The organism is Streptomyces sp. NPDC101227, from assembly GCF_044767545.1.
Taxonomy (GTDB): Bacteria; Actinomycetota; Actinomycetes; order Streptomycetales; family Streptomycetaceae; genus Streptomyces.
The window spans coordinates 108914-467419 of the sequence record NZ_JBIWOD010000006.1 but is presented as its reverse complement, the minus strand read 5'-3'; the positions used below and the strand labels follow the sequence as shown (position 1 = coordinate 467419).

General features: G+C 71.8%; 319 protein-coding genes, 3 pseudogenes and 2 riboswitches (1 of these 324 running past the window's edge). Of the genes and pseudogenes, 163 read left to right on the top strand and 159 right to left on the bottom strand.

What is annotated here, in order from left to right; all coding sequences use genetic code 11:
* Positions 1-137: 137 nt before the first annotated feature.
* From mmpB to ACIRPT_RS17170, 5 genes are all read left to right on the top strand, one after another.
* Positions 138-266: a morphogenic membrane protein MmpB gene (mmpB, locus tag ACIRPT_RS17190; RefSeq protein ID WP_403516042.1), complete on the top strand. Its 129-nt coding sequence runs from the start codon at positions 138-140 to the stop codon at positions 264-266.
* Positions 267-367: 101 nt separating this feature from the next.
* The gene (locus ACIRPT_RS17185; RefSeq protein WP_403827771.1) at positions 368-1852 is read left to right on the top strand and encodes a peptidoglycan D,D-transpeptidase FtsI family protein; all 1485 of its coding nucleotides are present in this window, start codon (positions 368-370) and stop codon (positions 1850-1852) included.
* 32 nt (positions 1853-1884) lie between these two features.
* Positions 1885-2535, top strand: coding sequence for a nucleoside triphosphate pyrophosphatase (locus ACIRPT_RS17180; protein ID WP_403827769.1), 651 nt, complete (start codon positions 1885-1887; stop codon positions 2533-2535).
* Positions 2536-2596: 61 nt separating this feature from the next.
* Entirely contained in the window at positions 2597-3448 is an 852-nt protein-coding gene (locus ACIRPT_RS17175; protein ID WP_403827767.1) for an MOSC domain-containing protein, read from the top strand.
* Positions 3449-3604: 156 nt separating this feature from the next.
* Positions 3605-4177: a DJ-1/PfpI family protein gene (locus ACIRPT_RS17170; protein ID WP_403827765.1), complete on the top strand. Its 573-nt coding sequence runs from the start codon at positions 3605-3607 to the stop codon at positions 4175-4177.
* 284 nt (positions 4178-4461) lie between these two features.
* Here the strand turns inward: ACIRPT_RS17170 and ACIRPT_RS17165 are convergent, their stop codons facing one another.
* The gene (locus tag ACIRPT_RS17165; protein WP_403827763.1) at positions 4462-4902 is read right to left on the bottom strand and encodes a hypothetical protein; all 441 of its coding nucleotides are present in this window, start codon (positions 4900-4902) and stop codon (positions 4462-4464) included.
* 496 nt (positions 4903-5398) lie between these two features.
* On the opposite strand from ACIRPT_RS17165, the gene ACIRPT_RS17160 reads away from it, so the two are divergent.
* The 3 genes from ACIRPT_RS17160 (at position 5399) to ACIRPT_RS17150 (ending at position 8855) form a co-directional block, all read left to right on the top strand.
* Positions 5399-7168, top strand: coding sequence for an acetyl/propionyl/methylcrotonyl-CoA carboxylase subunit alpha (locus ACIRPT_RS17160; RefSeq protein WP_403516063.1), 1770 nt, complete (start codon positions 5399-5401; stop codon positions 7166-7168).
* Between the two features lie 124 nt (positions 7169-7292).
* A complete protein-coding gene (locus ACIRPT_RS17155; protein WP_403827761.1) occupies positions 7293-7784 on the top strand; it encodes a hypothetical protein in 492 nt (163 codons plus the stop codon).
* A 42-nt stretch (positions 7785-7826) separates the two neighbouring features.
* Positions 7827-8855: a hypothetical protein gene (locus ACIRPT_RS17150; protein WP_403827759.1), complete on the top strand. Its 1029-nt coding sequence runs from the start codon at positions 7827-7829 to the stop codon at positions 8853-8855.
* 19 nt (positions 8856-8874) lie between these two features.
* Here ACIRPT_RS17150 and ACIRPT_RS17145 read toward each other — a convergent pair whose 3' ends face one another.
* Entirely contained in the window at positions 8875-10059 is a 1185-nt protein-coding gene (locus ACIRPT_RS17145) for an alpha/beta hydrolase (RefSeq protein WP_403827757.1), read from the bottom strand.
* A gap of 433 nt (positions 10060-10492) precedes the next feature.
* Between ACIRPT_RS17145 and ACIRPT_RS17140 the strand changes: the two genes are divergently transcribed.
* Positions 10493-11128 carry a TetR/AcrR family transcriptional regulator gene (locus ACIRPT_RS17140; RefSeq protein ID WP_403827755.1) on the top strand — a complete coding sequence of 212 codons (636 nt, stop codon included), beginning with the start codon at positions 10493-10495 and terminating at the stop codon, positions 11126-11128.
* A gap of 169 nt (positions 11129-11297) precedes the next feature.
* Here the strand turns inward: ACIRPT_RS17140 and ACIRPT_RS17135 are convergent, their stop codons facing one another.
* Positions 11298-12242 carry a DeoR/GlpR family DNA-binding transcription regulator gene (locus ACIRPT_RS17135; protein ID WP_403827954.1) on the bottom strand — a complete coding sequence of 315 codons (945 nt, stop codon included), beginning with the start codon at positions 12240-12242 and terminating at the stop codon, positions 11298-11300.
* Between the two features lie 221 nt (positions 12243-12463).
* The gene (locus ACIRPT_RS17130) at positions 12464-13909 is read right to left on the bottom strand and encodes an NAD(P)H-quinone dehydrogenase (RefSeq protein ID WP_403516075.1); all 1446 of its coding nucleotides are present in this window, start codon (positions 13907-13909) and stop codon (positions 12464-12466) included.
* 151 nt (positions 13910-14060) lie between these two features.
* On the opposite strand from ACIRPT_RS17130, the gene ACIRPT_RS17125 reads away from it, so the two are divergent.
* From ACIRPT_RS17125 to ACIRPT_RS17110, 4 genes are all read left to right on the top strand, one after another.
* A complete protein-coding gene (locus ACIRPT_RS17125; protein WP_046926300.1) occupies positions 14061-14498 on the top strand; it encodes a gamma-glutamylcyclotransferase in 438 nt (145 codons plus the stop codon).
* Positions 14499-14713: 215 nt separating this feature from the next.
* Entirely contained in the window at positions 14714-15535 is an 822-nt protein-coding gene (locus ACIRPT_RS17120) for a purine-nucleoside phosphorylase (protein ID WP_403516078.1), read from the top strand.
* A gap of 231 nt (positions 15536-15766) precedes the next feature.
* Positions 15767-17467, top strand: coding sequence for a phospho-sugar mutase (locus tag ACIRPT_RS17115; protein WP_403827752.1), 1701 nt, complete (start codon positions 15767-15769; stop codon positions 17465-17467).
* Between the two features lie 162 nt (positions 17468-17629).
* Complete coding sequence (locus tag ACIRPT_RS17110; protein WP_403827750.1) at positions 17630-18856, top strand: hypothetical protein; 1227 nt, start codon at positions 17630-17632, stop codon at positions 18854-18856.
* 35 nt (positions 18857-18891) lie between these two features.
* Here the strand turns inward: ACIRPT_RS17110 and ACIRPT_RS17105 are convergent, their stop codons facing one another.
* From ACIRPT_RS17105 to ACIRPT_RS17095, 3 genes are read right to left on the bottom strand one after another with little or no spacing between them, the layout of a single operon-like run.
* Complete coding sequence (locus tag ACIRPT_RS17105; RefSeq protein WP_403827748.1) at positions 18892-19092, bottom strand: hypothetical protein; 201 nt, start codon at positions 19090-19092, stop codon at positions 18892-18894.
* On the bottom strand, positions 19089-19490 hold the full coding sequence (locus ACIRPT_RS17100) for an ATP-binding protein (RefSeq protein ID WP_403827746.1): 402 nt from the start codon (positions 19488-19490) through the stop codon (positions 19089-19091). The genes ACIRPT_RS17105 and ACIRPT_RS17100 overlap by 4 nt, the downstream gene beginning before the upstream one ends.
* The gene (locus ACIRPT_RS17095; protein ID WP_403827744.1) at positions 19487-19654 is read right to left on the bottom strand and encodes a hypothetical protein; all 168 of its coding nucleotides are present in this window, start codon (positions 19652-19654) and stop codon (positions 19487-19489) included. Before ACIRPT_RS17095 ends, ACIRPT_RS17100 begins: the two co-directional genes overlap by 4 nt.
* A 202-nt stretch (positions 19655-19856) precedes the next feature.
* Between ACIRPT_RS17095 and ACIRPT_RS17090 the strand changes: the two genes are divergently transcribed.
* Genes ACIRPT_RS17090 through ACIRPT_RS17080 form a run of 3 tightly spaced genes read left to right on the top strand, consistent with a single transcriptional unit; the run spans position 19857 to position 22209 of the window.
* Complete coding sequence (locus tag ACIRPT_RS17090; RefSeq protein ID WP_403827742.1) at positions 19857-21128, top strand: XRE family transcriptional regulator; 1272 nt, start codon at positions 19857-19859, stop codon at positions 21126-21128.
* Entirely contained in the window at positions 21125-21685 is a 561-nt protein-coding gene (locus ACIRPT_RS17085) for a GNAT family N-acetyltransferase (RefSeq protein WP_403827740.1), read from the top strand. Before ACIRPT_RS17090 ends, ACIRPT_RS17085 begins: the two co-directional genes overlap by 4 nt.
* Positions 21682-22209, top strand: coding sequence for a GNAT family N-acetyltransferase (locus ACIRPT_RS17080; RefSeq protein ID WP_403827738.1), 528 nt, complete (start codon positions 21682-21684; stop codon positions 22207-22209). The genes ACIRPT_RS17085 and ACIRPT_RS17080 overlap by 4 nt, the downstream gene beginning before the upstream one ends.
* A 172-nt stretch (positions 22210-22381) precedes the next feature.
* On the opposite strand, the gene ACIRPT_RS17075 is transcribed toward ACIRPT_RS17080, so the two are convergent.
* Entirely contained in the window at positions 22382-23455 is a 1074-nt protein-coding gene (locus ACIRPT_RS17075) for a helix-turn-helix domain-containing protein (RefSeq protein ID WP_403827736.1), read from the bottom strand.
* A gap of 95 nt (positions 23456-23550) precedes the next feature.
* Here ACIRPT_RS17075 and ACIRPT_RS17070 point away from each other — a divergent pair, with 95 nt between their 5' ends.
* From ACIRPT_RS17070 to ACIRPT_RS17060, 3 genes and pseudogenes are all read left to right on the top strand, one after another.
* The gene (locus tag ACIRPT_RS17070) at positions 23551-24447 is read left to right on the top strand and encodes an alpha/beta hydrolase (RefSeq protein ID WP_403827734.1); all 897 of its coding nucleotides are present in this window, start codon (positions 23551-23553) and stop codon (positions 24445-24447) included.
* Positions 24448-24631: 184 nt separating this feature from the next.
* Positions 24632-25681 (top strand): annotated as a pseudogene (locus ACIRPT_RS17065) (serine hydrolase domain-containing protein).
* Positions 25682-25810: 129 nt separating this feature from the next.
* On the top strand, positions 25811-26200 hold the full coding sequence (locus tag ACIRPT_RS17060) for a cupin (protein WP_403827732.1): 390 nt from the start codon (positions 25811-25813) through the stop codon (positions 26198-26200).
* On the opposite strand, the gene ACIRPT_RS17055 is transcribed toward ACIRPT_RS17060, so the two are convergent.
* The 3 genes from ACIRPT_RS17055 to ACIRPT_RS17045 all read right to left on the bottom strand — a co-directional run bounded on the left by ACIRPT_RS17055 (position 26197) and on the right by ACIRPT_RS17045 (position 28662).
* Positions 26197-26934: a helix-turn-helix transcriptional regulator gene (locus ACIRPT_RS17055; protein WP_403827730.1), complete on the bottom strand. Its 738-nt coding sequence runs from the start codon at positions 26932-26934 to the stop codon at positions 26197-26199. The genes ACIRPT_RS17060 and ACIRPT_RS17055 overlap by 4 nt on opposite strands.
* A 10-nt stretch (positions 26935-26944) precedes the next feature.
* The gene (locus ACIRPT_RS17050) at positions 26945-27883 is read right to left on the bottom strand and encodes an alpha/beta hydrolase (protein WP_403827728.1); all 939 of its coding nucleotides are present in this window, start codon (positions 27881-27883) and stop codon (positions 26945-26947) included.
* Positions 27884-28041: 158 nt separating this feature from the next.
* Positions 28042-28662 carry a PH domain-containing protein gene (locus ACIRPT_RS17045; protein WP_403827726.1) on the bottom strand — a complete coding sequence of 207 codons (621 nt, stop codon included), beginning with the start codon at positions 28660-28662 and terminating at the stop codon, positions 28042-28044.
* 181 nt (positions 28663-28843) lie between these two features.
* On the opposite strand from ACIRPT_RS17045, the gene deoC reads away from it, so the two are divergent.
* The 4 genes from deoC (at position 28844) to ACIRPT_RS17025 (ending at position 33045) form a co-directional block, all read left to right on the top strand.
* The gene (gene deoC, locus ACIRPT_RS17040) at positions 28844-29839 is read left to right on the top strand and encodes a deoxyribose-phosphate aldolase (RefSeq protein WP_403827952.1); all 996 of its coding nucleotides are present in this window, start codon (positions 28844-28846) and stop codon (positions 29837-29839) included.
* A 17-nt stretch (positions 29840-29856) separates the two neighbouring features.
* Positions 29857-31293 (top strand): aldehyde dehydrogenase family protein, encoded by a 1437-nt coding sequence (locus ACIRPT_RS17035; protein WP_403827724.1) that lies wholly within the window; start codon positions 29857-29859, stop codon positions 31291-31293.
* Positions 31286-32170: an aldehyde dehydrogenase family protein gene (locus ACIRPT_RS17030; RefSeq protein WP_403827722.1), complete on the top strand. Its 885-nt coding sequence runs from the start codon at positions 31286-31288 to the stop codon at positions 32168-32170. Before ACIRPT_RS17035 ends, ACIRPT_RS17030 begins: the two co-directional genes overlap by 8 nt.
* Before the next feature lie 212 nt (positions 32171-32382).
* Positions 32383-33045, top strand: a complete 663-nt coding sequence (locus tag ACIRPT_RS17025) for a hypothetical protein (RefSeq protein ID WP_403827720.1) — start codon at positions 32383-32385, stop codon at positions 33043-33045.
* A 16-nt stretch (positions 33046-33061) separates the two neighbouring features.
* Here the strand turns inward: ACIRPT_RS17025 and ACIRPT_RS17020 are convergent, their stop codons facing one another.
* The gene (locus ACIRPT_RS17020) at positions 33062-33472 is read right to left on the bottom strand and encodes a hypothetical protein (protein ID WP_403513376.1); all 411 of its coding nucleotides are present in this window, start codon (positions 33470-33472) and stop codon (positions 33062-33064) included.
* A gap of 128 nt (positions 33473-33600) precedes the next feature.
* On the opposite strand from ACIRPT_RS17020, the gene ACIRPT_RS17015 reads away from it, so the two are divergent.
* Entirely contained in the window at positions 33601-34290 is a 690-nt protein-coding gene (locus ACIRPT_RS17015) for a uridine kinase (RefSeq protein ID WP_403827718.1), read from the top strand.
* Positions 34291-34543: 253 nt separating this feature from the next.
* Here ACIRPT_RS17015 and ACIRPT_RS17010 read toward each other — a convergent pair whose 3' ends face one another.
* Positions 34544-35353, bottom strand: a complete 810-nt coding sequence (locus ACIRPT_RS17010) for a SigE family RNA polymerase sigma factor (RefSeq protein ID WP_403827716.1) — start codon at positions 35351-35353, stop codon at positions 34544-34546.
* 225 nt (positions 35354-35578) lie between these two features.
* Here ACIRPT_RS17010 and afsQ1 point away from each other — a divergent pair, with 225 nt between their 5' ends.
* The 5 genes from afsQ1 (at position 35579) to ACIRPT_RS16985 (ending at position 39504) form a co-directional block, all read left to right on the top strand.
* On the top strand, positions 35579-36256 hold the full coding sequence (gene afsQ1 / locus ACIRPT_RS17005) for a two-component system response regulator AfsQ1 (RefSeq protein WP_026169550.1): 678 nt from the start codon (positions 35579-35581) through the stop codon (positions 36254-36256).
* Positions 36154-37950: an ATP-binding protein gene (locus ACIRPT_RS17000; RefSeq protein WP_403827713.1), complete on the top strand. Its 1797-nt coding sequence runs from the start codon at positions 36154-36156 to the stop codon at positions 37948-37950. The genes afsQ1 and ACIRPT_RS17000 overlap by 103 nt, the downstream gene beginning before the upstream one ends.
* Positions 37947-38579, top strand: coding sequence for a hypothetical protein (locus tag ACIRPT_RS16995; protein ID WP_403827711.1), 633 nt, complete (start codon positions 37947-37949; stop codon positions 38577-38579). Before ACIRPT_RS17000 ends, ACIRPT_RS16995 begins: the two co-directional genes overlap by 4 nt.
* Positions 38580-38697: 118 nt before the next feature.
* Positions 38698-39249 carry a VanZ family protein gene (locus tag ACIRPT_RS16990; RefSeq protein ID WP_403513391.1) on the top strand — a complete coding sequence of 184 codons (552 nt, stop codon included), beginning with the start codon at positions 38698-38700 and terminating at the stop codon, positions 39247-39249.
* A gap of 45 nt (positions 39250-39294) precedes the next feature.
* Positions 39295-39504, top strand: a complete 210-nt coding sequence (locus ACIRPT_RS16985) for a PspC domain-containing protein (protein WP_403513393.1) — start codon at positions 39295-39297, stop codon at positions 39502-39504.
* A 128-nt stretch (positions 39505-39632) separates the two neighbouring features.
* Here the strand turns inward: ACIRPT_RS16985 and ACIRPT_RS16980 are convergent, their stop codons facing one another.
* Positions 39633-39929: a hypothetical protein gene (locus tag ACIRPT_RS16980; RefSeq protein WP_403827708.1), complete on the bottom strand. Its 297-nt coding sequence runs from the start codon at positions 39927-39929 to the stop codon at positions 39633-39635.
* 163 nt (positions 39930-40092) lie between these two features.
* Positions 40093-41253, bottom strand: coding sequence for an adenosine deaminase (locus ACIRPT_RS16975; RefSeq protein WP_403513398.1), 1161 nt, complete (start codon positions 41251-41253; stop codon positions 40093-40095).
* Positions 41254-41356: 103 nt separating this feature from the next.
* Between ACIRPT_RS16975 and ACIRPT_RS16970 the strand changes: the two genes are divergently transcribed.
* Both ACIRPT_RS16970 and ACIRPT_RS16965 read left to right on the top strand, forming a co-directional pair.
* A complete protein-coding gene (locus ACIRPT_RS16970; RefSeq protein WP_403827706.1) occupies positions 41357-42169 on the top strand; it encodes an alpha/beta hydrolase in 813 nt (270 codons plus the stop codon).
* A 133-nt stretch (positions 42170-42302) separates the two neighbouring features.
* On the top strand, positions 42303-42635 hold the full coding sequence (locus tag ACIRPT_RS16965) for a hypothetical protein (RefSeq protein WP_403827704.1): 333 nt from the start codon (positions 42303-42305) through the stop codon (positions 42633-42635).
* Here the strand turns inward: ACIRPT_RS16965 and ACIRPT_RS16960 are convergent.
* Positions 42589-43527: a LysR family transcriptional regulator gene (locus ACIRPT_RS16960; RefSeq protein WP_403513407.1), complete on the bottom strand. Its 939-nt coding sequence runs from the start codon at positions 43525-43527 to the stop codon at positions 42589-42591. The two genes, ACIRPT_RS16965 and ACIRPT_RS16960, sit on opposite strands and share 47 nt — an antisense overlap.
* A gap of 119 nt (positions 43528-43646) precedes the next feature.
* Between ACIRPT_RS16960 and ACIRPT_RS16955 the strand changes: the two genes are divergently transcribed.
* Complete coding sequence (locus ACIRPT_RS16955; protein WP_403827702.1) at positions 43647-44978, top strand: MFS transporter; 1332 nt, start codon at positions 43647-43649, stop codon at positions 44976-44978.
* A 73-nt stretch (positions 44979-45051) separates the two neighbouring features.
* Here ACIRPT_RS16955 and ACIRPT_RS16950 read toward each other — a convergent pair whose 3' ends face one another.
* The 12 genes from ACIRPT_RS16950 to ACIRPT_RS16895 all read right to left on the bottom strand — a co-directional run bounded on the left by ACIRPT_RS16950 (position 45052) and on the right by ACIRPT_RS16895 (position 59333).
* The gene (locus ACIRPT_RS16950; protein ID WP_403827700.1) at positions 45052-45648 is read right to left on the bottom strand and encodes a Uma2 family endonuclease; all 597 of its coding nucleotides are present in this window, start codon (positions 45646-45648) and stop codon (positions 45052-45054) included.
* 96 nt (positions 45649-45744) lie between these two features.
* Complete coding sequence (locus ACIRPT_RS16945; protein WP_403827698.1) at positions 45745-47022, bottom strand: thymidine phosphorylase; 1278 nt, start codon at positions 47020-47022, stop codon at positions 45745-45747.
* An 89-nt stretch (positions 47023-47111) separates the two neighbouring features.
* A complete protein-coding gene (locus tag ACIRPT_RS16940; RefSeq protein ID WP_403827696.1) occupies positions 47112-47507 on the bottom strand; it encodes a cytidine deaminase in 396 nt (131 codons plus the stop codon).
* A 73-nt stretch (positions 47508-47580) separates the two neighbouring features.
* On the bottom strand, positions 47581-48873 hold the full coding sequence (locus tag ACIRPT_RS16935) for an ABC transporter permease (RefSeq protein WP_403513421.1): 1293 nt from the start codon (positions 48871-48873) through the stop codon (positions 47581-47583).
* Positions 48870-49985: an ABC transporter permease gene (locus ACIRPT_RS16930; RefSeq protein ID WP_403827693.1), complete on the bottom strand. Its 1116-nt coding sequence runs from the start codon at positions 49983-49985 to the stop codon at positions 48870-48872. The genes ACIRPT_RS16935 and ACIRPT_RS16930 overlap by 4 nt, the downstream gene beginning before the upstream one ends.
* Positions 49982-51601 (bottom strand): ABC transporter ATP-binding protein, encoded by a 1620-nt coding sequence (locus tag ACIRPT_RS16925; RefSeq protein ID WP_403827950.1) that lies wholly within the window; start codon positions 51599-51601, stop codon positions 49982-49984. The genes ACIRPT_RS16930 and ACIRPT_RS16925 overlap by 4 nt, the downstream gene beginning before the upstream one ends.
* A gap of 186 nt (positions 51602-51787) precedes the next feature.
* Entirely contained in the window at positions 51788-52822 is a 1035-nt protein-coding gene (locus tag ACIRPT_RS16920) for a BMP family protein (protein ID WP_403827691.1), read from the bottom strand.
* A 141-nt stretch (positions 52823-52963) separates the two neighbouring features.
* A complete protein-coding gene (locus ACIRPT_RS16915; protein ID WP_403827948.1) occupies positions 52964-54187 on the bottom strand; it encodes an amidohydrolase in 1224 nt (407 codons plus the stop codon).
* 155 nt (positions 54188-54342) lie between these two features.
* Entirely contained in the window at positions 54343-55569 is a 1227-nt protein-coding gene (locus ACIRPT_RS16910) for a hypothetical protein (RefSeq protein WP_403827689.1), read from the bottom strand.
* A gap of 26 nt (positions 55570-55595) precedes the next feature.
* Positions 55596-56534: an N-acetylneuraminate synthase family protein gene (locus ACIRPT_RS16905; protein WP_403513431.1), complete on the bottom strand. Its 939-nt coding sequence runs from the start codon at positions 56532-56534 to the stop codon at positions 55596-55598.
* A 70-nt stretch (positions 56535-56604) separates the two neighbouring features.
* Positions 56605-57894, bottom strand: coding sequence for a cytidylyltransferase domain-containing protein (locus ACIRPT_RS16900; RefSeq protein WP_403827687.1), 1290 nt, complete (start codon positions 57892-57894; stop codon positions 56605-56607).
* 77 nt (positions 57895-57971) lie between these two features.
* Positions 57972-59333 carry a DUF6716 putative glycosyltransferase gene (locus ACIRPT_RS16895; RefSeq protein ID WP_403827685.1) on the bottom strand — a complete coding sequence of 454 codons (1362 nt, stop codon included), beginning with the start codon at positions 59331-59333 and terminating at the stop codon, positions 57972-57974.
* 187 nt (positions 59334-59520) lie between these two features.
* On the opposite strand from ACIRPT_RS16895, the gene ACIRPT_RS16890 reads away from it, so the two are divergent.
* The 3 genes from ACIRPT_RS16890 to ACIRPT_RS16880 are packed head-to-tail and all read left to right on the top strand — an operon-like array spanning position 59521 to position 62995.
* A complete protein-coding gene (locus tag ACIRPT_RS16890; protein WP_403827683.1) occupies positions 59521-60498 on the top strand; it encodes a glycosyltransferase family 2 protein in 978 nt (325 codons plus the stop codon).
* Positions 60498-61847, top strand: coding sequence for an alpha-2,8-polysialyltransferase family protein (locus ACIRPT_RS16885; RefSeq protein ID WP_403827681.1), 1350 nt, complete (start codon positions 60498-60500; stop codon positions 61845-61847). Before ACIRPT_RS16890 ends, ACIRPT_RS16885 begins: the two co-directional genes overlap by 1 nt.
* Positions 61844-62995, top strand: coding sequence for an acyltransferase family protein (locus ACIRPT_RS16880; RefSeq protein ID WP_403827679.1), 1152 nt, complete (start codon positions 61844-61846; stop codon positions 62993-62995). The genes ACIRPT_RS16885 and ACIRPT_RS16880 overlap by 4 nt, the downstream gene beginning before the upstream one ends.
* Before the next feature lie 40 nt (positions 62996-63035).
* Here ACIRPT_RS16880 and ACIRPT_RS16875 read toward each other — a convergent pair whose 3' ends face one another.
* Complete coding sequence (locus ACIRPT_RS16875; RefSeq protein WP_403827677.1) at positions 63036-63716, bottom strand: TetR/AcrR family transcriptional regulator C-terminal domain-containing protein; 681 nt, start codon at positions 63714-63716, stop codon at positions 63036-63038.
* Positions 63717-63753: 37 nt separating this feature from the next.
* On the opposite strand from ACIRPT_RS16875, the gene ACIRPT_RS16870 reads away from it, so the two are divergent.
* Positions 63754-65304 (top strand): FAD-dependent oxidoreductase, encoded by a 1551-nt coding sequence (locus ACIRPT_RS16870; protein ID WP_403827675.1) that lies wholly within the window; start codon positions 63754-63756, stop codon positions 65302-65304.
* 254 nt (positions 65305-65558) lie between these two features.
* Here ACIRPT_RS16870 and ACIRPT_RS16865 read toward each other — a convergent pair whose 3' ends face one another.
* Positions 65559-67007 carry a gluconate:H+ symporter gene (locus tag ACIRPT_RS16865; protein WP_403827673.1) on the bottom strand — a complete coding sequence of 483 codons (1449 nt, stop codon included), beginning with the start codon at positions 67005-67007 and terminating at the stop codon, positions 65559-65561.
* A 55-nt stretch (positions 67008-67062) separates the two neighbouring features.
* Complete coding sequence (locus ACIRPT_RS16860) at positions 67063-67578, bottom strand: gluconokinase (RefSeq protein WP_403513457.1); 516 nt, start codon at positions 67576-67578, stop codon at positions 67063-67065.
* Between the two features lie 131 nt (positions 67579-67709).
* On the opposite strand from ACIRPT_RS16860, the gene ACIRPT_RS16855 reads away from it, so the two are divergent.
* Positions 67710-68417 (top strand): FadR/GntR family transcriptional regulator, encoded by a 708-nt coding sequence (locus tag ACIRPT_RS16855; protein WP_403827670.1) that lies wholly within the window; start codon positions 67710-67712, stop codon positions 68415-68417.
* Between the two features lie 27 nt (positions 68418-68444).
* On the opposite strand, the gene ACIRPT_RS16850 is transcribed toward ACIRPT_RS16855, so the two are convergent.
* The 3 genes from ACIRPT_RS16850 to ACIRPT_RS16840 all read right to left on the bottom strand — a co-directional run bounded on the left by ACIRPT_RS16850 (position 68445) and on the right by ACIRPT_RS16840 (position 71268).
* A complete protein-coding gene (locus tag ACIRPT_RS16850; protein ID WP_403513463.1) occupies positions 68445-68657 on the bottom strand; it encodes a hypothetical protein in 213 nt (70 codons plus the stop codon).
* Between the two features lie 104 nt (positions 68658-68761).
* Positions 68762-69628, bottom strand: coding sequence for a hypothetical protein (locus tag ACIRPT_RS16845; protein ID WP_403827668.1), 867 nt, complete (start codon positions 69626-69628; stop codon positions 68762-68764).
* Between the two features lie 41 nt (positions 69629-69669).
* The gene (locus ACIRPT_RS16840) at positions 69670-71268 is read right to left on the bottom strand and encodes a methylmalonyl-CoA mutase (protein WP_403827666.1); all 1599 of its coding nucleotides are present in this window, start codon (positions 71266-71268) and stop codon (positions 69670-69672) included.
* Positions 71269-71399: 131 nt separating this feature from the next.
* Here ACIRPT_RS16840 and ACIRPT_RS16835 point away from each other — a divergent pair, with 131 nt between their 5' ends.
* Positions 71400-72242 (top strand): peptidoglycan-binding protein, encoded by an 843-nt coding sequence (locus ACIRPT_RS16835; RefSeq protein WP_403827664.1) that lies wholly within the window; start codon positions 71400-71402, stop codon positions 72240-72242.
* Between the two features lie 158 nt (positions 72243-72400).
* On the opposite strand, the gene ACIRPT_RS16830 is transcribed toward ACIRPT_RS16835, so the two are convergent.
* The 3 genes from ACIRPT_RS16830 to ACIRPT_RS16820 all read right to left on the bottom strand — a co-directional run bounded on the left by ACIRPT_RS16830 (position 72401) and on the right by ACIRPT_RS16820 (position 76536).
* Positions 72401-73468, bottom strand: a complete 1068-nt coding sequence (locus ACIRPT_RS16830; protein WP_403827662.1) for a hypothetical protein — start codon at positions 73466-73468, stop codon at positions 72401-72403.
* A complete protein-coding gene (locus ACIRPT_RS16825; protein WP_403827946.1) occupies positions 73468-74262 on the bottom strand; it encodes an RNA polymerase sigma factor in 795 nt (264 codons plus the stop codon). Before ACIRPT_RS16825 ends, ACIRPT_RS16830 begins: the two co-directional genes overlap by 1 nt.
* A gap of 570 nt (positions 74263-74832) precedes the next feature.
* On the bottom strand, positions 74833-76536 hold the full coding sequence (locus tag ACIRPT_RS16820) for a glycoside hydrolase family 20 protein (RefSeq protein WP_403827660.1): 1704 nt from the start codon (positions 76534-76536) through the stop codon (positions 74833-74835).
* A 545-nt stretch (positions 76537-77081) separates the two neighbouring features.
* On the opposite strand from ACIRPT_RS16820, the gene ACIRPT_RS16815 reads away from it, so the two are divergent.
* From ACIRPT_RS16815 to ACIRPT_RS16795, 5 genes are all read left to right on the top strand, one after another.
* Positions 77082-77588, top strand: coding sequence for a 2-oxo-4-hydroxy-4-carboxy-5-ureidoimidazoline decarboxylase (locus tag ACIRPT_RS16815; protein ID WP_403827658.1), 507 nt, complete (start codon positions 77082-77084; stop codon positions 77586-77588).
* 202 nt (positions 77589-77790) lie between these two features.
* Complete coding sequence (gene sdhC / locus ACIRPT_RS16810) at positions 77791-78171, top strand: succinate dehydrogenase, cytochrome b556 subunit (RefSeq protein ID WP_078971524.1); 381 nt, start codon at positions 77791-77793, stop codon at positions 78169-78171.
* Positions 78172-78180: 9 nt separating this feature from the next.
* A complete protein-coding gene (locus tag ACIRPT_RS16805) occupies positions 78181-78648 on the top strand; it encodes a succinate dehydrogenase hydrophobic membrane anchor subunit (RefSeq protein WP_403513482.1) in 468 nt (155 codons plus the stop codon).
* A 23-nt stretch (positions 78649-78671) separates the two neighbouring features.
* On the top strand, positions 78672-80426 hold the full coding sequence (sdhA, locus tag ACIRPT_RS16800; protein WP_403513485.1) for a succinate dehydrogenase flavoprotein subunit: 1755 nt from the start codon (positions 78672-78674) through the stop codon (positions 80424-80426).
* Positions 80426-81199 carry a succinate dehydrogenase iron-sulfur subunit gene (locus ACIRPT_RS16795; RefSeq protein WP_403827655.1) on the top strand — a complete coding sequence of 258 codons (774 nt, stop codon included), beginning with the start codon at positions 80426-80428 and terminating at the stop codon, positions 81197-81199. Before sdhA ends, ACIRPT_RS16795 begins: the two co-directional genes overlap by 1 nt.
* A 14-nt stretch (positions 81200-81213) precedes the next feature.
* Here the strand turns inward: ACIRPT_RS16795 and ACIRPT_RS16790 are convergent, their stop codons facing one another.
* The gene (locus ACIRPT_RS16790) at positions 81214-82044 is read right to left on the bottom strand and encodes a hypothetical protein (RefSeq protein WP_403827653.1); all 831 of its coding nucleotides are present in this window, start codon (positions 82042-82044) and stop codon (positions 81214-81216) included.
* Between the two features lie 159 nt (positions 82045-82203).
* The gene (locus tag ACIRPT_RS16785) at positions 82204-82623 is read right to left on the bottom strand and encodes a MerR family transcriptional regulator (protein WP_403827651.1); all 420 of its coding nucleotides are present in this window, start codon (positions 82621-82623) and stop codon (positions 82204-82206) included.
* 102 nt (positions 82624-82725) lie between these two features.
* Between ACIRPT_RS16785 and ACIRPT_RS16780 the strand changes: the two genes are divergently transcribed.
* Genes ACIRPT_RS16780 through ACIRPT_RS16770 form a run of 3 tightly spaced genes read left to right on the top strand, consistent with a single transcriptional unit; the run spans position 82726 to position 85683 of the window.
* On the top strand, positions 82726-83589 hold the full coding sequence (locus ACIRPT_RS16780) for an alpha/beta fold hydrolase (protein WP_403827649.1): 864 nt from the start codon (positions 82726-82728) through the stop codon (positions 83587-83589).
* 33 nt (positions 83590-83622) lie between these two features.
* Positions 83623-84417 (top strand): TetR family transcriptional regulator, encoded by a 795-nt coding sequence (locus ACIRPT_RS16775; protein WP_403827647.1) that lies wholly within the window; start codon positions 83623-83625, stop codon positions 84415-84417.
* 45 nt (positions 84418-84462) lie between these two features.
* The gene (locus tag ACIRPT_RS16770) at positions 84463-85683 is read left to right on the top strand and encodes an alpha/beta hydrolase family protein (RefSeq protein ID WP_403827645.1); all 1221 of its coding nucleotides are present in this window, start codon (positions 84463-84465) and stop codon (positions 85681-85683) included.
* A 60-nt stretch (positions 85684-85743) separates the two neighbouring features.
* Here the strand turns inward: ACIRPT_RS16770 and ACIRPT_RS16765 are convergent, their stop codons facing one another.
* From ACIRPT_RS16765 to ACIRPT_RS16745, 5 genes are all read right to left on the bottom strand, one after another.
* Positions 85744-86376, bottom strand: coding sequence for a hypothetical protein (locus ACIRPT_RS16765; RefSeq protein WP_403827643.1), 633 nt, complete (start codon positions 86374-86376; stop codon positions 85744-85746).
* Positions 86377-86380: 4 nt separating this feature from the next.
* Entirely contained in the window at positions 86381-87571 is a 1191-nt protein-coding gene (locus ACIRPT_RS16760) for a S8 family serine peptidase (RefSeq protein ID WP_403827641.1), read from the bottom strand.
* Positions 87572-87686: 115 nt separating this feature from the next.
* On the bottom strand, positions 87687-89108 hold the full coding sequence (locus tag ACIRPT_RS16755) for a WXG100 family type VII secretion target (RefSeq protein ID WP_403827639.1): 1422 nt from the start codon (positions 89106-89108) through the stop codon (positions 87687-87689).
* A gap of 57 nt (positions 89109-89165) precedes the next feature.
* A complete protein-coding gene (locus tag ACIRPT_RS16750) occupies positions 89166-89477 on the bottom strand; it encodes a hypothetical protein (RefSeq protein ID WP_403513511.1) in 312 nt (103 codons plus the stop codon).
* 290 nt (positions 89478-89767) lie between these two features.
* Positions 89768-91075 carry a metallophosphoesterase gene (locus ACIRPT_RS16745; protein WP_403827637.1) on the bottom strand — a complete coding sequence of 436 codons (1308 nt, stop codon included), beginning with the start codon at positions 91073-91075 and terminating at the stop codon, positions 89768-89770.
* Between the two features lie 143 nt (positions 91076-91218).
* Here ACIRPT_RS16745 and ACIRPT_RS16740 point away from each other — a divergent pair, with 143 nt between their 5' ends.
* Positions 91219-91584 (top strand): hypothetical protein, encoded by a 366-nt coding sequence (locus tag ACIRPT_RS16740; RefSeq protein WP_403827635.1) that lies wholly within the window; start codon positions 91219-91221, stop codon positions 91582-91584.
* 12 nt (positions 91585-91596) lie between these two features.
* Here ACIRPT_RS16740 and ACIRPT_RS16735 read toward each other — a convergent pair whose 3' ends face one another.
* Positions 91597-91872 (bottom strand): SCO4848 family membrane protein, encoded by a 276-nt coding sequence (locus ACIRPT_RS16735; protein ID WP_403827633.1) that lies wholly within the window; start codon positions 91870-91872, stop codon positions 91597-91599.
* Between ACIRPT_RS16735 and ACIRPT_RS16730 the strand changes: the two genes are divergently transcribed.
* Positions 91871-93298, top strand: a complete 1428-nt coding sequence (locus ACIRPT_RS16730; protein WP_403827631.1) for a D-alanyl-D-alanine carboxypeptidase family protein — start codon at positions 91871-91873, stop codon at positions 93296-93298. The genes ACIRPT_RS16735 and ACIRPT_RS16730 overlap by 2 nt on opposite strands.
* Positions 93299-93301: 3 nt before the next feature.
* On the opposite strand, the gene ACIRPT_RS16725 is transcribed toward ACIRPT_RS16730, so the two are convergent.
* From ACIRPT_RS16725 to ACIRPT_RS16715, 3 genes are all read right to left on the bottom strand, one after another.
* The gene (locus tag ACIRPT_RS16725) at positions 93302-94225 is read right to left on the bottom strand and encodes a YihY/virulence factor BrkB family protein (RefSeq protein ID WP_403827629.1); all 924 of its coding nucleotides are present in this window, start codon (positions 94223-94225) and stop codon (positions 93302-93304) included.
* Between the two features lie 147 nt (positions 94226-94372).
* Positions 94373-95344, bottom strand: coding sequence for a decaprenyl-phosphate phosphoribosyltransferase (locus ACIRPT_RS16720; RefSeq protein ID WP_403827627.1), 972 nt, complete (start codon positions 95342-95344; stop codon positions 94373-94375).
* Positions 95337-95642 (bottom strand): hypothetical protein, encoded by a 306-nt coding sequence (locus ACIRPT_RS16715; RefSeq protein ID WP_403827625.1) that lies wholly within the window; start codon positions 95640-95642, stop codon positions 95337-95339. Before ACIRPT_RS16715 ends, ACIRPT_RS16720 begins: the two co-directional genes overlap by 8 nt.
* A 184-nt stretch (positions 95643-95826) precedes the next feature.
* On the opposite strand from ACIRPT_RS16715, the gene ACIRPT_RS16710 reads away from it, so the two are divergent.
* Both ACIRPT_RS16710 and ACIRPT_RS16705 read left to right on the top strand, forming a co-directional pair.
* Complete coding sequence (locus tag ACIRPT_RS16710) at positions 95827-97188, top strand: FAD-binding protein (protein ID WP_403827623.1); 1362 nt, start codon at positions 95827-95829, stop codon at positions 97186-97188.
* A gap of 101 nt (positions 97189-97289) precedes the next feature.
* Positions 97290-98045, top strand: coding sequence for a decaprenylphospho-beta-D-erythro-pentofuranosid-2-ulose 2-reductase (locus ACIRPT_RS16705; RefSeq protein ID WP_403513537.1), 756 nt, complete (start codon positions 97290-97292; stop codon positions 98043-98045).
* Between the two features lie 40 nt (positions 98046-98085).
* Here ACIRPT_RS16705 and ACIRPT_RS16700 read toward each other — a convergent pair whose 3' ends face one another.
* From ACIRPT_RS16700 to glyA, 3 genes are all read right to left on the bottom strand, one after another.
* The gene (locus tag ACIRPT_RS16700) at positions 98086-98667 is read right to left on the bottom strand and encodes a 2'-5' RNA ligase family protein (protein ID WP_403513539.1); all 582 of its coding nucleotides are present in this window, start codon (positions 98665-98667) and stop codon (positions 98086-98088) included.
* A gap of 230 nt (positions 98668-98897) precedes the next feature.
* Positions 98898-99911 carry a tryptophan--tRNA ligase gene (gene trpS / locus ACIRPT_RS16695; RefSeq protein ID WP_403513542.1) on the bottom strand — a complete coding sequence of 338 codons (1014 nt, stop codon included), beginning with the start codon at positions 99909-99911 and terminating at the stop codon, positions 98898-98900.
* Positions 99912-100045: 134 nt separating this feature from the next.
* Positions 100046-101326: a serine hydroxymethyltransferase gene (gene glyA / locus ACIRPT_RS16690; RefSeq protein WP_403827620.1), complete on the bottom strand. Its 1281-nt coding sequence runs from the start codon at positions 101324-101326 to the stop codon at positions 100046-100048.
* Positions 101327-101583: 257 nt separating this feature from the next.
* On the opposite strand from glyA, the gene rocD reads away from it, so the two are divergent.
* Complete coding sequence (gene rocD, locus ACIRPT_RS16685) at positions 101584-102795, top strand: ornithine--oxo-acid transaminase (RefSeq protein ID WP_403827618.1); 1212 nt, start codon at positions 101584-101586, stop codon at positions 102793-102795.
* Between the two features lie 59 nt (positions 102796-102854).
* Here the strand turns inward: rocD and ACIRPT_RS16680 are convergent, their stop codons facing one another.
* Both ACIRPT_RS16680 and ACIRPT_RS16675 read right to left on the bottom strand, forming a co-directional pair.
* Positions 102855-104045: a glutathionylspermidine synthase family protein gene (locus ACIRPT_RS16680; RefSeq protein ID WP_403827616.1), complete on the bottom strand. Its 1191-nt coding sequence runs from the start codon at positions 104043-104045 to the stop codon at positions 102855-102857.
* 18 nt (positions 104046-104063) lie between these two features.
* A complete protein-coding gene (locus ACIRPT_RS16675; protein WP_403513554.1) occupies positions 104064-104474 on the bottom strand; it encodes a hypothetical protein in 411 nt (136 codons plus the stop codon).
* A gap of 118 nt (positions 104475-104592) precedes the next feature.
* On the opposite strand from ACIRPT_RS16675, the gene ACIRPT_RS16670 reads away from it, so the two are divergent.
* The 4 genes from ACIRPT_RS16670 to ACIRPT_RS16655 all read left to right on the top strand — a co-directional run bounded on the left by ACIRPT_RS16670 (position 104593) and on the right by ACIRPT_RS16655 (position 109432).
* Positions 104593-105492, top strand: coding sequence for a hypothetical protein (locus tag ACIRPT_RS16670; RefSeq protein ID WP_403827614.1), 900 nt, complete (start codon positions 104593-104595; stop codon positions 105490-105492).
* A 278-nt stretch (positions 105493-105770) separates the two neighbouring features.
* Complete coding sequence (locus tag ACIRPT_RS16665) at positions 105771-106319, top strand: GNAT family N-acetyltransferase (protein ID WP_403827612.1); 549 nt, start codon at positions 105771-105773, stop codon at positions 106317-106319.
* A gap of 117 nt (positions 106320-106436) precedes the next feature.
* Positions 106437-108281 (top strand): HSP90 family protein, encoded by a 1845-nt coding sequence (locus ACIRPT_RS16660; RefSeq protein WP_403827610.1) that lies wholly within the window; start codon positions 106437-106439, stop codon positions 108279-108281.
* Entirely contained in the window at positions 108278-109432 is a 1155-nt protein-coding gene (locus ACIRPT_RS16655; RefSeq protein WP_403827608.1) for a hypothetical protein, read from the top strand. Before ACIRPT_RS16660 ends, ACIRPT_RS16655 begins: the two co-directional genes overlap by 4 nt.
* Here ACIRPT_RS16655 and ACIRPT_RS16650 read toward each other — a convergent pair.
* A complete protein-coding gene (locus ACIRPT_RS16650; protein WP_403827606.1) occupies positions 109407-110861 on the bottom strand; it encodes a PLP-dependent aminotransferase family protein in 1455 nt (484 codons plus the stop codon). The genes ACIRPT_RS16655 and ACIRPT_RS16650 overlap by 26 nt on opposite strands.
* 47 nt (positions 110862-110908) lie before the next feature.
* On the opposite strand from ACIRPT_RS16650, the gene ACIRPT_RS16645 reads away from it, so the two are divergent.
* From ACIRPT_RS16645 to ACIRPT_RS16635, 3 genes are read left to right on the top strand one after another with little or no spacing between them, the layout of a single operon-like run.
* Positions 110909-111397: a carboxymuconolactone decarboxylase family protein gene (locus ACIRPT_RS16645; protein WP_403827604.1), complete on the top strand. Its 489-nt coding sequence runs from the start codon at positions 110909-110911 to the stop codon at positions 111395-111397.
* 5 nt (positions 111398-111402) lie between these two features.
* Complete coding sequence (locus tag ACIRPT_RS16640) at positions 111403-111867, top strand: carboxymuconolactone decarboxylase family protein (protein ID WP_403827944.1); 465 nt, start codon at positions 111403-111405, stop codon at positions 111865-111867.
* A 47-nt stretch (positions 111868-111914) separates the two neighbouring features.
* Entirely contained in the window at positions 111915-112646 is a 732-nt protein-coding gene (locus ACIRPT_RS16635) for an isocitrate lyase/phosphoenolpyruvate mutase family protein (RefSeq protein WP_403827602.1), read from the top strand.
* A gap of 56 nt (positions 112647-112702) precedes the next feature.
* Here ACIRPT_RS16635 and ACIRPT_RS16630 read toward each other — a convergent pair whose 3' ends face one another.
* Positions 112703-113200, bottom strand: coding sequence for a carboxymuconolactone decarboxylase family protein (locus ACIRPT_RS16630; protein WP_403827600.1), 498 nt, complete (start codon positions 113198-113200; stop codon positions 112703-112705).
* Positions 113201-113246: 46 nt separating this feature from the next.
* On the opposite strand from ACIRPT_RS16630, the gene ACIRPT_RS16625 reads away from it, so the two are divergent.
* Positions 113247-114674: a PLP-dependent aminotransferase family protein gene (locus ACIRPT_RS16625; protein WP_403827598.1), complete on the top strand. Its 1428-nt coding sequence runs from the start codon at positions 113247-113249 to the stop codon at positions 114672-114674.
* 132 nt (positions 114675-114806) lie between these two features.
* Here the strand turns inward: ACIRPT_RS16625 and ACIRPT_RS16620 are convergent, their stop codons facing one another.
* The 9 genes from ACIRPT_RS16620 to ACIRPT_RS16580 form a co-directional block, all read right to left on the bottom strand.
* Complete coding sequence (locus ACIRPT_RS16620) at positions 114807-115937, bottom strand: trypsin-like serine peptidase (protein WP_403827942.1); 1131 nt, start codon at positions 115935-115937, stop codon at positions 114807-114809.
* Positions 115938-116181: 244 nt separating this feature from the next.
* The gene (locus tag ACIRPT_RS16615; RefSeq protein WP_403827596.1) at positions 116182-116475 is read right to left on the bottom strand and encodes a hypothetical protein; all 294 of its coding nucleotides are present in this window, start codon (positions 116473-116475) and stop codon (positions 116182-116184) included.
* 124 nt (positions 116476-116599) lie between these two features.
* Positions 116600-119560 (bottom strand): BRCT domain-containing protein, encoded by a 2961-nt coding sequence (locus ACIRPT_RS16610; RefSeq protein ID WP_403827594.1) that lies wholly within the window; start codon positions 119558-119560, stop codon positions 116600-116602.
* A 183-nt stretch (positions 119561-119743) separates the two neighbouring features.
* On the bottom strand, positions 119744-120736 hold the full coding sequence (locus tag ACIRPT_RS16605) for an ABC transporter substrate-binding protein (RefSeq protein ID WP_403827592.1): 993 nt from the start codon (positions 120734-120736) through the stop codon (positions 119744-119746).
* A 2-nt stretch (positions 120737-120738) separates the two neighbouring features.
* On the bottom strand, positions 120739-122736 hold the full coding sequence (locus ACIRPT_RS16600) for an ABC transporter permease (protein WP_403827590.1): 1998 nt from the start codon (positions 122734-122736) through the stop codon (positions 120739-120741).
* Positions 122733-122906, bottom strand: coding sequence for a hypothetical protein (locus ACIRPT_RS16595; protein WP_403513591.1), 174 nt, complete (start codon positions 122904-122906; stop codon positions 122733-122735). The genes ACIRPT_RS16600 and ACIRPT_RS16595 overlap by 4 nt, the downstream gene beginning before the upstream one ends.
* Positions 122906-124015, bottom strand: coding sequence for a glycine betaine/L-proline ABC transporter ATP-binding protein (locus ACIRPT_RS16590; RefSeq protein ID WP_403513594.1), 1110 nt, complete (start codon positions 124013-124015; stop codon positions 122906-122908). The genes ACIRPT_RS16595 and ACIRPT_RS16590 overlap by 1 nt, the downstream gene beginning before the upstream one ends.
* On the bottom strand, positions 124015-125556 hold the full coding sequence (locus tag ACIRPT_RS16585) for a GMC family oxidoreductase (protein ID WP_403513597.1): 1542 nt from the start codon (positions 125554-125556) through the stop codon (positions 124015-124017). Before ACIRPT_RS16585 ends, ACIRPT_RS16590 begins: the two co-directional genes overlap by 1 nt.
* Positions 125557-125607: 51 nt before the next feature.
* On the bottom strand, positions 125608-127116 hold the full coding sequence (locus ACIRPT_RS16580; protein WP_403513600.1) for an aldehyde dehydrogenase family protein: 1509 nt from the start codon (positions 127114-127116) through the stop codon (positions 125608-125610).
* 295 nt (positions 127117-127411) lie between these two features.
* Between ACIRPT_RS16580 and ACIRPT_RS16575 the strand changes: the two genes are divergently transcribed.
* From ACIRPT_RS16575 to ACIRPT_RS16565, 3 genes are all read left to right on the top strand, one after another.
* Positions 127412-128218 (top strand): hypothetical protein, encoded by an 807-nt coding sequence (locus tag ACIRPT_RS16575; RefSeq protein ID WP_403827587.1) that lies wholly within the window; start codon positions 127412-127414, stop codon positions 128216-128218.
* A gap of 89 nt (positions 128219-128307) precedes the next feature.
* Complete coding sequence (locus tag ACIRPT_RS16570; RefSeq protein ID WP_403827585.1) at positions 128308-128931, top strand: Uma2 family endonuclease; 624 nt, start codon at positions 128308-128310, stop codon at positions 128929-128931.
* Positions 128932-128999: 68 nt separating this feature from the next.
* Positions 129000-129512 (top strand): DUF1772 domain-containing protein, encoded by a 513-nt coding sequence (locus ACIRPT_RS16565; protein ID WP_403827583.1) that lies wholly within the window; start codon positions 129000-129002, stop codon positions 129510-129512.
* Between the two features lie 15 nt (positions 129513-129527).
* Here the strand turns inward: ACIRPT_RS16565 and ACIRPT_RS16560 are convergent, their stop codons facing one another.
* Positions 129528-130094 (bottom strand): carboxymuconolactone decarboxylase family protein, encoded by a 567-nt coding sequence (locus ACIRPT_RS16560; RefSeq protein ID WP_403827581.1) that lies wholly within the window; start codon positions 130092-130094, stop codon positions 129528-129530.
* Positions 130095-130307: 213 nt separating this feature from the next.
* Between ACIRPT_RS16560 and ACIRPT_RS16555 the strand changes: the two genes are divergently transcribed.
* Complete coding sequence (locus ACIRPT_RS16555) at positions 130308-130541, top strand: DUF5988 family protein (RefSeq protein WP_403827579.1); 234 nt, start codon at positions 130308-130310, stop codon at positions 130539-130541.
* A gap of 77 nt (positions 130542-130618) precedes the next feature.
* Here ACIRPT_RS16555 and ACIRPT_RS16550 read toward each other — a convergent pair whose 3' ends face one another.
* Entirely contained in the window at positions 130619-131608 is a 990-nt protein-coding gene (locus ACIRPT_RS16550) for a malate dehydrogenase (RefSeq protein WP_403827577.1), read from the bottom strand.
* A 404-nt stretch (positions 131609-132012) separates the two neighbouring features.
* Positions 132013-132936 (bottom strand): DUF2690 domain-containing protein, encoded by a 924-nt coding sequence (locus ACIRPT_RS16545; RefSeq protein WP_403827575.1) that lies wholly within the window; start codon positions 132934-132936, stop codon positions 132013-132015.
* Between the two features lie 442 nt (positions 132937-133378).
* Here ACIRPT_RS16545 and ACIRPT_RS16540 point away from each other — a divergent pair, with 442 nt between their 5' ends.
* A complete protein-coding gene (locus tag ACIRPT_RS16540; protein WP_403827573.1) occupies positions 133379-134254 on the top strand; it encodes an alpha/beta fold hydrolase in 876 nt (291 codons plus the stop codon).
* Between the two features lie 68 nt (positions 134255-134322).
* On the opposite strand, the gene ACIRPT_RS16535 is transcribed toward ACIRPT_RS16540, so the two are convergent.
* The 3 genes from ACIRPT_RS16535 to ACIRPT_RS16525 form a co-directional block, all read right to left on the bottom strand.
* The gene (locus ACIRPT_RS16535; protein ID WP_403827571.1) at positions 134323-135540 is read right to left on the bottom strand and encodes an NADP-dependent isocitrate dehydrogenase; all 1218 of its coding nucleotides are present in this window, start codon (positions 135538-135540) and stop codon (positions 134323-134325) included.
* Between the two features lie 115 nt (positions 135541-135655).
* The gene (locus ACIRPT_RS16530; RefSeq protein ID WP_403827569.1) at positions 135656-136084 is read right to left on the bottom strand and encodes a DUF3017 domain-containing protein; all 429 of its coding nucleotides are present in this window, start codon (positions 136082-136084) and stop codon (positions 135656-135658) included.
* A 30-nt stretch (positions 136085-136114) separates the two neighbouring features.
* The gene (locus tag ACIRPT_RS16525) at positions 136115-136969 is read right to left on the bottom strand and encodes a bifunctional methylenetetrahydrofolate dehydrogenase/methenyltetrahydrofolate cyclohydrolase (protein WP_403827567.1); all 855 of its coding nucleotides are present in this window, start codon (positions 136967-136969) and stop codon (positions 136115-136117) included.
* Positions 136970-137212: 243 nt separating this feature from the next.
* Between ACIRPT_RS16525 and ACIRPT_RS16520 the strand changes: the two genes are divergently transcribed.
* Positions 137213-137923, top strand: coding sequence for an RDD family protein (locus ACIRPT_RS16520; RefSeq protein ID WP_403827565.1), 711 nt, complete (start codon positions 137213-137215; stop codon positions 137921-137923).
* Positions 137924-138118: 195 nt separating this feature from the next.
* Positions 138119-138679 (top strand): hypothetical protein, encoded by a 561-nt coding sequence (locus ACIRPT_RS16515; protein ID WP_403827563.1) that lies wholly within the window; start codon positions 138119-138121, stop codon positions 138677-138679.
* Positions 138680-138742: 63 nt separating this feature from the next.
* On the opposite strand, the gene purH is transcribed toward ACIRPT_RS16515, so the two are convergent.
* Positions 138743-140308 carry a bifunctional phosphoribosylaminoimidazolecarboxamide formyltransferase/IMP cyclohydrolase gene (gene purH, locus ACIRPT_RS16510; protein ID WP_403827561.1) on the bottom strand — a complete coding sequence of 522 codons (1566 nt, stop codon included), beginning with the start codon at positions 140306-140308 and terminating at the stop codon, positions 138743-138745.
* Positions 140305-140961 (bottom strand): phosphoribosylglycinamide formyltransferase, encoded by a 657-nt coding sequence (gene purN / locus ACIRPT_RS16505; RefSeq protein ID WP_403827559.1) that lies wholly within the window; start codon positions 140959-140961, stop codon positions 140305-140307. The genes purH and purN overlap by 4 nt, the downstream gene beginning before the upstream one ends.
* Before the next feature lie 244 nt (positions 140962-141205).
* Between purN and ACIRPT_RS16500 the strand changes: the two genes are divergently transcribed.
* Complete coding sequence (locus ACIRPT_RS16500; protein WP_403827557.1) at positions 141206-142252, top strand: hypothetical protein; 1047 nt, start codon at positions 141206-141208, stop codon at positions 142250-142252.
* A gap of 12 nt (positions 142253-142264) precedes the next feature.
* On the opposite strand, the gene ACIRPT_RS16495 is transcribed toward ACIRPT_RS16500, so the two are convergent.
* Positions 142265-143752 carry a DUF6350 family protein gene (locus tag ACIRPT_RS16495; protein WP_403827555.1) on the bottom strand — a complete coding sequence of 496 codons (1488 nt, stop codon included), beginning with the start codon at positions 143750-143752 and terminating at the stop codon, positions 142265-142267.
* A 99-nt stretch (positions 143753-143851) separates the two neighbouring features.
* Here ACIRPT_RS16495 and ACIRPT_RS16490 point away from each other — a divergent pair, with 99 nt between their 5' ends.
* On the top strand, positions 143852-144850 hold the full coding sequence (locus ACIRPT_RS16490; protein WP_403827553.1) for an RNA polymerase sigma factor: 999 nt from the start codon (positions 143852-143854) through the stop codon (positions 144848-144850).
* 155 nt (positions 144851-145005) lie between these two features.
* On the opposite strand, the gene sucD is transcribed toward ACIRPT_RS16490, so the two are convergent.
* Both sucD and sucC read right to left on the bottom strand, forming a co-directional pair.
* Positions 145006-145890, bottom strand: coding sequence for a succinate--CoA ligase subunit alpha (gene sucD, locus ACIRPT_RS16485; protein WP_403512249.1), 885 nt, complete (start codon positions 145888-145890; stop codon positions 145006-145008).
* A 21-nt stretch (positions 145891-145911) separates the two neighbouring features.
* Positions 145912-147090, bottom strand: a complete 1179-nt coding sequence (sucC, locus tag ACIRPT_RS16480) for an ADP-forming succinate--CoA ligase subunit beta (RefSeq protein ID WP_403512252.1) — start codon at positions 147088-147090, stop codon at positions 145912-145914.
* A gap of 758 nt (positions 147091-147848) precedes the next feature.
* On the opposite strand from sucC, the gene ACIRPT_RS16475 reads away from it, so the two are divergent.
* The 20 genes from ACIRPT_RS16475 to ACIRPT_RS16380 all read left to right on the top strand — a co-directional run bounded on the left by ACIRPT_RS16475 (position 147849) and on the right by ACIRPT_RS16380 (position 178509).
* A complete protein-coding gene (locus ACIRPT_RS16475; protein WP_403827550.1) occupies positions 147849-149705 on the top strand; it encodes a phage tail sheath family protein in 1857 nt (618 codons plus the stop codon).
* 40 nt (positions 149706-149745) lie between these two features.
* The gene (locus ACIRPT_RS16470; RefSeq protein WP_403512258.1) at positions 149746-150270 is read left to right on the top strand and encodes a phage tail protein; all 525 of its coding nucleotides are present in this window, start codon (positions 149746-149748) and stop codon (positions 150268-150270) included.
* 74 nt (positions 150271-150344) lie between these two features.
* Positions 150345-151097 (top strand): hypothetical protein, encoded by a 753-nt coding sequence (locus ACIRPT_RS16465; protein ID WP_403827548.1) that lies wholly within the window; start codon positions 150345-150347, stop codon positions 151095-151097.
* Entirely contained in the window at positions 151090-151836 is a 747-nt protein-coding gene (locus ACIRPT_RS16460) for a hypothetical protein (protein ID WP_403827546.1), read from the top strand. Before ACIRPT_RS16465 ends, ACIRPT_RS16460 begins: the two co-directional genes overlap by 8 nt.
* Before the next feature lie 6 nt (positions 151837-151842).
* Positions 151843-152910 carry a DUF4255 domain-containing protein gene (locus tag ACIRPT_RS16455; protein WP_403827543.1) on the top strand — a complete coding sequence of 356 codons (1068 nt, stop codon included), beginning with the start codon at positions 151843-151845 and terminating at the stop codon, positions 152908-152910.
* Positions 152911-152915: 5 nt separating this feature from the next.
* The gene (locus ACIRPT_RS16450; protein ID WP_403827541.1) at positions 152916-154916 is read left to right on the top strand and encodes an ATP-binding protein; all 2001 of its coding nucleotides are present in this window, start codon (positions 152916-152918) and stop codon (positions 154914-154916) included.
* The gene (locus tag ACIRPT_RS16445) at positions 154907-155236 is read left to right on the top strand and encodes a hypothetical protein (RefSeq protein ID WP_403827539.1); all 330 of its coding nucleotides are present in this window, start codon (positions 154907-154909) and stop codon (positions 155234-155236) included. The genes ACIRPT_RS16450 and ACIRPT_RS16445 overlap by 10 nt, the downstream gene beginning before the upstream one ends.
* Positions 155233-162252, top strand: a complete 7020-nt coding sequence (locus tag ACIRPT_RS16440; RefSeq protein ID WP_403827537.1) for a DUF4157 domain-containing protein — start codon at positions 155233-155235, stop codon at positions 162250-162252. The genes ACIRPT_RS16445 and ACIRPT_RS16440 overlap by 4 nt, the downstream gene beginning before the upstream one ends.
* A 49-nt stretch (positions 162253-162301) precedes the next feature.
* Positions 162302-162982: a hypothetical protein gene (locus ACIRPT_RS16435; RefSeq protein ID WP_403827535.1), complete on the top strand. Its 681-nt coding sequence runs from the start codon at positions 162302-162304 to the stop codon at positions 162980-162982.
* Complete coding sequence (locus ACIRPT_RS16430; protein WP_403827533.1) at positions 162979-163647, top strand: hypothetical protein; 669 nt, start codon at positions 162979-162981, stop codon at positions 163645-163647. Before ACIRPT_RS16435 ends, ACIRPT_RS16430 begins: the two co-directional genes overlap by 4 nt.
* Entirely contained in the window at positions 163644-164030 is a 387-nt protein-coding gene (locus tag ACIRPT_RS16425; RefSeq protein WP_403827940.1) for a hypothetical protein, read from the top strand. Before ACIRPT_RS16430 ends, ACIRPT_RS16425 begins: the two co-directional genes overlap by 4 nt.
* A complete protein-coding gene (locus ACIRPT_RS16420; RefSeq protein ID WP_403827531.1) occupies positions 164023-165162 on the top strand; it encodes a hypothetical protein in 1140 nt (379 codons plus the stop codon). The genes ACIRPT_RS16425 and ACIRPT_RS16420 overlap by 8 nt, the downstream gene beginning before the upstream one ends.
* A 57-nt stretch (positions 165163-165219) precedes the next feature.
* Complete coding sequence (locus ACIRPT_RS16415) at positions 165220-165744, top strand: phage baseplate assembly protein V (RefSeq protein ID WP_403827529.1); 525 nt, start codon at positions 165220-165222, stop codon at positions 165742-165744.
* A gap of 83 nt (positions 165745-165827) precedes the next feature.
* Complete coding sequence (locus ACIRPT_RS16410; RefSeq protein ID WP_403827527.1) at positions 165828-166124, top strand: hypothetical protein; 297 nt, start codon at positions 165828-165830, stop codon at positions 166122-166124.
* Positions 166121-166507: a GPW/gp25 family protein gene (locus tag ACIRPT_RS16405; RefSeq protein WP_403512290.1), complete on the top strand. Its 387-nt coding sequence runs from the start codon at positions 166121-166123 to the stop codon at positions 166505-166507. The genes ACIRPT_RS16410 and ACIRPT_RS16405 overlap by 4 nt, the downstream gene beginning before the upstream one ends.
* Complete coding sequence (locus tag ACIRPT_RS16400; protein ID WP_403827525.1) at positions 166504-169701, top strand: putative baseplate assembly protein; 3198 nt, start codon at positions 166504-166506, stop codon at positions 169699-169701. Before ACIRPT_RS16405 ends, ACIRPT_RS16400 begins: the two co-directional genes overlap by 4 nt.
* Positions 169698-173540 (top strand): putative baseplate assembly protein, encoded by a 3843-nt coding sequence (locus ACIRPT_RS16395; protein WP_403827523.1) that lies wholly within the window; start codon positions 169698-169700, stop codon positions 173538-173540. Before ACIRPT_RS16400 ends, ACIRPT_RS16395 begins: the two co-directional genes overlap by 4 nt.
* Before the next feature lie 73 nt (positions 173541-173613).
* Positions 173614-175797: a hypothetical protein gene (locus ACIRPT_RS16390; RefSeq protein WP_403827521.1), complete on the top strand. Its 2184-nt coding sequence runs from the start codon at positions 173614-173616 to the stop codon at positions 175795-175797.
* Positions 175798-175918: 121 nt separating this feature from the next.
* The gene (locus tag ACIRPT_RS16385; protein WP_403827519.1) at positions 175919-177580 is read left to right on the top strand and encodes a DUF6519 domain-containing protein; all 1662 of its coding nucleotides are present in this window, start codon (positions 175919-175921) and stop codon (positions 177578-177580) included.
* Positions 177580-178509: a peptidoglycan-binding protein gene (locus ACIRPT_RS16380; protein WP_403827517.1), complete on the top strand. Its 930-nt coding sequence runs from the start codon at positions 177580-177582 to the stop codon at positions 178507-178509. The genes ACIRPT_RS16385 and ACIRPT_RS16380 overlap by 1 nt, the downstream gene beginning before the upstream one ends.
* 329 nt (positions 178510-178838) lie before the next feature.
* Here ACIRPT_RS16380 and ACIRPT_RS16375 read toward each other — a convergent pair whose 3' ends face one another.
* From ACIRPT_RS16375 to ACIRPT_RS16355, 5 genes are all read right to left on the bottom strand, one after another.
* A complete protein-coding gene (locus ACIRPT_RS16375) occupies positions 178839-180068 on the bottom strand; it encodes a hypothetical protein (RefSeq protein WP_403827515.1) in 1230 nt (409 codons plus the stop codon).
* Positions 180069-180159: 91 nt separating this feature from the next.
* On the bottom strand, positions 180160-181029 hold the full coding sequence (locus ACIRPT_RS16370; protein WP_403827513.1) for a hypothetical protein: 870 nt from the start codon (positions 181027-181029) through the stop codon (positions 180160-180162).
* Between the two features lie 142 nt (positions 181030-181171).
* Complete coding sequence (locus ACIRPT_RS16365) at positions 181172-182404, bottom strand: VWA domain-containing protein (RefSeq protein ID WP_403827511.1); 1233 nt, start codon at positions 182402-182404, stop codon at positions 181172-181174.
* Complete coding sequence (locus ACIRPT_RS16360) at positions 182401-184926, bottom strand: DUF5682 family protein (protein ID WP_403827509.1); 2526 nt, start codon at positions 184924-184926, stop codon at positions 182401-182403. Before ACIRPT_RS16360 ends, ACIRPT_RS16365 begins: the two co-directional genes overlap by 4 nt.
* Positions 184923-186050 carry an AAA family ATPase gene (locus tag ACIRPT_RS16355; protein ID WP_403827507.1) on the bottom strand — a complete coding sequence of 376 codons (1128 nt, stop codon included), beginning with the start codon at positions 186048-186050 and terminating at the stop codon, positions 184923-184925. The genes ACIRPT_RS16360 and ACIRPT_RS16355 overlap by 4 nt, the downstream gene beginning before the upstream one ends.
* A gap of 208 nt (positions 186051-186258) precedes the next feature.
* Between ACIRPT_RS16355 and ACIRPT_RS16350 the strand changes: the two genes are divergently transcribed.
* Positions 186259-187623: an SWIM zinc finger family protein gene (locus ACIRPT_RS16350; protein WP_403827505.1), complete on the top strand. Its 1365-nt coding sequence runs from the start codon at positions 186259-186261 to the stop codon at positions 187621-187623.
* Between the two features lie 64 nt (positions 187624-187687).
* The gene (locus ACIRPT_RS16345) at positions 187688-189397 is read left to right on the top strand and encodes a DUF5691 domain-containing protein (RefSeq protein WP_403827503.1); all 1710 of its coding nucleotides are present in this window, start codon (positions 187688-187690) and stop codon (positions 189395-189397) included.
* A gap of 77 nt (positions 189398-189474) precedes the next feature.
* On the opposite strand, the gene ACIRPT_RS16340 is transcribed toward ACIRPT_RS16345, so the two are convergent.
* The gene (locus ACIRPT_RS16340; RefSeq protein ID WP_403512328.1) at positions 189475-189933 is read right to left on the bottom strand and encodes a cobalamin B12-binding domain-containing protein; all 459 of its coding nucleotides are present in this window, start codon (positions 189931-189933) and stop codon (positions 189475-189477) included.
* A 306-nt stretch (positions 189934-190239) separates the two neighbouring features.
* Between ACIRPT_RS16340 and ACIRPT_RS16335 the strand changes: the two genes are divergently transcribed.
* Together ACIRPT_RS16335 and ACIRPT_RS16330 are read left to right on the top strand one after the other, a co-directional pair.
* Complete coding sequence (locus ACIRPT_RS16335; protein WP_403827501.1) at positions 190240-191133, top strand: esterase/lipase family protein; 894 nt, start codon at positions 190240-190242, stop codon at positions 191131-191133.
* A gap of 223 nt (positions 191134-191356) precedes the next feature.
* The gene (locus ACIRPT_RS16330) at positions 191357-193114 is read left to right on the top strand and encodes a peptidoglycan DD-metalloendopeptidase family protein (RefSeq protein WP_403827499.1); all 1758 of its coding nucleotides are present in this window, start codon (positions 191357-191359) and stop codon (positions 193112-193114) included.
* 74 nt (positions 193115-193188) lie between these two features.
* Here the strand turns inward: ACIRPT_RS16330 and pcrA are convergent, their stop codons facing one another.
* The gene (gene pcrA, locus ACIRPT_RS16325) at positions 193189-195684 is read right to left on the bottom strand and encodes a DNA helicase PcrA (RefSeq protein ID WP_403827497.1); all 2496 of its coding nucleotides are present in this window, start codon (positions 195682-195684) and stop codon (positions 193189-193191) included.
* A gap of 207 nt (positions 195685-195891) precedes the next feature.
* Positions 195892-196076: riboswitch (cyclic di-AMP (ydaO/yuaA leader) on the top strand.
* 7 nt (positions 196077-196083) lie between these two features.
* Here pcrA and ACIRPT_RS16320 point away from each other — a divergent pair.
* Positions 196084-197250 (top strand): NlpC/P60 family protein, encoded by a 1167-nt coding sequence (locus tag ACIRPT_RS16320; protein ID WP_403827495.1) that lies wholly within the window; start codon positions 196084-196086, stop codon positions 197248-197250.
* Positions 197251-197507: 257 nt separating this feature from the next.
* Here ACIRPT_RS16320 and ACIRPT_RS16315 read toward each other — a convergent pair whose 3' ends face one another.
* The gene (locus tag ACIRPT_RS16315) at positions 197508-197861 is read right to left on the bottom strand and encodes a hypothetical protein (protein ID WP_403827493.1); all 354 of its coding nucleotides are present in this window, start codon (positions 197859-197861) and stop codon (positions 197508-197510) included.
* 233 nt (positions 197862-198094) lie between these two features.
* Here ACIRPT_RS16315 and ACIRPT_RS16310 point away from each other — a divergent pair, with 233 nt between their 5' ends.
* On the top strand, positions 198095-199183 hold the full coding sequence (locus ACIRPT_RS16310) for an NlpC/P60 family protein (RefSeq protein ID WP_403827491.1): 1089 nt from the start codon (positions 198095-198097) through the stop codon (positions 199181-199183).
* A 242-nt stretch (positions 199184-199425) separates the two neighbouring features.
* Here ACIRPT_RS16310 and ACIRPT_RS16305 read toward each other — a convergent pair whose 3' ends face one another.
* The 4 genes from ACIRPT_RS16305 to ACIRPT_RS16290 form a co-directional block, all read right to left on the bottom strand.
* Entirely contained in the window at positions 199426-200550 is a 1125-nt protein-coding gene (locus ACIRPT_RS16305) for an alpha/beta hydrolase (RefSeq protein ID WP_403827489.1), read from the bottom strand.
* 253 nt (positions 200551-200803) lie between these two features.
* Entirely contained in the window at positions 200804-201592 is a 789-nt protein-coding gene (locus ACIRPT_RS16300; RefSeq protein ID WP_403827487.1) for a LuxR C-terminal-related transcriptional regulator, read from the bottom strand.
* Positions 201593-201717: 125 nt separating this feature from the next.
* On the bottom strand, positions 201718-203001 hold the full coding sequence (locus ACIRPT_RS16295; RefSeq protein ID WP_403827485.1) for a PspC domain-containing protein: 1284 nt from the start codon (positions 202999-203001) through the stop codon (positions 201718-201720).
* Positions 203002-203272: 271 nt separating this feature from the next.
* Positions 203273-204892, bottom strand: coding sequence for a serine/threonine-protein kinase (locus ACIRPT_RS16290; RefSeq protein ID WP_403827483.1), 1620 nt, complete (start codon positions 204890-204892; stop codon positions 203273-203275).
* 548 nt (positions 204893-205440) lie between these two features.
* Between ACIRPT_RS16290 and ACIRPT_RS16285 the strand changes: the two genes are divergently transcribed.
* Both ACIRPT_RS16285 and ACIRPT_RS16280 read left to right on the top strand, forming a co-directional pair.
* Entirely contained in the window at positions 205441-206880 is a 1440-nt protein-coding gene (locus tag ACIRPT_RS16285; protein WP_403827481.1) for a PspC domain-containing protein, read from the top strand.
* A complete protein-coding gene (locus ACIRPT_RS16280; protein ID WP_403512358.1) occupies positions 206877-207083 on the top strand; it encodes a hypothetical protein in 207 nt (68 codons plus the stop codon). The genes ACIRPT_RS16285 and ACIRPT_RS16280 overlap by 4 nt, the downstream gene beginning before the upstream one ends.
* 68 nt (positions 207084-207151) lie before the next feature.
* Here ACIRPT_RS16280 and ACIRPT_RS16275 read toward each other — a convergent pair whose 3' ends face one another.
* Together ACIRPT_RS16275 and ACIRPT_RS16270 are read right to left on the bottom strand one after the other, a co-directional pair.
* Positions 207152-207697, bottom strand: a complete 546-nt coding sequence (locus tag ACIRPT_RS16275; RefSeq protein WP_403827479.1) for a TQO small subunit DoxD — start codon at positions 207695-207697, stop codon at positions 207152-207154.
* Positions 207698-207893: 196 nt separating this feature from the next.
* Complete coding sequence (locus ACIRPT_RS16270) at positions 207894-209174, bottom strand: hypothetical protein (protein WP_403827477.1); 1281 nt, start codon at positions 209172-209174, stop codon at positions 207894-207896.
* A gap of 994 nt (positions 209175-210168) precedes the next feature.
* Between ACIRPT_RS16270 and ACIRPT_RS16265 the strand changes: the two genes are divergently transcribed.
* A complete protein-coding gene (locus ACIRPT_RS16265; protein WP_403512367.1) occupies positions 210169-210927 on the top strand; it encodes a hypothetical protein in 759 nt (252 codons plus the stop codon).
* A 149-nt stretch (positions 210928-211076) separates the two neighbouring features.
* Here the strand turns inward: ACIRPT_RS16265 and ACIRPT_RS16260 are convergent, their stop codons facing one another.
* Positions 211077-211862: a class II aldolase/adducin family protein gene (locus ACIRPT_RS16260; RefSeq protein ID WP_403827475.1), complete on the bottom strand. Its 786-nt coding sequence runs from the start codon at positions 211860-211862 to the stop codon at positions 211077-211079.
* 163 nt (positions 211863-212025) lie between these two features.
* Here ACIRPT_RS16260 and ACIRPT_RS16255 point away from each other — a divergent pair, with 163 nt between their 5' ends.
* A complete protein-coding gene (locus tag ACIRPT_RS16255) occupies positions 212026-212487 on the top strand; it encodes an SRPBCC family protein (protein WP_403512373.1) in 462 nt (153 codons plus the stop codon).
* Positions 212488-212499: 12 nt separating this feature from the next.
* Here ACIRPT_RS16255 and ACIRPT_RS16250 read toward each other — a convergent pair whose 3' ends face one another.
* A complete protein-coding gene (locus ACIRPT_RS16250; protein WP_403512375.1) occupies positions 212500-213384 on the bottom strand; it encodes a 2-hydroxy-3-oxopropionate reductase in 885 nt (294 codons plus the stop codon).
* A gap of 207 nt (positions 213385-213591) precedes the next feature.
* A complete protein-coding gene (gene guaA, locus ACIRPT_RS16245) occupies positions 213592-215175 on the bottom strand; it encodes a glutamine-hydrolyzing GMP synthase (RefSeq protein WP_403512378.1) in 1584 nt (527 codons plus the stop codon).
* Positions 215176-215421: 246 nt separating this feature from the next.
* Here guaA and ACIRPT_RS16240 point away from each other — a divergent pair, with 246 nt between their 5' ends.
* Both ACIRPT_RS16240 and ACIRPT_RS16235 read left to right on the top strand, forming a co-directional pair.
* Positions 215422-215727 carry a chorismate mutase gene (locus ACIRPT_RS16240; protein WP_403827472.1) on the top strand — a complete coding sequence of 102 codons (306 nt, stop codon included), beginning with the start codon at positions 215422-215424 and terminating at the stop codon, positions 215725-215727.
* A gap of 952 nt (positions 215728-216679) precedes the next feature.
* Positions 216680-217777 (top strand): LAETG motif-containing sortase-dependent surface protein, encoded by a 1098-nt coding sequence (locus tag ACIRPT_RS16235; protein ID WP_403827470.1) that lies wholly within the window; start codon positions 216680-216682, stop codon positions 217775-217777.
* Between the two features lie 62 nt (positions 217778-217839).
* Here ACIRPT_RS16235 and ACIRPT_RS16230 read toward each other — a convergent pair whose 3' ends face one another.
* The 3 genes from ACIRPT_RS16230 to ACIRPT_RS16220 all read right to left on the bottom strand — a co-directional run bounded on the left by ACIRPT_RS16230 (position 217840) and on the right by ACIRPT_RS16220 (position 223494).
* Positions 217840-219714: a GMC family oxidoreductase N-terminal domain-containing protein gene (locus tag ACIRPT_RS16230; RefSeq protein WP_403827468.1), complete on the bottom strand. Its 1875-nt coding sequence runs from the start codon at positions 219712-219714 to the stop codon at positions 217840-217842.
* A 65-nt stretch (positions 219715-219779) separates the two neighbouring features.
* A complete protein-coding gene (locus tag ACIRPT_RS16225) occupies positions 219780-221417 on the bottom strand; it encodes a succinic semialdehyde dehydrogenase (RefSeq protein ID WP_403827466.1) in 1638 nt (545 codons plus the stop codon).
* Positions 221418-221589: 172 nt separating this feature from the next.
* Positions 221590-223494 (bottom strand): serine/threonine-protein kinase, encoded by a 1905-nt coding sequence (locus ACIRPT_RS16220; RefSeq protein ID WP_403827464.1) that lies wholly within the window; start codon positions 223492-223494, stop codon positions 221590-221592.
* 385 nt (positions 223495-223879) lie between these two features.
* Between ACIRPT_RS16220 and ACIRPT_RS16215 the strand changes: the two genes are divergently transcribed.
* The 3 genes from ACIRPT_RS16215 to ACIRPT_RS16205 all read left to right on the top strand — a co-directional run bounded on the left by ACIRPT_RS16215 (position 223880) and on the right by ACIRPT_RS16205 (position 227190).
* Positions 223880-224911 carry a hypothetical protein gene (locus tag ACIRPT_RS16215; protein WP_403827462.1) on the top strand — a complete coding sequence of 344 codons (1032 nt, stop codon included), beginning with the start codon at positions 223880-223882 and terminating at the stop codon, positions 224909-224911.
* A 408-nt stretch (positions 224912-225319) separates the two neighbouring features.
* The gene (locus tag ACIRPT_RS16210; RefSeq protein WP_403827460.1) at positions 225320-225982 is read left to right on the top strand and encodes a response regulator; all 663 of its coding nucleotides are present in this window, start codon (positions 225320-225322) and stop codon (positions 225980-225982) included.
* Positions 225979-227190, top strand: coding sequence for a sensor histidine kinase (locus ACIRPT_RS16205; protein ID WP_403827458.1), 1212 nt, complete (start codon positions 225979-225981; stop codon positions 227188-227190). Before ACIRPT_RS16210 ends, ACIRPT_RS16205 begins: the two co-directional genes overlap by 4 nt.
* A gap of 28 nt (positions 227191-227218) precedes the next feature.
* Here ACIRPT_RS16205 and ACIRPT_RS16200 read toward each other — a convergent pair whose 3' ends face one another.
* A complete protein-coding gene (locus tag ACIRPT_RS16200; RefSeq protein ID WP_030067429.1) occupies positions 227219-227593 on the bottom strand; it encodes an STAS domain-containing protein in 375 nt (124 codons plus the stop codon).
* 495 nt (positions 227594-228088) lie between these two features.
* Here ACIRPT_RS16200 and ACIRPT_RS16195 point away from each other — a divergent pair.
* Together ACIRPT_RS16195 and ACIRPT_RS16190 are read left to right on the top strand one after the other, a co-directional pair.
* Positions 228089-228661 (top strand): annotated as a pseudogene (locus ACIRPT_RS16195) (sigma-70 family RNA polymerase sigma factor); the annotation flags it as partial.
* 143 nt (positions 228662-228804) lie between these two features.
* On the top strand, positions 228805-230145 hold the full coding sequence (locus tag ACIRPT_RS16190; protein ID WP_403827455.1) for a zf-HC2 domain-containing protein: 1341 nt from the start codon (positions 228805-228807) through the stop codon (positions 230143-230145).
* Positions 230146-230204: 59 nt separating this feature from the next.
* Here the strand turns inward: ACIRPT_RS16190 and purU are convergent, their stop codons facing one another.
* From purU to ACIRPT_RS16175, 3 genes are all read right to left on the bottom strand, one after another.
* On the bottom strand, positions 230205-231098 hold the full coding sequence (gene purU / locus ACIRPT_RS16185; RefSeq protein WP_403827453.1) for a formyltetrahydrofolate deformylase: 894 nt from the start codon (positions 231096-231098) through the stop codon (positions 230205-230207).
* A gap of 109 nt (positions 231099-231207) precedes the next feature.
* Positions 231208-231666 (bottom strand): hypothetical protein, encoded by a 459-nt coding sequence (locus ACIRPT_RS16180; protein ID WP_403827938.1) that lies wholly within the window; start codon positions 231664-231666, stop codon positions 231208-231210.
* A gap of 203 nt (positions 231667-231869) precedes the next feature.
* The gene (locus ACIRPT_RS16175; protein ID WP_403827970.1) at positions 231870-232049 is read right to left on the bottom strand and encodes a hypothetical protein; all 180 of its coding nucleotides are present in this window, start codon (positions 232047-232049) and stop codon (positions 231870-231872) included.
* Here ACIRPT_RS16175 and ACIRPT_RS16170 point away from each other — a divergent pair.
* Positions 232003-233196 (top strand): ABC transporter substrate-binding protein, encoded by a 1194-nt coding sequence (locus ACIRPT_RS16170; protein WP_403827936.1) that lies wholly within the window; start codon positions 232003-232005, stop codon positions 233194-233196. The genes ACIRPT_RS16175 and ACIRPT_RS16170 overlap by 47 nt on opposite strands.
* Positions 233197-233274: 78 nt before the next feature.
* Here ACIRPT_RS16170 and ACIRPT_RS16165 read toward each other — a convergent pair whose 3' ends face one another.
* Positions 233275-235053 carry a hypothetical protein gene (locus ACIRPT_RS16165; RefSeq protein WP_403827451.1) on the bottom strand — a complete coding sequence of 593 codons (1779 nt, stop codon included), beginning with the start codon at positions 235051-235053 and terminating at the stop codon, positions 233275-233277.
* Between the two features lie 259 nt (positions 235054-235312).
* Entirely contained in the window at positions 235313-236707 is a 1395-nt protein-coding gene (locus ACIRPT_RS16160; protein ID WP_403827449.1) for a transcriptional regulator, read from the bottom strand.
* A 448-nt stretch (positions 236708-237155) separates the two neighbouring features.
* Here ACIRPT_RS16160 and ACIRPT_RS16155 point away from each other — a divergent pair, with 448 nt between their 5' ends.
* From ACIRPT_RS16155 to ACIRPT_RS16145, 3 genes are all read left to right on the top strand, one after another.
* The gene (locus tag ACIRPT_RS16155) at positions 237156-237827 is read left to right on the top strand and encodes a bifunctional DNA primase/polymerase (protein ID WP_403827447.1); all 672 of its coding nucleotides are present in this window, start codon (positions 237156-237158) and stop codon (positions 237825-237827) included.
* Positions 237828-238019: 192 nt separating this feature from the next.
* On the top strand, positions 238020-238889 hold the full coding sequence (locus ACIRPT_RS16150; protein WP_403827445.1) for an ABC transporter ATP-binding protein: 870 nt from the start codon (positions 238020-238022) through the stop codon (positions 238887-238889).
* On the top strand, positions 238886-240523 hold the full coding sequence (locus ACIRPT_RS16145) for a transporter (RefSeq protein WP_403827443.1): 1638 nt from the start codon (positions 238886-238888) through the stop codon (positions 240521-240523). The genes ACIRPT_RS16150 and ACIRPT_RS16145 overlap by 4 nt, the downstream gene beginning before the upstream one ends.
* A 72-nt stretch (positions 240524-240595) precedes the next feature.
* Here ACIRPT_RS16145 and ACIRPT_RS16140 read toward each other — a convergent pair whose 3' ends face one another.
* The gene (locus ACIRPT_RS16140) at positions 240596-241114 is read right to left on the bottom strand and encodes a hypothetical protein (RefSeq protein ID WP_403827441.1); all 519 of its coding nucleotides are present in this window, start codon (positions 241112-241114) and stop codon (positions 240596-240598) included.
* 260 nt (positions 241115-241374) lie between these two features.
* On the opposite strand from ACIRPT_RS16140, the gene ACIRPT_RS16135 reads away from it, so the two are divergent.
* From ACIRPT_RS16135 to ACIRPT_RS16125, 3 genes are all read left to right on the top strand, one after another.
* Positions 241375-243405 carry a hypothetical protein gene (locus tag ACIRPT_RS16135; protein ID WP_403827439.1) on the top strand — a complete coding sequence of 677 codons (2031 nt, stop codon included), beginning with the start codon at positions 241375-241377 and terminating at the stop codon, positions 243403-243405.
* Positions 243395-244639 carry a hypothetical protein gene (locus ACIRPT_RS16130; protein ID WP_403827437.1) on the top strand — a complete coding sequence of 415 codons (1245 nt, stop codon included), beginning with the start codon at positions 243395-243397 and terminating at the stop codon, positions 244637-244639. Before ACIRPT_RS16135 ends, ACIRPT_RS16130 begins: the two co-directional genes overlap by 11 nt.
* Positions 244640-244765: 126 nt before the next feature.
* Positions 244766-245089 (top strand): hypothetical protein, encoded by a 324-nt coding sequence (locus ACIRPT_RS16125; protein ID WP_403827435.1) that lies wholly within the window; start codon positions 244766-244768, stop codon positions 245087-245089.
* Positions 245090-245229: 140 nt separating this feature from the next.
* On the opposite strand, the gene ACIRPT_RS16120 is transcribed toward ACIRPT_RS16125, so the two are convergent.
* The gene (locus ACIRPT_RS16120; RefSeq protein ID WP_403827934.1) at positions 245230-246111 is read right to left on the bottom strand and encodes an alpha/beta fold hydrolase; all 882 of its coding nucleotides are present in this window, start codon (positions 246109-246111) and stop codon (positions 245230-245232) included.
* 553 nt (positions 246112-246664) lie between these two features.
* A complete protein-coding gene (locus ACIRPT_RS16115; protein WP_403512430.1) occupies positions 246665-247357 on the bottom strand; it encodes a metal-dependent transcriptional regulator in 693 nt (230 codons plus the stop codon).
* A 201-nt stretch (positions 247358-247558) separates the two neighbouring features.
* Between ACIRPT_RS16115 and ACIRPT_RS16110 the strand changes: the two genes are divergently transcribed.
* Positions 247559-248326 (top strand): SIS domain-containing protein, encoded by a 768-nt coding sequence (locus ACIRPT_RS16110; protein WP_403827433.1) that lies wholly within the window; start codon positions 247559-247561, stop codon positions 248324-248326.
* 49 nt (positions 248327-248375) lie between these two features.
* Here the strand turns inward: ACIRPT_RS16110 and ACIRPT_RS16105 are convergent, their stop codons facing one another.
* Both ACIRPT_RS16105 and pdxH read right to left on the bottom strand, forming a co-directional pair.
* On the bottom strand, positions 248376-249866 hold the full coding sequence (locus tag ACIRPT_RS16105; protein ID WP_403827431.1) for a PAS domain-containing protein: 1491 nt from the start codon (positions 249864-249866) through the stop codon (positions 248376-248378).
* 448 nt (positions 249867-250314) lie between these two features.
* Positions 250315-251010 (bottom strand): pyridoxamine 5'-phosphate oxidase, encoded by a 696-nt coding sequence (pdxH, locus tag ACIRPT_RS16100; protein ID WP_403827429.1) that lies wholly within the window; start codon positions 251008-251010, stop codon positions 250315-250317.
* A 458-nt stretch (positions 251011-251468) separates the two neighbouring features.
* Between pdxH and ACIRPT_RS16095 the strand changes: the two genes are divergently transcribed.
* Positions 251469-252569 (top strand): citrate synthase 2, encoded by a 1101-nt coding sequence (locus ACIRPT_RS16095; RefSeq protein ID WP_403512442.1) that lies wholly within the window; start codon positions 251469-251471, stop codon positions 252567-252569.
* Positions 252570-252678: 109 nt separating this feature from the next.
* Here ACIRPT_RS16095 and ACIRPT_RS16090 read toward each other — a convergent pair whose 3' ends face one another.
* The 9 genes from ACIRPT_RS16090 to ACIRPT_RS16050 all read right to left on the bottom strand — a co-directional run bounded on the left by ACIRPT_RS16090 (position 252679) and on the right by ACIRPT_RS16050 (position 262927).
* Entirely contained in the window at positions 252679-253179 is a 501-nt protein-coding gene (locus ACIRPT_RS16090) for a hypothetical protein (RefSeq protein WP_403827427.1), read from the bottom strand.
* Between the two features lie 180 nt (positions 253180-253359).
* Positions 253360-253983: a TetR/AcrR family transcriptional regulator gene (locus tag ACIRPT_RS16085; protein WP_403827425.1), complete on the bottom strand. Its 624-nt coding sequence runs from the start codon at positions 253981-253983 to the stop codon at positions 253360-253362.
* Positions 253971-254741 (bottom strand): enoyl-CoA hydratase family protein, encoded by a 771-nt coding sequence (locus tag ACIRPT_RS16080; RefSeq protein ID WP_403827423.1) that lies wholly within the window; start codon positions 254739-254741, stop codon positions 253971-253973. The genes ACIRPT_RS16085 and ACIRPT_RS16080 overlap by 13 nt, the downstream gene beginning before the upstream one ends.
* A 216-nt stretch (positions 254742-254957) precedes the next feature.
* Positions 254958-256130: an acyl-CoA dehydrogenase family protein gene (locus ACIRPT_RS16075; RefSeq protein ID WP_403827421.1), complete on the bottom strand. Its 1173-nt coding sequence runs from the start codon at positions 256128-256130 to the stop codon at positions 254958-254960.
* Between the two features lie 56 nt (positions 256131-256186).
* On the bottom strand, positions 256187-258082 hold the full coding sequence (locus tag ACIRPT_RS16070) for a biotin carboxylase N-terminal domain-containing protein (RefSeq protein ID WP_403827419.1): 1896 nt from the start codon (positions 258080-258082) through the stop codon (positions 256187-256189).
* Between the two features lie 21 nt (positions 258083-258103).
* The gene (locus ACIRPT_RS16065) at positions 258104-259702 is read right to left on the bottom strand and encodes an acyl-CoA carboxylase subunit beta (protein ID WP_403827417.1); all 1599 of its coding nucleotides are present in this window, start codon (positions 259700-259702) and stop codon (positions 258104-258106) included.
* Positions 259699-261444 carry an acyclic terpene utilization AtuA family protein gene (locus ACIRPT_RS16060; protein ID WP_403827932.1) on the bottom strand — a complete coding sequence of 582 codons (1746 nt, stop codon included), beginning with the start codon at positions 261442-261444 and terminating at the stop codon, positions 259699-259701. Before ACIRPT_RS16060 ends, ACIRPT_RS16065 begins: the two co-directional genes overlap by 4 nt.
* A gap of 11 nt (positions 261445-261455) precedes the next feature.
* Positions 261456-262265 carry a TIGR03084 family metal-binding protein gene (locus ACIRPT_RS16055; RefSeq protein ID WP_403827415.1) on the bottom strand — a complete coding sequence of 270 codons (810 nt, stop codon included), beginning with the start codon at positions 262263-262265 and terminating at the stop codon, positions 261456-261458.
* Between the two features lie 182 nt (positions 262266-262447).
* Positions 262448-262927 (bottom strand): MarR family winged helix-turn-helix transcriptional regulator, encoded by a 480-nt coding sequence (locus tag ACIRPT_RS16050; RefSeq protein ID WP_403827413.1) that lies wholly within the window; start codon positions 262925-262927, stop codon positions 262448-262450.
* Positions 262928-263031: 104 nt separating this feature from the next.
* Between ACIRPT_RS16050 and ACIRPT_RS16045 the strand changes: the two genes are divergently transcribed.
* Entirely contained in the window at positions 263032-263922 is an 891-nt protein-coding gene (locus ACIRPT_RS16045) for an NmrA/HSCARG family protein (protein WP_403827411.1), read from the top strand.
* Positions 263919-264350 (top strand): MarR family winged helix-turn-helix transcriptional regulator, encoded by a 432-nt coding sequence (locus tag ACIRPT_RS16040; protein ID WP_403827409.1) that lies wholly within the window; start codon positions 263919-263921, stop codon positions 264348-264350. The genes ACIRPT_RS16045 and ACIRPT_RS16040 overlap by 4 nt, the downstream gene beginning before the upstream one ends.
* Positions 264351-264456: 106 nt before the next feature.
* On the opposite strand, the gene ACIRPT_RS16035 is transcribed toward ACIRPT_RS16040, so the two are convergent.
* A complete protein-coding gene (locus ACIRPT_RS16035) occupies positions 264457-265215 on the bottom strand; it encodes a GntR family transcriptional regulator (RefSeq protein WP_403827407.1) in 759 nt (252 codons plus the stop codon).
* 231 nt (positions 265216-265446) lie between these two features.
* Here ACIRPT_RS16035 and ACIRPT_RS16030 point away from each other — a divergent pair, with 231 nt between their 5' ends.
* The 3 genes from ACIRPT_RS16030 to ACIRPT_RS16020 are packed head-to-tail and all read left to right on the top strand — an operon-like array spanning position 265447 to position 266185.
* On the top strand, positions 265447-265764 hold the full coding sequence (locus ACIRPT_RS16030; RefSeq protein ID WP_403827405.1) for a hypothetical protein: 318 nt from the start codon (positions 265447-265449) through the stop codon (positions 265762-265764).
* A complete protein-coding gene (locus ACIRPT_RS16025; protein WP_403827403.1) occupies positions 265764-265955 on the top strand; it encodes a hypothetical protein in 192 nt (63 codons plus the stop codon). Before ACIRPT_RS16030 ends, ACIRPT_RS16025 begins: the two co-directional genes overlap by 1 nt.
* Complete coding sequence (locus ACIRPT_RS16020; protein WP_403827401.1) at positions 265952-266185, top strand: hypothetical protein; 234 nt, start codon at positions 265952-265954, stop codon at positions 266183-266185. Before ACIRPT_RS16025 ends, ACIRPT_RS16020 begins: the two co-directional genes overlap by 4 nt.
* A 36-nt stretch (positions 266186-266221) precedes the next feature.
* Here ACIRPT_RS16020 and ACIRPT_RS16015 read toward each other — a convergent pair whose 3' ends face one another.
* Entirely contained in the window at positions 266222-267109 is an 888-nt protein-coding gene (locus tag ACIRPT_RS16015; protein WP_403827930.1) for an EamA family transporter, read from the bottom strand.
* A 252-nt stretch (positions 267110-267361) separates the two neighbouring features.
* Here ACIRPT_RS16015 and ACIRPT_RS16010 point away from each other — a divergent pair, with 252 nt between their 5' ends.
* Positions 267362-268231, top strand: coding sequence for a LysR family transcriptional regulator (locus tag ACIRPT_RS16010; protein ID WP_403827399.1), 870 nt, complete (start codon positions 267362-267364; stop codon positions 268229-268231).
* A 417-nt stretch (positions 268232-268648) separates the two neighbouring features.
* On the opposite strand, the gene ACIRPT_RS16005 is transcribed toward ACIRPT_RS16010, so the two are convergent.
* Together ACIRPT_RS16005 and ACIRPT_RS16000 are read right to left on the bottom strand one after the other, a co-directional pair.
* A complete protein-coding gene (locus tag ACIRPT_RS16005; protein WP_403827397.1) occupies positions 268649-271531 on the bottom strand; it encodes an FAD-binding and (Fe-S)-binding domain-containing protein in 2883 nt (960 codons plus the stop codon).
* 16 nt (positions 271532-271547) lie between these two features.
* Positions 271548-272063, bottom strand: a complete 516-nt coding sequence (locus tag ACIRPT_RS16000; RefSeq protein ID WP_403827395.1) for a hypothetical protein — start codon at positions 272061-272063, stop codon at positions 271548-271550.
* Positions 272064-272239: 176 nt separating this feature from the next.
* Between ACIRPT_RS16000 and ACIRPT_RS15995 the strand changes: the two are divergent.
* The 3 genes and pseudogenes from ACIRPT_RS15995 to serC form a co-directional block, all read left to right on the top strand.
* Positions 272240-273373: pseudogene (locus ACIRPT_RS15995) on the top strand (RNA-guided endonuclease InsQ/TnpB family protein); the annotation flags it as partial.
* A gap of 215 nt (positions 273374-273588) precedes the next feature.
* Positions 273589-274083 carry a helix-turn-helix transcriptional regulator gene (locus ACIRPT_RS15990; protein ID WP_403827393.1) on the top strand — a complete coding sequence of 165 codons (495 nt, stop codon included), beginning with the start codon at positions 273589-273591 and terminating at the stop codon, positions 274081-274083.
* An 86-nt stretch (positions 274084-274169) separates the two neighbouring features.
* On the top strand, positions 274170-275288 hold the full coding sequence (gene serC / locus ACIRPT_RS15985) for a phosphoserine transaminase (RefSeq protein WP_403827391.1): 1119 nt from the start codon (positions 274170-274172) through the stop codon (positions 275286-275288).
* Between the two features lie 13 nt (positions 275289-275301).
* On the opposite strand, the gene ACIRPT_RS15980 is transcribed toward serC, so the two are convergent.
* Positions 275302-275724 (bottom strand): winged helix-turn-helix transcriptional regulator, encoded by a 423-nt coding sequence (locus ACIRPT_RS15980; RefSeq protein WP_403827389.1) that lies wholly within the window; start codon positions 275722-275724, stop codon positions 275302-275304.
* A 94-nt stretch (positions 275725-275818) separates the two neighbouring features.
* Here ACIRPT_RS15980 and ACIRPT_RS15975 point away from each other — a divergent pair, with 94 nt between their 5' ends.
* Entirely contained in the window at positions 275819-277282 is a 1464-nt protein-coding gene (locus ACIRPT_RS15975) for an MFS transporter (RefSeq protein ID WP_403827387.1), read from the top strand.
* Between the two features lie 97 nt (positions 277283-277379).
* On the opposite strand, the gene ACIRPT_RS15970 is transcribed toward ACIRPT_RS15975, so the two are convergent.
* The 3 genes from ACIRPT_RS15970 to ACIRPT_RS15960 all read right to left on the bottom strand — a co-directional run bounded on the left by ACIRPT_RS15970 (position 277380) and on the right by ACIRPT_RS15960 (position 280058).
* Positions 277380-278138 (bottom strand): DUF6333 family protein, encoded by a 759-nt coding sequence (locus ACIRPT_RS15970; RefSeq protein ID WP_403827385.1) that lies wholly within the window; start codon positions 278136-278138, stop codon positions 277380-277382.
* 61 nt (positions 278139-278199) lie between these two features.
* Complete coding sequence (locus ACIRPT_RS15965; protein WP_403827383.1) at positions 278200-279072, bottom strand: ABC transporter permease; 873 nt, start codon at positions 279070-279072, stop codon at positions 278200-278202.
* Positions 279069-280058, bottom strand: coding sequence for an ATP-binding cassette domain-containing protein (locus tag ACIRPT_RS15960; protein ID WP_403827928.1), 990 nt, complete (start codon positions 280056-280058; stop codon positions 279069-279071). The genes ACIRPT_RS15965 and ACIRPT_RS15960 overlap by 4 nt, the downstream gene beginning before the upstream one ends.
* A gap of 137 nt (positions 280059-280195) precedes the next feature.
* Here ACIRPT_RS15960 and ACIRPT_RS15955 point away from each other — a divergent pair, with 137 nt between their 5' ends.
* Both ACIRPT_RS15955 and ACIRPT_RS15950 read left to right on the top strand, forming a co-directional pair.
* Positions 280196-280963 (top strand): TetR/AcrR family transcriptional regulator, encoded by a 768-nt coding sequence (locus ACIRPT_RS15955; protein ID WP_403827381.1) that lies wholly within the window; start codon positions 280196-280198, stop codon positions 280961-280963.
* Positions 280964-281074: 111 nt separating this feature from the next.
* Positions 281075-281521: a PPOX class F420-dependent oxidoreductase gene (locus tag ACIRPT_RS15950; protein WP_403827379.1), complete on the top strand. Its 447-nt coding sequence runs from the start codon at positions 281075-281077 to the stop codon at positions 281519-281521.
* A gap of 46 nt (positions 281522-281567) precedes the next feature.
* Here the strand turns inward: ACIRPT_RS15950 and ACIRPT_RS15945 are convergent, their stop codons facing one another.
* On the bottom strand, positions 281568-282590 hold the full coding sequence (locus tag ACIRPT_RS15945; RefSeq protein ID WP_403827377.1) for a hypothetical protein: 1023 nt from the start codon (positions 282588-282590) through the stop codon (positions 281568-281570).
* A gap of 100 nt (positions 282591-282690) precedes the next feature.
* Between ACIRPT_RS15945 and ACIRPT_RS15940 the strand changes: the two genes are divergently transcribed.
* Together ACIRPT_RS15940 and ACIRPT_RS15935 are read left to right on the top strand one after the other, a co-directional pair.
* The gene (locus ACIRPT_RS15940; protein WP_403827375.1) at positions 282691-283383 is read left to right on the top strand and encodes a GDSL-type esterase/lipase family protein; all 693 of its coding nucleotides are present in this window, start codon (positions 282691-282693) and stop codon (positions 283381-283383) included.
* Between the two features lie 91 nt (positions 283384-283474).
* Positions 283475-284473: an aldo/keto reductase gene (locus tag ACIRPT_RS15935; protein ID WP_403827373.1), complete on the top strand. Its 999-nt coding sequence runs from the start codon at positions 283475-283477 to the stop codon at positions 284471-284473.
* A 247-nt stretch (positions 284474-284720) separates the two neighbouring features.
* Here ACIRPT_RS15935 and thpR read toward each other — a convergent pair whose 3' ends face one another.
* The 3 genes from thpR to ACIRPT_RS15920 form a co-directional block, all read right to left on the bottom strand.
* Positions 284721-285293 carry an RNA 2',3'-cyclic phosphodiesterase gene (gene thpR, locus ACIRPT_RS15930; protein ID WP_403827371.1) on the bottom strand — a complete coding sequence of 191 codons (573 nt, stop codon included), beginning with the start codon at positions 285291-285293 and terminating at the stop codon, positions 284721-284723.
* 120 nt (positions 285294-285413) lie between these two features.
* Positions 285414-286871, bottom strand: a complete 1458-nt coding sequence (locus tag ACIRPT_RS15925) for an MFS transporter (protein ID WP_403827369.1) — start codon at positions 286869-286871, stop codon at positions 285414-285416.
* 28 nt (positions 286872-286899) lie between these two features.
* Entirely contained in the window at positions 286900-287337 is a 438-nt protein-coding gene (locus ACIRPT_RS15920) for a MarR family winged helix-turn-helix transcriptional regulator (protein WP_403512536.1), read from the bottom strand.
* A gap of 151 nt (positions 287338-287488) precedes the next feature.
* Between ACIRPT_RS15920 and ACIRPT_RS15915 the strand changes: the two genes are divergently transcribed.
* The gene (locus ACIRPT_RS15915) at positions 287489-287677 is read left to right on the top strand and encodes a ribbon-helix-helix protein, CopG family (protein ID WP_403512539.1); all 189 of its coding nucleotides are present in this window, start codon (positions 287489-287491) and stop codon (positions 287675-287677) included.
* 15 nt (positions 287678-287692) lie between these two features.
* Here ACIRPT_RS15915 and ACIRPT_RS15910 read toward each other — a convergent pair whose 3' ends face one another.
* Positions 287693-289165 (bottom strand): NCS2 family permease, encoded by a 1473-nt coding sequence (locus ACIRPT_RS15910; protein WP_403827367.1) that lies wholly within the window; start codon positions 289163-289165, stop codon positions 287693-287695.
* 250 nt (positions 289166-289415) lie between these two features.
* On the opposite strand from ACIRPT_RS15910, the gene ACIRPT_RS15905 reads away from it, so the two are divergent.
* The 3 genes from ACIRPT_RS15905 (at position 289416) to ACIRPT_RS15895 (ending at position 292491) form a co-directional block, all read left to right on the top strand.
* A complete protein-coding gene (locus tag ACIRPT_RS15905) occupies positions 289416-289691 on the top strand; it encodes a DUF2530 domain-containing protein (protein WP_403827365.1) in 276 nt (91 codons plus the stop codon).
* An 82-nt stretch (positions 289692-289773) separates the two neighbouring features.
* Positions 289774-292260 (top strand): HAD-IC family P-type ATPase, encoded by a 2487-nt coding sequence (locus ACIRPT_RS15900; RefSeq protein ID WP_403827363.1) that lies wholly within the window; start codon positions 289774-289776, stop codon positions 292258-292260.
* 51 nt (positions 292261-292311) lie between these two features.
* The gene (locus ACIRPT_RS15895) at positions 292312-292491 is read left to right on the top strand and encodes a hypothetical protein (RefSeq protein WP_403827361.1); all 180 of its coding nucleotides are present in this window, start codon (positions 292312-292314) and stop codon (positions 292489-292491) included.
* A gap of 349 nt (positions 292492-292840) precedes the next feature.
* Here the strand turns inward: ACIRPT_RS15895 and ACIRPT_RS15890 are convergent, their stop codons facing one another.
* From ACIRPT_RS15890 to ACIRPT_RS15880, 3 genes are read right to left on the bottom strand one after another with little or no spacing between them, the layout of a single operon-like run.
* Positions 292841-293227 (bottom strand): hypothetical protein, encoded by a 387-nt coding sequence (locus ACIRPT_RS15890; protein WP_403827359.1) that lies wholly within the window; start codon positions 293225-293227, stop codon positions 292841-292843.
* On the bottom strand, positions 293227-297012 hold the full coding sequence (locus ACIRPT_RS15885) for a DUF6531 domain-containing protein (RefSeq protein ID WP_403827357.1): 3786 nt from the start codon (positions 297010-297012) through the stop codon (positions 293227-293229). The genes ACIRPT_RS15890 and ACIRPT_RS15885 overlap by 1 nt, the downstream gene beginning before the upstream one ends.
* Positions 297009-297767 (bottom strand): WXG100 family type VII secretion target, encoded by a 759-nt coding sequence (locus tag ACIRPT_RS15880; protein WP_403827355.1) that lies wholly within the window; start codon positions 297765-297767, stop codon positions 297009-297011. Before ACIRPT_RS15880 ends, ACIRPT_RS15885 begins: the two co-directional genes overlap by 4 nt.
* Positions 297768-297982: 215 nt before the next feature.
* On the opposite strand from ACIRPT_RS15880, the gene ACIRPT_RS15875 reads away from it, so the two are divergent.
* Positions 297983-298168 carry a hypothetical protein gene (locus ACIRPT_RS15875; RefSeq protein ID WP_403827353.1) on the top strand — a complete coding sequence of 62 codons (186 nt, stop codon included), beginning with the start codon at positions 297983-297985 and terminating at the stop codon, positions 298166-298168.
* Positions 298169-298238: 70 nt separating this feature from the next.
* Here ACIRPT_RS15875 and ACIRPT_RS15870 read toward each other — a convergent pair whose 3' ends face one another.
* Positions 298239-301520 (bottom strand): sacsin N-terminal ATP-binding-like domain-containing protein, encoded by a 3282-nt coding sequence (locus tag ACIRPT_RS15870; RefSeq protein ID WP_403827351.1) that lies wholly within the window; start codon positions 301518-301520, stop codon positions 298239-298241.
* Positions 301521-302052: 532 nt separating this feature from the next.
* The gene (locus ACIRPT_RS15865) at positions 302053-302955 is read right to left on the bottom strand and encodes a DUF3027 domain-containing protein (protein ID WP_403512559.1); all 903 of its coding nucleotides are present in this window, start codon (positions 302953-302955) and stop codon (positions 302053-302055) included.
* A gap of 349 nt (positions 302956-303304) precedes the next feature.
* Here ACIRPT_RS15865 and ACIRPT_RS15860 point away from each other — a divergent pair, with 349 nt between their 5' ends.
* The 4 genes from ACIRPT_RS15860 (at position 303305) to ACIRPT_RS15845 (ending at position 306950) form a co-directional block, all read left to right on the top strand.
* Positions 303305-304705: an MFS transporter gene (locus ACIRPT_RS15860; protein WP_403827926.1), complete on the top strand. Its 1401-nt coding sequence runs from the start codon at positions 303305-303307 to the stop codon at positions 304703-304705.
* Positions 304706-304807: 102 nt separating this feature from the next.
* Entirely contained in the window at positions 304808-305320 is a 513-nt protein-coding gene (locus tag ACIRPT_RS15855; protein WP_403512562.1) for a hypothetical protein, read from the top strand.
* A gap of 50 nt (positions 305321-305370) precedes the next feature.
* Positions 305371-306096 (top strand): futalosine hydrolase, encoded by a 726-nt coding sequence (locus ACIRPT_RS15850; RefSeq protein ID WP_403827348.1) that lies wholly within the window; start codon positions 305371-305373, stop codon positions 306094-306096.
* A complete protein-coding gene (locus ACIRPT_RS15845) occupies positions 306093-306950 on the top strand; it encodes a 1,4-dihydroxy-6-naphthoate synthase (RefSeq protein ID WP_403827346.1) in 858 nt (285 codons plus the stop codon). The genes ACIRPT_RS15850 and ACIRPT_RS15845 overlap by 4 nt, the downstream gene beginning before the upstream one ends.
* A gap of 2 nt (positions 306951-306952) precedes the next feature.
* Here the strand turns inward: ACIRPT_RS15845 and ACIRPT_RS15840 are convergent, their stop codons facing one another.
* Positions 306953-307336, bottom strand: a complete 384-nt coding sequence (locus tag ACIRPT_RS15840) for a cold-shock protein (protein ID WP_400064092.1) — start codon at positions 307334-307336, stop codon at positions 306953-306955.
* A 241-nt stretch (positions 307337-307577) separates the two neighbouring features.
* Between ACIRPT_RS15840 and ACIRPT_RS15835 the strand changes: the two genes are divergently transcribed.
* On the top strand, positions 307578-307826 hold the full coding sequence (locus ACIRPT_RS15835) for a hypothetical protein (RefSeq protein ID WP_403512571.1): 249 nt from the start codon (positions 307578-307580) through the stop codon (positions 307824-307826).
* Here the strand turns inward: ACIRPT_RS15835 and ACIRPT_RS15830 are convergent.
* Positions 307793-308440: an HAD family hydrolase gene (locus ACIRPT_RS15830; protein ID WP_403827343.1), complete on the bottom strand. Its 648-nt coding sequence runs from the start codon at positions 308438-308440 to the stop codon at positions 307793-307795. The two genes, ACIRPT_RS15835 and ACIRPT_RS15830, sit on opposite strands and share 34 nt — an antisense overlap.
* 537 nt (positions 308441-308977) lie before the next feature.
* Positions 308978-310087 (bottom strand): hypothetical protein, encoded by a 1110-nt coding sequence (locus tag ACIRPT_RS15825; protein ID WP_403827341.1) that lies wholly within the window; start codon positions 310085-310087, stop codon positions 308978-308980.
* Between the two features lie 166 nt (positions 310088-310253).
* Between ACIRPT_RS15825 and ACIRPT_RS15820 the strand changes: the two genes are divergently transcribed.
* Positions 310254-312746: a helicase-associated domain-containing protein gene (locus ACIRPT_RS15820; RefSeq protein WP_403827339.1), complete on the top strand. Its 2493-nt coding sequence runs from the start codon at positions 310254-310256 to the stop codon at positions 312744-312746.
* 73 nt (positions 312747-312819) lie between these two features.
* Here the strand turns inward: ACIRPT_RS15820 and ACIRPT_RS15815 are convergent, their stop codons facing one another.
* Positions 312820-313005 (bottom strand): hypothetical protein, encoded by a 186-nt coding sequence (locus ACIRPT_RS15815; RefSeq protein WP_403827337.1) that lies wholly within the window; start codon positions 313003-313005, stop codon positions 312820-312822.
* Positions 313002-313229 carry a hypothetical protein gene (locus tag ACIRPT_RS15810; protein ID WP_403827335.1) on the bottom strand — a complete coding sequence of 76 codons (228 nt, stop codon included), beginning with the start codon at positions 313227-313229 and terminating at the stop codon, positions 313002-313004. Before ACIRPT_RS15810 ends, ACIRPT_RS15815 begins: the two co-directional genes overlap by 4 nt.
* 68 nt (positions 313230-313297) lie before the next feature.
* On the opposite strand from ACIRPT_RS15810, the gene ACIRPT_RS15805 reads away from it, so the two are divergent.
* On the top strand, positions 313298-313942 hold the full coding sequence (locus ACIRPT_RS15805) for a TetR/AcrR family transcriptional regulator (RefSeq protein ID WP_403827333.1): 645 nt from the start codon (positions 313298-313300) through the stop codon (positions 313940-313942).
* A 141-nt stretch (positions 313943-314083) separates the two neighbouring features.
* Positions 314084-315736 carry a DNA repair helicase XPB gene (locus ACIRPT_RS15800; protein ID WP_403827331.1) on the top strand — a complete coding sequence of 551 codons (1653 nt, stop codon included), beginning with the start codon at positions 314084-314086 and terminating at the stop codon, positions 315734-315736.
* 61 nt (positions 315737-315797) lie between these two features.
* Here the strand turns inward: ACIRPT_RS15800 and ACIRPT_RS15795 are convergent, their stop codons facing one another.
* Positions 315798-317117 carry a glycosyltransferase 87 family protein gene (locus ACIRPT_RS15795; protein WP_403827329.1) on the bottom strand — a complete coding sequence of 440 codons (1320 nt, stop codon included), beginning with the start codon at positions 317115-317117 and terminating at the stop codon, positions 315798-315800.
* Between the two features lie 201 nt (positions 317118-317318).
* Positions 317319-317534, bottom strand: a complete 216-nt coding sequence (locus tag ACIRPT_RS15790) for a hypothetical protein (RefSeq protein WP_403827327.1) — start codon at positions 317532-317534, stop codon at positions 317319-317321.
* Between the two features lie 340 nt (positions 317535-317874).
* Here ACIRPT_RS15790 and ACIRPT_RS15785 point away from each other — a divergent pair, with 340 nt between their 5' ends.
* Positions 317875-320007, top strand: a complete 2133-nt coding sequence (locus ACIRPT_RS15785) for a HelD family protein (protein WP_403827325.1) — start codon at positions 317875-317877, stop codon at positions 320005-320007.
* Between the two features lie 43 nt (positions 320008-320050).
* On the opposite strand, the gene ACIRPT_RS15780 is transcribed toward ACIRPT_RS15785, so the two are convergent.
* Positions 320051-321250, bottom strand: a complete 1200-nt coding sequence (locus ACIRPT_RS15780; protein WP_403827924.1) for an MFS transporter — start codon at positions 321248-321250, stop codon at positions 320051-320053.
* An 87-nt stretch (positions 321251-321337) separates the two neighbouring features.
* Here ACIRPT_RS15780 and ACIRPT_RS15775 point away from each other — a divergent pair, with 87 nt between their 5' ends.
* On the top strand, positions 321338-322138 hold the full coding sequence (locus ACIRPT_RS15775) for an AraC family transcriptional regulator (protein ID WP_403827323.1): 801 nt from the start codon (positions 321338-321340) through the stop codon (positions 322136-322138).
* Between the two features lie 55 nt (positions 322139-322193).
* Here the strand turns inward: ACIRPT_RS15775 and ACIRPT_RS15770 are convergent, their stop codons facing one another.
* Positions 322194-322940 (bottom strand): copper homeostasis protein CutC, encoded by a 747-nt coding sequence (locus ACIRPT_RS15770; protein WP_403827321.1) that lies wholly within the window; start codon positions 322938-322940, stop codon positions 322194-322196.
* Between the two features lie 302 nt (positions 322941-323242).
* On the opposite strand from ACIRPT_RS15770, the gene ACIRPT_RS15765 reads away from it, so the two are divergent.
* The 3 genes from ACIRPT_RS15765 to ACIRPT_RS15755 all read left to right on the top strand — a co-directional run bounded on the left by ACIRPT_RS15765 (position 323243) and on the right by ACIRPT_RS15755 (position 325509).
* The gene (locus tag ACIRPT_RS15765) at positions 323243-323716 is read left to right on the top strand and encodes a hypothetical protein (RefSeq protein ID WP_403827319.1); all 474 of its coding nucleotides are present in this window, start codon (positions 323243-323245) and stop codon (positions 323714-323716) included.
* Complete coding sequence (locus ACIRPT_RS15760) at positions 323713-324462, top strand: hypothetical protein (RefSeq protein ID WP_403827317.1); 750 nt, start codon at positions 323713-323715, stop codon at positions 324460-324462. The genes ACIRPT_RS15765 and ACIRPT_RS15760 overlap by 4 nt, the downstream gene beginning before the upstream one ends.
* Before the next feature lie 147 nt (positions 324463-324609).
* Positions 324610-325509, top strand: coding sequence for a transporter substrate-binding domain-containing protein (locus ACIRPT_RS15755; protein WP_403827315.1), 900 nt, complete (start codon positions 324610-324612; stop codon positions 325507-325509).
* A gap of 79 nt (positions 325510-325588) precedes the next feature.
* Here the strand turns inward: ACIRPT_RS15755 and ACIRPT_RS15750 are convergent, their stop codons facing one another.
* A complete protein-coding gene (locus ACIRPT_RS15750; RefSeq protein WP_403827313.1) occupies positions 325589-326281 on the bottom strand; it encodes a maleylpyruvate isomerase family mycothiol-dependent enzyme in 693 nt (230 codons plus the stop codon).
* Positions 326282-326421: 140 nt separating this feature from the next.
* On the opposite strand from ACIRPT_RS15750, the gene ACIRPT_RS15745 reads away from it, so the two are divergent.
* Entirely contained in the window at positions 326422-327099 is a 678-nt protein-coding gene (locus tag ACIRPT_RS15745; RefSeq protein ID WP_403827311.1) for a hypothetical protein, read from the top strand.
* A gap of 17 nt (positions 327100-327116) precedes the next feature.
* On the opposite strand, the gene ACIRPT_RS15740 is transcribed toward ACIRPT_RS15745, so the two are convergent.
* A complete protein-coding gene (locus ACIRPT_RS15740; protein ID WP_403827309.1) occupies positions 327117-327545 on the bottom strand; it encodes a hypothetical protein in 429 nt (142 codons plus the stop codon).
* A gap of 149 nt (positions 327546-327694) precedes the next feature.
* On the opposite strand from ACIRPT_RS15740, the gene ACIRPT_RS15735 reads away from it, so the two are divergent.
* Entirely contained in the window at positions 327695-328921 is a 1227-nt protein-coding gene (locus ACIRPT_RS15735; protein ID WP_403827922.1) for a Cmx/CmrA family chloramphenicol efflux MFS transporter, read from the top strand.
* Positions 328922-329486: 565 nt separating this feature from the next.
* Here the strand turns inward: ACIRPT_RS15735 and ACIRPT_RS15730 are convergent.
* On the bottom strand, positions 329487-331691 hold the full coding sequence (locus ACIRPT_RS15730) for an MMPL family transporter (protein ID WP_403827307.1): 2205 nt from the start codon (positions 331689-331691) through the stop codon (positions 329487-329489).
* 187 nt (positions 331692-331878) lie between these two features.
* Between ACIRPT_RS15730 and ACIRPT_RS15725 the strand changes: the two genes are divergently transcribed.
* Complete coding sequence (locus ACIRPT_RS15725; RefSeq protein WP_403827920.1) at positions 331879-332568, top strand: TetR/AcrR family transcriptional regulator; 690 nt, start codon at positions 331879-331881, stop codon at positions 332566-332568.
* 238 nt (positions 332569-332806) lie between these two features.
* Entirely contained in the window at positions 332807-333253 is a 447-nt protein-coding gene (locus tag ACIRPT_RS15720) for a hypothetical protein (protein WP_403827305.1), read from the top strand.
* A gap of 55 nt (positions 333254-333308) precedes the next feature.
* On the opposite strand, the gene ACIRPT_RS15715 is transcribed toward ACIRPT_RS15720, so the two are convergent.
* The 3 genes from ACIRPT_RS15715 to ACIRPT_RS15705 all read right to left on the bottom strand — a co-directional run bounded on the left by ACIRPT_RS15715 (position 333309) and on the right by ACIRPT_RS15705 (position 334644).
* On the bottom strand, positions 333309-333839 hold the full coding sequence (locus tag ACIRPT_RS15715; protein ID WP_403827303.1) for a pyridoxamine 5'-phosphate oxidase family protein: 531 nt from the start codon (positions 333837-333839) through the stop codon (positions 333309-333311).
* Positions 333840-333985: 146 nt separating this feature from the next.
* Positions 333986-334267 carry a DUF4031 domain-containing protein gene (locus ACIRPT_RS15710; RefSeq protein WP_403511310.1) on the bottom strand — a complete coding sequence of 94 codons (282 nt, stop codon included), beginning with the start codon at positions 334265-334267 and terminating at the stop codon, positions 333986-333988.
* Positions 334268-334281: 14 nt separating this feature from the next.
* Entirely contained in the window at positions 334282-334644 is a 363-nt protein-coding gene (locus tag ACIRPT_RS15705) for a hypothetical protein (protein WP_403511307.1), read from the bottom strand.
* 130 nt (positions 334645-334774) lie between these two features.
* On the opposite strand from ACIRPT_RS15705, the gene ACIRPT_RS15700 reads away from it, so the two are divergent.
* The 4 genes from ACIRPT_RS15700 (at position 334775) to ACIRPT_RS15685 (ending at position 339517) form a co-directional block, all read left to right on the top strand.
* Positions 334775-335731, top strand: coding sequence for a MurR/RpiR family transcriptional regulator (locus ACIRPT_RS15700; RefSeq protein ID WP_403827301.1), 957 nt, complete (start codon positions 334775-334777; stop codon positions 335729-335731).
* Between the two features lie 82 nt (positions 335732-335813).
* A complete protein-coding gene (gene murQ, locus ACIRPT_RS15695; RefSeq protein WP_403827299.1) occupies positions 335814-336770 on the top strand; it encodes an N-acetylmuramic acid 6-phosphate etherase in 957 nt (318 codons plus the stop codon).
* A gap of 66 nt (positions 336771-336836) precedes the next feature.
* Positions 336837-338600 (top strand): PTS transporter subunit EIIC, encoded by a 1764-nt coding sequence (locus ACIRPT_RS15690; RefSeq protein WP_403827297.1) that lies wholly within the window; start codon positions 336837-336839, stop codon positions 338598-338600.
* A 323-nt stretch (positions 338601-338923) separates the two neighbouring features.
* Positions 338924-339517 (top strand): hypothetical protein, encoded by a 594-nt coding sequence (locus ACIRPT_RS15685; protein WP_403827295.1) that lies wholly within the window; start codon positions 338924-338926, stop codon positions 339515-339517.
* A 15-nt stretch (positions 339518-339532) separates the two neighbouring features.
* On the opposite strand, the gene ACIRPT_RS15680 is transcribed toward ACIRPT_RS15685, so the two are convergent.
* Positions 339533-339745 (bottom strand): hypothetical protein, encoded by a 213-nt coding sequence (locus tag ACIRPT_RS15680; RefSeq protein WP_403511416.1) that lies wholly within the window; start codon positions 339743-339745, stop codon positions 339533-339535.
* Positions 339742-339993 (bottom strand): hypothetical protein, encoded by a 252-nt coding sequence (locus ACIRPT_RS15675; protein ID WP_403827293.1) that lies wholly within the window; start codon positions 339991-339993, stop codon positions 339742-339744. The genes ACIRPT_RS15680 and ACIRPT_RS15675 overlap by 4 nt, the downstream gene beginning before the upstream one ends.
* Before the next feature lie 135 nt (positions 339994-340128).
* On the opposite strand from ACIRPT_RS15675, the gene ACIRPT_RS15670 reads away from it, so the two are divergent.
* From ACIRPT_RS15670 to ACIRPT_RS15660, 3 genes are all read left to right on the top strand, one after another.
* A complete protein-coding gene (locus ACIRPT_RS15670) occupies positions 340129-340971 on the top strand; it encodes a helix-turn-helix domain-containing protein (RefSeq protein WP_403827291.1) in 843 nt (280 codons plus the stop codon).
* Positions 340952-341254 (top strand): DUF397 domain-containing protein, encoded by a 303-nt coding sequence (locus tag ACIRPT_RS15665; RefSeq protein WP_403827289.1) that lies wholly within the window; start codon positions 340952-340954, stop codon positions 341252-341254. Before ACIRPT_RS15670 ends, ACIRPT_RS15665 begins: the two co-directional genes overlap by 20 nt.
* Before the next feature lie 251 nt (positions 341255-341505).
* The gene (locus ACIRPT_RS15660; RefSeq protein WP_403827287.1) at positions 341506-342510 is read left to right on the top strand and encodes a hypothetical protein; all 1005 of its coding nucleotides are present in this window, start codon (positions 341506-341508) and stop codon (positions 342508-342510) included.
* Here ACIRPT_RS15660 and ACIRPT_RS15655 read toward each other — a convergent pair.
* Positions 342500-343111 (bottom strand): hypothetical protein, encoded by a 612-nt coding sequence (locus ACIRPT_RS15655; protein ID WP_403827285.1) that lies wholly within the window; start codon positions 343109-343111, stop codon positions 342500-342502. The two genes, ACIRPT_RS15660 and ACIRPT_RS15655, sit on opposite strands and share 11 nt — an antisense overlap.
* 401 nt (positions 343112-343512) lie before the next feature.
* Here ACIRPT_RS15655 and ACIRPT_RS15650 point away from each other — a divergent pair, with 401 nt between their 5' ends.
* Positions 343513-344382 (top strand): GyrI-like domain-containing protein, encoded by an 870-nt coding sequence (locus ACIRPT_RS15650; RefSeq protein WP_403827283.1) that lies wholly within the window; start codon positions 343513-343515, stop codon positions 344380-344382.
* A gap of 250 nt (positions 344383-344632) precedes the next feature.
* Here ACIRPT_RS15650 and ACIRPT_RS15645 read toward each other — a convergent pair whose 3' ends face one another.
* Complete coding sequence (locus ACIRPT_RS15645) at positions 344633-345316, bottom strand: macro domain-containing protein (protein WP_403827281.1); 684 nt, start codon at positions 345314-345316, stop codon at positions 344633-344635.
* Positions 345317-345477: 161 nt separating this feature from the next.
* On the opposite strand from ACIRPT_RS15645, the gene ACIRPT_RS15640 reads away from it, so the two are divergent.
* Positions 345478-347187 (top strand): ADP-ribosyltransferase domain-containing protein, encoded by a 1710-nt coding sequence (locus ACIRPT_RS15640; protein ID WP_403827279.1) that lies wholly within the window; start codon positions 345478-345480, stop codon positions 347185-347187.
* A 118-nt stretch (positions 347188-347305) separates the two neighbouring features.
* Here the strand turns inward: ACIRPT_RS15640 and groL are convergent, their stop codons facing one another.
* The 4 genes from groL to thrC all read right to left on the bottom strand — a co-directional run bounded on the left by groL (position 347306) and on the right by thrC (position 351623).
* The gene (groL, locus tag ACIRPT_RS15635) at positions 347306-348928 is read right to left on the bottom strand and encodes a chaperonin GroEL (RefSeq protein WP_403511245.1); all 1623 of its coding nucleotides are present in this window, start codon (positions 348926-348928) and stop codon (positions 347306-347308) included.
* Positions 348929-349283: 355 nt separating this feature from the next.
* The gene (locus ACIRPT_RS15630; RefSeq protein ID WP_010035953.1) at positions 349284-349487 is read right to left on the bottom strand and encodes a cold-shock protein; all 204 of its coding nucleotides are present in this window, start codon (positions 349485-349487) and stop codon (positions 349284-349286) included.
* A 479-nt stretch (positions 349488-349966) separates the two neighbouring features.
* Positions 349967-350245 (bottom strand): MoaD/ThiS family protein, encoded by a 279-nt coding sequence (locus tag ACIRPT_RS15625; protein WP_403511242.1) that lies wholly within the window; start codon positions 350243-350245, stop codon positions 349967-349969.
* Between the two features lie 55 nt (positions 350246-350300).
* Positions 350301-351623 (bottom strand): threonine synthase, encoded by a 1323-nt coding sequence (gene thrC, locus ACIRPT_RS15620; protein WP_403827276.1) that lies wholly within the window; start codon positions 351621-351623, stop codon positions 350301-350303.
* Positions 351624-351640: 17 nt separating this feature from the next.
* A riboswitch (SAM riboswitch) is annotated at positions 351641-351792 on the bottom strand.
* A 184-nt stretch (positions 351793-351976) separates the two neighbouring features.
* Between thrC and ACIRPT_RS15615 the strand changes: the two genes are divergently transcribed.
* Together ACIRPT_RS15615 and ACIRPT_RS15610 are read left to right on the top strand one after the other, a co-directional pair.
* Entirely contained in the window at positions 351977-352939 is a 963-nt protein-coding gene (locus ACIRPT_RS15615; RefSeq protein ID WP_403511236.1) for a glucosyl-3-phosphoglycerate synthase, read from the top strand.
* A 69-nt stretch (positions 352940-353008) separates the two neighbouring features.
* Positions 353009-354508: a trehalose-6-phosphate synthase gene (locus ACIRPT_RS15610; RefSeq protein WP_403827275.1), complete on the top strand. Its 1500-nt coding sequence runs from the start codon at positions 353009-353011 to the stop codon at positions 354506-354508.
* Positions 354509-354515: 7 nt separating this feature from the next.
* Here the strand turns inward: ACIRPT_RS15610 and otsB are convergent, their stop codons facing one another.
* The 3 genes from otsB to ACIRPT_RS15595 all read right to left on the bottom strand — a co-directional run bounded on the left by otsB (position 354516) and on the right by ACIRPT_RS15595 (position 357104).
* Positions 354516-355391: a trehalose-phosphatase gene (gene otsB / locus ACIRPT_RS15605; RefSeq protein ID WP_403827274.1), complete on the bottom strand. Its 876-nt coding sequence runs from the start codon at positions 355389-355391 to the stop codon at positions 354516-354518.
* Between the two features lie 87 nt (positions 355392-355478).
* Positions 355479-355817, bottom strand: a complete 339-nt coding sequence (locus ACIRPT_RS15600; protein WP_403827918.1) for a DUF3263 domain-containing protein — start codon at positions 355815-355817, stop codon at positions 355479-355481.
* A 66-nt stretch (positions 355818-355883) separates the two neighbouring features.
* Positions 355884-357104: an extracellular solute-binding protein gene (locus ACIRPT_RS15595; protein WP_403827272.1), complete on the bottom strand. Its 1221-nt coding sequence runs from the start codon at positions 357102-357104 to the stop codon at positions 355884-355886.
* A gap of 306 nt (positions 357105-357410) precedes the next feature.
* On the opposite strand from ACIRPT_RS15595, the gene ACIRPT_RS15590 reads away from it, so the two are divergent.
* Positions 357411-358343, top strand: a complete 933-nt coding sequence (locus tag ACIRPT_RS15590; RefSeq protein ID WP_403827270.1) for an ROK family protein — start codon at positions 357411-357413, stop codon at positions 358341-358343.
* On the top strand, positions 358343-358506 hold the 5' portion of the coding sequence (nagA, locus tag ACIRPT_RS15585) for an N-acetylglucosamine-6-phosphate deacetylase (protein ID WP_403827268.1). 1060 nt of this gene lie beyond the right edge of the window; only the first 164 of its 1224 coding nucleotides appear in the window; it begins with the start codon at positions 358343-358345; its stop codon lies off the right edge, out of view. The genes ACIRPT_RS15590 and nagA overlap by 1 nt, the downstream gene beginning before the upstream one ends.

Here is a 358506-nt window from a genome sequence, read left to right as displayed (position 1 = left end):
GGGGGGGTTTCTCCCTATCCCCCCCCCCCCCCCCCCGTGTTCTTGGGTTTCTGGCGCCCCACCTTCGCCCTCCGCCCCGGGCCGCGGACCCCCCCCCCCCCCGCCCCCGCCGCCACGACGGGCGCAGGATCGGTCGCATGCTGTGGTCAGACCCGCCCGATGAGCCGCCCGAGGAGCTGCGCGATGCGCAGGTCAAACTCCGCCGGATGGGCGTCGTGCTCGCCATCGCCGCGGTGCTGCTGATGTTTCTCCTCGGCTGGAGGTAACGCAACCTTCGCCCCTCCTGTCGCATCTTTACCTCCCGAAGAGCGCAATTCGGGCGGGCGGGTGGTAGTCGAACCCTGGCGCCCCTGGGAGTGGGGAAGCGATGAACAGACCGTTGCGGCACATAGCCGTCTTCTGCGGGGTGCTGGTCCTCGCCCTGCTGGGCCGGGTGACCTGGGTCCAGTTCGTCCAGGGCGACGAGCTCGCGAACGACCAGAACAACCGCCGGGTCAAGATCGAGGCGTTCTCCTACCCGCGCGGCAACATCATCGTCGGCGGCAAACCCATCACCGGCTCCGTCGCGACCGACGGCGACTTCAAGTACAAGCGCACGTACCAGGACGGTGCGATGTACGCGCCGATCACCGGGTACGCCTCGCAGGCGCAGGGCGAGAGCATGCTCGAGGGCGTCTACAAGAAGATCCTCAGCGGCAAGGACGACCGGCTCTTCTTCAACCGCGCCAAGGCCGTGCTGACCGGTGAGAAGCCGCGCGGCGGCGATGTCATCACCACCATCGACGAGAAGGCGCAGAAGGCCGCGTACAAGGGGCTGACCGGTCTGCACGCCCGCGGCGCGGTGGTCGCCCTCGACCCGCGCAGCGGCAAGATCCTCGCGCTGGCCAGCACCCCGTCGTACGACCCGTCCTCGTTCGCCGGCCTGACCCTCGCGGAGGGCAAGAAGTACCTGGCGCTGGATGCCGACAAGAGCAAGCCGATGAACAACCGGGCGCTGCGCGAGATCTACCCGCCCGGCTCGACCTTCAAGATCCTCACGGCGGCCGCGGCCCTGGAGCACGGCACGGTCACCGACATCGACGCCTCCTCCGGCGCCCCCGCCCCGTACACCCTCCCCCAGACCCACACCCAGGTCGGCAACGACGTGGCCGGCGCGCCCTGCGACAAGGCCTCGCTGAAGACCGGCATGCAGTGGTCGTGCAACAACGTCTTCCTGGACGCGGCCCACAAGCTGGGGACGGACAAGATGCGCGAGACGGCGGAGAAGTTCGGCTTCAACAAGGAGCAGTTCGTCCCCGTCCGCTCGGCGATCAGCGGCTACCCCGCCAAGCTCGACCAGCCGCAGACGGCGCTGACCGGCATGGGCCAGGGCAGCCTGACCAGCACCCCGCTCCAGATGGCCATGGTCGTCGCCGGGATCGCCAACAACGGCAAGGTGATGAAGCCGTACCTGGTCGACGAGGTGCAGGGCCCCGGCATGTCCACCATCGAGAAGTCCGAGCCGACGCCGCTGAACCCCGGCGACCCGCAGGCCGTCTCCGAGGACACCGCCAAGAAGGTGCAGGAGATGATGGAGTACACCGTCTCGGACGGCACCGCGGACAAGGCGGCGATCGACGGCGTCACGGTCGGCGGCAAGACCGGCACCGCCCAGCACGGCGCGAACGTCAACGACGAGCGGCCCTACGCCTGGTTCGTCTCCTACGCCAAGCAGAGCGACGGCACCTCCCCGGTCGCGGTGGCCGTCTTCGTCGACCCCAAGGACATGGACATCCCCCGCTCGGAGATCGCCGGCGGCAAGCTGGGCGGCCCGATCGCCAAGGCCGTGATGCAGGCGGTGCTCAAGCGGTAGCGCCGCGCGCCCGGGGCCCCGGCCTCCGTACGATGGCGGGCATGACCTCATCGCATCATCCCCACCACCACCCCGAGCCCGATCCCCGCGCCCGCCGCCTCGTCCTCGCCTCCCAGTCGCCCGCCCGCCTGGGCCTGCTCCAGCAGGCGGGACTGGCGCCCGAGGTCATCGTCAGCGGCGTCGACGAGGACGCGCTCACCGCCCCCACGCCGGGCGAGCTGGCCCGCGTCCTGGCCGAGGCGAAGGCCGCCGCGGTCGCCGCCCGCCCGGAGGCCGCGGGCGCGCTGGTCATCGGCTGCGACTCGGTCCTCGAACTGGACGGCCGCGCCCTGGGCAAGCCCAGCGACGCGGAGGACGCCACCGCCCGCTGGAAGTCCATGCGCGGCCGCTCCGGCGTCCTCCAGACCGGCCACTGCGTCATCGACACGGCCGGCGGCCGACAGACCTCCGCCACGGCCTCCACCACCGTCCGCTTCGGCGAGCCCTCGGACGACGAGATCGCCGCCTACGTCGCCAGCGGCGAGCCGCTCTTCGTGGCGGGCGCCTTCACCCTCGACGGCCGCTCGGCACCCTTCATCGACGGCATCGACGGCGACCCCGGCAATGTCATCGGCCTCTCCCTGCCGCTGCTGCGCCGCCTGCTCGCCGATCTGGACGTGGCCATCACCGACCTGTGGACGTGAACGGCCCCACACCTGAGCCCTTCTCCGGCGCCGCACGGCCGCGTGGGAGCAAGCTGACCGCATGGCGACATACGCGACAGTCGGAGAACTCCTCACCTATCCCGTCAAGGGGTGCGCCCCGGTCCCGTTGACCGAGGCCGAGCTCACGCCCGCCGGGCTGCCGTACGACCGCAGTTTCATGGTGGTCGGGGAAGACGGCACGTACCGCAGTCAGCGCAGGGACCCCGAACTGGCGCTGATACGGCCCGAGGTCGGCGACGGGGGCAGCCAACTCACCTTACGGACGCCGGGAGTTGAACCGGTCCGGATCCCGGTGGACCTGACCTCGGCGCGGACCCCGGTCGACTTGTTCGGGGTGCCGTACCAGGGCATCGACCAGGGCGCGGCGGCCGCCCGGTGGCTGACCGGAGTGCTCGGCGCGCCCAGCCGGCTCGTCCGCGTACCGCCGGAGCACGACCGGGTGGAGCAGGGGGTCCACCCCGGCACCTCCGGGTACGCCGACAGCTGCGCCCTGCACATCCTCTCCCGCGCCACCTTCGACGACCTCAACGCCCGCTACACCGCGGCGGGCAAGCCGACGCTTCCGATGAGCCGTTTCCGGCCGAACATCGTGGTCGACGGATGGGACGCGCCCCACCAGGAGGACCACGCCCGGCGCCTCCTGGTGGGCGATGCCGAGCTGGGGTTCGCCAAGGTGGCCATCCGCTGCGCCGTCACCCTCGTCGACCAGGAGACGGGCACCAAGGCCGGGCCGGAACCGCTGCGCATGCTCGCCGCCTACCGGCGGGTGCCGGAGGGCGGCGTGGCGTTCGGGGCGCTGTACTCCGTACTGCGGACGGGGAAGCTGGCGGTGGGCGACGCATGCGCCGTCGTGGCCGGAACTTCGCCGGGCGGGGCCGGGCCCGGACTGTGACGGCACCCCACGGCACCCCATGGCGGCCCGCGGCCGTCCGGGTGGACTTTCCACGATGGCCGGATTCCGGCCCGCGGTGTTCCTTACCGGCGGGCGGCTGCGGGCATCGTGACGGCACCGGATCGCCATCCGATCTCACCGCGAGGAGTGCGCACCATGCCCAAGGTTCTGATCATCGCCGGCGACGCCACCGAGGACCTGGAGTTCTTCTACCCCTACCAGCGGATGCTGGAGGAGGGCTATGAGACCCATGTCGCGGCGCCGTCCCGGAAGAAGCTGAACTTCGTCGTGCATGACTTCGTCGACGGCTTCGACACCTACACCGAGAAGGCGGGGCACTCCTGGCCGTCGGATGTCGCGCTGGCCGACGTCGATCCGGCCGAGTACGCCGCCCTGGTGCTCCCGGGCGGCCGGGGGCCCGAGTATCTGCGCAACGACCCCGACTTCCCGCGCGTGGTGACGCATTTCTTCGACGCCGACAAGCCCGTGGCCCACATCTGCCACGCGGCGATCGCGCTCGCCCCGCTCGGCGTCCTCAAGGGCCGCCGGACCTCCGCCTACCCCGCCTGCGCGCCGGACGTGGAAGGGGCGGGCGGGATCTTCGTCGACGGCTCCGCGGTCGTCGACGGCAACGTCGTCTCCGCCCGCGCCTGGCCCGACCAGCCGGACTGGATGCGGGCGTTCGTGCGGGTGCTGCGGGCGCAGGCGCCGGCCGAGGGCGCTTCCTGAGCGGTCGGAACACGGGCGGGGCGTAGAGCGACTTGCCGTTCATGCCGAAGACCCGGTTGCCGTCCGCCACCAGCCGGTCGGAGAGGTAGCGGGAGGGCGCGTGGAGGTCTCGTACGGCCCAACGGCGTTCGCCGTCCACGACGTTGTGCGCCGCGAGGCCGCCGCCCCAGGCGCCGATGACGATGACGTCCCGTAGGGGCAGCGGCGCCGGTGGTACGAGGGGCGGAAATCCGGCCCTCGGCGGCCTGTCCGGACTCGGGCGGGCCGCCGTGGCCGGCCGTCGGTCAGGCCGGGCCGGCCGCCGTACCGATCCCCTCGCCGCCGCCGTCGGCGTCCGCCACCGGGGTCCGGGGCTCCCCGTACGCCACCAGCGTCAGCACGATCATCGCGAGGACGGCCATCATCCCGACGAACGCGGGCCAGCCCACCGGCCCGACGGCGAACGCGCCGAGCAGACCGTGCACCACCGCGCAGGTGATCAGAACGATGCGGGTGAAACCGCCGGGCGCGCGGTCGCGCAGCGCGGTACGCGCCAGGACGACGGCGCAGAACAGGAGGTAGAGGCCGAACAGGGCGCCCGCGACCCACGCCCCCACGGACATCGCGCCGGGATTCAGGCCGGCCAGCGACATCTGCTGGTGGTCCACCACGATGCTCAGGATCCAGTTGAGCAGGACGAACCCGAGCGCCTCCAGGATCAGCACCACCGCCGCCACCAGTGCCACGGGTCTCCGCGCCACCACCACCCCGCCCACCCTCTTCCGTCGCTTGCCGCCGCATGGCCGGTACCGGCCGAAACCCGGCCGGATCCTCGACCGGTACCGCGGTTACCGCGAGTACCGAAGACATCGCGCACGCTACTGCTGGGTAATAGCTGGGGCAAGGGGTCTGCACGGGTGGCGTGCGGGCGTACGGGCGGCGGCGCCCCGGCCGCGGGAGCGACGCGCAAAGTTTCCTTCGCCCATTCGTAGGGACTCCACAAAGAATTGACGACCCGCCGAACGCCCGTGGCCAGAGACCTAGGCCACATCGGGGCTTGGTGCCGAGCCCGGGATTCCGGGCCTACCCTGGGCTATCAGGGGAGTTCACTCCCTCACTGGCGCCCCCGGCACGCTCCGTGTGGGCAAGGTCACCACCGGGAACGACTCGGCACGCGGTGTCGCCAGTCCCTAAACTCGCGACGTTGATTTGTTGCGGCGACGCGCCAAGGAAGGACCCATCGTGCGCAAGGTGCTCATCGCGAACCGTGGCGAGATCGCCGTTCGGGTTGCCCGTGCCTGCCGGGACGCCGGAATCGGGAGCGTAGCCGTCTACGCCGACCCGGACCGTGACGCCCTGCATGTCCGTGCGGCAGACGAGGCATACGCCCTGGGCGGTGACACCCCTGCCACCAGCTACCTGGACATCGCCAAGGTTCTCGCGGCCGCCGCCGATTCCGGCGCGGACGCCATTCACCCCGGATACGGCTTCCTCTCCGAGAACGCCGAATTCGCCCAGGCCGTCCTCGATGCGGGACTGACCTGGATCGGCCCGCCCCCGCACGCCATCCGCGACCTCGGCGACAAGGTCGCCGCCCGGCACATCGCGCAGCGCGCCGGTGCGCCGCTGGTCGCCGGCACCCCCGACCCGGTCTCCGGCTCGGACGAGGTCGTGGCCTTCGCCGAGGAGCACGGCCTGCCGATCGCCATCAAGGCGGCCTTCGGCGGCGGCGGCCGCGGCCTGAAGGTCGCCCGCACCCTCGAAGAGGTCCCCGAGCTCTACGACTCGGCGGTCCGTGAGGCGGTCGCCGCCTTCGGCCGCGGCGAGTGCTTCGTCGAGCGCTACCTCGACCGCCCCCGGCACGTCGAGACCCAGTGCCTCGCCGACAAGCACGGCAATGTCGTGGTCGTCTCCACCCGTGACTGCTCGCTCCAGCGCCGCCACCAGAAGCTGGTGGAGGAGGCCCCCGCGCCGTTCCTGTCGGACGAGCAGAACGCCGAGCTCTACCGCGCCTCCAAGGCCATCCTCAAGGAGGCCGGCTACGAGGGCGCCGGCACCTGCGAGTTCCTCGTCGGCCAGGACGGCACCATCTCCTTCCTCGAGGTCAACACCCGCCTCCAGGTGGAGCACCCGGTCACCGAAGAGGTCACCGGCCTCGACCTGGTCCGCGAGATGTTCCGGATCGCCGACGGCGAGGAGCTGGGCTACGACGACCCCGCCGTCCGCGGCCACTCCTTCGAGTTCCGCATCAACGGCGAGGACCCGGGCCGCAACTTCCTCCCGGCGCCCGGCACGGTCACCCGCTTCGACGGGCCCGCGGGCCCGGGCGTCCGCCTCGACGCGGGCGTCGAGTCCGGCAGCGTCATCGGCCCGGCCTGGGACTCCCTCCTGGCCAAGCTGATCGTCACCGGCGCCACCCGTGAGCAGGCCCTCCAGCGCGCCGCCCGCGCCCTGGACGAGTTCACCGTCGAAGGCATGGCCACCGCCATCCCCTTCCACCGTGTCGTCGTCAGGGACCCGGCGTTCGCCCCGGAACTCACCGGCTCCGCGGACCCGTTCACGGTCCACACCCGCTGGATCGAGACCGAGTTCGCCAACGAGATCCCGCCGTTCGCCGCGCCCGGCGCGGACGAGGCCGAGACGGACAGCCGCGAGACGGTCGTCGTCGAGGTCGGCGGCAAGCGCCTGGAGGTCTCGCTGCCGTCCTCGCTGGGCATGCCGCTGGCCCGCGCCGCGGTCGCCGGCGGGGCCAAGCCCAAGCGCAAGGCCGCCAAGAAGTCCTCCAGCGCCGCCTCCGGTGACTCCCTCGCCTCCCCCATGCAGGGCACCATCGTCAAGGTGGCCGTCGAGGAGGGCCAGCAGGTCGTCGAGGGCGAACTCGTCGTCGTCCTGGAGGCGATGAAGATGGAGCAGCCGCTCAACGCCCACCGTTCGGGCACCATCAAGGGCCTGACCGCGGAGGTCGGCGCGGCCCTCACCTCCGGCGCCGTGATCTGCGAGATCAAGGACTGACGCGGCACGATCCGTCACGCGAGGGGCTTCCGGCACATGTGCCGGAAGCCCCTCGCGCGTGGGCCCTGCGCGGCACAATGGGCCTGCAGCGCTTCGGGGTGGGGCGGCGGACGACGGGGGCCGGATGGAAGCGGAACTGTTAGCACTGGCCACGGCGGCGGCGACCGAGCTGGCCGCGGAAGCGCGTACGGACCGGTGGCCCCGGGTACGGGACGCGGTCGTCGAGCTGCTGCTGTCGGACGGTTCGGGGGACTGGGACGAGGAAGCGCTGGCCGCCGCGTTCGACGCGGACCGGGAAGTGCTCCTGGCGGCCGAGGCTGACGGCCACGACCCCGCGGCGGCGCGCGTCATCGCCGCCTGGCGCTTCCGGTTCCGTCGGCTACTGGCCGCCCATCCCGATGCCGCCGGGTACGTACGTGCGCTGCTGGACGACCTGCGGCCGTACGGCGGACCGCCGGTCCTCGAAGCCCCCTACCCCGCGGTGGGCGAATCGCAGCGCCGCACGACCAGCCACGACGCCGTTCATCGCGCCCCCGACGACCTGATCCGCCGCGAGCCCCTCGGCAACACCCCGCCCGGCCCGCCCTTCGGCGACGACGAAGAGGACGAATGGTGAGGCGCGCGAGGAGCGGCGCGCGACGACGGGCGTACCGCCCCCGTGGGTGACATCGCCAAGAGCGTCCTCGGCGGCGCCTGGACGCTGATCGTCGGCTGGATCCTGCCCACCGCCCTGAACCTCGCCGTCGCCTTCCTCACCGTCGCGCCCAGCCTGCGCCGCACCGCCCCCGTGGCGCACCTGTGGCCGCGCACCGGCGCCGGCACGACCCTGCTGCTGCTCTGCGCCGCCCTGCTCCTCGGGCTGGTCCTCAGCGCGCTCCAGACTCCCCTCTACCGGATCCTGGAGGGCTACAGCCTGTGGCCGTCCTGGGCCTACGAGCGCGGCTGCGTACGGCAGCGCGCCGCCAAGCAGCAGCTCACCGACCGCATCGCCCTGCTGCGGCTGGAACGACGCGCCCGGACGGCGGAGGCACTGCCCGCAGCCGATACCGACGCGCTGGCCGCCCTCCGCGCCGACCCGCGCCTGACCCGCGGCGCCGGCCAGGACCTGCGCCGCACGGCGGCCCAGCGCGCGCTGCTGGGCGAGCGGCTCAGTCGCTACCCCGTGGACGACGACCAGATCGCCCCGACCCTCCTCGGCAACGCCATCCGCCGCCTGGAGGAGTACGGCCACGACCGCTTCCGCCTCGATACCCAGGTGCTGTGGAACGAGCTCACCGGCACCGCTCCCGAACAGGTCCGCCGCCAGGCCGAACTCTCCCGTACCAACGCGGACTTCTTCGTCGCGCTGCTGTACGGGCACGCAGCCCTGGCCGTCCTCGCCCTGGCCACGCTCGCCGTCCCCGGGGCGGCGCCCGCCCCGCTGCTCGGCACCGCGGCGGCGCTCGTTGCGCTGCTGCCGCTGTGGTACCGGTGTGCGGTGAACGCGACCGACGAGTGGGCCGCCGCCGTGCGGGCGCTGGTCAATACCGGCCGCAAGCCGCTGGCCGAGGCGCTGGGCGTCGTGCTGCCGCACCGGCTGGCGGACGAGCGGCGGATGTGGCGGCTGCTGTCGACCCTGCACCGCCGCCCGTATCAGGAGCGTGCGGCGGCCCTCGACGCCTTCCGCGCCGCCCCGCCCACCGCCTGACCGCACCCCCTGGGGCCGCCTACGAGTTGCCGACCACGTCCTCCGGGAACGTCAGCGATCTGCTCATCCACTGGAGCGCGGCCGGGAGTTCGCGCCGCCAGGTGGCGAAGTTGTGGCTGCCGTGGTCGAGCACGATCGAGTCCGCCGTCATCGGTGCGCGGACCGCGCCCAGGAAGGCCGTGGCCGCCGGATAGTTCTTCTCGCCCGTACGGCTCGTCCCCACCAGGACGTTCACCTGCGGCATCGGCAGGTGCTGCAGCCGCCACATCAGATCGTGCTCCTGACGGCGCCGTATCCGGTCCCTGCCCTCCCCGAAGAGGTTTCCGGTGGTCGGGTCGTTGCTGACCTTGTAGTCGGGCGAGAGGGCCGCCGCCGCGGTGTACGTCCGGTCGTGCCGCATGGCCAGCTGGAGGGCGCAGCTGCCGCCGGAGGAGTAGCCGAGGACGCCCCAGCCGCCCGGGTCGTGCCCGACGCGGTAGTGCGACCTCAGCGCGTCCGGCACGTCCCGTGCGAAGAACGTCTCGGCCTGGGGGCCGCCGGGCACATCCACGCACTGGGTGTCGCGGGGCGGCGCGATGGTGGGCCGCAGCATCACGATGACGGTCGGCTGCATCTTGCCGGTACGGATCAGCCGGCCGGCCGTCTGCGGCAGCCGCAGATGCTGGCCCAGCAGGAACGTCCCGCCCGGATAGCCGCTGAGCGCGACGACGACGGGGAATCGCTGCCGCGCGTACTGCGCCTGGAAGTACTGCGGCGGCAGATACACATACGCCCCGTCCACGACCCGGGTCCGCTTCCCCACTATCCGTACGGACTCGACCTTGCCGACCATGTCCGCCCGCCCCTTGGGCAGCCCGTGGACCTTGTCCAGCCCGTCCGGCCCGGAGGCCTGGACGAGCCCCTTGGACGGGTCGCCGACGGGCCCGGCCGCGCCGCCGTCGCCCCACTTGCCGACGGCGGCCGGGGCGTCGTCGTACAGGCCGAGGAGCTCGTGCCAGGAGGCGTAGAACTCGAAGTTGGCGTTCACCGCGAGGCCGAGCGTGGCCACGATGGTCAGCTGCGTCGCCACGATGGATCCGAGCCGCCCCAGCAGCGCCCGCGGCCCCCGCCCGGAGAACCGCGGCCACAGCCAGAGGGTGAGCCCCACACAGGCCACGGCGGCCACGGCCATGGCGTACAACACCGATCGGCTGGTCAGCCCCATGACGTACTTCCCCAGATTCCGCCTGCCGTGTCCCCGGTACGTGGTACATGTGCCCACGCCGGACATCCCACGACGTCGTCCCTCGGCCCCCGGATGCCCCCGGAAGACCTCATTGCGCCAGGTTTGATGGCCGTTGGGGCGGTGGCGTTGCCAGCCGGGCGAGGTGTTCGGCTACACGACGGCGGCCGGATGCCGGACGTTCATGCGTCGTCCGCCGGGCGGCCATGGACGGCCACACACAGCAGACATTCCGGACGGCCGCCGTCGGTGTGCGTCCTCCCCCGCCCTCGGTGCGTGCCCTCCCCCGCCCTGGGCGAAAAGCCGCCCGGAAGCCGTCGCCGCCGCCCAACCGGAGTCGTCCTCCATCCCCGCCTTCCGCAATGGCATCCTGGACCCACCGGGCCGGGACCGGCCCGGGTGAGGGAGGACGGCGATGGGGACCGAGACGGCGGGCACACGGCCCGCGACGAAGGGCTCGACGGCACAGGTGCCCGCGGCGACGCAGCCGGTACGGCCGATGCGGGCGGACGCGCGCCGCAACTACGAGCGGCTGCTGACCGAGGCCCGTACGGCCTTCATCGAGCGCGGCACGGACACCTCGCTCGAGGACATCGCACGCCGCGCCGGCGTCGGCATCGGCACCCTCTACCGCCACTTCCCCAACCGCACGGCCCTGATGGGCGCCGTCTTCCAGGGCGAGGTGGAGGCGCTCCTGACGTACGCCAGGGAACTGGCCGACGCGCCGCGGCCGTGCCACGCGCTGGTCGACTGGCTGCGCGCGATCATCACCCACGCCAGCACCTACCGCGGCCTGTCCCGCGCGCTGATGGCGGCGTCGGTGGACGACAGCTCGGGGATGGCGCGGTGCAGCGTCCCGATGCGCGAGGCCGGCGCGGCGCTGCTGAACCGGGCCCAGCAGGCCGGCGCCGTACGCCCCGACGTGAACATCGGCGATCTGCTCCAGCTGACCAACGGCATCGCCCTGGCCGTCGAGGAGTCCCCCGACGACCCGAAGCTGGCCGACCGGCTGCTGACGCTCACCCTGACCGGACTCAAGCCGGAAAGCTGAACCCGCGGCGCGGCGCCGAGAAGCACCCGAGCCCCACCGGCCGGGCGGCCCCGCGGCCCCTAGCGAGCCTCAGCGGCGCGCCCCAGCACCCCACCGGACAACCACCGCCACCACAACGCCAACAGCAACCGACAACGGCACCGGCCCCGGTTCACCACGACGTACGTGATCAGCGGCGCCTTGGAGCCAGATCCGTCACCCTGCCGCCCGGTCCCTCCGCCAGCGACGCGGTCGGGCGCAGGGGTGAACCCCCGCTGCCCGGCGGGAGGTTGCGGCGCTGGCCGGGCAGCGGCACGTCCCGCCGGGAAGCCCTGCGCTCCCCAACCGTGCCCTCCGCGCCCGGCTGGCCGGGCCCCTGGCCGGCGCCCGGCCCGCTCGCGACGGCGATCTGCACACCCTGATCGGCCAGCGCCTGCAATTCGGTGCCGGCGCGGTCGTCGTGGGCGGGCGGTTCGTCGGTGACCAGCCGGGTGATCACGTCCGTGGGCACGGTCTGGAACATCGTGTCGGAGCCGAGCTTGGTGTGGTCGGCGAGCACCACCACCTCCCCCGCGGCCTGCACCAGCGCCCGGTCGACGCTGGCGGAGAGCATGTTGGAGGTGGACAGGCCGCGCTCGGCGGTCAGACCGCTGCCCGACAGGAAGGCGCGGGAGACCCGCAGGCCCTGGAGGGACTGCTCGGCACCGCTGCCGACCAGCGCGTAGTTGGAACCGCGCAGGGTGCCCCCGGTCATCACGACCTCGACGCGGTTGGCATGGGCCAACGCCTGGGCGACCAACAGGGAGTTGGTGACCACGGTCAGACCGGGCACCCGGGCGAGCCGGCGGGCCAGCTCCTGGGTGGTGGTCCCGGCGCCGACGACGATGGCCTCGCCCTCTTCGACGAAGCCCGCGGCGAGATCGGCGATGGCCGTCTTTTCGGCAGTCGCTAGATGGGATTTCTGCGGGAAGCCGGACTCCCGGGTAAAGCCTCCCGGCAAGACCGCTCCGCCGTGACGGCGGTCGAGCAGCCCTTCCGCCTCCAGCGCCCGCACGTCCCGCCGTACGGTCACTTCGGAGGTCTGGACGACACGGGCGAGCTCCCGGAGCGACACCGCTCCGTTTGCGCGCACCATTTCAAGGATCAGTTGGCGACGTTCTGCAGCGAACACGAAACTGACAGTAACGCCAACGACCGTCTGTTTTCAGCAGGTTGCACCAAATACCGGAAGTTGCGCATGGCGTGGGGGGTGCCGTGATATAGGGCACGGGCCTTGCGAACTCATGGGTGTGGAATGCGGCTTGACCGCTCGTCAGGTAATGCGTCCGGTCGCCCGGCCCGGACGCCGGGTGCCGCTTACTCGTCCCCCGCCTTGCGCGTGTGCAGCTGGCGCGCGACCTCCGCGAGGGAGCCGGAGAGCGACGGGTAGACCGTGAAGGCGCTGGCGATCTGCTCGACGGTCAGGTTGTTGTCGACCGCGAGGGAGATCGGGTGGATCAGCTCGCTGGCGCGCGGGGAGACGACCACGCCGCCGACGACGATGCCCGTGCCGGGGCGGCAGAAGAGCTTGACGAAGCCGTCGCGGATGCCCTGCATCTTGGCCCGCGGGTTGCGCAGCAGCGGCAGCTTCACGACCCGGGCGTCGATCTTGCCGCTGTCGACGTCGGCCTGGGAGTAGCCGACGGTGGCGATCTCCGGGTCGGTGAAGACGTTGGCGGAAACGGTCTTGAGGTTGAGCGGCGTGACCGCGTCGCCCAGGAAGTGGTACATCGCGATGCGGCCCTGCATGGCGGCGACGGAGGCGAGGGCGAAGACGCCGGTGCAGTCGCCGGCCGCGTAGACGCCGGGCGCGGTGGTGCGGGAGACCTTGTCGGTCCAGATGTGGCCGGAGTCGCGGAGCTTGACGCCGGCTTCCTCGAGGCCGATGCCGGCGCTGTTGGGGATGGAGCCGACGGCCATCAGGCAGTGCGTACCGGAGATGGTGCGGCCGTCGGCGAGGGTGACCTCGACGCGGTCGCCGACCCGTTTGGCGGACTGGGCGCGCGAGCGGGCCATGACGTTCATGCCGCGGCGGCGGAAGACGTCCTCCAGGACGGCGGCGGCGTCCGGGTCCTCGCCCGGCAGGACGCGGTCGCGGGAGGAGACGAGGGTGACGCGGGAGCCGAGGGCCTGGTAGGCGCCGGCGAACTCGGCGCCGGTGACGCCGGAGCCGACGACGATGAGCTCTTCGGGGAGCTCGGTCAGGTCGTAGACCTGGGTCCAGTTGAGGATGCGCTCGCCGTCCGGCAGGGCGTCGGGGATCTCGCGGGGGTGGGCGCCGGTGGCGATCAGCACGGCGTCGGCGACCAGGGTCTCCTCGGTGCCGTCGGCGACGGTCACCGTCACCCGGCGCGCGCCCTCGGGTGACTGGCCCGGCTCCAGGCGGCCGCGGCCGCGCATCACGCGGGCGCCGGCGCGGGTGACGGAGGCGGTGATGTCATGCGACTGGGCGAGCGCGAGGCGCTTGACGCGCCGGTTGACCTTGCCGAGGTCGACGCCGACGACGCGCGCGGGGCGGTCGACGTACGGCGTGTCGTCCTCGACGATGATGCCGAGCTCCTCGTACGAGGAGTCGAAGGTGGTCATCACCTCGGCCGTCGCGATCAGGGTCTTCGACGGGACGCAGTCGGTGAGTACCGACGCCCCGCCCAGACCGTCGCAGTCGACGACGGTCACCTCCGCGCCGAGGGAGGCGCCCACCAGGGCCGCCTCGTATCCGCCGGGTCCGCCACCGATGATCACGATCCGAGTCACGTACTCCATTGTCCCGCACGCCCCCGCGGCGCTCTCGCCGGGGGCCGGTGTACGCGCATAGCGGCAGGCCGGGCGCCGCCCCTCCTGCCGCTTTGTGCGAATCTCCGGTAGCAATCCGGTATCAAGAGCCCACCCCGTAACCTCCCGTACCCTCGGAACCATGTCGCTCTACGCCGCGTACGCCGGCAACCTCGACGCGCGGCTGATGTCCCGCCGCGCACCGCACTCGCCGCTGCGCGGCACGGGCTGGCTGAACGGCTGGCGGCTCACCTTCGGCGGCGAGCAGATGGGGTGGGAGGGCGCGCTGGCGACGATCGTCGAGGCCCCCCGCTCGCAGGTCTTCGTCGCGCTCTACGACATCGCGCCGATGGACGAGGAGTCCATGGACCGCTGGGAGGGCGTGGGCCTGGACATCTACCGCCGGCTGCGGGTGCGGGTGCACACGCTGGACGGCGACGAGCCGGCCTGGGTGTACGTCCTCAACGGCTATGAGGGGGGTCTGCCCTCGGCCCGCTATCTGGGGGAGATCGCGGACGCGGCGGAGTCGGCGGGCGCGCCGCACGACTATGTGATGGAGCTGCGCAAGCGGCCCTGCTGAGCGCCGCGGGTCCGTCGGACAGCTCCGACCCGTGCCGGCCGGTGCACGGACCAGCGGCGGACCGGTGGCCGGAATGCGTGGTCCGTACGGGTGTCGTGGCCCCGGGGCGCGACGCGCCGGGGGCGCGGGTTCGTGGGAAGCCACAACCGGATGGTCCCAGCCGTGTGGGCAGCGACATCTACGCGCGTAGGGGAAGAGCGGCTACCCTCGTCCGCGTGAACGCATCTGTTACTCCCGACATCGCCCGTGACCCCCAGGCCGCCGCCGATGCCGCCGCCTCCCGACTGCGCGAGCTCACCGGCGCCGAGACCCACGACGTGGCCCTGGTCATGGGCTCCGGCTGGGCTCCGGCCGCCGAGGCCCTCGGCGCGCCCGAGCACGAATTCCCGGTCACCGAGCTGCCCGGCTTCCCGCCGCCCGCCGTGGCCGGTCACGGCGGCAAGGTCCGCTCGTACCGCGTCGGCGAGAAGCGCGCGCTGGTCTTCCTGGGCCGTACCCACTACTACGAGGGCCGCGGGGTCGCCGCGGTCGCGCACGGTGTCCGCACCGCCGCCGCGGCCGGCTGCAAGACCATCGTGCTCACCAACGGGTGCGGCGGTCTGCGCGAGGGCATGCGCCCCGGCCAGCCGGTCCTGATCAGCGACCACCTCAACCTCACCGCCACCTCCCCGATCGTCGGCGCCAACTTCGTCGACCTGACGGACCTGTACTCGCCGCGGCTGCGCGCGCTGTGCAAGGAGGTCGACCCGAGCCTCGAGGAGGGCGTGTACGCCCAGTTCCCCGGCCCGCACTACGAGACCCCGGCCGAGATCAAGATGATCCGCAGCCTGGGCGCCGACCTGGTCGGCATGTCGACGGTCCTGGAGGCCATCGCCGCCCGTGAGGCGGGCGCCGAGGTGCTCGGCCTGTCCCTGGTGACGAACCTCGCCGCGGGCATGACGGGCGAGCCGCTCAACCACGAAGAGGTGCTCCAGGCGGGCCGCGACTCCGCGACCGCGATGGGCAGCCTGCTCGCCCAGGTGCTCGGCAAGCTCTGAGCCGGCGCCTTTCGGCGGCCGGCCGGGGCCGGCGGGTGTACGGCACGTACGACACCCGCCGGGCCGCCCGCCCGTCCCGGTGGCGGCCCGCCGCCGCCCCCGCAGCACCGTTGGCCGGTACTGCGGCTCGAAGTACTCGCGCAGTGGGTAGGCGTGACGAGCCGACGCTCCCCCTCCGCGCCGCCCGTCCGTACCGTCCCTCCGCATCGACCTGACCGTCAGGAGCATCACGTGGCTACCGATCGCACGGAGCTGATCACCCGGGCCGAGGCATGGCTGGCCGAGGACCCCGACCCCGAGACGCGGGAGGAGCTGGCAGCGCTCCTCGCGGCCGGGGACGCCGACGAGCTGGCCGCCCGGTTCGCCGGCACCCTGCAGTTCGGCACCGCCGGTCTGCGCGGCGAGCTGGGCGCGGGCCCGATGCGGATGAACCGCTCGGTGGTCATCCGGGCCGCGGCCGGCCTCGCCGCGTACCTCAAGGCGCAGGGCCAGGGCTCCGGCCTGGTCGTCATCGGCTACGACGCGCGCCACAAGAGCGCCGACTTCGCGCGCGACACGGCGGCCGTGATGGTCGGCGCCGGACTGCGCGCCGCGGTGCTGCCGCGGCCGCTGCCCACGCCCGTACTGGCCTTCGCGATACGGCACCTGGGCGCGGTCGCCGGCGTCGAGGTCACCGCCAGCCACAATCCGCCGCGCGACAACGGCTACAAGGTCTACCTGGGCGACGGCTCGCAGATCGTGCCGCCCGCGGACGGCGAGATCGCCGCCGAGATCGCCGCGATCCGCTCGCTGGCGGACGTACCGCGGCCCGAGGCCGGCTGGGAAACCCTCGACGACGAGGTTCTGCGGGCGTATCTGGCGCGTACGGACGCCGTGCTGACCCCGGGCTCCCCGCGCGATACGCGCGTCGTTTACACGCCGATGCACGGCGTCGGCCGGGACACCCTCGTCGCCGCCTTCGCGCGGGCCGGCTTCCCCGCCCCGACCGTCGTCGCCGAACAGGCCGAGCCGGATCCCGACTTCCCCACCGTCGCCTTCCCCAACCCGGAAGAGCCCGGCGCGATGGACCTCGCCTTCGCCACCGCCCGGTCCGTGGGTGCGGACGGCGTCGGCGGCGTCGGCGGCGTGGACATCGTCATCGCCAACGACCCTGACGCGGACCGCTGCGCCGTCGCCGTCCCGGCCCCCGGCACGCCGGACGGCTGGCGGATGCTGCGCGGCGACGAGGTCGGCGCGCTGCTCGCCGCCCATCTGGTGAGCAAGCAGGCGTCCGGCACCTTCGCGACCACGATCGTCTCGTCGTCGCTGATGTCGCGGATCGCGGCCGCCTCGTCCCTCCCCTACGAGGAGACGCTGACCGGCTTCAAGTGGCTGGCCCGGGTGGACGGGCTGCGCTACGCCTTCGAGGAGGCGCTGGGCTACTGCGTCGACCCGGAGGGCGTACGTGACAAGGACGGCATCACGGCCGCCCTGCTGATCACCGAACTGGCTGCGGAGCTGAAGCAGTCCGGCCGCACCCTGGCCGACCTGCTGGACGACCTGGCGCTGGAATTCGGCCTGCACGCCACCGACCAGCTCTCGGTGCGCGTCGAGGACCTCACGCTGATCGCCGACGCCATGCGCAGGCTGCGCGAGGCGCCGCCCGCGTCCCTCGCGGGACTGACGGTGACCGCCGCCGACGACCTGAACAAGGGCACCGCGTCGCTGCCGCCGACCGACGGGCTGCGCTACTACCTGTCCGGAGCGGACGGCTCGGGCGTGGAAGCCGCGCGCGTGGTGGTCCGCCCGAGCGGCACCGAGCCGAAGCTGAAGTGCTACCTGGAGGTCGTGGTCCCGGTGGCGTCCGCGGAGGGGCTCCCGGCGGCGCGCGAGACGGCCGCGACGGTGCTGGCCGCGGTGAAGGACGACCTGGCGCGGGCGCTGGGGATCTGAGCGGACGGGGTCACCCGTAGGCGCGCGGGCTTGCGCCCCTACGGGTGACCCCGTACTGCACCTGCCGCAAACCCTCCCGGCACCCGCGCCCCGCGCGCGGAACCCTGGAACCGGACGCCGACCACGTCGCACCGCCCGTCCTCCAGGAGCTGCGCAGTGCCCATGACCGCGCCCCCGCCGCCCGCCGCAGTCCCGGCACCGCCGCCCCCTCCGTCACGGGCCCGCGGGCGGCACCTGACCGGCCCGGCGGCCGCGGCGCTGCGCAGGGCCGGGCCGGCACTGCTCGGCTACACCGCCGTCCGCCTGCTGGGCGCGCTGGTCCTGATGAAGTGGGCGCACCTCCAGCACCACGGGCTGTGGCCGTTGCTCGCCGCCCAGTGGGACTCGCGCTGGTATCTGGGCATCGCCGACCACGGCTATGACCGCGTCCTGCGCCCGGGCGCGTTCGACGTGAACAACCTGGCCTTCTTCCCGCTCTACCCGGTGATCGTCAAGGCCGTGGCCGCGGTCACGCCCGGCTCCCGCGCCAGCATCGGACTGATCGTCGCCGTGGTGTGCTCGCTGATCGCGGCCTGGGGGATCTTCGCGGTGGGCGACCGGCTCCACGGCCGCCGGGCGGGCACCGTACTGGCCGTCCTGTGGGGCGCCACGCCGGTCGCCCTGGTGCAGTGGATGGGCTACACGGAGTCCCTGTTCACGGCGCTGGCCGCCTGGTCGCTGTACGCCGTACTGACCGGCCGCTGGCTCTGGGCGGCGGCCCTCTGCCTGCTCGCCGGCCTCACCCGCCCCACGGGCCTGGCCCTCGCCGCGGCCGTCTCGCTCCCCGCGCTGCTCGCCCTGCGGCGCCGCGGACGCGCACCGGACGACGGCGGCCCTCCCCCGCCCGCCGCCTCCCGCCTCCTGGCCGCGGCCCTGCTCGCCCCCCTGGGCTGGCTCGGCTACGTCGCCTGGGTGGGCCTGCGGCTGCACCGCCCCGACGGCTACTTCGCGGTCCAGAAGATGTGGCGCAACGTCTGGGACGGCGGCGCCGAGACGCTCCGCTCGCTGCGCTCGGTCCTCGGCTACCAGGCCCGGCCGCAGCTCTTCCTGGTGCTCGTCTCGCTGGTGCTGCTCGCCTCCGTGGTGCTGTTCCTGCTCTCCCTCGCCGGCCGCCAGCCGCTGCCCCTCCTCCTCTTCAGCGGCGCACTGCTGACGATCGTGCTGGGCAGCGGCGGCGTCTACTTCCCCCGCGCCCGCTTCCTGCTGCCAGGCTTCCCCCTGCTGCTGCCCCTGGCCCTCGCCCTCGCCCGCACCCGTCGCCGCACCGCCGCCCTCACCCTGGGCGGCGCGGCGCTGGCGTCGGCCTATCTGGGGGCGTACATGACGCTGGTTTACCCGGGGGCGCCTTGAGGGGTGGGGGGCATTACGGCTCGGTGCCGTCCCGCTCACGGCCTCCTCCACTCACCGCGGCGGGCCAGGATCTCCAGCTGCAAGACCCCCGCCTCCCACGTCTCCGACGGTGCCCCGTACCGGGACCGCAGCACGTACGCGCTGGCGAACCGGATGTCGGTGACGATCGCTTCGCGGTCGCGGGCGGCGTCCTGTACGAGGTCCCCGACCTCCGGTGGACGCTCGTCGTCGCTCACCGGGTCACCTCCAGCTCAGCCCACATCCGCTTGCCGCCGTGTACCCGGTCGGCGCCCCAGCAGGCGGCGAGCGCGGAGACGATCAGGAGGCCGCGGCCGTGTTCGTCGTCTTCGGCCGGCCCTTCGGCGTGCGGCCGGGTGGCGTCAGGGTCGGTCACGACCAGACGGACGCGGGCCGCGCTGATCCGCGTCACCGACACCCCGAAGTACTGGGCGTCGGTGTGGAGCACGGCGTTGGCCGCCAGCTCGGCGACGATGCTCTCCGCCGCGGCCGCGACGGGCTCCAGACCCCAGGAGATGAGGGCCTGGGCGACACCGCGGCGGGCGTGGGGGACGGACTCGGCGCGGGCGAGGTAGCGCTCCTGGTGCCGCTGCGGGCCGAGCATCGTGATCGTCATTGAACGCCTCCGAGCTCGGCGTACGGCTCGTGCCGCTCGGTGCTCCCAGGGGCGCGATGCGCCTGGGTGAACGTGCGGGCCTGCGGGTTCATCGGGCACGGCCGTGCGGCGGCCGGCACCGTGGTCCGGATGGTGCTGTGGTGCTCCTGGAACTGTGTAGTCATGGCGCGGCCTCTGCTCGCGGATGGTGTGGCACCCCGCCCATGCCTCACGGGGATGAGGGCACGGGCGGGGCGATGCACACCACCTAACGGTCTTCCGGGGCAGGCGAGTTAGGGCGATGAGCGACTGGCCAGCGATTTCCCCTAGGGCGATTTGACTGCCCGTTTACCTCACGGAGGGGCGACGCCGGGCTACGGTGCGTCGATGGACGCCACGCGAAATGTCCCCCTTGAGGCGTGGATGCAGGAGCACGGTTTCAGCTCCAACACCCTGGCTGACGCGGTAAATCAGGCCATCGGTGATCTCACAGGCAAGGTAGGCGGCCTGGACGGAGCATCGGTCCGGGACTGGAAAGCGGGCCGGGTGCGGTGGCCGAAATCGGCTACGCGGGCCGCGCTGGAGGAGGTCACCGGCCTGGACGCTGCCGCTTTAGGGTTCGTGCCACGGAGGCGCCGCTCGCCCATCCCCGCACCACCGCAGGAGGACCCCGACATGCACCGTCGCACCGTCATCACCGGTGTCCCCGTCGCCCTCGCTGTCGCTGCGGCCCCAGCCGTCGCCGCACCTCGGCGCGTCGGCATGAGTGACGTTGGCCGGCTGCAGCGCCGCTTCGCCGAGATCGTCGCCCGCGACCACCGCCATGGTGGACAGCTCACCATCGAGCAGCGGGCTGCCGCTCTCGCAGACGAGGCCCTGGCCCTCAACAGCGCCGGGAGCGCGACCCAGCGGGTACGAGGTCAAATCTACGCGAGCGCTGCCTCGTTCCGCTCCTCGGCGATGTGGGCCGCGATCGACGGCCGTCGCTTCGGCGACGCGCAGACGCACATGCGTGAGGCACAGGCCCTCGCGGAGATGTCCGGCGACCAGGCGATTAAGTTTCGCATCTGGTCGCACGTAGGCACGATGTACCGGCACATGAATCGGCCCGGAGACGCTCGCGCCGCAAACGACGTAGCCCGCGGGCGGAGCATCACACGCCGTGACCCCATGTTTGCCTCGCTTGGTCTGGCCCGTCAGGCGGCCATCCATGGGGCTGCCGGAGACCGCACCGCAACGCGGATCGCCTTCGACCAGGCGCAGGCCGCCATGAATCGCGCCACCGCGGACGCCTACCGGCCCGTGTGGATGACCGCTTTCTACGACCAAGCCGAGTTGAATTCCCTCGCGCTCTCGGCCTATCTGGCCCTCCTCCAGTGGGAGACGGCCGAGAGCCACGGATACCGGTGCTTGGCTGCCCTGCGCCCGCACATGCGCCGGTCGCGAGGCATCGCCACAGCGCGCCTGGCCCGCGCCCAGCTCGGACAGCGCGATACCGAACCGGCTGTCGCCACCGCGATGAGCATCCCCCTGGACGCAGTGCGCCACCCGCGCGTCGCCGACATGCTCAGCACCTTCGGTGTCGACCTGCGGAGGTTCGCCCCCACCAGCCCGCACACCGTGGCCTGGACCCAGTACGAACGAGAGGCCCTGCCGTGACCACCAGCATCACTGCCCGCCGCTTCCCCACACTCTCCGAAGCTCGTCACACCCTCCTCAACCTGTACGCGGAGGTACGGGCGGAGCTACTTCATCTGCCGAACTACCGAGTTGACGTGTTCGCCGAACGTCTGGACCGGCACGGCGTCGAACCCGGCTGGGAGGCTGTCATTGCCTACGCGGACGGCGTCGCAATGGGCTACGCCTATGCCAACACCGTTGAACCGGGTAACCGATGGTGGACGCGAATGACAACGCCGGTCCCGGACGAATACACCACCGCGCCGGCAGTCGCCGTGAAGGAAATCGGCGTGGTGCAGCCGTGGAGGGGACACGGTGTTGCACGCCGCATCCATGACGAGCTGTTGAGCGGCCGGCCGGAGATGTACGCCACGCTGCTCGTGAACGCGGACGCCGGAGACGGGAAGGTGCGGCGGCTCTATGAGGAGTGGGGCTACCGGAAGGTGAGCGAGCAGCAACCGGGCCCGGAGTCGCCCGTCCTCGCCGCGATGGTGCGCCCCCGCGCGCTGCCTGACACCCGAGGAGACGCCCAATGACCGCACCCACGCTCCGCACCCGCACCTTTGGACACGAAGATGCCCACAAGTTCCGGGAACTGCTGCTGGACGCTCACGACGACGCCTACGCGGACAGCAACGACGAATTCGACAGCCGGGACCGGTTCGCATGGTTCGTGGACCACTGGAGCGCCCTGCCCGGCTTCACCTGCGCCATGGCCTATGACGGATCCGAAGTCGCCGGCTTCGCCTACGGTGCTCCGCTCGCGGTGGGGAAGGAATGGTGGTGCGGCCACATCGCTCCGGAACCGCAGGAAGCAAGCACCTTCGCCATCTCAGAGCTGCTGGTTCGGCCCCAGTGGCGTAAGAGCGGTACCTCTGGACGGCTCCACCGGGCCCTCATCGGATCCCGGCCGGAGGACATGGCCGTGCTCCTGGTCGACGTCGAACACCCGAAAGTGCGGGCGCTCTACGAATCGTGGGGATATCACCCGGTCGGCGAGCAGAGGCCGTTCGCGGACTCCCCCCTGTATTCGGTCATGGTGCTGGATCTCAAGGCATAGCCGTACGCCGGTGCCACGGCGGCACGACCGACGTGGCCGCCGCTGCCGGTGGACCGGCACCTGATACGGATGCTGTCACCGGACGGCGCAAGCCGTTGCCCGGCAGGTCCCCGGGCCCGCGTCCGAATCGCCGGCCGCCCCCGCTGTGTCGCGCAGATCGCGCTCACTCCCCTCAGCCGTCGAGCAGCCGCCAAGCCGTAAGGGCAAGCCGGGCCCGGATCAGTCCGGTGGGCTCGGTGAGGTCGATGTCCAGGGTCTTTCCGATGTGTTCGAGACGGCGGGAGACGCTGCTGTGGTGGAGGTGGAGGAGGGCGGCGGCCCGGCGCAGGGAGCCGGTGGTGCAGTAGGCGTCCAGGGTCTCCAGGTCTTCCGGGTTGCCGGTTATTCGGGCGATCGCGGTGACGTCGGCGTTGTTCCGCGCGGCGTCCTGGGGTACCTGGGCGAGCAGCGCCAGCGCCCCCAGCTCGTCGTGGTGGACGAACGGCCGGCGTGGGGTGGTGAAGCGGAGGGCGGTGCGGGCTTCCCACCAGGACCGGTCGGGGGTTTCGGCGGCGCCGATGCCGGCGCGTACGCCCGCCGGAAAACGGGTCGGGTCCACGGTGGTGGCCAGGATGACGCCGACGTCGGCGAGCGGTGCCGCCTTCACCGGGCGGGCCGGGCAGACCAGGGCGCCGATCCGGTCGAGCGGCAGCCGCGACCGTACGGCGACGACGCGGACCGGCAGGTCCGCGGCGAAACCCAGCAGCCGCAGTGCCCGGGCCCTGGCCGCCTCGTCGCTGTCGGAGCTGATGACCAGTTCGACGAGGGCGGGGTCGGCCATGGTGGTGCGGGCCGGGCCGTACCTCTCGACGACCGCCGCGGCGGCGATGGAGAGCCGCTCCAGCAGCAGTTCGTCGAGCGCGCCGGGTGGGCCGGGGCGTTCCAGCCACACCGTGCCGATCTCCTCGTCGTCGAGGGTGACCGGCACCGTGGTGGACGCGGGTGACGGCGGTGGGGGTCCCCCCTGCTCGGGCGACGTCGAGAGCTTGGGGGCCGGCGCTTCCCTGCCGTCGGGCGCCATGCGGATCGTCCGGCCGGTGCCGTGGAGCCCGATCCCGGCCACGCACTCGGCCAGGACCGCCGAGGCCCGGGCGAGCCCCGGGAGGTCCACCCGTCGGCGCATCAGCGTGTCGTAGAACATGACGACGCGGATCGCGCCTTCGACGTGCGAGTCCAGTTGCGACAGCCGTAAGGCCAGTGCCTCCATGGCAGGAGGATAGGCGCCGATCGGTGCGCGATCCGGGCGGGATGCGCGACGGACGGCGGATGATCTCGCGGGTGGCGGTCGTGAGGATGGCAGCCATGGATCCCGAACTGGAAGCATTCATCGCGCTGTTCCCCCCGGCCGACCTGACCGACCCGGTCGCCCAACGCAAGAGCCTCGCCGAGCTGGCCGCCGCGGTGCCGGCACCGGACACCTCCGGAATGGAGATCGAGGACCGTACGCTGCCCGGCGACCCGGAAGTGGCCGTACGGATCTACCGCCCGCATCAGGCGCAGGGCGCCGTCATCTGGCTGCACGGCGGCGGATTCGTGATGGGTGACGTGGACACCGAGCACCCATGGGCCGCCCGGATCGCCGCCCTCTCCGGCGCGGTGGTGATCTCGGTGGGCTACCGCCTGGCGCCCGAGCACCCGTTCCCGGCCGCCCTGGACGACGCCTACGCCGTGCTGACCTGGACGGCCGAGCACGCCGCCGAACTCGGCACCGGCCCGGAGCGGATCGCGATCGGCGGTCACAGCGCCGGTGGCGGGCTCGCGGCCGCGGTGGCGCTGCGGGCGCGTGACCAGCAGGGGCCGTCGATCCGCTGCCAGTTGCTCAACCAGCCGGGGCTCGATGACCGGCAGGAGACGTGGTCGGCACGGAACTTCACCCGGACGCCCTGGATGAACCGCGACAAGGTCACCGCGTCGTGGCGGCACTACCTGGGCGCCACGCCCGCCACGCCGTACGCCGCTCCCGCGCGCGCCGCCGATCTGTCCGGCCTGCCGCCCGCCTATATCGGCACCGCGGAGCTCTGTCCGAACCGCGACGAGGACATCGCCTATGCGCTGCGCCTGCTCCAGGCGGGCGTGTCGGTCGAGCTCCACCAGTGGCCCGGCACCTTCCACGGGTCGCAGGCGATCCTCTCCGCCGAGATATCGCAGCGGCAGATGGACGAACTCGGCGCGGCCCTGCGTCGCGCCCTGGCGGAATGAGCCGACGATGACGAAGAGCAGCGAGCCGTCGATGGCGAAGAGCACCGGAGAATCCGTTCCCGCGGCCCACGGAACGGGGGCCGTACCGGCGGACGGCACGAGTCCGGCGACCGGCACGAGCCCGGCGGCCGGCCTGGATCCCGCGGAGCTGCAGTCCGCCGTGGACGGCGTCCACCGCGCGGGAATGCCCGGTATATACGCCGAGGTGCGCGATGCCGGTCAGGTGTGGCGCGGCGCTTCCGGGGTCGCCGATGTCGGTACGGGCCGTCCCGTCAGCCCCGGCATGCGACAGCGGGTCGGCAGCGTCACCAAGACCTTCACCGCCGCCTCGGTCCTGCAACAGGCCGAGGCGGGCCGGATCGGGCTCGACGCGCCGATCGGCCGGTACCTGCCGCGGCTGGTGCCGGGTGAGCGCGGCAAGAAGGTCACGGTGCGGATGCTGCTCAACCACACCAGCGGCATCAGCGATTACCTCCCCGCTGCGTTCCCGTCCTTCCGGGGGTTCCCGTCTCTGTCGGACATCTCGCCCGGGAGCCTGGACGACAACCGGTTCCGGCGGTTTCCGCCCGGCCGAGCTGATCGAGATGGGGCTCGCGGCGCCGCCCGCCGGTGAGCCCGGAAGCCCCATGGGGACGTACTCCAACACCAATTACCTGCTCCTCGGCCAACTCCTGGAGCGGATCACGGGCACCACGGCCGAGGAGTGCATCACCCGGAACGTCATCGAGCCCGCCGGTCTCCGGCACACCGAGTTCCCGGCCGGGCCGGACATCGAGGGGCCGCACTCGCGGATGTACGAGGCGCTGTACGGCCTGATCGACCCGCCGCGCGACTACAGCGTCTACGACATGTCCTGGGTGGGACCGGGGGCCGCTCTGGTGTCGATCATGGAGGACCTCAACCGCTTCTACGGCAGGCTGCTCGACGGCAAGGTCGTCAACGGATCGTCGCTGGCGCAGATGCAGCGCACGGTCCCGGTCCGCGCCCTCGACGGGACGAAGATCGAATACGGCCTCGGTCTGCACCGGGTCGACATCCCGGACTGCGGCACGGTCTGGGGGCCGAGACGTTGTCCCTGACCCGCGCCGACGGCAGGCGGCAGATGTCCGTCGCGATGAACCTCGTGCGGTGGAACACCAGGGACTCCTCGGGAAAGCCGCGACGCCACCCCATCGACGACGCGCTGTCGGCCCTGTACCGGCAGGCGTTGGGCGGCAGCGGCAACGCCGGGTGACGAGACGGAGACCTCGGCTCCGCGCTCCGCCCGCTCCGGACGGGCGCGCCGGCCACCGGTGCCACAACCCATCAGCTGAAAGATCACCCAGAGATCACCGAGACACCCCTACTGGAAGGACATCCCGGCATGACCGCGACCCCGATCGACCTCTTCGGCTCCTTCATCCACCTCGGCCAGAGCGGCCAAGTGCGCGCCGAGCGGCCGGTGTTCGACCCCGAGAGCGACGGCTGGCAGGTGATGACGTTCCGCGTGGAGACCGATGCCGACGTTCACGCCGACCATTGGGAAATCCACTCCGCCGCGGACGAAGTCGTGGCCTGCCTCACCGGCGGGATACGCCTCTGCTTCCGCCCGGAGCGGCCGGGAGACGAGGAGGAGGAGATCAAGCTGGCGGCGGGAGCCGCCGTCATCGTGGAGCGCGGGCGATGGCACCGCATCGCGCTGGACGCCCCCAGCGACATCATGTCCATCGTCGTGGCGCGAGGCAGCCGTCTGGAGCGGCGGACCGCAGCCTAGGTCGTGTCCGATGGGCCACGGCGGGGTGTGAGGGGAGCCAGCGCGGTGGGGGGCACCGCGCCGGCCGCGGCCGAGCCGCGCAGCAGTGCGGTCAGGTCGTGCGGCTGGGCCCGCTCGGTCGTCGACGCCGCGGCTGTGATGCGGTCCAGCCGGAAGCCCCGGCCGGCCCCGCGCGTGCGGCACCAGGCGATGAGGTACCACCGGCCGTCGGCGGTGAGCAGTCCGGCCGGTTCCACCGCGCGCTCGCTTTCGCGTCCCGCTGCGTCGACGTAGGACAGCCGCAGCACCGTGGTGGTGGCGAGGGCCCGTTCCACCGCCGCGCGGACCGTGGAGTCGGACGGCGAGGGCAGCGTCACGATCCGTGCCGCGAGTTCCTGGGCCGCCGCCGAGGCGGGGCCGGTCATCGAGGCGGCTATCTTCTGGGCTGCCGTGCGGGCCGCACCCGCGTACGGGGCGACGGCGTCGGTCGCGGCGAGGGCGACGGCCAGCGCCGAGGCCTCATCGGCGGTGAAGTGGATCGGGGGCAGGGTCATTTCCGGGTCGATCGACCAGCCCCCGCCTCGCCCGGGTGCGGTGCGCACCGGGACACCGGCCCCCATCAGCGCCTGGAGGTCGCGCTGCACCGTGCGGGTACTCATCTCGAATCGCGCGGCGAGCGCCGCGACCGTCAGCGGCCGCGGCGCCGCCGCACGCAACTCCTCCACCAGCGCGTAGAGCCGGGCGGTGCGGTTCATGCCGGCGACGCTACCGTCCCGTGGCGGACAGGAAGTCCCGCTGGCGCCGCAGCTCCCGCTCGGTGACGGTCAGCGGGAACAGGGTGAAACCGTGCATGGCGCCGGCGACGACGCCGAGCTGCACGGGCGCGCCCGTCGCCTGCCACCGCTGGGCCAGGAACAGCGAGTCGTCCAGCAGCGGATCCTCGGTGCCGACGACGATGCGGGCGGGCGGCAGACCGGCGAGGTCGGCGAAGAGCGGTGAGACCTCGGGATCGCGGCGTCGTTCCGCCCCCATGCCAGGGGTGAACAGCTCATAGGTCCGCCGCAGCGAGTCGGTGTTGCTCAGCAGCCGCCTGGCGCCGAAGGACCGCTGGCTCGGTGTCATCGACAGGTCGTAGGGGCCGAACAGCAGGTGGGCCGCGCGGAACGCGCCGGTGATGCCGTGCCGGTCGCGAAGGCGCAGCAGAGTCACGACGCTCAGATGGGCACCGGCCGACTCGCCCCCGATCAGCAGCCGTCGGGTGCCGAACTCGGCCGCGGCGTGGTCCACCAGCCACCGGGCGGCCGCTTCGCAGTCGTCGGGCCCGGCGGGGAACGGGTGTTCCGGCGCGAGGCGGTAGTCCACGCTGACCACGGCCAGCCGCGCCTGCTCGGCGAGCCGCCACAGTCTCTCGTCCTGCCCGTCCGCGGAGCCGAACACCCACCCGCCCCCGTGGAGGTGCAGATACACGCCCTCGACGCGGTCGGGTACGAACGTCCGGACCCGCACCCCTCCGGCAATGACGCGGTCCCGGCCCTGCGGCAGTCGCTCCGGGGGCGTGTCGCCGCCGAGCCGGTTGCGCCGCAGGGCGGCCAGCGTGGTCGCGTCCGGCGTCTCGTCGCGCGCCGGGCGGCTCGCGGCAGTGGCCTCGAATTCCTTGTTGAACGCCAGGGTCTCGGCGAGGCAGTCCTCATCGGTGATCGTCATGCCGCCGACCCTCGCAGCCGTCCGCGACAACACCCTGTCACCGTTTCCCGGTGAGCTGGGTCACACTCGGCCGGTAAGGCGACTCGCCGCCTACGCCGAGCCCACGGACCGGGGCGGCTGCCCCTCATCCCGGCGCGGACACCCGTGCCGGGCAGGCCCTAAAGCGCCAGCGTCACGGCCAGCCCGATGGCCCCCGCCACGATCGGCGCGATGACCGGGTACGCCCAGCGCACCGTCGGCTCGCCCTTGGCGCTCTCGCGCTCCCCGGCGCGTTCCTTGATCTCGCGCAGTTCGTCGAGGGCCTGGTCGGCCATCGCGCGCGGCGCCGGGCCGTCGTCGGCGGCGCCGCCGAGGCGGGTCCTGGAGGCGCCGCGGGCGGCTTGCCTGCTGGCCTTTTTGCGCTGTCGCAGGGAGACGGGGATCGCCCACATCTGGTACTTGGCGCCGCTGGTGAACACCTCGGCGGAGAACGCGGCCCGCAGGTTCTCCACGGCGCCCCAGGGCAGCGTGATCGTGCGGAACGGGTTGCGGACCGTAAGGAGGTCCGCGCTCGCCCGTACCGCCGGCCGCAGCGTGAACGCGAACACCAGCGGCACCACCAGCAACAGCGCGAACAGCGCCATGAGCTTGGTGTGCGCGCCGCCCCGTAGCAGCGCGTCGCCGCCGAGCCAGAGTGCGAGGGCGATGAGCAGCCCGCCGCCCGCCATGGCCGCGGGTGAGCGGTAACTGCGGTCCGCGTACTGCTGCTGCGGCGGGGTGGACCGGTGCGGGCTCGTCATGCTGCCGATTCTGCCTGACCGTCCGGATGCCGGACATTGCGTTACGGCATCATTCGCGGCCCTCCCCGGCGGGCCCCGCCCCCGGGCCCCGCCTGCCGCCCTCCTCCCTGCGTGGCGCGTTTCTCTCCTCCCCGGGGGGATGACATGTTGCTACGCGCGTAGATATGCTCCCCTCGTGACCATGCCCATCACTGTTCCCGCATACGGCAAGGAAGCCGCGGGGCGTCTGGCGTCAATGGCGGATGTCACCGCCGACGACGGTGCGCTGCGCCGCTTCCTCCACGGCCTCCCGGGGGTCGACGCGGTCGGCCTGCAGGCTCGCGCCGCCACCCTCGGCACCCGCTCGATCAAGACGACGGCGAAGGCGTATGCCATCGATCTCGCCATCTCCATGATCGACCTGACGACCCTGGAGGGCGCGGACACCCCGGGCAAGGTCCGGGCGCTGTGCGCCAAGGGCGTCAGCCCCGACCCCACCGACCGCACCGCCCCCAAGGTCGCGGCGATCTGCGTCTATCCCGACATGGTCGCCACGGCCAAGGCGGCGCTCGGCGACTCCGGTATCCACGTCGCGTCCGTCGCCACCGCCTTCCCGGCGGGCCGCGCCGCCCTGCCCGTCAAGCTCGCCGACACCCGTGACGCGGTCGCCGCCGGCGCCGACGAGATCGACATGGTGATCGACCGGGGTGCCTTCCTCTCCGGCCGGTACCTGGCGGTCTTCGAGGAGATCAAGGCGGTCAAGGAGGCGTGCGCACGGCCGGACGGCAGCGCCGCGCACCTCAAGGTCATCTTCGAGACCGGCGAGCTCGAGACGTACGACAACGTCCGCCGGGTCTCCTGGCTGGCGATGCTCGCGGGCGCCGACTTCATCAAGACCTCGACCGGCAAGGTGGCCGTCAACGCCACCCCGCCCGTCACGCTGCTGATGCTGGAGGCCGTCCGCGACTTCCACGCGGCGACCGGCGTCCAGGTGGGCGTGAAGCCCGCCGGCGGCATCCGTACGACCAAGGACGCGATCAAGTACCTGGTGATGGTCAACGAGACGCTGGGCGAGCCCTGGCTGACCGCCGACTGGTTCCGCTTCGGTGCCTCCAGCCTCCTGAACGATCTGCTGATGCAGCGCCAGAAGCTCAGCACCGGCCGCTACTCCGGCCCCGACTACGTAACGGTGGACTGACCGCTATGAACTCCGCTATGCACTCAGCATTCGAGTACGCACCGGCCCCGGAGTCCCGCGCGGTCGTCGACATCGCGCCGAGCTACGGGCTGTTCATCGACGGCGAGTTCACCGAGGGCTCCGGCGGCGGGCTGGCCAAGACCGTCTCGCCCGCCACGGAGGAGGTGCTGGCCGAGTACACCCAGGCCAACGCCGAGGACGTGGACCGGGCCGTGAAGGCGGCCCGTAAGGCCTTCGAGAAGTGGTCCGAGCTGCCCGGTGCCGAGCGCGCCAAGTACCTCTTCCGGATCGCCCGGATCATCCAGGAGCGCTCGCGCGAGCTGGCCGTCCTGGAGTCGCTGGACAACGGCAAGCCGATCCGGGAGTCGCGGGACGCGGACCTGCCGCTGGTGGCCGCGCACTTCTTCTACTACGCGGGCTGGGCGGACAAGCTCGACCACGCCGGTTACGGCCCGAACCCGCGCCCCCTCGGCGTCGCGGGCCAGGTCATCCCGTGGAACTTCCCCCTCCTCATGCTGGCCTGGAAGATCGCCCCGGCGCTGGCGACCGGCAACACCGTCGTCCTCAAGCCCGCCGAGACGACCCCGCTCTCCGCGCTGTTCTTCGCGGACATCTGCCGCCAGGCGGGCCTGCCCAAGGGCGTCGTCAACATCGTCACGGGTGACGGCTCCACGGGCGCCGCGCTGGTGGCCCACCCCGACGTCAACAAGGTGGCCTTCACCGGCTCCACCGACGTCGGCAAGGCCATCGCCCGTACGGTGGCCGGCACGGACAAGAAGGTGACCCTGGAGCTGGGCGGCAAGGCGGCGAACATCGTCTTCGACGACGCCCCCATCGACCAGGCCGTCGAGGGCATCGTCAACGGCATCTTCTTCAACCAGGGGCACGTCTGCTGCGCGGGCTCCCGCCTCCTCGTCCAGGAGTCCGTCCAGGACGAGCTGCTGGACGCCCTCAAGCGCCGGATGGGGACCCTGCGCGTGGGCGACCCGCTGGACAAGAACACCGACATCGGCGCCATCAACTCCGCCGAGCAGCTGGCCCGGATCACGGCGCTGGCCGACGCGGGCGAGGCCGAGGGCGCCGAGCGCTGGGCCCCCGCCTGCGATCTGCCCGCCGCCGGCTACTGGTTCGCGCCGACCCTCTTCACGGGCGTCACCCAGGCGCACCGCATCGCCCGCGAGGAGATCTTCGGCCCGGTGCTGTCCGTCCTGACCTTCCGCACTCCGGAAGAGGCCGTGGCGAAGGCCAACAACACCCCCTACGGCCTCTCCGCCGGTATCTGGACGGAGAAGGGCTCGCGGATGCTGTGGATGGCGAGCAAGCTGCGCGCCGGCGTCATCTGGTCCAACACGTTCAACAAGTTCGACCCCACCTCGCCCTTCGGCGGCTACAAGGAGTCGGGCTACGGCCGCGAGGGCGGCCGCCACGGCCTGGAGGCGTACCTCAATGTCTGATCGCTTGAGCGTGCTCAAGACCTACAAGCTGTACGTCGGGGGGAAGTTCCCCCGGTCCGAGAGCGGGCGGGTGTACGAGGTGACGGCAGGGACGAAGGCCGCCGGCGCGGCGGGGAAGGGCGAATGGCTGGCCAATGCGCCGCTGGCCTCCCGTAAGGACGCCCGGGACGCGGTGGTCGCCGCCCGTAAGGCGTTCGGCGGCTGGTCGGGCGCCACGGCCTACAACCGCGGCCAGATCCTCTACCGCGTCGCCGAGATGCTGGAGGGCCGCCGGGAGCAGTTCATCGCCGAGGTCGCGGACGCCCAGGGGCTGTCCAAGGCCAAGGCCACCGCCCAGGTGGACGCGGCGATCGACCGCTGGGTCTGGTACGCGGGCTGGTCCGACAAGGTCGGGCAGGTCGTCGGCGGGGCCAACCCGGTGGCGGGCCCGTACTTCAACCTCTCGGCCCCCGAGCCGACCGGTGTGGTCGCCGTCCTGGCGCCCCAGGAGTCGTCCTTCCTCGGCCTGGTCTCGGTCATCGCCCCGGCGATCGTCACCGGCAACACCGTGGTCGTGGCGGCCGCCCAGGATTCCCCGCTGCCCGCGCTGTCCCTGGGTGAGGTGCTCGCCACCTCCGACCTGCCCGGCGGCGTCGTCAACATCCTCTCCGGCCGTACGGCGGAGATCGCCGCCCCGCTCGCCGCCCACCAGGACGTCAACGCCCTCGATCTCGCGGGCGCGGATGCCGGGTTGGCCAAGGACCTGGAGACGGCCGCGGCCGACAACCTGAAGCGGGTACTGCGCCCCGGTACGGCCGACTGGGCCGCCGACCCGGGCACCGAGCGCCTGTTCGCCTTCCTGGAGACGAAGACGGTGTGGCACCCGATGGGAGTCTGAGACCGGCGTCCGCCTCCCCCTGAACACGGGCCCCTTCCCCGCACGGAAGGGGCCCGTCGCCGTTGTGCGCCATCGCCGGACACCGCCGGCCCCCCGGGGACACCCCCGGCAACCGCCGGTCGCGGCCGATACGATCATGACATCGACAGGGGCACGACAATCGGCCGGCGATCGGACACGACCGGACGGCGATCGCCGGGGGGCGGCAACGGATGAAGCAGCACTACCGGGACGGCTTCCGCGGCCTTCTCCAGCCCGGCGAAACGCTGGTCGAGGCCTGCGACTTCGCCCCCAACCCGGCGCTGCCGGCGGTCCCCGCCGAGCTGCGGATGCCCGCCCGGCCCTCGCAGTGGGAGCAGCGGGTGAGCGGCGTCTTCGACAGCGTCGCGAGCGTGATCGCCCGGCCCGTCGTCGCGGTCTCCCACAGCCGGCTGGCCAACAACCGGCTCACCCGTGCCCTCGGACGCGCCGCCGAGGCCGTCTCGGAGGCCCGGGAGAACGCCGAGGACGCCCTGGACTCCGCCGCCGAGCGCGCGCTGTGGGGCCAGGTCATCGAGGGCGGCTGGCAGAGCATGGCCGGGCGCTTCCGCATCCACCTCGCCCACGCGGGCGACCCCACCGGCCTCCAGGCGATCACCGACCGGCGCCTCATCGTGGCGCTCAACAGGAACGAGGACCGGCCGAACAGCGCACCTCAGTGGGTCGTCGCCGTGGACGTGCCGCGCAGGAACATCGCCCGCTTCCAGGCCAACCCAGGTGCCGTCGCCGCCCGCGGCCGCTTCGACCTCGTCTTCGCCGACGGCTCCTGGATCGCGCTGGGCAGCGCGCTGCGCCGGCAGATGGAGCAGTTCGTGGCCGCCTGCAACGGCCACTGAACGCGCCGGCGCGGCGTCACTTCGGCAGCACGCGCGTCATACGGCCCACCAGCGGCAGGTCCTTGAGGGCGGCGCCGGACGACAGGGGGCCGGTCGCCGACGTGGTGCTCAGCGGCTTGAAGTCGGCGACCTTGGTCTCCAAGGCGTTGTTCAGCGGGTCGACAGGAGTGTTGGCCAGCGGGTTGAGCTGGAGGTTCTTGACCGCGCCGGGGGCACCGGTGACGGAGTTCCGCACGGCGCGGGTCACGGTGTGCAGAGGGGTGCCGGAGCCCTGGTCGGGGTGGGCGGCCGGCGCGGGCGAGGGGGTCGCGCTCGCCGATGCCGAGCCGCCCGCCGCGAGCGCGGCGCCGGCCGCGGAGAACGCGAGCGCGGTGCGCAGCAGCGTACGGGGGATGCGGCTGGGCTGGGGACGTGCGTGTGAGGCCATCTGCTGTGCCACCTGACTGCGGAATCCGCTTGAACGGGTAATCGATCGACTGCGTAGAGTAGTTGACGGCTCGTCGTGGGATCCACCTCACGGTCCGTCTCGTACGCCGGGGTACTCCCAACGGCCCAATGGGCCGACAATGGGTACCCGTGAGCCTCCAGTCCTCCTCCCCCGAGTTCGCCACTCCTCTCGAACAGGGTGGTACCTCCGTCCGAGTCGTCCTGCTGACCGGCCCCTCGGGTTCGGGCAAGACGTCCCTCGCCGCGCTGACCGGCCTGCCCGTCCTCAATCTCGACGACTTCTACAAGGAGGGCACGGACCCGACGCTGCCGCAGCTGCCCGGCGGCGGCGCCGACTGGGACTCGCCGCTGTCCTGGGACGCCGATGTCGCGGTCGCCGCGATCGAGGCGCTGTGCCGTACGGGGCGAACGTCCGTCCCCGTGTACGACATCGCCACCAGCTCCCGGGCCGGGGTCTCGCGGCTCGATCTCGGCGATGCCCCGCTGTTCATCGCGGAGGGCATCTTCGCGGCCGATGTCATAGCGGGGTGCCGGGAAGCGGGGCTGCTCGCCGATGCGCTGTGCCTGCGCGGCCGTCCCACGACCACGTTCCGCCGGCGGCTGGCCCGGGACCTGCGGGAGGGCCGTAAGTCGGCGCCCTATCTGGTGCGTCGCGGCCTGCGGCTGCTGCGCAACGAACGCGCGGTCGTCGCCCGGCACTGTGCCCTGGGTGCCCATCCGTGCGCCAAGCCCGAGGCGCTGGCGCGGATTTCCGCGGCGCGGGTGGGCGGCGCGATCGGCGAGGCCGTACGTCCCTGATCCTGCGCCTGCGGCAGCCCGGCGCACCGGGAAGCACAACGGCAGAAGCGGGTTCGGGCAGACCCCCCGGCCGCCCGAACCCGCTTCCTTCCCCCGTGTCCCCCGTATCCCCCGATACGTCCGGCCTCGGCGGATCGCTCCCCCGCGGCCGGTTTCCCCCGTATCCCCCGTACCCCGTTCCCCTCGGGCACGTCCCCCGCTTTTCCCCGTTTCCCCCTGGTCCCCCCGGTTTTCCCCCGGTTCCCCCCCGTCCTCAGGCCACCAGCTCGCCGAAGGACTCCTCCTCGTCACGGCCGAAGCTGAGGACCTCGTCCTCGCGCAGCCGGCGCAGGGAGCGCCAGATGCTCGACTTCACCGTGCCGACACTGATGCCCAGAATGTCCGCGATCTCGGGGTCCGTACGGCCCTCGTAGTAGCGCAGCACCAGCATGGTGCGCTGCGCCTCGGGCAGCCGGACCAGGGCCTGCCACAGGACGGCGCGCAGCTCGGTGCCGCGCATCGCGTCCACGTCACCGGCCGTCTCGGGCAGTTCCTCGGTCGGGTATTCGTTGAGCTTGCGGCGGCGCCAGGCGCTGATGTGCAGGTTGGTCATGGTGCGCCGCAGATAGCCGCCGAGCGCCGCCTTGTCGCTGATCCGGTCCCACGCCCGGTAGGTCGAGAACAGCGCGCTCTGCAGCAGGTCCTCGGCCTCGTAGCGGTCGCCGGTCAGGTGGTAGGCGGTGGCGTACAGGGAGGCGCGGCGCTCCTGGACGTAGGCGGTGAAGGCCGCTTCGGCCTCGGCCGCCTCCGACGCGGAGCGCCGTTCCCCCGTCTCCTCCCCGTACTGCGTTCCCCCGTTGTTTCCCCCGTCGGCATCCCCGCGGCCCGTGTTTCCCCCGTTGGGCCTGGGGATTTCCACCGAGGTCGCGTCAATGGCCACGGCGTACATGGCCCCCGACCTCTGACGCCCGGTGCCGCGAGCGCACCCCCGCCCGCTCACGGCACCGGACTTCTCCCCGGCCCGTACGACGTCATGGAGCCGCGTGATAACTGCGCTGGAAGTCGTGCCGTGCAGTGTGTTCATCTCGCGCCCCCCGTCGTTGAGCCAGCTCGTTCGGTGTGTCCCGGGTTGTTGATCTCTCCCGGTGCCCAAAAGACTGCCAAGCCAGTTTCATCGCGGTGTCCGCCGACTGTCACAGCCCTGTCACAGGGGCCGGTGGGGTGCGGCGCGGGGCCACCACGCGCCGGGGGCGCATATGAGAGGGGGCACCGGTCGATCTCCCGGCGTCTCATGGGCCAGAATGGCGGGGTGCCTTTTCTGTTGCTGATCGAGGACGACGACGCCATCCGCACGGCCCTCGAACTCTCGCTGTCGCGCCAGGGTCACCGTGTGGTGACCGCGGCGACGGGCGAGGACGGCCTGAAGCTGCTGCGCGAGCAGCGCCCGGACCTGATCGTGCTGGATGTGATGCTGCCGGGCATCGACGGTTTCGAGGTGTGCCGGCGGATCAGGCGCACGGACCAGCTGCCCATCATCCTGCTCACCGCGCGCAACGACGACATCGACGTCGTGGTGGGGCTGGAGTCCGGCGCGGACGACTATGTCGTCAAGCCGGTGCAGGGTCGGGTGCTGGACGCCCGTATCCGTGCCGTACTGCGCCGCGGGGAACGGGAGTCCAGCGACTCGGCGACGTTCGGCTCGCTGGTGATCGACCGCTCGGCGATGACCGTCACCAAGAACGGCGAGGATCTGCAACTGACGCCGACCGAGCTGCGGTTGCTGCTGGAGCTGAGCCGCCGGCCCGGACAGGCGCTGTCGCGGCAGCAGTTGCTGCGGCTGGTGTGGGAGCACGACTATCTGGGCGATTCGCGCCTGGTGGACGCGTGTGTCCAGCGGCTGCGCGCGAAGGTGGAGGACGTGCCGTCCTCGCCGACGCTGATCCGTACGGTCCGCGGTGTGGGATACCGGCTGGACTCCCCGCAGTGACGGGACGCCCCACGGAGAGCGACAGCGACGACACGATCGAGGACACCCCGGTTGCCGGGCCCGGCAACCGCTCCACGCGGCTGCTGCGGCGCGCCTCCGGGCTGTTGCGCTGGACGAGCCTGCGGCTGCGGCTGGTCGTCGTCTTCGCGCTGGTGGCGCTGACCGCCGCGGTCTCCGCGTCCGGCATCGCGTACTGGCTCAACCGCAATACGGTGCTGGACCGCACGCAGAATGCCGTGCTCAAGGATTTCCGCAAGTCACTGGAGGACAGTACGCGGTCGCTGGCGCCGCGCCCGCGCTGCTCCGAACTCCAGGACGCGGCGCGGCAGATGGCGGGCGGGCCGCAGAACTACACGGTGCTGCTGATCGGCAAGGACCGGGCGGGCAAGGCCTGCGCGGCGACCACCGACAAGGATCTGCTGACGCTGAAGAGCGTGCCGACGGCGCTGCGCAAGGCCGTCGCCCAGGTGCGTCCGGTCGACGAGTCCAACCGCTATGCGCACCATCTGTACTGGCAGCGCCGGCAGGTCGGGGACGTCCCCTATCTGGTCGCCGGGGCGGAGGTGATCGGCGGCGGTCCGACCGGCTACATGATGAAGTCGCTGGCCACCGAGCGGCAGGACCTCAACTCGCTGGCCTGGTCGCTGGGGATCGCCACCGCGCTGGCGCTGGTCGGGTCGGCGCTGCTGGCGCAGGCCGCCGCGACGACGGTGCTGCGGCCCGTACAGCGGCTGGGGTACGCGGCGCGGCAGCTCGGTGAGGGGCGGCTGGACACCCGGCTGCGGGTGACCGGCACCGACGAACTCGCGGACTTGTCCCGGACGTTCAACCGTACGGCGGAGCGGCTGGAGCAGCGGGTCGAGGAGCTGAGCGCGCGGGAGGCGTCCTCGCGGCGCTTCGTCGCCGATATGTCGCACGAGCTCCGTACGCCCCTGACTGCGATCACCGCGGTATCGGAGGTGCTGGAGGAGGAGGCCGACTCCCTCGACCCGATGATCGCGCCCGCGGTGCAGCTGGTGGTCAGCGAGACCCGGCGGCTGAACGACCTGGTGGAGAACCTGATGGAGGTCACCCGCTTCGACGCGGGCACGGCCCGGCTGGTGCTGGACGATGTCGATGTCGCGGACCAGGTGACCGCGTGCATCGACGCGCGGGCCTGGCTGGACGCGGTCGATCTGGACGCGGACCGGGGCATCGTGGCGCGGCTGGACCCGCGGCGCCTCGATGTGATCCTGGCGAATCTGATCGGTAACGCCCTCAAGCACGGCGGGTCGCCGGTACGGGTCTCCGTGCACACCGAACATGCCGCGGGGATCGAAGACGCCGCGGGCACCGAAGACGCCGAGCGCGCCGAGGATGCGGCGGAAGAGGGAGCCGGGGGCGGGGAGTTGGTCATCCGCGTACGGGATCACGGTCCCGGGATCCCGGAAGAGGTTCTGCCGCACGTCTTCGACCGCTTCTACAAGGCGAGCGCGTCCCGGCCGCGGTCGGAGGGCAGCGGTCTGGGCCTGTCCATCGCGATGGAGAACGCGCACATCCACGGCGGTGAGATCACCGCCGCCAATCTGCCCGAGGGCGGCGCGGTCTTCACGCTGCGGCTGCCGATGGACGCGTCCCGGCTGACGGACGGCGGGCAGGGCGAGGGCCGCAAGGACGGCGGGCCGGCCGGCGGCGGCACGGAGGGGGACCGATGAGGCGGGCCGGGTGGTTCTCGCGCAGCGGGCGCACCGCCGCGGTGGCGGTCGTGGCGCTGGCCGCCGCGGGCTGCGGCATCCGGGGGACGTCCGTGCCGGTGGACGCGGGGGGCGCGCCCTCGCGGGTGAGCTGCAAGGCCCCCGGCAGGGACGCGGAGTCGGCGGCCCCCGGTCGTTCGGCGGTCGCCGTGTATCTGGTGTGCAGTTCCACGCTGGCCCAGGTGGAACGGTCGGTGCCGGCGCCGAAGGGGAAGACCGCGGCCGCCGTGCGGCTGGCGGTGGCGCGGGCGCTGCTGGGCGAGCTGCGCCACCGGCCCTCGTCGGCGGAGGAGGAGGCCGGGTTCAGCAGCGCGGTGCCCGAGGACCTGAAGGTGAACGGTCCGCGCGCGGGCGATCCCACGGACGCGCTGCGGCTGAGCATCCGGCCGGACGATCTGCCGTCCTTCGCGCTGGCGCAGCTGGTGTGCACCTACGGCGCGTCCCCGGCGCTGGGCCGTTCGCACGCGGCGGTGCTGGGCGGGCCCGGCAAGGACGTGCCGCACCGCTACGACTGCTCCGCCGATGTGCTCTCCAACCCGGACATCGCACAGAACGCGGGCTGGGGCGACCCGCTGTCCGAAGACGGCTGAGCCGGCGTCCCCGGCCGCGTACGGGGTCTCCCTGGGGCGCCGCGGCCGCCGGGCCATCCGGCCAAGACGGGCGCAACAGGGCGGAACCGAGGCCCCCGCTACCGGCGTCCTGGCCTGTGTGCAGCGTCATGGTTCCGGCGACACCGCCGCCCTCCGTATGCGCGCCACCGGACTTCTGCTCCTGGTGGCGCATCTGCTGATTGTCGGCTGGCTGACGCTGCGGCCCCGTACGGTGCCATGGGTGCCCGCGCCCAATGTCGAGCCGCTCGCGTCGATCAACGCCGAGCTGGCCCACGGCACCTGGCACGCGGTGCAGAGCCTGGGCGGCCAGGTACTGCTGCTGGCGCCGCTGGGGGTGCTGCTTCCGATGGCGGCCGGGCGGCTCCATGTGTCCCCACTGGTGTCCCTGACACGTACCGTCTTCGCCGGCGCGATGATCGCGCTGGCCATCGAGCTGTTGCAGGCCGGGGTGCCGGGGCAGGTCGCGGACGTCGACTCGGTGCTGCTGAACACGCTCGGGGTGGCGGTGGCCCATCTGGTGGTCGTCCCTGGGGCCCGGTACCGGCTCCGTCGCCGGGAGGAGCGTCTGAGGGGCGCGACCCCGAAGATCTCCAGGGTTGACGTAGCCCCGCAGGCTGACGTGCTCTTCGGCAGCCGGACCTACCTTTGAGACATCGGGGCAAACGCCCTACCGAGTCGCAAAGGAGCCGCCGTCATGGCCGCCGCACTTGTCCGCCCCCGCAACAACCGAATGATCGCCGGAGTGTGTGCGGGGCTGGCCCGTCGCTTCGGCACCACCCCGACGACGATGCGCGTGATCTTTCTGCTGTCGTGCCTGCTGCCGGGCCCGCAGTTCCTCGTCTACCTGGCGCTGTGGATATTCCTCCCCGCGGAGGACGAGGCCACCGGCGCCGCCGCCTGGTAACCAGGCACGCCCGCCACGGCCGCGGCGGACACCGGGCCGTGGACATGGCGGTGCCCCGGTGCCTACGCACTGCGGCGTACGCACCGGGGCACGGCCCGGGGGCCTTCCGACCGCTCAGCCGTTGGTGATCAGCCGGCGTTCTTGGCCAGCTTGCCGGCGATGCCGGTGACGGTGCGGATCGGCAGACCGCCCAGCGAGTTGCCCTGGGTCTTGATGGGGTTGTTGATGTCGTTGCCGGCCGGCTTGACGCCGTGGGTGGCCCCCGACGCGGTCTCGGTGACCTGCTTGACCGGCAGCTTGTTCAGCAGACCGGCGGCGTCGGCCGCGTTCACCGACGGGGCGGCGGAGGCGGTGCCCGCGGCGGCGACGGCGAAGGCGGCACCGAGCGCGGCGGCACCGAGAGTCTTGATGGTTCCCTGCTTCATCGAATTACGTCCTCGTGATGGGGGTTTGTGATGGGGGCTTGACCGGCCAATCAACCTAGTGACGCGGTCGCCGCCGCCGCAAACACCAACGGCCCACGAAAAACGGCCGGTGGACAACCACCGGCCGTTCCGCTAAATCGCGCGCCACACCGCCCGATTCGCCTTACTCAGCGTGAGAACCCCTGCTCGAGCCGGTGGTTGTGCCCACCTGACGGAAGAGCCATTCGGCCCGCAGTTCCGCATATCCGGGCTTGATGACGTCGTTGATCATGGCTAGACGTTCATCGAAAGGAATGAATGCTGATTTCATCGCATTGACTGTAAACCACTGCATGTCATCGAGCGTGTATCGGAATGTCTTGACCAGGTGCTCGAATTCGCGGGACATGGTCGTACCGCTCATCAGCCGGTTGTCGGTGTTGACGGTGAGCCGGAACTGCAGGCGCCGCAGCAGCCCGATGGGGTGCTCGGCGTAGGAGGTGGCGGCGCCGGTCTGGAGGTTGGAGCTGGGGCACATCTCCAGCGGGATGCGCTTGTCGCGTACGTACGAGGCGAGGCGGCCGAGCTTGACCGAGCCGTCGTCGTCGACCTCGATGTCGTCGATGATGCGGACACCGTGGCCGAGGCGGTCGGCGCCGCACCACTGGAGCGCCTGCCAGATGGAGGGCAGGCCGAAGGCCTCGCCGGCGTGGATGGTGAAGTGGTTGTTCTCCCGCTTGAGGTACTCGAACGCGTCGAGGTGGCGGGTGGGCGGGAAGCCGGCCTCGGCGCCCGCGATGTCGAAGCCGATGACGCCCGAGTCGCGGTAGCGGTTGGCGAGTTCGGCGATCTCCAGGGCGCGGGCGGCGTGCCGCATGGCGGTCAGCAGGGCACCGACGCGGATGCGGTGGCCGTTCTCGCGGGCCCGGCGCTCGCCCTCGCGGAAGCCCTCGTTGACGGCCTCGACGACCTCTTCGAGGCTCAGCCCCTTGTCCAGGTGCTGCTCGGGCGCGTACCGGACCTCGGCGTAGACCACGCCGTCCGCGGCCAGGTCCTCGGCGCACTCGGCAGCCACCCGGAAGAGCGCGTCGCGGGTCTGCATGACGGCGCAGGTGTGCGCGAAGGTCTCCAGGTAGCGCTCCAGCGAGCCGGAGTCGGCCGCCTCGCGGAACCAGATCCCCAGCTTCTCGGGGTCGGCTTCGGGCAGGCCGTCATAGCCACTCTCGCGGGCGAGGTCGACGATGGTGCCGGGACGCAGCCCGCCGTCGAGGTGATCGTGGAGCAGCACCTTGGGCGCGCGGCGGATCTGTTCACTGTTCGGGAGGTTGGTGGTCTCGCTCGTCATTTTCGCACTCTAGCCCCTACGCGCGTAGATCTCACCGAACGATACGTAACAGTGACCCGTCCACAGGGTGGCCTGTGCGTCACCTTCTGCCATCGTTCTGGTCATGGCTCAGCAAGCGCTGCCGGTGCGCGAGGCCCGGCTGGGAAGACCGCGCGGAACGGCCGGGGACGGAGGGGCGCGCGCGGCGCTCCGGTGGAAGGGCGGTGGACGAGGGGCCGGCCCGGTGAACGGCGTCGCCCTTTTACTGCCTGAAGGCGGCCCGGCCGGGGTGCGGCGGCCGTCGCCGCTCTCGGCGCTGGCGGTCCGCCGGCTCGCGGTCCGGCTGGCGAAGGCCGGCCGCCCCGAAGGCCTGACCGCCCATGTACTGCGCTATCGCGGCGGGGGCGGGAGTGACCCGTCGGACCACCCCGCGCGGGACGCCACTTGGGCCCTGGACGAGATCGTCCGCCGGTACGGCGATGTCCCGGTCTGCCTGGTCGGTACGGGCATGGGGGCCCGCGCCGCGCTGCACGCCGCGGGCCATCCGGCCGTCCACTCCGTACTCGCCATCGCCCCCTGGTTCCCCGACCCCGCCCCGCAGGACACCGCACCCGATCCGGTGAAACAGCTCATCGGCCGCCAGGTCCTGCTCGTCCACGGCACCAACGACGAACACACCGACCCCGACCTCTCCTACCGCTACGCCGAGCGCGCCAAGAAGGTCAACCGCGACACCTGCCGCTTCGAGGTCCACTCCGACGGCCACTCCCTCCACCAGCACCGCGCCGAAGTCCTCGCCCTCGCCGCCGACTTCATGCTCGGCTCCCTCTTCTCCCGCGACTACGCCCGCCCGGTCAAGGACGCCCTGGCCGCACCCCCGCCCCTGGGTCTGCGGATGCCGCTGGCATCGGGGTTCGGGGCGTCGCTGCGGCACTGAGGACGGGGACGGCACGGCGGCGCCGGGCGCCCCGTACCGCCCGCGTCCAGCACTCACCACGGAGGCAGACATCGCCGTTCCCGCGGCGGACCACGGCCCGAGCGCACTGCGGATCCATACGGTGGAATCCGCGGTGGAATCCGTGAACGGCGGAACGGCGAGGTGCGTCGTCCGCTGCATCGGCGGCACGGCACGCCTCGGCCTGATCTTCGTCGGCCCGGTGACACGAGCAGGGGCGGACCCGGGCGGCACAGCCCCCGCCCGGCTCGAACTGACGGGCATCACGTGGTACGGCAAGCGGGTGGACTCGCTCGACCCTTCGCACTCCGCGCTGGTCGACCTGAGCGGAGCCGGAACCCGGACCCTGGCCCGGGGAACGGTCCTCACCGCGGCCCCGCGGCCGGCCCCGGCGCCCGTCGTCACCGAGGCAGCAGCACCCCCCGCCGGCTCAGCAGGAACTTCTTGAACGCGGCCACCGGCGGGGTGTCCGGGTGCCCGTCCAGCCAGGCCACGCCGATCTCGCGCACCGCGCGCGGTGCCGTCACCGTCAGTTCGGCGACGCCGGGCCGGGGCACCGCGGGCGGCGGCAGCAGGGCCACGCCGAGCCCCGCCGCCACCAGGCCGCGCAGTGTTTCCGCCTCCTCGCCCTCGAAGGCGACCCGCGGTGTGAACCCCGCCTCGGCGCACAGTGCGTCGGTGATCCGGCGCAGCCCGTATCCCGGTTCGAGGGTGACGAACAGCTCGCCCGCCGCCTCCGCCAGCCGGATCCGCTTGCGCCCGGCGAGCGGATGGTCGTCCGGGACGACGAGGCGGAGCTTTTGCTCGTCGAGGCGGCGGGCGACCAGGTCCGGGTAGTCGGGCACCGGCGAGGTCAGGCAGAGGTCGAGATCGCCGGCCCGCAGCCGTTCGATCATCGCCTCGCCGTAGTTCTGGACGAGCTGGAAGCGGACCCGCGGATGGTCGGCGCGGAAGGTGCGGATGAGGCCGGGGACCGTCTCGGGGCCGAGGGTGTGCAGAAAGCCGAAGGCGACCTTGCCGGCGGTGGGGTCGGCGTCGGCGCGTACGGAGTCGGTGGCGCGCTCCAGCTCCGTCAACGCCCGCTCGGCGGAGGCGAGAAAGGCCCGTCCGGCCGGGGTGAGCGAGAGGGTACGGCCGTGCCGGGCGAAGAGGGCGACGCCGAGTTCCTCCTCCAGCCGGACGATGGCGCGGCTGAGGGTCGGCTGGGGCATGCCCAGCTCCTGCGCGGCGCGGGTGACGTGCTCGTGCCGGGCCACCGCGGTGAACTGGGCGAGGCGCGGCGCGAGCGCATACGCCCAGGAGCCCCCTCCAAGATCAGTGGCCTTCGCCACTTCCGACATGTCTTTTCTGTTGCGAGGTTGCGACAGAGCGGGCCGTGAACTGGGATCATGCGTCACAGCATCGATTATGCCGTTTCTATGCATTGGACGCATGAAGCGCGGAGTCCTACCTTCGAAGCATGCCTCCCGCTGATACCGGGGCGTCCGTCACCACCCGTACGGCCGCCTCTCCCCAGTCGTCCACCGACACTTCTTCCCCCGCAGCAGACGCCGTCGACCCCGAGTCCGGCAAGCTGCGTCCGGGCGGCCCCGGCTACCGCCGGATGAGCTTCGCCCTCTTCGCCGTCGGAGTCGCCACCTTCGCGCTCCTGTACTCCACGCAGGCGCTGCTGCCGGCGATCTCCAGCGACCTCAACGTCTCGCCGGACCAGGCGAGTTGGACCGTATCGGCGGCCACGTTCGGCCTGGCTCTCGGCGTGATCCCGCTCAGCGCCGTCTCCGAACGCTTCGGCCGCCGGGCGCTGATGACCGCCTCCCTCTCCGTCGCGGCCCTGATCGCGATGCTGGTCCCGTTCGCCCCCTCCCTCGGCGTACTGATCGCGCTGCGCGCAGTGCAGGGTGTCGCGCTGGCCGGTCTGCCTGCCTCGGCGATGGCCTTCCTGGCCGAGGAGGTACGCGCCAAGGCGCTGGTGGCGGCCATCGGACTGTTCGTGGCGGGCAACAGCATCGGCGGGATGTCCGGCCGGATCGTGACCGGCTGGGTCGCCCAGGCCTGGGGCTGGCGGGCCGGGCTCGCAGCGGTCGGCGTGATGGCGGTGGTGTGCGCGGTGACCTTCCGGCTGCTGGTGCCCAAGGCCCGGCATTTCGCGCCCCGTTCGGTCGGCCCGCGGGCGCTGGCCCGCACGCTCGGCGGCCACCTGGCCAACCCCCTGCTGCGTCGCCTGTACGCCATCGGCGCGCTCTTCATGATGGTCTTCGGCGCGGTCTACACCGTGATCGGCTACCGCCTGACCTCGGAGCCGTTCAACCTCCCGCAGGGCATCGTCGGCTCGATCTTCATCGTCTACCTGGTCGGCACGGTCTCCTCGGCCGCGGCGGGCGGGCTGGTCGCCCGGCTGGGCCGGCGCGGCGCGCTGTACCTGGCGGTGGGCGCGACCTCCACCGGCCTGCTGCTGTCCCTCGCCGACTCGGTCGCCGCGGTCCTGGCGGGCCTGATCCTGATCACCGCGGGCTTCTTCGCGGGCCACGCGGTGGCCTCCTCCTCGGTCAGCCGCACCGCCAAGACGGCCCGCGCCCAGGCCTCGGCGCTGTACCAGTGCTCGTACTACGTCGGCAGCAGCCTGGGTGGCGCGCTGGGCGCCGCGGCCTTCCACGCGGCGGGCTGGGAGGGCACCGTCGTCCTGGGCCTGGTGGCGATGGTCGGCGCGGCGTCGATCACGCTGTACGCGACGCGGAAGGCGGTCGTCGAGCGGCGGCTGCTGCACCGCACGCACCTGGAGAAGGCGGCGTAGCCGCCCGCACGAACCCGAAGGGCCCGCCTCACCACCTGTCCTGGTGGGGCGGGCCCTTCGTCTTTGTGCGCCGTCAGTCGACGGGGAACATCCCCGTGTCGAGGGTGAGCCCGAAGGGCTCCGGGAGATCCACCTGGTCGCCGAACTTGCCGCTCCACAGCACGCGGTAGACGTCGTCGGCCGGTTCACCGTAGAGGGTGATCGCAGGCCCGGCGGGGGCCCAGCGGTCGACGAGCAGATAGAGCGGGACACCGGCTCGCGCGTATCCCGCGGCCTTCGGGATCCGGTCATTGCTCGCGTTGGACTGCGACGTGACCTCGACGATCAGCGTGGCGGCGGATGCCGGCACATAGGTGTCAGGGGCCGCGCCGAGGACGACGTCGTCAGGCACCACGGCGAGGTCCGGGACGTAGCAGCCCTTCCGCGAGGGAATGGCTGTTCCGAGTGTCTGGTAGATGCCCCATTCCTCCGGGAGTACGGAGTACAGACGGCGCTGGATCTTCTGGGCGATGAAGTTGTGGTGGTGGCCGGGCGGCGGTGACACGGTGACGATCCCCTCGATGATCTCCACCTTCCAGCCCTCGTGTACGTCCGCCTGCTCCCAGATGCGGACGAGGTCGTCCCACTCCCGGTCATTGCCCGAGGTGTGGTCGACGGTGAGTGCGCTCATGGCGGTCTCCTCTGTCGGTACGTCACCGATCCCAGCATGCCGAACAGGACCCGAACCGGTCCACAGCTCCCGTTCACCCGAACGGGAAACCCCAGGTCAGCCGATACGTTCCCGCACCACCGGCGAGGCGGTGAAGCCCTCGGCCGCCGCCCCGATCGCCACTCCCCCGTCCAGCGCCTCCAGCGCGTACGGGAACTTCTCCGGCGTGTCCGTGTGCAGCGTGAGCAGCGGCTGCCCCTCCCGCACCACATCCCCCGGCTTGGCGTGGAGCTCGACGCCCGCGCCCGCCTGGACCGGGTCCTCCTTGCGGGCGCGGCCGGCGCCCAGGCGCCAGGCGGCGAGGCCGACGGCGTAGGCATCGAGGGTGCGCAGGACGCCGGAGGCGGGGGCGGGGACGATGTGGGTTTCGCGGGCGACGGGGAGGGGGGCGTCGGGGTCGCCGCCCTGAGCGGTGATCATGCGGCGCCAGTGGTCCATGGCGGAGCCGTCGGCGAGGGCCTTGGCGGGGTCGGCGTCCTTCAGGCCCGCCGCGTCGAGCATTTCGCGGGCGAGGGCCAGGGTCAGTTCCACCACATCGGCGGGGCCGCCGCCGGCCAGGACCTCGACGGATTCGCGGACTTCGAGGGCGTTGCCGGCGGTGCGGCCGAGCGGGGTGGACATGTCGGTGAGCAGGGCCGTGGTCCGTACGCCGTGGTCGGTGCCCAGCTCGACCATGGTGGCGGCGAGTTCGCGGGCGTCGTCGAGGTGCTTCATGAACGCGCCGGAGCCGACCTTGACGTCCAGGACGAGGGAGCCGGTGCCCTCGGCGATCTTCTTGGACATGATGGAGGAGGCGATGAGGGGGATGGATTCGACGGTGCCGGTGACGTCGCGGAGCGCGTAGAGCTTCTTGTCGGCGGGGGCGAGGCCGTCGCCCGCGGCACAGATGACGGAGCCGGCGGAGCGCAGGACGTCCAGCATCTCGGCGTTGGAGAGGTGGGCGCGCCAGCCGGGGATCGCTTCGAGCTTGTCGAGGGTGCCGCCGGTGTGGCCGAGGCCGCGTCCGGAGAGCTGGGGGACGGCCGCGCCGCAGGCGGCGACGAGGGGGGCGAGGGGGAGGGTGATCTTGTCGCCGACGCCGCCGGTGGAGTGCTTGTCGGCGGTGGGGCGGGCCAGGGAGGAGAAGTCCATGCGCTCGCCGGAGGCGATCATGGCGGCGGTCCAGCGGGCGATCTCCGTGCGGTTCATGCCGTTGAGGAAGATGGCCATGGCCAGGGACGACATCTGTTCGTGGGCGACCTCGCCGCGGGTGTAGGCGTCGATGACCCAGTCGATCTGATCGGGGGTCAGCTCACCGCGGTCGCGCTTGGTGCGGATGACGGAGATGACGTCCATGGACGGTTCCTTTCGAACGGGTGGCTCTCGTTCTACACGCATAGACACGAGGGTGGCCAGACCGGACGGGATCCGGCCACCCTCGTGCGTCAGGGGGCCAGGTGGCCCGGCCCGAAGGCGTCCGGGAGGAGATCGGAGAGCGGCTGGATCCCGGCGGCCGTATCGACCAGGAGTTCCGGGCCGCCGTGCTCGTACAGCAGCTGGCGGCAGCGGCCGCAGGGGACCAGGAGTTCGCCGGCGCCGTCCACACAGGTGAAGGCGGTCAGCCGGCCGCCGCCCCCGGCGAACAGCGCGGATACCAGGCCGCATTCGGCGCACAGCGCGAGGCCGTACGAGGCGTTCTCGACATTGCAGCCGGTGACCGTACGGCCGTCGTCCACCAGGGCGGCGGCGCCTACGGGATAGCCGGAGTACGGGGCGTAGGCCCGGGACATCGCGTCCCGGGCCTGTCCCCGCAGCCACTCCCAGTCGGGAGCTGTGCTCATGCCGATACCTCGCTCCGCTCGGCCTCGCACTCGCTCGGCGCGCACCTCTCAACGGTTCTCTCGCTGCGCTCGCTCACTTGCCCTGGCCCCTTCGGTAGATCTTGCCGATGGCCTTGGGCGGCCGCAGCCGCTGGGAGGCCAGCGCGAGCACCAGCAGCGTGGTGATGTACGGGGCGACGCTGACGATCTCCAGCGCGACGGTGTCGGTGGTGGCGTACCAGACGGCGAGCAGCACGGCGCAGACCAGGCTGAGCGCGGCCTGGGTGCGGTAACCGGTGCGCAGCTTCCACACCGCGAGGCCGACCAGCAGGACGGCGAGCAGAAGCAGCAGCGCGTGGACGGTGGGGCCGCCACCGCGCAGCTGCAGCGCGTCCATGAAGCCGAACAGTCCGGCGCCCATGGCGACGCCGCCCGGCCGCCAGTTGCCGAAGATCATGGTGGCGAGGCCGATGTAGCCGCGCCCGCCGGTCTGGCCGTCCTGGTAGATGTGCACGTAGATCGCGAGGAATGCGCCGCCGAGTCCGGCCAGCGCGCCGGAGGCGACCACCGCCGCGTACTTGTAGCGGTAGACGTTGACGCCGAGCGATTCGGCCGCGATCGGGCCCTCACCGCAGGAGCGCAGCCGCAGTCCGAAGGAGGTGCGCCACAGGACGAAGAAGGTGAGCACGAAGAGGACGGCGGTCAGCACCGTCAGCCAGGAGACATTGCTGACCAGGGAGCCGCAGATGCCGGCCGCGTCGGAGACGAGGAACCAGTGGTGCTGCTCGATGGAGTAGAGCCAGTCGGACAGGCCGGGGACGGTGAACGTCGGCATGTCGGGCATCGGCGGGGACTGCTTGTCGTTGCCGCCGGCCGCCGCGGCGGCGCTGCCGTCCGCGCCGAACCACAGCTTGGCGAGGAACTGGGTCATGCCGAGCGCCATGATGTTGATGGCGACGCCGGAGATGATGTGGTCGACGCCGAAGGTGACGGTGGCGACGGCGTGCAGCAGCCCGCCGAGCGCGCCGCCGAGGACGCCGGCCAGCGCCGCGGCCCACGGCCCGTGCTGCCAGCCCACGGCGCCGGCGGAGAAGGCGCCGAGCATCATCATGCCTTCGAGGCCGATGTTGATGACGCCGGAGCGCTCGGCCCACAGGCCACCGAGTCCGGCCAGGCCGATCGGCACGGCGGCGCTGAGCGCCGCGGTGTACTGGCCGGATTCGGTCAGGTTGGTGGCGCCGGTGACAACCCGCAGCAGGGACAGCAGGATCAGGCTGCCGGCGACGATCAGCAGAACCTTGGGGTAGGTCAGCTTGATCCTGGGGGCCTTGGGCTTGTGCTTGTGGCCGGTGCTCTCTGCGACCGGGGTCGTGAGGTTTGTGCTCACGAGGACACCTCCGCCTTGTCGGTCTTGCGGGCCTGGGCGGCGAGCTGCTCGCCGACCTGCCGCTGCTGGAGTCTGAGGCCGTAGCGGCGCACGAGCTCGTAGGCGATGACGACGCAGAGGACGATGACGCCCTGCATCACGCCGACGATCTCCTGCTGGTAGTCCTCGAATTCGAGCTGGGTGCCGGTGCGCTCCAGGAAGCCCCACAGCAGCGCGCCGACGGCCATCCCGACCGGGTGGTTGCGGCCGAGGAGCGCGATGGCGATTCCGGTGAAGCCGATGCCGACGGGGAAGTCGGTGCCGTAGTTGTACGACTCGCCGAGCAGGGTCGGCATGCCGATCAGACCGGCCGCGGCGCCGGACAGCACCATGGACGTGACGACCATGCGCTTGACGTGGACGCCGCTGGCCTCGGCCGCCGGCTCGGACTGGCCGACGGTCCGCAGGTCGAAACCGAAGCGGGTGCGGTTGAGGACGAACCAGTACACGAAGCCGACGATGACTGCGACGACGAGGAAGCCGTCGAGGGGCTTGGGCTGGGTGGGGATGGTGAAGAAGTGGCTGGAGGCCGGCAGGTTGGGGGTGTGGAAGAGGTTGCCGTCCTTCCTGGCGAGGCGGCCTTCCTGAAGGAAGTAGCCGATGACCGCGGCCGCGATGGCGTTCAGCATGATCGTGGTGATCACTTCGCTGACGCCGCGGGTGGTCTTCAGCAGACCCGCGATGCTCGCCCAGACCGCGCCGACCAGCATCGCGACGATGATGATCAGCGGAATCTGCAGAAAGCCGGGCAGCGTCAGCGCGCCGCCGACCACCGCGGCGAAGAACGCCGCGATGCGGTACTGGCCGTCGACGCCGATGTTGAAGAGGTTCATCCGGAAGCCGATGGCGACGGCCAGCGCGGACAGGTAGTACGGGATCGCCTTGTTGATGATCCAGACCTGGCTGTCGCTCTTCGAACCGAAGTCGGCCATCACCATGTAGGCGTGGACGGGGTCCTTGCCGGTGGCGAGGATGATCACCGAAGTGATCAGCAGGGCGGCCACGATGGCGAGGACGGGGGCGGCGATCCCGAGGATCACCTTGTTCTTGTCGAACCTGGCGAACTTCTTCACTCGGACTCACCTTCCTCCGTCGACGGGCCCTCGGCGGAGCCGTTGTCGGATGCGGCGAGGTGTCCGCTGGCGGCGCCGGTCATGGCCGAGCCCAACTCCTCCGGGGTGATGGTGGCGGGGTCCGCGTCCGCGACCAGGCGGCCGCGGTACATGACCCGCAGGGTGTCGGACAGCCCGATCAGCTCGTCCAGGTCGGCGGAGATCAGCAGCACCGCCAGGCCCTCGCGGCGCGCCTCACGGATCTGGTCCCAGATCTGCGCCTGGGCGCCGACGTCCACGCCCCGGGTGGGGTGCGCCGCGATCAGCAGCTTGGGGTGGTGACTCATCTCGCGGCCGAAGATCAGCTTCTGCTGGTTGCCGCCGGAGAGCGAGGCGGCGGTGACCTCGATGCCGGGGGTACGGACGTCGTACTCGGCGACGATCCGCTCGGTGTCGGCCCGTGCGGCCTTCAGGTCCAGCAGCTGGCCCTTGACGTTGGGCTTCTGGGTGACATGGCCCAGGATGCGGTTCTCCCACAGCGGGGCCTCCAGCAGCAGGCCGTGCCGGTGGCGGTCCTCGGGGATGTAGCCGATGCCGTCCTCGCGCCGGGTGCGGGTCGTGGCATGGCTGATGTCGATGCCGTCCAGGGTGACGACGCCGCTGTCGGGGTCGCGCATGCCCATGATGGCCTCGACGAGTTCGGCCTGGCCGTTGCCCTCCACCCCAGCGATGCCCAGCACTTCACCCTTGCGGATGGTCAGCGAGGCGTCGTCCAGGACGGTCCGCGCCACCCCCTCGGCGTCGGTGGTGGTCAGCCGCAGCCCCTCGACCTTCAGCATCTCCACGTCCGTGACGGTGGACTCGCGGGTCTGCGGCGACGGCAGCTCGCTGCCGACCATCAGCTCGGCGAGCTGCTTGGGCGTGGTCTCGCTGGGGACGACGGAGCCGACGGTGGTGCCGCGCCGGATGACGGTGATGTCGTCGGCGACCGAGAGCACCTCGCCCAGCTTGTGGGAGATGAAGATGACGGTCAGGCCCTCGGCCTTGAGCTCGCGCAGGTTGTCGAAGAGCGCGTCGACCTCCTGCGGGACCAGGACGGCGGTCGGCTCGTCGAGGATGAGGGTGCGGGCGCCGCGGTAGAGGACCTTGAGGATCTCCACGCGCTGGCGGTCGGCGACGCCGAGGTCCTCGACGAGGACGTCGGGGCGGACGCCGAGGCCGTAGCGGTCGGAGATCTTGAGTATCTCGGCGCGGGCCTTGCCGCTGATGCCGTGCAGTTTCTCGCCGCCGAGAACCACGTTCTCCAGGACGGTGAGGTTGTCGGCGAGCATGAAGTGCTGGTGCACCATGCCGATGCCGCGGGCGATGGCGTCGGCCGGGCTGTGGAAGCTGACTTGTTCGCCGTCGATGCCGATGGTGCCCTCGTCCGGCTTCTGCATGCCGTAGAGGATCTTCATCAGCGTGGACTTGCCCGCGCCGTTCTCGCCGACGAGCGCATGCACGGTGCCGCGGTGGATGGTGATGTCGATGTCGTGGTTGGCGACGACGCCCGGGAACCGCTTGGTGATCCCGCGGAGTTCCACCGCGGGTGCTGCGGCGGGGGCGCTGTCTGCCTGGGGGCTGCTGGACGCTTTGATGGCGCACTCTCCTCGGGGGACAGGGAGTGGTAAGGAGGAGCGGGGAGGCGACGATATCGCGCCAACTCCCGCGCTACGCGCGTAGTGTCGGCGCCGAAAAAAGGCCGGTACGGCTGCCGGGTCGCTCCGGCAGACGGGCCGGGCGCGGCGGTTCGGTGACCGCCGCGCCGGGACCGGACGGACCTGCTACTTGGCGGGGGTCTCGCTGACCTTCACCTCGCCCGACGCGATCTTCTTCTTCGCCGCGTCGATCTTGCTCTGGATGTCATCGATGAAGCCGCCCGAGGTGGACAGGCGCACGCCGTCGTCCTTGAGCGCGTAGCTCTTGGTGCCGGTCAGCGGCTTCTTGTCCTTGACGCTCTTGACCAGGTCGTAGACCGCAACGTCGACGTTCTTCATCACCGAGGTGAGGATCGAGCTCTTGTACTTGGCCAGACCCGGCTGCAGGTACTGGTCGGAGTCGACGCCGATCGCCCAGGTGCCCTTCTTGCCGGCGACCGTCTCGATCGAGCCGTTACCGGACTGGCCGGCCGCGGTGTAGATGACGTCGATGCCGGAGTCGAGCATGCCCTTGGCCTTGCCCTTGGCGGCGGCCGGGTCGTTGAAGCCCTTGTCGTCGTTGGCGTAGAGGTACTCGGAGGTGATCTTCGCCTTGGGGTCGGTGTCCTTGACGCCCTGCTCGAAGCCCGCCTGGAACTTCTGGATCAGCGCGTTGTTCACGCCACCGATGAAGCCGACCTTGTGGGTCTTGCTCTTCAGCGCGGCGGCGACACCGGCGAGGTAGGAGGCCTCGTTCTCGGCGAAGACCATGCCGTAGACGTTCTTGGCCTCGGCGGGCGAGTCGACTACGCCGAAGGTGGTCTTCGGGAAGTCCTTGGCGACCTTGTTGACGGATTTGCCGTAGTTGAAGCCGACCCCGATGACGGGGTTGTAGCCCGCCTCGGCGAGCGAGGACAGCCGCTGCTCGCGGTCCGCCTCGGTCTCGCCGTTCTTGGCGGTCATCATCTTGGCCTTGACGCCGAGGTCCTTCTCGGCCTTGTCCACACCGCGGGCCGCGGCTTCGTTGAACGAGTGGTCGTCCCGGCCGCCGACGTCGAAGGCGAGTCCGACGCCCTTGTTCTGGCCTCCGGACTCGGTGGACGACTCGCCGCAGGCGGTCAGCGAACAGGCGAGGGCCGCGGTGGCGATGCCCGCGGCGACGATCTTGGATACCCGGCGCACGAGGGGTCCCTTCGGCTCGTAGCGCCTCCGTCGGCGCTGATTCCGCGGCATCGTAACGCGCGTAGATGCCAGAAAAAGGGGCAGTGCGCAGCCGTTATCGGATCGTCGCGAACGGGAGCCGACGCCCGGGGTTCGACGGGGTTACGGCCGGTCACCGTCCAGAAGCGCCGCGGCGGTGAAGAGCTCCACCCCCACCTTGATCGCCTGCTCGTCGACGTCGAAGTCACCACGGTGAAGATCGTGGCGGCTCAGCTCGCCGGGGACGCGCACCCCCAGGCGGGCCATGGCGCCCGGGACGTGTTCGAGGTACCAGGAGAAGTCCTCGCCGCCGAGGGATTGTTCGGTGTCCTCGACGCTGTGGAGGCCGCGGCGGGCGGTCATGGCGTCCTGGAGGAGCTGGGCGCTGTCGGGCTCGTTCACCACGGGCGGGACGCCGCGGACGTAGTTGATCTGGGACTTGGCGCCGTGCAGGGCGGCGGTCTCGTCGATGGCGGCGTGGATCAGGTCGGGGGCCTGGTGCCAGGCGTCGAGGTCGAGGCAGCGGACGGTGCCGGAGAGCTCGGCGTGCTGGGGGATGACGTTGCAGGCGTGGCCGGATTCGAGGCGGCCCCAGGTGATGGCGAGGCCGGCGCGGGCGTCCACGCGGCGGGAGATCAGGGCCGGTACGTCGAGGGCGACGCGGGCGGCGGCGGTGACCATGTCGGTGGTCAGGTGGGGGCGGGCGGTGTGGCCGCCGGGGCCGTCCAGTTCGACCTCCAGGCGGTCGCAGGCCGAGGTGATCGCTCCCGTACGGAGTCCGATCCGGCCGGCGTCGACGCGCGGGTCGCAGTGGACGGCGAGGATGCGGCCGACGCCGTCCAGGGCGCCGGACTCGAGGGCGTCGGTGGCGCCTCCCGGGAGGACCTCTTCCGCGGGCTGGAAGAGGAGGCGCACGGGGCGGGGCAGTCGATGCCGGCGTGCCAGCTCGGCCAGGACGAGGCCCGCGCCGAGGACGACGGTGGTGTGCACGTCGTGGCCGCAGGCGTGGGCGCGGCCGGGGACCGTGGAGGCGTAGCCGACGGTCTTGGTGTCGGGGATGGGGAGCGCGTCGATGTCGGCGCGGAGGGCGAGCAGGTCTCCCGCCGTCTCCTCCCCCGCGGCCGGTTCCCTGCCGATGTCGCAGATCAGGCCCGTGCCGGTATCCAGGACGCGGGGGTGCAGCCCGGCCCGTTCGAGGCGTTCCTTGATCGCCGCGGTGGTGCGGAGCTCCTGGTTGCCGAGCTCGGGGTGCCGGTGCAGATCACGGCGGAAGGCGATGAGTTCGGTGAACAGGGCGTCGGGGAGCGTACCGGGGAGCAGGGTCGGGGCGGCGGCATCGGGGGACATCAGTTGGTTCACCCGTGGAAGGTTACGGGCCCCGGTGGGACAACTGTCCCTGGATCAACAAAAGTTCAGCCCGTCAGGGGAAGAAAATCAGCCTCGCTGGTGCATGGATGATAGGTGGGAGGGGTATGAAGCCTGGTTTCGTCCGGCGTCCGTTCTCACCCGGTGGCCATCGTGCGGGTGAACTGGAGGCGCTGCACATCGCGGGCGGTGCCGGTCACACCGTCCAGGAATCCCTGGGCGCGGGGTGAGGCGCCGGCCGTGAGCCAGGCGGGGTCGATGTCACAGACCGCGACCTTCACCTCGGTGCCCTGGAGGGCGAGCGGCAGGGTGTGGACGACGGTCGAGGGGAAGCTGAGGATGAGGCGGCCGATGGGGCCGCGGCGGGCGATCAGTTCGAGGGGGAGGTCGGGGCGTACGACCTCCAGGCCGGTCTCGGTGGTGAGGCGGCGGAGTTTGTCGGTGCTCTCGCGGCGGTGGGCGAAGTACCGGGTGGCGCCGTGGGTGCGGGCGAGGACCTGTACGGCCTCGAGATAGCGGTCGGTGTCGACCACGCCGGTCTCGACGAGGGAGGTGCCGACGATGTCGGTGCCGCGGGTGAGGCGGGGCGGGCCGAAGCGGGCGCGGGTCCAGGCGAAGTCGTTGGCGGTGACCTGGACACCGGGCGGTACCTCTACGGGCATGGAGCTGAAGAGGCCGATGGCGCGGCGCCGGCGGCCGCCCTCGGGTGCCGGGGTGAGGCGGCGGCGGGCGGTGGCCGAGAAGGGGGCGAAGATCAGGTCGCGGGCGCCGCGGCCGGTGCCGTGGCGGTGCCAGCGCACCAGCCGTTCGCCGCGGGCGAGTTGGCCGATGAACTCCATGGTGGCGGTGCCGTCGTCGACCACGACGAGGTCGCGCGCCTTGGTGAGGGTGAGGAGGAGTTGCACGTACCGGGAGAAGGGGTCGCCGAGGACGATGCGGCGGGCGCGGCGCAGGAGCGGGGTGAGGCCGCCGATGGTGCGCATCGGGGCGGTCGGGCCGCCTCGGGCCTCTTCCCAGCGGACGGTGTGGCCCTCGTCGCGGGCGAGTTCGGCCATCCGGCGCAGCTGACCGCGGGTCATCGGGTCGTGCGGGGAGAGCACGACGACGGTGAGGGTGGTGGCCTCGGCGGCGTGCGCCCATTCCAGCACGTTCAGCAGCTGTACCGGGCTCTCCACGAAGGCGAGGGTGCCGGTGTCCACGGGTGCCCCACTCTCGTTGCATGCGTCGTCGCCACAGCGTGCGGTCCGGTTGCGCTGCCGGGGCACCCCGAGGAGACGACGGGCGGGAGCACCCGTCGTCTCCTCGGGCGGGACCCCGGCGCCGGGCGTGGCGGGCGCGGCGTGGGTCCCTTCAGGTGAGCTCACGATCGGAACTCCTGTCTGCCAGGCGGTCAGACGGAGGCCGGCTCGCGGTCGGCGTCCGCGCCCTCGGTTTCGGCGACGACGCCGGCGACGCGGCGCAGCTTCTTCATCGGGCCGAGCTCCGACTCGTAGACCTTCTTGACGCCGTCACCGAGGGACTCCTCGATGGTGCGGATGTCGCGGACCAGGCGGGTCAGGCCGCCGGGCTCGACGGAGGCGGCCTGGTCGGAGCCCCACATGGCGCGGTCGAGGGTGATGTGGCGCTCGATGAAGGTGGCGCCGAGGGCGACCGCGGCGAGGGTGGTCTGCAGGCCGGTCTCGTGGCCGCTGTAGCCGATCGGGACGTTGGGGTACTCCTCCTGCAGGGTGTTGATCATGCGCAGGTTGAGCTCCTCGGCCTTGGCCGGGTAGGTGCTGGTGGCGTGGCAGAGCAGGATGTTGTCGCTGCCCAGGACCTCGACCGCGTGGCGGATCTGCTTGGGGGTCGACATGCCGGTGGAGAGGATCACCGTGCGGCCGGTGGCGCGCATCGCGCGCAGCAGGTCGTCGTCGGTGAGCGAGGCGGAGGCGACCTTGTAGCAGGGCACGTCGAACTTCTCGAGGAAGGCGACGGACTCCACGTCCCAGGGGGAGGCGAACCAGGCGATGCCGCGCTTCTTGCAGTACTCGTCGATGGCGCGGTAGCCGTCCTCGTCGAACTCCACGCGGTGGCGGTAGTCGATGTAGGTCATCCGGCCCCAGGGGGTGTCGCGCTCGATCTCCCACTGGTCGCGCGGGGTGCAGATCTCCGGGGTCCGCTTCTGGAACTTGACGGCGTCACAGCCGGCGTCGGCGGCGGCGTCGATCAGCGCGAACGCGTTCTCCAGGTCGCCGTTGTGGTTGATGCCGATCTCGCCGGTGACGTAGACGGGGCGGCCGGGGCCGGCCTCGCGGTTGCCGAGGTTGCGGAGGCGGGAGTTGCTGCTCATGGGGAGGATTCCTTCGTGTTGATAAGGGGTGTGGAGATGGCGTAAGGGGGTGTGCTGGGGTCGGGGTGGGTTACAGGGAGGGGCCCAGGAGCCAGCCGGCGATCTCTCGGATCGCGCCGCTGCCTCCGGGGGTCGCGGTGACCGCGCGGGCCGCGCCGCGCACCACGTCGTGCGCCCCGGCGACCGCGACCGGCCAGCCGACGAGGTCGAAGCACGGCAGGTCGTTGACGTCGTTGCCGACGTAGAGGACCCGCTGGGGGTCGGTGCCCGTCTCCTCGCACCACTGCTTGAGGGCGAGGTCCTTGCGGTCGATGCCGTGCAGGACGGGCACCTGGAGCTTGCGGGCCCGCGCGGCGACGACCGGGTTCTGCTCGCTGGAGAGGATCAGCAGCTTCAGTTCGGCCTTGCGCAGCGCGGCGATGCCGAGGCCGTCGCCGCGGTGTACGGCGACGATCTCCCGGCCGTCGGCGTCGATCAGCACCCGGTCGTCGGTCTGGGTGCCGTCGAAGTCGAGGACGACGGCGTCGATGTCGTCGATGGCCGGCAGAGCGTCGGGGCTCGGGGCGTCGAGCAGCGGCGCGAGCGCGCGGGCCCGGGCGAGGTCGTGGGGATCGTCGATCTCCAGCACCCGGGCGGGGTCGGTGCGGACGAGTTCCGTGCGGCCGAAGAAGCGGTGGCCGCTGGTGCGGAAGCCGGCCGCGTCCATGGCGTAGGCGGCGCCGGTCTCCAGCAGGTCCTGGGGGCGGTCCTGGCGGCGCGGCCGGAAGGTCTTGTCGTGGTTGACGCCGTAGCCGCCGGCGGCGGTGACGGTGGCCGGGGCGGCGGTGCCCGGCCGGGCGTCGGGGGCGGAGTGGGCGCCGGCGGCGGACTGGGTGGGCAGCGTGCCCCCCACGCCCGCGTCGTCGGCCGTGTACTCGTCGGCTCGCCACACGAAGCCGTGGAAGGGCGCCACGGTCAGCGCGCTGTCCGCGCCGTCCTCGACGACCGCCGCGGCCACTCCGTCGATGTCCTCGCGGACGATGAAGGGGCTGGTGCACTGGACCAGGAGCACCGCGTCGACCTTGGTGCCGCGCTCGGCCTCGTAGGCGTCCATGGCGTGCAGCACCGCGGCCTCGCTGGTGGCGGTGTCGCCCGCGATGTCGCCGGGGCGGCGTACGACGACCGCTCCGGCGCCGCGTGCGGCGGCCGCGATCCCGGCGTCGTCGGTGGAGACCACGACGTCGGTCACCAGCCGGGCCGCCCGGCAGGCGCGGACCGCGCGGGCCACCAGGGGCACGCCCCCGACGGCGGCGAGGTTTTTGGCGGGTACGCCCTTGGATCCGCCGCGGGCTGGGATGACGGCCACAACAGTGGGTGGCATTGCGGGCTCCTTGGTCGGGCGGGTGGCGACGGGGGTGGGCCGGGGGTGTCGCCCAGCGGTCGCCGGGGGGCGGGCGGTCACAGCTGCCCCCAGCGGCGGATGGCGGGTGCGACGCGCTGCACGCCGTGGCGGTAGGCGCCGCGGGCGGCCTCGCGGACGGTTTCGCGGGCGACCCGGCGCAGTCCGCCGGTCTCCTCGGGGGCGTCCGCGTGGCCGGCGATCGGCTCGCCGTGCGGGTCCAGGCCGTGCCGGGCGAGGATGCCGGGGAGATAGCCGGGGGCGGTGCGGGGTGTGTAGTACGGGGTGAGGGGCGGCAGGTGGCCGGCCTCGCGCAGTTCGGTGACCCGGGCGCGGGCCGCGTCGAAGGCCTTCTCGTACTCCCCCAGACTTCGTCCGGGAGGTGCCCCCAACACCGGGGCGACGCCCTGCCGGGCGAGCCAGTCCGCGTCGGGCTCCGGACGGTGGCCCGCGTCCAGCTCGTCCCAGGAGGCCAGGCAGCCGGAGCCGAGGAAGGAGTGGTTGCCGAGCGCCTCGCGGATGCCGAGGTCGGTGAGGACGGCGGTGGGGATGCCGCGGTGCAGCGACTCCAGGGCGGCCGTCGAGCTGACGGTGACCATCAGGTCGGTGCGGTCCAGGACTTCGCCCATGTTCCCGTACACCAGGCGGCAGTTGGCGGGCAGTCCGCCGGGCGCCTTGGCGGCGAGCTTCTGGTACGGGAGTTCCTCGATGTGCGTGGTGTGCTCGCCCGGCTTGCTGCGCAGCTTGATCAGCACCTCGCGGTCGGGGTGCTTGCGGGCGTGCTCCACCGCCCTGCGCAGCAGGTAGGTGCGGTCGTTCCGGCTCTCCGGTACGGAGGGCTGGGCGGCGAACACCACGGTGTAGGGGCTGTGTTGGCCGGTGTACGGCTCGCCGCCGAGGAAGGGGAGGGCGCATTCGACGACGCTGCCGTCGTCGGCGCCGACGCCCCGGTAGACCTCGCGGAAGCGGTCGGCGTCGTGCCGGGAGTTGGCGAGGACGACGTCCGCGCCGTGCCGCAGCAGCAGTCCGTCGGCGAGCTTCTCGTAGACCACGCCGACGTAGCCGGTGACGACCACGGGGCGCGTGGCGGCGGTCCGCCAGGCGCGGGCGAGGCCGTGCAGCATGGCTTGCACCGCGCCGCCTACGCAGGCCAGCACCACGACGTCGTATCCACTACCGTCGTCGGCACCACGCGCGATGGTGCGGACGAAGTCGATGCCCCTGATTTCGCGCAGCGAGTCCGCACGGGCGCCGACCTCATCGAGCTGGCGGACCGTGGGAGTGGCGCGGCCGCGGAGCAGGTACCCGTCGAGGTGGATGTCCGGTTGGATTCGGTACGCTGTCAAAGCGCCCCATTTCCACCGGGTGTCCGAGTCGGCGAGTACGGCGACGCGCGGCGTAGAAGTGGTACGTGATGGCACGTCGAAGACGCTAGGAAGGCATTCCGTTTAACGGGCCAACTGGGCCGCAACAAAGGGTTAACAGCGGGTCGACGAATGGCGAACCGGGTCGATTGTCGGCCTGGTTAACCATCCCGACATTCTTCGTTCACCCTGAGGTCCGGAACGCGTAAAGACGAATGCCGGCTCCGCACCTAACGTCACCCGGGTGGTTAAGCTCTCCGTCATCGTGCCGTTCTACAACGTGCAGACATACGCGCCCGACACCCTGAAAAGCCTCGCGGCCAATGCCCGCGAGGACTTCGAATTCCTGCTCGTCGACGACTGTTCACGCGACGAGACCCCGGAGATCCTTGCGCGCGCCGAGCGCGAGCTCCCGGGCGCCAGACTGCTGCGGCACGAACAGAACGGCGGCCTGGCCACCGCCCGCAACACCGGCCTGGACGAGGCCCGCGGCGAGTACGTCACCTTCCTGGACGGCGACGACTGGCTCGCGCCCGGCTACTTCGGCGAACTCCTGGGCGCCATAGAAGAGTTGGGGTGCGACTTCGTCCGCACCGACCACGTCCAGTGCACCAACCGCGCCCGCACCGTCCATCGCGTCCCGCACGGCCGGCGCGGGGTGGTCATGGACCCGCGCGAGCTGATCCTGCCCGCCGACCGCTCCACCTCCGTCGACTACGCCTTCGCCTGGGCCGGCATCTATCACCGCAGGCTGCTGGACGACGGGGTGCTGCATTTCAAGGACGGACTGCGCACCGCGGAGGACCGCCCCTGGATCTGGCGGCTGCACCGCGAGGCCAGGTCAATGGCCGTGGTCGGCCTCCTCGGCGTCTTCTACCGGCGCGGGGTGGCGTCGTCCCTGACCCAGATCGGCGACGTACGGCAATTGGACTTCATCCGCGCCTTCGACCAGGTGATCGAAGAAACCGCACAGGACCGCGATGCGGATCTTCTTCTCCCGAAGGCGGTGCGCACATATTGCGCGATCATTTCTCACCACCTCGGCTCGATCGAACGATTCGAACCGCAGGTCGCCCGTAAATTGCGTTCGATGAGTTCCGCGGCCATGAAACGCATGCCGCAGGACGTACTGAAGGAAGCCCTGGATTCGATGGATGTGCAGCGTGCGTCCCGGCTGCGGCGGCTGCGTCGCCGCCCCGTGACGGCGGAGGTCGCCGCCTGATGCCCAACCGGCCCCGTACCCAGATCTTCATGGCGTCCACGCTCTACGGCGCGGCGACCCTCGCCGCCGCCCTGGACGCCGACCGCTTCGAGCCGGCCGACCGCCGTCTGCTGCTGCTCAGCAACAACGCCACGACCCCGGAGACCACCGCGTCCCTGGACACCATGCCCGGCTTCGACCGGCTGCGCGGCCGGTTCGACCGCGTACTGTCCTGGAACGAGACGATCAGCCCGTTCCACCCCGGCGGCTGGTCCCCGCGCGCGGACGACGCCCCGCTGTGGGAGCGGTATCTGCGGCTGCTGTGGGGCCTGGGCGACTCGGAGATCGAGCTGGTCGTCGAGTCCATCCAGGTCAACCCGGCGATGGCGCTGGCACAGGTGTTCCCGGGCGCGCCGCTCGACGTCTATGCCGACGGCCTGATGAGCTACGGCCCCACCCGGAACAAGCTCGACCCGCTGATCGGCACCCGCATCGGCCGGCTGCTCCACCTGGACCTGGTGCCGGGCCTGACGCCGCTCCTGCTCACCGAGTTCGATGTCCCGGCGGAGACCGTACCGACCGACGCCTTCTTGAAGGTGCTGTCCGAACTGGCGGATCACAGCGCGGAGTTGGCGGTTCCGCAGGGGGCAGCCCTGCTGCTGGGCCAGTACCTCTCCGCGCTCGGCATCCTCACCCCCGAAGAGGAGGAGGAGCTGCATCTGCGGATGGTGCGCGGCGCCGTCGAGCGCGGCCACCGGGAGATCGTCTTCAAGCCGCATCCTTCCGCGCCGGCCCGCTGGTCGCGGCTGCTGGAGCGGGAGGCCGAGAAGCTGGACATCGAGCTGACCGTGCTGGACAGCCCGGTCCTCGCCGAGGTCCTCTACCAGCGGATGCGGCCCGCGCTCGTCGTCGGCTGCTTCTCCACCGCGCTGCTGACCGCGGCCACCTTCTACGACCTGCCGACCGCGCGTACCGGCACCGGACTGCTGCTGGAGCGGCTCACGCCGTACCAGAACAGCAACCGCGTCCCGGTCACGATCGCGGACGCGCTGGTGCCCGACCTCGGGGAGCCGAACGGCCGGCCGTACGCCACGCCCAGGGAGATCGCCGACCTGGTCGCCGCCGTCGGCTACGCCATGCAGCACCAGATCTACCCGAATCTGCGCCCGGCCGCCGAGCGCTATCTCGCGACCCGTCTCGACCAGCACACCTGGCGCTACTTCAAGCGCCGCCGGCTCACCGCGCTGGCGCTGCCCGGCGCGATCCCGTCCCAGCTGGCGTTCATCCCGCGCAATGCCACCGTACGCAAGGTCGCGCGCCGGGCGCGGGCCGTGCAGCGGCGGCTGAAGAAGCGGGCCGCGTTCGGATGACCGCCACCGAGTTGACGACCGGCGCGCGCTCCGCGGCGCCGGCCCCCCGCACCCCGCCTTCCATACGCACGCGCAGCCGGGAGGGCGGCTCCTCCCGGCTGCGCGCACTGGACGGGCTGCGGCTGCTGGCCGCGCTGATGGTCGCGGCCTATCACTACGGGGGCCGCGGCGGCGACATATCCGGGGCCTGGGGCGGTACACCGGCCCATCAGTTCCCCACCCTGGCGCCCTACTTCGCGTACGGCTGCCTGGGCGTGCAGATCTTCTTCATCATCAGCGGCTTCGTCATCTGCCTCAGTGGCTGGGGCAGGACCCTGCGGGCCTTCATCGCCTCGCGCGTCTCCCGCCTCTATCCGGCGTACTGGGCCGCGATCCTGCTCGTCACGCTCGTCTTCGCCCTCCCCTGGGTCGCCTACAAGGCGCTCGCCCCCAGCGAGGTGCTGACGAACCTGACGATGCTTCAGCAACCGCTCGGGGTGAAGCGGGTGCTCGGCGTCTGCTGGACCCTGTGGGCCGAGATGCGCTTCTACGCCCTCTTCGCGCTCTGCGTGGTCCTCCCCGGCGCCACCCGCCGCCGGGTCGTCCTCTTCTGCGCGGGCTGGACCCTGGCGGCGGCGCTGGCCCAGGCCGCCCACCAGCCGTTCCTGAACGTCGTCCTGATGCCCGAGTACGCCCCCTTCTTCATCGGCGGCGTGGGCCTGTACCTGCTGCACCGCTACGGGGCCCGCGATCCCATAGCCTGGGCGATAGTCCTGGTCAGCTGGCTGATCGGGCAGCATTACGCGGTCGCCGGCCTCTGGCACGCCCCGTCCGTCCACGCCTTCTCCTACCGCTCCACGGCCGGCATCATCGCCGTCGTCACCCTCGGCTTCGTCCTGGTCGCGGCAGTCGCGCTGGGGGGCCTGCGCCGGATGGACTGGCGCTGGCTGACGGTGGCGGGCGCGCTGACGTACCCCTTCTACCTGGTGCACGAGCACCTGGGCTGGGTCGTGGTCCGCGTCCTCCACCGGAACCTCGGCCTGCCCTCGTACGCCACGCTGGCGCTGACCGTGGCGCTGATGCTGATGCTGGCGTGGGTGCTGCACCGGTGGGTGGAGCGGCCGCTGACGCCGGTGCTGAAGCGGTCGATCGATCCCAAGCGGCGGTGACCGGGCGGCGGTTGGCGGGAGCGGCCCTCGCGGGCGGTGATCAGCCCTCCGCCGCGTCGCCGGCCGTCGCCTCGATCCCCGCGATGATGATGCGCAGCCCGGCCTCGAACCCCGCCTCCATATCGCCGAACATCTCGTATCCCGCCAAGGCCGCGAGCGGATAGCGCTCGCCGAGCCGCCGGTTGCGGTCGCCGAGGTCATAGGCCGGGTCGCGGCCGTCCGGCTCGCCGGGGTCGGGGTGGACCGACTGCTCCTCTATCACCAGGCCGATGGTGAAGTTGTACGCCGTCCACCAGGCGCGCACCGCCTGGTGGGGCGTGAAGCCCGCCGCGGTGAGCCGGCGCAGGAAGGTCTCCGTCGGCGGCGCATAGCTCTCGTCCGTCATCCGCGTGCCGCTGAAGACCTTGCCGCCGTCGCGGTAGGTGAGCAGCCCGCGGCGGAGTCCCCGGCAACTGTCGAGCAGGGCGTCCCGCCAGGTGTGGCCGGGACCGTCCCGCTCCGGGCCGGTCTCCAGCAGCCGCGGCCAGACCATCCGCCGGAACATCTCGGTGGCCATCTCGTCGAGCAGTTCCTGCTTGTTCTTGAAGTGCCAGTAGAGCGCCGGGGCCTGGACGTTCAGGTCCTTGGCGATGCGGCGCAGGGTGAGCCCCTCCAGGCCCGTTTCGTTCAGCAGGCACAGGGCGGTCTCCACCACCTTTTTCCGGTCGATGCGAGAAACCATGTTGACAACTTAACACCGTTAAGCGGATCCTCGAGGCATGGAACTTAACAACGTTAAGGACGTTCGGGATGGATCTGCTGTTACGTCCGTCGACGTCCTGATAGCCGGCGCCGGCCCCACCGGGCTCGCCCTCGCCATCGACCTCGCCCGGCGCGGCGTATCCGCCCTGGTCGTCGAGCGTCAGGACCACCTCTCCCGCGGCGCCCGCGGCAACGGCCTCCAGCCGCGCACCCAGGAGGTCTACGAGGACCTCGGAGTCCTGCCCGCGATCCAGGCGGCCGGCGGGGCCTACCCGCCGGTGGCGCTGTGGGAGGACGGCCGGATCACCGACACCCACGTGATGATCGAACGGGTCGACCCCACCCCCGCAGCGCCGCACTCTAACGCGCTGATGGTGCCCCAGTGGCGCAACATCGAAGTGCTCCACGAACGGCTGTGGGAGCTGGACGGCAGCGTGCTCTTCGGCACCGAACTCACCGCCTTCGAGCAGGACGCGGACGCCGTACGGTCGCGCCTGGCCCTCTCCGACGGCACGGTACGGACCGTGACCTCCCGCTATCTGGTCGCCGCGGACGGCGGGCGCAGCACGGTCCGCAGGGCGCTCGGCATCGGCATGAGCGGCCCGGCGCTGGCGGCGGGCGCCGCGGTCCTCGCCGACATCCGGGTGGACGGCCTCGACCGGGACCACTGGCACCGCTGGACGCGCCCCGACGGCGGCTTCGCCATGATGCTCCCGCTGCCCCACACCGACCTGTTCCAGACGATGACCTCGGTGTCCGAGGACGCTCCGGACACCTCACCCGAGGCGGTCCGCGCCCTGATCGCGGCCCGCACCCATATCGCTCCCGAGCAGATCCGCGACATCGTGTGGACCTCCCTCTTCCGCCCCCGCGCGGGGATGGCCGAGCGCTTCCGCGCCGGCCGGGTCTTCCTGGCGGGCGACGCGGCCCATATCCACTCCCCGGCCGGCGGCCAGGGCCTCAACACCAGCGTCCAGGACACCTACAACCTCGGCTGGAAGCTCGGCCAGGTGCTGCGGCACGGCGCCCCCGACGCCCTCCTCGACACCTACGAAACCGAGCGCCGCCCGATCGCCGCCCGCATCCTGGACACCAGCACCCGGCTGCACGAGTCCCGTTCGATGCGCCGCGGCCGCGATCTGCACCAGCTCGACATCGGCTACCCGGACAGCCCGCTGACCAGCGAACTGCGCACGGACGTCCCCGAGGACGCCCTCCGGGCCGGTGACCGCGCCCCGGACGCCCCCTGCCACACGGCCGGCGGCAAGCCGTTCCGCCTCTTCGAGGCCCTGCGCGGCCCGCAGTTCACCGTCCTCGTGCTGGGCGACGCCGAACTCCCGCCCCTGGACGGCGAGTTGGTCCACACGTACCGCGTCGGCGGGCAGGCCCCCGATCTGGTCGACACGGACGGCCACATCCGGGACGCGTACGGGGACGGACCGGCCGTCTTCCTCATCCGGCCCGACGGATATCTGACCCTGGCCGCTCCGGCCGAGGAGGCCGCGGCGCACCTCGACGCCGCCCTGGCGCCGTACGTCGGCGGCGCGTTGGGCCGGGTCGCCGGCTGACGCATGACGGAGGGGGCCCCGGCCCGTCGCGATGACACGGGCCGGGCTCACGCCCCGGAGGTCCCCACCACCGCCCGCAACTCCCGTGCGCCGTCCCCGGCCTGGCCGATGGAGTCCGGCACCAGACGCTCGGTGAAGTCCCCGAACAGGCCCAGCATCCAGGCCTTCTGAGCGGTGATGATCCCGTACGCCGGATGGTCCGGTTCGCTGATCTCCGCATGCGCGTTGAGCGGCCGAAAGCCACCGGCGGTCCGCTACACCACCAGCGACAGCAGCAGCACGCACCCCATCCCGACCACCGAGATCAGCGTCTCCATGACCGACCAGGTCTTGAGGGTCTGGCCGACGCTCATCCCGAAGTACTCCTTGACCATCCAGAACCCGGCGTCGTTGACATGGCTGAAGAACAGCGAGCCACAGCCGATGGCCAGGACCAGCAGGGCACCGTGGGCGGTGCTCAGGTCGGCCGCCAGCGGGGCGACCAGGCCGGCGGCGGAGATGGTGGCCACCGTCGCGGAGCCGGTCGCGAGGCGGATGATGACGGCGATCAGCCAGGCGAGCAGCAGGGCGGAGATGTTCCAGTTCTTGGAGATCTCCAGGATCATCTGACCGACGCCCGAGTCGATCAGCGTCTGCTTGAAGCCGCCGCCCGCACCGACGATCAGCAGCACGCCGGCGATCGGGCCGAGCGACTTCTCGACGGTCGTGGCGATCCGGCCCTTGGTGAAGCCGGCCGCGCGGCCCAACGTGAACATCGCGACGATGACGGCGGTGAGCAGGGCGATCAGCGGGGAGCCGACGACGTCGAAGACCCGCTGGGTGGCGTTCTCGGGATCGTCGACGGCGATGTCCACCAGCGCCTTGGCCAGCATCATCGCGACCGGCAGCAGCACGGTGGCGACGGTGACGGCGAAGCCGGGGCGCCGCTCGAGGTCGTCCGTCGTCCGCTCGGGGGTCATCTTCTCCGGCGGGCGGATGTCGACCCACCGGGCCGCGTAACGGGAGAACACCGGGCCCGCGATGATCGCGGTGGGGACGGCGACGACGACGCCGAGCGCCAGCGTGACGCCGAGGTTCGCGCCGACCGCGTCGATGGCGGCCAGCGGGCCGGGGTGCGGCGGAATCAGACCGTGCATGACGGACAGGCCGGCCAGGGCCGGAATGCCGATCCGCATCAGCGAGAAGTTGCCGCGCTTGGCGACCAGCAGCACGACGGGGATGAGGAGAACGATCCCCACCTCGAAGAAGATCGGCAGGCCGATGATGCCCGCGATCAGCACCATCGCCCAGGGCATCGCCCTGCCCGCCCGTCGCCCGCCGCCGCCCTTCGCAGGAAGGGCCTGCGGCCCTGCCCCTCCAAATTTGGCCAGGATCGTGTCGACGATCTGGTCGGCGCCCCCGGAATCGGCGAGCAGCTTGCCGAGTACGGCGCCGAGCGCGATCAGCACGCCCGTGCCCGCGACCGTCGTCCCCAGTCCCGTCGAGAAGCTGGCGATGACCTTGTCGAGCGGCGCACCGGCCACCGCGCCGAGCACCAGCGAGCCGACGATCAGCGACAGAAAGGCATGCAGCTTGAACTTGGTGATGAGCAGGACGATGACGGCTATGCCGGCCAGGACGGCGATGCCCAGCTGTGCGTGACCGGCCGAGGTGATGGGCTCGGTCACGTCCGCTGCGAGCATCTCGGCGCTGAGATGTGTCACGGCGATTCCCTTGGTTGGGGGGACTGAAGGGGTGTGGGGGCTGGAGGGGTGCGGGTCAGGCCGCCGGGGCGAGGTGGTGCAGGGCGGCCACGGCGCGGTCGGCGATCTGCTCCGGCGTACCGGAGACATCGACCGCGACGCCGGCCTCGTCCGCGCCGAGCGGTTCGAGCGTGGCGAACTGGGAGTCCAGCAGCGCGGTCGGCATGAAGTGGCCCTGGCGCTCGGCCATCCGCGCCTCGATCAGCGCGCGGTCCCCGGTGAGGTGCAGGAAGACGACCCCGGGGGCGGCGGCGCGCAGCCGGTCGCGGTAGGCGCGCTTGAGGGCGGAGCTGCTGACGACGCCGCCGTGCCCGGCGCGGCCGTGCGCCCAGGCGCCGATGGCATCCAGCCACGGCCAGCGGTCGTCGTCGTCCAGCGGGGTGCCGGCCGACATCTTGGCGATGTTGGCCGGCGGGTGGAAGTCGTCGCCCTCGGCGTACGGGACGCCCAGTGCGGCGGCCACCAGCGGCCCGATCGTCGTCTTGCCGGTGCCGGCAACGCCCATCACGACGATCACGTGGGGGGTGCTCATGCCGCTTACCTCGCTGTCTCCGTCGACCTCGTGCGTCGCCCACTGAAACCCATTGGGTACGACGTATTCAAGAGTCTGTGATGTAAAAGTCATACTTAATTGGCCGGGAGCCGGGAACGTAGGCTTGGCCCATGGAAAACGAGGGGTCGGGGAAGGGGCTGCACGCCCGCGTGCTGGAGTCCCTCGGGCCCGCGATCACCGCGGGCGACTACCCTCCGGGCACGGTGCTGCGCACGGACGAGCTGGAGCAGCGCTTCGACGTCTCGCGCACGGTCATCCGCGAGGCGATCCGGGTACTGGAATCGATGCGGCTGGTCGCCTCCCGGCGGCGGGTCGGCGTGACCGTCCGCCCCATGGAGGAGTGGAACGTCTACGACCCGCGGGTCATCGGCTGGCGGCTGGCCGGCCGCGACCGCCCCCGGCAGCTGCGCTCGCTGACCGTACTGCGCTCCGCCGTCGAACCGGCCGCCGCGGGCCTGGCCGCCGCCCACGCCACCCCCGCGCAGTGCGCCGAGCTCACCGAACACGCGATGGGCATGGTCGCCACCTCACGCGGCCAGCAGCTGGACGCCTACCTCGTGCACGACATGGCGTTTCACCGCGTGATCCTGACCGCTTCCGGCAACGAGATGTTCGCCCGGCTCGCCGATGTCGTCGCCGCGGTCCTGACCGGCCGCACCCAGCACCACGTCATGTTCACCGACCCCGACCCGGCGGCCGTGACCCTGCACGTCCAGGTGGCGGAGGCGGTACGCGTCGGCGACGCGGCGCGGGCGGAGTCGCTGACGCGGGAGATCACGGCCGGCGCGATGGCCGAACTGGACGTGCTGGCCCCGTAGCCGGGCGGCCGGGGCGGTCGGACGGGCTCAGAACAGCGGCTGCTGACCCGGCATCGGCGGCTCCTCCGGGTCGAACAGCTTCTCCGCCGGCGCCATCATCGGTGCCGTCCGCCGCGACCCCGGACACGAGATCAGCTCGATGCCCGTGCGGCGCCCCGGCGGGTCATGACGGGCGTAGCGGCCGCCGACAACGGCGATCTCTCGGGTGCACACGGGGCACGTGCGGCGGGGTGACGACATGCCACCAGTTTGACGGACCGCCGCCCGTGCCCGCCCCCCGGCCTGCGAGGCACGGCACTCAAGGCCCGGGAGACGCGACGCTCAAGGCCCGGGAGACGCGACGCTCAAGGCCCGGCGCCGCCCGCGGCCGGTTCGCACCGCACCCACTCCCGCGGCGTCGCCGCCCGTATCTCCAGGTCCAGCCGCCGGAACAGCGGAGGGTCGCGGAAGAAGTACGTCAGCAGACGGCGGTCCGGGGCGTGGTGGAAGTCCGGGTCGTTGCGGGCCGTCAGGAGCGGGTGGCTCCCGGCGAGATGGTCCCCGACGCCCGCCACGATCCCCGCGAACCGCTCGCCGGGCACGGTCCACCGCAGGTCGACGCCGCTGTAGCGGTCGTGGGTCGCGGTGGCGAGCGAGCCGCGCAGTTCGAGCCGGCCCTCGGGACAGTACGTGCGCAGGGCGGCGACGATGCCGCGCAGGGTCTGGGCGAGGGGATGGCACTCGGCCTCGTCGCCGATCATCTCGTAATTGAACTCGACCGGCACGAAGGGGAGTTGGGGCGTCTCGAGCTCGACGGCATCGAGCCGCCAAGTGCCGGCCGGCCAGTCGTCCTCCGGGTCGTACATCCGCGCCCGCCCCACCCTGCCGTCCGGTGTGGCCATCCAGTACGCGCTGGGGCGGGCCAGTGGCGCCGAGTACAGCACGACCCGGCCGGCCCACCGCGCGAGCCGCAGTCCCAGGGTCCGGCTGTCGGGCACCTCGGCGAGGCCGTGGGCGTACACCTCCAGGAGCCAGGAGCAGTCGCCCCGTACGGGCCCGGCGCTGCACAGCACGCGCGCGCCCCAGTTGCGGTCCTCGGCGTCGGCGCCCGCCTCGTCGTACGCGATGTCGATCTCGTCCGGCCGCACCCGAAAGCCGTCGGCGAGCATCGGCAGCAGTTCGTGTGCCGCCCACTTCCCCGCCAGGAAGAAGTCATACCCGCGCCCGCTCACCCTCGCCCCTCCGTCGTCTGCGCCCGCTCCGCCCCGTCCCCTCAGAACGCGTCGGTGGGGACATACGTCCCCCACACCCCCCGCAACGCGTCGCACACCTCCCCCACCGTGGCCTTGGCGCGCAGGGCGTCCCGCATCGGATGGAGGACATTGCCGGTCCCCTCGGCCGCCTTGCACAGGTCGTCGAGGGCCGCCGACACCGCGCGGGAGTTACGGCGCGCCCGCAGCACCGCCAGCCGTTCCGCCTGCTGCGCCTCGATCGCCGGATCGAGGCGCAGTGGCTCGTACGGTTCCTCCTCGTCCAGCTGGAAGCGGTTGACGCCGACCACGACCCGGTCGCCCGCCTCGGTCTCCCGCGTGATCCGGTACGCGTTCCGCTCGATCTCGGTCTTCTGGAAGCCCCGCTCGATGGCGGCCACCGCGCCGCCCATGTCCTCGACCCGCCGCATGAGCGCGACCGTCGCGGCCTCCACCTCGTCGGTCATCGACTCGATGGCGTAGGACCCGGCGAACGGATCGACGGTGGCGGTGACATCGGTCTCGTGGGCCAGGACCTGCTGCGTCCGCAGGGCGAGCCGGGCGGCCTTGTCGGTGGGCAGGGCGATGGCCTCGTCGAAGGAGTTGGTGTGCAGGGACTGGGTGCCGCCGAGCACCGCGGCCAGGCCCTGGAGGGTGACCCGGGCGAGGTTCACCTCCGGCTGCTGGGCGGTGAGCTGCACCCCGGCGGTCTGGGTGTGGAAGCGCAGCATGAGCGACTTGGGGTTGCGCGCGCCGAATTCCTCGCGCATGACGCGGGCCCAGATCCGGCGCGCGGCACGGAACTTGGCGACCTCCTCGAGCAGCGTCGTACGGGAGACGAAGAAAAAGGACAGGCGCGGGGCGAAGTCGTCGATGTCCATGCCGGCGTCGAGGGCGGTACGGACGTAGGCGATGCCGTTGGCGAGGGTGAAGGCGATCTCCTGCGCGGGCGAGGCGCCGGCCTCGGCCATGTGGTAGCCGGAGATGGAGATGGTGTTCCACTTGGGGATCTCGGCCCGGCAGTAGCGGAAGGTATCCGCGACCAGCCGGAGGGAGGGCCCCGGCGGGAAGATGTACGTTCCCCGCGCGATGTATTCCTTCAGGATGTCGTTCTGGATGGTGCCGGTGAGGTGATGGGGCGCCACCCCTTCTTCCTCGCCGACCAATTGGTAGAGGAGCAGGAGCAGCGCGGCGGGGGCGTTGATGGTCATCGACGTCGAGACCCTGCCGAGCGGGATGCCGCCGAACAGCACCCGCATGTCCTCGACGGAGTCGATGGCCACCCCGACCTTGCCGACCTCGCCGGAGGCGATGGGCGTGTCGGAGTCGTGGCCCATCTGGGTGGGCAGGTCGAAGGCGACCGACAGGCCGGTGGTGCCGTGGGCGATCAGCTGCCGGTAGCGGGCGTTGGACTCGCGGGCGGTGCCGAAGCCGGCGTACTGACGCATCGTCCAGGGGCGGCCGGTGTACATCGACGGATAGACGCCGCGGGTGTACGGATACTCGCCGGGCTCGCCCAGCTGCCGTTCCGCATCCCAGCCGGCGAGCGCCTGCGGCCCGTAGACGGGCTCGATGGGCAGGCCGCTCTCGTTGTATCGGACACTGCCCGAGTCGCGCGCCATGGCTGTACGCCTCCCACTGGGTGATCGGCATCCGTTTTACGGCTTGTGCACAGCATGCCCCAGGTTCGCCGCGTCGCAGCATGGGCAACATGAACCGTGGCTGGTGCGGCCGGTGGCATCCGGGAGTGGGCATGCGGCGGAAGAGCAAGGGCGCGAGACCCCTGGCGGGTGCGGCGCTGCTGGTGGCTTTGGTGGTCATGGCCGGGGTGGGCTGCCGGCCGGTGACGGTGACGGGCGCGGGCGTGGGCGCTTCGCCCGGCGGGCGGTATCTGCCCACGACGCCCGTCGCCCCGTCCCGTACGCACGGCAGACCCCCCTCCCCCGGACACCACAGCCGACCCCACCGGCCGGTGGCGGCTCCGGGCTACCAGGGCGCCCGGGTCCGTGAACTGCAGGCGCGGCTGACCCAGCTGGGGTTCTTCGGGCGGTCCCCGACGGGCTACTACGGCCCGGTCACCGCCACCGCGGTCCGCGCCTTCCAGAAGCGGCAGAAGCTGCCCCGTACGGGAACGGTGCCGTCCGCCACATGGCGCGCGCTGCGCGCCCGTACCCATGCGCCGTCGCGCGATGAGCTCCGCCCGCCGACCAGCCTGCCGATCGGCAGGCCCGACCGGCGCTGTCTGACGGGGCGGGTGATCTGCATCAGCAAGAAGAGCCGCACCCTGGCGTGGATGGTCAACGGCACGGTGGTCTCGGCGATGGACGTCCGCTTCGGATCACAGTTCACCCCGACGCGGGAAGGCACCTTTCACGTCACGTTCAAGAGCCGCCATCACGTCTCGACGATCTATCACACGGCGATGCCCTACGCGATGTTCTTCAGCGGGGGCCAGGCGGTGCACTATTCGGCGGACTTCGCGGCGCGGGGATACCGGGGTGCCTCGCACGGCTGCGTCAACGTACGCGACGGGCGGCGGCTCGCCGCGCTGTTCGGCCAGGTGAGGAGCGGTACGCGGGTGGTCGTCCATCGCTAGCCGGGGCCGCTCGGAGAATGAAGGGCGCGGGCAGGGCCGGGGGAACGTGCCCCGCCCGCGCCATGGCGCGGAGCCGTAGGTACGGGGGGGACCCCGGCTCGCGCGCAGCCGATGACCAGTCGGCTTCACTCACTACTGCGTCACTGGCTCAAAAAACGTCACACCTGGCCGGTGTCCGCCGTACTCGGGGTGCCGGCGGTGGGCGCGGGTGTGGTGCTGGGCGCGGGAGTGGCAGGCGTGGAAGGGGTGGGCGCGGGGGTGGTTGGGGTGGGGCTCGGGGTGGCGGGCGGGTGTTCGTCGTCCTCCTCGTCGCCGCTCTGGCCACCGCTGTTCTGGCCGCCGTCGTCCTGGCCGCCCGTGGCCGCGCCGCCGACGAGGCCGTCGTCGCCCTTGCCGCCGCCCTGACCGGCCAGGTACTTACGGCAGAAGGCGTGCACCTTTTCGGCGCCGCCGGCCGCGCGCTCCAGGCGGCGCCGGGTGAGCGGGTCCATACCGCCCTTGCCGGATTCGTATTCGCGGCACAGCGTCAGGATGAGCCGCTTGCGGCTTTCCTTGCCCGGCTTGTTCTTGCCGTCGTCACCCTGACCGCTGCCGTCCTCGCCGCCGTTGCCGCGGCCGGGGCCGGTGGTGGCCGGGGGGCTGCCGCCGTGCGAGCCGCCCGGTGCCGGGGTTTCGGGCCGGCGGCTCTTGCCGGAACCTGGACTGCCGCTGGGCAGCCTGGAGGCCGGGCCGTCGGTCTCCGTGCCGGAAGGCGGGGACTCGAGGGTGCCCGGGGTTTCGGCGGCGGAGACGCTGGCGGCGGGCTCGGGATCGCCGCCGCCCCGGAAAGGGGTCGGCAGGACGCCCGTACCGGCCGCGACCGCGACGCCGCCGATCGCGCAGACCGCGAGGGCGACGGCGAAGCCGCGCCGGAAGGGGCGCGCGAGGCGGGTGCGTTCGGCGACGCCGCCGGGGCGGGTGGTGCGGCTGTCGGGGACCCGGCCGGCCGTGACGCGACGGCGGGGCCGGGCGCCGGAGCCGTGCTGGGCCCGGCGGAACGCCGCCATCGCGGCCGCCTCGCCGGGCAGCTCGGCACTCTGGGCCGGGCCCGCGGCGGCCGCCGCGGCGGCGTCGAGGAGCTGCTGGAGTTCGCGTGCGCCGTCGCCGTCGGGGGCACTGACCGCGTCGCCACGCAGCAATCGCTCCGCGGCATCGTTGTCGAGCCACTCGTACCGGTCGTCGGCCATCACATGTCCTTCTGCGTTCGTGCGGCCGTTTCCGTCACACCTGGTATGGACGATTCCGCCGCGTCGTCGCGGCGTCTTCGGCCCTGGGAGGGCACCCCGTCCACCGTGCCACCGCCCTGGTCGGCACCCTGATCGGCGTCCGGACCGGCGTCCTGCTCGGCACCGTCGTCGCGGCCGCCACCAGGCCCGTCACCTCGTTCGTCACCGCGTTCGTCACCGCGTTCGTCACCCGGTCCGTCGCCGGGTTCGTCGCCGAGCAGCTCTGCGAGCTTGCGCAGTCCCCGGTGGGCGGCGGTGCGCACCGCGCCGGACCGCTTGCCGAGCACCTGGGCCGCGCTCTTGGCGTCGAGCCCGACCACCACGCGCAGCACCACGGCCTCGGCCTGATCCTGCGGCAGCCGGGCTATCAGCTTCAGGGTGCGGCCGGTGCCCAGGGCCTCGAGCGCCTCGCCCGCGGTGTCGGACAGCGCGGGGGTGTCGGCCAGATCGCTCTCGTCGCCGCCGATGACCGGCCGGCGGCCGCGCATCCGGATGTGATCCAGGGCGCGGTTACGGGCGATCCGGGCGGCCCAGCCGCGGAAGCGGTCCGCGTCGCCCTTGAAGCGGGCGAGGTCACGGGTGATCTGGAGCCAGGCCTCGGAGGCGACATCCTCGGCGTCCATTTCGCCCACCAAGGTCCGCACATATCCGACAAGTCGGGGATGCACGGCCCGGTAGACGGTACGGAACGCCGCTTCGTCGCCGCCCTGTGCCGCCTGCACGGCAACCGTCAGCCGACTGTCGTCCGGCTGAATGTCGTCCCCTCGCACGGGTCCATCCTGTCGCACGCGGAATGTCCGCCGCCCGGTCCTTGCTGCTTTGTCGGTTCGTTCAGCTGGTTCGCCGACCCCGGGTAACCCGGCTGTTCCTGGAGACCGTAACGCGTGCGATCACACGCTCCGAACCCGGGCCACCGCATGGAGCGACGAAAGCGGAGGCGACCGGACGGGCACCTCGATGCCCGGAGCGACCGGCATCCGTCGCCGCGGCCGCCGTCCGATGCGCGCACCGACCCATCTGCTGCTCCCCGGAAAACGGCTGGTTCCTGGCCGCGCCGGCGGGGCCCTGGCCGGTGCACCTTCCGACGCGAACCCGCAGGCTACGGGCCCGCCCCGGCCCGCGTCCAGACCGCTAGTCCTCGCTGCCCGCAGCCGCGCGCTCACGCTCGTGTGACGCTTTCGCGCCGTCTGGCGCTGTATCGATTAGAGACCCGGTAAGGGCCTCTCGAGAACGACGGCCGGGGCCTCTCCTGTGGGGGGTGGCGGCCCCGGCCGTCCCTCGTGAGCTGGTGGCGGCCCCGACCGTCCCCTCGATTCACACCGGAATCACACCGGTTTCATAACCTGGTTCGCGAGCGACTTGAAGCTCTGCCAGGACATCGTCGGCGTCCCCGGGTTCCAGGTCTTCTGCGCCAGCGCGGCCAGCGGCAGCCGGATACCGGCCGCGACCTGCTGCGGCGTCTGGGCCTGGGAGAGATCGGCCCAGATCGCGAAGCGGGCGCCGGGAATCCGGTCGGGGCCCGTCTGGCTACTGGGCACCCCCACCGAGGTGGTGCCGCGGATCACCCGCGGGGTCCAGCTGCGGTAGATGCGCTCGCCGGTCGGATAGGTGAATTCGTTCGGCTCGCCGAGCACGTAATAGAGGTACTCGTCGTTGAAGTTCATGACGGTGCGGCCCTCGCGCAGGAAGACCGCCGGATCGCGCTTGCCGATCTCCTTGCCGGTCCAGTAGTCGACCGTCCGGTCCTTGTCCGCGGCGACCTTCCCGTCGGAGAAGAATCCGTCGTTCCAGGCCTCGATGCGGTTCTTGCCCGCGGCCTTCACGGTCTTCTCGCGGTCGTTGAGCCAGCCGGTCGCCAGGTCCTCGATGGTGGCGCCGGACCCGTACTTCTCCTGCGCGGCCCGCGCCAGCTGCGGATAGCTCGCCTCGGGGTTGCCGGCCATCAGCGCCTGGTACTCGTCGCCGCCCAGGTGCCAGTACGCGTCGGCGCCCTTGGGGTTGGAGAACAGGGCCGCGTACTCGCGCAGCAGGGAATCGACGAGCCGGGCGGACTTGGGGTTGGAGATGTCGATGGCGCCCTTGACCGCACGGCCCTGGGCGTTGCGCAGCACGAGGTCGGGATAGTGGTCGAGGACGGCGCCCAGGTGGCCCGGCGAGTCGATCTCCGGGATGACGGAGATATGGCGGCTCTGCGCGACCTTGATCAGATGCCGTACCTGGTCCTTGGTCAGATGGTCCTGGGAGACGATCTCGGGGTGGGTATCGCTTTGGATACGGAATCCCTGGTCGTCGGAGAAGTGCAGCTGGAACTGGTTCAGCTTGAGGTCGCCGATCTCCTTGATGCGGGCCTCGATCCACTCCGCGCTGAACGGTTTGCGGGCGTTGTCCAGCGACATGCCGCGCTGCGGGCGGTCCGGCCGGTCCTTGATGGTGCCCTCGGGCAGGCCCCCGGCGGCACGTACGGCCTGCTTGACGGTGCGGGTCCCGTAAAAGATTCCGGCGTCCGTAGGGGCCGTCAGAGTGAGGCGGGTGCCGCGGGCGGTGAGGGTGTAGGCCTCGTCGGCGGTGCTGCGGGCGGCCGCGTTGTTCGGCCGGCCCGTCTCCTGCTTGCCCGTCAGCTTCAGCTCAATATCACCTGGCCGTACCGTCTGGTTACCCCACACGACCGGCAGCCCGCCCAAATCTTGGGCCATGAGTTGCGCCTCGTCGGCGATGGTGCTTTGCCGCCCGGCCGACACCACGATCCGGGCCCCCTTCGTGGGGCGCCAGCCGCGTCCGTCGGCCGGCGAGAAGTTGCGTACGGACGGGATGACGCGCGGCTTGCCGGTGACCACGGCCCAGGTGGGCGTGGGTGCGGGTGTCGCCTGGGTGCCCGTACTGCCCGTACTGCCCGTACTGCCCGGTGGCTGGGAGTCCGAGGCGCCGGAGCAGCCGGTGAGCGCCAGCGCCGAGAAGAGCGCCGGGGCCAGCAGCCCGGCCGACCAGGCCACCGGGGCCTTGCGTGACCTCGGGTGGGTCGGGTTCGACATCGTGCAATCCTCACTTTTCGGGGCGAAGGCATTGCCAGGTGTGCGGGTTCGCGGTCCACTAAGTGCGCGAAAGCTCTCTCATCCGGGTGAAATTCGCGCATCCTTCGGACAGCGGTCGACAAGCGTCGTTAGCGTGGCGTCTCCGTCCGTCATCCCCGTCCGGGGGTCCCGGATCGGGGGTCGTGCCGGGGTGACCGTGGTGTCTGGGGTGTCTGGGGTGTCGTGTCACACACAGCGCCGCCACCACACCCCTCTCCACTTCCGCCGTACGCGTCCGGCGTCCGGTGTCCGTCCGGTTCTCCTCCAGCTTCCGTCAGCCGTCCGTCCCGCACCCGTCGAAAGATCCGTTCGCGCCTCTCGAAAGATCCTTCCGGACCGTCCGCACATCTCAGCCGTCCGGCCGCCCGCCGTCCAGCCCCCGTCCACAGTCGTCCGTCCGCCATCCGTCCGAGGAGCCCACGCTGTCCGGTGACACATCGGCCGCCCGGCCGTCGACGCTGCCCCCGTTCATCGCCCCGTGCGGCATACCCCCGTACGGCCGGGCCGTGGTGCCGCAGGGCCGGACGGCCGGGGCCGGGCTCGCCCGTTTCAACACCGTGCCGCGGGAGGACGTCGAGGCCGCGCTGCTGACCTGCTGCGGCTGCGGCCGCTGGGCCCAGCGGATCGCCGCGCACCGCCCGTACCCGGATCTGGGATCGCTGCTGGCCGCCTCCGACGAGGCCTGTTACGACCTGACCCCGGCGGAGGTGAACGAGGCGCTCGCCCGGGAATCGGTCTCCCCGCGCCCGCTGGCCGGCGCCCGCGGTCCGGGCACGCTCGCCGCCCACACCGCCCTGCGGGCCGCACACGCCGAGTACGAACGACGCTTCCGTCATGTCTTCGTCATCTGCCTGGACGACTACCGCGAGGACGAACAGCTGGACCAGGTGCTGTGCGCCCTCCGCTCCCGGCTGGCCAACGACGTGGACGAGGAGCGGGTCGTCACGGCCGAGGAGCTGCGCCGGCTGATCCGCGGCAGGCTGACGCGGCTCGCGGCGCCCGCACATCCGTGATTCGCGGCTTGTGTCCGGTAACGCGCCGGTTGGTACTTGTGTGATAGCCCGTTGGTGGCTGTTTGATCACACCTAAGGACCCGGTCGCGAGGAACCGACAATGCGTCGCTACGATGTCGAAGGCCGGTGGACCGTACCCGGCCGGGCCCGACCGACAGAGAAGCCGGCGCGGCCCCAATCCCCGCTCCCGGAGGGTTTTTCCGTGCCGGCTGGAACGCTGTACCGCGGCCGGGAAGGCATGTGGTCCTGGGTGGCTCATCGAGTCACTGGCGTCCTCATCTTCTTCTTCCTGTTCGTACACGTCCTCGACACCGCTCTCGTCCGGGTCTCTCCCGAGGCCTATGACGACGTCGTCGCGACCTACAAGACGCCCATCGTCAACGTGATGGAGTACGGCCTGGTGGCCGCCATCCTCTTCCACGCGCTCAATGGCCTGCGGGTCATCGCTGTGGACTTCTGGGCCAAGGGCCCGAAGTACCAGAAGCAGATGCTGTGGACCGTTATGGGCGTCTGGGTCGTGCTGATGGCCGGTGCCTTCTACCCCGTGCTGCAGCACACCCTGCGCACGCTGTTCGGGAGCTGATGAGGCGAGATGTCTGCTGAGACGACTCCCGCGAACGACGCGGTGTCCCTGTACGACGTGGACCACCCGGCCCCGGTGATCGAGCCGCCGCGCAAGCGCACCGGCAAGACCCCGAAGTCGACCCGTACCAACTTCGAGCTGTACGGCTGGCTGTTCATGCGGCTGTCCGGCATCGTCCTGGTCGTCCTGGTCCTGGGTCACCTGCTGATCCAGCTGATGCTGGACGGCGGCGTCTCCAAGATCGGCTTCGCCTTCGTGGCCGGCCGCTGGGCCTCGCCGTTCTGGCAGGCGTGGGACCTGATCATGCTGTGGCTGGCCATGCTGCACGGCGCCAACGGCCTGCGTACCGTCATCAACGACTACGCGCAGCGGGACAACACCCGCTTCTGGCTGAAGATGCTGCTGTACACCGCCACGGTGTTCACCGTCCTTCTGGGCACGCTGGTGATCTTCACCTTCGACCCGAACATCCGCTAGGCCCCGGGGCTGAGGTAACGACCATGCAGATCCACAAGTACGACACCGTCATCGTCGGCGCCGGCGGCGCGGGCATGCGCGCGGCCATCGAGTCGACCAAGCGCAGCCGCACCGCGGTCCTGACGAAGCTCTACCCGACCCGCTCCCACACCGGCGCCGCCCAGGGCGGCATGGCCGCCGCCCTCGCGAACGTCGAGGAGGACAACTGGGAGTGGCACACCTTCGACACGATCAAGGGCGGCGACTACCTGGTCGACCAGGACGCCGCCGAGATCCTCGCGAAGGAGGCCATCGACTCGGTCCTCGACCTCGAGAAGATGGGCCTGCCGTTCAACCGCACCCCGGACGGCACGATCGACCAGCGCCGCTTCGGCGGTCACTCCCGTAACCACGGTGAGGCCCCGGTCCGCCGGTCCTGCTACGCCTCGGACCGCACCGGCCACATGATCCTCCAGACGCTGTACCAAAACTGCGTCAAGGAGGGCGTGGAGTTCTTCAACGAGTTCTACGTGCTGGACCTGCTGCTCCAGGACGTCGACGGGGTGAAGAAGTCCGCGGGCGTCGTCGCCTACGAGCTGGCGACCGGCGAGATCCACGTCTTCCAGGCGAAGGCGATCATCTTCGCCTCCGGCGGCACCGGCAAGTTCTTCAAGGTGACCTCCAACGCGCACACCCTGACCGGTGACGGCCAGGCGGCCGCCTACCGTCGCGGGCTGCCGCTGGAGGACATGGAGTTCTTCCAGTTCCACCCGACCGGCATCTGGCGCATGGGCATCCTCCTGACCGAGGGTGCGCGCGGCGAGGGCGGCATCCTTCGCAACAAGGACGGCGAGCGCTTCATGGAGAAGTACGCGCCCGTCATGAAGGACCTCGCCTCGCGTGACGTCGTCTCCCGCTCCATCTACACGGAGATCCGCGAGGGCCGCGGCTGCGGTCCCGAGGGCGACCACGTCTACCTGGACCTGACCCACCTGCCGCCGGAGCAGCTGGACGCCAAGCTCCCGGACATCACCGAGTTCGCGCGGACCTACCTCGGTATCGAGCCCTACACGGACCCGATCCCGATCCAGCCGACCGCGCACTACGCCATGGGCGGCATCCCGACCAACGTCGAGGGCGAGGTGCTGGCCGACAACACCACCGTCGTGCCGGGCCTGTACGCCGCCGGCGAGGTCGCCTGTGTCTCCGTGCACGGCGCCAACCGCCTGGGCACCAACTCGCTCCTGGACATCAACGTCTTCGGGCGCCGGGCCGGCATCGCCGCCGCCGAGTACTCCGCGGACGCCGACTTCGTCGAGCTGCCCGAGGACCCGGCGCAGCAGGTCATCGACCAGGTCGAGCGGCTGCGCAGCTCCACCGGCACCGAGCGGGTCACCGAGATCCGCAAGGAGCTCCAGGAGTGCATGGACGCCAATGTGATGGTGTTCCGCACCGAGCAGACGATCAAGACCGCGGTCGAGAAGATCGGTGAGCTGCGCGAGCGCTACCTGAACGTGTCCATCCAGGACAAGGGCAAGCGGTTCAACACGGACCTGCTGGAGGCCATCGAGCTGGGCAACCTGCTCGACCTGGCCGAGGTCATGGCCGTGTCCGCGCTGGCCCGCAAGGAGTCCCGCGGCGGTCACTACCGCGAGGACTACCCCAACCGCGACGACGTCAACTTCATGCGGCACACCATGGCGTACCGCGAGGTGGGCGCAGACGGCCAGGAGTCGATCCGCCTCGACTACAAGCCGGTCGTGCAGACCCGCTACCAGCCGATGGAGCGTAAGTACTGATGAGCACCCCGACTCTCGACAAGCACTCCGCGGCGCTGGATGCGGCCGAGGACGGCGCGTCCCACCTGATCACGGTCACCTTCCGGATCCGCCGGTTCAACCCGGAGATCTCGGAGGACGCCAGCTGGCAGGACTTCCAGCTGGAGATCGACCCCAAGGAGCGCGTCCTGGACGCCCTCCACAAGATCAAGTGGGACATGGACGGTTCGCTGACCTTCCGGCGTTCCTGCGCCCACGGCATCTGCGGCTCCGACGCCATGCGCATCAACGGCAAGAACCGCCTCGCCTGCAAGACGCTGATCAAGGACATCAACCCCGAGAAGCCGATCACCGTCGAGGCCATCAAGGGCCTGACGGTGCTGAAGGACCTTGTCGTCGACATGGACCCCTTCTTCCAGGCGTACCGGGACGTGATGCCGTTCCTGATCACGACCGGCAACGAGCCGACCCGTGAGCGCCGGCAGACCGCCGAGGACCGCGAGCGCTTCGACGACACGACCAAGTGCATCCTGTGCGCCGCGTGCACGTCCTCGTGCCCGGTGTTCTGGAACGACGGCCAGTACTTCGGCCCGGCGGCGATCGTCAACGCGCACCGCTTCATCTTCGACAGCCGTGACGAGGGTGGCGAGCAGCGGCTCGAAATCCTCAACGACAAGGACGGCGTGTGGCGCTGCCGCACGACCTTCAACTGCACGGACGCCTGCCCGCGCGGTATCGAGGTCACCAAGGCCATCCAGGAGGTGAAGCGAGCGCTGATCACGCGCCGCTTCTAGGCCCCTTTTTGCGGCTAAACCGCCGCCGCTTTCGCGGAGGTGGTCGCTCGCCGTACGGGCTCCTCAATTGACGGTTGCTGTACGAGTGGGCGAGGGCCTCGTCTCCATAAACGGAGGCGGGGCCCTTCCGCATTCGCGGCCAACGGCGTCCTTGTCCCCGCCGCCGGATAGACCAGCACCGGCGGCAGCGCGTCGTCCGCCAGCGCCACCGGATCCTCGCGGCAGAAGTACGACGGGACGAAGACCAGCCCCCGCCCCTCAAGGTGCAGTTCCCGCTCCAGCGGATAGTCGACCTCCAGCACCGGCGGCCGCCACCGCATCACCGGCCCGAACGTCCGCAGCATCGCCTCCGCGCCCGCCTCGCCCAGCGCATGCCGCCGCAACGCCCGGTCCCTGCCGACCCGCTCGGCGATCGCCGGCCAGCCCGGTGCGATGGCGCGGTGGTGGTACGTGCGCACGCTGCGGGCCAGATGGCGCAGGGCGGCCGGCTCCCCCGCCGCGATGTCCCGGGTCCAGCCCGGCAGCGCCCGCCCCTCCGCCAGTACGGCCAGCTCGGCGCGCAGGCGCGTGCGCGGGGTGCTCATCACGGCCTCCAGGCCCGGCTCGACGCCGTCCGAGGCGGCGGGCGGGGTGAGGAAGTCCGGGAAGTAGCCGTGCTGCGGGACCAGCGGGAAGAGGGTACGCAGCGGTCCAGGGCCGTGCCGCACCGCGTGCCGGCGCCAGGCGGACAGCGCGGGATCGGCCCGGCTCTCGCGCAGGGCATGCAGGCTCAGCATGGTCTCCCACAGCGGATCGGCGCCCTCGGCCACTCTCGTGCGGGCCAGATCCTGCGCGGTGAAGTGCACTTGGAGCACATCATCCCCCGGTGTTCGGGATCCCTGAGGTCCAGGGCCCGCCGCTCTCCCCCGAGCGGCGTGCACACGAGGATCCGTCCGCCGGTCGCCTGCCGCAAGCCAGACACGCGGGCGCGGCGGCGGAGGTTCGCCGGGTTTTTGGGCGGCCTCTCAGGCCGAGCGCAGCGCCAGCGCGGCCAGCGCCTCGTCCTGGGCCCGCCGCTCCCGCATGACCTGCGCATACGCCCCGAGCGCCACCCGGCGCCGCGTCAACTCGGCTATTTCCGCGTCCAGTTGGCCCATCTGCCGCTCCATGGTGCTACAGGACAGCGCGCAGGGGTTCAGGCCCGGACCGCCCTGCGCGCAGGGCAGCAGATCGCGGATGTCGTCCGTGGAGAGGCCGGTGGCGAGGAGCTCGCGTATCCGGGCGACGGTGTCGACCGACTCGGCGTCATAGCGCCGGTAGCCGTTGGTATCGCGGTGGGCTTGCAGCAGGCCCCGCTGCTCGTAGTAGCGCAGCGAGCGGGTGCTGACTCCGGCGCGCCGCGCCAGCTCCCCGATCCGCATCCGGTCCCGTTCGCCTCTCCGCATCCGGTCTCCCTCCCCCATGACCGTCCCCCGCCCTCCCTGTGACGCAGGTCCCTTCCGGTCCGCTTGACCTTCACACCGGCGTCAAGCGGCAGCCTCTTCGCCATGACGAACACTGCCGCAGACACCCGAATTCCCGCCACGGCCCCTGTCGGCCCCCGGATTTCCGCCGCGCCTTCCGCCGCCTTCCCGCCGCTGTCCACCACCGTCGCCGGGGCGCCCGGCGGTCGTGGCCTGCTCCTGGCGCACGGCGCGACCGGCAGCGTCCTGAGCAACTACGGGGAGCTGATCCCCGTACTGGCGGCCTCCGGCCACCGCGTGGTGGCCCCGGACTACCCGGGGTCGGGCGACACCCCGCGCGCCACCGCGCCCCTGACGCTGGACGCACTCGCCGACGCCCTGGTGGCCGAGGCCATCGCCGCCGGGCTGGAGACCTTCACGCTGATCGGCTTCTCCATGGGGACGGCCGTCTCCGTACGGGCCGCCGCGCGCCACCCCGAGCGGGTCACCGGCCTCGTCCTGGCCGCGGGACTCGCCCGTGCCGACGCCCACATCACCCTCTGGATGGACCTCTGGCTGCGCCTCCTGGAGCGCGGCGACTACGCGGCCTTCGCCCAGGCGCGGGCCGTCAGCGGGTTCTCCCGGGAGTACCTCAACGGGCTGTCACCGCAGGCGCTGAGCACCGTACTGGACCCGGACCCGTCCCTGCCGCCCCGGGGGTCCGCCGAACAGGCCGCGCTGGTCAAGGAGTTGGACACCACCGCCGACCTCCCCGGTATCCGCGTCCCCACCCTGGTCATCGCCACGACGCGGGACCCGCTGGTCCCCCCGTCGCACTCCCGCTACCTGGCCGACCGCATTCCCGGCGCCGAGTACGCCGAGATCGCCACCGGGCATCTGCCGATGGTCGAGGGCCCGCGGAAGTGGCAGGAGCTGGTCGAAGGGTTCCTCGCCCGGCACCGGCTGTGACGCCCGCCGCGGCCCCCGATTAGGGTCGTCGGCGTGGACGACGCGACGACGAGCAGCGGGAAGACGCCGAGGACGGGGGGCACCGGGAGGCCGGGAGGCGGCCCCGGCGCCAAGAGTGAGCAGACCCGGCGGCTGATCCTCGAGACCGCGCTGCGCCTCTTCCGGGAGCGCGGTTACGACAAGACCACCATGCGGGCCATCGCCCAGGAGGCCGGGGTCTCCGTCGGCAACGCGTACTACTACTTCGCCTCCAAGGAGCATCTGGTCCAGGGCTTCTACGACCAGATGGCCGAGGAGCACGCGGCCGCCGTCCAGGACGTTCTCGCGCGGGAGAGCGGGCTGGCGCGGCGGCTGCGCGGGGTGCTGCTGGCGTGGCTGGACATCGCCGAGCCGTATCACGAGTTCGCCGCCCAGTTCTTCAAGAACGCCGCGGACCCGGCCAGCCCGCTCAGCCCGTTCTCCGACGAGTCCGAGGGTCCCCGCGAGGCCGTCATCGACCTGCACCGCCGCCTCCTGGCCGGCGCCGACATCAAGGCGGACCCCGAACTCGCCGAGCAGCTGCCCAGGTTGCTGTGGCTGCAGCAGATGGGCCTGGTCCTCTACTGGGTCCACGACCGCTCCGAGCACCGCGCCCGCAGCCGCGCCCTGGTCGAACGCACCTCGCCCCTGGTCGCCCGCGCCATCGCCGCCTCGCGCTTTCGCGTACTGCGCCCGCTGGTGCGGGAAGTGACGGACGTCCTGAGCGAGTTCCTGCTGCCGGCCGGGAGCCGCGCCGTGCCCGGCCGCCCCTCGTCGGCCAACCCTGAGACTGTCACCGAGAACTCATGACTTTCGTCGGTACCGGGCGTGATCACCCGCCCGTACGCTCGAATCATGAAGCGAATTCACCGTAGTGCAGCCGTTTTAGCCGCTCTTGCTCTCGCGCTGCCGCTGCCGATCGCCGCGGCGGGCACGGCCTTTGCGGCGCCGCCGTCCGCCGTGACGGCTTCGGCCCCGGCCCCTTCCTCCGTACAACTCGAGCTCCCCCGCCCCACCGGTCCGTACGCCATCGGGCGCGACACCCTGCACCTGGTCGACACCTCGCGCCGGGATCCATGGGTTCCGTCCGCCGGTGCACGCGAGCTGATGGTGTCGATGTACTACCCGGCGCACGCCGGCAGCGGCGGGGCGACCGCGCAGTACATGACCACCGAAGAGGCCCGGCTCCTCCTCGAAAAGCAGAAGCTGGGCAAGACGTTCCCGCCCGAGCTCCTCTCCGGTACGCACACCAACGCCCGCACGGCCGCCCGCCCCCTGGCGGGCAGACACCCCTTGGTGGTCCTCTCGCCGGGCTTCTCCCTCAACCGCGCCACCCTCACCCTCCTCGCGGAGGATCTGTCCTCCCGCGGCTATGTGGTGGCAGTCGTGGACCACGCCTACGAATCCTTCGGGACGGCCTTTCCCGGCGGCCGCACCCTGACCTGCGTCGCCTGCGACACGGTGAAGAACGCCCCGACCCAGGAGGATTCCAGGAAGCTGCTGGCGAAGGTGGCGGATGGCCGGGCGACCGATATCTCCTTCGTCATCGACCAGCTGACGGGCCGCCACGGCGCCCATGACGCCGCTCCCGCCCGTAGGTTCTCCCGCCTCATCGATGCCCGGCGGATCGGCGCGGCCGGGCACTCCATCGGGGGCAACGCCGCGGCCACCGCCATGGCCGGTGACCGGCGGATCCGTGCCGGTGTGAACATGGACGGCACCTTCTTCTCCGCCCCCGCCCTGGGCGGACGTCCGTTCCTGATGCTCGGTACCAAGGCGGGACATTCGCCCGATTCCGAGGACACCAGCTGGCCGAAGTACTGGCAGTCGCTGGACGGCTGGAAGCGCTGGCTGACCGTCGCCGACGCCGGCCACTTCACCTTTATCGACCTGCCGGTCCTGGGCGCCCAGCTCGGGGTGAGCGACCCCTCGGCCCCGCTCTCCGGCAAGCGGTCCGGCGAGATAACCCGCGATTATGTGGGCGCCTTCTTCGACCAGCAGCTGCGCGGCATCCACCAGCCGCTGCTGGACGGGCCGTCGGCGGCCAACCCCGAGGTCACCTTCCAGTCTCCCTGATCCCGGCCCGGCCGGGGCGCCGCCCGGGAGGAGTTCCCGGGCGGCGGCGTCCCTCGGCGCTTATGCGCCCGGCCGCATCATCACGGCGTTCTTCGTCCTGTCGGTGAGGCGAGCCCGCTGCGCGAGTGCGGTGCGCTCGGCGTCGGCCTGTTCACGCCGCGCGGCGGTCTTCTCCCAGTGCGCGGGCTTCATGAACAGCATCGCCTTGCTTCCGGGCAACACCATCACACCACCGAAGGGCAGGTCACCCGCGACCCATACCCCCTCTTCCGTACCTCCCGGCCAGCGACGGCGTCCGGCCGCAGGGACAGCCAGCATCAGCGGCGCCCCGTGCTGCCCGCGTGTGGTCACGCGGACCTCGAAGACGTCGCCGTACGTCGTCCACCGCTCGCCCTTCCTGACCACCCGGGGGCGGAATTCCAGCGGATAGTGGCGGAGCACTCTCGCGCACTGGACGACACGGATCCCGTAAAGGGCACGGTAAACCGTGAAGATCAATACGCCCATTCCCGCAACGGCCAGCACCCAGGGAAAGGGCGAGTCGACAATGCCGAGGCGTCCCAGCGTCACCGGGATCGCCGCCAGGAAAACAGCGAGAAGCAGACGCGAAGCGAGAAGCCGGGCCAGCATGAGGTAGTTGACCTTGAGCACCTGCGCCACATCCGGGGCCTCGGCCGGGGCCGGGTTCTCCACGGGCTCAGCCCCAGGCCTGCCCGCCGGCGTTCTTACGGCGACGGGACGAGGCGACGACCGCGACGACGATGCCCACGACGACCAGCACGCCCACACCGATGCCGCCGTAGAGCAGCAGCGTGCCGTTGCCGCCCGTCGACTCCCCGGCGTCCTGGCTCTTGTCCGCACCCTGGGCAGCCCCGGCCTGCGCCGGCTTGCCCTTCGGCATCGGCAGCGGGCCCTCCTTCGGACCGGCCGCGATGTCCTTCCGCAGGGCGGGGCCGGGCTGGATGTAGCCGTATCCGTAGTGCGCGTCGGGGAGCTTGAGGCCCTTCTGGTCCTTGGGCAGGCCGGCCGTCTTCACCAGGCGGTTGGCGATCTGCCCCGGGGTGAGGTCGGGGAACTTCTCCTTGAGGAGGGCGGCCGTGGCGGAGACGTAGGCGGTGGCTTGCGAGCTGCCTTGCGTGCCCCCGTCGTAGCCCGAGTCGCTCTTGCCCGACGCGACCGGAAGCTTCACACCGGGGGCGAGCAGATCCGTGTCGGCGTTGTGGTTGTTGAATTCCGCAGGCATGCCGTACTGGTCGACCGCTCCGACACCGATCACCCCGGGGCAACCCACCGGATACGTCCGCTTGGTCACGGCGTCGTTGCCCACTCCGGCCACGACCACAACGCCCTTCGAGAGGGCGTAGGCGACGGAATCGCACTCATCGCCGCTCTGCCCGCCGCCGTAGGACATGTTGATGACGTCGGCACCGTGGTCCACGGCCCAGCGGGTGGCCTGGCCGCCGACGCCGTACTCCGGGACCGGGAGAATCTTGGCACCGGGCGCCAGCCCCTTGACTCCTTCGGAGCCGCCCGGACCGTGCCCGTGTGCCGCAATGATCGAGGCCATGGCGGTGCCGTGGTCGCGGACATCGTCTTCACCCGGACCGAGGTTCTTCGCGGCTTCGGCCTCGGCCTTCTTGCCGAAGCCCGGTTCGGCCAGGAACTGCCCCTTCAGGTCCTGGTGGGTCTCCCGGAAGCCACTGTCGAGCACGGCCACCGTCACGCCCTTGCCGGTGGCGTCCTTCCACAGCTGCTGGGACCCGAACGCCTCCAGCGGCCACAGATCCTTACGTGTTTGATCTGCGGCGGCGGGACCGCTCGCGGTGATGAGCAGCGCTCCGGTCAGCGCAGCACCCACTGTCGCGCGCAGTGTTCGGGTGACCCTCATTCTTGGCTCCTTCTCGCTGTGCTGTCCGGGCGGCAGTGTTCCATCCGAAGAAAGGCCCCGCACCCTCGGGTGTGGGGCCACTCCTTACCTGCCGCCGTACGACCGTGACGTCGGCCTACTCGATGACACGCGGCGCCACATTACGTTGCGAGGTCCACGTCTCTTCGTCCTCGACCAAGTAGTCGGGGCGCTGCTTGCTGTTGCGCTCCTTCTCCCGGCCGTCCTTGCCCTTGGCTCCGGCGGCGCCCATGCCGGCGTTCTTGCCGCCACGGCTGCGGTGCAGCCCCGAGCCGCCCTGCTTGGCGCCGCCCGCGGGGCCGCCCGGCTTGCCGGCCAGACCACCACGCGTACGGGCCTGCGCACCGCTGCGCCCGGCCGCGCCCGCGGCACCCGCCGAGCCGCCCTTGGCGCCGCCCACGCCCGGCATGCCGCCGCGCATCCCGCCGGCACCGGCCGGCGGGCGTACGCCGCCGGGGCGCATGCCGCCGGGCACGCCGATGACTCCCGGCGGCATCGCGCCGCCGGGGAAGCCGCCGGTCCCGCCGGACGAGCCGTGTCCACCGCCCGGCGCTCCGCCGCCGTATCCGCCGGCGGTCGGCGGCGGGGACATGAGGCCGCCCTGCACGCTGTCCAGTCCCGTGTTCACGGGCAGTTCCGGCCGGTGGACCTTGGGACCGTCGAAGCCCGCCGGGACGGCGCCGCCGGCCACACCGTTGGGCCTGGTCGGTTCGACGGAGGACGGGTCCGGGTGCGTGCCACCGGTGACCGGCATCCGCACCGGAGGCGGCGACGGGTTGTGCGAGGGCTCCGTCGGCCAGTCGCCGTGCGGGCCGTCGCCGGTGTCCTCGATCCACCCTTTGGAGCGGTTGGTGTAGTGGTGCGCCAGCTCATCCATCACGATGACCGCCTCGACCTGGCGCTCCTTGCTCAGGGACAGACTGTCCCGGTTGAGCTCCAGCGCCTGACGGGCGTCCATCTTCGGGTTGGCCATGTCCAGTTTGAACTGGCTGTCGTCACCGCTCGAGTCCATCGCGCTGTCGACCTTGCCCGGGTCATGGATCTTCGACATGGCCGTCATGGCCTCGCGGACGTTGTGCGCAAGGCCCACATGCGAGCCCAACTCACGCGTGCCGATCAGCGACGACTCCATCTTCCGGGCATGCCGGTAGGTCCTGTCGATCTTGCTGAGCACCTTCATGGCTTCCCTGCGGAACGCGTCGGCCGCCGAGCCCTCCCAGTGCGCGGATGCGTGATCGACCGCGTCCATGAACTTCTTCCGGACGCCGCCGTTCCCGTCCTCGCCCCCGAGCACGTCGGCGGAGGAACGCCAGTGGTTCCCGGCGGTCTCCATCGTCCCGGGATTGGCGTGCGCGATCATGGCGCGGAGCGCGTCGATGCCGTGGTGGTGGAAGTCGGAAGGAGAGTGCGGGGTCAGGCGCTCGTCCTTGAACGACTTCAGCCGGTCTGCCCGCTCCTGATCCTTGCGCTGCTTCTCCATCGCCGCAGCGGATTCGCGCTCCTGCCTGGCGTCAACCACGCCGGCCCCCCTTCATCGTCGTCCCTTTCATCCTCGCCCGTGCGTCATCCTGGAAGCTCAGCCGTTCATCGAGACCTTGGTCCCGTGCTCCTGGTCCTCGTAGGCACCGCGGCTGGCCTCGGTCTTCTCACCGAATTTGTGGATGAGGTCCTGAAGTGCCGAGACGACGTCCGACAGATATCCCTGCATCTGGTCATGGGCGCCGGAAATTTCGCCCGCCTCGAGGAAGTTGATGCCGAATGCCGACTTCGGAATATTCGTGCTGTACTTCACCTTCTGGCTTGTTTGATCCATATCGCCCTGAAGGCGCCTGAGCTGGCGTACGACGCCGTCCAGCTCGTCGATATTGACCTTGAAGCTTTTCCCCATGACTGCTCCCCGTAACTCGCGCACCCTGCTCGCCCGCGCCGCGCCGCCCACCCTCACCGGGCGCCACCACGGCAGGAGGGTTATGGGCAGCGTAAAGTCAATAAAGATTACGGAGTTGGCGGCCGAAATGGCAAGATCGTAAGTCGTGATCTGTCCGATTCGCGGTGTAATGCAACCGCACTTCGTCGGCAGTCCGTTACCAACGTACCCGCGCGGTGCGCCGTTAACCGTTCACGGGCCGCGCCACGGCCGGCCCCGTGCCGTCACGACTGCCGTCCCGGGCGGCGGAACTACGCCCGCAGCGAGGCAAGTTCGACAACGGTGACATCCGGCGGAGCCCCCACCCTCACCGGCGGCCCCCAGGCGCCCGCGCCGCGGGTGACGTACAGCTGGGTGTCGCCGTAGCGCGCCAGGCCCGCGACGGTGGGATTGGTGGCCGCGGCGAGGTAGGTGACGGGCCACATCTGGCCGCCGTGGGTGTGGCCGGAGAGCTGCAGATCCACGCCGTGCCGGGCGGTGTCGTGGATGGTGACGGGCTGATGCGCCAGCAGAACGACGGCGCGGGCCGTGTCCCGTCCGCCGAGGGCCCGTCCGTAGTCCGGTCCCGCGTGCTCGCTTTCCCCTGCCAGGTCATTGATCCCGGCGAGATCGAAACCGGGAAGTTCGGTGCGCGCATTCTCCAGCGGATGGACGCCCAATTCCCGTACATGATCGACCCATTGCGCCGCACCCGAGTAATACTCGTGATTTCCGGTGACGAAGTACGACCCGTAACGGGATTCCAGCGCGCGCAGCGGCTCGGCGGCCGGTCCCAGGTCGGGGACGCTGCCGTCCACCAGGTCGCCGACGATGGCCACCAGGTCCGGGCGGGTCCGGTTGATCGTGTCGACGATGCGCCGGGTGTGGGCGCGGCCGAGGACCGGGCCCAGGTGGATGTCGCTGACGACGGCGATGCGGAAGCCGTGCGCGGCGCGCGGCAGTTTGGCCAGCGGGACGGTGACGCGCTTCACGCGGGGGCCGCGCAGCGTCGTCGCGGTGCCGTACCCGACGGTGGCGACCGCGGCGAGGGACGCACCGGCCGCGACCGCCCGCGCGACGAAGAGCCGGCGGGGCGGGGCGGGGAGCGGCGGCAGGGCGGGGGTGTGCGGCGGGAGGAGGGTAGGGGTAGGGGGCGAGGAGGGGGAGGAGGGGGAGGAGGGGGAGGAGGGGGAGGAGGTAGAGGTGGCAGGCGGCGCGGGATCGGGGGCGCCGATGGCCGCCGGCTCCGGACGCCGCGCCGGGGCCACCCGCGGCCACACCGCCAGCCACACCGCCCGTACGGCCTCCCCCGCCAGCAGCGCCAACACCAGGTAGAGCACCAGCGCCAGCCACAGGTATCCCGGCCAGGCCAGCACCTGCTGAAGCACGAACGGCGCGCCGAGCCGCCCGGCGAGCAGCGCGGCGAGGGCGAGCAGCGGGAGGGCGAGGGCCGCGACGGTGCCCGCGCGCCGCGCCCGGCCGCCGGGCGCGGTGGTATCGCGGATCAGCCGGCACCACAGATAGCGGTGTACGCCGAAGAACAGCCCGAGGACCGGGACCACGATCAAAGCGAAGATCACGCCGACTCCCCGGAATTGCCGAATGCCTGCCGGTCCCGCACGCTATAGGACCACTTCGGGGGCGATCGACACCCGGCCAACCGCGCGGGGCGGCGGCGGAGTTGAGCACCCCGGGCGGTTCCGCCACTGCCATGATTGACGCCATGACGACTTTCGACGGTGCCCGGATCGAGTTCTGCGAGGACGGGTGGGCCGGGGACGGCAAGGTGGCGCTCACCCTCGCGGTCCGGGGGCGGACCGCCCAGGGACGGTGGCTCACCGAAGCGGACGCGCGGTGCTCGCTGGCCGGCCTCGAGGACGTCGAACTGCTCGCGGAGAACTGCGGCTGTCTGTTCGTCAGCGAGGACGGCCGGCAGGAGGCGACCGACCTGCTGGCCGCGGCATTTCCGGGCGCCGGCATCCACTGCTACGAACTGGGCGAGGAAGCCGGGCGCGCGCTGGAGGCGACGGGCGCGTCCCCCTTCTGGGAGTGCGACGTCACCTGGGAGCCGTGCGAGAACTGCCCGTAGACGTGACCCCGGTCACCCGTCCGTCGGGGACGACGGTTCAGCCCGGGCCGCCTCCCGCCGCAGCGCCCGCACTCCCCGGAACCCGATGACCCCGATCACCGTCCCCAAGAGAAAGGACGTCACCGCGAGCAGTAGGTGCACCCAGAAGTACGCGGTCGGGTCGCCTGCCGCATTGAAGGCGAGGCCGCTGCCGTCCTGCCACAGATTCTTGACGAAAGTGATCCAGATGAACCAGCTCCAGACCCCGAAGGCGAGCAGGAACCAGGACACGGGGCGAGAGAGCTTCATGGCTTCCAGTATGGGCAGGGGCTCCATCCGGCGGTCGGGTGGGGCACTCTTCCGTGGGGTGATGTCTGGGGTGGGCGACCGGCCGGGTACGTTCTGCGACGTGCCGACGACCTTTGCTGATCCCACGGCCTCCACTCCTTCGACCCCTTCGGCCCGTAACCGGCCTTCGGGCCCTTCGGACGCGCCCGCCGCGCCGCCCCGCCGCCCCGCGCGCGCCGTGGCCGGTCTGGCCGCCGCCGCGCTGCTGGCGTCCCCGCTGCTGGCCGGTACCGCGTACGCCGTCCCCGCGGACGGCAAGCAGCCGAAGGCCCCGGCGCCGCCCGCCAAGATGTCGGCGGTCGGCGGGGCCCGGCTGGGGCAGCCCGGCGTCCAGGTGGGGCAGCTGGCGGCGGGGGCACCGAAGCTGCCGGGGGCGGCCGCGCTGACCGCCCGTTCGTGGATCGTCTCGGACGCCGCGACCGGTGAGGTGCTGGCCGCCAAGAATCCGCACTGGCGGCTCGCGCCGGCCAGCACGCTGAAGATGCTGTTCGCCGACACGGTGCTGCCGAAGTTCCCCAAGGACGAGAAGCGCACGGTCAAGCCCGCCGACCTGGAGGGGATGGGCGCGGGCAGCAGCCTCGTGGGGATAAAGGAGAACCTCTCCTACTCGGTGCACGACCTGTGGCTCGGGGTGTTCCTGCGCTCCGGCAACGACGCCGTGCACGCGCTGTCGGCGATGAACGGCGGCACGGAGGCCACCGTCGCCGAGATGCAAAAGCGCGCGAAGGAGCTGAACGCCACCGACACGCATGTCGTCACGCCGGACGGCTATGACGCGCCGGGGCAGGTCTCCAGCGCGTACGACCTGAGCCTGTTCGCCCGCGCGGGGCTGAAGAACGCCGACTTCCGCGAGTACTGCTCGACGGCGAGCGCGCAGTTCCCGGGTGAGCCGGCGAAGGGCGGCAAGCGGAAGACGTTCGGGATCCAGAACACCAACCGGCTGCTGAGCGGCGACTACGACATCAAGCCGTACCCGGGCATCGCGGGGGTGAAGAACGGCTCCACCACGAACGCCGGGTCGACGTTCACCGGGGTCGCCGAGCGCGGCGGCCGCAAGCTGCTCGTCACGGTCATGAATCCGCAGAAGAAGGAGCACAACGAGGCCTACCGGGAGGCCGCCCGGCTCCTGGACTGGGGATTCAAGGCGTTCGGGAAGGTGGAGCCGGTCGGGCGGCTGGTCGGGCCCAAGGACGAGGAGGACCGGGCGGCCCGCGGAAAGCGGCACAGCGACGGCGGCAACGCGTTGGATCCCCAGATGGCCAGGCAGAGCGCCGACGACTCGAGCGGTGTCTGGACGACGGTGGGGATCGCCGGGGGCGGGCTGGTGCTGGCGGGGCTGGTGGCGCTGGGGGTGCTTCGGCGGCGGTCCCGTGCGGGAGGCGAGTAACGGTCAGGCACGGGGGCGGGGCCCGGCGGGGTCCGGCTTCGCCCCCTCCGCCGGCTCCCCCTCGGGCCGGGCACCCGGTGTGGCCGTCCACGCCGCGCAGAACACCAGCAGCTTCGCCGTGAAGTTGATCCACAGCAGCAGGGCGATCGGGGTGCCGAAGGCCCCGTACATGCTCCGCGCGGCGACGCCCCGCAGATAGCCGCTGAGCAGCAGCTTCAGCAGTTCGAAGCCGATCGCGCCGATGAGGCCCGCGACCACGACGGCGCGGCGGGGCGGGTGGGCGCCGGCCAGTTTGGTCAGGACGAAGACCAGCATCAGGAAGTCCGCGAGGACGGCGATGCAGAAGCCGGCGGCGGAGAGCAGTACGGAGCCGATGCCACCCTCCGGCAGGCCGATGGCCTCGGCGACCTTGCCCACCGCGGCGGTCGCGAAGGTCGAGCAGGCGACGGAGAGCAGCGCCACGCCGCCGAGGCCGACCAGCAGCACACCGTCGCGGAGCTTGCCGACGAAGAAGTTGACGTCGTCCTTCTCCTTCTCCCACACCGCGCCCAGGCAGTCGCGCAGCGACTCGACCCAGCCGATGCCGGTGAACAGCAGCAGCGCACCGGCGATCAGGCCGACCGTGGTGGCGTTGTTGACCAGACCCACCAGGTCGAGCTGTGCGGAGATACCGGGGACCTGCTCGGCGAGCTTGGCCTGGAGCTGGTGCAGCTGGCTGTCGCTCAGCACGGCGGCGCCGATCGCGGCGCCGACGGTCAGCAGCGGGAAGAGCGCGATGAAGCTGGTGAAGGTGATCGCGGCGGCGAGCCGGGTCCAGTGCACCCGCTGCATGCGCTCGTAGGCGCGCCACGGGTGGCTGGCCATCAGCCAGGTCACGCCGGGCCGGATCGCCGGGCCGATCACCGGCAGTCTGGTCAGCCAGTCCATGGGTCCCCCTCATTCGCCAGAGCCGCCGGCCGACAGCGTCAGCCGCCAGCCGCCAGCCGTCCGGAACATCAACTTCCGCATACCCCGGAGCGGCGGCGGCCCATACATGCGTACCGGGCCATGCCCTTGGGCTGTGGGCGCGGCGGCTCAAAGGTCGGCGACCGCCACCGCGTACAGCGCGATCCACACCAGGCCGATCGCGGCCAGTGGCCGGTCCCGCAGCAGTACGTCCTCCGGCGCGCCGGCCGTACCGCGGTCGGCGAAGACGGCGTAGCGCAGTACGGCAAGTATGAACGGCACCATCGACAGCTGGCGCCAGGGCAGCGCGCCCGCGCTCGTGCCGCCGCTCTCCAGCGCCCACAGGCAGTACGCGAGGACCGCGCCGCCGGCCGCCAGCTGCCAGACGAAGCGCAGATAGCCCTCGGTGTACTCGCGCAGCAGCGCCCGCGTCTCGCCGCGCCTCGCGGCCATCTGGAGCGCCTCGGAGTACCGCTTGGCGGCGACGACGAACAGGGCGCCGAAGCCCGCAGTGATCAGGAACCAGCGGGAGAGCGGGATGCCCAGCGCCAGTCCGCCGACCATCGAGCGCATCAGGAATCCGGTGGTCACCACGACGAGATCGACGACCAGGACGTGCTTGAGGCTGATGCAGTAGGCGAGTTGCATCAGGAGGTACGCGGCGATCAACGCGGCTGTAGCGGTGTTACAGAGCGCCGCGGTGGCCAGCGGCGTCAGCACCGCGAGCAGCCCGCCGGTCCCGTACGCGAGGGGTACGGGGACCTCGCCGGCGGCCACCGGACGGCGGCACTTGTCGGGGTGGGCCCGGTCGGCGGCCGCGTCGCGGGCGTCGTTGATGAGGTAGACGGCGGCCGCCGCGGCCGTGAACAGCACGAATATCAGGGCGAGTTGGGAGAGGGCGCGATGGCGGAAGAGGTCGCCCGCGGCGGCCGGAGCGGCCAGAACCAGGACGTTCTTGATCCATTGACGCGGGCGCGCGGTACGCAGCAGCCCTCTCGCCACGCCACTCCCCCGCGGCCCGCCGACCGCCATACCGGCCGGGACGACCCGGGGCGTGGGCCGCGGCGGCGGCTCCTCCAGGAGTGCGGTGCGCTCAGCCATGGGCACCGCCCGGGGCGGGCCCGGCGGATATGCCGAGCGGGTGCATCCAGCGGACGCCCATCCATGCCATGAGGGCGCCCGGCACCGCGGCGGCCGCGGCCGAGCCGGCACGGGAGCCGGGGAAGGAGCGGCGGCCCCTGACGGGGACGAAGGGCGCGCGGTCCCGGAGGCCGGCCCGGGGGCGACGTATCAGCCGCTTGCGGCCCGTGCTCGCCAGGGGCGCGCCGGATATCAGGGCCGTACCGCGCAGCGCCACGAGCAGACGATGGTCGATCTCCAGCGGGGTCAGTGGACTCATCTCCATCCGATCCGATCCGAGCGGCGACGGCGGGTACGTCGTCCTCTCGACTCTCACTGCCCGTTGGCCGAATTTCCTTACAATTAGCCCATCCACACCATTAATCACCCTTTTCGGCGAGCGACGGGCGGCCGAGGGGCCGGTAGCGGCCAATCACCCGATATCCGGCACTACCGTCGCTGACATGCCGTCCGACACCGCCGTCACGCCCCTGACGGGCTGGGGCCGCACCGCCCCCACCGCCGCCCGCCTCGTCCGCCCCGGCTCACCGGCCGAGGCGGTCGCCGCGCTGGCCGCCGTACGCGAGGGCGGACCACGCGGCGGCATCCCGCGCGGCCTCGGCCGGGCGTACGGCGACGCCGCGCAGAACGCCGGCGGCACCGTCTGGGACATGACCCGAATGGAGCGCATCCGCGCCGTCGACGCCAAGGCGGGCATCGTCGTGTGCGAGGCGGGGGTGAGCCTGCACCGGCTGATGCGGACGCTGCTGCCGCTGGGCTGGTTCGTACCGGTCACCCCCGGCACCCGCTATGTGACGGTCGGCGGCGCGATCGGCGCCGACATCCACGGCAAGAACCATCACGGCGCCGGCTCCTTCGCCCGCCACGTACGGTCCCTCGACCTCCTCACCGCTGGCGGCGAGATCCGCACCGTACGGCCCGGAACCGACCTCTTCGACGCCACGGCCGGCGGCCTGGGCCTGACCGGCATCATCCTCACCGCCACCCTCCAACTCCTGCCCGTGAAGACGTCGTTGGTCTTCGTCGACACCGAACGCACCACGGACCTCGACGACGCGCTGGCCCGTATGACGGCCACCGACCGCCTCTACCGCTACTCCGTCGCCTGGATCGACCTGCTGGCCCGCGGCCGCGCAACGGGCCGCTCGGTGCTCACCCGCGCCGACCACGCACCCCTCGACGCGCTGCCGCCCCGCGCGCGCCGCGACCCGCTCGCCTTCCGCCCCGTACGGCTGCCCCCCGCGCCCCCGCTGCCCCGGGGAATGCTGAGCCGCCCGGCCGTCGCCGCCTTCAACGCGCTCTGGTACCGCACGGCCCCCCGTCACCGCACGGGCGATCTGCGGAAGCTCTCCGCGTTCTGCCACCCCCTGGACGGCGTACCGCACTGGAACCGGGTCTACGGCCAAGGCGGCCTGGTGCAGTACCAGTTCGTGGTCGGGCACGGCCAGGAGGAGACGTTACGGCGCATCGTGCGGCGCATCGCGGACCGCCGCTGCCCGTCCTTCCTCGCCGTCCTCAAACGCTTCGGACCCGCCGGTCCCGGCTGGCTGTCCTTCCCCACCGAGGGCTGGACGCTGGCCCTGGACGTCCCCGCCCGGCTGCCCGGCCTCGACGCGTTCCTGGACGGGCTGGACGAGGAGGTCGCGGCGGCGGGTGGGCGGGTGTACCTGGCGAAGGACGCCCGGCTGCGGCCCGAGCTGCTGGCCGCGATGTATCCGCGACTGCCCGACTTCCGCGCGCTGCGGGCGGAGCTGGATCCGGGCGGGGTACTCATGTCGGACCTGGCGCGGCGGCTTGGCCTCTAGGGGGCGCCCCCTAAGGGTTGCCCGGGCCCCCTGTGGGCCGTCAACGCCGGGGCGGGGGTGGGAAATTCCTCCGCCCCTCCACCCCTCACCCAAGGAACCCCATGAAAGACGCCTTCGGAACCCCCCAGTCCCTGCTGGTGCTCGGCGGGACCTCCGAGATCGCGCTCGCCGGCGCCGCCCGCCTGGCCGTCCGGCGTGCCCGTACCGTCTGGCTGGCCGGGCGGCCCTCGCCGGCGCTGGAGGAATCCGCGCAGCGGCTGCGTGCCCTCGGCGCCCGGGTGCGTACGGTCGCGTTCGACGCGCTGGACACCGACCGCCACGAGGAGATCCTCGGCAAGATCTTCGCCGAGGGAGACATCGACATGGTGCTGCTGGCCTTCGGCGTGCTCGGCGACCAGCCGCGCGACGAGAACGACCCGGCAGCGGCCGTCCGGATCGCCCGGACCAACTACACCGGCGCGCTCTCCGCCGCCCTGATCTGCGGCCTGGCCCTGCGCCGCCAGGGCCATGGATCGCTGGTCGTGCTGTCCTCGGTGGCCGCCGAGCGGGCCCGGCGCTCGAATTTCCTCTACGGATCGAGCAAGGCGGGGCTGGACACCTTCGCCCAGGGCCTGGGCGACTCCCTCCGCGGGAGCGGCGTGCACGTGATGGTCGTACGGCCCGGCTTCGTCCACACCAAGATGACCGCCGGCCGCGACGCCGCCCCCCTGGCCACGACGCCGGAGGCGGTCGCCGAGGCGATCGAGGACGGGCTGCGCCGGCGCGCCGACATCGTCTGGGTGCCGGGCACCCTGCGCTATGTGATGTCGGCGCTGCGCCACGTACCGCGCGCGGTGTTCCGCCGGCTGCCCCTGTAGGACCGGCCGAGACCCGCGACGTCCGGCGAGGCCCGGCCCGCTACGAAGCGGGCGCCGACGGCCGCGAGAGGTCCGCCTGCCGCGGCACCCCTGCCGTCTGCGGGCCGAACGGATACTCCCGCTCCAGCCGCCACACCGCATCCGCGCCCTGCTGGTAGAGCGCGAAGGCGCCGATCGTCCAGGTGGCGGAGAAGTCCTTCAGGTCGGCGTGGGCCCGGTCCATCGCCTCCTCGGCGATGCCGTGCGCGACCGTGACATGCGGGTGGTACGGGAAGGCCAGCTCGCGGGCGCACGGGCCGGAGGCGGCACGGACCCGGGCCTGGAGGGCGGTGCAGCCCACCTCGCCCTCGGCGACCTTCACGAAGACGACCGGGGACAGCGGGCGGAAGGTGTCCGTGCCCTCCAGCCGCAGCGGGAAGGGGCGGAAGGAGGCGGCGACCTCGGCGAGGTGCGCGTCGATGGCGGGCAGGGCCTCCGCGCCGACCTCCGTCGGGGGAAGGAGGGTGATGTGGGTGGGGATGCCGTGCGCGGCGGGGTCCCCGAAGCTCTCGCGCTTCCTTTGGAGGAAGCTTCCGTAAGGCTCCGGGACCGCGATCGAAACGCCCAGTGTGACGGGCCCCACGGCATTCTCCCTCCTGAAGTCCAAAGCTCTCTGACGTCCCCGGTCGGCGCGCTCGCGCGCACCGGCCGACGGGACGTTTTCACGCGCCGGCTATCAGTGTGCCGGGTGCGCGCCCGCGGCGGGCGGCGTCCGCGGCCCTGTTACCGGCGGGCACCTCCGCCCCCGGAGGGGGAAGGGGAGCCCTCGGCCGCCCGCGAAGCCGGCCGTGGCCGGCCCCGCGGGCGCTCCGCTCAGTGCTTGGCCGGCAGGAATCCGAGCCGGTCATACGTGGTGGCGAGGGTCTCGGCCGCCACCGAACGGGCCTTCTCCGCACCCTTTGCCAAGATCGCGTCCAGCGTCTCGGCGTCGTCCAGATATTCCTGCGTACGGTCCCGGAACGGTGTGACGAAATCGACCATCACCTCGGCGAGGTCGGTCTTGAGAGCGCCGTACATCTTGCCCTCGTACTGCCGCTCCAGGTCCGCGACGGACGTGCCCGTGAGGGTGGAGTAGATCGTGAGGAGGTTGGAGACGCCCGGCTTGTTCTCGGCGTCGTAGCGGATCACCGTGTCGGTGTCCGTCACCGCGCTCTTGACCTTCTTGGCGGTCGCCTTGGGCTCGTCGAGGAGGTTGATCAGGCCCTTGGGGGTGGACGCCGACTTGCTCATCTTGATCGACGGGTCCTGCAGGTCGTAGATCTTCGCCGTCTCCTTGAGGATGTACGGCGCCGGGAGCGTGAAGGTCTCGCCGAAGCGGCCGTTGAAGCGCTCGGCGAGGTCGCGGGTGAGCTCGATGTGCTGCCGCTGGTCCTCACCGACGGGTACGGCATTGGCCTGGTACAGGAGGATGTCGGCGACCTGGAGGATCGGGTACGTGAAGAGGCCGACGGTGGCGCGGTCGGCGCCCTGCTTGGCCGACTTGTCCTTGAACTGCGTCATCCGGCCGGCCTCGCCGAAGCCGGTGAGGCAGTTCATGACCCAGGCCAGCTGGGCGTGCTCGGGGACATGGCTCTGGACGAAGAGGGTGCAGCGCTCCGGGTCGAGTCCGGCCGCCAGCAGCTGGGCGGCGGCCAGCCGGGTGTTGGCGCGCAGCTCGGCCGGGTCCTGCGGGACGGTGATCGCATGCAGGTCGACGACCATGTAGAAGGCGTCGTGGGACTCCTGCAGCGCCACCCACTGGCGGACTGCGCCGAGGTAGTTGCCGAGGTGGAAGGAGCCGGCGGTGGGCTGGATTCCGGAGAGGACACGCGGACGGTCGAGAGCCATGGCACCGATTGTCTCAGGTCGGCGGGCGCTCCCGGGCGCGTGGTCGGGGAGTGGACGGCGGGGCGGTGGCCGGGCCTTGGGGGGACCGGCCGCCGGCTGCCGGAGCGGCCGGCGGCCCGTCCGTCCGTCCGCGGTCAGTCGCCGGTCGGCAGCCCGGGGGCCGGATACGCGGCCATCAGCTCCGCGACCTCCCCCCGGATCGCGGCCAGGGCGGCCTCGTCGCCGGTCCCCGCGGCCGCCACGCCGCGCTCGATCCACTCCGCGACCTGCGGCATCCGGTCCGTGCCCAGGCCCCGGGAGGTCAGCGACGGGGTGCCGATACGGATGCCGGAGGGGTCGAAGGGCTTGCGGGGGTCGAAGGGGACGGTGTTGTAGTTGACGACGATCCCGGCACGGTCCAGGGCCTTGGCGGCGACCTTGCCCGGTACGTCCTTGGACGTCAGGTCGATCAGCACCAGGTGGTTGTCCGTGCCGCCGGAGACCAGGTCGAAGCCGCGGGCCAGCAGCGCCTCGGCGAGCGCCTTGGCGTTGGCGACGACGGCGTGCGCGTACTGCGCGAAGGCGGGCGTGGCGGCCTCGCGCAGGGCGACGGCGATGGCGGCGGTGGTGTGGTTGTGCGGGCCGCCCTGGAGGCCGGGGAAGACGGCCTTGTCGATGGCCTTGGCGTGCGTGGCGCGCGACATCAGCATCGCGCCGCGCGGCCCGCGCAGGGTCTTGTGGGTAGTCGTGGAGATGACGTCCGCGTGCGGTGCGGCGGACGGGTGCGCGCCGCCCGCGATCAGACCGGCGATGTGCGCGATGTCGGCGACGAGCACGGCGCCGACCTCGCGGGCGATCTCGCCGAAGGCGGCGAAGTCGATGGTGCGCGGGACGGCCGTACCGCCACAGAAAATGATCTTCGGGCGTTCCTTGCGGGCCAGGTCGCGTACCTCGTCGAAGTCGATCAGCCCGTTGTCCGCACGAACGCCGTACTGCACCCCGTTGAACCACTTCCCGGTGGCCGAGACGCCCCAGCCGTGGGTGAGGTGGCCGCCCATCGGCAGCGCCATGCCGAGCACCGTGTCGCCGGGCTCGGCGAAGGCGAGGTAGGCGGCGAGGTTGGCGGGCGAGCCGGAGTACGGCTGGACGTTGGCGTGCTCCACGCCGAAGACGGCCTTGGCGCGCTCGACGGCCAGGGTCTCGACGCGGTCGATGTTCTGCTGGCCTTCGTAGTAGCGACGGCCGGCGTAGCCCTCGCTGTACTTGTTCTGGAGGACCGTTCCGGTGGCTTCCAGGACGGCGGCCGAGACGTAGTTCTCGCTGGGGATCAGCCGCAGCGTGTCGGCCTGGAGCCGTTCCTCGGCGCCGACGAGCTCGGCCAGTTCGGGGTCCGCGGCGCTGAGCGCGGGGTGCGAGAGGGGACGGGGAAGCGTCATGAGGTTTTCCTCCGGGGCGGGCGATCGGTGGTCCGGTCGTGGTCCCGGGGTGCCCAGGCGGGGCGACACCTCGTGAGGGCCGCCGAGGCGGCCGCGCACCGCTCCCTCGGGGTCATTTCCCCGTACGCCAGTCGCGGTGTGCACCGCACAGCCTATCGAGAGTCACACTGGAAAGGGGCGCCGAGTGCGGCGCAGCACGCGCACCGCCACCCGCACAGGCGCCCACGCCGGCATCCGCCGACCGAACGGAGCCTCCGGTGACGTCCACGGAAACGGCCCGCGCCATCGCCGCCGCCGATGCCCACAGCGCGCACAACTACCACCCGCTGCCGGTCGTGGTGGCCACCGCCGAGGGTTCCTGGATGACGGATGTGGAGGGGCGGCGCTATCTGGATCTGCTCGCCGGATATTCCGCGCTGAATTTCGGCCATGGCAACCGCAGGCTGCTGGATGCGGCCGCCGCCCAGCTGGAACGGGTCACGCTGACCTCCCGCGCCTTCCATCACGACCGGTTCGGTGCCTTCTGTACGCAGCTGGCCGAGCTGTGCGCGATGGAGCTGGTGCTGCCGATGAACACCGGCGCCGAGGCGGTCGAGACGGCGGTGAAGGCGGCCCGTAAGTGGGGCTACCAGGTCAAGGGTGTCCCGGACGGCCGGGCGAAGATCATCGTCGCGGACAACAACTTCCACGGCCGGACGACGACCATCGTCTCCTTCTCCACGGACGAGGAGGCCCGCGCGGGCTTCGGCCCGTACACCCCCGGCTTCGCGATCGTCCCGTACGGCGATCTCGCGGCGTTGGAGGCGGTCGTCGACGAGGACACGGTCGCCGTCCTGCTGGAGCCGATCCAGGGCGAGGCGGGCGTGCTGGTCCCGCCGCCGGGCTATCTGGCGGGCGTGCGGGAGCTGACCCGTGACCGGAAGGTGCTGTTCATCGCCGACGAGATCCAGTCGGGGCTGGGCCGTACGGGCCGGACCTTCGCCTGTGAGCACGAGGGCGTGGTCCCGGACATGTACGTCCTGGGCAAGGCGCTGGGCGGCGGGGTGGTGCCGGTGTCGGCGGTGGTGTCCTCGCGGGAGGTGCTGGGCGTCTTCGCGCCGGGTGAGCACGGGTCGACGTTCGGCGGGAATCCGCTGGCGTGCGCGGTGGCGCTGGAGGTCATGGCGATGCTGCGGACCGGTGAATTCCAGGCGTGGGCAACGGAGTTGGGCGAGCATCTGCACGGCGAGCTGGCGCCGCTGGTGGGCGGCGGCGCGGTGGACGCGGTGCGCGGGCGCGGGCTGTGGGCGGGCGTGGACATCCACCCGTCGCGCGGCACCGGGCGGGAGGTCGCGGAGCGGCTGCTGGCGCACGGGGTGCTGGTCAAGGACACCCACGGCGCCACGATCCGGATAGCGCCGCCGCTGACGATCAGCAAGGCGGACCTGGACTGGGGCCTCGACCGGCTGCGGGGCGTGCTGGGCGGTTAGGGCCTGTCCGATGGGTCATGCCCGGGGCTACGGGCCGGGCCTCCGGCCCCCGGGGCCGCTCAAGGAATCACATGCGGCAGGAACCGCGCGTACTCGTCCGTCACCGGTCCCGCCGACTCCCGGATGCCCAGCCCCGCCGCCTCGTCCTCGACGACCCAGGCGCCGAGCACCACCCGGTTGCCGTCGAAGTCCGGCAGCGGCGCCAGCTCCTGGTAGCAGCAGGGGTCTTCGGGACCGCGCGGGACCGCCTGCCCGCCCGGCTCGTGCAGCGTGACGCCCTCGCCCTCCCGGCCGAGCAGCGGCTTGGCCACGTACCCCGTCGTCTCCGCCAGCTCCCGCGGCCCGTCCAGATAGGCGGGCAGCAGATTCGGATGCCCGGGGAACAGCTCCCAGAGGACGGCCAGCAGCGCCTTGTTGGACAGCAGCATCTTCCAGGCGGGCTCGATCCAGAGGGTGGAGCCGGTGCCGCCGCCGTTGTCGAGGGTGTCCAGGACGTGCGGGCCGAAGTCGTCGGTGGCCAGCCATTCCCAGGGGTAGAGCTTGAAACAGGCCCGGATGAACCGCAGCCGCTGGTCGACGAAGCGGCCGGAGAGCCCGTCCCAGCCGATCTCTTCCATGGGGATCGCGACGGTCTCCAGGCCGGCCTGCTGCGCCGTCTCCTCCAGATAGGCGACGGTCATCAGGTCCTCGCCGAGCTCATCGCCCGCGGGGTGCGCGAAGTGCAGCGGCGCGCCGGGCGGCAGCAGCGCCGCCTGCCGCTTCCAGGCGTCCACCAGCCGCTCGTGCAGCGAGTTCCACTGGTCGGCGCCGGGGAAGCGGTCCTCCATCCAGAACCACTGGGGGCTGGCCGCCTCGACCAGCGAGGTCGGCGTATCGGCGTTGTACTCCAGCATCTTGGCCGGTCCGCTGCCGTCGTACCGGAGGTCGAACCGCCCGTATACGGACGGCAGTTCCGCGCGTCGCCGCCAGGACTCGGCGATGAGCGAGGCCAGCCGGGGATCGTCGATCCCGAGATCGCCGAAACGGTCCCGCTCCACGATGTGTGCGGCGGCGGCCAGACACATCCCGTGCAGCTCCTCGACGACCTCTTCCAGCGCCTCGACCTCGGGCAGCGAGAACTCGTAGTACGCGCTCTCGTCCCAGTACGGGCGCAGCGAGTCGTCCGGATAGCGGGTGAGCGGGTAGATCAGGCCCTGCGCCTCGACGGTCTGCTGCCAGCCGGGGCGGGGTGCGATGGTGTGCCGTTTCATGCCTGTTCCCGCTCCCGCTCAGCCGCCGTAGCGGCCGTGCGAATGCGAGCCCGAGCCCGAGCAGCCGAAGCCGCCGCGGTTGACGGCCGTGCTCTTGCTGAACGTCCCCTGGTCGGCGTACCGGCCGCTCGACCCGTCCGCCCCGTAGTACCACTGGGCGTCCACGGACTGCTTGCCCGTGGCGCCGCCGCGGCCGGTCTTGCCGTAGCCGCCGCTCGTACCGCTGCTGCTTCCGGAGGACGAGCCGCCGCCCGCCGAGCAGCTCTTGGCGTCGACGACGCGGTAGCCCGTGCCCGCGGCGTAGCTGTTGCGGTCGACGCAGCGCTTGTCCGGCTCCGAGCCGCAGGAGGTGAGGGCGGCGGCCAGCGCGCCCATGCTCCCCAGGATCACCGTGCTCGACCGCAATCGCCGGCGTGCCTTGTCGGCCATGTCGTGAACTCCCCCGTGGACGGACCTGATGTATCGGCCGGGCCAGCCTAGAGGGCGTCCCGGCGCCGGCCGGGAACGGCCCCGCCCGGTTTCCGACTCCGCCCCCTACAGTCGCTTCATGGTCCTTGGGATGATCTGTGCCCTTGCCTCGGCGGTGTGCTTCGGCACCGCGTCCGTCCTACAGGCCGTGGCCGCACGGGGCGCCGCCCCCGGCACCGGTTCGGGCGTCGACGCGCGGCTGTTGCTGCGGGTGCTGAAGGAGTGGCGGTATCTGCTCGGGCTGGCGCTGGACGGCCTGGGGTTCGTACTGGAGCTGAGCGCGCTGCGGGCGCTGCCGATCTATACGGTCGGTGCGGCGCTCGCGGCCACCCTCGCGGTGACGGCGGTGGTCGCGGCGCCGGTGCTGGGCACCCGCCTCAGCCGCGCCGAGTGGGGCGCGGTGGCGCTGGTCTGCGGCGGGCTCGCCCTCCTGGGGCTCTCCTCCGGCGAGGAGGGCCATCTACGGGGCACGACCGGGCTCCGTATCGCGGTACTGCTCTTCGCGCTCGCCGTCCTCGCGTCGGGCGCACTGGCCGGCCGCCTCCCGGACCGCGCCCGCCCGGCGGCCCTCGGCCTGGGGGCGGGCTTCGGCTTCGGCGTGGTGGAGGTCGCGGTCCGCCTCCTCGACGACTTCGCCCCGTCCGCCCTCCTGACCAACCCCGCCACCTACGCCCTCCTCATCGGCGGCGGCGCCGCCTTCCTCCTCCTGACCACCGCCTTCCAGCGCGGCTCGGTCACCGCCGCCACCGCCGGCATGGTGATCGGCGAAACCATCGGCCCCGCCCTGGTCGGCGTCGCCTGGCTCGGCGACCGCACCCGCGAAGGCCTGGCACCACTGGCCGTGACGGGCTTCGCCCTGGCGGTGGTGGGGGCGCTGGCGCTGGCTCGGTTCGGGGAGGCGCCACGGACGACGGAGACGAAGCCGGATGCTGTGGCCGCGGCGGCCGGGCGCCCAGCGCGAGAGCGGCGGGACCGCTGACCTGCGTCCCCGCAAGGCGAATTGGCAAGCGTCGCCATCACAGCCGGGTTCCGCCGGTACTCCTGCTCCAGTGCGGTCCGAGGGGAGTAGCTGATGCCCGTCCCTCCGGCAGAGGATGGCCGTCCAGGGGCAGTGCGGGCGGCGGAGCAGATGCCGGAGGAGGAACCCGGAGGCCGTGCACCCCGAGACGAGCCGGTGGAGAACCCCTTGGCCATCGCGGCGAACGGCCCCCTAGGGTGACGGCAACGGGAGACGTTGCATCGTGGGAGGGATCGGCCGTGAGCGCAGGCACCGAAGGCATACCCGAGTTCGGGGCGCTGCCCGCCGGTTTGGCGCTGCGGCATCCGGCGGGGTCGGACCACCCTCGGCTCCAGGTGGCGCTGGCCGATTGGTGGGGCGGTCAGGGGGGCGAAGCGGGGGCGCTCCAACGGCAGTTGCTGGTGCCCCGGTTGTTTCTCCAGCACTTCGCCGGGACGAGTTTCCTCGTCGAGCGCGCCGATGGCACCCTCCAGGCCTTCCTCATCGGCTTTCTCTCGCAGACGGAGCCGAAGACCGCCTATATCCACTTCGTGGGAGTCCACCCGGAGGGCCGGCGGAGCGGTCTCGGCGGCGCCCTGTACCGCCGGTTCTTCGGCCTGGCGCGCGACCGCGGCCGCAGCCAGGTCCGTTGCATCACCAGCCCCGGCAACCGCGACTCCATCGCGTACCACACCCGGATGGGCTTCCGTACGGAGCCGGGCGACCGGACCGACGGCGACGGGGTGCCGGTGCACGGGGATTACGACGGGCCGGGGCTGGACCGGGTGTCGTTCGTACGGGAGTTGTGACCGCCGTACGGAGGTATGGCGGGTAGCGGGTAGCGGCCGTACGGGAGTTGACCCGTGGCGGCCGCCCTCCCCCTCTGGGGGAGCAGTCGAGTTCGTAGTCCATAACGGGGAGAGTTCGTGTCATCAGTCTTTCGCGCCGATTCGCCGTCGCCCGGCGTCGATGCGCAGTCCTTCCGCGTCGATCTGCGCGGCATCGTCGATCTGCTCAGCCATCACCTCTACGCCAGCCCCCAGGTCTACGCCCGGGAACTGCTGCAGAACGCGGTGGACGCGATCACCGCCACGCGGCGCGCCGACGGCGGGGACCCGCGGGACACCGGCCGGATCGAGGTCACCTCCGGTGATGCCACCGACGACGGCTCGCTGACCATCAGCGACAACGGCATCGGGCTGACCGAGACGCAGGTGCACGAGCTGCTGGCGACCATCGGACGCAGCTCCAAGCGCGATGAACTCGGCTTTGTACGGCACGAGTTCCTCGGGCAGTTCGGTATCGGCCTGCTGTCCTGCTTCATGGTCTCCGACTCCATCGAGGTCACCACCCGGCGGGCCGGGGAGCCCACCGTGCTCTGGCACGGCAGCTCCGACGGCAGCTACACGGTCCGCCCGGCCCCCGACGACGGGCAGCGCCCCGAGCCGGGCACCACGGTCACGCTGCGCCCCCGCCCCGGCTGCGGGCAGTTGCTCTCCCGCGCCTCGGTCACCGAGCTGGTGGAACACTTCGGTGCGCATCTGCCGCATCCGGTCACCGTGGACGGCAGGCGCGTCACCGGTGGCCCGGCCCCCTGGGACCGGCCGGCGGACGAGACGGCTGCGCAGCGCCGGGACCGGCTGGCGGCGTACTGCGAGGAGGTCTTCGGCTTCGCCCCGTTCGACGTGGTGGATCTGGCCGTGGACGAGGCCGGGCTGCGCGGCGTCGCGTTCATCCTGCCGATGCCCGCGAACCCGGCGGTCCCGGCCGCGCACCGCGTCTATCTCAAGCAGATGCTGCTCTCCGAGGGCGCGGAGCGGCTGCTGCCGGAGTGGGCGTTCTTCGTCCGCTGTGTCGTGGACACCTCCGAGCTGCGGCCCACCGCCAGCCGGGAGGCCCTCTACGAGAACGACCTGCTGGACGACACCCGCGACAGGCTCGGCGAGGGCCTGCGCGGCTGGCTGGTCCGGCTGAGCCGGCAGGCCCCGGGGCGGCTCAAGGAGTTCCTGCGCGTGCACCACCTCGGAGTGAAGGCGCTGGCGCTGCACGACGACGAGATGCTGCGGCTGGTCACGGAGTTCTGGCCGATGGAGACCAATGCGGGCCCGCTCACGCTGCGCGAGTTCCACGCGCGGTACGGCGTGGTCCGGTTCACCCCGGCCCTGGACGAGTTCCGGCAGCTGGCGCCGGTCGCCGCGGCGCAGGGGCTCGCGGTGGTCAACGCCGGTTATGTGTACGACGCCGAGCTCATCGACCGGCTGGTCACCGTGGACGGCGGGATCGAGGCCGAGGCGCTGCGGGCGGCCGATCTGACCACCCACCTGGAGCGGCTGACGGCCGCCGAGGAGCGGGCCGTCGCGCCCGGCGTCGCGGCGGCGCAGGGCGTCCTCGCACGGCTCGGCTGCGATCTGCTGGTGCGGTCCTTCGAGCCGTCCGGGCTGCCCACCCTCTACCTCCTCGACGGGGACACCGCCTTCCAGGTGGACCTGCGGGAGGCGAGGGAGCAGGCGGACGAGGTGTGGACGGCGATCCTCGGCAGCTTCCAGACCGCCGGGGAGGCGCGGCCCCGTCTGGTGCTCAATCACCGCAACGCGCTCGCCCGGCAGGTGCTGGCGCTGACCGACCCCGAACTGCGGGCGACGTGCCTGGAGGGCCTGTACGTGCAGGCGCTGCTGCTCGGCCACCACCCGCTGCGCCCGGCCGACACCGCCGCGCTCAACCAGTCCTTCCTCGGCCTGATCGGCCGGGCCGTCGCCGGAGGCGCCCAGTGAGCCACACCGAGCAGGAACTGCGGGCGCTGTTCCGCAAGACGTACGGCATGCCGCCCGGCCCGGCCAAGTTCGCGGCCCTGGACGAGGTGGTCCGCCATGCCGATGCGCTCGGCCTGGTGGAGCTGGCGTTCGAGGTGCGGATGGAGGCCACCGAGGTCTTCACGCTCAGCTATGCGCCCACCAAGGCGCTGCTGTCCTTCTCCTGGTGCCTGGCGGCGTACGACCGGGAGCCGGACCGCTTCGGCGGCCATGTCGAGCACACGCTGCTGTGGCAGTACAAGTGGATGGTCTGGATCATCGGCCTGTTCCCGGAGATCCCGCTGGAGCGGGCCCACGGCATGCTGGACGACATGGAGCGCCGCTACCGGCGCGGCGGCCACAGCCTGCACGCCGTGCTCCAGCACCGCGGCATGTTCGCGGAGAACCTCGGCGAGCTGGATCGGGCGCAGGAGCTCTACGAGCGGATGGCCCGCACCCGGCGGGACGGGCTGTCGGACTGCTCCGGCTGCGTCCCGACCAGTCAGGTGCGGACCCTGGTGGCGCTGGGCCGGGACGAGGAGGCGATCGCGGTCGGCGAGCCGGCCCGGAATGCGCCGTGCCGGGAACAGCCGCAGGTCATCGACTCCGAGCTGCTGCTGCCCTATGTCCGCACCGGCCGTACGGACGACGCGATCGCCGCTCACCAGCGCGCGTACCGGCGGATGCGGGACAACCCGCACCACCTCGAGCACCTCCCGCACCACCTGCTCTTCTGCGTCCACACCGGCAATGCGGGGTATGGCCTGGATCTGATCGAGCGGCACTTCTCGTGGCTGGAGCGGTTCACCAGCCCGCTGACGGAGATGGACTTCACCGCGGCGTCGGTCGCCGTACTCGACGGGCTGGCGGCGCAGGGCGAGGGCGCGCTGCCGGTGCGCTTCCCGGCGTCGGAAGGCCGGCGCCGTCCGGACACCACCGTCGCGGCGCTGGCCGCGGAGCTGCGGGCGCGGTCCCTGGCGATCGCCGAGCGCTTCGACGCGCGCGGCGGCAACGGCTTCCACAGCGATCGCATCCGGCGGTGGATGGCCGCCACCGTGATCGGCGCCCCGGTGGCGCTGCCCGGCCGCAAGGCCGCCGCGAGGTCCGTCACTCCCCCGGAGGCAGCGCTCTGACCAGCGCCTCCAACGCGCTCGTGAACGCATGGTCCGGCGGCGTCCCGTACGCGACGACCAGGCCGTCGCGCGGCGCTCCGGGGGCCGAGGGGTCGCGGAAGAAACTGAGGCCCGCCAGGGCCAGGCCCTGCCAGCGGGCCGCCTGGACGATCGACTGCTCGGTGCCCGGGGGAAGTTCGAGTACGGCGTGCAGGCCGGCGGCGATGCCGGAGACACGGATGTGCGGGGCGCGGTCGGCCAGGGCGGCCACCAGCTGGTCGCGGCGGCGGCGGTAGCGCAGGCGCATGCCGCGGAGGTGGCGGTCGTAGGCGCCGGAGGCGAGGAACTCGGCGAGGGTGAGCTGTTCCAGGGAGCCGGACTGCCATTCGCCGGTGCGTTTCAGGGCCAGCACCGGGTCGACGAGGCGGTCCGGGAGGACCATCCAGGCCAGTCGCAGGGCGGGCGCGAGGCTTTTGCTGGCGGTGCCCAGATAGACGACGTGGTCGGGGTCCAGGCCCTGGAGGGCGCCCACCGGCTGGCGGTCGTAGCGGAACTCGCCGTCGTAGTCGTCCTCCAGGACGTAACTCCCGGCGGACCGCGCCCAGTTGACGGCAGCGGCGCGCCGGTCGGGGTGGAGGGGGACGCCGGTGGGGAACTGGTGGGCGGGGGTGAGCAGCGCCGCCCGGATGTCGCCCGCGTCGTCGAGGGCGGGCAGCTCCTGCGTACCGGCGCCGTGTTCGTCGACGAGCAGGGGGACGGTGCCCAGGCCCGCGCGGGTGATGACGTCGCGGTGGAAGTGGAGCCCGTACGACTCGACGGCGATCCGCCCGGCGCCGCCGCTGTCGGCCGCGCCCAGCGCCCGGCTCAGCAGCCCCAGCCCCTGCATGAACCCGGCGCAGACGACGATCCGTTCCGGGTCGGCGCGTACGCCGCGGGCGCGGGCCAGGTAGTCGGCGAGGACGGTGCGGAGTTCGGGGCGGCCGTTCGGGGTGCCGTAGTCGAAGGCCTCGCTGGGGGCGGCGGTCAGGGCGCGGCGGGCGGCGGCCAGCCAGGCGGTGCGGGGGAAGGAGGAGACGTCGGGGGAGCCGGGGCTGAGGTCGAAGTGCGGCCGGTCGGCGGGGCGGGCCGGGCCGGTGGTGCGCCGGGCGGGGCCGGGGGCGTCGCGGGCCGGCGCCCTCTCGGCGACGCGGGTGCCGGAGCCCTGCCGGGCGCTGAGCCAGCCCTCGGCGACGAGTTCGGCGTAGGCGTCGGCGACGGTGTTACGGGCGATGCCCAGGTCGGCGGCGAGCGAACGGGAGGACGGCAGACGGGTGCCGGTGGCCAGCCGCCCGGACCGTACGGCGTCCCGCAGCGCCCGCAGCAGGGCGGCCCGTACGCCGCCGGGGCCCGTGAGGTCCAGATGCAGATCGCGCCCGAAGGCGGCCCCGGAAGTGGCCCAGGAATTCTCCATGGAAGTGGACCATACAGGGGTGCCATTGGGCCCGTAGCGTCGTAGTCATGACGACACAGACGACGCCTCAGACCCCCACGACGCCCCACGCACACGGCCCCCGCCTCCAGTGGGCCAAGCTCGCCCCCGAGGTCTACAAGGCCATGATCGCCCTCGACGTGGCGGCCAAGAAGGGGCTCAACCCCGCGCTGGTCGAGCTGGTGAAGATCCGTGCCTCGCAGATCAACCACTGTGCACTCTGCATCGATATGCACATCAAGGACGCGCGCAAGGCCGGCGAGACCGAGGAGCGCATCTACCTGCTCAACGCCTGGGAGGAGGCCACCTCGTTCTACTCCCCCAAGGAGCAGGCGGCCCTCGCCCTCACCGAAGCCATCACCGTCCTGACGGAGGGGTTCGTCCCCGACGCCGTCCACGCCCGTGCCGCGGCCGTCTTCGACGAGGCCGAGCTCGCCCAGCTGATCGCCCTGATCACCACCATCAACGCCTGGAACCGCTTCGGTGTGTCGACCCGCATGGCCCCGGGCCAGGCATGACCACAATGAGCGGCGTGAGCACCACGGCACCCAGGCTCCCCCTGGGCAAACTGGCGCCCGGCATCTTCGCCCCGCTGATGGCACTGACCGCCGCCGCGAAACAGGACCTCGATCCGACCCTGGTCGAACTGGTCCTGCTGCGCGGCTCCCAGCTCAACCACTGCGCGTTCTGCATCGATATGCACGCCCGGGACGCCAGGAAGGCGGGGGAGAGCGAGCAGCGGATCCATCTCCTCGGCGCCTGGGAAGAGGCGACCGGTCACTACACCGAGCAGGAACGGGCCGCCCTCGCCCTGACCGAGGCGGTGACGCGGATGGCGGACGGCGGTGTCCCGGACGACGTTTACGACCGTGCCGCCGCGCACTTCGACGAGGCGGCGCTGGCACGGCTGCTGGCCCTGATCGTCGCGATCAACATCTGGAACCGCATCAACGTCGCGGTCCGGACGCCCGTCGGCGCACACCCTTAGCCACCGGACGGCCCCCGCATACCCGTCACACCAGTTGGAGGCACCACATGACCGCAGCCGCCCTCCGCGCCCTGCACCACGGCCCCGACCTGCCCCTGGTCCTGCCCGGGCCCTGGGACGCGGGCAGCGCCAAGGTCTTCGCCGACGCCGGGTTCCCGGCGCTCGCCACGCCCAGCGCGGGCATCGCGGCCTCCCTCGGCTACGAGGACGGCAGCACGCCGGCCGAGGAGATGTTCGCGGCCATCGCACGGATCGTACGGGCCGTGGAAGTGCCCGTGTCGGCGGACGTGGAGGCCGGATACGGGCTGTCCCCCAAGGAGTTGGTGGGCCGCCTGGCGGACGCCGGGGCGGTGGGCTGCAACCTGGAGGACAGCGATCATGCCTCCGGGCTCCTGCGCGAGCCCGAGGCACAGGCGGACTGGCTGGCCCGGGTGCGGGCCGAGGCGGGTGACGCGCTGGTCATCAATGCCCGGATCGATACGTTCCTGCGGGGCGTCGAGGGCGCGGAGGAGGCGATCCTGCGCGGCCGGCTGTACGCGGAGGCGGGCGCCGACTGCGTCTACCCGATCCTCGCCCCGCCCTCGCTGCTGGCCGAGATCGCCGGTGCCGTCGGCGTACCGGTCAACGCCGTGGTCACCCCGGACGGCCCCGCCCCCCGTGAGCTGGGCGCCCTGGGCGCGTCCCGCGTCACCTTCGGCCCCGGGCTCCAGCGGCGGGCGATGGCGGCCGTGGGGCAGATGGCCGAGCGGCTGCAGGAGGAACTGCGGGTGCGGAGCTGACCCGTACGGCCGGGGCGGGGCGGCAGGGGACGCCCGCCCCGGCCGCCGCCTCCGGCTCACCGGCCGTCGGTCCCCGCCACCTTCGCCGTGCTGAGGGCGAGCCGGTTCCAGGTGTTGATCGTGAAGATCAGGGCCAGCAGCCGCGCCAGCTCCACCTCGTCGAAGTGCCGCGCGGCCCGCTCGTACACCGCGTCCGGCACCCCGCCGTCCGCGACCAGCGTCACCGCCTCGGTGAGCGCCAGCGCCGCCTGCTCCTTCTCGGTGAAGAAGTGCGCGGCCTCCCGCCATACGGCGACCATGTGCAGCCGCTCCTCGCTCTCGCCCGCCTTCCGGGCGTCGGTGGTGTGCATATGGAGGCAGTACGCGCACTTGTTGATCGCCGAGGCGCGTATCTTGACCAGTTCCACGAGGGCGGGGTCCAGGCCCTCCCGGGCGGCGGCGTCGAGGCCGATGAGCGCCTTGAAGGCCCGGGGCGCGGACTTGGCGAAGTCGAGCCGCCCGGCCTTGGTGCGGTGCGCCACGGACGCGGTGTTGTTCTCTTCGTTGTTCGTCATGGCTCCAACTTAGAAGCGCAGGCGACCGCCGGTAGGGTGCATTTCCATGCCGGATTCACTGGTCAATCTTGCCGAGAGCCTGGGCGCCGATCTCCACCTGGAGCTCACCGGCACCGGCAGCCGCCGCGCCGTCCTCATCCGTGCGCTGCGGGACGCCGTACGGACCGGCCGTCTCGCGCCCGGCACCCGCCTGCCGCCCTACCGTTCGCTCGCCGCCGACCTGGGCATCGCCCGTAACACCGTCGCCGACGCCTACGCCGAACTCGTCGCCGAGGGCTGGCTCAGCGCCCGGCAGGGCTCCGGCACCCGCGTCGCGCACCGCGCCGAGCCGCTCAAGCCCCTCCGCTCCCCCACCCACCGCGCCCCGTCGGGCCGCCCCGCCCACAACCTGCTCCAGGGGCAGCCGGACGCCACGTCCTTCCCCCGCGCCGCCTGGCTCGCCGCCGCCCGCCGCGCGCTGTCCGCCGCGCCGCACGACGCCTTCGGCCCCGGCGACCCCCGCGGCCGCCCCGAACTGCGCCGCGCCCTCACCGACTACCTGGCCCGCACGCGCGGCGTGCGCACCGACCCAGGCCGCATCGTCATCTGCTCCGGCTTCGCCCACGCCCTGCGCCTCCTCTTCCCCGCCGTGCTGCCCGGCCCGCTCGCCGTGGAGTCGTACGGCCTCGCCTTCCACCACGGCCTGCTCGCCGCCGCCGGCGTCCACACCCACGCCCTCTCCCTCGACCAAAACGGCGCGGCTGCCGACGAGTTGACCGGCCTCAAAGGCATCGGCGCCGCCCTCCTCACCCCCGCCCACCAATTCCCCACCGGTGTTCCCCTGCACCCCGACCGCCGGGCGACCCTCATCAACTGGGCGCGCTCCAGCGGGAGTTACGTCCTGGAGGACGACTACGACGGGGAATTCCGCTACGACCGCAAGCCGGTGGGCGCGCTCCAGGGCCTGGACCCGGAACACGTCATCCACCTCGGCTCCGTCAGCAAGAGCCTGTCCCCGGCCCTGCGCCTGGGCTGGATGGTTCTCCCGGAGCGCCTGGTAGCTCCCGTCCTGGAGGCCAAGGGCGAGCGCGAGGCGTGGGCGAGCGCCACCGATCAGCTGACCCTCGCCGACTTCATCACCTCCGGCTCCTACGACCGCCATATCCGCCGTATGCGCCAGCGCTACCGGCGGCGCCGCGACCAGCTGCTCGAGGCGATCGCCGGGCACGCCCCGCATCTCACCGTCACCGGCATCGCGGCCGGTCTGCACGCCGTCGTCCAACTCCCCTCTGGAGCAACGCACTCCGACGAGAGCACCGCTCTGCGCGCCGCACAGTGGCAGGGACTGGCCCTGGACGGCCTCTCCGACTACCGCCACCCGGCCGCCACGATGCCGCCCCGCCACGGCCTGGTCGTCGGCTATGCGACACCCTCCGACCACGCCTTTCCGGGCGCGCTGGAGGCGCTGTGCCGGGCGCTGCCACCGGAGGCATAGGCCCGGCCTCCGGCCGTCAGCCGGGACCGGCGGACCGGATCCCGTGAGGCGGTGCGGGTTGCGGTGGCAAGCGCCACCGCAACCCGCACCCCCCTCGGCACCTCCTTGGCGGGAGGCGCCGTCGCCTACGCCTTACTGCTGGGCGAACTTCCGGCTGATCCCGTCGAAGACGCGCTTGGCTTCCGGGCCCAGGTGCGGGCCCGCCAGCCAGGTGTGGGCGTTGGAGCTGATCGAGGTGTTGGAGACCAGCGCCAGCTTGCCGTCACGACCGGCGAACCAGCCGCCGCCCGAGGAACCGCCGGTCATCGTGCAGCCGATGCGGTCCATGGCGGGCGTGCCCTGCTGCATGGTGAGGCGGTTGGGGCGGTCCTGGCAGCTCATCATCCGCGCGCCGTCGTAGGGCGGGCCCGCCGGGTAGCCGACGGCCTTCATGCCGCCGATGCCGTCGGCGGAGGGGGCGTTGAACCAGACCGGGACGGCCGCTCCCACGGTCTCCTCCAGCGACTTGCCGCCGCCGTTCTCCGGCCTCACATGCAGCACGGCGAAGTCGTAGGCGGAACCGCCGTTGCCGACCTCCTGGCTCCCCATGTCGATCCACTCACCGGAGGTGGTGATCCAGTCGGCCCAGAAGCGGCCGTACGGCGTGATCTGCTGCGCCGGCGTATTGCCGACCTGGTTCATCGGCACGCCGTAGTCGTTGTAGGACGGCACGAACGCGATGTTGCGCATCCAGCCGCCGTTCTTGCCGGCGTGCACGCAGTGGCCCGCCGTCCACACCAGGTTGGACTTCCCCGGGTGCGCCGGGTCCGCGACGATCGTGCCGGAGCAGACCCGCGGACCGTCGGGGCTGTCGAAGAAGACCTTTCCGACCGGTGCCATGTTGGCGTGGTACGGCCGTCCGACCTGCTGGGCGGTGACCGGCCGCGGCTCGGGGTCGGTCCCCTCGGACGCGCTGCCCGCGCCGGTGGCCTTCACACTGAGATCAGGCGCGGCCTTCGCCTTCGCCAGGCGTTCGGTCTTCCAGTGGTCCTTGATGATCGGGTTGGCGAAGTCCTGCGCCTTGCGGGCCCACTTGTCCCAGTCCTGCCAGCCGCCGTCCTTCCACTTCTTCAGGTCGTCGATGCTGGTCGGCACGCCCTTGGGGAGCTTGAGGCCGCCGGCGCCCTTCTGGTCTGCGGCCGCCGAACCTCCGGACCCGTCAGCCTTGTCGTCGCCCGGGCCGCAGGCGGTGGCGGTGAGCGCGAGCAGCGAGGCCAGCGCCATGGCCGCGAGGGTGGTGCGGCGGGTGGATGGCCTGGTCGGCGTGGATGGCACGGTGCGGAGTCCCCCTGGTACGAGCCGGCGCGCCGCCCATCGCGGCGCGCCGTATTGTCATGCCCCCGGCGTCGGGGTACGCCCTACTATGCCGCCACACCGCGCCGCGGTCACGGCCAGGGGCCGTACGCCCGAGGCTCCCTCTCTTCCCCTCCCGCAGACCGGCGCTGACCGGCGCAGAGCGGTCAGTTGGTCACCGCCGGGGCACCCTCGGATCCGGGTTGTAGGACGAAGGACCCCGCGACGTCCCATGGGAGGAGCCTTGGGAAGAGCCGTAGGACGCGCCACGGGGCGAGCCGGGCGACGCGCCGGATGACGAGCCGTGACGGAACTCGCCGAGCTGCTTCGCCGTCGGGTACCACTTCTTGTTGCAGCGGTGGCACCACCACCGCCAGTTGTCCCAGTCCTTGTCGGTGGTCGTGGTGTCCTTCCACAACCAGTCGTCGCAGTCCGGGGTGGGGCACTTCAGCGGCGGCGGCAGTGGCATGGCGGTTCGGCCCTTCTTCGGCGGCAGGCGGCCCCAGACTGCTGCGCCTGCCGCCGCGCCGTGCGGTGGTTCACCGTCCGCCATCCGGATGGGTGACGGCGGCGGTGGGCCGTTCGGCGGTTCGCTACCAGGGCGCCGATATCCGGCCCGTGGTGGCGAGCCAGAGGGCGGTGAACAGGGCCTGCGGGCGGTTGTCGTAGTCGGTGGTTTCGGGGAGCCGGCCGAGCAGGTCGATCACCGCGGCCAGGTGCCCGCAGCGCGCCGCGTGGCGGATGAGCCGGCGGGTGGGCTCCGCCCGGTGACTGCGGGGGATTTTCTGCAACTCGTCGTATTCGGCGGTGAGTTCGGCGAGGTCGGAGGTGGTCGGGGAGAGCGGGGTGAGGTACGGGGTGGCGTCGCCGGACGCTGCGATCGCCTTACGGGCGTAGCGGGTGAGGGGGCGCGCGACACCGGGATCGGCCTGCCGGCGCCCGGCGGCCGCCTCCCACGCGGCAAGGAACGCGTCGTACAGGCCGTAGCGGCGCGTACCCAGCAGATACGCCAGCCAGGGCTCGGCGACGGAGGGGTCCGGCTCCGGCGCGGCGTCCCAGGCGTCGGGGCCCCACAGCGCGCGTGCCTCCTCCTCCCGTCCGCATTCGGTCAGGGCCCAGATGACCGCGAGACGGTTGTGCCAGGGGGCGTCCTCCGGGTCGATCGCGCCGCGCGCGCGGGCGAACCAGGCGTCCGCCGCCGAGGGATCGCCCAGCGCCTCGTACGCCCCGCCCACCGCGGCCGCCACGAACGCGGTCTCATGGCTCTCCCAGGGATGTACCTCGGCATGCGGCGCGATGTGCCGTCTTCTGGGCACGGCGAAGGCGCCGCGGGCCTCGTCCGGCCGGCCCGCCCGCGCGAGGATCATCGCCACTTCCGCGGCCGCCGCCACCTTCTCGCCCGGGCCTTCGATCTGCTTGAGCACGTCGGTGGCCAGGCCGGCCGCACCGCGCCGCGCGCACAGCCGGGCGGCGTAGCGCAGGTCCCTGCTGACGCGGGGGTCCTGTGGGCTCCCCATGCCCCAGGACGTCCGGGAGGTGGCCGTCGGGACCAGGTGCTCGACCGTCGCCGTACGGCGCGGCGGCCAGGAGGTGTCCTGCCGGAGCTCCTTCTCGATCTCCCCCACGTAGCTGTGCAGCCACGGGCCGTCGCCCCGGTCCCCGAGCAGATGGCCCGCGGTCCGTGCGTCCGAGGCAACCCTGAGCCCGCCCCAGCGCACCGGCCAGGCCACCCGCTCGCGCACCGGCCAGGCGAGGACGTCGTCCAGCGACTCCACCCCCCGCCCGTCCGGGGCGATCACCACCCCCTCTTCGAAGGCCGCGCACCATGTCGTGTCGTCGGGCGCGAAGTACCTCCGCTCGAACCACCACCAGGCCTCGCCCAGCGGCCTGGGGCCCGGCGGCGTGCGGAGGAAGGTGAAGTCGCCGAGGACGTCGCCGGATCCGGCCCGCAGGAACCGCAGGGTGGTGGGGCTCAACGCGACCAGGACATCGTCGGCGCCCCACAGCAGCACACCGGTCTCGGGCGGTACGTCCAGGGTGCGCAGCCGTCGCGGCTGGTCGCCGTCCAGCGACCACACCTCGACGCAACCGTCGGCGGTGAGCCAGGCGCCCGCATCGCCGGACGGGGACCAGGCCCAGGAGTCGGCGAAGACCAGGTCGTCTTCCACCGGTGTGACATCGAGGCGGAAGCGGAAGCGATCCTCGTCGTAGATGAGGACGCCGGGCCGCGCGCCGTCGGCGTTGCCCTCGCCCACCAGGGCCGCCAGCCGCGGCACCGCGCCGCGCATGCCCCACTGCAGCGCCGACACCCCCTTGCCCCCGGCCGCGTTGCCGACCTCCTTGCCGTCCGGCTTTCCGGCCGGCTTGCCGGTCGCCGCGTCGAGGAAGCGCAGCCCGTCGCGGTAGTGCGCCAGCAGCCGGTCGTCCGGGCTCCACGCGGCCAACTCGCCCACGACGGCCACCCAGTTCACCTGCCCGGAGGCGGCATCGACGACGAACGCCTCGCGGCGGCCCCGGCCGTCGCCCTGCGCCTGCACCCGCGTGCCGTCCCGCGACCAGCGGACCTGGTCGGCCCGGAGCACGACGTCGTCGCGCTCGTCCATCTCCGCGGTCCGCAGCTCCTCCGGCAGCCGTTCGGCCAGCAGAAACGACTTCGAGGGCGACGCCTCACCGGGCGTCCAGCTCAGCTTGCCGCGCTCCAGGGGGATGACACAGCCGCTCACCTCGCACGGCGACTCGGACGCCACGAAGGCCCGTTTGCCGTCCGGGGCGAGCGCCCAGACCGGCGGCCGTGGTGCGTCGTCCGCCACCGCGGCATAGGCGAGGAGATCGACGGCACCGGTGGCAAAAAAGCGGCCGGGGTCGAACGGGTCGAAGACACCGATCCGGTTGGTGCGGTACACGAGGCCGATGCGGCGCCCGTCGGCCGACCACTGGATGCTGCGCTCATGGCCCGGCCAGCCGACGCCGCCCATGGCGTGCCGATAGCCGACGCAGCGCCCGGATGCCAGCTCCCAGATCTGCAGCGTGCCGCCTGGCGCGTGGTCGCCGAGCCAGGTGCCGGTGGCCAGATAGCGGCCGCAGGGGCTGAGCGCGTAGTCGTTGACCTCCACCTGGTGGCCGTACGGATGGAGCAGGCGCACGCCGTCCATGGCGAGGATCTCGCGGGTGGCGGCGCGGTGCTCCTCGGTGATGCCCTGCTCGCGCTCGAGTTTCAGCAGCCGCGCCCGCAGTGCCACCAGGTCCGATGCCGCTCGGCCGTCGCCTTCAGCGTCGTCGGGGGCGTCGGGGGCGTCAGGGGCGTCGGAATCGCCCGCATCGGCGAGCAGGTGTCGCAGCGCGTCGTCGTTGAATATCGGGAGGCCGCGGCTCCGCGCCTCCGCCATGTTCCTTCCCTCGGCGTAGGGAGCGGCGAACACCAGATCCGTCCGGCTGGTGACCGACCCCGTCACCCGGGCGCCCAGCTCCTCCAGCCGCCGCTTCATCTCGCCCTGCCGCTCCCCCAGGTCGTAGAAGCGGCCGGCGAGCACGATCGTCTTTCCCCGTACGTTCATGATTCCGACCGTAGCCCCGGCCACTGACAACGGCGGCGCCAGAGGGGCGAGTTGGCGACCCGACCGGCCCGACCGGCCCGGGGACGCGGGCGCCCGCGGAAAACGGAGCGGGCGGCCGTACGCCTGCGCGTACGACCGCCCGCTCCCGGAACTCAGGTCCCGGAACTCAGGTCCCGGAATCCGCTACCGCTTGGGCAGCCACTTCTTCCAGACGTCCGGGTGCTTGTCCACCCACCGCTTGGCCGCCTCGTCCGCGGACAGGCCGCCCGAGGCGATCGATTCGGACACCTCGTTCTGGTCGTCCTTGGTCCACCGGAAGTTCTTCAGGAACGCCGCGGCGCTGCCGCCGCTCTTGGCGAAATCGGTGTTGAAGAACTTCTGGAGGGGGGTGGTGGGGTAGGCGCAGTCGATGGACGTGGGGTCCTTCGTGCCCTTGGCCGCGCAGGCGTCCGTGTACTTGGGGAGTTTGACCTCCTCCATCGGCACCTGGTTGAAGAGCCACTGCGGCTCGTACCAATAGGTGAGGAAGGGCTTCTTCTGCTTGGCGAACTGCTGGATCTGGGTGATCTGCGCCGCCTCGGAGCCCGCGAAGACGACCTCGTAGTCGAGGCCGAGATTCTTCACCAGCGCCTTGTCGTTGGTGACGTAGGACGGGGAACCGTCCATCAGCTGGCCCTTGTTGCCGCTCTCCGAGGTGCGGAGCTGCTTGGCGAACTTGTTGAGGTTCTTCCAGTTCGTGACCTCGGGGTGCTTGTCGGCCCAGTACTTGGGGACGAACCAGCCGATGTGGCCGGTGACGCCGTTGCCGCCGCCCGCCGTGATCGTCTTCTTGTCCTTGACGTAGCGCTGTTCCTGGTCGGGGTGGCCCCAGTCCTCCAGGATGGCGTCGACCCGGCCCTGGCTGAGGGCGTCCCAGGCGGGAATCTCGTCCACCTGGACGGTGTCGACGTGGTAGCCCATCTCGTGTTCGAGGAGGTACTTGGCGACCGCGACATTGGACTGGGCGCCGACCCAGGTCTGCACGGAAAGGGTGACGGACTTGGAGCCCTTGGCCGCCGCGAACGGCGAGGCCTGCTTGGTCATATCGGCCTTGCCGCAGGCGGAGAGCGAGACGAGCAGCGCTCCCGCCAGCACGGACGTGCCGGTGATCTTTGCGAGGGTGCGGGTACGGGACATGGTCAGGCTCCCTTCCCCGTGGTGCGGCGTTCCGTCGGCTGGGTGACCCGGTCGAGCATCAGGCCCAGGCAGACGATGGCGACGCCCGCGACCAGGCCGAGGCCCAGGTCGCCGGTGGCGAGGCCGGTGACGACGTCGTAGCCGAGGGCACCGCCGCCCACCAGGCCGCCGATGATGACGACGGCGAGGACGAGGACCACTCCCTGGTTGACGGCCAGCAGCAACGCGGGCCGGGCGAGCGGGAGCTGGACCTGGCGGAGGATCTGCCAGCGGGTGGCGCCGAGGGACCGGGCCGATTCCATGGCGGCGGGATCCACCTGGCGCAGGCCCTGGGTGGTGATGCGGATGACCGCGGGCAGGGCGTAGACCACGGCAGCGGCGGCGGCCGGGGCGCGGCCGACGGCGAAGAGGGCCACGACCGGAATCAGGTACACGAACTGCGGCATGGTCTGCATGACGTCCAGGACCGGGCGCAGGATCGTCTCGAAGCGCTTGTTGCCGGCCGCCAGGATGCCGATGCCGAAGCCCAGCACCAGGGTCACCACGAGGGCGGCGAGGACCTGGGACAGGGTGTTCATCGACGGCTTCCACACGCCCAGCACGCCGATGGCGGCCATCGCGAGGACGGCGGTCAGGGCGGTGCGCCAGGTGCCGATGAGCCAGGCCAGCGCGGCGACGATGAGCAGCGTGCCGTACCAGGGCAGTGCGGTCAGGCCGTCACGCAGCGGGTTGAGGACCCAGTCGGTGAAGTGGGCGGCCCAGTCGGCGGTGCCGCCGATGACGGGGACGCCGGAGTAGAGGTGGCCGACCATCCACTCCTTGAAGTCGTTGACCGGGCGGGCGATGGCGACGACCCAGCCGGTGGGCCAGACCAGCGTTCCCGCCAGGCGGCCGATGACGGCGAGGACGACGGTGATCGCGGCGATGCCCGCCCAGGCGGGCCAGCCGCGCAGCAGCTTCGGGCCGGTGGGTTCCGTCCCGGCGCCGAGACGTTCGCCGGCCGCCGCGGTGGTGCGGTCCATGACGATGGCGAGCAGCACGATCGGGATCGCGGCGGCGAGCGCGGCGCCGACGTCGACCGAGGCGAGGGCCTGGTAGACGCGGTCACCGAGACCGGCGGCGCCGATCATCGAGGCGATCACGACCATGCCCAGCGCCATCATGATCGTCTGGTTGACGCCGAGGAGGAGGTCCTTGCGGGCCAGCGGGAGGCGGGCGGTCAGCAGCCGCTGCCGTCCGGTGGCGCCGAGCGAGGAGGCGGCCTCCAGGACGCCCGGGTCGGCGGCGCGCAGGCCGAGCGCGGTCAGGCGGGCCATCGGCGGAGCGGCGTAGATGACGGTGGCCAGGAGGGCGGCCGGCACGCCGATGCCGAAGACCAGCACCACGGGCAGGAGGTAGGCGAAGGCCGGGAGGACCTGCATGGTGTCCAGGACCGGGCGCAGGATCTTGAACAGGCGCTCGGAGAGACCGGCGGCGAGGCCCAGCAGGGCGCCGACGACGACCGAGACGAGGACCGCCACGACCATCAGGGCGAGCGTCTGCATGGTGGGGACCCACATGCCGAGCAGGCCGCTGACCAGGAAGGAGATCAGGGCGGTGGCGGCGATGCGGGGGCCCGCGACGCGCCAGGCGAGGAGCGTGACGCCGGCCGTGACGCCGGTCCAGCCCAGGGCGAGCAGCACCAGGTAGACGCCGCGTACGGAGATCACCACGGCGTTGCTGAGGTGGCCGAGGAAGTAGACGAACAGCCAGTGGCTGTCGCGGTTGTCGATGATCCAGTCGCTGGTCTTGCCGAGCGGGCCGGAGACGTCGACGGTCAGCGAGGACGGCCAGGTGGCGCCGTACTTGGCGGCCAGCAGCGGAACGAGCACGGCCGCGGCGACGGCGAGCAGCAGGAGCTTGGCTATGCCGCGGCGGTTCAGCAGGGCCTCGGCCGGGCGCCACTTGGGGCTGTCGGAGCCGAGGCCGCGCTGCGCGACCGGGGGTGTGGAGAGAGTCATGCGCGGCCCCGCTTCACGGTGCCGACGGAGACGTTCATCGCGGCGGCGCGCTGGGCCTCGCGCCAGCGGCGCAGCAGGGCGGCGCGCAGGCGCGAACGGCGGTTCGCGACGGGGGCTCTGGGGCCGACGGCGCGCAGGGCGGCGCCGCGGTGGGGGGCGGCGGCGTACATCAGGCAGCCACCTCTTCGTGCCCGTCGTCGACCCGGGCGACCACATTGAGCAGGCAGGCGTGGTCGACGATGCCCAGGCAGCGGCCGTCGTCGACGACGCGGGCGGCGCCGCCGGAGCGGGCGACCGCCTCGATGGCGTCGGAGATCAGGGTGTCGGGCGTGAGGGCGGGACCCTGGTCGGCCTCGCCGTCCTCGGCCGGGCGCATCGCGCGGCGGACGGTCAGGACCTGCTCGCGCGGGACGTCCCGGACGAAGTCGCGGACGTAGTCGTCGGCCGGGGAACCGACGATCTCCTCGGGGGTGCCGAGCTGGACGATCTTGCCGTCGCGCATCAGGGCGATCCGGTCGCCGATCCGCAGCGCCTCGGCGAGGTCGTGGGTGATGAAGACCATGGTGCGGCCCTCTTCGCGGTGCAGGCGGACGACCTCTTCCTGCATATCGCGGCGGATGAGGGGGTCCAGGGCGCTGAACGGCTCGTCGAAGAGGAGGACCTCGGGGTCGACGGCGAGGGCGCGGGCCAGGCCGACGCGCTGCTGCTGGCCGCCGGAGAGCTGGCCGGGGCGGCGCTTCTCCAGGCCGGCCAGGCCGACCTTCTCGACCATCTCCAGGGCCCGCTTGCGGCGTTCGGTCTTGCCCATGCCCTGGATCTCCAGGCCGTAGGCGACGTTGTCGACGACGGTGCGGTGCGGCAGCAGGCCGAAGTGCTGGAAGACCATCGAGGCGCGGCGCCGGCGCAGTTCGCGCAGCGTGCCGCGGTCCATGGCGCGCACGTCCTCGCCGTCCATCTCCAGGCCGCCGCTGGTCGGCTCGATCAGCCGGGTCAGACACCGTACGAGGGTGGACTTGCCGGAGCCGGACAGGCCCATGACGACGAAGACCTCGCCCTTGTGGACGTCGAAGGAGACGTCACGGACGGCGGCGGTGCAGCCGGTCTGCTCGCGCAGCTCCTGCGCGGAGAGGCCGGCGACGGAGGCGTCGTCGGGGATGCGCTCGGCCTTGGGGCCGAAGACCTTCCACAGGTGGCGGACGGAGAAGACGACGTCGCGGACCGCGGTCGAGGCCTTCTTGGGCGTGGGTATTGCGGATGCGCCGGCGGCGGTGGCAGCCATCACGCATCACCTCCCTGGGTAGGTGCTTCCTTGAGCAGTTCGGCGCACTTCTCCCCCACCATGAGCACGCCCAGCATCGGGTTGACGGCCGGCATCGTCGGGAAGACGGAGGCGTCGGCGATTCGGATGCCGGCCAGGCCGCGGATCTTCAACTGCGGGTCGACCACGGCCAGTTGGTCGTCGGCGGCACCCATCTTGCAGGTGCCGGCCGGGTGGTAGACGGTGTGCGCGGCCTTGCGTACGAGCTCGCTGATCTGCTCGTCGTCGGTGACGTCGGGGCCGGGGAAGACCTCGCGCTTGAGCCACTTGGCGAACGGTTCGGCCTGGGCGACCTTGCGGGCCAGCTTGATGCCGTCGACGAGGGTCTGCCCGTCGTAGTCGCCCTCGTCCTCGAAGTACTTGAAGTCGAGCGCGGGCTTCACCTCCGGGTCCGCCGAGGTGAGGTAGAGGCGGCCGCGGGAGCGGGACTTGGGGATGTTGGGGGTCATCGACACGCCGTGCTCGGGGCGCTCGTAGCCCAGCCGCTCGGGGTTGTCGGTGAACGGGATCTGGTAGAAGTGGAACATCAGGTCGGGGCCCTTGTGCTCCGGGTCCCGCTTGACGAACAGGCCCGCGTCGGAGTCCATCGCGGAGTTGCCCGGGATCGGCCCGTTGGTCTCCCAGACGATGACCGACTCGGGGTGGTCGATCAGGTTCTCGCCGACGCCCGGCAGGTCCACCGCGCAGGGCAGGCCCAGCGCCTCGAGGTCCTTCTTCGGGCCGATGCCGGAGTGCATCAGCAGCCGGGGGGTGTCCACCGCTCCGGCGCACACCAGCACCTCGCGGGCCGCCTCGACGAGGACCTCCGCGCCGTCCTTCGTGCGGACGTGCACGCCCTTGGCCCGGGTGCCGTCCAGCTCCAGCTTGTACGCCCAGGTCTCCAGCATCAGCGTGAGGTTCGGCCGGTCGCCGGCCTCCATGTGCGGGTGCAGGTAGGCGACGGACGCCGAGGAGCGCTTGTTGTTCTCCGGGTGGTAGGAGAGGTCGAAGAAGCCGACGCCCTCGTCGAACGGCTTGTCGTTGAAGCCGACGACCTCGGGGACGCCGAGCGCGCTCTTGGTGGCCTCGATCCAGTCCGTGGCGATCTGGTTCTGGTCCTTCTTCGCGACCCGCACGATGTTGTTGCGCAGCTTGCCGAAGTAGGGGTCCATCTCCTTGGCGCCCCAGCCGGCCGCGCCCGCCGCCGCCCACTCGTCCCAGTCGGACGGCAGCGGCTTGAAGGAGATCAGGGTGTTGTGCGAGGAGCAGCCGCCGAGGACCTTGGCGCGGCTGTGCAGGATGTGCGAGTTGCCGCGCGGCTGCTCGGTGGTCGTGTACTCGTAGTCCAGGTCGCCGCCGAGGAGGCCGAGCCACTTGCGCAGCGTCAGCACGTCCTCGCGGTCGACGTCGGACGGGCCGCCCTCGATGACGGCGACGGTGACGTCCGGGTCCTCGGTGAGGCGGGAGGCGATGACGGAACCGGCGGTGCCGCCGCCGACAACGACATAGTCGTACACGGGCATGAGGGGTGCTCCTTTACTGCAAAGTGCGTGAGTGGTTCGGGAGTTGCGGGGTCAGCCCGCGAACCACCGCACCGGCTGCGGCCGCAGGTTCTCGTAAACGTGCTTGCTCTCGCGGTACTCGTCCAGACCCGTGGGGCCCAGTTCCCGGCCGATGCCCGACTTGCCGAAGCCGCCCCACTCCGCCTGCGGCAGGTAGGGGTGGAAGTCGTTGATCCAGACCGTGCCGTGCCGCAGCCGGGCGGCGACCCGGCGGGCGCGGGCGGTGTCGGCGGAGAAGACGGCGCCGGCCAGGCCGTACTCGGTGTCGTTGGCGAGCGCGACCGCCTCGTCCTCGGTCGCGAACGTCTCCACGGTCAGGATCGGGCCGAAGGTCTCCTCACGGACGACCTTCATCTCGCGGTGGCAGCCGTCCAGCACGGTCGGCGCGTAGAAGTAGCCGGTGGCGGGCCGTACGTCCGACGGCTTGGGGCGGGTGCCGCCGCAGCGCAGCTGGGCGCCCTCGGCGAGCGCGGAGGCGACGTAGGCCTCGACCTTGTCGAGCTGCTGCTGGGAGACCAGCGGGCCGCACTCCACGCCGTCCTCGGTGCCGCGGCCCAGCTTGATCTTCTCGGCGCGGCGGGCGAGCTCGGCGACGAAGCGGTCGCGCACCGACTCCTCGATGATCAGGCGGGCGCCGGCGGAGCAGACCTGCCCGCTGTGGATGAACGCGGCGTTGAGGGCCTGGTCGACGGCGGTGTCGAAGCCGTCCTCCGTGGCGCAGGCGTCGGCGAACACCACGTTCGGGTTCTTGCCGCCCAGCTCCAGCGCGATCTTCTTGGCGCCGGAGACCGCCGCCGCGCCCGCCTTCGTACCGCTGGCGAGGCCGCCGGTGAAGGAGAAGAGGTCCACGTCGGGGTGCTCGGCGAGCCGCTGGCCGACCGGCAGGCCCGCGCCGGTGACGATGTTGGCGACGCCGGCCGGCAGCCCGGCCTCGACCAGCAGCTTGATGAGGTGGACGGTGGAGAGCGGGGTGACCTCGCTGGGCTTGATGACGAAGGTGTTGCCGGCCGCGAGCGCCGGCGCGATCTTCCAGCTCGCCTGGAGCAGCGGGTAGTTCCAGGGCGTGATCATCGCGCAGACGCCCACCGGCTCGTGCACGACGACGCTGTGGATGTCGGGAGATCCTGCGTCGACGACCCGCCCGCCGCTCTCGTTCATCACCAGGTCGGCGAAGTAGCAGAAGGCGTCGGTCACGCAGTCGACGTCGACCCGGCCCTCTTCCAGCGTCTTGCCGGTGTCGCGGCTCTCGATGAGCGCGATCTCCTCGCGGTCGCGCCGGAGCAGATCGGCGACCCGGCGCAGCAGGGCGGCCCGGTCGGCCACGGCCGTACGGGGCCAGGCGCCGGCGGAGCCGTCGAAGGCCCGCTTGGCCGCCGCGACCGCCGCGTCCGCGTCCGCGGCGCCGCCCTCGGACACCACCTGGAGCACGCTCGCGTCGGCGGGGTCGAGGACCTCCCGCGTGGCGCCGGATGCGGCCGGGAGCCACACCCCGTCTACGTGAATGGTCTCGATTGCCGACACGTGTGTTCTGCCTTCCGCCTACGGATTTGTTCCCACTGGTGCAACCACTCGCGCACTCAGCAACGGGAACCCCTCCCCGAAAGCCCCCCACCTATGCCCAAACCTTTATGGAAAGTGAGGCGAGTCACTCGAAACGCATCCGTTTGCCCGATTCATACCGATACGCACCCCATGTGCATGCCACGCACTTCCCCTCCGCGCCCGATACCCATCCAATGTGCGCCCGAAAATTCCGGAACGTACCCTGAATAGCCGTATGCCCTAGCCGGACGTCCCACGCACCGGAGGTGCCGCGATGGCCCGCAAACGCCGCCCCACGACCGCGATCACGGCCCTGACCTGCGGCGCAGCCCTGGTCGCCGGGCCCGCCTGGATGGGCGCCGCGGCCGCGGCCTCCCCGGCGGACGGCGAGGGAGATCTCGCCGGCAAGACCCCGCAGCAGGTGTCCGACGCGTCTCTCCACGCGCTCGTCGGCGCAAAATCCCTGCGCATACGCACCCAGTCCACCGTCGACCCGGGCAGGCTCGACCTCACCCTCGACCGGGCCGGCAACTGCACCGGCACCGTCAGCAAGGGCTCCTACGGCCACGTCGACCTCGTCAAGCGCGGCAAACAGGTGTGGATGAAGCCGGACACCGCCTTCTGGAAGACCCAGCTCCCCGGCAAGGAGGGCGACGCCGCCGCCCGGAAGTACCAGGGCCGGTACCTGCACGGCACCACCGACGACCCCTTCCTCCAGAGCCTCTCCACCGCCTGCGACCTGACCGCCTTCCAGAAGGCCGCCGCCAACCCCACCAGCCCTCCCTCCTCCGGCCACCCCACGACCCACCTGTCCAAGGGCAAGCCGACCGTCCAGGAAGGCACCCGCGTCCTGCCCGTCATCAAAAAGACCGGCGGCGTCATCCAGACCCTCTACGTGACCATCGACGGCAAGCACTACCCCCGCAAACTCACCGCCGAGGCCAACCACGAGACCGGCACCGTCCTGCTGAGCAACTACGACAAGCCGGTCTCCGCCAAGACGCCGCCGCCCGGAAAGACGGTGGACATCTCGGTGCTGGAGGAGCGGCTGCAGGGGACCCAGGGCTCGCAGGCCGCGTGACCGTACGTACCCGCGTGACCGCTCGTACATACGTATCGTTGAACCGTGCGGCTGCCCGCATGCGCGCGGCAGCGGGGAGGAGCGGCACGATGCTCCTCAGCCTTGAGCGGACCGAGACGATCGAGACCGGCGGGACCGAGATGGACGAGGCCACTGAGCAGCCCTTCAAGTCGAGCTCTGACGAGCTGGATGAGCTGTTCGAACAGATGCCTGCCCCCGAGGGCTACAAGGTCGAGATCGTCGAGGGGACCGTCGTCATGTCACCGCAGCGGGACATCCACTGGCAGACCATCCGTCGGATCGTGCGGGCGCTGGAAGACCGGTTCGGGATGGATGTCCTCGTGACATCGGACGTCCGCATCGATTTTCCCGGTGAGCTGAACGGCTTCGCGCCGGACGTCGCCAAATTCGCCGACGGCTCCACAAAGGACAAGGCGGGCCGCCGGCGCTACCAGGACATCGAGTTCGTCGCCGAAGTCATCTCCAAGGGAACCGCAACGAACGACTACGGGCCGAAGAAGGAGGCCTACGCCACCGCCGAAGTCCCGGTCTACGTCATTGCCGACCCGTACATCGGCCGCTGTCGCGTCTTCACCGACCCGCAGGACGGCGAGTACAAGAGCGACCTCACGCTCGCGTACGGGAAGCCGATCGACCTCACCGGCACGGTCGTCGGCATCAGCTTCCCCACCGACGAGTTCCCCAAAGACTGACCCGCCGTCCCCCTTTGGACAGTTGACTGACGGCACACCACACGTGCCACACCAAGGGGGACCCTCCGATGTACGACTCCATCCGCACCGCGGCCCTGATCGCCGCCACGCTCACCACGGGCCTCAGCGCCGGTCTTTTCTACGCCTTCGCCTGCGCGGTGATGCCCGGTCTGCGGCGGTCGGACGACCACACGTTCGTGACCGCGATGCGGCGGATCAATGTGGCCATCCTCAACGGGTGGTTCGGGCTCGGCTTCTTCGGGGCGCTGGTGTTCACCACGGTGGCCGCCGGGCTGCATCTGCGGGCGGACGGGCATGCCGTACTGCCCTGGCTGATCGCGGCGCTCGCGCTGTATCTGGTCCTGATCGTGACGACCTTCGCGGTGAATGTGCCGCTGAACGACCAGTTGGAGGCGGCCGGGACGGCGGACGGGCAGCCGGGCCCGGCCGCCGTACGGGAGCGCTTCGAGGCGCGATGGGTGCGCTGGAACGTGCTGCGCGCGGTCTCCGGTACGGCGGCCCTGGGGTGCCTGGTGTGGGCGCTCGTCCTGCACGGGCGGATGGGCGGCGGCGCCGCGTAGGGCCCGTCCGGGGGTTCAGGGGCGGACGCCGCCCGGCGGGACGGCGCAGGCGTCGGAGAAGCCCTGGCTGTGCAGGCCCATCGCGCTGTTCACCCGGGAGCGGAAGTTCTCCACCGCCACCATCGCGGTCAGCTCGACGAGGGCGGCGTCGCTCAGGTGGCGGCGCAGGCTCTCGGTCAGCTCGTCGGTGACCGTCGGCGGGGTCGCGGTCATGGCCTCGGCGTACTCCATGACCAGCCGTTCCACCTCGGTGAAGGAGTCCTCGTGGGCCCGCCAGTCCGGCACCTTGCTGATCTTCTCCAGCGGCAGCCCGAGCTTGTCGGCGTGCCAGTAGCCGAAGTCCATGCACCACGAGCAGCCGATCACCGCCGCCGGAACCATCTCCGCCAGCTGCCTGAGGGTGGGGTCCAGCGCCCGCCACCGGCCCACCTTCGCCTCGAAGCCGAGGTACGACCGAAGGATCCTGGGGTGGTGCCCGAACACCAGGGCGGGCTCCATGACCTTGCCGTATGCGCGCCGCGAGTACCACTTGGCCAGCCGCAGCGAGAGCGAACGGGGCGGGTTGAGCGAGATCCGTGCCATGACGGTTGCCTCCTCGTACGAGGTCGGAGTCGATGAGCGGGGGCGGCGTCCCTGGACGGAGCGCATGCCCTCACTTCGTACGACGAGTGGGCGCCGACGGATGTGACACGGGGCCGCGGAGAGCGCGGGGCGAGCCGTACGAGGGACAGCCCGTCACCCTCCATCGGCGAGCCGCTCCCCCCTGCCACCACCCCCCGGGAAGACAATTCGGGCATGGCTCATGACACGGATGACGCGACCGCAACGGCGAGCAAGGCGGTGCTGGAGGGCGGCCCCGATGAGTTCCCGGGACGCATCGTGGCGATCGATCCCCCGGGGACGTCCGAGCTGAAGATCCCTTTTCTGGCCGGGTACGAGCACTTCCGTGCCACGTCGCGGACGAAGCAGACGGCCGAGGGCACGCTGCCGGTCTACGAGTGGTGGGAGCGCACGGAGCTGCCCGGCTAGCTTCGCGACCGCAGAAACAGCCGAGCCCGCACGGCCGTTGAGGGCCGTGCGGGCTCGAAGTGGCAGGGTGCGCCGGATCAGATGAGACCGAGGCCGCGGACCGCCTCGCGCTCCTCCGCCAGCTCCTTGACCGAGGCGTCGATGCGCTCGCGGGAGAAGTCGTTGATCTCCAGGCCCTGGACGATCTCGTACTTGCCGTCCTTGGTGGTGACGGGGAAGGAGGAGATCAGGCCCTCCGGGACGCCGTAGGAGCCGTCCGAGGGGATACCCATGGAGGTCCAGTCGCCGTCGGCGGTGCCGTTGACCCAGGTGTGGACGTGGTCGATGGCGGCGTTGGCGGCCGAGGCGGCGGAGGACGCGCCACGGGCCTCGATGATCGCCGCGCCGCGCTTGGCGACGGTCGGGATGAAGGTGTCGGCCAGCCAGGCCTGGTCGTTGACGACCTCGGCGGCGTTCTTGCCGGCGACCTCGGCGTGGAAGATGTCCGGGTACTGGGTCGCGGAGTGGTTGCCCCAGATCGTCAGCTTGCGGATCTCGGAGACCGGGGTGCCGGTCTTCTGCGCGAGCTGGGAGATGGCGCGGTTGTGGTCCAGGCGGGTCATCGCGGTGAAGCGGTCGGCCGGTACGTCCGGGGCGGCGGCCTGGGCGATCAGCGCGTTGGTGTTGGCGGGGTTGCCGACGACCAGGACCTTGATGTCGTCCGCGGCGTGGTCGTTGATGGCCTTGCCCTGCGGCTTGAAGATGCCGCCGTTGGCCTCGAGCAGGTCGCCGCGCTCCATGCCCTTGGTACGGGGGCGGGCGCCGACCAGCAGCGCGACGTTCGCGCCGTCGAAGGCCACGTTCGGGTCGTCGGAAATCTCGATGCCCCGGAGCAGCGGGAAGGCGCAGTCGTCGAGCTCCATGGCGGTGCCCTCGGCGGCCTTCAGACCCTGCGGGATCTCCAGAAGGCGCAGCTTGACCGGAACATCCGCACCGAGGAGGTGACCGGAAGCGATGCGGAAGAGGAGGGCGTAACCGATCTGGCCGGCGGCGCCGGTCACGGTGACATTGACGGGAGTGCGGGTCATGGCGATCTCCTGCGCGACGTTTTCTGGGGGCAAGCCCCCGGACCACCATGGGTGGCGGTGGGTGTCCCTGCCCGGTTATCGAGTCTCATCGAGGTCTCTTGGTATCGAGAGACCCAGCCGTCAGGCTATCGGACCCCCGGCCGGCGCAAGCGACGGGCCGCTGTGGGACACCTCACCGGGTGTCGCGGACCCGGTACAGGGGCGGCGGTCGCCCGCTCAGGGAGGGGGGAAGCGGGCGACCGCCAGGTTGTGCCGCACCCGTGGGGGGTATTCGTTCGCCTGCCCCGGATTCGCAGGGGCATTCCCCCCTCGTTTCGGCCATCCGGAGGGCGGGGCACATCCCGGCCACGCGACGGAGCCACGGGGCAGAGCCATGTGACGGAGCTTCCGGACGGCCCCGGGTCCTAGTGGGCCGCGGCCCGCGCGCAGCCCGTCAGGCCGCCGGCCGTCGTCCCGCAGGCCGCCACCCGTGCCGGGTCCCCGGCCACCGCGACCATCGCCGTGTAGGCGGCGCCGTTCCGCTCGGCCCTGGCCGTGGCGCTGCGGTCGCCCGCGCTGACGGTGGCCCGGTCGCCCTGCGCGGCGCCGCTGATCCGCGCCCATGCCGCATGGCACACCTTGCTGTAGCGGACCTCGATCAGGGCGCCGCCCGCCATGCCCCGGGACGGGCTGACCGCATGCTGCCCGCCACACCCCATTTCCTCCGGGTCGCGCCCCGAGCAGCCGGCGCCGGTGCACTTCACTCCGGCGGGCAGTACGGGCTTCGGGCTCGGGCCCGGGTTCGGCGTCGCCGACGGTCCGGGCGCCGCCTTCTTGGGCCCGTCACCGGCCGGATGCAGCAGCAGCACGGCGGCGGCCATCAGCAGCGCCCCCAGCACACCGGTGAGGATCATGAGCACCCGGCGACGGCGGCCGCTGGGGCCGTCGGGCGGGGCGGGAGCGGGCGCCGCCGTCGGTCCGGGAGGGACCGCGTCGGACGCCGCCCCTTCCAGCTCCTCGAGCGCGGCCCGCGCCTGCGCCACCCGTATCGCCTCCATGGTGACGTCGTGCCGCATCTCCGACCGGCTCCAGGCCCGCTCGGCCAGCTCCCACAGCGTGGTCAGGTGCCCGGCGTCCGTGCCGGTGGCCTCGGCGAGCTTGACCACGGCCCGCTGCGGGGGCAGCAGGCGGCCGTTGAGGAAGCGCTCCCACGACGTTCTGCTGTAGCCCGTGCAGTCCGCGACGGCCGACACGCTCAGTCCGCTGCGCTCCACGAGTCTGCGCAGCCAACCGGCGAACTCCCTTACCTGCGGATCGAGTTCGTCCGGTAAGGCCCTCCAGCGAGGCATGCTCGTTTCCCCTATCCCCCCCGCGTACCCAACTGCCGTACCGCAGGATGCCAGTTCTCCAGCGCCGCGGCGCACGGAAGCACGGGGCCCCGCGGCGCCTGGTGCGTGCGCCGGTCACGCCTCGGGGGCGGCCGGGGCCGGTCGTTCACCGTGGCGCGAATTCACTCCACCGGGCAGCCCGGCCGGCGCGAGGAGGGGGTGCGGCCGTGCCGGGATATCAGCCCATAGCCGGAAATCGGCCGGTCACGGAGGTTCAACCGCTCGCGGGACATCCGGCGGCGACGGCCGATACACAGTCCGAAAACGTCGCTCCGGCCCCTCTGACCGCTCTGGCGACCGTACGGGCCCGGCGGCCGTCGGAAGTCAGCTCCCGTCACCCCATCACCCCTACGACGTAACGGATTTACCGCCGGGCGGCGCCCGCGCCCTAGGGTGCCGCGCTATGAGCCGAGTGCTGACCATCGACGTACCGACCGGCGTCCGCGCCTACCAACTGGACACCGACCGCGGGTCGTTCGCCGTGCTGGACGCGTCGCCGTCCGCCGGGGCCCGTCGCGGCACCGCTCTGCTCCTCCCCGGGTTCACCGGCAGCAAGGAGGACTTTCTGCCGCTGCTCGCCCCCTTGGCGGGGGCCGGGTTCCGTGCCGTGGCGATCGACGGGCGCGGGCAGTACGAGTCGGCCGGGCCGCGCGAGGAATCGGCGTACGCCCAACGGGAGTTGGCGCGCGATGCGGTCGCCCAGAGCGCCGCCCTCACGGACGGCGGCGGACCGCTGCATCTGCTGGGCCACTCGCTCGGCGGCCTGATCGCCCGCGCCGCGGTGCTCGATGCGGCCCCGGCGCCGCTCCCCTGGGCCTCGCTGACGCTGATGAGCTGCGGCCCTGCCGCGGTCGGGGCGGCGCAGCGGGTGCGTACGCGCATGCTGGTCGACGCGCTGGGCGGGATGGACATGGACGACATCTGGCAGGTGATGCGGGCCGTGGAGGCGGAGGGGGCAACGGCGGCGGCCGCCGAGGTCGAGGCCTTTCGTCACCGGCGGTGGATGAGCACGGTGCCGGAGCAACTGATCGCCACCGGACGGCAGTTGATCGACGAGCCGGACCGGGTCGCGGAGCTGGCGGCGGTCCCGCTGCGCAAGCTGGTGGTGTCCGGGACGGACGATGAGACCTGGCCGGTGCCAGGGCTGGACGAGATGGCCCGGCGCCTGGGCGCGGAGCGGGTCGTGGTCGACGGCGGCGGGCACTCCCCCGGCGTCCACCGGCCGGCGGAGACGGCCCGTGCGCTGACGGCGTTCTGGTCGCCCGCGCGGGACCGGTAGCCGTTACGGCGGCCCGGCGCCCCGCTCCCGGCGTCCTCCGCCGGAACGGCCCGCCGCGCCGAGCCGCCTCACACCTCCACCGCCGCCCGCAGGTTGACGTCCAGCGCGTCCAGGAACTGCTCCGTGGTCAGCCATGGCTGGTCGGGGCCGATCAGCAGGGCCAGATCCTTGGTCATCTGGCCGCCCTCCACCGTCTCCACGCACACCCGCTCCAGCGTCTCCGCGAAACGGATGACCTCCGGCGTGCCGTCCAGCCGTCCCCGGTGCGCGAGCCCCCGGCTCCAGGCGAAGACCGAGGCGATCGGGTTGCTCGAGGTGGCCTTGCCCTGCTGGTGCCGGCGGTAGTGACGGGTGACGGTGCCATGGGCGGCCTCGGCCTCGATGGTGCGGCCGTCGGGGGACATCAGGACGGAGGTCATCAGGCCGAGCGAGCCGAAGCCCTGGGCGACGACGTCGGACTGGACGTCGCCGTCGTAGTTCTTGCAGGCCCACACGTAGCCGCCGGGCGACTTGAGGGCCATGGCGACCATGTCGTCGATCAGCCGGTGCTCGTACGTCAGCCCCTGGGCCCGGAAGTCCTCGGCGAACTCGGCGTCGAAGACCTCCTGGAAGAGTTCCTTGAAGCGGCCGTCGTACTTCTTCAGGACGGTGTTCTTCGTGGACAGGTGCACGGGGTAGCCGCGGGCCAGGCCGTAGCGGAACGCGGCGCGGGCGAAGTCGGTGATCGACGCGTCGTGGTTGTACATCGCCAGCGCCACGCCGGGACCGGGGAACGCGTGGACCTCCAGCTCGACGGGCTCGGAACCGTCGTCCGGGGTGAAGGTCATCGTGAGGGTGCCGGGGCCGGGGACCCGCAGCTCGGTGGCGCGGTACTGGTCGCCGAAGGCGTGGCGGCCGACGACGATCGGCCGGGTCCAGCCCGGGACCAGCCGCGGCACATTGGCGATGATGACCGGCTCGCGGAAGACCACGCCGCCCAGGACGCTGCGGAGGGTGGCGTTCGGCGACGGGTACATCGCCTTGAGGTTGAACTCCTCGACCCGCGCCTCGTCCGGGGTGATCGTGGCGCATTTCACGCCGACGCCGTACCGCTGGATGGCGCGGGCGGCATCGAGGGTCACCTGGTCGTGGGTCGCGTCGCGGTTCTCGATGCCGAGGTCGAAGTACTTCAGGTCGATATCGAGGTAGGGGAGGATCAGCTTGTCCCTGATGAAGGACCAGATGATGCGGGTCATCTCGTCGCCGTCCAGCTCGACGACGGGGTTGGCTACCTGGATCTTGGCCATGAGGCGGACGCCCCTCTCGCGCTTCGGCCGGTTCGGCGAAATCGACGGACCGTGACGACTTCACGACATTGCGTCATCAAGTTACTCGACGCCGCCGCCGAAGCGCGGAACCCGCCTACCGCACGGTGAAGTGCACGATGTCGTCCAGGAACGGGATGTGGATCCACGGCTTGGGCTGCACCATCATCGACAGCATCACGATCACGAAGCCGAGCACCCCGTAGGTCAGCAGGTCGGTGAAGCGGGAGCGTACGGCCAGCATCCCCACCGACGGGAGCGCCCAGCGCAGCGCCGCCCCCGCCAGCAGGGACAGGCCGATCACCAGCGCCCCGATGCGGAACGCGTCGAGGGCCACCAGCAGCAATCCGGCCGCGACACCGCCCATGACGGTCAGCAGCGGCCACTGCCGGGCGGGCGCGGGATGGCCGCCCGAGGCGGCCCGGCCGCCGCCCTCCGGCCGGGCGGTGTCCCGGGTCAGCTGCGGAAAGCGGCGCGAGGAGCGCTGCGGCTCGGACGCCTGTTCCGAATGCGCTTCGGCGGCCATGGCGGGCGGTCCCTTCGGGTCGGGTACGGGTCAGCCGGCCGCGCGCTCGGCGGCCTCGACGACATTGACCAGCAGCTGGGCGCGGGTCATCGGGCCGACGCCGCCCGGGTTGGGGGCGACCCAGCCGGCCACCTCGGCCACGCCGGGGTGCACATCGCCGACGATCTTGCCCGCCTCGTCGCGGCTGACGCCGACGTCCAGGACGGCGGCGCCCGGCTTGACGTCCTCCGGCTTGATGATGTGCGGCACACCGGCGGCGGCGACGATGATGTCGGCCTGCTTGAGGTGCGCGGACAGGTCGCGGGTGCCGGTGTGGCACTGGGTCACCGTGGCGTTCTCGGACTTGCGGGTGAGCACCAGCGGCATCGGGCGGCCGATGGTGATGCCGCGGCCGACGACCACCACGTCCGCGCCCTTGATCTCGACGCCGTGCCGGCGCAGCAGCGTGACGATGCCGTACGGGGTGCACGGCAGCGGGCCCTCGATGCCGAGCACGAGGTTGCCCAGGCTCACCGGGTGCAGACCGTCGGCGTCCTTGGCCGGGTCCATCAGCGACAGGACGCGGTTGGCGTCGATGCCCTTGGGGAGCGGGAGTTGGACGATGTAGCCGGTGCAGGCCGGGTCCTCGTTGAGCTCCCGGACGACCGCCTCGATCTCTTCCTGGGTGGCCGTCTCCGGCAGCTCACGCTGGATGGAGGCGATGCCGACCTGGGCGCAGTCGCGGTGCTTGCCGTTCACGTACCAGCGGCTGCCGGGGTCGTCGCCGACCAGGAGCGTGCCCAGGCCGGGCTGCACGCCCTTGGCCTGCAGCGCCTCAACGCGGACGGCGAGTTCGGACTTGATCGCTGCGGCGGTGGCCTTGCCATCGAGAATCTGGGCAGTCATGACCCCTATCCTCCCGGATGAGGGTGGCCGCATTCCAATCAGGGCACGCGGGACGTCACTGGCCGGAATTGATCATTGCACTTGCACAACGCCTATGGGTCTTGACTGGACAGAGCCAAGCTGCAACTAGAAGGATTGTCGCTCAGTGCCGCAGGCATTGTCGGGGGTGGGCCAGTAAAACCTGTTTTTCCTCCGAGTCACGCCGCGTCGTCCCCCACTGACCCACACGGAGGAAAACACCAGATGAGCTTCGGCGACCCGAACAACCCCTACGGCCAGCAGCCGCCGCAGGCTCCGTACGGTGCCCCGCAGCAGCCCCCGGGCGTGCCCCCGCAGGGCGGCCAGCCCGGCTACGGCTACCCGCAGCAGCCGGCGCCTCCGCAGCAGCCCTACGGCGCTCCCCAGCAGCCCGCCCAGTACGGCTACCCGCAGCAGCAGGCCGCGCCGGGCTACGGCTACCCGGGCCAGCCCGGGATGCCGGGTATGCCGATGGCGTACGCGAGCTGGGGTGCACGTCTGGGAGCGCGCCTCCTCGACGGACTGATCATCATGGTGATCCCGGGGATTCTGTACGGCATCGCCTTCGCCGTCGCGATGTCGAACGTCAAGACGTGCGCCTACGACGACTACTCGTGCCGTGCGGACGCCGGCCCGCCGGTCTTCGCGTTCCTGCTCATGGGGTTGGCCGGTCTGCTGGTCCTGGCCGGCGGCATCTTCCTCATCGCCAAGGAAGGCAGCACGGGCCAGACGCCCGGCAAGAAGGCCCTGGGCATCCGGGTCGTCCGCGACGGAACGGGCGCCGTGCCCGGCTTCGGTACCTCCTTCGGGCGCCAGGCGTGCCACTACTTCCTGGGCGGCATGTGCGGTCTGAACTTCCTGTGGCCCCTGTGGGACGAGAAGAGCCAGACCTGGTCCGACAAGATCTGCGGCACCATCGTCGTCCGCGCTCAGTAGTCGACACCGCCATCCGGCCCTCCGTGGGCCGGACATGACGTCCCCAAACACCCCGAAGGCCCCCTCGCACCGCCGCGACCGGGGCCTTCGCGGCGCTGTACGGGACATCTCCGGGGCATCGCCGTCCGACCGCCCCCATACTCGCCGGTACCGGCGAAGCCGGCATTCGCTCGAGACGCCTGAAGGACATCGCTCGTGAGCTATCCGAATCAGAATCCCTACGGTCCGCCGCCGGGCCAGCAGCCCGGATACGGCTACCCGCAGCAGCAGCCGCAGCCGTCGCCGTACGGTCCCTACCCCGGCGGGGTGCCGGGCGGGATACCGGGCGCGCCGGTCCTGACCGGGATGCCGGGCGGGGTGAAGGCGGCGCGCGTCATGCTGTACGTGCTCGCCGGCCTGAACTTCATCGGCCTCGCCTTCGCCGTGTGGGGCCTGGGGGCCGTGAGCAAGGCGTCGAAGCAGGCCACCTACGCCACCGAGGACGACCTGGCCGCGTTCAACGTCGGCAAGGGCCTGCTGATCTTCCTGATCGTGGTGATCGTGGCCATCACGGTGTTCGCGATCACGGTGGCCGCGCAGTTCGGCAAGGGCGGCAAGGGCGTCCGCGTCTGCGCCATCATCTTCGGCTGCGCCACCGCCGTGGGGAGCTTCTTCCTCTTCCCCTTCGGCCTGATCCACACCGCCCTCGGGATCATGATCATCGTCTTCACCTCCAAGGAAGACGGCGCCGCCTGGTTCAACCGGCCGCGTTACTGACGCCCCGGCAAATGGAAGGGCCGCACCCCGCGCTCGGGGTGCGGCCCTTTCGTATGGCGCCGCTCAGTGGAAGAAGTGCCGCGTTCCGGTGAAGTACATCGTCACGCCCGCCTTCTTGGCGGCCTCGACGACGAGTTCGTCGCGGATCGAACCGCCGGGCTGGGCAACGGCCTTGACCCCGGCCTCGGCGAGCACCTCGAAGCCGTCGGGGAAGGGGAAGAAGGCGTCCGAGGAGGCGTAGGCGCCGCGCGCCCGCTCCTCGCCCGCGCGCTGCACGGCCAGCTTCGCCGAGTCCACGCGGTTGACCTGCCCCATGCCGACGCCGACCGTGGCACCGTGCTTGGCGAGCAGGATCGCGTTGGACTTCACCGCGCGGCCCGCCCGCCAGGCGAAGGCCAGCTCGGCCAGTTCCTCGGCGGACAGCGCCTCGCCCGCGGCCAGCGTCCAGGTGGCCGGGTCGTCGCCCTCGGCCTGGAGGCGGTCGGTGACCTGGAGGAGGGCACCGCCGTCGATCGGCTTGACCTCGACGGGGTTCGACGGGGCGTCAGGGCAGCGCAGCACCCGGATGTTCTTCTTACGGGAGAGCGCCTCGACCGCGCCGTCCTCGTAGCCGGGCGCCACGATGACCTCGGTGAAGATCTCCGCGACCTGCTCGGCCATCGCCAGCGAGACCGGGCGGTTGACTGCGATCACACCGCCGTAGGCGGACACCGGGTCGCACTCATGGGCCTTGCGGTGCGCCTCGGCGACATCCGCCCCGACCGCGATGCCGCAGGGGTTGGCGTGCTTGATGATCGCCACACACGGCTCGGACTGGTCGTAGGCGGCCCGGCGGGCGGCCTCGGTGTCCGTGAAGTTGTTGTACGACATCTCCTTGCCGTGCAACTGCTCGGCGTCGGCGAGGCCGCCGGTGCCGGTCACGTACAGCGCGGCGGCCTGGTGCGGGTTCTCGCCGTAGCGCAGGACGTTCTTGCGCGCGTAGGTGGCGCCGAGGAACTCGGGGAAGCCGGAGTCGTCGGCGGCGGCGTAGTCGTCCGCGAACCAGGAGGCGACGGCCACGTCGTACGCCGCCGTGTGCTGGAAGGCCTCGGCGGCCAGCCGCTTGCGGGCGGCGAGGTCGAAGCCGCCGCCGGCGACGGCCGCGAGGACGTCCTCGTACCGCTGCGGATTGACGACGACGGCGACCGACGGGTGGTTCTTGGCGGCGGCGCGGACCATCGAGGGGCCGCCGATGTCGATCTGCTCCACGCACTCGTCGGGGGTGGCGCCGGAGGCGACCGTCTCCCGGAACGGGTAGAGGTTGACGATCACCAGGTCGAACGGCTCGACGCCGAGGTCGGCCAGCTGCTGCTGGTGCGCGGGCAGGCGCAGGTCGGCGAGGATGCCGGCGTGCACCTTGGGGTGCAGGGTCTTGACCCGGCCGTCGAGGCACTCCGGGAAGCCCGTCAGCTCCTCGACCTTGGTGACCGGCACCCCGGCAGCGGCGATCTTCCCGGCCGTCGAACCGGTCGAGACGAGCTGGACGCCCGCCGCGTGCAGCCCCTGCGCCAGCTCCTCCAGCCCGGACTTGTCATAGACGCTGACCAGTGCGCGGCGGATGGGCCGCTGCGAACCTTCGGTGGCGGTCACGAGATACGTACCTTTCGTCCCTCAATGCGGTAGCCGTGCCGGGCCAGACGCCCCACGACCTCGACGAGCAGCGATCGCTCGACTTCCTTGATGCGCTCATGGAGCGCGGATTCGTCGTCCTCGTTCCGGACCTCGACCACGCCCTGCGCGATGATCGGGCCGGTGTCGACGCCGTCGTCGACGAAGTGGACGGTGCATCCGGTGACCTTCGCGCCGTACGCGAGCGCATCGCGTACGCCGTGGGCACCGGGAAAACTCGGCAGCAGCGCCGGATGGGTATTGAGGATCCGGCCGCCGAAGCGGGCGAGGAATTCCTTCCCGAGGATCTTCATGAAGCCGGCCGAGACGATGAAGTCGGGCGCGTGGGCGGCGGTCGCCTCGGTGAGCGCCGCGTCCCAGTCGTCCCGGCTGCCGTAGTCCTTGACGCGGCAGATGTACGTCGGCAGGCCGGCCCGCTCGGCGCGCTCCAGCCCGGCGATCGCGCCCCGGTCGGCGCCGACGGCCACGATCTCGGCCCCGTAGGCGTCCGGGCCCTGCTCGGCGATGGCATCCAGCAGCGCCTGGAGGTTCGTACCCGAGCCGGAGACGAGGACGACCAGGCGGGCGGGGCGGGTGGGCGGAGTGGGCGGAGTGGGGGCTGGGGAGGAAGCCACGGCGGGGCTCTTTCTCGTTTCGCGTGGTTTGTGTGGTCGTACAAAGCCGTGGGTACCGCACATACGGGGAACCCTACGAAGGCGCCGACCGTCAGCAACGATACCGGCACACCGAGCGGCCCCCGCGGGACGGGGGCGGGCACGGGAGGTAGCGTCAGGCCTAAGACTGCATGCAGTTCGTGGTATCGGGCGCCGCGGCCGGCTGGCCCGCGTACGGACGAGACAAGGGGAAGACGCACTCCAGATGACGGACCGACGCCGCAGCGCGGCCCTCCTGCTCCCTCCCCCGGCTACCGCTGGGGGGTGCCCCCGGCCCGCCGCCACCCCGGGGGCGATCCTGCTGCGTGAGCGCGAGTCGTCGTCCTCCCCGGCGGGCAGCCCTCTCCCCGAGTCTTCGGCTTCGCGGGACTCCGCGGACGCCTCCGGCCCTTCCGGTGCGACCGGCGACTCCGGCGCTGCGGGCGGCTCGGGCGGTTCCGACGGACCCGGCGGTTCCGACGGGCCAGGCGGCTCCGGCAGGTCCGGCGGCTCCGGTGACGAGGGCGGTTCCGGCGGCAAGCGCCGTCGTGCGCACACCCCGGACAACGACAACCCCTTCGCCGCCCCGCCGGCCGACGCCCCCGACCAGGAATGGCGCCCGCGCCATCCGCAGGGCCAGGGGAACGACGGCGACCAGGAGCGGGCGCCGCAGGACGAGCCGACGCCGACCTGGGGCAGCCAGTGGAGCAGCCGGCAGCCGGGGCGGGGCAGCGGCGGCTTCGGCTCCCGGCAGGGCGGCCGCGGTCAGCAGGGTGGCGGCCAGGGCGGGCCCGCCGGCGGTCAGGGCGGGCTGCGCTGGGATCCGACGGACCCGGCCCAGCGTCGCGCGCGCTACGCCCTGCTCTCCGGCATGTGGGCCTTCTTCTTCGTGCTCTTCAGCCTGCCGGAGGTCTCGCTGCTGCTGGGCGCGCTGGCGCTCTACTGGGGCATCAGCTCGCTGCGCGCCAAGCCGGGCGCCGCGAAGCAGGCGGCGGAGGCGACCACCGCGGCGATGGAGGGCCGGCCGACGCCCCCCGCGCCCGGCCAGCCGCTCGCCGGCCCGGCCTCCACCCGGCCGCAGACCACCGCGGCCATCGCCGGTCTCGTCACCGCCAGTCTGGCCCTGATGATGGTGGCCGCCACCTTCACCGTCCAGATCGTCTACCGCGACTACTTCACCTGCGTCGACGACGCACTGACCCAGAAGGCGGGCAAGTCCTGCGAGCGCCTGCTGCCCAAGGAGCTGCGCCCGCTGCTGAGCACCCAGCAGTAACCGAGGGCGTGGCTACGAACGGCGCCGAGGCCGGCCGCGCGGTCTCCGCGCCGGCCGCCCCCTCAGCCGCCAGGCCCGCAGCCCCAGCGCCCCCGGTACCCCGACCACCAGCATCCAGCCCGCCGCGGCCGGCCCCATGAGCCACCAGCGGGGCCCGAATTCGACCAGTACGCCGCTGCCCACGGCGCCGCCCGACACCCCCGCGAGCAGCGCGGTCGCCACGCCGCAGAGGCCGGAGCCCAGGGCGGCCACGGAGGCGGTCGACCGCCAGGTCCAGTGGCCGCCGCGCGCGGTGCCGGCGACTGCGTCCGGGGCCGTCGCGGGCCCGGCCGCGTAACGGGCGAGCAGCACCCCGGCGGCCACCGGGGCCACCACGACCGCCCAGGTCAGCGGGCCGCCCGCGCCCGCCTCCGGCAGGCCGCTGAGCAGCGGGAAGCGCGGCAGTGCCGGACGGCCCGAGGCGCCCAGCGGCCCGACGGCGGCGCCCGCCCCGACCGCGAAGCCCGGCCCCAGCGCGTATGCCGCGCCCCAGACGGCCGCGTTCGGCAGCAGCATCAGGCACAGCAGCAGCACCGTGCAGCGGCCGGCCCAGTCCCGGGCGAGCCGGAAGAGGTCCTGCTGGGCGGCGCCGGCGTGCAGGGCGAGGCCGACGAGGGTGAGCAGGATGCCGGAGACGAGCAGGGCGAGGGTGGCGGCGGTGGCGGCCCGGAACGCGGCGGCGAGCCGGGGCCCCGCGACGGCCTCCCGTACGCGGTCCGGCAGGCCGGCCGGCGCCCGGCGGACGGCGGCGGGCAGCAGGTCGGCGGCGCCGCGGCCGAGGATGCGCCAGGCGGTGCCGGCCAGGACGGCGACCGCGGCGGCCGGTACGCAGAGCAGGGCGCTGAGCGGGGCGGCACTCAGCGGACCGGCCGAGGCGTAGAGCACCGCGCCGGCCGCGACCGTCAGATAGCCGGTCAGCAGCGCGCCGAGCAGGCGCCGCGTCGGCCCGGGTGTGGTGGTGACCGCGGTCGCCAGGGTGTGCCGGGCGGCCCGGTGCAGCAGCCAGGCGGGGAGGGCGGCGAGCAGCAGCGGGGTCACGGCGAGCGGCGCGGGGGTGCCGGACGGGGTGGCGCCTCGTACGAGATCGCTGCCGTGCGCGAGCAGCCACAGATCGGCGGACAGATGCAGGGCGCGGGAGAGGTCGCCGCCGGGGTGCGGGTAGGCGACCCAGAGCAGCAGAACGGCGACGGTGAGCGCCCCGAGGCCGAGGCCGGCGGCCAGCGCGCCGCCGACGAAGGCGGCACCGGGGGCGGCACGGGAGGCGCCGCGAGAAGCGCTACCGGAGGCGGCGGTGCGGGAGGCGGCGTCCGAGGTGGCGTCGCATGTGGCCTCGGAAGCGGCACCGGAGACGGCGTCGGCGAGGGCGCCTGATGTGGTCGTGATGTGGAAGGTGGCGTCGAGGCTGGGGTCGGGGGCGGCGTCGAAGGGGGCGGGGGAGCGTTGCGCGGTCTGCCGGCTCACGGGGTCATGCTGCCAACAACACCCGTTTCATTTGAGTAGTGACGGAATGCCCGACGTGTCGCACTTTGTGTGGTTATGCGCGTTTCCCACACTGCAGACATGAGCAAGCGCAAGCGAAAGCGAAAGCCGACCCCCGAGCCGGCGACGCCGGAGCCGGTGACGCCTGAGCCGGTGGCCCCCGAGCCGGCAGCCCCCGAGCCGGCGACGCCCGACCCCGAGCCCGTCGCGCCCGAGCCCGAGCCCACCCCCGCCGCCACCTTCGACCACCTCTGCTCCCGGCACGCCGACACCCTGATCCGGCAGGCCTATCTGCTCACCGGGCGGCCCCGGCTCGCGCGGCGGGCCGTCGAGCGGGCGTTCCAGCAGGCGTGGCAGAAGTGGCCGGAGGTGGCGGTGGACGCGGATCCGGCGGGGTGGGTGCGGGCGGCGGCGTACGAGTACGCGCTGTCGCCGTGGCGCGGGCTCCGGCCCCGGCGCCGGGTCGCCGTGAAGAAGGCCGGGCCGCCGGAGGACCGGGCGCTGCTGCGCGCGTTCCTGGAGCTGCCCGTCGCATACCGCCGGACGCTGCTGCTGCACGACGGGGTCGGGCTCGGGCTGTACGAGACGGCGGCCGAGGTGGAGGCGAGCACGGCCGCGGCGGCCGGGCGGCTGATGCACGCGCGGGAGCGGCTCGCCGAACGGCTGCCGGAACTGGGGCTGGCCGGCCGGTCGCCGGTACTGCAGGGCGAGATGCTGCGCGTCCGGCTCGGGAAGCTGGCGGCCGCGCAGAAGGTCACGCTGCCCGCCCCGCGGGCCGTGCGCACCGGGAGCGCGCGCACCGTCCGGTGGACCACCGGCGCGGCACTCGGGCTGACCGGGCTGGTCGCGACGGCGACCGTGGTGACGGTGTTCACCGCCCCGGCCCGTTACACGCCGCCCTCGCAACGGCCCACGGCGAAGCCGGCGACGAAGGCGGCCACGCAGCCGGCCACGAAGGCGAGTGCGCCCGCCGTGGAGGCCGGGCACGAGGGCGGACGCAAGCCGCCGGCCGTACGCAAGGCCCCCGGCGGCCACGGCTACCTCCCCGCCGAGGCCCGCCTGAGTCCCGGACTGCGTTAGCCAGTTGGCAGTCGGACAGTTGGGCAGTCGGACAGTTGGCCGGACCGGGCGGCGCCGCAACGGACGCGGGCCCGCACCCACCAGGGGTACGGGCCCGCGTCCGTTGCCGTAAGCACTGCGCCGCAGGACGGGTCCGGCGGTGCCGGGAGGCGCAATCAGCCGACGAGGATCTCGCGGGCCAGGCGCGCGGTCTCCGACGGGGTCTTGCCGACCTTGACGCCGGCGGCCTCGAGGGCCTCCTTCTTCGCCTGGGCGGTGCCGGAAGAGCCGGAGACGATGGCGCCGGCGTGGCCCATGGTCTTGCCCTCGGGCGCGGTGAAGCCCGCGACGTAGCCGACGACCGGCTTGGTGACGTTGGCCTTGATGAAGTCGGCCGCACGCTCCTCGGCGTCGCCGCCGATCTCGCCGATCATCACGATCAGGTCGGTGTCGGGGTCGGCCTCGAACGCCGCGAGGGCGTCGATGTGCGTCGTGCCGATGACCGGGTCGCCACCGATGCCGACGGCCGAGGAGAAGCCGATGTCACGGAGCTCGTACATCATCTGGTAGGTCAGCGTGCCGGACTTCGACACCAGACCGATGCGGCCGGGCTTGGTGATGTCGCCCGGGATGATGCCGGCGTTGGACTGGCCCGGCGTGATCAGACCGGGGCAGTTCGGGCCGATGATGCGGGTCTTGTTGCCCTTGGACTTCGCGTACGCCCAGAAGGCGGCGGAGTCGTGGACGGCGATGCCCTCGGTGATGACGACGGCGAGCGGGATCTCGGCGTCGATGGCCTCGACGACGGCGGCCTTGGCGAAGGCCGGCGGCACGAAGAGGACGGAGACGTTGGCGCCCGTCTTCTCCATCGCCTCGGCGACGGAGCCGAAGACCGGGACCTCGGTGCCGTCGAAGTCGACGGACGTGCCGGCCTTGCGGGGGTTCACGCCGCCGACGATGTTGGTGCCGTCACCGAGCATCAGCTTGGTGTGCTTCATACCGGTGGCGCCGGTCATCCCCTGGACGATGACCTTGCTGTCCTTGGTGAGGAAGATAGCCATGGTGTTGGTGTCCCTCGTCCCTTACTTGGCCGCGGCCAGCTCGGCGGCCTTGTCGGCCGCACCGTCCATCGTGTCCACGCGCTGGACCAGCGGGTGGTTCGCGTCCGACAGGATCTTGCGACCCAGCTCGGCGTTGTTGCCGTCGAGGCGCACGACCAGCGGCTTGCTGACGTCCTCGCCCTTGGACTTGAGCAGCTCCAGCGCCTGGACGATGCCCTTGGCGACCTCGTCACAGGCGGTGATGCCACCGAAGACGTTGACGAACACGGACTTGACGTCCGGGTCGCCGAGGATGATCTCCAGGCCGTTCGCCATGACCTCGGCGGAGGCGCCGCCGCCGATGTCGAGGAAGTTGGCGGGCTTGACGCCGCTGTGGTTCTCACCGGCGTAGGCGACGACGTCCAGGGTGCTCATGACGAGCCCCGCGCCGTTGCCGATGATGCCGACCTGGCCCTCGAGCTTGACGTAGTTGAGGCCCTTGGCCTTGGCCGCAGCCTCGAGCGGGTTGGCTGCGTCCTTGTCCTCGAGAGCCGCGTGGTCCGCCTGGCGGAACTCGGCGTTCTCGTCGAGGGACACCTTGCCATCGAGGGCGATGACGCGGCCGTCGGCGACCTTGGCCAGCGGGTTGACCTCGACGAGGAGGGCGTCCTCCTTGATGAAGGTCTCCCACAGGGTCACCATGATCTCGGCGACCTGCTCGGCGACGTCGGCCGGGAACTGCGCCTGCGCCACGATCTCGCGGGCCTTCTCGATCGAAACGCCCTCGTTGGCGTCGACCGGGACCTTCGCGAGCTTCTCGGGGGTGTTCGCCGCGACTTCCTCGATCTCCACGCCGCCCTCGACCGAGGCCATGGCCAGGAAGGTGCGGTTGGTGCGGTCGAGGAGGTACGAGACGTAGTACTCGTCGGCGATCTCCGGAGCCGTCTCGGCGATCATCACCTTGTGGACCGTGTGGCCCTTGATGTCCATCCCGAGGATGTCGGTCGCACGGGCGACCGCCTCGTCCGGGGTGGCGGCCAGCTTCACGCCGCCGGCCTTGCCCCGGCCACCGACCTTGACCTGGGCCTTGACGACGGACTTGCCGCCAAGGCGCTCGGTCGCCGCACGCGCCCCCTCAGGCGTGTCGATGACTTCACCGGCCAGCACCGGTACACCGTGCTTGGCGAAGAGGTCCCTCGCCTGGTACTCGAACAGGTCCACGCGCGTCCGTCCCTTGTCTTCTCAGAATCGCCGTAGTGATCGCGGTTCGTTGTCTGCGATGGGCGTGCCGCGAAGGGCAACGTGACGGCGCTGTCACAGGGGAGGCGTACACGGTGTCCGAATACGCGGCATGTCCGTCTCGCAGGTTATCGCCGCAGGACCTGCGGCCCTAAATCGCAGATCACACTCTGCCGGTGATTACGGTCACAGATCTTTTGGCCGAGTTACGCCTCCGTGAGATTTCCGCATGTTGACGGCCGGTTTTCGGCGACCGCTCTGGTACGCCGCGGGCTCCGGTGTCACGCGTCGGACAGCTCCGCTTGGGAGGGCGTTCGGGATCTCCTCCTGGTACGTCCCCGGGCGCCCGATCTCATGTGATTCCGGTTCTGCCGATGCGGGAATCCGCTTGAGGAGAAGTCCGCGCGGTACCGTCACAATGCCTCCGCAGGCGGTGTCCGGAAAGGCCTCTTGACCCGTCAACTCCCCGCGGCAGAAACTGCGTTGAGCACTCACACATACATACGCATCAGGAGTCACAAGCTTCGGGCTTGGTCCCGTGCAGGTCGGTCTTCAGGCCGCTCCGCACCGGGTGCAGACGGGGGATCTTGATGGGTAGCGGGGGGATGCGTGACCGCGGGCAGGGGACGGCCGCGGGCTCTTCCGCACCCGCCGCGCCTCCCCCTTCTTCCCGCCACCCCTCCCAGCTTTCTCGATTTCTTGGTGTCGTCACACTCGGTGCCTAAGGGATTGGAGGGGGAATGCCGACACATGCCGCCTATCGGGGCTACCCCGGCGTTTATGTCGAAGAGCTTCCCAGCAGCGTCCGTAGCATCACCACCGTCACCACATCGGTGACCGCTTTCGTCGGCCACACCCGGCGCGGCCCGCTCAACCAGCCGGTGCGGATCACCAGCTTCGCCGACTTCGAGCGCCGCTTCGGGGGGCTGACCGCGCAGAGCCCGGTCGCGTACGCCGTCCACCAGTTCTTCGGCAACGGCGGCACGGTCGCCGTGATCGTACGGGTCGCGAAGGCGGGCAGCGGCAAGGAAGCCCACGTCACGCTGGAGTCCACCGAGGGCCACAGCCAGTGCCCGGTGCTGGAGGTGCACGCCAAGGAGCCCGGCGTCTGGGGCTCGGGCCTGCGGGTGGCCGTCGACTACGACACCCGCTGCCCGGAGGAAACCTTCAACCTCCAGGTCCTCGACGCCCACGGCACCGCCCGCGAGGCGTACTCCGGCCTGTCGATGGACCCCGGCAACGGCAAGTACGCCGAGACGGTGATCAACGCCGGCTCCGCGCTGATCCGCGTCGACGTCGTCGGCGAGGGCCGCCCCGACCCCTCCGGCACCGTCTCCAAGGCCTTCCACCACGAGCTTCCCGACCTGGCCGTCGACCTCACCGTCAAGATCGGCGAGGTGGAGCGCGAGTTCACGCTCTACGACCCGGACTGCGACGGCGAGGCGCCCTGCACCGTCACCGAGCTGGCGCTGCTGCTGGAGCACAAGCTGCGCGCGCTGCCGGACGCCCCCGGCAAGCACGCCTTCGCGGGCGCACAGGTCACCGCCTTCGGCCGCCGCATCCAGGTGGTGGCGGGCTCCACCGACCCCGACGACGTGGTGCGCTTCGTCGGCGAGTGCGCCAATGACCTGGGCCTGGAGGCCTCCGTCAACCCGCCGGTCTTCCCGCTGTGTGGCGGCGAGGACGGCGATCTGCCGGGTCCGCGCGACATCATCGGCAGCGAGGCCCGCAAGAGCGGCCTCCAGGCGCTGCGCGACGTCCACGACGTCAACCTGCTGGCGCTGCCCGAGCTGGCCGCGTACGAGAACACCGAGGACATCGTCACCGTCCTGTCCGCGGCCGAGCGCCTCTGCCGGGAGCGGAGGATCTTCCTCCTGGTCGACGCGCCCGCCGCCTGGGGCAGTGTGGACGCCGCCCGCGCCGGTATCGCCGCCTTCGATGCGGTCCGCGGCAACCACTCCGCGCTGTACTTCCCGCACCTCCAGCTCACCGACCCGCTCTCCGGCCGGCTGCGCTCCTTCCCGCCGTCCGGTGCGCTCGCCGGCGTCATCGCCCGTACGGACAGCGAGCGCGGGGTGTGGAAGGCCCCGGCGGGGACCGAGGCGCGTCTTGCGGGCGTCCATTCCCTCAGCGTGAAGCTGACGGACCGCGAGAACGGTCTGCTCAATCCCCTCGGCATCAACTGCCTGCGCACCTTCCCGGTGGTGGGCCCGCTGGTGTGGGGCGCCCGCACGCTGCAAGGCGCGGACGCGCTGGAAAGCGAGTGGAAGTACGTCCCCGTACGGCGGCTGGCCCTGCACATCGAGGAGAGCCTGCTGCGCGGCCTGCAGTGGGTGGTCTTCGAGCCCAACAACGAGCAGCTCTGGCAGCAGATCCGCCTCAACGCCTCCGCCTATCTGCACTCGCTCTTCGAGAAGGGCGCCTTCAAGGGCACCACGCCGCGCCAGGCGTACTTCGTCAAGTGCGACAAGGACACCACGACGGCGACGGACATCGAGAACGGCATCGTGAACGTCGTGGTCGGCATCGCGCCCGTGAAGCCCGCCGAGTTCGTGATCGTCAAGATCCAGCAGATGGCCGGGCAGTTCGACCTCTAGCGACGTACCGGCAGCAGGAAAGGAGAAGTGAAGGAATCCGATGGCTGAGTTCCAGATCAACGCCCATCGCTTCGACCCGTACAAGAACTTCAAGTTCCTGGTCCTGTGGGACGGCCGTACGGTCGCGGGTGTCAGCAAGATCAGCCCACTGAAGCGCACCACCGAGGTCGTCAAGCACCGCAACGGCGGCGACCCCAGCTCACCGCGCAAGTCCCCGGGGCGCTCGGAGTTCGAGGGCATCACCCTGGAGCGCGGGGTTACCCACGACCCGGAGTTCGACCGCTGGGCCAACAAGGTCTGGCAGGTGGGCGCCGGCCTCGGCTCCGAGGTGTCGCTGGCCGACTTCCGCAAGGACATCGTCATCCAGGTCCTCAACGAGGCCGGCCAGGTCGCCGTCTCGCACAAGGTCTACCGGGCCTGGCCGAGCGAGTACCAGGTCCTGGGCGAGCTGGACGCCAACGCCAACGCCGTCGCCATCCAGAGCCTGAAGCTGGAGTGCGAGGGCTGGGAGCGGGACTACGAGGTGCCGGAGCCGGAGGAGCCGTCGTTCACGAACCCGGCCTGAGCCGGAGTCCGTACGTACGGCACGCGCGCGTACCGCACGCGCTTTGGGCACCTTTGCACCGGACGAGGTGAGGAATGGCGGTCACCGGGCCCGCTGAACTGCTGGCCACCTGGGAGGCCGGGCTGGCCCAGCAGGGCGGCGGCCGGGCCCTGTTGCTGCACCGTGCGGCCCGCCCCGGGGCCGGCACCGACGCGTTGCTGTCGGTGCCGCTCGGGGAGCGGGCGGCGGATCTGTTCGCGCTGCGCCGGGCGCTGTTCGGCGACCGGATGCAGGTGAAGACCGACTGCGCGGACGCGGACTGCGGCGCGGCCATGGAGTTCGAACTCGACGCGGGCGAGCTGGGCGCCGCCCGGCCGCGGGTGCCGGAGGGCGGGCTGCGGGTCGAGGAGGGCGAGTGGGTGGTGCACTTCCGGCTGCCCGGCCCCGCCGATCTGGCCGCGGTCTCCGCCGCCGTGGACCCGGGGGACGCCCGGCGGATGCTGGGCAGCCGCTGTGCGCTGTCGGCCCTGCGGGCGGGGCGGGCGGCGTCCGACGGGGAGCTCGCCCGGCTGCCCGAGCCGGTGCTGAAGCGGTTCGCCGAGGTGGCCGAAGAAGCCGATCCGGCCGCCGAGATGACGCTGAACATCGCCTGCCCGGAGTGCGGCGCGGCCACCCCGGCCGAGCTCGACATCGCGGCCTACCTGTGGACCGAGCTCGACGCCTGGGCCCGGGACGTGCTCCTCGATGTCCATCTGCTCGCCTCGGCCTACGGCTGGAGCGAGCCGGAGATCCTGGCGCTGAGTCCGCTGCGGCGCCGTTACTACCTGGAGCTGTGCGCAGATGCCTGACGACTACTTCGGCCGGTTGCTGGCGCGGTATGCGCCGCCGGGCCGGGACGGCTCCGCGGAGGCGGGCGCGGGGCGACGCGTGCTCGTACGGCCTCGGCTGGCGGAGCCGTTCGAGCGGGTGGAGGCGTTAGGGACCGCGCCTGCCGCGCCGGAGGGGCCGGCACCGCTGTTTCCGGAGGCGCCCCGGGCGGGGGCGTCCGAGGGCGAGCGGGTGCGCCACGACCGAGAGATCAGGACCTTCGCGGAGCGGGAGACCGTGGTGCGCGGCGAGCCGCCGCGACGGGATGAGACGGAGCGCCTCGATGCTCCTCAACTGCTTTCCGCAGAAAGGCTGTTGCTGCCCGCGACGGCCCCTTTCCCCGGCCTGCGCGACGCCTCGTCCGCGGCCGTACGGCCGCGCGGGCGGGCGGAGGTCGCGCGCGAGGACGGGCCCGCACGCGGGGCGGCGCCCGCGCCCGGCCCGCGCGCCTCGGACGCCGCACCGCGCGCCGTCGCCCCCGCACTCCGGCCGCGTACGGACGAGGTGTCCCCGGCCCGTACGGCCGCGCGGGCCGCGGCGTCCGGCCGGCGCGGACAGCGTCCGGCCGAGCGGGTGGTGCATGTGCAGATCGGGCGGCTGGAGGTCAGTGCGGCGGGCCCGGAACGGCCCACGGCAGGCGGGCGGGCGGCGCGTACGGAGCGCCGCGGGCCTTCGCTGAGCCTCACGGACTACCTCTCCCGCGACGAGAAGAGGAACTGAGACACCATGAGCAACGCACTCGCCGTCGCGACGGTCACCCAGGCCCTTGCGCTGCTGATCGAGCACAATCTGCACCCCGAGATCGATATGGCCGTCTCGGTGGAGACCCGCAAGCCGCCGGCCGATCCGCCGACCGACCCGACGATCACGGTCTTCCTCTACCAGGTCACCCACAACCCCTCGATGCGCAACAACGACCTGGTCACCCGCGCCTCCGACGGGACGCTGCTGAAGCGGCCGGCGGCCGCGATCGACCTGCATTACGTGATCAGCGCATACGGCGAGGAGACCGAGCTGGTCGGGCAGCGGCTGATCGGGAGCGTCGTCCGCACGCTGCACGAAATCCCGGTCCTGTCCAAGGAGTTGATCGAGGAGGCGGCGCAACGGCCTTACCTGGAGGGCAGCGATCTCGCCGAATCCCTGCAGAGGGTCCGCTTCACGCCGACCCAGATGGACGTCGATGAGACGTCGAAGCTGTGGGGCATGCTCCACAACACCCCGTATTCGCTGTCGGTCGTGTACCAGGCGTCGCTGGTGCTGCTCGACGGCCACCAGAAGCCGAAGCCGGCGAAGCCGGTGGAGCGGCCGGAGGTGACGGTGTTGCCGTTCGGGGCGCCCGGGGCGCCGGAGCGGCCGGGGACGGTGGGCGCGTCGGTGCCGTCGGGGGTGTTGGCGGCCGGGGGTGCGGCGGCTGAGGGTACGGCGTCCGGAGTGGCCGCGGAGGCGACGGGCGGCGTGCCGGCCGATGACGTGCAGGGCGCGGGGGCCAAGACCGGTGGCACCGGGGCGGACCAGGCCGACGGGGCCAGGGCCGGGGGACGCGCGCGGGCCGGGCGTGCCGCCGGGGCGTTGACCCGGGCGGCGCGCAAAGCCGAGGCGAGTGCCGGGGGCGGCCGGCCGGCCAAGAAGGCGCAGCCGAAGCGAGAGGCGCCGGCAAAGCGGGGGGCGCCGGCGAGGCGGGACACGCCGGCCGAGCCGGGCTCGACGGCAAAGCCGGGCTCATCGGCCAAACCGGGCTCGTCGGCCAAGGCCCCTGACTCCGGCTCCGGCTCCGGCTCCGGCAAGGAGGGCTGAGCGGGGTGAACGATTTCACCGAGGGCGACCGGACGACGGACGGCCAGGCGCTGACCGCCGCCCTGGCGGCCGTCCTCGCACGTCTCGACACCCACGCCGCCCGTGCCCCCCGTACGCCCGCCGAGCCCACCGACCGGCCCACCGACCAACCGTCCACGCCCGCCGCCGCGCGCAAGGCGGCCACCCCGGCGGGGGCGCCCACCACGCCTCCCGCCGCGCTCGAGGCCCTCACCTCCTGCTTCGGCCTCAGTGACTTCGAGCGGGACATCGTGCTGCTCGCCGCCGCGGCGGAGCTGGACCCGACCACCGCGCCCCGGTGCGCCGCCGCGAGCGGCGCCCCGGACCGGGCGTACCCCACCTTCTCCCTCGCCCTGGCCGCCCTGGGTGCCCCGCACTGGAGCGCGCTGACCCCCGTCGCCCCGCTGCGCCGCTGGCGCCTGATCGAGCTGGACGACGAGACCCGCCTGACCACCACCCGGCTCCGCCTGGACGAACGCATCCTGCACTTCCTGGTCGGTTCGCCGTACCTGGACGCCAGGCTGCACGGCCTGCTGCGCCGCACCACCGCCCCCAACGCCCTGCCGCCCTCGTACGAAGCGGCCGCGCACCGGGTCGCCGCGGGCTGGGCGGGCGCCGGGCCGGACTCCGTGCTCCGCGTCGAGCTCGTCGGCGCCGACCTCCGCACCCGCGCCGATATCGCCGCGACGGCCGCCCGCCGTTCGGGCCTCGGCCTGTACTCCATGGCCGCCGACGACATACCCTCCGACGCCGCCGAACGCGACCGCCTGGCCCGCCTCTGGCAGCGCGAGGCGATCCTGCTGCCCGCCGCCCTCCTGGTCGAGGTCGGCGAGATGGACCGCGACCAGCACGCCGCGGCGGACGCCTTCATCGCGGGCGCGGCCGTACCCCTGATCGTCTCCAGCCCCGATCCGCGGCAGACCGGCCAGCCGCGCGGCCTGCGGGTGACCGTACCGAAGCTCTCCGACGAGGAGCAGCTCGGCCTGTGGACGGACGCCTTCGCCGACGTCCCCGAAGTGACGGACAGTCAGCTTCGGTCCCTGGTGGCGCAGTTCCAGCTCCCACCGCACGTCGTCCGCTCGGCCGCCGCCACCGTACGCCGCGATCTGCCGCACTCGGACGCACTCGACGCCACCGAACTGGCCTGGCAGGCCGGCCTCACCGAGGCCCGGATGGGCCTGGACGAACTGGGCCGCCGCATCGAACCGCGCGCCGGCTGGGACGACCTGGTCCTGGCCGACCGCCAGCTGCGCATCCTCCAGGAGATCGTCGCCCACGTACGCCGGCGCAGCACCGTCTACCAGGACTGGGGCTTCGCCAAGGCGCTGCGCAGCGGCCTCGGCGTCACCGCGCTCTTCGCGGGCGGCTCCGGCACCGGCAAAACCCTGGCCGCCGAAGTCATGGCGAAGGAACTGGGCCTGGACCTGTTCATCATCGACCTCTCCCAGGTGGTCAGCAAATACATCGGCGAGACGGAGAAGAACCTCAGCCGTGTCTTCGACGCCGCCGAACGCGGCGGCGCCCTGCTCCTCTTCGACGAGGCGGACGCGCTCTTCGGAAAGCGCAGCGAGGTCAAGGACAGCCACGACCGCTACGCCAACCTGGAGGTCAGCTACCTCCTGATGCGCATGGAGGCGTACCGCGGTCTGGCCGTCCTCACCACCAACATGAAGAAGGCCCTCGACTCCGCCTTCATGCGCCGCATCCGCTTCGTCGTGGACTTCCCCTTCCCGGGGGAGAAGGAGCGCGCGGAGATCTGGCGCCGGGTGCTTCCTGCTCAGGCTCCCCTGAAGGGCGTCGAGCCTTCGCTCCTCGCCCAGCTCACCGTCGCCGGCGGCTCGATCCGCAACATCGCCCTCTCCGGGGCCTTCCTCGCCGCCGAGGAGGGCGACCGCCTCCAGATGCGTCACATGCTGGCGGCCGCCCGTACCGAATACCTGAAGCTGGAACGCTCCCTGGCGCCGTCTGAGGTCCACGGATGGGTCTGAGCGAGGTCGGGAACGCAGCGTGGGAGCCGGCAGCCGAGCCGCCACCGCGCTCCTTCCGTATCGACATCGGCGAACTGGTCCTGGACGGCTTCGATGCGGCCCGGGTCGATCCGGACCGGGTGTCGGCGGCCTTCCAGAACGAGTTGACCCGGCTCGTACGCGAGCGCGGGGTGGCGCTGGCGGCGGACGGAGCGGGCGTGGCGCTGGACGGCCTCGCCGGGCTGCCGCCGCTGCCGGCGACCACCTCTCCCGTACGCCTGGGGGAGGCACTGGCCCGCGCGGTGCACGCGGGACTCGCGGGACGGGGGGATCCGCAATGAGTACGGCGCAGTCCTCGACGCAGGACACCCGGTCGGCCGCAGAGGTCAGGCGCCGCAAGCGCAGGGAGCGCTCCGCCAAGGCCCGCGCCCCGGAGCCGAAGGACATCGTCAGCGGCGCCGGCCAGCCCCTGGACCTGAGCGTCCGCCGGGAGCTGGAGGAGCAGCTCGGCCACGACTTCAGCCAGGTCCGCCTGCACACCGACCGCGACTCCGGGCAGTTGGCGGACATGATGGGCGCGGACGCCTTCGCCGTCGGCCAGGACATCTTCTTCCGGGAGGGGACCTACCGCCCGGGCACGGCCGACGGGCAGCGGCTGCTCGCCCATGAGCTGCTGCACACGGTCCAGAACCCGCACGGCCTGGGCGCGTTGCGGGCGGGCCGCGACCTGGGCTCGGTCAGTCTTCCGCAGGAGGCGATCGAACGGGAGGCGGAGTCGGCGGCACGGGCGTCGGTGCTGGGTGCGCTGCGGGGGTCCGTACGGCAGGAGGAGCCCGCCGCGGAGATCGAGCCGGGGCAGGCCACGCCCGGCTGGCTCCGCTACGCGACGGTCGACGCCGATCGCCGGCGCTTCGAGCAACTGGACCCGGCGACGCTGGTGGACCGGCTCGCCAATGGTGTGCTGCGCTCGCTGCGCGGTGACCCCGAGGACCTTTCGGGCCGGGCACGTCTGCAACTGGCGCGGCTGGCGCCGGAGGTGCAGGACAGCGTGCTGGACCGGCTGGAGGTACGGCTGTCGACGCCCGGCCTGGAGCGGCTGTATGCGCTGGTCGAGGAGTTGGAGCAGGCCGGGCAGCTGCCGTTGGATGCCGCCGCGGCTCCCGGGGCCGTGCCCGACGAGTCCGAGGCGATACGCCAGGAGCGGGCGCAGCGGACGGCCGACGCGCGCGCCGAGCGCGAGCGGACGGAGAAGGAAGGCGACGACCGGCGGCAGCGGCAGCAGCGGCGGAAGGACTCCGATCCGGCCGGCGACGGGGCTGCCGTGGAGCGGGACGGGCAGTCCGGGTCCGCCGGCGGCGGCCCGGCGAGGGCCCCCTCGCCGGAGAGCGCGTCGACGGCGTCCGGGCAGTCGGCGGACCGGCCCCGGGAAGCGGCCGGCGCGCAGCAGGAATCGCGGGCAGCGGAGAAGCAGCAGGACACCGAAGCGGCCCGGCAAGGCGCGCAGAAGGACGCGGCGAGCGCGGCCGGCGGCGTGGCGGAGGACCGCCAGGACGCCGACGAGCAGACGGAACAGGCTGCCGGCCACGGGGCGGAGGGCGCCGGGAGCGAACGTGCGGACCGGGCTGCCGACGAGCAGGCTGCCGGTCCCGAGGACCTGGACAGGAGCGCCGAGGAGCCCGGCGAGAAGGACCGGACCGACCGCGGCGTGGCGGGCGGTCGCCGCCCCGGCGACCCCGAGAACGAAGAGGACGCCGACGACGAGCCGCTCGGGCTCGAAGAGGAGTCGGCGGACCGCGACGAGGACGCCGAGGACGACGAGGACGCCGGCGCTGACGACGGCGACGAGGACGCCGCCCTGGATGCGGCGGACGACGAGGACGCAGAAGACAGCGACGACTCGCTGCCCGAAGGCGACCTCGACGACGCCACCGGTGCCGCCGCGAACGCGAAGAACGCGAAGAACGGCAAGGATTCTGCCGACGGCGGGAGGGACGGCGTTCCCGGGGTCATCGAATCCCCGGCCGGCGAGGGCCGGTCGGCGGCGGCCCTGCGGCAGGCGGAGAGCGAGTCCGACGGATCCGGTTCGGAGAACGCCTCGTCGGAGAGCGAGTCCGACGATCAGCTCTCCGAGGACCTCCAGACCGACAAGTCCATCGAGCAGGAGATCGGCCCCGAGCCGGAGGAGTCGGCGGACGACAGGACCGGCGAGGAGCCGGGCGAGAACAGCACCGGCCCGGTCGATGCCGAGGACGCCGAGCGGGAGAAGGAGCAGGCGGAGGAGCGCAAGGAGGACGCCGAGGCGAAGCGGCGGGACGAGGCGGCCCGTACGGCCACCGCCGGGTCGGGCGGGGTGGGTTCCGGATCCGGCGGCGACTCGGTCGCGCCAGGGCGGCTGGCGAAGTCCGACGAGGACGCGCGCAGCCAGGCCGTCAGTACGGCTTCGGGGTCCGCTGCCACCGCTGCCGGAGGCGGGAAGGGCGCGGGTGGCGGCTCGGACGGTGCCGGAGATCCGGGCGTCCAGGCGGCAAGTCGTACGAGTGGGGCGTCCGGTGCGGAGAGCGCCACACCCTCCGGTACGGAAACCGGCGCGGCCGCCACCCCCAAGGCCACGGCCACGGGCACGGCACACAGCGGCGCGGCCTCGGGGAGCTCCGCCTCCGACGGCGCGAGCCCGACCGCGGGCGAGCGTCCCAAGGACGACCCCGCGACGAAGGACGCCATCGAAGGCAGGGGCGTCACCGAAGGAAAGGGCGTCACCGAAGCGAAGGACGCCGCGGCGACGCAGGACGTCAGCCAGGGGAAGGGGCCCGCGACCACACCGGATTCGCCGGCCGGCCCCGACAACATCTCCGCGGCGGGCTCCACGCCCCCGGCGAAGCTCGCAGCGGGCGGCGGTCCCGTCGGGCTCATGTCCGCCGGCACGTCGGGGAAGGGCGGGGCCCCCGCAGCCGATGGCGCACCGAAGCCCCGGGCGGCGAAGCCCGCGGCGCGGCCGAACCTGACGGCGCCCAAGCGGCAGGCGGCCAGGCAGGCGGCGAAGGCCGCCGCCGGGCGGGGCGGAGGCGGTGGAGGGGGCCGTACGTCTCCGGCTCCGGCGCCGGCTCCGGCACGAGGTGGCGGCGGTGGCGGTGGCGGTCGAGGCGCCGCATCCGGCGCGACGAAGCCCAAGAAGGAAGCCGCGGCCCCCGATGTCTCCAAGGACACCCCCGAGGCGGGACTGGCCACGGCGGCCAGGCTCAAGCCGTACATCGCGCTGGAGACGCTGAAGGGTGTCGACGGTGCGGTGGGCACCTCGGTCGGCAAGGAGCGTACGGCGCTGCGCAAGTCGCCGCCGAAGGTGGAGCGGCCGGCCGGCTCGCCGAAGACCGTACCGGGTGGCCCGAAGGCCGCCGCTCCGGGGACGTACACCAACGCCAAGGTCTCCCGCACCGACGCCGCCCAGGGCAAGACGCCGGAGATCGACGGCGAGCAGCGGCCGGAGGGCGAGCCGCCGACCGCCGACATGCCGGAGCCGAGCTGGTGGGACATCGGCGTGACGATCGGCGCCAAGCTGCTGGGCAAGGTCCTCAAGAAGCTCCTGCCGCTGGACGATCTGATCGACTCGATCCTCGAACTCCCCAGCACGGACCCGGGGATGCAGGGCACCAAGGTGGGCGACGCCCCCGGCCTCCCGCTCCAGGACGACTCCGACCCGCAACGCACCGACGAGCAGGGCCAGAAGCTCGACGAGCGGAAGAACGAGCTGCATCAGTCCGGCCGTGAGGACGCCGCGCGGCCGATGGGCGAGGACCAGATCTATCCCGACGTTCCCCGCGAGACCCTGACCGGCAAGGTACCCGGCGGCAAGGGCAAGAAGGCCGGGCAGGCGGGCGGGCGCAAGGCACCCACCGGCGGCGTGCCGATCGAGTCCGCCTCCGCCCTGGCCGAACACGACCGCGGCCCGCAGATCCAGGCGGCGTTCGGCAACGGCCGGCAGCAGATGACGGACGAGCGCCGGACCAAGGACCAAAAGGCCAAGGACGACAAGCAGCGGCACGACCGGGATCTGAAGCGGGAAGTCGACGCCAACAGCAAGACCCAGGCCAACGAACGCGCGAAGGGCCGCTCCGAGATATCCCACCACCGCGACACGTGGCGGAAGGAACAGGACGACAAGGTCTCGGAGATCGACGGCAAGAAGGGCAAGCGGTACGACCACGTCCGCGGCAAGATCAAGGAGAAGGAAAAGGAAACCGACGACCACGTCAAGACCCGCACCAAGGAGGACAACGAAAAGATCAAAGGGCACCAGACCGGTGCGAAGGAAAAGGCGGAGCAGAAGAAGAAGGACAGCAAGGACAACGCCGACAACTGGCTCGACGGGGCGATCAGCGAGCTCAAGTCGTGGTTCAAAGAGATCAAGAAGGCGATCAAGGGGTTCTTCGATGCGGCGCGGAAGGCCGTCACGGGCCTCATCGACGCGTTCAAGAGCGAGGTCTTCAAGTTCATCGACAAGGCCCGCGGCTGGGTCGTCGATCGGATCAACGAGTTCGCCGACGGCCTGATCGCCCTCGGTGACGAACTTCTCGCCGATTACCCGGCGATGCGCAACAAGTGGCGCAACACCATCAACGGCGCCCGCAACTACGCCGTACGGAAGGTCAACGAGGCGGCCGACGCGCTCAAGAAGGTCGTCGGGGGACTGCTCGACGGACTGAGCGACGCGCTCGTCGCGGGGCTGGACCTCATGGAAGACGGTCTGCTCAAGGCCGTCGACGTCGTGGAGAACGTGACGGTCGGGACGCTGGAGTGGGCGAAGGGTGTCGTGGAGGCGCTCGGCGAATGGGCCGCCATCTTCAACGACATCGTCTCCGACCCCGGTGGCTGGATCAGCAAGGCCGGCGACGCCGCCCGGACGGGAGCGAGAGAGTACCTCTTCGAGGAGACGAAGTCCGCGGTCAAGAAATGGATCAACGAAAAGATCCAGGAGATCACCGGCCTGTCACCCGAAGACTTCCAGGCACTGATCGACGGTGATGTCACCGCCGACGAGATGGGGAAGATGGCCTGGGACGCGGCCCTCCCCAATCTCCCCCAGATCATCGGCGAACTGGTCGTCAAACAGGTCGTGGCCAGGCTGATCCCCGGGGCCGGCTGGGTCATGACCATCATCGACGCCCTCAAGACGGCCTGGGCATCACTGAGCAAGATCCTGGCTGCCTTCGGCCTCTTCATGGACTTCTTGAAGGCGGTCAAGAGCGGCAATGCGGCACGCCCCTTCGCCAAGGCGGTCGCGGCCGGTGTCGTCGCCCTCCTGGAGCTGATCTACCAGGCCCTGATCAACGGCATCCAGAAGTACATGGGCAAGGTCACCAGCAAGCTCGGCGGAATGCTCAAGAACATCCGCAGCAAGCGGCGGCCGGGCGGACACGACGGTCCGGACGAGCCCGGCTCACCCGGCGCACCCGGAAGGCCCGACCACCACGACAAGCCGGGCCAGGACGGCCGCCCCGCGAACACCAACCGGCCCAGCCCAACGGCCGACAAACCCGGCCCCACCGACAAGCCCAACCAACGCCCGGTCCCGCGCAAGCCCTCCCCGGACAAGACCTCCCGCCCGGACGACGGCCCCCGCCCGACCAAACGCCCCTCCCCCGAAAAGAAGCCCCGCCCGGAACACCAGCCCAAGCCGAAGCACAAGAAGAAGCCCGACGAACACGAACGCCGCGAGGACGGCCGCGAGGTCAACGCCGCCCGCCGCCGCGCCCGCGCCGCCCAGCGCAAACAACACGACGACGACAAGCCCAACCTCAACAAGCGCCGAGGCCCGGCCCGCGACACCCTCCGCAAGAAGAACCGCCCCGGCAACAAGCACGACGACGACCACAAGTCCAAGGACCCGCTCCGCAAGAACAACAAGAAACAGGACGACAAGGGCCACAAGAAGCCCGACCTGACAAAGCACAAGGACGGCAAGAAAAAGGTCAACACCAAGAAACACCCGCGCCGCAAGCCCGAGTCCCGCACCCGCCGCAAACTCCGCCGCGCCCGCCAAACCATCAAGTCCGCCCTCAACAGGGCCCGCCGCGCCGCCCGCCGCCTCCTCGGCAAGGGCCGCAAACTCAGCCACAAACTCAACAACCGCACGCATCGGTTGAGGGATAGGTGGAGGCGGCAGCGGGATCGCTTGCGGCGCAGGAACGAGCGACGGCGCCAACGCAAGGGGGACAGAAGGAACAAAGACGAGAAAACTCAGGCGCCTGAGTTGCCCAAAGTGCGGTTCCGTATGGCGAACGGTGAGGTTCACACCCTCTTCTTCAACGGTCGCACCAAGAGCGCAGATCTTCAGGTACACAGCGAGCAGAAGTCCATAATGACGTTCATCAAGGAATGGGGAAAGGAACTCGTCGAGATTACCGACGAGCGAGAAAAACAAAAACAGAACGACGCGCACACCAGCGCCGAAACCCTGCAAGAACTCGTCGAAAAAGAGCAAGATCAAGCATCGCCACGGTATCCAAAAAATAGCAAAAACCGGAGCCGAATAACCACCGATCCCGTTAATTATGAGAAATTGCGGGAGCTGATGAACGAGCTAGCCGGGTTCCTGGCGTTGCGGAATACAAAGACGGCCGACCTCCCACCCACGGTTTGGCCTCCGTTCGCGGACAATGTGCGCGCTTCAAGGGAAAACAAGGTCCACTATCTCCAGAAAGCAACACCTAAGGGAGAACTATCCACGGACAACGAAGATGATAATCCCCTGGGCTGGACCGAGGACCTGGCAAAGGGGCCCGATAAACTCGTCAAGATGCACCTCATCACGTATCAGATGGGCGGACTCGCGTCGGGATCCAACCTCGTACCTGCCCCTCATCGCGTGAACCGGCGATTCGACACGGGTATCGAGAAGAAGGCGGAAAAGGCCGCCAAGGCATCAGACAGGTCAATGGTCTGGTATCAGGTAAACGTCGACTTCCACCCCGCCCCCCATCAGAATTACCCCGAACACATCACCAGCATGTGGAACACGTACCACCAGAGCGGGGGAAAATGGGTCGAGGATAAACCCGACAAAAGCAACAAGGAGAAATTCTTTGACGAGGAGGTCCTTTTGCCGCGCAAGAACGACGGGAAGGGGGTAATTAGGGTGAACAATCCGAAGGAGTCCAAGACATATCTGGCGCGCGAGTTCGACGCACCTTCCCGATACGCTGCGGCGATCCAGAGGGAAGCCGTCAGGGATAAATTCGAAGACGCCCAGGACCTAATCGACAGGCTCAGGCTGTACGAAGAGCGCAGCAAGCCCTCCAAGCCCGAGGTTTTCGCGAAGGTACAGAAGGCGATCAAGGAAAAAGAGGGCAGGATTGAATTTTAGTAGTAGTTAACACCGTCCGAGCTCGCCCCCAGGAATGCGAGGTGCAGAAATGACCGCTCTCACCGATTGCGAGGCACGCCTCCGGAAAATGCATGGCGAACTTGTGGAGAATTCGAACGTGCAGATATTCTCCGCCAAGCCGGGCCGGGTCGCCGCAGAGTTTGGCGATGCCCAGGAGGTATTCGACAAGATTTCCGAATGGCGCGACATCACCTTGGACCCATCTCTCCAGAGGTGCTTCATTCGCTTCAGGTGGTTTTCCTGCCATTGGCGCATCAAGCACTCCGACATTCAGCTCACGGGTGAGTTCACTATTCGTCATTTGCTCACCTCAACTGCCATCGAAGCACCGGGTATCGATTGGGGTGATTCGCCGTCCGAAAGACAACTGTACTCCGAGCTCCGCGTCATAGACCATCACCCTGGATGTGGGACAGGAACATTTGCCGCACTACGCATACAGCCTGACGTCCCACTACCCGAAGTCTGGTATCACGACTTCCGCATTGGGGCGTTCAAGATGGACATCGACTACTGCGATTATCTGGAAGCCCTGATCATCACCAAGGGAATCTTTGGCTGGCAATACCTGTTCAGTGACGTTTCACTCGGAGACGATGACTTCGCCAGAACTGCGAACGATCTCCGGAATGCACTTACTGTATTCCCGGAATTATTTCCGGAGTATGACTACGCCCCCCTGCGTGCACGGCTGGAGGCACGACTGTGACCCGATACGCCGACATACCCAAGCCCATCCGTTCCGGGATCGTCATCGTCGATCCTGATCTCGGGACGCCGCAGCGCATCATCGTTCTTCAGTTCAACCCGGACACGCTGGAACGCTCGGTTGCGCCGCAAGCTGCCGGAGGGGAAGGGGACGGCGGTGGTGGTGGGAGTGGAGGCGACCGGAATGAGGCTCTGCGGCTGAAGGGGCCCGCGCAGGAGACGTGGAAGTTCACCGCGGAGATCGACGCCACCGATCAGCTGGACGTGGCCGCACCCGACGGCATCCACCCCCAACTCGCCGTGCTGGAAATGCTCGTGCAGCCCACCACCGCGCAGCTTCGTGCCGCCTCGCATCTGAGCAAAAAGGGGACGATCGAGATCAGTCCCATTGAGATGCCGTTGACGCTGTTCACCTGGGGGAGCAAGCGGGTCATGCCCGTGCGGCTGACGGAGTTGTCGGTCAATGAGTCGGCGTTTGATGTGAATCTGAATCCGATCAGGGCCTCGCTCAGTATCGGGATGAAGATTTTGACGGTGAGTGATCTGCCGGCCGGGCATCGGGGGGCGGAGTTGTATCTGGCGCACCTCGCGCAGAAGGAGCAGTTGGCGCGGGCGGCGCGCGGCGGGAGCTTTGCGGCGCTCGGGCTTGGTGGGAGGGGGATCTGAGGGTGATCGAGCCTTATGGGCGGGCCTTGGATGACGTTCCGGGGGCGCATCCGTATCCCAGGAGCAGTCGGTACGCCGAGGTGGAGATCGGAGTGCATCGCCTGCCCGACGGGACCGAGGTGAAGTACGCCAAGCGGCGGTTGCTGCCCAGGCTGGAGGGGGCCGCCGAGGAGACCGTGCCGCATACCGTCAGCGCCGGCGAGCGGGCCGATCAGCTCGGGCAGCGGTACTTCGGGGATTCGAGGCAGTGGTGGCAGATCGCTGATGCCAACCCTGTGTTGGATCCACGGGAGTTGACGGATGAGCCGGGTGAGGAGATAGCCGTGCCGCTGCCGGGTGGGTTCCCGGGCGGGATGGGCGGGCCGGGGGTCAGGAATGGCTGATGAGCCGGTCGGACGAGGGCCTATTCATGTGTCGTTGTACATGGGACCGAAGTCGGCCCGGCTCGTGCCGCAGGAAGTGACCGAGGCGTTGCTGTCGGCGCAGATCACGAGTACGGCGGGCGAGCGGTCCGGGTTTCAGATCGCATTCGATCTGACCAAGAAGGGCGCCATTATTCGGCGGTTGCTGCCGGAGGGGTTCTTTGATCCGAAGACGCGGGTGATTGTGGCGGTGAGCATCAAGGGGACACCCTTCGTGCTGCTGGACGGGCTGATTGTGCGGCAGGAGGTGGGAGCCAGTAATCAGCCGGGGCAGACGACGCTCACCGTCACCGGTGAGGATCTGACGCTGCTGATGGATCTGGAGGAGCGGGCCGACCGGTATCCGAATCTCGCGCCCTCGCAGCGGATTGAGCGGATCCTCGGGAAGTACGCGGATTACGGGATCGATGCCCGGATCATCAGGGAGCAGATTCCGCAGCCGCCCAGGGAACAGTTGAGGGTTGACTACCAGGTCGGGACGGATCTGCAGTACGTGAATGAGTTGGCCGGTGCGAACGGCTACACGTTCTATCTCGATCCCGGGCCCGTGCCGGGGAAGTCGACGGCGTTCTGGGGGCCCGAGCAGCGGCTGGGTCAGCGACAGCACGCGTTGAACGTGAATATGGATGTGAATTCGACCGTTGATCAGTTGACGTTTGCGTATGACGGGACCGCCAGGGAAGAGCCGCAGGCGCGGGTGCAGGATCCGGTGACGCGGCGGGCGCCCCTGCTGGCGCAGCCGGACATCAGTCCGCTGCGGCCGCCGCTGGGGCGGCGGGCTTCGCCGGCGTTGAAGAGGAAGTCGCTGAGCGGGACCGCGAAGCGGGATGAGGCGATCGCGAAGGCGGAGGCGTTGGGCAGGGCGGCGACGTCTGCCGATGCCATTTCGGGGTCGGGGTCGCTGGACGTCAATCGGCATGGATATGTGCTGCGGCCGCGGGAGTTGGTCGGGGTGCGGGGTGCCGGGGTGACGTACGACGGCGACTATTACGTGAAGAGCGTGACGACCAATCTTCGGCCGGGCTCGTACCAGCAGAACTTCACGCTGTCGCGGGAAGGGTTGATTGCCCGTAGCGGCACCGTTCGTCCCTAGCGCAGCAGTCGAGCAGCATTCGAATGCAGCGCGTATCGGATCCAGGAGACAAGAGAAATGGCTGGCGCACCTAACAACCGCTTTCTCGGTAAGTTCCGCGGCCGGGTGGTGGACAACAACGACCCGATGGGGCGGGGGCGGCTGATCGTCCAGGTTCCGGATGTGCTGGGCGATGAGCCGTCCACGTGGGCGCTGCCGTGTTTTCCGTTCACCGGGCCGGAGGCGGGGCAGGTGGTCGTGCCGTCGGTCGGGGCGGGTGTGTGGGTGGAGTTCGAGCAGGGCGAGCCCAGTTATCCGATTTGGGTGGGGTGTTGGTACGGGAGCCGGGAGGAGTTGCCGAAGGATGCGCAGATTGATCCGGCGATCTCGCACCCCGTGGTGATTCAGACGCCCGGGCGGCACAAACTCGTGATGTCCGACGTGCCCACCAACGGAATCTTGCTGGAAGCGCCCGGCGGCGCGTACGTGAAGATCGATGCGACGGGTGTGCATATCAATAACGGGCATGGCGCTTCGATTTCTTTGGTAGGGGACCAAGTCGACATCAATGAGGGCCGGTTGACCGTGCCCAAGAAGCGATAGCGCATACGGGGGGAGCGAGTTACGTGTTTACCGGAAATCTGGTCCACGGCGGGACCGCGATCCATTGTCCGCACGGTGGGAGCGTGGTGGCCACCGCTGCCGCCGGTGCGGGTGGCGGTCCCCGGATCGACGGTGCGCCCATGGCCACGGCCGCGGACCTTTTCGTGGTCAGCGGGTGTCCGCATTCCGTCGGCCACCGGCCACAGCCGTGCACCAGTCTCCGCTGGACGCCTGCCGGGGGCGACGACACCGTACGGGTCGACGGGGTGCCGGTGCTGCTGGACACCACCGCGGCGATGTGTTTCAGCGCCGGGCTGGTGCCGCAGGGCCCGCCGCTCGTGGCGTCCGTCCACCAAGGCCAGGGGGTGTCCAGCCGATGAGGGCTGTCAGGAAGGTACGTACCGAGGTCGCGTTTCCGTTCCGGATCGACCGGCGGGGGCGGACCGGCCATGCGGATCATGACGCTCATGTGCGGGATCTGATCGAGCAGTTGCTGTTCACCAGCCCCGGCGAGCGGGTGATGCGGCCGGATTTCGGGTGTGGGCTGCTGGAGCTCGTCTTCACGCCGAACAGTCCGGAGCTGGCGTCCGCCGTGGAGCTTTCGGTGCAGGCGTCGCTACAGCGCTGGCTGGGGGATCTGATCGAGGTCGAGTCCCTGGATGTGGTCAGCGAAGAGAACGTCGTACGGGTGTATCTGCGCTATGTGGTGCGTTCCACCGCGAACCGGCGCGACGAGGTGTTCGAGGGGCGGGGCGAGGCATGAGTGAACGGCACGTCACGACGGCCGGTTTGGGGTGTCGTACGGACAGCCGGCGGGGGCGGGTCAGGGCCGCGCGGCTCAACGGCGTTGATGCGGTGGAGGTTGCCGATGACGGCGTGACCCTGACCGTCACCTTTCTCGGGAAGGCGCCGCACGGGCTGTGCCCGGAGAACATACGGATCGACGGCGGGCGGCGGATCACCGGTCTCGAGGCGATGGAGGTCTCCGTCGAGCGGGAGGAGGATCCCGAGCTCGACGACCGGCTGCATGTCGTGCTCGACCGCACCGGGGACACGTCGCGGTACCGGCTGTCCGTGGTCGGCACGGATGCGTACGGGCGGCCCGGCACCGAGCCGTACGAAGGGTTCGACCAGCGGTATTTCGGCGCGGAGTTCTTCTTCCGGGCCGATTGTCCGAGCCCGTTCGACTGTGTGGACGAGGCGGGCGAGGCGGGCGACGGCTGCCCGGATACGTTCAAGCCCGCCCCGGTCATCGACTACACGGCGCGCGACTACGACACCCTGCGGCAGGTCGTCCTGGACCGGCTGCGGCTGACCACGCCCGACTGGGTCGAGCGGAATCCGGCGGATCTGGGGATGACGCTGGTCGAGCTGCTGGCGTACACCGCCGACCAGATCAGTTATCAGCAGGATGCGGTGGCGACGGAGGCGTATCTCGATACGGCCCGGCGCCGGGTGTCCGTACGGCGGCACGTCCGGCTGATCGACTATCCGATGCACGACGGGTGCAGCGCGCGGGCGTTCATGTCCGTGGAGGCGGTGGAAGAACTGACCCTGTTGCCCGGTGCGTTCCGTTTCGCCGCGATCGATACGAGGACGTACGGTCCGCGGGACCGGCCCGAGACCGGGACCGTCATCGACGACCGGGATCTGGCCGTGCTCGACGAGCGCGGCGCGGTGGAGGTGTTCGAGCCCGTCGCCGACGCGCCCCTGACCGTGCGCCCCGAGCACAACGCGATCCGGCTGTGGACCTGGGGCGGGGAGACCTGTTCCCTGCCCAAGGGGGCCACCGGCGCGACGCTGCGGGACGAGTGGACGGACGAGGCGTGCGAGAGCCGGGCGCTCCGGCTGTCTCCCGGTGATCTGCTGCTCTTCGAGGAGGTACGAGGGCCGCGCACCGGAACCCCCGGCGACCAGGACCCCGCCCACCGGCAGGCGGTCCGGCTCACCTCCGTCACCCCGGCCGTCGATCAGCTCGAAGGCCAGCCGGTGCTGGAGGTGACCTGGGCGCCGGAGGACGCGCTCGCCTTCCCGTTGTGCCTGTCCACGCGCGGCGGAACGCACTGCGCGCCGGTCGAGGACGTGAGCGTGGCGCGCGGCAATGTCGTGCTGGTGGATCACGGGCGGTCCTTGACCTTCGGGGCTTCCGTCACGGAGACCGAGAAGGAAACCGTCACCGTCCCGCCCGTCCCCGCCCAACTCGGCTCCTGCGATCCGCCCGTCTTCGGCTGCGGCGACCTCAAGGACGGCGGCAATGCGACGGCCCGGACCGTCAGCCGTCTGATGGAGAAGACCCGCTGCCACCAGGCGCTCACCCCCGACGACATCCGTGAGCTGTTCACCGTCGTCGGCGAGGAGGCGACCGTACGCGCCGGGCTCGGCCTGGAGTCGGCCGGGCAGCGGCGGGAGAAGGTCGTCCCCGGTACGGCGTATGCGCAGGCCGAGGCGCTGCGCACGCTGCTCGCGCAGTCCGTCTACCCGGGCATCGCGCCGCGCTTCCGGCCCGTGCTGCACCGCTCCCCCGTAGCCCAGACCGTCCCCTTCCCGCAGCCCGCTCAGGTGGCGGCCGGGCAGGCCGACCGGCTGGCGGGCATACGGGAGCGGGCGCGGGAGCGGCTCGTCGAACTGTGGCGGAGCGCCCGGGACCACGACGGGCTGTCGGAGGAAGAGATCGCCGAGCTGACCGTCGTCTTCGGGCTCAAGGCCCTCGAACGGCTGGAGCTGCGCCGCCACCCGGTACGGGCCCTGCGTGAGCTGCTGCACCGGGGCGACCGGCTGCTGGCGGCCAAGCTGCGCCGGCTGGCGGTGCTGACTGCGCGGGCACGCGCGGGCACGGTGCTGGACGGGCGCATCGCCTGGGAGATCGCGCACAGCTGGGGTCCGGCGTATGCGGCGGGGCTGCATCCGGACGAGCCGGTGCTGCACGGCCCGGCCGCCGGCCTGTTGCCCGATCCCCGGGCCGCGCTGCCCGCCGTACGCCTCAGCGATGGGGAACACACCTGGCTCCCCCGCCGCGACCTCCTCGGCAGCGGGCCCCGCGACCGGCACTTCGTGGGCGAGCTGGAGGACGATTCCCGGATCGCCCTGCGGTTCGGCGACGGGCGGTACGGGGCCCGGCCCGAGCCCGGCTGCCTTCTCACGCTCCACTACCGACTGGGCGGCGGCAAGGCCGGCAACGTCGGCGCCGAGGCGATCAACCATCTGGTCCTCAGCCGGGATCCGGAAGCCTCGGACGCCGGTGATCCGCTGCCCGTGGCCGGGGTCCGCAACCCCCTTCCCGCCACCGGTGGCGCCGAGCCCGAGCCCCTGGAGCAGGTGCGCCAGCTCGCGCCGCTCGACCTCAAGCGCACCCGGCTGCGGGCCGTGACGGCGGCGGACTACGCGGAGCTGGCGTCCGCGCTGCCGGGCGTCCAGCGTGCCGCGGCCGAGATCCGGTGGACCGGCAGCGTCCAGGAGGCGCATGTCGCCATCGACGCGGGACGCACCGGTGAGCCCACGCCGCAGCTGCTGGACTCCGTCGCGTACGCGCTGGAGAGCTACCGCCGGATCGGGCACGACCTGGTCGTCGGACCGGCCCGGACCGTGCCGCTCGACATCACGGTCGAGGTCTGTGCCACCCCCGGCCATCAACACGGCCAGATCCGCGCCGAGTTGGCCAGGGTGCTCGGCAACCGCCGCCTGCCGGGCGGCCGCCTCGGCTTCTTCCATCCGGACGCGCTGACCTTCGGCGAGCCGGTGCGGCTCAGCCGCCTCGTGGCGGTGGCCGCGGCCGTACCGGGCGTGGCGAGCGTACGGGTGACGCGGCTGCAACGGCTCTTCGCCCAGGAACACCTCGACAACAGAGCACTGGAGGACGGTGTGCTGCGGCTCGGCCCGCTGGAAATCGCCGTGTGCGACAACGACCCGGAGCGGCCCGAGAACGGCCGGCTGGTCATCGAACTGGGGGGTGCGCGATGAGCGCCGCCAACTGCGGCCGCGGCGACGAGCGCCGCGCCCCCGACGCCCTCTACAACCCCCCGGGCCGCACGGCCCTCGACTACCGCGTCGGCGACTACGGCACCTTCCTCGCCGGGATGCTGGACCGGCTGGCCTCCCCCGCCTACCCGGCGCTGCGCGGCCTGACCGTAAGGACGCCGGACGATCCGGCGATCGGCCTGCTGGACGCCTGGGCGGTGCTCGGCGACGTCCTGACGTTCCACAGCGAGCGGATCGCGGACGAGGGCTATCTGCGGACCGCCAATGAGCACCGGTCCCTCGCCCTCCTCGGGCGGCTGGTCGGGCACCGGCCGCGGCCCGGTGTCGCGGCCGACACCCATCTCGCCTACACCCTCGACAAGGACCCGCACGAGCCGCATGGGGGCACCTCCCTGCTCGAGCGGAGCCGAGAGCTTGGGGGACTGCCGGTCGTCATCCCGCAAGGCTCGCGCAGCCACAGCGTGCCCGCCGCGACCGGCGAGGAGTCGCAGACCTTCGAGACGGACGAGGACCTGACGGCGCGCTGGGACTGGAATCTGCTGAAGGTGCGCAGGCGCCGGCCGGGCCTGCTGGTGCCGGAGGATCTGCCGAAGCGCGCGGAGCTGTTCGTCGCCGGTACGTCCACTCAGCTCCAGACCGGTGACCAGCTGCTTTTCGACTTCGGCAGGGAGCAGTTGCTGCTGCCGGTGGCGAAGGTCCGGATCGACCGGGACGAGGACCTCACCGCGATCGGTCTGCCGAGTTCCGCGCCGCCCACGCTGCGCGAGCTGGTGGAGGAGCTGCGGCAGTGGATCACCGAGCCGGAGGACGCGGGTGACCCGGACGACCCGGACCACACCTCGCCGCCCACCCCTCAGACGCCCAACCCGCGGCCCGTCAGCAAGCTGATCGACACCTTCGACGAGCAGGTGCTGGCACCGCTGCGCAAGGATCTGGGCGCCCTCACCACGCCCGCCGCCTTCGCCGCCCGGCTGGCCGGGCCGCATGAGCGGCTGGCGGAGGCGCAGGTGCTCGCCGAGCCGTACGAGGAGGTGGCCGCCTGGTTCGAGGAACTGACGGCGGTGGTCGGCGAACTCCGCGAGCGGGCCGGGGACTTGGACCCGGCGCCCACGGACCCGATGCCTACGGCGCCCGGCAAGCCGAAGCCCGCAACGGGGCAGCACCGGCCGGACTCCCCCGCCCTCGCCGCCCTGGCCTCCCTCCTGCCCGCCCTGCGCACCAGCGTCGTCCGCCCGCCGTCCGGCACCGGCGCCTTCGCCACCCGCGCCGCCGGCCGGCTGTTCGGCCCCGGCTCGGACCTCACCGCGCGGCTGCTGTCCGCCCTGGACCCGCGGCTCGCGGACGGGATGTACCCGGCCTGGCGGCGGGCGGCATCCGGGACGCCGTCCGCGCTGCGCGAGCTGCTGGCGATGGGGGTGACGGCGGCGCCCTTCGGGGCGACCGCGCCGCTCAAGCCCGTACAGGACGAGAAGGGCCGGGTGATCCGGCAGGCGGACTGGCCGCTGACCGGTGGCGTGCTGACCAGCATGCGGATCGTGTTCGACACGGCGGGCAAGGTGCCGGTGAAGGCGGAGTTCGAGCACATCGAGACCGGCGAGACCGTGCAGCACACCGTGAATCTGCCGTCGGACGAGCCGTTCGCCCTGGGCCCCGGCCGGGTCGAGCTGTCCACCCGTCCGGGGCAGGACCACGATCTGAGCTGGCTGGGCCGCCGCCCGGCCGACTCGCAGGAGTCGGGGATCACGGCGCGGCTGCTTGCCGGGCTGCCGGAGCGCAGCCTGTTCGTGGCCCGCCCGGACGAGGCGGGCCGGATCGAGGTCGCGGTCAACAACGGCCACCCGAAGACCTGGCATCTCCAGCCGGGCGAGCAGGACCAGATCCGGCACGGCGAGTACGAGGTGACGGTGCGCCGCACCTCGGCCGGGGAGCCGCCCGCCGTGGAGATCGGCATCGCGACGGTCCCGGCGGCCGCCAACCGCCATGTGCTGCCGCTGGACTCCGTCCAGGGCGGCATCGCGGTCGGCAGCTGGGTCGCCGTCCAGCGGCCCCGCAAGGGCGCGGGCGGCAACGACGGCATTCCCGGCGACAAGAAGCTGGCGTTCGTCACGACCCGGGTGACGGCGGTGCGTACCGCCGCGTACACCAACTTCGGGATCACCGGGCGCGGTACGGAGCTGACGCTGGCCGACCCGTGGCTGGACGAGCACGATGTGCTCCTGTCCGCGATCCGTGACACGACCGTGCACGCGGGCGGCCGGCCGCTACGGATGGCGGACGAGCCGCTGGGCGAGGACGTGCACGGCAACGAGATCGAACTCGCGGAGCTGTACGACGGGTTGCGGCCGGGCCGGCACATCGTCGTCTCCGGTGAGCGCACGGACATTCCGGGGCTCCCGGATTCGGCGGGACTGCGGGCGACCGAGCTGGCCGTGATCGCCGCGGTGGACCAGCGGCTGGACCCCGATCTGCCCGGCGACCATGTGCACACCACGCTCACCCTCACCGCCGACCTCGCCTACCGCTACCGCCGCGACACCGTCCGCATCCAGGGCAATGTGGTGGCGGCCACGCAGGGCGAGAGCCGGGACGAGGCGATCGGGAGCGGGGACAGCGCGCGGGCCCATCAGACGTTCGCGCTGTGGCAGTCGCCGCTGACGTGGCTGCCGGACGACAATCCTCTGGGCGCCACGCCGGAGCTGGAGGTGCGGGTCGACGGTCTGCTGTGGCATGCGGTGGACAGCCTGGCCGGGCGGGGCCCGCGGGAGCGGGTGTATGTGCTGGGCGTCGCTGGCGAGGACGGCGGACGCACGACGGTGACCTTCGGCGACGGGGTGCACGGCGCCCGGCTGCCGACCGGCCACGACAACGTGCGGGCCCGCTACCGCTTCGGCACCGGCCGGGCCGCGAACGTGGCCGCGAACCGGATCACCCAGGTGATCACCCGGCCGCTGGGCGTCACGGGCGTCACCAACCCGCAGCCGGCGACCGGCGGCGCGGACGCCGACGGCCCCGGACTGACCCGCCGTACGGTGCCGCTGGCGGTCTCCGCGCTGGACCGGCTGGTTTCGCTGCCGGACTACGAGGACTTCGCCCGGTCGCGGGCGGGCATCGGGCGGGCCGCGGCGCGCGAGCTGTACGACGGGCGGCGCAAGGTGCTGCACCTGACGGTGGCCGGGGTGGACGACATCCCGCTCGCGCCGGACGCGGAGGTGCTGCGGACGCTGCGCTCCTCCCTCGCCGAGTACGGGGATTCCCGGCTGCCGGTGCGGGTGGACGTACGGGAGCCGGTCCTGCTGCTGATGATGGCGAAGGTGCAGGTGGCGCCGGACCATTCGTGGGCATGGGTCGAGCCGCGGTTGCGGGCGGCGCTGCTGCACGAACTCGGCTATGAAGGACGGGAGTTGGGGCAGCCGGCCCGGCTGTCGGAGGTGCTGGCGACGGCGCAGTCGGTGCCGGGGGTCGATTACGTGGACGTGGATGCGTTCACGGGCGTCCCGGCCTCGGTCACGGCGGCCGAACTGGCCCGGCTGGCGGAGCGGTTCGACGGGCCCCCGCCCGCCTCCGTCCCCTCCCGGCTCGCCCGCTACGACGAGCGCATCCATGAGGTGACGGACAAGGAAGGGGAGACCCTCACCGCCATCGCCGCCCAGCACGGCATCCCGCTCGCCGAGCTGCTGCGCCTCAACCCCGACATCACCGACACCCGGCCGTTGGCCAAGGGCCGCGCCGTCTGCGTCTTCCGCGGCATCCGGCCGGCCCAGCTGGCCCTGTTCTCGCCGGGGGTCGCGGACACGCTGATCCTCACGGAGGTGACCCCATGAGTGAACGGAGCGACCACATCATCGAGAGGTGCGTACCTCGCGCAGGCGGGGCCGAGCGAAGCGAGGGTCCGGCATGAGTACGACGAGGGAGCCGGACGGGCTCGCGGAGCTGCTGCCGCAGTGGGTCAGGCTGCGGGACTCCGAGGATCCGGCGGACGGTGAGCCGCTGCGCGCGCTGCTGGCCGTGATCGCCGAGCAGGTGGACCGGGTGCGCGACGGCGTCGCCCAGCAGTACGACGACTGGTTCGTGGAGAGCGCCGCCGAGTGGGTGCTGCCGTACCTCGGCGACCTGGTGGGCTACCGCCCGCTGCCGGGGTACGAGCGGGTGCTGGCCACCGGGCTGCGGGACGGCGGGCTGCCGGACTCCTCGCGGCGGCGGCTGGCCGAGGCGCTGGCGCCGCGCCGCGATGTGGCGGCGACGGTCGCCAACCGGCGGCGCAAGGGCACCCTGGCGCTGCTGGAGGAGCTGTCCGAGGGGGTGGCGGGCTGGCCGGCGCGGGCGGTGGAGTTCTCCCGGCTGGTGGCGCACCAGCAGCCGGTGAAGCTGTACGGCTCCGGCACCGAGGCCGTCAATGCGCGGCGCGGCGGACGCGGACGGCTGGTGGACGTACGGGACGGCGCGGCGCTCGACCTGGCCGGCGGCCCGTTCGGCGCGGCGGCCCGGACGGTGGACGTCCGGCGCGTCAACTCCCGTCGCGCACAAGGGGGTTACACCCCGGCCGGTGTCGGCCTCTTCGTGTGGCGGCTGAAGCCGTACTCGGTGACGCGGGCGCCGGCGTACTGCATCGACCGGGCCCGCAACCTCTACACCTTCTCCATCCTGGGCAATGACACGGCGCTGGTGACCCGCCCGGAGCCGGAGCCGTCCGCCACGCACCTCGCGACGCTCGACAACGTCCCGGCCGCGATCCGCCGCCGGCAGCTGCACGACCGGCTCGCCGACTACTACGGGCCGGGGAAGAGCTTCGTCATCCGGCGGGACGGCGAGGACAATCCGGTGCCGCCGGCCGACATCGTCGTCGCCGACCTGAGCGACTGGCGCTACCGGCCCAAGCGCGGGCAGGTGGCGGTGGACCCGGAACGGGGGCGGATCGCCTTCGGTCCGCGGTCGGCGCCCCGGCAGGGGGTATGGGTGGACTACCACTACGGGTTCGGGGACGAGCTGGGCGGCGGGGAGTACCGGCGGGAGCGCCAGGACCCGGTGGACGCCGCCGTCTACCGGGTCGGGCCCGGCCAGACCTACCAGCGGATCATGGACGCGTACGCGGCGTGGCGGCACGACCGGCGGGGCGGGCGGTGCGGCCCCGACGGCGTCATCGAGATCACCCACAGCGGCGCCTATCAGGAGCAGCTGGACTTCGACCTGGACCCCGGCGACCGGCTGGAGCTGCGCGCCGCCGAGGGCACCCGGCCGGTGATCCGGCTGCTGGACTGGTACAGCAACCGGCCCGACGCCCTCAACATCCGGGCTGGGGAGCCAGATTGCGCGCCCGGCGAGCGGCCGCGGATGGTGCTGGACGGTCTGCTGATCACCGGCCGGGGGCTGAACGTCACCGGGCCGATGGGCTCACTGGTCCTGCGGCACTGCACCCTCGTACCGGGCTGGTCGCTGGAGCCGGAGTGCGATCCCCACTCCCCGGAGGAGCCGAGCCTGGTCCTGGACCGCACGACCGCGTGTGTGGAGATCGACCGGACGATCCTGGGCACGATCGAGGTCATCGGGGACGAGGTGAGCGAGGACCCACTGCCGATCCACCTCCGCGACTCCGTCCTGGACGCCACCGGCTCGGACCGCGAGGCCCTGTCGGCGCCCGACTGCCGGCATGCGCACGCGGTGCTGTACGCGCACCGGACCACCGTCATCGGCGAGGTCCACACCCATGCCGTGCAGCTCGCGGAGAACAGCATCTTCACCGGGCGGATGCATGTCGCCCGCCGCGGCACCGGCTGTCTGCGCTTCAGTTACGTCCCGCCGGGCTCGCGCACCCCGCGCCGCTACCGCTGCCAGCCGGACCTGGCGGGGCCAGGGGACACCGCGCGGGTGCGGCCGCTGCTGCGCGGCGAGCGCTACGGGACGCCGTGGTACGGGCAGTTGGCGGCCGGCTGCGCCCCGGAGATCGGGCGCGGCGCGGAGGACGGCGCCGAGATGGGCGCGTACCACGACCTCTACCAGCCGCAGCGCGAGGACAGCCTGCGGGCCCGGCTCGCGGAGTACACCCCGGCGGGGACCGACGCGGGGATCGTGTTCGTGACGTGATCGCCGTGCCTCAGACGTGATGCGCGCATCAGACGTGACTGCCGTGAACCAAACACCGCCGTGAACCAGCCGCCCGCTCCCGACCATCGATCCGACTTTCCGTACGAGGGGGACCCCTTCCATGCACGCTGATCTCTCCCGCATCACCTACCGGCCGGAGCGGCACTACTCCGCGGTGATCGCCCAGCAGGGCCGCGTCCAGCTCGACGCCGACGCCAACGAACAGACCGCGATCCAGCTCTTCCAGGCCCGTACGCTCGCCGCCGATCTGATCGGGCAGCACGCCGGGCCGAGCGGCGCCACCGGCTTCAAGATCGACCTCCAGGCCCGCAGCCGCGAACTGGACGACCTGGTCATCGGCGGCGGCCGCTACTACGTGGACGGCATCCTGATCGACGCGACCCGGCCGGCGCCCGGCGTGCCGGTGTCCGCGGCGGGCGCCGGGGAAGGAGACGGGGCCGAGCAGGCGGCGGAGCACGAGGGCGAGGCCGCGGCCGAGCCGGAAGCACCGCCCACCGCCTGGTCGTACTGGGACCAGCCCGACGGCTTCCGCGACCCGGAGCGGCCCGGCGACCGGCTGCCCGGTCAGTTCCCGTACCTGGTGTATCTGAAGGTGTGGGAGCGCATCGTCACCGCCGCCGAGGACCCGGCGCTGCGCGAGGTCGCGCTGGGCTCGGCGCTGCCGGACACCGCGGCCCGCACGAAGGTGGTGTGGCAGGTGCTGCCGTTGCCCGGCACCGAGCTGGGCCTGGAGGGCGAGAACCCGCCGGTCGGTGACATCCGCAAGGCGTTCGACAAGTGGGCGCGGAAGCAGTCCGCCCCCGCCTCCCGGCTCGCGGCGCGCAGCGAGCGCCCGGACCATGCGGACGACGACCCGTGCCTGGTCAAGCCGGACGCGCGCTACCGCGGGCCGGAGAACCAGCTCTACCGGGTCGAGGTGCATGACGCGGGCGCCGCGAAGGACGCCACGTTCAAGTGGTCGCGGGAGAACGGCTCCGTCACCTTCCCGGTCGATGAACTGGACGGCACCTGGGTCGCGTTGGCGACCCTGGGCAGCGACGACAAGCTGGATCTGAACGTCGGCGACCTGGTCGAGTTCGTGGACACCGCCTATACGAGCCGGGGTGAGGCGCTGCCGCTGCTGCGGGTCGAGGAACTGGACCTGCCGGGGCGGCGGGTACGGCTCTCGGACGAGCCGGCGGCGGGCGTCGGCCGGCGGCCCGAGCTGCATCCGTACCTGCGCCGCTGGGACCACCACGAGAGCGGCGTCCGGCAGGCCTCCAAACGGGGCGCGAAGGGCGGGCGTCTCCAGCACGGTGCGCTGCCGGTGGAGGAGGGCGGCTGGCTGCCGCTGGAGGACGGCGTCGAGGTGTATTTCACGCCCGGCGGCACCTACCGCACCGGCGACTTCTGGCTGATTCCGGCCCGTACGGCCACCGGGGGCGTGGAGTGGCCGACGGACGCGGCGCGCCGCCCGCTCCTCGAGCCGCCGTCCGGGATCGCCGTGCACCACGCGCCGCTGGCGTGGATCCACGGCGAGCAGGCGGTACCCGATCTGCGGCTGTCGTTCCGGCCGCTGGGGGCGGACATCCAGGCGGCGGACGACGCGGCGCGGGCCGCGGAGGAGGCGGCGCGGGACGAGGAGAACGCCGCGGAGTCGGGCGCGGAGTCCGGCGGGCAGGGAGAGTCGGCGGGCGATGCGGAGGCGCCGCGCGTGAGCCGGTCGCAGACGACGGCCGCGGCCGAGGCGGCGGTCGACCAGGACTCCGGGGAGGTGGGCTGATGGCCACCCCGCTGACCGCGTCCCAGCTGCTCAAGGCGCTGCGCGACGAGGGCCTGGTCGTCCATGAGGTGCGTAGCTGGCGCACCCACAACCGCAACTCCAAGGGCCGGTGGGGCCCATTGCACGGGGTGATGATCCATCACACCGTCACCCAGGGCATCAAGAACTCCGTGGACCTGTGTTACGACGGCCATGCCGATCTGCCGGGACCGCTGTGCCACGGCGTGATCGACAAGCGGGGCGAGGTGCATCTCGTCGGCAACGGACGCGCCAATCACGCCGGTCTCGGCGACCGCGATGTACTGGAAGCGGTGATCAACGAGACGGAGCTGCCGCCGGACAACGCCGCCGACACCGACGGCAACCGCCACTTCTACGGCTTCGAGTGCATCAACCTCGGCAACGGCGGGGACCCGTGGCCGGAGGAGCAGAAGGTGGCGATCGAGAAGGTCTCCGCGGCGATCTGCCGGGCGCACAAGTGGAGCGAGCGGTCGGTGATCGGCCACAAGGAGTGGCAGCCGGGGAAGGTCGATCCGCGCGGCTTCACGATGGACGGCATGCGGGAGCGGATCAAGCGGCGGCTGGCGAAGGCGCCGGAGGGACCGTCGGGCGGCGGGGACGGCGACAAGGACGGCGGGGACGCCGGGCGTCCGGTGCCCCCGAAGCCGGAGTATCCGCCGTACGAACCCTTCCCCGGCAGTGGCTTCTTCCGCTCCGGGGAGCGCAGTGCGGTGCTCACGGCGATGGGCGAGCGCCTGGTGGCCGAGGGCTGTGGCCACTACAAGAACGGGCGGCCCGGCCCGGACTGGAACGAGGCCCACCGCAAGTCGTACGCGGCCTGGCAGCGCAAGCTCGGCTTCTCGGGCAAGGACGCGGACGGGGTGCCGGGGAAGGTCAGCTGGGAGCGGTTGCGGGTGCCCAACTCGTAGCCCGTTGGCGGTAGGTGATGTCGGCGGTCAAGGCTGTCGGTCATTGGCGGTGGCCGACACCGGAGGTCGGTGGCCGACACCGGAGGTCGGTGGCCGACACCGGAGGTCGGTGGCCGACACCGGAGGTCGGTGGCCGACACCGGCGGGCCCGGAAACGCCGAGGCCGGGCGGCTCTCCCCCACAGAGAACCGCCCGGCCGTTCAGGAGCACCGGAGATGATCCGGCGCGATCCGTGTCACCGGCGTGCGGTGACGTGGCCCGGTCCGACTGCCACCGCCGTGACGGAGGGACCGGGGCTACCTTCGGCCGGGGTCACCGGCCGAAGGGGTTCAGACGCCCTGGACGGGCAGGTTCGGCACGCCCGGCAGAACCGGGAGGGCCGGGATGTTGGCGGCGTTGGTCAGGTCGCCGAGGTTGGCGGGCACGGCCGGGACGGCGGGGACACCGGGGACGGCCGGGAGGGCGGTCACGTCGGTCAGGTTGGCCGGGACGGCGGGGACAGCCGGGACGCCAGGGACGGCCGGGAGCTGCACCGGGGCCGCGCCCTGCGCGCCCGCGGCGGCGTTGGCGGCGATGTTCCGGCCGTCGGCCGTCACCACGGTGACCACACCCTGCGCGAACGGGGTGGCGTCGGTGGCGACACCCTGCGCGAACGGGGTGGCCTGGGCGCCCACACCCTGCGCGAAGACCTGCGCACGGCCGCCGACGGAGGTCGCGAACGGGGTCGCCTGGGCGGCCGCGTCGCCGGCCAGCTGACCGGCGCCGCCCACCGCGTTCTGGGCGACCGGCACGACCTTGACGACGATCCGCCGGGCGACGGGCGGCAGCACGTCGGCGGCGGTGTTGTCGACGGTCGGGCGGACGGTGGCCAGGGCACCCTGGGCCTGGGTCGTCAGCTGCTCGGGGCGGACACCGGTGCCGGCGAGGGCGGCCAGCAGGTTGGTGGCCGAGCCGGGGGCCGAGGGCAGCGCGGGGGCCTTGGGCAGGCCCTTGGTCAGGCCGTCGAGGCCGACGGCGGGGACGCCCGGGGCGGTGGGCAGCGAGGGGGTGCCGGGCAGGTTCGGGACGGCGGGCAGCGCGACGTTGGGGAGCTGACCGGCCTTGTCCAGCTTGGCGGCCTTCTTCAGGGCCTTCTTGGCGGCCTTCTGGGCCTTCTTCACGTCGGCCGTCTTCTGCAGGTCACCGGCGTCGGCGTGCGGCAGACCGCCGCCCACCAGCTTCTGCACGCCGTCCGCGGCACCGGTCACGTCGCCGAGCTGGGGAAGCTTGCCGGTGGGCAGCTGGTCGGTGGACACACCGCCGCCGAGGACACCGGTCGCCTTGCCGGCCGCGCCGCCGACCGTCGTCTTGGCGGTCTTGGTGACGCCGTCGACCGTCTTGGTGGCCGTGCCGGCCACATCGCCGGTGGGCAGGCTCTTCGCGGCGTCGGTCACCGTACCGGCGACGGGCAGCTCCGGGGTGGCGGGCAGCTCGGCGGCGTTGGCGGCTACGGAGCCCAGGGCCCACAGGCCGGTGGCGGCAGCGGCAACGACGATGGAACGGCGAATGTTCGAGCGCATGGTGGTGAAGTCCTTCGAATTCAGGGGTGTTGGGCAGACCTGTCCCGCCCCCGCGCGGCAGGTCGGTGAAACAGACGCGGAGCGGTCTGCCCTAGCCGGGGAATTCGAGGATGTCTTCGGCCCTGCGGCGCGTCGGGGCGCCATCGGCCGTACGGACGCCACCGGGCAGCAGCCGGAAGCGTGCGGGATCCGCCGGGGCGGCGGCGTGCAGGTCCCCGCCACGGGGGCCGTGGCCGTCACCCGCGGAGTGCGAGGTGGGCGCCACCGGGCCCTGCGGGAACTGTCCCGGCAGGCCGTGGTGTCCCGGTCCCTGGTCCCGCTGCTGGTGCAGGGCGGGCCGGGGGTGCCGGACGGCCGTACGCGGGCCGTCGGAGCAGCGCGCCGGGTGCAGCGTGGCGGTGGCGGCATCGGCCGGGCCGACGGTCACCGAACCGGCCGGCTGCGCGCCCTGCGGCGCCTCGCCGTTCCCGGGCGTGGTGCCGTCGCCGGGCCGTCCCGCGTGCTCACCGGAGGGGAGCCGTACGGGCAGCGTGGCGCCGACGGTGGTGCCGATCTCCCGTACGACACCGGTGACCGGCCGGGTGACCGGGTCGGTGACCGGGGCGGTCCGCTCGGCGGCGGGCCGTACGGCCTGGACGACGGCCGCCGAAGCGGTGTCCGTGTCCCCGGTCAGCTTCGCGCCGGCCGCCTTGCCCTGCCGCTGGAAAGCGTCTCCCGAGCCGGACAGCCGGTCCGCCTGGGCGGCTCCGTCCCGGGTGGCGGCCCGGTCCGGGGCCCGCTCCGGGGACGACGCCCCGGTCAGGGCCGGTCTGCCCGTCCGGTCATCGGCGTGCGCGCCGGGACCGAAGGCGAAGCCGAGGGCGACGAACGCCACCAGGAAGAGCCCCGCCAGCAGCGCACGCCGCGCGGCCACCGTGCGCGTCAGGCGCACGGTGGCAGGCAGAGCGAACACAGCAGACAAGGAGGGGACCTTCCCATACGGACGGGGACACGCGTCCGCGCGGATGCGCAGTGGTGGTGTCACTCTCGTCGCGGGCGATCGAGCGATGGGCTGATCCTCGCATGACCAGCCAGGTCTCTGGCAAGTCCCCCCGGTGCTCCTGTCACCGTTGCTCCGCCATGTCCGGTATGGGCAGCGGCCGTTTCTCGATGGCGGCCGCCATCACGTCGGGGAAGAGGTCCGGAGTACACGCGAACGCCGGTGCGCCCAGGGCCGCGAGCGCCGCGGCGTGCTCGCGGTCGTAGGCGGGCGCGCCCTCGTCGGAGAGGGCGAGCAGCGTCACGAACTGCACCCCGGCCGCCTTCATCGCGGCGACCCGCTTGAGCATCTCGTCGCGGATGCCGCCCTCGTAGAGGTCGCTGATGAGGACGACGACGGTTTCGGCGGGGCGGGTGATGCGGGACTGGCAGTAGGCGAGCGCGCGGTTGATGTCCGTGCCGCCGCCGAGCTGGGTGCCGAAGAGGACGTCGACCGGATCGTCGATCTGGTCCGTCAGATCGACGACCGCGGTGTCGAAGACGACCAGCCGGGTGTCGATCGCCCGCATCGAGGCCAGCACCGCGCCGAAGACCGAGGCATAGACGACGGAGGCGGCCATCGAGCCGGACTGGTCGATGCAGAGCACCACTTCCTTCTTCACCGACTGGGCGGCCCGGCCGTAGCCGATCAGCCGCTCGGGGACGACCGTGCGGTACTCGGGGAGGTAGTTCTTGAGGTTCGCCCGGATCGTGCGGTCCCAGTCGATGTCGCGGTGCCGGGGGCGGTTGATGCGGGCGGAGCGGTCCAGCGCGCCGGTGAGGGTGGCGCGGGTGCGGGTCGCCAGCCGCTTCTCCAGCTGCTCGACGACCTTGCGGACGACGGCCCGGGCGGTCTCCTTGGTGGTCTCCGGCATCACCTTGTTCAGCGAGAGCAGGGTGCCCACCAGATGCACGTCCGCCTCCACGGCCTCGAGCATCTCCGGCTCCAGGAGGAGGGAGTTGAGGCCGAGCCGGTCGATGGCGTCGCGCTGCATCACCTGCACCACGGAGGACGGGAAGTACGTACGGATGTCGCCGAGCCAGCGCGCGACGGAGGGCGCCGAGGCGCCGAGCCCCGCCGAACGGCGGCCGCCGTCGGTCCCCTTGCCGCTCTTGCCCTGGCCGTAGAGCGAGGCGAGCGCCCGGTCCATGGCGGCATCCCGGCCCCGTAGCTCGCATCCGGTGCCGTCCGCGCCGTCGCCTCCGAGCGCCAGCCGCCAGCGGCGCAGGCGCTCGGCCTCGGCGGTCGCGGGGTCGGCGGCCGCGGCGTCGGGCGTCGCGGGGTCGGCGGTCGCGGGGTCGGTCGTCGTGGCGGTCATGTCCGTGCCCCCGTGAGGTCGGTTTCCGGTCGTCGGGTGGTGTGCCGGGGCCGGCCGCCGTCCGGGTCGATGCCCAGCAGGAGGCGCAGGGTGGGGAGTACGGCCGCGGCGCGGTCGCGGTCCAGCCCGGGGCCGAAGCCGGGGGCCGCGGCGTCGGTGGTGGCACCGGCCGGGTCGCGGCGGGGGCTGCCTCCCGCCCGGGAGGGGGCCGCGGGCCCGCGGCGGACCAGCTCGCCGAGGGTGCGCCGCACTCCGGACTCGTACTCGGCGAAGGTCCGGCGCAGCAGCGGCAGCACGTCCGTGAACGCGGCGGCCGGCACGCTCGTCAGCCAGCCGTCGACCAGCGCCAGCAGGCGTTCGTCGTGGACCAGCAACATGCCGCCGTCCCCGCCGCCGACGAAGCCCTCGATCCATCCGGCGGCGTCTGCGGGCGGTGTCCCCGGCGAGAGGGCGAGGCCCATCAGCCGCTCCGCGCCGTCGTCGCCGAGCTGTCCGTCGTCCAGGAGGAGCCGGGTCGCCCGCCCCCGGATCAGCCCGGGTACGGCGTCCCGTCCGCTGACCGACCGCAGTACCGCGGCCCACCGGGGCCGCAGGTCCGCAGGTCCGCCCTCCGGCCGGCCGTCGGCCTCGAGCTGGCCCAGGAGGCCGACCGCCTGATGGGTGGCATCGAGATGGCCGCGCATCTCGGCGGCGCCGTCGTCGTCCAGTCCGACGCAGGCCGGCGGCAGTCCGACGAAGACCCGCTCGGCCAGGCCCAGCGCCACCTCGCGCAGCGCCGCGCCGTCCGTGCCGCGCACATCGCCGTACCGCACGGACCGCACGAGGGCGGGCAGCGCCTGGGCGAGGTGGCCTACGTCCGCGTCCAGTGCCGCGCGGTCCGACAGCGCCTGCATCACCACGGGCAGGGCATCGGGGAGTTCGGCGAGCAGGCAGAGCTCGGCGAGCGCCGTCACCTCGGCGAGCGAGGCCGCGCCGACCGCCTCCGACGCGGCCTTGGCGGTGGCGGCGGACACCACGGTGGTGCCCCAGATGCCGGCCTCGGCGACCCGTACGGACAGTTCCGGCTCCCAGCGCAGCAGCCAGGTCTCCCGGAAGGTGCCGGTGCTGCCGCGGGAGCGGGTGGGTTCGCCCCAGGGGATGCCGAGCAGCCGCAGCCGGTGCAGCAGCCTGCTGCGCCCGGCGTCGGTGTCCTTGCGCAGATCCAGCTCCACCTCCCGCTCCAGGGCCTCCGGCTTGAGCCGCAGCGCCCGCTGGCTGCGGGCGAGGTCGCGCTGCAAGGGCACCGCGGGGGCGTCCTCGGGCACCTCGCCGAGCACGTCGCCGACCACCAGCCGGTCGTGGATCAGCGAGGACGGGGCGTCGGAGCCGTCGCCCATGACGGCCCGGATCGCGTCATCGGCCTCCGCGAGCCCGGCCAACGGGCGGCCGCGCACCGCGGCCAGTCCCTCGGCGAGCCGCACGGCCTCGATGACATGCGCCGACGAGACGGCGTAGTCCTCGTCCCGCAGCACCCCGGCGACCTTGGTCATCCAGCGGGTGAGGGGGCGGTCGGGGGAGCCGAAGAGATGGCCGTACCAGCCGGGCGAGGCGATGCCGGCGCCGTAGCCGCTGCGCCGGGAGAGCCGGCGGTGGGTCCAGGGCACCCAGGTCACCGCCGCCTTCGCCTTGGGCAGGCCCTTGAGCAGTTGGCGGTCGGCGGTCACGGTGCTGCGGCGGGCCAGCGCCGGGACGTGCCAGGCCCCGCACACCACGGCGACGTTGTCCCCGAACTCCCGCCGCGCCTCGCGCAGTCGGAGTCGCATGTGAGCCTCGCGCACCAGGTCGCGATCGGTCCCGCCGTCGCCGTCGCCGTCGCCATACACCTCGCGCAGCGCGCCCATCGCCTCGGCCAGCGCCGCGAACGGCGCCAGCGCGTCGCCGGCGGGCCCTCCCCCGGTCCCCTGCCCGCGGTGCTCGACGACGTCCTCCCACCAGCGCTCGGGGTCGTCGTAACCGGCGGTCTCGGCCAGGACGCCGATCGGGTCGATCCGGACGTCACCGGCGTCGGCTTCCGCCGATGCCCCGCCCCGCCCGCCCTCCGCCTCGGCTTCCTCTTCGGCTCCCGCTCCCGCCTTGGCCTCCGCTCCCGCCTTGGCCTTCTCCTCCGCCTTGGCCTTCTCCTCCGCCTTGGCCTCCGCCTCGGCCGTCATGGCCAGGGAGTGTGCCGCCGGCAGATCGATGAACCGGACCGGGAGGTCGCGCTCCAGCGCCCAGCGCAGCGCCACCCACTCCGGGGAGAACTCGGCCAGCGGCCAGAACGCCGCGCGGCCGGGATCGTCCAGTACGTGGGCGAGCAGCGCGACCGGCGGCCGCATGTCCTTGTGCAGGGCCAGCGGCAGCAGCTCGTCCGCCTCCGGCGGGCCCTCGATCAGCACCGCGCTGGGCGCTGCCTGCTCCAGGGCGGCCCGCACCGCCCGGGCCGACCCGGGGCCGTGGTGCCGCACCCCGAGCAGCACCGGCTCCGCCGCGCTTTTGGCGGTCATGCGCTCACCTCGCGGCAGGCGCGGTAGAAGTCCTTCCAGCCGTCGCGCTCGCGCACCACGGCCTCCAGGTACTCCTGCCATACGACGCGGTCAGCCGCCGGATCGCGGACGACCGCGCCCAGGATGCCGGCGGCCACGTCCCCGGGGCGCAGCACGCCGTCCCCGAAGTGCGTGGCCAGCGCCAGGCCGTTGGTCACCACCGAGATGGCCTCGGCCGTCGACAGCGTGCCGGAGGGCGACTTGACCTTTGTGCGGCCGTCGGCGGTGATGCCGGATCGCAGCTCGCGGAAGACCGTGACGACGCGGCGGATCTCGTCCATGCCCTCCGGGGCGGCCGGCAGATCCAGCGAACGCCCTATCTGCTCGACCCGCCGCGAGACGATGTCCACCTCTTCGTCCGGTGTCGCGGGCAGCGGCAGCACCACGGTGTTGAAGCGGCGGCGCAGCGCGCTGGAGAGGTCGTTGACGCCGCGGTCGCGGTCATTGGCAGTGGCGATCAGGTTGAAGCCGCGGACGGCCTGCACTTCCTGCCCCAACTCCGGGATGGGCAGGGTCTTTTCGGACAGGACCGTGATGAGGGTGTCCTGGACGTCGGCCGGGATGCGGGTGAGCTCCTCGACCCGTGCGGTCATGCCCTGCGCCATCGCCCGCATCACCGGGCTGGGCACCAGGGCCTCGCGGCTGGGGCCGTTGGCGAGCAGCTGGGCGTAGTTCCAGCCGTAGCGGATCGCCTCTTCCGGGGTGCCGGCGGTGCCCTGCACCAGCAGGGTGGAGTCGCCGCTGACGGCGGCCGCCAGATGCTCGGACACCCAGGTCTTGGCCGTGCCGGGCACGCCCAGCAGCAGCAGCGCGCGGTCCGTGGCGAGGGTGGTCACGGCGACCTCGACGATCCGCCGCGGGCCGACGTATTTGGGTGTGATGACCGTGCCGTCCGCGAGCGTGCCGCCGAGCAGGTAGGTGGCGACCGCCCACGGCGAGAGCTTCCAGCGCTCCGGCCGCGGGCGGTCGTCGGCCGCGGCGAGGGCCTTCAGTTCGTCCGCGAAGGTGTCCTCCGCATGCGGCCGCAGCGCCTCTTCGTTCGCTGTCGTGGTGGTGTTCTCGGACCCGGCTGACTTGGCTGACATGGCTCCCCCTCGTCGCAGAAAAGACCGCAGAAAACTCGTCGCGGAAAACGCGTCGCACGCTACGCGGCCGGCGCCGCGAAACCCGCCGGCCGCTTGCTGGAATCAAGCCTGCACCACACCACTGACAACGACCCGGAAACTGCCCCTGACCTGCGGCTTCAACGCGGATCACAGACCGTTGTCAGTGGCGGGTCGTAGCGTCGGAGACATGAATCCGCAGGGGGAACGCTGGACGACGGATCAGGTGCTCGCGCTGGCGCCTGACGACGCCTCACGCAAGGCGGGCGGCAAGCTCGCCTCGCCCGGACCGTGGTCGGAGACGGGCACGGACCGCGGCGCGGTGTGGGGGCTGTGCAAGGGCAGCGGCAAGAAGCCGTACCAAGCCGTCATCGACATCGAGGGGCCCGCCTTCAAGTGCAGTTGCCCGAGCCGCAAGTTCCCGTGCAAACACGCGCTGGGGCTGCTGCTGCTCTGGGCGGGTGAGGCCGCCGCCGTTCCGGACGGGGAGCCCCCGCAGTGGGCGGGCGAGTGGCTGACCGGGCGCCGGGCCAAGGCGGAGCGGGCCGCGGGTGCGGCGGACGGGGGCGGTGCGGCGGCCCGGGCGCCGGCCGATCCCGAGGCCGCCAAGCGGCGGGCGGATCGCCGGTTGCAGCGGATCGGCGCCGGCGCCACGGAGCTGGAGCAGCGCCTGGAGGATTTGCTGCGCACCGGCCTGGCGGCGGCGGAAGGTGCCGGCGGGGGAGGCTCGTGGGACGAGACGGCCGCGCGCATGGTCGACGCTCAAGCGCCCGGACTCGCCTCGCGGGTACGGGAGTTGGCGTCGGCCGTGGCCTCCGGGGCGGACTGGCCGGCCCGGCTGCTGGAGGAGTGCGCCCTGCTCCATCTCCTCGACCAGGGCTTCCTGGGAAGGGAGCGGCTGCCGGCCCCGCTCGCCGCGACGGTGCGCTCGCGCGTCGGCCTCACCACCGATGCCGCGGACCTGCTGACCGGCCCCGATGCGACGACGGTCCGGGACCGCTGGCTGGTGCTCGCCCAACAGGACAGCGACGACGGCAAGCTGACCACCCGCCGGATCTTCCTCCGCGGCGAACGGACCGGCCGGATGGCGCTGCATCTCTCCTTCGGCGGCCAGGGCCGCCCCCTGGACCTGGCCCTGCCACCCGGTCTGATCCTCGACGCGGACCTGGCCTACTACCCGGGCGCCCGTCCGCTGCGCGTCGCCCTGGGCCGGCGGCACACCCCGGCGGCCCCCGGCCCGGTGCCGCCCGGCTGCGGCATCGATGCCGCCCTGGCCGCGTACGGCGATGCGCTGCGCGACGATCCCTGGCTGGATTCCTGGCCGGTGGTGCTCGCCGATGTCACCCCGGTCCCGGCCCGGGACGGCGTGGGCTGGCAACTCGCCGACGCGGACGGGGAGTCGGCGCTCCCCCTCGACCCGCGGTGTCTGGGCCGTACGGGCCTGTGGCAGCTGGCCGCCATATCGGGCGGCGCGCCGATCACGGTCTTCGGCGAATGCGGCCACCGCGGCTTTCTGCCGCTGACCGCCTGGGATCCCGCCCCGGTGTCCCTGTGACCCGCCGGCCGGCCGCGCCGCCGACGCCTCCCGTACACCGCCGCCCGACCCCCGGAGGGACCCCATGACGAACACACCCCCGAAGACCGCGACCACCACGACCACCACGGCCGCCACAACCACCGCGACCACCGCGACGCCCCCGGCCTGGGAGGCCCTGGTGAGCGCCGCCCTGCTCGGTACGGAGCGGCGCACGCCCCCGGTGCCGCTGCGGGCGGGGCAGAGCGCGGCGGCGGCGCTGCTCGCCGCCGCCGCCATGAGCACGGTCCGCCGCCGCGCGGCGCTGCGCCCGGCCCTGGCCGGCGAGCGGCCCGCCGTGGCCCCGGCCGACCCGCGGCCCCCGCTGCCGGACGCCGCGCGGCGCCGGCTGTCGCTGCTGCTCGCCGACCGTGGCGGCGCCGGTGGCGGCAGCCGCCGCGGCACGGCCCCCGACCTCACCGAGCTGCTGCCCCAATGGCTGGCCGCCGCCCAGGAGTACGGCTATCGCGCCCCCGGGGCGCTGCTGCCCGCGCTGCTGGACGCCGCCCGCGCCCGTACGGACCTGCGGCCCGCGGCGCTCACCCTGGCGGGCCCGCGGGCGCTGTGGCTGGCCCGGCTCAACGACGACTGGAAGTTCGCCCTGCGCGGCACCGGCGGCGGCCCGGCGGCCGTGCCCGACGACGACCCCGAGGGCGTACTGCGCCTGTGGGAAGAGGGCCTGTTCGCCGAACGGGTCGCGCTGTTGACGGCGCTGCGCCGCCGCGACCCGGCCACCGGTCTCGGACTGCTCGGCGCCACCTGGGGCACGGAGCGCGCCGAGGACCGCCTGATGTTCCTCGATGCGCTGCGCGAGGGCCTGTCCACGGCCGACGAGCCCTTCCTGGAACAGGCGCTGTCCGACCGCAGCCGCAATGTCCGCGCCACGGCGGCCGAGCTGCTCTCCGCGCTGCCCGGCTCCGCGCTCGCCGGCCGGATGGCGGAGCGGGCCCGCGCCCTTGTCTTCCTGGACCCGGCGGCCGGACCGGTGATCACCGTCGAGCCGCCCCGGGAGTGCGATGCGGGGATGCAGCGGGACGGCGTGGCGCTCAAGGCGCCGTCCGGGCGGGGCCAGGGCGCCTGGTGGCTGGGCCAGTTGCTGGAGGCGGCCCCCCTGGACGGCTGGCGCGAGCAGTTCGACGGCCGCGGCCCGGCGGAGATCGTCGCGCTGCCGGTGGCCGACAACTGGCGGACGGAGCTGCACGACGCCTGGTGCCGCGCCGCTGTGCGTCAGCGCAACGCCGACTGGGCGCGGGCGCTGCTGGGCACGCCCGCCGCCCCGGACCGGGCCACCGAGGTGGCACCGGCCGGCTCCTCCCGGGACCTGGCCAAGCTGCTGGCCATACTGCCCGAGGACGAACGTGCCGCGTGGGTGGCGGAGTTCATCGCCGCGCACGGCCTCTCGGACGCCTTCCGGATGCTGGGCGTGTGCGCCGTGCCCTGGGCCGAGCCGCTGGGCCGGTCGGTCGTGGACGCGCTGGACATCGCCCGGGACGCGGGCAGCTATCCCTGGAGCTTCAGCGGGGTGATGGGGCTGGCCGAGCGCTGTCTGGACCCGGCCGCCGCGGACCGTCTCGACATGCTCACCGCCGTGACGGACGAACCCGAGGGCGCCTCCCCGGGCTCCGGCGGATACTGGTCCGAGGCCTTCCAGCGCCTGGTCGGCACGCTGCGCCTGCGCGCCACCATGCACGCCGAACTCACCGGGTCCGCCGCCCCGCCGGCCGCGGCCGGCGAGCCCGTCCCGGCCGCGTCATGACCACCCGCCGCCCCCGGGGCCCACACCATCGCGCGGGCCCCGTACGCCGGCCACCCGCCACCGGGTCAGGAGCCGGCTCAGACCGCCGACGACCGCACGTTCGCGTTGACCCACTCGACGATGGAGGTGGTCGTGGCGCCCGGCGTGAAGATCTCCGCGACGCCCTGCGCCTTGAGCGGCGCGATGTCCGCCTCCGGGATGATGCCGCCGCCGAAGACCTTGATGTCCGCCGCGTCGCGCTCCTCCAGGAGGGCGATCACCTTGGCGAAGAGCGTGTTGTGCGCGCCGGAGAGGATCGACAGCCCGATCGCGTCGGCGTCCTCCTGGATGGCGGTGTCGACGATCTGCTCCGGGGTCTGGTGCAGCCCGGTGTAGATGACCTCCATACCGGCGTCGCGCAGCGCCCGTGCGATCACCTTGGCGCCCCGGTCATGACCGTCCAGCCCCGGCTTGGCCACCACGACCCGGATCGGCCCCGGCCTACCCGCCGCGGCCTGGCTCTCCGCTTGCGCACCCTCATGCCGAGCCACACTCATCACTGCCTCCAAGCCAAGTACGGCACGCGCCGGGCGGTGCCGCCGAGCCGACAATCGATCGCGCGGCCACGATCGGCGGCCACGAGCGTGAACGAACGTTATCTCCAGCATCCCGTACCCAGCCGTTTCGTGACATCCGGCGAGGGGGAAATCACACATGGGACACGTTCGCCACGCGCCGCGTCCCGTGTGTCGCACAGCCACGGGACGGCGCAGCGCACACGGCGACGGACGCACGGGAAGCCGCAGCCGGGCCACCATCACGCCGTTGAGCGCGCCTCCCGCATGCCCTCCGGGAGGTCGACCATGCAGCCTGCGCTCCCCGCGCCTCCCCCCACGCCCCTCCCCCTCCCCACCCATCCCCCCTCCCTCACCCTCTTGCTCCGCAGCACCGTCGTGGACCTGGTGGTCCTCGCCGGCCATCTGCTCCTCTACCCCACCGGCATTTCCCAGGAGCAGCCCATCGCTCTTCCCACGCCCGCCACGCCCGGCGACGGGAGTGCCCCCCTCTCGAGAGAAGTCGAGAGCGGGGGAACCCCATCGCTGCTGCCGACGGAAGGACGCGCCCATCCGCCGGTCCTCCTTCTCCATGGCTTCATCGACAACCGCTCGGTCTTCGTCCTGTTGCGCCGCGCGCTGCGCCGGCACGGCTGGCGCCACCTCGAGGCGCTCAACTACTCCCCGCTGACCTGCGATCTCCGCAAGACCGCCGAGCTGCTCGGCCGCCATGTGGAGGCCGTGTGCGCCCGGACCGGTCACCGCCGGGTGGACATCGTGGGCCATAGCCTCGGCGGGCTCATCGCCCGTTATTACGTCCAGCGCCTCGGCGGCGACGCCCGCGTCCGCACCCTGATCACGCTCGGCACCCCGCACTCCGGCACCCGCATCGCGCCCCTGATGTCGGCGCACCCGATCGTCCGCCAGATGCGGCCCAATTCGGAGGTGATAGCGGAGTTGTCGCTGCCGGCACCGAATTGCCGGACGCGGTTCATCGCTTTCTGGAGCGATGCGGACCAGGTGATGGTGCCGGCCCGGACGGCCCGAATCGATCACCCGGATTTGCTCGCGCAGAACGTCCATGTCTCCGGTATCGGACATCTCGCGCTACCGGTCAGCGGCACCGTAGCGGCCGGAATACGCCAGGCGCTGACCTCGAAGCGGGGCACGGAGGGCAGAGAAAACGCCATTTCGGTGGCCTGAATGCATCGCACGCAACGCCGCGGCACCCCCCGCGCGCGACTGGATCTTGGCGTTTCTTCGAACAAGCATCGAACGACGCGCCAAGAACTCGCATACGCGCTCCCGAAAGGCGGCCAAATGCCCCTTCTCGTCGAGTCGGAAACCTGTTGAAGATTGTCGCCGTTGCGTACCGCCGGGTACAGTCGCCGCTAATTCTCCTGCTGCCGAGGCGAAAGAGAAGTTGGTGAACGACCGTCACCCATCGGGCTACCCGGCCTATGACTCCTACGGGCAGCAGCACTCCGCGTCCGGATACCCCGAGTACGACGACGGCGACCCTCTCTTCGGCTCGCTCCCCGGCTCGTACGACACGGGCCGGTACGACGCCGTCGGCCATGACACGGGCACGTACGAAGCGGCTGCGACCGGCACGTACGAGACGGGTACGTACGACACCGGCACTTACGGGACCGCCGCGTACGACACGGGTGCGTACGGCACCGTCTCCTATGACACCGGCACGTACAACGGCGGCGCGTACAGCCCCTCGGCCTACGACACCGGCACCTATGAGACGGGTCAGTACGACACCACCGGCTACGACACGGGCACGTACGACGCCCTCGGCTACGCCACCGGCAGCTACGCAACGACCGGCGCCTACACCCCTGATGGCCATGGCACCGGCGGCTACGAGACCGGCGTCCCCGACGGCTACGACCCGTACGCCCACACCGCATACGAGAACGCCGGGCACGAGCCGTACCCGCAGCACGATCAGCACGATCAGCGTTATCCGGAATACGAGCAGTACGCGCAGCACCCGCAGTACGAGCAGCCCGCGTACGGCACCGGTACGTACAGCGCCGACGGCTACGGCACCGGCAGCTACGCCACCGGCGGCTACGACACCACCGGTTACGACGCCGCCGGCCATGACGCTCCCGGCCATGACACCGCCGATCACGCCACCACTGATCACGCCACCGGCAGCTTCGAGGCCACCGCGATCTGGTCCACGACGGACCGGGACCTGATCGCCGACATCCCCACGCAGGCCGGCCCCACGCCCTACGAATCGGTGCAGTTCGAGGCCGAGATCCCGGCTCCCGCAGAGGCGCCCGACGACGCTCACCAGCCCGTTCCCGACGCCCCCGACGCCGCGTCCGTGGCCGAGGCGATGACCCAGGCCATGCCGGTCACCCCCGCGGCCCCCGCCGCGCGGCGGGTCGCCGGGCCGGCGCCGGGGAAGGCCGTGCGCGGCCGGGGCCGCCGCCGTACCGCCAAGCGCTCGGCGCTGCTGACCGTCGCCGTGCCCTCCGTCGCCGCCATGGGCGTGTGCGCGGCCGCGGCCGCGTCCGTCACCGGCTTCGTCGGGGACGACAAGAAGGACGACAAGCCCGCCCAGGCCGCGGGAGACCCCGGGTCGGTCAAGGCGTCCGCGGCCAACGCGAAGCTCGACACCCAGCTCGCCGGACTCAGCGCGGACGCCCGGGACTTCGGCGACCGCGCCAACCGCACCCAGGAGCGGATCGACCTCAAGGAACGCCAGGCCCTCGCCAAGCAGCGCGCGGAGGAGGAGGCGGCCCGCAAGGAGGCGCTGCGGCCCAAGTTCGTGCTGCCGGTCACCCAGCACGGACTGAGCGCGCTCTTCGGCCAGGCCGGCGTGAACTGGATGTCCGTACACACCGGGATCGACTTCCCGGTCAGCTACGGCACCCCCGTCATGGCCGCCACCGACGGCACCGTACGCACCCAGTGGAACTCCGCCTACGGCAACATGGCGATCGTGACGGCGCCCGACGGCACGGAGACCTGGTACTGCCACCTCAGCAGCACCAAGATCCGTTCCGGTTCGGTCAAGGCCGGGGAACAGATCGCGTATTCGGGCAACTCCGGCAACTCCACCGGCCCGCATCTGCACTTCGAGGTACGGCCCGGTGGCGACTCGGCGATAGACCCGATTCCGTGGCTGCACAGCCACGGCCTCAACCCGGATTAACCGGCGCCCACTTCGGCTGACGTACCGCAGGGGCCCCGCCGCGTACCGCTACGCCGAGGCCCCGCCGCGTACCGCTACAGCTTCTCCACCGGCGCGTACCGCAGCAGCAGCCGCTTCGGCTTCTCGCCGCCGAAGTCGATGGTCGCCTCGGCGTTGTCTCCGCTGCCCTTGACGCCGACGACCGTGCCCAGGCCGAAGCTGTCGTGCGTGACGCGGTCGCCGACGGCCAGCGAGGCCACCTGCCGGTCCGTGGCCCGGCGCGTGGCGAAGCCGCTCGGCCCCTTGGCGCGCGACGAGGACAGCGAGGACCCGATGCCCCCGCCGAAGCCTCCCCCGCCACCGCCACCGCGCGACGACAGCCCGCCCATCGAGGCGGACGGCGTGGCGGGACCCGTGCGCCGCCACTCGACATAGTCGTCCGGGATCTCCTCCAGGAAACGCGAGGGCGGGTTGTACGAGGGCTGGCCCCAGGCGCTGCGCATCGTGGAGCGGGTGACGTAGAGCCGCTCGCGGGCGCGCGTGATGCCCACATAGGCGAGCCGGCGCTCCTCTTCCAGCTCCTTGGTCTGGCCCAGGGAGCGCATATGCGGGAAGACGCCGTCTTCGAGGCCGGTGAGGAAGACGACCGGGAATTCCAGGCCCTTGGCGGTGTGCAGGGTCATCAGCGTGATGACGCCGCTGCCGTCCTCGTCCTCGTCGGGGATCTGGTCGGAGTCGGCGACCAGCGCGACCTGCTCCAGGAAGTCGGAGAGCGTGCCCGGGTTCTCCTCGCCGCGCTCCTGCTCGAACTCCAGGGCCACGGAGGCGAGTTCCTGGAGGTTTTCGATCCGGGTCTCGTCCTGGGGGTCGGTGGAGGACTGGAGCTCGGCGAGATAGCCCGTGCGCTCCAGGACGGCTTCCAGGACCGTGGCGGGCCCGGCGCCGGACTCCACGATCGTGCGCAGCTCCTCCATGAGGACGTTGAAGCGCTTGACGGCGTTGGCGGAGCGGGCGGCCATGCCGTACGCCTCGTCGACGCGGCGCAGCGCCTGCGGGAACGTGATCTTCTCGCGGGAGGAGAGGGCGTCGATCATGGCCTCGGCGCGCTCGCCGATGCCGCGCTTGGGGACGTTCAGGATCCGGCGCAGCGGGACGGTGTCCTCGGGGTTGGCGAGCACCCGCAGATAGGCGAGGACGTCGCGGACCTCCTTGCGCTCGTAGAAGCGCACGCCGCCGACGACCTTGTAGGGCAGCCCGACCCGGATGAAGATCTCTTCGAAGACGCGGGACTGGGCGTTGGTGCGGTAGAAGACGGCGACATCGCCGGACTTGGCGTCTCCGGCGTCCGTGAGCCGGTCGATCTCGTCGGCGACGAACTGCGCCTCGTCGTGCTCGGTGTCCGCGACATAGCCGGTGATCTTGGGGCCGGCGCCGGCGTCGGTCCAGAGGTTCTTGGGGCGGCGGTTCTCGTTGCGCTCGATGACGGCGTTGGCGGCGGACAGGATCGTCTGCGACGAGCGGTAGTTCTGCTCCAGCAGGATCGTGGTGGCGTCCGGGTAGTCCTCCTCGAACTGGAGGATGTTGCGGATCGTGGCGCCGCGGAACGCGTAGATCGACTGGTCGGCGTCACCGACGACGCACAGCTCGGCGGCGGGCATCTCGTCCGTGCCCGGGCCGACCAGCTCGCGGACGAGGGTGTACTGGGCGTGGTTGGTGTCCTGGTACTCGTCGACGAGGACATGGCGGAAGCGGCGGCGGTAGTGCTCGGCGACATCCGGGAAGGCCTGGAGCAGATTGACCGTCGTCATGATGATGTCGTCGAAGTCCAGGGCGTTGGCCTCGCGCAGCCGCGACTGGTACATCGCATAGGCCTCGGCCAGGGTCTTCTCGAAGCCGTCGGCGGCCGTCCCGGCGAAGGTCTCCTCGTCGATGAGCTCGTTCTTGAGGTTGGAGATCTTCGCGCTGAAGGACTTGGGCGGGAAGCGCTTGGGGTCCAGGTCGAGGTCGCGGCAGACCAGGGCCATCAGGCGCTTGGAGTCGGCGGCGTCGTAGATCGAGAAGGACGAGGTGAAGCCGAGCTTCTTGGACTCGCGGCGCAGGATGCGGACGCAGGCGCTGTGGAAGGTGGAGACCCACATGGCGTTGGCGCGGGGCCCGACGAGGTCCTCGACGCGCTCCTTCATCTCGCCCGCGGCCTTGTTCGTGAACGTGATCGCGAGGATCTGGCCGGGGTGGACATGGCGCTCGGCGAGCAGATGCGCGATGCGGTGGGTGAGCACCCGGGTCTTGCCGGAGCCGGCGCCGGCGACGATCAGCAGCGGGCTGCCGTGATGCGCCACGGCGGCCTTCTGCTCGTCGTTGAGCCCCTCGAGCAGCGCGGCGGGGTCGACGACGGGGCGGGCGGCGCCGTCGCGGTAGTACGCCTCCTGGGGCACCGGTGCGTCGAAATTCCCGTGGAACTTTCCGTCGAAGAGGTCAGCGGGAATCTCCTCCGGGGCCGGGCCGTGCTCGTCCTCGGGGGGCGGCGGGGGCTCGTCCTCGTGCTTGGGGCCGAGGTCCGCCAGGAAGCTGTCGTCAAAGAGGCTGCTCATCGCCCACCGAGTCTAGGCCGCCGCACTGACAGCCCGCCGCCACCTCTCCAGATCCGGCCCCCGGCCCGCGGCCCGCATCCCCGAGATCGCGTTAAGGTCACAAAAAGGTTTCGGGCATATCGAACATCAGCCTTCACAGGAGTCACACGAGTTGGCTACCGTGCCTGCTCGGGCAGCCCGTTTCCCCGCGGACGACAGCGTCTGCACGGGCCGCCTCCGCCGAGTCCGGCCCTGCCACCAGGCACCCGGAGCCGGGGACCCACCAGCACCACCGGGGTGAATCGGCCGGTGCGGCCGCCAGCAGCGGACGCATCGACCGTAGGGCAAGCCTTCCGTCATCGACACCGCCCGAACCCGACAGCTAACCCGGTAGGCGGTCCACGGAAGGAGTCGCCGGCCTTGGCGTCGCACCGCAAGCCGCGCACCCGCATACTCACCTCGCCCGGGAGCCGTCGTACGGCCGCCGGGCTCACCACTGCCGCCCTCGCCTCGGTCACCCTGCTCTCGCAGTCCGCCGACGCCGCCCCCAGGGCTCCCAAGCCCACCATCGAAGAGGTCAAGCAGAAGGTCGACGGGCTCTACCGTCAGGCCGAGGTGGCCACCCAGAAGTACAACGCCGCCAAGGAGGGCGCCGAGCACCAGCGCGCCACCGTCAACGGCCTGCTCGACGCCGCCGCCAAGCGCGCACAGAAGATGAACGAGTCCCGGCGCGAGCTGGGCACCTTCGCCTCCGCGCAGTACCGCACCGGCGGGATGAACCCCACGACGCAGCTGATGCTCGCCAAGGACCCGCAGGAATTCTTCGACCGTACGCACCTGATGGAGCGGCTCACCGGCCGGCAGAAGCAGGCGGTCACCGACTACCAGGAGCAGCAGGCGGCCGCCGCCCGGCAGCGGGCCAAGGCGACCTCCAGCCTGGAGCAGCTCCAGAGGACGCAGACCTCGCTGCAGGAGTCCAAGCGGTCCGTCCAGGAGAAGCTGGCCGAGGCGCGGCAGCTGCTGTCCCGGCTGACCGCGCAGGAGAAGGCGCGGCTGGCGGAGCTGGAGCGCCAGAAGGAGGCGGCCGCCAAGCGCCGGGCCGATGAGCTGGCGCGGCAGCAGGCCGAGAAGGCGCGCCAGCAGGCGGAGAAGGAGCGCCAGCAGCGCCAGAGCGGCGGCAGCACGACGGGCGGCGGCTCGACCGGTGGCGGCTCCACCAGCGGCGGGTCGACCAGCTCCACCCAGGTGGAGAAGGTGCTCGCCTTTGCCCGCGCCCAGATAGGCAAGCCGTACGTCTGGGGCGCGACCGGCCCGAGCTCCTACGACTGCTCGGGCCTGACCGCGGCGGCGTGGAAGGCGGCCGGGGTCGATCTGCCGCGTACGACGTGGGACCAGGTCAAGGTCGGCCAGCGGGTCGCGACCAGCGACCTCAAGCCCGGTGACCTGGTGTTCTTCTTCGACGACATCAGCCACGTAGGCATTTACATAGGCGACGGCAAGATGATCCACGCACCGCACCCGGGCGCCAACGTCCGGGTGGAGTCGATCTACTACGACCCGATCTACGGGAGCGTGCGGCCGGCCTGAGCGGCGGCTGAGCGGCTGGTTCGAACGACTTCGCCCCCTACGGGGCTCCCCTAAGGGGGCCGCAGGCCCCTACCGCACAACTGCCCCGGACCCACCCCCCACACGCCACCGCGCGGTCGTCCTCTCGAAGGGACGACCGCGCGGTGAGCCGTATGTAGCGGGTGCCCGGTCCGGGGGCCGGGGTGGACGCCGGAGCCGAGGTGCGGGCGTCGAAGCCGGGTTCCGGGCGGCCGGAGCCGAACTCCGCAGGGCCGGTCTCAGGTCCAGAGCACCGCGATGAAGATGTTGGCCATCGTGAGCCCGCCGACGGCACCGAAGAGCGGCTTGGCGATCTTCTCCTCGTCCCGCTTGACGTAGACCAGCGCCAGGATCACCACCAGGACGGCCATCTTGATGGCGATCTTGATGTTGTTGACCGGCTGGTCCTGGGCCTGGTTCAGCCCGACCAGCACGATGCCGGTGACCAGCATCGTCAGCGCGCCGTGCAGCATGGCCGGCACGAAGCGGGCGGCCCCCGCGCTCATCGCCTTCATCTGGGTGAGGAAGCCGCCCAGCAGGGAGGCGATGCCGATGATGTGCAGGCCGACGAAGATATTGATTACTACGTCCATAGTGCGGGATCGTATCCGCCGCATATCACGCGCCTTCCGGCAGGGCGCCGGTAATCGCCGCTTCGATCATGGCAGGCCGCGCACGGCCCCGTACGCGGCGGACACTCGCTCATCCGCCCGCCACTCGCGGTCGAAAGCCGTCAATTCCGGCCAACTGGGCGCTATGCCGTGACGTGCAGGTTTACCGTCCTCACTCCAGGCGGCCGACGAATGCGCGGCCCGTACGGAAGGAAGTGACGGCCACCGTGGCGTCGCACCGCAAGACCAAGCAGCACCCGCCGGCACCGCTGGGCGGCGCCCGCACCGCCCGCACCGCCCGCACCGCCCGTACGGCCCGCACCGCCCGTACGGCCGCCGCCCTGGCCCTTGCCGGTGCCGCGGGCGTCGCCGCCTTCGACGGCACCGGCCAGGCCGCTCCCCGCCCCACCCCCGCCCAGGTCAAGGGCCGGGTCGACGCGCTGTACCAGGAGGCAGAGGTGGCGACGCAGCACTACAACGGCGCCAAGGAACAGGCCGATGCCGCACGCGCGGAGCTGAGCCGGCTCCAGGACGAGGCCGCCCGCCGGACCCAGAAACTCAACGCCGCCAAGGCCCAGCTGGGCACGATGGCCGGAAACCAGTACCGCTCCGGCGGCGTGGACCCGACCGTACGGCTGATGATGTCCGCCGATCCGCAGCGCTATCTGGACGGCGCCACGATCCTGGAGCGCGCGGGCAGCCATCAGGCGAACGCGGTGGCCGGATATGCGCGCCGGCTCGGCAGCGTCCGTCAGATCCGCGACCGCGCCGAGGCCACCGCGGAGCGGCTGGAGCGCACCGAGGGCACGCTGCGGCGCCAACGCGTCACGATCGTACGGAAACTGGACTCCGCCGAGGCGCTGCTCAACCGGCTGACGGAGCAGCAGCGGCGGCGGATGACGCCCGAGGCCGACCCGTCCGGGGCCCCGGACGACGCCGGAGCGCAGGCGCCCAACTCCCGTGCCGCGCACGCCGTTTCGTTCGCCTACGCCGCGCTCGGCAAGCCGTACGTCTGGGGCGCGACCGGCCCCTCGGCGTTCGACTGCTCCGGCCTGACCCAGGCCGCCTGGAAGTCCGGCGGCGTCTCGCTGCCCCGCACGACCTACACCCAGATCGGCTCCGGGCCGCGCATCGACCGGTCCCAGCTCGCCCCGGGTGACCTGGTGTTCTTCTATTCCGGGATCAGCCATGTGGGCCTCTACATCGGCGACGGCAAGATGATCCACGCCCCGCATCCGGGGGCCCCGGTCCGCATCGCCCCCATCGACGAGATGCCCTTCGCGGCGGCGACCCGGCCGGCCTGATCCCCGGCAGCGGGCCGGCCTCAGAAGTCGACGTCGCCGTCAGACCGGCGTTACCGAGTCCCGTGTGTACGCGGCACCGGAGAAGTACGGCCGCACGCCGGCAGCTACGTCGACACGGGCCGCGCCCACGGTGGCTGACAGCCTCTCAGCCCCTCAGCACCCGATGGGCCCTCCGCCTCCGCAGGGGTGCCGCCCCGGGGGCTCTGTCTTCGGCCAGTTCGCGGCCGGTTGGTGCGGCGCTCTCAGGATCTGACCTGCAGGCCGAGCCACCGGAAGATCTCCGGCACCTGGGTGCGCCACACCGCCGTCGTGTGACCGCCCGCGTTGGCCGCGATCTGCTGCACGGTAACCGTCGTCGGACGCTTCGCGATCTGCTGGAGGCCGATGCCCGCCTGGTAGCCGTCGCCCGCCGCGCCCGAGACGAACAGGGCCGTACGCGGCGGCCGGCCGGCGGCGTTGGCGGCCTTCAGGATGTGCAGCGGGTTGGACTCGATGCGCAGCTTGGGGTCCTTGCCGGCGAGGGAGTCGGGCTCCAGTGCCGGGTCGTTGTAGCCGGACATGGCGACGGCGGCGCGGTAGCGGTCCGGGTGAGACAGCGCGAGCTTGGCGGCGCAGTGCGCGCCCGCCGAATAGCCCGCCAGCGCCCAGGAGTCCGGCCTGCCGCCGGCCCGGAAGTTGTCGATGACCATCTGGCGCACGTCGACGGTCAGCCAGCTGTCGGCGTTGACCTTGCCGGGAATGTTGACGCAACCGGTGTCGGCGCCGGTGAGGATGTTCGTCCGCGGAGACACCAGGATGAACGGCTTGATCTCGCCGCGCTGCATCAGCGGGCGGAGCTGCTCGCCGACGTGCAGCGCTCCGTACCAGGCCTTGGCCGAGCCGGGGTAGCCGGGCAGCAGCTCGACCACGGGGAACTTCTTGTTCCGGTAGGCGGGGTCGTTGTACTGCGGCGGCAGCCATACGTAGACCTCGCCGCTGACGCCCGAGATCCGGCCCTTGAGGTCGGTCATCTGGACACCTGGGCCCATCCTGGCGTCGTCCGCGGGGCGGAAGCGCTGGAGCTGCTTGGGCTCGTTCTTGAGCTTCCGGCCGCCCAGCCCGTCCGGGCCCAGGTCCTGCGCCGCCTGGATGTGGCTGTCGGTGCCGAGCAGGTCGCCCCAGGTGTCGTAGAGGTTGTTGGCGTTGTTGACCAGGACGAACACCACGGTGATGGCGGTGACCTGGGCGAACAGCAGCATCAGCAGCCGGGCGAGGGTACGTATCAGGGGCGGCCCGGCTATCCGTCCCCACAGGACGAGCGGCAGGATGACGGCGGCTGTCAGAAGCGCGAGGGAGGTGAGGAAGAAGGGCGTGCCCGTCAGGCTCATCGGGGTCTCGCTTCCAGGACATGTACGCGAAGGACGTGGGGTGTGGTTCTGGCCCCGCCTTCGGCAGTGAGCCTCTCCGCGCCCTTAGATGGTGATCCGCGTGGTCCTGGTTGCCCGTCTTTGGCCCTTCTTTACGACACCTCGCCGCGCCTCTCGGTACGGCCTCGGTACGGCTTTCGCCATGCCTCTGCGTGCGCCCTTTGCTGTGCCTCCGCGTCCGCGTCCGCCGTTCGCTGTGCCTCCGCGTCCGCGCTCAGACCAGCCGCCGGGCCGCCGCCCAGCGCGTCAGCTCATGCCGGTTGGACAGCTGGAGCTTCCTCAGCACCGCCGAGACATGCGATTCCACCGTCTTCACCGAGATGAACAGCTGCTTGCCGACCTCCTTGTACGCATATCCGCGCGCGATCAGCCGCAGCACCTCGCGCTCGCGCTGGGTGAGGCGGTCCATGTCCTCGTCGATCGGCGGGGCGTCCGAGGAGGCGAAGGCGTCCAGGACGAAGCCGGCCAGCCGCGGGGAGAAGACCGCGTCGCCATCGGCAACCCGGAAGATCGCGTTGACCAGGTCCGTGCCCGTGATCGTCTTGGTGACATAGCCGCGGGCACCGCCGCGGATGACGCCGATGACGTCCTCGGCGGCGTCGGAGACGGAGAGCGCGAGGAAGCGGACCGGGCGGTCGGCGTCGGCCATCATCGTGGCGCTGCGGCGCAGCACCTCGACGCCGCCGCCACCGGGGAGGTGGACGTCCAGGAGGACGACCTCGGGGCGGGTGGCCGTGATGACCGTGATCGCCTGGTCGACGTCGGCGGCCTCGCCGACCACCTCGACGCGGGTGCGCTCGGTCACGCCGATCTCCGCCTGGACGCCCGTACGGAACATCCGGTGGTCGTCGACCAGCACGACCCGTACGGTCCGCTCCCCGGCTGCCCCGCCGGCGGTCTCGCTCCGCTCCGCGTCGCTCCGACCCACGTCGGTCTGCTCCGCTTCGCCCCGGTCCGTCTCGCCCCGCGGTGTCTGGCCCTGCCGGGCGCCGTCGCTGCTCATGTCGTCCGTCCGTCCCTCGTTGCCTGTTTCGTGATGACCCGCCATGACCCGCCCCGTCATGATCCCGCGCCCCGGCCGTATCGCCACCGGCCGCGCTGCCGCCCGCCGCCGGCCCGCCGCCCCGTTCACTCCTTGCGCTCCATCTCCAGCTCCACGACCGTGCCGCCCTCGGGGGCGGAGCGCAGCCGGGCCGTGCCGCCGTTGCGTTCCATCCGGCCGATGATGGATTCCCGTACGCCCATCCGGTCGGCGGGGACCGCGTCCAGGTCGAATCCGGGGCCGCGGTCGCGCACCGAGACGAAGACCGTACGGCCCTCCACCTCGGCGAACACCTGCACCGCGCCGCCCTCGCCACCGTACTTGGCGGCATTGACCATCGCCTCGCGCGCGGCCTGCATCTGGGCGTCCAGCGCCTCGTCGAGCGGGCAGTCGCCGACGACCACGACCTCTATCGGGACGCCGTGGTGGTCCTCCACCTCGGCGGCGGCCTTGCGCACCGCATCCGCCAGGGTCGCCGGTTCCTCGTCCTCCTCCTTGCCGCGGCCCTCGGGTTTGTACAGCCAGGCACGCAGCTCGCGCTCCTGGGCGCGGGCCAGCCGGGCCACCTCGCGGGGGTCGTCGGCGCTGCGCTGGATCAGGGTGAGGGTGTGCAGGACGGAGTCATGGACATGGGCGGCGACCTCGGCGCGCTCCTGGGCGCGGATCCGCATCAGCCGCTCCTCGGAGAGGTCCTGCATGAGCCGTACGAGATAGGGGCCGGCCAGCAGGGCGATGCCGACGACGACGGCGAGCGCGGCCTGGAGCACCGAGCCCAGGTGGCGCACCGAACCCTGGAGCACGACGATGCCGGTCACGCCGACGCCGACCAGCGCGACGCCGGCCGCGCCGCGCAGCACCGGCAGCAGGCCCTTGCGGCGCCCGAGCTCCAGCCATTGCGCGCGACGGGAGTTGTCCGCCTGACGCCACACCAGCGCCACACCGACGCCGATCAGCAGCACCGGCCAGAGATAGCCGTTGGCCCGGCCCAGCTGGAATCTGGAGGCGACGATCGAGGCGCCGGCCAGCAGCGCGACCAGCGCCAAGACCTGGCCCTTGTCGGGCCTGCGGCCCCGCAGCCTTCGCTTGTCGTCGCCGGCGGCGGGGCGCCGGGCCTCCACGCCGCCGACGCCCAGCGGCACAAAGAACCAGAACGCGGCGTAGAGCAGGGCGCCCATTCCGTCGGCCATGAAGAGCGCCACGAACACGATCCGCACCCAGGAGACCGGCAGGCCGAGATGCCCCGCGAGCCCACGCGCGACGCCACCGAGCAGCCGCCCGTCGGCGCTGCGGTAGAGCTTGCGCACGGGCGGTTCGTCGGGATCCGGCGCCGGGGCGTGGTGCGTCCCTGCACGCGGTGGTGCGGTGGTCATGTGTCCGATCGTCACACGGCGGGGGCGGCCGGGGCATCAGGGTCGACCCTGAGTGGACCCGGAGTTCCCCCTCGGGCCACCGGCCTGTTCCGAGACCGCTCCCCACAGGAAGGCCACAGGGAGCGGTCGAACAACCGGCCATCGATCGTTCCGGCCCGGTCGGCAGCCGCGCCGGGTGTGGCCGACGGGTCCGCCGGCACCGGTACCGCGGCGGCAGCGCCCGACGCCGGCCACCCCTCCGGGTTTCGCGCAACCGAAAATGCGTGATGCGCTACTTGTAGCTGAATCCGTCGCGCGCGGCGGTGAATACGGGCGCATACTTCACCCACTCGGCATCTGGCGCGGCAAGGTAGATGGCGTATTCATTCTCCCCTTCGCGCCCGAATCCCAGGTCCACCGCCCGGAATTTGCGGGCCCTACCCTGGAAACGGAACTCCCAGATGGCAGCGGGATCGCCCCGGAATGTCGTGTCCTGCAGTCGCATACGGTCGTACCCGGCCTGCTTCGCCTGCAGCTGGCGCTCAACGTCGTGGAAATGCTTGACGTTGTCCGAGCTCGCAAAGCTCAGCACGCTGACCTTCAGGCAGACCAGGCTGGTGGGGTCGATGTAGTTGACCTCGTTCCGGTCCGGCTTGGCGTCACGCTTCCACCCGTCGGGCACGGGGAAGGAGACGCCGAACTTCTTCTCCGTGACGCGGTGATATCCCTCCGGTGTCGGCGGCAGTTTCGTCGGAGAAGGGCCGGGCTTCGGCTTTTCGGCGTGGGTCTGCGGCTGCACCGGACCTCCTGCCGCGTCGTCGGCCGGCTGTTGCAGATATCCCGTCGCATAGAGGATGCCGCCCGCGGCGCCCAGGACGGCGAGGGCCCCCACGACGCCCCAGAGGACCGCACGGCGGCGGCCCTTCGTGGGGGGCCGGAGAACGGCGGCCTCCGTGCGGGAATCGGGTACGGCCTCCGGCTCAGCAGCCGAGGCGGTCGTAGCAACCGCGGCGGCCGAGGCGGCCCGCGGTGCGCGACGGGTCGACGCCGCCGTCGTGTCGCCCCGGGTCACTTCCCCGAATGCCGCGTCCCCGCCGGCCGTCCCGGCCGCCGGGTACAGCGCGCCGCGGCCCAGCACCGTCGTGTCCGCCTCCGCCTCCGCCGCGCGCAGCGCCTGCTCGACGACGTCGGCCGTCGGCCGGTCCTCCGGCTCCTTGGCGAGCAGCGCCTCGATCAGCGAGGTCAGTGACCCGGCGTTGCGCGGCGGCTCCAGCGGATCTATGGCGATGGAATACGCCGTCTCCACCGCGGTGTTCTTACGGAAAGGGGGCCGCCCCTCGACGGCCTGATAGAGCGTCGCTCCCAGCGCCCACAGATCCGACGCGGGCCCCGGCCTGCCGCCCTTGACCCGCTCGGGCGCCAAGTAGTCGATGGAGCCCACCAGCTCGCCGGTCTTGGTGAGCGTGGAGGTCCCGGAGGCGACCGCGATCCCGAAGTCGGTGAGCACGACCCGGCCGCTCTCGCCGAGCAGCACATTGCCCGGCTTGACGTCACGGTGCAGCACCCCGGCGGAGTGCGCGGCCCGCAGCGCCGCGATCATGCCGCGCCCGATGCGCGCCGTCTCCCTCGGGGGGATCGAACGGCCCGACCCCGCCGCCTCCTTGATGGCGTCACCGAGCGTTGTGGAGGGGACGTACTCCATGACGATGCACGGCATCCCGGCGTCGTCCACGACATCGTGCACCCCCACCACATTGGGATGGTTGATACGGGCCGCGGCCTGCGCCTCCCGGGTGGTGCGCTCGTAGCGGGTGGCGAGTTCGTCCGGCTCCAATTGGGGCGATACATGAAGACGCTTGACGGCGACCTGGCGGCCCAGGAGCTCGTCCCGGGACCGCCAGACGGTGCCCATACCGCCTTGGCCTATCCGTTCAACCAGGCGATACCGCCCGGCGACCAGTCGCCCCTCGTCCACTGACGCCGCCTCCGCCACCGCATGCCCCTTCGGAAGCCCGTACGTATACAGGGCGCAACGATAGTCTCCGGCGTCGACTTATCGGCCCCCGGCCACCGCCCGTCGACCCCTCATTTTCGGGTCACCTGACGGTCTCGGGGGGCGAATCCGGATATTGCGCACGCGCACGCGGGACCGCAAGAGCGAGCGGGGATGCCGAAACCGGCAGGCGGGGCGGGGAAACCGACCGCGGGGACGGCGGCCGCGGGGGCGGGACGCCATAGCCCGGCCGGGTGGCTCCGTACGGGCCTCAGAGCGCCTCTCAAGGACCTTTCAGGCACCTCTCAGGCCCTCACTCGGCCACCCATCAGGGTCTCCGCAGGCACCCTCTCCGGGCCTCCCGGGGACTTCTCAGGGTTTCCCCAGGACTTCTCAGGGCCGATCTCAGGGATCTGCCAGGGTTTCCACGGATGCCGTGGGCCCGCCGCCCTTGTCACCATGGGGCCATGAACGAAGCAGCCCCCGTCGAGGAGTCGGCGCCCACCGATCCCGCCGGTCCCACCCCGCCGCATCCGCCGCTGCGCCGCAGCCGGCGGCACAAGGTGGTTGCCGGGGTGTGCGGCGGGCTGGGCCGGCAGTGGGATCTCGATCCGGTGATCTTCCGGGTCGTGCTGGCCGTCCTCACCGTCTCCGGCGGCATCGGACTGATCGCCTACGGCTTCGCCTGGCTGATCATTCCGCTCGATGGCGAGGAGGAGAACGAAGGCCGCAGGCTACTGTCGGGGCGCGTCGAGGGCTCCGCGCTGACGGCCCTGCTGTTCGCGCTGGTGGGCTGCGGGTTGTTCCTGACGACCCTCGGCAAGGGCAGTGTGCTGTCCTTCGTCATCATGCTGACGCTGGCCGTGGCCGGTTCCGCCTACTGGTCGCGCCGGCGCCACCAGGCGGAGGCCGAGGGCCTGGAGTCGATGGACGCCGCGACCGCCCAGGCCGTCGCCGACGCCCCGCCCGAGACCCAGGCGCCGCCCGCGCCGAACAGCCCGTCGTGGTGGCGGGACCCGCGCTCCAGGGAAGCGACCGCGGGCCTGGGCTATCTCTGGGGCCCCGACAAGACACCGCTCGACGTCACGTACGAATTCGAGCACGGCCGTTACGGGGAATCCGGACGCCGCGGTGACTGGTCCGTCAGGGACCGCCCCCGGCCGCCCATACCCGCTCCCGACCGCGCCCCACGTCCCGGCGCCCGTGCGGGGCGCTCCATAGGCGGCCGGACGTTCCTGCTGGCGCTGTTCGCCGGCGCGGGCGCCGCCGTCGCCGTCTCGCGGCACGACGCCCTCGCACCCGCGCTCCAAGCGGGCCTGTCCTGTGCGCTGGTGGTCTTCGGGCTGGGGCTGGTGGCCAGTGCCTGGCTGGGCCGGACGGGTGGGGGCACGGTCTTCATGGTCGTCGTGACGGCCGCGCTGCTGGCGGGTGCCACCGTCCTGCCCGACAACATCACCGCCGAGTGGCAGCAGCGCACCTGGTCCCCCACCAGCCTCTCCGCCGTCCAGCGGCATTACGCGCTCGGCTCCGGCGACGGCCGGCTGGACCTCGGCGGGCTGCCGCTCAAGGACGGGCGTACGGTCCGCACCAGCGCGGAGGTCGGCGCCGGCCGCCTCCAGGTGACGCTACCGCGGGGCGTCACCACCACCGTCCATGTCTCGCTCGGCCTCGGCGATCTCCAGCTGCCCGGCGACGGCACCCACGACATGGACATCGCCGCCGGCAATCAGGACCGGACGGTCACCCTGCCCGCCACCGGCCTGAAGAAGGGCGAGAAGCCACGCGGCACCCTGGACCTGGAGCTCAAGGTCGGCGCCGGCCAGGTCGACATCCGCACCGCCCCGGCCACCGCCCCGGCCGGCACTCCGCCCGCGCCCCCGACCGCCCCCCAGGGAGCCGCCTCATGATGCGCCACCCCTTCGAACCCGCCCGTCTGGTCTCGGGCGTCACCGCCCTCGCCGTGGGCGCCGGCTATGGCCTCGACGCCCTCGGCGTCTGGCACGCCCCCGGCCCCTGGCTCTTCCTCGCCGTCCCCGCGGGCCTGTTGCTCTCCGGCGTCACCGCCGCCGTCTGGGCGACCACCCGCCGCCATAGGGCGAACGGCTCCTGACACGGCGGCAGTCGCCGAGCCACCGGCCCGGCGACTGCCGTCAACGCCCGTCCGGTCGCCGGCCCGGCTCACCCGAACAACTGGGCCCCGTGCCGGTTACGCCGGTTCCGCAGCACCGCATCCAGGGAGAACTTCGGCGTGCCCGCCATCACCAGCGGGATCCAGGCCATCAGATAGGCGAGGTCATTGCCGTAGTAGTACGGCGTGGTCGACCAGCTCACCGTGAGCCACAGCGACAGCGATATCAGCGCGCCGCCGAACGCCGCCAGCCGCCCCAGCAGCCCGAAAAGCGTCCCGAGCCCCACCGCCAGCTCGCCGACGGCGATGGCATAGCCGAAGCCGACCGGGCTTTTCTGCGCCAGGTCCACCAGCACCGGCAGCGCCGCCGTGTCATGGACCTGGCCCAGCAGGGCGCCTAGCGAACCGGTCCCCCGGGCCGCCAGAAACCCGGAGTCCAGCAGCTTGTCGAGCCCCGCATAGACGAAGGTGATGCCGAGGAAGAGCCGCAACGGGAGCAGCGCATGGCTCCCGAGCCGCCCTCGCACCCCGGTGGCGGAACCACCGAGGCCCGTACCTGCCAGATCGGCACCGACCGTACGATTCGCGTGCACCATGACGTCCGCCTCTCCGTTGCCACCGAGCGCTGACGATTGTGCCTGCGCCGGCGCCTCCTGGGGAGGTACGTACGCACCTTGGTATCGCGTTCAACCAGCCGACGTCCGTCCGACCACCGCCCGACCACCGTCCGACGCCCGCGCGACGGCCCACGTCCGCCCGGCAGCCGACGTGCCACGCTCGCCCGCCGCCCGCCTACTCCTGGACGTCGATCGGATACCCGGCCGTCTCCACGCCCGCGGCCGTGACCACCCGGACCTCCACCCGTCCCGGCTCCACATCGACCGGTACCGGCACGGTCAGCACGCCATCCGTCGGATTGGCGAACCCACCTGCCACCGGCACCAGGGGCACCGGGACATACACCGCGCCGATCCGTACGACGGTGCGGGCCAGCCGGTCCGGTGTCCCGGCGCCCGGCGGGACGAAGCCGGTGCCGCGGATCTCGATGTCATCGCCGGTACGGATCGGCGCGGCGAGATCGCCCAGTTCCCGGGACCGGACGACCGACAGGATGACCGGACGACCGCCGCTCACCGCGTTCCCTGCCAGATAGGTGACCGCGGAGAGCAGGATCAGCCCCACCAAGCCCCACGGCAGATCCGGCAGTTGACCGGGCCGCCGGGCCAGACACACCAGCGCGCACCCGATCGCGACCCCGTTCACCAGCACATACTGCGCATCGGGGAAGCTGCCGCGCCCCGCGTCGTCGGCCAGCAGATCGGCGGCCCGCGGCCGTTCCGCGGGGACCTTCTGCAGCCGCCCCGCCCGGACCCGTACGGCCACCAGGGCGTGCGCCAGCACCGCCACCGCGCAGCCGAGGAACAGCGCCGCCAGCAGGCCGCCGGAGCGGGGCAGCTCGAGCCCGTCCAGGAGGTGACGCCGCCCCCGGGGCCCCGTCGCCGCCAGCTGGACGGCCGTCATCAGCACGCCATACAGGACGACGGTCAGCCAGCCCGCCGCGACCGCCCGCGAGGTGGACAGCCGCCGGTCCGCACCGATCAGCGGGGCCAGCGCGCCGCCCTGCGCGCGATGCCGCCAGGCCGCCACCGTCAGGGCGAGCGCCAGCGCGAGGGCCGCGACCAGCCCCGCCGTGCGGCCCGGCGTCCAGCCCGTCCCGACGGCGGTCAGCGCCTGCCCGAGCAGCAGCGCCGCCACCGCCGCCCACACCACCAGCAGCGTCCGCCGCTGTACGGCCGCGAGCCAGGCGACGCCTTCGGCGGTGGCGCGCTCGGCCAGCAGCCGGGCGGAGAGCGTGAGCTCATCGGAGACCCACTGCCGGGCGGCGCCGGCGGAGTGTGCGAGCCCGGCCGGTACGCCCCGGCCGGCGGCGAAGTCCTCGCGCAGCGCGACGAACGCGGCAACCGCCTGCCGATGCCCCGCGCGGGCGCCGTGCGGACACCGTCCGCACAGACAGCCGCCGTCGCCCTCCGGCTCGCCCGTTCCGGCCACCCTGCCCGCCGCCTCAACAGACACGTCCGCTACCGCCCCGCACCCTCGTCACCGTCATGGCCCCGGCCACGCCTCGCGCGCCATGGCCATCCTCAACTTGTCTTTCCTGGACGGGAATTGTGCCTCAGATGGCGGGGCAACCTGCCAAACGGCCAGTTGGCGCCGGGGGGCGCGGCCCGCCGCAAGGTTGACGCCGGATGCCTGGCGCCCAGATGGCACACTCGATCGCCAAGTACGCCCGCAAATCCGGCACTTACCACCTTCGGGGGAAACCGCGCGGAATGACGGCTGATTCGCGCCCCGCCTGTGCAGGCTCTCCGGCGTGTGGGAAATAGAGAGATCACACCGGATTGCGGCATGCCTGGCGGCCGCCGCCTTCACCGTGCCCGCAGGACTCGCCGTACTGGCGCTCCCGACCCCCTCAGCAATGGCTCACGACCGCCTCACGCCTCACCACAGCACCGTCACCGGACACCCCGGCCACCCCGGCCACCCTGGCCATCCCGGACACCGCGGACACCCCGGCCACCACGGCCACCACGGCCACCACGAGGGCGACAACTGCGCCTACGCCGGAACGCGCCCGCCCATCGACGTCCCGACCGAATTCCCGATGCCGCACGGCTGGCACTTCCCTTGTACGTCGGCCACCCCGACGCCCCGGCCGCACCCCCCGGCACCGGCCCCCCGGCCGCGCATCACGCCGCCGAAGCCGACGCCACCACCGCCCCCTCCGACTCCACCGCCACCGCCTCCACCCCCGCCTCCACCCCCGCCGCCCCGGCACAGCGACCCTCCGTCGCCGAAGCCGACCCCCCGGAAGGTCCCGGCGCCTCCGCCCCGGGTCGTCCTCGCGCACAGCCGCCCCCCGGTGACCCACAAGCCCCGGTCCGGGCGCTCCCTGGTGACCAGGACCCTGCTGGTCACCGCCCCGGCCGTGCTGGCGGGCGCCGCCCTTCGTCCCCGTTCCGGCTCCTCGTCCGGTTCCGCCGGGCGCCGTTCCTCGTAGGAGGTTTCCATGTCGCAATGGCTGGTGTTGACCATCGCCATGGCCGCTGCCTGCGGCGTCGTCCTGGCCATCACGGTCCTCAGGCAACGCCGGATCGGCGACGACGACGACCCGTCCGAGACACCCGATGTCATCGAGTACATGACGATGATGGTGGGGGTGGTCTATGCGATCGTCCTGGGCCTGGCCATCGCCGGTGTCTGGGAGGCCCGCAGCGCCGCCGAGGACATCGTCCGGACCGAGGCGCAGGCCCTCCATGAGGTCAGCGTGCGGGCGGCGGCGTACCCGGCGCCGGAACGGGACCGCATCCGCTCGGACGTCGACGCGTATGTGAGCTATGTCGTCCACAAGGAATGGCCGATCATGGCCGAGCAGCAGCAACTGACCCGACGCGGTACGGATCTGCTGGCGAAGGTCCGCGCCGACGTCATCGACTACCATCCCCGCGACGACTACGAGGGGCAGTCCTACCAGCCGCTCGTCGATCAGGTCGGGGCGGCCGACGACGCCCGCAACAGCCGTGCGGACGCCGCTGGTTCGACGCTTCCGGGAGTGGTGTGGTTCGGGCTGATCGCCGGCGCGGCCATCACCATCGGCCTCATCTTCACCCTGCAGATCCGGCGTTCGACGCGTGAGCTGCTGATGGCCGGGCTCTTCAGCGCGCTGATCGCCTTCCTGCTGTTCCTCGTCTGGGACTTCGACGCCCCGTTCAGCCGGGGCATCTCCGCCGGGTCCCAGGCCTTCACCGACCTGTTCCCCCACCTGTGAGCCGGGGCCGCCCACGCTGATCCGGTCCCCCCACTCCCGATCCGGTGCCCTACGGGCCGCTCCCCCGCCCCGTAGGGCACCCACAAAAACCGGTCGAGCCGGTCCGGCTCATCCGGTCCCGCTCATTCCGACCGGCACACTCGATCCGGCTAGTTGAAAAGGTCCGGCTCGCTCCGCGCGATCTGCTGATAGAGCGGCTGGTAGTTGATCCACGCCACCAGATCGTTGCCGAGCTGCTCGCGCGTGTGCACCGCGTTGTGGTGGTCGATCGGCACCGGCTTGCCGGCCGCCTTGGCGGTCAGCTGGACCTGGCAGGACCGCTCCATGGTGATGAACCACCAGGCCGCCGCGTCCACCGAGTCGCCGACCGTCAGCAGCCCGTGGTTGCGCAGGATGACGGCCTTGTGCGGCCCGAGCGCGGCCGCGATCCGGCGGCCCTCCTCCTCGTCCACCACGACGCCCGTGTAGTCGTCGAAGAGCGCATGGTCCTCGTAGAAGGCGCAGACGTCCTGGGTGATCGGCTCCAGCAGCTCGCCCAGCGAGGACAGCGCCCGGCCGTACGTGGAGTGGCTGTGGGCCGCGGCGATCACGTCCGGGCGGGCCTGGTGGACCTGGGAATGGATCGCGAACGCCGCCTGGTTGACGTGATAGCGGCCCTCGACGACCTTGCCCTCGTGGTTGACCAGAATCAGATCGCTCACGGTGATGTGCTTGAAGGACATCCCGAAGGGATTGACCCAGAAGCAGTCGGTGAACTCGGGGTCGCGGACGGTGATATGGCCCGCCACGCCCTCCTCGAAGCCGAAGCGCCCGAACAGGCGCAGCGCCGCGACCAGGCGCTCCTTGCGGTACCGCCGCTCGTCGTCGACGCTCTCGTGCGTCGGCGGCATCGCGAACTGCAGCAGTTCGGTGGGTATGGGCGTCGGTTCGGGCATCACGGCTCTCCTCTGGCACGTACGGCTCACAGCACTCCCCCAGGGCGGAAGCTACCCTCCGGTACGACAGAGGGCCAGGGCTGTGACGGGCATCAGCGCTCGAACGCGCAGGATGACCGGCCGTCCGGAAGAGGAACGTCCGCCACCGAAGGGCACAGTGACCATGAGATCCATATCCGTCAGCAAAGACATCCCCGCCACCCCGCAACGGCTCTTCGCCATCCTCCGGGACCCGGCCCGGCACGCGGAACTGGACGGCTCCGGCATGCTGCGCGGCCGGCCCGACGGCCCGTCACCGCTGGGCGCCGGCGACCGGTTCAGCATGGGGATGCGGCAGAACGGGATCGCGTACCGCTCGGTGAATGTGGTGGTGGAGTACGAGACGGACCGGCTGATCGCCTGGGAGACATGGGGCGAGGTCCGCGGCCGGCGGCTCGTCGGCGGACAGCGCTGGCGGTACGAGCTGACGCCCGGCGACGCCGTCACCCATGTCACCCACACCTACGACTGGTCCCGTGCCCGGCTCCCCCGCCTGGTCGTCGAACTCCCCGGCCTCCCCGGGCGGATGGGCCCGGCGATGGCCAGGACGCTGGACCGGCTGGCCGCCGCCGTGGGGCCGCGGTGACGGTCCAGTGGCTCATTCCCGCCCGTAGCCGCTGAGCAGCTCCACGCCCCGCAGCAGCGCCGAGTGGTCGAGGGCGCCGTCGCCGCGGGCCACGGCGGAGGCGATGAGCTGCGCCGCGACGACACCGACCGGAAGCGGGGCGCCGACGGTGCGGGCGGCCTCCAGGGCGTTGCCCATGTCCTTGTGGTGCAGCTCCAGCTTGAAGCCCGGGGTGAACTCGCGGGCGAGGAGGTTGTCCTTCTTGCGGGCCAGGACGGTGGAGCCGGCCAGTCCGCCGCCCAGCACCTCCAGCGCGGCGGCGAGGTCGACGCCGGACTTCTCCAGGAAGACGACGGCCTCGGCGAGGGCCTGGAGATTGACGGCGACGATCAGCTGGTTGGCGGCCTTGACGGTCTGCCCGGCTCCGTGCGGCCCGCAGTGCACCACGGTCTTGCCGACGGCCTCGAGGACCGGCAGGGCGGCGTCGAAGTCGGCCCGGTCGCCGCCGACCATGATCGACAGCACGCCCTCGACGGCCCCCGCCTCGCCGCCCGATACCGGGGCGTCCAGCACCCGGACACCCTTGTCGGCGGCGGCCTTGGCCAGATCGATGGAGGTCACTGGGGTGATGGAGGAGTTGTCGATCAGCAGGGTGCCCGGCCGGGCGTGCTCCAGAATGCCGTCCGGCCCGTACGCGACGGCCTCGACCTGCGGGGACGCCGGAACCATGGTGATGACGACATCCGCGTCGCGCACCGCCTCCGCGATGGACGCCGCCTCCTTGCCACCGGCCGCGATCAGCGCCTTCGCCCGCCCGGGGCTGCGGTTCCAGCCGAGCACGGTGTGCCCGGCCTTGGCGAGGTTGACCGCCATGGGGCTGCCCATGATGCCGAGGCCGATGAAGCCGATGGTGCTCATTGCGTCACACTCACTAACTTCCGCATAACAGAATCAACCTATCGCTATACGGAATCCATGATGGATGGCGCAACTGGGAGCGTCAACCGTCGGCCGGGGCACGCCCCACTGCGTTATCCGGCTCGGGCCCTCGTCGCGCAAACGACAACGCCGCCACCCAGACAGCTGGGCGGCGGCGTTGTCGTTTACCTCAGGCGGGAGCCGGGATCACTCCCACTCGATCGTGCCCGGCGGCTTGCTGGTCACATCCAGCACCACGCGGTTGACGTCCGCGACCTCGTTCGTGATCCGGGTCGAGATGCGCGCCAGGACGTCGTACGGCATCCGCGTCCAGTCCGCCGTCATCGCGTCCTCCGAGGAGACCGGGCGGAGCACGATGGGGTGGCCGTAGGTGCGGCCGTCGCCCTGGACGCCGACCGAGCGGACGTCGGCGAGCAGGACCACCGGGCACTGCCAGATCTCGCGGTCGAGGCCGGCCGCGGTGAGCTCCTCGCGGGCGATGGCGTCGGCCTCGCGCAGCAGGTCCAGGCGGTCCTTCGTGACCTCGCCGACGATGCGGATGCCCAGGCCGGGGCCGGGGAACGGCTGGCGCTGGACGATCTCGTCGGGCAGGCCGAGCTCGGCGCCGACCATCCGGACCTCGTCCTTGAACAGCTGCCGCAGCGGCTCGACGAGCTCGAACTCGATGTCGTCGGGCAGGCCGCCCACGTTGTGGTGCGACTTGATGTTGGCCGTGCCCGTGCCGCCGCCGGATTCGACGATGTCCGGGTAGAGCGTGCCCTGGACCAGGAACGCGACCGGGTGGTCGTTCGGGGCCTCGGCGACGATCTCCGCCTGGGCCTGCTCGAAGACGCGGATGAACTCGCGGCCGATGATCTTCCGCTTGGTCTCGGGGTCGGAGACCCCGGCCAGCGCGTTCAGGAAGCGCTCCTGGGCGTCGACGACCTTCAGCTGGACGCCGGTGGCGGCCACGAAGTCCTTCTCGACCTGCTCGGACTCGCCCTTGCGCATCAGGCCGTGGTCGACGTAGACGCAGGTCAGCTGGTCGCCGATGGCCTTCTGCACGAGCGCGGCGGCCACCGCGGAGTCCACGCCGCCGGACAGCCCGCAGATCGCCCGCTTGCTGCCGACCTGCTCGCGGATCGCGGCGACCTGCTCCTCGACCACGTTGTGGGTGGTCCAGTTCGGCACGATGCCCGCGCCGCGGTAGAGGAAGTGCTCCAGGACCTGCTGGCCGTGCGTGGAGTGCAGCACCTCGGGGTGGTACTGGACGCCGTAGAGCTTCTTCGCGTCGTTCTCGAAGGCGGCGACCGGTACGACGTCGGTCGAGGCGGTGACCGTGAAGCCTTCGGGGGCTCCGGAGCAGGCGTCGCCGTGCGACATCCACACGGACTGCTCGGCCGGGGTGCCCTCGAAGAGGGTCGAGCCGGGCCGGGAGACGGTCAGCGCCGTACGGCCGTACTCGCGGGCGCCGGTGTTGTCGACGGTGCCGCCGAGGGTGGTGGCCATCAGCTGGAAGCCGTAGCACATGCCGAAGACCGGGACGCCGGCTTCGAACAGGGAGCGGTCGAGGCTGGGGGCGCCTTCCGCGTAGACCGACGAGGGACCGCCGGAGAGAATGATCGCCTTCGGGTTCTTGGCGAGCATCTCGGCCACCGGCATGGTGGACGGCACGATCTCGCTGTAAACCCGTGCCTCGCGGACGCGGCGGGCGATGAGCTGGGCGTACTGAGCGCCGAAGTCGACTACGAGGACGACGTCCGGGGCGGCGGCAGGGGGTCCTGATGACACTTCGGCGGCCTTCCGGCGGGTGGAACGAGGGGTTGGACTTTCGATTCTAACGGCCTCATACTTGGCGCCATGTCCAAGCAGCTGACCTTCGTCTTTACCTATGGCACCGGCCCGTCCGGCTGCCATGGTCGTGCTGCTTGATCAACTGACAGGCAACTTCCCAGGCGCCCCGGGCCGACAAGGTCCGGGGCGTCTGCGTTCGGGATCACGTCGGCTCCGGGGACAGACACCCCAGGAGATACGGATATGAGCACCGAGACCGCGACCGCCGCCCCCTCCGCCCCCGACACCGGCGCGCGTACGCCCCAGGCCGACGGGCTGATCACCGACGCGCGCAGCCGGATCGACGATCTCGACGGCCGGATCATCGGCCTCGTACAGGAACGGATGGCCGTCTCGGCCGTCATCCAGCGCGAGCGCATCGCCTCCGGCGGGCGCCGGGTGAGCCTCGCCCGCGAGATGGAGATCCTGGCGCACTACCGCAACCAGCTCGGCAAGCCGGGCACCGCGCTGGCGATGACCTTGCTGGAGCTGTCCCGGGGGCAGATCTGACACGGGCCGGATGCGAAACCGGCCAGAGGGGGACGGGCCGGTCAGGGAGACGGGCGGGGCCGATGCGTGGCCGGTTTCTGTCGGTGGCGAGGGCGCGCGGCACATGGGCGCGCGCCCGGCGCAGCGGCCGCATTTGAGTTCGGTTGCCGACTCACCCGTACGGCGCGTGACCGGCCGCCGAGAGGCTTCGTTGTTCCCGATGCCACGCCAGCCAGGCGCGGCCTGCAGGACTACGCGTAGACGCCGCCCCACGGGCGGAATGCCGGAGCGATGAGACGCCGGCCGCTTGCAGCGGTCCGCGTCGTGGGACCTCGCTCGGGTGCCGTGGCCGGTCAGCAGGGGACAGCAGCCCGGTCACATCCGATGGGGTGGTCGGTCCTGGGGACGCCCGGGACCGACCGCATCCGGTCGAAACGGTTGCGCCGGGTGAGCCGCATCCAGGACGATGCTCGACGTACCACCTTCCGCGCGCAGTAAGGCCCTCGGCATCGCCATTGGTCCGACCACCGCGCGGCCCGCACCACCCCGAAACACCCCGCACCACCCCATAGCCAGCGGCGCTACCCCCCCCCCCCCCCCAGCGCCGCCCGTCGGTGCCGGCGCTGCCCTGACGCCGGCACCGAAAGCCAAGGGCCCCGTGGCCGTCCGCACCCCCCTCGCGGACGGTGTCCCGGGGCCCTTCGCTGTGCCCGCTCCGCGCGGCGGGCGGTTCCTCGGCGGGCAGCTCCCGTCCGTCCGCTGTGAGGTGCCTGGGTGTGGGCCGTGAGGTGCCTGTGCGACGGCTGTGAATTGTGTGACGGGCATCACTAGGCCATTTCTTGTCCAACGAACAACCTTTTTTGGCCATCGCCGGTCATGTACCTGCAATCGCACGGCCATACCGCGCCCCACCGCGACGGCCCGCACCCACTTGTGCCGTCCTTCGGCACTTTGGACCCGAGAGGTCTTCTCGATGAAGCTTCGCCGTGCCCTGACGGCCGCTGCCGCTACGGCCGTTATGGCCCCCGCCGCCCTGATGGCGGCCCCCGCCGCGTTCGCGACCGGCGCCGACACCGAGACCAGCGCCAGCGCCGACCCGGCGCCGGCCACCCCCGGCCCGGAGCAGAGCGACGACACCACCACGCCGGCCGAGACCCCCGGCGCCGGCGACGAGACCCCGGCGGACGGCACCACCCAGCCCGGTGACGACACCAAGCCCGGCGAGGAGACCGGGAACGGTGGCCAGACCGGGAACGGTGACGAGGCCGAGCCCACCGCCCCGGCCACCCCGGGCGACGACACCAAGCCCACCAGCACCCCCGAGCCCTCCACTTCGGCCACGCCCACCGCGAAGCCGACCGAGGAGCCCACCGACGAGCCGACCTGCGCCGAGCAGTCCGACGAGATGGCGATCAGCACCGAGCTGCGCGGCCTGCCCAGCAAGGTCGTGGCCGGATCCGGCTGGAAGAACTTCACCTTCCGCGCCACCAACACGTCCGACAAGGCGATGAAGTCGGTCGACGCCTATGTCGCACTGGCCGGTATCAGCTCCGGCAACTTCGACGACATCTCCAAGCTGCTGACGGTGCAGTGGTACGACGAGGACACCCGCACCTGGGAGTCCATCACCGACGAGGACGGCTACTTCGCCTCCGTCGACGCTCTCAAGCCAGATGAGTACGCCGACGCCAAGCTGCGCCTGAAGGTCGACGCCAAGACCCCCGGCAGCTACGGCTTCGCGTTCACCATCGGCGCGTACCACAACGAGGACGACGTCTGCGGCTTCTCGGATGTCGCGGAGTACGACTTCGACATCCTGGTCGCGGGCAGCCACCCGGGCTCCGTGCCGCCGGCCAAGAGCAAGCCGGGCAAGAGCAAGGGCAACAAGCCCGCTCCGACGGGCGACCTGAAGCAGATCCCGGTCACCGGCAAGCTCGCCGAGACCGGTTCCTCCTCCGCGCTGCCGACCATCGCCCTCGTGGGCGGGGTCGCCATGGCCCTCGGCGCGGGGGCGATCTTCGTCGTCCGTCGCCGTAAGACGGCCGGCGTGAACGGCGCCGCGGCCGCGTAAGCACCGTCGCCCGTGATGAAGGGCCGCGCCCACGAGGGTGCGGCCCTTCGTCGCGTACCGGGCTACTTCTTCGGCGGGACCGTCGGGACGGGCACGAACGGCAGGTTCAGCGCGCCGAACGCCGTCTCGGGGACGGCCGGGCCGACCGGCTTCACCGGCGCCAGCCGCTCGTACCGCCGGCCGGGCGCGGGGCGCGGGTCCGGCTCGCCCTTGTTCGGCCACAGCGACATCGCGCGCTCGGCCTGCGCGGTGATCGTCAGGGACGGATTGACGCCGAGGTTGGCGGAGACCGCGGCCCCGTCGACCACCGAGATGCCCGGGTGACCGTGGAGCCGGTGGTACGGGTCGATGACGCCGCGCTCCGCGTCCTCCCCGATCGGGCAACCACCCAGGAAGTGCGCGGTCAGCGGCGTGCCCATCAACTCACCGACGTTGCTGCCCGCGAAGCCGTTGATCTCCTGGGCGAGCAGGGTGGCCGCCTCGGTGGCCTCGGGTATCTGGTTGGGGTTCGGGGCGCCGTGGCCCTGGCGGGCGGTCAGCAGGCCCTTTCCGATGCCGTTCGGTTTGCGGTACGTCGTCAGGGAGTTGTCCAGCGACTGCATCACCAGGCCGATGATCGTCCGCTCGGACCAGCGGCGGTTGGAGAGGGAGCGCAGGGCGAGCCAGGGGTGGCGGACGACGTTGCCCAGCCAGCCCGCGACGCGTCCGGTGGGGCGGTAGGGCACCTGGAGGATCGTCAGGCCGCCCATCGAGTTGGAGCCCTTGCCGTACCGGACCGGCTCGATGTGGGTGTTCTCGTTGGGGTGGATCGAGGACGTGATCGCCACGCCCTTGGTGAAGTCGACCTTGTCCGCGCCGTGCCGCTTCCGGTAGCGGCGGTCGTCGCTCTGCGCGCCCACCAGCGCCTCGGAGTTGGTACGGGTCAGCGAGCCGAGCCGGTCGGAGAGGTAGGGGAGCAGTCCGCCGTCCTTCATGCGGTGCAGCAGGGTCTGCGTACCGTACGTACCGGCCGCGATGATCACCCGGCGGGCCGTGAACGTCCGGCCCTCACCCTTCTTCTTGTTGTCGGTCGGGAGCGTGCCGACGGCGAAGCCGCCCCGCGAGTCCTCGGTGACGGTGACGACGGAGGTCATGGGGTGGATGACCGCGCCGGCCCGCTCCGCGAGATGGAGGTAGTTCTCGTTGAGGGTGTTCTTGGCGCCGTGGCGGCAGCCGGTCATGCACTCGCCGCATTCGGTGCAGGCCTTGCGGGAGGGGCCCGCGCCGCCGAAGTACGGGTCCGCGACCTCGGCTCCCGGTGCGGTCTTCGCCGAGCCGGCCCCCTCCCCGGCATCGGCCCCTTCCCCGCCACACGCGTCCTTGCCGTCCCCGAAGAACACCCCGACCGGCGCCATATGGAAGGAGTCGCCGACGCCCATGGCCTCCGCGGTCGCCTTCAGATGGACGTCGGACGGCGTCATCGTCGGGTTGAGCCGCACCCCCAGCATCCGCTGGGCCTGGTCGTAGTACGGCTTGAGCTCGGCCTGCCAGTCGGTGATGTCCTTCCACTGAGGGTCGTCGAAGAACGGCTTCGGCGGTACGTAGAGGGTGTTGGCGTAGTTCAGCGAACCGCCGCCGACGCCGGCGCCCGCCAGCACCATCACATTGCCCAGGAGATGGATGCGCTGGATGCCGTAGCAGCCGAGCGCCGGGGCCCACAGGTAGTTCTTGAGATCCCAGGAGTTCTTCGGGAGCGTCTCGCGGGTGAAGCGCCGGCCCGCCTCGAGGACGCCGACGCGGTAGCCCTTCTCGGTCAGGCGGAGCGCGGAGACGGATCCGCCGAAGCCGGAGCCGACGACGAGGACGTCGTAGTCGTACCCCTCGTCCGTCGCCCTCTCGTCCGTCTCCCTCTCGTCCGTCTCCGGGGCCTGATTCTGGGCAGAGTTCTCCTGGGGCACTGGCTCTCCCTGGGTTTTGTGGTGTTTCCGGAGCGGCGCCTGTGGCTGAGCGGCCCTGTGGTGGATCAGCGCAACCGGAACGCCTTCATCGCGCGCAGGCTGCGGGTCATGAACTGTGCGTACTTCTCGTCGTTCATCCCGAAGGACGGCGCGAGCGGCATGATCCGCTGGTGGGCGACGGTCTGCGCCTCGGTGTACTTGAGGATGCCCTCGGAGCCGTGCCGGCGGCCGAGCCCGGAGTCGCCCATGCCGCCCATCGGGGACTGCACGCTGCCGTAGCCCGCCGCGTACGACTCGTTGACGTTGACCGTGCCGGTGCGCATCCGCGCGGCGACCGCGCGGCCGCGGCGCCCGTCCTTGGTCCAGACGCTGGAATTGAGGCCGTACGGCGTGGCGTTGGCGAGCGCGACCGCCTCGTCCTCGTCGCTGAAGCGGTAGATCGAGACGACCGGGCCGAAGGTCTCCTCGGAGCAGACGGCCATCGGGGCCTCGACGCCGTCGAGGATGGTGGGCTCGTAGAAGAGGGGGCCGATGTCGGGGCGCGGCTTGCCGCCGGCGACGAGCTTGGCGCCCTTGGCGACGGCCTCCTCCACATGCCGGGTGACGGTCTCCAGCTGCCGCTCGCCCACCAGGGAGCCCATGTCGGCCCCGTAGGCGAGGGCGTTGCCCAGACGCATGGCCTTCGTGCGGGCGGCGAAGCGCTGGACGAAGTCGTCGGCGATGGACTCGTGGACGTAGAGCCGCTCGATGGAGATGCACAGCTGGCCGGCGGAGGAGAAGCAGCCGCGGACCGCGCCGGAGGCGGCCTTCTCCACGTCGGCGTCGTGCAGCACCAGCATGGCGTTCTTGCCGCCCAGTTCGAGCGAGCAGCCCACCAGGCGGGCCGCGGCGCCCTGGGCGACCTCGCGGCCCGTACGGGTGGAGCCGGTGAAGGAGACATAGTCGGCGTGCTTGACGACCTCGGGGCCGACGACCGGGCCGTCACCGATGACGACCTGCCACACCTCCGGCGGGAGCCCGGCCTCGATGAGCTGTTCGCGGGCCCACAGGGCGGTCAGCGCGGTCTCGGTGTCGGGCTTCATGACGACCGCGTTGCCCGCGACGAAGGCCGGCAGCGCGTCGCCGACGGAGAGCTCGAAGGGGTAGTTCCAGGGGGCGATCTGGCCCACCACGCCGCGGGGCTGGCGGAGTTCGGTGACCTTGGTGAGGGTCGGTACGACGCCGGTGTGGCCCCTGGGCCGCAGGTACGAGGGCGCCTTGCGGCCGTAGTGGCGGGCGGCGACGGCGACCGCCTGGACCTCTTCGTGGGCGTGGAGGCGGGCCTTGCCGGTCTCCAGCTGGATGAGGTCGAGGACCTCGGCCTGGCGGCGCAGGACGAGGTCGTGGAAGCGGAGCAGGACGGCGGCGCGCTGCCGGACGGGGACCTTGGCCCAGATCGCCTGGGCGGCGCGGGCGCGCTCGAAGGCGGTGGCGACGTCCTCGGGGGTGGACTCGGGCAGGTCCGCGAGCTTCTCGCCGGTGAACGGCGTGTGGTTCGCGGTCTTCCCGCTGCCGACGACGCCGCGGGTCAGGCGGGCGGCCACCTCCGGGGTGACCACGTCGGCGGCGGTGCGGGTGCCGGCGGCGGAGGGCGCCACGGGGTTGCCTGCGGGCGTCGCCGCGGCGGCCTGGGCGGTGTCCTTGGTGTCCTGCGAGTCCGTCATGCGGGCGAGCGTATTCCTCCCCGGCCGCTTTGTGTACCCGGGAGTAACGAGTTTTCACGTGGCGACCACAATCGCGCCAGTGATTACTGGCCGCAAAGGCTCTGGGCAGCGACGACGGGCCTCGGCCGCGGGGGTCCGGTCGAGCGTGGGGCCAGGGGGTGCGGCGGGGCGGTCAGCCGGTGACCTGGAAGGCGTCCACCGCGGTGTCGAAATGCCGCTTGGCCTCGGTGCGCGAGCCGATCGGCGCCGAGATCCACACGTCGACCATCTTTCCGCGCTCCTCCCAGCTCAGGTCATAGACGTAGCGCGCCCCGGCGTCCTCGCTGCTGCCGTCCCACGCGAAGTCCCAGAGCCCGGCCTGCAGGCCTTTGTGCGTGGTCTCGACGACCTGGCTCTGGCGGTAGCCCTTGTAGACGCCGGGCCCGTTCGCGTCGGCCTTCTGCATCGCGCCGATCGGTCCCTCCGCCACCGGCTTCTGCAGCTGAACGCCGATCCGGAAGCGCCGGCCCTGGGAGACGTAGTAGACCCGGTGCTTCTCGTAGGAGCGGGTGAAGCCGTCGGGCACCGCGAGCGCGAAGCCGGCCGGGTCGCGCACGAGGCGGTAACCGGCGGGAACCTTGGGGGCGTTGCCCCCGGAGGGCTTCGAGGTGATCGTGACGGTCGGGCCTGCCCCGCCGGGCTTGGGGGTGCCCTTCGACCCCGGCCCCGGCTGCGAGGCGTGCTGGGAGGCCTGCTGGGACGCACCGGGCGCGCCCCCCTTCCCCTGGTTGCCCGTGTCGGCGTTCTGGTTCATGACCAGGGCCGTGATGCCCGCGCCCGCGCCGCCGAGTACGGCCACGGCCAGCGCGACGAGAAGGATGGTCCGGGGGCGGCCGGTGTGCGGGCGGGCGGCGGCGGCCAGCGCCCGGTCGTCGAGCGCGTCGAGGAGGGGGGCGCCGGGGGCACGGCCGCCCGTGCGGGCGCGGCCGGGGGCGTGGCCGGCGGGCGTACGGGGGCCGGAGTGGGCGGAGTAGCCGGTGGGGGCCACGGGAGTGCTGCCGGGCAACGACCGGCCGACGTCGTCCAGGAGGTCCTCGTTGGGCGGGTGCTCGCTGGGGAGGTCGCCGCTGGGGCCGCCGTAGAAGGGGTCATGGGTGTCGGGGGCGGGGCGCCGGGGATCGGCCGGGGCGCTCGCGGCGGCCGCCTCTCCCGGGCCCGCGGACCTGCCGCGCCCCCGCGGTCCGCCCGCTCCGCGTTCCGGCGCCCGCCCCGTCCGCAGATACCCCCGTAGCAGCCGCTCCGTCTCCTCGGCAGCCATCCGGTGCTCCGGGGCCCGCTGCAGCAGCCCCTCGATGACGGCGAGCAGCGGGCGGGCCGCCTCCGGGATCTCGATCTCGTCGTACACGACGGCGTGCAGGACGCCGCCGATCGAGTCCCGGCGGAACGGCGATTCCCCGCTGAGCGTGGCGCACATCAGCACCCCGAGCGACCACAGGTCCGCCTCGGGCCCGGTGCCGTGCCCGGCCATCCGCTCCGGCGCGGTGTATTCGGGCGAGCCGACGAATCCGCCGGTCTCCGTCAGCGTCGTCACCCCCGGGACCTGAGCGATCCCGAAGTCGGTGAGCACCACCCTGTTGGTGGCCGATTCCATCAGTACGTTCGCGGGCTTGATGTCGCGGTGCAGCACCCCGCGGGCGTGCGCGGCCCGCAGCGCGCCGAGCAGCGCGACCGCGATCCGGGCCGCCTCGCGCGGGGCGAGCGGCCCGCCGGTGTAGAGCCGGTCGGCCAGCGACGGGCCGTCCACCAGCTCCATCACGATCCACGGCCGGCCGTCCTGCTCGACCACGTCATGGACGACGATCACATTCGGATGCTTGACCTGGGCGACGGTCCGCGCCTCGCGCATCGCCCGCTCGCGCTGTACCCGCGCCTCGGGGTCGGCGGTGTCCGCGTCCAGGTGCAGCTCTTTCACCGCGACCTGGCGCCCCAGCAGTTCGTCGGTGGCCCGCCAGACCGTTCCCATTCCGCCACGGCCCAGCCGGATACCCAAGCGATAACGGCCGCCTACGAGTTGGCCCTCGCCCCCGAAGATCCCCATAGGGCCATCTTGCCGCATGGCAACCGGACCGGAAGGGGCGGTACCGGCCCTCTCCGCCAGGCGCCGCTGCGGCATCGGCGGAAAGCGCCTGTGACCTGGGCGCCTTGCGAGCGGCAAGCGCCTCGCCCGCGCGGAGCGGCTCCGTCAGGAGCGGATCGACGCGTACCGCGCGCATGCGGCGGATACCACCGAACTCCACCGCGTGGCGGCCCGGGACACGCCGACCGGGCCTCGCGGGCGCCCGCCGTCCTCCCCCATGTCCTCACGAGACACGGGGTGGAACCTCCCCCGCCCCTCTGACCGTCCTTGACACAGTGAGGCCAGTGACGCCGCCGTACGGGAACGGCGGCCGGACGGCGGCCGGTACGGCGGAACGGGGGCGGCCATGGTGATGCAGGACGGCGGAACGGTGGACGTCCGTCCGGGCGCCGACCCGGGCCGGGCCGCCCCGGAGCACAGCGGCGCCTACCTGGCGAGCGGACTGTGCCTGGCCCTCTACGGCGGCGCGCTGCTCGCCTGGATCCTCTACGGCATCGCCCAGGGCAACGGCACCGCCTGGGACTTCGTCGAGGGCCTGTTCAACCCCGGCGCCTCCACCGGCGCGCAGGCGCTGGGCCCGTACGAATGGTCCTTCTCGGTCGCCTTCCTGGCCGTCGCGGGCCTGTCGCTGGCGCAGCGCCGGGCGGCCCGCAGCGCCGCGCTGTTCTGCGCCTTACTCCTCCTGGCCGTCTCCCTCCGCGAGGGCGTCGGCCTGTTCCACGCCGCCTACCGCGACCAGTACAGCAACGACCCCTTGGGCGGCTGGGCGCTCGCCACGCGCGGTCTGGGCCTGGTGACGGCGCTGGTCGTCCTGGCCCTGCTGCTCCCGGCCGCGGAACGGCCCGCCCGCCCCCGCGTCGCGCCCGCCCCCGACGGCCCGGAGGCCCGCTGGCGCCGCCTCTCCCGCGTCTGCGGCGTCCTGTTGCTCATCACGGCCGTGATCCGCGTGGGGTGGTGCGTACGGGACCTGACGACCGGCAGCACGGACATCGGCCGCTACCTGCGGGGCGTGGTCGACGGCTCGGTCCCCGGCACCCTCGACCTGTCGGCGTCCGTCGAGTTCACGACGGTCGGCTCGGCCCTCGCCCTCCTGGTCGTCGGCGTGATCGCGATCCGTGGGCGGCGGGACATCCGGGGCGCGCTGCTCGTCTTCGCCGCCGTGGAGCTGTATCTGACCGTACGGACGGTGGTGTGGCTGGCCGTGACGGACTTCTTCAGCCTGTCCTCCGAGACGCCGGAGGGCGCGCTGTCGATGGCGACGACGGCGTATGCGCTGGCGGCGATGACGTCGGTGGTGGTGCTGGCCACGGGACGCGGACCCGGCGGGTATGACGGCATGCGGGGCCCGGTCGGCTCACGGGTCCCCACTTCCGAGTAACCGGCGCCGCGCCTGCGGGCGGTGGTGCCGCGCGCTCGGGGGCCTGCTGACGGGCCTCCGGTCGGCCGGCTGACGGGTCTGGGAGTCGCGGTCGGCGGTGCGGGGGAGATCCCCCTCCGAACCGCCCCCGCACGCCAGCGGCGGCCGCCGCGTGTGGGGGTCGCGGCGGCCGCCGATGTGAACTGCAACGCGTCCCGGGCTTGTGGCCTCTTCAGTGGTGCAGCATGTGAACAACTCTGCCGGTGGAGACCACTCCACGGCATCCTTCGCAGGTCGCGGAATTACCCCCGCCGGTCGGCGGGGGTACGGGGCCGTCTTGGGGCGGGCCCCGGTGACAGAGGTACGGAGTCGCGCAGCGCCGGGTGGTTCCGTGAGCTCGGATGGGTGCGAAGGAGAAAGGGGCGGCCGGTGATCCGTGTCGCTGTGGTGGATGACGAGCGGCTCGTCAGGTCCGGGTTGCGGATGATTCTGGGGACCGCTCCGGATATCGAGATGGTCGCGGACTGCGGTGGCGTGGAGGCCGTGGAAACCGTGCTGCGCAGCGGGGCGCAAGTGGTCCTGCTCGATATCCGGATGCCGGAAGTGGACGGGCTGACCGTGCTGCGCCGGCTGCGGGCCACCCCGGAACCTCCTGCGGTGGCGATGCTGACCACCTTTGACGCCCAGGAGTACCTGACCGCGGCGCTGCGCGAGGGGGCGGCGGGGTTCCTGCTCAAGGATTCGGATCCGGAGCAGCTCGTGCGGGCCGTACGGACGTTGGCGGCGGGCGGGAGCGTGCTGGACCCGGGGGTGACGCGGGCGGTGATCGGCGGCTATCTGACGGCCGAGGACCAGGCCGCGGCGGCGCGGGCGGTCAGCGGGCTCACGCCGCGTGAGTCGCAGGTACTGGCGCTGCTCGGGGCGGGGCTGGGCAACGCCCAGATTGCGCAGCAGATGGGGCTGGCGCCCAGCACGGTCAAGGATCATGTGCGGGCGCTGCTGGCGAAATTGGGCGGGATCAATCGCGTACAGGCGGCCATCGTGGCCGACCGGGCGGGCCTGGTGGCGGGCGATCCGCGGGGGGCGTGGTGAGCGCGCCGGGGGGTCCGGGGCGCGTCCGGACGCGGGTGCGGGCGCTCGCGCGCGGGGCGCTGGCGGGACGGGTGCGGCGGATCGCCCCGGTGGTGGTGCCGTGCCTCCTGGCCATCGCCGACGCGGTGCTGGTCAACGGCTTCGAACTCGCCCTGGAGCTGGGCGTCTCGGTGGTCGCCTCGGCGGCCCTGCTGCTGCGCCGCCGCTTTCCTCTTCTGGTGTTCCTGTTCACCCTCCCCGGTCTCTACATCGGGTACATCTGGTTCGCGCCGATGATCGGGCTGTACACGCTGGCCGCGCGCCGGCCCGGCCGGGTGCGGCTCGGCATCTGTGCGGTGCTGCTGATCGCCGCGCATTTCCTGCCGTACCCGATCTCGGATTTCGAGCCGACCCATTACCGGGAGAACACCCTGGTGCTGATCGACGCGTGCGTCACCTCTGCCGCGCCGATCACCATGGGGCTGCTGGTCCGTACGCGCCGGGAGCTGGCCGTCCGCGTCGAGGATCTGACCCGCAGCCTGCGGCGCGAGGACCGGCTGCTCGCGGACCGGGTGAAGACCACCGAACGGGCCCGGCTCGCCCGGGAGATGCACGATGTCGTGGCCCACCAGGTGAGCCTCATCAGTCTCCAGGCGGGGGCCGTGCAGGTCAGTACCGAGGACGAGGCGGCGCGGGCGGGGGCGCGGACGATCCGGGAGCTGTCCGTGCGGACGCTGGAGGAGCTGCGGCACATGGTGGGGGTGCTGCGGGCGGACGGCGGGGATGCGGCGGAGGCCCACGGGCTCGCGCCGCAGCCGGATCTGGAGGAGCTGCCGCGGCTGATCGAGATGAGTGCGCTGGATGTGACGTACGAGGGGGGCGTGGTGGCCGGGGCGGGCGGCGCGAAGACGGTGGAGCGGGCGGCCTTCCGCACGGTCCAGGAGGCGCTGACCAATGTGCGCAAGCACGCGCCGGGGGCGCGGGTGCGGGTCCGGGTGGGGGCAGGCGGCTCCGGGGAGAGCGAGAGCCTGTGCGTCGAGATACGGAACGGGCCGCCGGACGAGTCGGCGACGGCGCCCGCGCTGCCTGGTGGCGGGCACGGCCTGGTGGGGCTGCGCGAGCGGGCGCAGAGCCTCGGCGGGACGATGGAGGCGCGGCACACGGCCGAGGGGGGCTTCGTGGTGCGGGCGGAGTTTCCGTACGGGGTGACGCCCAACGGGGCGGGGTGACGCCTGGCGGAGCGGCGGCGCCCCGTTGTCAGGCCGACAGCGGCGCCGCCGCCTCGTCCACGGCCGTGTGCAGGTCCGGGTAGACCTCGAAGAGCCGGCGGACGCCCAGCGCCGCCAGTACGCGGTTGACGTGGGAGCCGTCGACGGCCCCCTGGGCGGGGAGGATCAGCCGCAGCCGCCCCTGACAGGAGCGCATAAGTCTGCGTGCGGCGATCAGTACGCCGACACCGCTGGAATCGCAGAACCTGACCTCGGAGAGATCGAGCACCAGACTCCGCCGGCCGTCGGCCACCGCGTCGTGCACATGCTGGCGCACCGCGGGCGACGTGACCAGGTCCATTTCACCGGAAACCTGCAGCACGGCCCACCGGCCCTGTTCGCCCTCTGCCACCTTCAACGACACGCGCTCGAAGCCTTTCGCTCGCTTTCGGAACGGATGCGCCCCGGATCAATCCGGAAGTCATCCTTCCCCGGCTCGACTGCCCGGCCTCATTCCCCTGAAACTCTTCCGAATCCTTGGCGCAACAGGCCGTTCCCGCCCAAGGCTATGCCCAGCGACAGGCGGCTTTTCCCCGGCATCCGGTCACACACGGATAACACATCGGCCGATACGGGCACGAACACTGCACATCAATTCGCTCCCCGATCCCTTTTGATCCGTTTCGATCGGGGAATATCACCCCATAGTGACAACTCCCCTACCATCCGCATCCCCCGAAGAACTTGGTTTGGGGCAAAGGAGCGTGCGTTGTCAGAGGCTCCCATTACATTCGATGTGGGCGTCGCGGTCCGGCGCCCACGGGGGGATCGACGGAAGCGAGAACGGCAGAAGCGGTATGGCGGGAGCGGTACCGGCAGAGGTGTGAGCACGGCGACGACGGACAGGGATAGGGGTCCGATGGGAAACGACACACCCCCGCGCTGGGACAGGCGGATGCAGCAGCGGCTGGCCCGCGGCGAGGCGGCCGCGCTCGGCGAGCTCTACGACCGCTTCGCTTCGCTCGTGCACAGCCTCGCGCACCGCGTCCTGGACGACGAGGACGCCGCCGACCGCATCACCCGCGAGGTCTTCGGCTACATCTGGGAGAACCCCCACTCCTACGACCCCAAACAGAGCTCGCTGCGCTCGTGGGTCGCCGCGGTCACCCGCCATCAGGCCGTCCAGCGGCTGCGCCAGACCGAGGCCGCCTCGGCCCGGGACTGCGGTCCCGAAGCGCCCGCGCCGGCGGAGATGGAGCAGAAGATCCGCGAGGCCTCCACGGCTGCCCGCGCCGACTACATCGTCACGTCCATGCCCGCCCCGCTGCGACAGGCCCTGGAGCTGGCGTACTTCCAGCGCCGGGACTACCGCCAGACCGCCGCCGACCTCGGCGTCACGGAGGACGAGGCCCGGCGCCGGCTCCGCCTGGGGCTCCAGCTGCTGTCCACCGCCCACAACCACCCCGCGCTGCCGCCGTCGGCGCCCCGGCCGCCCCATCTGCCGCGCACCACCCCCGCGCCCCGCACGGCGCCCCACCCGCCCCACGGACCGCGCGCACCGCATCCGCCGCAGCACACCCACCCCCACACCGGCCCGGGAAACGCCCCGCCCGGCCCGGGCCACGGTCGGTCACTGTGAACGGCCCGGACAAGTGGGAGGGCCCCGACCGCCCCGGCGGGCCCGGCGAACGGCCACGGATACCGGCGCCGCGTGCCGCCGCCGAAGACCGCGGCCCGCTGCCGGACGCCCGGCCCGCGCCCACGCCCGAACCGGAAGCGAAACCGGACCCGATGACCGACACCACCGACCCAGGCTCCCGCTCCGAGGACGCACCGCCCGGGTCCGCCCCGCTCCCCTCCCCGGCCGCCCCACCGCACCGGGTCCTCAAGTCGCTGCTCGGCGCCTGGGCCCTGGCCGCCTGCAGCGCCGAGGAGACCACCGCGGTGGAGACGCATCTCACCGACTGCGCCTCCTGCGCGGACGAGGCGCTGCGGCTGCGGGGCGCCGTCGGCCTGCTGCATCCCGCCGACAGCCTCGACCTCGACCCGCTGCTGCGCTCCCGCGTCCTGGAGGGCTGCCTGGGGCGCCGCCCGGCCCGTATCCCGGTGCCGGAGTGGGCGACGCCGTACGACGCGGAGACCGCGAAGCTCGATGCGCTGCTGCGCGACATGGGCGAGGCGGAGTGGCGCGCCCCGGTGCGGCTGCGCTGGTTCGAGGAGGAGCGGGCGGTCGAGCGCGAGACCACCGTCGCCGGTGTCATCGGCCATCTGATGACGGTCGACGGCCTGGTGGCGACGGCCCTCGGCCTGCCCGACCCGCTCGGCCCCGACGCCCCGCCGGGCGCCCCGGGCCCGACCACCCGTACGGAGGCCTACTGGCGGGCGGCGGGCGAGGAGCCGGGCCGGCTCGCCACACACGGCCCCTGGCGCGACCAGAGCTACGCGCTGATAAGAACGGTCTCGTTCGCCGACGGCGGCGTCGGCGAACTCGCCGTCCCGTACGGCAGGTTGAGGCTCCCGATGCGCGATTCGTTCCTGGACCGCGCCTTCGGGTGCTGGGTGCACGCCGGCGATATCGCGGACGCGGTGGACTATCCGTACGAGCCCCCGGCCGCCAGGCATGTCCACCAGCTGGTAGACCTCGCCACCCGGCTGCTGCCCACCGCCCTGGCCGGCCGCCGCCGGGCCGGCCTCGCCGCGCCGCCGCGGCAGCTCGTCGAGGCGGGCGCCCCGGGCCGCACCCTCCACCTGGAGGTCGAGGGCAGCGGCGGCGGTCACTGGTACATACCGCTGGACTCCCCGGCGGCGCTCGGCACGAAGGAGCACACCGTCGCGCATATCGCGCTGGACAGCGCCGAGTTCTGCCAGCTGGCCGCGGGGCATGTTTCGCCGGAGGAGGCCGCCGCGGGCCAGCACGGCGAGCGCGAGGCGATCCGCGACGTCCTCTTCGCGACCGCGTCGCTGTCCCGGCTGTGACCCGCGGCCGGGCGGTCCGTCGCCGGACAGGCCCTAGGACCAGGCGCTAGGGACAAGCCCTAGGCGAAGACGACCGTCCGGCTGCCGTTCAGCAGCACCCGGTGCTCGCTGTGCCACTTCACGGCCCGCGCCAGCGCCTGGCACTCGACGTCCCGGCCGATCGCCACGAGCTGGTCCGGCGTGACCTCGTGCCCGACCCGCTCGACCTCCTGCTCGATGATCGGCCCCTCGTCGAGGTCGGCGGTCACGTAGTGGGCGGTGGCCCCGATGAGCTTCACACCGCGCGCATGCGCCTGGTGGTAGGGCTTGGCGCCCTTGAAGCTCGGCAGGAAGGAGTGGTGGATGTTGATGATCCGCCCGGAGAGTTCCTTGCACAGGTCGTCGGAGAGCACCTGCATGTAGCGCGCCAGCACGACCAGCTCGACCCGCTCCGCGCGCACCAGCTCCAGCAGCTGCGCCTCGGCCTCCGGCTTGTTGTCACGGGTGACCGGGATGTGGTGGAAGGGGATGTCGTACGAGCCGACCAGCTCGGCGAAGTCGGTGTGGTTGGAGACCACGGCCGCGATCTCCACCGGCAGCGCCCCGATCCGGGAGCGGAAGAGCAGGTCGTTGAGGCAGTGCCCGAACTTGGACACCAGCAGGATGATCCGCATCTTCTCGCCGGCCCGGTGGATCTGCCACTCCATGTCGAACGAGTCACCCACCGCCGCGAAGCTGGCCCGCAACTTCTCCAGGCTCACCGAGGCGTCCGCGGCGAAGTGCACCCGCATGAAGAACAGCCCGGTGTCCTGATCGCCGAACTGCTGGCTGTCCTCGATGTTGCAGCCGGTGATGAAGAGGTAGCTGGACACGGCGTGCACGATCCCCCGCTTGTCCGGGCAGGACAGCGTGAGGACGTACTGGTCGGTCAGGTCGGACAGGCCGGGCTGCTGGGTGGGCTGCGACTCGCTCATGCCGAAACCTCGCTGTGCTCGGCCTCGCACTCGCTCGGCGCGCACCCTTCAATGACTCGCTCGCTACGCTCTCTCATGACCTCATAGGGTCGCACACCTGCGGGGATGCTCAGGCCGGGGCGCCCGGCGCACCCGTCATGATTGCCAGGACCTCCAGCGAGTGCGGCGGCGTGTCGGGGTCCTCGCCGTCCGCCGTCGCCATCCGGACATGCGCCTCCCGGGCCGCCTGTACGGCCTCCGGCCAGGCCTGGTGCCGCATGTACGCGGCGGGCGGGGCATCCGCGCCGACCTGGTGCATGATCCGCAGCACGTTCAGCACGGCGGCATCGACCAGCTGCGCCTCCTGGGCGTCGCGGAAGATCGTGCCGAGGTATTTGTCGGCGGACCAGTTGTCCAGCCAGGTGTCCTCGACGAGGCGGTAGACGGCGTCGGTGACATCGCCGTACCCGGGGCGGCCGGCGAGCCAGGTGTCCTGCTGGAAAGCGGGGTCGGAGAGCATGTGCAGCGCGGAGCGCACATTGCTGCGCCAGCGCCACCACGGCATGTCATTGAGTGGCATGCCGCCCATGGTGGTCGAGCGGCGGCCGCGACGGGAAGACTTCTCCGAACCTTGCACAGTATTCGATCGTACGTTCCTCGAGGATGATCTCCCGCAGCCCCCTGGAGTTCACCTCTACGTCACCGTTCGTTGCCACGGCGTCACTCATCCGTTGATGGCGAAACGGAAGGCTCGTGCGACATGACCGGACGGCGACGCTCCTCCCCCCGCCCCTACTCCCATGCTCCCGCGGTCGCCATCGCCTCGGCGGCGGCATGTGTGGCGGTTATCGCGTCGCTGCTCTCGGGCTGCGGTTCTCTCCCCGGGGCCTCGGGGGACTCCGGGGAGAAATCGCCGGTCACGGTGATGACCTGGGCCCCCGAGGGCACCAGAGCGACCAACATGCCGGGCATGCCGGCCATGGCGCAGGCCTACGCCCGGTGGGTCAACTCCCGGGGCGGCATCCGCGGCCACCACCTGAAGGTCCTCACCTGCAACGAGCACAACGACTCGGTGGCCGCCACCCAGTGCGCGCAGCGCGCGGTGGACCACGGCGCGGTCGCGGTCATCGGTTCCTACAGCCAGTTCGGGCGGTCGTTCATGCCGCCGCTGGAAGTCAACGGCATCCCGTACATCGGCGGCTACGGCGCCTCCGACGAGGAGTTCGCCAGCCCGCTCTCGTACCCCGTCAACGGCGGTCAGGCCTCCCTTCTCGCCGGAAACGGGCGGCAGTTGGCGCGCAGCTGCAAGCGCGTCGCCCTCGTCCGGCCGGACACCATCCAGGGCGACCAGATGCCGGCGCTGCTCAACTCCGGCCTGCACGACGGGCATCGGCAGCGGGCCAAGGACATCAAGGCGCCCGAGGACGGCACCGATTACTCGCCGCAGGTGACACGCGCCCTGGACGGCGTGGGCGCGGACCCGGCGCTCTACGGCACGGCGGCGAACGGCGGCAAGGCGGCCGGGGCCTGCGTGACCGCCTCGCTCGGCGACCACACGGACACGTTCTTCGACTCCTTCCGGCGGCTCCAGGAAGACAGCCCCCGGGTACACGTCAGCTCCGTCCTCGGCAGCGTCGGCCAGTCGCTGGTGAACCGGACGGGCGGCCCGTCGGGCCCGCTGGAAGGGGCCTACATCACCGGCTGGTACCCGGTGGCGAGCGATCCCCGCTGGGAGCCGATGCACAAGGTCCTCGACGACTTCGCCTTCGGCGACAACCGCATCGACCCGGCCGACCAGGGCGCCCAGACGACCTGGATCGCCTATACGGTGCTGCGCGCGCTGATCGAGCAGCTCGACGACGCGGGCGTCGAGGACATCACCTCGCACGCCCTCCAGACCACGCTCGACGACGGCGACCGCGCCATCGACACCGGCGGCCTGACCCCGAAGCTGCGGTGGCGCGAGGACGATCTGCTCACCGTCCAGAACTTCCCGCGCATCGTGAACGGGATGGTGACCTATCAGGTCGTACGGAACGGTGAACTGGTCGCGGCGCAGGACGGGTTCGTGAATGTGGGCAGGACGCTGGAACGGCTGGTCACGGACGACGACAGCTGAGCGCGGGCCTCGCCGGACCGGGGCGTGAGCCGGCCGGTTACGGGACCGGGGGCGTGAGCCGGCCGGTCCCGCCGCCGGTCACAGCGCTTCGGGGCGGCGCTCCGTCAGGCCGTACTTCTTGGCGATCGGGTTCCAGATCCGCGCCGCCAGCTGCTTGTCCTTGGTGGCTTCGCTGCTGGCCGCGCCGGCCTGGGCGGTGTGCCGGGTGCTGCGGGCCTTGCCCTTGTGACAGCCCTTCTTGCCGCCGACCTGGCCCGCCCAGGCCGCGAAGTGGTTGTCCGCGGCGGCCGAGGCCCGCCAGGCCTTGGTCAGCGCGGCGGTCAGCTGCGCGTTGTTCGGGATCTTGTCGACCGGGAGCGCCTTCAGCCGCGTCACCAGGCCGTTGCGCTGCCCGGCGGCGTCCCGCAGGTCCTTGGCAGCGGCGCCGAGCTTGTCACAGGACTTGATGCTCTGGACGGCGTTGACCACGGAGGACCGGCTGTTGCCGCTGTCGCCGAGCAGCGCGTCGAGGCCCTTGGCCTGCGCCTCGGCCGGGTCGGCGGACGGCGTGGGCGACTCCTTCTCCTTCGCCGTCTTGGCGGCGCTGTGGCCGCTGTCCTTCTTCTTCGCCGAGTCGTCGTCGCCGGCGCCGCTCAGCATCCAGCCGACGCCGAGACCGGCGCCCGCCAGGACGACCACGACGATGCCGACGATCGCGGCGGTGGGCAGCCCCCGACGGCGCCCGCCCTGGTCGGCGTCGTAGTCGTAGGGCTGCTCGTAGCCCTGCTGGCCGTAACCCTGCTGCCCGTAGCCGCCCTGGCCCTGCCCGCCGTACGGCGACGGGCCCGGGGCGTCGAAACGCGGCAGCTGCGCGGTGGCGTCCGGCGCCCCGGCCGCTCCCGGCGTGCCCGGCCCGTCGCGGAACAGCCCGTCGAATTCGGCGGGGGTGGGACGGTCACCGGGCCCACCGGGGCGTATCCCGTACGGCGCGCCGGGCGGCGGAGACGGCACTCCGGCGCCGACCGGGGAGATCAGCTGGGTGGCCTCGGAGTCGCCGGACGGGGCGGCTCCGGGCATCGGCTGGGACTGGGGCATCGGCTGCCCCTGGCCGCCCTGGGCCCCCGACGGCTTGATCACCCGCAGCATGGTGGTGGACTCGCCGGGCGACTCGGGCGCTCCGCCCGCCGCGGGCGGCAGCGGCGCGCCGCCCCCGGCCCCCGGTTGGCCGGCTGTCAGGGAGAGCAGTGCGGTCGCCTCGGCGTCGCCCGTGGTGGGCGGCAGCGGGGCGCCGGCCTGAGGCGTCGCGCGCACCAGCTCGCCGGTCCGCTCGGGCTGCGGCTGCGGGGGCTGCTGGCGGTAGGGCTCCGGGTGGGGCGGCTGCTGCGCCTGGTACGGCTGGTGCTCGGGCTGCGGCTGCGCGGCCCCCGGCTGCTGGGCGTGCGGCTGCTGTCCGTACGGGTCCGGCTGCGGGGCCTGGGCCTGATGGCCGTACGGCTGCGGCGCGGGCGGCTGCTGCGGCATGTACGGCGCCGACGGCTGCCCCGGGGGCGGCGGGAAGGCCTCGCCCTGCGGCGGGAGCGCCTGCTGCGGCATCGGGGGCAGGCCGGCGGGCTGGGCCGGGGCCTGCGGCGCGTAGCCCTGGCCCGGGGCCTGGGGCTGGGGCTGGCCCGGCATCGGCGCCTGGCCGTATCCCTGCTGGGCGGGCGGCTGAGCGGCCTGCTGCTCCGGTCCCCACGGCTGGCCCCAGGGCTGACCGGCCGGCGGCGCGGCCTGGTGGTCGGGCACCCACGGCTCACCGTTTGCGGGCAGCACAATGCCCTCTCGCGCGGGGCCGGCCGCAGAATTCTGCGGGTCGTGCCCCTGTCCGCTCTGCGTCACCGGGACTCCTACCATCGGGCAACCTACGAAACCGTCGGCCCACGCTACCGGGTCGCAGCTGCGTTCGACCACGAGCCCTGGTCACCACCCCCACTCGCCCCTGGGACGCACCCGCCGGGCCGGAACGCCCGCCCCGCTCCGACACCGAGCGACATTTCCGGCCTCTTCCCCTTCCGTCCCCTTTCCGCCTCCCTTCCGTCCCCTTTCCGCCTCCCTTCCGCCTCCTTTCCGTTGCCTTCCCGGCCCCTCCCGCAGGCCGTTACGCCGCCGCGGCCCGCAGCTCCATCCGTGCGCTGAATTCCCGGACGACCGGTTCGTCCCGATACGGCTCGAGGCGCAGCTGGAAGTCCTCCAGGTACTCCGTGCCCCGGTCCGAGCGCAGCCCGCTGAGCAACTCCACGGCCTGGGTGCCCGTATGACAGGCCTGCTCGATCTCGCGCTGCTGCACCTGCGCGCCGGCCAGCAGCACCAGGCCGATGGCACGGCGCCGCGCCCGGCTCTCCGGATGGCCGTGCAGCGCCTCCTGGGCCCGCTGGATGGCCGGGCCCGACTGCCCCAAGTCCCGGTGGCAGTGGGCGAGTTCATCGGCCAGATACGCCTGGTCGAAGTGGCCGATCCAGGGCGGGTCGTCGCCCGCGTCGCTGGTGGCCTCGGCGCGTTCCATCGCCGCGAGCGCCCGGCCCGCCACCGCCTGGAAGGCCCGGCCGTCGCCCAGCAGGGCGTGCCCACGCGCCTCCGCGGCGAAGAACATCGCCTCCGCCCGCGGCGTGACCTGCCCGCGCGCGCCCTCCTGCGCGGCCCGCGCGAGCTGGGCGATCTCCCGGGGGTTGCCGAGCGAGGCGGCGAGATGGCTCATGCTCGCGGCCAGCACATAGCCGCCGTAGCCGCGGTCGCCGGCCGCCTGGGCCAGCCGCAGCGCCTGGATGTAGTAGCGCTGCGCCAGGCCCGGCTGCCCGGTGTCGACGGCCATATAGCCGCCCAGTTCCGTCAACCGGGCGACGGCGGCGAAGAGTTCCCGCCCCACGGACTCGCGGTACGAACCCGCCAGCAGCCCGGAGACGACGCTGTTCAGGTAGTGCACCACGACCGGCCGGACATGCCCCGCCCCGAAGCGGTGATCGAGATCGCTGAGCGCCGCGGTCGTGGCCCGTACCGCCTCGACGTCCGCCAATCCGACCCGGGCCCCGGCGCTCCGCGCCACCTGGGTGTCCGCCCCGGTGATCAGCCAGTCGCGGCTCGGCTCCACCAGGGCGGAGGCCGCCACCGTGGAGCCGCTGAGGAAGTCGCGCCGCCCGACGTCGCTGCGCCACAGCTCACAGACCTGCTCGATCGCGCCGAGCACGGTCGGGGAGAACTGGAGCCCCACCCCGGAGGCAAGGTTCTTGCCGTCGGCCATCCCGATCTCGTCGATGGTGACCGTGCGCCCCAGTTTCCGGCCCAGCGCCTCCGCGATGATGGCCGGGGCGCGGCCGCGCGGCTGCTGTCCGCGCAGCCATCGGGCCACGGAGGTCTTGTCGTACCGAAGGTCGAGTCCGTGCTCCGCGCCGCACATGTTGACGCGGCGGGCGAGTCCGGCATTGGAGCAGGCGGCTTCCTGAATCAGCGCCTGCAGCCGCTCATTGGGCTGCCGAGCGACAAGTGGCCTGGCGGCCATGCTGTACCCCCTGATTACTGCTGCGCGTTCACCGTCGAACGCCGTTCCCCGTGATCAATTCCCCGTACATATGCCGGATATCCGAGACATCACGGATACGCGTGAGTACGGGCGGTGCCGGGTGGATCCTGGTGCGCGGTGCTGGTCCACGGGCGGGGCAGGAGCCGGCCCATGGGGAAATTGATCCCACGAACAAGAAGGGGAAGGACGCGCGGTGCCCGTGCTCAGATCGCGACGCCGCCATGGCCCGGGGCTCTCCCGTGCGCACCGCGGTCTGCCGCGTGGGCGGCCTCTCCGCCCGTCAGCCAGGTGGCTACCCGCTCCCCGGACCGCACCCCCATACGCGCCCCCGCCCATGCATCCATGCGCCCCAGGTACAAGAGCGATGCGCCGGGGGGTGTACCCCATTCGGCCGTAACCCTTGGTGACAGCCGAAGTTGTCCTCTGCGTGGAAGAGACCATCGGAGTCACAGCAGCCCCGCCAGTCCCCCAACAGCGCGGCGAGCAGCTGCTCGAGGCCGCGGTGCGTTACGCGGACGAGCGGCATTGGGATGTGTTCCCCGGCGCATGGCTGGAGCACGACGGTGAGACACCGCGCTGCTCGTGCGACGCCGAAGACTGCACCGCGCCCGGCGCACACCCCACCGCCCCCGGCTGGGCCGGGCAGGCCAGCGGCAGCGCCTCCGCCGTCCGCCGGATGTGGAGCAAGCAGCCGCGGGCCTCGATCCTGCTGCCGACGGGCCGTGCGTTCGAGGCGCTCGACGTGCCCGAGACCGCGGGCTGCCTGGCGCTGGCCCGTATGGAGCGGATGGATCTGCCGCTCGGCCCGGTCACCCGTACTCCCGACCGCCGCATGCTCTTCCTCGTCCTGCCCGGCGCCTCGGCGAAGGTGCCGGACCGGGTACGGAGTCTGGGCTGGCCGCCGGCCGCGCTCGATCTGATCTGCCGCGGCGAGGGCGAGTACATCGCCGCGCCGCCGACCCGTATGGCACCCCACGGCTGCGTGCAGTGGGTGCGCCGCCCCACCGCCACCAACCGCTGGCTGCCGGACGCGGAGGAGCTGATCAGCGCGCTGGCGTACGCGTGCGGGCGGGACGCGGCGGCGGGCCGGGCGCGCTGAGCGCACGACCGGGGCCAGGGCCGGGGCCCGACGGCACGGTCCGGACGGCACGGCCCCGGAGTGGCGGCGCGGCGGTCCGCTGACGCCGAACGCGCCGTCCGGACCGGCGGTGTCAGTGGTCGCCCGTATCGTGGGAGACGTCGGACGGGGGCCAGGACCGGGCCCCTGCGGGGACGTCGGAGGGCGGGGCCGGTGGCCAAGGAACCGGAGCAGAGCGAGCCTGTCGGGGCGGAAGGCGGCGTTGAGCGGGCCGCTGGGCCCGCCGGGACCAACGGCGGTGCCGCGGACGGCCCGCCGCCCGCCGTACGTATCCAGGGCCTGTGGAAGAAATTCGGCGAACAGGTCGCCGTCTCCGGCATCGACCTGACCCTCCCCTCGGGCCGCTTCATCGGCCTCGTCGGCCCCAATGGCGCGGGCAAGACCACCACCCTGTCCATGGTGACGGGCCTGCTGCGGCCGGATGCCGGGCAGGTCGAGATCGGCGGGCACGACGTCTGGCGCGACCCGGTGTCCGTCAAGTCCCGGATCGGCGTGCTGCCCGAGGGGCTGCGGCTGTTCGAGCGGCTGTCCGGCCGCGAGCTCCTCGCCTATATAGGGCGGTTGCGCGGCCTGCCCGGCGACGAGGTCGACAAGCGGGCCGGCCAGCTGCTGGAGGTGCTCGACCTCTCCGGCGCCCAGAACAAACTGGTCGTCGACTACTCCACCGGCATGCGCAAGAAGATCGGCCTGGCCGCCGCACTCCTCCACAACCCCGAAATACTCTTCCTCGACGAGCCCTTCGAGGGTGTCGACCCGGTGTCCGCACAGACCATCCGCGGCGTTCTGGAGCGCTACACCTCCTCCGGGGCGACGGTCGTCTTCTCCAGCCATGTGATGGAGCTGGTGGAGTCGCTGTGCGACTGGGTCGCGGTGATGGCGGCCGGCCGGATCCGCGCGGACGGCCCGCTCGCCCAGGTACGCGGCGATGCGCCGTCCCTCCAGGACGCCTTCCTCGAGCTCGTCGGCGCCAATGACCGCGGCGCGGGCCAGAATCTGGACTGGCTGGGCGGCGGCGCCCGATGACCACCGCACCGGCCACCGCACCGCCCGCAGCCGCGCCCGCGCCCTCCCTGACCGCCGTCTTCATCCGGCTGAAGCTGTCGCTGCTGCGCAACGGCCTGCGTCAGTCGACGGGCCGCACCCTCGCCTATGTCGCCTCGGTCATCATGGGCCTGCTGTGCGCGGCCGGCGTCGTCCTCGGCCTCATCGCGCTGCGTGGCAACGCCCACGCCGGCGCGCTGTCCGTTCTCCTCACCGGGATCCTCACCCTCGGCTGGGCGGTGATGCCGCTGTTCTTCCCCACCGGCGACGAAACCCTGGACCCGACCCGGCTGGTCATGCTGCCGCTGCGGCCGCGCCCCCTGATCGTCTCGCTTCTGGTGGCCTCGCTGATCGGCATCGGACCGGTCTTCACGCTCGCGCTGGTGGTCGGCTCCGTGGTCGCGGTCGCCCATGGCGCGGCCGCCGCGGTCACCGGCGCAGCGGCCGTCGTCCTGGTGGTGCTGGTGTGCGTGTCGCTGGCGCGCGCGGTCGCCACCGCCTCGGTACGGCTCCTGACCAGCCGCCGCGGCCGCGATCTCGCCGTACTGGGCGGCCTGTTCGTCGCGATCGGGGCACAGGGCGTCAACATCGCCGCCCAGAAGCTGGGCCGCCCGGACGGACTGGCCGTACTGGAGCCGCTGGGCGACGTGCTGCGCTGGGTGCCGCCGGCCTCCGCGATCAGCGCGGTGGAGGACGCGGGCCGGGGGGCGTACGGCCGCGCGGCGGCTGGCCTGGCTCTCACCGCGCTGGCGTTGGTCCTCCTCCTGTGGTGGTGGCAGCGCACCCTGACGACCCTCATGACGTCGCCCGACTCCTCCACCCTCCAGGCCGTCGAGAAGGACAGCGCCCGGGGGTCCGGTGGCGGGGAGCGCGGGCTCGCCCGCCTGCTGCCGGACGGGCGTACGGGCACGGTCATGCTCCGGACCCTGCGCTACGCCTGGCGCGACCCCAAGTCCAAGATGGCCTGGGCGACGGCGCTCGGCGTCGGCCTCCTGGTCCCGATCGTGTCGTCCGTCCAGGGCAAGGGCAGCATCTACACCGCCTTCTCGGCGTCCGCCCTGCTCGGCATGCAGATGTACAACCAGTTCGGCCAGGACACCTCGGCGTTCTGGATGGTCGCCTCGACGATCGCCACACCGCGCGACGCCTACGAGGAGCTACGGGCCCGCGCGCTGTCCCTGGCCCTGGTGGCCGTCCCGTACGTCACCCTGGTCGTCATCGGCACCGCGGCCCTCATCGGCCCCTGGTCGGACTTCCTCGAGGTGTACGGCCTCTCGCTGGCCGTTCTCGGCGCGCTGCTGGCCACCGGAGCGCTGTCCTCGGCGGTCTTCCCGTACTCCATCCCCTCCGAGGGCAACAAAAACGTCGCACCCGGCCAGGGCGCCATCGCCTGGTTCAGCCTCTTCGGCGGCGTCCTGGTGGGCGCCGTACTGTGCTCGCCCCTGCTGGGGCTGACGATCTGGCTCCACATGGCGGGGCTGCACGGCCTGTTGTGGGTGCTGCTGCCGGTCGGTGCGGCCTATGGGGTCGGCGTCGCGGAGCTGGGGCTGCGGGTGGCGGCGCCCCGGGTGGCGGGGCGGCTGCCGGAGATCCTTGGTGCGGTGAGCAAGGCCTGAGGGCCCGGCCCGGCATGCGACGCGGCGGCCGCCGCCCGGGGGTTCGGGCGACGGCCGGTGGGCCCGGCAAGGTCAGACCTTGCTGAAGCACCAGGTGGTAGTGGGGCGGTGGTTGTACGAGTAGACGATGCTGCGCGAGTACTGCGGCCCGCACTTCTCGTGGCCGCCGATCACCTCGCCCGTCTTGTACTGGGCGTCCGTGGAGTCGCAGCCGACGATGGTCATCTCCATGTCGCGATCGGAGCCAGTGATCTTGACGCAGTCGCCGACCTTCGGGTTGTGCTTCTTGTCGTAGTCATCGGCCGAGGCGGACGCCGCGGCCTCCTTGGCGGCCTTGCCGCCGTGGGGATTGGTGTTGTAATCCCACACGTACCAGGCCCCGCCACCGAGGATGCCCAGCATGATGACGGCCGTGATCGCCCCGCGCAACGGACTCCGCTGCGGCTGTCGCGGACGGTTCGGCGGCTGCGGGTTCCCGTACGGCTGCTGCTGGCCATAGGGCTGTTGACCGTACGGCTGCTGAGGCTGCTGCGGATACCCGTACGGCTGCTGCGGCGGCTGATTCTGGTAGGGCGGCGGCGGTGCGGACATGACTTTTGCTCCCCCATGGTTGACTGCGCGGAAGAAGGCCAACGCGATGTTGACCGGTGCAGGTTACCTTTCGGCCGCGGCCGCCCGGTGAGCAGTCCCGGTGGTCGGTATCTCGAGCGTTCCCTTGCGCCTCGATGAGGGTGCGGGCCGGCTCCACAAGCCAATGCGGGGGCCGCGCACAGCTTTGCCGGGAAGTTATCCACAGGCTTTACCGCGCTGTCGGCCCGGGCGGTAGCGTCAGGGGAACGAACGAGCGAGGGGTGGTGAGGGTGGTGCGGCGCGCCGGGATGGTGCTGGTCCTGGGGTGGTTGGCGGTGCTGTTCACCGCCGGCGCCGGGCAGGCGGCGCCTTCGGGTGGGGGCGGTGCCCCGAGCCGGACCGCCTATCTCGCCGAGCGGCTGCGTGAAAATCCGGTCTACATCAGCGACCAGCTGCCGCGCGCGGTCCCTCGCTCCACGGCCCCCGAATTCACCAAGGAGGCCCGGAGGCTGGGCGTCCCGACGTATGTCATCGTCCTGCCGAGCGCCGCCGACATGGGCTTCGACGGCCTGCTCCCCGGTGTGCACGACCGGTTGGGGCGCAAGGGGCTGTATATCTCGTTGGACGAAACGGGCCTGACGGACGTGCAGACGTACGGCGTGAGCGTGCCGGGCGCCGAGGACGCCCGCTGGGCGACGATGTACGAGCTCCCCTATGACGCCACGGCCCGCGAAGAGTTCCGGCACTTCGTCGACGTCCTCAAATCGGGCCAGGCGACGCAGCGCGCCAAGGAGGACCGCGAGCGGTACGGCGGCGCCTACCCGACGGATGAACCGTCGGATTGGCACACCTCCACGACCGACCGCGAGAACCAGAGCTTCGCGACCGGCATCGCGGTCACCGGCGTGCCGCTGTTCGCCTTGCTGGTCACGGTCTTTGTACGGCGCCGCCGCCGGGTCGGCCGCGCCCCGGCCACCACGAGCCCGGACTCCGCGTCCCCCACCATTGCGAAGGGCGACGGCCCGCGCCCCGGCCCCCGCCCCCGGCTGCTCCCCCTCACCGCGGCCGCCCTGGCCCTCTCCGGGCTGCTCGCCTTCGGCGCCTCGCGGATCTTCGACGACACCACCAGCGGCGACGGCACACTGCCGACGGCCGCCGATCTGCGGGCCCGTATCGACCGGGTGGCCGATGGCCTGCGCCGCGATCCGCTCTACGTCGACCCCGAGAGCCCGCCGGTACTGGACGCCGCCACCCTCGACCGTCTCCGTAAGCGGCTCGGCGCGCTCCACATCCCGGTGGTGATCGCCGCCGTCCCCACCTCGACGGACGACGAATCCGCCGGCGCCACCGATCTCTTGGCCAAGTCGCTGCACGACCGGCTGCACCGCGACCTCGTGATCGTGCTGGCCAACCCGGGTGCCGGCGGCATCGAGGCCGTCAGCTACGGCGCCCGGGTCGACAACATGTATCTCCTCGACCGCCCCAACGACCTCTCCTACAGCGGCTCCGCCGGCCAACTCGGCCTCCGCCTGGACAAGCTGCTCACCTATATCGCCAAGACCCCACCGGCCAGCGCCGGCGATGAGCCGCTCGCCCCGTCCCCGGCGCCGGACCCGAAGCGGGAACAGGCGCTGCCCGGCCTCTTCACCGGGGACTTCGTGCCCGGCCTGTTCATCGGCGCCCTGGCCGGTGGGCTGCTCTTCGGCCTGGTGACGGCGGTCGCGGCGATCGTCCGCCGCATACGGCGCCCGAGCCGCCGCCGGGCGGACGCGCCCGACAGGCCCGCACCGCTCTGGCTGCGGGAGACCGTCGGCAAGGAGATCGACGCCCTCAGCGACGTGGTGGACCCCACCGCCGCGCTGTCCGAGAAGTCCCAACGCCGGGCATGGGAGTGCCTGGACGCCGCCGTGATGCTGCTCGACGGCGACAGCGACGGGCGGATCGACCCCGATGCCGCCCCGGCCGACCTCGCCTGCGCGATCGTGCTGGCCCGCGCCGGGCTCGCCGCCGCGCGGGACCCGCAGGCCACGCAGCACGTCTGCCATCGCAACCCCCTGCACGGCCCCGCCGGGCGGGGGCGCCCCGCGGGGCGGGTAGGGCGTCGTGCGAGGCAGGCGGGGCGCGGGCACCCGGTGTGCGAGGCCTGTCTGGCGGCTCCGGGGCCGGTGCTTCGGCTGGGTTCCACGTCCTCCGCCCGCCGCGGCTCCTTCGCCCCGTACTCCACGCTTCCCGGACCGCTGGCCAAGCTGGGCGACGGCGCCGGTATCGATCAACTCACCCGCGAAATACGGGAGCACTACGGTGTCCACTGACCCCCGCCGCCCAGTGCGGACCGCCCTCGCGCTCACCGCGTCGTCGCTCGCGCTGGTGCTGGGCACCGCATCGCCCGGCGCGGCCGCCGAGAGCCCCGGGCAGAAGATCGCCAACGCCCTGCACGCCTCGCCCGTCTATGTCGACCCCTCCCTCGCCACCGCGGTCGACCCCGCCCAACAGCGGAAGCTGGTCACCCAGATCCGGGGGAGCCGGCTGCCGATCCAGGTCGCCTTGGTGCCGCTGGTCGAGGGGGACAGCTGGGGCGGCGACCCGCAGCAGCTCGCCGAGGTGGTCCACGACCGGATGGGGAACGCCCCCTCCATTCTGATCACGCTCGGGAAGTACCACGACGACATCGCGGCCACCGAGTGGCCGGGCGACGCCCACCAGGCGCGGAACGCCGCCGCCGCGGTCTTCTTCCAGGACGATATGGAAGGCGCCGGCCTGTTCCGGCGCGTCGCCCGGGCGATCGACATCATCAAGGCCGGGGACGGCAACGCGGAGTACGAGAAGGCCACCGCCGACCTCAACGACCGGGACGCTCCACCCAAGTCGTCGGCTTCTCCACTCCCCCGGATCCTTGCGCTCGCCCTCGGCCCGGTACTGCTGCTCGCCGCCGTCGGGCTGCTGCTGCGCCGCCGTTCGCGGCTGCGTGGCGAGCTCGCCACGCCCTTCGCGCTGCCGCGCTCCGTCTTCGCCGCCGCCCGTGACGCCGACGAGGCCGGGCTCCGGGAGCGCGCCACCGAAGAGGTCGTACGGCTCGGCGAGCAGGCCCGAACCGCACAGGGCGCTCCGGCGGCCATCGAGCGTGCCCTGGATGCCTACGCCGCGGCGGGCTCCGTCCTGGACCGGGCCCGCGGAATCCCGGACCTGGCGGGCGTGTTCGCGCTGATCGCGGAGGGCCGCGCGGCCCTCTCCGGGACCCCCGGCGCACTGCCGCTGTGCTTCTTCCATCCGCTGCACGGCCCCGCCGCCCGCCGCATACCCTGGCGTCCGCTCGGCCGCCGGGAGCAGCTGCGGGTGGCCGCGTGCGAGACCTGTATACGGGCCATCCGCACCCGCCGTGCCCCGGAGGTCCTCACCGACCGGCGGGACGGTCGCCCGGTCCCGTACTTCGAGGTCCCCGCCGAGGAAAGCCTCTGGGCGGCCACCGGCTACGGCTCGCTGCTGACCGGCGACTCCCTTGCCACCCGCGTCCAACGGGGCGAATTCACCCGCACGTTGACGTCGTGACGTGGGTGCCGTGGGTGCCGTGGGTGGCGCAGAGGGTGTGCGGCTGGCGCTTCTCAACACCGTCGCTGGCAGGCCGTACGCCTCGCCACCCTGGGTAGCCTGCAGCCCCTGGCGCAAGGCGGCGACATGCCACCGCTCCAAGTCCCCGGTGCTGTCGTTGCCGTTGCCGTTGCCGTTGCCGTCGTCGCTGTCGTTGCCCTTGCCGTCGTCGCTGTCGCCGTCGTTGTCGTCGTCGCACCAACGGCCCTTGTCAATCCCCGGGTTAATGGACAAGATGCCGCCTTGGTCGTCGTACGACGCACCACAGACGGCATCGCCGACGAGGACGAACCCCCTGGGCGCCCGGCGCGCGCCGGGATCCACACACAGCCGCGGCTTCTTGCCGCGTGCGAAGGCGGCGGCCCCTACGCCGCCGCTGCGGACGGCGGCGTAGAGCACGCCACCGAGTGACCAGTCGGCCTTGCCGCTCTCCAGGTGCGCCGCACGCAGCCGGTCGCCGTCCAGGGAGCGTGCCGACGCCCACACCGGCCCGTGTCATCCGGTCTCGGCGAGGGAAGCCCCCGGGCGCCGCGGCGAGCGGCGTCCCCGGATCAGATCGGTGTCGTGGTCGTCGTCGTACGAAGGAACGGCTCGATGGCGCGGCACCAGGCGTCGGGCTGTTCCCAGGGGAGGAGGTGGCCCGCGTCGGAGATTTCGGCGTATTCGCCGCGCGGCAGCACCCGGACCATTTCCTGGGCCTCGGCGCGGCCCAGCTCGGCGTCCAGGCCGCGGATGACCAGGGTCGGGCACTGCACCTGTGCCAGCTCCTCCCAATGCGCGTCATACACCCAGGTCTCGCGCGCCCGGAGCATCTGGCGGCGCGAGAAGACCGGGCGCCAGCCGTCGGCCCGCTCCGCCATCACCTCGGCGAAGAACTCGCCGCGGGCCGGCCGGGGCCGCTCCAGCGTCGGGTCGTCCTCGCCGAACCACTTGCGGACATCCGCGAGGGTCGCGAACGGCACCGGCCAGGAACGGAACCACTCCGCCCATTCCTGCTGAGATGCCGCGCCCAGCGCCGAGGCCCGCATATCGCAGATGACCAGCGCGCTCACCAGATCAGGCCGCCGGGCCGCCACCTGCCACGCCGTCAGGGCCCCCATGGCATGGCCGATAAGGGCAACCGGAGCCAGCTCGAGCTGTTCGATGGCCGCGATGGCGTCATCGACATAGGCCTCGCGGTCGTAGGGCCCGTCCCCGGGCTTCTCGCTGCGGCCGTGGCCGCGCTGGTCCAGCCCGATCGCGCGGTGCCGCGCGCTCAGCCGGCGCGCGGTGTCCGCCCAGTGGGCCGCGCGTCCCATCAGGCCATGGAGCATCAGCACGCTCGGGCCGCGCTCGGCCCGCTCCGCCCCGCCACCACTCTTGGGCGGGTCGGTGAATTCCCAGGCCGCGAGGCGAACCCCGCCGGCCCCTGTCACATCGATGCGCCGCACCATGTGCCCCGGCACCCCCAATCGTCCTTGGCCAGCCCGACATCCACACTATCGAACCCTTATTCGAACACGCCGTTCTCGCGCCCAATACCCCTCGTTCGAGTGACCTCGACCAAGGATTGACCGCGCCCGCCAGGGGGAGACATGTGCCGGGAGGCGGGCCCTACCGGGAAGGGGGCCCGTGGGGAAAGACCCTGGGAGCTCGGGGCTCCGGGTCTTGGCGGGGGGACATGGGGAGGCAGGGCCCCGGCTGCTCGCAGCGCCGGGGCCCTGACCGTCCCGCGGAACGGTCTTCAGACGCATCCGAGCCCCCTCCCCACCCCGGAGAGCCGACACCCACGCCTACGCAACCCGCCTCGTGCCGACATATGCCACCGCGTCAGCGCCAGCGTGGCACGACACCGGCCAAATCGCACGGGTTCCCACAAGTTCGTTCAAAGCACAAACAGTTGACGAGCCCGCCGGGCGGCGCATCGGCGCAGCTCAGCGGGCTCGCGGGGAAAACAAAAGAATCCTTCAGAAAGGAGCCGGGAGGAGACGCCGGCCCCGGCTCACCTCAGCGCTTGGCGACGAACACATGCGTGGCGATATCCGCATGCAGCTCGGCTGCCTCGCCGCTGCTGCCGACCAGCACGCCGGCCGGCGACTCGGTCACGCTCACCACGGCGCCCGGCTGCACACCGGCCCGCCGCAGGGTGTACATCAGCTGCGCGTCGGCCTGGATCGGCTCGCCGATACGGCGCACCACGACCGTCTTGCCGTCGGCCCCGGCGTCCAGATCCATCAGGCTCACCATGCCGGTGTCCAGGAACGGATCGGCCTCGGCCTTCTCGCCCAGCTCCTCGAGGCCCGGGATGGGGTTGCCGTACGGCGATTCCGTCGGATGCCGCAGCAGCTCCACGACGCGGCGCTCGACCGCCTCGCTCATCACATGCTCCCAGCGGCACGCCTCGGCGTGCACCTGCTCCCACTCCAGCCCGATGACGTCGACGAGCAGGCACTCGGCGAGGCGGTGCTTGCGCATCACCCGCGTCGCCAGGCGCCGGCCCTCTTCCGTCAGCTCCAGGTGGCGGTCGCCCGCGACCGTCAGCAGGCCGTCTCGCTCCATACGCGCCACGGTCTGGCTGACCGTCGGGCCGCTCTGTTCGAGCCGCTCCGCGATGCGGGCGCGCATGGGGACCACACCTTCCTCTTCCAGTTCGAGGATGGTGCGGAGATACATCTCCGTGGTGTCGATCAGTCCGGACATGCGTGCCCCTCGATGTGTCGTGCGGTGGCCCTGAACTCAATTCTGACGCATCCCACCGACAACGGTGCCTCCTCGTCCGTACACCGGACGCGGTGCGCGGAGTTGCGGCCGTATTGACAGGCCACTGGTCCAGACCGCAACGTGATCCGCGCCACGACTGATCCCACACTTCCACGAGACCCGACGAGAGGCCCCGCGGCGATGCCTGAGAACGACCGGACTGACCACCTGGCCGGGGAATACTTCGACGCCGCGATCGATCTGCTGCGGCGGGTACGGGACACGGCCGGCGGCCCGATCACCACCGCCGGGCGGCTGATCGCCGACACCGTCGAGGCGGGCGGCCGGGTGTTCTCCTTCGGTGCCGGGCACTCCTCGCTCCCCGCCCAGGACACCGTCTACCGGGCGGGCGGCCTGGCCATCATGAACCTGCTGTCCGTCCCCGGGGTCGTCGGCGTGGACGTACGGCCCGCGACGCTCGGCAGCGCCCTGGAGCGGGTCGACGGGCTCGCCGCGGCCGTCCTGGACACCAGCCCGCTGGAGGCCGGCGATGTGCTGGTGATCATCTCGCTGTCCGGGCGCAACGCGCTGCCCGTGGAGATGGCGATGAACGCGCGGGCGCTCGGCATCAAGGTCATCGGTGTGACGTCGGTGGCCTACGCGGCCCGGACCTCGTCCCGGCATGTCTCGGGCACGTACCTCAAGGACCACTGCGACATCGTCCTGGACAGCGCGATCGCGGTCGGCGACGCCGAGCTGACCGCGCCGGGCATCGACGCGCCGTTCGCCCCCGCCTCCACCGTCGTCACCAGCGCGATCATGCAGGCCATGGTGGCGACGGCCGCCGGGACGCTCGCCGAGCGGGGCATCGAACCGCCGCTGCTGCGCTCCGGGAACGTCGACGGCGGGCATGACTGGAACGCCCGGGTGATGAACCAGTACGCGGACCGGATCTTCTACCGGCATTGACGGGTCCGGCAGACCGCCCTCGGCCGCCCGCGGCTGCCCTCGGCCGCCGTCAGCCGCCCGCCGCGCCCGCGAGGTCCAGCGCCGCCGCGATCCGCGCGGCGACCTCCTCCGCGTAGTCCGCGTCCGCGCGGTCGAACGGGCGGCGCGAGGGCGCCCGCAGAAACGTCGCGACGCCCAGCGTGCGACCGCGGCTGCGCAGCACCACGCACAGCCCGTGCACCGTGCCGTCCGGCCATTTACGCGTGGCCGCCCAGCCCTCGGACGCCTCCGGACCGGCGCTGGTGCGCACCGACCCCCGGCGCTCGTACGCCTGCTCCGCCGGATGCCCCGGCGGGTACGCCATCGGGATGCCCGTCCCGGGAAGGGCCTCGCTGGGCCCCGGCTCCCCGGCGGGCGAGGCGAGCGCCCGCACCAGCCGCGGCGCCCGCCCGCGCCCGGCCCTGGCGGCGGCACCCATCCCCCCGCGTCCGTCCCCGTCCCACTGCTCGGCCTCGTCCGCGTCGACGTCGTCCGCGGCGGCGTCGTCGTCCGCGTCCACAACGCCGTACGGCGCCGGTACGGGAACCGGAGCGAGGTCCACCAGACCGTGGTCGGCGAACCCGGCGAGAGCGAAATCCAGGTGGACGGCGGCGGCCTCGGACGGGTCCGGGCACTCCGCGGCCGCCCGGCCGGCGCGGTGCAGCTGGTGGGCGCGGAACCGCAGCAGGGAGCTGTCCTGTTCCGCCCGCTTGGCGTCGGTCACGTCCTGGAAGATCCAGGCGACGCCGAGCGGCACCGGCTCCTCGGCCAGCGGCGAGGCCAGCCGCACGAAGCCGCTGCGCCAGCACCGGCGCGGCCGGGCGGTCTCCTCGGAGCGCAGCGTCACCCACAGCTCGGCGGCGGCCGGCGGTGCGCCCTCGGCGAGTACGTGCTGGAGCGCGCCCTCCAGCTCCTCCACGCCCTGCGTCAGGAGATCGCCCAGCGGACATCCCAGCAGGGCCGTGCGCCCCACGCCCAGGGCGCGGGCGGCGTGGGCGTTCAGGACCGCGAGCCGCAGATCGGCGTCCACCAGGGCCACGCCCCAGGAGCCGTCGTCGAAGAGCGCCTCGCTGAGCGCGATGGACCGCTCCAGGTCGAGCTGGGCGTGCACCTCGCTGAAGGCGCAGTACACCCCGTCCACCCGGCCGCCGGGCCCGCGGACGGCCGAGATCTGGGTGCGGACGAGCACGCGCCGGCCGTCCTTGGTCAGCAGCGCGAATTCCTGCACCTGGCGGCCCGGGGACCGCATCGCGGCCGTGAGCGACGCCTGGATCTCGTCGGCGTCCTCCTTGCGGGCCGCCCAGCCGGCGAGGCCTCTGCGGCCGACCGCTTCGGCCGCCGTCCAGCCCAGGATGCGCTCGGCCTCGCGGTTCCAGTGGGTGACCGCACCGTCCGCACCGAAGGCGGCGAGGGCGGCATCCATGCCGTCCAGGAGCGCGGCGAGCAGGCCGACGGAAGAGGCGGCCGAGGCCGAGGCGGCGGAGGACGCGGACGAGGCAGAAGAAGCTGACGAAGCAGTCACTGGCACCCCTTAAGAACACCGCCACACGTGCCGCACCTCGCCTTATTCAACTGGAACGTGACTCAGCACACACCCGATTCACGGAAATCGTTGCGTGCGGGAAATTCGGTTGTACGGGGCTGGACTCCTGCCTAACGTGTGGTGCACACGAGAAGGGAGGTGGTTCGGCAGATGATCAAGAACCGGACGCGTGAGGTGGCTGCGGGCTAGCGGCCCGTCGCTTCACCGAAGTGCAGCGCCGGACCAGCGCATTCTGCAGATGCGCAGCCGGCCAATCCCAAGCAGTCACCCGACCCGCGGGCTGTCGGTTCGTCCGACCGACCCTTCGCGCCACCGAGCGCGGAGGAGGCAGCCCGCGGGTCGTCTGCGTTCCCGCGGCGATTACGGGGCGTGGGAGCCGGCCACGGGCCGTGCATCCGCCTCGGCGCGCCGGACCCCGGCCCCGCCTTCAGGGCGCCAGTCGCTCGACCCGCCAGCCGTCGGTGGGCCCGTCGTGGACGTACCGCAGCCGGTCGTGCAGGCGGTTGTGGCGGCCCTGCCAGAACTCCACCGCCTCGGCGACGACCCGGTAGCCGCCCCAGTGCGCCGGCGCCGGGACCTGCTCGCCCTCCGGGTAGCGGGCCGCCAATTCCTCGTAGGCCTGCTCCAGTTCGGCGCGCGAGCCGACGACCGCGGACTGGTCGCTGGCCCAGGCGCCCAGCTGGGAGCCGTGCGGGCGGGTGCGGAAGTAGGCGGCGGTCTCGTCGCGGCCGATGCGTTCCGCGGTGCCGTTCACGATCACCTGGCGGGCGAGCGGGTGCCAGGGGAAGAGCAGCGAGACATGGGGATTTTCGGCCAGTTCGCGGCCTTTGCGGCTGGTGTAGTTGGTGTAGAAGACAAAGCCGCGGGCGTCGAATGCCTTCAGGAGCACGGTCCTTGAGCTCGGCCTGCCCTCGGGGTCCGCCGTCGAGACGACCATCGCGTTCGGCTCGTGCAGGCCGGCCGCGACCGCTTCCTTGAACCAGCGCGCGAATTGGTCGTACGGACTGGCCGCGAGGTCGGCTTCGGTGAGCCCCTCGGCGCGGTAGTGCGCACGCATGGGCGAGGGGTCGGGGGTCTCGTAAAAGGGCGCGTCGGCAGGGTGCACGGCCTCATCTTGCAGCATCGGGTCCGCCCGGGGCAGCCGGAAGGGGCGGAAGTCTGCCCGCCGTCGACCGGACGTAACCCTCCCGTCAGCGAATCGACCAGTGTGCCGGATGTCACGGTGCGGCGCAGGTGACGAACCCGCCAAAATCATGGGCCTGCCCACTGTGGCCTGCGGACATCGGGAGCTATCGTGTCCGGCCTGAAGGGACGCAGCGCCGCGCCCTGAAGAGACCTCGCACCACCGCACCACACGACGCATCACACCGACGCACCACATCGCACCGTGCCCGCCCGCGGCCCGACCCACCGTGAGCGGAACCCTCGCGTGACCCATGCCCTGGCGGGGCATCACCGGGGTGGCCGGTACGGACCGCGAGCTGCCCGCGCAGCCGCGTAACCGCACCGGAGCCCGTACCAGAGCCGACCGCACGGCATCCGGTTCCTACCGTGTGCCGTCCCATCATGAGGAGCCGCCTGATGTCCGACTTCGTACCCGGACTTGAGGGAGTCGTCGCGTTCGAGACGGAGATCGCCGAACCGGACAAGGAAGGCGGCGCGCTGCGTTATCGCGGCGTCGACATCGAGGACCTCGTGGGGGAGGTGTCCTTCGGGAACGTCTGGGGTCTGCTGGTCGACGGGGCGTTCAACCCCGGTCTGCCGCCGGCCGAGCCGTTCCCGATTCCGGTGCACTCGGGTGACATCCGGGTCGATGTGCAGTCCGCGCTGGCCATGCTCGCGCCCGTATGGGGCCTGAAACCGCTGCTGGACATCGACGAGAAGACGGCCCGCGACAATCTGGCGCGGGCGGCCGTCATGGCGCTGTCCTACGTCGCCCAGTCGGCGCGCGGGCAGGGCCTGCCGATGGTGCCGCAGAAGGAGATCGACAAGGCGGAGACCGTCGTGGAGCGCTTCATGAAGCGCTGGCGCGGCGAGCCCGACCCCAAGCACGTCAAGGCCGTCGACGCCTACTGGACCTCGGCCGCCGAGCACGGCATGAACGCCTCCACCTTCACCGCCCGGGTCATCGCCTCCACCGGCGCCGATGTGGCGGCCGCGCTCTCCGGGGCGGTCGGCGCGATGTCCGGCCCGCTGCACGGCGGCGCCCCCTCCCGCGTCCTGGGCATGATCGAGGAGATCGAGCGGACCGGCGACGCCACCGCCTACGTCAAGAACGCCCTGGACCGCGGCGAGCGGCTGATGGGCTTCGGCCACCGCGTCTACCGCGCCGAGGACCCGCGCGCCCGCGTGCTGCGCCGTACGGCCAAGGAGCTGGGCGCGCCGCGCTTCGAGGTCGCCGAGGCCCTGGAGAAGGCCGCGCTGGAGGAGCTCCACAACCGCCGCCCGGACCGGGTGCTGGCCACCAACGTGGAGTTCTGGGCCGCCATCACGCTGGACTTCGCCGAGGTCCCGGCGCATATGTTCACCTCGATGTTCACCTGTGCCCGGACGGCCGGCTGGAGCGCCCACATCCTGGAGCAGAAGCGCACCGGCCGCCTCGTTCGCCCGTCCGCGCGCTATGTCGGCCCCGCGGCCCGCAGCCCGCGCGAGATCGTCGGCTACGACGACATCGCCCGCTGAGCCGGGACGCCCGTGGGCCCGGGGGCGGCTCTGGGAGCCTGCCCCCGAGCTCCGCGGTGCGGTAGCCGCCGCCGAGGCGGCGGATCCGCCTGGATCCGTCGCCGGTACGTCAGTCGAGGTCCTTCGAAAAGTCGGTCGTGACGCAGCCCTCGGCCTCGCCCTCGTCGGAGGCGCTGCCCATCGGCACCTTGAAGTCCGGGGAGCAGTTGAGGAACATCAGCCCCGCCTTGAGGAGCTGTCGCCGCTGGTCGTCGCTGCTCGGGTCGACGGCGAAGTCGTCGCCGATCATGAGATCGTCCTGCTCGTCCTCGTTCCCCTTGACGGCGGTCTGGAACGCCTCCATGTCCTCGACGGTGAGGGAGTCGACGTCACCGCCGCCGCCCGCCGGGTCGTCGCATTGGCCGCCGCCGTTGACGCCCGACATGCCCATCGCCTGCACCTGCTGCACCTCGCGGGGCGAGGCGAAGTCGATGCCGTCGCAGCTGAGCGTCGACTTGAGGAAGTTCCCGGCTTCCTCGGCCGACCCCGCGGAGGGCAGGCTGCCGCAGGCGGCAACCGACGCCAGGGCGAAGACGGTTCCGGCGATGGCAAGTGTCCGGTGGAATCTCATGCCGTTCCTTTGCAGATGTGGCTTCGAGCGCGCCGACGGAGGTGACGACGCCTCGGCCGCGAGGGTGAAGAAAGCCATCTGCTCTCCCCCGCTCACCCCGCCAAGATCAATTGACCGGGACATGGCAAGCGGAGCCGCGTACGGGCGGAGGCCGGGCCGACCCGGCCGCGCGAGGCGGAACTAGGGGTTCAGCACCCCGTCAATGATCTTTGCCCACTGCTCCACCACTTTGTCCCGCCGGGCCGAGTCGTCCGTCAGGAGATTGGCCAGCCCCAGCCCCCGCGCCATGTCCAGCAGTCCCTGGACGGTTTCCCGTACGCCCGGCACCGTTTCGTCGGCCTCCAGCAGCGCCACCGCCGTGCGGTGCGCCTCCCGCCCGACCCGCCCCTCCAGGGCCGTGACCTTCTCGCGGAGCTGTTCCTCGTCGGAGGCGGCGACCCACAGATGGAGCGCGGCCCGGAACAGCGGCCCGGTGTAGAGGCCGACCAGTTCCTCGACGATGATCCAGGTGCGGGCGATCGAGCCGGCGGGCGGCAGGTTGTGCGCGACGGCCTTCAGCGCGCCCTGCCGCTTCTCCGCGACATGCTCGACCGCGGCGGTGAAGAGGTCCTCCCGGGTACGGAAATGATGCTGGGCCGCACCCCGCGACACCCCCGCCCGCTCGGCGACCACGGAGACCGTGCTGCCGCTCCAGCCGCGCTCCGCCAGGCAGGAGACGGCCGCCTCCAGGAGCCTGAGCCGGGTGGCCCGGCTGCGTTCCTGCTGGGGCTGCTTGGGGCCGCGGGCCGGGGTCAGCGCGCCCATGCCGGGGCCCGTCGCTCCAGGAAGGCGGTCATGCCCTCGCGCGCCTCGGCGGAGCCGAAGAGCCGCGCGGACTGCTCGGCGAGCGCCTCCGTATCGCGGTCGAAGGCGCGCAGCACCTCGGCCGTCACCAGCTTCTTCGACTCGGCGAGGCCCTGCGGTGAGCCCTTGCGCAGCCCCTCCAGTAGGGGCGCGAGCCCGGCGTCCACGTCGTCCGCCGACAGCGTCACCAGCCCGATCCGGGCCGCTTCCGCGGCGCCGAACTTCTCCCCGGTGAGGTAGTAGCGGGTTGCGGCACGCGGGTCCAGCCGCGGCAGCAGCGGCATGGAGATCACGGCGGGCGCGAGCCCGAGCCGGGCCTCGGTGAAGGCGAAGGTGGCTTCCGGGCCGGCCACGGAGATGTCGCAGGCGCCGAGCAGGCCGAGCCCCCCGGCCCGTACGTGACCGGTGACCCGGGCGACGACCGGCCGGGGCAGTTCCACGATGGCGCGCAGTAGCCGGGCCAGCCCCAGCGGCCCGTCCTTCGCCGCGCCCGAGGTGGCCTCGGACAGGTCCGCGCCGGCGCAGAACGTGCCGCCGGTGTGGGCGAGCACCACGGCGCGGGTGCCGTCGTCGGCCGCGGCCTCCGCGAGGCCCTGGTGGAGTTCGGCCACCAGGCGGGCGGAGAGGGCATTGCGGTTGCCCGGGGAGTTGAGGGTGAGGGTGGTGACGCCGCGCTCGTGGGAGCGCGTCACGAGGGGTGTTCCGGGTGCGTCGGCCATCGGGCCTCGTGCTCCTTTCCCCGGCGCGCAGTTGGCGCCGCGGCATCGTGCCGGTGGGCATCGTGCCCGTCGGCGCCCGGCGCGCCGTCCGGGCTCCGCGCGCCGCGCTTTCTTCCACGGGGCGACTACGGGGCGACCCGCTGGGCAACGTACGCGATCACGTCGTCCCCGCCCAGCGCGGGCCCCCGCTGCCGCGCAATCGGAGCCCGTCCGTCCTCAGTACGACTTCGGCAGTCCCAGCGACTGGTGCGAGACGAAGTTGAGGATCATCTCCCGGCTCACCGGGGCGATTCGCGCCACCCGGGCGGCCGTGATCATCGACGCCAGGCCGTATTCGTGGGTGAGGCCGTTGCCGCCGAGGGTGTGGACGGCCTGGTCGACGGAGTGCACCGCCGCCTCGGCCGCCGCGTACTTGGCCATGTTGGCGGCCTCTCCGGCGGCCATGTCGTCCCCCGCGTCGTAGAGGTGCGCCGCTTTCTGCATCATCAGCCGGGCGAGCTCCAGCTCGATATGGGCCTGCGCCAGCGGGTGCGCGAGGGCCTGGTGGGTGCCTATGGGCTCCTTCCAGACCTGGCGGATGCGGGCGTAGTCGACGGCGCGGTCGAGGGCGTAGCGGCCCATGCCGAGGGCGAAGGCGGCGGTCATGATGCGCTCGGGGTTCAGGCCGGCGAACAGCTGGAGGAGCCCGGCGTCCTCGTCGCCGACGAGCGCCTCGGCGGGCAGCCGCACCTCGTCCAGGGTCAGCTCGAACTGCTTCTCCGGGGCGGCCAGTTCCATGGAGATCGGACTGCGGCCGAAGCCGGGGGCGTCGCGCGGGACGATGAAGAGGCAGGGCTTGAGGCGGCCGGTCCTGGCGTCCTCCGTCCGGCCGACGATCAGCGTGGCCTCGGCGATGTCGACGCCCGAGATGAACACCTTGCGCCCGTTGAGGATCCAGTCCGTCCCCTCCCGCCGGGCGGTGGTGGTGATGCGGTGGGAGTTGGACCCGGCGTCCGGCTCGGTGATGCCGAACGCCATCTTGCGGGAGCCGTCGGCCAGTCCCGGCAGCCAGGTCCGCTTCTGCTCGTCGGTGCCGAACCGCGCGATGACCGTGCCGCAGATCGCGGGCGAGACCACGAGCATCAGCAGCGGGCAGCCCGCCGCCCCCAGTTCTTCGAGGACGAGGGACAGTTCGGCGATGCCGCGGCCGCCGCCGCCGTACTCCTCGGGGAGGTTGACGCCGAGGTAGCCGAGCCCGGCGGCCTCCGCCCACAGCTCGTCGGTGTGCTTGCCCTCGGCGACGACGCGGGCGAAGTACTCGCGGCCGTAGCGCTTGCCGAGCGCGGCGACGGCGGCCCGCAGGTCGCGGTGTTCCTCGGTCTCGATCACACTGCTCGTGCCATGGCTCATGACGGCTCCTTGTGTGGCGTGGATGAGGGTCGTGCGGGAGGGGTACGCGGCGCCGCTCAGTCCGCGACGACGGCGAGCAGCGCGCCCATCTCGACCTGCTGTCCGGTGCGGGCGGGCAGGGCGGTGAGGGTGCCGGGGGCCGGTGCGGTGATCTTGTGTTCCATCTTCATGGCCTCCAGCCACAGCAGCGGCTGTCCGGCCTCGACCCGGTCCCCCTCGGCCAGCCCGTCCGCGATCCGTACGACGGTGCCGGGCATCGGGGCGAGCAGGGAGCCGGGTTCGGTACGGGCGGCGGGGTCGGGGAAGCGGGGCACGGCGGTGAGGACGCGGGTGCCCTGCGGAGAGTCGACGTAGGTCCGGTCGCCGTAGCGGGAGACGGTGAACGTCCTTCGCAGACCGTCGGTTTCGAGGATCACTTCGTCGGATGCGAGGCGGATGAGCCGTACGCCGGGGAAGTCCTCGGCGGCCAGGCCGTCGCGGCCGAGCCGGTAGCGGATCTCGTATGTGGTGTCCGCGCAGGCGTAGGTCTTGGTCGCCGGACCGGACGGGACGTTGCGGAAGCCGCCGAAGCGGGAGCGGCCGTGTGCGTCGGCGAGGGCGGCGGCGAGGGCGAAGATTCCGGCACCGGCCGGCCCGTCCTCGGTCAGGGCGGCGAGGTGGCGGTCGTAGAAGCCGGTGTCCAGTCCGGTGGCGTCGGCGAACTCCGGGTGCCGCAGGGACCGTACGAGCAGTTCGCGGTTGGTGACGGGGCCGTGGACGCGGGCGCGTTCCAGGGCGCCGGCGAGCTTGCGTACGGCCTCGTCGCGGGTCGGGGCCCAGGCGATGACCTTGGCGAGCAGGGGGTCGTAGTGGACGGAGACGGTGTCGCCGTCGGTCACGCCGGAGTCGAGGCGTACGCCGTCGGGCAGCGCCAGCCGGTGCAGGGTGCCGGTCCCCGGGCGCCAGTCGGCCGCCGGGTCCTCGGCGTAGAGGCGGGCCTCCACGGCGTGCCCGGAGGGGGCGGGCTCCGCGGCTTCCAGGGCCCGGCCCTCGGCCACGCGTATCTGGAGGGCGACGAGGTCGACGCCGTAGATCTCCTCGGTGACCGGGTGCTCCACCTGGAGGCGGGTGTTCATCTCCAGGAAGTACGCGCGTCCGTCGGCCGGGACCAGGAACTCCACGGTTCCCGCGCCCCGGTAGTCGATGGCGCGGGCCGCCTGGGCCGCGGCCCGGTGCAGGGTCTCGCGCAGGGCGTCGGGCAGGCCGGGTGCCGGGGCCTCCTCGATGACCTTCTGGTGGCGTCGCTGGAGGGAGCAGTCGCGGGTGCCGAGCGTCCAGACCGTCCCGTGCGCGTCCGCGAGGATCTGCACCTCGACATGGCGGCCGCCGACGATGTACGGCTCGACGAATACCTCTCCGTCGCCGAAGGCCGCGGCCGCCTCGGCTTCGGCGGCCTTCAACTCGGCGGGAAGGTCGGCGAGTTCGGTGACCACGCGCATGCCCCGGCCGCCGCCGCCCGCCGCCGCCTTCACCAGCAGCGGCAGGTCGGCCTCGGTGGCCGCCGCCGGGTCGACCGGCGCGAGCAGCGGCACCCCGGCCGCCGCCATCAGTTCCTTGGCCCGGGTCTTGGACGCCATCGCCTCGATGGCGGCGGGCGGCGGCCCGATCCAGGTCAGGCCCGCGCCGGTCACGGCGGCCGCGAAGGCCGCGTTCTCGGAGAGGAACCCGTAGCCGGGGTGGACGGCGTCCGCGCCCGCCGCCAGCGCGGCCCGCACGATCGCCTCGCCGCGGAGGTAGGTGTCGGCGGGGGCGTCGCCGGGGAGCCGTACCGCCGCATCCGCCTCGCGTACGTGCGGCGCGCCGGCGTCCGCGTCGGAGTGCACGGCGACGGTGGAAATGCCCAGCTCACGGCAGGTGCGGAAGACCCGCCGGGCGATCTCGCCACGGTTGGCGACAAGTACGGAACGGATCATTTCTGCCTCACCACTCACATCTCACATCCGGAAGACGCCGAAGCCGCCCCGCGCGCCCTCGACCGGGGCGGTGTGCAGTGCGGACAGACACAGGCCGAGGACGGTGCGGGTGTCGCGCGGGTCGATGACGCCGTCGTCGTAGAGCCGCCCGGACAGGAACATCGGCAGCGACTCCGACTCGATCTGCTGCTCGACCATCGCGCGCAGCCCGGCGTCGGCCTCGTCGTCGTACGGCTGTCCCTTGGCCGCGGCCGAGGCGCGGGCGACGATCGACAGCACGCCCGCCAGCTGCTGCGGGCCCATCACGGCGGACTTGGCGCTCGGCCAGGCGAAGAGGAAGCGGGGGTCGTACGCCCGGCCGCACATCCCGTAGTGCCCGGCACCGTACGAGGCCCCCATGAGGACGGACAGATGCGGGACCGTGGAATTCGACACCGCGTTGATCATCATCGCGCCGTGCTTGATGATGCCGCCCTGCTCGTATTCCTTGCCGACCATGTAGCCGGTGGTGTTGTGGAGGAAGAGCAGCGGAATATCCCGCTGGTTCGCCAACTGGATGAACTGCGCGGCCTTTTGGGACTCGGCGCTGAACAGCACGCCCTGTGCATTCGCGAGAATTCCTACCGGATAGCCGTGCAGTTCGGCCCAGCCGGTGGCCAGGCTCGGCCCGTACAGCGGTTTGAACTCGTCGAAGTCGGAGCCGTCGACGAGCCGGGCGATGACCTCGCGGGGGTCGAAGGGCGCCTTGAGGTCGCCGGGGACGATGCCCAGCAGCTCGTCCTCGTCGTACGCGGGCGGGGCGGCCGGTCCGGGATCGGCGTGCGCCTTGCGCCAGTTGAGGCGGGCGACGACCCGGCGGGCCTGCCGCAGCGCATCCGGCTCGTCCAGGGCGAAGTAGTCGGCGAGGCCGGAGGTGCGGGCGTGCATCTCGGCGCCGCCCAGCGACTCGTCATCGCTCTCCTCGCCGGTCGCCATTTTCACCAGCGGCGGCCCGCCGAGGAATACCTTGGCCCGTTCCTTGACCATGATGACGTGGTCGGACATGCCCGGGACGTAGGCGCCGCCCGCGGTCGAATTGCCGAAGACGACGGCGACGGTGGGAATTCCGGCGGCCGACAGCCGGGTGAGGTCCTTGAACAGCGCCCCGCCCGGAATGAAGATCTCCTTCTGGCTGGGCAGATCCGCGCCGCCCGATTCGACCAGCGAGACCACCGGCAGCCGGTTGGCGTGCGCGATCTCGTTCGCCCTGAGGGCCTTCTTCAGCGTCCAGGGATTGCTGGCGCCGCCCCGTACGGTCGGGTCGTTCGCCGTGATCAGGCACTCCACCCCCTCGATCACCCCGATGCCGGTGACGAGGGACGCCCCGACGGCGTAGTCGCTGCCCCAGGCGGCGAGCGGGGACAGTTCGAGGAAGGGCGTATCGGGGTCCAGGAGGAGTTCGATGCGCTCGCGGGCGAGGAGTTTGCCGCGCTTGTGGTGGCGGGCGACGTACTTCTCGCCGCCGCCCGCGACCGCCTTGCCGTGCGCGGCCTCGACCTCCGCCAGCTTCGCGAGCATCGCCGTACGACGCTCCGCGTACTCGGCGCCCGTCGGGTCGAGCGCGGATTTGAGCACGGTCAAAGCAACACCTCCGGTATCTCCATGTGCCGCGCGCGCAGCCACTCCCCCAGGGCCTTGGCCTGCGGATCGAACCGGGCCTGGGCCGCGACGCCCTCGCCGAGCAGTCCGTCGATGACGAAGTTCAGGGCGCGCAGGTGCGGCAGCAGGTGCCGGTCGACCGGCAGGCCGGCGCATTCGGGGAGGAGTTCGCGCAGTCGGTCGGTGGTCAGGGCGTGGGCCAGCCAGCGCCACGCCCGGTCGCTGCGGGCCCAGACGCCGATGTTCGCCGAGCCGCCCTTGTCGCCGCTGCGGGCGCCGGCGACCAGGCCCAGGGGGGCGCGGCGGGTGGGCAGCGCCTCGGCCGGCGGCGGGGGCGGCTCCGGGTCCGGCAGGCGCTCCAACTCCCGGGCGTGCGTAGCGGGTTGGACCGCGATCCGGGTGCCGTCGGGGAGTACGGCCGTGTGCGCGACCTCGTCCGCCGCCACCGCCACCGCCTCGAAGACGCCGTACGGGGTGCCCTTGCCGGGCGGCGCGGTCACATGGAAGCCGGGGTAGCTGGCCAGCGCCAGCTCGATCGCGGCGCCGCTGACCGCCCGCCCGACCGCGTCCTGGTCGGCGTCGCGCACCACCAGCCGCAGCAGCGCGCTCGCCTCCTCCTGCACCCCGGCGTCCGCCCGGTCGGTCCGCGCGAGCGTCCAGCGCACCTCGGCGGGGCGGTGGGCCGCGGCGTCCAGTGCCGCTTCCATCTGCCGGCGTACGAGGCGGGCCTTGGCCGCCACGTCCAGCCCGGTGAGCACGAAGGTGACCTCGTTGCGCCAGCCGCCCAGGCGGGTCAGCCCGGTTTTGAGGGTCGGCGGCGGCGCTTCGCCGCGGACGCCCGCGATCCGGACCCGGTCCGGCCCGTCCTGCGTCAGCCGCACGGTGTCGAGCCTGGCCGTCACGTCCGGCCCGGCGTAGCGGGCACCGGCGGTCTCGTACAGCAGCTGGGCGGTGACCGTGCCGGTCGTGACCGCGCCGCCGGTGCCCGGGTGCTTGGTGATCACGGAGCCGCCGTCGGCGGTGATCTCGGCGAGCGGGAAGCCGGGGCGCAGCAGGTCGGGGGCGCCGTCGGCGGCGAAGAAGCTGTAGTTTCCGCCGGTGGCCTGGGTGCCGCACTCCAGCACATGCCCGGCGACGACGGCACCGGCGAGCTGGTCCAGGTCCTGCGGCCGCCAGCCGAAGTGCGCCGCGGCGGCGCCGCTGACCAGCGCGGCATCGGTCACCCGGCCGGTCACCACGACATCGGCCCCGGCCCGCAGGCACTCCGCGATCCCGCCGCCGCCCAGATAGGCATGGGCGGTCAGCACGCCCTCGCCCCAGCGCCGTTGGTGCAGCAGGTCATCGCCCTCGACATGGGCCACCCGTACGGGCACGCCGGTCTTCTCCGCCAACTCCCGTACGGCGTCGGCCAGTCCGGCTGGATTCAGTCCGCCCGCGTTGGTGACGATGCGCACCCCGCGCTCGGCGGCCAGCCCCAGCCCCTCCTCCAGCTGCCGGAGAAAGGTCGTGGCGTAGCCGCGCCCGGGGTCCTTGAGACGGTCCCGGCCGAGGATGAGCATGGTCAGCTCGGCGAGGTAGTCGCCGGTCAGTACGTCGAGGGGGCCGCCGGTGAGCATCTCGCGGAGGGCGTCGAAGCGGTCGCCGTAGAAGCCGGAGGCGTTGCCGATACGGAGGACGGCGGAGTCGGCGCCGATGGGGCGGGCGGGGCCGCTCGTCGCGCCCATGGGGCCGTCGGTCATCGGGGGCCGCCGCCCGCCGTCGGCTCACGGCCCTTGCCCGGCGGCCCCGCGAAGGCCTGCGCGATCCCGAGCCACCGCTCCGCGTCCGCCCCTTCGGCCCGCAGGGTCGGCAGATCGGCGCGATGCGCCCGCTGGGTGACCAGCAGACAGAACTCCAGGGCGCCCCCGGTCACCCGCTGCGCCGCGTCCTCGGGGCCGTACGTCCAGAGTTCCCGCCCTCCCGGCGCCCGCAGCTCCACCCGGAACTCCCGCTCGGGCGGGGTGAGGTGATGTACGGAGTAGGCGAAGTTGCGGGTGCGGGCGCCGATCCGGGCGATATGGCGCAGCCGGGCGGTGGGGATACGCGTCACCCCGAGCGCGTCGGCGATGTCCTGGCCGTGCGCCCAGGTCTCCATCAGCCGCGCGGTCGCCATCGATGCGACGCTCATGGGCGGCCCGTACCACGGCAGTTTCTCGCCCGCCGGCCAGTTGGCGAGCGCCTCCCACAGCGCCTCGCGGCCGGCCCGCCAGTCCCGGAGCAGTGCGCCGGGCGGCGTCCGCGCCCCGGCCTGTGCCCCTTCGTCGACGAAGGTGAGCGGCGCGGCGAGCGCCTCCGGTACGGCCTCGCGGGCGAAGCGCTCCGGGTCGGTGGCGGCGAGCAGCGACTTGCGGTCGGTCCAGGCGAGATGGGCGATCTGGTGGGCGAGGGTCCAGCCGTCGGCGGGTGTCGGCGTCGCCCACCGCTCGGCCGGGAGCCCGGCGACCAGGGCGTCCAGCTCCTCGCTCTCCTCCCTGAGGTCCGTAAGTACGGCGCCGGGTTCGGACACGCGACACTCCCCTCGTCGCGTCAACTGCCGTTCAAACAGGGCAGGTTGACGTCGGCGTACGGATGGACGGATGCGATGCGGTGCGGGTGCTGGAGCGAGCCTGGCAGCGGCGACAGAAACAATCAAGCACGCCTGCATGATTTTCTGCCACGGCGGCACCCGGCACGGGCCCGCCGCACCGCTCAGTCCGGCTTCGGCCTGTCGCGCAGGCGCCGCATCTGGGCGTGGCTGAGGTCGTTCGCCCGTCGCATGTGCCGGGTGATCACCTCCAGTTCGGCGTCGGTGTGGTCGTCGAGAAGCGCCTGCCAGGCCCCTCCGAGGTCGTCCCAGAGCGCGGTGACGCGGGCGAGGCGGTCCGGCACGGTGGTGACCAGCACCCGGCGGCGGTCCTGCTGGTCGGGGGCGCGGACCACGTAGCCGCCCCGTTCGAGCCGGTCCACCAGGCGCGTGGCCGAGCCCGTGGTGAGGCCCGTCATGTCGGCGATCTGCTTGACGGTGAGCGGTCCGGGATCGGCGGTCATCAGGCTCAGACACTGCACATCGGTCGGATGCAGGCCGAGGTGGTCGGCGACCGCCTGGTTGAACAGGACGTACGCCGCCAGATAGCGGCGGGACTCCATCGACAGCTCGTCGTACAGCCGGGCCCGATGCGGGTCCGTCATGGGGATCACACTCCAAATCGCTGCGCGGCGCAGTGAATTCTGGGCTACTCTGCTGCGTGGCGCAGTTGATGCGCCGTGCAGCTATTCTATCTCCTGGAGGAGCCATGCCCACCGTCGCCGTCACCGGAGCCACCGGCGCCCAGGGCGGAGCCACCGCCCGCGCCCTGCTGGCCGCCGGCCATCGGGTCCGCGCCCTCACCCGCCACTCCGGCTCACCGGCCGCCCACGCCCTGCGGGGCCTCGGAGCCGAGGTGCGCCAGGCCGACTTCGACGACCGCGCCTCGCTCGACGCGGCCCTCGCCGGCGCCGATGCGCTCTTCGCGGTCACCACCCCGTTCGGCGCCGACACCGCCACCGAAGCCCGTCAGGGCAAGGCCCTCGTCGACGCCGCGGCGGCCGCCCGCCTCGGGCACGTCGTCCTCACCTCCGCCGCCCACGCCGACCGCGGCACCGGCGTCCCGCACTACGAGAGCAAGTGCGCGGTCGAGGAGTATCTGCGCGCCTCCGGCGTGCCCTGGACCGTCATCGCCCCGGCGGCCTTCATGGACAACTACGCCGGCGGCTGGACCCTCGACGGACTGCGCGAGGGCACCTTCGCCTGGCCCATGCCCGCCGACCGGCCGCTCACGCTCATCCCCGCCACCGACATCGGCGCCTTCGCCGCGCTGACCCTCCAACGCCGCGACGAGTTCGCCGGCCGCCGCATCGACATCGCCTCCGACGAGTGCACACCCCGGCGCATCGCGGAAATCCTCACCGCCGCCACCGGCCGGCCGATCGCGCACCAAGAGGTGCCCCTGCACTACGTACGAACCCGGTCCGACGACCTGGCGGCCATGTTCGAGTACTTCACCACCGTCGGCCTCGACGTCGACGTCGCCGGGCTGCGACGCGAATACCCCGAGGTCGGCTGGCACAGCTTCGGCGACTGGGCCGCCCGCCAGGACTGGACCGCGCTGCTGTCCTCCACCTCCACAGAAGGGGCACGTTCATGAAACCCATCGGCTACTGGCTCAACCGCACCGACCAAGCGCTCACCCGCGCCATGAACGGCATGCTGGCGGAGTTCGGCCTCACCCGGATCGCCTGGCAGGTCCTCAACGTCCTCCGCGACACCCCCGAGGCCACCGCATCCGACGTCCGGTCGGCCCTCGCCGCCAACGCCGACGTCCGGACGCTGACGGCCGCCGTCGATGCCCTCCTCGCCGATGGCTGGGCGACCCGTCCCGCACCGGACCGGCTCGCCCTCACCCCGAGTGGACGTCAGCGGCTGGCCGGCGTCGCCGCGCGCGTCGATGCGTTCCGCGCCCTGTCCATGACCGGCATCCCGGCGGACGAGTACCGCACCGCCGTGCGCGTCCTGGAACGCATGACCCACAACGTCGAAAGCGCGACGGGCCGGGGTGATTGCAGCCGTGCGTGAGGTTCCGCTCGGCGCGTCCGATCAGATGTAGGGCGGCGCGCCACCTGGGCGCCGGAAGCCCAGCCCGGCAACTCCGTGCGGGCCATGGCCAGTCCGGCCGCCGCCGCTACGCCTCGACGTCGTATTCGAGCACGTACGCGGCCGAGTCCAGAATCATCTCGTTGACTTCGACAGGGCGGCCGCCGTCCGCGTAGGCGGTGCGGACGATGATGATCACGGGTGTGCCCATGCCGAGGCCGAGCCGGTCCGCCTCGCCCCGGGACGGCATCCGGCACCGGACCTCTTCCCGGAAGTGCACTGGCGCATGACCCAGTTCCGCCAGGCGTGCGTAGATACCGCCGGGCCCGGTGTCCTCCTGGGTGACCATCGAGCCGGTCACCAGATCGGCGGGAAGGAAGCTCGTGGCCAGTAGCACCGGCTTGCCTTCGAGGACGAAGCGGCGACTGCGCACGCACGTTGGTGCGTCCGGCTCGATACCGAGCACGCCCGCGATGGCCACGGGCGCCGCCGCTTCACTGACCGTGACCTGATCGACGACCAGCTCCCGGTCACCGGTGTCGGCCGACCAGATGGACCGGCCTTCTCCCCACTGCTCCCGCGCAAGTCGCTGAATGCCGCGCCGTCGCAGCGGCTGGAAGTCACGGACGAAGACACCCGCGCCCTTGCGCGCCTCCGCGACGCCTTCGTTCTGCAGCACGCCCAGTGCCTGGCGGGCGGTCATCCGGGCAACCTGGTGCGCGACCATGAGGTCGTTCTCGCCAGGCAGACGATCACCGGGGCCGTACTCGCCAGCCTTGATCGCGTCCTTCAGCGCCTGGGCAATGCGCTGGTACTTCGGCTGACGGCCGTTGCCCTTGGCAGTCATGCGCCCTCCTCCCTGATCTCTAGACACCCTAGTCCGTTTGTTCGCTCGCCCCTCACTTGATCACTCCACATCTCTAGAGAAGAAGTTGACATCTCTAGAGATGTAACGCTTCACTTGGTCACGGACACCATCCGGTATCGGACCGGGGCGTCCGGACATGGGCCATGAGCCGCGCACGAGCCCCGCGACGGGCAAGCGTCCGGGGGCGTGTCATCCATGGAGGTGGGAAACATGCTCCGCGCTATCGGAACGATCTTCGAATGGACGCTGCGCCGGTTACTGCCCTCGCGGGGCCGCCACCGGTCGGCCTACGCACCGCCCGCCGCGCAATGTGTCGACGAGCCGATGCCCGCGCCACTCCTCGTGCCCGCGCGTCACGCGGCGCTGCTGCGCGGCGAGGACTCGTACCTGATCCGTCCGTACGTCCTCACGTCCGAGGAGCGGCGGGAGCGCCGGGCGCAGCGCGGTCGCAGGCGGGTGTTGTGGCTGGCCGCGTGCGGGTACGACGCGGGTCCCCGATGGATTCACGGTGTGGAGGTGGGGGCCTGATGGCCCGCCTGTGCCGCCCCGTTCAGCTCGGGGAACCGGCGCCGGAGCCCGTGCCGGTCGTGGGATGTGACGTGTGCGGGGCGCTGGCCGAGCAGCGGGCGAGGGCGTACGCCGTGGGAGACCTGTCGAAGGTGACGGACTGCAACGTCGAGATGCGTCGCCACGCCCATACGCAGGCGGCGCGGGCATGAGCGCGAGCAGCGGCGGTGCGCGCCGCAGGAACGTGTCGTATCAGGACCCGCTCGCCGTGCCGCGTTCCGGACTCGTAGACCCCGGTTGCTGCCCGGGATGCGCTCTGCTGAAAGAGCAACTGCGCGAAGTCCTCTGGGCGCAGGACGGCCTCGCCTTGTGGGAGGTCCTCGACAACATGACGCGACACAAGAAATACGGGCATCCGGAAGAGTCGTCCCCTCCCCAGTAGACCGGGGCGGGGCCGTCGGCCCCGTCGCCGGTCACCTCAGGCGTGCGCCTTCCCCGCGCTCCGTACCGCCCCCACACTCGCCACCACGACCAGCCCGATGGCCAGCACCTCGGCCCAACCCAGCGACTGGTGCAGTACGAGGAACCCCGCGGTGGCGCCCGCGGCCGGCTCCAGGCTCATCATCACCGCGAAGCCGGACGCCGGAAGCTTGCGCAGGGCGAGCAGTTCCAGCGTGTACGGCAGGACGGACGACATCAGGGCGACGGCCGCGCCCAGCCCCAGGGTGACCGGGTTCAGCAGGGCGGCCCCCGCGGTCGCGATGCCGAGCGGCAGGCTGAGCACCGCCGCGACGGTCATCGCCAGCGCCAGCCCGTCCGCCTGGGGGAAGCGCTGTCCCGTACGGGCCGAGAGCAGGATGTACATGGCCCAGAGCCCGCCGGCCGCCAGCGCGAACGCGGCGCCGACGAGGTTGAGACCGTCGAAACCCTCGCGTCCCAGCAGCACCACACCGCCCAGCGCCAGCGCCGCCCACACCAGGCTCAGCAGCCGGCGTGAGGTGGCCACCGACAGGATCAGCGGGCCGAGGAACTCCAAGGTCACCGCGGCGCCCAGCGGGATGCGGTCGATCGCCTCGTAGAAGAGCGAGTTCATCGCGACCAGGGCGACGCCGAAGGCGAGCACCGTGGCCCAGTCGCCGCGCGTATGGCCGCGCAGCTTGGGACGGCAGATGATCAGCAGCACCAGCGAGGCGGCGACCAGCCGCAGCGTGACGACGCCCAGCGCGCCGGCCCGCGGGAAGAGCAGCACCGCCACGGAGGCGCCGAACTGCAGCGAGATGATCCCGCCGATCACCAGCGCCACCGACCCGATCCGCCCGCGCGCACCGGCCGCGGCCGTGGCCCCGGCCGCGGCCTCGGCCGTCAGCACCTCCGGCGACGGCGGCACGGGCTGCGGGATCCCGCCGTCGCCGGGGAACGCGGAGGCGGCCGTGGCGCCGGCGGCCGAAGCGCCGGACGCGGCGGCGCCGGGGAGAGCGGAGGTACGGGCGGGAGCGGAAGCGGGACCGTCGGATATGGGGCCGTCGGCGCTGCCATGGCTGGAATTCACATCCTCACGCTACGGCCCGCCCTTCCCGTCCGTGAAATGCCTTTTCCGCTGTTGTTATGCTCCGCACGCATGAGCATCGAGCTGCGACATTTCCGCTGCTTTCTGGCCATCGCCGACACACTCAGCGTGACCCGCGCCGCCGAACGCCTGCACCTGACCCAGCCCGCCGTCTCCCGTACGCTCCGGCAGCTGGAACAGGAACTGGGCGTCCGCCTCGTCGACCGCTCCACCCACCACCTCGCGCTCACCCCCGACGGCCTCACCTTCCGCGACCAGGCGGCGATCGCGGTCGGCGCCTTCGACCGCGCCCTCGGCCACGTCCGCGGCGCCGCCTGGCCGCTGCGCCTGGGGCACGCCTGGTCCGCCGCCGGCACGTACACCACCACCCTGCTCCGCCGCTGGCACGAGGAGCACCCCGACACCCCGCTCGAACTCCTGCGCATCGACGACCGCACGGCCGGGCTCGCCCGCGGCGATGTGGATGCGGCCCTGCTCCGCGGCGAGGTACGAGCCCCCGGCCTGGTCACCGAGCGGCTCACCACCGAACCCCGCGTCGCCGGCCTCCCCGCCGACGACCCGCTGGCCCACCGCGCCACCCTCTCCCTCACCGAGCTGGCCGACCGCACCGTGGCCCTGAACACCGTCTCCGGCACCACCACCCTCGACCTGTGGCCCGCGTCCGCCCGCCCGGCCAGCACGATCACCATCGGCAACACCGACGACTGGATCGCCGCCGTCACCGGCGGCCGCGCCGTCGGGGTCACCACCTCCGCCACCGCCGGCATGCACCCCCACCCCGCGATGGCCTACATCCCCCTCACCGACGCCCCGCCCGTCCCCGTGATCCTCGCCTGGCGCGACGGCCCCGGACACCCTCGTATCCCGGACCTGATCGCGCTGGCCCATGAGGTCATCGGCGGGGTGGACGCGGACGGGTGACGGTCCGGCTGCGCTTTGCCTGGGCCGAACGTTGTTGGCTGTCCCGCCGTGGGGGGGTGTTCGCCGTTGCGCCTGCGGCGGGCGTGGTGTTGTCGGGTGCGGTGACGGCCCTACACGGCTTCGCCGCTACGGTCCGTCCCCTCCCGTTGGTGGGGGGATTCTTGTGGGGGCGGGCGTTGTGTGTCCGTTGACCATGATCGGTCCACAGGGGACACCTGACCGCGTACGTACGCCCCCACCGGTCTTCTCCACCCTCAACGGGGAGGGGGCGGGCCGCAGGACGGAGTCCGGAGGCCCGGTCCCGCAGCCGAACAGCCCCGCGCAAGCGGCACCAGCCCGCCGCAGGCGCAACGGCGAGACACCCCCCACGGCGGGCAAGCCAAAAACATCGGCCCAGGCAAAGCGCAGCGGACCGGCTCAGGCCAAGCGCAGCGAACCGTCCAGCACCTCCGCCAGATGGCGGCCCCGGCGGCCGCCCAGCTGGTCGAGCTGGGTCCGGCAGGAGAAGCCGTCGGCGAGGATTTCGGCGTCCGGGCCGGCCTCCCTGACCGCGGGCAGGAGCTGGTCCTCGGCGCAGGCGACGGAGACGTCGTAATGGCCGCGTTCGAAGCCGAAGTTGCCGGCCAGCCCGCAGCAGCCGCCGCTCAACTGACCGGTGAGACCGGCCCGTTCGCGGATTGACCGGTCGGCGGCGTCGCCGAGGACGGCGTGCTGGTGGCAGTGCGTCTGGCCGGCGACGGGGCGGTCGATGCGGGGCGGCTGCCAGTCGGGGGCCAGGGTCACCAGGGCCTCGGCGAAGGTCAGGACGGAGGAGGCCAGTCGGGCGGCGCGCGGGTCGCCGGAGAGCAGTTCGGGCAGGTCCGTGCGGAGGGCGGCGGCGCAGCTGGGTTCGAGGACGACGAGGGGGTGCCCGTCGCGGAGCAGGGGGGCCAGGACGTCGACCGTGCGGCGCATGACGGCGCGGGCTTGGTCGAGCTGGCCGGTGGAGACGTAGGTGAGGCCGCAGCAGAGGGGGCGGTGGCGGCGGGGCATCCGGCCGGCGGAGCGCAGCGGTGCGGTCGGGGGGAGGAGGGGGCGCAGGCCCGCCGCTTCCAGGACGCGCACCGCCGCCCGGCCGACCTCCGGGGAGAGGTAGTTGGTGAAGGTGTCGGGCCACAGGATCACGGTGCGGCCGGCCGCCGGGGTCCGGCGGCGCCACCACCAGCGGGTGAAGGGTTCGGTGGCCAGGCGCGGGATCGTGCGCTCGGGGGCGATGCCGCCGAGGCGTTTGGCGACGGCGGCCAGGGGCGTACGGGCGAGGGCGTTGACGACGGGGGCGGCCGGGGCCGCGGCGTGGAGCCACTGCGGCAGGCGGCCCATCGCGTAGTGCGCGGCGGGGCGGATGCGGCCCTCGTAGTGGTGGTGCAGGAATTCCGCCTTGTAGGTGGCCATGTCGACGCCGACCGGGCAGTCGCTGCGACAGCCCTTGCAGGAGAGGCAGAGGTCGAGGGCGTCGCGCACCTCGGGCGAGCGCCAGCCGTCGGTGATCACCTCGCCGGCCAGCATTTCGTGCAGGAGGCGGGCCCGGCCGCGGGTCGAGTGCCGTTCCTCGCCGGTGGCGCGGAAGGAGGGGCACATGACGTCCGTGGCGGCGGGGCCCAGGGCGGCCGTACGGCATTTGGCCACGCCCACGCAGCGGCGTACGGCGGCGGAGAAGTCGCCGTGGTCCTCCGGATAGCCGAATTCCACCGGGATGGGACGCCTCGGCAGGACGTCGAAGCGGAGGTTCTCGTCGAGGCGGGCGGGGCGTACGAGCATGCCGGGGTTGAGGCCGGCGGCCGGGTCCCACAGGTCCTTGAAACGTCCGAACACCTCGACGAGCTCCCGGCCGTACATCTTCGGCAGGAGTTCGGCGCGGGCCTGGCCGTCCCCGTGTTCGCCGGAGAGGGAGCCGCCGTGGGAGACCACCAACTCACCCAGGTCATAGGAGAATTCGCGGAAGCGGCGGATTCCGGGATCGCTCATCAGGTCGAAGTCGATACGGATGTGGATGCAGCCGTCACCGAAGTGGCCGTACGGGGTGCCGCGCAGGCCGTATTGGGCGAGGAGGGCGCGGAAGTCCCTCAGGTACGGGCCGAGTTGGGACGGCGGAACGGCGCAGTCCTCCCATCCGGGCCAGGCCTCGCCCCCGTCCGGCGTGCGGGTCGCCGTACCCGAGGCGTCCTCGCGGATCCGCCACAGGGCGCGCTGACCGGCGGGGTCCGCGACGACGGTGTGGTCGGTGGTGCCGTCGGCCGCCGCCCGGCTCAGCGCCTCGGCGCGGGCGGCGGCCTCCCCGGGGCTCGCGCCACCCATCTCGACGAACAGCCAGGCGCCGCCCTTGGGGAGCCCGGCCGCGTCGCCGACCAGGTCGGCGGCCATGCCCTCGACGGTGAGCGGGCGATGCGGGAGGAGGGTGTGTGCGGCTTCGGCGGCCGCGCTCTCGTCGGGGTAGCCGAGGACGGCGAGCGCCCGCGCCGCCGGGGTCTCCACCAGGCGCACGGCCGCCTCGGTCAGTACGCCGAGGGTGCCCTCGCTGCCGGTCAGGGCGCGGGCGAGATCGGTGCCCGCCTCCGGCAGCAGGGCGTCCAGGGCGTAGCCGGAGATACGGCGCGGGAGGTCGCGGGGGTAGCCGGTGCGAAGGAGCGCCAACTCCGCGTCCACCAGCGCCTTGACGCCGTCGCGGAGGCGGGGCGGCAGGCCGGTCGGCGCGCCCGTGGAGTCCGTGCCGCGTCCGGCCCGTACCCGCTCGCCGCCGTACGTCAGCAGCTCCAGCTCGCGGACGCTGTCGGCGGTGGTGCCCCAGGCCACCGAGTGGGAGCCGCAGGAGTTGTTGCCGATCATGCCGCCGAGGGTGCAGCGGCTGTGCGTGGAGGGGTCGGGCCCGAAGGTCAGGCCGTGGGGGGCGGCGGCGGCCCGCAGGTCGTCCAGGATGACGCCCGGCTGGACGACGGCGGTGCGGGCCTCGGGGTCGAGGGATTCGATGCGGTGCATATGGCGGGTGAAGTCGAGGACCACACCGACGCCGGTCGCCTGCCCGGCGATGCTGGTGCCGCCGCCGCGCGGCACCACGGGTACGCCGTGCTCCCGGCACACCCGCAGCGCCGCCGCGACGTCCTCGGCGTCCCGGGGTGCGACCACCGCCCTGGGCACCCGCCGGTAGTTGGACGCGTCCATCGTCATCAGCGCCCGGTCGGCGGCGGCGAACGAGACCTCGCCGCGTACCGCCGCCGTCAGCTCGTCCGCCAGGTCCCGCTGCTCCGTCTCCGTACGATCAGCCATGCCCCCAGCCTGCCCGTCATCGGGCGTCGGATGTGTGGTTCGCCCCGCCCGCGAAGGGATGGAAGCGGAAGAGGTTGCCGGGGTCGTGGGCGGCCCTCAGGTCCGTCAGCCGCCGGTGCAGGTCCGCTCCGTGGAGGCTGCGCGCCACCTCCGCCGCGTCCGTCCGCGTCCGCTGCTCGCCGAACAGGAAGTTCACATTGCGGCCGATCCGCCACGGCGCGACCGCCGCCAACGCCTCGTCGTGCAGCGCCCGTACCGTCGGAAGCTCGGCGCCGTCCGTGGGCGAGAGCACCGAGAGCGCGAAGCGGGCGGCGCGATGGCCGACCGCACCGGTGGCGGAGTCACCCGCCAGCGCGCCGCCCAGGTGCCGCAGCTGGACCACGACCATCATCGGCGCCGCGGGTCCGCTCAGCGCGGCCACCCGGCGCAGCGCGGCCGCGTCCAGGCCGCTGAGCAGCGCGTTGTCGCCGTTGTAGGCGTGCGGGTCGCTGGGGTCCTGGTGGATGGTGTGGGATCGGCAGCGGGGCTGCACGCTTGGCCCGCCGATCGCCACGCGTGGTCGCCCTTTCAGGCCCAGGCGAACACAGGCAATCACGTTATAACAACAGTCCACCACTAATGCCGCATCCAAGAGCAGAAGGTGGCAGATTTCCCCTTAGTTTCGATCTCTCCGCGCCCGCCGTAAGCGAACGGTCGTACGGTCACACTGTGCAACTTCGTTACGCATTCCGCATCGAGCCGGGGCCAGGTCAGCGTGTCGCGCTGAGCCGGGCATTCGGATGTGCGCGGGTGGTGTTCAACGACTGCCTAAGGGCGCGGCGGGACGCGCACGCGGCGGGTCTGCCATATCCGGGGTCCGCGGTGTTGTCGAAGCAGTTCATCACCGAGGCGAAGAAGACCCCAGAGCGTGCATGGCTCGCCGAGGTGTCCGCCGTGGTCCTGCAGCAAGCCCTGCGCGACCTGGACGCCGCGTACACCAACTTCTTCGCGAGTGCCAAAGGCGCTCGCAAGGGTACAAAGACCGGTGAGCCGCGGATGAGGTCGAAGCGGGACAGTCGTCAGGCCGTACGGTTCACCGCTAATGCCTCGTGGTCGATCACTGCGGACGGAAAGCTGCGCCTTCCCAAGATCGGTTCCGTGCGGGTGCGCTGGTCTCGGCCCCTGCCCTCGGCGCCGTCCACGGTGACTGTGATCAAGGACTCGTCCGGCCGGTACTTCGCGTCGTTCGTTGTGGAGACAGACCCCGCTGACGAGATCCTGCCATCGCTCGATACCGATCAGGGCATAGACCTGGGGCTGACGCACTTTGCCGTCATGGCGGACGGCTCCCGGAGCAGGTCGCCGCGGTTCCTGCGCCGGGCGGAGAAGAAGCTCCGCCGCGAGCAACGACGCCTGTCGCGCAAGGCCAAAGGCTCGAGGAACCGTGACCGGCAGCGGGTCAAGGTCGCCAGTGCCCACGCCAAGGTGGCTGACGCGCGCAAGGACTTCCACCACAAGCTGTCCACCAAGCTGATCCGCGAGAATCAAGCCATCAGCGTGGAGAGCCTGAACGTGAAAGGCCTTGCCCGCACCCGCCTCGCAAAGTCCGTACACGACGCAGGATGGTCAGCGTTCGTGGGCATGCTGGAGTACAAGGCCGCCAGGTACGGCCGAATCCTCACCAAAGTAGAGCGGGCCTTCCCGTCCTCCCAGGTGTGCTCCGCATGCGGACACCGCGACGGACCCAAACCCCTACAGATCCGCACCTGGACCTGCCACAAGTGCGGCGCCCGCCACGACCGCGACCACAACGCGGGCAAGAACATCAAAGAAGAAGGCCGTCGCATACGAGCGGCGGCCTCCTGAGACAGCACCATCCACCCCCGGACCGGGGGCCCCGCACTGGCGATAGTGCGGGTAAACGCCTGCGGAGCGCATGTAAGACCCGGATCCGTCCTGGCAGAGCGCACAACCCCCACCCACGTGGGAAGGAACCAGGAACCCACCTCAAGGCGAACCGTGACAACGGATGCCAGGGAGAGAATCGCCCGCGTTCACGCAGGCGAGGAGGTCAAACCGTGGATCCCTACGGGCTGGTGGCGAAGGCCGGCACCTGGTACCTCGTCGCCGACCGGCGCGGGGCGCCGCGGCTCTTCCGCGCGGACCGGGTGGCGTCGGCGACCCTCACCGACGCCCCGGTGCGGCGCCGCGCGGGCGTGGAACTGGCGGAGGTCTGGCGGGAGCTGCGGCGCGGGGTGGAGGAGCGACCGGCGGGAGTCCGGGTGACCGCGCGGATCCGGCCCGAGCGGCTGGATCTGGCCGTACGGATCCTGGGTCCCGCGCTGACCGGACCGCCCCGGACGGGTGACCCCGAGGACGACTGGGCCGTCATCGAGCTGGCGTACCCGGTGGTCGAGGCCGTCCGCCAGCTGCTCCAGTTCGGCGACACCCTGGAGGTGCTGCACCCGCCTCAGGCGCGGCGGGTGATGGCGCGCGCGGCGGCCGCCCTCGGCGAGATGTACGACGGGGAGGACGCCGGACCACGGGATGATCGTCCGAGCCGCCGGGCGTGAGCGGCCGTCTCACCACACGACTCGCCGTCATCTCATCCGGTGGACGCGCCGCCGGACCCGCCACCGCGACGGATTAGGCTGCCTCCGTGGCTGATATCCAGATTCCCGCCGACATCAAGCCCGCCGACGGACGCTTCGGCGCGGGCCCCTCCAAGGTGCGTACGGAGGCGCTCGGCGCCCTGGCCGCCACCGGTACCTCTCTCCTCGGAACGTCCCACCGCCAGGCCCCGGTCAAGAACCTGGTCGGCAAGGTGCGCGACGGCGTACGCGACCTCTTCCAGTTCCCCGAGGGCTATGAAGTCGTCCTCGGCAACGGCGGTTCCACCGCGTTCTGGGACATCGCGACGCACGGCCTGATCGAGAACAAGTCCCAGCACCTCTCCTTCGGCGAGTTCTCCTCCAAGTTCGCCAAGGCCGCGAAGCTCGCGCCGTGGCTGGCCGAGCCCACCGTCATCTCCGCCGACCCGGGCAGCCACCCGACGCCGGAGGCCGAAGCGGGCGTGGACGTCTACGCCTTCACCCACAACGAGACCTCGACCGGCGTCGCCGCGCCGATCCAGCGGGTCGCGGGCGCCGACGCCGGCTCCCTGGTCCTGGTCGACGCCACCTCCGGCGCCGGCGGCCTCCCCGTGGACATCGCCGAGACCGACGTCTACTACTTCGCCCCGCAGAAGTCCTTCGCCTCCGACGGCGGTCTGTGGCTGGCGGCGTTCTCCCCGGCCGCCCTGGAGCGCGCCCGCGCCATCCACGCGTCCGGCCGCCACATCCCGGAGTTCTTCTCGCTGCCCACGGCGATCGACAACTCCCTCAAGAACCAGACGTACAACACCCCCTCCCTCTCCACCCTCTTCCTGCTCAATGAGCAGCTGGAGTGGCTGAACGGCCAGGGCGGTCTGGACTGGGCGGTCCGCCGCACCGCGACCTCCGCGCGCAACCTCTACGGCTGGGCCGAGGACTCCAAGTACGCCACCCCGTTCGTCACCGACCCTGCCAAGCGCTCGGCGGTCATCGGCACGATCGACTTCAACGACGACATCGACGCCGCCGCCATCGCCAAGGCCCTGCGCGCCAACGGCATCGTCGACACCGAGCCGTACCGCAAGCTCGGCCGCAACCAGCTGCGTGTGGCGATGTTCCCGGCGATCGACCCGGCGGATGTCGAGGCGCTGACGGCTTGCATCGATTACGTCATCGAGAAGCTCTGACGGTCGCCGCGTTTTACGCATGAGGAGAAAGGCCCCGGCAATTTCTTGCCGGGGCCTCTTCGTTGTCCGCTCCGGCCGGCTCGTCCCGTACACGTGCCGGGGATCCGTGGGCGTCCAGATACCGGCGGCCCCAGGTGTCGAGTTGCGCCGCGATGTCGCGGAGGGAATGGCCGGTCTCCGTCAGGGAGTACTCCACCTTCGGCGGCACCTCGGCATAGACGGTACGTACGACCAGGTCATCGGCCTCCATCTCGCGGAGCTGGCGGGTGAGCATGCGCTGGGTGATGCTCGGCAGCGCCCGCCTGAGTTCGCCGAAACGCAGGGTGCCCTTTTCCAGCAGCAGATGCAGCACGGCTAATTTCCAGCGCCCGCCGAGTACTTCCATCGCGATTTCAACGGCGCAGTATTCCTGGGTGTTCCGGACATCGCCTCGCACGGCGCCTTCCTCTCTCCGTAGGTATACAGAGTGGTACTACGGCACTTTTCCGACCGTACTTGTTTCCCCGTTCAGTAGAGCAGAGGGTTCCGATATGGCACACAGCGATACGGAATGCCTTGCAGCGGCGCGAGTTGAGAAAACGGAGCCCGCACAAAATCGCTGGGCGGTACTGGCGGTGCTCTGCGTCAGCCTCGTCCTGTGCGGCATCGATCTGACGGTCCTGCACGTCGCGGTGCCCAGCATGAGCAGGGAGCTGCATCCCGGCGACACGGCGCTGCTGTGGATCGTCGACGTCTACGCCCTGACGGTCGCCTCGCTGCTGGTGACCTGCGGCACGCTGGGCGACCGGATCGGCCGCAAGCGCATGGTGCTCGGCGGGTTCGCGCTGTTCGGGACGGCCTCGGCGGCGGCCGCGTTCTCCTCGTCCACGGGCGAGCTGATCGCCGCCCGGGCCGCGCTCGGTGCCGGGGCCGCGATGATCATGGCGTCGACGGTGGCCCTCCTCCGCGTCGTCTTCCCCGACGCCCGCGAACGCGCCGTCGCCCTCGGCATCTGGACGGCGGCACACAGCGTGGGCGCGGCCGTCGGCCCCCTGGTCGGCGGCGTGGTGACGGAACGCTGGGGCTGGGGCGCCGCGTTCCTGGTCAATGTGCCGATCGCCGCGGTCATCCTGGTCATCGGCGCCCGGATCGTCCCCGAGTCGAAGAACCCGGCGCCGCGCCGGTGGGACATGACGAGCGTCGCCCTGTCGATCGCCGGCCTGGCGTCCGTCGTCTACGCCCTGAAGCAGGCGGGCGCGCACCTCGCGGTGAGCCCCGGCGTCCTCCTCGCCGCCGCGACCGGAACGCTCTTGCTCCGCCTCTTCATCCGACGCCAGCGCCGCCTGGCCGAACCGCTCCTGGACCTCTCCCTCTTCGCCTCCCGCCGCTTCTCCCGCGCCACGCTCTGCGTCGTCGTCTGCTTCGGCAGCTATGTCGCCCTGCTGTTCTTCCTCACGCAATGGCTGCAACAGGCCCGGGGCTACGCACCCCTGCACGCCGGTCTCGCACTGATGCCGCTGGCCGCCGCCAATGCCGTCGGCGCAGCCAACGCTCCCTGGCTTTCCGGCCGCTGGGGCGCCCACCGGGCCCTGACCGGAGCCCTCACCACCTTCGCGGCGGCGCTGGCGGCGCTGGCCGGCTTCGTCGCCTCCGGCGGCACCGGCGCCTACGGGCCGCTCGTCCCCCCGCTCCTGGCCGCCGGATACGGCGCCGGCATCGTCATGACCCTGGGCGCCGACACCATCATGGGCGCGGCCCGCCCCGAACGCTCCGGCGAGGCCGCCGCCATCCAGGAGACGGCCTTCGAGCTGGGCGCCGGCCTGGGCGTCGCCGTCCTGGGCACCGTACTGACGGGGGTGAGCCGGCTGCGGGGCCCGGCCGCACACACCGGGGCGAGCGGGACCGGGTACGCCTACGACAACGGCTTCGCCGCGGTGTGCGCGGTGGCGGCCGTGGGGGTGGGTGTGACGGCGGCGCTGGTGGCGTCATCACACCGGCGGAAGCGGTCGCGGTGAGCCGGCCGGCGCCGCCGTACGGCGTCCCGCGGGTCAACTCCCGACTTCCTCGACGCCGCCCGCTATCGGCCCGTCGCTCCGCCCGCCGCGCGGCCTCTCACCTGTCTATCCACACCTCGTCCCGGTCGAAGACGGCGTCGCTGGTGTGGCGGACGCGGAAGACGGAGACCAACTGACCGAGGCGGGGCCCGAACCCCTCGAGGGCAAAACGCCCGAGAGTGCGCCAGTCGCGTTCGGAGACCTCGTCGTCGAGGTCGAACCCCGCTTCCGCCGCCGCCGCGCGATCGACGCCGAGGACGCGCAGCACTTCCGCCGGGTCGCCGTAGACCTCCCAGTCGTCGTCCTCATCGCAGTCCCATCCAAAAACACGGACGTTCTCCACACCGGGAAGGGCCACCTCGTCCTCGAGGTAGGCGTTCCCGTAGCTGAGGTCGACCGACCCGACGATCCGGGCCTGCGGATGCCGTGCACGCTGCCGCGCTATCTCTCGCGTCATGCAGTTCGCGAGGAGGTCGCTGGCCAGCGCCGGGTCGATGATCCGTGTGACATTGCCCCAGCAGCCGACCGCGACGTAGTCGAGGTCGGCCCGCACCTCGGGCGCCGACAGCTCCTCCCAGGCACGGTCCGGCAGCTGCTCCAGGATCTCCTCGACGGTCCCCAGCGACTCGACGACCTGCCGGGCACGCACCGGATCGTGCGCAGCCCGAACCCGATCGTCGGACGCCCCCGGACCGGGAAACGGCGGGAAGAGCATCGTGAGCTCGACGGAACCCCAGGCCCGCACCCTTGTATGGGGGTCGTCCTCGGGATCGGGTACGAGGCCGGGGTCCGCGTCGAGATCGGTTTCATTCACCATGCCGGCAAGGCTAAGTGCAGCCACTGACAACGCAGTTGGGGAATGTGTGCGGTCGGCCCGCTCAGTGGCTCAGCCGCTGGAACCGCCGCACCCCCAGCGGCAGGAACACCGCCGCGATGACCACCGGCCACACCACCGCCATCAGCACCGCATGCGACTCCACCCAGGTCCCGCCCGAGGCCACCGGATTGCCGAACAGCTCCCGAATGGCGTTGGCCGTCGAAGAAACCGGGTTCCACTGCGCGATGGCGCCCAGCCAGTCCGGCATCTTCGACGGCGGGGTGAAGACGCTGGAGATCATGGCAAAGGGGTAGGCGAGCGCGTACAGGCCGCCGACCATCTCCTGGTTGGGGACCAAGAGGCCGATGAAGATGCCGATCCAGGTGAGCGCGAAGCGCAGGAGCAGAAGCAGGGCGAAGGCGGCGAGGGTGGCGGCCGGGCCGCCGTGCGAGCGCCAGCCGGTGATCACGGCGATGACGGCCAGCACCGCCAGGTCGAGGCTCGCGCTGAGCACATCGGAGACGCCACGCCCGCTGACCACCGCGGACGGCGCCATCGGCATGGAGCGGAAGCGGTCGATGACGCCGCGGTCCCGCTCGATGACGACGACCAGCGCGGTGTTCATGCAGCCGAAGGAGATCGTCATGGCAAAGATGCCGGGCATCGCGTACGTCGCGTAGTCGACGCCGTCGCCGACGACCATCGCGCTGCCGAAGACATAAACGAAGAGGAGGACGGAGACGATCGGGAAGCCGAGCCGCCAGGCGATGTTGACGGGTTGCTCGACGAGGTGGGTGAGGTCGCGGCGGACGACGGTCCAGCAGTCCGCGAACGCCCAGTAGAGCCGCCGGGCGGCCGTCTCGCCACCGTCCCGGCCCGGAGATGGCGCGCCCTGGCCGCCGTGGGGAATGTGCAGCAGCGTTCCGGCGCTCATGCCGATGCCACCTCCGTCCTCTCGCCCGTACGGTGCCCGGTCAGCCGGAGGAAGACCTCGTCCAGCGTGGGCCGGCGCAACCCGATGTCCGCCACGCCGATCCCCTCGTCCTTCAGGGTGCGCACGACCTCGGTCAGCGCCGCGACGCCGTCCGTCACCGGCGCCCCGACCCGCCGCTCCGCCTCGTCCACCGTCGGCCGGACACCGTCCGCGGCGACCCGCGCCACGGCCGCCGCCGCCCGCGGCAGATCGCCGACCGTCCGCACCACCACCTGGAGGCTCTCCCCTCCGACCCCGCGTTTCAGCTCGGCGGGGGTGCCGTCGGCGATCGTCCGGCCGTGATCGATGACGGCGATACGGTCGGCCAACTGGTCGGCCTCGTGCAGGTATTGGGTGGTCAGGAGGACGGTGGTACCGGTTGCCACGAGCGAGCGGACCGCCTCCCAGACCTCGTTGCGGCCGCGCGGATCGAGGCCCGTGGTGGGCTCGTCGAGGAAGAGGACGTCGGGGGCGAGGATCAGGCTGGCGGCCAGGTCGAGGCGGCGGCGCATGCCTCCGCTGTAGGCCTTGGCCTGCTCTCCGGCGGCGTCGGTGAGGCCGAACTGGTCCAGGAGCTCGGCGGCCCGTTCGCGAGACCTGCGGGCGCCGAGATGGAAGAGCCGCCCGAACATCTCCAGGTTCTGACGGCCACTCAAGATCTCGTCGACGGCTGCGTATTGGCCCGCCAGGCCGATCCGCCGCCGCACCCCTAAGGGCTCGCGCGCCACATCGCACCCGGCCACCATCGCGCGGCCGCCGTCCGGCCGTAGCAGGGTGGCCAGGATGCGGACGGCCGTGGTCTTGCCCGCGCCGTTCGGTCCGAGCAGCCCGTGCACCGTTCCACGGCACACGGCGAGATCGAGGCCGCCCAGCGCCCGTTTCTCCCCGTACCGCTTCGTCAGCCCCTCCGCCAGGACCGCGTCACCCGCTTCCGCCCTCGCGCCCATCACACCGACGGTCACCGCATCGCCTCCCATGTCATCGGCGCCACAAAGCCGCGCCCTCCCATAAACTGGGTACACCGTACCCGATTGCGCGTACGTCGTACCCAGTTATTTTCCGAGCCGCATAAGATGACGGCACGATGACGACAGAACACAGCGGCAGCGGCGATGTCTCACGCAGCCTGGAGCTGCTCTGGGGGGCCGGCGAACGCCCCAGCCGGGGCCCCAAGCCGGGCCTGACCCTCGACCGGATCGTCGCCGCAGCGGTGGCGGTCGCCGACACCGAGGGGCTCGGCGCGCTCTCCATGCGCCGGGTCGCCACCGAGCTCGGCGTGGGCACCATGTCGCTCTACCGCTATGTACCGGGCAAGGGCGAACTCCTCGACCTGATGCTCGACAAGGTCGTGGAGTTCGACGCCGATGCGCACCCCGACCCCGCCGCCGGCTGGCGCCCCGTACTCGAAGCCGTCGCCCGCACCAACTGGCGGCTGCACCACCGGCACGCCTGGCTGCTCCAGGTCGACCAGTCGCATCCGCTGCTCGGGCCCAACGCCCTGGACGTATTCGAGTACGCACTGCGCGGCCTGGCCGGCACGGGACTGACCGACCGCGAGAAGGTCCACGTCATGGTCGTCCTCGACGGCTTCGTCAGCGGCACCGCCCGCACCCAGCTCAACTCCGCCCACGCCGAACGGCGCACCGGCATCACCACCGAGGACTTCTGGCGCGCCCAGGAGCCGATCCTCAGCCAGGCCATGCGCAGCGGCCGCTACCCCACCCTGGCCGGACTCGCCGAGGACGCGTTCACCGGCGGCGACAGCCCCGTCTTCGAACTGGGCCTGACCGCGCTGCTGGACGGCTTCGCCGCGGCCATCGCCGCCCGTGCCCCCGGTACCCGTCCGGACTGACCCCCGAACGGCTCCCGAACGGACAGCCGAAGAGACACCCGAACGGACGCATCGCGGGACCAGACCCCCTCACTGAGTGACGAAACGGGACGGATGTGCCTGGATGGAGGCATGACGACTCCACCGAGCCCCGGCCTCGCCGAGTTCGAACGCCAGGGGGCGATCCTGCTCACCACGTACAAGCGGGACGGCACCGGCGTCGGCACACCGGTCAATATCGCCGTCGACGGCGACCACGCCTATTTCCGCACCTACGGCAGCGCCTGGAAGGTCAGGCGGATGCGGAATTTCCCGGACGTGGAGATCTGCGCCGCCACCTGGCGCGGCCGTCCGACCGGCCCCACGTACAGGGCGCGGGTACGGCTGCTCGATCCGCAGACCCGCGAGTACCGGCGTGCCGAGCGCTCCCTGACCCGTAAATATCCGCTGATCCAAGGGCTGCTGGTGCCGCTTGCGCACCGCCTCAAGAAGGAGAAGTCGCTGCATTACGAGCTGCGCCTGGCGGAGGGCGAGCCCGGCGGGGCCGGGGGCGGCCCCGGGGGCGCGAGCGCCTCGTAACCCCGGCCGGTCTTCCCCCGACCCCCTATCACCTACCGGCTACCGCCTACCGCCTACGCAGCATCCGGCGCAGCCCGACCACGACCACCGTGGCCAGCCCGAGCACCAGCGCGCCCTTCACAAAGCTGGGCTCCGACGCGCCGGAAGCGCCGGACGAGCCGGACCCCGAAGTCCCCTCCCCCGCTCCCCCGTTACCGCCCGCCCCGCCCTCCACCGGGTGGTCGCCCTTCGCCGAGTCCGGCAGCTGCGCCCCGCTCAGCCCGACCGGCTCGACCTTGCTGCCGTCGCCCTCCGACCCGTACATCAGCGTCCGGCCGTCGCGGGTGAAGGTCACCGACTCCCCCTGCTGCTGGATCGGCACCCCCACGCTGCCGATGTCCTTCGGGCGTCCGTGCTGCCAGCGGTACATCCGGGCGCCGAAGTAGCTGCGCATGACCAGCCGGGTGCCGTCCGGGGAGAACGCCCCGTCCGTCACCCACAGGTCGATCGGGGCGACCTTGTGGAACGTGTTCGTGCCGGTGGTCGTCAGCCGCTGCGGGCCCTCGTAGAGCGCGCCGCCGCCGTCCTGCTTCTTGCTGGCGATATAGACCCGGCCGGTCTTGGGATGCACCACCAGCGCCTCGGCGTCGCGCGGCCCGTCCGCGTACTTCACGGTGAACTGGGCGGCGGTCACCGTGGCATCGCGCAGCCGCTTGGGCTCCGGGAAGCGGTAGATCCACACATGGCTCCAGGTGCCGCCGAGGTTGTCTCCGATGTCGCCGACGTAGATGTTGCCGTCGGGGCCGAGGGAGATGGCCTCGACGTCCCGCGGAGCGCCGATGCCGCGCAGGGTGATCCGCGCGACCGTACGGCCGGATGCGGAGTCGACGGCGTAGACGTACGGGCCGTCGTCGCTGTCGTTGTGGGTCCAGTAGATGCCGGGGTGCGCGCGGCTGGCGGCCAGCCCGCTGGACTCGGTGATCCGGGAGTCGCCGATGGTGAAACCGTCGGGCTCGTCGGCGGCGGCCGGCGCGACCGCCGCCGCCCACAGGATCCCCGCGGCACCGGCCGCGCACAGAAGCGAACGCATGGGGACAGAGTGCCATCCCGGCCCGTGGGACGGGGTGCGTGGCCAGCGTCACGCCCCCGCCGCGTACCGGAGAGTAAGGTTCCTCGGCCATCATGGCCCGATGAGGATCATGTTCGTCGGTGACTCGATGACGATCGGCACCGCCGGCGATTTCACGTGGCGCTATCGCATGTGGCAGCACCTGAACGCGACGACCGGCCCGTACCGCATCGTCGGACCGCGCCGCGCGCTGCATGACACCCTCCAGGACACGCCCACTTCGTACGCGTACGGGGACCCGGACTTCCCCGAGGAAGCCCGGGGCCATCTCGCCGGATGGGGCGAGGGCTGGCTGCACATGGCGCCGCTGATCGGGGACGCGGTGCGCCGGTATGAGGCCGACACGCTGCTGGTCTCCCTCGGGCTGATAGACCTCGGCTTCTACACGAACGCCGAGCAGACCGCGGACAACGTGCGGCGATTCGTGGCCGAGGCGCGGGAGGCCGCACCGCGGATACGGGCGGTGCTGATGCCCGTCATACGCAATGTGCGGGCCGCGACGGATGCCGCGTTCGCGGCGCAGCGCGAGCGGTTCAACGAGCTGCTGGGCAAGGCGGTCGCCGATCTCTCCACGCCCGGCTCGCCGTTGCTGCTGGCCTCCGAGCCGGGTGAGTGGGAATTCGAGACCGCCACGTACGACGGGACGCATCCGTCGGCCCTGGGCGAGCATCTGCTGGCGGGGGCGTTCGCGGACGCCATGCACCAGGCCTGGGGGGTCGGGGCGCCGTACGGATCCGCGTACCGGGCGGGCTGACGCTCCGCCGTGCGGCGGCGGTCGCGCGGGGCCGGACCGGCGGAACGCGCGTGCTTGATTCGAGCGCACTCCAAGGCGTTGGCTGAACACCATGAAGTACACGCAGCTCGGACGCACCGGACTCCAGGTCAGCCGACTCGTCCTCGGCACCATGAACTTCGGCCCCCAGACGGACGAGGCCGACAGCCACACGATCATGGACGCCGCACTCGAAGCGGGCGTCAACTTCGTCGATACGGCGAACGTCTACGGCTGGGGCGCGAACAAGGGCCGTACGGAGGAAATCGTCGGCTCCTGGTTCGCCAAGGGCGGCGGCCGCCGCGACAAGACCGTGCTGGCCACCAAGGTCTACGGCAACATGGGCACCGACGGCGACCCGGTCTGGCCCAACCACCACAAGCTCTCGGCGCTCAACATCCGGCGCGCGGTCGACGCCAGCCTCAAGCGCCTGGGCACCGACCACATCGACCTGTACCAGTTCCACCACGTCGACCGGAACACGCCCTGGGACGAGATCTGGCAGGCCATGGACGTCCTCGTCCAGCAGGGCAAGATCCTCTACGCCGGGTCGTCCAACCACGCCGGCTGGCACATCGCACAGGCCAACGAGGCGGCCCTGCGGCGCGGTTCGTACGGTCTGGTCAGCGAACAGTGCCTCTACAACCTCGCCGAGCGGCGCGCGGAGATGGAGGTCATCCCGGCCGCCGAGGGGTACGGCCTCGGGGTCATCCCCTGGTCTCCGCTGCACGGCGGGCTGCTCGGCGGCGCGATCCGCAAGGAGCGGGAGGGCGGCGCCGGCCGGACGAATTCCGGGCGCGCCGCCGACACGCTGGCCGACCCCGCGGTCCGCGCGCAGGTCCAGGCGTACGAGGACCTGGCCGACAAGCACGGTCTGCGGCCCGGCGAGGTCGCGCTGGCGTGGCTGCTCACCCGGCCCGCCGTGACGGGCCCGATCGTCGGCCCGCGCACCACCGAACAGCTCGCCTCCGCGCTGCGCGCCGTCGAGCTGACGCTGCCGGAGGAGCTGCTGTCGTCCCTCGACGAGATCTTCCCGGGCCCCGGCCCGTCGCCGGAGGCCTTCGCCTGGTGAACCCGGCGCGCCTGCTGAGCCTTCGCGCCCGGTGACCGAACGCGCCCGGCGGCCGGATCGGCCGGCTCCCGGGCGCCGCCAGGCCTCGCCGACGTCCGGCGGACAGGCCCTAGCGCACGGCCGACGCCACGACCACGACGATGAGCAGCACGACAAAGAGGCCGGACATGATCCGGTTACGGGTTTTGGGGTCCACCCAATGAGCGTAACCGGACCCGTTCCGGACGCCTCGGCGGCCCGGCCCCGGTCAGTGCCCCAGAGGCCAGGACGCCAGCTTCTCGTAATGCGGCTGGCGGCCGGTGATGCCCGGCTGCGGCGGGTGGCTGCGCATCAGCGCCAGCTCCCGGACGGTCCACGGCGTGCCCTTGAAGCCGTCCATCCCGGCCGCGAACGGGGCGAGGTGCTGGTCGCTGCGGTTACGGGCGAGCGTGAGATGCGGGTGGTAGGGGCGGTACGTACGGTGCGCGTCCGCCGTCACACCGGCCCGGCGCCCGGCCGCCTCCGTCGAGTCCGCCAGCTTGCCCATGACGGCCAGCTCGCCCTCGCCGCCCGCCCACACCACCCGCTCGTCGAACCGTCCGCCGCCCGCGATCCGCAGCTCGTACGGCTTCTGCCGCCCCGCGGCCCGCGCCAGCCGCTCCTGCAGCTCGGGCAGCACGTCGTCCGGCACCTCGCCGTAGAAGGCGAGCGTGAAGTGCCAGCCGTCGTGCCCGGTCCAGCGCAGCCGGTCCGCGCCGGGCAGCGCCTTCAGCTGCGCCACCTCATCGGCCAGCTCGGCGATGGCGGAGCCGGGGGGCAGCACGGCGGCGAAGAGTCTCATACGGCCAGTTTCGCCCAGGGGGCGATCGCCTTGCAGGGAATTGCAGGAGGAGCGGAGGGCGGTGAAGGGGGGTGGAAGGGAGCGCGCGCCGGGCACTCGGGGCGCCCGGCGCGTCCGACGTCACGCCGTCACAGCGACGCGCTTCCCCTCGGCCTCGGCTTCCTCGGCGTCCGCGGTCGCCACCGGCACCCCGCGCGCCACGAACGCCACATGCTGCCGCCCCCGCCGCAGGTCTATCTTCAGCCGCAGGCCGCCCACCCTGGCGAGGATCAGGCCGATGGCCGCCGCGGACACGGCGGAGATCACGCCGCCCGCCAGGAACCCGATCCGGGCGCCGAAGGTGTCCGTGATCCAGCCGAGCAGCGGCGCGCCCAGCGGCGTACCGCCCACGAAGACCATCATGAACAGGCTCATCACGCGGCCGCGCATCAGCGGATCGGTGGCCATCTGGATGCTGGAGTTGGCGGTGACGTTGATGGTCAGGCCGAAGATGCCGATGGGGGCGAGCAGCGCCGCGAAGACCCACAGGGACGGGGCGAGCGCGGCCACCATCTCCAGGGCGCCGAAGATCAGCGCCGCGCCGACCAGCAGCCGTAGCCGGGAGGTGGCGCGCCGGGCGGCGAGCAGCGCGCCGATCAGCGAGCCGGCCGCCATCAGGCCGTTGAACAGGGCATATGTGCCGGCGCCGGCATGGAAGACCTGGTAGACGAACGCGGTCAGCCAGATCGGGAAGTTGAAGCCGAAGGTGCCGATGAACCCGACCAGGACGATCGGCCAGATCAGCTCGGGCCGCCCGGAGACATAGCGCAGGCCCTCCCGCAGCTGTCCCTTGCCGCGCGGGACGGAGGTGGCCTTGTGGAGCTCGGACGTCCGCATCATCAGCAGGCCGATGATGGGCGCCAGGAAGGACAGGCCGTTGAACAGGAAGGCCCAGCCGCTGCCGAAGGCCGTGATCAGCACGCCGGCGACGGCCGGTCCGATCAGCCGGGCGGACTGGAAGTTGGCGGAGTTGAGGCTGACGGCGTTGCGCAGATCCGCCTGGCCGACCATCTCGGAGACGAAGGCCTGCCGGGAGGGGTTGTCGACGACGGTGACCAGTCCGAGGAGGAAGGCCACCAGGTAGACGTGCCAGACCTGTACCTGTCCGCTGAGGGTGAGCACCGCGAGGGCAAGGCCGGTCAGCCCCATCGCGGACTGGGTGACCAGCAGCAGCTTCCGCTTGGCGAAGCGGTCGGCGATCACGCCGCCGTACAGGCCGAAGAGCAGCATCGGCAGGAACTGGAGCGCGGTGGTGATGCCGACGGCGCCGGACGAGCCGGTCAGGCTCAGTACCAGCCAGTCCTGGGCGATGCGCTGCATCCAGGTGCCGGTGTTGGACACCACCTGGCCGGTGGCGAAGAGGCGGTAGTTGCGGATCCTCAGCGAACTGAACGTGCCCTTGCGCGGTGTGGCGGCGGGGCCGGCGGCGACACCCGGGGCAGCTGCGCTGCCGGGGGTGGTCGCGGTCGCGTCGTCGGAGACCGTGTCGTCGTGGGAGTTCGGTGCGGGGGCGGAGTGTGCTCCGGATCCCGTACTCAAAGTGGCTTCGCCTCCTTGGCCTGGGGTTTTACAGCTGTGCGAGCTTCTCCAGCACGGGAGCTGCGGCCCGTACCTTCGCCCACTCGTCATCGTCCAGCCCGGAGGCCAGCTCGGCGAGCCAGGCATTGCGCTTGCGGCGGCTCTCTTCGAGCATCGCCTCGGCCTCTTCTGTCTGCGTGACGACCTTCTGACGGCGGTCGTCGGGGTGCGCCTCCAGCCGGACCAGCCCCTTGGCCTCCAGCATCGCCACGATGCGGGTCATCGACGGCGGCTGGACATGCTCCTTGCGGGCCAGCTCGCCGGGCGTGGCGCGGCCGCACCGGGCGAGGGTGCCGAGCACCGACATCTCGGTGGGGCTCAGCGATTCATCGACCCGCTGGTGCTTGAGACGGCGGGAGAGGCGCATTACGGCGGACCGCAGAGCGTTCACGGCGGCAGTGTCGTCGCCGCTGGACAGTTCCGGCATGGTCGTTAGCATAACTCATTACCTTTTCTAAGTAAAGCCGCAAGCGGGACCCGCCGAAGCGCTCCCCGTTTTCCCCGTTCACTCACCCATTCGGGTGAGGACGCGGCCGAAATCCGCCCGCCTGGGCGGCTCTCACCGGGACCGTGTCCTCATGGGATCGAGAGTGCTCAGCCTGCGCGTGGACGGGGAGTTGCTGGAGCGCATTCGGCAGCACGCCGCAAAACGCGGAATGAGCGTCCAGGACTATGTGGTCCGGACGCTCATCCGCGATGACTTCGACGAACGCTTCCAGTCGTCGGTCGACGAGACGGAGCGGTTCTACGAGGCGCCGCCGTTGTGAGGCGGCCGCCGTCGGTTACTTGACGCCCAGCGCCTGCTCGATCGGATGCAGCAGGAAGTAGACGAGGAAGCAGAGCCCGACCACGTCCAGCAGCCACGGGATCTGCTTGAACCGGCCGGTCGCCGTGCGCAGCAGGATGTACGACAGCACGCCGATGCCGATGCCGTTCGTGATGCTGTACGTGAACGGCATCGAGACCACCGTCAGGAACGCCGGGATGCCGACGGTGAAGTCGCCCCAGTCGATGTCCTTGACGTTCGAGGCCAGGATCAGGAAGCCGACGACGAGCAGCGCGGGCGTGGCGGCCTGCGAGGGCACGACGGTCGCCAGCGGCGTGAAGATCAGGGCGAGCAGGAAGAGTCCGCCGGTCATCAGGTTCGCGAGGCCGGTCCGCGCGCCCTCGCCGACGCCGGCCGTGGACTCCACGAAGCAGGTGTTGGCGGAGGCGGAACCCGCGCCGCCGGCCGCGACCGCGATGCCGTCCACCATCAGGATCCGGCCCATGTTCGGCAGGTTGCCGGTCTCGTTGTCCAGCAGCCCGGCCTCCTCGCCGACGCCGATGATGGTGCCCATCGCGTCGAAGAAGCCGGACAGCAGCACCGTGAAGACGAAGAGGCAGCCGGTCAGCACGCCGACTTCCTTGAAGCCGCCGAAGAGGCTGATGTGGCCGATCAGACCGAAGTCCGGCGCACCGATGATCTTGTCCGGGACGTTCGGGACGGCCAGCCCCCACGCCGAGTCCGGGATGTCGGCGACGGCGTTGATGATGATCGCGACCACCGCCATCGTCACCATGCCGATGAGGATGGCGCCCTTGGTCTTGCGTACGGTCAGGACGAACATCAGCACCAGGCCGAGCACGAACACCAGCACCGGCCACCCCTGGAGCTGGCCGCCCTGACCCAGACCCAGCGGCACGGTGGTGTGCGCGGCGTCCGGGTTACGGGTCACGAAGCCGGCGTCGACCAGGCCGACCAGCGAGATGAACAGGCCGATGCCGATGGCGATGGCCCGGCGCAGCCCGCCCGGGATCGCATCCATCACCCGCTGCCGCAGGCCCGACGCGACCAGGATCATCAGCACCAGACCGGCGAGCACGACCATGCCCATCGCGTCCGGCCAGCTCATCTTGGGGGCGAGCTGGAGCGAGACGACGGCGTTGATGCCGAGGCCGGCGGCGATGGCGATCGGGACGTTGCCCATCAGGCCCATCAGGACGGTGCTCAGGCCGGCCATCAGCGCCGTGGCGGTGACCAGCTGGCCGTTGTCGAGGTGGTGGCCGAATTTGTCGACGCCGGCGCCGAGGATGATCGGGTTCAGCACGATGATGTAGGCCATCGCGAAGAAGGTCGCCAGGCCGCCGCGGAGTTCGCGGCTCACCGTCGACCCCCGCTCGGAAATCTTGAAGAAGCGGTCGAAGCCGTTCCTGGGCGGCTGGGGGGCCGGGTTCTTGAGGGGGTCGACCGGCGTGGTGGCCGAGGGGGGCATGCGGGACCTCAGTCGGACGGGCCTTGGATCAGGCGCAGGGGCCCAACAGCCCGGAACACGAGCAGGGACAGGGCCAGGGACAGAAACACAATCAACCGGATCAGATTGGATGAATCAACGATCCAAACCCGCCAGACCCAGAAAGGTTCAGTATGAATAAACAATCCGTTGATCGCTATCTCCGCGCGTAGACCCCTGCGGCGTCCGGCCCGCCCCTGAGGGCGTACGCCCTCCCCGTAAGCTGACCCCCATGTGGAAGAAGTCCGAACTGCGCGAGGCTCCGGCGCCCCTCGAAGGTCCCGTCGTCGGCACGATCACCGGCGGCACCATCATCTGGTTCGTGCTCTTCCTCGGCCAGCTCCCCTTCTACGGCTGGTACGCCGACCACCGCCGCACCTGGCTGATCTGGACCTGCCTCGCCGGCGCCGCCCTCGGCCTGCTCGGCATCTGGTACGTACGCAAGCGCGACGCCGCCATCAAGCGGGACGCCGCCGTGAAGCGGGCCGCGGCGAGCGATCCCGTCTGAGGCCCCGCCCGGCGGCCACCCCGGCGGCGGAAGAGCCCGCCCCGGCAGGTGAACCGGGCATTCCCCCCGTAACGTCGGGAGCATGACGCACCGGGCGAGAGCCGAGGTCGGCGGACCCGAGGACGGGCCCGGAGCCGGATCCGGAGACGGGCCCGGAGGCAGCATCGGACCGGCCGGCGGACGCCCCGACGCCGAGGCCCCCGCCCGCCGCCCCGTCCCCGAAGCGTCGCACCCCGGCCTGACCGCCTCCGAGGTCGCCGAACGGACGGCCAGGGGCGAGGTCAACGACGTCCCCGTGCGCTCCTCCCGCTCCACGGCCGACATCGTCCGGGCCAATGTCTTCACCCGGTTCAACGCCATCATCGGCGTGCTCTTCGCGATCATCCTGGCCGTCGGCCCGATCCAGGACGGCCTGTTCGGCTTCGTCATCGTCGCCAACACCGGCATCGGCATCGTCCAGGAGCTGCGCGCCAAGAGGACCCTGGACAACCTGGCCGTCATCGGCGAGGCCCGCCCGACCGTGCGCCGCGACGGCGTGGCCGCCGAGATCCCCACCTCCGAGGTGGTCCTCGACGACGTCCTCGAACTCGGACCCGGCGACAAGATCATCGTGGACGGCGAGGTCCTGGAGACCGACGGCCTGGAGATCGACGAGTCGCTCCTGACCGGCGAGGCCGACCCGGTCCTCAAGAAGCCCGGCGACCGGATGATGTCCGGCAGCTTCGTCGTCGCGGGCGCCGGCGCCTTCACCGCCACCAAGGTCGGCCGCGAGGCCTACGCCGCCCAGCTCGCGGAGGAGGCCAGCCGCTTCACGCTGGTCCACTCCGAACTGCGCACCGGCATCAGCCAGATCCTCAAATACGTGACCTGGATGATGATCCCCACCGCCCTCGGCCTCATCCTCAGCCACCTGTTCACCCTCGGGCTCCCCGCCGACGAAGCCATCCGCCGCATGGTCGCCGGCATCGTCCCCATGATCCCCGAGGGCCTGGTCCTGCTCACCTCCGTGGCCTTCGCCATCGGCGTCATCCGCCTCGGCCGCAAGCACTGCCTGGTCCAGGAACTGCCCGCCATCGAGGGTCTGGCCAGGGTCGATGTGGTCTGCCTCGACAAGACCGGCACCCTCACCGAGGGCGGCATGGACGTCCGCGAAATCCGCCCCCGGAACGGCGCCGAGGAGCCGTACGTCACGCAGGTGCTGGCCGCCCTCGGCGCCTGCGACCCCCGCCCCAACGCCTCACTGCAGGCCATCGTCGACGCCTACCCCGCCACCGACACCACCTGGACCGCGACCGACACCCTCCCCTTCTCCTCCGCCCGCAAATACAGCGGCGCGTTTCTCGCCACCCCCGACGGCGACCGCACCACCTGGCTCCTGGGCGCCCCCGACGTCCTCCTCCCACCGGGTGACGGTGCCCTGGCCGACATCGACGAGCTCAACGCCCAGGGCCTGCGCGTCCTCCTCCTGGCCGCCACCGACCGCGCCCTGGACGACCCCGAAGTCACCGCGGCGGTGCGCCCCACCGCCCTCGTCGTCCTCGAACAGCGCCTGCGCCCCGACGCCTCCGACACCCTGCGCTACTTCGCCGACCAGGGCGTCCAGGCCAAGGTCATCTCGGGCGACAACGCGGTATCGGTGGGCGCGGTGGCCGGCACACTCGGCCTGCCGGGAGCCGACGCGCCCGTGGACGCCCGCAGCCTCCCCGCCGATGCGGCCGCCATGTCCGCCGTCCTCTCCCGGAGCACCGTCTTCGGCCGCGTCACCCCGCAGCAGAAGAGGAACATGGTGGCCGCCCTCCAGTCCCACGGTCACAACGTCGCCATGACCGGCGACGGCGTCAACGACGTCCTCGCCCTGAAGGACGCGGACATCGGCGTCGCCATGGGGTCCGGCTCGGAGGCGACCCGGGCCGTCGCCCAGATCGTCCTCCTCAACAACAGCTTCGCCACCCTCCCCTCGGTCGTCGCCGAGGGCCGCCGCGTCATCGGCAACATCACCCGGGTGGCCACCCTCTTCCTCACCAAGACCGTCTACTCGGTCCTCCTGGCGATCCTGGTCGCCTGCTGGCAGATCCCCTACCCCTACCTCCCCCGCCACCTGACCCTGCTGTCCACCCTCACCATCGGCGTCCCGGCCTTCTTCCTGGCCCTCGCGCCCAACAAGGAGCGCGCCCGCCCCCACTTCGTCCGCCGCGTGATGCGCTACGCCGTCCCCTCCGGCCTGATCACCGGCACCGCCGCCTTCGCCACCTACCTCCTGGCCCGCAGCTACTACACCGGCCCCCACGCCCTCCCCGCCGAGACCAGCGCCGCCACCCTGACCCTCTTCCTCGCCGCCATCTGGGTCCTCGCGATCATCGCCCGCCCCTACACCTGGTGGCGGATCGCCCTCGTCCTGGCCATGGCCCTCGGCTTCGTGGTCGTCCTGGTCACGCCCTGGCTGCAACGCTTCTTCGACCTGAAGCTCGTCGGCACGACCATGCCCTGGACCGCCGTCGCCATCGCCGCCATCGCCGCCGTACTCCTGGAGATCACCTGGCGCTGGGTCGCCCGCCGCTTCCCCGCCTGACGAGGCCACGGAATTGCCGCTTCCGCCCGCCTCCCCCTAGGGTCCATCCCCATGACATCTCTCGCGGGGGACCTGAAGTACGAAATCCTGGCCAGGGGCCACCACCACGGCGGCCACTACGGCGGCAGCGGCGACGGCAGCAGCGGCCCCATGGAATGGTGGATGTGGGTGATCCTCGCCATCGGCGTGGTCGCCATCCTCTGGAGCTTCGTGAAGAAGTTCACCAACTGACACCGCACCAATCGTTCCGAAGGGCGCCGGCCCCGCTCGTCATGAGCGGGGCCGGCGCCCTTTCGGCAGGCAGGGCTACGGCTGAGCCGTGGCGACACGTGTCGCCGAGCTAGCCGAAAGTCCCCAGCCTGAAGAGCTGTTGAGCGATGGAGTCGAGTTCGCACTGCTCGTCAAGATTCGCCCTGCCGGCAGCAGATTCTCCGTCACGTTCCGACTTGCCGCTCGGGTCCCTTTCCCGGGGCCCAGCAGCGCACTGGTGCGCGGTACGGCGGATCCCCATCCCGCGCGGCCCCCGTCGACACCAAGTCGGTCTCGCATCTAGAGGTGCGGGACCTCTTGCCGTTTGGAACTATTGCTGCTCGGAGGATTGCAATGGCCCCTCAATCGCCACATCTTGGAACGTAAGCAACCAATTATCGTAAATGTAGTCACTAAAAACCTCCAGAACTCGCCCATCTCGCATAAGGAGAGCAATGTCGAGTGAATTGAAACGCGACTGAGGCTGAATGTCGACGATTTCCGAGTTTATGACCGAATTAATATTTCCCGCCATGTCAGCCCTGAGTTCGGCACCATTCGAAGCCTCGATGACTTCGCTCTTACTCAACCGCCACGGCCCCGAGATCCGAAGACTCCACCCGGGACCACCCAGATAGAGCGTCTCGGAATCCTGTTGGCAGTCATCGATCCGAAGCGGCAGGCGGGGCGCTAGTTCCATAAACACGTCAGTGATCATTAGTAAAGTTCCACATGGGTTCGTTCGCGTATGTACTGTTTAGCGGCTGCACCCTTCATACCTCGCGGCGCCTGAGGTTGCCGCCCTGTGAATGGGCTAATTGCCTGACCTTTCTGACCGTTCGGGCCCGGCCGTTCGAACGAGGCTCGCAGGGGCGCAACTCCCGACGGTTCCATGACGCGGATGGATTCGCCATTCGGCAAGTGGTACTGGACACCCGCTGCTCTGGTCGGGGAAGTACTGAACCCAGGTTCTCCTGCGTCTACAGCTCTCTGGAGTCCCGTCTCCAATCTAACCCGATCCGTCGGAACGACGGTCCCATGCTGGTCTGCTACAAAGGCGGCCCTATTGGGGTAGGGGGCGAGGCCGAGGGGGTCAGTCCAGGTGTGGGGGTTGTGAACGTAAGTGGACGGATTGGGGGCTGGAGTCAGGCCGAGGGGATCGGGGGTGAGGTAGCGGGCGGACTCTGGGTCGTAGGTGCGGAAGTAGTTGTGGTGGAGTCCGGTTTCGGGGTCGAAGTATTGGCCGGGGAAGCGGAGAGGGGTATGGGCGGTGGCGTCTGTGTTCCAGGTGGTGGTGCCCCACAGGGTGGTGCGAGTGCGGGCAGCGATAGTGCCTTGTTCGTCGAGGAGTTCGGTAGGGGCGCCGACTAGGTCGGTGACGATGGCGAAGAAGCGCTGGTCGACCTCGTGTTGCGGGGCGTGGGCTGCGGTGATCCGCTCGCGCTGGGTCAGGGGCTTGATGCCCTGGTGATCCCAGGTGATAGTCACTTGTGTGGAGCGGCCGTGGACGATGGTGGTCTGTTCGCACAGGTTGCTCCCGTCCCACGTGAAGTTGACCTGTTCGGCTATGTGTTGGCCGTCTTCGGTCAAACGTAGCTTGGCGGTGCGTCGGCCGAGCGGGTCGTAGGTGTAGCGCCAGGTCGTGCCATCCGGGGTGGTGCACGCGGTGAGACGGTCTTCGGCGTCCCAGGTGTAGTGCCAGGTATCGGGTTTGTGGGAAAGTCGAGTCTTCTGGCGCAGGGTAGTGCGGCCAGCCGCATCGTATTCGTAGCGGACATGGCCCGCGCGGTCGAGGCGGGTGGCGCTGTAGGTGCGCTCGCCGCGGGCCTCGGGGTTCGGGTGGCGGTTGGGCCACATGGCGTGGGTCTGGTTGCCGGCCGCGTCGTAGGCGTAGGTCTCGGTCCAGTTGTGGGCAGAGACGGTGGTGACCCGACCGGCGGTGTCCAGTTCGAAGTGGCGGACGCCGTTGAGGTGGTCTGCGATGCCGGTGAGGTAGCCGTCCGCACGGTAGGTGTAGGCACGGTGCTGGACGGTTTCGGCGGCTGAAGTGATGTGCTGGTCGGTGAGGCGGCCGAGCGCGTCGTAGGCATGGGTGAAGGTGAGGTCGCCGAGGGTGCGGGAGATTTCCTGGCCGAGAGCGTCGTGCGCAAAGGCCAGGGTGCGGCCGGAGACGTCAAGTCCGGTGCCCTGCCCGGCAGCATCGTAAGTCCAGGTGCTCACCGCGCCGGTGGGGGTGGTGCGGGATATTCGGCGGCCAAGGGAGTCGTAGGTGAAGGTGGTGGTGCGGCCGTTCACCGTCTCGGCGACGACCTCTCCGAACTCGTTGCGGTTGTATGTGAGCTCACTGTCCGGTCCGGTGATCTGGTCCAGACGACCGGCCGCGTCGTAGAGGTAGGTGGTGAGCGCACCGTCGACGTCCTTGGTGAGGGTCTGGCCGAGGGCATCGCGATGGAAGCGAATGGACTGGCCCAGCGGGGTGGTGCGGGAGACCAGCCGCCCTGCCGCATCGTGCACATAGGTCTGGGTGCGCTTGTCGAAGTCCGTCTCCGCGATCAGGCGCCCGGCCTCGTCGTATTCGTATCGCCAGGTCAGGCCCTGTGGGTTGGTGACCTTCATGAGTTTGAGCTCGGTGTCGTGGACGAACTCGTAGCGTGCGCCGTCTGGATCGGTGCGCGCCTTCAGCTGATCGAAGTGACCGTATTCGAAGGTTGTGACCTGCCCCAGAGAGTCGGTGTGGGTGGTGCGGTTGCCCTCTCCGTCGTACGTCCAGGATTCCTGCGTGGAGTCCGGGTTGAGGCGGGTAGCGAGGTGGCCTTCCGGAGTCCACTGGTAGTGGGTGGTGTTGCCGAGCGGGTCAGTGACGGAGATGGTGCGGCCGAACTTGTCCCGGTGAAAAGTGGTGACAGCGCCGAGCGGGTCGGTGACGGCGCGCGGCAGGCCTGCGCCGTCGCACTCGATACGCGTGGTGTGGCCGAGCGGGTCAGTGACGGAGGCGAGGTGGCCATTGGAGTCGTGGGCGAAGCGGGTGGTCTGGCCGGTGGGGTCGGTGACGGCGATTCGGTTGCCGTTGGCGTCGTACTCCTGCCGGACCGTCTGGCCGTCCGGGCCCCTGACTTCCGTCGGCAGGCCGAGGTCGGTGTAGATGGCGGTACTGGTGGAGCCGTCCGGGCGAACGACGGAGACGAGGTGTCCGCCGTCGTCGTAGGTGAAGTGGGTGGTGGCACCCAGCGGATCAGTGATCGTCAGAGGCCGGTCTGCGGCGTCATAGGTGGTGCGAGTGGTGTTGCCGAGAGGATCGGTTACCGCGATGACCTGGAGGCGGTCGTTGACGAGATAGCGGGTGTGAAAGCCTTCACCGTTGGTGTGGGTGGTGGTGCGGTGGCCGGTTTCCGGGTCGGGGTCGCCGTAGGCGAAGCGGTTGGCAATGTGACCTTCAGCACCGGACTGCGCGGTGCAGCGATGACGGCCGTCGTAGCTGTACTCGTAGCGGGAGTCGTTGGAGTCGACCCACGCGGTCATCCGGTGGTCGGCGTCGTACTCGAACCGGGTCACGGCGCCCGCGGCGTTGGTGACGGTGGTGAGATTGCCGGACTCGTCATGACCGTAAGAACGGATCAGCTGGTCCGAGCTGTCCTCGGCCGCGCCCGCCAGGTGGAGGTCAGTCAGGCGGCCGTCGTCGTCGCAGGTCAGCTTCAGTTCGTAACCGGCGCTGTGTCGGATCGCGTACGGGATGCCGGTCTCGTCGGCGTAGTCGAAGGTGATCCGGTGCCCGTTGCGGTCCGTAATCTCGTCCGGCAGGGCCATGCCGGGGGCGTGCAGGGCGTCACTGAAGTAGCAGGTCTGGCCGGTCTCGGGGTCGTTGACGGCCCAGTCGCCCCGGAGGGTGCGCATCAGCGGCCAGCGGGGTCCGTTCTCCGGCAGCACCCGTTCGCCGGTCTCGGGCGTGGGATAGCGCAGCAGCATGCCACTCTCGGTGACGAAGACGATGCCATCGGCGTCGATTTCGAGGCGCTGGTCAACGGTGGAGGACCAGGACGGCCCGATGTGGCGTCCGACGCGGGTGGAGGACTCGTACCTGCGGGTGAAGGACAGGGGCAGGACACCGGGGAGGGAGATGTCGGTCTGGGTCAGGAAAACCTTGCCGGTGGCCAGGTCGACGGGGTCGGTGTCATCCGTCTCTTTGGTCTCGTCCTTGCGGGTCTTGTCGTTTGCGTGTTCGGCCTCGGCCTCCGCGCGGGCGCCGCCCGACCGGCCACCACCGGACGGCCGGCCACCGCCCGTGCCGTGGGGCGCGTGCGGCATGTCCTCCTTGCGGCCCTTGAGGAGCTTTTCGAGCTCCGCGGCGTGTTTGGCGTCGTTCTCGGCGTGGTTGGTGGCGACCTTCTTCAGACGGTCGCCCGCCCCGTGGTACAGGTCCTGGACGGCCTTACTGGCGTCCTTGGCCAGGGTCTTGCCCAGCTTCTGCGCGCCGTTCTCCAGCGCCTTGACGATCGGATTGCTCATTCGAAGGTCACCCCCGCAGCCTTCGTTTCGAATTCGGCGGCGTGTGACGCCACCTTCTGCGCGTGTCCGCGCAGCTGTTCGGCGCGTGCGTGGAGCTGCTCCGGGTGGATGGAGAAGCCCTGCCCGCCGCCGCCTGCCCCGCCGCCGGCGGAGACGCCGAGCGCGGACTCGGCGGCCTGGAAGACCATGCCGCTCACGGCCTTGCTGACCGTCTCCACCAGCGGGTCGATCGCCGCCTCGATGACCTGGGCGATGATGTACTGCTCCAACTGCTGTACCAGGAAGTCCATGAGCTTCTCGGCCGCCGCTATCACAAGCGCCTCGGCCGCCTCCGCGATCCCGAGGGTGGCGACCGCGGCAGCCTGGTCGGCAATGAACGTGATGGCCAGCACAGTCAGTTCGGCGATCGCCTCCAGCTTCATCGCCACGATCGTGTCCGCCGCAATGTCCAGCGCGGATGCCACGGTGTGACAGGCGTTGACCAGCTCCGTCATATGGCCGTCGGACAGCTGCGCCCACTTGGCCAGCAACGCCTCGTACGACGCGCCCTGGTAAACGTCTTCCAACTGCTTGATCGTGGATGTGGAGTCCTTGTGGGTGTCATCCACCTTCTGTGCGAAGTCCCGTACATGGGACGCGAATTCGCGAACCTTGTCCTCGTCGACGTTCGGCCAGTTCACCCCGATGAACTGAAGAAACGTCACCACTTGTTCAGGCAGCTCGATCGCCATAATTCCCCCCTCGGCAAAGCCCATGACAGCCCATCAGATGCTGTTCAAGGAATGCCAAAGGGAAGGGAAATGCTCACCCTAAAGTCGGTCATCAGTACGTTTGCAGCGAGGAAGCCGACACTCCCCCCGGCGCGATCGCCATCATCCGGAGCGCGGCGCTCCCCCGTGTGCCGACAGCATGGACCCCACCCGCCCGTAAGGCTGGCGCCCCGGCCGGAGTGCCCCTATGGTCCGTCCCCATGAAGCTCATTTCGGGGGACCTGACGTACGAGATCCTGGCTCGCGGCCACCACCACTACTCCCACCACTACGGCGGCAGTCACGGGACCAGCGACGGTGTCATGGACTGGTGGGAGTGGCTGATCCTGGGGGTCGGCGTGATCGTCGTCATCTGGGCGCTGGTGAAGAAGTTCAGCTCCGACTGACGCCCCCTGCCGCGGACAACGGGCCCCGTCGCAGTGCGACGGGGCCTTCACGCACCCGGCCGGTGGTCGGTCAGTCGAACCACCGCGCCTCCGCCAGTTCCTCGCCCCGGTCCGGGTCTTCGAGGAGGGCGGCGACCTCGAAGCGGCGGGGCCACTGGGCGGCGGCCCAGGAGAGGCCGGCGGCCACGCCCTCCAGGGTGGCGGCGTGCAAGGTGGCGTCCGGGGTCCAGCGCCAGTCGAGTTCCGTGCCGTCCTCCAGGGCGAGCGATTCGTGCTCGACGTACGAGGCGGGGGTGGCGGGGCCGAGCAGCACGCGCACCGCGTCCGGGATGTCGTGCCGTACGCCCTCCGAACGGACCTCGGCGGTGACGGCCTCGCTCAGGCGTCGGACCTGGAGGAGTTCGGCCAGTTCGGCGGCGCGGGACGGGCGGACCGGGAGGAGGGGGAGGTGGACGGCGAGGGGCATCAGGTCGGGCGCGTCGGCGACCAGCGCGGTGCCGGCGTCCACGACCTGGATCTCGCCGTCGACGACAACCCGCAGCTCGTCGGGGAGGGTGACGTCGTCGGGGTCCAGGTCCGTCAACGCGCCGTAAAGGGCGTGGAGTTGGGTCGCGCCGACGGTGACGTCCGGGTCGGCGAGACGGGCGAGGAGTTCCGCCGCGCCGCCCGGCTCGTCCAGCAGCGCGGCCAGGGACGTACGGACACCGAGGGCGCGCAGGACCTGGTCGTCGACCTCGCCGGCGTCCGCGGACTCGTACAGTCCGGTCAGCAGCGGGTCGCCGCCGGCCGCGCGCAGGCCGGCGGGTCGGCGGCCGTCCAGTACGGGGTGCCCGCGCAGCCACCAGGCGGTGTAGGGGCGTACGGACTCCGTGGTGCCGTCGGGGAGGAGGACCCGTACGGGGGTGGTCAGGGCATCGCGCAGGGGCGGCTGGGAGAGCATGGCGAGGACCTGGGGCCAGCAGTCCTCGTCGACCAGGTCGAGATCGCGCACGGCGACCAGCTCCGTGACGACCGGGGGGACGGGCGTCCCCGGCAGGGTGTCGAGGATGTCCTCGCACCACACGTCCACGGCGTCGAGCAGACCGGGGTCGTCGGGCTCGGGGAAGTCCCCGTCGCGCGGCTCCAGCTCGTCCGGGTCCAGGACGACGTCGGCGGCGCGGACGAGCGCGAAGGCGGCCAGGACGCCGACGGCGGTCAGCGGCTGCTCGCCCCAGCGGTCGGCCAACTCGGCGTCGCAGGCCGCCAGTTCACCTTCCCGGATGACGCGTTCGAAGGGGCTGCCGGGGAAGACCAGCTCCCCGGCCGGTGCCAGCTCGCCGTCCTCGTCCGGCAGGGCGAGGGCGGCCAGCCAGGGCTCGTCGCCGGGAGCGAGGTTGGCATCGCGGACCAGGCCGAGGACCGCCTCGGCCAGTTCCTCGGCGCCGAGCGGGGCGCCGATACCGCCGCCGAGCTCGTCCGCGAAGAGATCGAAGGCGTCCTCGTCGGCGTCGAGGGAGTTCTCCACGGCCGCCCGCACCTGGGGAGTCGTGAGCACGGCGCGCGGGGAGGCCGGGGTGGCACCCAGTTTTTCCAGGAGCGGGTGGACCGCGTCCGGATGCGCGACCTTCAGGCCGAGGCGGGCGAGGGTGCGGTGCCGGGCCTCGGTGTCGCCGTCCTCGTAGGGGCCGCCGCCGGGCAGCGGCAGCAGGACCTGACGGGGCCCGATCGTGGTCCGTACGCCGCCGCCCGCCCCCTGTCCGGCCTCGGCGCCCGCGTCCCGTCCGCCCGAACCTGCGAGCGGCACCGGGAGCCCGCTGAGCCGGTCCGGGTCCGTACCGGCCAGCGCGTCATACAGGCGCCACCACCAGCCGGGCGCCCGCTCGACACCCGCCAGCCGGTCCACCATCTCGCCCAGCGGTACCCGCGCCACACCCAACGCCCGCAACTCCGGACGCCGTTCCAGACCCGCCGGCAGCAGGCTGGGGAAGAGTTCGGCCAGTACGCCGACGGTCGCCGCGCCCGCGCCCTCCAGCAGCTCGGCGTCCACGGGGCGCAGGACATAGCGCTCGGCGGCGTCCTCCTCCCCGTCCCACTCGGGCGATGCCTCCGGCTCCTGGGGCGTTCCCGCGCTGGGCAGGAAGCGCACCCGCGGCAGCATCTCCAGCACCTGGCGGCGCAGTTCGCCGTCCAAGCCGCCCTTGCCCAGGGGGCCCGGTACGAGGTCGAGGGTGCCGACGGAGACCGGCTGCCAGTCGCGGAGCAGCGAGGCGTAGGTGACGGCGGCCTGCTCCACCAGGAAGTCGGCCAGGGGCCCCGGGGCGACATGGCGGCGGGTCGGCTCGAGGGGGAACGACGCGATGAGCAGCGCGGGCAGGCCGAGGGCCTCGTCCGTCGGGGTCGGCGCGTGCACCACGGCGGCGGTCGCGGGGCGTACCGGCGCGCCCTCCGCGTCCACCGGCACCGCCCAGGTCACCGACCAGGCGGGGCGCAGCCGCTCCTCGACGGGCCGGTCCGCGAGCAGCGCCGGATCCAGCGGGCCGCCGTCCGTGGCCACCCGCCAGCGGGTGGCGCCCCGCTCGCTGTCGTCGATCAGGACGTAGTCGCCGTCCTGACGGCACCTCAGCTCCCGTACGCCCTCCGGGGTCTCGATCACGACCTCGGACAGGCCCGGCAGGGTCAGCAGCAGGGCCGCGTCGACGCCGGCGAGCAGCCGCTCGGCGAGGTCCTGCGCCGCGCCGTCGCGCAGCGGCAGTACGACGGCGGTGTCATAGCCCTCCGGCGCGCCGCCCTCCGCGGGCAGCGGGAGGCGCAGCAGCGGTACATGGCCGTCGCGGCGGCGCAGCTCGCCGCCCAGGCCGGGGCTGTGCGCGGCCACCTCCTGGGTCAGCGCGCGGGCCTCGGCGAGCGACCAGCGGACGCCGCCGGTACGGCCGATCAGCGCGGGCTCGTCGCTGACGGACAGCACGGCCGCGAACCCGACACCGAACCGGCCGACCGCGGCGGTGGCCGCGCTGCTCTCCCGCTTCGCGGAGGCCCGCAGCGTGGACAGCGATTCGACGCCGGTGGCGTCGAGGGGGGCGCCGGTGTTGGAGGCGACGAGGACGGCGGATTCGGTGGCGTCGGCCGCGCGCAGGGTCAGCCGCAGCCGGCCGGGGACGCCGGCGCGGCCGGCCGCGTCGGCGGCGTTCTGTGCCAGCTCGACGACGAGGCGGTCGCGGTAGCCGCCCAGCGCGAGGTCTTCCTCGGCGTTGGCGTCCTCCCGGAACCGGGCGGGCGACGCGGCCCAGGCATCCAGTACGCCGCGCCGCTGCCGCGCGGTCCCGAACGGGTCGGCGCCCTCGTCGGCGCCCCGTACCCACGACGTACCAGCCACGTGTTCGTCTCCCTTGAGGTGGTCCTGCTGGGCCCGACGTTACCCTTCGGGGCGCGTCCCACGTGGCCGGGTGCGGCGCCGTGCTTCTTCTGTCGCTCTGTCCCCGCCTTCGGCGGGATCGGGGGAGGTGGTGGGGTGGCTCGCGGGGCGGTGCCGTGGGGTGCGGTGCCGGGCCTCCAGGACTTCGTCCCTACGGCCCGTCCCCTCCCGACGGTTTCGCGGCCACCCCTGAGTGGGGGTGAACACGGCTGTAGCTGATCTGGGAGGTTCAGCGGGCGGCCCGTCTTGTACCTTCCTCTCCCCCGGCCGAAGGTCGACGACGAACGGGAGGCGGCAGGCCGTAGGGACGAAGTCCTGGAGGCCTGACGCCGCGCCCACCCCGACACACCACCCGACCTCCACGGCCAACCCCCACCCCGCCCGCCGAAGGCGGGCACACCCCCACGGCGAGACAGCCGGCAACGTGGAGCCCCGAAGCGCGAGCGCACCCTCACGGCGGGAAAGCCGACGACGTGGGGAGAAAACCACAGCGCTAGCTGTGCCCGAGCTCCTCCGCCGGCCCGGCCTCCGACACCGACCCGCCCGGCTCCGGCCGCAACGACAGCGGCTCGACGACGGTCTCGTCCACCACCGGCGCGGCCGGCCGCGGCGGTGCCGGCATCACGGCCGCCTCCGAGTGCGCCCCGCAGCCGTACGACAGGGAGACGACCCGTCCGTCCGCCGGGGCGAACTCATTGGCGCACACGCCGAAGGCCTGGCGCAGCGAGCCGGTGAGCGGGGTGAGGAAGCCGCAGGTCATGCACGTGGCGGGGGCCGCCTGAGCCATCGGGGTCTTGGCGCCGTACGCCTCTTCCCAGCGGTCGGCCGCGGCGTGCAGGCCGTAGCGGGAGAGGACTCGGGCGCGGCGCATGCCCAGTTCCTCGGCGACGGCGGCGATGCTGCCGCGCTCGGGGAGGGGCTGGGACGCGGGTGAGCCCGCGACGACATCGGCCTCCTCCGTGTCGGCGACGTCGGCGGCCATTCCCTCGGCGACCACGGAGTTCGGCGGCGGGCCGTCGTCGCCGGAGTAGCCGGGCTCCAGGCGCAGGTCCTCGGCCTCGGTGGGCAGCAGATCGCCGGGGCCCATGTCGCCGGGGCGCAGCCGTTCGCTCCACGGGACCCACTCGGGGGCGAGGATCGCGTCGGGTCCGGGCAGCAGGACCGACTCATCGACGGTGACGGCCTTGGCGCGGGAGGCCCGGACGATCGTCACGGCCCAGCGCCAGCCCCGGTAGCCGGGCTCGTTGCAGGCGAAGAGGTGGGTGACCACGCGGTCCGCGTCGGCGACGGCATCGATGTGTTCGCCGACCATTCCGGGAAGCGCGGTTTCCTCCGCCGCCACCCGGGCAAGGTCGACCGCCTCGGCGCACAGGCGATCAGGGGTCCGGCTTCGCATCGCAGCACTCACAAGAATCGATTCTCTCTTCCACGCCGTCTCACGAGTGCGCCAGCCAAGGCTGTCCTGTCTGTCCGGACGACCGGCGGGGCCGGGGCGGGCGGAGCGGACCAGGGGACCGCGTCGACGTCCGCGCCCGATCGGTTTCGGTCGAGCGCACCTCTTACGTCCCATTCTGCGGGATAGCAACGAGGCACGCGGCCAAAAACGACCGCCGGTGGCGCGCTACACACGCTACCCCTTCAACGGTGCCCGACCCCTCGGCGGGAGCGGCAAATGTCAGCGGCAGCCCACGGAGGCCGGTGCGCCCCGCGTGGCAGGGCGGAGAAAGCGCCACCTGCCGGGCGAGTTGGGGCAATATGACCAGGTGGCCGGCCGAACAGGCGGGGACTCAGGCAACCGGGCCCGCCGGGCGGGCCGGGCGGCCGGCCGCGCGCTGCGTACGCCGTTCACCGGAGCGGCCCGCGGCGTGCGCCGCGCGACCCATGCGCACGGCGCGGGTGAATCCGGTCTGAGCAAGCTGATCGAGCTGCATGCGGTGAACTCCGCGGGCGACATGATGATCACGATCGCGCTGGCCTCGACGGTGTTCTTCTCGGTGCCGACGGATCAGGCGCGCGGCCGGGTGGCGCTGTACCTGGCGGTGACCATGGCGCCGTTCGCGCTGCTCGCGCCGGTGATCGGGCCGCTGCTGGACCGGGTGCCGCACGGCCGCCGGGCGGCGATGGCGGGCGCGATGCTGGCGCGGGCGCTGCTGGCGCTGACGATGTCGGGCGCGGTGGCGAGCGGCGGGCTGGAGCTGTATCCGGCGGCACTGGGGGTGCTGGTGGCGTCGAAGGCGTACGGGGTGGTGCGCAGCGCGGTGGTGCCGCGGCTGCTGCCGCCGCGGATTTCGCTGGTCAAGGCCAATTCCCGGGTGACGCTGGCGGGGTTGCTGGCGACCGGGGTGGCGGCGCCGGCCGGCGCCGGACTTCATCAGATCGGGCCGAGCTGGCCGCTGTACGGGGCGTTCGTGGTGTTCGCGACGGGCACGTTCCTGTCGTTCTCGCTGCCGCACAAGGTCGACTCGGCGAAGGGCGAGGCACGGGCGCGGCTGGCGTCCGGGGACACGGCCGCGGCCTCGGGTGCCCGGCCGCCCAAGCCGGGGCTGCGTACGGTCGGGCCGTCGGTGCTGCACGGCCTCCAGGCGAATGCGTGTCTGCGGTCGCTCTCCGGCTTTCTGACGTTTTTCCTGGCGTTCCTGCTACGCGAGCATCCGCTGGGCGGCCTGGGCCCGGCGGCGTCGCTGGGTCTGGTGGTGGTGGCGGCCGGGGGCGGCAATGCGCTGGGTACGGCGGTGGGCGCGTGGCTCAAAGCGCGCGGCCCGGAGGCGATCATCGCGGCCGTGCTGGGGCTGGCGCTGAGTGCGACGGTGCTCGCGGCGGTGTTCTACAACGTGATCGCGATCGTCGTGGTGCCCGCCGCGGCGGCCGCGGCCGGGCTCTGCCAGGCGCTGGCCAAGCTGTCGCTGGACGCCATGATCCAGCGGGATGTCCCGGAGGCCGTACGGACCTCGGCGTTCGCCCGGTCGGAGACGGCGCTCCAGATGTCGTGGGTGGTGGGCGGCGCGATCGGCATCTCGTTGCCGCTGATCGGCATGGTGGGCATGTCGGTGGCGGCGGGGCTGGTGGCCCTCGGGGCGGCGCTGGCGGTACGGGGGCTGCTGGGCGCGGCCCGCCGGGGCGGCGCGGCGCACGCCCGGGTGGCCTGACCGGCGGCCCGATGGCCCGACCGACGGGCCCGGGTGGCCCGACCGGCGCGGCACGCCGCACCCGCGCGTGGCGTGGCCGGAAGCGCCAGATAGCCTGCCCGTATGACCGCTGCGTTGATCTCCTGGGGCAAGGGCCGCCGCGCCGCTGCCGCCATTGGTGCCGTGTCCCTGGGCCTCCTCACCCTCTCCGCCTGTGAGAAGCCGACCGCGCTCGCGACCGTGACAGCCGGTTCCTCGACGGTGTCGGCCGAGGCGACTCCCGGTTGCGACGGCGGCGGCAAGTCCCTCGACAAGGAGAAATTCACCGCCTGCATCTCCAAGCAGGGCGGCAAGACGATCACCGTCAGCCCCGGCGAGAAGGTGCGCATCGGCGTGGAGCCGGACATCGCCAAGAACGGCTGGCTCGCCTTCGCCGGCGACAGCGGCCAGGGCGTGTCGAAGACCCACCAGACCTACCGCACGCTCGACAGCAGCCAGCTGTTCGTCAAGCAGGACCCGCAGACCCGACAGAGCATGAACGTCGACGAGATCACGCTTCAGGTCGCGGAGTTCCCCAAGGGCGGCGGCCAGATCCCCTCGGCCATCTTCCACTTCACGCTGAAGCAGAAGGACTGACCGGCGCTGACCGGAACCGGGAAACGGCCACGCGCCGCACGGAGCGCCTGATGCGCATCCTGGTCGTCACCGCGGTGGCCGCCGAGCGCGACGCGGTGTGTGCCGCCTCCGGGCCGTACGACGTGGTGGCGCTGCCCGGCGAGTACGGCCTGCACCGCGCGCAGCGGTCCGCCGGCCGGGACCCGCTGGTCGACGTCCTCGCCGCCGGTGTCGGCCCCGCCGCGGCGGCCGCCGGCACGGCCACGGCGCTGACCGCCGCCGCGCTCGCCGACGAGCCGTACGGCCTGGTCGTCTCGGCCGGTATCGGCGGCGGGTTCGCGCCGCGTGCGCCCCTGGGGTCGGTGGTGGTCGCGGACGCGATCGTTGCCGCCGATCTGGGCGCCGAGACCCCCGACGGCTTCGTTCCGGTCACCGAACTCGGTTTCGGCACGGTGGCCCACCGCCCCGATCCGGCGCTGGTCGAGGCCGTCGCCGCGGCGGCCGGCGGCACGGCGGGCACCGTTGTCACCGTCTCCACGGTCACCGGCAGCGCCGCCCGTACCGCCGAGCTGGCGGCCCGTCATCCCGGTGTGCTGGCGGAGGCGATGGAAGGCTTCGGGGTCGCCGAGGCGGCCGCCGCGCACGGCGTGCCGGTGCTGGAGCTCCGTACGGTCTCCAACGCCGTCGGGCCCCGCGACCGCGCCGCCTGGCGGATCGGCGAGGCGCTCGCCGCCCTGACCGCCGCCTTCCGCACGCTGCCCGCAGCCTGTGCACCATCCCCGAGGAGGATCCCGTGACCGCGACCCGGCCGCTGAACATCGCGTACTCGCCGTGCCCGAACGACACCTTCGTCTTCGACGCCCTGGCGCACGGCCGGGTCCCCGGCGCGCCGGAGCTCGCGGTCACCTTCGCCGATATCGACCTCACCAACGGCATGGCCGAGCGCGGCGAGTTCGACGTGCTGAAGGTCTCCTACGCCGTCCTGCCCTGGGTCCTCGAGGAGTACGCGCTGCTGCCGTGCGGCGGGGCGCTGGGGCGGGGCTGTGGGCCGCTGGTGCTGACCCGGGAGCAGGGCAGGGCCGGGGACCTGGCGGGCCGGACGGTGGCGGTGCCCAGCGAACGCTCCACCGCCTATCTGCTGTTCCGGCTGTGGGCGGCCGCCGAAGTGCCGGGCGGTGTGGGCGAGATCGTGGTGCTGCCGTTCCACGAGATCATGCCGGCGGTGCGCGACGGCAAGGTGGACGCGGGCCTGGTCATCCATGAGGCGCGCTTCACGTACCAGGACTACGGGCTCACCTGCGTGGCCGACATGGGCGAGCACTGGGAGGCCACCACCGGCCTGCCGATCCCGCTCGGCGCGATCATCGCCAAGCGGTCACTGGGCGAGCCGGCGCTGCGCGACCTGGCGGCGGCGATCCGTGACTCCGTACGGATGGCCTGGGACGACCCGGAAGCCTCCCGCCCCTACGTCCTGGAGCACGCCCAGGAAATGGACCCGGCCGTAGCGGACCAGCACATCGGGCTGTACGTCAATGAATTCACCGCCGACCTCGGCGAGGACGGCTATGGCGCGGTGCGCGGGCTGCTCGGTCGCGCCGCGGCCGAGGGGCTCGTACCGCCCCTCGGCCGCGATGCGCTGAATTTTGTGTGAGGTCAGACGTCCAGCTGGTCGGCCACCGCACGGAGCATTCCGGCGATCTTCCCGCCGTGTGCCTTGTCGGGGTAGCGGCCGCGCTCCAGCTGCTGGGTGACGTTTTCCAGCAGCGTGGTGAGGTCCTGCACGATCGAGGCGAGTTCGTCCGGCTTACGGCGCTGTGCGGCCGCCACCGAGGGCGCGGGGTCCAGAAGCGTCACGGTCAGCGCCTGGTCGCCGCGCTGACCGGCGACCACGCCGAATTCGACGCGCTGGCCGGGCTTGAGTGCGTCCACGCCGTCGGGCAGTACCGACGAGTGCACAAAGACGTCGCCGCCGTCGTCGCGGGAGAGAAAGCCGAAGCCCTTCTCGCTGTTGAACCACTTGACCTTGCCGGTAGGCACGTCTGTCCTCGTCCTCGTACTCGTCGGAAAATGCCGGGAAAAATTACTCGGGAAAGAGATGGGCCGGGCCCGCTGCGGAATCTGCGGATCTGCGGGAGAAGCGGGTCGGGATAAACGGGTCTGGATAACACTGCAGCGGGCCACATGACCCGCCACCACAAGGCTAATGGTCCGGTGCCCGGTGACAAGACGTCGCAGGGGGGATCCATCGATGCTTCTGGCCCGGACTTACCCTGGTCAGGTGTCTGACGAAACTCCCCAGGCCGGGGATCTGCTGGTCCGAATCGGCGCGATCATGTTCCTAGTTGGCGCAGTGGCCACTCTCGCCACGGTGACGCCGCTGTTCCTCGGGACCGATCCGCTGCCGTCCGTCTTCTACTGGGTGTGCATGCTGATGGGCGCCGGGTTCGCGGTCGCCGCGGCGGGCGTGATCCGGTCCGCCAGGGCCCAGCGGCATCAGGCGGATGCGTCCGCCAGCCCCGCGCCGTAGCCGTCCAGCCACGCCGGGAACTCCGTCAGATCGCCGAGCACCACGTCGGCCCCGGCGGCGCGCAGCTCCTCGGCGTCGCACGGCCCGGTGGCGACCGCGACCGACAGCGCGCCCGCGGCGCGCGCCCCGCGGACGTCCCCGGTGTGGTCGCCGACGTAGATCGCCGCCTTGTGCTCGCGCAGCGCCTCGGCCTTGGCCTCCGCCCACAGTGAGCCGATGACCGCGTCCGCATCGATGCCCAGGTGCGACAGATGCAGCTTGGCGTTGGGCTCGAACTTCGCGGTGACGACGATGGCGCGCCCCGCCTCCGCCCCTGCCGCGGCCGCTTGGACGGCGGCGATGGCCTCGCGCGCGCCGGGCATGGCCAGCGTCCCCGTAATGGCGTGCTCCGGATACAGCGCCCGGTACACGTCGCTGATCTCCGCCACCCGCTCCGCCGGGAACCACCGGCGGATCTCCTCCTCCAGCGGCGGCCCTATCCGGCTGATGGCCGCGTCGGCGTCGATGTACGTCCCGGTCCTGGCGGCCAGCGCCTGGTAGGTGGCCTTGATGCCGGGGCGGGAGTCGATCAGCGTCATGTCGAGGTCGAATCCGACCGTGAGGGGGTGAGCCATGGGGGTCATTCTCCCCACGCCCTTCCCTTCCCTGGGGGGCGCCCCATGTTTTCGGCTTTCCCGCCATGGGGGTGCGCCACGTTTTCGGCTTTCCCGCCGTGGGGGTGCGCCCGCCTTCGGCGGGCGGGGTGGGGGTTGGCCGTGGCGGCCGGGTGTATGTCGGGGTGGGCGCGGCTGCAGGCCTCCAGGACTCCGTCCCTACGGCCTGCCGCCTCCCGTCCGTCGTCGACCTTCGGCCGGGGGAGGGAGAGGTACACGACGGGCCGCCCGCTGAATCTCCCGGACCGGCCACAGCCACTCCCCACCCCCGCCCAGGGGTGGCCGCGAAACCGGCGGGAGGGGACGGGCCGTAGGGACGAAGTCCTGGAGGCCCGGCACCGCACCCCACGACACCGCCCCGCGGCCCACCCCACCACCTCCCCCGATCCCGCCGAAGGCGGGTGAAAACCACGGACGAGGCACGGCGCCGCACCCGGCAACCAGGGGCGAACCCGAAGGGCACGCGCACCCGGCCACGTGGGGCGAACCCCGAAGGACCTACCGCCCCCGGCGGAGACGCCAGAGCAAGAAGCCCGCCGACCCGACCGCCGCCACCCGGGCCACGCCCGGCAACGCGTCGAGGAGGGCCTGGCCCAGCAGGCCGGGCGCGAGCGGTTCGCCCCAGCGACCGTCGAACCGTCCCCACAGCCACACCATCAGCCCGCCGACGGCGGCCCCCGGTACCCAGAGCGCCGCGCACTTCGCCTCGCGCCGGGTCAGCCGCCGCGATACGTACGCCAGCGCCCAGCCGCCCCCGAGCGCGAGCCACGACCCGAGCACCGCACCGGCGAGCAGCAGCACCACGGCCAGCGTGGGGAGGGGGCTGAGCCACGCCCACGGGGACGCCGGGGCCGTTTCGGGCGGCGCTTCCTCCGACGCCTCCTCCGGCTCTTCGGCCGCAGGCTCGGCCTGCGCCTCGGGGGCGGGCCGCAGGCCGAGGGCGCGCCGCAGCAGCCGGGGCAGCGGTCGCTTGCCGTCTCCCCGCTCCTGGCCGTCGGCGGCCTTCTCCAGGGCCGGCGGCCCCTCGCCCCCGTCCCGCGGCGCGCCCGGGTGGTCCGTCGCGTTCGTCTTGGCCGTCTGGCCCTTGGGCCGGTCCCAGATCTCCGGGATCTCGATGCCGCCGACGAACCCGTGCACGGTCTCCTCCGGGCCGTACGGCGAGGGATCCACCCGCCACCAGTCCGGCGGATCGCCCCCGTCGCCCAGCTCATCGATGCCCGCAAGGTGCGGCGGTGCGGCGGTCGGCTCCGGCTCCGGTGCGGCGCGCCGGGCGCCCTTGCGCAGGAAAGCGGGCAGCGCCGGGCCCGCCCCGTCGCGCGGCGCGGGCAGCTTGCCGGCCAGGGCGCCGCGCCAGGCGGGGCCGGGGCGCGTGGCCGTCGGCCGGACCGTTTCCCCGCTGCCCGCGGCCGTCACCACGGCCTCCGGTGTCCCCAGCCGCGACAGCATCCGCTTCACGCCGGGGACCGTATCGGCCTTCTGGGCGTCGATCTCCGCCCGCAATCCGGACACCAGCCGCATCCGTGTGGCGGCCGGCAGCCCGCGCTGCTGGGCCAGGTCGCCGACCCGGCTCAGATAGTCAAAGACGAGCTGATCGCTCTCGATCCCCACGACATGCCCCCACGAAATCCCCTGCGGCGTCCGCTGGTTGCCGCTCCGACCGTACCGCCCGGCAAGATGGCGCGCCGTCGCGGACGGGCGCGCCGAGCGTGCGCCCCTCGGCGCCCTGGCCGCCGGACGGTGACCTGCGAACCCTCCCCCCGCTAACGTAAGACGAATGACCGATACACCCCGCACCCTGGCCGAGGAGCTCAGAACCCGCACCGACAGCGGGCTCGTCGGCCTGCTGCGGGCCCGGCCCGACCTGCTCAATCCGGTGCCGGGGGATGTCACCCAGCTCGCCACCCGGGCCGGGACCCGGGCGTCGGTGGTGCGCGCCGTGGAGCGGCTGGACCGGTTCGCGCTGCAGACCGCCGAGGCACTGGCGGTGGCGCCCGATCCCTGTCCGTACGGGACGCTCGCGGGGCTGATGGGCGGGGACACCGGGGACGCGGCGGTGGCCACGGAGCTGCCCAGGGCGGTGGCCGCGCTGCGGGCGCAGGCGCTGGTCTGGGGGCCGGACGACCGGCTGCGGCTGGTGCGTACGGCGCGTGAGCTGCTCACGCCGAGCGCCACGCATCCCTCCCCCACCGGGCTCGGCCCCACGGTCGCGGAGGCCATGGCCGGGATGTCGCCGGGGCGGCTCCAGGAGATCATCGCCGCGGCCGGGCTGCCCGCGACCCATGACCCGGTCACCGCTGTCGCCGCCCTCACCGGGCTCTTTTCCGGCCGGGACCGTATGGCGGCGCTGCTCGACACCGCGCCGGCCGAGTCCGTCGCGGTCCTCGACAAGCTGCTGTGGGGCCCTCCGTACGGCGGGGTCACCGACCGTCCGGCGCCGCATCTGCAGTGGCTGCTCGACCGGGGCCTGCTGATCCCGGCGGGCGGGCGCAATGTCGTACTGCCGCGGGAGGCGGCCCTGCATCTGCGCGCCGGGCGCGCCCACCACGTCCCCGAGCCGCTGCCGCCCGCCCTGGCGCCGGTCACGGAACGCGATCCCCAGCTTGTGGACAACGCCGCCGCGAGCCAGGCGTTCACCTCGCTGGCGACCGTCGAGGAGCTGCTCAAGGAGTGGGATCTGGGCGGGCCGCCCGTGCTGCGCGCCGGCGGCCTGAGCGTCCGCGACCTCAAGCGGACGGCCGTCGCCCTGGACACCACCGAGCGGCTGGCCGCCTTCTGGCTCGAACTCGCCTACGGGGCGGGACTGATCGCCTCCGACGGCGAGGCCGACGAGCAGTACGCCGCCACGCCGGCCGCCGAGGAGTGGCTCCAGCTGCCCGACCACGAGCGCTGGGGCACGCTGGCGGCCGCCTGGCTGTCCGCGACCCGTACCGCGGGCCTGGTGGGCACCGCCGATGCGAAGGGCCGCGCCCTGGCCGCCCTCGGCCCCAACCTGGACCGTTCCCCGGCCCCCGAGGTACGCCACCGCGCCCTCGCCCTGCTGGCCGGCCTTCCGCCCGGCACGTCCGTACCCGCCGCGGCGGTCCTCTCCCGCCTCCAGTGGGAGCGGCCGCTGAGGGGGGCCGCGGCGACGAGGGCGGCGGGCGCTCCTGAGGGGACGCCGGGCTCCGCCGCGCCCGCGGAATCCGACCTTCGCTCCCGTATCGCCCAATGGACGCTCGAAGAGGCCGAGTTGCTGGGGATGACCGGCCGCGGCGCGCTCGCCGCGCATGCCCGCGCCCTGGTCGACGCCGGGCCGGCCGCCACCCCCGCCGAGCACGCGGCCGCGAACGCCCGCGCCGTCGCCCTGCTCGCCCCCCACCTGCCCGAGCCCCTCGACCACGTCCTCCTCCAGGCGGACCTGACGGCCGTCGCCCCCGGCCCGCTGCGCCGCCCGCTCGCCGAGGCGCTCGACGTACTGGCCGACGTCGAGTCCAAGGGCGGCGCGACGGTGTACCGCTTCACCCCCGGTTCGGTACGCCGCGCCCTGGACGCCGGCCGTTCCGCCGCCGAACTCCAGGAATTCCTGGCCACCCACTCCCGCACGCCGGTCCCCCAGCCGCTCGCGTACCTCATCGACGACATCGCCCGTAAGCACGGCCAGCTCAGGATCGGCGCGGCCGCCGCCTACGTCCGGTGCGACGACGACGCCCTGCTCTCCGAGATCCTCGCGGACCGGCGCGCCGCCGGCCTGCGGCTGCGCCGCCTGGCGCCGACCGTGCTGGCGGCGACGACCAGCCCCGATCAGCTCCTCGACGGCCTGCGGTCCATGGGGTACGCCCCCGCCGCGGAGTCCGCCACCGGCGATGTGCTGATCGCCCGCACCGACTCCTACCGCACCTCGCCCCGTACGGCCCCGACCCCGGTCCCCGAGGGCCCGCCCGCGCCCGACGCCACGCTCCTGGAAGCGGCCGTGCGCGCCATCCGCGCCGGCGATCTGGCCGCCACCGCCGAACGCAAGCCGCTGCACGGCCCCGCCCCGACGCCGGGTGCGCTCCCCCGCACCACCTCCGCCGAGACCCTCGCCACCATGCAGGCCGCCGTCCTCACCAGCTCCGCCCTGTGGATCGGCTATGTCAATGCCGACGGTGCCGCCAGCCAGCGCGTGATCGCTCCCGTACGCGTCGAGGGCGGCTTCGTCACGGCCTACGACCACACCTCGGACGAGGTCCGCACCTATCCGCTGCACCGGATCACGGGGGTGGCGGAGCTGGCGGATGACGCGGTGTGAGGGCGTAGCGCCGCCCTCCCGACGCGCACCGCGGGTCAGCGGCCCGTAGCGCAGGCCGGCGGCCCGTAACGGCTCAGCGGCCCGCGCCGCGGTCGCCTCCTTTCCCCGCCCGCCGCCAGAGCATCACCATGCCGAGCGCCAGCACGGTCACCGCGGCAAGCACGATGACGGCCTTGATCACGAGGTCCGTCAGGAGGTGCGCGGCGAGCTCGGACGAGTCCATCGCGAGGTGCACCGTCGCCGTCGTGAGAGGCGTCATCGCCGGCCACCCCGCCCGCCCGGGCGCCCGGGGCCGTCCTCCAGCCGCCGGGCGGCGGCCCGTACCGCCGCGCGCACCGCGGGCTCCGCGTAACGGCGGGCGTCATCGAACCTGCCGCGCCGCTTGAGGGCCAGGGCGACGGCGAAGACCACCAGGGCCAGGACCACGAGGCCGCCCGCGATCAGGCCGAACCTGACGAGCATGAAATTGAGATAGCTCTCCACGCTGCACTCCTTTTTATATCACGCCTGTGATACGAAACAATTTATCACGGCCGTGATACAAAGGCCTCATGCCGAAGTACGTGGATCCCGACGCCCGCCGCCGCGAGGTCGTCGACGCCCTCTTCCGAGTCGCCGTCCGCGACGGCCTGCAACGGGCCTCCTTGCGGGCCGTCGCCGACGAAGCCGGCCTCAACATCGGCTCGGTGCGCCACTACTTCGCCGGCCAGCAGGAGCTGATGCGGTTCGCGATGCAGTCGATGCTCGACCGGGTCGGCGCCCGGCTGCTCCGGCGCGTCGAGGAGATCGGCGAGTTCGCCGGCCACCCCCGCGCCGAGCAGTTCCGGCTGGCGGCCGGGCTGCTGGGCGAGCTCCTCCCGCTCGGGGAGGACCGCCGGGCCGAGGTCATCGTGTTCCTCGACTTCAGCGCGGCGGCCCGCACCAACCCCGCCTTCGCCGATCTCGCGGAACAGACCGCCACCGGCACCCGGCGGCTCGTCCGCCGCGTCCTGGAGCGCCTGGCGACGACCGGCGCCCTGGGTACCGGCCGCGACCTCGGCATCGAGACCGAGCGCCTGGCCGCCCTCCTGGACGGCCTGGGCCTCGGCGCGGCGCTGCACCCACAGGTGCTCCCCCCTGACCGCTGCGCCGAGGCACTGCACACCCACCTCGCCGACCTCGCCACCCCCGCACCCCCGGCCGCCGCCGAGGCCTGAGGCCCCCGCCGCGGGCTCCAGCCGCAGAGGGCCCTGCGGCCCTCCCGCCAGGTCCGCCCGATGCGGCACACTGGACGTTTGGCCGCACTGTGCGGTCGAGATCCGCGGCCGGCCACCGGCCGGGAAGCGAAAGGCGAGCGCGTGAACGGACCCCTCATCGTCCAGAGCGACAAAACGCTGCTCCTGGAGGTGGACCACGAGCTGGCGGACGCCTGCCGCCGGGCCATCGCGCCCTTCGCGGAGCTGGAACGGGCACCGGAGCACATCCACACGTACCGCGTGACGCCGCTGGGGCTGTGGAACGCGCGGGCCGCCGGGCACGACGCCGAGCAGGTCGTGGATGCCCTGGTGCAGTTCTCGCGGTATCCGGTGCCGCATGCCCTCCTGGTCGATATCGCGGAGACGATGTCGCGCTACGGACGGCTCTCGCTCACCAAGCACCCCGCGCACGGGCTGGTGCTCACCACCACCGACCGGCCGGTGCTGGAGGAGATCCTGCGGTCGAAGAAGGTGCAGCCGCTGGTCGGGGCGCGGATCGATCCCGACGCGGTCGTGGTGCACCCCTCCGAGCGGGGGCAGATCAAGCAGACCCTGCTCAAGCTGGGCTGGCCCGCCGAGGACCTGGCCGGTTACGTCGACGGCGAGGCGCATCCGATCGAGCTGCGCGAGGACGGCTGGGCGCTGCGGCCCTATCAGCAGCAGGCCGTGGAGGGCTTCTGGCACGGCGGCTCGGGTGTCGTCGTGCTGCCGTGTGGCGCGGGAAAGACGCTGGTGGGGGCCGGTGCGATGGCCCAGGCGAAGGCCACGACCCTGATCCTCGTCACGAATACGGTCTCGGCCCGGCAGTGGAAGCACGAGCTGGTGAAGCGGACCTCGCTGACCGAGGACGAGATCGGCGAGTACAGCGGGGCGCGGAAGGAGATCCGGCCGGTCACCATCGCCACGTACCAGGTGCTGACGACCAAGCGGAAGGGCGTCTATCCGCATCTGGAGCTCTTCGACTCCCGGGACTGGGGCCTGATCGTCTACGACGAGGTGCATCTGCTGCCCGCGCCGGTCTTCAAGTTCACCGCCGACCTCCAGGCCCGGCGGCGGCTGGGCCTGACCGCCACGCTCGTGCGCGAGGACGGACGGGAGTCCGATGTCTTCTCGCTCATCGGGCCGAAGCGGTTCGACGCGCCGTGGAAGGAGATCGAGGCGCAGGGCTACATCGCCCCGGCCGACTGTGTCGAGGTACGGGTCAATCTGAGCGACTCGGAGCGGCTGGCGTACGCGACGGCCGAGACCGAGGAGAAGTACCGCTTCTGTGCGACCACCGGCAGCAAGCAGCGGGTGACCGAGGCGCTGGTCCGCCGGCATCAGGGCGAGCAGACGCTGGTCATCGGGCAGTACATCGATCAGCTGGATGAGCTGGGCGAGCATCTGGACGCGCCGGTGATCAAGGGCGAGACCACCAACGCGCAGCGGGAGAAGCTCTTCGACGCGTTCCGGGAGGGGGAGATCTCGGTGCTGGTGGTGTCGAAGGTGGCGAACTTCTCCGTCGACCTGCCGGAGGCCACGGTCGCCATCCAGGTGTCCGGGACGTTCGGGTCGCGGCAGGAGGAGGCACAGCGGCTTGGGCGGGTGCTGCGGCCCAAGGCGGACGGCCACGAGGCGCGGTTCTATTCGGTGGTCGCCCGGGACACCATCGACCAGGACTTCGCGGCGCACCGCCAGCGCTTCCTGGCCGAGCAGGGCTACGCGTACCGGATCATGGACTCGGACGAGCTGCTGGCGGCGGACGAGGACTTCTGACGAGGACCTGCTGAGGCGGCGAGCGCGCTGAGGCCGAGGCGGGCGCCGGGGCCGGGCGGCGTCAGCCCGTTCCGGCGCGCGTGCTGAGCCGCTCGGCCGCGCGGGGCGGCGGGATCCGGCCCGGCTCCGCGGGCCGGGCCGGGGCGTTACGCGTCCACCAGACCAGCGCGCCCAGCAGCGCCAGCCCGAGCAGCGGGTACGGCGACGCCAGCGGCTGCTGCCACCAGGGCAGATGCAGATCGAGGTCGCCGGCGTGCGGCACGATCCACAGGGTGCGGGCGGTGAAGGCGAGCGTGATCGCCGCCAGCAGCGCCCGGCGCCAGAGGACGTCACGGGCGTGCGCGGCGAGCAGGGCCAGCAGCGGTACGCACCACACCCAGTGGTGCGACCAGCTGATCGGCGAGACCAGCAACGCCGTGACGGCGGTGACGAGCACGCCCCAGGCGTCCAGGCCGCGCCGCAGATAGACCCGGCGGGCGACGGCCAGCCCGGCGGCCCCGGTGAGCAGCGCCGCCACCGCCCACAGCATGCCCGGCTCGGGATCGTGCAGGAGGCGGGCGATCAGGCCCTGGAGGGACTGGTTGTCGACGATCCAGGCCTTGCCGACCCGGCCCGTTTCGAACATCCGCCGCGTCCAGAACTCCACGCTGGCGCCGGGCAGGAACAGCAGGCCGAGGAGTACCGAGACGGTGAACCCGGCGAGGGCGGTGGCGGCGGCCTTCACCCGTCCGGTGATCAGGAGGTAGAGGGCGAAGATCGCGGGGGTGAGCTTGATGCCCGCCGCGATGCCGGTGGCGAAGCCCTTGAAGCGGGCGCCGTCGGGCCGCGAGAGGTCCCACAGGACCAGACAGGCGAGGGCGAGGTTGACCTGGCCGAAGACAAAGGTCTGGAAGACCGGTTCGAGCCAGAGGCCGAGTGCGGTGGCGGCGAGGACGGCGGGCACGGCGCCGGCGGCGTGGCGCAGGCGGGCGGCCTTGCACGAGAGGTGGATCAGCAGGGCGAGGAGCGCCGCGTTGACGAGTACGCAGACGACCTTGAGCGTGGTGAGCGAGAGCCAGGTCGTGGGGATGAAGAGCAGGGCGGCAAAGGGCGGGTAGGTGGCCGGAAGGTGCCACTTGGTGACCGTGAAGCCGTAGAGATCGCCGCCGGTCGCGGCGGCTTCGCCCTCCGCGCGGTAGACGACTATGTCGGACATCGGGAGCGGCACGAGCTCGTACAGCGCCCACAGCCCGGCGAACGAGACCGCGAGCAGCGCCGCCGCGAGCGCCAGCCGGCGCGGGCGGGCGACATCCCGCGCCCAGGTCCGGCGCCAGGTGCGTTTCAGGGTCCGCCGCACGGTCCGTCGCCACGTCCTGAACCCGGCCCCGTCGGCGGCAGACACCCGCTGTCCCCTCCCTGTCGCCCTGAGCGCGCTCTACGCGGCGACGCTAGTGGATCGAGACCGACGGCCCGTAACGAATTCCGGTCATCCGGATGACGCGGCGGGGTCGGCCGCTCGCGCCCGATGGGGGTGCGGTTGACGCGCGGCCGGGGCGGGTCGCGGGGCGGGCGGGTGCGGGGTGTGGGCGGAGGCCGGCGGCCGTCAATCCTCGGCGTACTCCCCCAGCACCGCGACGCTGAAGGCCGCCGTGACGAAGACCTTGACCGCCCGGAGGGCATTGCCGATCACATGGTGGCCCTCATGGATGCGTTCCGTGGCATGCGGGGAATCGGGGTCGGGGCCGAGGGCCGTGGCGCCCTTGGCCGGGTGCAGGGAGGTCGGGTGGATGGACGCGGGGTGAAAGGCTGCGCTGCTCATGCCTCCATGATGAATTTCACGCGATTGCCGCACATCGGTCCATGGGCCCATCCTTCGGGGCCCGCATGTCCGTCTCTGGGGCTACCCCGCCCCCTACGGGAGACCCAGGGGCCCAGGGGATGTCCCTCCCCCGTCGTACGCGGCCGCCCGCCCCCGCGGCCGCGCCGAATATCCATTGGCGCCCCTCATAGGTGCTGACTACAATCGCGCGTCTTCCCTGCCTCCCGTCGAGGAGTGCCGCCGACCGGACGGAAACCGGCCGGTCCCGCCCCGTGCCCGCCCTTCGCGGCACGCGGCCGCCGCAGTACTTCACCGGACATTTCCCACCGGAGGCAACGCCGTGCCCTCGCCTGCCCACAGCCCCCACCCGTCATCCGGCGCGGACCCGCTCGAGCGCGAGCGCACGCACCTCGCCGCCTCCCGCGCCGCCCTGCGCGCCATGCGCGAGGACGCCGAGGCGCTCAACATCGCCGATGTCACCGCGAACTGGGTCAACGCCGAGGTCCTCCAGGGCGAGATCGACGCCCGCATCAAGGCCCTCGCCGACCTCTCCCACACCCCGCTCTTCTTCGGCCGCCTGGACTATCTGCACGCGCCCGGCGTCGACGTCGCCGAAGGTGCATCGAGAGGGGCGGCGCAAAGCGCCTCCAACAAGGGTGGTGGTGGGCGACGGGAGGGCGAGAACTTCTACATCGGCCGGCGCCATGTCCACGACGCCGACGGCGACCCCATGGTCATCGACTGGCGCGCGCCCGTCTCCCAGCCGTTCTACCGGGCCTCCAAGAAGGACCCGATGGACCTCAGACTGCGCCGCAGGTTCGGTTACACCGGCGGCGAGTTGACGGCGTACGAGGACGAGCACCTCACCGACCCGGGGGAAGCGGAACGGACCAGCCGGCTGCTCCAGACGGAGATCGAGCGGCCGCGCGTCGGCCCCATGCGGGACATCGTCGCCACGATCCAGCCGGAGCAGGACGAGATCGTGCGCGCCGGCATCGGCGGTTCGGTCTGCGTCCAGGGAGCGCCGGGCACCGGGAAGACGGCCGTGGGCCTGCACCGTGTCGCCTATCTCCTGTACGCGCACCGGGAGCGGCTGGCCCGCTCCGGCACCCTCGTCATCGGCCCGAACCGCTCCTTCCTGCACTACATCGAGCAGGTCCTGCCCGCCCTGGGCGAGCTGGAGGTCAAGCAGGCCACGGTCGACGACCTGGTGGGGCATGTGGAGGTGCGCGGCAGGGACGAGGCGGCCGCGGCGACGGTCAAGGGCGACGCCCGGATGGCCCGGGTGCTGCGGCGGGCCGTCCGCTCGGGCATCACGATGCCGCAGGAGCCGTGCATGGTCGTCCGCGGTTCCCGCCGCTGGCGCGTGCCCGCATATGAACTCGAGGAGATCGTCCGGGAGTTGACGGAGCGGGAGATCCGTTACGGGGCGGCGCGCGACGCGCTGCCGCAGCGGATCGCGCACGCCGTCCTGGTGCGGATGGAGCAGGCGGGCGAGGCACCGGACGACCGGGTGCAGGACGCGGTGGCCCGGAACGCCGCCGTGAAGGCCGTGGTCAAGTCGGCGTGGCCGGCGGTCGATCCGGCCAAGCTGGTGCTGCGGCTGCTGGGCGACGCGGAATTCCTCGCCGAGCAGGCGGACGGCATCCTGACGCCCGAGGAGCAGAAGGCGATCCTGTGGGCCAAGCCGCCCCGGAGCGTGAAGAGCGCCAAGTGGTCGTCCGCGGACGCGGTGTTGGTCGACGAGGCGATGGACCTGGTGGAGCGCACCCACTCGCTGGGCCATGTCGTGCTCGACGAGGCGCAGGACCTGTCGCCGATGCAGTACCGGGCGGTGGGCCGGCGCTGCACGACGGGTTCGGCGACGGTGCTCGGCGATATCGCGCAGGGGACGACCCCGTGGGCGACGGACACCTGGGAGGAGGCGCTGGCGCACCTGGGCAAGCCGGGCTCGGCCGTCGAGGAGCTGACCCAGGGCTTCCGGGTGCCGCGCGAGGTCATCGCGTACGCGTCCCGGCTGCTGCCGGCGATCGCCCCCGACCTGACGGAGGCCACCTCGATCCGGGAGTCGGCGGGCGACTTCGAGGTCCGGCGGGTCGCGACCGAGGAACTGGACGCGTCCGTTCTCGCGGCGTGCGAGGAGGCGCTGACGAAGGAGGGGTCGATCGGCCTGATCGCGGCGGAGGCCCGTATTCCGGTGCTGCGCGCGGCCCTTGAGGCGAGGGGCGTGGCCCCTCTCGCGCCCGGCGAGGAGACGTCCGCCGAGTCCCGTCTCACGCTGGTGCCCGCCACTCTCGCAAAGGGTCTGGAGTACGACTACGTGGTGCTGGACGAGCCCGCGGCGATCGTCGACGGCGAGCCCGACGAGCGGACCGGGCTGCGCCGGCTGTATGTGTGTCTGACGCGCCCGGTGTCCGGGCTGACGGTCGTCCATGCGACGGCACTGCCGGAACAGCTGGCCGCGGGGGTCTGAGGGGCCTGCCTGAGGGGCCTGCGTGCCGCCCGCGCCCCGAGGTTCAGGGGCGGGGCGGGGCGTCCTCGACGGTTTCCGGCCGTACGGCGCCGGCCGGCCGGTCCGGGGCCGCTTCGGGCATGGCGGGCTCGTTCAGCGTGCGCAGGAGCAGCCAGCCGAGGGCGGGCAGGGCGATCAGCGGCGCGAGGGCGGTCCGCAGGGACGTGGCGTCGGCGAGGGCGCCGATGAGGGGGCTCGCGAGGCCGCCGACGCTGACGGTCAGGCCCAGCGTGACGCCGCTTGCCGTGCCCATGCGCCGGGGCAGGTAGTCCTGGCCGAGTGTGACGTGCAGGGAGAAGGGCACGTAGAGGCCGGCCGAGGTGAGCGCCACGAACAGGTAGAGCGGCGGGCCGGGGACGAGGACGACGCCGGCGACGGCGAGGACGCTCAGGGCGTAGGACCACCGGACGACCGCGATGCGGCCGAAGCGGGTGGCGAGCTTCCCGCCGGCCACCGTGCCCACGGCGCCGCCCAGGTAGAGCACGAACAGGGCGGCCGTGCCGGACGCGGCGCCGCCTGCGGTGCGCTGGCGCACGTACAGCGAGATGAACGCGCTCAGGCCGACGAAGACGACCGAGCGGCAGACGATGGCCCCGGACAGCTTGATGAAGGACGCCCAGTCGTCCCTGCCGCCGGCCCCGGTCGCGCGGCCGGTCGCGGTCGCGGTGGAGGCGGCTGCCCTGACCGCCCGCAGCGCGGCCGCGGACAGCGCCGCGCCGGCCAGGGCGGGGACGATCAGCAGCGGCGAGGCGCGCAGGCCGCCGGCGGCGACGGTGGCGGAGACCAGCAGCGGGGCGGCGGCGAAGCCGAGGTTGCCGCCGAGGGAGAACCAACCCATCGCGGTGTGGCTGCCGCGGCTGGCGTGGCGCGCCAGGCGGGCGGCCTCGGGATGGTAGGCGGCGACGCCGATCCCGGATATCGCGACCACGGCGAGGGTGAGGGCGTACGAGCCGCCGACGCCGCTCAGGGCGACGCCGACGCCGCCCGCCAGCGTGCTCACCGGCAGCAGCCACGGCAGGGACCACTTGTCGGTGAGCGCGCCGAACAGCGGCTGCACCACCGAGGACAGCAGGGATGCGGCGAGCACGATCCCGGAGGCCGCGGCATAGGTGTAGGCCCGTTCGGAGACGAAGAACGGCACCAGCGCCGCCACCGCTCCCTGGTAGATGTCCACGCAGGCATGCCCCAGGGACATCAGCGTCATCGGCCCGTTGCGCGGGGTCTGTTGTGTTGGCACCCGCTCATCGTCGCCACCGCACCGCCTGGCGCGCTTCCGATAAAATGCCTAAGCATGCCGGTTATCCGCCACACTCCCCAGGCGCCCACCCACACCCGGACGCTGGCCCCGGGAGAGCGCATCGAGGCGCACCGCCATGACGACCACCAGATCGTCTACGCGGGCTCCGGTGTCCTGGCCGTCACCACCGACGCCGGCACGTGGTTCGCCCCCGGCACGCGCGCCATCTGGGTCCCCGCGGGCTGCGCCCACGCCCACCGCGCCCGCGGCCACCTCGATCTGCACACGCTCGGCCTGCCCGCCGACACCAACCCCCTCGGCCTCGACGCCCCCTCCGTCCTCACCGTCAGCCCCCTGCTGCGCGAACTGATCCTGGCCTACACCCGCGCCCCCCACACCGACGCCCCCGAGCGCCCCGACGGCCCCGAACGGTCCGACGCCCCCCAGCCGCCCGACAGTCCCGAACGGCGGCGGCTGCGCGCGGTCCTCCTCGACCAGCTGCGCGCCTCTCCCCAGCAGCCGCTGCAACTGCCCAGCCCAGCCGACCCCCGCCTCAAGGCCGTCTGCGACCTCCTGCACCGCCACCCCGCGGACCCTCGCACCCTGGCCGCCCTGGGCACCGCGACGGGAACCGGGGAGCGCACCCTCAGCCGCCTCTTCCGCCGCGAACTGGGCATGACCTTCCCCCAGTGGCGCACCCAGCTACGCCTCTACCACGCCCTGGGGATGCTGGCCGACGAGCTGCCGGTGACCACGGTCGCCCACCGCTGCGGCTGGTCCTCCACCAGCGCGTTCATCGACGTCTTCCGCCGCGCCTTCGGCTACACGCCCGGCGTCCACCACCGCCGCCCCTGAGGGCGCCGGCCGGCGTTCCGCGTGTGCCGCCGGGCCGCCCACCGGGCGACAGACCCTAGACCCCCGCCCCGTCCGGAACCCCGTTCAGCGCCCCGTCCAGCGCGTCCCGCCACTCCCGTACCGCCGCCGCGTCCACCGGGGCGGACCAGCCGGCGGGGCGCGCCGCGCCGCCGATGTGGAACGCGTCGAGGCCCGCCGCGCGCAGCCGGGGCAGATGTCCGAGGGTGAGCCCGCCGCCCACCAGGATGCGCGGCGCGTAACCGGCCTCGCCGGCCGCCGTCCGGGCCTGCTCCGCGACCAGCGTCGCCAGTCCCGCCTCGACGCCCGCCGCGGAACCCGCCGTCAGATACGTGTCGAGCCCGGCGGCCCCGGGCAGCCCCGCCAGTTCCTTGCGCAGCGCGTCCCGGTCGGTGGCGTGGTCGATGGCCCGGTGGAAGGTCCAGCGGCAGCCGTCGAGCGCCGCCGCCACGGTCCGTACGGCGTCGAGGTCGGGCCGGCCGTCCGGGGTCAGGAAGCCCAGCACGAATTCGTCCGCGCCCGCCGCCCGCAGCGCCTCCGCGTCCGCGCACAGCGCCGCGACGTCCCCGGCGTCCCCGGCCGCGAAGCCGTCGGCGGCCCGCAGCATCACCCGCAGCGGGATGTCGACGGCCGCCCGGATCGCCGCGAAGACGGCCCGGGGCGGGGTGAGCCCGTCGGCCGCCATGTCGGTGACCAGTTCCAGACGGTCGGCCCCACCGGCCTGGGCGGCGATCGCGTCCTCCGGGCCGAGCGCGATCACCTCCAGGAGCGCGCGCTTGCTCATATGACCCCAATCCAGGAATGACAGAATGACAGGTCTAGTCCAATAAGTAGCGTAAGGCCTGGTCGGCCCTCCGCGGCCACCCCACCGCCGGACGCGCCCGGATTCACCCGGCAGCCACCCGCGCCCCCTCTTCCACTCGCCCCCGAAACCGACCCGAAACCCCTCAATGGTGCGGGTATGGATCAGGCCCAACATGGGTAACACGCCTTTCCCGTAAGGGCGTTGCCACGCAGCGTCCGTGAGGGACTATGTGCGCGTGACCGACGAATGCACCTGTGACTCATGAGCGTGGGGAGAGCCCGATGTCCGACCTGGCGACCGTTTCCGCGGAGATCGCTCCCTATCTCGCCCTGGCCGCGAACAGCCTGGGCACCTCCGTGATCACCGCCGCCCAGCAGCGGATAGCCGAACGCACCGTGACGGCCGGCGAGGGCTTCTTCCGCCGGCTGCTGCACCGCGGCGACGCCGACGGCCTCGGCGACGGCGGCAGCGAGCCGCTCCTGGACACCCGTCGCGCGGACGCCCTCGACGAGCTGCTCGCGGGCCTCGACGACCGGGAGCGCCGGCTGCTGTCGGCCGCGGTGACCGCCTGGCTGGAGAACCCCGCCGACCGGCGCGACGCCGACGGCCTGCTGGCCCACATCTCCGAGCTCGCCCCGGCCAACGGCTCGACCACCGTCATCAACACCGCGACGACGCACGGCGCTCACTCCGTCGCCGCCAACACCATCGGCACCCTCAACTTCGGCGCCACCGGCACCCAGGACGACTCATGACCGACCCAGGGGACACCGGCGATCTCCGGGACCGCGGCGGCACGACCCACAAAGAGGCGAACACACTCGGCGACCACTCCATCGCCGCCAACGACATCAAGAACCTGATCATCAAGTGGGTGATGCACCCCAGCGCACGCTGGGCCCCCCTCCTGCTGGCCTGCACCGGCCTGGTGATCGCCGGGAGCACCTGGCCGGACGGACCCGCGAGCCAGTACGCGCTGTGGGGCACGCTCGCGGCCCTGTCGGTCGCCACGGCCGCCGCGCGCGTGCTCAACCGGAGGCCGCGCGGCGCACGGGTGGTCGGCGCCCTCTCCCTCGTCTCCGTCCTGGCAACGGTCGGCGCCTGGCTGGCATTCCAGAGCGTCGCCACCCACGGCGAGATCGATGTGACCGGGCAAGTCCGCACCCGCGGCACCCAGCCGTTGGACGACACCGCGCACCGCAGCCTCTCCTTCCTCCTGGACGCCTCCGCCCTGAAGGAACCGCGCAACGCCCTGCGCCTGACGCTGGCCATCGACGATCACGATCCGGCCGGCCCGACCTGCCTCCCGGACACCGGCGCCACGGTGTCCCTGCTCACCTCGGGCGTCGCGGCGCAGACGACGGACCTCCGCCCCGGCGGAACGGCCGACTTCAGCCTGGGCGCGCGCGTCCGCTCCGTACGGATCGATCTCCAGCTGCACACCGCCCGCGGCTGCCGGATGGACGTACGGGCGACGAGCGCCGTACTGCACGACAGATGATCCGGCGCCACCCCCGACGAACAACAGACACCACGAACGACAGGCACGACGAACGACAAGCACGACGAACGACAAGCACGGCGAACAACAGGCGCGACGAACGACGGCTACAACGAACGATCAGGTACCAGGAACGGGGACCCGCACATGACGATCCGACCACCGCACCCCGGACGCAGAGGCCGCACCGGCCCCCGCGCCATGCTCGTGGCGGCCGCGCTCGCCCTCACGGCCCTGACGGCGACCGCCTGCGGCACCGACGACCCGCCCTCCCTCTTCGCGGACGGCAAGGTCCTGGTCGGCACGAAGAACGACCAGCCCGGTACGGCCGTCGTCCGCAACTACAAGTTCTCCGGCTTCGACACCACCGTCGCCCGACAGGTCCTCAAGACCGTCGGCGCCAAGCCGGACTTCGGGATCGTGCCGTCGGAGGACCGCCGGGCGGTGCTCACCGACAAGTCGAAGGACCTGGTCGTCGCGACGTACTCGATCACCGTCGAGCGGATGAAGGAACTGGACTTCGCGGGGCCGTACGCGACCACCTACCAGGGCATCATGGTCCGCAAGAACGACCACCGCATCAAGAAACCCGCCGACGTCAACGGCAAGCGCGTCTGCACCTGGCCGGGGACGACCTCCGCCACCACCCTGCAGAGCCCGGCGTACGAGCGGATGGTCGTCTACGAGCAGCCCGACGCCTCCACCTGCATCACGGACCTCAAGGTCAAGAAGGTGGCGGACGCGGTCTCCACCGACCAGATGATCCTCTACGGCTTCACCCAGGAGAACCCGGATCTCAAGGTCGTCCCCGACATCACCTACGGCTCCGCCAACCAGTACGGCATCGCCATGGCCAAGGGGCACCGCCAGGACTGCCTGAAGCTGCGCGACGCCCTGCGGGACTACCTCGGCGACAACGCCTGGAGCCAGGACTTCGCGACGTCCCTGCCGTCGATCCCGAAGGCCGACGCCGCCTGGGAAACCGACTTCAAGCCGCGGACGGAGACCGTCGACGCGCTGTCCTGCCGCGACCGGCCCAGGACCTGACGGGGCCTTGCGGATCGCCGCCGAGGACCTACCGGGGACCTGACACGGACCAGACGGGGACCTGACGGGCCGTCCGAGCTCAGGCGTAGAGCGACAGTTCCTTTTCCTCGGCGCCCGCGAGCTCATAGCGCGTACCGACCAGCGAACGCCCCGTGCAGAGCCGGATCAGGGTAGGCACATCGCAGGTCAGCCGGGCGGGCGCGCGCCCGTCGGCCGCGACGCCGAGCTCCAGCGACCGGCCGTCCCGGAGGCCGTCGTCGTCCAGGAGGTCGGCGCGCAGCAGCGGCTTACCGCGCTTCCGGGAGGCGATCACCAGCAGGTCGAGCGCCGCCTCCGCGCCCTCCCCGGCATACGCACCGGGCACCCCGAAGGCATCCCGTACGTCGCCCGCATGCACCCACTCCCCCAGCGCCACCGGGTCCAGCGGCCCGCCGGCCGCGGCGATCACCGGACCCGCCTCGGTGAACCCGCGCTCCAGCTCGTCCAGCACCCGGGCCAGCGGCCAGTCGGCCCGCTCGGCGACATCGACGGCGTTCGACTCGGGCGAGAACACCCCCGGCTCCAGGCGGCCTTCGACGACCCTGATCAGCGCCGCGCCACAGTGCGCCAGCACATCCCGTACGGTCCACCCGGGACAGGCCGTACGGAGCCCGAACCGCTCCTCGGGGGTGGCCCGGAGCAGCGGCATGAACGCATCCCGCTCGGTCGCCAGCAACCGCCCCGGCAGCTCGGCATCTCGGACGCTCTCTGATACTTCCGGTCCTGCGGACACAGCCCACCCCGTGATCGGTACGACGACGATGACTCATGACGACGATGACGCCACGGCCGCACGGTAACCGCGCCCCGCCCCCGCCCGCAGGCGTTTCCCGGACCCCGGGAGATCTTGACCCGCGAGGCACAATGACTGCCATGACCTCCGAGTCCCGCAAGGCGCACCCCACCGCTCCGGCGGATCTGGCCCGCCGTTGGGCCGCCACCGTCGCCGAGGCCCGCGGCTCGCACGCCGCCGCGGGCCCCGACCCGGCCCCGTACGCGGACAACCTCCTCGCCCGGTGGGCCGAGCCCCAGCGCCGCTATCACACCGTCGCGCATCTGGCCGCCGTCCTGGACCGCATCGACGAACTGGCCGAGCACGCCGACGATCTGCCCGTCGTCCAGTTGGCCGCCTGGTTCCATGACGCGGTCTACCGCCCGGACCGCTCCGAGAACGAGGAGCGCAGCGCCGCCCTGGCCGAACTCGCCCTGCCCGAACTGGGCGTCGGCGCGGCCCGCACGGCCGAGGTGGCGCGGCTGGTACGGCTCACGGTCACCCATGATCCGTCGCCTGACGACCCCGACGGCGAGGTGCTGTGCGATGCCGATCTGGCGGTGCTCGCCGGTTCGCCGGACGGCTACGCGGCCTATGCCGCCGCCGTCCGCGAGGAGTACGCCTTCGTCCCCGATCCCGATTTCACCGCGGGCCGCGCCGCCGTGCTGCGTCAACTCCTCGCGCTGCCCCGCCTGTTCAGGACCCCGATGGCGTACGACCGGTGGGAGCACACGGCGCGGCGCAACCTCACGACGGAGCTGGACCTGCTGACGGGCTGACCGGCTGACGGGGCGCGTCAGCGTTGCCCTTCGCGCCGCCGCCGCACCGTGGGCAGTCCGTCGTCCGTCAGCAGCACCCGCGCCTCGCCCTCGGTCACATCCGCCCGCCGGTCGTCGCGCAGGGCGCCGTGCGCGGGGCAGGCGCACCGGGCGAACAGCGGATCCGGGCAGTCGGCGAGGCCCTGGCGCAGCCGGGCGAGATCCTCCGGCTCCAGCCGCCAGGTCCAGTCCATGTCCCAGGGATCGTCCGGCTCCCACGGCCAGAAGCAGTCATGGCTGAAGTGGTAGAGCACGCCATGCCCACATTCGGGACATTCCAGGACCCGCGTGTAGTCGTGAACCTGGCTGTGCTCCGGCCCGGAGCCGTGCGGCACCCCCCGCTCATGGATCTCCGCCACCGGCCGCCTGGCGACCCCGCAACGCTCGCACCCGCTCATCAGCCCCATGCGCGGCAGCCTACGGGCGGGCCGGTCCGGCGCTCGGCCCGTCAGCGGAAATCCCTGCCGACCGGATGACCCGGCCGGGAATGTCAGGCGTCCTACGACTGTTAGTACCTGTCATGCCAGCTCGTCCCGAACGCGCCGAACGCGTCCGTATGCCCATCGCCGTCTACGTCCTGGGGCTGTCGGTATTTGCCCTGGGAACGTCCGAATTCATGCTCTCCGGCATCCTCCAGCCGCTCGCACGCGATCTGGAGGTCTCCATTCCGCAGGCCGGACTGCTGGTCTCCGCGTTCGCGATCGGCATGGTGGTCGGCGCACCGGTCCTCGCCGCGGCGACCCTGCGGCTGCCGCGCCGTACGACCCTGATAGCCCTGCTCGGCCTCTTCGGGCTGGGGCAGGTGGCCGGCGCGCTGGCCCCGACGTACGGCGTGCTGTTCGCCTCGCGGGTGGTGAGCGCGTTGGCCTGCGCCGGTTTCTGGGCGGTCGGCGCGGCGGTCGCGGTCTCGCTGGTGCCGGTGACCGCGCGCGCCCGAGCGATGGCCGTGATGGTCGGCGGGCTGAGCATCGCCAATATCGCGGGAGTCCCCGCGGGCGCGCTGCTCGGCCAGCACGCGGGCTGGCGGGCGGCCTTCTGGGCGGTGGCCGCGCTGTCCGCGATCGGGCTGATCGGCGTGATCGCGCTGGTGCCCCGTACGGCCGTGCCCACCGGCGACGACCGCCCGCAGCTGCGCCGCGAGCTCAGGATCTACAAGGACAAGCAGGTCTGGCTGGCGCTGACCGCCACGGCCCTGAACGCCGCGGCCGTCTTCGCCCTCTTCTCCTACCTCTCGCCGCTGCTGACCGACGCCGCGGGCCTCGCCGAGAGCTGGGTGCCGACGGTGCTCGCGCTCTTCGGCGTCGGCGCGCTGATCGGCACGTTCATCGGCGGCCGGATCGCCGACGCGCACCTCTTCGGCACGCTGTTCACCGGCATCTCCGCCTCCACGGCCGTGCTGGCCGTCCTGGCGCTCACGGCGCACAGCCCGATCGCCGCGGTCGCGCTCTCGCTGATGCTCGGCGTGACGGCCTTCACCACGGCCCCGGCGCTCAACGCCCGGATGTTCAACGTGGCCAACGCCGCGCCGACGCTGGCGGGCGCGACCACCACCGCCGCGTTCAACATCGGCAACACCCTCGGCCCCTGGCTGGGCGGCCTGGTCATCGGCGCCGGCTGGGGCTACTCGTCCGTGGCCTGGACGGGCGCGGCGCTGGCCGCCGTGGCGGTCGCCGTGACGGCCGTCGCCTTCCGCCTGCACCGGTCCGCCGACCACCGCTCCCGGCTCGTCGCCTCCTCGGCCGACGTGACCCTCGCGAAGACCGCACCCGCCGAGCAGCGCTAGGGCGCGTCGCCCGTCGTCCGTCACCCGGCGCCCGACGCCCGTCACCCGGCGCCCGGCACCCGTCCGTCGCCCGACGGGTCAGGGCCGGACAGGCCGCGGCGTCTGACGCACTGCACTCGCTGCACCAGACGCGCTCGCTCCGTCGCGGCTCTTCATCGGGTCCCGGCATCGGCAGCCGGGCCGCATCGCAGGGCGCCGGAGCGTCTCGATGGCGGCGCTATGGGGACGCTCCGGCAACGCGGCGAGTTGCCGTCGTGCCGGGGCACCTCCCGTCAGCCGGGGAAGCGTTGCGGACCCGGCCATGCCCCATCAGCCGCGTGACGACACCGCGGGTCAATACAGCTGGCGCAGCGTGCACGCCACGGCGGCAAGGGCGCCGGGGCGCCGACGCCAACGCCGCGCAGAGCACGGAAGCGGGACCGGGCACCGGACCTCCCGAGGGCGGTCACCAGACCGCGCGGGGAGGGCACCGGACCGCCCGGGGGTCAAGCACCGGACCGCCCGGGGAGGGCACCGGACCGCCCGGGGGCGAGGCTCACCGATCACGAGCCCCGCCACCGGACGCCTACCCCACGGGTTGTGGCTCGCGGGCCGGCTCCGGCATGGGGGCGGGGGCGGATTCGCCCTCCGATATGCCGAACCGGGCGTGGAAGCGGCGCAGGGGGCCCGGCGCCCACCAGGTGGCCCGGCCCGTCAGGCGCATGACCGCGGGGACCAGCAGGCTGCGCACGATCATCGCGTCCATGAGGACCGCGAGCGCGATGCCCAGGCCCAGCATCTTGGTGTTGGCCACCCGGGACGTGCCGATCGCCACCATCACCACCGCGAGGATCAGGGCGGCGGCGGTGATCAGGCCGCCGGTGCGCTGGAGTCCGTACCGCACCGCGTGCGGATGGTCGCCCGTGCGGTCGTACTCCTCCTTGATGCGGGAGAGCAGGAACACCCCGTAATCCATGGAGAGCCCGAAGGCGACGCAGAACATCAGCACGGGGAGCGTGGTCTCTATGTCTCCGGTGCTGGTGAAGTTCAGGAAGCCGGAGAGGTGGCCGTCCTGGAACACCCAGACGACCGCGCCGAACATCGCGGTGAGGCTGAGGGCGTTGAGCACCACCGCCTGGAGGGGTATGAGCACGCTTCCGGTGAGCAGGAAGACCAGCAGCAGCGTCACCACGGCGATGATGCCCGCGGCCCAGGGCAGCCGGTCGCCGATGGCGTGTTTGGAGTCGACCAGGACGGCCGCGGTGCCGGTGACGGACGTACGGAACGGGGCGTCGGCGGCGCGCACTTCACGGACCACGCGCTGGGCGTTCTCGCCGACCGCCTCGCCCTTCGGGAGCACCGTGAAGTAGGCCGCGTCGCCCTTCACCAGCGGTCCGTCCACCCGGGCCACTCCGGGCAGGCCATCGATCCGCTTGCGGTAGTCGGCGTACTGGGCGCGGGTCGCCCGGCCCTCGGCGAACACCTCCAGGCCGCCGCCGGGGCTGCCGGCGAAGCCGTCGCGGATGTGCTGCTGGACGACATGGGACTCGGCGGTCGCGGGCAGCTGGCGATCGTCGGCGGTGCCGAACTTGACGCCGAGGAAGGGGAGCCCGAGGAGGACGAGACCGACGGTGGTGGCGATGGCGAAGACCGGGGCGCGCCGCATCACCAGGGAGGCGACGCGGGCCCAGCCGCCGCCCGCTTCGCTGCGGGGTGCGCCGCGGCGCAGCAGTCGCCGCAGGTCCAGGGCGTTGACCCGGTGGCCGAGAAGGACGAGCGCGGCCGGAAGCAGGATCAGCGCGGCGCCCGCGGCGAGCAGCACCACGGCGATGCCGGCATAGGCGAAGGAGCGCAGGAAGTACTGCGGGAAGACCAGCATCGCGGCCAGCGACACCGCGACGGTCAGCGCGGAGAAGAGGACGGTGCGTCCGGCGGTGCGCAGGGTCGCCCCGACCGCTTCGAGTGGCTCGGCGCCCGCGGTCAGTTCCTCGCGGTACCGGCGGACGATGAACAGGGCGTAGTCGATGGCGAGGCCGAGGCCGAGGGCGGTCGTGAGGTTCATGGCGAAGACCGATACGTCCGTGACCTCGGTGAGGCCGCGCAGGACGGCGTTCGTACCGAGGATGGCGACGATGCCGATGCCGAGCGGCAGCAGGGCGGCGACCGCGCTGCCGAAGACCATGACGAGCAGCACGAGCGTGATCGGCAGGGCGATCATCTCCGCCCGGACCAGGTCCTCCCCGATCGTCGTCTGGATCTCGTGCCGCACGGCGACCGGGCCGCCCACGGAGACCCGGACCGGGCCGTGCGCTCCGCGGAGCGCGGGGGCGATGCGGTCGAGGGTCTCGCCCGCGGTCTTTTCGTCGCCGGTGACCCGGGCCGCGATCAGGGCCTCGTGTCCGTCCTTGGCGCGCAGCTGCGGGGTGGGCGTCTGCCAGTACGACCCGACGCCCGTCACCCCCCGCTCGTCCGCGAGGCGGGCCGTCAGCCGCTTGGCCTCGGCGGCGATCGCGGGATCGTCCACGGACGCCCGTCCGCTGTCCACGAGGAGCAGGAGGTTCGGCTGCGAGTCGGGGAACTCCCGCTCCAGCGCCTTGGTCGCGTACGTCGACTGCGCGGCCGGGTCCTCCCAGCCGCCGGCGCCCATACGGTCGGCGACACCGCTGCCGACGAACACGGCCAGCGCGGTCAGCACCAGCGCCACCAGCAGCGACAGGCGAGGCCGCGCGGTCACGAAGCGGGTCCAGCCCCCCACCTTCGGGGCGCCCGGCGGGCTGTTGACTTCGGACATGACGCGGTGTCCCCTTCACCGAGACCCTTGCGTCCGCGCAGGCAGCATGGGTCGCCCATTGCCATAGACTGGCAAACACGAGCGTCCGCTCGCGTTTTTCAAGAATGCGAGCGGTGTCTCGTGTTTGTCAATCGCGTCCGGAGAGTTGAGGAAAACCGTGGTCGACAAGCAGCAGGCCGAGGACGGACTGCCCCACGGCCGGACAGCGGCCGGACGGGCGCCGGCGGCTCCGTCCGAAGGCGGCCAGGACGAGAAGCCGCGCCGGCGTCAGGCCCGCGGCGAGCGCCGCATCTCCCAGCTGCTCGAGGCCGCGGCCGCCGTGTTCTGCAAGAGCGGGTACACCGCGGCCTCCACGAACGCCATCGCCCGCGAGGCCGGCGTCTCGCCCGGCACGCTGTACCAGTTCTTCCCGAACAAGGAGGCCATCGCCATCGAGCTGGGCGGCCGGCTCATCCACCAGATGCGCGACACCTACGGCGAGGTGCTCGCCCTCGGCGAGGCCGACGTCCCGCTGCGTGAGCGGCTGGACGGCATCGTCGACCGCTTCGTCGACTTCAACTGCCGGCACCCGGTCTTCTTCGCGCTGATGCACGGCCCGGACACCCCGGGCCGGATGGTCGAGGAGCACGACGCGCTGCACACGGCCCTGCTGGCGCGCATCCAGGACCTGATCGCCTTCTATCTGCCCGACGCGCCGAAGGCCGACATCGCCCGCACCGCGGAGATGAGCTTCGGCCTGTTCAAGGCGGGCGTGGAGCTCATCCTGGCGCATGAGGACACCGAACGGGACGCGTACGTCACGGAGTTGAAGAACGTCCTGTTCCGCTACCTGGACCCGATGATCGGCGAGGCCCTCGCCGCCCCCGCACAGCCGTAACGGAGAGGGTCGGGCCACCGCCCACGGCCGGGGGCGCCGCCCGCCCCCCGGACACCGGTCGAATTCGGAGTTCCGGATTCGGAGTTCGGGATTTCAGGATTCGGGATTCGATACCGCGGTTGTTAACCTGACGCGCACCCGTCAAACACACCGCGAGCGCGACCGATCGCACGGGAAACATCCGGTCGCCCGCCTACACCTCGGCCCGATGCGGCCGGTCACCTCGGGGGAGAACACCGTGAAGCGTCGTCATGTCCGTACCGCAGCCGTTTGCGGACTGGTGGTCATCGCCCTGACCGGCGCGAGCGGCTGCGGCGCCTTGTTCCCCAAGGCCAAGGTCAACGTCCCCAGCGACGGGCCGACGTCCGGGACGCTCACCGAGGCCGAGTCGGACATCACCATCACCAGCTGCAGCGTCGACGCGTCGTTCGGCACCCTGGAGGCCAAGCTGCGCGTGCACAACGGCAACTCCCGGAGCCGCGCGGACTACATCGGCATGCTGAAGTTCAGGGACGACGCCGGCAACGACGTCGGCATGGCGAACTGGAGCACGGACGGCGTGGGTGCCGGTGAGACCCGGCCCCTCCCGGTCTCCTACAAGTACAGCGGACTCGACGACATACCGAAGCACGTCAAGTGCAAGCTCGACTCGCCCTTCAAGTCCAACGACGAGGCCAACGGCTGAGCCCGCACGGCGGGAGCCCGCACGGCGGGAGCCCGCACGAGCGCGCCGCCCCGCCTCACTCCCCGCCGTCGAACCGCCACCGCGTCTGGCTGTACGTGTCCCCGCGCCCGAAGCCGAACGCCGTCACCGGCGCGACCCGGAAGACCAGCGCCCGGTGGCCCGAGTGGTGAAAGGCGCCGTCGCGGACCTCGAAGCGCCATTCGTCGCCGTACTTCTGGACGTAGAGATCGGCCAGGCCGAGCAGCGTCGTGTCGTCCTCGACCCGCGCCGCCTCGCCCTCGACGACCACGTCCAGGCCCGTATGCAGGTCATTGCCGCCGACCGTCGACGTCGTCAGCACACAGCGCGGGTCGGCCGCGAGGTTCCTGGCCTTGCGCTCTTCGGGCCCGGTGGCGAAGTGGAGCGCGCCGTCGGCCCACACCGCCAGCAGTGGGGTGACATGCGGGCGGCCGTCGGGCCGGACGGTACTGAGCCAGAAGATCTCCGCCTCGGTCATCCCGCCGACCGCCGCCGACCATGCCGTGGCCGCGGCGTCCGCGCTGCTGTAGTCCGGCTGAAGCTCGGTGTACGGCTCCCTGGCTGCCATCGCTGACCCCTTTCGCTGCGGTTCGCCTACCCGTACGGGACCCCGCCAGGCCCCGTCGTACGAGCCCCCGCCATGACCCCTCGTACGGGACCACGCCAGGCCACCTCGAACAGGCCCCACCCACCGCCGCCGGCCCGACACACCCCCTAAGCGACCTCCCCCGGCGCCGCCCGGTGCTTGGGCCGCCGTAGCCCCGCCGCGGTCAGCCGGCGGAGCAGTTCCTTGCAGCCGACCTCCACCGCCCCGGCCCGTACCGCGTCGGCATAGCGCTCCGCGGGCAGGTCGTAGTGGTCGCGCTCGAAGGCCCGCCGCGGGATGCCTATTCGGGCCGCGAACGCATGCAGCTCGTCGAACGAGGTGTCGCTGACCAGGTGCGACCACATCCGGCCGTGCCCCGGCCAGGTAGGCGGATCGATGTAGATCGCCACCTCAGCCCATCACCTCAGCTCTCCAGAGGTGCGCGCAGCCTGCCGACGCGCGCCACCGCAACCGCCGTCTTGGGGCAGACCCAGTGCGGATCGGGACCCAACTCCGGCTCGACATCGAGCGCATGCGGATCGCCGGACGTCGTGCACACCGGACACAGCGGCCAGCGGCCGTACCGCTCTAGCAGCGCGTCCTGCACATCCTGCGCTATCAGTCCGGCGACGAATTCCGCGCCCTCAGGCCACTGCTCCAGCCACCATCGGCGGTGGGCGACCGCATCCTCGACGAGGGAGACGATGTCGGCGTCGGCGACGTCGTCCGCGATCAGGTCGGCGAGCACCAGCGCCCGCGCGGCATGCAGTGCCTGTTCCAGCTCCATGCCGTCCATTGTCGCGCGGACCGCCGACACCGCCCGCCCGTTGTCCACAGGCCGGTCCCGGCGTGCGACTTTTCCACAACCCGGCACGGCGAGTGTTGACGCGGTACGCGGATGAAATTACTTTTCACACGTGAGCAGCAGCGTGAAGGAAACTTTCAAGGACGCGGCCAAGGAAGCCGCGAAGGACCTGGCCGCCGAGACCCGGCCGGCCCCGACCCCGCCCGCCCCCGCGGCCCTGGCCGTCAAGGTCCGCGCGCTGAGCCCGACGATGACCCGCTCCATGCAGCGGGTCGCGGAGACGGTCGCGGGCGACCCCGCGGGCTGCGCCGCCCTGACCGTCACCGGCCTCGCGGAGCGCACGGGCACCAGCGAAGCCACCGTCGTGCGTACGTCCCGCCTCCTCGGCTACCCCGGATACCGCGATCTGCGGCTCGCCCTGGCCGCGCTCGCCGCGCAGCAGGCGGCCGGCGGCGCGCCCGCGGTGACCGCGGACATAGCGGTCGACGATTCGCTCACCGACGTCGTCGCCAAGCTCGCGCAGGAAGAGCAGCAGTGTCTGGCCGACACCGCCGCGGGGCTGGACGTCAGCCAGCTGGAGGCGGCCGTCGCCGCACTGTGCTCGGCCCGCCGCATCGATGTGTACGGCATCGGGGCGTCCAATCTCGTCGGCCAGGACCTCGCGCAGAAGCTGCTGCGTATCGGCCTGATCGCGCATGCGCACTCCGACCCGCACCTCGCCGTGACGAATGCCGTGCAGATGCGCACCGGCGACGTCGCCCTCGCGATCACGCACTCGGGCCGGACCACCGATGTCATAGAGCCACTGCGGGTGGCCTTCGACAACGGCGCGACGACCATCGCGATCACCGGCCGCCCGGACAGCGAGGTCTCCGCGTACGCCGATCACATCCTGACCACGTCCACGGCCCGCGAGAGCGAGCTGCGGCCGGCCGCGATGTCGTCCAGGACCAGCCAGCTCCTCGTCGTGGACTGCCTCTTCATAGGCGTCGCCCAGCGCACGTACGAGACCGCGGCGCCCGCGCTGTCCGCCTCCTACGAGGCCCTCGCCCACCGCCATCAGCCCTGACCGGCCCCGGGCCCCACGGCGGGGCCAGCCGGAAACCGCAACGGCCCCCAGCTACGAGTCGAACGGAAAGAGCCCGCACGCCATGACCTCCACCGCCGACTACGCCCACCTCCGCGCCGAGCTGGACACCCTCACCACGGAGGCGTTCCGCCCCGAGCTCGCGGAGATCGACCGTCGCTCCACCCTGGAGATCGCCCGGACGATGAACGGCGAGGACGCCACCGTCCCCGCCGCCGTCGCCGCTCAGCTGCCGCGGATCGCCGCCGCCATCGACGCCACGGCCGAGCGGATGGCCCGCGGCGGCCGGCTGATCTACGCCGGCGCCGGCACGGCGGGCCGGCTGGGCGTGCTGGACGCCAGCGAGTGCCCGCCGACGTTCAACACCGACCCCGCCGACGTCCTCGGGCTGATCGCGGGCGGCCCGTCCGCCATGGTCACCGCCGTCGAGGGCGCCGAGGACAGCAAGGAACTCGCCGCCGAGGATCTGACCGCGATCCATCTGACCGGCCAGGACACCGTCGTCGGCATCTCCGCCTCCGGCCGCACCCCGTACGCCATAGGCGCCGTCGAGCACGCCCGCGCCCTCGGCGCGCTCACCATCGGCCTGTCCTGCAACGCCGGCTCCGCGCTCGCCGCGGCCGCCGAGCACGGCATCGAGGTCGTCGTGGGCCCCGAGCTGCTGACCGGCTCCACCCGGCTCAAGGCCGGCACGGCGCAGAAGCTCGTGCTCAACATGCTCTCGACCATCACCATGATCCGCCTGGGGAAGACCTACGGAAACCTGATGGTCGACGTCCGCGCCTCCAACGACAAGCTGCGGGCCCGCTCACGTCGCATCGTCGCGCTGGCCACCGGCGCCTCGGACCAGGAGATCGAGGCCGCGCTCAGCGCGACGGACGGCGAGGTCAAGAACGCCATCCTCGCCGTCCTCGGCAAGGTCGACGGCCCCACCGCGGCCCGCCTGCTCGACGCGTCCCACGGCCACCTCCGCGCCGCCCTCGAATCCGCCGGCAAGACCGGCAAGGCCGGCAAGCCCTGACCGCGCGAGCGGCCGCCCCTCCCCGCCCGCCCCCGTCCTCGTCGTCCGCACAGCAAGGCACCCCCGATGGCTATGCCCGAAGACAAGAACCGAGACAAGATCCGAGACAACGCCCCAGACGCGAATCCCGCCACGAAGCACGCCGCGGCCCCAGACGCGAACCCAGCCACAAAGCACGCCACGAAGCACGCCACGAAGCACAACGCGAAGCACAACAACAGCCACGGCAAGAACGAAGACAAGCACCGCGCCCTCGCCGCCGCGATCCTGCCCCTGGTCGGCGGCGCCGGGAATCTCACCTCCATCGCCCACTGCATGACCCGTCTGCGCCTCGGCATCCGGGACCGCGCGCTGGTCCAGGACGACGCCCTCAAGGCCGTGCCGGGCGTCATGGGCGTGGTCGAGGACGACACCTACCAGCTCGTGCTGGGCCCCGGGACGGTCGCCCGCGTCGCCCCGGAGTTCGAGCGCCTGGCCGAGGAGACCCGCACCACCGCCCCCGCCACCGTCACCGCCCCCGAAGCGACGACGACGCCGCCCCCGAAGCCCGCCGCCGCGGCGACCCCCACCACGGCCCCCACCACCGCCGCCGACCTCGCCACCCAGGGCGCCGCCCTCAAGGCGAGCCGCAAGGCCAAGAACGCCACCCCGTTCAAGCTCTTCCTCCGCCGGATCGCCAACATCTTCGTCCCGCTGATCCCGGCGCTGATCGGCTGCGGCATCGTCGCGGGCATCAACGGCCTGCTGACCAACCTCGGCTGGGCGCCCTCGCTCGTCCCCGCCCTGACCGCCATCGCCGCCGGCTTCATGTCGCTGATCGCCGTCTTCGTCGGCTACAACACCGCCCGGGAATTCGGCGGCACCCCGATCCTCGGCGGCGCGGTCGCCGCGGTCATCGTCTTCCCCGGCATCGCCAACATCACCGCCTTCGGCCACAAGCTCGCCCCCGGCCAGGGCGGCGTCCTCGGCGCGCTGGCCGCCGCCCTCCTCGCCGTCCAGGTGGAAAAAAGCTGCCGCAAGCTGGTCCCCCAGGCGCTGGACGTCCTGGTCACGCCCACCCTGACGGTGCTGCTCACGGGCCTGGTCACGATCTTCGGCCTGATGTACGTCGCCGGAGAGGTCTCCACCGCCATCGGCACCTTCGCCAACTGGCTGCTCGCCCACGGCGGCGCGATCGCCGGCTTCGTCCTGGGCGGCCTCTTCCTCCCCCTGGTCATGCTGGGCCTCCACCAGGCCCTCATCCCCATCCACACCACCCTGATCGAGCAGCAGGGCTACACGGTCCTGCTCCCCATCCTCGCCATGGCCGGCGCGGGCCAGGTGGGCGCCGCGATCGCCGTCTACCTCCGCCTCCCCCGGAACGGCTCGATCCGTACGACCATCAAATCCGCCCTCCCCGCGGGGTTCCTCGGCGTCGGCGAGCCCTTGATCTACGGCGTCTCGCTCCCCCTCGGCCGCCCCTTCATCACCGCCTGCATCGGCGGCGCCTTCGGCGGCGGCTTCGTCGGCTTCTTCAACCAACTCGGCGACACCGTCGGCTCCACCGCCATCGGCCCCTCAGGCTGGGCCCTGTTCCCGCTGGTCAAGGGCAACCAGGGCATCGGCGCCACGGTCGCCGTCTACGCCCTGGGCCTGGTGGTCGGCTACCTCGTCGGCTTCCTCGCCACGTACTTCTTCGGCTTCAGCAAGCAGATGCTCGCCGACCTGAACGCCGCGCCCGACATCACCGCCGCTACCGCCTCCGCCCCCGCCCCCACGACGGCCACGGCCCCCGACGGCCCCGTGCCGCCCCCCGCCGCACCCCCGGGAAAAGAGTCGGCACCGGCCTGACGCCGCTTCCTCACCCGGCGCTACCCTTGCCGTCAACTCCCCTATGCACAGGGGCAGTTGGCGGAAGGGCGGTTGTCGTTGACCGGAAACGCCGTAAGCCCAGCCCCCGGTCCGGACCTTACGCCGGACCCGGCCACGCCCGACCCGGCCGCGCCCGGCCGCCCGCCACTCCCCACCCGCCTCCGGCGACGGTTCACGGCCCTGTCCACCAGCAACAAGATCGCGGTACTCGGCCTGCTCCTGGCGGCAGCCCCCTCATCGTCTCCGCCCTGACCTCGACCTACACCGCCGTCACCGCCGTCACCGCCGACGAACCCCCGGCAATGGCAATGGACATTGCCCAGGTGAACGACTCCTGCTTCTCCGGCTACGTCTCCCCGCCCGCCCACGACGACCTGCGCGGAAAGATCCGGGACGCCGACGAGGAAACGCTCACCCGCTGGGAACGCGACGCCAAGATCACGCACCTCTCCGAGGTCGCGGTCGACCTCAGCTTCCAGGGCAACGGCCCCAAGGCGGTCCAGGTCCGCGACGTGTCCTTCACCGTCCTCCGTCGCGAGAAACCGCTGTCCGGCCGGATCGCACCACACACCGCATGCGGCGGCCCGGGGCCGGATGTCCTCGTGGTCGACCTGGACACCCTGCCGCTCCATCGCCCCGTCTCCGGGACATACCTCCTGACGAGCCCGCACCAACGCGCGGCAAGGGAGGAGACCGCGCAGCACAACGGGAAAGAGATGCGCCTCCCGCAGACGGTCACCACTCAGGAGCTCTACGACCTCATGCTCATCGGCCGCACCCAGCGCCACTACTGCGAATGGCGCGCCACGCTCACCTGGTGGGACGGCCGGCGCGTCTACAAGACGACCATCGACAACGCCGGCCGCCCCTTCCGTGTCACAGCCGCACCCCGATAGGCACGATCGCCACCATCACGGCAGCCTGCTCGCCTGATTCAGCTCGGCCACCTTGGCCCGCAGCGCGTCCCGGGGCTCGGCGGGCCGCAGCGCGCCGGGCGGGCAGTCCCACTCCCGCCCGCCCCCGGGCGGCCGCAGCTGCACATACGGCCCCTCGTGGCCCATGACCTTGCCGATCCGCCCGTCCCGCCCGTCCAGGGCGTAGCTGCCGGGCGCCGGGATCGTCACGCCCGTCGCTCCCCGGGTTCGTGCCCCGGAGCGGCGGCCTCGGCGTACTCCGCCAGTACGCCCGCGAGCCGCCCGGCGGTGTCCAGATTGCAGCGCCCCAGCTCGATCAGCGGCCCCATATAGACGCTCGGCAGCGCCACCGGATCGAGGCCCAGCGACGGCAGGGTGATGCCCACCGCCTTCAGTGCGGATTCCAGCTCTGCCATGACGGCCGCGGCCCGCTCCTCCCGCTCGGGCCCCGTCAACATTCCCTTCATCGTCCTCCACGCCTCCGTGCATCCACGCTGAGTTTCCAGTTCGGCACACAGCGTGGCGGCTGTGCATCTAGCCTGGCCAGAGGCGCAGATCCAACATCCGGACGTGTACGACAGGGAGTTGCTGCGATGCCCGGACCCAAGAAACTCGACCCCTCTTCCTCCCCCCGCGCCATGCTCGGCGCCGAACTGCGCCACCAGCGCGAAAAGGCCGGACTGACTCAGGAAGAGCTGGGCGCCTTCCTCTTCGCCAGCGGTTCGCTCATCGGCCAGCTGGAAGCCGGGACGCGGCGGATGATGCCGGAGTACGCCGAGAAGTTCGACGAAATCCTCAAGACGGACGGCTACTTCGCCCGCAACTGCCAGGCCGCGACGAAATCGAAGTACCCCGACCACTTCGCCGAGGCGGCGGAGGCGGAAGCGATCGCGACCACCATCAGGGAGTACGCGCCGCAGCTCGTTCCGGGCCCGCTCCAGACGAGGGCGTATGCGCGGGCGGTGTTCCGCGCGTACCAGCCGACGGCACCGGAGGAGGTCATCGACCAGCTGGTGGAGGCGCGGGTGGAACGCGGACACCTCCTCGACGACCCCACAACCCCGTTCGTCTGGGCGGTTTTCGACGAGTCAACACTGCGCCGCGAGGTCGGCGGCCCCGACGTGATGGCGGAGGCCCTCGGCCATATCGCGGGCCTGGCCCGGCGCCACCGGATCATCGTGCAGGTGATCCCGTTCGCGGCGGGCGGCCACGCGGCGATGTTGGGCCCGCTCAAGCTGATGCACTTCGAGGACGCTCCACCGCTCGTCTACCTCCAGGGCCCGGAAACGGGAAAGCTGGAGGACGACCCGGCCACAGTCGCCCGTCACCAACGGACCTACGACCTGCTGACGGCCAACGCGCTCTCGCCCGAAGAATCCCTGGCCTTGTTCGAATCTTTGGCCGAGGATTACGCCCATGAAGAGCATCGGACATGAGTACGACCTGACCAATGCCACCTGGCACAAGTCCAGCTACAGCGGCGGCGACGGGGGTGACTGCCTGGAGGTCGCCCGTGACTTCCCCGGCGCCGCCCGCTGGCGCAAATCCAGCTACAGCGGCGGCAGCGGCGGCAATTGCCTCGAAGTCCGTGATGACTCGCCCGGCATCGTGCCCGTCCGTGACTCCAAGGACCCCTACGGCCCGGCGCTCGCGTTCCGAATACCGGCCTGGTCGGCCTTCGTCGCCGACATCAAATCGGGTGCCCTGAAGGGCGCCTGACACACCGGCTCGTGGGTCCGGGGCTCAAGTCGCGGACCCCGAGCCCTCCCCTATGGAACGGGCGGGAGAAGCAACCTACCTACCCCCCAACCCCCGCACGCACCAGCGCACATGACTTTCTGTGATCGGCTTGCCACGACGCGTCGAACCGGTCTAGCGTGCGTCGCAACAGCACCCACACATGCGACGACCCCGACAGGTGGTAGCACACCTGTCAGGGTCTGACCAGCAAGATCGTTAGGCCCGATCTCATGGCTTCTGAAGACTCTAGCGCTGCCGTGCCCGCGCACGCAGCCCACCCTCCGCACCCCTCCGCCAAACCCGGCTACGGAAAACGCAGCGCCCCCGACCAACACCCCGGCGGGCCCGCCGATTTCACGCACCTCCCCCGGCGCGAGGCGTCCATCGCGGCCTACCTCGACCGCCTCCCCGACGGCGCGGACATCTCCGTAAAGACGCTGGCCAAGGTCTTACCGGACTACGGCCAGTGCGCCCTGCGCACCGCGCTCCGCCACCTCTCCGAGGCCGGTCACCTCCGCCGCATCACCGAGACACTCCCGAGTGACGGCGGCAGCGTGCGCTGGGTGACGCGTACCTACTTCTCCCGTACGGCCCGCGACGACGCCTGGTGGACGGCCTTCAGCACCGGAACCGTGCCCACCCCCGACCCGGCCCCGCCGCCACCGGCCTCCCCCGCTCCCCCGTCGCGCCCGTCTCCGCCGCCGGCCCGCTCGCCCCAACACCGGCATCCCCAACACCGGCCCCGCACCCGGGCGTACGACCTCCTCGCCGCCCTCGGCCGCACCGAACCCCGTATGACGCTCTCCGCCGTCGACTGCGCCGCCCTCGAACCGCTCGCCGAGCAATGGCTGGCGTGCGGCGCCACCCCGGACCAGCTCCGCCACGCCCTGACCGCCGGGCTGCCGTCGCCCGTACTGCACCCGGGCGGCCTCGCCCGCGACCGCCTGCTCCGCAAGATGCCACCCCCCGCACCGGAACCGGACCCGGCCACGCCCCCGGCCGCGCCGCCACCCCTCCGCATCATGGAATGCACCATCTGCCGGGCCCCGGGCCGCCCCGAAGCCCTCCCGGGCGGAATCTGCGGCCCCTGCCGGGGCGAGAACGGACCCCCGCGCTTCAGCAGCCAGGCGGTCGGCGAGGTCCGCACCCGCGTCCAACAGCTGCGCGCCGCGGCCCGCGGAGCCGCCCACGAACCATCCACCGGACTCGTCCAACATCGTCGGCTCAGCCGCTGACCGGCACCTGCACGTCGTCCCGGATCTTGCTCGCCGTATCGGCAAGCGCCTGAAGATCGACCGACTTCGGATCCTTGGCCGGGTCGGCGGCGTCGACCAGGGCGACACTGGCGGTCGTGCTGGACGTCCCCCAGACACAGAACGAGAAGGTGACCTTCTGTCCCGCCTGGTTCTTCACATCAACCCCGCAGGTCAGCGGCTCCCCACCCCCACTGGGCGTGAACTTCTTCTCGGGAACGCCGACTTCGGCACCCGGGGAATCCTTCATTCCGCCAATCATGTGCTCAACGCCCTCGTCGGCGTCATCGATGGTGCCGTACATCCCCATCATCACCAGCGACTTGGTGCCCGCCGTGTACTGACCGCCCACCGTACGGATGCCATGGGCATTCGTTCCGTCATGGGGCACCTGGGAATCCGCCTGCTGAGATATGTCCTTGGTGAGCGCGTACTCCCCACCGACAAGCGACTTCGGCACCGTAATCCGGTACTTCGGCCCGGCAGAAGGCTTGGCCGCACCGCCACCGCCACCCCCACCGCCGCCACCGCCATCGCCACCACCCGCGAAAACCGCGACCGAGGCCACCGTCCCGATCACCAACACCCCGACAATCGCCCCGACAATCCCCCACACCTTCCCGGCACTACTCTTCGGCGGAGGCGGCGGCACCATCCCCGGCCCGCCATACCCATAGGGGCCCTGCTGAGGCACTCCATAGGGCCCCTGTCCCGGCGCCCCGTAGGGACCTGGCTGCTGACCGTACGCCCCGGGCGGCGCCTGCCAACCGGACCCCTGCGGCGCACCTTCCGGCCCGCCGTACCCCGGCCCATTCCCGAAGCCGGGTTGCGGCTGCTGCGGTGTGCTCATTCCATTCCCCACTTGACTGGTGTGTGACCGGACTCCATCCGGAACGCGCCGACCCGACAAGACCGGGCACAGGATGTCGGGTGAGGCACCCTTACTCCTCCCTAGCGTAATGATCACAAGGGAAGGAGACCGGGGTGCTGGAGCGGCTGAACCAAGCCATGGAGCACATCGAGGGCCGTCTCGATCAGGGGATCGAGATGCCCGAACTGGCGCGGATCGCGATGACGTCGGAGTACCACTTCCGGCGGATGTTCTCCGCGCTGGCGGGACTCCCGCTGTCCGAGTACATCCGGCGCCGGCGGCTGACCGTCGCGGGTGCGGAGGTGCTGGCCGGCGAGCGGACGCTGCTGGAGATCGCCGTGCGCTACGGCTACGGATCGGGCGAGGCGTTTGCGCGCGCGTTCCGGACCATGCACGGCGTGGGCCCCGGCGAGGCCAGGCGCACGGGTGCGGCACTGCACTCCCAGCCACGGATGTCCTTCCGCCTCATCATCGAAGGGAGCAGCACCATGCGCTATCGGGTCGTGGAGAAGGAGGAGTTCCATGTGGTCGGGAAGAAGGCGCGCGTCCCGCTCGTCCACGAGGGGGTGAACCCGGCGATCGCCGACTTCATCCGGGGCATCGACAAGGAGGACGTCCGGCGCATCGCCGCGCTGTCCGACCAGGAGCCGGACGGGATCGTCTCGGTGACCGACGACCTGGACGCGAGCCGCGCCGAGGGCACCGAACTCGACTACTACCACGCTGTGGTGACGGGTTCGCCCGCCCCGGAGGGCATGGACCTGGACACGCTCACCGTCCCGGCCGGGACCTGGGCCGTGTTCGAGAACTCCGGGCCGTTCCCGCAGTCGCTCCAGTACCTCTGGCGGGACGTCTACACGCAGTGGTTCCCGTCCAACCCGTACCGCAGCCGGCCAGGCCCGGAGATCCTGCGCACCCGGCCGTCGGACGACGGGACGCAGGCGGACTCGACGCTGTGGATACCCGTGGAGCGAACCGGCTGATCCGGCACCGCTGTTCACGGGGCGCACCCTGCGCGCGAGGGTGCGCCCCGTCCGCTTCGTCGGGTCTTCCGCACACGCGCGGAGGACCCGACTTCGCGGAAAGACACGGAACCCACGGAATCGCGGTAATCCCTGGAATCGCAGATGCCGTAGAAGTCGTAGAAGTCGTGGAAGTCGTGGAAGTCGTGGAAGTTGCAGGAGCCGCGGAAGTCGCGGAAGTCGTGGAAGTCGTCCCGCCGGAGAATACCGGTCAGCGACGGGAGGTGGGGCGGCGCTTGGGCGGCTCGATGCGAACCCGCTTTTCGGCGGGGGCGCTTTCGAGGTCGTCGAGTTGCGCAACGATCGTGCGGCGCAACTCGTCGTAGTCCTCGAAGCGGTAGTCGTGGAACAACGTGTAGCCCGTCCACATCAAGTTGGCGCAGACCCGCGCCGGCACTCCGCCGGTTTGGGCGCCCATTCCGACCAGTGCCACCGAGCGAATGCTGCCCGGCTCCTCTTCGTTCTGCCGGTGGATCGCCTGGAACGCGGCGGCGCACGCCAGGGCCACATTCAGGGTCTCGCTCACGTCCTCCGCGGACGTCTGCATCGTCGGCGTCGAGATCAGGAACTTCGGGTTGGTCGCCCCGGACCGCACGCACACCGCGCTTCCCACCGGGAGGTTTCCCGCGAACCGGTCGCGGATCGCCCGCTGTACGCGCAGCTGGATGCCCGCTCCGAGATGCCGCTTGATGACCCCGTCGACCCCGCCGTCCATCCGGCCCCGGGAGTTGGTCGGGCTGACCCAGGCATCGACTTCCTCATTGAGCATGGAGCCCTTGCGGATCTCGATCTCGGGGGTGTCGGCGAAGGCCGCCCGCCACGCCTCCACCACTTCCGCGTTGATATCGGTCAACACGACCCTAAGCGGCGGCTGCACGCGGTCCACGGTCATCATCCACTCCCATCGAGAAACGGCCCTTGCGTCACTCATGACGCTACCGTGCCCCACTGACAACGCACCCGCGGACAGCGTTTCATGACTTATCGTCAGGATTGCGAGCGTACTGACCCGGTGTTAGCCTGCCGCCAGATTTTCACGGGCCTCGCCTTGAATCCTTGCCGTCCCCTTCAGGGCCTTCGCCTGCAAATCGCCTACCTCGCCAACCATGCCCCTATCAGCATGGTTTGATAATTCGGAGCACCTCCACAATGAGCGATGCCAACACCCCGGCCCATCCCGACCCGAATGACCCACTGGCCCTCACCGAACTGTTCAAGGGTGGCGGCGAACCGTGGCTTGAGCTGCTGAAGCCGGTCATCGAGGCGCAGCCGGACGCGGCCTCGTTCATTGGGCCGGGCCGCGGACCGGAAGTCGTTCCCGTTCGCGAACTGACCTTCCAGGCGCTCAAGCCCAATCCGCCGCACAAATGGAAGGTCGTCGTCTTCGGCCAGAATCCGTATCCGCGGCCGGAAAGCGCGACCGGCATCGCCATGTTCGACAACACCTTCCACGACTGGAAAGACAGCCAGTTCGGCAGGGTCGTCAGCATCCGCTGCATCATCAAGGCGGCGGCGATGTGGAAGTACGGCATTCCCAAGAAGACGCCGATCGCCGATATTCGTGCGCTGCTGAAGAAGCAGGACACCGTACAGCCGCCGGAATGGTTCCAGGCGATGCTCACGCAGGGTGTGCTGCTGCTGAACGCGGCACTCACCGCCAGCAGCGACGGGGTGCGGGGTGCCGACCGGCACCCCGCATTCTGGCGTCCGGTCGCCGAGCGGATCGTCGAGGAGATATTCAAGGCCAAGCAGAACGCCGACGAGGAGGACCGCGGTGTGGTCTTCGCGTGGTGGGGGGCGCACGCACGCAATCTGAAAAAGGTCGTCCTCCAACTCCAGGAGAAGTACCCCGAGGTCGAAGTCCGCCATATCGACCACTGCAATCCGGCGGCGCAGGGCGATATCTTCTGCGAAGGCGACCATTTCGAAATGGTCAACGAGGCCCTCGCGTCGCTGGGCTCCGAGGCGATCGACTGGCTGCCGAGCAAGGGCTGGAACGAGCTCGCGGCGGAGGACGGCGGGAAGAACGGCGATATCGCCGATCGTATGGGCGCATTCATCGCGTCCACCATGGAACTGCACCAGCTGTATCTCGAGCGGCTCGCGAGCGTTAAGGACGAGGGGCTCGTCCTCCCCGCGATCACCGGTGTGTTCGACACCCCGCTCATGGATTTCAGCGACGCCGTCGCCCCGGTCGCCCGGCAACTGTCCGGTCTCGACCGGCACGTCTTGCTGTCGCACGAATTCGGCAAGCGGCGGGCGGACGAAGCGGCCGCCGGCCTGTCCGCCGACGCGATCGCCGCCCTCTACCTCTATACCTGCGAGTCCGCGTTCTACCGGGAGATCAACGCCATCCTGCGCACCCCGGACCGGGCCAAGGTCGTCCCCTACCTCCCGTACCTGCGGCTGCTGTTCTCGGCGGTGTCGGGGCTTCCCGCCCGCACGGAGCCGTTGTGGCGCGGGGTATCGCTGGACCTGCGCGCGCAGTACCCACTCGGGCGGACCGTGACCTGGTGGGGCGTGTCCTCGTGCACCTCCAAGCTCGGCGTGGCCCGGGCGTTCCTCGGCGGCCGCGGCAAGCGGACGCTCTTCGAGGTGGCACCCGTCCGGGCCGTGGGCATCCGCAGTTTCTCCGCGTTCACCGACGAGGAGGAATTCATCCTCCTGCCGGGCACACAACTCAAGGTGGCGGACGTCACGACCGAACGCGGCGGCCTGTGCACCGTGAAGCTGACCGAATTGGAAGAGCAGCCCCTGGTGTCCTGAGCGCGCGAGCGCGCCCGCCAACGCCGCCGGGGCGGTACCCCTCCTCTCGGAGGGGTACCGCCCCGGCGAACTTCTGGACGTGCGGCCCGGGAGGACCGGCAGTCTGATCCGTGACGGATCAGAAGTCCATGTCACCGCCCGGCATGCCGCCCGGAGCGGCCGCGGCGGCCTTCTCCGGCTTGTCGGCGATGACGGCCTCGGTGGTGAGGAACAGCGCGGCGATGGAGGCGGCGTTCTGCAGGGCAGAGCGGGTCACCTTCGCCGGGTCGAGGATGCCCTCGGCGATCATGTCGACGTACTCGCCGGTGGCGGCGTTCAGACCGTGGCCGACGGCCAGGTTGCGCACCTTCTCCACGACGACGCCACCCTCGAGACCACCGTTGACGGCGATCTGCTTGAGCGGGGCCTCCAGGGCGAGCTTCACGGCGTTGGCGCCGGTCGCCTCGTCACCGTCGAGCTCCAGCTTCTCGAACACCGCGGAGGCCTGGAGGAGGGCCACGCCACCGCCGGCGACGATGCCCTCTTCGACGGCCGCCTTCGCGTTGCGAACGGCGTCCTCGATGCGGTGCTTGCGCTCCTTGAGCTCAACCTCGGTGGCGGCACCGGCCTTGATGACCGCAACACCGCCGGCGAGCTTCGCCAGGCGCTCCTGCAGCTTCTCGCGGTCGTAGTCGCTGTCCGAGTTCTCGATCTCGGCGCGGATCTGGTTGACGCGGCCCTGGACCTGGTCGCTGTCGCCGGCACCGTCGACGATGGTGGTCTCGTCCTTGGTGATGACGACCTTGCGGGCGCGGCCCAGCAGGTCGAGACCGGCGTTCTCCAGCTTGAGGCCGACCTCCTCGGAGATGACGGTGCCACCGGTGAGGATGGCGATGTCGCCGAGCATGGCCTTGCGGCGGTCACCGAAGCCCGGGGCCTTGACGGCGACGGACTTGAAGGTGCCACGGATCTTGTTGACGACCAGGGTCGACAGGGCCTCGCCCTCGACGTCCTCGGCGATGATCAGCAGCGGCTTGCCGGACTGCATGACCTTCTCGAGCAGCGGAAGGAGGTCCTTCACGTTGCCGATCTTGGAGTTGACGATCAGGATGTACGGGTCATCCAGCGCCGCCTCCATGCGCTCCATGTCGGTCGCGAAGTACGCCGAGATGTAGCCCTTGTCGAAGCGCATACCCTCGGTGAGCTCCAGCTCCAGACCGAAGGTCTGGGACTCCTCGACGGTGATGACGCCTTCCTTGCCGACCTTGTCCATCGCCTCGGCGATGAGCTCGCCGATCTGGGTGTCGGCGGCGGAGATGGAGGCGGTCGAAGCGATCTGCTCCTTGGTCTCCACGTCCTTGGCCTGCTCGAGAAGGGCGGCGGAGACGGCCTCGACGGCCTTCTCGATGCCGCGCTTGAGGGCCATCGGGTTGGCGCCGGCCGCGACGTTGCGCAGGCCCTCGCGGACCAGGGCCTGGGCCAGGACGGTCGCGGTCGTCGTGCCGTCACCGGCGACGTCGTCCGTCTTCTTCGCGACCTCCTTGACCAGCTCGGCGCCGATCTTCTCGTACGGGTCCTCGAGCTCGATCTCCTTGGCGATGGAAACACCATCGTTGGTGATCGTGGGGGCGCCCCACTTCTTCTCGAGGACGACGTTGCGGCCCTTGGGGCCGAGGGTGACCTTGACGGCGTCGGCGAGCTGGTTCATCCCGCGCTCGAGACCGCGCCGTGCCTCCTCGTCGAACGCGATGATCTTGGCCATGTGAAGTGGTCCTCCCGGACATCGGGGTGGATTGCTCCGGACCGCGCTGGCGCCCGCGACGGACGGTCTGCTTGCCGTGTGGTTCCTTGCCCCACCCGGCCCGCGGACCTCACCGACCCGATCCTTGGTTATCACTCTCACCCGGAGAGTGCTAACGCCAATGATTAGCACTCGGCACCCCAGAGTGCAAGCGACTCCGGAGGAGTCTCATACAGGGGCGGTGGTCGGGCGACGGGCGGGCGCAAGCGGGTCTGGGGGGAGTCTCACCGCCCGGAGGGAGTCTCACCCCGCGCGCAAGAAGGCCCGCACCCCCTCAGGGGTGCGGGCCTTCCCGATGCTGCAGTCGGCCGGCGCCTCAGGCGCTCACCCGGACCATGTCCGCCTGCGGCCCCTTCTGGCCCTGCGAGATCTCGAACTCGACCCGCTGACCCTCCTCAAGGGTGCGGTAGCCGTCCATCTGAATCGCGCTGTAGTGGACGAATACATCCGCACCACCGTCGACCGCGATGAAGCCGTACCCCTTCTCCGCGTTGAACCACTTGACGGTGCCCTGAGCCATGCCTAACTCCCCTATTACTGGCCCTTGCGCAGGACCGCACTCCGCGGACCCGGGTCAGACCTCACCCCACGAAAGGCCCGTGGGGTGTGCGCCGGAACGCGTCGACCGCCGCTGAATGTATCCGCACCAATGCCCAGCGCAACAGGTCAATCGGACGAGAATTCCGGCGCCGAAGAATCGGTAATTATGCGGTGAAGTCGCGTTACGCCGGGGCAAGTCGGGCCGGGCATAGCTCACGTATCCGACAAATGCTGCACACACTTCGGGCACAACTCATCGCGATCACATATGCGTTGGGCACGCGCGCGGAGTTGTACGAGGGTCGTACGCGGGTTGTACGAGGGCCCGCACGAAGAAGATCGCCCCCATGCTATCGCCTTTCGCGACATGGAATTGCCCCATCCGCTTTTAGGCGGATGGGGCAATTCTCGCCACTCAGGCCGAGAGATGGCGCAAATCAGTTCCCGGCGCGAACGGGGTCAGCAGCCTCCGGCCACCGCCGGAATGATGGAGACGCCCGCGCCGTCCGGCGTCGGCGTCTCCAGGCCCTGCTCGAAGCGGACGTCGTCGTCGTTGACGTAGACGTTCACGAACCGGCGCAGCTTGCCCGCGTCGTCCAGCACTCGGGCCGCGATGCCGGTGTGGTTCTTCTCCAGGTCGGCGATCACCTCGGAGAGGGTCGCGCCCTCCGCGACGACCTCGGCCTCGCCGCCGGTGTACGTGCGGAGGATGGTGGGGATGCGGACCTTGACGCTCATGGGTTCTGCCTTCCAGCGACTGCGGGGTACGAGTTCAGGGGTGAGGGGCCGGGGCTCAGCCGGACAGGCCGGCCGCGCGGAACGCGTCCAGGCTCGGCCGGATGGTGGCCGTGGGCCCGGCGGCGACGGCGTCAAGCGTCTTGAGGCCGTCACCGGTGTTGAGGATGACGGTGGTCAGGGCCGGGTCGAGCAGACCGTCCTCGATCAGCTTCTTGGTGACGCCGACGGTCACGCCGCCCGCGGTCTCCGCGAAGATCCCTTCCGTCTGCGCCAGCAGCCTGATCGCGTCCACGACCTGCTCGTCGTTGACATCCTCCACCGCGCCGCCCGTACGGCGCGCGATGTCGAGCACATACGGCCCGTCGGCCGGGTTGCCGATGGCCAGCGACTTGGCGATGGTGTTCGGCTTCTGGGGGCGTACGACGTCGTGCCCGGCCTTGAAGGCCGCCGACACCGGCGAGCAGCCCTCGGCCTGGGCGCCGAAGATCTTGTACGGCTTGTCCTCGACCAGGCCGAGGGCGATCAGCTCCTTGAGCCCCTTGTCGATCTTCGTGAGCTGGGAGCCGGAGGCGATCGGGATGACGATCTGGTCCGGGAGCTCCCAGCCCAGCTGCTCGCAGATCTCGTACGCCAGGGTCTTGGAACCCTCGCCGTAGTACGGGCGGAGGTTGACGTTCACAAAGCCCCAGCCCTCGCCGAGCGGGTCCCCGATGAGCTCCGAGCAGAAGCGGTTGACGTCGTCGTAATTGCCCTCGATGCCGACCAGGTCGCCGCCGTAGACCGCGGCCATGACGACCTTGCCGGCCTCCAGGTCGTGCGGGATGAACACGCAGGACTTGAAACCGGCGCGACGGGCGGCGGCGCCGACCGCACCCGCGAGGTTGCCGGTGGAGGAGCAGGAGAGGGTGGTGAAACCGAAGGCGCGGGCGGCCTCGACGGCGATCGCGACGACACGGTCCTTGAAGGAGTGCGTCGGGTTGCCGGAGTCGTCCTTGACGTACAGGCCGCCCGTGACGCCCAGCTCGGCGGCGAGGCGGTCGGCCTTGACGAGCTTGGTGAAGCCGGGGTTGAGGTTCGGCTTGTCGGCCACGTCGGCGGGGACGGGCAGCAGCGGGGCGTAGCGCCAGATGTTGTTCGGTCCGGCCTCGATCCGCTTCTTCAGGCCCTCAGGATCGCCGCTCGGCAGGTCGTACGCCACTTCGAGCGGCCCGAAACATTCCTGGCAGGCGAAGATGGGACCGAGATCGAAGCGCTGCCCGCACTCGCGGCAGGAGAGCGCGACGGCCGGGCCCAGAGCGATGGGGGTCCCCCCTGGACGGAGCTCGCCGGAGTCCTTGGGGGAGGGGGTGGTGGCGGTTTCGGTGACTTGCACAGCCATGGAGGCGAGGCCCTTTCTCCTCATCTTCCTCGCGGCGCATCTCGCCACGAGACGGATTTGGCACCTTCCCTAGCCGGGAGCCTCGCGCGCGCAGCAACTGCGGCGGAGACCGGCTGGAGGGTTGCCGGGGCTTCAACGGGCCGTATCCCTCTGCCCCTCTGGATGAGCGGTATGGCGCTGGGCCGAAACCCAGGCGTTTGTGGCGGTGACCCCGGCATGCGACGGTCATCCGCGTTGTTCAAGACTGTAACCGAAGGCACTGACAGTTGAGATAGTCGTCCGAACCGCGAGATGGATCACACAATGGATCACCAACGGGCCCCTGGCCCGGCGGCCACCGAGGAGTCGTAGACGTGCTGGAAGAGGTGGAGCGCTGGCTCAGCAGCCGCTCCTGGTCCGCGGCCGATCGCCCGCTCGGGCGGCTGCTGGAGGCCAAGCGCCAGACAGGCCGCACGGTCAGCGTAGTGCTGCCCGCGCTCGACGAGGAAGCCACCGTCGGGGCGATCGTCGCGGCGATCCGCGCGGACCTGATGACCGGCGCCGTCCCCCTGGTGGACGAGCTGGTGGTGCTGGACTCGGGCTCCACCGACCGTACGGCCGAGGTCGCGGCGGCGGCCGGGGCCAAGGTCGTCCACCGGGACAGCGTCCTGCCCCGCCTGCCCGCCGTCCCCGGCAAGGGCGAGGTCCTGTGGCGGTCCCTGCTGGCCACCACGGGCGACATCATCTGCTTCATCGACGCCGACCTGCGCGAATTCTCGTCGACCTTCGTCTCCGGGATCGTCGGCCCGCTGCTGACCGACGCCGACGTCCACTTCGTCAAGGCGATGTACGACCGCCCCTTGGAGACGGGCGGCGAGGGCTCCGGAGCGGGCCAGGGCGGCCGCGTCACGGAGCTGGTCGCCCGCCCCCTCCTCAACCTCCACTGGCCGCAGCTGGCCGGCTTCGTCCAGCCCCTGGGCGGCGAGTACGCGGCCCGCCGCTCCCTCCTGGAACGCCTGCCCTTCCCGGTCGGCTACGGCGTCGAGCTCGGCCTTCTGGTCGACGCCCTGCACACGGTCGGCCTGGACGCCCTCGCCCAGGTGGACGTCGGCGTACGCAAACACCGCCACCAGGACGGCCAGGCCCTCGGCCGGATGGCCGCCGCCATCTACCGCACCGCCCAGCTCCGTCTCACCCGCGGCCATCTGATCCGGCCCCGCCTCACCCAGTTCGAGCGGGGCGAGAACGGCTTCGTGGCGCGCACGACCGACGTGGACACCGAGGAGCGGCCCCCGATGGCCGAAATACCGGAGTACGCGGAGCGCCGGGCGGCCTGAAGCGCCGCGGGGCTGCCTCGGCTGAATTCCGTACGTTTGCGCGGATCGGTAGCTGGTTAATGTCGCGACATGGTCTCCGAGACGGTCTCCGAGCGCAGTGCGGTCCCACCAGGCGCCGACGTTCTCGTCGCGTCCAATCGCGGTCCGGTGTCGTACGCCGTCGGGGATGACGGCGCGCTGACCGCCAAGCGGGGCGGCGGGGGGCTGGTGTCGGGGCTGTCCGCGATCGGTCCGGACACCGATGCGGTGTGGGTGTGTGCGGCGCTCGGGGAGGGCGACCGGGAGGCCGTGCGGCGGACGGGCGGCGATCTGGATCCGGCGGACACGGGCGGGCAGCGGGTCCGGATGCTGGACATTCCGGCGGATGTGCATGCCGATGCCTATAACGGAATTGCCAATTCCGTGCTGTGGTTCGTCCACCACATGCTGTATCAGACGCCGCTGGAGCCGGTATTCGATACGGAATTCCGTGCGCAATGGGCGTCGTACGAGGCGTACAACGCCGCTTTCGCCCATGCGCTGGCCGAGGCCGCGGCGCCCGGGGCCGCCGTCCTCGTACAGGACTATCACCTGGCGCTGGTGCCCGGGATGCTCCGTGAACGCCGCCCTGACCTGCGGATCGCGCATTTCTCCCACACACCGTGGGCACCCGCGGAGTATTTCGCGATGCTGCCCGATGACATCCAGCAGAAGCTGGTGACGGGCATCCTCGGCGCGGACCGGGCGAATTTCCTGACCCAGCACTGGGCACGGGCCTTCATGGGCTGCTGCCAGTGGGCACTGGGGTCGGAATGCGACGCGTACTGGCCGCGCGACGAGGACCCGTATCTCTTCTCGACATGGCTCAAGCCGCGCAAGACCCATATCGGGGTGCACGGTCTCGGCGCCGACGCGGAGTTCCTGCGCGAGCGGGCGCACCGCCCCGATGTCGAGGAGCGTCTGACGGCACTGCGCGAGCAGATCGGCGGGACGGGCCGTAAGACCATCGTCCGGGTCGACCGCACCGAGCTGTCGAAGAACATCGTGCGCGGCCTGCTCGCCTACCGCCGGCTGCTCGCCGACCGCCCCGAGTGGCGCGAGCGGGTGGTGCACATCGCGTTCGCCTATCCCTCGCGGCAGGACCTGGCCGTCTACCGCGAATACACCGCGACGGTGGGGCGGCTCGCCGAGGAGATCAACGCCGAGTACGGCACGGACGGTTGGCAGCCGGTCGTCCTGCACGTCAAGGACGACTTCGCCCGCTCGCTGGCCGCCTACCGGCTGGCCGATGTGGCCCTGGTCAACCCGATCCGCGACGGCATGAATCTGGTCGCCAAGGAAGTGCCGGTGGTCTCCGAGCGGGGCTGTGCGCTTGTGCTCTCCCGGGGAGCAGGCGCGTACTGGGAGTTGCGCGAGGACGCGATCGTCGTCAACCCGTACGACATCACGGCCACGGCCGCGGCGCTGCACGAGGCGCTTTCCATGGACGACGACGAGCGGCGCGCCCGCTGCGAGCGGCTGGCCGCGGCCGCCACGGCGCTGCCGCCGGCCCAGTGGTTCCTGGACCAGCTGCGCGCGTTGGAGGGGTGAGCGGGGCTCAGGGCCCGGCCAGGTGGTCGGCCAGGGCGCCGAGGAGGCCGACGACCCCGGTCGGCCCGTCGACCACCAGGTCGGCGCGCTCGGCCAGTTCGCTGACCTCGTTGCTGCCGCTGCAGACCAGGATGCCGGTGAGGCCTTCGGAGCGGAGCTTTTCGACGGCGGCGAAGGCGGCCAGGTCGCCGAGGTCGTCGCCGGCGTACAGGACGGTGGTGGCGCCGGTTTCGTGGATCCAGTCGGCGAGGGCCACGCCCTTGTCCATGCCCGGCGGGCGCAGTTCCAGGACGAAACGGCCCGGTTCGACGATCAGGCCGTGGCGTTCGGCGAGGGCGGCGAGCGGGCCGCGGAGCCGGTCGAAGGCGCCCTGGGGGTCGGCCGCGCGGCGGGTGTGGACGGCGATGGCGCGGCCGCCCTTGGTCTCGATGGCGGTCTCCACCCAGGTGCCGTGCCAGACGCCGGACGCGTCCAGTACGCCGGGGAGTTCGCCCTGTATGGCGGCGATGCCGGGGTGCGGCGGAGGGGCGTGGACGGTGCCGGTGGCCGCTTCCCAGCGCTCGGCGCCGTAGTGGCCGAGGACGGTGAGGTGGCCGAGGCCGGGGACGGAGGCGAAGCCGCCGAGGCGGACCGCGACGGCGGCCGGGCGGCCGGTGATGACGGCGGCGGCGCTCAGGTGGGGCACTAGGCGGCCCAGGGCGGCGGTGGCGCCGGGGTGGGCACGGGCCGTTTCCGGGTCGGGGACGATGTCGGCGAGGGTGCCGTCGTAGTCGAGGGCGATGACGGCGCGTTCGGGATGGGAGAGGAGAGCGGCGAGGCCTTCGCGGCCGGCCGGGGTCTGCGGCGTCGGGACGGGGTGCGGCGCGTTCGGGGGGCTGCCCATGGCGCCGACCCTACCGGCGGGGTGCGGGCGCATGCCGGGTGTATGGGGGCACGGGGCGGCGGGCGGGACGGCGCGTCGTGCGGGGCGTCAGCGGCGGGCGCGGCGGGCGTCGCGTATCCGGCGCAGGCGGTTGACCGTGACCGGGTCGTGGGCGAGCGCGCGGGGGTCGTCCAACAGGGCGTTCAGGAGCTGGTAGTAGCGGGTCGGGGAGATGCCGAGCCGCTCACGGATGACGCGCTCCTTGGCGCCGGGGCCGGGCCAGGAGCGGCGCTCGACGCCGAGCACCGCTTCGTCCCGGGAGGAGAGCGGGGCGCCGGCCGCTGCACCGGCACCGTCCGGGACGCCGCCGTCGCCAGGGGTGCCGCCGTCGTCCGGGGTGCCCGTGCCCTCGTCCCCGCGCGCCGTGTCCGTACCGTCTTCCGCCATCACGTTTCCACGATAAGCCCACCGTCTGACAGCGCCCGGCCGGACGCCCCCGCGGCCCCGGGCCCCTTACGGGACCATGTTGTCGGCCGTGTCCGCCGCGTTCTGGATCTCGCTGAGTACGGCGGACGGGTTGCCGTCGGGCCCGACGGCCGCGCCCATCTTGGCCTTGAGGGTCTTGGAGACCATCGGCCAGGAAGTCTTGTCGGCCGGGTAGAACTCGGCGTGCCTGAGCTGCTTGAGGAAGCTGTGCAGCTTGCTGTACCTGTCGTCCTCCATCATCGCCTGGGAGGCGGAGGCCGTGACCGGGAGCAGTCCGTAGGTGCCGGAGAACTTCAGGACGTTCTTCTCGCTGTAGACGAAGTCGAGGAACTTGCCGATCTGCTCGTGGTGGCCGTTCTGCTTGAAGGCCATCATCCAGTCGGCGACGCCCATGGTGGCCTTGGCCTTGCCGTGGATGCCGGGGAGTTCGGTGGTGCCGTAGTCGATGCCCTTGGCGGCGGCCTGTTCCATCAGGGTGGGGTGGCCGTTGAGCATGCCCACGTTGCCGTCGGCGAAGCCCTGGAAGGCGTCGGCGCGGTTGACCTTGGCGGGGTCGCCGCCGGTCAGGTCCTTGCCGACGAGGTCCTTCTGGAGCCACTCGAAGGTCTTGACGTTCTCCGGCGAGTCGATCGTGTACTTGCCGATGTTGTCGGTGTAGCCGCCGCCACCGCCGAGCATCCACATCAGCGTCTCGGCCTGGGTCTCCTCCGGGCCGAGCGGGAGCGCGAAGGGCGTCTTGACGCCGTGGTCCTTCAGCAGCTGGGCGTCGTGGGCGATGTCGTCCCAGGTCTTCGGCGGGTGGGTGATGCCCGCCTCGGCGAACAGCTTCTTGTTGTAGAAGAGGCGCCGGGTACTGGCCCCGAAGGGCATGCCGTACAGCACGCGGTTGTATTCGCCGGCGTCCGCGAGGGCGGGGGTGAAGTCGGCCTGGGTCGGTATGGAGAGCAGTTCGTCGGCGCTGTAGAGCTGCCCGTGGGCGGCGTAGTCGGCGTACGCGCCTATCTGCGCCATGTCGGGGGCCTTGCCCGCCTTGACGAGGTCCTCGACCTTCTTGTCGACGTCCGTCCAGCTGTAGACGTCGACGTCGACCTTGATGCCGGGGTTCTTCTTTTCGAACTCGTGGGTGAGTTCGTCCCAGTAGCGCTGGGAGCTGTTGGCCTCGCTGTCGCCGTAATCCGCCGCGATGAGCTTGAGCGTGACATCGCCGTCGCCCGAGCCGCTTCCGCAGCCGGTGAGAGTGAGGGTCATGACGGTGGCAATTCCCGCCGCCGTCAGGCTCAAGTACCGCCGCTGCACCGTCGTTTACCGCCCTTGTCCCGAGATCTGTTCTGCCGGGTCCATCTCGGTGTCGGGGATCACCCTTCACCGCCATGAACAGCGAGTTTTACTCGCCCGTCTCCATAAGGTCTACACCACCGGAAGTCTCGCTTCGATATCGCCCTTCCCACGCGAAGATCACGAGACCGGGCGTCGACCAGGCCAAACAGGCGCAAGGGCGCACGGATACGGTGAGTGGACTAGACCTTTTATGTCCGATCGCGCAAAACTGTTGCCGTGAGAAACGTCATCGCCCTGGATGTGGGCGGCACCGGAATGAAAGCCGCCCTCGTAGGGGCGGACGGCACCGTCCTGTACGAGGCGCGGCGCCCCACCGGCCGCGAACGCGGGGCCGACGCGGTCATCGAGACGATCCTCGGCTTCGCCGCCGAGCTGCAGGCCCTCGGCCGGGCCCGGTTCGGCGCCCCGGCCGAGGCCGCCGGGGTCGCAGTCCCCGGCACCGTTGACGAGACATCAGGCACCGCCGTCTATTCCGCCAACCTCGGCTGGCAGGACGTCCCGATGCGGGCCCTGCTGTCCGAGCGGCTGGACGGGGTGCCGGTCGCGCTCGGGCACGACGTACGCACCGGCGGCCTGGCGGAGGGCCGGATCGGCGCGGGCAAGGATGCCGACCGGTTCCTGTTCGTTCCCCTCGGTACGGGCATCGCGGGCGCCATCGGCATCCGCGGCCGGATCGAGGCGGGCGCGCACGGCAGCGCGGGCGAGATCGGCCACATCGTCGTACGGCCCGGCGGGCGGGAGTGCGCCTGCGGGCAGCGCGGCTGCCTGGAGACGGTGGCCTCGGCCGCCGCCGTCGGCCGCGACTGGGCGCTGGCCTGCGGCGATCCCCGGGCCGGCGCGGCGGACGCGGCCAAGGCCGTGGAATCGGGCGACGAACGCGCCGTCGCCGTCTGGCGCAACGCCGTGGACGCCCTCGCCGACGGCCTGGTCACCGGCCTCACCCTGCTCGACCCGCAGATGCTGATCATCGGCGGAGGGCTCGCCGAGGCGGGCGACACGCTGTTCGCGCCTCTGCGGGAAGCGGTCCGCCGGCGCGTTACGTTCCAGCCCGTTCCCTCGATCGTTCCGGCGGCCCTGGGGGACGCGGCCGGGTGCCTGGGCGCAGGACTGCTCGCCTGGGATCTTCTCTCCACGGAGGTAACCGCCTGATGGCACTGCAACATTCCGCGGGACGGCCCTCGCAGCCCCGGCGCACCCTCCTGACCGGCGCCCGTATCGCCCGGTCGGCAGGCGTGGCCGACCGCGGCCGGATCACGGTCGAGGGCGGCCGGATCACCGACATCCGCAGCCGGGACGTCGACGCCGGCGGCCC

What these genes read in the sequence shown, in the direction of transcription:
- ACIRPT_RS16140 (WP_403827441.1), bottom strand. Translation starts at nt 241,114, where the DNA reads ATGTCCGCACCGCCGCCGCCCTACCAGAATCAGCCGCCGCAGCAGCCG.
- ACIRPT_RS16540 (WP_403827573.1), top strand. Translation starts at nt 133,379, where the DNA reads ATGAGCCGAGTGCTGACCATCGACGTACCGACCGGCGTCCGCGCCTAC.
- ACIRPT_RS17185 (WP_403827771.1), top strand. Translation starts at nt 368, where the DNA reads ATGAACAGACCGTTGCGGCACATAGCCGTCTTCTGCGGGGTGCTGGTC.
- ACIRPT_RS16050 (WP_403827413.1), bottom strand. Translation starts at nt 262,927, where the DNA reads ATGACGGACCCGCATCGGGCCCGGCTGTACGACGAGCTGTCGATGGAG.
- ACIRPT_RS16565 (WP_403827583.1), top strand. Translation starts at nt 129,000, where the DNA reads ATGTACGACTCCATCCGCACCGCGGCCCTGATCGCCGCCACGCTCACC.
- ACIRPT_RS15935 (WP_403827373.1), top strand. Translation starts at nt 283,475, where the DNA reads ATGAAGTACACGCAGCTCGGACGCACCGGACTCCAGGTCAGCCGACTC.
- ACIRPT_RS16770 (WP_403827645.1), top strand. Translation starts at nt 84,463, where the DNA reads ATGAAGCGAATTCACCGTAGTGCAGCCGTTTTAGCCGCTCTTGCTCTC.
- ACIRPT_RS16705 (WP_403513537.1), top strand. Translation starts at nt 97,290, where the DNA reads ATGAAAGACGCCTTCGGAACCCCCCAGTCCCTGCTGGTGCTCGGCGGG.
- ACIRPT_RS15965 (WP_403827383.1), bottom strand. Translation starts at nt 279,072, where the DNA reads ATGAGCGCCGGAACGCTGCTGCACATTCCCCACGGCGGCCAGGGCGCG.
- ACIRPT_RS16265 (WP_403512367.1), top strand. Translation starts at nt 210,169, where the DNA reads ATGTCGCAATGGCTGGTGTTGACCATCGCCATGGCCGCTGCCTGCGGC.
- ACIRPT_RS16345 (WP_403827503.1), top strand. Translation starts at nt 187,688, where the DNA reads ATGACGAACACACCCCCGAAGACCGCGACCACCACGACCACCACGGCC.
- groL (WP_403511245.1), bottom strand. Translation starts at nt 348,928, where the DNA reads ATGGCCAAGATCATCGCGTTCGACGAGGAGGCACGGCGCGGTCTCGAG.
- ACIRPT_RS16440 (WP_403827537.1), top strand. Translation starts at nt 155,233, where the DNA reads ATGAGTACGGCGCAGTCCTCGACGCAGGACACCCGGTCGGCCGCAGAG.
- ACIRPT_RS17175 (WP_403827767.1), top strand. Translation starts at nt 2,597, where the DNA reads ATGGCGACATACGCGACAGTCGGAGAACTCCTCACCTATCCCGTCAAG.
- ACIRPT_RS16040 (WP_403827409.1), top strand. Translation starts at nt 263,919, where the DNA reads ATGAAACCCATCGGCTACTGGCTCAACCGCACCGACCAAGCGCTCACC.
- ACIRPT_RS17060 (WP_403827732.1), top strand. Translation starts at nt 25,811, where the DNA reads ATGACCGCGACCCCGATCGACCTCTTCGGCTCCTTCATCCACCTCGGC.
- ACIRPT_RS16780 (WP_403827649.1), top strand. Translation starts at nt 82,726, where the DNA reads ATGACGAACACTGCCGCAGACACCCGAATTCCCGCCACGGCCCCTGTC.
- ACIRPT_RS16295 (WP_403827485.1), bottom strand. Translation starts at nt 203,001, where the DNA reads ATGACCACCGCACCACCGCGTGCAGGGACGCACCACGCCCCGGCGCCG.
- ACIRPT_RS16975 (WP_403513398.1), bottom strand. Translation starts at nt 41,253, where the DNA reads ATGACGAGCGAGACCACCAACCTCCCGAACAGTGAACAGATCCGCCGC.
- ACIRPT_RS15805 (WP_403827333.1), top strand. Translation starts at nt 313,298, where the DNA reads ATGCCGAAGTACGTGGATCCCGACGCCCGCCGCCGCGAGGTCGTCGAC.
- ACIRPT_RS16880 (WP_403827679.1), top strand. Translation starts at nt 61,844, where the DNA reads ATGACCGCCACCGAGTTGACGACCGGCGCGCGCTCCGCGGCGCCGGCC.
- ACIRPT_RS17090 (WP_403827742.1), top strand. Translation starts at nt 19,857, where the DNA reads ATGGACGCCACGCGAAATGTCCCCCTTGAGGCGTGGATGCAGGAGCAC.
- ACIRPT_RS16995 (WP_403827711.1), top strand. Translation starts at nt 37,947, where the DNA reads ATGAGGCGGGCCGGGTGGTTCTCGCGCAGCGGGCGCACCGCCGCGGTG.
- ACIRPT_RS16830 (WP_403827662.1), bottom strand. Translation starts at nt 73,468, where the DNA reads ATGGCCGACGACCGGTACGAGTGGCTCGACAACGATGCCGCGGAGCGA.
- ACIRPT_RS15895 (WP_403827361.1), top strand. Translation starts at nt 292,312, where the DNA reads ATGACATCTCTCGCGGGGGACCTGAAGTACGAAATCCTGGCCAGGGGC.
- ACIRPT_RS16405 (WP_403512290.1), top strand. Translation starts at nt 166,121, where the DNA reads ATGAGGGCTGTCAGGAAGGTACGTACCGAGGTCGCGTTTCCGTTCCGG.
- ACIRPT_RS17055 (WP_403827730.1), bottom strand. Translation starts at nt 26,934, where the DNA reads ATGAACCGCACCGCCCGGCTCTACGCGCTGGTGGAGGAGTTGCGTGCG.
- ACIRPT_RS16340 (WP_403512328.1), bottom strand. Translation starts at nt 189,933, where the DNA reads ATGAGTGTGGCTCGGCATGAGGGTGCGCAAGCGGAGAGCCAGGCCGCG.
- ACIRPT_RS17020 (WP_403513376.1), bottom strand. Translation starts at nt 33,472, where the DNA reads ATGGCCTCACACGCACGTCCCCAGCCCAGCCGCATCCCCCGTACGCTG.
- ACIRPT_RS17145 (WP_403827757.1), bottom strand. Translation starts at nt 10,059, where the DNA reads ATGGGGCTGACCAGCCGATCGGTGTTGTACGCCATGGCCGTGGCCGCC.
- ACIRPT_RS16010 (WP_403827399.1), top strand. Translation starts at nt 267,362, where the DNA reads ATGAGCATCGAGCTGCGACATTTCCGCTGCTTTCTGGCCATCGCCGAC.
- ACIRPT_RS16645 (WP_403827604.1), top strand. Translation starts at nt 110,909, where the DNA reads ATGACGACACAGACGACGCCTCAGACCCCCACGACGCCCCACGCACAC.
- ACIRPT_RS16125 (WP_403827435.1), top strand. Translation starts at nt 244,766, where the DNA reads ATGCCACCGCTCCAAGTCCCCGGTGCTGTCGTTGCCGTTGCCGTTGCC.
- ACIRPT_RS16085 (WP_403827425.1), bottom strand. Translation starts at nt 253,983, where the DNA reads ATGGGCGCGCTGACCCCGGCCCGCGGCCCCAAGCAGCCCCAGCAGGAA.
- ACIRPT_RS16730 (WP_403827631.1), top strand. Translation starts at nt 91,871, where the DNA reads ATGGCTTCCAGTATGGGCAGGGGCTCCATCCGGCGGTCGGGTGGGGCA.
- ACIRPT_RS16355 (WP_403827507.1), bottom strand. Translation starts at nt 186,050, where the DNA reads ATGTCAGCCAAGTCAGCCGGGTCCGAGAACACCACCACGACAGCGAAC.
- ACIRPT_RS16820 (WP_403827660.1), bottom strand. Translation starts at nt 76,536, where the DNA reads ATGTCGAACCCGACCCACCCGAGGTCACGCAAGGCCCCGGTGGCCTGG.
- ACIRPT_RS16715 (WP_403827625.1), bottom strand. Translation starts at nt 95,642, where the DNA reads ATGAGTCCACTGACCCCGCTGGAGATCGACCATCGTCTGCTCGTGGCG.
- ACIRPT_RS16545 (WP_403827575.1), bottom strand. Translation starts at nt 132,936, where the DNA reads ATGCCTCGCTGGAGGGCCTTACCGGACGAACTCGATCCGCAGGTAAGG.
- ACIRPT_RS16225 (WP_403827466.1), bottom strand. Translation starts at nt 221,417, where the DNA reads ATGACGGACTCGCAGGACACCAAGGACACCGCCCAGGCCGCCGCGGCG.
- ACIRPT_RS16670 (WP_403827614.1), top strand. Translation starts at nt 104,593, where the DNA reads ATGGTCCTTGGGATGATCTGTGCCCTTGCCTCGGCGGTGTGCTTCGGC.
- ACIRPT_RS16900 (WP_403827687.1), bottom strand. Translation starts at nt 57,894, where the DNA reads ATGCCACCCACTGTTGTGGCCGTCATCCCAGCCCGCGGCGGATCCAAG.
- ACIRPT_RS15975 (WP_403827387.1), top strand. Translation starts at nt 275,819, where the DNA reads ATGGCACACAGCGATACGGAATGCCTTGCAGCGGCGCGAGTTGAGAAA.
- ACIRPT_RS16025 (WP_403827403.1), top strand. Translation starts at nt 265,764, where the DNA reads ATGGCCCGCCTGTGCCGCCCCGTTCAGCTCGGGGAACCGGCGCCGGAG.
- ACIRPT_RS15705 (WP_403511307.1), bottom strand. Translation starts at nt 334,644, where the DNA reads ATGGAGCTGGAACAGGCACTGCATGCCGCGCGGGCGCTGGTGCTCGCC.
- ACIRPT_RS16600 (WP_403827590.1), bottom strand. Translation starts at nt 122,736, where the DNA reads ATGACTCTCTCCACACCCCCGGTCGCGCAGCGCGGCCTCGGCTCCGAC.
- ACIRPT_RS16550 (WP_403827577.1), bottom strand. Translation starts at nt 131,608, where the DNA reads ATGACCCGCACTCCCGTCAATGTCACCGTGACCGGCGCCGCCGGCCAG.
- ACIRPT_RS17075 (WP_403827736.1), bottom strand. Translation starts at nt 23,455, where the DNA reads ATGGAGGCACTGGCCTTACGGCTGTCGCAACTGGACTCGCACGTCGAA.
- ACIRPT_RS16805 (WP_403513482.1), top strand. Translation starts at nt 78,181, where the DNA reads ATGTCTGCTGAGACGACTCCCGCGAACGACGCGGTGTCCCTGTACGAC.
- ACIRPT_RS16145 (WP_403827443.1), top strand. Translation starts at nt 238,886, where the DNA reads ATGACCACCGCACCGGCCACCGCACCGCCCGCAGCCGCGCCCGCGCCC.
- ACIRPT_RS17095 (WP_403827744.1), bottom strand. Translation starts at nt 19,654, where the DNA reads ATGACTACACAGTTCCAGGAGCACCACAGCACCATCCGGACCACGGTG.
- ACIRPT_RS16490 (WP_403827553.1), top strand. Translation starts at nt 143,852, where the DNA reads ATGAGCAAGCGCAAGCGAAAGCGAAAGCCGACCCCCGAGCCGGCGACG.
- ACIRPT_RS15760 (WP_403827317.1), top strand. Translation starts at nt 323,713, where the DNA reads ATGACCGACCCAGGGGACACCGGCGATCTCCGGGACCGCGGCGGCACG.
- mmpB (WP_403516042.1), top strand. Translation starts at nt 138, where the DNA reads ATGCTGTGGTCAGACCCGCCCGATGAGCCGCCCGAGGAGCTGCGCGAT.
- ACIRPT_RS15905 (WP_403827365.1), top strand. Translation starts at nt 289,416, where the DNA reads ATGTGGAAGAAGTCCGAACTGCGCGAGGCTCCGGCGCCCCTCGAAGGT.
- otsB (WP_403827274.1), bottom strand. Translation starts at nt 355,391, where the DNA reads ATGGGCAGCCCCCCGAACGCGCCGCACCCCGTCCCGACGCCGCAGACC.
- ACIRPT_RS16710 (WP_403827623.1), top strand. Translation starts at nt 95,827, where the DNA reads ATGCCGTCCGACACCGCCGTCACGCCCCTGACGGGCTGGGGCCGCACC.
- ACIRPT_RS16590 (WP_403513594.1), bottom strand. Translation starts at nt 124,015, where the DNA reads ATGGCTGCCACCGCCGCCGGCGCATCCGCAATACCCACGCCCAAGAAG.
- ACIRPT_RS16445 (WP_403827539.1), top strand. Translation starts at nt 154,907, where the DNA reads ATGGGTCTGAGCGAGGTCGGGAACGCAGCGTGGGAGCCGGCAGCCGAG.
- ACIRPT_RS16285 (WP_403827481.1), top strand. Translation starts at nt 205,441, where the DNA reads ATGAACGAAGCAGCCCCCGTCGAGGAGTCGGCGCCCACCGATCCCGCC.
- ACIRPT_RS16960 (WP_403513407.1), bottom strand. Translation starts at nt 43,527, where the DNA reads ATGTCGGAAGTGGCGAAGGCCACTGATCTTGGAGGGGGCTCCTGGGCG.
- ACIRPT_RS16650 (WP_403827606.1), bottom strand. Translation starts at nt 110,861, where the DNA reads ATGGAGAATTCCTGGGCCACTTCCGGGGCCGCCTTCGGGCGCGATCTG.
- ACIRPT_RS16395 (WP_403827523.1), top strand. Translation starts at nt 169,698, where the DNA reads ATGAGCGCCGCCAACTGCGGCCGCGGCGACGAGCGCCGCGCCCCCGAC.
- ACIRPT_RS16915 (WP_403827948.1), bottom strand. Translation starts at nt 54,187, where the DNA reads ATGTCCCCCGATGCCGCCGCCCCGACCCTGCTCCCCGGTACGCTCCCC.
- ACIRPT_RS16415 (WP_403827529.1), top strand. Translation starts at nt 165,220, where the DNA reads ATGGCTGGCGCACCTAACAACCGCTTTCTCGGTAAGTTCCGCGGCCGG.
- ACIRPT_RS17035 (WP_403827724.1), top strand. Translation starts at nt 29,857, where the DNA reads ATGCACTCAGCATTCGAGTACGCACCGGCCCCGGAGTCCCGCGCGGTC.
- ACIRPT_RS16235 (WP_403827470.1), top strand. Translation starts at nt 216,680, where the DNA reads ATGAAGCTTCGCCGTGCCCTGACGGCCGCTGCCGCTACGGCCGTTATG.
- ACIRPT_RS16305 (WP_403827489.1), bottom strand. Translation starts at nt 200,550, where the DNA reads ATGAGCCTGACGGGCACGCCCTTCTTCCTCACCTCCCTCGCGCTTCTG.
- ACIRPT_RS16030 (WP_403827405.1), top strand. Translation starts at nt 265,447, where the DNA reads ATGCTCCGCGCTATCGGAACGATCTTCGAATGGACGCTGCGCCGGTTA.
- ACIRPT_RS15690 (WP_403827297.1), top strand. Translation starts at nt 336,837, where the DNA reads ATGGCTATGCCCGAAGACAAGAACCGAGACAAGATCCGAGACAACGCC.
- ACIRPT_RS16315 (WP_403827493.1), bottom strand. Translation starts at nt 197,861, where the DNA reads ATGGACGTAGTAATCAATATCTTCGTCGGCCTGCACATCATCGGCATC.
- ACIRPT_RS15645 (WP_403827281.1), bottom strand. Translation starts at nt 345,316, where the DNA reads ATGATGACCGTGGACCGCGTGCAGCCGCCGCTTAGGGTCGTGTTGACC.
- ACIRPT_RS16560 (WP_403827581.1), bottom strand. Translation starts at nt 130,094, where the DNA reads ATGGCACGGATCTCGCTCAACCCGCCCCGTTCGCTCTCGCTGCGGCTG.
- ACIRPT_RS15885 (WP_403827357.1), bottom strand. Translation starts at nt 297,012, where the DNA reads ATGAGCAATCCGATCGTCAAGGCGCTGGAGAACGGCGCGCAGAAGCTG.
- thrC (WP_403827276.1), bottom strand. Translation starts at nt 351,623, where the DNA reads ATGGCTGTGCAAGTCACCGAAACCGCCACCACCCCCTCCCCCAAGGAC.
- trpS (WP_403513542.1), bottom strand. Translation starts at nt 99,911, where the DNA reads ATGGCTCTCGACCGTCCGCGTGTCCTCTCCGGAATCCAGCCCACCGCC.
- ACIRPT_RS15630 (WP_010035953.1), bottom strand. Translation starts at nt 349,487, where the DNA reads ATGGCTCAGGGCACCGTCAAGTGGTTCAACGCGGAGAAGGGGTACGGC.
- ACIRPT_RS16860 (WP_403513457.1), bottom strand. Translation starts at nt 67,578, where the DNA reads ATGAGCACCCCCCACGTGATCGTCGTGATGGGCGTTGCCGGCACCGGC.
- ACIRPT_RS16075 (WP_403827421.1), bottom strand. Translation starts at nt 256,130, where the DNA reads ATGAGCCATGGCACGAGCAGTGTGATCGAGACCGAGGAACACCGCGAC.
- ACIRPT_RS16785 (WP_403827651.1), bottom strand. Translation starts at nt 82,623, where the DNA reads ATGCGGAGAGGCGAACGGGACCGGATGCGGATCGGGGAGCTGGCGCGG.
- ACIRPT_RS16020 (WP_403827401.1), top strand. Translation starts at nt 265,952, where the DNA reads ATGAGCGCGAGCAGCGGCGGTGCGCGCCGCAGGAACGTGTCGTATCAG.
- ACIRPT_RS16970 (WP_403827706.1), top strand. Translation starts at nt 41,357, where the DNA reads ATGGCTCAGCAAGCGCTGCCGGTGCGCGAGGCCCGGCTGGGAAGACCG.
- ACIRPT_RS16520 (WP_403827565.1), top strand. Translation starts at nt 137,213, where the DNA reads ATGAGCTTCGGCGACCCGAACAACCCCTACGGCCAGCAGCCGCCGCAG.
- ACIRPT_RS16760 (WP_403827641.1), bottom strand. Translation starts at nt 87,571, where the DNA reads ATGAGGGTCACCCGAACACTGCGCGCGACAGTGGGTGCTGCGCTGACC.
- ACIRPT_RS16535 (WP_403827571.1), bottom strand. Translation starts at nt 135,540, where the DNA reads ATGGCCAAGATCCAGGTAGCCAACCCCGTCGTCGAGCTGGACGGCGAC.
- ACIRPT_RS15920 (WP_403512536.1), bottom strand. Translation starts at nt 287,337, where the DNA reads ATGCCGGAACTGTCCAGCGGCGACGACACTGCCGCCGTGAACGCTCTG.
- ACIRPT_RS16120 (WP_403827934.1), bottom strand. Translation starts at nt 246,111, where the DNA reads ATGGTGCGGCGCATCGATGTGACAGGGGCCGGCGGGGTTCGCCTCGCG.
- ACIRPT_RS15775 (WP_403827323.1), top strand. Translation starts at nt 321,338, where the DNA reads ATGCCGGTTATCCGCCACACTCCCCAGGCGCCCACCCACACCCGGACG.
- ACIRPT_RS16045 (WP_403827411.1), top strand. Translation starts at nt 263,032, where the DNA reads ATGCCCACCGTCGCCGTCACCGGAGCCACCGGCGCCCAGGGCGGAGCC.
- ACIRPT_RS16215 (WP_403827462.1), top strand. Translation starts at nt 223,880, where the DNA reads ATGGTGATGCAGGACGGCGGAACGGTGGACGTCCGTCCGGGCGCCGAC.
- ACIRPT_RS17155 (WP_403827761.1), top strand. Translation starts at nt 7,293, where the DNA reads ATGGAAGCGGAACTGTTAGCACTGGCCACGGCGGCGGCGACCGAGCTG.
- ACIRPT_RS16380 (WP_403827517.1), top strand. Translation starts at nt 177,580, where the DNA reads ATGGCCACCCCGCTGACCGCGTCCCAGCTGCTCAAGGCGCTGCGCGAC.
- ACIRPT_RS17050 (WP_403827728.1), bottom strand. Translation starts at nt 27,883, where the DNA reads ATGACGATCACCGATGAGGACTGCCTCGCCGAGACCCTGGCGTTCAAC.
- ACIRPT_RS16175 (WP_403827970.1), bottom strand. Translation starts at nt 232,049, where the DNA reads ATGCCCGGCATGTTGGTCGCTCTGGTGCCCTCGGGGGCCCAGGTCATC.
- ACIRPT_RS17080 (WP_403827738.1), top strand. Translation starts at nt 21,682, where the DNA reads ATGACCGCACCCACGCTCCGCACCCGCACCTTTGGACACGAAGATGCC.
- ACIRPT_RS16335 (WP_403827501.1), top strand. Translation starts at nt 190,240, where the DNA reads ATGCAGCCTGCGCTCCCCGCGCCTCCCCCCACGCCCCTCCCCCTCCCC.
- ACIRPT_RS16725 (WP_403827629.1), bottom strand. Translation starts at nt 94,225, where the DNA reads ATGGACTGGCTGACCAGACTGCCGGTGATCGGCCCGGCGATCCGGCCC.
- ACIRPT_RS15890 (WP_403827359.1), bottom strand. Translation starts at nt 293,227, where the DNA reads ATGATCACTGACGTGTTTATGGAACTAGCGCCCCGCCTGCCGCTTCGG.
- ACIRPT_RS15880 (WP_403827355.1), bottom strand. Translation starts at nt 297,767, where the DNA reads ATGGGCTTTGCCGAGGGGGGAATTATGGCGATCGAGCTGCCTGAACAA.
- ACIRPT_RS17070 (WP_403827734.1), top strand. Translation starts at nt 23,551, where the DNA reads ATGGATCCCGAACTGGAAGCATTCATCGCGCTGTTCCCCCCGGCCGAC.
- ACIRPT_RS16595 (WP_403513591.1), bottom strand. Translation starts at nt 122,906, where the DNA reads ATGTACGCCGCCGCCCCCCACCGCGGCGCCGCCCTGCGCGCCGTCGGC.
- ACIRPT_RS16720 (WP_403827627.1), bottom strand. Translation starts at nt 95,344, where the DNA reads ATGGCTGAGCGCACCGCACTCCTGGAGGAGCCGCCGCCGCGGCCCACG.
- ACIRPT_RS16680 (WP_403827616.1), bottom strand. Translation starts at nt 104,045, where the DNA reads ATGAAACGGCACACCATCGCACCCCGCCCCGGCTGGCAGCAGACCGTC.
- ACIRPT_RS15940 (WP_403827375.1), top strand. Translation starts at nt 282,691, where the DNA reads ATGAGGATCATGTTCGTCGGTGACTCGATGACGATCGGCACCGCCGGC.
- ACIRPT_RS16500 (WP_403827557.1), top strand. Translation starts at nt 141,206, where the DNA reads ATGACGGACCGACGCCGCAGCGCGGCCCTCCTGCTCCCTCCCCCGGCT.
- ACIRPT_RS17015 (WP_403827718.1), top strand. Translation starts at nt 33,601, where the DNA reads ATGGGCCGACAATGGGTACCCGTGAGCCTCCAGTCCTCCTCCCCCGAG.
- ACIRPT_RS15865 (WP_403512559.1), bottom strand. Translation starts at nt 302,955, where the DNA reads ATGCGAAGCCGGACCCCTGATCGCCTGTGCGCCGAGGCGGTCGACCTT.
- ACIRPT_RS16465 (WP_403827548.1), top strand. Translation starts at nt 150,345, where the DNA reads ATGGCGGTCACCGGGCCCGCTGAACTGCTGGCCACCTGGGAGGCCGGG.
- ACIRPT_RS16555 (WP_403827579.1), top strand. Translation starts at nt 130,308, where the DNA reads ATGGCTCATGACACGGATGACGCGACCGCAACGGCGAGCAAGGCGGTG.
- murQ (WP_403827299.1), top strand. Translation starts at nt 335,814, where the DNA reads ATGACCTCCACCGCCGACTACGCCCACCTCCGCGCCGAGCTGGACACC.
- ACIRPT_RS16375 (WP_403827515.1), bottom strand. Translation starts at nt 180,068, where the DNA reads ATGCGCTCGAACATTCGCCGTTCCATCGTCGTTGCCGCTGCCGCCACC.
- ACIRPT_RS15685 (WP_403827295.1), top strand. Translation starts at nt 338,924, where the DNA reads ATGGCAATGGACATTGCCCAGGTGAACGACTCCTGCTTCTCCGGCTAC.
- ACIRPT_RS16110 (WP_403827433.1), top strand. Translation starts at nt 247,559, where the DNA reads ATGCCTGAGAACGACCGGACTGACCACCTGGCCGGGGAATACTTCGAC.
- ACIRPT_RS16870 (WP_403827675.1), top strand. Translation starts at nt 63,754, where the DNA reads ATGGAACTTAACAACGTTAAGGACGTTCGGGATGGATCTGCTGTTACG.
- ACIRPT_RS16170 (WP_403827936.1), top strand. Translation starts at nt 232,003, where the DNA reads ATGACCTGGGCCCCCGAGGGCACCAGAGCGACCAACATGCCGGGCATG.
- ACIRPT_RS17010 (WP_403827716.1), bottom strand. Translation starts at nt 35,353, where the DNA reads ATGAACACACTGCACGGCACGACTTCCAGCGCAGTTATCACGCGGCTC.
- deoC (WP_403827952.1), top strand. Translation starts at nt 28,844, where the DNA reads ATGCCCATCACTGTTCCCGCATACGGCAAGGAAGCCGCGGGGCGTCTG.
- ACIRPT_RS15850 (WP_403827348.1), top strand. Translation starts at nt 305,371, where the DNA reads ATGCGCATCCTGGTCGTCACCGCGGTGGCCGCCGAGCGCGACGCGGTG.
- ACIRPT_RS16280 (WP_403512358.1), top strand. Translation starts at nt 206,877, where the DNA reads ATGATGCGCCACCCCTTCGAACCCGCCCGTCTGGTCTCGGGCGTCACC.
- ACIRPT_RS16885 (WP_403827681.1), top strand. Translation starts at nt 60,498, where the DNA reads ATGCCCAACCGGCCCCGTACCCAGATCTTCATGGCGTCCACGCTCTAC.
- ACIRPT_RS16525 (WP_403827567.1), bottom strand. Translation starts at nt 136,969, where the DNA reads ATGACTGCCCAGATTCTCGATGGCAAGGCCACCGCCGCAGCGATCAAG.
- ACIRPT_RS17110 (WP_403827750.1), top strand. Translation starts at nt 17,630, where the DNA reads ATGACCGCGCCCCCGCCGCCCGCCGCAGTCCCGGCACCGCCGCCCCCT.
- sdhA (WP_403513485.1), top strand. Translation starts at nt 78,672, where the DNA reads ATGCAGATCCACAAGTACGACACCGTCATCGTCGGCGCCGGCGGCGCG.
- ACIRPT_RS16365 (WP_403827511.1), bottom strand. Translation starts at nt 182,404, where the DNA reads ATGACCGCCACGACGACCGACCCCGCGACCGCCGACCCCGCGACGCCC.
- ACIRPT_RS16070 (WP_403827419.1), bottom strand. Translation starts at nt 258,082, where the DNA reads ATGATCCGTTCCGTACTTGTCGCCAACCGTGGCGAGATCGCCCGGCGG.
- ACIRPT_RS16300 (WP_403827487.1), bottom strand. Translation starts at nt 201,592, where the DNA reads ATGAGCAGCGACGGCGCCCGGCAGGGCCAGACACCGCGGGGCGAGACG.
- ACIRPT_RS15790 (WP_403827327.1), bottom strand. Translation starts at nt 317,534, where the DNA reads ATGAGCAGCGCAGCCTTTCACCCCGCGTCCATCCACCCGACCTCCCTG.
- ACIRPT_RS16610 (WP_403827594.1), bottom strand. Translation starts at nt 119,560, where the DNA reads ATGAACGTACGGGGAAAGACGATCGTGCTCGCCGGCCGCTTCTACGAC.
- ACIRPT_RS15820 (WP_403827339.1), top strand. Translation starts at nt 310,254, where the DNA reads ATGACCGATACACCCCGCACCCTGGCCGAGGAGCTCAGAACCCGCACC.
- ACIRPT_RS17025 (WP_403827720.1), top strand. Translation starts at nt 32,383, where the DNA reads ATGAAGCAGCACTACCGGGACGGCTTCCGCGGCCTTCTCCAGCCCGGC.
- ACIRPT_RS15600 (WP_403827918.1), bottom strand. Translation starts at nt 355,817, where the DNA reads ATGGCGGAAGACGGTACGGACACGGCGCGCGGGGACGAGGGCACGGGC.
- ACIRPT_RS16250 (WP_403512375.1), bottom strand. Translation starts at nt 213,384, where the DNA reads ATGAGCACCATCGGCTTCATCGGCCTCGGCATCATGGGCAGCCCCATG.
- ACIRPT_RS16635 (WP_403827602.1), top strand. Translation starts at nt 111,915, where the DNA reads ATGACCGCAGCCGCCCTCCGCGCCCTGCACCACGGCCCCGACCTGCCC.
- ACIRPT_RS16740 (WP_403827635.1), top strand. Translation starts at nt 91,219, where the DNA reads ATGACGACTTTCGACGGTGCCCGGATCGAGTTCTGCGAGGACGGGTGG.
- ACIRPT_RS16750 (WP_403513511.1), bottom strand. Translation starts at nt 89,477, where the DNA reads ATGGGGAAAAGCTTCAAGGTCAATATCGACGAGCTGGACGGCGTCGTA.
- ACIRPT_RS16080 (WP_403827423.1), bottom strand. Translation starts at nt 254,741, where the DNA reads ATGGCCGACGCACCCGGAACACCCCTCGTGACGCGCTCCCACGAGCGC.
- ACIRPT_RS15745 (WP_403827311.1), top strand. Translation starts at nt 326,422, where the DNA reads ATGACCTCCGAGTCCCGCAAGGCGCACCCCACCGCTCCGGCGGATCTG.
- ACIRPT_RS16855 (WP_403827670.1), top strand. Translation starts at nt 67,710, where the DNA reads ATGGAAAACGAGGGGTCGGGGAAGGGGCTGCACGCCCGCGTGCTGGAG.
- ACIRPT_RS16290 (WP_403827483.1), bottom strand. Translation starts at nt 204,892, where the DNA reads ATGGGCACCGTCTGGCGGTCCCGGGACGAGCTCCTGGGCCGCCAGGTC.
- ACIRPT_RS16950 (WP_403827700.1), bottom strand. Translation starts at nt 45,648, where the DNA reads ATGAGCGCACTCACCGTCGACCACACCTCGGGCAATGACCGGGAGTGG.
- ACIRPT_RS15730 (WP_403827307.1), bottom strand. Translation starts at nt 331,691, where the DNA reads ATGTCCGAAGTCAACAGCCCGCCGGGCGCCCCGAAGGTGGGGGGCTGG.
- ACIRPT_RS16940 (WP_403827696.1), bottom strand. Translation starts at nt 47,507, where the DNA reads ATGAGCACAGCTCCCGACTGGGAGTGGCTGCGGGGACAGGCCCGGGAC.
- ACIRPT_RS16090 (WP_403827427.1), bottom strand. Translation starts at nt 253,179, where the DNA reads ATGAGATTCCACCGGACACTTGCCATCGCCGGAACCGTCTTCGCCCTG.
- ACIRPT_RS15765 (WP_403827319.1), top strand. Translation starts at nt 323,243, where the DNA reads ATGTCCGACCTGGCGACCGTTTCCGCGGAGATCGCTCCCTATCTCGCC.
- ACIRPT_RS17045 (WP_403827726.1), bottom strand. Translation starts at nt 28,662, where the DNA reads ATGACGAGCCCGCACCGGTCCACCCCGCCGCAGCAGCAGTACGCGGAC.
- ACIRPT_RS17170 (WP_403827765.1), top strand. Translation starts at nt 3,605, where the DNA reads ATGCCCAAGGTTCTGATCATCGCCGGCGACGCCACCGAGGACCTGGAG.
- ACIRPT_RS15910 (WP_403827367.1), bottom strand. Translation starts at nt 289,165, where the DNA reads ATGCCCCCCTCGGCCACCACGCCGGTCGACCCCCTCAAGAACCCGGCC.
- ACIRPT_RS15875 (WP_403827353.1), top strand. Translation starts at nt 297,983, where the DNA reads ATGAAGCTCATTTCGGGGGACCTGACGTACGAGATCCTGGCTCGCGGC.
- ACIRPT_RS15595 (WP_403827272.1), bottom strand. Translation starts at nt 357,104, where the DNA reads ATGACCCTCACTCTCACCGGCTGCGGAAGCGGCTCGGGCGACGGCGAT.
- ACIRPT_RS17125 (WP_046926300.1), top strand. Translation starts at nt 14,061, where the DNA reads ATGTCGCTCTACGCCGCGTACGCCGGCAACCTCGACGCGCGGCTGATG.
- ACIRPT_RS16615 (WP_403827596.1), bottom strand. Translation starts at nt 116,475, where the DNA reads ATGCCACTGCCGCCGCCGCTGAAGTGCCCCACCCCGGACTGCGACGAC.
- ACIRPT_RS17135 (WP_403827954.1), bottom strand. Translation starts at nt 12,242, where the DNA reads ATGGTGCGCGCAAACGGAGCGGTGTCGCTCCGGGAGCTCGCCCGTGTC.
- ACIRPT_RS15675 (WP_403827293.1), bottom strand. Translation starts at nt 339,993, where the DNA reads ATGTTGACGGGGCCCGAGCGGGAGGAGCGGGCCGCGGCCGTCATGGCA.
- ACIRPT_RS16005 (WP_403827397.1), bottom strand. Translation starts at nt 271,531, where the DNA reads ATGGCTGATCGTACGGAGACGGAGCAGCGGGACCTGGCGGACGAGCTG.
- ACIRPT_RS16035 (WP_403827407.1), bottom strand. Translation starts at nt 265,215, where the DNA reads ATGACTGCCAAGGGCAACGGCCGTCAGCCGAAGTACCAGCGCATTGCC.
- ACIRPT_RS16840 (WP_403827666.1), bottom strand. Translation starts at nt 71,268, where the DNA reads ATGGCGCGCGACTCGGGCAGTGTCCGATACAACGAGAGCGGCCTGCCC.
- ACIRPT_RS16400 (WP_403827525.1), top strand. Translation starts at nt 166,504, where the DNA reads ATGAGTGAACGGCACGTCACGACGGCCGGTTTGGGGTGTCGTACGGAC.
- ACIRPT_RS16220 (WP_403827464.1), bottom strand. Translation starts at nt 223,494, where the DNA reads ATGGGGATCTTCGGGGGCGAGGGCCAACTCGTAGGCGGCCGTTATCGC.
- ACIRPT_RS16945 (WP_403827698.1), bottom strand. Translation starts at nt 47,022, where the DNA reads ATGGACGTCATCTCCGTCATCCGCACCAAGCGCGACCGCGGTGAGCTG.
- ACIRPT_RS15770 (WP_403827321.1), bottom strand. Translation starts at nt 322,940, where the DNA reads ATGAGCAAGCGCGCGCTCCTGGAGGTGATCGCGCTCGGCCCGGAGGAC.
- ACIRPT_RS16605 (WP_403827592.1), bottom strand. Translation starts at nt 120,736, where the DNA reads ATGTCCCGTACCCGCACCCTCGCAAAGATCACCGGCACGTCCGTGCTG.
- ACIRPT_RS15610 (WP_403827275.1), top strand. Translation starts at nt 353,009, where the DNA reads ATGGTCTCCGAGACGGTCTCCGAGCGCAGTGCGGTCCCACCAGGCGCC.
- pcrA (WP_403827497.1), bottom strand. Translation starts at nt 195,684, where the DNA reads ATGAGCAGCCTCTTTGACGACAGCTTCCTGGCGGACCTCGGCCCCAAG.
- ACIRPT_RS16115 (WP_403512430.1), bottom strand. Translation starts at nt 247,357, where the DNA reads ATGTCCGGACTGATCGACACCACGGAGATGTATCTCCGCACCATCCTC.
- ACIRPT_RS17180 (WP_403827769.1), top strand. Translation starts at nt 1,885, where the DNA reads ATGGCGGGCATGACCTCATCGCATCATCCCCACCACCACCCCGAGCCC.
- ACIRPT_RS16360 (WP_403827509.1), bottom strand. Translation starts at nt 184,926, where the DNA reads ATGACCGCCAAAAGCGCGGCGGAGCCGGTGCTGCTCGGGGTGCGGCAC.
- pdxH (WP_403827429.1), bottom strand. Translation starts at nt 251,010, where the DNA reads ATGCTGCAAGATGAGGCCGTGCACCCTGCCGACGCGCCCTTTTACGAG.
- ACIRPT_RS17100 (WP_403827746.1), bottom strand. Translation starts at nt 19,490, where the DNA reads ATGACGATCACGATGCTCGGCCCGCAGCGGCACCAGGAGCGCTACCTC.
- ACIRPT_RS16385 (WP_403827519.1), top strand. Translation starts at nt 175,919, where the DNA reads ATGCACGCTGATCTCTCCCGCATCACCTACCGGCCGGAGCGGCACTAC.
- ACIRPT_RS16795 (WP_403827655.1), top strand. Translation starts at nt 80,426, where the DNA reads ATGAGCACCCCGACTCTCGACAAGCACTCCGCGGCGCTGGATGCGGCC.
- ACIRPT_RS15625 (WP_403511242.1), bottom strand. Translation starts at nt 350,245, where the DNA reads ATGAGCGTCAAGGTCCGCATCCCCACCATCCTCCGCACGTACACCGGC.
- ACIRPT_RS15815 (WP_403827337.1), bottom strand. Translation starts at nt 313,005, where the DNA reads ATGACGCCTCTCACGACGGCGACGGTGCACCTCGCGATGGACTCGTCC.
- ACIRPT_RS15755 (WP_403827315.1), top strand. Translation starts at nt 324,610, where the DNA reads ATGACGATCCGACCACCGCACCCCGGACGCAGAGGCCGCACCGGCCCC.
- ACIRPT_RS16160 (WP_403827449.1), bottom strand. Translation starts at nt 236,707, where the DNA reads ATGGCCGCCAGGCCACTTGTCGCTCGGCAGCCCAATGAGCGGCTGCAG.
- ACIRPT_RS16470 (WP_403512258.1), top strand. Translation starts at nt 149,746, where the DNA reads ATGGCTGAGTTCCAGATCAACGCCCATCGCTTCGACCCGTACAAGAAC.
- ACIRPT_RS15780 (WP_403827924.1), bottom strand. Translation starts at nt 321,250, where the DNA reads ATGACGCTGATGTCCCTGGGGCATGCCTGCGTGGACATCTACCAGGGA.
- ACIRPT_RS16530 (WP_403827569.1), bottom strand. Translation starts at nt 136,084, where the DNA reads ATGGCCGCCGAAGCGCATTCGGAACAGGCGTCCGAGCCGCAGCGCTCC.
- ACIRPT_RS15970 (WP_403827385.1), bottom strand. Translation starts at nt 278,138, where the DNA reads ATGGTGAATGAAACCGATCTCGACGCGGACCCCGGCCTCGTACCCGAT.
- ACIRPT_RS15900 (WP_403827363.1), top strand. Translation starts at nt 289,774, where the DNA reads ATGACGCACCGGGCGAGAGCCGAGGTCGGCGGACCCGAGGACGGGCCC.
- ACIRPT_RS16275 (WP_403827479.1), bottom strand. Translation starts at nt 207,697, where the DNA reads ATGGTGCACGCGAATCGTACGGTCGGTGCCGATCTGGCAGGTACGGGC.
- ACIRPT_RS16390 (WP_403827521.1), top strand. Translation starts at nt 173,614, where the DNA reads ATGAGTACGACGAGGGAGCCGGACGGGCTCGCGGAGCTGCTGCCGCAG.
- glyA (WP_403827620.1), bottom strand. Translation starts at nt 101,326, where the DNA reads ATGACGCTTCCCCGTCCCCTCTCGCACCCCGCGCTCAGCGCCGCGGAC.
- ACIRPT_RS16585 (WP_403513597.1), bottom strand. Translation starts at nt 125,556, where the DNA reads ATGCCCGTGTACGACTATGTCGTTGTCGGCGGCGGCACCGCCGGTTCC.
- ACIRPT_RS16460 (WP_403827546.1), top strand. Translation starts at nt 151,090, where the DNA reads ATGCCTGACGACTACTTCGGCCGGTTGCTGGCGCGGTATGCGCCGCCG.
- ACIRPT_RS15830 (WP_403827343.1), bottom strand. Translation starts at nt 308,440, where the DNA reads ATGGCTCACCCCCTCACGGTCGGATTCGACCTCGACATGACGCTGATC.
- ACIRPT_RS16850 (WP_403513463.1), bottom strand. Translation starts at nt 68,657, where the DNA reads ATGTCGTCACCCCGCCGCACGTGCCCCGTGTGCACCCGAGAGATCGCC.
- ACIRPT_RS15945 (WP_403827377.1), bottom strand. Translation starts at nt 282,590, where the DNA reads ATGCGTTCGCTTCTGTGCGCGGCCGGTGCCGCGGGGATCCTGTGGGCG.
- ACIRPT_RS16875 (WP_403827677.1), bottom strand. Translation starts at nt 63,716, where the DNA reads ATGGTTTCTCGCATCGACCGGAAAAAGGTGGTGGAGACCGCCCTGTGC.
- ACIRPT_RS16180 (WP_403827938.1), bottom strand. Translation starts at nt 231,666, where the DNA reads ATGGGCGGCATGCCACTCAATGACATGCCGTGGTGGCGCTGGCGCAGC.
- ACIRPT_RS16435 (WP_403827535.1), top strand. Translation starts at nt 162,302, where the DNA reads ATGACCGCTCTCACCGATTGCGAGGCACGCCTCCGGAAAATGCATGGC.
- ACIRPT_RS15855 (WP_403512562.1), top strand. Translation starts at nt 304,808, where the DNA reads ATGACCGCTGCGTTGATCTCCTGGGGCAAGGGCCGCCGCGCCGCTGCC.
- ACIRPT_RS17140 (WP_403827755.1), top strand. Translation starts at nt 10,493, where the DNA reads ATGGGGACCGAGACGGCGGGCACACGGCCCGCGACGAAGGGCTCGACG.
- ACIRPT_RS15960 (WP_403827928.1), bottom strand. Translation starts at nt 280,058, where the DNA reads ATGGGCGCGAGGGCGGAAGCGGGTGACGCGGTCCTGGCGGAGGGGCTG.
- ACIRPT_RS16575 (WP_403827587.1), top strand. Translation starts at nt 127,412, where the DNA reads ATGGCCCGCAAACGCCGCCCCACGACCGCGATCACGGCCCTGACCTGC.
- ACIRPT_RS15670 (WP_403827291.1), top strand. Translation starts at nt 340,129, where the DNA reads ATGCCCGGACCCAAGAAACTCGACCCCTCTTCCTCCCCCCGCGCCATG.
- ACIRPT_RS16630 (WP_403827600.1), bottom strand. Translation starts at nt 113,200, where the DNA reads ATGACGAACAACGAAGAGAACAACACCGCGTCCGTGGCGCACCGCACC.
- ACIRPT_RS16835 (WP_403827664.1), top strand. Translation starts at nt 71,400, where the DNA reads ATGCGGCGGAAGAGCAAGGGCGCGAGACCCCTGGCGGGTGCGGCGCTG.
- ACIRPT_RS15735 (WP_403827922.1), top strand. Translation starts at nt 327,695, where the DNA reads ATGCCCATCGCCGTCTACGTCCTGGGGCTGTCGGTATTTGCCCTGGGA.
- ACIRPT_RS16060 (WP_403827932.1), bottom strand. Translation starts at nt 261,444, where the DNA reads ATGGGCGCGACGAGCGGCCCCGCCCGCCCCATCGGCGCCGACTCCGCC.
- ACIRPT_RS15665 (WP_403827289.1), top strand. Translation starts at nt 340,952, where the DNA reads ATGAAGAGCATCGGACATGAGTACGACCTGACCAATGCCACCTGGCAC.
- purU (WP_403827453.1), bottom strand. Translation starts at nt 231,098, where the DNA reads ATGAGCGAGTCGCAGCCCACCCAGCAGCCCGGCCTGTCCGACCTGACC.
- ACIRPT_RS16955 (WP_403827702.1), top strand. Translation starts at nt 43,647, where the DNA reads ATGCCTCCCGCTGATACCGGGGCGTCCGTCACCACCCGTACGGCCGCC.
- ACIRPT_RS16095 (WP_403512442.1), top strand. Translation starts at nt 251,469, where the DNA reads ATGTCCGACTTCGTACCCGGACTTGAGGGAGTCGTCGCGTTCGAGACG.
- ACIRPT_RS16455 (WP_403827543.1), top strand. Translation starts at nt 151,843, where the DNA reads ATGAGCAACGCACTCGCCGTCGCGACGGTCACCCAGGCCCTTGCGCTG.
- ACIRPT_RS15740 (WP_403827309.1), bottom strand. Translation starts at nt 327,545, where the DNA reads ATGGGGCTGATGAGCGGGTGCGAGCGTTGCGGGGTCGCCAGGCGGCCG.
- ACIRPT_RS16620 (WP_403827942.1), bottom strand. Translation starts at nt 115,937, where the DNA reads ATGGCGCTGGCCTCGCTGCTCGCGCTCACCGCCACCGCCTGCGGCCCG.
- sucD (WP_403512249.1), bottom strand. Translation starts at nt 145,890, where the DNA reads ATGGCTATCTTCCTCACCAAGGACAGCAAGGTCATCGTCCAGGGGATG.
- ACIRPT_RS16905 (WP_403513431.1), bottom strand. Translation starts at nt 56,534, where the DNA reads ATGAGCAGCAACTCCCGCCTCCGCAACCTCGGCAACCGCGAGGCCGGC.
- thpR (WP_403827371.1), bottom strand. Translation starts at nt 285,293, where the DNA reads ATGAGACTCTTCGCCGCCGTGCTGCCCCCCGGCTCCGCCATCGCCGAG.
- ACIRPT_RS16475 (WP_403827550.1), top strand. Translation starts at nt 147,849, where the DNA reads ATGCCGACACATGCCGCCTATCGGGGCTACCCCGGCGTTTATGTCGAA.
- ACIRPT_RS15915 (WP_403512539.1), top strand. Translation starts at nt 287,489, where the DNA reads ATGGGATCGAGAGTGCTCAGCCTGCGCGTGGACGGGGAGTTGCTGGAG.
- ACIRPT_RS15715 (WP_403827303.1), bottom strand. Translation starts at nt 333,839, where the DNA reads ATGGCAGCCAGGGAGCCGTACACCGAGCTTCAGCCGGACTACAGCAGC.
- ACIRPT_RS15660 (WP_403827287.1), top strand. Translation starts at nt 341,506, where the DNA reads ATGGCTTCTGAAGACTCTAGCGCTGCCGTGCCCGCGCACGCAGCCCAC.
- ACIRPT_RS16350 (WP_403827505.1), top strand. Translation starts at nt 186,259, where the DNA reads ATGAATCCGCAGGGGGAACGCTGGACGACGGATCAGGTGCTCGCGCTG.
- ACIRPT_RS16625 (WP_403827598.1), top strand. Translation starts at nt 113,247, where the DNA reads ATGCCGGATTCACTGGTCAATCTTGCCGAGAGCCTGGGCGCCGATCTC.
- ACIRPT_RS16980 (WP_403827708.1), bottom strand. Translation starts at nt 39,929, where the DNA reads ATGAAGCAGGGAACCATCAAGACTCTCGGTGCCGCCGCGCTCGGTGCC.
- ACIRPT_RS16675 (WP_403513554.1), bottom strand. Translation starts at nt 104,474, where the DNA reads ATGGCCGACAAGGCACGCCGGCGATTGCGGTCGAGCACGGTGATCCTG.
- ACIRPT_RS16985 (WP_403513393.1), top strand. Translation starts at nt 39,295, where the DNA reads ATGGCCGCCGCACTTGTCCGCCCCCGCAACAACCGAATGATCGCCGGA.
- ACIRPT_RS17030 (WP_403827722.1), top strand. Translation starts at nt 31,286, where the DNA reads ATGTCTGATCGCTTGAGCGTGCTCAAGACCTACAAGCTGTACGTCGGG.
- ACIRPT_RS16640 (WP_403827944.1), top strand. Translation starts at nt 111,403, where the DNA reads ATGAGCGGCGTGAGCACCACGGCACCCAGGCTCCCCCTGGGCAAACTG.
- ACIRPT_RS16255 (WP_403512373.1), top strand. Translation starts at nt 212,026, where the DNA reads ATGAGATCCATATCCGTCAGCAAAGACATCCCCGCCACCCCGCAACGG.
- ACIRPT_RS17130 (WP_403516075.1), bottom strand. Translation starts at nt 13,909, where the DNA reads ATGGAGTACGTGACTCGGATCGTGATCATCGGTGGCGGACCCGGCGGA.
- ACIRPT_RS16735 (WP_403827633.1), bottom strand. Translation starts at nt 91,872, where the DNA reads ATGAAGCTCTCTCGCCCCGTGTCCTGGTTCCTGCTCGCCTTCGGGGTC.
- ACIRPT_RS15955 (WP_403827381.1), top strand. Translation starts at nt 280,196, where the DNA reads ATGACGACAGAACACAGCGGCAGCGGCGATGTCTCACGCAGCCTGGAG.
- ACIRPT_RS16570 (WP_403827585.1), top strand. Translation starts at nt 128,308, where the DNA reads ATGCTCCTCAGCCTTGAGCGGACCGAGACGATCGAGACCGGCGGGACC.
- ACIRPT_RS15950 (WP_403827379.1), top strand. Translation starts at nt 281,075, where the DNA reads ATGACGACTCCACCGAGCCCCGGCCTCGCCGAGTTCGAACGCCAGGGG.
- ACIRPT_RS16420 (WP_403827531.1), top strand. Translation starts at nt 164,023, where the DNA reads ATGGCTGATGAGCCGGTCGGACGAGGGCCTATTCATGTGTCGTTGTAC.
- ACIRPT_RS16260 (WP_403827475.1), bottom strand. Translation starts at nt 211,862, where the DNA reads ATGCCCGAACCGACGCCCATACCCACCGAACTGCTGCAGTTCGCGATG.
- ACIRPT_RS16240 (WP_403827472.1), top strand. Translation starts at nt 215,422, where the DNA reads ATGAGCACCGAGACCGCGACCGCCGCCCCCTCCGCCCCCGACACCGGC.